The following is a 461,373-nucleotide window of genomic DNA, read 5'->3' as shown; positions in this document are numbered from 1 at the left end:
CAAATATGTTTTCAGATTCTGCTGCGCATCATGAGCCGCCAGTTTTAAAGAAGAAACGACGGCTGACCGCTTTTGATATTCGGTTTTTGCTGCGGAAAGCGATTGAGACTTGGCGTTTTTTTCTGCTTCTTTGACCGCTTTTTTCGTATTGGCTTTCTCTTTAAATTTGATAAGAAACGTGACTTTATCATTTTTTTCAAAACGCTTCTTGACTGAATCGGAAATCTTATGCTGAATGCTCTTAGAGGAAGAAAGATCTTTGGTGAAAGAAACTGCCCCCGGTGTGCTGTTCGCTCCGGCTGCACCCGGAAACAACAGGGAACTGACGACAATCGCGCTTAAAACGGAGCCTTTCCATCTGTTTCTTGTTTTTTTCTTCAATCGTATCCCCCCTTATTTGGTAACGCCCTATAAAATGTGTATCCCTCCTTCATAATTGGAATCGTTTGTCATTTCGATGCTGTACGTTAAATGTAGACAATCTTCCATCCAGATATTGTCGCATTCTGTAGAAAGCCGTATGAAACTAAAAAACAATCAAATCGTCATAGGTATAAAGTTTCTTTTTTTCACTGTATAGATCATGGGGATAGGAAGGAAGACTGTACACAAAAAAGAAAAAGGACAAAACCATGTGGTCTTGTCCTTTTTTACATCAGCCGCGTTTGTTGCGGTTTCTTAAAAATGTAGGAATGTCGAGGGCATCATCCGCCGGCTGTGATGTATGGCGGTTCACCGTGTTTTGATGCTGTGTTTCTTCTCGTTTCGGCTCACGTTTCGCAGCGTTTTGGCTTTGAGACTTCAATCCTTGGTTTAAAGTCGGTCGCTGCGGTTTTGAGTCATCTTTTTCCTGTTCGATAAAACCGGTCGCAATAACGGTGACGACGATTTCATCTTTCAGATTTTCATTGATAACTGAACCGAAAATCATGTTGACATCTGGGTCAGATGCAGAAGCGACGATGTCGGCTGCTTCCTGCACTTCGTAGAGGCTCAGGTTTGTACCTCCCGTAATGTTCATCAAAACACCTTGCGCTCCGTCGATTGCCGCTTCCAGTAACGGACTGGAGATCGCCTTTTTGGCGGCTTCAGCAGCACGGCTTTCGCCCGTAGCGATCCCGATACCCATCAATGCTGAACCTTTGTTGGACATGATGGTTTTGACATCGGCAAAGTCCAAGTTGATTAAACCAGGCGTCGCGATGAGGTCAGAGATACCTTGCACCCCTTGGCGAAGCACGTTATCAGCTTCACGGAATGCTTCAAGCATCGGTGTGTTTTTATCGACAATTTCAAGAATGCGGTCATTCGGAATAACGATCAGTGTGTCAACGGCTTCTTTCATTGCCGTGATACCGCCTGCAGCCTGCAGCTGACGTTTTCTTCCTTCAAATGTAAACGGTCTTGTTACGACACCGACAGTCAAAGCGCCTAAGTCCTTTGCGATTTGCGCGATAACCGGTGCGGCTCCCGTTCCGGTACCGCCTCCCATTCCGGCTGTAACGAACACCATGTCAGCGCCTTTTAGCGCTTCTTCGATTTGTTCCTTACTTTCTTCAGCGGCTTTTTTGCCGACTTCCGGATTCGCTCCCGCTCCGAGACCGCGGGTCAGCTTTTCCCCGATCTGCATTTTCACTTCCGCTTTTGACAGGTTAAGAGCTTGCGCGTCCGTGTTTACCGCAATGTACTCTACACCCTGCACTTCATTTTCAATCATTCGGTTGACCGCGTTATTACCGCCGCCTCCTACTCCGATTACTTTAATTGATGCTAAGCCGTCTATGTTTGTTTCGAAATCCAACATGCTAAATCCTCCTAATCTGCCGAATGACTATCAATCTATTCCCAAAACATGCTTAATAGTTTTTTCATTTTGCTCGGTTTGTTGTGTTCGGCTTGTGTTTTTTGTTTTGCTTTTGGACGCTGCTGCGCCTCTGGCCGCTGATGATGTTCTTCTTCGTGAGAGACCGCGATTTCCTGCACGGCTTCTTCCGGCATATGAAAGCCTATTTTTCTTCCCTGAATTCTGGCATTTCGGCAGGCAAATTGTATCAAGCCGACACCCGTCATATACTGAGGGTCTCTTACACCGATATAATTCGGGCTTGCGACCCTTACATTGTGCCTCAGCACTTCCTGTGCCAATGAAAGCACTCCGGGCATTGCGGCCTGTCCGCCGGTCAGCACAAAGCCGCCGGGCAGATCTGTAATTCCCATATGCTCAATTTCGGCTGCGGCAATCTCAAGAATCTCTTCCACTCTTGCTTCAATAATATTGGCAATTTCCTGCTGTGTAAAAGATTGCTTTTGATTCGTTCCTATGACGGTGACTTCAAATACTTCATCTTCTGAAGCCTCATCGTAGAATGCATGTCCGAATTGTTTTTTTACTCTTTCAGCCTCTTCGGTGGAAGTGCGCAACCCGATCGATACATCTTTCGTGATGTTTTCGCCTCCGAGCGGAATGACGGCTGTCTCCTTCAGGTGCCCCTGTTCAAATACCGCCACCGTCGTCGAGCCGCCGCCGATATCAATCATGGCGACTCCGAGGTTTTTTTCGTCTTTTGACAAAGCCGCCGAACCGGCCGCAAGCGGCTGCAGGCAAATATCAGTAATTTCAACGCCCGCTCTCTCCACACAGCGAAGTAAATTATGTAAGATCGTTTTGGAGCCGGTAATCAGCGTGCCTTCTACTTCCAGGCGCACGCCGAGCATTTTTTTCGGATCGGTAATTTCGTCTCTTCCGTCAACGATAAACTGTTTCGGAACGACGTCTACGATCAGCTGCTCATGCGGAACTGACACGACCTGTGCCGCTTCCATTACCCTGCGGACGTCTTCAACGTGAATTTCTTTGTTTTCACTGGAAACAGCGACAACGCCGTTCGTATCTTGAATATGAATATAATTTCCATTAACGCCGACAATGGCTTTTTTCAGCGGAAAACCTACCATTCTTTCAGCTTGGTCAAACGCTTTTCTTATAGAATGAACGGTTTCATCTATATCAACGATTGAGCCTTTTTTCAACCCTTCAGACGGTACATTTCCCACTCCGATAATGTTAAGGGAATCATCTGTCATTTCTCCGACGATCACTTTTGTATTGGACGTACCGATGTCAAGACTGACGTAAAGTTCATTGTTGTTCATTCTATGGCACCTCCTCACATTTCGATCAAATTCTATTCTATTATTTGCGGAACAACAATACAATGAATGTGGCTTTACAAGTGTGTAACAAAAACAACAGCATCAACAAATTCTTATCTGATTTCTCACAATTTATGTTTAATGAAACTATTCGTTATATTCTATGTATATCCTCTTTTATATCGTATTTTTTTTATTTTTTTTAGAGACGGCCCACCTTACCGTAAGATTTCCTTTCACGGTGCCATACTGTGCAATCCAGATGCAAATATACCCGCTTTCCCTTAGTCTACACTAAGATGAACCTCCAGAAAAGCTATAGATATTGCCAGAAACATCCGAAAAAAGAAGAAACAGGAGGAAAATTCCAAATGCAATGCTCATTGCAGAAGACACGCCCATTGCATTGAGAATTTTCCGCTTGTCCGGCAGCCATATCCCGGGCAAAAACAAACATAGTCATAATGATTCCGCTATCGGTTATATCGGCTGCCCCGCTGATTGTAATAGATTCTTTTGAATCACCTTGAAATTAGTTCTTTAGGACTATTAATCATTTTCTTTTTTCTTGCTGGATTTACCTTTGTTAAATTCTTCAAAATACGTAGCGACTTCTAAGTGGATAATCCCCTTTTTCCCGCCGTCCAGCTGGGAAACGATAGATGGATAGGTCTTCATCCGGCCGGCAAACGTTTTAATAGAAGCGGTAACTACATACCCGTCGTTCATATACAGCTTGATCCGGTCCTGATCCATTTTTACCGGTGTATAATAGATTTCAGAAATCGATTGCTTAAGCGAACCGGAAAGCTTATCAAGCTGCTCCGCCATTTTGACCCGCTTTTTCGCGTTTGTCCAGTCAACCAAAATCGGGCCCGCGTCATCCGGCGTGACTTCGTTCGGCAGCACAGTGCCGTTTTCGAGCACTTCATAATATACATCATGCCGCTGCAGATACGCGATCGTCTTGTATTCTTCAATGTGAATGCTGACTTTGTTAGGAAATACTTTTGAAAGTTCCGCCTTTTTCACCAGCTTATTCTGCTCAATCTTTTCTTCTGTTTGTTTCTTGTTCAGACTCCAGAACTCGGTTTGTCCGTTATGTATATCAGAAAGCGCGTTGATCTCTTTTACAGACACGTTTTCGTTTCCGGAAACGGTGACAGAAGACACTTTGCTGATCGGCATCTGCAAGTACACGATGATCAGCACCATCATAAAAAAGAGCACAATGAATGAAATCAGCCGGCGGTTTGCTTTTTGCTTCCGCTGCTCTTTGATTTTCGGAATCCGCTCTTCAATATTTACAATTTTTTCTCTTTCATGATTCGGGTTCACTGCCTGTCCACCTCACTAAGAATGAAACAGCTTGACATTCGTCTGATTGAAAAACAAACGGCATGCTGTGATGCCGTTTGACATTTGTTAAAAGTATATCACATGAGCTCACGTAATCAGAGAACCTTTTAACGATTCCCTCCGATGATTTCAACTTCTGTATGCATGTCAACATCATACTGCTCACGGATTGTCTTTTTCACATATTCAATCAGGTCGAGAACGTCCTTGGCAGTCGCTCCGCCGGCATTGACGATAAAATTCCCGTGCATTTCGGACACTTTTGCTCCGCCGATCTGATGTCCTTTTAATCCCGCTTTTTCAACGAGGTTTCCGGCATGATCCGGCAGCGGATTTCTGAATATGCTCCCGGCGCATGGGCTTGAATACGGCTGAGTGTTTTTTCTGTAATCTTTGTTCTGCTGCATTTGCGCCGTAATGGCTTCCCGTTCCTTTTGCTCAAGCTGAAGAACTGCCTCGAGACAGACACCGGGGCGTTTTTTCTGCAAAACAGACGTTCTGTAGCTGAAATCCATCTCTTCGTTTGTCAGCCATTCGATTGTGCCGTCTTCAAATAAGATACGGGCTTTCACAAGAATCTCACTCATATCAGATCCGTGCGCCCCGGCATTCATATAGACGGCTCCGCCGATTGATCCGGGAATGCCCGCTGCAAATTCGAGACCGGACATTCCTTTTTTACTCATGGAAGTCGCAAGCCGGACGACCGAATAGCCGCCTCCGACCGTCACCTGATCACCGTCAATCTCCAAATGATCCAGACCCGCTCCCAGCTTGATGACAACTCCTCTTATGCCTTCATCAAGCACGAGCAGATTTGAACCGCGGCCGATAACCGTCCATGGCAGATCATGTTTCTTCACAATATCCATAATATCTTTGACCGCTTCCACACGGTTGGGGATGATTAAAATGTCCGCCGGACCGCCGATTTTCATCGTTGTATGGTTCGCGAGCGGTTCTTGTTCCAGCACTTTGCCGACTTCGCGGTCTCTTAATTCCTGAATTACGTTCTCCATCATAAACCTCCGCATTCCATTTGCTCTATTTTTTTATGTCTTCCATGATACTGTACAGTCTGGCTGCCGCATCCGGAACACCGAGTGATTTTGTCCGCTCACTCATGTCTTTTAAGGTTTCTTCATTCATGACGATTTTGTCCAGCGCAGCGATCAGTTTTTCTCCGCTGAGCTCGGTTTCCTTCAGTACGATTGCAGCGTCATGCTGGCTGAGCGCCTTCGCATTGACTTCCTGGTGATTGGCTGTCACATACGGGCTCGGAATAAGCACGCTCGGAATGCCGAGAGCGGTGATCTCCGCAATCGTCGTCGCTCCGGCTCTGGCCACAATGACATCAATTGATTGTAAGTACTCCGGCATTTGGTGCAAAAACGGTTTTGTCACCATATTATCAGCGGCTTTTCCGCCTTTCAGCTCAGCCGTTACCTTCTCGTAATGTACTTCCCCGGTAATATAAAGCACTTGGTAAGGTCTCGTTTTCAATTCTTCCTGCATATCTATAACGGCACGGTTAATGGGAGCCGCGCCTCTGCTTCCGCCGAAAATGAGCACCGTTTTTTGATTGTCTTTCAGCCCGAACTCAGTTAATGAGCGGCCTGTCTTAATTGAGACGACTTCAGAGGCTCTCGGGTTTCCCGTAAACACAACTTTTTCAGCAGGAAAATGCGATTTTGCCTCTTCAAAGCAAATTGCTACCTTATTAACATATTTCGAGAGAAACTTATTTGTGATGCCGGGCAGGCTGTTTTGCTCATGAATGATCGTCGGAATTCCCATTTTTGCCGCCGCGTATACGACCGGACCGCATACATAGCCGCCTGTACCGATAACGGCATCTGGTTTAAACTCTTTTAAATATGATTTGCTTTTCTTCACGCCTTTTAAGAAGCGCATGACGGTTTTTACATTTTCAAAAGAAAGTTTTCGTTTGAAACCTGTAATTTCAATGGCGCGGAACGGAATATTTTCCCGTTCAACAATTTTTTTCTCAAGACCGTTCTCTGTTCCGATATACAAAAATTCCACATCCGGATGCCGGCGCTGAACTTCTTTAATAAAGGCCAGGGCCGGATAAATATGTCCTCCGGTTCCGCCTCCGCTTACTGCAATACGCATTCGTATGTCCCCCTTAATCACATAGCGATAACCCTGTTTTTTAGGACAGGGTTATTGATGTTGTCTGTTTTTTTATAGATAACGAATAAATCATGAGTGATGAGGCAAGATACAGATCAATACCTCGAGTACCGACTGACATTTAAAAGCACGCCGACCGCTGCGAGCATCAGCGTCAGTGATGAGCCTCCGTAGCTTAAAAACGGCAGCGTAATTCCTGTTACCGGGATCAGCCCCGTCACAACGCCGATATTAATCATGACTTGAATAGCTATCATAGAAATAATACCGATGGCGACAAAGCTTCCGTATAAATCCGGCGCGCCGAGGGCAATCCTGACGCCCCGCCATAATAAAATACTGAACAGCAGCAATATGAGCGAACCGCCGATAAAGCCGAGTTCCTCAGATAAAATAGCAAAAATGAAATCGGTTTGCGGCTCCGGCAGGTAAAAAAACTTTTGCCGGCTTTGGCCGAGCCCCATCCCGAACAGACCGCCCGGACCTACGGCATAGAGCGACTGAATGATCTGAAATCCGCTTCCAAGCGGATCCTCCCACGGGTTTAAGTAAGAGGTAATCCGTTTAATCCGATAAGGAGCGGACAGAACTAGCGCCGCAAATCCGCTTAAACCGATGAGTCCGAGGAACGCAAAATGAGCGATTCGCGCACCGGAAACAAAAATCATCACGATGCACGTGCCCACCATTACCGTCCCCGTTCCCAGGTCTGGCTGGCACATAATAATAATAAATGCAGAAAACACGATTCCGAGCGCGGGAACGAATCCGCGTCTGAATGACGTAATATTCTTCTGTTTTTCAGAAAGAAATTTAGCCAGAAACGCAATCATCGCGAGTTTCATAAACTCCGAAGGCTGAATGCTGAACGCTCCCACTCCGATCCAGCTTCTTGAACCGTTCCGCACCATTCCGACTCCCGGAATCAGCACAAGCACAAGCAGAAAAAAACAAATGATCAGAAGCAGCTTCGACCATGTACGCCATGTCCAATAATCCACATTCATAATGAAAAACATGGCAATGACGCCGATCCCCGCAAACAGCAGCTGCCGTTTCGCGAAGAAAAACGAGTCGTCAAATTTATAATCCGCCCATACCGCACTTGCACTGTAGACCATAATTAATCCTATTGTTAAAAGCAATAACGTAATGATAACTAATAACAAATCAGGCGCTGTTTTTTTAGTAGTCAAAGCAATCGACACCCCAAGCATAAGTCATTTAGGGCTGCCGATGAACAGAGACAAGCCCTTACTTAAGCATATGCACGGCATCTATAAACATGTCACCGCGTTCTTCAAATGTTTTGAACTGATCCCAGCTTGCACACGCGGGTGACAAGAGGATGACGTCTCCTTCATTTGAGAGCGCAAACGCCGCAGATACTGCTTGTTCAACATTATCGACACGTTTGACATGTTGTATTCCCAGCTCATTGCCCAGTTTTTCTATCTTCGGCGCTGTCTGTCCGAACGTCAGGACCGCTTTGACATTGTCCATATACGGTTTCAGGTCGTCAAAACCGTTGCCGCGGTCCAGTCCGCCTGCAAGCAGAATAACCGGTGCTTTGAACGCCGAGAGCGCTTTGCTTGTGGCCAGAATATTCGTCGCTTTGCTGTCATTATAAAATTTACGATTCTGGATCGCAGTTACATACTGCAGACGGTGTTTGACACCGGTAAAGCTTGTCAGCACCTTCTGAATCGCTTTATTAGACGCGCCCGCCGTTTTTGCCGCGGCTACAGCGGCTAAAATATTTTCTAAATTGTGCGCGCCCGGCAGTACGATGTCATCAACAGGCAGAATCGCTTCATCGCCGAACATCAGCATTCCGTCTTTAATGAATGCGCCGCTTGACAGTTCCTGGTGAACTGAAAACGGAACGGTGCCGGCTTTTCCGCTTTCGGCAAGCCGCACGACTGTTTCATCGCTCTGATTCACGATGGCCGTATCACTCTCAAGCTGATGAAGATACACGTTCTGCTTGGCTTTTTCATAATTTTCACGGCTGTGATGGTAATCCAAATGAGCGTCGAACACATTTAAAATCAGGCCGATTTCAGGTCTGAACGCATGAGTCCCCATCAGCTGGAACGAAGAAAGCTCTGTGACGATCCATTCATCACCGTCAGCATGATAAGCCACTTCACTGGCGACAGTGCCGATATTCCCTGCGATCAGCGTCTTTATCGAATCAGCTTTCAGCATTTCATAAATTAGGGTCGTCGTTGTTGTTTTCCCGTTTGAACCTGTAATGCCGATGAATTTTGCATTGGTGATATAATACGCAAGCTCGATTTCCGTCCAGACCGGGATGCCTCTTCTTTGCGCTTCCTCCACCATGATATTTTCATACGGGATTCCGGGATTTTTGATCAGAATGGTAATGTGATGCTGATCAAAAAGTGACGTCGGATGCTCACCGCAGATGACTTCAATTCCTCTTTCTGCAAGCCTTTGGGCAGGTTCGTTCTCTTCAAAGGCTTTTTGATCATTCACGACGACGTTAATGCCTTTTTCATGAAGAATCGACGCAGCCGCATATCCGCTTTTCGCCAGTCCGAGGACCAGAAAGTTTTGTTTTTGCAAAAAAAGTTCGTTTTCCACTTATAACCACACCTCGATGTAAATTCCTAAAACGGCAAGCAGCAGTCCCGCAGTCCAGAATGTGACGACAACTCTCCATTCAGACCATCCGACCAATTCGTAATGGTGGTGAAGCGGACTCATCTTAAAGATTCGTTTTCCTGTCGTTTTAAAGCTGATGACTTGTAAGATAACAGATAAGGTCTCAATAACAAATACTCCGCCGATAATGACGAGCAGAATTTCAAGCTTCGTCAAAATGGCAACGGTCACGATCGCTCCTCCGAGCGCAAGCGAACCGGTATCCCCCATAAATACCTTGGCGGGATGGGCGTTGAATACAAGAAAACCGAGAACGGCGCCGACAACGGCAACCGAGAAAATCGCAACGTCATATTGTGACTGGTTCCACGCAAGGATGGCGAAAGCGCCGAATGCGATAGCCGCGGTACCGGACAAGAGACCGTCCAGACCGTCTGTCAGGTTGACGGCATTTGAACCTCCGACAAGCATAAAGAGAACGAGGATAAAGTATCCCCAGCCGAGATCGATTGACAGATGTGTGCCCGGCACCCTGATGCCGGTTGAAAAATGGCAATAATGATATACTCCGTAAAATACAATGGCAATAATGATCTGGCCGATCAATTTCTGCTTCGACGTCAATCCGAGATTCCGTTTCATTACTACTTTAATATAGTCATCCAGAAAGCCGAGCAGGCCGTATCCGATCGTGACAAACAGCAGAAGAAACATTTCCGCGCTCAGATGCGAAAATTTCTGCGTCATGACAATCGCCGTAATGGCGATGGATACGATAATCATGACCCCGCCCATCGTCGGCGTCCCTGATTTTTTCATATGTGATTTCGGCCCCTCTTCCCTGATACTTTGGCCGAATTTTAAACGTCTTAAAAACGGGATAAGAATCGGAGATATCAGAACACTGATTAAAAATCCCATTATTATTGTAAATAAAATCACTTGCTCAAGCATTGCTCTTTTCTCCTCCCGTTTCGTTCAAACGACATACGTATTTATCATATTCACATTGTGTCCCCGTAATTCTTTTCATTTCCCTCATTCTAACACTCTTTCCTGTTTTACTTTTTATTCAGCTCAACAATAGCTCTTCCCGCTACTTCGGCGTCATCAAAGTCGAATGTTTCATTGCCGATTTGCTGATAGGTTTCATGCCCTTTCCCGGCAATCAGAACCACATCTCCCTTTTTCGCGTTGGCAATGGCAAAAAAGATAGCCTGCTCGCGATTTGCGATACTGTGATAGTAAGTGCCTTCTACCCCTCTTTCCATATCTCTTAATATGGCCAGCGGGTCCTCGCTTCTCGGGTTATCTGAAGTGAAAATCGGTTCGTCGGCAATCCGCACCGCAATTTCCGCCATTTTCGGGCGTTTCGTTTTGTCCCGGTCACCGCCGCAGCCGACGACGACGAAAAGCTTGCCCTCTGTCATGTCTTTGCATGTATTCAGGACGTTTTCCAGACTGTCAGGCGTGTGCGCGTAATCGACAACCACAGGAAACGGCTGATTATGATTCACCAGTTCAAACCGGCCTCTGACACCTTGCAGCTCTTCAAGAGCGCTTGTGATCGTATCAAACGGCAGACCCGCTGCGATCCCTGTCGCCGCTGCAGCCAGTACGTTATACACGTTGAAGCGGCCGACGAGTGAAACTGTGATCTGCTTTGTTCCTTTTGGCGTAACAAGTTCAAAGCTTGTGCCTTGCGCAGAGATCTCGATTTGTTTCGCCATGACATCGGCATCATTCTCGATTCCGTATGTAAGGATGTGCGCCGCCGTCACTTTTTCAAAATAAGCACTGGCTTTGTCATCTGCGTTTAAAACGGCCCGCTTCGGCTTTTCGTGATTAAAGGAGCCGCCCAGCTGGGAAAACAGGAGGCTTTTAGCCTGTCTGTAGTCTTCCATCGTCTTGTGATAATCTAAATGGTCCTGCGTCAGGTTCGTGAATACGGCGATATCATAATCGCAGCCGTGAACCCTGCCGAGTGACAGAGCGTGAGAAGACACTTCCATAATAGCTGTGTCAACATGCTCATCATTCATTTTCTTGAACGTTTTTTGCAGTGTGACGCTTTCGGGCGTTGTATTTTTGACCGGGAATGTCTCATCCCCGATTTTAATGTACATCGTTCCGATTAAACCGGTCTGTCTTCCCGCTTTTTTGAAAATCTCATCAACCATGTGCGTCGTTGATGTTTTGCCGTTTGTGCCGGTGATGCCGATAAGCTGAAGCTGCTTTGTCGGCTGCCCGTAAAACGCGTCAGAAAGAACGCTGAGCGCCCGCTGTGACCGGCGGACAATAATGACAGGAACATCGACGTCAAGCTCTTTCTCGGCAACGATGGCCGCTGCGCCGTTTTCTGCGGCTTTTTGGGCAAAATCATGTCCGTCTACCGTATACCCTTTTATACACACAAAAAGACTCCCTTTTCTCACTTCCCTGGAGTCCATCTCAATTGAAGTTATGTCAGGGTCATGAAAGTCATTTTGAACAGGTTCGGCCATTAAATATGTAAGCAGCTTTGTAAGTTTCATTGTATCAAACCTCTCAGAAATTCTATTCATTCTTTTATCATGATAACCGTTTATAAAAGTCAGAATGGCTTTTAAACATACAGTTCATATTTTAGCGTAAATAAAAGGATACATCCAGTTAATCTTAAAAGTTATCTTCTTTTTTTCTCTTTATGATAAGAGGCAGCCGAAAACAATCGGCTGCCTCAAAAAGACTCATTCTTCACTCAAGTAAACACGGATCTTTGAGCCTTCTTTTACTTTCGTTCCGGCTGCAGGTGATTGTTTCACAATTTTGCTTCCTTTTCCTGAGGAGTCAATATTCAAATTGACAAGCAGCGACTCAAGATCAGAGACAGACATCCCTACAACATTCGGAACCTCTATTGTTTTTGTGTCGTTCCATTGATATTTTTTCTCGATTTGATTTTTTCGCGGTTTCACGCCGAGCTCAGGCAGACTGTCTCTCATCATATTTCCGACAATCGGCGCGGCGACGGTTCCCCCGAATTGAATCGTGCCTTTCGGATTATCAACCGCGACATACACGACAAGGCTCGGGTCATCGGCCGGCGCAAAACCGATAAAAGAGACGATATGGTTGTTTTCGAGATATTTGCCGTCTTTGACCTTTTGTGCGGTACCTGTTTTTCCGCCGACGCGATATCCTTCCACAAAGGCATTCCGCCCCGTTCCCTGAGCGACGACGCTTTCTAAAGCATATCTGATCTGCTTTGACGTTTCCTGGGAAATAACTTGCCTTTTCGCAATCGGCGATTGTTTCTTAACGGTTTTTTTCGTAACGGGATCAACCCACTCTTTGGCGATAAACGGAGTATAAAGCGTTCCGCCGTTTATTGCTGCGGAAACGGCTGCCACCTGCTGAATCGGCGTGACGGAAACCCCTTGTCCGAAAGCGGTTGTCGCCTGTTCGACCGGGCCGACTCTGTCAAGCGGGAATAAGATCCCCGTTCCTTCCCCTTGCAGATCAATGCCTGTTTTCTTTCCAAAGCCGAAGTCCTTAATATATTGAAACAGCTTTTGTTTTCCGAGCCGTTCCCCGAGCTGTACAAACCCGGGGTTGCAGGAATTTTGAACAACTTCAAGATAAGATTGCGAACCGTGGCCGCCCTTTTTCCAGCATCGGAGGCGGGCGCCGTCGACCTCGGCAAATCCTTTGTCATAAAAGTGGTCTCTTTGCAAGTTTACTTTTTGCTCTTGAAGAGCCGCCGCAAGCGTAATAATCTTAAAGGTCGAACCCGGTTCATATGTGCTCCATACCGGCAGGTTCCGGTTGTAAACGGACGGATCCACCGATTGATAGTCAGCCGGATCAAAATCAGGACGGCTTGACATGCCGAGCACTTCCCCGTTTTTCGGATTCATTGCGACCGCAATCATTCCGTCCGGGTTATATTTCGCCGCTGCATTGTCGAGCTCTCTTTCTATAATCGTCTGAACCTTGGCGTCAATCGTCAGTTTCATATCAAGTCCGTCTTTCGGAGGGGTGTAATCATCCGCTTCATCAGGCATTTTCTTCCCCTTGGCATCCGTATAAAATTTCACAGATCCCTTTACACCTTTTAAGTCATCATCATAATAAGCCTCCAAACCGAGAAGACCCTGGTTATCAATACCGGCAAAACCGAGAACATGGGACAAAAAGCTTCCGTACGGATAATGGCGGATGCTGTCTTCAGCCACATACACCCCTTTTAAGTCGAGCGCTTTGATTTCTTTCGCTTTTTTATTGGAAATTTTCCGCCCCTCGGGTGAGATTTTTTCTATGGAGGTTTTCTTAGTAATGTGTTTGTAGACCTTCTCTTCCGACATATTTAAAACTGACGCGAGAAGTTTGCCCGTTTTTATGGGATTTTGGATCTGGCGCGGTACGACAAAGACGGTCGGCGCGCTTTTATTAGTTGCCAGCTTCACGCCGTTTCGGTCAAGGATCTCTCCCCGCTCAGGCTCAAACGGCAAATTCCGGCTCCAGGAATCCTTAGCCAGTGAAGTCAGCTTTTCTCCCATCACAAATTGGACATAGCCTAATCTGCTGTCAATGATCAAAAAAATGATTACGCCAAAAAGCAAAACCAGTAATAAACGTTTTCGAACCGTTACATTTGAAACGCGCAAGGGACCGTCCACTCCTTATTTAGGCTTGTTTCAATTTATGCCTCAGCTTGGACACATAGAACGACGGCGCATAAAAAAGAAGCCCGCGGGCATCCGCGGACTTCTCTGTCCCGTTAATCAGGATTTTTAAATTTCACCTTGATCACGGTATTTTCTTTCAGTTCTTTGCCTTTTTTCACACTTTGGCTTGAAGCGTAACCTTCACCGCTCACATCGATGTGAATGCCTGATACTTTGCTGAATTGAAGCACTTCCCGTCTCGACCATCCGGACATATCCGGCATCGTCATCTTTCCGTCTGTTTTTAAGAAGATTTTCTGATTGGTGATCACATCTTCTCCGGCTGTCGGATACTGCTCTTTTACGGCAACATCGCTGCCGATGACAATCGGTGTGAGATGTTCATTTTTCGCTTCCTTCTCAGCGCTCTTGACCGTCTTATCTGTCAGGTCAGGCATCTTTTGGCTTTTCGTTTCTTCCTGACCGGAATCTGTTTTTTCCGTCGGTTCGATATTCATGTAGTGGAGGCTGTTTTTCATCGTCGGGTTAAAGATTTCCGCGACAGGATCAGAGCTGCTTTGCCCCGCTTTTAATTGCGGCTGCTGCACGGCTACATAGATGACGAGCTTAGGATCATTTTTCGGCGCCATGCCCATGAATGAAAACACATAGTTGCTCGTTCCTCTTAAATATCCGCCCGTCCCGGCAATTTGCGCGGTTCCCGTTTTACCCGCGACGTCAAATCCTTCAATTTTATAAGGTTTTCCCGTTCCGATGTCTGACGTCACGACTTCTCCGAGCAGGTTCCGGACTTTTTTCGCCGTATCGGCTGAAATCGGCGTGCCTACTTGCTCTGGTTTTGTCTGCTTGACGACTTTTTTCGTATCGGGATCGACAATATGATCAATGACGTAAGGTTTCATCATTTTGCCGTTATTGGCAATCGCCGTGACGGCCTGAAGCTGCTGGATCGGCGTTATCGCCGATGCTTGGCCGTAAGCCGTAGACGCTTTGTCAAAATCATATTTGTAGTTAATTTTACTTGATACTTCACCGGGCAGATCAACCCCTGTTTTTTGATAGAGCCCGAATTTGTGCAGGTACTCATTAAACCGGTCAAACCCCAGTTTTTCGTTGGCCAGTTTGGCAAAAGCAACATTGGATGACCTCATAAGGCCGTCATGGAAGCTTGTCATGCCCCAGCCGGCGCCATCGTTCCAATCTTTAACAGGTCCGCCTCCCACTTTATATGTTCCTGATTTATATTTCTCGTTTGCGGAAAACACATTTTCCTGAATCGCCGCAGCAAGCGTAAAGATCTTCATCGTTGAACCCGGTTCATATGCGTACGACACTAAGTCGTTGTAATAATTGGTGACGTTTCTGATATTCGGGTCAAAACTCGGACGTTGCCCCATCGCAAGCACTTTGCCTGTTTTCGGTTCTACGACAGCCGCCATAATTTTTTTCGGTTTATATTTTTCCGCTACTTTCGTCATGCTGTCTTCTAAAAAGGTTTGAATTTTCTGATCAATGGTTAAATATACATTGTCACCGTTTTTAGGTGCGGTGATTTTTTCTTTGCTGTTCGGAAGTTTCCAGCCGGATTTATCACTTTCGTAAGTGACGGATCCGTCGCGTTCCGTCAGATAGTTGTTCAGTATTTTTTCAAGCCCTAAAGAGCCTTGTATCTCGTTTGTTTTTTCATTCACATCGGCATAGCCGAGAACATTTGACAAAAATACACCGTTCGGATAGTAGCGCTTCGTATCTCTTAAGAAAGAAATACCCGGAAGATTCATTTTTTCGATCTTTTGTTTTTTCGCATAAGAGATATCGCGGCCGGCTGAACCGAATTCCACCTGCTTCGCGCCATCCCTGTTTAAGATGTCCAGAATCTCGCTTTTATCAAGATTGATAACGGTCGCCAGTTTTTCCGCCGTTTTCTCTTTGTCTTTGACATGCTGAGGATGCTTCGGATCACTCGTCATTTTTTTATCAAGCACGGCAATGAGTTTATATGTCGCCGTGTCCTCTGCAAGCACTTTGCCGTTCCGGTCAAGAATAGAGCCGCGGCTCGCTTCTATCGTCCGCTTTTTTTCGTGCTGCTCGGTCGCTTTTGTTGCAAGTTCTACACCGTTTGCTTTACCGGTTAATTGAATGTACGCCATTCTCCCGAGAATGACAAAGAAAAAGAGAGCGAAACAAATACTGAGTATCGCTGCTCCTCTGTTCATAAACTTATTTTTTTTCGGCATGGGTTATCATTCCTGTATGTTTTTCACTTTTTTATCTTTCAGATTCAAACCGTGCTTTTTAGCGATATCCATCAGGCGCTGCGGCTGGCTTAAGTCAGCAGCCGTCTTTTCGAGATCACCGATCTGCTTATTCTTCTCAGATACTTTCTCCTCCAGTTTTTGCACCTCAATATTGGATTGGTACGCCGCGTATGCCTTTGATACGATAAACATTGATGTGGAGAGAACGGCAATGGCAAACAGGACGAGCAGCACCTTTTCCCCGAGTGTAATGGAAGCCCTCTTTTTGACAATCACCTTTTTTTCGGGACTTATCACTGGCCGTTGTTGTTTTTCCTGCTGGTAAGCTAAGTTGCTCATAGGCTGATGACCTCCTTTAATGTTGTCATTTGCTGCCCGTTATTTTCGTTTCTCCGCAATGCGGAGCTTCGCTGACCGGGCGCGGTTATTTTCTTCAAGCTCCTCTTTTGATGCCGTAATGGGCTTTCTCGTAATCAGTTTTAATTCCGGTTCAAATTCTTCCGGTATCACGGGAAGACCCGGAGGCAGTTCGGGAAGTGATGATTTTTCCTTGAATGTCATCTTGCACATTCTGTCTTCCAGCGAGTGAAAAGTGATCACAGACACCCTTCCGCCCGGCTTCAGCACCTCTATCGCTTGCAAGAGGGCCTCTTCAAATACTTGAAGCTCGTCGTTTACGGCGATTCGAATGGCTTGGAATACACGTTTGGCCGGATGACCTCCGCTTCTTCTTGCCGGAGCCGGTATCGCGTCCTTTATTAGATCGACCAGTTGGCCGGTTGTTTGAATAGGCGATTTTTCTCTTGCCTCTTCAATTTTTCGGGCGATCTGCTTGCTGAATTTTTCTTCTCCGTATTTAAAGAAAATCCTCACAAGGTCCTCATACCGCCATTCATTTACGACTTCTTTCGCCGTAAGGGCGGCCGACTGGTCCATCCTCATGTCCAGCGGTGCGTCATGATGATAGCTGAATCCCCGTTCCGGTGTATCAAGCTGCGGAGAGGATACTCCTAAATCAAATAGAATTCCGTCGACACTCGTAATGCCGTGTTCATGTAAACACTCTTTTAAATAACGAAAGTTGCTTTTCACCAGAATAAGCTGTCCTTTGTATTCGGACAATGTTTTCTTTGCGTTTTCAAGTGCCGTGTCATCTTGGTCAAAGGCGATCAAGCGTCCTTTTTCCGATAATTGCTGCAATAAATATGTACTGTGCCCGGCGCCGCCAAGGGTGCAGTCCACATAGGTTCCGTCCGGTTTGATATTTAAACCGTCGACGGTTTCACGAAGAAGTACTGTCTTATGCTGAAACATTTGTGTCGGTCCCACCTTTATCAGGAATGAATTGAATTGTCAGTTGTTGTTGTGATGCACGAAGATCCATTATATATCAAATCCAATCATGTTTTCAGCAATTTCAGCGAATGAATCTTCTTGCTCTTCTGTGTATTGTTCCCATATTACCTTACTCCACAATTCAATTCGATTGGAAACCCCGATGACAACACATTCTTTTTCCAGTTTTGCGTAATTCAGAAGAGATGACGCAATATTAACCCTTCCCTGCTTGTCCAGTTCGCATTCGGTCGCACCGGAAAAAAAGAATCGGGTAAATGCGCGGGCGTCTTTTTTGGTGAGCGGCAGAGCCTTCAGCTTTTCTTCAATCAGCTTCCATTCATTCATCGGATAGCCGAAAAGGCATTGGTCCAGTCCTCTGGTCAGCACAAACTGCTCACCGAGGCCTTCTCTGAATTTTGCGGGTACGATCATGCGGCCCTTTGCATCAACAGTATGCCGGTATTCACCCATAAACATGATAAGGACCCCCACTTTCTCCCCTAAACTCACCACTATCCGCCACTTCTCTCCACAACCTCATTTTACACTGTTTACACATAAAAAAAAACCCTGAACTATTCAGGGTTCTTTAAAACTTTATTTCAAAGTTTGACAATCTGATGTTGGTTTTGAAAAGAAAATGGCAGATGTTTGAAGGTTGTGAAGAATTTTGGACCGTAGCGGTTCAGATAATACATCACATTCCAAATCCGTTCCTGCGGAGCGCCGAGCGGTCTGATGCTGTTTTGGATTCTTTCATAGTCACGCAGCACAAAACCTTCTTTTTCTTCAATTCTTTTCGTTACCGTCCGTTCTAAAAACAAGAGCTGATCTTGAATGAAGGCGGCATTCTTCTGTAAGAGCGGCTCAAGGCTTGAATCGACCTTCAGCGCTTCGTCCCTTGCGCGTTTATGGACGGCTTCAATCTGCGACTTCGCCTGTTCCATTACAGAAGAAAACTCTTCCGGAATCTGCTCTTCAAAATAAGTGTCTTTCAGGTGTCCGGTGCCATGTTCGATCGCTTCCTGAAGCGGGATATTCCGTTCTGAAAGCTTCTTTTCAATATGGCGCTCAAGAATCGTAATGTTCAGTCTCGGCACTACCGGCGTCATGCGAAAGCCCATTAATGAGAAAGCCCGCTTCAGCTCACCCCAATAATTGATTTCCCCCGGTCCCGCGATAAACGCCAGAGTCGGGATGAGAAACTCCTGCATAAGCGGCCTTGTCACAACGTTATTGCTGAAACATTCCGGTTTTTCTTCCATATGGGTATGAAGCTCGTCGTTCGTCCACTTCAGATCAAGCTCCTTAATGACAAAAACGCCGTTTTCTTTTTCAATTAAGAAACGCTCTCCCTCGTGTTCGTAAAACAGATTGGCCTGATCTTTGTCCGATTCAATAATCGGATGATAACCGGCTTCCCGCATAAGACGCTGCTGGTCTGACACGGCTTTGGCAAGTTCATGATTGTGTTTTAAAATCTGCTGAAACATACCCGTTTCCAGCTTTTTAATCCCCGGATCTCCCGAATTCATCAGAATAAGGCCTTCTTCTTGAAACAAGTCGGCGATCAACAGTTCAAAAAAGTCCGTGAATGTCTCTGATGAGCGTAAACATCGCTTCACGTTTTGAAGGAGTGTGTTTGTGTGATCCGTCTCCTCAAAAGCAGCGAACACTTCATCAATCCAAGCCGCGCATTTTTCCTGATCAAGCTCGGTTTTAGCCGCCGATGTTTTTTTCCAGTACGACTGCGGCAGTTTCTGTTTCACCGGACCTTTATTCTCTGTTGACGTATGCACAAAATTGATTTCTTCCAGATCGTGATCTTCACCCGCCACCCAGAAAATCGGAACGACAGGAATCTGCAACGCCTCTTCCTGCTGTCTGGCAAGTACGATAATGGAGATAATTTTATGTATGGTGTAAAGAGGCCCCGTTAAAAGACCGGCCTGCTGGCCGCCTACTACCGCTGCGCTTTTTGGATCTCTCAGTTTTTCGATGGAGGCCTGCATGGCGGCGGAGTGAAATTTTTCGTGATAGGAGGATAAATAATCCGCTAATTCTTCTCTGGCAAACGGCTGCGAAGACAGGTCATGAAGCCGCTTTTGCCATACGTCCTCTGAATGAATATCATAATCAAAAAATGAAGACATGTTTTCTCCATCTATATAGTGCTGCACAAACTTATTTTGACTTTTGATGGAAAGTTCAGTTAGCTGCATCTGTCTGGAACTTCCTTTCTCCAATAAATAGTTAGGTTTCCGAAATGAGTATAGCATGTTACCGGAAAACCTCAAAAGACTTTGTTTCAGTTTCTTTCTAACGCTTTTATGCTGCGGTGTAAAAACGGGAGATGAACGGCCGGCAATCCGCGGCTTTCCGCTTCTTTTACAAGGTAGCCGATAATCGCATCGGCCTCTGTCCGCCTGCCTGCCATGATATCGACGAGCATGGAAGAATGATTTTTTTCCGTCAGTCTGCAAACTTCGCAAACCTTGTTCCACGCTTTTTCTCTATCGGCGAGGCCAAGTATTGTCTCCGCTTCTTCAAACACGTTTCTCATATATTTTTTGTAAGCGTCATTTGTTACCAGCTCTCCGTTTTTCACGCGCAGCAATGCAGTTAACGGGTTAATGCATACATTTATGATCAGTTTTCCCGTTAACAGCCGATACCAGTCGTTCTCATCATATACGGGAAAATCCCGGTGCATGCCGGAAAAGATGCTTTTGAGCGTTTCCGGCCGGGAAGCGCTGAATACACTCCATCTTACGGCTCCCGCTCCCGTATGTTCAACGGCATGATCTGAAATCTTTTTTGCTCCGTGCTCAACAGTGCCGGCATAAAGCGAATGATCCGTATGCCAATCTTTAATGTCGTGTATGTGTCCCATGCCGTTTTGCAAAAACAGCACATTCGTCCCTTTTATCGTCTCAAGATCCCGCAACACAGCACTTAGCTGGTGCTGTTTAACGGCTGCGATTAAGAGGTCGAATCCGGAAGTGAGGCCGGTTTGCGCTCTGCATGCCGCCGTACATTCTATTCCGTCTTTCAAAAGCCGTATACCGCCTGAGTTAATCGCATCAGCCTGCTCCGTCCGCCGCGTAATGACCGTTACCTGATGGCGGGACGATAAGTAGTAAGCACATAAAAGGCCTACTGCTCCGCCGCCGATAATTCCGATTTTCACACTGTCACACCCTATATCTGCATTTTTCCATATTATCATAGCAGAAGCCGCCGCAAATTACTTCAATTTCGTTTTGAGCAAAAAGACTGGCAAGCATATTATAGTTGGAATTTTCAATTAAAGCGTTTACAATAATGGTAGAACACAACAAAGGGGGAGTTTGTGTTGAAAATAGAGCGACTGCTCATCAACTTTAAGACACTCGAAGAATTTAAAAGGTTTAAGGAATACGGGATGCAGGAGCTGTCGATGCTTGAAGATCTTCAGGATAATATCATTGAAAATGACAGCACCTCGCCTTTTTACGGGATTTACTTCGGGGATAAACTAGTGGCGAGAATGAGTTTATATCAGGTAAACGGAGGCACGAATCCGTATTTTGATCAGCGTCAGGACTTTTTGGAACTTTGGAAGCTTGAGGTTCTTCCGGGCTATCAAAACAACGGATACGGAAAAGCGCTTGTTGATTTTGCAAAATCCTTCAGAATGCCGATCAGGACAAATTCACGCATGAAATCAGCAGATTTCTGGGATAAGATGAATTTTGAGCCCGTTAAATATGATATGGCGCGTGATAAAGGAGAAAATCCTTATATCTGGCATCCCGATATGGACGGTGAAATGACATCCGGAGAAACGGCATAATAAAAAACCGGCGGGGCGCCGCCCCCAGGCCGGTTCATTTTACAGGCTCTGCGCCGATTTTCTGTCGTCTTCTTTTGAATTGAACATCCTTCTCGCTCTGTCCATAATGTCAATTAACGCTTTATAATCTTCTTCCGTCATCTCCAGCTTGTTTCTCAAGCTTTCATTTTCCTCACGCAGATCCTCGACTTCTTTTTGCAGCGCGGTCAGCTGTTCTGTGAGTTTTTCTTTTTCATGACGCATATCCGCTGCGGCTGGCGACTCTTTAAATTGCTGCAGAAACAAAATGACATCATCAATGGACAGCTCTTTTTCTCCTTCCGCCCTGCGGATCGGAGGCTGTTTGACGGTTCCCGGCAGATTGGCGGAATGCACCCCGATCTGCTTTCTTAATTCCTTCCGCTGTTTTTTCGCCAGTTCTATCCCTGACTGATATTGTTTTCTGACATAAGAATTCCATCTGAACCCGCAGGCGGCAGCCGTTCTCGTCAGCGCTCTGCCGACTTCTTCAAAAGCGGAAAGCTGGGTCCCGCCTTCCCGAATATGCCTGAGCACCACTTCGGCCAGCAGCAAATCTTCATCTTGCGTCCACGCGTCTTGTCTCGTTATCGTCAATCGTATCTCCCTCCATATTTGCTCATTTACCTCATACATATGCCGCTGATAGATTAGATAGACTACTGGGGCTCACAATTTTTTCGGCGGGAGCAGGCCGGAGGGGCAAAAAAAAAGAAAAGCGCAGGAACCGAGATTCCCGCGCTTTTCTTCATACATTAATTGCTTTTAACATTTATGTCTTTGCCGTTGTATGATCCGCATGCTTTACATACACGGTGAGACAATTTCATCTCTCCGCATGACGGGCATTCTGTCATACCAGGTACATTTAGTTTGAAATGTGTACGGCGCAATCTTTTTTTCATTTTAGAAGTTCTTCTAAAAGGTACAGCCATTATTCCCACCTCCTTAAAGAGTTAAGATTCATCATCTTGTGTTAAGAGCTTTTTCAGATCCGCAAGTCTGGGGTCGATTTGATTTTTCTTGTCTTCCTCAGAAATCACTTGCCAATCCTTCCCCACTTGGGGAGCGGCTCCTTCTTTTTGTTCAGTTTCACAAAAGACTTGCATAGGAATTTCTAAAAGAATCTCTTCTTTTATGATCGGAGTTAAGTCGACGGTATCGTCTTCAGCAAAATGAACGTCCTCATCTTCTATATCATCCGACTTATGAAATCTAAACAGTTCTTTTGTCGCGATTGTAAATGGATACGGCACATCAACTAAAGTTCTTGAGCACGGCAAAACCATTTCGCCTGAAATCGTAAAGTCAAACGAAACTTGCTTGGATTCAATCTCCGCGCGGCCCTTCACCCGGACGGGAGAAATGCGGCGGATGTCAGAATTCAATTTTGTCAGCTCATTTAACTCAACTGTTTCATCAAATTCAAAGCTCTTTTTCGCGATTTGATGAAGCTGATAAATCGTCCATTTCATTTGTATCACCTCAGGAAAGCAACAAACATGATTATAGCTTTTCAGAATGTTTTTGTCAATATTTTTTCTTTACAGCATAATGCCGCCGTCATGCAATCGTTGACAGCCGGATAGGCTATGCATACACTAAACGAAACGGACTAAAATATGCACTTCATTTGCAAATGTACCACACGAAGCAAAACATAGCAAGAAAGGCGGGACAAATATGAAAGCAGTCGGCCTGGTTGTTGAATATAATCCCTTTCATAACGGACACCGCTATCATGCGGAACAAGCAAAAATCAAAACGGACAGCAGCGTCGCGGCGGCGGTGATGAGCGGCCCTTTTTTGCAGCGCGGGGAACCGGCCGCCGTCTCAAAGTGGGCCCGGACAAAAATGGCGCTGGAAAACGGCGTGGATATCGTCATTGAGCTCCCTTATATATATGCCGTACAAAAAGCGGAATTATTCGCGCGCGGCAGCGTTTCGCTTCTTCATCATTTAGGATGCAGCAGCTTGTTTTTCGGCAGCGAAAACGGGCGGATCGAACCCTTTATTGAAGCGTCTGAAGCGTTCAGCCGAAAGGAAGATGACTGCAGCCTGATTCTGAAAGAGGAGCTGAAAAAGGGTCTCAGCTATCCGGCCGCCGCCTCAAAAGCTTTTTCACACATATTCAAAGGGCGGGACATGCTCGATTTGTCCAAGCCGAACAATATTCTCGGTTTTCACTACGTTAGAGCGATACACACCTCCGGTTCCGCTATGAAGCCTTATACGACAGCCAGAATCGCTTCCCAATACCATGACGCCGAGCTTCCCGGAGATAACAGCCGGATAGCCAGCGCAACAAGCATCCGGAAAGCGCTGATAGAAAAAGGAACGGCGGCCGCAAGGAGCTTTCTCCCGGAAGCGTCTGCGCGTGAGCTGGAGGCATACAGAAATTCATACGGCATATGGCACAGCACGGAAGACTATTTTTCATATGTAAAATACAGCCTCAGCACTCTTTCCGCTGAAGAATTGAGCCGAATCTATGAAGTGGAAGAAGGCCTTGAGCACAGAATTCTGCGCACCATCAGACAAGCCCGATCCTATCGCGAAATGATGGAACGATTGAAAACAAAACGATACACGTGGACGAGGCTGCAGCGGATGAACACGCACATTCTGACACGGACGAAAAAAGAAGACATGCATCGGCTCTTAAAGCCTTCAAGCGCTCCTTATATCCGTCTTCTCGGAATGACGAAAAAAGGACAGGCGTACCTGTCGGCAAAGAAAAAAGAGCTTACCGCACCTCTCGTCAGCAAGCTCTCTTCTTTCTCTCATCCCGCTCTGGATCTGGACATACTGGCGGGACGGGTTTACAGCCTGCCGATAAACGAACCTGAACGCACATTGTTTGAGAAACAGGAATTTTCACAAGCGCCGATCCGCTATGATGAAGACGAAAAGCGTTTTTTGAATGCGTAAAAAAAGCACCTGTCTGTATCAGGTGCTTTTTACTTTCAGCTGATCCAAATAGTCAAGTGCGTCCTGCATGGTGTCGACAGGGACGATTTTCATATCGGACTTGATTGCTTTCGCCGTTTTTACCGCATTTTTGTAATCAGAATTTTCAGCCCCGTTTTGATTCGGCGCAAAGAAAATATCTTTTCCCGCTTTGTCTGCGGCGACGACTTTCTGATCGATTCCGCCGATCGGTCCGACTTTGCCGTCCACGTCGATTGTCCCCGTTCCGGCTATATTATAGCCTTTTGTTTCGTCAGGTTTTGTCAGCTGGTTGTAAATTTCTAAAGACATCATGAGACCCGCAGAAGGCCCGCCGATGTTTTCAATGCTGAAATGAAGATCCGGCTTCACTTTCACGTTCCGGTCCGTATATAATGCGACACCGATTCCCGCTCTTTTCGGGTCGTCCGGGAATGATTTCAGCACAATGTCAACGGTCTTTTCTTTCGTGTCCCGTTCAATGTGAAACGTTACTTTTTCCCCTGCTTTTTTGCTGCTGATATAATCAATCAGCTTTTCAGCGGATTCGTATGTTTTCCCGTCCGCGCTGATGATTTTATCACCGACCTCTATTTTTCCTTTTGCCGGCATGTCAGAGACGACTGAGCTGGCATAAATTCCGTTAAATGAGTATTTCACCTGTTTCCCGGCTTTTTGATAAGCGGCAATGACCGCGTTTTCTTGGGAGCTTTTCATCATTTGCAGCTGGCGCTTCATATAATCCGAGTCCGATTCGCCCTCTTCTTTTATGCTTTCGTCAGGGACGATTTCATCATAAGGATGCACTTTCGCCCAAAGATATGTATACGGATTGGCAGGGCCTACTTTGACAGTCATCAAGGAAAGGCTTCCTTTTTCAGGATAGCCTCCGTCCACCTTAATCAGCGGTCTCAGCTCTGATGCTTCTCCCGGCTGTGTGATGTAATACGGAAGCTTAATAAATGTAACAGCGATTAATAAGATCAGGATGATAAACACCCAGCGAAAATGTTTTGCTTTCATATGAGTTAGCCCTCCCAGTTCTCTATTTCTTGTTTAATCCGGCCGATCATCCGGTCTGCGGCTTCTTCGCCCGCTGTGATCATATGATCAATGTTGGCAAAAGAACTTGAGCTGAATGATTCAAGAGAAGGGCGGATCATGACGTCTGCGGCAATGGTCTGGTGACGGACCAATTCATTTTGCAGTATATCCATACTTTGCATGATTACATCAAAAATATGTGCCGCCTTTTCCGTTTTTTTCACCCGGGATACGTCAGAGGCGATGACGATATCAGCACCCATATCTTTTACGGCGGAAACCGGGATTCTGTCGACCACCGCGCCGTCGACTAACATACGTCCGTTCATTTTTTGCGGGACGAAAACGCCCGGTATGCTGATGCTCGCGCGGACGGCTTCGGACACTGAACCTTTCGTAAAAACGAGTTTTTCGCCGGTCTGAAGGTCGCAGGCCACGATGCCGAGCGGGATCCGCAGTTCTTCTATCGGCTTGCCGTACGTATAGGCATGAACGAGCTGCCTGATGCGGTCTCCTTTTAAAAATCCGAGCTTCGGCATCGTATAATCCGCGTACAGCCGCCGCTTAAATGCTTTGGCGACTTTTTTCATCGTGGCCACGTCATGCCCGGCCGCATAAAAGCTTCCGACTAATGCTCCCATGCTGCTGCCGGCAATCATATCAATTGGAATCTGATGCTTATGTAAACTGGATAACACTCCGAGATGAGCGATGCCTCTTGCCCCTCCCGAACCTAACGCTAACCCGATTGTAGGTTTGGCCAACGCGACGAACCCCCTAATAGACATCCTATACATGAATTCTATGGTCTAAATTGAACCCCTATGCTCGTATATTAGTACAGGATGACAAATAGGTACTTGCCCGGCCGCCTTTAAGGTCTGTTCTATATTTTATCATGATATAAATGTCAGTGTGCAATTTTAGCATCGGGGAGGTAAGAATGAATTTGTCTAAGTTTCATACATTTTTGATTTCATTGTTTTTCATTTTTTTGACGGCTACGGTTATTTCACACCCTCAGGCCTCATTCGAAGCCTCCAAAACCGGTCTTTCCATGTGGTGGGAGGTAGTTTTTCCTTCATTGCTTCCGTTTTTTATTCTATCTGAGCTTTTAATAGGATTCGGCATTGTCAAGTTTGTCGGCCTTTTACTCGAACCCTTTATGCGTCCCATTTTCAGAGTGCCGGGGGTCGGCGGATTTGTACTGGCTATGGGCATGGCTTCAGGCAATCCGGCCGGCGCGAAGCTGACTGCACGGCTGCGCCAGGATAAACAAATCTCCAGAGTAGAGGCTGAACGCCTCGTCTCTTTTACCAATTCATCCAATCCGTTATTTATATTCGCTGCTGTGGCAGTCGGCTTTTTTCATAACGCGTCTCTCGGCATTCTGCTGGCATCGGCTCACTATCTCGGAAACATCGCCGTCGGCCTGACGATGCGTTCATACGGACGGAAAGAAGAAGCGGCGTATACCGGTAAAAAGACGATCGCTCTCCCTTCTCTGAAGGAAGCATTTCTGGCCCTCCACAAGGCGCGGCTTTCGGAAAAGCGGCCGCTCGGAAAAATTTTGGGCGACGCCGTCACCTCTTCTGTACAAACCTTGCTGATGGTGGGCGGTTTTATTATATTGTTTTCGGTTTTCAGCCGGTTATTATCAATCGTACAAGTCATGGATGTGCTTTCTGTATTTACAAACGCGCTGCTTTCGCTTTTTCATCTTCCGGCAAATCTGGACATCCCTCTTATCAGCGGAATGTTTGAAATTACACTTGGGAGCAAGCTGGTCAGTGAAGCTGATGCCGCCTTGCTGCCGAAAGCCATGATTGTGAGTTTTATTCTCGGGTTCAGCGGCCTTTCCGTACAGGCCCAGGTAGCCGGCATTTTATCGGAAACAGATATCCGCTTTAAACCGTTTTTCGCGGCGCGTATCCTTCAGGGCATTTATGCCGCACTCTTTATTCTCTTACTGTGGAAGCCGCTTTACCTTGCATTGGACGAACCTTACCAGTCCGTATTCCTCCCTTTCCGCGATCAGGAAGCGGTATCTGCTGCCGTCAGCGGCTGGAATACACTTGTTGAAACCGGGCCCGCCATCACGCTGACAGCTCTCGCCGTATACGCATTGATTTATTGTTACAGGCTGTCAGCACGGACAAAAAAAGGATGAGACGCCAATCAGCGCTTCTCATCCTTTAAATTTCTGCATCAGCGCCTGTTCAACTTCCGGAGGAACAAACTCTGAAACAGGCCCGTTATATTTTGCGACTTCTTTTACGATGCTTGAACTTAAAAAAGAGTACTGATTGTTCGTCATCATAAAAAAAGTTTCTATTGATTCGTCGAGCACGCGGTTGACGGAAGTCCCCTGCATCTCATATTCGAAGTCAGAAACGGCTCTGAGCCCCCTGATAATCGCCTTCGCCCGCTTTTTTTTCGCATAGTCGATTAACAGTCCCTGTGACGTCTCGACCGTAACATTCGGTATGTCTTTTGTCACTTCTCTTAACAGCTCACATCGTTCCTCAACTGTAAACAGCGGCTGCTTAGAAGAATTATTGAGCACGCATACGTACACCTGCTCAAACACGTTTGCCCCCCGTCTGATAATGTCCAGATGTCCGTAGGTGACGGGATCAAAACTTCCGGGACATACAGCTATACTTGCCACATCATTACCCCCTATTTCGGTATATCGTCACTCCTGTAAGCCCGTAAATTTCCCTTCTTGTTACAGAAAGCGCGCCGACGGCTTCAGGAAGCGCAACGGCTTTATCATGCTCGGCTACGACAAAACCGTCTTCATTCAGCATGTTCTGTTCATCAATCATTTCGATAAGCGCTTTCAGCTTTTGTTCCTTATACGGAGGATCTAAGAAAATTCCGTCAAAACCTTTTTCCCGTTTCGCCGCGGCATAGAGGGCCCGCTCTGCATCATTGCGGTATACTTCCGCTGAAGACAGCAGATCAAGCGCTTTGATATTCGCTTTTACCGTTTGGATGGCTTTGAAATCACGATCCACAAAGATACAGCGGTCAAATCCGCGCGACAGCGCTTCAATCCCGAGACCGCCGCTCCCCGCAAACAAATCAAGCCCCGTTCCTCCGTCAAAATACGGGCCGATCATATTAAAAATAGACTCTTTTACTTTATCCGTCGTCGGCCTTGTTGATGTGCCCGGCACAGCCTTTAAGGCTCGTCCTTTTCTTGAACCGGAAATTACTCTCATTATTCACACCACTTTTTCTGAAAACTTTGATGTTACTCATCGGCTGAGCCGTTATGTATCAAAACAATCCCTATCTTATCATAAAGCATTCTTTCAAACAATGAACGTGAAAAACGTGTATACATATTCACATTCCTGTCAAGACTACGTGTAACAGCATCAATGAATGATGTTGTTGCCAACCGCGGAGAAGACTTACGTTTCCCCATAAGTTCTTCCTCCGGTTTCTCCTCTCCCTTTTCCTTCTCCTTAACTTGTTAAGGAATAGAAGGACCCCGCAGGTATCTGCGGGGATTTTTTTATATACCGACTTTGTAATCGTACTCTTTCGCCTTATCAAGCTTTGATTCAAATTCCAGCTTTAAAAAAGGTTTATAAGAAGGCTCTACCTTCTTCACATAAGAATAAGAAGAAATCTTTTCCATTGTTTTTTCGATTAGGTCCATATCGCAATACAGCACAACGTATTTCAGCCGCTTGGAAACATAATGAACGTTGCCGAATTTTCTCAGCATTTTGCTGTGTTTTAAGGAATGCAGATATACGATTATGCCTTGGCGCTTATTTTCCATCATGATCACCCGCCTGACTTTCTGTTCATTTTATGTAAAAGACGAGACGGCCGTCTCGTCAGGAAACTTTGCATCCGCAGCCGCCGCCGGAACCGCACCCGCCGCCGCAGGATGACAGGCCGTCAAAATAAGGATTCCCCGTCGGCACTTTTACATGCTCCGAGACGGCCGTTCCGAGTTCAATGCTGATCTCGTCAAGCAGCGACTGAAGCTCAGTCTCCGCTTTTTTAAATTCGGCCACCTTATCGTTTAAATCCAGTTCCCGCTTCATTTCTCTCATTTTGCGGGAAATCTCTCTATAATCAGGATGGTATTTGCCAAAGCGCTGCACATCCTCATACTGCTCTTTAACGCTCATAAAAGAACGAATGATCCGCCCTGCCTCTTCATCTTCACGGAGACGCTTGTAACAATCGCGGTAATTTTCAGCCGTCTCAGACTGCAGAATCATGCCGGCAAGCTGCTCCGCTTCACTTTGAAGCTTGACGGACTCAATTGTTGCATACATAAATACGCACCTCCAGTTGCTAGTTTACCATGAAACCACCCAATTGGAAAATGCGGCGTTTAAACGCTTTTTAATCCTGTGAACGCATGGCGTGAACCATCTGCATCATCATCTGCGCCATTTGAATCCCGTTTGAGAATTGGCTTACCCGATGCGGTATCGTCTTTTCATAAAAATTCATCATGTCAAGCTGAAAAGAATTGAGATCGTCCGGTTTTCTCGCAAGTCTGCGGTACCAGACGGGGCGCTGCCGTATAAACCGTTTCCGTTCCTCATCTGCGGATATGAATTCCTGAACCTCTTTTCGCATACACGATCCCCTTCTTTAATCCTTTCTGAACGAAAAAGGATGTTGTCCGGATCCTTGCCGGGGCTGCTTCGTGCTGCTCCCCGAAAATTGGCTTAAAAGGCTTTGCAATGATGAAATGGATTGGCTCATTTTATTGATCTGCTCATTCATTTGGTTGATATCCATCTTTTTGACGGCAGTGACCATTTTTGAAACGAAATCGTTTTTTTCAGCTGGTTCCTTTTTGGTTTCCGCGTCGGAAGAAGGCTGAACGGCCTCGTCTTTAAAAGGGTTCCATATCGGATCATCCTCGCCCAGAAGAACCCAATTTTCATAGACTTCCTGCCAGCTTCTTTGTTCCTTGCGAACATTTTGGATCAGTTTGGGATGCTTTTTTACGAATTGTTTAAAATCATCGATTGATTGCCGTGATTGCTGATTCGCCACAATTCTCACCCCCTCCGAAAAGTTTTGCCTGCTATAATGTATCGGTTCATGCGCCTTAATGTTCGCCTAAATTGCGAAAAAAAGCAGGTATATATAAAAATTGTTTTTTTCGCCAGAAGCACCGCTCGCGAAAAAACATAAAAAAACCGCGGGGGACGCGCCCCTCTGCGGTTTTTTACTGCCAAGGCTTAATGAAGTTTTGCGTATAATACTTCTGATCAACGCCGACACCGAGGTGCGTATAATCCGGGCTTAACAGCGCCTTTCTGTGGCCTTCGCTGTTCAGCCAGCCCTCCACGGCTGCAGGACCGTCCACATAGTTGTAGGCAATATTTTCACCGGCCTCCCGGTATTTCACATCGCCTTTTTCCAAGCGGTCCTTCAGAGTCCCGTATTTCTTTGAGACGTGAGAGAAATACTTGTTATCCTTCATGTCCTTGCTGTGGCCGAATGCCACTTTTGCGGCGCCTTCGTCCCATTTCAGCCTTGCAAGTCCGTGTTTTACGCGGATGACATTTGTAATATCGAGAATCTGCTGCTCACTCGCTCGTTCAATGTCGTTCCATTTTTTATCAGAAACAGGCTCGGGTTCTGTCAGCTTTCCTCTGTACATGACCTCATACGGCCTTTGTTTCACAAGTGTTTCCGCATCAAATGCCCTGATGCTTGACAGATTCCCGTCAAATTTGTCCATGTACAGCTGAACATACATTCCGCCTATCTTGACGGTGGGACGGGTATTGATATCTTCTTCAGAAAACTCGAACCGATACGTGTTTCCCTTGTCAGTCACATTGACAAAAGGAGAAACCTGCGTCGTTTTAAAAACTTCGCCCGTCGATTCGCCGATCTTAAACGGTTTTGCGTTGATGCCGCTTCCCGAAGCGTATAAAGTCACGGCTTTATCATTCAAAATACCGACTTGTACGTATTGGTCTTTCCCCTGGTTGTACACCCACCACTCGTAATCGTAGGCAGAAGGATCTTTCCGGGACGGTTCCCCAAGTTTCTTTTTCACATCGGCGGCAGATTTCCCCATGAGAGAAAGCAGTCCGGATGACGGCATTTTCAGCCGTTTTCCGCTCTCTTCTTCATTGGAAACCTGAGGCTCCTCCTGATCCGTCTTTTTCTGAGGAGCCGATCCATATTGTATAAACAGAACATACGCTCCGTAAATAAGCAAAAGGATAACGAGAGCCCTTGCGATATTTTTCAACCTCTCACCCCCATATGTTCAAACCGTTCTGTTTTTGTTTACTCTTTTACAGTACAGCCTATTTGCATCGTCCGTGATTTATGTTTAATGGATAAACCCCTCCGGACCGCCGTCTTCAGAAATGTCAGACAGCGCCCGGCCTGCTTGCTCATTTGATTGCTCGGCCAACGAAAGATCTCCGAGCGTAACAATGCCGACCAATTTTTTATCCCTTGTGACGGGAATTCTTCTGAGCTGATGTTCAGCCATCAAATGGAGCACCTCCTCCACAGAGGCGTCTTCTTCTGCACTGATAACCCGCTCTGTCATTGCGTCGGTTATTTTTTGAGAGTTCGGCTTTTTTGAAGCAATTCCCCGTAATACGAGATCTCTGTCTGTCACGATCCCGACAAGTGTGGCGCCGTCTTCATCCACTATCGGAATGGCGCCGACATCTGCGTCTTTCATCTTCACCGCAGCTTCATATACATTATCTAATACTGTACAATATTGCAAGTCTGACGTCATGAGCTTATTGATCTTTGTCATTGCGGAATTCCTCCTTTTTTCTGCTACTATTGTCGTCAAATTTTTCTTTTTGCATACTTTCACCGTATGAATCATTGAAAGTGTAACGCTTTCATACTATGATTGTCAGGAAAGGGCATTTTTAAAAGGAGGGGGAAGGTTTGAAGTTTGAAAACAGCGGTCTTGAAGGGGTAACAGCGGAGCTCAGCCGCTTGAATGATCTGATGGAAGGTAAAGGGCTCATTCTGGCTGGACAATGGGATTATGAAAGAGTGACTTACGACAAAAAGTTTTCAGTACCTGAGGGGACATTTTATCTGCGGATTCAAGGAACGGCAAAAGAGGGCGATGTCGGCGGCAGCCGGGCCGTAATTCAGCTGAAGGCCCCTCTTTTAGGAAAGCATTATTATCCGCACGGCGTAGAATACGGCAGCGCTGAAAAATTTCCGGAATATGTCGTCGCTGAAAGCAAAGCTTTACTGCTTGAATTGGAAGAGTCATTAAAAACAGTGCAAATGTAATAAAAAAGTACAGCATATTCTGCTGTACTTTTTTTCATGAGACGGTATGCTCGATATACGGCGGCTCTGACATCGTATCTTTTTCCCGTTCCGTTCTGACCCACTGAAAAAAGATGACAGCCAAATATGTTCCGTAGACCGCCTCTTGAATGATTTTCATCAGCACTGCCCCAAGCTGCTGATCTTCCAGAGGAGGGAGCGTGTTAAACATCTCCGGTCCGGATAAAGGGATCTCCTCCAGCAAATCTAAAGGAACGCAAAGCTTCATTGCTTCGGCCCAAGCCGCCGGATCTGTATACGTGGCATACATGGGCGCCCCGCTGAACATAATGAGCGCGCAGGCCGGCGTTAACAAAATCCCGTCTGCCATAATATACCCCAGCTTCATTAAACCGCTGAGACGGGGCAGACCGTCCACCTTATGCACAAGCGGCCACCACATAAAAAACGCCGTTACAAAGATGAGTCCGTTCATCAGCGTGTGATACAGCGAAGCCGTTTTGACGAAATCAAATATAAACGGGATGTGATACAGTGAAAAAATACCGTTAAACAGCACTAATGCGATAAGCGGCATTGAAAAGAACGAAAACAGCGGCTTTACGACAGGACGGAAGATCAGTTTTTTCCATGCCCAGCCGGGAATTCCGGAAATCAACAGCGGCGGTACGACTAAAAACAGAACCGCCATCTGCGTCATATGGGCGCTGAACATCACATGGCCCAATAAATCAACCGGACTTCCCGCAGCCGCGTAAAAAAATAGCGCGGAAAGCACAAACAGCACCTTCTCCTTAGCGGACACACGTCCTTTATGCCGGCTGCACCAGTAAAAGTAAACACCTGTTATCACGGCAGTTATACAAAACAGATACGGGCTCCACATTGCGCGAAACCCGAACATTTCCAAATTAATCAAATCTCTCACTCCCCGCCGTCCCGATTACCACCAAATAATCGTGACAAATGCAAGCACGGTGATAAACGCGACAAATATTCCCGAATACAGAAATAATGACGGCGCTTCATGCCCCTTCTGGCTCATATGCATAAAGTAAAACAGCTGAAAGATGACCTGGATGACCGCAAGCAGGATCAGAAACGGCATCGTAAACCATCCGGCAATGCCGTCAGCAGCCACCGTCAAAAACGCGACAAGCGTAAGGCCGATCATCAAACCGAAGGATATGACCTGATATTTCATCTCCTCGGCATTTTTCTTTTTTCGATATTCGAGATCCGTACTGACAGTCCCTCTGTTTTTGTTATCGTCCATCGTTATCCCACCATCCCCATCAAATATACAACGGTAAAGATAAAGACCCACACGACATCGATAAAATGCCAATATAAGCTGGCCACATAATATTTCGGCGCATTATAAAGGCTGAGCCCTCTTTTTGCATTCCGGATCATCAGCGCGCTGATCCACAACAGCCCGAACGCCACGTGTGCTCCGTGTGTGCCGACGAGCGTGTAAAACGCTGAGCCGAGCGCAGAGCTTGTAATGGTAAAGCCGAATTCGTGAGTGTAATGCATAAATTCATAGATTTCTACCCCTAAAAATCCTGCTCCCAATAAAACGGTAACCAAAAGCCACACCTGCATTTTTTTAAAGGAGAAATTTTTCATATGATACATCGCATACACACTCGTTAAGCTGCTCGTTAAAAGAAGCATCGTCGCGATAAATACGATCGGCAGCTCAAACATCTCAGCTGTTGACGGCCCTCCGGCTTTAGATTCCCGTAAAGCAAGGAATGTTGCAAATAGCGAGGCGAACAGAACCGTTTCCCCGCCGAGAAACAGCCAAAATCCCAAAAACTTATTTTTCCCTTCCAGCGTTGCTTTTTCAGGAGAAGCCGGAAAGGTTTCAGCCGTCATTTTTTCCTGCAGCTGCATTACGCCTTCACCCCTTTATCATCATTCGGCAGATCTTCTTTGTGAATATGATAGCCGTAATCATCGACCACAGAGCGAAGCAGCATGGTAAAGAATGTGATGCCGAGCCCTATGAAGATAACCGGAAGCCCCCATGAATAATCGGAGTGGTATAAAAACCCGAACGCTGCGACAAACAGCCCGAAAGATATGATAAACGGCATGATGGATCCGTTCGGCATATGAATGTCCTCTACAGGCTCTGCAGGCGCCATCCCTTCATTTCCGGCCTGCTTTTCAATCCACAGCGGGTCAAGTCCCCGGACAAACGGAAGCTGTTTAAAATTATATTCCGGCGGCGGCGAAGAAACCGCCCATTCAAGCGTACGACCGTCCAGCCACGGGTCGTTCCCGACGTATTTCCCCTTTATTGAGGTATAAATAATATTGACGACGAGTAAAGCAGCCGCGCCCGCCATGAAAAACGCGCCGATTGAACTGATCAGGTTGCCGGTATCAAGCCCCTGGCCGGGCAGATATGTGTAAACGCGCCGCGGCATTCCCATCAAACCGAGGAAATGCTGAATGAAGAAGGTAAGATGAAACCCGATAAAAAATAAGACGAACGAAATTTTCCCCATCGTTTCATGAAGCACCTTCCCGAACATTTTCGGCCACCAGAAATGCACCCCCGCCAGGATGCCGAACACAACGCCGCCGATAATGACATAGTGGAAATGCGCTACGACAAAATACGTATCGTGGAACTGATAATCTGCCGCTGCGGCCGCCAGCATGACACCCGTGACTCCTCCGAGTACGAAAGAAGGAATAAAGGCGACGGCATACAGCATAGGCGTCGTGAATTTGACATTTCCTCCCCAGATGGTCAAAAGCCAGTTGAAAATTTTAATGCCCGTAGGCACCGCGATCGCCATCGTCGCAACCGCAAATATCGCATTAGCGATCGGTCCGAGTCCCGTCGTAAACATATGGTGAACCCAAACCATGAACCCGAGAAAGCCGATCAGCACGATCGCAAAGACCATAGACGAATAACCGAACAGACGTTTCCTCGCAAATACGGGAATGATTTCTGAAAAAATCCCAAAGGCGGGAAGAATTAAAATGTATACTTCCGGATGCCCGAAAATCCAAAACAGATGCTCCCAGATTATCGTATTGCCGCCCAATTCAGGATTAAAGAAATTCGTTCCGAACAAACGATCCAGCATCATCAGCGCCAAACCGACGGTGAGCGGAGGAAATGCGAATAAAATGAGTGCCGACGCCACAAATGTCGTCCACGTAAACAGCGGCAGTCTCATATACGTCAAACCCGGCGCCCTCATATTAATAATCGTGGCGAGAAAGTTGATCCCCGCAATCAGCGTACCTAAGCCTGATATTTGCAGGCCGAGCACGAAAAAGTCTATGCCGTGCCCTTTCGAATTCAGCGCAAGCGACGCGTACGACGTCCAGCCTGCATCAGGAGCGCCTCCTAAAAACCAGCTCAGATTCAAAAAGATGCCTCCGAAGAAAAACAGCCAAAATCCGAGCGCATTCAGAAATGGGAACGATACGTCACGCGCCCCGATCTGAAGCGGCACAACCGCGTTCATCAGCCCGAATAACAGCGGCATCGCCGCCAGGAAGATCATTGTCGTGCCGTGCATCGTCATAATTTCATTAAACTGCTGAGCACCCATAAAATCGTTCCCCGGCCTCAAGAGCTGAATCCTGATAAGCATGGCCTCAAGTCCGCCGACGACGAAGAAAAATCCCCCGGCGATCATATATAAAATCGCGATTTTCTTATGGTCAACCGTCGTCAAATAATCCCAAAGCAAAGAGCTTTTTCTTTGCTGTCCTGTAAGCGTATTCATCATTTACGACCTCCCCCCTGATATCTCCCTGTCCTCACTTGTTCTCCGCTTTCAGCCCTTTTAAATATTCATACAGCGCATCCGTTTCAGCGTCCGAGAGCTTCGGATAAGTGCCTGTCATTTTATTGCCCGGTTTAATGCTGTCCGGATTTTTCAGCCAGGCTTTTATATTCTCTTTATTCGCATCCTTAATGCCGGCCACTTTGACCCGTTCACCGAAGGTAGCGAGGTTCGGAGCCGTTCTTGCCGCTTCAGCCCGTTTATCATTGGGCTCAACCGCATGACAGCTCAGGCAGTTTTTTTCCTTAAACAGCTCTTCTCCTTGCGCGGCTAAACCGGAGTCTGTTGTATGCTTATAATTTTTCATCGCTTTCGTCCATTGTTTAAATTCTTTTGACGGCAGCGGTTTCACTTTGAAATCCATCAGCGCATGTGAAGGTCCGCACAGCTCTGCGCATTTCCCGAAGAAATATTCTCCCGCTTCTTTGCTGCGTTTAGAATCGAAGGTCAGAAAGAAAGTATTGTCATTATCCGTATTTGTATCGATTTTTCCCCCGGCTGACGGAATCCAGAAAGAGTGTTTCACATCTGAGGACTTCAGCTTGAAATAGACGCGTTCATCTGTGGGAACGATCAGCTCCTGACTTGTCACAAACCCGTAATCAGGATACTCGAATTCCCACCAGTATAAATTCGCCCTTACATTAATCACGAGCGCATCCTCTGCTTTACGGTTTTTCTTATCCATCGGCGACGTATCCGCCAGCGCCAATGTATCGATGACAACCGGAATGACAAGAATAATCAGAAGCAGGATCGGAATAACGGTCCAGGTGATTTCTAAAAAACGGTTCCCCTCCACCTGTTTCGGTATCGTGTCTTCCCCTATACGCGACCGTCTGAATCTCACAATGACGTAAAAGAAAATAACTGCTACGACCGCAACGACGACAACCATGATAAGTGTGCTGAGCACCGTCAGATCATATTGTTTATCAGCCACTTCGCCGGCAGGCTTGAGTGTGGACAGAAACGGTTTTCCACAGCCGCTCAATAAAAGCGGCACTAAGGCTAATAATGATAAAAGACGCCAACGCTTTAACATTTCACCCAACCCCTTTTTTGAATCAGTACGAGATGCACAAGCAGTAAAACTGCTTCCAGCCGAAATACTTCATTTCCTCATTTCTTAAAATATGAGATTTTTTACTTAAAATTCCATCTATGTATAAAAGCAAAGCCGCCTGATTAAACAAAAGGTCAAGGCGGCGTTTACTAGTTGTCATTGTTTGTTTTGGCGATCAAACAAGCTCATTATTCAATTAAAACAGCGTGAAGACCACCATCGCTACAAAATAAATGGTCATGTAATTAAGCGAATAGACAAACATAAGAGTTGCCCACTTCATGATGTTTTTCATGCGGAATCCCATCAGTCCGAGAACAAGCCATCCGACATTCAGCAAAGTGCCGAGAATGACGATCGGAAGACCGAGACTGCCGAGGAAAAACGGCAGCGGCAGCAGGCATGCGACCCAGACGATAATCTGTCTTTTCGTCACTTCAAAGCCGTGCACTACCGGAAGCATCGGAATATTCGCTGCTCTGTAATCTTCCGTCTTTTTAATCGCAAGCGCTAAAAAGTGCGGAATCTGCCAGATGAATAAAATCATGAATAAAACCCACGCGACAACACCGATGTGCCCTTCAACCGCTGTCCAGCCGATTAACGGCGGCACGGCGCCTGATACACTTCCGACAACCGTATTAATCGTATAACGGCGTTTGGTCCACATTGTATAAAGAACAACGTACGTAAACACGCCGATAAAACCGATGACTGCTGCCATCACGGTGGTCATCAAAAGCATGATAAGTCCTAAAGCAATGAGTAAAATTCCTGACCACAGCGCTTGATTCGGCTGAATCTTTCCGGTTACCGTCGGTCTTACTTTCGTGCGTTCCATTAAATGATCAATATCACGGTCGTAATAGTTGTTAACCGCACAAGAACCGGCGATGATCAAAGAAGATCCTATTAATGTAAGAAGCACGGTGTTTAAATTGCCTAAAAAACTCAGACCGGATATATGTAACGCAAGCCACATGCCGGTAAAAGTCGTAATTAAATTCGAATTGACGATTCCTATTTTAATAAGCGAAAGGAAATCCTTCCATGCCGTCGTCTCTTCAATCTGTCCGTCTATAGCTGTATCGTTTAAAATTCTGGAATTAGCCATAACGTAAACCTCCCTTACAAACCTAAAGCAGGTTTTTTAAGACCTGCAACTCTATCATACAAGATAATGACCTGTAAAAAAACATCCTCTTAAATATTAAACGAGAAACAGGAATTTATTTGTGAACTTTTTATGAATTTTACCAAATCCGCCGGTTTCATAATAAAGCGGTTACTTTATTTCTATCAGACCCATCTGGAATAATCAACCCCATTATCTAAGAAGTCCTGATTCTATTATATTTTTGTGAACAAACAGAATTGAGAATTGCCACAAAACACATATTCGCTTACACTTGGTACGTATATCATTTTGTCCAGTTTGTTAAGAAGGTGAATGTAAAATGAATAAAGCTTTGAAAGCGCTCGGCGTGCTGACGACATTCGTTATGCTCGTCGTGCTGATCGGCGGCGCTCTTGTCACAAAGACAGGATCGGGTCTCGGATGCGGAAGGCAGTGGCCGCTTTGCCACGGCCGGTTTTTCCCGGAGCTTAACGCCGCTTCTATCATTGAATGGAGCCACAGACTCGCAAGCGGTGTCTCAATCGTTCTCGTGCTGAGTCTCGCTTTTTGGGCATGGAGAAAAGTCACGCCTGTTTTCCGTGAAACAACCTTTCTCGCCATTATGTCCATTATCTTTTTATTTTTACAGGCGCTTCTCGGCGCATTAGCGGTTGTTTTCGGATCAAATGCGCTCGTTATGGCGCTTCATTTCGGCATATCGCTGATTTCTTTCGCTTCTGTTCTGATTTTGACGCTGCTCATATTCGAAGCTGATAAATCAGACAAAAAGCTCGTCAAGCCGCTCAGAATCGGCAGAAAAATGCAGTTTCATATGATCGGTCTTTCGATTTACACGTATATCGTCGTTTATACGGGGGCTTATGTACGCCATACGAAATCAAGCCTTGCCTGCCCTGACGTTCCGCTTTGCAGCAGGCTGAATCACGGGCTTCCGTCTCATTTTCAGGAATGGGTGCAGATGGGCCACAGAACGGCAGCGCTGCTTCTGTTCGTATGGATTCTTGTCGCTTTTGCGCATGCGGTGCGCTCCTACAAAGATCAAAAACAGATTCTTGGGGGCTGGATAGCGGCTCTTGCCTTTGTTGTATTACAGGCGCTCTCCGGAATCATGGTTGTTTATTCAGAAATGGCCACCGGCTTTGCACTTGCCCATTCGCTCTTTATTGCCGGCCTGTTTGGCGTCTTATGCTATTTCTTATTATTAATCGCCCGCTTCCGCTATGAATCAAAACAGCGGAACATCTGAGGCACATGAAAAGGCCGGAGCATTAGAGCTTCGGCCTTTTTACATATAAAAAACCTGATCGCACACGGGGGCGGATCAGGTTTTTTATGTTCATTTTTTACGCTTTTTCAATTTCGATCAGTAAATCGCCTGTCTGAATCGGTTCACCGTTTTTCACATGAATCTGCTGTATCGTCCCGGAGAACGGCGCCTGTACCGTCGTCTCCATTTTCATCGCTTCATTAATCATCAGATGATCGCCTTTATTCACCTTTGCCCCGGTTTCCGTTAACAATTTAATGACAGTTCCCGGCATGGATGCCGCAATGTGGCTTGGGTTTGTCCGATCTGCTTTTAATTTTTCCTGTACGGACGATTTAATGCTTTCATCTTTAATGACCACCTCGCGCGGCTGGCCGTTCAATTCGAAATAAACGACACGTGTCGCATCTGGCTGCGGTTCACCGATAGATACAAGCTTCACGATCAGCGTTTTTCCGCGCTCGATTTCCACTTCGATTTCTTCACCGAGTGTCATGCCGTAGAAGAAAGTCGGTGTGTCTAATACGGAAATATCACCGAAGCGTTCTGCTGTTTTAACATATTCAGTAAACACCTTCGGATAAAGAGCATACGCGATTGCGTCCTGATCACTCAATTCCATCTGATGTGTTTCTTTCCATTCTTCTTTAATGGCTTCAAAAGATACCGGTTCAAGCAGCTCACCCGGTCTTACCGTGATCGGCGTCTGTCCTTTCAGAACGAGCTTTTGCAGTTTTTCCGGGAATCCGCCGTGCGGCTGGCCGATCTGCCCTTTAAAGAGCTCAACGACTGAATCCGGAAAATCAAGCGTTTCGCCTTTATCATAAACATCTTGTTCTGTTAAATTGTTTTGCACCATGTAAAGCGCCATATCTCCGACGACTTTGGAAGAAGGTGTTACTTTCACGACGTCGCCGAACATGCGGTTGACGACGCTGTACATGTCTTTCACCTCATTCCAGCGATCACCGAGGCCGACTCCTTTTGCCTGCTGCTGCAGATTGCTGTACTGGCCGCCCGGCATTTCATGATTATAAATCTCAGTATGCGGAGACTTCATCCCGCTTTCAAATTCACTGTAATACTGACGGACGGATTCCCAGTATTGCGACAGTCTTTCCACCTGCCGGACATCCATTTCAGGACGGCGGCTGTTTCCTTCAAGGGCATGATAAAATCCGCTTGCGCTCGGCTGTGAAGTCAGACCCGCCATTGAGCTGACGGCGACATCCACGATGTCCACACCCGCTTCAACAGCTTTGGCATAGAGAAAGACGCCATTGCCGCTCGTATCATGCGTGTGAAGATGAACGGGAATATCAATCGTTTCCTTCAGCGCTGAGACAAGTTCGTATGCGGCTTGGGGTTTCAAAAGACCGGCCATGTCTTTAATGCCGAGAATGTGGGCACCAGACGCCTCAAGCTCTTTCGCCATAGAAAGATAATATTGCAAATCATATTTCGTCCGGGTCTTATCAAGAATATCTCCCGTGTAACAAATCGCAGCCTCCGCCACTTTTCCGGTTTCACGGACGGCATCGATGGCCAGCGTCATCCCTTTTACCCAGTTCAGGCTGTCAAAGATCCGGAATACGTCAATACCTGACTCCGCTGACTGCCGGACAAATTTTTGGATGACATTGTCCGGATAGTTTGTATAACCGACGGCATTTGATGAACGAAGCAGCATCTGGAACAATGTGTTCGGCACTTCCTTGCGGAGATCTTCAAGGCGTTTCCAAGGGTCTTCTTTTAAGAAACGGTACGCTACATCAAATGTCGCGCCTCCCCACATTTCAAGGCTGAACAGTTCAGGCCACAGGGCAGCCGTAGGATTCGCGATTTTTTTCAAATCATTGGATCTGATCCGGGTTGCAAGCAGAGACTGATGGGCATCCCTGAACGTTGTATCGGTCAGGAGCACGGATTTTTGCTCTTTCACCCAGTCTGCAAGCCCCTCAGCGCCTCTTTCATCAAGGATCTGTTTCGTACCGCTTGCCGGCTTTTCGCCGATACCTAACGTAACGGTCTGAGGCTTATCAAATGCAGGTTTTTCTTTTTTCCCGATTCCCGGAAAACCGTTCACCGTGACATTGCCGATATAGGAAAGCATTTTTGTTCCGCGGTCCTTCTGTTTTGGGAAAACAAACAGCTCAGGCGTTGTGTCGATAAACGATGTGTCATATTGGCCCGTCAGGAATTTTTCATGCTTTGCCACGTTTTCAAGAAATGGAATATTGGTCTTAATGCCCCTGATCCTGAATTCCTGCAGGTTGCGGACCATTTTTGCTGATGCCTGTTCAAACGTCAGCGCCCATGTCGACAGCTTGACGAGCAGTGAATCATAGTAAGGCGTGATGACGGCGCCCTGGAAGCTGTTTCCTGTATCAAGGCGGACGCCGAAGCCGCCGCCTGAGCGGTAAGCCATAATTTTACCCGTGTCAGGCATAAAGTCATTCAGAGGATCTTCAGTGGTCACACGTGATTGTATCGCATACCCGTTTGTAAAAATGTCTTTCTGCTCAGGGATATTGACGGCACGGCTGTGGAGTCCGTAGCCCTGAGCGACGAGGATTTGCGTCTGAACGATATCAACCCCCGTTATCATTTCCGTAATCGTATGCTCCACTTGCACGCGCGGGTTCACTTCAATAAAGTAAAATTCACCGCCCGCTACGAGAAATTCCACGGTCCCCGCGTTGATATAGCCGACATTTTTCGCAAGCGCCACAGCCGCTTCACAGATTTCGTCCCTTAATTCAGGCTGCAAAGATACACTCGGCGCCACCTCAATGACCTTTTGATGGCGTCTCTGAACGGAACAGTCCCGCTCATACAGATGGACGACATTGCCTTCTTTATCTCCGATCACCTGAACTTCAATATGCTTAGGATTTTCGATCAGTTTTTCAACATACACTTCATCGTTTCCGAATGCGGCTTTCGCTTCTGATTTGGCCCGCTCAAACGATTCTTTCAATTCGCTTTCGCTTCGGACGATTCTCATTCCGCGGCCTCCGCCTCCGAGCGATGCTTTAATAATAAACGGAAATCCGTGGACTTTTGCGAATTGTTCGACATCTTTTAATGTTTCAGCCGGTCCGTCACTCCCCGGAATAACGGGGATGCCGGCTTTTTCTGCCTGCTCCCTCGCCTTTACCTTATCTCCGAACATATCCAAATGCGCTGACGTCGGTCCGATAAATACGATGCCCTCTTCTTCGCAGCGTCTCGCAAATTGGATATTTTCAGAGAGAAATCCGTAGCCCGGATGAATGGCATCAACGCCGTTTCTTTTGGCGATCTCAATAATCCCTTCAATATCAAGATACGCATCAATCGGTTTTTTGCCTTCTCCCACAAGATAAGCTTCATCCGCTTTATAGCGATGATAGGAGCCCGAATCTTCTTTTGAATAAACGGCTACCGTTCTGATGTTCAATTCTGTGCACGCCCGGAAAATCCGGATCGCAATTTCTCCCCTGTTTGCTACTAACACTTTTTGGATGGATTGTTGTGACAAACTTTTCTCCCCCTTGGCCTAATAAATATGTAGTTTATAATAAAGGAATATCCGTCCTGTGTATACACTTGTTTTTTAGAGATACACAGATTTTTCCGTCTGCCGTCTTTTTACCCCCTTAGACGGAACGGGCTCCCTCTTTTTCTTCTTTTCTGAGTACTTGACATGCATGCTGACATTCACCAATATACCGGCGCTCATTAATAACAACAACATTGATGAGCCCCCGTAGCTGATAAACGGCAGCGGAACACCTGTGATCGGAATTAAACCGCTGACACCGCCGAGATTGATAAAGGTCTGTATCGCAATCATGCTGGATATCCCGATTGCCAAAAGGCTCCCGAACGGATCTTCACATTTTCTCGCAATATAAAAACCTTTTAACACGACAAAAGCCAGCAGCACAATGACAAACAGCACGCCGAAAATGCCGAGCTCCTCTGAAATAACCGCCATAATAAAGTCTGTATGCGATTCAGGCAGATAACCGTATTTTTGAATGCCTTCTCCAAGACCGAGACCGAAAAAACCTCCTGAGCCGATCGCATAATACGAATTTATAATCTGCAGGCCTGATGTGCTGGCGTATTTAAATGGATTTTCAAGGCTTTCAAACCGGCTCATACGCCCGGGTGTCAAAATATCGTCCCATTTCAGATAGATGATCGGGCTGACAAGGAGCAATACGATTCCCGCCATGAGCACCAGCCTGAGCAGGGTCCTTCCGCTGAATCCCGAACACATAATGACGCAAAACGCGATCAGACCGATAATCATCGCCGTTCCGAAGTCGGGCTGAATGGCGATAAGCGCACAAATGACTACGGTGACGATCACCGGCGGTGCAACCCCCGTCAAAAGCTGATCGATATAGCTTTGTTTCTTTGCGTATACCGCGGCAAGGTACAGTATCAGAGTCAGCTTGACAAATTCCCCCGGCTGAATGGCCATTCCGCCGATTTTAAACCAGCTTTGCGCGTTTCCGGCAACATGTCCGAAAACAAACAGCGCGCAAAGCGCAGCCACTGACGCAAGCAGTATGAATTTCTGAATCTTTTGATGGGCGAACACTTTGTACGGAAAAACGGCCGCGATGATAAACAGCACAAACCCCGCGATGACGGCGAACAGCTGCCGTTTAAAGAAATAGTCGCTGCTCACGCCGTAACGCATAACGGCGGTGATCATACTTGAGCTGTATACCATTACCAATCCGAAACTGCACAGCAGAATGATAGCGCATATCAATGAATAATCGTAAGATTTTAACATTCTTTTAAACATAACATCCTCTTTCCTGCTTAAAGCTTACGTTTAATACCTATAGCGTATTATATTTTACTATAATTCATAAACAATTTACGCAGTTTCTTTATAGTTTTTCGGATGAAATGCAGATTAAGAGACCGTCTTACGAAAAGAAGATGCAAAAAAAACGGTTTACGGTTATAAAAAAACCCAAACCGTTGAATAGTTTGAGTTTGATCATTTATTTTCCTGTAAACGCGTCATGCAAAGCAGACAGTTCTCTTTCAAGTCTGTCCAGCAGCTCTTTGCCGTCGTTTTCGTCAACTAATCCCAGGCGGACAGCAAAATCGATTTCCCTCGACAGTCCGAACATCTGAGTATCCAAGACCTCTTCATACAGAGGACATTGAGGCATCGTTAAGTTATCCATTTGTACTCGGATCAGCTTCAAAATCTTCTCAGCATCTAACTTCAACAGCTCGAATGCTTTCTGCTGATGGTCAACTATAATCTCTGAAGCCAAAAGTATCCCTCCGTTCCCCAGGCGAGTACCTAATTCTTCTATTTATCATAAAGGGTATCAGATGAAATTGCAAGAGAATTTAAGCAGATGTTATGATAAAAAATGTTTCAAAAAATACTCAGCCTGTATTTCTCAGACATGATTTCCAAAAGCTTCACACCCGCGATGCTGTTGCCTTTTTCATCAAGCGCCGGGCCGAATATACCGATTCCGAAGTTGTACGGCGAAATGCCCATGATCCCTCCCGAAACGCCGCTTTTAGCGGGAATGCCGACCTTAATCGCGAATTCCCCGCTCGCATTGTACATGCCGCATGTCACCATAAACGTCTTGCAGATTCTCGCCACATCTTTTTTAATGACCTGCTCCCCGGTTTCCGGATGCTTGCCGTCAAGGGCGAATACGCAGCCGATTTTGGCTAAGTCCAGACTGCTCATCTTAATCGCGCACTGTTTTGTATACAGATCCATGACCTCTTCTACATCGCCTTCAAAAATGTCATACTGCTTCATGTAATAACACATGGCCCGATTAATCATGGATGAACTGAATTCCGATTCCGCGACATGTCTGCAATATGTAATGTCCTGATTATTCGCAAGTCTTCTGATAAATCCGAGCAGGTAATCCAGGCGGTCTTTCGGCGAATGCCCTTTAATGAAACCCGTAACGACGAGAGCGCCCGCATTAATCATCGGATTTAAAGGCTTGCCCGGATTCACTGTTTCAAGCTTAATCATGGAATTAAACGGGTCGCCGGTCGGCTCCTGACCCACGCAGCTGAACACCTTTTCCTTTCCGTAATCCATCAGTACGAGCGCCAGAGAAAGCACTTTCGAAATGCTCTGCAGCGTAAATGTCCGGTCGGCGTCTCCTGCCGTCAGACATGTATTTTCCGCATGATAAATTGTGACCGAAAGGCTGTCTTGTTCAGATTCAGCCAGAGCCGGAATATAGTCTGCCACTTTGCCTTCTTCGGTTCTTTTTTTCGCTTCCTGAACTAATGCGTCCAGCTCTTGGTAATGCCGGCATACCATGTCGATCATCCTCACTTCGCTGCCGTTTTATACATCTAATTTGCGACGCAAAGTGACAATTCATGCGAAAACTTTTATACTTTAAGTAAAGGGGGGCTTCACCATGAGCGTTATTCAAGTAAAAGGCAATGTTACATACCCGATTACAATTGATCCGAGTGTCTGGATTTTCGATGACCGCAAGTTTCCGTTTGAAAAAAATCAGCCCGTTCATCCGGACGGCTCTGCAGAAACCCAGGAGCATACGCTTGATCCGGAACGGGTGATCAGAGAAGGGCGCATTTCGCCGCCGACTTTAAAAAGCGAAAAACGTTATGAAAAAGAAAGACTGATGAACGGCAGCTTCGCCATGAAGCTCGGCGCTGTTTTAGCAAATGCCGAGCCGAAAGAAAGCGCTGTCCTGTGCGCATTTATTTCAAAATCAGAAAGAACCGAAGTGGCGCTCGAAAAGGCGATGGACGCAATCGCGCATTTCAGCGATGCGGGGAAACCCCTTCAAGACGGCGGACCGGTCCATTTTTACGTGGACGGCGACTTTGAAAAACCGATAACGGGCGTCACAGAAATCGAAGTTTTATAACAAATCGGCGGCAAGCTGTGCAAGGCCGGATCTCTCACCTTTCACAAGCTTCACGCTGCCGGAGACGGTTTGTTCTTTAAACCGTTCTACCACATAAGCAAGTCCGTTGTTTAAACTGTCTAAGTATGGGTGATCTATTTGCTCCGGATCGCCCATCAGGACAATTTTGCTGCCCTCTCCCACCCGAGTCAAAAGCGTTTTGACCTCGTGCCTCGTCAAATTCTGAGCCTCATCAATAATAATAAACTGATCCGGAATGCTTCTCCCCCGAATGTATGTCAGCGCCTCCACCTGAATCGATCCGATTCCTGCCAAAATCGCTTCAAGTTCACCCGGCTTTTTCGCATTGAATAAAAATTCAAGATTATCAAAGATCGGCTGCATCCACGGCTTGAGCTTTTCCTCTTTTTCGCCAGGCAAATATCCGATATCCTTTCCCACCGGGACGATGGGACGCGCGACGATCAGTTTTTTATAAATACCGAGATCCTCCGTCTGCAGAAGCCCTGCCGCGAGAGCAAGCAAGGTTTTTCCCGTTCCCGCTTTTCCGATCAGGGTGACGAGCGGGATATCTTCCCTCAGCAGGAGTTCAAGCGCCATTGTCTGCTGGACGTTCTTCGGCCTGATTCCCCATACGTGCTCATCATCGAAAACGAGTCTTTTTACGGTCTCGCCTTTCTTATCTGTCATGCCGACCGCAGACGAAGATCCTCCTAATTCATCTTTCATCAGCACAAATTGATTCGGATAAACCTGATGCCGCTGAAGCTCCTTGACTGAAATTTGTTTGTCTTTATAAAACGAGGCAAACCGCTCTTTATTCATAAATATATCTTTGTACCCGCTATATATTTCATCATGGTCAACGACTCTGTCGTTTAAAAAGTCCTCCGCCAAAAGCCCGATGGCATCCGCCTTTACCCTGACAAGCACATCTTTGCTGACCAGGATGACGAGGCGGCCGTTTTCTTTCGTTTCCTCCTCAAGGCTTAAATTTTTTGCCACCGCCAAAATGCGGTTATCATTCGTTTTTTCGATAAAAATTTCTTGGAGCTGGTGAAATGACCGGTGGTTCAGTTCAATTCTGAGCGTTCCTCCGCTTTCAAGCGGAACTTTCTCGTGCAGCCTTCCTTTCTCCCTGAGCCCGTCTATCAGCTTAGATACGTGCCTCGCATTTCTCCCGACCTCGTCCATATACCGCTTTTTTGAATCGACCTCTTCCAGCACGACGGCGGGGATGACAACTTCGTTTTCTTCAAAGGAAAAAATGGCGTTAGGATCCTGCAAAAGTACATTCGTATCTAACACGTAAATTTTACTCAAGTCTCAGCCTCCTGAAATAAGGATCAAAGCCCATCGTGTGCTTCTCTTTCCGCGAAAAACGGGGATGCCTGCTAAAATATATGATTTGGTGAATAAAGATAGAAGGTTAATTCAACAATAAAATAAATGAAAGCATTCAAGGAGGAAATCTGACGTGCGAATTCTTTTCATTATCATACAAGCCTTGTTTATCCTTACCGGCTGCACTGCTGTACAGGACGGCCGCGGCCGCAATATTCAGAACGAATCAGCCGATCAGCGCGATGCAAAACCGATCCATGTGAAAAATACGGCTCCTGAGACAGCTGAAAATCCCGGCCGGACAGACATCGCTAAGCATCTCGTCGAGGTAACCGAAAAAATCCCCGGCATTTCAGATGCCACCGCGGTTGTACTCGGAAGATACTCCGTTGTCGGTATCGATGTGGATGACAATTTAGAAAGAAGCAAAGTGGAGAGCATTAAATACACGGTTGCCCAGGCGTTAAAAAACGATCCTTACGGCGCCAATGCCGTTGTCGTGGCTGATCCTGATACGGTTTCCCGTCTGAGAGGCATGGGCAGCGACATTAAGGCCGGCCGCCCCGTTTCAGGCATTTTGGACGAACTTGCCGCCATCGTCGGCCGTGTCATGCCGGAAGTCCCGAATGATGTGACCGACAATGAAAAAGAATCACCGACTCAATCGAATGATGATCAGCTGAACCAAAGAGACCAGAACAAGCTGCAAAACGAACAGAACGATCAATCGGATCATCATATGAAAAACCGCCGGTAAAAAGCAGCGCCCGCTCCAAAGGAAGGGCGCTGCTTTCTTTCCCTTTGGCAGGAGGGGCATCCATGTTATAATGCTTGTCATAGTGAAAGAGGTGAAAAATCAATGAGAGTAAAATGTTCCATTTGCGACAAAATCGAACAAATTGATGATGAAACACTGACAGCCAAACGCCTCCGCAATCGTCCGATTCATACATATATGTGCCGGGAATGCCATGACCGAATCAAAGTCAAAACGGAGGCGCGGCTGAATACCGGACACTTTTCCTTTCATCCCGGACAAAAAGCGAAAAAAGATAAACTGAAAAAATAAACCGAATAAAAAAATGACCCGCCGGAAGGCAAGGTCATTTTTTTATTGCGGTTTAGCTGACTGGCTTTTTTTGGACTGGTGCAGACGGATTTTGTAAACGATCAAAATCAAGGCGGCGACAACAAGCCCTTCTCCGACCGGCAGAAACACACCGAAAAAAGTCAGTACGGTGCAGCCGAGCACGAGAAAGAGATAAACTGCCGCAGCCTTCAACACCGGCAGCCGTTTGGCAAAGCCGAGTTTAAATACAATCACCGAAAGCACGACGATCGTTCCGTATAACAGCCACATTCCCGTCAGCGGATGCTCATCCACTTGGTAAAGAGCCGCAAAGAACGACAGCCGTTCACTTACTTCATTCAAAAGGATCCCCCTCCCCTTTTCCGTTCGGGTTCTACCTTTTCAAATTCTGCAAGTGATTAAGACATTCCTGCTGTTTTTTTCTTTTTCGCCGCTTTTTCACGTTCGTTTTTATTCAGGATTTTCTTTCTTAAACGGATGGATTCCGGCGTTACTTCACAGTATTCATCTTCGTTTAAGTACTCGAGTGATTCTTCAAGCGACATAATGCGCGCTTTCTTAATCGTAGTCGTTTGATCCTTCGTAGCGGAACGGACGTTTGTCTGCTGTTTCATTTTGCTGACATTGACGACAAGGTCATTGTCACGGTTATGTTCACCGACAATCATGCCTTCATATACTTCTGTCCCGGGCTCAACGAAGATGACGCCGCGGTCTTCAATACCTTGAATTCCGTAAGATGTCGCTTTTCCGTTTTCCATGGAAACGAGCACACCCTGACGTCGGCCTCCGACTTGGCCTTTTTGCATCGGCTGATAGCTGTCAAACGTGTGGTTCAGGATACCGAAACCGCGTGTCAGTGACAGAAACTCAGTAGAATAGCCGATGAGTCCGCGTGAAGGTACGGTAAAGATCAGGCGGACCTGGCCGTTTCCGTTATTAATCATATCAAGCATTTCGCCTTTTCTCGCACCCATTGATTCCATAACAGAACCGGTATGCTCTTCAGGCACGTCAATCTGCACGCGCTCAACAGGCTCGCAGCTTACGCCGTCGATTTCCTTAATGATAACTTCAGGTTTAGACACTTGAAGCTCATAGCCTTCACGGCGCATGTTTTCAATTAAAATGGACAGGTGAAGCTCACCGCGTCCTGAAACAACCCATGCGTCAGGTGATGCAGTCGGTTCGACACGAAGACTGACGTCTGTTTGAAGCTGCGCGTTCAGACGCTCTTCAATTTTGCGGGCTGTGACATATTTGCCTTCACGGCCTGCAAACGGGCTGTTGTTTACGACAAATGTCATTTGAAGCGTAGGCTCATCAATGCGCAGAACCGGCAGCGGCTCATGGTGGTCAGCCGGACAAACCGTTTCACCGACATTGATGTCTTCCATGCCCGAAACGGCAACGAGGTCTCCCGCTCTCGCTTCTTCAATTTCCACGCGTTTCAATCCTTGGAAACCGAAGATTTTCGTTACGCGGAATGATTTTACCGTTCCGTCAAGTTTCATCAATGAAACCTGCTGACCCACTTTCATCGTGCCGCGGAAAACGCGTCCGATACCGATACGGCCGACATAATCATTGTAATCAAGCAGCGCCACTTGGAATTGAAGAGGCTCTTCGGCGTTATCTACCGGGGCAGGGACATGTTCAAGAATCGTTTCATACAGTGATTCCATATTTTCGTCCTGCTTTTTCGGATCCAGACTTGCCGTTCCGTTAATCGCAGAAGCGTAGACGACAGGGAACTCAAGCTGTTGTTCGTTTGCGTCAAGCTCGATGAACAAATCAAGCACTTCATCAATGACTTCTTCCGGGCGGGCGAAATCACGGTCGATTTTGTTTACGACGACAACCGGATTTAAGTTCTGCTCAAGCGCTTTTTTCAGTACGAAACGGGTTTGCGGCATGCAGCCTTCATATGCGTCAACGACTAACAGAACGCCGTCAACCATTTTCATAATCCGTTCTACCTCTCCGCCGAAGTCGGCGTGTCCCGGAGTGTCCAAAATATTAATGCGTGTATCTTTATAGTTAATCGCAGTATTTTTCGCAAGAATTGTAATACCGCGTTCACGTTCAAGATCGTTTGAATCCATTGCGCGTTCGGCAATATTTTCGTTGGCACGGAATGTTCCGGCTTGGTGAAGCAATTGGTCTACCAAAGTCGTTTTCCCATGGTCAACGTGGGCAATAATCGCGATGTTGCGAAGATCGTTTCGAAGTTTCACATTTTCATCTCCTAAAAAAATTAGATAACTTTCATATTATACCACACATCCTCTTTAAAAGCGTTACGTTTTTCTGTAAACTGAAAGTATGACGTTAAAGGGGATGGAAATATGAAAAAATTGAATTGGCTCTTATTATTATTTGCATTCGCAGCAGTCTTCAGCATGATGCTGATCGGCGTATCAATCGCTGAGAAAAGCGCATGGGGCATCATCGGAAGCATTGTTCTCGTTATCGCCATGATGGGAAGCGGTTTCACCGTAAAGAAAAAAATGCGCGAACAGGGACTGCTTGATTAAAAGCATGACCCTTTGCAAAATTCCGTAAACATGGAAAGAAAATATCTAATGAAGCCTGAATCAAAGATTCAGGCTTTTTTACATCCTCAAAACAGGCTGAGATGTAAGGCTTATCTCCCCCGCCGTCTAGTCAGGAAGCCGGAAATGACAGCTCCCATTCTAGTTACATCAGCAGATTCCCTCAGAATATGCAGTCTGAAATAGTCCGGCATCGTTATGCAGAAAATACCATACCTCCTATTTCAATTCCATCATTGTCTTTTTATACTTGTGGCTGTAAGCAAATACACATGACAAGGAGAGAACGAAATGAAAACATCTTTTTTGAAGAAAACCGCTGTAACTGCCGCCGCAACCGCCTCAGCCGCCTTGCTTGCATTCAGTCCGCTTGATTCTGCCGGCGCAAAAACGATTCAGGCAAATGAACCGCATGTCCTGCAGGCTTCCGCTGAGAAAACACCGGAAGACGCGGCAAAACTCATTGACATCATCAGCCAATCGATTTACGAAAAAGACGGTGTCTATTATTTTGACGGTGAAAAAGCGGTTGAATTGGGATTAGATCAAGAACAAGCCCAGATCATTCAAAAGCTGTGGGACAGTTCAACCGAATTTTTAACCGTACTTTCCCAATGTATTGAGAAAACGGACGGCGAATATACATTTAATAAAGAAAAAGCGGTGGAGCTCGGCTTTACGGAAAAAGAGGCCCTTATCGTTGATCAGCTGTTCACCGCTTTTTCCCAAAGTCTTCATATCCTTCAATCTGCACTGATTGAAGAAGACGGTGTGTATACGTTTGATCAGGACCTTGCTGAAAAAGCAGGAGCAGGAAAAAAAGAAGCAAAGCTGTGTGCCGGATTCTTTAATTCACTGCCCCAGGAATTGCTTGAAGGCATTTATACAGCCTTTCATCCGGCTGAGTAAACGGATAAAACGCCCGGTCATTCAGCCGGGCGTTTTTTTAAATCAGCAGTTTAAGGACCAGCATGATAAAGAAAACAGCGCCGAACATACAGGCTGCTTTTATCAGCAGTTTCCCGTAATACCGTTCCTTAAACCGCCTTTCTTCTTCTGCATAACAGGCTGGCGCCTTCATCTCAGGGCTGCCGAGGTCAAGCGGCTCCTTCATCATATGATATAAACTCCCGCACTTACCGCATGATTCAAGATGGCGGGAAATAAACCGCTCCGTTTCTGTTTCACAATCGCCTTCAATATATAAAGGGAGTAAATCTCTCACTAAACGGCAAGTCATATCTGTCCGTCCTTCCTTTTTTCCGCCAAGTGCTGTTTCAGCTGCATTCTCGCCCTGTACAGGGTGCTCTTCACCTTCGAAAGACTCCAGTCCAAAACATCAGCAATCTCTTCGTAAGACAGCTCTTGAAATTCCCTTAAAATTAAAACGGTCTGCTGATCGCTTTTCAGACGCTGAATCTGCCCGGTCAGCGCATTCTGAGTGTCTGTCCGGGCGACGTAATGCTCCGGCAGTTCATATGTTGTTTGCTGAAGCCCTTCATTCAGGGTGATATCTGAAAATTGATATTTTCTATCACGTCTGTACCAATTGATGAAGGTATGATGGGCAATTGCATAGAGCCACGTTCTGATAGACGAATGGCCCTTAAACGAATCAAGCCCGTTAAATGCTTTCATAAATGTATCCTGAGCGAGGTCTTTAGCGGTCTCAGCATGATGTGTGCGTCTGTAAAGGTAATACATAATATCTTGATAATGTTCACGATACAGCTGTTCAATTGACATCTTGTTTTTCATTTAAAAATAAAACCACACTGTCATCCAGATTGAGAGCACAATGAAGAATCCGTACAATCCATACGTCAGGCATTTCATGTATTTAATCTGGCGGATATCGCCGGACGGCGCATTCAAACCATGTTCATACTGCCCTTTTCTGTTTTCCGCCTCAGCTCCGAATAAATGCTCATGTTCTTTCATCCACTGGAGCGTGCCGCCTTCAAGTTCCCCCTCCTTATATAGGTCGTATAAATCGAAGAAGACAGCCTTTTTTTCTTTATTGTTCATAAAGGTTCACCGCCTCGTAAGTATCCGCGTTCACTACATATGCGTCATGACGGTTTGAACCGAACGGCTGAATAATGACGAGCCATGCGTTATATGTTACGCCGTCTTTCACCGCTATGACAGGCTTCACCCGCTTTTTGTAAATGGTGCCGTTATAAGCTGCCGCCACTTTTTTGAATGCTGTTTGTCCGTCTCTGTATGTATGCGGGAACGTTTTGGCACTTACCTGTCCGTAGAATGAGGCCTCTTTCATGCCTTCTTCATTCCGGAGCGTATATACGAATGTGCCTTCAATGTTTTCAAAAACGAGATTGCCTTCCGATTTATCAATTTGTCTAAGCTTTGAAGTATCCGCATCCAGCAATGAAAAAAGCTTCTTCTGAAGTTCTGTTTTTGTTAAAACGGTGCTGTCAGGTGAGACTCTGATTTTCATAAGACGTCCGGATACTGCATCAAATATCAGCTCCGTTCCGTTATTCGCAGTTACGGTCAAACTGCTGCCGATCAGGCTGTTTATATTTGTATTTGTAATTTCAAATGTCTGATCAGGCATTTGCAGCGTACGAAAGGCGGCTTTTGATGCTTTCACTATGTCTTTTTCCGTCATATGCACCTGCGGCAGTGATTCAAGCTGATAAATAGACGGATCTTCTGAAAAACCCATAATGGTGTCTTTTTCCCAGTAAAATACTGTGCCCGAATGTTCGTGTTTCGTCCCTTGTTTTTTCGGCGCAATCTCCACGACAAACTGTCCGTTTTCTTTTCTCACTGTTGTCTGAATCCCTTGTGTTTTTATTTTTCGGCCGTGCGCCGACAAGAAATCCAGCGACTTTTTCCGGTATTCCTCTTCTGTTAAAGTGCGGCCTTCCGGTTTTTAAGATATTGGTAATTTGTAATCAATCGGGAAACCTCGTCCACTTCCGCTTCATAATCTTTCGTTTTAAAACGGTAAAAGTAATGGAGATCCTGATTGGTTTCTGTTAAATAAATCGGATTCTCTGCCGGAAAAAATGATGTAAGGATCCGTTCCGCTTGGTCTGAAGTGATATGTCCACCAACATCCTCAACAGTATCTTCAGCCATTGGCTTTGAAACCGCAAAAGCGGCATCTCCCGCATTGTATACCGGATTCAAAAAGACAATAAAACCAGCGGCCGTTGCTCCCGCAAGAAAGTTTTTCGTCCGCTGTCTGATCCTGTCTGACCGATGAAATAAATGATGGGTCATCAGAAAACCGGCCATCGTTAAATACACCGTAAATGGGAGAAGTCTGCCGTAATCTTTTGTTACACCGGCCGAGGGCGCAGCGAGCACCCACACCAACAGCCCGATGACCCCAGCATAAAACACGCCGATAAAAACAGGTCTCGGTTTCCAATACATTTTAAAGAATAAAACATTCATAGAAATCAGCAGAAGTAAAACAACCGTAATAAAACATAGCATCGAAACTATATCCTCCCCCGCCATCGCATCGGGACTGATATTCCAGAAAGCGAAAAAGCTGAAGATCAGCTGAATGACCGGCAGTGTCACCACAGTGAGATCAAACGTATAAAACATGCCCTTTCCCCTCTGCTCCCGCGGCATGAGCATATAGTGAAACGCGGTGAGCAGCACATACCCATACATTAAGAGATGAACGATCGGAAGAAGCTCTCTTTCTTCCGATATCAAATAGTGCGCGCTAAAGTGAGTACTCTGCACCTGATGAACCAATTCAACTGTTATGCCCGCTAATAATACGGCCCTGAGCAGAATTCCTGAATAAAACCAAACTCTCTCACGGCTGATTTTCGGATGAAAAGTCAGCGCGTATAAAACAGCAAGGCAGACGGCTGACCACTGAATGATCAACACGCTCTGTCTGCTTAAAATGAAATACCTGTCGAAATGCTGAATAAAATGACTGAAAATCTCTGACATCTGAAACAATCCTTTTCGTTTATTAAGGCCTCACCCGTTTAGACAAACGGCTATAAAAAAAGTTTTACAGATCGGAACATTTTTCCCCTATCATTTTTCCCGACTTCATTTGTCATTTTTTTCAGAATAAATCGCATCATTCGACTCATGTCTGATTCAACACGTGCCTCTCGGCTTATCCCCCGATGCTGGCCGCCGGAAGCCTTTCCGGGACGATTCTATCAATTCATCAGCGGAGTCTAGTTTTATATTGCAGAATGAGAGAATGCTGGTTTATTATAACAATATAAGTTTTCATTATTTTCAAAAAGGGGGATTTATTGTGGGTTTAGGTAAGAAATTGTCTGTTGCTGTCGCCGCTTCCTTTATGAGTTTAACTATCAGTCTTCCGGGTGTTCAGGCCGCTGAGAATCCTCAGCTTAAAGAAAACCTGACGAACTTTGTGCCGAAGCATTCTTTGGTGCAGTCTGAGTTGCCTTCAGTCAGTGACAAAGCAATCAAGCAATACTTGAAACAAAACGGCAAAGTCTTCAAAGGCAACCCTTCTGAGAGACTGAAGCTGATTGACCACACGACCGATGATCTCGGCTACAAGCACTTCCGTTATGTGCCTGTCGTTAACGGTGTGCCTGTGAAAGACTCGCAAGTCATTATTCACGTCGATAAATCCAACAATGTCTATGCGATTAACGGTGAATTAAACAACGATGCTTCTGCCAAAACGGCAAACAGCAAAAAATTATCTGCAAATCAGGCGCTGGATCATGCTTTTAAAGCAATCGGCAAATCACCTGAAGCCGTCTCTAACGGCAACGTTGCAAACAAAAACAAAGCCGAGCTGAAAGCAGCGGCCACAAAAGACGGTAAATACCGCCTCGCCTATGATGTAACCATCCGCTACATCGAACCGGAACCAGCTAACTGGGAAGTAACCGTTGATGCGGAAACAGGGAAAGTCCTGAAAAAGCAAAACAAAGTGGAGCATGCAGCTGCAACCGGAACAGGTACGACTCTTAAAGGAAAAACGGTCTCATTAAATATTTCTTCTGAAAGCGGCAAATATGTAATGCGTGATCTTTCTAAACCTACCGGAACGCAAATTATTACGTACGATCTGCAAAACCGACAATATAACCTGCCGGGCACACTCGTATCAAGCACTACCAACCAGTTCACAACTTCTTCTCAGCGCGCTGCCGTTGATGCGCATTACAATCTCGGCAAAGTGTACGATTATTTCTATCAGACGTTTAAACGCAACAGTTACGACAATAAAGGCGGCAAAATCGTATCTTCCGTTCATTACGGCAGCAAATACAATAACGCGGCCTGGATCGGCGACCAAATGATTTACGGTGACGGTGACGGCTCATTCTTCTCGCCTCTTTCCGGTTCAATGGACGTAACGGCCCATGAAATGACACACGGTGTTACACAGGAAACAGCCAACCTAAACTATGAAAATCAGCCGGGCGCTTTAAACGAATCCTTCTCTGATGTATTCGGATACTTCAATGATACTGAGGACTGGGATATCGGTGAAGATATTACGGTCAGCCAGCCGGCTCTCCGCAGTTTATCTACTCCGACAAAATACGGACAGCCCGACCATTACAAAAATTATCAAAACCTTCCGAACACTGATGCCGGCGACTACGGCGGCGTGCATACAAACAGCGGAATTCCGAACAAAGCCGCTTACAACACGATTACTAAAATCGGCGTGAAAAAAGCGGAGCAGATTTACTATCGCGCACTAACGGTATATCTCACTCCGTCATCAAACTTTAAAGATGCAAAAGCAGCTTTGATTCAATCAGCGCGGGACCTTTACGGCTCTCAAGACGCTGCAAGCGTAGAAGCGGCCTGGAATGCGGTCGGCTTGTAAACAAGAAAAGAGACCGGAGAAATCCGGTCTCTTTTTTATACCTGAAACATTTCACAATGGCTTCACCATGATCATATATGTCTTTTCCCGATCGTCTTTTTCAAGCTTAAGCTGTTCAAAGCCGCATTGGCTTAAAAACAAAACCCATTCCTGCCTGTCCAGGGGAACAGCTGAAAACATCGCTTTATGCTCCCCTCTCAGCCGGCCCGCAATCTCTTCAATGACCGCGCGTCCGATTCCTTTCTCTTTTGCCTCCGGAGCGACGGCCACGGTTCCGAGCCACGGTTTTCCGTTTGAAGGCGCCCATTCCAAATGAAAACTGACGGCGGCAGGAGCGCCGTCAATCTCCCATACGAGCCATGTTCCATTGTACATGGAGTATGCAAGCATAAACTCCGCCGCATTTTTTGTTCCGAACTCTTCGTTTTTCCACACCGGGTGTGCAGCCGCCAGCTGCTCCAGAAACCCGAGATCTTCTTCTTCAAAATCTCTACCTGTCAGCATGTAAATAGTCGTCAAAGATAATTTTATGTATTGCCGGATTGCCCGCAAGCACGCTGTGGTTGTCTAAAAACGTAAACGGTTCGCCGTCTGTGGTCGTGTAAATGCCCCCGACTTCGTTCAGCAGCACGCAGCCGGCAGCGTAATCCCACGGCGCGAGCCTCATCGTAATGTATGCGTCAATGCGGCCGGTCGCAACACTGGCGAGCTCAAGTGCCGCCGAGCCGTAGGAACGCGTTCCTCTGACCCGTTTTACGAGCGGCGCCAAAATACTCGGGTCAATCCTTCTGTTTTCCGTCACCCATGTGGCATTGATTGCAATAATGGCTTCTTCAATGGAAGCTTCTTTTAAAGGAGCAAGCGGCGTGTCGTTCAGATAAGCCCCTTTTCCGCTGAAGGCGTGATACAGCTCGTCCTGCATCACATCATAAATTAAGCCGATTTTGCCTTTTCCGTCTTCAAAGATGCCGATGGAGATCGCGAAATGCCGCTTTTGATGGACAAAATTCATCGTTCCGTCAATCGGATCAATGATCCAGACGATTCCGTCAAGGGAGCGGAGCTTATCTCCCTGCCCTTCTTCTCCGAGAATCCGGTGTCCGGGAAAAGTTCCCTGTATACGGTCAATGAAAAAGCGCTCCGTCTCTTTATCAATATTTGTGACTAAATCATTCGGATTTGATTTTGTTTCAATCGTCAAGCTTTCCTGCATGGATTGTCTGATTCTCGTTCCGGCTTCTTTTACCCATTGTTTTGCGATATCATCAATTTCCGTCCAATTTGTCATACCGTGTACCTCTTTTCTATGTATAGCTTATTCTATAGCATACTGATAAAGGCGATGAAAAAGCAAGGAAAATGAAAAAAATGCCTTCTCACGTAAAAACGAACCATTTCCTGCGGTTCGTTTTTACTATTCTTTATCCGTTAAGCCGAATCCATTCTTTTCTGAGACGTTCCAGTTTTCTTTTGCTGAGATCGATTTGATCTGCATTCTCTTTTTGCATGGCCTCATACAGGGTTGCCAATTCATAATCAACCTCTAGTCTCCAGACAGCTACACGGTTATTTTTTTCCTCCCTGAATCCTTCCTTCACCACTTGCCTCATTGTCTTTCGCCCCTTCCAGAGATCATTTGTTAAAAAAGCATCCCATTTTTCCAATTTATTAATGATACTTCTTATATCGTATGGAAACTTATATTCGGCTGTAACAACATTCTTAAAATTGTGTGTTTACCTATTCGTTTTTTACCACCAATCCTCTCGGCTCAAACGTTCTCAATGTTTTTGCGGCCGGCGGCGGCTGTGGTAAAATATGAATACTTACGATAAGGAGGAAAAAGATGACTCAGATGCGTTTTACAAAAGAAGACTTCGATACATTTACAATAGAAGGTTTAGATCCGCGCATGGAGGTGTTAAAAGAACAAGTCCGCCCGAAGCTGACCTTGTTAGGAGAGCATTTCGCACCGACATTGTCAGCATTGACAGGCGATGAAATGTTCCCGCATGTCGCCAAGCACGCGAGAAGATCTGTCAACCCGCCGGCTGACAGCTGGGTTGCCTTTGCCAACAGCAAACGCGGGTATAAGAAACTCCCTCACTTTCAGATCGGTTTATGGGACACCCATATGTTTGTATGGTTTGCCATCATTTATGAATCTCCGATAAAAGAGGAATACGGCAGATTGCTGGAAGCGAAGCAGGAGGACATCACAAAACAGATTCCCGGTCATTTTGTATGGTCGCCGGATCATACGAAGCCAGGGGCGTACAAGCAGTCCGACATGGATCAGGAGCAGCTGAAAACATTATTTGAACGCCTGCAGACAGTGAAAAAAGCAGAGCTTTTGTGCGGCATTCAGCTGCAAAAAGAAGACGTGATCAATATGAACAACAATGAATTCCTGCAAACCATTGAAGATGCTTTTAGGAAGCTTTCCTTTTTATACACACTGACTCAGAAAGTCTCATAACATAAAAAGCGGGCCGATTGCCGGCTCGCTTTGTCTACATTTTGATAATCGCTTGATCTGATTGTTTCGCCTGTTTCACAGTCCGATACGGGGAATAGGTGCTGTCAGCTTCAAATTGGCTGCAGATTTTCTTTTCTTCCGCTTTCCCGGGAACGATTTCTTTAAAGCGGCGGTACGCATTCAGAAGTCTGTCCCGGTCAGCTCCTTTTTCATAGGCGTTTTCCACCTGCTGAAAAAAAGCAATGACATCCACGGCCTCCTCTGTCGTCCAGTCCTCATTCATCGGATATTGATATTCCAAATGTCTTCACTCCTTTATAATCATGCTCAAAATAAGCATCTTCCATAGATCATAAATTGTTCTTTACTTTCTTTCAAGTTCATAATATAATTCATTTGTTTTACGTTTAAAAAACGGGTAATAAAACTGAATGTAATACAAACTAATCCGTAGGTATTATGATAAAGGTGGGAAAACAATTGCCGCAACATGAAACACCCCTGTACAGCGGACTGAAAAAGCACGCGGACAGACAGCCTGTCCAATTCCACATTCCGGGCCATAAAAAAGGCGCGGGAATGGATCCGGAATTCAGACAATTTATCGGAGAAAACGCGTTAAGCATAGATTTAATTAATATCGAACCCCTGGATGATTTACATGCGCCAAAGGGCATCATTAAAGAAGCCCAGGATCTGGCCGCTCGAGCATTCGGTGCAGACCATACCTTCTTTTCCGTACAAGGGACGAGCGGCGCCATTATGACGATGGTCATGGCTGTATGCGGACCCGGAGATAAAATCATCATCCCGAGAAACGTTCATAAATCCATTATGTCGGCCATTGTATTTTCCGGAGCGGTGCCGATTTTTATTCACCCGGAAATTGACGATGAGCTCGGAATTTCTCACGGCATTACGCTTGAGTCCGCCGAGCGGGCTTTGACGGAGCACCCTGACGCAAAAGGCCTGCTTGTCATAAATCCGACGTACTTCGGTGTGGCAGCTGACTTGAGCAGCATTGTAAAGCTCGCGCATTCTTTCGATGTGCCTGTGCTTGTCGATGAAGCGCACGGCGTGCATATTCATTTTCATGATAAGCTTCCTCTGTCCGCCATGCAGGCGGGCGCTGATATGGCAGCTACTAGCGTGCACAAATTGGGAGGCTCCCTGACGCAGAGCTCCATTTTAAATGTGAGAGAAGGTCTTGTTTCCAAAGAAAGAGTACAGTCGATTTTAAGCATGCTGACGACAACGTCAACATCCTATCTGCTTCTCGCTTCACTTGATGTCGCAAGAAAACGCCTCGCTACAGAAGGCCGAGATCTTCTTGAAGATACGATTCTGCTGGCGGATCAGACACGGGAACGCCTCAATCAAATTGAAGGCATCCGCTGTGTCGGCGAAGAAATCACAGGGTCTAAAGCTGCCTTCAGTTATGATCCGACTAAATTAATCATTTCGGTCAAAAACCTCGGCCTGACGGGTCATGACGTTGAAAAATGGCTCCGCGAATCATATAATATCGAAGTCGAGCTGTCCGATTTGTATAATATTTTATGTATTTTCACCCCCGGCGACAGAGCGGGAGATGCCGACCGTCTTGTAAGCGCGCTTACAGACATTTCAAAGCAGGCTTCCGACAACGACTATGCTCATCAGCAAACCGAAGTTCTGCTTCCTGAGATTCCTCTGTTAGCGATGACGCCAAGAGACGCGTTTTACGCAAATACGGAAGTCATTCCGTTAAAAGAATCCGCGGGACGGATCATCGCAGAGTTTGTCATGGTGTACCCGCCGGGAATTCCGATCTTTATTCCGGGCGAGATCATTACTGAAGAAAATATCAGCTACATTTTTAAAAACTTGGACGCCGGCCTTCCTGTGCAGGGTCCCGAAGATGCAACGCTTGAAATGATCAGAGTCATCAAAGAGCAAAAAGCCATCCAATAAACATAAAGAAGCCCGAAACGAAATCGTTTCGGGCCTTTTTACGCTTTTTACTCTTCTTCAAGATGACACTGGCATTGTCCGCAGCATGTTCCGTATAACGTCGTGACCTTCTCATCCTCAAAGTAATGAATCGCTTCGTTACAGTCTTGGCAAACAATTGTACCCATCTGTCATTCCCCATTTCTCAGAATTTGAAAACGCTTAATTTTTACTTGTTGTTATTATATTATTATGTCACATTTAATATGTCAACTGATAAATTGTATAACACATTTATTTTTTACGGTCTTTTTATAGCTCGAGGGTCAATCACAGTATATCCTTTATGACGCAATCCTTTTACAATGTCCGGCATGGCTTCCGCCGTCCATTTCCGGTCATGCATCAATATGTTGGCCCCGTCCCGCAGATAAGGACTGTTCAGTGTGATATCGGTAAGCGCTTTTTTGGATTGATATTTCTGATCCCAATCATACCCGAAGGTCCAGTTCATTTTCACCATACCTTCTTTTTTTATAAGTCTGTCACTGTAGTCCGTATTGCTTCCGAAAGGTGCCCTGAAAAATGCGGGTTTCTCTCCTATTATCTTTTCAACCGCTTTATTGACGCCAATGATTTCTTCCCGTTGTTTTTGTTCGGAAAGATCTTTTAAGTTTTGATGAGTCATTGTATGATTTCCGATCATAAAACCTAACTCATGAATATGCTTAAGCGCTTTCTTATTTTCATCTTTTTTCAAAAAATGTCCGTTTACAAAAAAGATCGCTGACGCATTGAGATCGTGCAGTTTATCCGCAATCTCAGCGGCATGCTGATCAGGCGCGTCATCGATCGTTACCAATGCGATCGGTTTTTTCTCTTTCTGTTCATCCATTTTTTCCACAGAAAAGCTTTTCGGATTGATATAGTAACGGGGCTCCGCCTTCTGTTTTTTCTGTTTTTCCTCTTTTGTATGGTGGTTTTCCCGTTTGGCATGATTGGCCGCGGCTTGAGAATGGGGTTTGTTTGTTTGCATCTTTTCATTTGATTGGCAGCCGGCGAGTAAGCACGTACATATGACAGCTGCAGCGGCTTTATACATGACAATCCCTCCTGATATGGTTTTGCTCCCAGTATAACGAAAAAACAGCGCTCTCACGAAAAACAATGTGCCTTTTTTACACATCGGCTGCGCAAGTTGTCACACGTATTATTTCTTCATTAAAAACGGTTTCAATTATATAACAATTCAGTAACAAGCCTTAGGTTTTTCACCTCTCGTGATACACTTGATATAGTCCTTATAAATGGATGAACCAATATATTATATAAAACAGAGGAGTAAGATAGATGCGCTACCGTACGGTGATTCCCTTTTTTTTGATGCTGTTCGTTCTGTCAAGCTGTTCGGTTTCTACTGTCAGTCCATTCACAAAAAACCGGATCGACAGCATTCATCACACTCAAATCTTGTTTTTTTCCGATGAAAATCATATAGATAAAGAAGTGCCTTATTACGATGCGATCCTTGATTTAGAAAAGAAATATCCCCATCATGTCGATCAAATGAAGGTTTATGACAACAGAAAGGGATGGGAAGAGGAAATCAACACGTTCCCTGCGCTGATGGTGATCAATCATCGGCATGTGGTCATGAAGATTGAGGGATCCGTAAAGAAAAAAGAGGATATCATCAAACCTATGCAGCATGTGCTTGCACAATAAAAACAGCCCCCGCTTTTACAAACGGGGGCTGTTTCTTTGTTACATTATTATTTTACGATATGGATCGGGCTTCCGATTGCTACTTCGGCCGCTTCCATAGTGATTTCGCCCAATGTCGGGTGAGCGTGAATTGTCATTGCGATATCTTCAGCAGTCATTCCGCCTTCGATCGCCAGGCTCAATTCAGAAATCATGTCAGAAGCGCTTGCGCCGGCAATTTGCGCACCGATTACAAGACCGTCTTCTTTACGAGTGATCAGCTTCATGAAGCCGTCAGTTTCGTTAAGAGACAGCGCACGTCCGTTTGCTGCAAACGGGAACTTAGCTGCAACGACTTCAATACCTTCTTCTTTCGCCTGTGCTTCAGTGTAACCGACAGAAGCCAGTTCAGGCTCAGAGAATACAACCGCCGGAATACCGAGGTAATCGATTTCAGCCGGCTCTCCTGAAATAGCTTCGGCAGCGATTTTACCTTCGTAAGACGCTTTGTGAGCCAATGGAGGTCCGTCAATGATGTCACCGATTGCGTAAATGTTCGGTACGTTTGTGCGGCACTGCTTGTCTGTTTTAATGACACCGCGGTCAGTCATTTCGATACCGACTTGCTCAAGGCCGAGCTCATCAGTGTTCGGACGGCGTCCGACAGTGATTAATACGTAATCAGCATCAACCGTTTTTTCTTCGCCTTTTACTTCGAATGTAACTGTTACGCCGTCAGGTCTTTCCTCAACGCCTTTAGCCATGGCGCTTGTATGGATTTCAACGTTGCCTTTTTTCTTCAGTCTGCGGGTAACGAGAGAACTCATTTGTTTTTCGAAGCCAGGAAGAATTTCATCTCCGCCTTCTAAAATAACCAATTCAGTTCCGAAGTTCGCATACGCTGTTCCAAGCTCAGTACCGATATATCCGCCGCCGATAACAACGAGCTTTTTCGGAATTTCTTTAAGCGCAAGTGCGCCTGTAGAGTTCAGAACGCGTTCGCTATATTTGAAGTTTGGCAATTCGATAGGGCGAGAACCGGTAGCAATGATTGCGTTTTTAAATGTGTATGTTTGCGCAGAGTTCTCATCCATTACGCGGACAGAGTTGCTGTCTACGAAATAAGCTTCCCCTTTTATAACGTCCACTTTATTTCCTTTTAAAAGACCTGCAACACCGCCGGTAAGCTTATTTACAACAGAAGCTTTCCATTCTTGGACTTTTGTAAAGTCAACCGTTACGTTCTCAGCAGTGATCCCCATGTCATCTGAATGTTTTGCATTCTCGTAACGATGGCCTGCATTGATGAGCGCTTTTGAAGGAATACAGCCGACGTTCAGACAAACGCCTCCAAGAGTTGCTTTTTCAACGACTGTTACTTTTTGTCCAAGCTGAGCAGCGCGGATGGCAGCTACATAGCCGCCGGGTCCCGCACCAATCACAAGAGTATCTGTTTCAATAGGGAAATCTCCTACTACCATAACATTACGCCTCCATTAAAATAAGTTGTGGATCGTTCAGTAAACGCTTGATGTGGTTTAACGCATTTTGTGCAGTTGCTCCGTCAATCATACGGTGGTCAAAGCTGAGAGAAAGAGCTAAGACAGGAGCAGCTACAATTTCACCGTCACGGACGATTGCTTTTTCAGCAATACGGCCGATACCGAGAATCGCAACCTCTGGATGGTTGATAACCGGTGTGAACCATTGGCCTCCGGCAGAACCGATATTTGTGATCGTGCAAGAAGCGCCTTTCATTTCCGCAGGTGCAAGCTTGCCTTCACGCGCTTTTGTAGCAAGGCTGTTGATTTCATCAGAGATTTCGAAAACGGCTTTACGGTCGGCATTTTTCACTACCGGCACAAGCAGGCCTTTTTCGGTATCCGCTGCAATTCCGATGTTGAAGTAATGTTTTTGGATCACTTCATCTGTTTTATCATCAATAGATGTGTTTAAAACAGGGAATTTTTTCAAAGCGGATGTTAATGCTTTGACGACGTAAGGCAGATAAGTCAGCTTGATGCCTTGATCAGCAGCAACTTGTTTGAACTGTTTGCGGTGAGCAACAAGATTTGTTACGTCAACTTCATCCATAAGAGTTACGTGCGGTGCAGTATGCTTAGAGTTCACCATTGCTTTCGCGATCGCTTTACGGATACCGCTCATTTTTTCGCGTGTTTCAGGGAATTCGCCTTCAGGAGCCTGAGCCGCTGCAGGTTTAGCTGTTTCCTGAGGTGCAGCTGTTTCTTGCGGTGCCGCTTCTTGAGCCGCTCCTCCATTTGCAAAGCTGTCGATATCTTCTTTTACAACACGTCCGTTATTGCCTGAACCTGTTACTTTACGGATATCCACGCCTTTTTCACGGGCATATTTGCGTACGGAAGGCATGGCGATCACGCGTTTGTTCGGATCAGCTTCCACTTGGTCCTGCTGTCCTGCGCCGGTTTCTTTTGCAGGCTCTTTAGGAGTCTCTTCTTTAGAGATATCCTGCCCTGCTTCAGCAGACGACTGAACTTGAGCTTCAGTTTTCGCATCTCCTGAATCATGGCTTCCTTTAAATTGAAGATCTTCGTAACCAGGTGCGTCAAACGTAATAATCGTTTGTCCAACAGTTGCAACTGTTCCCTCTTCAACTTTTAATTCTAATACTTTTCCTTTAACAGGTGAAGGAATTTCTACCACTGCTTTATCATTTTGCACTTCAGCCAGAACATCGTCTTCTTCTACCTCGTCGTTCGGCTTAACAAACCATTTTACGATTTCGCCTTCGTGGATACCTTCCCCGATATCCGGAAGTTTAAATTCAAATGCCACAGTTTTCGACCTCCTAGTTGATTAAGCAAATTTTAGTTATGCATTCGCAAGCATTGAACCTAGTAAACAGATTCCTTCATATAAGAGAAAAGGACTCTCTTTACCGTCTTTTATGATGCCTGATTAAAATTCAAGAACTTTTTTCGCAGTTTCAAGAACGTCTTTATGGTTTGGAAGCCATACGCTCTCAGCAAGCGAGAAAGGAAATACTGTATCAGGCGCCGCAACACGCAGAACCGGAGCTTCCAGGCTCAGAATCGCGCGGTCATTAATTTCAGCTACAACGTTGGCAGCGATGCCGGCTTGTTTTTGAGCTTCTTGCACGACAATTGCGCGGCCTGTTTTTTCAACAGAAGCAATAATCGTATCAATATCAAGCGGACTTACAGTGCGAAGGTCGATAACTTCAGCAGAAACGCCTTCTTTTTCAAGCTCTTCAGCAGCCTTAAGCGACTCATGAACCATCGCGCCGTATGTGATGATAGAAAGGTCAGTACCTTCGCGTTTCACATCAGCTTTGCCAAGCTCAATTGTGTATTCCTCCTCAGGAACTTCCTGACGGAAAGAACGGTAAAGTTTCATATGCTCTAAGAAAACAACCGGATCATTGTCTCTGATAGAGGCAATCAGCAGTCCTTTTGCATCGTAAGGAGTGGAAGGGATAACAACTTTAATACCCGGCTGCTGAGCGATAAGGCCTTCCAAACTGTCAGCGTGAAGTTCAGGTGTATGAACCCCTCCGCCGAATGGAGAACGGATTGTCACCGGAGAAGTCCAGCGTCCGCCGGAACGGTAGCGGAGACGAGCCATTTGTCCTGAGATTGAATCCATTACTTCATATACGAATCCGAAGAATTGGATTTCCATAACAGGACGGTAATCTTGCAGGCCTAAACCGAGAGCGAGACCGCCGATACCGGATTCAGCAAGCGGCGTGTCAAATACGCGGTCCTCACCGAATTCTTTTTGAAGGCCTTCAGTTGCACGGAATACGCCTCCGGCAACGCCTACATCTTCCCCGAAAAGCAGAACGTTTTCATTGTTTTTCAGTTCTGTGCGTAACGCATCAGTGATCGCTTGAATCATTGTCATTTGCGCCATGGCTTACTTCGACTCCTTCGCTTTGTAAATTTCAAGTTGTTCTTTCAAGTTGAACGTCGGCTCTTCAAACATATTCTCAATCAGCTCTGTTACTTTCGGTTTTGATTCGCCGTCAGCCTTTTTGATAGCTTGTTTGATTTCTTCTTTGGCCTGTTCAATCACTTTGTTCTCTTCTTCTTCAGACCATAGTCCTTTGTTTTCCAAGAACTTGCGGAAACGTACGAGCGGGTCTTTTTGCTCCCATTCATTTTCTATTTCTTTCGTACGATATTTAGTCGGATCGTCACCGGACATTGTATGAGGTCCGTAACGGAATGTAAGAGTTTCAATCAGAGTCGGACCTTCACCGTTAATTGCGCGCTGGCGTGCTTCTGCGGTTGCAGCGTAAACGGCAAGTGCATCCATTCCGTCTACTTGAACACCTGTAATACCGACGGCAACTGCTTTTTGGGCAATTGTCTGTGCGGATGATTGCTTTTCTACAGGAGTTGAAATCGCATAGCGGTTATTCTGAACAACGAAGATCGCTGGCGCTTTAAATGCTCCGGCAAAGTTCATTCCTTCATAGAAGTCACCTTGAGAAGCTCCGCCGTCACCAGTGTAAGTAATAGCTACCGCTTTTTTACCGCGCTTTTTAAGACCTAAAGCTACACCTGCGGTTTGGATAATTTGAGCACCTATAATAATTTGAGGTGATAAAGCATTTACTCCCTCAGGCATCTGATTACCTTTAAAATGGCCTCTTGAGAACAGGAATGCCTGATGTAAAGGAAGACCGTGCCAAATCAGCTGAGGAACGTCACGATAACCCGGAAGGATAAAGTCGTCCTGTTCAAGCGCGAAGTGTGATGCAATTTGAGAAGCTTCCTGGCCCGCTGTCGGTGCATAGAAACCTAAACGTCCTTGACGGGAAAGAGAAATTGAACGCTGGTCTAAAATGCGGATATACACCATTCTTCTCATTAATTCCTTTAACTGATCATCTGAAAGATCAGGCATTGCGTCTTTATTTACGACTTCTCCTTCAGCATTTAAAATTTGGAACGTTTCAAACTGCTTATGAATAGCATCAAATTGTTTTTTGCTATCAACAATTGAAGTTTTTGTCTTTGCAGCCATTTTTTAAACCACCTCTTCTTTTGATTTAACAGGGTTAGGATACCGTTTAGCCATCCGTATTAAAAACAGTCTTATCATGCTCTGCAATTCTAAAATTAATCATTCAGAAATTCACATAGCGCTTAAGCAAAGATAATGACGTTTAAACTGTACTAATAAAAAAAGATTTTTTATTAGTACAATATGATCAACAACCATAGTTTACAGTAATTAAACAAAGCCGTCAATTATTTATAACTTCATTTTGAAACCGCTTATAAAACATAAGATCATATTGCGCCAAACTGTACTATAAAAGACTTTAAACTGTATTATAAAAATGCTCTACTGTACTATAATTAAAAAAAATTACAAAGAGTAAATTAAGTTATTTAACTTCGGGTCAGGCTTTGAAAAGATGCCGCGGGATAAAAACGGGCAGTTAGCAATCGTCCCGCCTGCCGAACAGACGGGACGATGCTTTTGTCTAATTATTCAATACCCGCCCACACGATATTCAGCGGCGTCAGCACGGCATGAGGATGAAACTCGGAAATCGGAGTGAAAAATACATACGTAAAATCTTCGGCTGGATCAGAAAACATGCCGCACCACCCCATTCCAAGATGTGAGAAGGTGCCTTCTGTCATGAAATAATGGTCACCGGCCGGCCACAAATTAATGCCTAAACCAAAGCCGCCTTCCTCTCTGGGCGCTCCGAAGAAGTAAAAAGGAAGACCGGGCTTTATTTGATTTCTCAGCATCGCCTCGACTGTTTTTCTTCCAAGCAGCTTCTTATCTTTCAATCTGCCTTTATTTCTAAACATTTCAGCTAACTTCCAAATATCTCGCAACGAAGAGTACAGACCGCTTGTCGCTTTATTCGGAAAATACGGGTGATGACTTTTTTCCAGCTGTACGCACTCGTGCTCATTGATCACACAAACTTCTTCTTTTAAAGCATCAGGCACATAAAAATACGTTCTTTCTAATCCGAGCGCTTCAATAATATGCTTTGTTACATACTGTTCGTAGGATACGCCTGTTACTTTTGAAATAATGATGCCAAGTATAACAAAGCCGGTTCTGGAATAGTTCCATGCTTCATCCACTCTGTACTCCAAAGGCGTACGAACCAGATAGTTTATCCATTCTTCCTCATTCGTTAAGTCAATGCCTTCAGCCTTTTGAATATCCAGCTCAAAACTTAATCCCGCCGTATGAGTCAAAAGGTGCAAAATTTTAATTTCTCCGAAACCCGGTTTATCAAACGCTGGCAAAATGAGCTTGACCGGCATTTTCAGATCGAGCAAACCTTTTTCGACGAGCTGCATGACGGCTACAGCGGTAAACACTTTTGTCAAAGAACCGATTTCTCTGATTGTATCAAGCTGAAATGTTTGCTTTTCTTTTTGTCCGCCGGTAAATTCCCCTAACGACTCAGCTGCAAAAACCTCACCTCCTCTTGACATCATATAACTCGCACATTGCAGATCTCCATTGTCTATCATCGTCTGATAATGGCCGTTAAGAGCGTTAATTTGTTTCATATCAAATGCCGGATTGCTTAATGTTTGTTTCATTGTTTTCTCCCCCTGTACTGTATGTATCGTTTTCATCCCTTACTTACTGATTTCTTGATGAATTCTGACACCGCTTTATTAAATTCTTCCGGATGTGTGATGTTCGGAAGATGCCCCGCTCCCTTAATTTTCTTTAATTCTGCATTGCTCAGCAGTTTCTGCAGCCTTTTTGTTTCTTTCTGATCAACTACGCTTTCCTTCTCACCCGTAAGGATAAGCGTTCTTGTATGAATGTCTTTTAAAAAGCCGATCGTAGAATAGCCTTCTTGTTGATGTATCTTCATAAAACGTTCAATAGAAGCATTTAAGAATTGATTACTGTATAAACTTTCATATTCATGCGACTTTCCTATAGCTATAAAATCATTTTTCAGTTTTTCCTCGACACTGCTTTCAGGGTCTTCTTCGTATGCGGTGTAACTTCCGGAAAGAATGAGTGTTTTTACTTTTTCAGGGTATTCATAGGCTATCCTCTGCCCTATCATGCCTCCCCAAGAAGCTGCCGCAATGTGGATCGGCCAAGCAACCCCTATCTCGTTCAGCACTTCGATAAAAGTCTGAGCCAGCCCGCTCAGTGTAAAATCGGCGCTCCCCTCACTCAGCCCGTAACCCGGTGTGTGTATGACAATTACATTAAATTGATCTGCCCACTCCTTCATTTGTTCTTTCCACATGTAAGCAGTGGTAGCAAAACCGCAAATCAGTAAAATTGTTTCACCCTTACCGCTCATCAATATTTCCATATGCCGGGCATTTTCTGTGTTTGCCAGAAAATGAACGGTTTCCGTTTCTTCTGTCTGGTAAAAAGCGATGAGTTTTTTTGCGGCATCGCTTTGATTATGCTGAAGCGCTCCTTTCTTCAGTCTGCTCCAATAATGCAAATAATCGTCGAGATGACGATTGGAAGCCGTGCCGAGTATCCGGAAAGGACTTTCAGCTTCTCCCGTAACGACTGACGAAGCATCAAAATCGGCTGCAATCGCTGAATCTCTTACCAGAGGCGGTGCTGAACGGGCGGATAACGGCTTGAAATCGTTTTGTATTTTTTCTTTTTCTCCGTATAACACGATCAGCTGGTGGCCTTGGCCGAGAAGCGAGTGTTCAAAAGCTTTGATTCCGGCAGTATTTTCTAATGGGTGAAGTCCGTACTCCGTTTTCATAATGTCTTGAATGCCGGGATCAACTGACATGCCTCCGTCTTTCCAGAAAGGCCAATTTACAGCGATGGTTTTTCCAGATCTCCCCCCCGCCTTTCTCATACATTCCCTCCACTCGGCAAAATGCTCCAGAAAACGATTGGCGTAGGCGTAATCGGCTTGACCCAGACTTCCGATTTCTGAGGAGATGGAAGAAAACAAAACAAAAAAGTCTAAAGGCATATCTCTGAGCGCTTCATCCAAATGAATCACACCATTGACCTTTGATTGCAGCACCGCTTGAGCTTCCGCGTCTGTTTTATTCATAATGAGAGAGTCTTTTAACACGCCTGCACTGTAAATGACCCCGTTGATTTCGGAATAATCAGCATGAATTTTTTCCGCTAACTTGATGACCTGCTGCTTATCTGACATGTCAGCCTGGATATAAGAAATGCTTGCCCCGTCATATCGGATGCTGTCTAATTTTTCTTCCATGTCTGCTGTCATTTTCGATCGCCCGGCAATGATAACCCTGGCTCCGTGATTTGCATAAAGAAACGCTGAAATAATCCAGCCGATGCCGCTTAATCCTCCGATGATGAGATACACCCCGTTTTTTGCAAACTTTGCGGCCTTTTGTCCTGTTTGCGGCGAAGCGTCTTTATATGCTGTCACCCGCCTTTTTTGATCGCCGTCATATTTCACAGCCTGATGATGTCCGGCACTTAATTCATTGAGAAGCAAAGGTGCTTTTTCAATGGTTTGTCTTGAAGAAATCTCAACCGTTTTACACTTTATATTCGGCTGCTCCGCATTCAGCGTTTTAAAAAAGCCTCCAATCGCGGCGTAAACCGGATTTGTATATTGACCCTTGTCATGTACGTACAGAATGTTGATGTTTTCTTTTACTTTTTGATGGATCAAAGCTTTACTCAAATAAAGAATTGAATAAAAGCTGTGAGTCAGATCTAACGCTGCCTCAGTATAAGCTTTTTTTGACAGGTAATGAATGATTGAGGCCGGAAATGCTCCGGACTTTTTCATATCTTCTAACAGTCTGGAGTAATGAGCAGACTGCTCCGGATTAAATTTATAATGCTTTTCATTTACCATTTCATATTCAGCGGCGGCTTCCGCATAAATAACATTTTCACTGCCGATGTACTTTCGGATTTCATCACTCAATGAACTGTCGAAATCGAAAATCAGTGTATTTTCCTTAGGTACTTCTCCGGACTTTAATGGCGATTCTATCCATTCTTTTTGTAAATACAAAGATTCAAGCACCGGCTTTTCAGACGGCTCTTTCGTTTGCGTTTTTTCTTTAAAAGCTGCGGCCGGCGTATTACGCACATCATATTTTTCTTCTAAATAAGCCGCTAAATCATGAATATTGTTATAATCAAAAAGCAATGTCGGATACAATTGTGTATCCAATCTTTCCTCGAGCATTTTCGATATATGCAGCAGCTGTTTTGAGTCAAGACCCAGTTCGTAAAAAGATTGGTGTTTGTCCGCTTTATTTGACGGTGTGTTTGTAGCCTCTCCAATAATGGATGACAGCTCATCTGTTAATGTTTTATGACTGCCTTGGTGCTGAACTGTATTAGAGATAGAGTCTGTAATGTCGGCTCCGTATTTCTCCTGCAGAAATTCCGTCAATTCACCGATTGTGGAGTAATCAAATAATAAAGTCGGGTACAGCTTTGAACCTAACATCAGTTCTAATTTTTTGGATAAGTCTAATAATTGTTTAGAATCCAAGCCCATCTCGTAAAAGGAAATATCATTCTTCACTGTTTCAGCAGGTTTTTCAATCATGCCGGCTATCTCTTGGATCAAATTATTTCTGATCATTTCTTTATTGTTCGTTGCGCTGCCGACCTCTTTAGCTTTTTGGGAATGCTCCAGCCTTTGTATTGATTTTTCATTTCTGACTCTTTTCACACCGAATCTCTCATAATAAAAAGCAAGCTCTCCATCAGGCCTGTATACTTCTATGTCCGCATATAAAATGTCTTTAGAAGGCGGCTGCGTTATACTGGTTTTATTAATATACACAAAACAAGACCCAGTTGTTTTATGCAGTGCCCGGAATGTCTCAATATATATAGGGATAAACGCATTTGTTCCTTCATCCGGCAAGTCTGATGTAAGGATTCCCAACAAGCTGAGAGACCCATCCAAAAATGCGGGATGCATGTAAAAGTCATCTGTATATTCTTTTGAAAGTCCGCTTAAACTGACCTCTCCCAGAATATAATTTTCACCTTCATATACCGTACCTTCCAATTTCATAAAATCTTTATGAATCAGGCCGCCCCTGCGCAAATTACGATAAGCGGCTTCAGCATCCGAAATCCGGACGGCCCCTTTCTTTAATTCTTCGATTGAAATTGTCTTTTCGTTTATCGCATTTTTTCTTATGATTTCCGCCTGCAAGTTGACTGACGCTTCACCTTCCGCCTTTTCAGCGACCCATTTCCTGCTTGTTGTTTCAACAAGCCAGCCGTTTTCTTGTTCCGTAAACTGGAAGGTGACTTTTTTATCAAAATGGACTGACGTCGCAACAGGTTCACGGAATAAAACATGTTTGATTTCAAAACTTCGGGGGGATATCCCTTTCTCAGCTAAAAATCGTGTTATTAAATCCAGATACGTTACGCCGGGTATCGTACGCACTTGATGAAGGACATGGTCTGAAACAATATAATCGTCATGTTTGACTAATACGCTGAACCTCATGCAACTCGACAACCTTTCTTCTTTTACAAAGTAAAGAAACAGAGCAGGTGCTACTCTGTTTCATCAATAATTTCAAGAAGCCGTTTTTTATTCTGTTTGATTTGTTTTTTCCGATTTGAATCCGGCCAGTACTCTTTTCTGACAAACTCAGCAGGCGGCAGCGGAGTTCTGACGGAATGATATGAATCATCCAGGCCGCTTACCAAAAGGTGGGCGTTTGTTCCGCCAAAACCGAAAGCGCTGATGCCCGCCCTCCGTTTTCCATCCTTCCAGCTTCTCAGCTCTGTATTCGGATAAAAAGGCGACTTTTCAAATTCAAAGCGCGGATTTGGCGTTTCACAATTCAATGTAGGCGGAATTTCCTTATGCCATATTGATAAAATCACTTTTATGAAACTTGCCGCTCCGGCAGCGCTTAATAAGTGTCCGATATTGGTTTTCACACTTCCTACTCCGCAAAATTGCGTTTTGTTTGTGTCTCTTCGGAATACTTTTGTCAGAGCCTGAAGCTCAATCGGATCTCCAATCATCGTGCCTGTGCCGTGAGTTTCGACGTAGCTGACTGATCCGGGAGTGATATCGGCTTTTTCAAATGCATCTTGAATAACCTGCTCTTGAAGCTTAGGATTCGGAGTCGTAATTCCCATTGTCGCACCGTCGTTATTAATAGCTGATGCTTCAATGATACCGTATATCCGATCTCCGTCTGTTTTTGCTTTCTCGAGCGGTTTTAACAGAACAGCGCCAAAACCCTCTCCGGGTACAAAGCCGTTTGCCCTTTCATCAAAAGTAAAACACTGACCGTCCGGCGAAAGAGCTCCTCCTTCTGTTAACATCAGGTAAGGAATTTCATCCAAAAGCAGATCCGCCCCTCCTGCCAGCGCCATCTCTGAATCACCGTTTTTTATGCTTTGGCAGGCTAAATGAATGCTGACTAATGAAGAAGAACAAGCGGTATCAGAAACCATGCTTGGACCGTGAAAATTAAAGAAATGCGACACATGTGAAGCAATAAAGTTTTGACTAAGCCCGACGATGTGGCTGGTACTTTCTTTCGGCAGTTTGTGACCGTAACCGCCCATTCTGGAACCGACAAATACGCCGACTTTTTTTCCCGATAATTCCGTTTCTTCATAACCGGCATCCCGTACAGTCTGTACACTCGTTTCTAAGAAATGTCTTATCAGCGGGTCCGTTTGGATGGCTTTCTCCTCTTCCATGCGGAAATACTCCGGATCGAAGCTGCCGATTCCATTGATAAATCCTCCCCATTTGCTGATGCTTTTTCCCTTTTGCTGCACCGGAGAGTAATTTTCTTCTATATTCCACCGGGAATCAGGTACTTCTTTAATATGATTCTTCCCTTTTCTCAGATTGTCCCAAAATTCCTCTTTATCAGCCGCTCCAGGGAACTTACATCCGATTCCGATAACAGCTATCTTTGCAGAGGAAGCCGTCTGCGGTTCTGTATTTCGGCTCGTCACAGACTGCATATCTTGCTGATTGCTGCTTTGAGAATCAGTCTGTTCGATTTGTTTCTTCAACGGCGGCGCCGTCTTACCGATATATTCCGCAAGACCATGAATCGTGTTGTGTTCAAGAAGCACAGTAGGGTCAATTTTTTTCTGAATCATTGCTTCTATTCGATGTATAATGCTGACAAGTAGTATAGAATCCACACCGTATTCCTGAAAATCCGTATTTGGGTTAAGCTTTTCAAGGGGAATGCTCAATTCCTCGGCAAATACGGCAGAAAGTTCACTGACAAGCCCTTCTGAATGATCAAAAGTGTCGGGAGTCTCCTGTCTTCGGACTGGAAATGAAGCCTTGCCGGTTTTATTGATGTTCAGGAGACTGTCTGCATGAAACACTGTTCCTTTTTTCACGATAGGAATGATATTGGACGATTTTCTCTCCAGTGCATGATACAAAATCGCCAGTCCTTCCCGTGTGGATAGAGAGTCCAGTCCCAATTCATCATATAAAGGACTCGTCACAGTACCCATTCCGACTTCTTTCCAGCTCGGCCAATTGATGGACGTGAAATACGTTCTCCCCTTTTGAAAATGATAAGCCGCGAAATAGTCCATATATGCGTTTGCAGACGCGTAATCAGTCATTCCTTTCGACAGTTTGGGTGACTGTGCTGCAATTGATGAAAATAAAATAAAGAAATCCAGCGGCCTATTATTAAAAATCCGCTCCAAATTTTGAAGTCCAGTGACTTTCGGCCCGTACACCGTCTTAAATTCACTCATTCTTTTATGAATAAAGGCCGGATTTCCGCCGCTGTGCAGTCCGGCACAGTGTATGACACCGCTTATATCTTTAAATTCAAGGCTTACTTGGTGAAAGAATGAACGCAGCTTCTCTTCATTTGTGAGAGAACCGCTGTAATACAGATAGTTGACACCTTTCTCTTCAAAACTTTGAAACAGTTTTATATTGCTGACTGTCTTTTCGTCCTGTCTGCCCTCTTTCAGCAAATGATCCCATTCACTTCGCAAAGGTAATGGACGCGTACCCGTCAGCACGAGTTTTTTCACTCCCCGTTTCACCAAATCTTCAGCTATTGCTCTGCCAATGCCCCCTGTGCCGCCGGTAATCACGATGGCTTTATCCGCAGGAAATGAAACAGGCCCGCCGGTATGGATTCTTTCTTCTTCAAAATACGGAACATATCTGACGCCGCTGCGGTAGCATACTTCATTCTCTCCGGTACATTGCCTTTCATTCTTAAAGATTTGTTTCAGCTCATGCGTTTCTTTCATGCTGTCTATATCTATTGTTTTCACATGAACAAAGCCGTATTCCGCAGAAAGGGCTTTCAGAAAAGCCGCTGATTCTGCCCCCGTCAGCTTTGGTTTTTCCGCTTTAAATACCTGCAAACCATTGGTGATTTGTAAAATGGATAATGGTGTTTCCTTTTTACTCCGCTTAATTATTTCTTGTATAAATAAGAATTTACCATATGGGATGCCGTTCTGATTTTCACTCTGGTTTCCGATATCTGAGAAATCAAATATATTTTCGACCAGCCGCTCACCGCCCGAGAAGATCTCACGGATAACGTCGTATGCGTGGTTTTCATCTAATAAAGAACACTCAAACATTTGATCAGAGTGTTTTATAAATGAAGAATGATGTTTGATGACAATCAGATTCTCCTGATCTATATCCGAACAAATGGTGCGGGCAATTGATTCTGTGTCTTGATTTACAAATGCTACTGTCAGTCCGTACTCTTTTGTTTCGGATGGATTGACAAACGGATTCTCCCTCCATTTTTTTTGCAAGTGATGTTGAAAAGAATGCTGAGGGATCTCTGCCTTCTCAGTCCTGGACGGAACCCAATAACGTTCTTTTGCAAACGGATAAGTCGGAATTGAGATCCGTTTACCCGGCTGCTGTAAATGTTGATGAACGGATTTCCAGTCGATATCCGCCCCCCAAACCCATAATTGAGCCAGCTTTTCCGCTTCACCGTTCTCAATAATGGTCTTTACAAACAATTCACCTGCTGTGCCTTCCGTTAACGCCTTCATTTTTTCAGCAAATGCATCTGATGATTGCTGATGAACATATACGCCTGGAACTTGCTTGTCACCGCGGCAAAACTCAAATAATTTATCTTTCATTTCTTTAAGAGAGGTACCGGTAATCGCCGCTCTGGCCTCCATCGCTTCTCTGCCCGATTGTGTAGTGTATGCCAGATCCCGTAAAACGACGCTTTCCGATTGGCTGCCTTCCATCACTTCATTCGGGAACAGGTTTCTTATCGCTCCGGCATATTCCTTCAATAAGTATTCAGTAACCGCTTGAATGGAGGGGCAATCAGTTAATTCATACATCGTGAGTTCAATATGAAACATTTCGTTAATAAAATCCGCCATCCGGCTTAATTCCAAAGGCCCTACGCCAAATTCACTCAGGTGATCAGCAATATTAATTTCTTCCGGATGGATATGAAGCAATTCCGAAACTAACGGTTTGAGTACTTCATACACCTTTTCTTTCATATCAGGCTGCTTATCCTTTACTTCAGGACTTAGTGAACGTTGGATAAAATCTCTCATGTTTTCGGCATACTCAAGAAGACGTTCATTGTCTTTGGCAGATAACAGGACAATATGCGGTTCGTTCTCAACATGTTCTGTTGAGACGTTTGTTTCTTCATATTCTTCTATAATGATATGAACGTTCGTTCCTCCCGCTCCGAATGAGCTGATCCCCGCTCTTCTCGGAACAGTTACTGTTTTTCCGTTTTCCTGCAGTTTTGGTTTCTTCCAATCTTGCAATGACCGCTGTACATAAAAGGGAGAGGCTTTAAAATCAATATTTGGATTCAACGTCTCCGCATGTATGGAAGGAAACAGTTTTTTCAGTTTCATTTGCAAAAGAACCTTTGTCAAACCGGCAATTCCCGCTGCGGCCTCAAGATGGCCGATATTTGATTTGACAGAACCGATGGAACAATATTGAGTGTGCTCCGTAAATTCCCGAAACGCTTTTGTTAACCCGGTGATCTCAATCGGGTCTCCAAGAGAAGTTCCCGTTCCGTGAGCTTCAATATAACTAATTGTACGAGGGTCAATACAAGCTTTCTGAAGCGCGTCCTGTATCAGTTCAGATTGACCATTTGGATTAGGAACCGTAAAACCGTTTGTTCTCCCTCCGTGATTGACCGCTGTCGCTTTAATCAGCGCATAAATATGATCTCCGTCCCTTACCGCTTCCACCGCCGGCTTTAAAAGTACGGATCCCACTCCTTCTCCCGGTACATAACCGTCACCGCCCTCGCCGAATGTCCGGCATCGGCCATCACTTGCAAAGAAGCGGCTTTGATTTAACAATGTATATTTATTCGGATGAAGCGTAAGATTGACACCGCCCGCAACAGCAAGTGTGCTTTCTCCTCTTCGTATACTTTCACAGGCTAAGTGAATGGCGTTAAGAGAGGATGAACACATTGTATCAACCGCCATACTCGGCCCCTTAAAGTTAAAGAAATATGATATTCTGTTTGCTATTGCAGAAAATGGAGACCCGACGGCCAGTTCATTTCCTTTAAGTGATTCTTCAACGCCGAAAAATTGATAGCTTCCATATGTGACGCCTGCAAATACTCCGACCTTTTTGCGGGTCAGATCTGAAGGTTTATAACCCGCATCCTCTATGGTATTGTACACTGTCTCTAAAAAGAGACGTTCCTGAGGATCAAGAAAAGCCGCTTCTTTCGGTGATATTCGGAAAAATAAAGGATCAAACCGGTCTGGATTTTTCAGAAAACCTCCCCACTTATAGCAGCTTCCCTCCAGCATTTCTTTCCGGTCATCAGGAATTTCGCTTACGCAATCCCGTCCATTCATCAGCACATTCTGGAACTCCCTGATGTTTTCCGCACCCGGATACCTGCCGCTGACACCGATAATGGCTATATCAGCAGAAAGGGGATCGGCCGCCATGTGCTCTTTTGAACCTTCTCCTTCAGAGCGTACCGGCGCTTTTGTTTCCACTGGTTTTCTTTTTGGCTTTTTTTGATATGAGACAAGTTCAGATGTGCCGGCCGGTTTCAGCAGTTTCATCATTCGTTCGCTGTGATGACTCAGGAAATATTCAGCTAACTGAGATATTGAATGATATTCAAAAAATAATGTTTTCGACAATCTGCCGATACTTTGCTCCAGCTTTTTGGTCAGACGCATGATCATTACTGAATCAATACCGTATTTCTCCAGGTATTGTTTCTCATCTATGAGTGAGACCGGTAATTTCAATTCCTCTGACATTATATTTTTCAGATAACTGATGATATTTTGTCTTAATTCATCGTTTTGCAAATCGGCATCTTCCTGCTGGTCTGAATGTAAGCTGATTGTGCCGGCACGCTTCAGCACATCCTCAATCTTTTCTTTACGGCCTTTCAGGGCAATCAGTTGTTCAGATGATTGACACAAGCTGTTCTCCAGAGCCTGTATTCCGTCACCGTCATCTAACGGGTCAAGACCGAGTTCCTGTTTCATGTAGGATATTCCTTCATCGTCAATATTCATCCCGCCGGAAGTCCATAGCGGCCAATTGACTGACACTACCCTTCCGGCAGACTCTTTTGCGGTCATAACTGCTGCATACTGATCCAAACAGGCATTGGCGAAAGCATAGTCACATTGGCCGGCTGAGCCGAAGACTGCCGATGTGGATGAAAACAAGACAAGTAATTCAACTTTCATTTTTTTGATTTCTTCCGCCAGCCACAGCGTGCCATAAACTTTCGAACCTGTGACTTGATCAATTTCTTCTTTTGTCTTTCTTAAGATAAAAGAGTCACGGAGTACGCCGGCACTGTGAAATACTCCATGTAAGGTGCCGAACTGCTCTTTTGCAAAAGAAAACATCCGTTCAGCATCACTTTGTTTTGAAACATCAGATCGGATATATTCAACTGTTGAACCTGAACTTCTTAAATATTCGATCTTTTTCTCCTGCTCTTCAGTTAAATCAGAGCGCCCCGTCAATATGAGATTCGCTTTCCATTGTTCCGACAGATGTTTTGCCAGAATATAACCGAGACCGCCCAGGCCTCCTGTAATCAGATAATTCCCATGATGTTTCAGCGGCTGGGTTAAATCGAATGAGCCGGCTTTATTATAGCTTTTCGTAAAACGTCTGCCGTTTTCATAGCGCACTTCAAAATGGATATCCCGTTTTTCGTCACACTCTCTCTGATATATATCCGCTATTGCTGGAAGAGCGGCTCCCGCACCCTCTGATTGCGTAATATTGATAATCTGATAGTGAAAATTGGGGTGTTCCTGGTGAACGGTTTTCACCAATCCGCCGAGAGCATGATGCAGCGGCAGTTGTTCTTTATTCTCTGTTTGAAAAATATGCGTCAGCTTTATTATCTTTTTCCATTTTAGTTCAATCAGCGCCTGTGTAATATACAGTAGAGAAAACAATCCGTTTTCCAATTGTTTCTGTATACCTTCCTTACTCATGTCAGCCTGAGAATCAGACCACAAGTGAAGAATCTTTTCGGGCAGCTGATAATGATCATGAATGTATCGGAACAGCTTTAGATAATCGTCTTTTTTCACGTGGTTCATACAAATCGTATCATCATGTAAAACAGCAAATTCTTTTCCGCGGATGACAAACAAGAGAGTACAGTCCTTAAACAAACCGCTCAATTCTTGTATTTGCCGTTCATTTTCTGCAAAAATCAGGAGCAATCCCGTCAAGGGTGCGCTCTTCTTATTCGGAATGAACGATTCAGTCCATTCCGGCTTGTAATATAAAAGCGGATGGTTCGATGCCCGTGATTTTTGATTCTGAATGGATGTCACACGGGCATAGCCTTCGTCAGCCGACATTTGTCCTGTTTGAATCTGATCAAGAATATCGCTGAGTTGTTCACGTTTTCCGTTCATCATTCTTCCCCCATTAATTGTTTCAATACAGCCTTCTGATCAATATCATTGGTTTCCAATTGACGCAGGAGACGAATGAGTTCGTCGTCCGTCTGAACAGTGTCTTTTTCATGACCATATCTGAATCTCACATCTCTGCACTCTGCCAGAATGCTTCCGTTTCCATCTGTAAATGTCATATGACAAGTTACATCACGGCTGTTCTGCCGGTTCTCTTTTTGAGTATAGACATAAAAATTTTGAGCGAGAGGCTGATAGACATCCGCCGCTCCCATTCCGATCAATTCCGGGAAGGTTTCTCCGCTGACAAAAAACGCACTGGCTTGAATCGCGGACTCAAGCGCTTCAGGAGAGATCGTAAAATTCTCTCTTTTTGCATAAAGCTCATCCGGCAATGAATGAAGCGACAGCATTCCGTCACTGTTTTTCGCTGATTCAATGACAAAAGGCGCTTCAGCCGGATGTTCAGTCATTTTTGATTTGACTTCAGCAATATCAAGCGCTTCAGGAAACATACCGCTTTCAGGCTTAACAATATGCGCATTTCCCCTGGCAAGACGTACTTTATTCTCATTTTTTGTGTTTGCATATATGTCAAACCGCGCAAAGTCGCGCTCAGGCGTCAGCGTAATCATCAGTTCCCGTATATCAGTCATTCCGTTCATGCTTTCGGTCCACAATAAATCAGTCAATGTTTGAACTGGTTGTCCAAATGCCGCCGCTGCATTGACGATAGCCATTTCAGCCAAAGATGCATAAGGGAAAAAGGACACGTTTCCTTCAGACAGACTTAGTGCGAACGGATGATTACGGCTGATTTTTTTCGTGAAACTGAACTGATTAAAATCGGACGTGTTACTCCCCAAGAAAGGGTGAGTCGGCTTACTGACATCCGCTGAAACAAGTGCTTCCCCTTTTTCCGCTATCCAATACCGCTGTTTGATCAGCGGTTGTCCCGGAATAGAAATCCTGCGAGCATTCCGATTCACCTCAAAAGTCTCCCAATCTATCTTTCTTCCATTTACCCATTTGGATGCTGCTTCGGCGTAATCTGAACAAACGTGAGGCATTTCATTGTGAACTTCTGATTCGAATGTATTACCGGTATAGCTTAAGCTGCTTTTTTCACCCCTGGTATAAGCTGAAAGCTCTTCAGCAATGACCCGCCCGGAATCTGCCACTATCGCCAGCCGTTCTTCCATATGATCGCGTCCCGTCTGAAGTGTATAGGCAATATCCTGAAGACGCAGTTTATGATTGTTATCCTTCGATTCATTTTCTGATAGAAAATCAGCCATAACCTCCGCATATTTTATCAGCCGTTGTTTGTCTTGAGCCGATAAAACAAAGATCACTCGGCCGCTTTGATGATCAAAAGCTTTTGGCGGCTCATACGCTTCCAATATAAGATGCGCGTTTGTTCCTCCTGCTCCAAAAGCGCTTACTCCGGCTCTCAAAGGATGAACAGCATTGCTGTTTTGCGGAATATTCCATTCAGCCGCTTTCCGCTGCACTTGAAAAGGAACCTGATCAAAATCTATAAACGGATTAACAATATCGGAATGCAGAGAAGGAACAAGCTGCTTATTCTTCATTTGGAGAAGCACTTTCGTTACCGCAGCGATTCCTGCCGCAGATTCTAAATGTCCGATATTTGATTTCACCGAACCGATGGCGCAAGGATGGTTCAATTGATAGGAATCTTTCAGTCCTTGAATTTCAATCGGATCGCCTAATGACGTACCCGTTCCATGCGCTTCAATATAATTGACGGTATTCGGATCAATGTCAGCTTTACGAAGCGCTTCTGAAATGACCTCCGCCTGCGCATCCGGATTCGGTATGGAATATCCGCTCGTCTTTCCTCCGTGGTTAACGGCGCTTCCCTTAATCACACCGTATATTTGATCTTGATCTTCTATTGCTTTTTTCAATGGTTTTAACAATACGGCCCCGACTCCCTCACCGGGAACATAACCGCTTCCGTCTTTTCCAAAACTCCGGCATCTGCCGTCACTTGATAGAAACTGTCCCATGCTGAGGAACTTATATTTATTCGGATGTATTGACAAATTCACTCCGCCGGCTAATGCCATATCGCTCTCTCCGCAATGTATGCTTTGGCATGCGTAATGAATAGAGGTCAGTGATGAAGAGCACATTGTATCCAGAGCCAAACTCGGACCTTTTAAATGAAAATAATAAGACACCCGATTGGCAATTGAAGAATAGACGGACGCCGGCGAGAAAGCCACTCCATTTTCTTCTCCTTCAAATAGTTGATATTGGCCCCACATTGCACCGACAAATACACCGACTTTCATCTTTTCCAGCATGTTTCTCGGGTACCCTGAGTCTTCAAAACAATGTTTGGCCGTTTCTAAAAAGAGCCTTTCCTGGGGATCCATAAGTTCTGCTTCCCTTGGGGAAATATGAAAGAAAAGCGGATCAAATTGATCGGCTCCGCTGATAAAACCTCCCCACTTGCTGTAAGACTTCCCTTTCATATCTCTGTCTTCGCTGAAGAAATCATCCATATTCCAACGGTCAGGCGGGATTTCTGTAATACAATCTTTTCCGCTCTTTAAATTCTCCCAAAATTCAGGTAAGTCTTCAGCCATCGGATACTTTCCGCTTAATCCGATAATGGCAATGTCCTCATGCCTTGTATCAGCTGTTTCATTTATTTGGATCTCACGGCTTTCATCCTCTATGAAGGTATCTTGAAGTGCAGATTCCAATTTTTCTTTGTCACCTTCAAACACGATCAGCTGTGATGCGTTCAGAGAGAGTGAATCTTGAAAAGCTTTGATCCCATTGGTTTTACTAAGGGGAACCATACCGATTTTTTGTTTCATCCATTTTTCAGTTTGTTTATCCACTTTCATGCCGCCGTCTTCCCATAGCGGCCAGCCGATGGCTACTGAGACGCCGGAGCGTTCTTTTTTCCGCCTCATTCCTTCACGCCACTCAGCGAAAAGATCGATGAACCGGTTGGCCAATGCGTAATCCGTCTGTCCGATATTCCCGTACATCGAGGTGCTTGATGAAAACATCACAAAGAAGTCCAAAGGTTCGGTTTGCAGCAAGCTGTCCAATAAGACCGTCCCATTTATTTTCGGAGCGATTACTTCCTGAATTTCATCTTTTGATTTTTGAATCAATAAAGCGTCGTGCGTCACACCGGCACTGTGTATCACACCGTTGATTTCTCCGAATTGCCTTTTAATGGTTTTTATGATTCGCTCTGCATCGCGGCTATCTGAAAAATCACCTCTTATATATTGAACCGAAGAACCGCCTGCTTTCATTCGGCTGATTTTGTTCTTTTTGTCTTCCGTAAGTTCAGAACGGCCCGCTAAAATAATATTGGCTTTCGTTTGGGCTGCGATATGTTCTGCAAATATAAGACCTAAGCCGCCGGACCCTCCTGTAATCATGTATACTCCGTTTTCTTTAAAGGAGAAATCTGAGTTTGGAGCCGGTTCTGCTTCCCGTAAGGCACGGACCCAGCGCACATTTCCTTCATAATAAAGATCGGTTTCTCCCGGATGCGCTTCCGCAGATTCGACTCTGATGATTTCAGCTGTAAGTTCCGGCAACGATGACTTGTCTGAAACTGATATCCCGATTGTCTTAAGGGCCAGTTTCGGGTTCTCAAGCACAATAGACTGCCCTGCGCCATGGACTGAAGCGTAAAGCGGCTGATCATTTTTATGATCCGCCGGATAAAGGAAAAGCGATACAACCTTTTTTTCCGTCTTGCTGCGCATCAATGCCCGGCTGAAAAAGAATAGCGGGTAAGCCCCCTTAGAAAGCTGTTCACTTATTTTTTCCGGGCCGGCAAATGACCCTTCCGGCCACCCGTAAACCACGGTGTCGGGCATTTGCCCCCTTTTTTTCAGATCAGCTGCAAGCCTGTCAAAGTGAGCTTCCTCCCTGTGATCTATCTCATAAACACCGTCTCCGTGATAGGAGAAACGATTCCCTGATAAAACGAGAATGATCTGTGTATTTTCGAATCCATTTTCAGCATTTTCCCGCATAAAATGAAAAAGCTCTCTGTCATATTGAAACAGCAGGCATGTTCTTTTCTTTTTATTTCCGCAATTCGGGTCCCAAGCGGCAGCCTTTTGTCTCCAATGCGGCGTTAAATAGGTCAGAGCCGTATGATTCTCTCCATAATGAAGAGGGAGGTCTTTTTCAACGGAAGTTTTTTCGCCGCTTTCTGCAAAATAGTTTGCAAGTTTTTGAATCGTCGGATACTCAAACAATAAAGTAGGGTACAGTTCCCTGCCTGTTTTCTCCTCCAATGCCTTTACGGCTTGCATAAGTGTTACGGAATCGAGGCCTTGTTCATAAAAACCTTTTACCACAGAGAGTGTTTCAGGGGCAGTCCCTTTGATATCTGCGATCAGCTGCTGAATGTCTCCTTCTGTTATAAGAGCGGAAAGATTTTCGTTCATACTTTCTTTCATGTCAGGCTTTTCAGCCGGTTGATTTCGCGTTAAGAAATAACTGGACATTCTTTGATTTTCTTTAATATACGCGGCGAGTTCCCGGATCGTTTTCTGCTCAAACAGGAGTGTAGGATACAGCTGTTCCCCTGTTTTGTTTTCAAGTTCTTTGACAATGGCAAGCAAAGAAGCTGAATCCAGGCCCTGTTCATAAAAACCAATGTCTGTCCTTATGTCACGCAGATCTATATTTGAAACCCCGGATATTAATTCTTTAAGGTGTGTCTCAATGCTTTCGCTTCGATTTATGATTGAATCTTTTCTGATCAGGCTGTCTTTTGGCTGAGAAGCGGCTTCAGTTTCCAAACGAGTCTGCTTTAGGTTTTCAATTAAATCTTTTGAGCGAATATGTTTCACAGACAGCCGCGTAAAATAAGCGATCATCTCCCCGTATGCATCGTACAAACCGTAGCTTACTTGGATGACATCCCCTGAATCATGATTTTGGTCTTGCTTCTCTATGTACACATAACACCTGTCTTCCAGGCGCTTCGTCATACGGAAAGATTCAATATGAATGGGAATATACGTTTTCATCCGGCTTGCCGGAGATCCTTGTGTAAAATATTCGGGACATGCCTGATAAAGGATCGATATGATGGTAGACGCATCAAGAAAAGTGGGATGCAATTGAAAATAGCCGGTATATTGATTGGCAATTTGGCTGAGCGTCAACTCTGCAAGTACAGAATGGTCAGACGCATAAACCTTCCCCAGACTCTTCATAAATTCAAAATGCTCTATATCAACCTTTTTTAAATAGTCATAACATATCTCCATATCAGCTTCACGGGCGGAGGCATGTTTAATTTCATCAATATTGATTGAACTCATGCTTTCCGGGATTTTCGGCATGAGCCTGCAGGTCATATTCTCATCCCAGCTTTCATCCAGAATGCGGTCATCTTTTACCTTTCTGCTCTTCGCCTGAATTTCCCATCCCTGTTCCAATCCCTGAAAACGGATGCGGATTTCTCTGTCAAAGGTATCCGATGTTGCTACAGGTTCCAAATACAAAATATTCTGACATTCAAGTTCTTCAATAGGCAAACCTTTGCTCAGCGCCATACGGTATATCATATCTAAAAATGTGACACCGGGTATAATCCGGGTGCCATGCACCCGGTGATCCCTGACAATATAGTCCGTATGTTTAATTGTTAATGTGAACTGATAGTTTTGATTACTGGCCACCTGTCTCATTCCTTTTCTTTTCTTTATAATTCTTTGAAATCAAGTAAAGGAATCAGCAATTCTGACTCTTCCTTTTCTGGAGTTTCTCCATTGTCGATCCAGCATTGTTCCTTATTGAATATAACCGGAGAAAGCGGGTGTCTTTTTGTCTCTCCATATCCTAATGTGAGATGGCTGTCGCTCAATATCATATGTGCGTTCGTGCCCCCGAATCCAAAAGAACTGATTCCGGCTCTCAAAACCCCTTTTCTGGGACGCCATTCTTTTAAAGACGTGTTCGGAAAGAATGGCGACTGATCAAATTTAAAACGCGGATTTGGCGTTTTACAATGTAATGTCGGCGGGAGCATCTGATTTTTTATGGATAAGGCAACCTTTATAATACTCGCTATCCCTGCTGCGCTCATTAAATGTCCGAAATTCGTTTTTACGCTGCCTACTCCGCAAAATTGCGTTTCTTCCGTAACCTCCCGGAACACTTCTGTCAGCGCTTTTAATTCAATCGGATCTCCTATCATCGTACCGGTGCCATGCGTCTCGACATAACTGAGAGTATCTGCATCAATTCCGCCTTTTTTCAGGGCTTTTTTTATCACTGCGCTTTGCGCTTTCGGATTAGGTGTTGTCATTCCCATTGTCTGTCCGTCATTATTAACCGCGGATGAGTCAATTACCGCGTAAATTCTGTCACCTTCGGCAAGGGCGTCATCAAGTCTTTTCAAAAGGACTGCGCCGCATCCCTCTCCCGGTACAAAGCCATCTGCCTTCTCATCAAATGTATGACATTTTCCTTCAGGTGAAAGCGCCCGAGCCTCACTCAGCATGACGTAAGGCTTTTGATCCAGCAAAATGTCAACTCCGCCCGCAATCGCCATATCTGACTCTTTTGACATCAGGCTTTGACAAGCGAGATGGACGCTGACCACTGAAGAAGAACAAGCCGTGTCTACAACCAGATTCGGTCCTTTCAGATTAAAAAAGTGTGAGATATGCGCGCCTATGAAATTTTGTCCTATACCCACGATCGTATTTTTTGAAGGGGAACCTATTTTGGACATAAACGTCCCGGTCCGCGAACCGATGAAGACGCCGACTTCTTTGTTTGATACTTCTTCTTTTGTATAGCCGCCGTCTCTCAATGTCTGGACGCTGACCTCAAGGCATTTTTTGATTAACGGATCAAGCTCTGATGCCTCACTTTTGTTCATATTAAAAAACGCGGGATCGAAAGACTCAATATCTTGAAGAAATCCGCCCCACTTACTAATACTTTTTCCCTTTTCATAGGTGTCAGAGTAGTATGAAGAAATATCCCATCGCGACGCCGGGACTTCGCGGACACTATTTTGTCCTTTCTTCAAGTTTGTCCAGAACGTTTCTGTGTCCGGAGCATCCGGAAACTCACAGCCCATTCCGATAATAGCGATCTGGTTCAGACTGGTTTGTTGTATTTGAGATCCGCTGTCCCGTACTTCGGAAGCATTTTGATTTATATGTTGCTCTTTTTTCCGAACCTCAATGTTTTCTGAATCAATTTGAGGACTGATCCCCTCACTTGCAAATAATTCGTTTAAATAAACGCCCAGTTGTGAAAAACTCGGATACTCCAGAAAAGCTGATGGTTCAATTTTTATTTGAAATGCATCTTCCGCTTTTTTGACAAGCTGAACCAGTAAGATTGAATCAACTCCGTAATCCGCAAAAGACGTATCCTGATCTAAATTCCCGCAAGGTATTTTCAGCTCCGCGGAAAAAATCTCCATTAACTTCCTGATTATAGCTTCATTGTCTCCCTGACCAGAAATCACTTTTTCCTCAGCATCCGGGTTATTTTTAGCAGCTTGAATTCTTGTCTGAAGCAGCTGCTGCAGCTTGAATTTCTCCGGATGTGTCTTTGCCGGTATAAGGCAGGGGTATCCGTTTATCGTCATCATTTCATCCAGCATGGCAATACCTGTTTCTGTTGAGTGTGAAAGTAAACCAAGTGCCTGATATGATGGACTTGTCACCTCGCCCATCCCAATGTCCTTCCAGCTCGGCCAGTTAATTGATTGATAATATGTTCTGCCGGCTGCATGCTGATACGCCGCAAAGTAATCCATAAAAGCGTTCGCCGCGGCATAGTCACTTGTTCCGGCGCCTAATAAAGGAAAGGCGCTCGCAACAGATGAAAACAAAATGAAGAAATCAAGTTTGTCATCAATAAAAATGTCATGGAGTACCTGCATCCCCTGTACCTTTGGCTCAAATACTTCTCTTATTTCTTGATCAGATTTATGAATAAAAGCCGGATTCGAATGATTGGCTGCACCAGCGCAATGAATCACTCCGCCGATTTTGCCGAACTTCAGTCTCACCTCTGAAAAGAAGCGATGTAATGTTTCTTTTTCCGTGAGCGGCCCGGAATACACTTCCACCTGAACTCCCTTTTGATCCAACTCATGCAGCAGTTGTAATTTCGAATAAAGAGGTGACTTTTCATCGGTGTCTTTTAACATGCCGGCTATTTTATCAGATTCCGGAAGGTCGGTTACTCCCATCAACACAAGTTTTTTGACTCCCTTGCCGGCATAATGTCTGGCAAGTTCTGCTCCGATCCCTCTTGTTCCCCCTGTAATAACCAGGGTTTGATCCGTACGGCATACTGGCAGACCGGATAGTTTCCGGTTTATTTCCGCTGCATGTAATTTCTCGACGTATGGAATATAACGTTCACCGTTCCGGTAGCAGATTTCACTATACAGCCCGTCAGCGTAAGCTTCATCTGTGATTACCTGTCTCAATTCCGCCGCAGTCCCGACATGACCGTCTACATCTATTGTTTTTGATTTTATCTTTTGATACTCCGCACTCAGCATTTTATATAGTCCGGCTGTTTCGGCTCCGGCTAACGACGGCTTGTCATTCAGAAATGTCTGCAGCCCTCTGGTCACATGTAAAACGAAAAGCTGTTTACGTGTCTTTATGATTTCCTGCAGCAGTGTCAGCTTCCCGATTGTGCCGGTGCGTGCCCCGTTTTGATCACTCCGCAAATCTGACAGGTCAATCATGCCGATGATTTCCGGATTTTCTTCTATGACCGCTAGAGCCGTTTTTTTGGCTTCCCCATCCGAATGATCCCAGTTATCTGCGCAAATGACAGCGGATTCAATCAGAGGATCTGAATCAAACAATTCGAATGCAAGCCGCTCACTTTCACTATTAGCCAGGATCATCACCTGTCCTTTCGTAAAAGCGGAGGGCGCAGCCTTTTGTTTTTTCCACGATTTTTTATATACATCAAATGGTAAGTCAGTCGGTGCGTGTGGCAAACTCTGCGGTACGCCTGTTTTTTTCTGTTTCTGTGCAGCTTTTGCGGCAGGCACCCAATATCTGTTCCGTTCAAAAGGATATGCAGGAAGAGAGACAAGCTTCGGTAATTCCGCAGTGTACATCTCTTCCCATTGAACGTCTCCTCCGTTCACCCAGTGAATGGCCATTTCTCTTGCACTTTTAAAGCGGGCGGCTGACAGGGCATCCTTTTGACCAGCGTCTCGGCGGGCCTTTCCCCTATATAAACCGTTTAACTTATGATCTGACCGCAAATACATCGTCAGCTTATTGCGAAGATCGTCAATGCTGCTAACCTCAACAGCGAGCCGCTCTTCCATAGCGTTTCTCCCGGTCTGCGAAGTGTACGCAGCATCAGCTAGTGACGTGTTTGGCCCCAGTTCATTTATATATGCATCAATCAAGAGTCTGAGCCGTTCTTCATTTTTGGCAGAAAGCAGAATAATTTGCGTCTTGTTGCTCTTTACCGTTTCCATCTTTTCTTCATTCTTATACTCTTCGATGATAATGTGGGCATTAGATCCTCCAGCGCCGAAAGAACTGATGCCTGACCTTCTGGCTTGATTTTGCGGCGTCTCCCAATCGGTCAGTTCAGACTGCACGTAAAACGGTGTTTCCTCAAAATCAATATTAGGATTTAAGTTACCGGAATGAAGGGAAGGAGCAAGCTGTTTATATTTCATTTGCATCAGCACTTTTGTGATAGAAGCAATTCCCGCCGCAGCCTCTAGATGTCCGATATTTGACTTAACCGAACCAATTGCACAACGATAATCGCTTTTCGAGCTGTGCAAAGCTTTGGTTAAACCTGAAATTTCAATCGGGTCTCCCAAAGATGTCCCCGTGCCATGCGCTTCAATATAACTTATGCTGTCTGCATCAATCCCCGCCTTATCAAGAGTTTCACTGATGACGTTTGCCTGCTCGCCCGGATTTGGCACAGTGTATCCGTTTGTTTTTCCGCCGTGATTTACAGATGTTCCCTTAATCACACCGTAAATCCTGTCCCCGTCAGCCTTCGCGGCAGAAAGCGATTTCAAAAGAACGGCCCCGACTCCTTCTCCCGGCACATATCCGTCTCCTCCCGCTCCAAAGCTTCTGCAGCGCCCATCGCTTGAAACAAAATGATTTTGTGAAAGTAAAGTATATTTATCCGGGTGTAAAGATAAATTCACGCCTCCGGCAATAGCAAGGGTGGATTCTCCCCTTTTTAAACTTTCACATGCAAAATGAACAGCAGAAAGTGAAGAAGAACACATTGTATCAATTGCAAGGCTGGGCCCGTGCAGGTCAAAGAAATATGACACCCGGTTTGCGATAGACGAATAAGAAGACAAGAGCGCCTGACGTTCCTCATCATCTGAAGCACCGGCTGCAAATAACTGATAGTGGCTGTAGGTGACACCGACAAATACACCTGTCTTATGCCGTTTCAACTTTTTCTTTGTGTAACCCGCATCTTCAAACGTGTGCCATGCCGTCTCTAAAAATAACCGTTCCTGAGGATCAATTAACTCGGCATCACGAGGCGAAATTGAGAAGAACAGCGGATCGAATTTATCAGCGTCTTTTATAAAACCTCCCCATTTGCTGTCATGACGGGCATTGTCACCTGTGTGATAATATTTCCGAAAATCCCAGCGCTCTTTCGGTATTTCCGTTATACAATCTTTTCCGGAAGAAATATTTTCCCAAAACTGTTCCACATCTTTCGCCATCGGGTAGCGGCCGGCTATACCGATAATTGCAATATCTTCCTCGGAAGGTGCGGATGGTATGCGGGAAACGGAAAGCTTCTCCCGTTTCGCCGGCGCCGAATGATCAATTCGCTGTTCGGCTGCCGGTAAAAATGCCTTCTGCAACTCATGCTGATAGTGTTCAAGAAAATACTCTGACAGCTCTTCAACACTGCTGTATTCAAAGAAAAGAGTCTTAGACACTCTTCCAAAATATTTTTCCAGACGGGAGTTAAGACCTAAAATCGTTAGAGAATCAATTCCGTAACGGTCAAACGTATCCTCGGGTAAAATACTGTCCGCCGGTCTTCCCGTTTCCGCTCCGACGATCTCTGTCAAAAGACGGACCGTTTGCTTTTTCAGATCTTTTTCATGTAATTGCGGCAGGTTACTGTTGTTTTCAGGCACAGTCTCTATCTTTTTATGGTCAGTTGAGAGTAATTCACTTATTCTATCTTTGTCTCCGCTGATAACAGCCAGCTGAGAAGCAGAGCGGCTCATACTGTCCTGAAAAGCGGCAAGTCCTGCTTGGGCGGATAAAAGTTCCAGCCCTGCATGTCTTAAAGCCTGCAGCTCTCCCGGCCCGACTGTCATATTGCCCGCATCCCATAACGGCCAATTAATAGAAAGTGTTTTCCCGGGACGTCCTTTCATGCTTCGATACTGGGTGAATCCGTCCATACATCCGTTAGCGAAGGCGTAGTCGCTTTGACCCGCATTAGGCAGAACGGCCGAAAGGGATGAAAACATAACGAAGAAATCTAGAGGCTCTTCTTCAGCTGCTTTATCCAGCCAAACGGTTCCGAATACTTTAGGCGCTATAACTTCTTCTATGCTTTCTTTCGTTTTTTTTATGATAAATGCATCCTTAACAAGTCCGGCACTGTGCAAAATTCCGTTTAATTCTCCGAATGTCTGCTTAATGTACTTAATCAAAGCGTCCGTCTCTTTTTCCTTTGAAATATCTGCCGGGACATATAAGGCTTCAGCGCCGAGATTTTCAAGAGCGCTTAATTTTTGCGCCGTTTCACGGGAGGCCGGGGAACGCCCGGTTAATATCAGCTTGACTTCTGCCTGTTTCGCCAGATATTCAGCAAACAGATACCCGAGACCGCCGGCTCCTCCCGTAATTAAATACACACCGTTCTTTTTTACACTGAAACTATGTTTCTCCCCATCTTCTTTTTTTACTCTTTGAAGCTGCCTTTTATAATAATGCCTCGGCTCATAACAGGTAAAGCAGTCCGTCTTACATTGATTGTTCCATTCAAAAGAGATGACATCTGCAATATGCTGCTTTGTAAACGGCTCGTCAAACATTGATTTCAGCTCTGCAGCCTTACATGTGAAATTCGGATTTTCGGCCTGTACGGTCTTAAGAAAACTTTCAACCGCGTTATAAATCGGCTGAACCTCACCCTCGGCATTTTCATACAGATACAAAATTTCTGCTTTCGGACAAAGTTTGTTCGCCATGAAGGCCTGAAACATTTGAAACAAGGAATACAGACTTTTATTGAGCTGCTTTCTCATTGCATCTTCTGTATTTTTGAAGAGCCCGGCAGCCAAAAAATGAATAATATGGCGGGGTCTTATATTTTGAGAACGCAGAACCCCGCATAACGCATCATAATCCTCACCTTTTGTAAAGTTCATTGTAAAACGACCGTTCCGGCAATCTTCGAAACGCTCGCCGGAAGTCACGTAAATGAAAGGCGCCTCATAACCTTCAAGCTGTCTCTTCATTACGGTATACATGCTGTCGTCTTCGCAAAAAAATAAAATTGGCTCTTTCGTATGCGGGAATTTTTTACTGCCTTTAAATTCATGTCTATCCCATACCATTTCATATAGATGGGTTTTCCCCAAGCTCTTAATTAATTCCAGCCCTTCTTCAGGCGTCAGGCTGCATTCTTTCACCTTTTTCACGATTTGCTCAATTTGCATCGTTTTTTCATTCATGGAAAAGCAACTCCTCTATCAGCTCTGACGTCTCTTTCGTATTCATCTCACCTGTTTGTGCTTTTTCAAGAAGCGACATGATTTCTCCATCTGCTGTATCTTTATTTGAGTTGTGAAGCTCAGTGTTCGAGAAAGCCTCAGCCTTCTGCGCTTCATCTTTATTTAAATGAATCCAATGTCTGTTCTTGCTGAAAGGATAAAGAGGAAGAGACAGTTTAACCGGTTTGAGTTCCTCCTCATACAAGTCTTCCCAGCTGATTTCACAACCGATCGTCCACAACTGAGCCAGTTTGGCCGGCTTGTTTTGCTGAATCAGTGATTGAACATATGCATGACCTTCGGGGCCGCCGAATAAAGGAGCGTACAGACTATCAAAATCCGTTACATTTCCTTCATAAACACCTTGCAGCCTGCTCCCCTGAATGTAACCGTTTAATTTTTCAAGAAGATCACCTGTATTCGAGCAAGTGATCGCAAGGCGGCATTCAAATGGTTCCCTTCCGGTTTGCAGCGTATATGCTATTTCTTCAAGACCGAATCCGGACTTTTCTCTAAAATTGCTGTTATACGGTTTATCAGCTGATCGATTCCGGATGCTGCTGATATAGCGGCACAGCTCGCTCAGTGTCTTTAATTCCTGAAATATGTCAAGTGATATTTCTGTGCCGTACATTTGGTTTATAAAAGAGATTAATTCGGAATAAGCCAACGGATCAAATCCGAATTCCGATAGAGGTGTCTTTGCATCTATATCTGCGGTATCTAAACGCAGGATACCCGCTGCCGCTTCCCGAACCGCCTCTTGCAAATCACGTTCCTGCACCTCTTGCTGACTGAATTGAACTGATAGTTCTTCATGTAAAAACGTTGTTAACTCTTTGGCTTTAACCATCAGTCTTTCCTTTGTTTTGGCCGATAGAACAATGATTTGTTCCCGCTCGCCAGTTACTGCTTTATCTTGTCCGTATTCAAATTCTTCCACGATGACATGAGCATTTGCCCCGCCGAATCCAAAGGAACTGACTCCGGCACGGCGCGGAATTTCATTTCCTTTTCGATCTTTTAATGTGGCCCACTTCATAGTTTTATTGACAATATGAAACGGTGTTCCGCTTAATTGAATGTAAGGGTTCAGTTCCTTGACATGTAGTGTGGCAGGCAGTGTTTTATACTTCATGGATAGTAATACTTTAATCAGCCCCGGCATTCCAGAGGCGGGCTCTAAATGACCGATATTCGTTTTTACTGAACCGATGCCGCAATATTGATCATGATTCTTTCCTGAACGCGGCTCAAAAGATCCAAACGCTTTTTTCAAGCCTTCAATCTCAATCGGATCTCCCAGTTCTGTCCCGGTTCCGTGTGCTTCAATGTAAGATATCGTATCAACAGGAATATCGGCATTTTTGTAAACAGACGTTAACAGTTCTGCCTGAGCTTCCGGGTTCGGAGCGGTCAATGAAGCAGATCTTCCTCCGTGATTTTCTCCGGTTCCTCTCAGAACTCCGTAAATATTGTCTCTGTCATTCATTGCCGCTTGCAATGGTTTCAATAACAGAACAGCTGCACCTTCACCGCGGACATAACCGTCGGCAAGTTTATCAAACGTCTTACACCGGCCGTCTCTAGACAAAATACCGAGTTTATCAGTATACATATGCGTGACTGGATCTAAAAGCAACGAAACCCCGCCTGCTACCGCCAGCTCACTTTCACCATTTTGAATCGAGCGCACAGCTCTGTGGATTGCTACAAGACTGCTTGAGCAGGCTGTATCAATGGACTCACTCGGACCTCTGAAATTAAAATAGTGGGATACACGATTGCTGATGAGCGCCTGGCTGTTTCCGGTTCCCGCAAACGCATGCGCCCCGTCCGAATGCCTCATCAGCAGCTGGCGGTAATCATTAAATTGAATGCCCGTAAACACCCCGATATTTTTGCCAGACAGCTTTGAAGCTTTGTAACCCGCATCTTCTATCGCTTTCCAGGTTTCCTGCAAATAAATTCTGTGCTGAGGATCCATGAGTTCTGCTTCCCGCGGATTAATATTGAAAAACGCCTCATCGAATTTATCGGCATCTGTGATAAAGCCGCCCCATTTCGAATGTACTTCGCTGCTTCCTTTGCCTTCGGCGTATTTTTTCCAATCCCAGCGATCCGGGGGAATTTCCTGAATCAAATCTTTTTCATTGATTAAATTGAGCCAAAACTCATCTGCATTTTTTGCTCCCGGAAAAACACAACTCATCCCGATAATGGCAACTGGCTGCTTCTCCGGATGATGGTCAGCCTGTCTTGTTGTCTTTTTTTCAAACGGAAAACTTCGCGGCGGCTTCACGGTTTTCCCGGTGGTTTTCCCAGCGTGCACTACTTTCCTTTTTTCAGAAATGTTTTTTTCTGCATCTGTATTCCCTTTTGCAACAGTACGCAGTTCACTGTTCAGAAATTCTGAAAGAGACTTAATATGGCTGTAAGTAAAGAAAACGGCAGGTGTCAGCTTTAGTTTGTATTTTTTATTCAGTCGGACAGCTAATGTTTTCAAACTGATAGAATCAAAGCCGAGATTGCCGAAATTCTCTGCCGTATCCAGCTGTTCAATGTTAATTTTCAATAATTCCGATACCATTTGCTTCAGTTCTTCCAGGACATTGTCTGTATAAGCCGGTGCTGTATAAGAAATTTCCTCTTGACGAACCGGAAGCGTATTTACTTTTTGATGCGGCAGATCTTTTCTTGCTGGTGTCGTTTCGGCATCCCCGGTAACAACCGAAATTTGCGGGCAGTCACTTGCCAAAATCGTCTCAAAAGCCGCTATCCCTTCTTCCGTTTCCAAATAATCAAACCCGGATGCGGAAAGATATGCTTCTTCAGCTTCTTTGTTTAAATGCATTCCGCCTTTACGCCACAACGGCCAGTTAATCGAAATGCTCTTGCCTTGTCTCTCTTGCCGGCGGCTCTGTTCGGATCTCCAATTTATATATTGATCTTGAAAATAATTGCCCAACGCATAGTTAACCTGTCCAAAATCTCCGAAGACCGAAGAAATAGAAGAAAATACGATAAAGAAATCAAGCGGCTCATCTTTCGTTAATTCATCTAAACATACCGTGCCTTCAATTTTAGCAGTCATGCCATCTGAAAAATCAGCCAGATTCATCTCTGTAAATAACCGATCATCGGCATGACCAGCTGAATGGATAACGCCTTGAATAGAGCCCCAAGTCCGTTTCGTTTCTTCTATGACCCGTCCCATCGTCTTTTGATCTGCGGCATCAGCTTGATAATATACCGCATCTCCTCCAAGCGCCTGCAGCCGGTCAATGTTATGGCGTTTATCAGCTGTTAACGGTGACCTTCCCGTCAATACTAATTTTGCTTGATATTGAGAGGCTAAATATTTTGCGAAAATCAGGCCCAGACCGCCCAAACCGCCCGTTATGAGGTAAATCCCTTCCTGTTTCAGCTGATGAGAGTGCTCTGTATGATTGAATACATAGTCCTTTAATGTCTTAACATACCTCTTGTCATTTATATATTTAACTTCTTCCGCCTGCCGTTCCATGCCTGAAACCATTTCGTTAAGACAAAACTCAGCCATTTTTTCAATTGATATACGTTCTGAAAAACCGATTGACTTCACATTCTCTGCGGATGGCACCAACATATTCGCCGTTTTTAAACAGCCTGCAAGAGCGCCCGTATACGGATCATTCACGCCTTCTTTAAAAGAGTGAACAAGAAGCAAAGAATGAAGATAAAGAGAGGCGTCACTGCGGGCGCTCAGGGCTTTTAATAAATAAAAAATTGATTCCAGGCCGCTAAGGAGGTGGTCACCCGCGTAAAATGTTTCTCCCGTGTGCAAGATGACATCAGGAGAAAACCCCTTTTTCTCTAATTCTTCGAATAAACGAATGTAATCTGACGTCACTTCCGGGTTTACATAGAATGTCAGCAGGTCCTGATCGATCTGCCGCTGATCCGGCGTGACGAGAATGACACGGCTGTTTGATTGATTTTTCAGAGCTCCAGCCAATACTTCATCTTTTGCAAAGACCAGAATTGTTTTTGGCTCCCTATCTTTGATTTCAATCAGAGGGTTTTTTTGATTCCACTTATGCTCATAAAAACGTACATTTTTATTAGGCTTTTCGCCAAAAACCAGCCCGCTCAGTTCCATCAAAATCCCGCCGGCATTGTCTAATACATACACATCATAAGCCGAATCGCTTTCTCCAGTTTGTTCTGCATATACATAAACGGGTTCAGTCTCATGATCAAAAATCGTACATTCTTTAATGTTTTCCGGGAGCTCTCCGGCATTTTCCCCCGCAAGGTATATGACGGCTTGATATACGCTCTCAATAACTTCCGGTTTGATTATGCACCCTTTCGGCCCGGCCTTTGCTTTTATTTTTAAAAGTACCTGTCCGTTCCTGCTGACGCAGTGCTCTGCCGCTTTCAGACTGTCACTGCAGCTGTATCCGAATTCGGCAAGCCGCTGATAAAACGCTTCGTGCGGTATGCGGTCTGCGCGCTGAGACAGAAACGGCTCAAGATGAATATTTCCGTTCTCGTACGCCCCGCCTTCTAATTCGAGCCGCCCTGAGGAATAAATGGATGAGTCGCTCTGTTTTTCTATAGAATACGATGCACCCTGATTATCCGGGGTTAATACAATCCGGATCTGCTCATTGCTTCCGCTTTGTAACATCGGTTCTCTAAAGGAGAGCTCTGTTAATTTAATAATCGGATTCCCTGAAGCCATCGCTCCGGCAGCTCTCGCCATTTCAATCTGGCTGAGAAACGGAAACATTTCCCTGTCTTGATACTTTGTTTTTATATACAAACCGGTATCGCTTACATTGATAAGAAACTTCTGTGCTTTAAAATCAGATATATTGCATGAAATGTAAGGATGCAGATCGTTATTAACGTTCATCCGGCGGCTTCCCATATTTTGCGCATCTATTCTGCACAGCTCTTTGGCAAATGGATATCCGGGTGCTGATACCCGTCTCAGAGTGGCATCTTTATAAAGTGACGGCCAATCAACCCCGTTACCGCCAACCCAGTATTCAGCAATCTTCACAAGATCCCTGTTTGCGGCTGCTTCTTCAATTTCAGCTTTATTCATCCTTTGAGCTTCTGTTGTGTCTTTGCCGCTTGTAAAAATATGATTCGTCGCGTTTCCGAGAATATAGTCTGTCAGCCTTTTAAGCAATTCATCTCTTGTGGAGGCGATAACAGCCAATCTGTGCGGCATTTCTTCTCTGCCGGTTTGTAAAGTAAATGCTGTATTTCTAAGTGTTTCTAATGAATAATCTCTGGCTGCTATATGTTCTTTTGCACGTTTTGCATATTCTGCCAGCCTGTCGGCATTTTTTGCAGAAAAAACAAATAAAAGCTGTTCAGGTTCTTCAGCCGCGAGAGGAGAGATAGCTTCATCCGCAAATTCTTCTAAAATAACATGGGCATTAGCTCCTCCTGCCCCGAAAGAACTGATTCCGGCACGCCTGGGAACGGATGACTCCCATTTTTCGGCACTGTCCGGTACATAAAAAGGTGTTTTTTGAAACGGTATATTTTCATTCAATTCAGCAGAATGAGTCAGTGACGGAACAATCGTTTTATGTTTCATTTGAAGAATAACTTTCGTAATGCCCGCTATGCCTGCAGCAGCCTCAAGATGTCCGATATTTGATTTAATCGATCCGATCGCGCATGTTTTCTTATCGCGTTCGGCATCTGAAAATGCTCTGGTCAGACCGGTGATTTCAATCGGATCTCCTAACGCGGTGCCTGTTCCGTGAGCTTCTATATAGCTGATGCTTTTTGGATCAATAAATCCTTTTTTTAAGGCTCTCGTAATGACCTCACTTTGAGCTTTGGGATTCGGCACGGTATATCCATTCGTCTTAGCACCGTGGTTGATGGCTGTTGCCTTAATAACTGAATAAATCTGATCACCGTCCGCAATAGCCTTTTTTACAGGTTTCAGCAGCACGGCACCTGTCCCTTCTCCCGGCACATAGCCGTCTCCTCCGGAACCGAAGCTTCTGCACCGGCCATCACTGGATAAAAATCCGCCTTGAGTCAGGAGTTCATATTTATGAGGATGAATGGATAAATTGACGCCTCCTGCAATTGCAATTTCACATTCATTCCTGATTAAACTTTCACAAGCAAAATGAACAGCCGTTAATGATGAGGAACACATCGTGTCCAAAGCAATACTTGGCCCGCTGAAATTAAAGAAGTAGGATACCCGGTTGGCGATTGATGCATATGAGGAAGAAACGGCCGCTTCGTGACCAACGCTGTACAGCTGATATTGGCCGTACATAACCCCTGCAAAAACACCGACGTTTTTTCGTTCAAGCGTTTTCTTTGCGTACCCCGCATCTTCTATGGTGTGCCAAACCGTCTCTAAAAACAGTCTCTCCTGCGGATCAATTAATTCAGCTTCGGCAGGAGAAATATTAAAGAACAACGGATCAAAATGATACACATCGTCAATAAATCCCCCCCATTTGCTTTGGTTTTTTACTTCGTCGCCCGCCGCAGGCTGATAGTGCAGCCCCGAATCCCACCGATCCTCAGGTATCTCAGTTATACAGTCTTTACCGTTCAATAAGTTTTCCCACAGAGTATCAAGATCATTTGCCATCGGGTAACGTCCGCTGATACCGATAATCGCGATATCATTGTCATGATACTTCTCCTGCTGCACCTGATTTTTCATCTGGATTTTCTGTTTCCCGTTAACATCGGCTGTCTGTTCATGATCTTTTTTCTTCTGTGATGGGGTGCTACTCCCGTTTTCTCCTAACCGGAGTTTATGAAGAAGAGTATCCCTGTGCTCCTCAACGAAATACTGTGACAATTCTGCCGCAGTCTGATATTCGAATAACAGCGTTTTTGAGAGCGCGCCGAAATGTTTTTCAAGCTCATTCGTCATATTGATAATCATAACGGAATCAAGTCCGTATTTTTCCAATGCCTCTTCTGCATCTATTTTGTCCGCAGGCATCCTGAATTCAGCAGCAATCACTTTTATGATGAAATCAGATGTTTCAGCTTTCAGTTTCTCTGAATCAAATGATTCGATATTTCTCCCTGTTCCTTCATCTGCCTGAATATTGTCTTTTCGTTCATATAATTGCTGAACATGATTGTCAATTTGCTCATCTCCGTAAAATACAGTAAATTGCGAAAAACCGGAGGACAATGCAACAGCAAACGCTTCTTTACCTTCCTCTTTTTCTAAAGGATAAAAACCCGCCTTTTTCATTGTCTCTACCGTGCGCTCATCCACTTGCATGCCGACTTCTTTCCACAGCGGCCAGTTCAGAGAGAGAGAAATCGTATCAGAATCCTGGACAGAACGCATATTCATGAAATGATCCATATAACTGTTTCCGAACGCGTAATCAGATTGCCCGACATTTCCCAACACTGCGGAAGTAGAGGAGAAGCAAATGAAAAAGTCAGGATTTTCTTTCTCAACAGCATCATTCAGCCACATCGTACCCAATACTTTCGGTCTGATTACCTGATCGAATTCCTCTCGTGACTTGTTAAGAAGGAAAGAGTCACGGATGATTCCCGCGCCCTGAATGACCCCGTTTACTTTTCCATAAGAAGTTTTGGCTTTTTTGACTACATATTCGGCTTCTTCCTTATTGGTAATATCAGCCTGAACATAAACAGCTGAAGAACCGGCATCCTCTAATCGTCTCAGCTGTTTTCTTATATGATCTGAAAGCGGAGATCTCCCCGTTAAAACAAGGCAGCATTTTGTTTGAAAAGCCAAATATTCTGCAAAGGTAAATCCTAATCCGCCCGCGCCCCCTGCGATAATATATACTCCATTTTCTCTCAGCGGCACATCTCCGCTTCCGGAATTTTTTTCGGGTTCATACGTTTTGAGCTGTTTGACATAACGCTGCATGTCTTTATAACGAATCTCTACATCTGAAGGCTGGAAATCACTCAGCTCATTGCGTATGATATCAGCTGCGTGAACAGCTGCTATTGACTGCTCCATCTCAATGCTTTTTGCTGAGATTAACGGATTTTCCAGCTGCAATGTCCGCAAAAATCCGCTTGCCGCCGCGTAAAGAGGCTGTTCTCCAGAAAGATGCGAAAAATATCCATATAACAGCTTGATCGGTTTGCGGCAGTTATTTTTGAAGAGCGCCTGTTGTAGTAAAAACAAAGAATAGACTCCGCTGTCGCATTGTTCACGAATCGCTCTCTCTGTCTTTTCAAACGGCATGTCTGACCATAAATGCACCGCTTCCCGTATATCTGACTTCTCTTCTTCTATAAGCCATCCTAACAGGTTTATGTAATCTCTTTCAGAGCGGGGGTCGATTTCAAATACACCGTCCCCGGTTTTTCGAAACTCTTTCCCCGGCTTAACCAAAATAATCCTTGTATCATGCAATGCAGCAAGTTCTTTACTCACATCTTCATTTTTATCAAATAATAAAAGGCTGCCCTCATGTCTGCCGCCTTTTACATGAATGCTGAGATCTGTCCGCTGCCAGACCGTCTGATAATATATCGCCTGTCCGTTACCCCCTGCGGAATGAGAACCAAGCTGCTGTATCCGCTTTACTCCTTCTTCCAAAGAAATGATGCCGCTTTCTATGTCAGAAAGTACTTTTTTTCTAATATGACGGGCTTCTTTCATAAAAATCTTCATCCCCTTTACAAATGGCACTGCCGCAAAATGATAAACTAATCCTGCATACGCTCCAGCGCATAATCTGCTTCCTCCGCAGTCAGTTCGCCCGCTTTTAATTGTCTGAGGAGCTCTTTTACTCTCTCGTTCTTTCCATTGGAATCCGCTGTTGCACGAGTCTGTGCCTCCGCGGAAAACGTTTCTTTTTTACGAATGGTTACATCCTTCAAACCTGCAAGTCTTTCTCCTTGTTCATTAAGCAGCTGAATATCGTAAATAAGCTCGGATTGACCTTTTTGGCCTGTTTTACGCGCATAAACCCAGCATTCTGCTGAAACCTTTTTCCGAATCGTAATCTCTCCTATTGAAAAAGGAACATAAACAGATGCCTCTTCTCTTCCGTCCGTAATTCCGAACAAAGATTGCAGAGCCCCATCAATTAAAGACGGATGCAATGTATAATGTTCAAGAGCATATGCGGCTTCTTTTGGCAGCAATAAGTGTGCAACCGCTTCTGTTTTTCCGCCCCATAAACGTTGAATCGGCTGAAAAGCGCGCCCATACAGGAACCCGTTTTCCCGAAAATACTCGTAACATTCATCTTGTTCACGGACAAAAGCACTTCTGTTTATGATCTCTTGTCTGTCGATATTCTCTATATCATCATCACTGTAATGATGATCATAATCTAATTCCCCCGTCACAAATCCAGTCCTTCCAGCAGCATCCTCGTCAGGTGACATGTTAAATAATATGCTGCCGTCTTTTACGGAAATGTGAGTGTAAATGGTCAGGCTCTCTTGCAAAAGCATGGCCGGTCTGGCAAATATCACGTTTTTTAAACGAGTGACCTTTTTCTTTCGATATGACCGCGTTCCCGCTGCGCATGCCATTTCAAGAAAAGCAGCTGCCGGGAGAATGCTCTTGTTTTTTACGATGTGGTCTTTTAACCAAATCTCTTTGTCTCTTAATGTCGTTTTAAAAAACTGCTGTTCCAGAGTAGATTCATTCGAATCCAGAAGCGGGTGCAGTGAAGACTGCCGCGGCAATATTTCCGGAAATACTGCACTTTGGCTTCGAGGCACCCAGTAAGACTCCTCAGCAAATGGATATAAAGGAAGCTTGACCTTTTGCGGGGTATATTCTTCATATAACTCTCTCCATTGAATATCAGCCCCGAAAGACCATAATTTTGCAAGAAGATTCAAGTCCTTTGTCTCCATCATCACCTCGAGGAATTTATCTTTCATCTTTTGATCATGAAAGATAAAGACTTTATCAAAATCTTTCGTAACATTCCCTTTGTATACGCCCTCCCCAATTGTTCCTTCAGTACAGAAAGTTCTCAGTTTCTCCTTTAGTTCCGGCAAATCGGAAGCTACAACAGCAAGTCTGTCTTCCATCGGTTCCCTGCATGTCTGCAATGTAAAAGCGATATCAGCTGCCGAGACCTTTGTCTCCCGCTCTGTGAATTGCAGAAGGCGCCGGGCGTATTCTTTCAGCCTGTCTTCATTTTTGGCAGAGAGAACTGCGGCAAACGGACCGCTTATTGTTTGTGTGTCCGCATGGTTTTGATATTCTTCCACAATGACATGGGCATTTGCTCCGCCCGCTCCGAACGAACTGATTGCTGCTCTCCTGTTGGAGGCGCCTGATTCTTTCCGCCACTCTTCTTCTTTCTGCTGAACGTAAAAAGGCGTCTTTTCAAATCGGATATTTTGGTTCAGCTGTTCCGAGTGAATGGATGGCGCCAATTTCTGATGCTTAAATTGTAAAAGAACTTTTGTAAGGGCTGCTATACCTGCAGCAGACTCCAAATGTCCGATGTTAGACTTCACTGAGCCTATTGCACAAAATTGTTTATCGTCCGTAAATTTCTCAAACGCTTTTGTCAATCCTGCGATCTCAATCGGATCTCCGAGCGAGGTACCCGTTCCGTGTGCTTCCAAGTAGCTGACGGAACGCGGACTGATGCCCGATTTCTTGAAATTTTCAGCAATCAGCTCAGCTTGTGCATTCGGATTCGGAACCGTAAATCCATTGGTTTTTCCGCCATGATTTACAGATGTTCCTTTAATTACTCCGTATATATGATCCTGATCAGCAATTGCTTTTTCCAAAGGTTTCAAAAGGACGGCGCCCGAACCTTCTCCCGGGACATAGCCGTCTCCGCCCTCTCCGAAACTTCTGCACAATCCTTCGGTGGAAACAAAATTACCTTGACTCAGCCAAAGGTATTTGCTGGGATGTATGGACACATTAACGCCGCCCGCAAGCGCAATTTCACTTTCCCCTCTTTTAATGCTCTCACATGCCAAGTGAATGGCCGTCAGCGATGATGAACACATCGTATCCAGTGCAATGCTCGGGCCGGAGAGATTAAAAAAGTATGAAACCCTGTTCGCAATAGATGAAAAGAAGGAACTGAGCGCAATCGGATTGCCCCGCGCAGTTTCTTCTGCGCCGAATAATTGATATTGTCCGTACATGGCTCCGACAAACACACCGGCTTTCATACCGTCAAGCTTCTCTTTTGTATATCCTGAATCTTCAAACGTATGCCAGGAGGTTTCGAGAAAAATTCGCTCCTGAGGGTCCATCAGCTCAGCTTCTTTATGAGAAATGTGGAAAAACAGCGGATCGAATTGATCAACACCGCTGATAAAACCTCCCCACTTACTGTTGATTTTTCCCTTCTCCATTCTGTCAGGACTGTAATTCGATCTGAAATCCCAACGTTCCTCGGGGATTTCAATAATACAGTTTTTCCCTCCGGCAATGTTTTCCCAGAACTCCTCAAGAGTATCGGAATTCGGATATCTTCCGCTCACACCGATAATGGCAATATCCTCACCCGGCTGAACCATGCTCGGTGCAGATGCAACCCTCTGCTGCCGGTGCTGTTTTTTACTCAGATTTTCTCTTTTCTTCGGCACTCTTGTTACCGGAGCTGCCCCTGCGGCCTTAAGCACTTTTTCTTTAAAAGATGTTAGGAAGAAGTTTGAAAGCTCTTCAATGTTCTGATATTCAAAAAAGATTGTTTTTGGAAGATCCCCGAACGTATCTTCAAGCTTTGAAATAAGTGACATGATCATAAGTGAGTTGATTCCGAATTTCTCAAAAGAGTCCTTCGCATTTATTTTATGAGCTTGGATTTTCAAGACACCGCTGATGATCTTGATTAAATAGTCATTGACTTTTTCTTTCGCAGCATATTCCTCTTCTTCATCGTGTTCCGCCGTGAGTGTATCTTGATCTGCTGCAGCTGTATTTCTTTGAATAGAAAGCGCTTTCATCATTTTATCCCGCTTTCCTTCTGCAGGCATTAAGCTGGTAAATGAAGACCGCAGCATTTTTAGAAACGCTTCCAAAACAGAGGAAGTTCGCATCGGAGTCATTCCGTATTTTTCTTTTATTTGGTTGATTCCACTGCTGTCGAGACTCATCCCGCCATCTTTCAATAACGGCCAATTGATTGAAAGGGTTTTTCCGTTTCGGGAGAGCTGAGATCGAAGCACTGCAAAACTGTCCATAAAATGATTTGCGTACGCATAGTCACTTTGGCCGGCATTTCCATAAGCGGAAAAAGAAGAAAAGAGAACAAAAAAATCAAGATCTTCGTCTTTTGTCAGCTCATCCAGCCAGATTGTCCCGTAAACTTTCGGTTTCAGTACGTCCGTAAAATCACTGAGACTTTTATTTACAAGAAATGAGTCACGAAGGATGCCGGCAGCATGAATGATCCCGTTTATGCTGCCGTACCGCTGTTTAACGCCGAAAATGAATCGCTCTGCCTCTGTTCGATCTGTGATGTCCGTCCGCTGATATTCAACAATAGAGCCGCTCTCATTAAGCTTACTGATCCGTTCTTTTTGATCAGCGGTTAAAAAAGAACGGCCTGTAAGTATAATCACGGCTTGGTTTTCTTTAGCGATGTGTTCCGCAAACAGCAGCCCGAGTTTTCCCGCTCCTCCGGTAATGATATATATACCGCCTTTTTGATACGTTACAGATCCGTTATCGTGTTCCGGATTATCAATATGCTGCAGCCCTTTCACATAACGGGTATGTGAGTCTATTAAAATCTCACATTCATCCGTTTGAAAGCGCTGCATTTCACTGATTACAGCATCCCACATCTCGGAAACCGGAGGATTTATGTCAGAATGCTCATGGCGAATCTGTATGGTTTTCGCTTTAAGCTTGGAGCTTTCCATGTTTACCGTTTTCATGAAACCTCCGACAGCTTCATGAAACGGCTGATTCAGACCGCTTGTCCAATAAATATGCAATAACGTAACAGGTTCGTTTCTCCGCATTAAAGCTTTTGATAATAAAAAGAGCGAGTTTATCCCTCTGCAAAGAGTTTCATTAACGGATTCTTCAGTGAATTCTCTGATTTCTCCGTTCCATAAATAAAGCACGACATCAGGTGTAAATCCGTTTACAGCCAAATCAGACAGCAGCATTTCGACATGATTTTCATCAGAAGGATTGATTGTGCATCTATTCCGTTCAATTCTATAATCAGAATCGGGCGTTACGAGAATGACACGGTTATGATCTCCATTCATCATCTCGGCATGCTGAAACAGACGGTTATCCTGATCAAAAATCAGCATATTCCCCGGTGCCTGCTGATTCGGCATATCAATGTTATTTGTCCTTACCCAATCGTTCTTAAAAAAAATGGTTGGGGACGGAGCTTGTGATTCCGGCTCCGCCTTTTTTTCCATTTGTTCTTTTCTGTAAGTGCGAATTAGCTCCAGTCCTGCATCAGGAGACATTTGCTGTTCTTCAATTAAGGAAAGTATTTGTTTGATCTGCACTATTTTCCCTCCAGCAGCTGATAAACTTGGTCAGCAGAAAGTTCACCGTTTTTCAATTGTTCTAATAAGAAGAGAATTTCCTGATCTTCATTTTTACGTCCTGCGGTTAATTCTCCCCCGGTCACTTTTCTGACAGAAAAGTCTTTCATGCTCACGGCTATTTCGCCGCTCTCGTTAATAAAATCAATGTTATACGTATAAAAACCGGTTTCTCTCACCGAGACATGGCATCGGGCAGTAAGCGCCCTCTTAATGTGAAGCTCTCTAAGTGAATATGGAACAAATAAGCCGTCTTTCTCATTATCTCTTAACAAAAATGCCGCCGCTTGAAAACCGCCGTCAATTAATGAAGGATGGAGTGTAAAATGTGAAAACCCGTTCGCTAAATGAGCCGAAAGCTCCAATTCTGCCATTAACTCCATATCACCGCGGTATACGGCTTTCAACGTTTGAAAACTGCTATGATATGTCAGGCCCATACGACTGAAGCGGTGATAACACTCTTCCCGGCTTATGACCGGCTCACTGCTTCGTTTGAACTTATCAATATCGACATACTCAGGATTGCTGTTTATGTCTCCGAATACTGTTTCACTTTGTGTACAGATTTGCTGCACGCCATCCGGACCCTCTTTACATATCGTTACGTTCAACTTATCTTGTTTCATTTCCAAGTCGGTATAAATGTGCAGCGTTTTTCCTTTATATAATATAGGTCTGTTCCACATCACGTCTTTTATTTTATATACTTTACTTTCTCCGCTTATTTCCGCACAAACAAGAGCCATTTCAAGCGAAGCGGCTCCTGGCAGCACATAGTCTCCTGAAACAAGATGATCAGTGACGAAAAATTCAGTTCCGGAAATAACAGTTTTAAATGCTTGTTTCTTTAATGTTGAGACATTCTCGCTGATTAATGGGTGAAGACTTTTGCTATTAACCTTAACCTCGCTTTTGTTCTTTTTCGGGGTGAACCAATAACTCTCTTTTGCAAACGGATAAGTTGGCAGCGGCACTCTATTCAATTTCTTTTTGCCGATTGTCTTCCATTCAAACTCGGCTCCATTGGCCCACCATTGTGCGAGCAGCTCCTCTTTTCCGCTTTGAAGAGCCTCCTCAATCATATATTCAGAAACAGCTGTGGGCTCTTCAGTGTTTTCGCTTATAAATACGCCTTTTTGCACCTTGCTGTCATCAAGAAAGCTGACGTATTTATCTCTCAGCTCAGTCAGACTCGCTGCACATACGGCAATTCTTTCGTTCATTGCTTCCCGGCCGTTTTGCAATGTAAATTCCATGTCACTGGCATTAACGGTCATGTCACCGGCAATCACGCGATCCAAGTACTGAAGCATAAGCCGGATATACTCAAGTAATTGATCTTTGGTTTTCGCAGATAAAACAAAAATATGTGTGTTACCGTTGTTTTCCGGCACTTCTTTTTGAGGTTCCCTATATTCCTCTAAAACAATATGCGCGTTCACACCGCCGAATCCGAATGAGCTGACACCCGCTCTCCTCGGCAGATCGTTGTTCTCTTCATCTTTTATCGGATTCCACTTTTGAGCGGTTTCTGTGATATAAAATGGCGTATTTTCCAGTTTGATGTATGGATTGAGTTCTGAAAAATGGGCGAGTCCCGGAAGTTTGCGATATTTAAAAGCCAGTAACACTTTCAGCACTCCGGCTATTCCGGCAGCGGTTTCGAGATGGCCGATGTTTGTTTTCACAGACCCGATTCCGCAGCATTTCTGTTTCGCAAAAGGAATGTCCCAGTCTTGATATAACGTTTTAAATGCCTTTATGATGCTGTTTACTTCAATCGGATCGCCAAGACTTGTCCCTGTGCCATGCGCTTCTATATATCCCGCAGTGGCAGGGCTGACACCCGCCTTCCGCCAAGCTTCGGTTAATAAGTCCGCCTGTGCGTTCGGATTCGGAGCTGTCAAAGAATTGGCGCGGCCGCCGTGATTTACAGCTGACCCTTTAATCAAACCATATATATGATCACCGTCTGCCTGTGCTTTGCTGAGCGGCTTAAGCAATACTGCAGCCGCCCCTTCACTCCTTACATAGCCGTCAGCGCTTTTATCGAATGTTTTGCACTTTCCGTCTTTGGAAAGCATACCTGCTTTATCAAAAGCTATAAACAGAGTAGGACTTGTCATAATATGCACTCCGCCTGCAATCGCCATTTCAAAATCGCCTCTTTGAATCCCCTCAGCCGCACGATGGAGTGCAACTAACGAACTTGAACAGGCAGTGTCAATCGGTTCGCTCGGACCCGTCAGGTTCAGCTGGTAAGAAATACGATTTGCCAATATACAATGATTTAAACCGGTTGCGGTCTGCGCCTGGACAGAGACGCCATTTTCATTCAGACGTTCAGCATAATCCGTTGTGGCGACCCCTGCAAACACCGCGGTTTTCGTCCCTGCCAAATCAGACGGCTTATAGCCCGCATCTTCTATTGTTTTCCATACAGTCTCCATAAAAATTCTTTGCTGGGGATCCATTAATTCTGCTTCGGCGGGAGAAATCCCGAAAAACAACGGATCAAAATTGTCCGCGCCTTTGATAAATCCGCCTTTTTTTATTTTTGTTCTATTGACGTCCCTGATCGGATCGCCGTCAAACTCTTTCCAGTCCCAACGGTCTTCAGGAATGTCTGTAATCATATCCCGCCCTTTTTCAATTCCTTCCCAAAAGTCTTCCAGCGTATCTGTTTGGGGGAAACGGCCGCTTATTCCCACTATTGCAACCGGCTCATTCATATGTCTTTCCTCTTGCCAAGTTTTGTTTTCAGGCTCAGGGGAATGTTCATAGGATTCCGGCGGAGGCGTGCTGTACAATGTTTTTTCGTCAGCTGCAGAAAAAGATTCTGTCTCAGCAAAAAGGATTTCTCCGTATTGCTCGATTACATAATCAGTCATTTCAGCCAGTGAATTGCATTCAAAGAAAACGGACGGCAATAATTCCGTACCATATTGTTGATTGATTTCATTTCCGAGTCTGGTAAACGTAATAGAATCAAATCCGTACTCGCCGAATGAAGTCTCTTCTTCTATTTCCTTTCTGTCAATCTTCAAAATACTTGACATCATCTTTGCGATGCCCTCAATCAGATTTTCTCTCCGGTCTTTCGCCGCAGATTCATCTGAAGAAAAAGAACCGCAGAGATGAAGCTCCTCGGAATACTCACTCTTTAAAAACTCAAGAAGTTCATTAAAATCAGTAAGACCGAAAAAATCTGACGGCATCATTGATATTCCTAAAGTTTCGTTTAATTCGTTGCCCAGCATTGTAAACATAATTGAATCAAATCCGTATTCACTTATCGGCAGTTCAAAATCAAATTCCCGTTCTTCAATTTTTAATACGCCGGTGATAATGCGTGTCAAAGTGCTTTTTAAAGATTCAGTTATTGACAGCTCTTTCGGTTCGTGATTTTCGTCGGCGATTGCCGGATCACTTTTTCCGCTGTCAATCGTTATCATTCGTTCCAGCTTTAATTCATTACCGCTAAATACCATTATTTGATGTTCACACCCTGTCATTGCTTGATCAAATGCTGCAAGGCCTTCCCGTTTTCCCAGAGGCAGCATTCCGAAACGGTCATAAAGGAACTTCTCTGAATGAATATCAATTTGCATACCGCCTTCTTTCCATAAAGGCCAATTAATCGAGACTGTTTTTCCAGGTTTATTTTCCGCCGCTCTCATTTCCGCAAAATAATCCATAAACCGGTTTGCATAAGCATAATCAGTTTGTCCGGCATTCCCGATTATTGCGCTGATAGATGAAAACATAACAAAAAAGTCCAGAGGTTCTCTGTCTGTATACCGGTCAAGCCATATCGTTCCGTAAACCTTGCTGGCCAAGACTGAATTGAGATCCTCTTCACGCTTATTGATGAGTAATGAATCTTTTATCACACCGGCGCTGTGAATAATTCCTTTAACAGGACCTAATTTGTTTTTGACGAGTTTTATCAGGTTATTGACATTTTCCTTATCAGAAATATCGGTTCTTACATAAAAAACCTCTGATCCGTTTTTTTCGAGCTCTTTTACATTGCTTACGGCTTCCTCAGAAAGCTCTGACCTGCCGATAAGGACAAGTTTTATTCTCCCTTTTCGCACAAGATGTCTGGCGAAAATCAGTCCCAGACCGCCTGTTCCTCCTGTAATGAGGTAAACTCCCCCTTCTTTTACTTCCATCTTTTCGGGGGGCTCGGCACTTTCAATTTCTGCAGAGTGCTTGACCTGCCTGATTCCATCTCTGTATCTGATTTCTGAAGTTTCATCGCTGATGATTGTTTCTTTCACAAGGTTTTTTAATTCAGGCAGACCGGCGTTCAGCTGTAACTGAATTTCGTCGCTGTGTATTTCAATATTTTTACCGGACAACATAGGATGTTCTAAATGAAGCGACCTAAAAAAGCCGCTGATTGCCATTTGATAAGGTAAGATTTGATTTTCCCTTGTGAAAAATACATGTGATATCAGGATTTTATGTCTTGGGATTGTTGCTAGCAGAGCTTTCGTTACATTGAAAACCGGCAAAACAGCCTCTTCCAGTTTTTCACGAATGTTATGCTCAATTCCCGTTTCAGGGCTCATCCCGATTAAAATGACGCGGTCAATTGTCACTTGTCTTTCTTTAAGAATCGCCAGCAATTTCTGATAGGCTTCAAGTTTGACGCTGTTCAATTCAAAGGAATCAGCTTCTTTTTCTTGAAAACTGCCGCCATGGCGGACAAAGATCATGTTCAAGCCGATATCTTTATATGCCTGGCGGATCAGCGGTTCTGATATATCCCGACGGAGTGAAATCACAAGGCAGCTGTTTAAACCGCTGGCTTCAGGCTGATGAAGCAGAGGGGCCCGCTTCCACATATCAGTGTAATACTTAACTGAATGCCGCTCATCTTGAGTCTGCGGTGCAGCCCTTAATGCCTTCAACGCTAAGTTTTTTATTTTAAGACTTACAGATCCGTTTTCATCCATAAATAGTATATGAAACCTTTTGACATCATCATGTTGTCTTTCATCGGCAGCTGTAATGTAAGCATAGCCGTTTGCCGAAGGTGCGTGAAGAATCTCCAGCTCACCTAATTCAAAAGGCAAATATGCGGTGTGATCGTCTTCCTGACCGGACGTAAACCCTGTTGTGGATTGAAAAATGCCATCCAATAAACACGGTTCCAGCAGCGTGCCGGATTTTTTATGAATGCTCTCAGGAAGTGATATTCGTGCAAGTACAGCATTTTCATGGATAAACAGCTGTTTTATTACCTGAAAACTGGCTCCATATTCCAAACCGCTCTGCCGGAAATCCCTGTAACACTCAGCGCTGCTGATTAATCTTTTCTGTCCGGTTAACCAGCTGTCCAATTGAAAACGCTCTGTATGAGAGGCATCTTGATCTCCGCATGTGATAATGTTTCCTTGGCAGTGAACTGCCGCTTCAGGTTGCATATCGGTTTTCACCACAAATCTGCCGTCTTTTTGATTCGGCAGCAGATCTATCATTATCGTCTTTTCTTTTTCAACGGTTATCGGAACCGCCCATACAACCTGACTCAGTTTTATGACTGATTTTCCGTACAGCCTCTCTCCCGCTTCTCTGGCCGCTTCGATGATTGCCGCTCCGGGCAGAACCGTTTTCTCATGCACAACATGGTCTTTTACATAATATTCAGAATCTGAAAGCGTTTTATAAAATCGGCACTCACCTGCTGAAAAATCAAATAAAGGAGCTTTATCAGCTGCTGTTGTTTGCGCCTTATTTGACACCCACAGTCTGTTTTTTAAGAAAGGGTAAGTCGGCAGGGCAATTTTTCTCGGTTTTCTGCCGGTGCGGAAATCTTCCCAGCTTAAATTGCCTCCTGATACCCAAAATTCAGCCATTTCGGTTAATGTGGTGCTGCCGGATTTGAGCGGAAGATCCGATTGCCGCTGTCTGCGTTTATGATTCGGTTTTTTCCCTCTAAATATTTCGTGATCATCAATTCCATTATAAAAGTGATTTAATTTCAACATCAGATCATCGATATTATTTGAAATGACAGCAAGCCTTTCCGGCATGGCTTCACGCCCTTCAAGAAGGGTATACGCAATATCAGAAAGGTGAAGCGGCTTGTTTGTTCCCGCTTGCTGTAAAAACTCGCCCTGCTTATGACGGGCCTTTTGAAGATATTCCTCCAGCTGTTTTGCTGATTCCCGTAAACTCAGTGAATGCTTGGCTGAGAGTACGATAAGTTCCTCACTTTCCTCACGCCTCGTATGACAGTCAGCAGCAGACTCATACTCTTCCACAAGGATATGAGCATTTGCCCCGCCCGCTCCGAAAGAACTTAATCCCGCACGCCGCGGATATTTGCTGTCAGAATGTTTTTCATTCGCGGGTTTTATCCAGTCGGCGGTTTCCTGCTGGAGGCAAAAAGGTGTCTCTTCCAGATAAAGATCCGGATGCACCCGTTCAGCATGCAGTGTTGCGGCTATTTTTTTATACTTCATTTGTAAGATAATCTTTGTCAGGCCGGCAATACCCGCGGCCGCTTCCAGGTGGCCGATGTTAGATTTAATCGATCCGAGAGAGCAATATGAAACATCTTCGGTATAAGCTCTAAACGCCTTGGTCAGGCCTCGGACTTCAATCGGGTCACCCAGCGGCGTTCCCGTGCCGTGGGCTTCAATAAAGCTGACACTTCTGGCGCTCCAACCGGCCGCTTTAAGAGCTCCTTGAATTAAATCCGCCTGTGCGGCAGGATTAGGCACCGTATAGCCATTTGTCTTTCCGCCATGATTAATTGCCGTTCCTTTAATGACGGCGTACACAGTATCATTATCACGTATGGCATCTTTAAGCGGTTTAAGAATAACGGCCCCTACACCTTCCCCGGGCACGAAACCGTCGCCGCCTTCTCCAAAACTTCTGCATTTTCCCGATTTTGAAAGCATCCCCATCTGACATCGGTATAAATAGTCAGAAGGATGAAGATACAAATTTACTCCTCCCGCAACCGCAACCGAGCACTCACCCTTTGTTAAACTTTGGCAAGCCATGTGAATTGCCGTTAAGGATGAAGAACAAGCCGTATCTACAGGGACACTGGGACCTGTAAAGTCAAATGTGTAAGACACTCTGTTCGCGAGAGACCATGGGAACGAATTTGGAAGTACATCGTTTTTGTCCGTCGGTATTCTTTCGCCGAGCAGCTTGTAAGAATTGGTCGTCACTCCCGCAAATACACCGACATGTTTTTCGGTCTGCTTTCTCAACCCTTCAATGGTATATCCCGAATCTTCAAATGCTTTCCATACGGTTTCGAGAAATATTCGTTCCTGAGGATCCATCGCTTCTGCTTCTCTCGGCGATATTTGGAAAAACAAAGAATCAAATGATTCAGCATTCTTTAAAAATCCGCCCCATTTACAATAAATTTTCCCCTCATGCGCTTTAGCGGGGTCTGGATCATAGTAGGTCTCATAATTCCATCGTTCTTTCGGAATTTCTGTGATTGCGGTTCTCTCTTTTGATAGAAGCTCCCACAATTCTTCGATATTTTCAGCCCCGGGATAACGGCCGCTGATACCGATTACCGCTATCCCGTCAAGATGTTCTTTTTCCTCCGCCGCAGGTGCAGTGATGTTTTGTTCCGGTCTGGCGGGGGTAATGCTCTGAATCTGTTTTCCTTTTTCCTCCCGTGAAAATAAACGCCCCAGCCGATCCGGATATTCCTTTACAAGATGATCTGCTAAATCTCTGATTGTATGAAATTCAAATAAAAGCGTTTTCGAAATTGCTCCCAGTGACTGCTCCAGCTTTGTGTTGCATTGATGAATCATAACCGAATCCATTCCATATTCAGCCAGATGCACATCTTGATCGATCTCTTCCCGTTCTGCACCGATCTCAGAGGAGATGATATTGGTTAAAAACAAAACTGTCTGATCCAAAATATCGCCTTGAGCCAAAGGAATGGCACTGCCTGTCTCTGTTTCGTCCGTCAAAAATCTCTGCCGCATAAATTGTTCAAAGCGCTCATGATCACCGCAGACTGCAATATTATGCAGCTGACCCGAAGTTACAATCCGCGAAAACCATTGCGTTCCGTCTTCAGCAGGAAGTTCTTCGAGCCCGGAACCATGAAAAAGAGACGTCCGCCCTTGACCTGACAGGTTCGCCCCCATTCCGATGTCTTGCCATAAAGGCCAATTGATTGTCAGCGTGCGGCCGCTGCGCAGAGAATTTTGCCGTTTCTGTTCCCGATATTCGGCAAAATGATCTAAAAAGCCGTTTGCATATGCATAATCACATTGGCCTTCGTTCCCTGCAATAGAGACGACTGAAGAAAAAACGGCGAAAAAATCCAATTCGAGCGACCTCGTTGCATGATCAAGATTCAATGCACCATGAACTTTCGGAGCAATCACCTCTGAAAGTTCATGCTTTGTTTTTCGAAAAAGCAGCGAGTCTCTGATAACTCCTGCACAATGAATGACGCCATGAAGACCTGCATGCTGATCGGTAATACCGTCAATCATTTTTTTTACCGCTTCTTTATCGGATATATTCGCCTGTATATAATAAACCTTTGCTTTAAAGCTGTTCAGGTATTCTAAATGTTTCTGCTTATCTTCGTTTAAAACAGATCGCCCCGATAGGATAATGGTGGATCTTTCAGTTTTCGCGCAATATTCAGCGACTTTACTGCCAATCCCCCCGAATCCCCCTGTAATTAAATACACTTTATCTTTTTCAGGGTATTGAATGGTCTTTCTGTTTGTTTCTCTCTGCTTCACTAACATCCGTGCATATCTTACGCAGCCTCTGTAAGTGATATGAATATGCCGATCAGGCGCTGTGTTTATTTCTTTATAAAGAATGTCAGCCCTTTCTGAAAATGAAACGGATGCAGAATCATGTTCAAAGCAAACCGTCTTACAATGCAGCTGCGGATATTCTTGTTTTACCGATTTTAAAAAACCGTTCACACCTTCAAAATACGGCAATTTTTCTTTTTGATCTGCGCTGAATGTATAAATGAACGTTACTTTGTTTATAAGGTTCTCGCTGATTAAAGCCTTAGTCAGATAAAACACGGAATAAATTCCTGATTCGAGTGTTTCTTCCAGTTCAGGCTGTTTTTCAGACCACGTATGCAAAATTGCATCGGGCGCTGCGCCTTTTTCCTTTAACAGACGAATGACACCTTGATAATCTTCGGGACGCTGCCTGTTGATCGTGAAAACACTGTCGCTTATCTGCTCTAAACGCTCACCGGGCATAATAAGATATGCGGACGTATCCTCTCTTTTTTTCAGCTCTTCAAAATAGTCTTTATTCCCGGAGAACAACAAAATAGTACAGGCTTGTCCGCTGCCCGCTTCATTCTCAAGTGCGGTTTCTTTCCATACCGGCGTATAAAGTGCCTGATTCTTCTTTTCTGAAAAAGCCGCGTCTGGTTTTACCGGCTGAGGGTTTAAAGAAAATTGACAGCGCTCAAACGGATAAGGCGGAAGCGGGGCTTTTCTTTTATGATAGTCACCTAGTTTCGCCCATTCAATCTCTTCTCCTGAAAGCCACATTTGCAAAAATGAATGATATAGAGCCTCATCGGCTGGTTTGTCCGCTTCAAAAGCAGCCGCTTTGTTTAGTTTTGCTGATGGAGGGAGCGATCCAAATTGAAAAACTGAAAAATCAGAAATATTCACATCCGGCTCCGTTCCCTTTTCTTCCGTGTGAAGCGGCATATGGTCAGCTATCTCCTGAGACACGGCATCCATTTGATTGTATTCTGTCATCAACGGAAAACGAGTTTTATCATAAAAACCTGCCGGCTGCTCATTAATACAAGCAACAGCCTGTTTAATTCCGTCTTGCTTTTTCAATAACATGCTCAGAAAAAGTTCTTTAGACAAGATTCCTTCATCAAGTAAATTTAATATTTCCAGAACATAATCATTATTAAAGAATCCATCATAATCTGTTAAATCCCATCTCTTATACAGTCTTCTCATAGAGGCAAGGATAGCCATGATCGCCGCTTCCTCATCAGCCGGCAATGCGTTTCTTTTATCCGCCGTGCGATTCACAATATAAGATAAAATCTCGATTTCCTGAGTCTTCCCCGCTTTATCCCACTCTTCTAAAAACCCTTTAAACGTATATTGGTGCTCAAGAAGCAGCCGTGTTTTCCCGTACAGACGGTCTGCAAAATCAGCCGGGAAGCTCAGACCGTTCAGCAGCATCCTTACATATTCTTCATTTAAACGAACCGGCGGGTACGTTTTTGAAGTGTACGGATTGACAAATGGCATGGACGGCGGCTCACAGGATATGTGCGAAGGTTTTTCAGCGCCTGTGATGACAGAAATGGCTTTTTCAATTTTGATGATATCCGCTGCTGCAAGAGCGACGTAATATCCGTCTCCGGCGCCTGTAATGAGGCTTGGCTTAAAACCGGATGCCAGGATACTTTTTATGATTTCCGTATTGATAACTAAAGAATACAAGCGGATTTTCTCAGGTGTCCATTTTCTTTTAAATGAACTGTGCAATGTTGGTATACCCTTCAGCACCGGCCTTACGTTCTTTTCTAAATCAGGGAACACCCGTTTCAAAACGGCAAATTGTTTATAACTTTCCCATTTGAAGTCACCGATGGCAAGCGCCCATTCAGAATCTTGTTTCCTCCGAAAACTCAATCCCTCTTTAAGCTGATTTTTAAATTCCTCCTTGCTGCCTGCCAATAAACCAGCCCTGTAATCAAACGATGTCCTCCCCGTTAAAAGGGTGCTGCTGATCACTTCATTTGATATTTTGCAAAATTCCTCTGAATCGTCAGCAAAGGTTCTCCAATGATGTATCATTTGTTTCATGCTTTCTTCACTTTTAGCGGAAAAAAGGAAGGGTACCCTTCCTTTTCTGTCAGATTCGTCTTTTGTATGTATAAATTCTTCGATGATGACGTGAGAGTTGACACCCCCAAAACCGAAGGAGCTGATTCCCGCCCTGAGCGGAGCCCCGTCTGCCGCCTTCCAATCACTTGAATCAAGCGCCGGCCTAAACGGTGTTTTTTCAAACTGTATAATTGGATTTACCGTATGTACATTCAGGCTTTTCGGCACCCTCCGGTGTTTCATCATCATTAGAACTTTTATCAATCCGGCCATTCCCGCCGCTGCTTCTGTATGACCGATATTTGTTTTCACACTTCCGATCCTGCAATATTGAGTATCCTCAGTATATTGCCGATACGCTTTTGTCAATGCTTCTATTTCTATCGGATCGCCCAGAGATGTTCCTGTGCCATGTGCTTCTACATAAGAAACCGTCGCAGCATCGACAGCAGCATTGTGTAAAGCTTCTGAGATGACCCGGCACTGCGCTTCTGCTCTGGGAGCGGTTATGGAACGGGATTTACCGCCATGATTAACAGCTGTCCCTTTTATGATCCCGTATATATGGTGACCGGCTTTTACTGCATCACCAAGGCGCTGCAGCAATACAACGCCTGCCCCTTCTCCGGGAACGTACCCGTTCGCTGCTGCGTCAAAGGTTTTACATTTGCCGTCAGGACTCAGCATTCTGGCTTTGGAAAAAGAAATATATTTTCCGGGTTGGAAATTCAAGTTTACTCCCGATGCGATTGCATAATCGCTTTCTTTTGTCCGCAATGACTTAACCGCTTCATGTAAAGCAACAAGCGATGATGCACAAGCGGCATTTACAGACATGCTTTTTCCGGTCAAACCGAATGTGTATGAAAGCCGGTTGGAAAGCATAGCTTCGAAACTTCCTAAGCAGGCATAACTGTCGATTTCCGATTCAGCATGACCTGTCTGCCGGTAGTCAGAATTCATAATACCCGCAAAAACAGAAGTGGTTTTACGCTGGAGATCCTGCAAAGAAACCCCGGAATCTTCGATGCACCGCCAAGTTTCTTCTAAAAGGATTCTTTGCTCAGGATCCATGTTTTTCGCTTCCCGGGGAGAGATATTAAAAAACTTATGGTCGAAATGGTCAGCTTTATGAATAAAACCTCCCCACTTGCTGATTGTTTTGTTCGGTATACTGATATCAGCTGAATAATAAAGATCGGGATCCCACCGTTCAATCGGCACTTCCCGGATGGAATCTTTGCCGCTATTTATGTTTTCCCAGAATTCATGATAATGATCTGCATCGGGGAATCTGCAAGCAACCCCGATTATCGCGATATCCGCACTCTGTTTATTCAAATGAACCATTGGCCTCCACCCGCCCCTTCTTTAGTGTAGAAATAACGTATCCAATCTGCGCCTTAGCAGACTTTCGGTCTCATTCATCAATTTTTCACCAATGTCATCGACATGTCTGTTTCTCCATGATTCCAAATCCGTGCCCTTTACCCAATGATTAAAAGCGCCTAAAGACGGGCCGCAATGAACTTGAAAATTCACCTTTTGTTCTTCCTGCCCTTCCAAAGCAAGCAGACATCCTCTTTGCAAATACCACTTAAATAGTAACAGCATCTTATATTTTTGATTGCGCTCAGCTTTTTGGGCGAGGTTCGGCTGTTTTTCTATTAAGCTTTCGTAGATTTCATCAAAAGTCTTGTTAAAATAATCATTTTCGAGCTGAATCTTTGTCTTTTCATCTATCTCACTCAAAGACTCATATTGTTGGTAGATTTGAAATAATTTATTTGCCCTGACCGGAAACAGCGTGCCCTTTTTCAGCACCTGAACCTTTGTTCCGAACTCAAACAGAGTCTCCGAAGGCGCATAAGCAGTATCGCATATTCCTGTCCCACTCAGCATTTCTTTAACAAAACCGCTTGTTTCGGCTTCAACTGTACATTGATTAATGGATCCCGTCATAATAAAATCAGCGCCCATTAAAAAAGCAGACGCGGCAGACTCGGGAGTCCCGATTCCTCCCGCAGCCCCGATCCTTATCTTCCTTGCGTATTTGTGTGTTTCCATCATTTCATCCCGCAGCTTAACAAAAAACGGCAGCATCGCTGTCAATGAGCTCTGTTCAGTATTACTTCCGCAATCTGCTTCAATAATGATATCGTCTGCTGCCGGAATACGGCTGAGCCACTCCGCCTGCTCTTCCGTCAGCATACCGTGCTGACACATTCTCTTTACGATACTTTGAGGAGGCGGACTCAGAAATGCGGCCGCAACTTCCGGCCGTGAAACTTTGGCAATGATCCGATTATGAGGTATGACCCTGCCGCTTTTGTCTATCTTCAACTGATGCGCTTTGTAATAAATTAATGGTGCGCTGACGGAAAAATACGAAGACGCTTCTATTACTCGTACTTCATGCTTGATATATAAATCTATCAATTCCTTTTCTCTATCTTGATGATCCGGCTCAAATCGCAGATTCATTCCGTAGGGCTGGCCATTTTTGAGTGTCTTCTTAATAGAAATAAGGGCCTGTTCAATTTCCCTTATAGGTAAACCCGCTGTGCCAAAGAACCCCAGCATTCCTTTCTTCCCGAGGCGGATCAGCATTTCAGCGGAAGAGATCCCTCTATGCATCGCACCTGCCAAATACGCGTATGTCAAACCGTAATCTTCTTTGAAAGATTGATCACCCAATCGGGACACCGGTGAAGCTGCACCGCTCTCTATATTTTCAGCCAAGAGGCTATGCTCTTTCCCGCTTTCCGAATTGTCCTTGTTCCCTTCAGAAAAAAAGAGACTGTCTTCCGGCGCACTGATAGTAAGCGGTTCCTCATCTCTTTGTATGGTTTGAATTAATTTAGTCAGAATGTTTCCAGGACCGATCTCTTCAAACAGAGTGACGCCTTGTCCCATTAGATACCTGATGCTTTCAGTCCATTTTACCGAGTTTGTTATTTGTTCAATTAAATTCCGTTTGATATCTTCTTGTTTATAAGGTCTTGCCGTATAGTTAGAAATGACTGGGAAATTCAATTCAGAAAAATGAAACTCCTCGATAAATTCCGCAAATTTACGCTGTGCACTTTCCATGAAACGAGAATGAAAAGCTCCGCCGACTTGCAATACGATATAAGCTTTCGCCCCTTCTTTTTCAAAAAAAGAGGCTGCCCGCTTTATCTCTTCTGCAGCCCCTGCTATCACAATTTGTGAAGATGTATTGTAATTGGCGATATCTATTTGGCCGAGATCATACTTTTGAAGTATTTTTTTTATGTGGTGCTCATCCAGTCCGATCACGGCAGCCATTCCGCCCTCGGAAGCCTCACTCATTAACTCGCCTCTTTTAGCAACCAGCCGGAGACCTGTTTCAAAATTAAAAACGCCGGCCGCAAAAAGCGCAGTATATTCACCCAGACTATGTCCTGCAACAGCATCAGGGCGTGTATGACCTTCTTTTAAACCCTTTAAATATTGCAGTGCGCTCACTGTATAAATTGCAGGTTGTGTATACTTCGTATCAGTCAGCCTCTCTTTTTCATCTGAAAGGCATAAATCCTTTATGGAGTATCCTAAAATATGATCTGCCTTTTTAATGAGCTCACTGAATTCATCGAATAAGTCTCTGCCCATTCCTTTAAACTGCGCTCCCTGTCCGGGAAAGACGTAAGCAAGCATTTTGTTTTCCTCCTGTTCCGTATTTCTGCCGTTTCTTTTCGTTCCGATTTTGATTAACGTTTTTCACTTCAATTTTAAAATTGTCGTTTACTCTCAGCACCCTTACTTAATAAGCATTACGAAGCAAAATAAAAAAAACCTTTATGCCGGATAAAGGTTTAAAAGCAAAAAGCATGTACAAATATCATATCGCCGTAAATATAAATAGACAGAATTTTCTGATAATTAAAATCACATTTTCATTCTGTTTTATATATATCAATATAATAAAAACATTCCAACGTGCCGAAACAACGATTGGTTTTATGTGAATATTTCCCTAAATAAATACTATACCATGATTTACTTGTTGTCAATGGGAAACACACGTATATACCAATTCTTCAGCCGCCTTTTTACAGGCGGCTGAACTCGGTTGTTATCAGTTCATCAGCCCATGCCGATATGCCTTCACTATACTATTTGCAGAATAATAGTTCTTTCTCTTTGTTGTAGTCTTTAGTAAATTGATTGAACTCATCTGCTTGTTTATGCACCTTTTCGTAAACTGAGTTTACTTTGCTGATTTGCTCTTCCAGCTGCGCTAATGTGAGCTTTTTATCTTTAATCAGTTTATAAAGGTCCTTATCAAGTGAAATGGCTTTTTCGTACTTTTTGTACAAAAGATCATAAGATGCATACCTTTTCTCCATTAAAGCGACAGCATGCCCGGCTTTTTCTTTTACTTTCTTATCCTTTATTTCTTGAGAAGTTTTTTTTGCGGATTCAAACGCTTTTTTTGAATCATCAATACTGTCTTTTTCTGCTTTCAGATGTTTTTTTCGCTGATTTGCATTGCTCAGAGCCTGATCAGACAGTGTGACAATTTTCTGGTAATCATCCATATTCAGTTTAACCGCGCTGTCGTATAGCTTATGCTCTTTTTTCTCCAATTTTTCTAATGTTTTCTGCTCTTTTTGAAACGGTTTTTCCGCTTGAACGGCTTTTTCCATCGAGTCATGAAGCGATTCAGCCGGATCTTTTCCCCCGCAGCCGGCAAGAAGCATACTTGCGGCGCCGAGCGCTCCGATTCCTGCTAATACCTTTTTTTGAATCATATTCACTTAAAATCCCCCAATCTTGACAATTTCCACTATAGAAGCCCGAACGCTTTTTGACAATAGCTGAGCTGTAATTGGCATGACCGTGTAAAGACGCTTACGGTGCTTTCAAAGAATACTTGCGTAAAAAATTGAGAAAACAGGGCGGATGACCATACATCTTTTTGGCTTTTACATAGTTTATAGTAGACGCCGGCCCTGCTGACAGAGGGTCAGCGTAATTAAAAGAGGAGGTTTTTTTATGTACGGATATGGATTTGGCGGCGGATTTGGCGGCGGTTGTTGCGGCGGCGGATATGGTTATGGCGGCGGTTACGGCGGTTACGGTTACGGCTGCGGCGGCGGATACGGCCGCACATTCGCATTAATCGTCGTATTGTTTATCTTATTAATCATCGTCGGTGCCGCTTATTTAGGCTGCGGCTGCTGACCTTATACACCATGAACATCGGCCGGCCTGCTATGGCCGGCCAATTGTTTCGTTGCGCCGCGATAAAGAAATTCGCTATAATTTACATATTAAGCTTTAGGAGTGAAGTTTCTTGATTACTATGGAAAATATTGTACGCGACGGACATCCCGCGCTCAGAGAGATCGCTGAAGAGGTTCAGCTTCCCGCTTCTGACGAAGAAAAACAGCATCTTGCTGATATGATTGAGTTTGTGAAAAACAGCCAAAATCCTGAATTAGCCGAGAAATACAAGCTTCGTCCGGGCGTCGGTCTTGCCGCTCCCCAAACAGACGTAAAAAAACGGATGATCGCCGTCCATGCAGAAGATGCGAAAGGCACTTTATACAGCTATGCTCTTTTTAACCCTAAGATCGTCAGCCACTCAGTGGAAAAAAGCTACTTGACGAGCGGAGAAGGCTGCCTGTCGGTAGACGAACCCATTCCCGGCTATGTGCCGCGCTACGCCCGCATCCGCGTAAAGGCGGTGACGCTTGAAGGAGAACAGATTGACATCCGCCTCAAAGGTTTTCCGGCCATCGTGTTTCAGCACGAAATCGATCATCTGAACGGCGTGATGTTTTACGACCATATTGATAAAGAAAATCCGTTCAAAGAACCTGAAAACGCCATTGCCATTGACCGTTAAAAATAACCGGCACTTCCCAAAGTGCCGGTTTTCTTTATTGCAAAAGGCCCAGTTCTTTGACGGCCCAGCTGATTCCTTCCTCATCCACCGGCTTTGTGACGAAATCAGCGGCAGCTTTTAATTCCGGAACCGCATTTCCCATCGCCACCCCGGTGCCGACAAAACGAATCATCTCAAGATCATTTAGTCCGTCGCCGAATGCATAAGTGTCACTTATGCCGTACGGAAGCCGCTCAAGCACTCTTTTAATGCCTTCCGCTTTTGAACCGCCTTTCGGAAGCACATCCGTTGACAATTCATGCCAGCGGACGTAATCAAACTCCGGAAAAGCGGCATATGCTTTTTCTTCATGTCCGCGGCAGAATAAAAGCAGCTGATAAATTTCTTTTCCTTTATAAAATGTTTCATCAACTTCGGGATAAGGCGCTTTCAGACTGCCGATTCCTTCCGAGACGTGCGGATGTCCGGGGACGGTCGTTTTCATCGTGTCTTCCGCCATAAATACGACGGGGTGCTCCCCTTCTGCCGCCTGCTTTAATAAACGCGCAACCGCATCTTCAGGAAGCGGATTTTTATAAATGACCTCACCTTCAAATACGACATACTGGCCGTTGTATGAAATAAATGATTCAATCTCAAGCTCTTCCAGAATCGGTTTTACCATAAACGGGGACCTTCCGCTGGCGATAAAAACGTGATGGCCAGCCTCTTTAAGCGCCTTCACGGCGTTTCTTGCGCTATCGGGAATATGTTTATCATGGTCATAGATCGTGCCGTCAATATCAAAAAAGATCAGTTTTGGATTCATGTTAATTTCTCCTTTTTCCCGTTTATCAGTCGTGTCTTTTTCAATATCATCATACAGAAAGTTTTTCTTCCGGAAAACCGCCTTGATGAAATTCCAGTTTTACCCACGAAAACAAATTCATTTTTTCCGCATACTACTGCTATAAAGGGCTTTAAAGGAGGTATACGATGCTGCGCCGATTACGGAAGAAACTCAGAAGACAGTGGGGCGGAATGCTCCGGAAAAAAGTCATCGCGTAGAAGGGATCTTTCGTTTTTTGAAAGTCCCTTTTTTGCTCGAGACTTTCCTTATAATCCGTTTTCGAATATAATAGAATAAGCGAGTCTAACATACGGCATTTAAGGAGAGATTTGGATGATTTATAAGGTATTTTATCAAGAGAAGGCTGACGAAGTACCTGTTCGGGAAAAAACAGATTCACTTTACATTGAGGGCGTTTCAGAACGGGACGTCAGAACGAAACTGAAAGATCAGAAATACAACATTGAATTTGTTCAGCCTGTGGACGGTGCTTTTTTAGAATATGAGAAGCAGAGCGAAAATTTTAAAGTATTGGAGTTATGAGCGGAATGAAATTTGTAAAAAATGACCAGACTGCCGTTTTCGCCCTCGGCGGATTGGGCGAGATCGGAAAAAATACGTACGGGGTGCAGTTTCAGGATGAAATTGTACTGATTGATGCGGGAATCAAGTTCCCGGAAGATGAACTTCTCGGCATTGATTACGTAATCCCCGATTACACGTATTTAGTAAAAAATGAAGATAAAATTAAAGGTCTGTTTATCACCCACGGTCACGAAGACCATATCGGCGGTATTCCGTACCTGCTCAGACAAGTAAATATTCCCGTTTACGGCGGTAAACTCGCGATCGGCTTACTTCGGAATAAACTTGAAGAGCACGGGCTGTTAAGACAGACCAAATTAAACATCATCGGTGAAGACGACATCGTGAAGTTCCGCAAGACATCTGTATCCTTCTTCAGAACGACACACAGCATTCCGGATTCATACGGAATCGTCGTCAAAACACCGCCGGGCAATATCGTACATACCGGGGACTTTAAGTTCGATTTCACACCGGTAGGCGAACCGGCAAACTTGACAAAGATGGCTGAAATCGGGAAAGAAGGCGTTCTGTGCCTGCTTTCTGACAGTACAAACAGTGAGGTTCCTGATTTCACCATGTCAGAACGCCGCGTAGGCGAAAGCATTCACGATATTTTCCGAAAAGTGGACGGCAGAATTATATTTGCGACATTCGCTTCGAATATACACCGTCTTCAGCAGGTGATTGAAGCAGCCGTTTTAAACGGCAGAAAAGTTGCCGTATTCGGACGCAGTATGGAATCGGCTATTGAAATCGGACAAAATCTCGGTTACATTACTTGTCCTAAAAATACGTTTATTGAGCATAACGAAATCAATCGTTTGCCTGCCAATAAAGTAACAATTTTATGTACGGGAAGCCAAGGTGAACCGATGGCGGCGTTATCACGCATCGCTAACGGGACGCACCGGCAGATTTCCATTAATCCCGGAGATACGGTCGTCTTTTCTTCCTCTCCGATTCCCGGAAACACAATCAGCGTAAGCCGCACCATCAACCAGCTGTACCGTGCGGGCGCAGAAGTCATTCACGGTTCATTGAATGACATTCATACATCCGGACACGGCGGACAGGAAGAGCAGAAATTAATGCTCCGCCTGATCAAACCGAAGTTCTTTATGCCGATTCACGGTGAGTACAGAATGCAGAAAATGCACGTCAAACTCGCGACTGATTGCGGCATACCCGAAGAAAACTGCTTTATCATGGATAATGGCGAAGTGCTGGCCCTCAAAGGCGAAGAAGCCGCTGTGGCAGGCAAAATTCCGTCCGGCTCCGTTTACATTGACGGAAGCGGAATCGGTGATATCGGCAATATCGTGCTCCGCGACCGCCGCATTCTTTCAGAAGAAGGCCTTGTTATCGTTGTTGTCAGCATCAATATGGATGACTTTAGGGTTTCGGCGGGGCCTGATTTAATCTCAAGAGGTTTTGTATACATGAGAGAATCCGGTGATTTGATCAATGACGCGCAGCAGCTCATTTCAAACCATCTGGAGAAAGTAATGGATCGGAAAACAACGCAGTGGTCCGAAATTAAAAACGAAATTACCGATACACTTGCTCCGTTCCTATACGAAAAAACAAAACGCCGCCCGATGATCCTTCCGATCATTATGGAGGTCTAAAAAAACTGCACTCGTAATGAGTGCAGTTTTTTTATTGCAGCGGAATATGCTGAAAGGCTTTGACATCAAACAGACCGGCTGCTGTCATTTTAATATCCGGAATCACCGGAAGCGCTAAAAACGATAATGTGAGAAACGGATTGAAATCACCGGTGAATCCGAGCAGAGGAAGCTTTTCATGAAGCACGCCCAAGCTGTCATTGACCCATTCCGCCGACTTATCAGACAAAAGCCCGGCGATCGGAAGCGGAACGGAGTGAAGCAATTCTCCGTTTTTCACAGCTGTTAATCCTCCTCCGGTGTCACGGAGCCTGTTGATTGCTTTTGCCAAATCGGCATCGTTTGTACCGACGGCGATGATATTATGGGAATCGTGAGAAATGGTTGTGGCGATGGCGCCTTCTTTTAACCCGAACCCTTGTACAATCCCGAGTCCTATCATTTTTTCGCCGCTGTGCCGCTCTGCGACGGCGATTTTTAATAAATCATTTTCTGTATCAGGACAAAACGCGTCAGCAGACGGTGCAGGCACTTCTTTTTTTCTCGTCTCCAAATGATTCGGTATCATTTCGATTACATTCATTTTCTTACCCTCTTGAATCGGTATATGAAAATCCGATTCAGTCAGCGGCGCTTTCAGCCGCACTGTATCCAACAGCGCCTGGTCCGGCGAATAGGAACCGGCAGACTGTTCATAAACCGTGCGTCCGTTCTCGGCAACGGTCCGGCCGGCGACCATGGTCTTCGTGACGACAGCCTCCCGTACATCTGAAATAAACAGCAGATCTGCGTCAAAACCCGGCGCTACCGCCCCTTTTGTTTCAAGACCGTAGCACTCAGCCGCATTTAAACTGGCGAGCTGATACGCAAGGAATGGATCAAGTCCCGCCTTTATCGCCATTTTGACTTGGTGGTTCACACTTCCTTCTGAAAGCAGATCATCTACATGCTTATCATCCGTGCAAAAGAAAAAGCGCCGCGCGTTTTTTTCATTCACCGCCGGCAGCACATTGAGCGTATTTTTTGCCACCGATCCTTCGCGCAGCATGACATACATTCCCCGTCTGATTCTGTCCAGCGCTTCTTCTTTTGTCGTCACTTCATGATCATTTGACACCATTGCGGTTCTGTATATATTGATGATATCTGAAGACAGTCCGGCTAAATGCCCGTCGATCCGTTTTCCGTGACGCTTGGCATCAAGCAGTTTCTGAAGCATATCCTCTTCACCTTCCGCAACAGACACATAATCCATTACTTCCGCAAGTCCGAGCACCTCTTTCTCCTGATAAAAAGGCTTTAAATCCTCGGCTTTTAATACGGCTCCTGAGCGTTCAAAGCTAGCGGCGGGAACACAGGAAGGAAGCATGAAACGGATGTTCAGCGGCGCCTTTTTCGCCTGCTCTATCATAAAAGAAATGCCTTTTGCTCCGGAAACGTTCGCAATTTCGTGAGGATCAGTAATGACAGTAGTCACTCCGTGTGGGAGGACGGCTTTAGCAAATTCAATCGGAGTAACCATAGAGGACTCGATATGAACATGTCCGTCAATAAAGCCCGGAACGATCATTTGACCTTCTGCATCAATGACTTCTTCCCCTTCATATTCGCCCAGCCCGACGATCACTCCGCCCGTAATGGCGATATCTGCAGAAATCCATTCCTGGTTAAATACATCCATGATTTTTCCGTTTTTAATGACGGTATCGGCTTTTTGTCTGCCGGCTGATGCATTCAGCCGTTCAGCCAGTGTTTCTTTGTTCAAAATGAGGCCTCCTCTTTTTCTTTATATGGTACAATATGCTATCGGATCGCCTGATCATAGTCAATAAAAATTGCAGAAAATACCGCTTACACGATAAATGTCTTTCTATTCTGACATAATAAAAGACCGTCCTTTTACGGACGGCTTTTCACTTTGTGTGAAGCACTCTTTTTTCAAATCGGGAAATGTCCGTAAGAGAGCCGATAACGATGAGAATATCTTCTTTTTGGATCATTTCAGTCGCCAGCGGAGATACGATCACTTCTTTTTCTCTCTTGATGGCCACGATATTAATGCCGTACTTCGCCCGGATGTCCAGATCAAGCAGTGTGTTGCCCGCAAGCCTGCTGTTGGCCACGATCTCCACAATGCTGTGTTCGTCGGACAGCTCCAAATAATCAAGCACATTATTTGATACGATGTTGTGGGCGATGCGTTTTGCCATATCACGTTCAGGGTGGACGATGTGATCGGCCCCGATTTTCGCAAGCACTTTCTCATGATAATCGTTCTGCGCTTTAACCGTGATCGTGTTCACGCCGAGTTCCTTTAAGATCAGCGTCGTTAAAATGCTCGCCTGTATATTTTCGCCGATTGCCACAATGACGTGGTCAAAGTTGCGCAGCCCTAAGTTTTTCAGCACCGATTCATCGGTTGAATCGCCGATGACCGCGTGTGATGCGATTTTGGCGTATTCATTTACTTTATCTTCATCAATATCCATCGCCATGACCTCAAGGCCTTCTTCACTTAATGCTTTGCAAATACTTCCGCCGAAGCGTCCGAGACCGATAACGGCAAACTCTTTTCTCATAACAGTACTCCTTTAAACAATATCTCTAATAGGAATAGTATCACATTTTCGGCAATGAGTTCATATAGCGTTTAAGCTTTTCTGAAAAGGCGGGCGATAAATACAGGTCCGCTCCGCGTTCGATTTCTTCCTGATAGTGACCCGGAGGCGCAATTTCCTCAGCTTTATCAAGAACGAGAAACGTCAGGACGCCTCTGTATACACGGCCGCCGGCACACACTTCTATGAACGCGGGACGGTATGTGTGGTTATCAACACCTTCTCTTTTGTACAGATAGGTTGCCGCTTCAAACGGGAGCTTGTACAGCACGCCTTCAGTTCGTCCCCCGTCTTCAACAAGATCGGCTCTGGAACCGTCAGGACGCCTTAATGTGAATCTCGTCGAATACCCTTCAACAACCGCCCCTCCGACCGGCTCGGCAAAAAAGTGGTCGACCCCCGCCTGTTTAAACCGGGCATTGTCCATACAGGAGCCGTAAGCGAAATAATAAACCGGACTGTCATCCTCCCGTTTCATAAAACGGTATTCTTTCCAGTCTCCGCTTTTGATACGGTTGAATGAGGCACACTGGTCGGGCTTTACGACATATGCGAAGGCGGTTTTATTCCCGGCATCCGTCGTCACGGCAACCTCTTTTCGATCAAAATCAGCGTAATACGCATCCAGCTTACGGATCATCTGATGATCTGTTTCATACAATTCCCCGTACACAAAAGCTGTTTCTGCTAAAGACGCCGCAGGCTGACCTTTATCCGTTTCGTACAGCACGCCGTTTATCGCGGCCTGCTCGCACACACACGGAGCGCCTTTCAGCAGTTCATGGTTTTCTTCACGCTTCCGTAACAAACCGTATGCAAAAAGAAGCAAGTTATTTTTCCTCCTTTTGGACAGCAGCCGCTTCTAACGGCAGAATCACCTGAAACGTACTGCCTTCTCCATTTTTGCTCTTAATGTTAAGTTTACCATTATGCTCCTTCAGAATTCGTAAACAAATCGGAAGCCCGAGACCCGTTCCCTGATCTTTTGTTGAGAAAAACGGTTTCCCGATGTTTTCAAGCTTTTCTTTCGACATGCCGTTTCCTTCATCCTGTATGCTGATCACCGCGTATTCTTCATCCCGTTTTGTATAAATATGAATATTCCCGCCGTCAGGCATCGCTTCAATCGCATTTTTAATAATATTGATAAATACCTGTTTCAGCTGGTTTTCGTCACCGTTGACCATACAGGACTCAGTCTGCCTGAAATCCTTCTCAATTACAGTGTTCGACAGCACCGCGTTCGTGTCAAGAAGCGTCGCCACCTGCCGTAAAATATGGTTGAGATGATGAGCGGTAAACGTCACGGTCTGCGGCTTGGCGAGCAGAAGCAGCTCCCCCAGCACGAGATCAATCCTTTTAATCTCCGAAAAAATGATATCAAAATAATCCGTTCTTTCCGGATACTGGGCTTTCATCAGCTGGAGAAAGCCGCTGACTGACGTTAAAGGATTTCTTACTTCATGGGCGATTCCTGCCGCAAGCTCCCCGGCAATGGCCAGCTTTTGAGATTGCATGGCAAGGCGTTCGTTCGTTTCCAGAAGCTCGTCGACCGCTTTTTTCCGTTCACTGATATCAGACATCGTCCCCAGGCTTCCGACAAATTTCTGTCTGCGGTCATAATACAGCTTATAATGGACTTCTCCCCAAAAGATCGAGCCGTCTCTTTTAATATATTTGGCCGTAAACATTCCTGACGGGGACTGCTGCTTGATTTGGGAGATAATATAATCAATGATATGTTTTTCTTTTATAAAATAATCATTATACATCGTGCCCATACATTCGCTGATGGAGTGGCCCGTAATCGCCGTCCAGGCCTGATTCAAATATGTAATATTCCCTTGTGCATCCGTCTGAAAAACGATTTCCTGCAGATTGTCCATGATCCGGTTTTTCTCATCTGAAAGCGCCTTTGCTTTCTGCTCGCTGTCCTTCAGCTCCGCCAGCAGCTGCTTTTTATTATCCACATAATAAGCCAGCAGCCAGACGCTGATTAATGTGACGGCGGTAAAGGTGATGTCAACGGGCCAGTTAATCGGATTCCGTTCAATCATATAAAATAAATAATCCCAAAACATAATAAAAATCATTGCCAAGATTAAGGAAATGATACGCGCTTGATATTTTCCCATAGTCCCACCTGCCGCTAGCATTTCTACATATATTGTAACATTGTTGACTGCATTATTGACTAAAAAATGATAACTATTCCCAATTAATTGAGCAGGTTCGCTTACTTTTCCCGTGAGTTTTTGCACAAGTTCATAATAAAAGGACGGAATGATGCTCCGCCCTTTTTGCTGATTATGATCTATCTTTTAACGCTTCCTCGATTTCCTCAAGCAGCATTTTCGCTCCTTCAGGACTTAAAATAATTTTGCCGTTGCCGTACTCCTGATTTTCGGGAGTAATTTCCCCCGTCATTAAGCAAATGCCGTGCGGCTTGTATTTTTTCAAGACAATTTTGTCTCCGTCAACGAAAAATTCAATACTATCTTTAATAGCGATATCCAATGCTCTTCTCAATTCAATCGGCATGACAATACGCCCGAGTTCGTCTACTTTTCTTACTACACCAATCGATTTCATAGAAATCCCCTACTTCCTTTAATGTCTCTTCTTTATGTCCAAGGAAAATCCTTCATAAACGTAGACGAAAGGAACGGAGCAAAAGTTTCTCAGCATCCGGAACTGAATGTTTTTTTACAGAAGAAAATTCTTTTGAAATATGGGATACAGACTTTCCCTCCTTTTTTACAAAAACATTTCATTCCCGGCGGAAACCCCCAAAAATCGTGGTTTTTCTCGGAAACTTTAAATGTAGAATCAATTAAATCAGGATAGGGATTGGGTGAAAACATGTTTCAATCAACTGAGATCGGAATCGACTTAGGAACCGCTAATATACTTGTTTACAGTAAAAATAAAGGAATTATTTTAAACGAGCCTTCCGTTGTCGCTGTAGATACAACAACGAAAGCGGTGCTTGCCATCGGAACGGATGCCAAAAGCATGATCGGAAAGACGCCGGGGAAAATCGTCGCCGTACGGCCGATGAAAGACGGTGTCATTGCTGATTATGATATGACAACTGACTTATTAAAACACATTATGAAAAAAGCCGGAAAAAAAATCGGCATGACTTTCCGCAAACCGAATGTCGTCGTCTGCACGCCTTCAGGCTCAACAGCCGTTGAACGCCGTGCCATCAGTGACGCTGTCAAAAACTGCGGAGCGAAAAACGTTCACTTGATTGAAGAACCCGTAGCCGCTGCAATCGGGGCCGACCTCCCTGTTGACGAGCCGGTCGCAAACGTCGTCGTAGATATCGGCGGCGGTACGACTGAAGTCGCCATCATCTCATTCGGGGGCGTCGTATCCTGCCATTCGATCAGAATCGGCGGCGACCAGCTTGATGAAGATATCGCCTCGTTCGTCAGAAAAAAATACAACCTGCTGATCGGGGAACGTACGGCAGAACAAGTGAAAATGGAAATCGGTTTTGCATTGATCGAACATGTGCCGGAAACGATGGAAATCCGCGGGCGTGACCTTGTAACCGGTCTGCCGAAGACAATCAGACTGCAATCTAATGAAATTCAGCACGCGATGCGTGAGTCGCTCCTGCATATTCTTGAAGCGATCAGAGCGACACTTGAAGATTGTCCGCCGGAGCTCAGCGGTGATATCGTTGACCGCGGCGTCGTGTTAACCGGCGGAGGCTCCCTTTTAAACGGGATGAAAGAATGGCTGACAGATGAAATCGTCGTTCCCGTTCATTTGGCGGCAAATCCGCTTGAATCAGTGGCTATCGGCACGGGACGTTCATTAGACGTCATCGACAAGCTGCAAAAAGCGATTAAATAATAAGATTGTGCTTCTTTTTTCTCCGGCCGGCTCATATTGTGAGAACTGGAGAAACATTAAGGAGGAAGCATATGCTTAGAGATGTGGGAAGACGCGTAGCAGTAGCCGTCATTTTAAGCGGAATTATTCTGGGGGGTATGAGCATTTCACTGGCCAATATGCCCCATTCTCCGGCCGGCGGCCCCGTAAAACTGAATCATCCGTAAAGACGCAGCAAAAGCTGTGTCTTTTTCGTTTGTGCTCCTTTCTTTCCTTTATGAGGCGATATTTGATATGATGAGAAAAACCGATGAGGAGGAATGAACGATGAGTTCGTTTACTGAAAAGTTACATACATATGCTCAGCTGGCGGTAGAAGTCGGCGTCAATGTCCAAAAAGGACAGCACGTCGTAATCAATGCCTCAACTGATGTTCGGGAACTTGTCAGACTGCTTGCCAAACATTCTTATGAAAAAGGCGCTAAAAACGTCACCGTAAATTGGCAGGACGATGAACTGTCCAGATTAAAATACGAGATGGCACCTTTTGAAGCGTTTGAAGAGTATCCTGAATGGGAAGCAAAAGGAAAAGAAGAGCTCGCGAAAAAAGGGGCTGCGTTTATTTCTGTCGTCTCATCCGACCCCGACCTGTTAAAAGGCACTGACGGCAAACGGATTGCAGCGTTCCAAAAAGCCGCCGGAAAAGCATTGCATACATACAGACAATATATTCAATCAGATAAGGTCAGCTGGACGGTGATCGGAGCCGCTTCAACAGGCTGGGCGAAAAAAGTGTTCCCGGATCAGCCGGAAGAAACAGCCGTTCAGCTTTTATGGGAAGAAATTTTCAAAACGACCCGCGTAAATGAAGAAAACCCTGTGGAAGCATGGAAAAAACATGATCAAAACCTTCATGAAAAAGTGGAACACTTAAACAAAAAACATTACAGCGCCCTGCATTATCAGGCTGAAGGAACAGACTTAACCATTGAACTGCCGAAAAAACATGTATGGGCAGGCGCGGGAAGCGTGAATGAGAGCGGGCACGAATTCATGGCCAACATGCCGACAGAAGAGGTTTTCACCCTCCCGCAGCGTGACGGGGTGAACGGCACGGTTTCCAGCACGAAACCGCTGAGCTACGGCGGCAACATTATTGATAACTTCACTCTTACCTTTGAAAACGGCCGCATTGTCGATGTGAAAGCTGAAAAAGGCGAGGAGATTTTAAAAGGCATCGTTGAAACCGATGAAGGCTCACACTATCTCGGTGAAGTGGCCTTAGTGCCGTACGATTCACCGATTTCACAATCAAATATTTTATTTTACAACACACTGTACGATGAAAACGCCTCTAACCACTTGGCGATCGGCAGTGCGTATGCCTTTAATATTGAGGGCGGCAAACAAATGACACGGGAAGAGCTTGTCAAAGAGGGCTTAAATGAAAGCATTACACACGTAGATTTTATGGTCGGTTCCAAAGATATGAATATCGACGGCATTACTACGGACGGCAAAAGAGAACCGATCTTCAGAAACGGAAACTGGGCATTTTAATAAAAAAAGGAGGCGATCAGGCCTCCTTTTTTTATTTCGCTTCATACATTTGCAAGTTGGCGCAGACGGTTTCCAAAACAGGTGTATCAACTGACAAGCCTTTCGCTTTCTCAAGCAAAAATCCGTGTAAATGATCACCTTCCGTCACCCTGCCCTTTTCCATATCTCTCAGCATCGACGATTTCATATGGTAAGACATGCTTGTCAATGTGCGATAACTCTCTTCTTCCAGACCAGGATCTTTCGGGATGCCGGCAGCCTTGAAAATGGCTCCGATTTCAGCAAAGAGGCGCTTTGCGGTGTTGCGGCCGCCTTCTGTTTCTAAAATCGGTCCGACCGGCTGTTGAAACAAAGTGGTCACTCCCGCCTGCGCGGCAATAAACATATATTTTTTCCAAATGTCCTTTTCAATATCCCGGCTGATGATGACATCCGCTTTCACACCTGCAAATGCGTTTTCCAGCTCATTCATACGTTCCGTGCGTTCCCCGTTCCATTCACCGAAAACAAAGCGGTGGGCAGCGCTCGTATGAAGAATGTCCCCTTTGTCGTTAAGGGCGCTCTCAATAAAGCAGAGGCCGCCCAGCACCTGCCGTTTTGAAAAAGCTTCAAACAGCTGGTTATAGTGCCTGTATCCGTTTAAAAAAGGAATAATGACCGACGAAGGTTTGACAAACGGTTTGACATCCCGAATGACGTCCTGCAAAGAATACGCTTTTGAAGCGATGATAACCGCGTCAAATGCTCCTTCTTCGCCCGCCATCATTAATTTCGGCTTAATTGAAACATCACCTTTTGCACTTCTGACGGTCAAACCCGTTTCTTGTAATTGTTCCGCCCGTTTCTTGCGGACGAGAAACGTCACGTCATTCCCCTTTTCTGCAAGACGCGCGCCGATATATCCGCCTACTCCCCCAGCTCCGACAACTAAAAACTTCATGATGCATTCCTCCGTCTCTTTTCAAGTTATGTATTCATTTATTGTAACGGGAAGTCAGAAGATTGAAAACTTTTTTCATAAATAAAAAAGCAGAGTCTCCCCTGCTTCTTTATTACGCGTATAGCTCTTCAAGCTTTTTCTGTACATCCGCGTTTTCAAGAAATTCGTCATAAGACATTTGTTTGTCAACAATGCCTTTAGGCGTTAATTCAATGATGCGGTTGGCAATTGTCTGTACAAACTGATGGTCATGAGATGAGAACAGCATAGCGCCTTTAAAGCTGATTAAGCCGTTGTTAAGCGCCGTAATGGATTCCAAATCTAAGTGGTTTGTCGGTTCATCCAGAATTAAAATGTTCGCGCCGGAAAGCATCGCTTTTGAAAGCATGCAGCGCACTTTTTCTCCTCCGGAAAGGACGTTTGATTTTTTGTTGACTTCTTCTCCTGAGAACAGCATGCGTCCTAAGAAACCGCGCAGAAAGCTTTCGCTTTGGTCATGCGGCGAGTATTGGCGGAGCCAGTCAACAAGGTTCGCATCGCTGCCGTCAAAATATTCGCTGTTGTCTTTAGGGAAGTACGCCTGGGAAGTGGTCACGCCCCATTTAAATGTGCCGCTGTCTGCTTCCATTTCCCCGGAAATGATTTTAAACAATGTCGTAACGGCAAGTTCGTTGCGGCCCGTAAAAGCGATTTTATCTTCTCTGTTCATAATAAAGCTGACGTTATCAAGCACCTTAACCCCGTCAATCGTTTTTGTTAAGCCTTCAACCCGCAGCACGTCATTTCCGATCTCACGTTCCGGCGTGAAATTGACATAAGGATAACGGCGTGATGACGGTTTGATATCATCAAGCGTGATTTTATCAAGGAGTTTCTTTCTTGATGTCGCCTGCTTTGATTTAGAGGCGTTGGCGCTGAATCTGGCCACGAACTCCTGAAGCTGTTTAATCTGCTCTTCTTTTTTCTTGTTGGCTTCCTGAGAAAGCTTTAAAGCAAGCTGGCTGGATTCATACCAGAAATCATAGTTGCCGACGTACACTTGAATTTTATTAAAATCAAGATCGGCGATGTGCGTGCACACTTTATTTAAAAAGTGACGGTCATGGGATACGACGATGACTGTGTTCTCAAAGTTGATTAAAAACTCTTCCAGCCACTGAATCGCTTTCAGATCCAAGTGGTTGGTCGGTTCATCAAGCAGAAGAACGTCCGGCTTGCCGAACAGCGCCTGTGCCAAAAGCACTTTCACCTTTTCTGAACCGCCTAAGTCAGCCATTTTCTTCGTATGCAGGTCTTCAGAGATGCCCAGGCCCTTTAACAAAATAGCGGCTTCACTTTCAGCTTCCCATCCGTTTAATTCCGCAAACTCTCCTTCAAGCTCAGCGGCGCGGATGCCGTCTTCATCTGAAAAATCAGGCTTCATATAAATCGCGTCTTTTTCCTGCATGACTTCGTATAAACGTTTATGTCCCATAATAACGACTTTCAGCACTTCGAAGTCTTCATATTCAAAGTGGTTCTGCTTCAGAATGGCAAGACGTTCGCCCGGGCTCATATGGACATCGCCGGTCTGCGGCTCCAGCTCACCGGATAAAATTTTCAAAAATGTTGATTTTCCGGCACCGTTTGCGCCTATTAATCCGTAGCAGTTGCCCGGCGTAAATTTAATATTGACATCTTCAAATAACTTGCGATCCGCAAAACGCAAGCTCACATTATTTACAGCAATCATTTAGAATCCTCCATCGTGTCTATCATCATTAAAAGTATACCATGAATAAAGGGGAAGAGAAATGTTTCCCTGCGAATATACGGGTTTGAAAAGATGCAGGCAAACCCGGAGCCCTGTGATACAATAGATATATATACATATTCATCACGGAGGAACAAGTTGAAGCTTTTAACACTCACAGAATATTGTCTTATGATTTTCTTTACCGGGATTTTTCTGGCCGTCACAGGCTTTACCGCACGTGACATCGGCTTGTACGTCGGAATCGCCCTCATTTACACGTTTTCGCATCTCTTTTCAAAACGGATGCTTGAAAAACGCGGCAAAGAGAAGCAGCAGGTGAATCTTTTTTTCAGCGTTCTGGCCATTGTCGGATCAGTGCTGGCCACGGTAATGTTCATCGCCGTCGCCGCCTCGTTTGCCAAATAAAAAACGCCTGCTGTCCAAATCGGGCAGCGCGGCGTTTTTATTTTGTCTGACGCATATCATGAAACGGGAAGAACACAAACTTCGAGGTGCCGACGATCCGGTTTTCGGCAATTAAACCGAGTCCGTTCCGGCTGTCCATTGAGTTCAGCCGATTGTCGCCCATGACGAAGTATTTGCCTTTCGGAACCTTTACGGGGCCGAAATCTCCCGTCAGGTTGACTCCCAGTTTTTTAGCTTCTTTTTTATTGCTCGCGAGGTACGGTTCTGCGATTTTTTTGCCGTTTATATAAAGCGTGTCATTTTTCATTTCCACCGTTTCTCCGGGTTTTCCGATGAGCCGCTTTACATAATGGACTTTCGACGTATCGCCGTTAATAATGACGATGTCTCCCCGCTCGATTTCTCCGATATAATTGACGCTTTTGTTGACAAATAGCCTTTCACCGTCATGTAATGTCGGGTACATTGATGATCCTTCCACTAAGTACGGTTCAAACAGGAAATGGCGGATTAACAGCGCAAGTGCAACCGCTATAATGATGGCCTTTCCCCATTCCCAATATGTGTTGGATTTTCTTTTTACCGATTTTTCAGAAGTAGGTTTTTGTTCTTCAGTCAACGTGGTTCCTCCTAGACGATCACTGTTTCGGTTCATGTACCATCTTTACTTTATCATAACTCATCATAAAATACATAACGCTTCTATGCGGACATGATTGAAAAAAGCGCCCGTAATGGACGCTTTTTGCTTATTTCTCTGCAACCGGTTTTTTGACGATTCCCAAGATAACCGCCGTTACAATCGCTCCGATCACGATGCTCATTAAGTAAAGAAGCGGATGATTCGTTATGAATGCAACGAATATTCCTCCGTGCGGTGCAGGAAGCGTTACCCGGAAAAACTCTGTCAGTCCGCCCGCTACCGCAGAACCGATAACGGCTGCAGGGATGACGCGAAGCGGATCAGCCGCCGCAAACGGGATGGCGCCTTCTGTAACGAAAGCAGCTCCCATGAAGTAGCACGTAATACCGGCTTCACGGTCACGTTTAGAGAATTTATGTTTAAAGAATGTTGTCGCCAGTGCGATTCCAAGCGGCGGAGCCATTCCGCCCGCCATGATGGCTGCGTGCGGGGCATAGTTTCCGGCGTCGATCATCGCAATACCGAAAGTGAACGCCGCTTTATTGAGCGGGCCGCCCATGTCGATAGCCATCATACCGCCTAAAATAATCCCCATTAAGACAAGGTTTCCGGTTCCAAGGCTTTCAAGCCAATTTGTTAAGAAATTCATAAACGCTGCGACAGGTGTGTTAATGACAAACTGCATCAGGACACCGGTGATAAAAATACCGAGCAGCGGATAAATCAATACAGGTTTTAATCCGTCAAGAGTCTGAGGAATAAAGACAAACAGCTTTTTCAGCAGGACTACGACATAACCGGCTAAGAATCCGGCAATCAGTCCGCCCAAGAATCCGGCATTCGCCTGCGTAGCCATAAATCCGCCGACCATACCCGGCGCAAATCCCGGACGGTCCGCAATACTCATTGCGATGAATCCGGCAAGAACTGCAACAATCAGCTTTAACGCATTATCGCCGCCGATAAAGTTCAGCGCTGCGGCAAACGTGTTGTATGTCGGGTCTTTCGGATCAGCTGAATGAATTCCCCAGAAGAATGAAATCGCAACGAGAATTCCGCCGCCGACGACAAATGGCAGCATGTTGCTGACACCGCTCATTAAGTGTTTATAGAAAGTACTTCCGATACTTGTGCCTGATTTCTGTTTCGGACCGTCTTCATCTGAAGCGGAAGATCCTCCGCCGCTGCCCTCGTAAATCGGCGCATCTTGGTTAACGGCTTTTTCAATCAGTTCCTGAGGACGTCTGATACCGGCCGTCACAGGCACTTGAAGAACATGTTTGCCTTTAAAGCGTTCCATTTCAACCTGTTTATCAGCCGCCACGATGATCGCAGGCGCGTCTTCAATTTCTTGAGCCGTCAGCTTATGTTTGATACCGCTTGAGCCGTTTGTCTCGACTTTAATGTCAACGCCGAGCTCTTTCGCTTTTTCCTTCAGTGCGTCAGCTGCCATGAACGTATGGGCGATACCTGTCGGACATGCCGTAACGGCAAGGATTTTGCCCTTTCCTGACGGCGCTGCCTGTTCTTCCTGCTCTTCTTCCTCATCGTCATCTTTGTCATGCTGATTGATGATGTCAATGATCGCATCTTCTGATTCAGCTTCAAGAAGCTGTTTGCGGATTTCCTCACGCATGAGAAGCGTTGAAAGTCTTGATAATGCCTCAAGGTGCGTATTATTCGCTCCTTCGGTTGCCGCAATCATAAAGACCAGGTGTGCCGGCTGACCGTCTAATGATTCATAATCCACACCATCTTTTGAACGGCCGAATGCGATGGCCGGGTTAATGACGCTCGCCGTCTTCGCATGAGGGATGGCAATGCCTTCGCCGATTCCCGTTGAGCTTTGGCTTTCACGATTTAAAATGGCTGCTTTGTAAGCCTCTCTGTCATTTAATCTGCCGGCTTTGTCAAGCACTGTCACCATTTCATCGATAACGTTTTCTTTCTCTTTGCTTTCTATATTGAGATGAATTGTATCTCTTGTTAACAGCTCAGTTATCTTCACTTTTCTTTCCTCCTCTATAGACGTGTGACTTTAACTTCAGGAAGAAGCTGCTGTACAAACTCTTCAGTTCCGAGTTCTTCAGAAAATGCCGTCGCGCTTCCGGAAGCAACTCCTAAACGGAACGCATCTTCCAAAGGCAGCTGTTTTGAAATTCCCGCAAGGAATCCCGCGACGACGGAATCACCCGCGCCTACCGAATTGACAAGCTTTCCTTTAGGAACATTGGCGAGGAAAACCGCCTCTTTCGTAAATAAAAGCGCACCGTCGCCAGCCATCGAAACAATCGCGTGTTCAGCGCCTTGTTCAATTAATTTTTTACCGTAAGGAACGGCAGCTTCGGCTGAATCAATGACCGTATTGAACATTTCCCCAAGCTCATGATGATTCGGCTTCATCAAAAATGGTTTCATTTCTGTCGCTTTCATCAGCGCTTCACCGGAGATGTCTACCACTACCCGGGCATTCTGCTTTCTGCATGCCTCAGCAATTTTTTCATACGTGTTATGCGGCAGGGAAGAAGGAATGCTTCCCGCTAAAACGACGATGTCTCCCTCTTCCAGAGCGGAGAACTGTTCTAAAAAGGCATTGAACACTTCGTCTGAAATCGTCGGGCCCTGTCCGTTAATTTCCGTTTCATCGCCCGTTTTCAGTTTTACATTTATACGCGTGTCTTCATCCACCTCAGAAAAAGCCGTTTCCAGACCTTCCTGCTGCAAAAATGACGTGATATAATTTCCGGTAAATCCGCCGACAAATCCCAATGCTTTTGACGGCACATGGTGTCTTTTCAGTAATCTCGAAACGTTGATGCCTTTTCCGCCGGGATACTTCGTGTCATAGCTGGAACGGTTTAAACCGCCTACGGCAAAATCTTCAACGTGAACGATATAGTCAACAGACGGATTGAGGGTTACAGTGTAAATCATGGTTTCACTACCTTTACGACAGTTTTTTCTTGGTAATTATCGAATGCAAGTTCTTCAGCTTCAGTGGTAATGATAGCGGCATCGCCCAAGGCGGCGAACGCTGCGAAAGAAATCTCGCCGAATTTAGAAGGATCGGCTAAAACATACGCATTTTTCGCCTGTCTCACAGCCTTTGTCTTCAGAAGAGCCTCATCCGGATCGGGTGTTGTAAAGCCGGCTTCAATGTGCACGCCGTTCACCCCGAGGAAGCTTTTGTCAAAACGGTACTGGCTGACCGCCGTTAATGAGGCGCCGCCGATCATCGCACCTGTTCTATGCTTCACATATCCTCCGAGAAGATAAAAGGGGATCCCTTTCCTTATTAAAGCGTCGATATGCATAACTCCGTTTGTGACAACCACAATGTCCTTAGATGGATCTATAAAATCAATCATGTGCAATGTAGTTGTTCCCGCATCAAGATAAATACAGTCACCTTCTTCTAATAAAGATGCCGCTTCTTCTGCGATCTTCAGTTTATCCTGAAGGTTTTTGGAGGATTTTTCAAGCATATCGGGTTCTTGCCTGCTGTTGGAAAGTTTAGACGCCCCGCCGTGAACGCGCTTTAAAAATCCGCGCTCTTCAAGTGTTGATAAATCTCTTCTGATCGTTGATTCAGAAGCATTTGTCATGCTTATCAGCTCTTGAATCTTCACCACATCACGCTTTTCAATCTGATCCATAATCAGCTGATACCTTTCAGGAGTGAGCATATTCCGCCTCCTTTGGAAACGTATTCATTTCGGCTGCAAGATAATTGTAAACGCTTTTTTTACTTCTAGCAACTAAAATCACTCAAATTCATTCAATAACTATCAAAATCTTTCACATTTGTTCATATTAACGTATGTACATAGGGTTTGTAAACTGTAAATTCGACAAAAAGGGGGACAATTGTATGACATTTTCTTTTTATCATAAATGAAAAAAGTCTATTATATTCATTCAATCATTAAAACACAAAAAACCCCATGCAGACTGCATGGGGCGCCGATTATTCATACCGTAACGCTTCAATCGGATCTAAGCGTGATGCTTTGTTGGCGGGCAGCATGCCGAAAATGACACCGATCAGCATACTGAACAGCACACCGATACAAACCACCTGCCAGGAAACGAGCGACGGCCAGCCTGCGATAAGGGAAACGAGTGATGCTCCCCCGTAGCCGAGACAGATTCCGATTAAGCCGCCGATTAATGTAAGCACAACAGATTCAATTAAGAATTGTGTCAGAATCTGTCCTCTCGTGGCACCGAGCGATTTGCGGATGCCGATTTCTCTTGTCCGTTCCGTCACTGATACGAGCATAATATTCATGACCCCGATCCCGCCGACAACGAGAGAAATACCGGCGATCGAACCGATGATCGTCGTCATAACGGTCGTGACCTGGCCGATTCCCGCCGCGATTTCTTCCATATTCATGACTTGATAGGCCTCTTTTGTACCGTGATTGTCATTTAAGAGACGGGCCGCTTCTTTTCCTGTTGATTTGATTTGATCAGCGGACTCCGTCTGAACGGAAACGTTGCTGTAGTCGTTAGTACCGAAAGACGTTTTCAGCATGTTGAACGGCACATACATTTCACTGAGTCCTAACGATAAAAAGCCGCTCTCTTCTTTCAGTACGCCGATTACTTCAACGGGCTGTCCGCCGGCCCAGACGATTTTTCCGAGCGGAGACGTTTTCCCGAACAGCTTTTCAGCCATTTTTTTCGAGATGATTCCTGCTCTTTTCCCGGAAAGAAAATCATTATCCGTAAATGTCCGTCCATCTTGAACGTCCAGCTTTTTTACGTCCATGTAGCCGCTGTTAATGCCGTTCAGCGTAATATCCGTGTCTTCTTCATGGTAACGCGCCGTCATGGATTTTACCGCGGAAGCGACAACCTGCTTTACGCCGTCCACTCCTTTTAATCCATTAATATCTTCTTCTGTAAAACTCGCTTCCTGTAAGGCGTTCGGATTGGCTGTTAATTCTTCATCACTGGGCATGTAAAACAATTCAATCGTATTGCCCGGCCCGCTGATGGATTGCTTCAGCATTTGCTCTCCGCCCTGGCCGACAGCCACAACAACGATTACTGAACCGACGCCGATAATGATTCCGAGCATTGTCAGAATCGATCTCAGCTTGTGAGCTCTTACGGAACTGAGGGCCATCCGGAGATTTTCTGACAGGCTCATTCCCCCACTCTCCTCTGCTCAGCATCGCGGGAAACGATCATGCCGTCACGGACGAAAATCACTCTGTTTGTACAGTCCGCCACTTCAGGCTCATGAGTCACAAGCACCACGGTCACGCCCTCTGCATTAAGCTCTGTGAACTGCTCCATAATGGAAATGCTTGTTTTCGTATCCAGTGCGCCGGTCGGTTCATCAGCTAAAATGAGCTTCGGTTCGTTCACGATGGCTCTTGCAATCGCGACACGCTGCTTCTGGCCGCCCGACAGCTCATTCGGCATGTGACGCATCCGATCCGCCAAACCGACTTTTTCCAGCGCATGCTCAGCCCGTTCCTCACGCTCTTTTTTGCCGATACCGGCGTAGATCATGGGGAGTTCGACATTTTTTCTTGCATTCAATCGCGGCAGCAGCTGAAATTGCTGAAAGACAAATCCGATTGATTTGTTCCGGACCGCCGCAAGCTCTTTTTCGGTGCATGAAGAAACATCTTCGCCCGCAAGCCTGTAACTGCCGGACGTCGGTCTGTCCAGACAGCCGATGATATTCATGATCGTAGATTTTCCCGATCCCGACGGTCCCATAATTGACACATATTCTCCTTCTTCAATCGTCAAGTCGATTGAACGGAGAACATCAAACGTCTCCTTGCCGATCTGATAGCTTTTTTTCACCTTTGAAAGCTGAATCATCTATGCTTTCACATCCGTTCCGTCAGTCAAACCGTCAGCCGGATTCAGAATGACTTTATCATCCTTTGAAAGCCCCTCTTTTATCTCCGTAAGCTGATTTGCGGTATCGCCGACTTTAACTTTCACGCGTTTGGCCTTCCCGTCTTTTACCGTAAAGACCCAGTGCTCATCTCCGTCTTTTTTGACCGCGGAGGACGGCAGCGTATCGGCTTTCCGTTTGTCTGTTTCAATGTTCATAATTAATTTAAACCCCGGCTTGCCCTCCGGAAGGTTTCCGATCAGCTTAACCTGGAACGGATACTGCACGGCCTGTTCCGTACTTTCCCCCGAAGCAGCGCTTGACTTTTGATCAGGAACGAGGCCGACAGCCGCCACTCTCCCTTTCCACGTTTTACCTGGAATGGCGTCTGAGGTAATTGTAACGCTTTGTCCCTTTTTCACTTTCAGCGTGTCGTATTCGGACAAATTGCCGGCAACGATCAGGTGTTCCGGGTCTCCTATATGTATAACCGGTTCTTGAATATCCGATTTTTTAGAAGCCGCTTCTTGATTTACCGAGATAACCGTCCCGTCCATCTCACTCTTAACATTGAGATTCGCCACCTGATTTTCAAGAGACTGCTTTTGCAAATCAGATTGCTTTAATTCGATTTCCGCCGTTTTTTGCTGAAGCTGCAGATCAGTCCGTTCGGATTCAATTTGTTTTTTGGCTTCCGCTTCCCCCACTTGTTTTGCCAGATCTTGTTCCTTGCTGTTTAATGCTCTGAGTTTTTCTTCAACTTGTTCGATTTGCATCCGTTTTGATTGTTCTGTCAACTCATTTTGTTCTTTATCAAGATTGAGCTGCTCATTTGTATACGTGACTAACGACGACCCTTTTTTTACTTTGTCGCCTTCTTTTACTTTCACTTTATCAAGAGTTCCTTTATCCGCTTCATAAAAAACATACTGTTCTTTAGAGAATTTAAGTGTTCCCGGAACCATAACCGTAGAGGAGATTTCTCTATTTTCCATGGTTCCGGTTTCGATTTTTTTCCCGGCGCTTCCGCCCGCGGGAGCGGCAGACTTATAAATATTGATACCGATGAATACTGCAACAATTACGGCGATGCCGATTCCGATCCAAATTTTTTTCATGTTATACACCTGCTGTCATTGAACTTAACAGTCCTCCGACTGCCGAAACTAAAAGCATAATAACAAACAGGACAATCGCGGAAGTCCAGGCCGCTTTTTTCGAAATGCCGCCTGTATAGCGAAGTCCCAAAGCGAGCAGAATATAGCTCCAGATGCTGAAAATGTCGAACGCGCTTAAAAAGACCGCGACGCCGTCTCCGGCCGGTATGACACTCGCCAAAGATGTAACGGCGTACAGTGAGCCCGCACCGGTAAAATAAGTGACAAGACCGTTAATAGCTAAGCCGATATTGGTAATAAATGCCGTAAACAGGCTGAGTGATAGCATTTTTTTGTAAGTTGTCACGCCGCCTGAAATTTTGACGCACAGCCAGTAAATGAGCGGAACGATAAACAGAGCGATAATGCCCCCGAAGATTCCTCCGAACATCGTGCCGAATTTAGCGAAGGTTTTGGTCATTTCAATCTGATCATCCGTCAAACCGTCAAGAGATGGGCTGTTCAGCACTTCTTCATAATTCATCCCCAGTCCGCGCAAAATACTGCCGGCCGCGATGAGAATGATGACAATCAGGAGAGGAATGCCGATGACCGGCTTTTCTTTTAATCTTTTAAACTGCACAACAGGACTTGTAATGACGCCGAAAATTGACGGCTTTTCCGTTACTGCCGTATTGCCTTTTTCCAGGTTTGGTTCCATATTGCTGATGCCTCCTATGTATTATTCTGTTTATACGTACGCTTTAGGCTGAGAGAAGTTTCAATTTTTTTGCCGTTTGCGTATTTATGCTAAATTGTAACACAAATTCTCAGCTTTACGTTCCATAATTATGTAAAAAAAAGCATTGTCTGACCGGTATGACGGGAGGCTCAAATCCTTGTGAAGGCACTGTCTTCAGCCTATTCATGCAGCCAAAACCAGCTCAATCACAAATCCCTTTAAATCCCATTTAGATATTCTCTGGAATTCAGCGCCTATATACAAAAAAGCCGGATGGCAATGATGCACATCCGGCTCTTTTTTCACCCTCCGCTTACAGGAGGGATAAAGGCAATGGTATCACCTTCTGTTACGATGCTGTTGTCTTTTACATATGTTTCATTGATTGCGATCATGGCATTGTCAATCGTCTGAAGGCCGTACCGTTCCTTTAGCAGCGTTTTTACAGCAGACGCCGCCGTCTCTTTTTCGTCAAGTTCAATGACCGGTGTTCCCGCCTGCTCCGCAAGCCCGGCAAACAATAATACTTTAATCATCGCGATTCCCCTTTATCCAAATCCGGTTTTCCGTTCGGATAGGGCGTTGTTTCCAGCTGATCGCCTATCCATTCTTCTCCGTCTTCCCAGATTTCTTTTTTCCATATCGGCACAATCTGTTTTATCCGTTCAATTGCATATTCATTCGCCTCATATGCCGCCTTTCTGTGCGGTGAAGACACGGCGATTACGACCGCGGCTTCTCCGATATCAAGGACGCCGACACGGTGAGTGATTGCAGCTTCGGCTCCTTCCCATTTCGCACTGATTTCATCGCCGATTTGAGAAAGCATTTGAACAGCCATCGGTTCATACGCTTCATATTCGAGCCGTACCGTCCGCCGCCCGGCAGTCCACTCTCTGACCGTGCCGATAAACGTTGTGATGGCGCCGGCTTCACGCTTTTCAACTTTTTTTACGATATTTTCCGCAATGATCGGTTCCCTTGTAATTTGAAAACGTTCCATTTATGCAGATTCCCCTTTCAGCTGCGAAAGCACAAACATCATGGCAGCCGGATCGTCCGCATGGAATACGGGCATGCCTGCATCTGCCGGCATATGCTCCGTATTTCTGCTGACAACCGCGATCACGCGCTCCAAATGCTTCAGCTTTTGCCAATCTTCGCTGTCTTTGATCATAATGATTTTCGGATGCGGCGCATGTTTAAATCCCTCTATGAGAAGACCGTCAATTCCCAGACATTCATACAGACTGATCAAACCCGCCAGATCCCATTTTTTTCGCGCCGTAAGCTGCAGGACGCCGTCCCCTTCTACTGCCGTAACCGCGGCCCCGGCTTTTGAAAAACGCTCCGAGTCTTTTCCGTCAGAAAAAGGTTCCGGCTCTCCGCCATGTCCGTGATGTTTTAAACATCCAATATCGCACTCTTTCGGCGCCGCTTTCAGCACACGTTCAATAAACGTTGTTTTACCGCTGTTTTGAAAACCTACGATCTGGACGATCGGGAAAGAATTGACCACGGCCATTCACTTCCATTCTCATCACGGATGAGGAGCGCGTGAACCGTACGGCCCGCTTCATACCCCCTCGTTCCTCCCGGCAGAAGGATAAACGCGTTTGCTTCGGCTAGAGATGTGACTGAGCTTGATTTGTCGAGACCGACCGGTGACGCCATCATCTTTCCGTCCTTATGATAAACAAACGCCCTCACAAATCTCGTAAACGGATTCGGCTTCGGAAAGTCGTTTGTTAACACGGCTTCCGCCCATCCGGAATGAGGTTTTTCATTCAGAAGCCACGTCTGAATCATCGGTTTGACAAACAGGGTGAATCCGACATAACATGCGGACGGATTGCCTGAAAGGCCGAACAGCAGCATGTTATCGGCCCGGGCGACAGTTGTCACGCTCCCCGGGCGCATTGCCACTTTGTTAAAAAGAACTTCCGCTCCGAGCTTATTATAAATGTCTGGGAGAAAATCAAAATCGCCGACTGACACGCCGCCGGTCGTGATGAGAAAATCAACTTTTTTCATAGCTTCCTTCACCGCAACATAGCTGTCATCAAAATCATCGGAAATTTTCCCTAAGTTCAGCGGTATCGCACCCGCTTCAATGACCTGGGCATACACCATCGCAGCGTTGCTGTTGCGGATTTTCCCCGGCTCAAGCGGATCGCTGACATGAAGAAGCTCGGTCCCCGTTGCGATAATGCCGACAACCGGCTTTCTGACCACGGGAACGGAAGCATAGCCGAAGGTTGCTAAAAGAGCGGTTACGCCCGGCGTAATTTTCGTCCCTTTTTTTAATAGCGAGCTGCCTTTTTTCGCGTCTTCTCCTTGATATGAAATATTATCACCCGTATGAAAAGGGCGTTTCACTGACATGTAATTCGTCCCGTTTTCAGAAAACGTTTTTGTCAGCTCAAGCATCACTACGGCATCCGCACCTTTTGGAATCTGCGCCCCCGTCATAATGCGGACCGCTTCAAAAGGCCCGAGTTCTTTTTCTGACACGGCGCCTGCTCCGATATGGTCAATGACTTCAAAGGTGACGGCATTGTCACCGGAAGCCGTTTTTGAATCGCTCGCCCTGATGGCAAACCCGTCATACGGGGAACGGTTAAAGGCCGGCACATCATGATCCGCCTTAACATCCTCCGCCAAATAGCGGTGGAGACTGTCCTCAAGCGCCACCCATTCGGTATCCCCCTGTTTTTTATACCGGCTCACCCGGCGGACTGCTTCGTCCACCTGAATCGGCGTTCTTTTTTCAAGCATAGCAATATCTCCCCTTCCTACAGTCCGATCACCCTGGCCAGAACTGAATTTGCTTCTTTTATATCGTTTGTACCGTGAATCAAAGCCCGTCCGTCCTGAAAAATAACGATTCTGAAGCGCTCATACGCCATGTGCAGCAGAAATTCATTTGCTTCCACTTTACCGATCTGCTTCAGACGTTTGACAAGCTCTTCTTTATCCAGCCTCTTTAAGGCTTCCGATCTGATTTGAACGGTGTCTCTTCCGCACAGCACGCTTGCTTTCGGCCTGTTTTCAGGCTGCAGATACGGATATACGGGCTCCGCGCCGCAGGAAGGGCAATGATCCCGTTTGATCTGATCCACATTTATGCTCATATTGGTGTTATTCCACACGTCAAACGTGAAAAAGCGCCGATTTACCGCCGCATGATTTCCTGTCAGCAATTTCAGCGCCTCAGCCTGCTGATAAGCGGAGACGATATGAACCGCCGGAGGTATGATACCTGCTGTATCACATGTCGCTCCGCCCACGGGCATTTGCTCAAACAGGCAGGATAAACACGGCGTAACCCCCGGAATAATCGTCATGCACATTCCCTGACTGCTGACACAGGCACCGTAAATCCAAGGTGTTTTCGTTTTCAGCGCCAGATCATTGATGACCATTCTCGTTTCAAAATTATCTGTCGCATCCACGATGCAATCCGCTTGTTCGATCAGCGGTTCGAGCGTTTCCGCCGTACCTTCCGCCGCGTAAGCATCGATATGTATATCACTGTTTACCGCCAAAAGACGCGCCTTTGCCGCCATTGCTTTCGGCAGGCGCTGTCTCGCGTCTTCTTCTGTATACAGCTGCTGTCTTTGTAAATTGCTCCATTCCACATAATCCCGGTCAATAATCGCCATACGGCCCGCTCCGGCTCTTGCCAGGCCCTCTGCCGCGGCTGTTCCGAGGGCTCCGGCTCCGACAATCAGGACACTGCTGTCAGCCAGCGCCTGCTGCCCTTTTTCCCCTATCGGCTTAAATCTTGTCTGCCGCGAATAGCGCTCTTCCATCTGTGTTGTCCCCTTGCATTTTTATTTCCATCATACCATGTTTCTTCCCGATCAGTCTTGATTTGAAGACTCGACATGCGCCAAAAGTCTGGTGTAATCGTCCTGTGTGTTGATATTAGCGAACTCCTCCGGCCCGGCGCCGATGTCTTCAGCCTGCACATAACAGACAGACAGCCGTTTCAGCGTGTCTGTCATTTTCAGTTTGTTTTGTGTCAGCTGATCAAAAAGCACATCCTGCACCCGTTTATGGTAAACCGCCAAGAGGGGCTGCTCTCTGTTTTTACAAACCGGTATGACAGCGTCCAGATTTCCCGTCAGCTTCATTTCAAGCGCAACCATCGTTTTTCTTGTCACGAGCGGCGTGTCACAGGATATGACCGTAAATGTTTCGCCTTCCGTTTGTTTCATTGCCGTATATATGCCGGCCAGCGGGCCCATTCCCCGAAACCGCGGCTCATCGGCCAAAACATGCCGCTCTCTGTTTGATAAGAACTTTTTTATATGCTCAGGGCGGCTGATAATTACCGTTTCTCCGCCGCCGAAGGCTTTTTTCGCCTGTTCATAAAACATGCCGCCCTTCCACTTTGCAAAAGCTTTCGGTTCTCCGAATCTTCGGGAAGCTCCCCCCGCTAATATTACATTCACCCGTTTCATGTCATCTCTCTCCCATTCTATATAAAAGCATAGCAAACGCCTCAGCCGAAATACAATATTACGGTGCTTGTCTGTTTAATTAAGAGGAATAGCCGTTGATCCTTTCCCATATTGTAGTGTTAACATCATGAGGGAGATGGTTCTTATGAAAATATCCGGTCCGTTTTTCCACGACACTTCTCAAGAGAACCTTTACTTGAAATCCGAACTTTCCAGATGCAGAAAATTAATTTCAGAATTTGAAGCAAGCTACTTCCATCAGAAAAATAATAAGCTTCAAGAGGAAAACGCCAATATTAAAGAGCGGCTTCACAAGCTTTCTGACGAATTGGAAGCCATGGCTCAAAAACACAAACAGACAAGTGACACGGAACGTTCTTTGCATGAAATCAGAGCCGGGCTGCTCGATAAAATCGTCATTTTGCAAGAACTGCTTCAGCAGGAAACGTTTCGGCGGAAAAATGAGATGGAAGAAAAGCACCGTCTGCATCTTACAAATGTAAAATTTGAAGAAGAAAATAAAAACTTACATACCCGCATCCGCTCACTTGAGACCGCCATTCAAACTGAACGGACATCTCACGAAGATATGAAACAGCGTTATCATGCCGCTGCAGACGAAAATACCCGGCTCCAAACACAAATGATAGAAAAAGAATACCAGCTCAAACATATTAAAATAGAAATTAATCATATGAGAGATCGAATACTAGAAACAAAAGAACGGCTTGTAGAAATAGAAAAAACGAAAGAAAAGTTATTTCAAGAAACCATTCTTTCGTATAAACGGCAGCTGGACGAAAGTGATGCTTGGATTGCCGGCCATTTTGCTGATATTGACAGCCGCACGGCGGAACCGGCGGAACAAGCTCTGGAAATCCCTTCTGTTTCCAAAGAGACTGTTCAGGCAGAAGACTTGCTTAAAGCCGTTACCGAACAAGTCATCTCCCTGCAAAAACAATTTGTACAATCAGAGTCCCGCGATCAGTCGTTTGATGAAAAACTGGATGCGTTGAAAGAACGTGCTGACGGCGAAAAGCCTTTCCAAAAATATGTCGTCAAGCTTGAAAAAAAGCCTGGAAAAGAGGCGTCACTTCCGCAGAATAAGCGGGAAAGCGCAAAAAAACTGCTTGAGTAACGCAAGCAGTTTTTACTGTTTTATTCAGCAGCCGTATCATTTGCCGTTTCTGCTGTTTCCTGAGAAATTTCTCCCTCAAGAATATATTGGCCGCGGTATGGTTTTTTCACTTCCGGATACATTTTAATTAAGCTTTGCATAAATGTTGTCATATTAGGAATTTCAAGGCCGCTTTCCTTTTCAATTTCCTTTTGCAGTTCGGAACTTTTAATCGCTGCATTGTGGCGTTTCAATGTTTTAATCGCTGCTTCGCGCAGTTTTGCCGCTTTTGATCCCGGTCTCGCCGTCCCTCTTCTTCTTCTTGTAGAACCGTCTGGAATGCCGGCGGGAAGAGACGTAATAGACTGCATCTGCGGCTGGGAGGATTGAGGCTGTGCCTGCGGCTTTTGATAGCTTCTCATTTCCTGTGCTGCAAGCTCTGCAAGCACAGGGAGAGAGTCACTTTTTTTCTCCGGACGAAACTCTTTTTTTGTATCGGACAGGCTGCCTGTATTGTCTAATTCTCTCAGTTTTGCATATATTTTATCACGTTCTATTTGATATTCACGAATGACTTTTACCTCTGCTTCGTTCAATTGTTCTAAACGTAAGCGCAGCGCTTCTCTTTCATTAAACATGTGTAAAACCCCCTGTCAAAAATTTAAACGCTTTTATTAAGATATTAGATTACAAAAGTAATTTTATCAACTATTATTTTATCATTTTACTATTTTATTTACTCTATGAAAAATTGCTTATTTTCTGAAAATGGTACTTTATATACAAAAATCCCTTATCATATAGGGGATTCTGGACAAAGTTCCAATTTATTCAACCATTTCAAAATATAACTTGAAATTACTTGTTTAATGAAAATTAGCGTGATATCTACAATTTTCGACTATTATATGTAAAAGATAATGATATCGATAAAACAAGCGGTACAGCGTGTTTACGGCTGTTTCTCTTATTTTTAAAGCCACACATGTCATATTGGGATTTTTTATCCAATAGGCACAAAAAAACCCTGTTACCTAAACGGCAAAGGGTTTGCAGAACCGAGACAATAGTCCGACGGAGATTGTCCCGATTACTCAGAAGCCTGCTCCGTTTCTAAAAGTACTCGGCTGACGCGTTTTTCAAGCATTTTCATCCCGCTTCCTCCCGCTTGAAAATGGCGGAGCTGTCCGGTTTTATCGAAAAGGTAATAAGCCGGCACATATTCATTTTCAAATGCTTCAGTCAGCGTATGATCGCTGTCGACGTAAATCGGCTGAGAGATATCGTGTTCAGCCGCTGTTTCCTTGATTTTCTCAAGGTCAAGATCGTCTTCGGAACGGGGCATGTGAACGGCCACCACATTCAGCTGATCTTTATATTTATCACGAAATTCGTTCATCTCAGGCATCGCTTCTTTACACATGCGGCAGCTGGCGGACCAGAAGTGAATCAGTGCCGGCTTTCCGCCGACCAGCTGTTCCTTCGTGACTTCTCTGTTAATCCATGCTTTAGCGCCTGTCAATTCAGGCATTTGCTGACGTAATTTCATCTTATTTCCCTCCTTATGAAAAAGGTTTTTTGCCGGGGCTTTCAGTTTCTCCGGGCAACGTTCTCCTGTTTTCCCTCCAAAGGATATGATTTGGCTGAATCACCATGTTAAAATGAGTGTGGCGATTCCTTAGTTCATATCTTCACAAAAATGATGATATTGAAACCGGGCAATATGAACAAATCATAAATGAAATAACTGGTTTCTATTAAAAGGTTTATCTTATTTTAAAAACGGGTATATGACTTTTAGCTTTTTCCGCAAAAGACTTGAAAGGAAGACATCACTATGATTGATTTAAAACACTTTGACTGGGCCGGGCTTCTCACATCTGCCGGGATTTTCATCATAAAGCTGGCTCTCATTATTTTAGCGTACTTTATTTTCCGGGCGGCAGGAAAAAAGCTGATCAAGCATCTGTTTCAGAAATTCGAGCAACAAAACAACCTCTCCACAGGCCGCGCTTATACTTTGCGAAGCCTCGCGCTTAATGTATATGGATACATCCTGATTTTCGTTTTTATCGTAATGATTTTGGATTTATTTCACTACAATCCGAGCGCTCTCATTGCCGGCGCCGGGGTGGTCGGTCTCGCAGTCGGCTTCGGGGCTCAGGGGCTTGTCAGTGACATCGTCACCGGATTTTTTATCCTTTTGGAAAAACAGATCGACGTCGGCGATTATATTACGGTTGCCGGCTACAGCGGCATTGTCGAGCAGGTCGGTCTCCGTACGACGCAAATCCGGAGCTTTGACGGCACGCTTCACTATCTTCCCAACCGGGGCATTACGAATGTGAGCAACCATTCCCGCGGAACGATGCAGGCGCTTGTCGATATTAAAGTGCCGCTTGAAAAAAATCTTGATGAAACCATTCAAATCCTGCAAACCGCGTGTGACAAAGCAGCCGCTGCGCTCCCGCAGATTAAGGAAGGGCCGGACGTCATCGGGGTTCAGGATTTAAGCACGTCAGAAATGGTGATCAGAATCATTGCCAAAACAGAAAATATGGAGCAATGGCGGGTTGAACGCGTACTGCGGAGAGAAATAAAAATCGCGCTCGACCGTTTTAAAAACGCCGCTTCCGCCGAATAGAAAAACCGAAGCGTAAGCTTCGGTTTTTTCTTTTTAATGAAATTTTTTTTCCACTTCGCTGCAGATTTCGTCGGCGGTCATTCCGGAAGCCGTAATGACGGGAGCCTGAGTTGACGTATCGGCAATTCCTTGGACATTGCTGTCAAGTCCGGTTACGACACAGCAGTCACAATTCTTCGCATCCTCAGGAGTCTTCATCATCACTACGTCATATCCTTTTTGTTTTAACGCCTGTTCTACATCCGATAAAGATTGTTCAATTCCAATTTTTTTCGTCATATTGAACACCTCCGTTATGTAGAATGCTCAATTTTTGTTAGATTATTCTTCTTTTCGGATTTAATTGGCATACTTCGAAAAATATCCGACCATGACATTGACCGCGGTTTCCATCGCATCTTCATCCGGGTTCAGCTTGGCGTGATGAAGCCCGTGGGATGAATCGGCCCCCAGCCAGAACATAAAGCCGGGATATTTTTTCAGCATATATCCGAAATCTTCTCCGGTCATCGCTTCTTTCGCCGTTCTCACGTCAGCAAGCTGATGATCGCTGACAAATTGCATAAATTCTTCGGTCAGGCCGCTTGTATTATAAACTTGATGATAAACGGACGGATACGTGACTTTTCCTTTGCATCGGAAGCCGATTTCAATTCCTTTGACAAGCTCTTCAATCCGCTTTTTCACCATACGCATTGATTCCTCGGAAAGCGTCCGGATGGTTCCCTCCAGATGAGCATGCTCTGCGATGATATTTTGCGCCGTGCCCCCGGTAATCGTTCCGACAGTTATCACAGCGCTGTCAAGCGGATCCGTATTTCTGGATATGACCGTCTGCAGCTGCGTGACAAGCGTGCTCGCGGCAACGACCATGTCGTCTGCTGTATGCGGATATGCCGCATGCCCGCCTTTCCCCTCAAGATCGATGACAAGCTCGCTCGTATTGGCAAACAGCAATCCGCTTTTGGTGGAGATTGTGCCTACAGGAAGCTCAGGTGCTATATGGAGAGCGGTAATCAAATCCGGCGTCCATTTTTTCAGCACATCGCTTTCAAGCATCGGTTCCGCTCCGCCCGGTCCTTCTTCAGCCGGCTGGAATAAAAAGAGAAGATCATGTTTGACGGGATGATGGACAAAATGATCAATAATGCCGAGCGCGATGGTCATGTGCATATCGTGGCCGCATGCGTGCATAAAACCGGGGTGTTCAGATGCAAACGGAAGCCCCGTCTGCTCTTCAATCGACAGAGCGTCTATATCCGCTCTGTAGGCGAGCATTTTTTCCGGAGCCGTGCCGTTGACTTTGACAAAGATGCCGGTTCTCCAAGTTTCGATTTCAATTCTTTCCTCCGGATATTGGTTCAATAGATTCAGCAGGTACTGTTGGGTTTTATATTCCTGAAAGCCGATCTCCGGAATGCGGTGCAGATCTCTTCGGATGGCAATGAGCCGCTCTTTTTCCATATGTATTCCTCCTTGAGATAAGAATAAGGCGTGGATTTTATCATCCACGCCCATTCTATCAAACCATTCCTTACAGCTGGCGTAATTCCTGTTTGATTTCTGTTTTGCCTTTTGTTTTTTCATCGATATCTTTGATTTTTTTCGCAGGTGTTCCCGCTACAACGGTATATGGCTCGACGTCATTTACAACGATGGCTCCGGCAGCGACAACCGCGCCTTTACCGATTGTTACGCCTTCAAGCACAACCGCATTTGCGCCGATCACAACGTCGTCTTCCACGACAACAGGCTTAGCGCTAGGCGGCTCAATAACGCCCGCTAATACAGAACCCGCTCCGATGTGGCAGTTTTTGCCGACAGTCGCGCGTCCGCCGAGAACAACGTTCATATCAATCATCGTACCTTCGCCGATGACTGAACCGATATTAATAGATGCACCCATCATGATAACGGCATTGTCGCCGATTTCAACTTGGTCGCGGATAATAGCGCCGGGCTCGATTCTCGCTTTAACATCTTTTAAATCAAGCATCGGGATCGCAGAGTTGCGGCGGTCATTTTCAATGACGTAATCCTCAATTTTGTCTTTGTTTTCTTCGATTACGCTTTTAATTTCAGCCCACTCGCCAAAAACGACGCCGGATTGGCCGTTCAGGAATGTTTTAGCGGAATCGCCAAAGCTGATTCCTTCAAGATCGCCTTTTACATACACTTTTACAGGCGTTGATTTTGTACTATTTTGAATAAATGAAATAATTTCATTTGCATCCATCATTTTCATATGTATTGTCCTCCTCTGATTTTCTACCTCATTACTGTAACAAAGGAAGGATACAAAGACAAGAAAAAAAGGAACAAGCCTTTATTCTGCCGGCTGGCTGCACAGCGCGGCAAACTGTCTTCCGAATTCCCGGAGCTCTTCTTCCTCACTGCCCTCAGGGTTGTTTTCAATTTTGACCGCCGGCAGCACCACCCGCCCGCCGCGGGCCGTGATTACTTTTTCCAATTCGTCAACCGCTCCGCAAAAAAACTCATAGGACGTATCTCCGGAACCGAACAAAGCAAATGTTTTCCCTATAAACTCCAGGTTTTCCATATCTTCAGCAATATCGAGCATTTCATCAGGAAGATCCCCGTCTCCCCACGTATATGTGCCTAATAAAATATACTCGTAATCATTAAAAAGTTCGGCATGAATATCCATCGCTTCATATCTGTCTACGGATGCTTGTGCTTCGATCAGCCCTTTTTCAATTAAATCCGCCATCGCCTCGGTGTTTCCTGACATTGTGGCGTAAACAAGCAATACATTCCCCATCTTCGTCTCTCCTTTATGCATAAAAACTAATGTGCGAGCCGAACCGCCTCATACGGTCTGACAAACTTACTTTCGTAAAGGCCCGCGCAAAAAAAGTTTTCTTCCCGGTTGGCCACCCGCCATCCGTGACCGCGGATCGTATCAAACCACTTTAATTCACCGGCGGCGAGATCAGCTTGATAAATACGCGAAAATCCGTTTTCGTCCTGTGACGATGTGACATAAATAATCCCGTTATCCTCAGAAACGTCGAGAAATGATTTTTCCCGTACGGCGGGTCCGGCTGTAATGGCAAACTCCTCTTGCGTCCGCACGTTTCGGACGGCAACCTCCCCCCGTTCTCCCTTTGCCGCGCCCTTTGCTGCAATGAGCCAGTCATTCTGATACATCCTCATTGAAGCCGTCATGCGCTGCCTTTCGCGGCTTATACGCCGGATGCGGTCTTCCGTCAGATCATACGCCCAAATGCCGCCATGATTCATGTGAATCCGGGTGCCGATATAAATCGTCTGACCGTGTAAACAAAGCGAACGGATGACAGGCGGCTCCTTTAATTGTGAAAAGGGCTTAGCCACATGCCAAGTGACGCCGAAATCATCAGATAAGTAGAGGCAGTATGTGCCGTGCGCACAGACAAACCCGTCATTCCGCCCGGCAACGGCCCATACGGAGGCGTTCGTCGGAAACCGGGAGGCCGTCCAGGTCTTTCCCTGATCGGCTGATCTGAGGACGGCGCCTTTTTCTCCAGCCGCGAATATGTAGGGCCCTATGTAAGTCAGCACATGAATTCTGCTTTTCACTCGGAACAGTCTCTTCCAGCCTTCTTCCGCGGAAAAATGAAAAATACCTTCGTCTTTCACTGCGACAAAATATCCTGAGGTCACTGATGCCATGACAGCCGTCGCGCCTTTATGAAACATGGCACCGGTCTCCGTGGTGAGCGGCCCATGCAAGAAAACCGCGGACAAATTCTTTGCAGCATTCCTGATCCTCAGCCGTCTCGGGCGCCAGCTCAATTTTCAGCGTTTCCGGATATAAATTGGCTCCGGCCTGTTCAAACGCATCGCAAAACAGCGTGACCGCTTCGCAAAACTTCGGGTAGGCGTGATCGCCTGAACCGAAACAGGCCGTTTTCAGTCCGTTGAGCTGGCTGTGCAGAATATCTTCGTAAAAATCTTCCGCTTCGTAAGGAAGATCACCGTCCCCCCATGTGTACGTGCCGACAAAAACATAATCATATGCTTCGAGAGAATCCGCATCTGCTTCGTCCATGTCAAGACAGTCAACTGCTATCTGATGCCCGCTCAGTGTTTCTTTTATAATGCCGGCAATATCCTCTGTATTCCCCGACATGCTTGCGTATATCATTAATGCTTTCTGCATATGACCACCTCGTAATTGATAATGATTTTCATTAACATATATAACACTTTAAATGATAATGATTTTCATTGTCAATAAAAAATAAAAAAAGACAGCATGATTGCTGTCTTTCTAAAATGGGCGTTCCTGCTTCAGCATATCTTTAATGACAGAAACAAAAGCCTGCACCTGTTTTAATTCAAATGCCGGCTCATAACCGAGCAGCCATGTGTCACGGCCGATCGGATGATCTTTTGTATCAAGCAGGGGCATTTTATTTACTTTGTCTTCCTCTTCTAAGGTGACTGACGGCAGAATGGCATATCCGATCCCGTGCAGCGCCATCTGCTTGCACGTTTCAATCTGATCGACAAGGATGGTCTGTTTCGGCGAGGTTTTGAATTTTTGATGCCACCAATGCTGAATTTCCTGAAAATATGTACTGTCACTTTTGAATTGGATGAACGGCCGATCGGTATGGGCAATATCATCAATACAGGAAATTTCCGTATCGACCAAATATAAATGATCGGTCATTAAATAATCTTTCCGGCCTTTCCATTCCGGATTTCCCCGGATAATGCCGATATGTACCTGATCTTCATACAGACTTTTCAGCATTTCGCTGCTCCACCCTGTAATGAGAGAGACCTTTGCATTCGGATATCGTTCCACATATGTTTTTAACACTTTCGGAAGCCAGTGCTGCCCGATAATCGAGGCGACGGCAAGCTTTAATGTGCCGTGAATCTCACCCTCAAGTTCATCAATGTTTTCTCTGATTCTTTCTTGCCGATCCGTGACGTCATTTGCAAATTGTATGATTTTTTCTCCTGCCGGCGTTACCGTAAGTCCTTTTTGAGACCTAAGAAAGATCTTTGTTCCCCAGGCTTTTTCAATGGTCTGCAATCGCTGGGACAGAGCCGGCTGTGACACGAATAACCGTTCGGCAGCCTTCCTCATGTTTAATTCCTCAGCTAAAACTACGAGCATATGAAGCTCTTGAAGCTGCATGTCGTCCTCCTTTTCAATGCCTTTTCGTATTTCTTATCTACCATTCTAATAAAATAAAGGCTGCCGAGGCAAGCGCCACTCATATGTATGCGTTTTCTTTTTCCGGCATGCAAAAGAACAAATAGGCTGATCGTGCGAGCCTACTTATTCAATGATCTGATATGGCTGCTCAACTGCTTTAATACGACTCTTCTCGTGAAAATGCCTTCAAAGACGCCTTCATCATTTTCAACGCAGACAAAGCCGTTGTTAATGACCATGCTGAACCCTTTGATAATCGGATCATTGATGTGGAGACGGGGAATGTCTTTCAGCATGACTTCCTCAACCGTAATTTGATCCAGCTTCTCAAACTCGATCCGTTCAAGTCCGAAAATGCTGTTCATAATCATATTTGTCCCGATCAAACCGTGCAGACGGTACGAAGCGTCAAGGACGGGAATGGCGGTATAGCCGGTTTTCGTCAGCACTAATAGAGCATGCTCAAGGTTGTTTCCGACTTGAACGTGCGCCACTTTATCCGCCTCGATCATAAATTGTCCGACTGTTGCATCAAGAAGCTGATCTGATTGTAAGCTAATCATGTCACTTCGACCCCTTTACATTTTTCATCAAAGCATGTATTCCCTATATTGCAATAATATAAACATTATCATTTTTTGTCGAAAAGTTTCCGTCAATAAAAAAGATACTCTTTGCAATCGAGTATCAATTTATAGGCCGCTGATTAATTTTCATTCCGAAAACGGTCATAGAGCGTTACGAGTTTTTTATAAGTGGTTCCATCAACGCTTTTTGACCCTGCTTCTATATCGTTGATTTCGCTGGTCAAAAGCTCAATGGCATATTCTTGATTGATCAGGATATTCAGCAGAAGTTTCTGTTCTTCTTCCGTAAATCGTTCACCGATAAGACTCATACGTAATCAGGCCCCCTATTTTTAACTGAATACCTCCGAAAGCAATGTGAAATTTGCTTTCAGCTCTACCGCTAGAATAAGTAAACAGAAAAAAATCGTCAACCGCATAATTCGACATTTTGCGGATTCTGTATGAAATATTATTTTGTGTAACGATTGGCATAACTGAATGCTGTGCAGGAATCGGGCTTGATTTTCGCTTCAATGCCCATCGAGGTAATGCGGCCGGTCATTTCTTGTATCAATTCTTTTGTCAGTCCTTTTTGACCGATATCCAGATGCACTTCAAATGAAAGATCCGCCCCTTCATCCGCAAAAGGCAAGAGTAAATCTGTCATTTCCATAAGACGGCCGTCGAGGATGTGCGCAGCCATCTCCTGGCTGAACGCGGTTTCCAGCGAAATTTTTTCGCGAAGGCTATGTATCGGTCTTGCAAGATCATGATTTTTCAAACAGCCCCAAGCTCCCTTGCCTGTACGGTGCAAGTGTATAGCCGTAATAAACTTTGTGAAGTCGCGGTAAACTTGTGAATCAGTCCCTACAGACAGCACGTATGCTGAACGGGGGTCTTTATTGACAAAGCGTTTCAGCCGCTCCGTCACGTCTTGAAAGGTCATCTGTGCCTCAGAAAGATTATAAAACAGAAAAGAATCAGCCATGTACGGACACTCCTCTTTCCAGAGTCTACAACCAAACGAACAAGCACGTTCCTTTGCATAATTTAATAAAGCTCCGCTTGCGGAAGACCGGAAGCTTGGTCAGCCTGAAAAATCAAATCAAATTACTGAAGGAGCTCAAAAATTTCAATAGAAATCATGTCAATGTTATCAAACGGATATGTGTTAGGTTTTTCACCTTTTTGGAAAACCGTCAGTTCAAACGTTTGATTTTTTTCGAAATATTTAACACTGCAAATTTTTTCGCCGTTAACTTCAAAATAACGCTGCATCGGCTCGTTAGCCGCTTCCGCTGTTTCTTGCAGACTTTGCAGCCGCGTGATGATACCCATTAATTGTGACATTCTAAAAAAAGACTCCTTTCAAAAAACAACTTCAAATCAACAAGTATTTATTATAATACAAGTTCTACAGAGCATCATACCATAAAGTAGACCGGGATGGCATTTTCCCGCTGGATTTTCAAAAAGAAATAAACGGGAAAACCGTGTTTTCGAATAGTTTGAAGCTTTTTTCGGAATGTCATACACCTTTCAAAAATAATTTTTCGCTTTTTGAGCCGCCATTATCAGATGTATGTAAGGAGAAGCCTTTTTATGCGCAGACGGCATAAAAAAACTTGGCGGGGGTAGCGCCAAGTTTTTTCGGATCTTGATCTGATAGAGGGGTTGGGGAACAGAGAGTAACTTCTCTCTATAACCAAATGATAATGATTATCAGTATCATTGTCAATCGTTTTTTAAAACTTTTTTCAAATGAACAAAAAAAGCGGCATACAGCCAGCCGCTTTAAAGTAACCCGTCCTGTTCATATAAATAAGAGTAAGGCAGATCGATAAATAAATACATATTGTCATCCATCGGGTATGAAAAGGTTCTGATCATCTCACCTGTCTCAATATCACTGTACAGGTCACTGAAAAAACCTTTTCTTGAATTCCGCATCTTCATGATGTTTTCTAAAAAGTACGGACGCCAGCTCCAGTTTTTCTCCATGTATTCAGGCTGATAAAGCCATTCGCCGGACTGCTTGAACACATTTCCCGTCAGCTGATAGCCTTCTTCATCACACATATAAATTCTGAAACAGCAGTCCGTCAGGTTTTCCGCCAGTTTTTTAATAAACTCATCGTCCGCCTGATGGGTTTTCTTCAGTTCGGAAACTGCCTGATTGACCCGCTTATAAAAATTCTCAGAGTGTTCATATACCGTTTCCAGCTTCTTTTTTTCTCTCGTGATAAATTGCTGAAACTCCGTTTTCAAGCGTGCTTTTAACAGGCTCCGGTCTATAAAATCGCCGCTCGGCGCCTGCAGATAATAGCCTTGAAAAAATCGGCCTCCGTTTCTCCATGCGTACTGGAGCTGGAAATCAGCTTCTATATCTTCATACAGCAGTGCGGCGCCGATTTTTCTCGCCAGCAATGAAATGCTGTACAGCACATGCTCATATGATGGTGACGGCTGAGATACCTTCAGCGCCTGCAAATCTATTTTCAGAAGGTCCGGTGAAAGGAGCGCGATTCTGTCCAGGTTGCTGCTCTCCTTACCTATATTGTCCACCGCGATTTTAATGCCGTATGTACGATAGTAGGCAAGCATATGGTACAGCTGTTCAATGTCGCCTTCGAAATTGTGCTCGGTGATCTCAAGCACAATACGGTTCAATTCAATGCCCTGCTCTTCGTATTCTTTCAAAAGCTCAAGAAAGCTTTCGCCGTGGTCAAGCATCAATACATTCGCATCCTGATTGATAAAAATCAACAGATCACGATCAGCTTCTTTAAACCTCTCCAGCGCCTGCCTGATGACTCTGTCATCGACCTCAAGCTTATATTCTTCCGGAATGCCGGAATCTAAGAAAAACGGCCCAAGGCTCTCAATCTCCGCATCTGCCAAAATCCGCCCAAGCACTTCGTAGCCTACGACTCTTTGTTCCTCAGCGTTAAAAATCGCTTGGTAATACGGAATGACATCATCAATATTCGTCAGTATATCAAGTGGGTCCAACATGTTATCACCTGCTTCTCTATCTTTGTCTGATTATACACAATTATATCAGCACCACAAATGTTTAGATTAGGGGAAAAGGAGGCAGTATGGCAGCAGCTTAAAATAAAAGGGGAACATTTTTAAGATCACTCTTCAGACCGGTTAATTAAGGACGTTGTTCATTTGTTTCGCAATCACAAATAAAAGGATAAATATAAGAGCATTATAACCGGCAGCTGTCCAAAAATAATGGCTCCAATCAGTGCTGTTAAATATCCAATCATCATCATGTTTCAACTGAAAGAAAGTTCCTTTTTTCTCTAAAGTGCCACATGTAAGAGTTGTTAACCCGCCAACACTCTCGGAAACGTCAACTCCATACATTGAACCGGCATGATCAGTATAATTTATTGGCATGTACGTATAATCAGATAAAATCTTTCCGCCAGCTTGGTTGGCAGAGACACATATAATACAGCCGATGTATCGCCTCCGAGCCCACTCAAATACTCCCTGGCTTTATAATTTCGTTTCATCAGATGTAAGATTGGTATTTTGATAATACTCCGGAGTAAAAGCACAAATAATAAAGTACCAAATATTAAAGATGATAACGAAACTGCTTACAAATAGTACAACGAACCATTTTCATAATTTCTTCAATTAATCGCCCCTTAATCTTTCAAAATTATATCATAATTTTGAATAGAAAATAAAACAAGCGAACGGCGGCTTTAACGTTCGCTTGTTTTGCAAAATAATCAATATATGAAAAATTAAAACGGATAAGGATTCAGCCATTGCCCCCCGTCCATTGTGATACAATCCCCGTTTATGTAGGACGCTTCATCAGAAAGCAAAAACGCTGCCAACGCGGCGATTTCCTCCGGTGTGCCCAGCCGGCCGAGCGGCACACTGTTCATAGTGCGGGACACCGCTTTTTCCGATTCAAACAGCTTCTCCGCACCGCCTGTCCGTTCAATCGGGCCTGGGGCTATCGCGTTTGTGCGGATGCCGTATTTGCTCCCCCATTCAACGGCCAGCGTTCTTGTCAGTGACAATACCCCCGCTTTGGCTGCAGCGGAATGAACGACACCCGCTCCCGCTCCCCATGCGTATGTAGCGGCCATATTTAAGATGACGCCCTTCTGCTCCTGCTCGATCCAATGCCTTGCCGCTGCTTGGCTGCAGAAAAATGTGCCGTTTAAAACAATCTCAATAACAGCTTTCCATCCATTGGGCGTCAGCTTCTCTGCCGGGCAAATAAAGTTGCCGGCCGCATTGTTAATCAGCGCATCGAGCCGGCCAAAGACTTTTTTCGCTTCTGTAATCATGTCTGAAGCGGCGGAATCAGAACGGACATCCATTTGAAAACAGGCGACCTGTCCCTCAAAGGTCTCAATTTCTTTTTTTGTTTCCTCAAGTGCTTCATGGTTCCTCCCTGTCACCATGACGTGCCATCCTAATTCAGCCTGTTTTTTCGCCATTGCTTTTCCCATGCCGCTTGAACCGCCTGTAATGATTACCGCTTTCTTATCCATAACAAACCCACCCCTTTTTATTGAATGAATAATCATTCATAATTTTATCACAGATGTCTATCCGCGTCATTACATGCTGAGAAGGGATTTTTCAGCCAGGCTGATGATATAATAGAACAACTCTGACAAAGGTTGGTTTTACATATGGAGAAAATGACCAGAAGAACATTTTTAAAAAGAGGATTCGGCATTTTGGGTGCAGCTCTCGCAATGGCTTGCGGAGGTTACGGCTATGCCCGGTATATTGAACCGCGCATGATTGAGATCACCCGGCATACAATCACCAGCCGCCTGATCCCCCGCGGTTTTGACAATTTTAAAATCGTTCAATTCAGCGATACGCATCTCAGTGATGTGTTTACATCCGGTGACTTGAATAAAGCAGCGGAAAAGATCAATCAGCTGAAACCCGATCTGCTCATCTTTACGGGAGATTTAATTGATAAGCCGCATTTATTTAATGATCACCAGCATGCACTCGCCGTGCTGCAAAATCTTGAAGCTCCCTTCGGCAAACTTTGTGTTTACGGAAACCATGACCACGGCGGCTACGGTACGAACACGTACAAGGCTCTGATGGAAGCGGCTGATTTTCAAGTGTTTCGAAACGGCTACCATCAGGTGCAGCTGACAGACGGAAGCCGGATTGAATTCGCGTTTTTGGATGATGTAATGCTCGGAAAACCCGATTATGAAGGCACCCTGTCACGCCTTTCCGAAGATGCGTTTTCCATTTTAATCGTCCACGAGCCTGATGCCGCTCTCAAGACAGGCGGATATCCCGTAAACCTCCAGCTGTCGGGACACACTCACGGCGGCCAGGTCCAGCTCCCGTTTTTCGGCCCTCTCATTACGCCTCCTTACGGAAAAACGTATACCGACGGCATGTATACACTGCATGACACAGCCGTTTACGTCAATCGCGGGCTCGGTACGACAAGACTGCCGTATCGATTTTTAGCCAGACCGGAAATCACGCTGTTCACATTGAAAACCGAGCAAAAATAAGACTTTTATCCTGATGCACAAACACCCCCTCCGTAATATGTATATGGAAAAGAGCAAAAAGGAGGGTGATGAAACTGCTGACATATCAAGTGAAACAAGGAGAAACCATCTCAAGCATTGCGCAAGACTTCAGAATAAGCACTGCTGCTCTCCTTCAGGCAAATCCCTCAATCCAATCGGTCATATACGCGGGACAGCATATTATCATACCGAATCTTCCCGACCCATCCACCATTCCCTACTCCATCATCGTGTATATCGGAGCGAAGAAACTGGAGTTATACCGCCTTGGCAGGCTCATCCGTACGTACCCCATCGCAGTCGGAAAAATATTGACGACCACGCCGACCGGAGAATTTTACATCGTGAACCGCCAGCCTAAGCCCGGCGGCCCGTTCGGCGCTTATTGGCTCAGCCTCTCTAAAATTCATTACGGCATTCACGGAACAAATAATCCTTCCTCCATCGGCAAAGCGGTATCAAAAGGATGCATCCGGATGTATAATCAGGACGTCACTGAACTTGCCGCTACCGTTCCTAATGGAACAAGGGTGACTATTATAAGATAGAAAGATCTTATTTGTTAATGGAACGAGCTGATGATAATATATTACAGTGGGACCTCTAGGGTAAGGAGCGTGTTTATGGATATATTTAAAAATCGCAATTTTGTCCGTCTCTTTTTCGCAGCACTCGCTTCTCAAATGGGAACGACTGTAGGTAATATGGCTTTCGCTTTTTACTTGCTGGACCATTTTTCAAACCAGCCGGCATACACGACTCTGGCTGAGCTGATGTATTCACTGCCGACAGTTTTCGTATTTCTGATTGTCGGTGTCGCAGCTGACCGGCTTGACAGGAAAAAGGTCGCAGAGAATTGTGACTGGATCAGAGCCGGACTGACGATCGTATTGTTTGCCGCATTATACACCGGGAGCATCCCTCTCGTGTTCTGTATTTTGTTCATCAGAAGCGCCGTGACCAAGTTCTTTTTCCCGGCGGAAGCCAGCCTTGTACAAGCTATTCTGCCTAAGGAGCATTACGCGAAAGCGGCGGGACTTAACCAGATTCTGTTCAGCATCTTCATGGTATTCGGCGTCGGTATAGGCGCGTTTATGTATAAAACGATCGGTATTCACGGAGCCATCATCCTTGATTTTGTCAGCTTTATTGTATCAGGCTTTCTGATCCGCGCGTGCCGCATTCCGAAAGAAGCCCGTCAGCCGAACGGCCCTTTTAAATGGGGAGATTCGTTTCTGAAAGACTCGGTCGCTGATTTTAAGGAAGGGATCGTATATATTGTTAAAAACAAATTGCTTGCTTCCCTTATTTTCGGCTTTTTTATCTTTGGTTTTGTCAACGGCGGCTTTGCCGTACTGCCGATGTTTACGATGAAATACGGACTTGCGCCTGATCATTACGAATCACATACTTCCATCTTCACCGTCGCACTCGGCTTCGGCCTGCTTGCAGGAAGTGTGATCGGAACGATGATCGCAAAAAAAGTCAAACCGCATCATTTGATGTCGATTCCTATTTTGGCAGCCGGACTGCTCATTTTTGTCCTCGGCTATACGGATAAGCTGTGGATTTATTATGCGGCGGCTTTCGTCCTCGGCATGTGCATCGGCCCTGTCAATATCGCCATCGGCGGCTGGATGCCGAAAATCGTTCATCCGAAAATAATGGGCCGGGTCAGCGGCTGGCAGGATCCTTTTATGATGTTTGCCCAATCGATTACACTCGGACTGGTCGCCCTGTTATTTCCGAAATTCGTTACCAATATTGATTACCTTTATTACGGCATGGGAATCGTGATTTTAGCGGTATTTGTGTTCTATTTTATCGCTCTTCCGAAATACAGCGCCGAGACAGCAGAGATCGATGTGCAGCAATCATTAAAGGCTGATTCTGAAAAACATGCGAAACCTGTCTAATAAAGGAAAAAGATGCGCCCTTTTCATCAGAAAAAGGCGTATTTTTATAATCAATATTTGCATTTCAACGCTAAAAAAGTATAATCTATATATGAACTTGATCAATGCAAAGGAGAGAAATAATGGACGACCACGCTTATTCGAAAGAGCTGCAGCCAACCATCGAGAATCTTTCAAAAGCTGTTTATACTGTGAACCGCCATGCAAAAACCGCCCCCAACCCTAAATACCTTTATCTGCTGAAAAAACGGGCATTACAAAAGCTTGTGAAAGAAGGCAAAGGGAAAAAAATAGGGCTTCACTTTTCAAATAATCCCAGGTTTAGCCAACAGCAGTCAGACGTACTTATCTCTATCGGAGACTACTATTTTCACATGCCTCCAACAAAAGAAGACTTCCAGCATCTTCCGCATTTAGGTACGTTAAATCAATCGTACCGCAATCCTAAAGCACAAATGTCTTTGACAAAAGCGAAAAACGTATTGCAAAAATATGTGGGCTTAAAGGAAAAACCGCTTGCCGCCAACAGGCAGCAGCCCGCTTATCATAAACCCGTATTTAAAAAACTTGGTGAGAGTTATTTTTAATTCCGCCGCAAAAAAAGCCGATGCGTCATGCATCGGCTTTTTTCTATTCAATCACGTACGTATCCACTTTTTTAATGAGCTCGCTGATTTCAGGCTTGCTGATCTGTTCATCCGCTCCGACTACTTCGCCCCGGTGGCGCAGGTCGTCCGTAATCAGGGACGAGAAAATCATAATCGGCACATCAGAGCTTTGCGGGTTATCCTTAAGGAGCTTCGTCAAACGATGCCCGTCCATTTTCGGCATTTCAATGTCACTGATAATCATGTCAATATGGTCTGACAGGTTTGCTCCGTTATCCGTCAGTTCCACGACGTAATCATACGCTTCTTTTCCGTTTTCAAACGTAACGATTTCACTGTACCCCGCCTCAGTCAGCTCATCCGTCAAAAGACGCATCAGAAGCGGCGAATCTTCAACGATGATCAGTTTTTTACCCGCCCGTCTTTCATCAAATCCTTCCTGATGGACATGATAAGTCTCAACTCCGGATGCCGATTCAATATCATAAATGATCTTTTCATAATCAGGCAGAAAGATCATCGTGTCTTCCAGTTTGATGATTCCCGTTAAATGCCGCTCCATCCCCTGGTTCAGGGAAGTCGGCTTTTCAATCGCCTCCCAGGACACCCTGTGGATTTGTGAAACGGAACCGACGTGAAAGACGATTTTCCGCTTGTTGAATTCCGTTACGATATATTTATCGTCTTTTGCTTCTTCGGCATCAACGCCGAAAAAGGTATACAGACTGATGACGGGAAGAATTTCGCCTCTCAGCTTAATCATCCCTTCTACGTCTTTATGAGACTGAGGCACAGATGTGACATCTACCGGCTGAATGATTTCCCGGACTTTCATCACATTTATGCCAAATGTATTGACACCTACTTCAAATTTGACGATTTCTAATTCGTTTGTGCCTGAATCCAATAAAATATCGTATTGTTGTAAAGACAATTCAATCCCTCGCTATCCGCATTCAGTATTGTACTGTATATATCGGCTGTAAACGGAAAAAGTGAATGTATTCGATCCAACTGGCCATGAACTCTTTATAAAAAGATGCTTTTTTCTGATATCCCATTGACTTTTTGACATCGAGTGGTAAAATAGTCAAGGATTTTTCAGGAAGAAGGGTGTAATAAATGGGTACAGTAGTCATATTCGACCAAGATCAAATGACGGTGTTAGAAGATATCAGCAAAACGGCTTACCTGCAAATGAAAAAAGAGGCGAAAGAGCGTCCCGACAAGCCCGCTCCATACATCTTATGGCGGGAAGACGTCAGCTTTGAATACGGGTATTAATGACATTCGCCACATATCACAATAGATAGATCATGATACAATGAAGACAATCATTTCAGCTGGTTGTCTTATTTTTTTCTGAAAGAAGGTATGTTTTCACATATCGGACATATACTCGGGATAGTTCAATAAAAAGATGACAAATGCTCAGCTAGTGGTAAAATAGGAGAAACTCAATATATAGTATAAGGTGATGAATTATGGAACATTTGCTTAATCCGAATGTAAAAGAAATTGAAATTTCAGGAATTCGCAAATTCTCAAATCTTGTAGCTCAGCACGACAATGTCATTTCGCTTACGATCGGTCAGCCGGATTTCTTCACGCCGCACCATGTCAAAGCGGCTGCCAAAAAGGCAATCGACGAGAACGCAACGGCATATACTCCGAATGCGGGCGGCCTTGAGCTGAGACAGGCCGTACAGCTTTATATGAAGAAAAAAGCTGATTTGAATTATGAAGCTGAAACTGAAATCATCGTCACAACCGGGGCAAGCCAAGCGATTGACGCGTCTTTGCGGACGATTTTATCTCCGGGCGATGAAGTTATTCTCCCCGGACCGATATATCCGGGCTACGAACCGATCATCCGCATGTCGGGTGCCGTTCCGGTCCATGTGGATACGACGACACACGGATTTAAGCTGACGGCGCGGCTCATTGAAGAATCGCTGACACCAAAAACAAAATGCGTCATTCTTCCTTATCCGTCAAACCCGACCGGAGTGACATTGTCTGAGGAAGAGCTGCAAAACATCGCAGCCGTCCTGAAGGGCAGAAATGTTTTTGTCCTGTCTGATGAGATTTACAGCGAATTAACCTATGACAGACCGCATTATTCGATCGCGTCTTATTTGAGAGACCAGACGATCGTCATCAACGGCCTGTCAAAATCACACAGCATGACGGGCTGGAGAATCGGTTTCATTTTCGCACCGAAAGAAATTGCCAAGCACATCTTAAAAGTTCACCAATACAGTGTGACATGCGCGTCTTCAATCTCTCAGAAAGCGGCTCTTGAAGCGGTGACAAACGGTGTTGATGATGCGCTTATTATGAGAGAACAGTATAAAAAGCGGCTTGACTATGTATATGACCGTCTTGTTTCAATGGGGCTTGACGTCGTAAAGCCGTCAGGCGCATTTTATATCTTCCCTTCCATTAAGTCATTCGGAATGTCATCGTTTGATTTTAGTATGGCTCTTTTAGAGGATGCAGGTGTGGCTCTTGTGCCCGGCAGCTCGTTTTCAAAGTTGGGTGAAGGGTATGTGAGGCTGTCATTCGCATATTCACTGAATACATTGAGAGAAGGCTTGGACCGGCTGGAAGCATTTATTTTAAAAACGAGAGAATCCATGCAGACTATTTAAACAACGGCATAACGCCGTTGTTTTTTATTGTTTCGGGAATGTAATATGAAAGGCCGTGCCTCTATCCGGTTTGCTGTCTACTTGGATAGCTCCCTGGTGGTTTTTAATAAGGTTGAATGTGACCATCAGCCCCAGGCCGGTTCCTTTTTCTTTCGTTGTCAAAAACGGTTCGCCTATTCGTTTCAGCACGTTTTCCGGTATCCCGTCACCCTCGTCTTTCACCGTCACATTAACGGAATACTCATCTTCTGTCATGATGATGTGAACCGTTCCCCCATCCGGCATCGACTCAACGGCATTTTTAATCAGATTGATAAACACCTGTTTCAGCTGATTTTGATCACCGTTAATATACATGCTGTCATGTTCGTAATCCGTTTTGATAAAAATCCCTTTAAGATTTGCCTGCGTCTCTAAAAGAGCGGTCACTTCACTTATAATTTTCTTTAAGTTTACACGCTCTTTCACGGCGTTTTGCTGAGGTTTGGCAAGCATTAAAAGCTCACTTAAAATCAATTCGATTCTGCTCAGTTCAGAAAACACAATTTCAAAGTAATGTTCGTTTTCCTCCATCGTCGGCTTCATGAGCTGTAAAAATCCTTTGATCGCCGTCAGCGGATTGCGGATTTCGTGAGCGATTCCCGCCGCCAGCTGCCCTGCGATAGACAGCTTTTCCGACTTCAGCATTAATTCCTCCGTCTGCTTCCGCTCAGAAATATCACGCAGAATGACCTGCACGGCCGTTTCTCCGAAAAACGTCGTCGGAATGCAGACCATTTCCGTGTAGATCAGCCGGTTTTTAAAGGTAAACCACGATTGCTTAATAATTTCTGACTCGGTCTTTCGGTTGATAATATTTTGGATCCGCTGTTTCACGCCGTCATGATCACAGGGATGAAGCTGATCATAGACGTTTTTCCCGATTAAATCTTCATATGTTTCAGCCTCAAACAGCGAAATACCCGACTCATTCATGAATACCCATTTATCATTGTGAATCACGGCGATCGTGTCAATTGAATTCTGAATGAGGAGCTGATAACGCTCTCTGCTTTTTTGCAGAATCGTTTGGAATTTTTTCCGTGAAGAAATATCAATCAGAAGCAGCAATTCCGCCCGCTGATTTTTATATGTCGTCGGTGCCGCCTTTACTTCTAAATGAACGGGCGTGCCGTCGAGCCTTCTCCACGTCTGTTCGATCATTCCGACTTCCATTCCTTTTTGCATCCGCACAATTCGGTTTTTCACAATGTCGTGATACTCTTCTTCAATAAACTCATAAGAGCGCCTGCCGATTACCTCGTCTTTGCTGTCGGCTCCCAGCATGGCAAGCATCGCGTTGTTGGCGTAGGCGATTGTGCCGTTGATGCTGACATATAAAGGATTCGGCAGCATTTCGACAAGACGCTCGAATTCGCCGTTTCCAGCCGCATCTTCCGACTGTTGTTCTGCCTTTTGCTTCTTTTGTTCATACATATAAGGCCGGCGGGGCGTCTTCTCCTCAAGCACCTTGATTTTGAGGATGATTTCCCGATCCGTCCCCTCCATTTGCGGTGTGACAATTTCCACACCCGCTTCAAGCCATACGATGGTATGATCTTTTTTAATAAGACGAAAGGTGCAAGGCATCAAATGATGCTCATTATAGAAGTAACTTTCAACCAAAAATTGATCTTCTTCATGCAGGAACGTTTTGAGAAATGACCCGATCATCTCTTCCTGAGAATAACTGAAGTACGATTTGCAGTTTGCAGAAATATACATAATACGCCCGTTAGACGTCAAAACGGCATGAAGATCGGTTTTCGATTGAAACTGTTTGACATGCTGAGTATCCTGTTCCACAGAATCCCTCCTTTGCATTATACTCGCACTGCAGGCTGGACACGGACTGATATAAAAAGAAATTCCACTAGATTGATTCGCTAAAAAATAAGCATTCTCCTTCTATTCTTATTGTGAACGTCAATTTTCCTGAATGAAAGAAAGGGCGCACGAGATGTTCGGCCGCCCTTTCATTTGTTATTTTTTATTGTATTTCTTTTCAAGCTCTTTGTAAGCGTCAACTGCTCCCTTGGCAATGTTTTTACTGATATGATCTTTATCATCTCGAACAGACGGAACGACGACGCTGAATGCCACTCGTGGATGTTCTGACGGATAATAGCCGACAAAGGTCAGGTTATACGTCTCTTGCCCCCACCAGTTTTTGTTCGTGCCATAATAGTGCGTCTGCGCGGTTCCCGTTTTTCCGGAAACATCAGCGCCGGAACCTTGGAATGTTGAATAAGCCGTTCCTTGAGGTGAGCTTGTGACCAACTTCATTCCTTTATGAACTTGGTCAAAATCGCTCGGGCTGTTATTTACTTTGTTCAAAATTTTAATATCTCGCTGTTCAATCGCTTTTCCAATCTTGTTTTTGCTGTCCGGTTCATGAATGCTTGTGACGATCCGCGGCTGGACGCGATACCCGCCGTTTGCGATGGCTGAAATATATTGAGCCATTTGAAGCGGCGTATACGTATCAAACTGTCCGATCGCAAAGTCAAGCAGTAATCCCCCGACCATTTGCGGATTTGACTGCATGCCCGCTGATTCCTGCGGAAGATCAATCCCGGTCTTCACACCCAAGCCAAATTGGGCGTAATAGTTGCGCATTTTTTTAATATCGTCTAATCCGGCCGGCAGCATGCCGTGCGGAACGTAGGTAATGCCCGCTATATGCATGGCCACATGAAACATATATATGTTTGAACTTCTTTGCAGCGCGGTCAGCTCAGTAATGGTCCCCATTTGTGTCCACGAGTGCTTTTCCGTGCCGTCTTTAAACTTAAGCGGTGCATCGACAAACGTTTTATAATGCGGGAGGCCGCTTTGGTAACCCGCAAGAACAGTCGCTCCTTTAACAGAAGAGCCCATCTCATATTGGGTCGTAAATGCTCCGATCGCAAAATCCTGTGTTTTATTTGTTTCGAGATCGATGCGTTTCCCCGCCATTGAGAGAATATCCCCGTTGTTCGGGTCCATCATGACGGCAAATCCTCTGTCAACCATAAAGTTGCCTGCGGCGCGGCTTCTTCTCAGCTCTTTTTCAATGACTTTTTCAACTTTCGACTGTAATTCCATATCGAGCGAGAGCTGCAGATCGTAGCCTCTGCTGCCTTCATCGACGGGCTTTTGGCTGACGACCTCACCTTTGCTGTTTTCCACATACTCTACTTTTTCTTTATGTGCGTTTAAATAGTCTTCATACTGATATTCAATGTAGCTTTTACCCACCCGGTCATTCAGTGAGTAGCCTCTTGTGACATAATAATCTTTCCGTTCGCCCAACAATCCCTGTTCCGGTGTCGTCACACCGCCGAACAGAGAGTACAGCGTTTTGTCGTATGGATATTTCCGCGTCCAGTCATTGATCACGTCAATGCCGGGGAGCTCTTTCAGGTGCTCGGATACGACGGAAACTTCTTCATATGTCAGGTCGCTTTTTGGTTTTTGCTTGTTGTTTTCATGCTCGTCAAGCAGTGAACCGCTGTTTCCGTTTCCGTTCAGCTTATTCGGGTCCATTGATTTGACGACTTGCGGCTGATAGGCGTTGCCGCTTGAAAAACGCGTATAAATCGCCGCGATTTCCAGCTCTTTTTTATTTTTTTTGATCGCGTCAATCTCCTGCTTCGGAACGCGTTCAATCTGGCGTTTGTATACTTCTTGGGATTTCAGGCTGTTTTCTGAATCCTTCATAAGCTTTTCCGCCTTCTTCGGATGTGCGGCAAGCCAGTAATCAATGATATTTCGATCCTTCATAAATTCAGTATCAATATGAATCAGTGCGGCAAGATTTTTTGCCGTTTTCAATTTGTCCTTTGCCGAGGTTTTTGAGGTAGAAACGTATACAATTTCAGGCACGGCCTGGTTATCAACCGCCACTCTGTTCCGCTTGTCATACATTTTTCCCCGCGGTGTCGGATAATAGGCGGTTTTTGCATTTGCCTTCTCCGCATCCTGGCGGTGTTTATCCCCTTCGACAATCTGGACGATGCCGAGTTTAAAAATCAGTGCCGTAAAGAGAAGGAAAACAACTAAAAAATAGAGATTCATTCTCAGCGCTCTGTAACGTTTCGTTTTTTTCTTTGGTTCGCGCGCGACTTCAGCCACTTTCTGTTACACCTCTCAAATCATTGAATATATTTACATAAACAGATTTTAATTGTAACATTTTTGTAAAAGTTGTTACAGCGAAAACGGGTAAAAAAAACTGTCAAGATCAAATTATCTTAAAATATATCTAACACTTCAAATAGTTTGAAGTGATGTAACGGATTTTAAAAAATAATACAGATCGTTTTTCCTGATATAAAGCCATTTTTCTGTGCTCAATTACAATTATGACAAACGTTTGTTGTCAAAGGAAATGGCTGCCTGCATTATGACAAAAAAGCTGTGATAAGATTTTTCATGTAGAAAAAAACTTCTCTGGGAGGCTATTAACTATGAAAAAAGCATTTCTCTTATCTGCTGCTGCGGCAGTCAGTTTGATTACATTCGGAGGCATTCAGCAGGCATCTGCCAAAGAGCTGTCATGCCAGCACGTCGTTACCGTAAAAAAAGGAAACACTGTACAGCATCTGACTCTTCAAGAGGCTGTTGAAAAACTACATATGAGAACGAGCGTGAAACAGCTGAACGTTAAAAATGAGAAAGAACTGACTCAGCTGCTGCAAAAACACGCAAAGCATTCTGATATGATAGTTAAAGACGTTCAAAAAGAAACACCGGCAAAAACGGCTCCGGCAGCTGCTGAAAAACCGAAAGCCGATCAAAACCAGCAAAACCAGGCTGCTGACAATGCAAAGCAGACAGATAACACAAACAACAGCAGCGAGAAAACTCCTTCTTCTGTCAGTGCGTACGAAAAGAAAGTCGTTGAATTGACAAATGCAGAGAGACAAAAGCAAGGTTTAAAACCTCTGCAGATTGATGATAAACTAAGCAAATCCGCTCACGCAAAATCACAAGATATGAAAGACAAAAACTATTTCGATCACCAAAGCCCTACTTACGGCTCACCTTTCGATATGATGAAGTCTTTCGGAATCACTTATAAAACTGCTGGTGAAAATATCGCCAAAGGACAGCCGACTCCTGAAGCTGTCGTTAAAGCTTGGATGAACAGTGAAGGCCACAGAAAGAACATCATGAATCCTGAGTTCACTCAAATCGGTGTCGGTTACGTAGAATCAGGAAACATCTGGACACAGCAATTTATCGGAAAATAAATAATAAAAAAGATTGCCCCTGCGGGCAATCTTTTGCTTGTCGAAAAAGTGACTGAGACGGTGCAAAAAGCGCTCAAAACCGGTGAAGCCGGAGGCGGCTAAATCTTTATTTACGAAGTTCCCAACACAATCAACATCCGTACGGGCGAAGAAGGGCCCGACACTTTATAAATTTATAAACTTTTGAAGCTCCCGGCACATAAGTGCTGGGAGCTTTTTTGTAAAATCTTAAACGTGATGATTAAATTGGTTTTGTTAGCCTTTGCTTCTTTGGTAATACTTTATTTAATAAAAAGTAGAATTTACCTATTTTTCTGTTGAATATTTTTTCAAAATTTAGTAATATATTGAATGGGTTTCTAAATAAATAGAGAAAGGAAGTTTCAATTGAAAAAAATTGTAATGACACTATTCACAGTTGCTCTTTTGACATCCGGGATTTTCTCAAACAGTTCAGAAGCGTTAGCCATGACTTCAAAAGGAGCAATTAAATTCCAAACAGATGCTAATACTTACTCAAAACACGCTACTTCTATTGTCGTAACAGGTACTATGTCTAATCATGAGCTAAACTGGGGTGTTACAGTTTTTCTTGAAAATAAAAAAGGAAAATTAGTCAAAGTTATAGATGTTAATGGCCATAATATTCGCAGTTTTAAAGTAAGCTTTTTGACGAAAAATATTCCAGCAGGCAAGTATGATGTGCAAGTAGCATCGACTTGGGGAACTCGAACCTACATAGGGGAACTGAAACACTATATTACTGTACAACATTAAAATTCATATTATTAACAAATGGGTTTAACGTTGATTTCATCTGGAATTCTCAAAAAACAACATGTAATGATGAAATCTCTGAATCGAGGATGTTTTCGTAAATCTCTTGGATTTTTTACGATACATCCTCTTTTATTTTTCAGTTTTGCTAGAAGGCTAATCTATAGAATTTCAATTTCGGATGCCCAATTATTAGGTTTTAATTGCGGGAATCAACTCGATTTATTGCTATGTACATTTGGGTTACTCGAATTCATAGTTGAATCAAACATGATACATCCTACTGTTGGAAAGTTGTATTAATCCTTATAACTATTCGGAAATCCCCCTTTTGATTTATAATAGACAGCCTGCATCAAACAAACGAGGGGGATTCCAAACAGTAGAATATTATAAACGGATACATGTTAATACATTACCCTGCCAAGTTCCTGTCTTCATTAAAGGCTCTAAGAATCAAGGTTTGCAGATCATTGTTTACAAAACACCATCAACAATACCGTAAGCCTTCGCTTCCTCGTATCCATAAAATATCGCGTTCGGGCAATCTTTTTTATTTCACCCAAAGCTTATAAATACTTTGAGTTCCGCTGTTTTCTTCACCTTGCGCGGAAAGCTTGTCGTATAATGATTTGGCCAGCGCCAATCCGGGCATTTCTTCTCCCATCAGCTCCGCTTCTTCAAGGGCGATTCCCATGTCTTTAATAAAGTGTTTCACGTAGAATCCGGGCGCAAAATCGCCTTTCAGCATACGGGGAGCGAGATTTGACAGTGACCAGCTGCCAGCCGCTCCGGTTGTAATGCTTTTCAGCACTTGTTCCGGGTTCAGACCGGATTTTTCAGCGTAAGCCATCGCTTCAGCCACTCCGACCATTCCCGCTGCAATCGCGATCTGATTGCACATTTTCGTATGCTGGCCGCTGCCGGCCGGCCCTTGATACTGAATGTTTTCCCCCATAACGGAGAAAAGCGGCAGGCATGCTTCAAACGCTTCTTTTTCTCCTCCGGCCATAATGGCAAGCGTTCCGTTCCTCGCGCCGATGTCTCCACCGGAAACAGGTGCATCCAAGGCGTGAATGGACTTTTCTTTGGCTTTCTCCGCAATCTTTTTCGCCAGAGACGGTTTTGATGTCGTCATGTCAATGACAAACGCCCCTTCTTTTGCGTGCCGGAGAATGCCGTTTTCGCCGAGATAGATTTCCTCGACATCACTCGGATAGCCGACCATGGTAATAATAATGTCAGCTTTCTCTGAAAGGTCTTTGACCGTCTCCTGCCAGACCGCTCCCTTATTCAGAATCTCTTCCGCTTTTTGTTTCGTACGCGTGTAGACTAAAACAGGATAGCCCGCTTCTAAAATGTGCGACGCCATACTGTTTCCCATGACGCCCAAACCGATAAATCCGACCGTTTTGTTCACTGCGCTTTCCTCCCATGATGCGATTCATAATATCATTCTTTCATGTCTATATTACCATATTATAGGCTGATAGAGACCGCGTTACAAGGTGAATTTAGAAATGGCGCTGATGAGATCTTCGCTCGCGCTCTTTAACATGTCAGTCGATTGCTTCACTTTTTCAAGCGTAACGAGCTGTTCATCAGTAGAAGCATTCACTTCTTCTGCGGCTGCCGCAGATTCTTGAGAAATGGCGGAGATGCTTTGAATCGCTTCTTGAATCGCGGCTTGTTCTTCACTCATTTTTTGAATGTCATTGTAAATATGATCTATACCTTGAACGAGAGACTGCATTTCCGTCGTAATCAGATTGAGGACCTCACCCGTTTCATGAATTGCGCTGTTTTGTTCATCATTCATTCTGCTTGCCTCAATCATCGCGTGTGACGCTTCTTTTGTCTCAGATTGAATCAGACGGACCGTCTCACTGATATGGCCGGAAGAAAGAGCTGATTGTTCAGCAAGCTTGCGGACTTCTTCCGCGACGACGGCAAAGCCCCGGCCGCTTTCTCCCGCTCTTGCGGCTTCAATGCTCGCATTCAGCGCCAAGAGGTTCGTCTGGTCTGAAATGGCGGATATTGCCGTCACGACTTCTTCTATGTTTTTCGTTTGTTCTTCCAGGTCATTCAGCATTGCCTCTACTTTTTTCGTTTCTGAATTGGCTTCGTTTGACTTCATCAGTAGCTGCCCGAGCGCGTCCAATCCTTTGTAGCTGGCATCCTCTGAAGATTTTGAGAGTTGTTTTATGCTGCCCGCGCGATCTGCGATTCCTTTTATTTTGACCGAGAGATTTTCTGATTTTTCATTGATCGTCTCAACCTCTGACGCTTGCTCTGTCGCTCCGGCGGCGACTTCCTCTATCGCTTTTGCGATTTGTCCGCTCGTTTCATTTGTTTCTTGTGAAATGACGGTTAGCTGGTCAGATGTATCAGACACATTTTCTGAGGAGGCCTTAACCTGTTCGACCATCTCTTTCATATTTTCAACCATTTGGTTAAAGTCTTTTGTTAACTCGCCTACTTCATCTTTTGATTTCGTCTGGGCGCGGACGGTTAAATCTCCCGCTGAGACCGAGTTTGTTTTGGCGATCAGCTGCTGAATCGGCCCGGTTATCGTTTTTGCTAGGAAATAGCTGAGTCCGATCGTAATCACAAGGGCGATCAGTGACATAAAAATGCTCACCGTGTTCATTTTATCGGCTACTCCCATCAGCTGATCTTTTTCAAACTGCGTTCCGACTTTCCACCCTGTTTCTTTTACCGTTTGGTAGACGACCATGTTCCCCTGCAGCTCTTTGATGCCTTCTTTATCCGTGGTGATGTCTTTTAACGTCTGATCTTCCGAAATATTTTTTCCCTGTTTTTCCGGATGCGCCAGAAGAGAGCCGTTTTCATCCGCCAAAAACGCAAATCCTTTATACGGTACCTTTTGCTCGTTGACCATGCTCTGAATGGAGGACAGCTTCAGATCTAAGCTCGCCACTCCGACGACGGTTCCGCTGTTTTGAATGGCTTTTGACGCCGTCACGATCATGTCTCCCGTCACTGCATCTTTATAAGGGTCAGTCCAGACAACCTTATCGGGTTTTTCAGCCGCCATCTTATACCACGTTCTATTTGTCGGATCATAGTCTTTGGCAAAATCGGCCTTTGGATATGTAAACATTTGTTTGTTTGCGGTTCCGACGTACGCAAGCGCGACATATTTGTCATTCTGTCCGATCTGTTTTAACTCATCGTTAAAAAGCCGCGCGGTTTCTTTGTTCCCATCTGATAGAAAAGACCGGGACAATTCACCGCCTGCTAATCTCAATAATACGGTCTCATCATTTTTCAGCTGAAGCTCAATGTTCTGACCGAGTGAATTGGTGACATTCTCTGTCGTACGTTTTGCTTCATCCGTCATCATCGGCTTTAATGTCAAATATGAAGAAACCGTTAAAAAAACAACCGTTACGATAAGCATTGCCGATACAAACACAGCAATTTTGATATGCATTTTTTTAAACATAACCATCCCCTCCTGAGAGTTATATCGGTCTTTCGGTCATGAAAATGAATAAATCTTGAAATAAATATCAAAAATTTCCGCCATTTGGCGCAGCAAAAAAAGAGCCGTCATGCCGACAGCTCCGCCTTACGTAAAATATTCGATTTTCGCTTTCGGAAAATAGGTTTCGATATAAGATTCGAGTGTTTCCCTTAAGTCATGTTCTTCGTCCTTTTGGTATATATACTTGCCGATTCCGTAGCGTCCCCATTTGTATCTGCGCTTTTCTTCATCAAGCTCAAGCTTTGTTTTCGGATAGTTCTTCTCAATCACCCGTTTGGCCGGTTTTGTAAAACGGTGCTGGATCAGTTCAAATGTAATGTCATGCCGAACGTCTTCATCAAGCGCCGCATCCAGTTTCTCAAACAGTTCCTTATAGCCTTCCTCCCAGCCATCGTGAATATAAATCGGCGCCACGATGAAACCGAGCGGATAGCCCGCTTTAGCGACTTTCACGGCGGCTTCTATCCGTTTGTCGAGCGGAGAAGTTCCCGGTTCAAAGTTTTTAATGACATAATCCGCATTGATGCTGAATCTGAACCTAGTCTTTCCGTTATGTTTTGCATCAAGCAAATGATCGACGTGGTGAAATTTAGTCACGAATCTGAGCTGTCCCAATTCGCTTTGTCCGAAATGTTCAATGGCTCTTTTTAATGTATGTGTCAGATGATCAATTCCGACGATATCAGATGTACAAGAGGCTTCAAATCTTGTAAATTCCGGCGCCCGTTCTTTCATATACTCATCAGCCTGATCCAGAATCTCTTCCACATTGACATATGTCCGGATGTAAGGCTTTGACCCCATCGTCGTCTGCAGGTAGCAATAGTGGCAATGCCCCATACAGCCCGTCGCAAATGGAATGGCATATTCGGCGGACGGCTTTGAAGAATCGAATTTCAGTGTTTTCCGGACGCCGATTACCAATGTTGATTTCGCGTTCCGGTATTGCTGCAAGTGATTTTTTCCCGGAATATTCCGGACTTGATTATGTGATGTCGTTTCTCTGATCTCAAGCCCCATGTTTTCAAACTTATTCTTCAGCTCTTGTCCTAACGGGTATTCGAGCGCTCTCGGTTCAATATAAACAAGCTGGGGCACAAACGGCTTCAGCATAGACAGACACTCCCTTTACATATTCTCATGTTGTTACTTTCCGTTTAAAAGAGAGTGAATATGCGTTGTAAACATTTCCTTTGATCAATGATACCGGTCTTCTTCAAAAAGCTCGCTGTAAAGCGCTTCCGCTTCCTCATATGTCGAAAAGACCGCGTCATCTTCGGCCAGCGGATGATAGGTTTCGTATAAAAACAGAGACAGTTCTCCCTCATGATACGGGTGATGGACGATCTCCGCCTCTTTAATATGGGCAACATTGGCGGCATGCGGATTGCGGTAAATCACATAGACCGTATCCCCCGCTGCAAATGATTTTGTCATGATAATCCCTCCTGTTGAAAGTTATTGTTCCCCCCTTTTTTTCGAATATGAAAAAAACCAGACGGCTTACACCGTCTGGCTTTTGTATTACTTATTGAATGTTTCTTTAACGAATGCGACAACCTCTTCTGTCGTGCTCATAGACAAGATTGTTTCTTTGAATGATTCAGCTTCTTTTTTAGAAAGCTTGCTGATCTGCGTTCTTGCCGGAAGGATGGATGTAGCGCTCATCGAGAACTCATCTAAGCCTAAGCCGAGAAGAATCGGAATCGCAATTTCGTCTCCCGCCATTTCTCCGCACATGCCGACCCATTTGCCCTCTTTGTGAGCGGCTTCAATAACAAGGGTGATCAGACGGAGAATCGCCGGATTGTATGGCTGATACAGATAAGCTACGCGCTCGTTCATGCGGTCAGCAGCCATCGTGTATTGGATCAAGTCATTTGTTCCGATACTGAAGAAGTCAACTTCTGCGGCAAACTGATCTGCGATAACGGCTGTAGACGGAATCTCTACCATCATACCGACTTCAATATCGTCAGAAACCGCTACGCCGGCTTCGACGAGTTTTTCTTTTTCTTCGAGAAGAATCGCTTTCGCCTGTTTAAACTCGTTTACTGTCGCAATCATCGGGAACATGATTTTTAAGTTTCCGTATGTACTTGCACGAAGCAGCGCACGAAGCTGAGTTCTGAAGATTTCTTGCTCTTCAAGGCAAAGGCGGATGGCTCTGTAGCCTAAGAACGGGTTCATTTCTTTAGGGAGCTGCAGGTAAGGAAGCTCTTTGTCGCCGCCGATATCCAATGTCCGCACGACAACTGATTTTCCTTTCATACGCTCAAGAACCGTTTTATAAGCGTCAAACTGCTCGTCTTCCGTCGGAAGCTGGTCGCGTCCCATGTAAAGGAATTCCGTACGGTAAAGCCCTACAGCTTCTCCTCCGTTTTCAAGAACGCCTTTTACATCGTCAGGTGTGCCGATATTTGCGGCAAGCTCTACATGATGGCCGTCTTTAGAAACAGTCGGTTCATTGACGAGCTTCGCCCACTCAGCTTTTTGCGCCAGGTAAGCACTGTGCTTTTCTTCATATTTCTTTAACGTTTCACTGGAAGGATCGATGATCACATCACCATCGATGCCGTCTACGATTACCGTAACACCGTTTTCAATTGTCCCTGTAGCCGCTTTTGTGCCGACGACAGCCGGAATTTCAAGCGAACGGGCCATGATCGCGGAGTGTGAAGTGCGTCCGCCGATATCAGTTGTAAAACCTTTTACAAACTGACGGTTTAATTGCGCCGTATCAGACGGTGTCAAATCTTCAGCCACGATAACAACCTCTTCTGAGATCATGCTCGGGTTCGGAATTTCCACGCCCAGCAGGTGCCCTGTCACACGTTTTGTTACGTCACGGATATCCGCCGCACGCTCTTTCATGTATTCGTTATCCATTGATTCAAACATAGTAACGAACATGGAAGCTGTTTCTTTCAAAGCGAATTCAGCATTGACTGAATCTGTGCTGATTTTCTCCTTTACCGGGTTCAACAGCTCAGGATCACTCAGAACTAAAAGGTGCGCGGAGAAAATGTCAGCTTTGTCTTGTCCCAGTTCTTTTAAAGCATGCTCTTTAATTTTTTCAAGCTCTTCTTTAGAACGTACAATCGCTTCATCAAAACGGCTTACTTCAGCCGCAGCATCAGCAATGTTTTTCTTTTCAACCGTTAAGTCCGGCTCTTCAAGCCGGTATGCTTTCGCAATCGCAATTCCGGCTGAAGCGCCTATTCCTTTTAATTCTTGCATTACTCGCCGAGTCCTTCGCTTTTCATTGTTTCTTCTAAAGCGTTAAGAGCATCGTTTTCGTCAGCGCCTGAAGCGGAAATTGTGATTTCAGCGCCTTTAGCAATACCTAGAGACATAACGCCCATGATTGACTTAAGGTTTACTGTTTTGCCGTTATATTCTAAGTTTACGTCAGCATCGTATTTGCTTGCAGTCTGTACAAGAACTGTCGCAGGACGAGCGTGGATTCCGGAATCTGCTGTTACTTTAAATGTTTTTTGTGCCATGATTATCATTCTCCTTTAAATTAAAGCTATTTTACTACACAATATTATATCATACAGCCGTACTTGTCATCTGACAAGCACGGCGTATTTATATGCTTATTTTCCGATTTTCACAATATCTTTTTGTTCCCGTTTTACGGTACCTTCGGCCGAAAGGGAAATCGCTTCACCCTCGGCAAGATTTGTAAAGACAATCGGTGTCATTAATGAAGGAACATGAGGTTTAACCGCTTCAAGATCAACTTCAAGCAGCTTTTGTCCCGGTTCAACCCGGTCACCCTCAGAAACAAAAGAAGTGAATCCTTCGCCTTTCAGGCTGACTGTGTCGATTCCGAAATGAATGAGGATCTCTCTTCCGCCGTCAGACTGAAGGCCGATCGCATGTTTTGTCGGGAAAACATTCAGCACTTTTCCGCGGACAGGCGATACGACGATTCCTTCTTCAGGAAGAATCGCAAAACCGTCGCCCATCATTTTTCCTGAGAACACCTGGTCAGGCACATCGGTAATCGGATGGATTTCGCCGGTGATCGGAGAAGCGAACACTTCTTCACCCTGCTCGTTTCGGAGCGGATCTGCGATAACCTCTTCAACCTGCTGGCTGACTTCTTCTTGCGCGGATACTTTCGGTTCAGGGCGCGGCGTGCGTCCGGCGATAATATCCTGCATCTGTGTTTTTAAACCGTCAGAACGCGGGCCGAAAATGGCCTGAATATTGTTTCCGACTTCAAGAACGCCTGAGGCGCCAAGCTGTTTGAGACGGGCCTTATCCACTTTCTTCTGGTCGTTGACCGTAACGCGAAGTCTCGTGATACAAGCGTCAAGGTGCTTAATGTTTTCCTGATCACCCATTGCCTGCAGGATTTCATAAGGAAGGTCGCCGGCTTCGCCTGAGGCGCCCGCACCTTCATCCGCAGCCTCTTCTTCACGGCCCGGCGTTTTCAGATTGAACTTTCTGATCGCAAACCGGAAACCGAAGTAGTAAATGACGGCTAATCCTAAGCCGACCGGAATGACAAGCCACCAAGCCGTCCGGTTAGGCAGAATTCCGAACAGGAAGTAGTCAATCAGACCGCCTGAGAAGGTCATACCGATTTTTACATGCAGCAGCTGCATAACCATAAAGGAAAGTCCCGCGAATACGCAGTGAATCGCAAACAGGATAGGAGCCACAAACAAGAATGAGAATTCAAGCGGCTCGGTAATTCCCGTTAAGAAACTTGTCAGAGCGGCAGAACCCATGATTCCGGCTACAAGTTTTTTCTTTTCAGGCTTCGCTTCATGATAGATTGCAAGCGCTGCCGCCGGAAGACCGAACATCATAAACGGATATTTCCCCGTCATAAATGTTCCCGCCGTCAGCTGTACGCCGTCTTTGATCTGAGCCATGAAAATCCGCTGATCTCCGCGGATGATGTCTCCGGCCGCATCTTTATAGCTGAAAAATTCATACCAGAACGGCGAGTAGAAAATGTGATGAAGACCGAACGGAATCAATGACCGCTCAATCATCCCGAAAATAAAGGCCGCCAAGGTTGGATTCGCTTCCACAAGACCCGTGGAGAAAGAATTCAGACCGTGCTGGATCGGAGGCCAGATCACTAACATAATAAGACCGAGAATTAATGCGGAAATCGATGTGATAATCGGGACGAACCGCTTACCCGCAAAGAATCCGAGGTACTGCGGAAGTTCAATTTTATAAAACTTGTTGAACAATAACGCGGCCAGAACCCCGACGATAATACCGCCGAACACGCCCGTCGCCAAAGTGGGTATCCCCAGCATGTTAATATAGGCCGGATGGTTTTCCGCAAAAAACTTTGCCCGTTCAATTTTGTCAGACGGAATACTGCCGTTTGCCATAAGCACGGCGCTCATGGATACGTTCATGACCAAGTATCCGATAATAGCCGCGATTCCGGCAACACCGTCTCCGTTGGCAAGACCGATCGCAACCCCTACTGCAAAAAGAAGCGGCAGGTTGTCAAATACGATTTGGCCGGCGCTTTCCATGACATTCGCCACAAGCTGAACGTTATCATTGCTTAAGAAGTGCATGACTTGAATCATATCTTTGTTCTGCATGGCATTCCCTAACGCAAGCAAGATCCCCGCAGCCGGTAAAATCGCAACCGGAAGCATAAGAGCACGGCCGATTTTCTGGAGAACGCCGAATAATGCTTTAAACATAAAAGATGTACCTCCTCTGTTAGCTAGTGTGACCTTACAGCGAAAATTCATGACAACGAATTCACTGGCGCAAGTCTTCAGTTTAACCGTTTACATTTGCCCTTTTACACAACAAAAAAGGCATGAGTAAAAAGGGTGTGCAAAATAACGGGACCGTTCTTCCCGTTTTTTACCCTCAATCACTCATGCCTGATCGAATCAGTGACACGTTTTTAAGGTTTCAACTGAAATTATGAAATTTTATTGGTTAATCGGTACAAATGAAGCGTGAGATAAACCGCTTCCGCCTCATGAACTGGTTTTTTCAGTATTTGCTGCAAGATTTTTATCAGTTTCCAAGCAGTATTGTAGCATAGCGGGTATTCATTTTTCAATAATAACATTAACTTTTCTGGTTCTTTTGTCTGCTCTTCCCGATTAATCCTGTCTATGGTAAATCTGATATGCCGGATCAGCCGCAAATAGTGGACGCTTTCTTTATTCACTTTCATCTGGAAAGATTCCTCAATCACCTGAACGAGCCGGGACATCAGCTGTGAATGCTGATTGACCTCTGAAAGGGGCCGATTCGTCAGGGCGGAGTGGATATGCAGAGCGATAAAGCCGATCTCCCCTTCCGGAAGGCAGATTCCCGTCTTTTCATTAATCATGCCGACGACTTCACGGGCAATTTGGAATTCTTCCGGATAAAGCGTTTCGGTTTCCATGAGAAACGGGTTTTTAATGTCAAAACCCTGCTGCAGCCGCTTTACCGCAAAGGCGATATGGTCAGTCAGCGCAATATGGATATGCTCATTTAACGGTTGGCTTGTCCGCTTCTTGATATGATAAATGACGTCATTGGAGATGTCGACAAGTGTCTCGTCCACATAACCGAGGAGCTTTTTAAATTGTTTTTGTTCTTTTTCATCCTTTAAGATGAACATCTTGTCATACCCTTTATCTTCAATGACATCCGCTTGTTTTTTTCCAAAGCCGATCCCTTTTCCGATTAAGACGACCTCACTGTATCTATCATGTGTTGCGATGAGCACATTGTTATTTAATACCTTTTCAACTGTAAAGGACCCCTTCATGATCCTCAGCTCCTTTGTCATTCAATACCTCATATCGTACAAAACGAACGGAAAGCGCGTCAATTCTTTTTTTAGACGGTTGATCGTTCAATAAGGCGGTAATCAAGAACTTTCCTTGCCGGAGGCCCGCCGCTGATCCGGTTCTCAAGCATGTGAAAAGCCTGCTTTCCCATTTCTTTTGTTTGTATATCTATTGTGGAAATACCTAACATCTTGCTGATATCATGATTGTCGATGCTCAAAATCGCAAGCTCTTCCGGGATGCGCGTCCCATTTGCCTTGGCTTCAAGGTAAAGACCTGCGGATACTTGATCATTCGCCGCAAACAGCGCAGTCGGTTTGTCATCCCAGCTCTTCCATTTATGAAAAAGGGCTTTCCCGTCAAGCAGCGTCAGCGCCTTTTCCACAACCAGCTCTTCCCTGTAAGGCTGCCCGATCTTCTTGAGCGCCTCTTTGTATGCGGCAATGCGTACTTGACTGTTTTTTCCCTTTTTTCTGGCCAGGCTGATCGCTATTTTCCGGTGTCCTTTTTCTATCAGATAATCCAGACCGTGCCGAAATGCTTCCCGATGCGGATTACTGATGGAGGAAAGCCCTGCCGCATCAGTGTACTGGCAGAGGATGAGCGGTTCTTTCACGATAAGCAGATGTTCATCAGGAATTGCTTTGGAGCAGATAATCAGGCCGTCCACTTGGCGCTCCTGTAACTGTGATAAGGCAAAACGTTCTTTTTGCTGCTGATAATCTGTCTGGTATAAAGAAAGATGCACGCCTGACGCTTCGGCAGCCTCGGCAATACCTGCAACAAGGTCCGCAAAATACGGAAGATTCACCGACGGAAGCACAACGCCGATCATATCGGAAAAACCTTTGGATAAATGTACAGCATGAATGTTGCGCGTATATCCGAGCGATTGCATCGCTTTTTTCACTCTTTCTCTTTTGTCCTTACTTACATAAGGATGATCGTTTAAAACTCTTGATACCGTTGTAACAGAAACCCCGGCAGCGCCGGCAATGTCTCTGATCGTAGCCATGGCGTCCCCCCTTTCTTTTTTTCCCTTGATCTGGAATGCGTTTCATACAGTAAGCTAGAAACAGATACATCCTATTCGTTTGAAAGGAGAAGAACAGCGATGGGGATTCTTTGCTTAATCGGTTTGTGTCTGGCCATAGTCGGCGGCAGTTACCTTGCCCTGCGGCCCCTGAATGAAAAGCATGACATCAAACCATTTCAGCATTTTGATGATTTTTTCATTTAAAAGGTGATAAAAAAGGACGCTGCGTTCCAGAACCGTCCTTTTTTATCACAAAGCTTTCTATTTCAGAATCGTTAATTCTTTCGGATACTGCGTTAATGCTTCGGCGCCGTCTTTTGTGACGAACACATCGTCTTCAATGCGCACGCCGCCGACATCCGGCACGTAAATCCCCGGTTCTATCGTGTAGACCATGCCTTCTTTGAGGAGTGTGTCGTTCGCGCTGCTCATTGATGGGTATTCGTGAACCGAAATCCCGAGTCCGTGGCCGAGGCGGTGCGGGAAATAGTCTCCGTATCCGGCTTTTTCAATAATGCCGCGGGCTTTTAAATCGAGATCGCCGATTCTGACGCCTGGTTTGCTTAATTGAAGCGCCGCCTGTTCCGCTTTAAGCACCGTTTCGTAAATCTCTTCCTGTTTCGGGCTGATTGATTGGTATGCGAATGTTCTCGTAATGTCTGAACAGTAGCCGTCAAGAATAACGCCCAGATCAAACAGAACGAAATCGCCTTTTTTCAACCGGTCTGCACCCGGATTCCCATGGGGCTGGCCTGATTTTTCCCCGAACAGCACCATCGTTGAAAATGACATGCCCTGCACACCTTTTTTCTTCAGCTCAAACTCAATCTGCGCGAGTACTTCGGTTTCACTCACACCCTCTTTAAGCGCCGCGACACCGACTTCAACTCCGTAATCCGCGAGTTTTGCCGCTTCCCTGAGAATGCTGATTTCCTTCTCATCTTTCACGAGACGGAATTGGTTGAGCGTTTCTTCTGCCGAAACAAATGCCGCGCCCCCTGAAGCTTGTTTGAGCTGTTCTGAGCGGGAAAGAGAGATCGAATCCTTTTCAACCGCGATGGAATCAAGCCGCACATTTCGTTTTGTGAGCTCGGCTTTGATCAGCTCCCACGGATCTTCGTGATCGCCGTAGCCGATAATATCATGCTCCCACCCGGCGCTGCGGGCTTGTCCGGCTTCCATTCCCGGACAAACGAAAAACGGCTCCTGTTCCTGAAACAGGAACAATCCCATTAACCGCTCATGCGGATCCGTGTAAAAATCAGTTAAATAAAATACGTTTTCCTTTGTATGTATAAACGCCGCATCATGTCCTTCTTTTTTCAGCCAAGATGAAACACGTTCTAATCTGTTCATTTTCTGCTTTTCCTCCTTACCAAAGTGACTCTTTATTCATTCTATCAGTTTTCCGGCGTTTATGCTGTGAACGAACATTAAAAAAACAGCCGCCCGATGTGCGGCTGTCATGTTTATTTTAATAATCTCAGTCCGTTCAGAATGACCAGAATCGTGCTCCCCTCATGCCCGATCACGCCAAACGGCAGTTCCATCACCTGCAGAAAGTTGGCGCAGATCAAAAGGCAGATGACCGAGAGCGAGAAAACAATATTCTGCTTAATAATCCGGTTCATTTTCCTTGAGAGTCTGCACATTTTCACAAGCTTGTGAAGATCATTTTTCATAAGGACTAAGTCAGCCGTTTCAAGGGCCACGTCCGTTCCCCCGCCCATCGCAATACCGACGTCAGCGGTTTTCAGAGCGGGCGCGTCATTAATGCCGTCCCCCACCATGGCGATTGTGCCGTACGTTTCTTTCAGCTTCTTCACTTCTTTTGCCTTTTGGTCCGGCAGACAATCGGCAACAACCGTCGTCATGCCCGCCTCTTTTGCAATGGCAGCCGCAGTTTCAGACTGATCGCCGGTGAGCATGGCTGTTTTAATGCCCAGTGATTCAAGCTCAGCCATCACGGCTTTGGCTTCAGGTCGGATTTGATCCTTTAAGGCAAAGCAGCCCGCAATCCGGTCATCTTTTTTAACAAAGACCAGTGTAAAACCTTTATCCTTTAATTCTTTTCCCGATGTCTGCAAAAAAGCATCTGCCGCATCTTCACCTGCAAACCCCGCTTTTCCGACCATCCATTTGACGCCTTCTATTTCAGCCTGAACACCGAATCCGGACGTCTCGTCAATCGATAGATGTCCTGCGGGCGCGGCGCCCCGGCTTTCGGCAAATTCAGCTATCGCTTTTGCAAGAGGGTGGCTTGATTGCTTTTCCATTGCATACACCGCCTGCATGATCTCATCTTCACTTACATGTTCCGCAGCTTGAAATGCCGCGACTGCCGGCTGTCCCTTTGTGACCGTGCCGGTTTTGTCAAATGCGATCATCCGTACGCTTCCCAGCTGCTCTAAAAACACACTTCCTTTAACCAATAATCCGTTGCGGGCACCATTTGAGATAAGGGAAAGCGCAGCGGGCATAATAGAAGCGACAAGTGCGCACGGGGAGGCGACCACCATAAACACCATCGCCCTGTAAAAGGTTTCACTCCAGCTCCAGCCTAAAGCGAAATGAGGAATGAATAAAAGCAAAGCCACGGCTAACAGCACGCCTTTGACATAGACACTTTCGAACCGTTCAATAAATGCCTGAGCCGGTGACACGCTGTTTTGGGCTGATTCCACCAGCCGAATGATTTTTCTGAATAAAGACTGTTCATTTGTTTTCGTCACACGAACCGTTAAGGAGCCGTTTCCGTTTACCGTTCCTGTAAACACAGAATCTCCGGCTGTTTTTTCCGCCGGCATCGCTTCACCCGTAAGCGCCGATTCATCGAGGCTCGTCACGCCAGACTCAATGATCCCGTCTGCTGCTACGCGTTCGCCCGGCTTAATGACGATCATGTCACCGATCTTAAGTTCAGCAGCCGGCACCCGCTTTTCCCGTCCGTCCGCAAGCAGTGTCGCTTCCTCCGGTTCCAGTTTCATTAAAGATGTTAAATCACGGCTGCTTTTATTCATCGTATATGTTTCGAGCGCGCCGCTTAACGAAAAAATAAAGATAAGAACAGCGCCTTCAGCCCAATAACCGATCAGGGCGGAGCCGACAGCAGCAAAAATCATCAGCAGTTCCACATTTAACGCCTTCGTCTCAATGGTATCCTCAATTCCCTCTTTCGCTTTTGCAAATCCCCCGATCAGGAAGGCAAGGATATACAAAGTGACGGACAGGCCTTTTGTTTCGGTAAAAAACCAGGCCGCAAGAATAAGGACGCCGGATACGAGCGCCGCAATGAGTTCTGCATGCTGGAGCCACTTTTTTCCGGCCCGCTCTTCTTGTATGTGCTGTTGTGAATGGGTTTGTGTCATCACTTGTTCATTCATTATGAATTCTCCTCTCTAATTGAGAACGCAAATCATCTTCAATTCCCCGATAAAAGCAAAACAGCCGCCTGACAGGCAGCATTTTCACAGTGTTATCGCAGTGTTTTCTTTATTATAGCATGCCGGCGGAAGATTTCAATTATAATTGTTTTAATTTCTTTTTGATAATAATTATCATTAGTGTTTCTTCAGCTGTTCATTATATGCAAAAAAGGTGCGGGAGGAATTCCTCCCGCACCTTTTTATTTCTCTGACCATTCTTTTAATTGTGAGGCGGTCATCGGACCGACGATCTTTTTTTCGATTTCTCCTTTTTCATTCAGCAGAAATGACGTGGGAATCGTCATGACATCGTATTCCTTCATAAGCTCGCCTTTCGTGTCAAGAACAATCGGGAAAGTGAGATGGTGCTGACTGACAAAGTTTTGAACGGAATTTTTATTTCGCTCGGCATTCATCAAATTTACCGTTACAAGGCTTACATCACCGGACTGATGCTGTTCATAATACGTTTGGAACTGAGGCAGTTCTTTTTTGCACGGCGGACACCACGATGTCCAAAAATGCAAAATCGTTTTCTGCCCTTTATTCGGAATCGATATCTCGTCTCCTTCAATCGTCTTCATCAGAAACACGGCGGGAACTGCCTGTTTTTCTGATGAGGCTTTTGCTTCAGGCATCCAGACGGCGGCAGCTATCAAAAGGACTGCACATACAATTAGGCGGTTTTTATGCATATGATCTTCCTTTCACGCGTTTCGGATAGCTTGCCCTTCCTTATTGAAATGTATCAGCCTTTTCAGCTTTCGATCCGGGGCGCTGTTCTTCCGCCGCCCGTCAAAAACACGGAGACACCGAGGTCTTTGCAGATCGTCGCGTAATGTAAACTTGTCAGAAGAATCATGCCGGTATTCATGCCGAGTATAATGCCGAGCATTTGCAATTCCGGCATAGAACCGAGCACATACATCATCGAAAGCCCTACAATGCTGCTCCATACGTTATGATAAAACGCCGTTTTCACGTGGCCGATACCGATCAGACAGGCCTGAAGCGGCATCACAAACAGGTGAAAAAGAAAAAACGGCCACAAAAGCTGCAAATAATACTGCGCTTCCGGAGACTGAAAAAACAAATGGGTCAGCGGGCCCGCGAACTGAAACATGACCCAGACTGCCGGAATGCCGTAGCCGAATGTAATAAAAATCGCTTGTCTCAGCCGTTTTAGCACAATATCATATTGGGACAGCGCATACGCTTCTGAAATGCTGGGAATCATGACGACCATCAGCGAATGGGCGATAAATGCGGGAAACGAACCGATTGTCATCGCTACACCGGCAAGCATGCCGTATTGATCAATCGCGGCTGTCCCGGCTGCCCCGGACGCCAGCAGCGCTCCTTTCACTAAAAAGGGTTCAATGGCGTTTGTCACTGCATGAAATATACGAAGTCCCGTTGTCGGGATGGATACGGCCAGGAGGCGTTTCCGCACGTCTTTCCCGCGAAGATGAATGTGCTGATGGCCGGAAAGCGCCCTCCGCGCCAAAATAAACTGCGTATACAAGTAAACGAACACCACGACATCGCTTGCGACCAGCACAAATAATGAAATGAGCACGGCCATATCAATTTCAAAAGAGTACCATTGAAAAAAGATAAACAGACAAAGCACTTGAATGATTTTTTTCATGACATTCGCAACCGCGATTTTTCCCATTTGCTGCACACCCATAAAATAACCTCTGGCGATGGATGTAAAAGCGACGACTGGAATCAGCCCGATGACAATCCCTTTAATAAACGGGTGATACGTATCGAATACAGGAATGAACGGCAGCGCGATGCTTGCGGCCGCGGTTGAAAACGCGGTAAAAACGGCGGTCATTCTGAAGGCATGCCGGAGCATGCTTTCATGCAGCTTCTGATTGGATTCCGCGATGAATTTTGAAATGGAGATCGGAAGCTCCAGACTGGCGATGACGATAATTAAAAAAATGGTGGGCAGAATGCTCATGTAAAGTCCCATCCCATGCTCGCCAAGCTCCCGCGCCAGTATCATATTCACGACAAATTCCAGACATTCCGCGAAAAAGGCGGCGATGGATAAAAGAATGATCCCTTTCACAAATCGATTCATGGTGTCTCTCCTTGTCTCTCGTTCTTCCATCATCATATGAGACAAGTTCTGAAAATATTTTCGATTTCTCAAAATTGAAAAAAGCATAGCCGGGACATTTTTGATCCCGCTATGCTTACATCGCAAATACGTGTCTGCCGATCCGTTCGATAATTTTTCGGGAACGGATCCAGTGGTCAGATGCCGTTTTCGGATTGTAGAAAAACAACGCGTTCGTTTCTCTGCCCGGATGGTCAAGCGCCTCATTTGCGGCGGCGATGGAATCCTTATCCGGCTTTTGATTAATGCTTCCGTTTGCTACCGGTTCAAATGCATTCCTTTGATAGATCACGCCCCGAATGGTATCCGGGAAGCCGTTTTTTTCAGTGCGGTTCAGCACTACGCTGGCTACCGCAACCTTCCCTTTATAAGATTCACCTTTCGCTTCTGCGTGAACGAGCCGTGACAGAAGTTGTCTGTCAGCGCGGGAATACGTTTTTTTCGGCGGCTGATAAGCCGTCTCCTCCGGTTTTGCTTTCTTCTCTTGGTGAGATGACAGCTTTATCGGTTGGATAGAATGCTTATGATCCGTTTTTGAAAGCTTCGGAACCGAGCTTTTTTTATTTAAATCAGCAACCAGTGTGCTGGGTTCTTGCTTTGGCTTCTTCGCAAAAGTAAACAGAGCTTCTGTATGTTCAATTTTTGATGCAGGCATAAAACATAGAAAAAAGACTGCCAAGGCAGCAAATTTTGTCGTCATACGATTTCCTCCTTAAATACTTCACTACCTTAACAAGAGCTGTGCGCAAATTCACGGTTAAAGATTTTCCAGTGCTCCCAATCAGCTTTTATGATGGAAGAAGTTCGTTAACAGCCTTGTTATTGGCAGGAAAACAGCCGTCATTTTCACAACATTAACCAAATAGCAGTAAAAGTATCCATCGGAGGGATTTTACATTTTGTTTACACGTGTTACAGCCAGATGAAATGAGAAACCAAGAAACAAAAAAAGACTCCTCAAGTGCGAGGAGCCGTCAGCTTCTTGGCTGTTCTAAATACTGGAAAACAACATCTCCGCCCTGCTGTGCAATACCGCGGAAATGCTTAAAATCTTCCTGCTTCGATAAAACTGCTCGAAATGCAAGAAAATGTTCTTTCTGCACCCTGAATTCTTTGATTTCACCGGTGCGCATTTGGTTGATACGTTCTGAAATTTCCTCAGGCAGCAACGAACACAGCCTCCTTTTCTCGGCTTTTTCCCGAAAATCAATATACCATCTTTCCCCTGCCGGGACAATGATTGAGCGGGCTGATACCCATATCGCTTTACTTCTTAAAGAAAATACTGCAAAATATTTTCAAACAGGATTTATGATAAAGGAGAGGAAGCTCGTGAAAATTGCTAAGGTTGGAAACGTCATTGAATTTAAAAACGGATTAACCGGTATTGTTGAAAAAGTAAATGAAAACTCCGTCATCGTTGATGTAACCATCATGGATAATTATCGTGACCTTGAATTAGATTCCCTCACTGTCGTCAACCATAAGAATTATAAAATCATCAGAGACTCCTATTAAACCCCCCGAACATCCGAACCATTTACATATCCCGCACAAAAGCTGCCGCCCGGCAGCTTTTTCAAATGAATTCAGATCTCGGTCATTTCTACAAAAAAATCACCTGTCTCATCTTTATTGTAAAGATTTGTGACGGATGTATAGTGGTTGGTTATTTTACCGCGGAATTCAAGCCCACGCTCGGGCGCCTTGATGTCAAATGTTTTTTCATACAAAAGGACGGCAATATCATGATACGTTTCAGAGGTCACCTTCAATACAAATGAAATCATGCGGCCGTTTTTGCCCGCACTTTCTTTACAATCATACATTTTCAGCCTTACACCGTTTAACTCTAACGGCTCCATAACGAACACTCCTTCTTTTTACAGGACATGCTATCATGCTGACCATTCCTTTACAATTGATCCGCTCCGAATGAGAAAAAACAGCGCAGGCCTTTACAAACATACGTTCCCTATTTTATAATGAAACAGACGAGCTGCCATCCAGCACCCGTCACGTATTGAAGCGGCGAGTACGCTCCCCCCGGGTTTACTCGTCTTTTTCTTTTCTCCAGATGATTTCTCTTTTCATCATACAAGGTCTGTGCGGATATCATGCACCTTTTTGGCTGCGCGGCCCAGACGAAAAATACCCCCGCTTAAAAGGCGGGGGTATTTAGGTTATATTCCGAGACCGTACCCCGTCTGAAAATTAACGGTTGACAATCGTCTCCGGATACATATCATGATTCATCATCCGATGTTCGGCCATTTTTTCATATTTTGTTCCCGGTCTGCCGTAGTTTGTATACGGGTCAATGGAGATTCCGCCTCTAGGCGTGAATTTACCCCATACTTCAATGTAGCGGGGGTCCATTAATTCGATCAAATCATTCATGATGATGTTCATGCAGTCCTCGTGGAAGAAAAGGCAGGTCAAAGTCTTGTCCCATAAGTACTTGCTCTAGCATTAATCATGAAGTCACACCAATTTCACACCTTACCAAACGATTGATTTTAACCTTTTTTGGGGACTATTTGTAATCTCTGCGCAGTGAAATTATACCTGTGCTAGCCCGCCATCTACGAACAATTCAACACCCGTCAAGTAACTGCTTTCGTCTGAAGCAAGGAAAGATACAGCGTTTGCTACTTCTTCAGGGGTCCCAACTTTTCCAGCTGGAACAGTATTTCTGGTATTTTCCATTGCTCCTTCAAGTGCATCACCAAAAAGCTCATCGTATGCAGGTGTAAGAATAACTCCTGGACTAACCACATTTACACGGATTTCAGTACCTTTTAGGTCAAGAATCCAGTTGCGAACTAGTGCTCTTAATGCTGCTTTAGATGCTCCATATACACTAAACGCTGGGTTGCCAATTGATCCAGCAGTAGATCCCGTTACAATAATAGAACCTACTTTGTCCGGGAATAGTGATAACGCTTTTTGAACAGTAAAGATGGTTCCTTTAACGTTAATGTCGAACGTTCTATCAACCTGCTCTTCAGTAATTTCACCTAATGGAAGGAAGTTGCCGGTGCCTGCATTAGCAAAAAGAATGTCCAACTTACCTTTTTCCTGCTTTATCATGTCATATAGTTTGTCTAAGTCTTCTAGCTTAGAAATATCACCTTGAACACCGGTTACGTTCTTGCCAATTTGGTTAACAGCTTTATCAAGTTCGTTTTGTCTACGTCCCGTGATATAAACATATGCACCTTCGTTTACAAATTTTTGTGCTGCAGCAAGACCAATCCCACTTGTTCCACCCGTTACAAGCGCTATTTTACCTTCAAATTTACCCATACTTAACACTCCTTTAGAATTGATTTTATTTTATGTCTAGTACCTTTAAGTACTTGAAGAACAACTTACAAGATATAGTATCCTTCAGTAAGCACATTATCGGAAGTACCCACTTTTTTGTGATATAGTAACTAAAAAGTAATAAATGTGGAATGGAGAGCTTTAGACATGAAAAAATTTAGCTGTGGGTTTGAAGTGACAAAGGAAGTTATTGGCGGAAAATGGAAAGGCCTTGTATTATACTTTTTAATGAATGGACCAAAGAGAACGAGTGAATTAAAGCGCATGATCCCAAATATAACTCAGAAAATGCTGATTCAAACACTTAGAGAGCTTGAAGCCAGTGGACTTGTGAGCAGAAAGATGTATAATCAAGTACCGCCGAAGGTTGAATATTCATCCACTGAACTTGGAGAATCTCTTAAACCTATCTTGCAGGAGCTCTGTCAATGGGGAAGCCATTATGCGGAGCAAGAGTATGCAGAAGGTGAATATGAAATTGTACGTTAGGATTGATGTAGCTGCTGAAGTAAATGCTAAACAACTTCAATACCATCGCCTAACAGATGAAGAACAGTCAGAAATAAATGAGATATTCAATTTTGAAAGTGAAGTTCTAATAAGAAGTGTCACGGACTATATTCAGGAAAACTTTGATGAAATTTAAAAAAGAGCTGTTTCAAATGTTAAAGAGAAGGTTCAGAAACTTAGCCAAAAAATAAATGAAGATATTGATAATAATATTTAATGCCTATGATCTCTAGATAGGCATTTTTTCTTTCGGATAAAAAAGAAAAGACGTACAAATTGTACGCCTTAATCTGCTTCTGTACTATCAATTTTTCACTGCATAAAAGTCACAGTTCAGGTTGCACCTCAGGTCACACTTTTTAATACAATTCCCATGAGTAGAGCCATTTTCAGGTGTGACTTTTCCCACTTTTAGTGTGACCGGGTCACACTCCGATCACTTCGGGTCATACTTCGCTGTGACTCGGTCACAATTCCGCTGAAAATCAGCACTGAATGTTCGGATTTTACTGTGACTTCACTTCGTTTCACACTCCGTATCACACAACGGAATAATTACCGATTATCAATCGTCTCCGGGTACATATCATGATTCATCATCCGATGTTCGGCCATTTTTTCATATTTTGTTCCCGGTCTGCCGTAGTTTGTATACGGGTCAATGGAGATTCCGCCTCTAGGCGTGAATTTGCCCCATACTTCAATGTAGCGGGGGTCCATTAATTCGATCAAATCATTCATGATGATGTTCATGCAGTCCTCGTGGAAATCTCCGTGGTTGCGGAAGCTGAAAAGATACAGCTTCAGCGATTTGCTTTCCACCATTTTTTCGTCCGGAATATAGCTGATGTAGATGGTTGCAAAATCCGGCTGTCCCGTTTTCGGGCAAAGCGACGTAAATTCCGGGCAGTTGAATTTAACGAAATAATCACGGTTCACGTGTTTATTCGGAAATGATTCCAAAACCTCCGGCGCATATTCAAATAAATAGTTTGTCCCTTGATTCCCCAGGAGCGTAACTCCTTCTAATTCTGATTCTTTTCTTGTCATATAAATCTCCCTTTCTATTAAACTCCCCGTTTATTGCCCCAAAGCAATGTATGCAGCTGAGGCAGGACTCTGACGAGATTCAGATCCGAATCGGCTGAAACCTTATCAACGAGTGTTTCGTATTTTCCGAGCAGATGTGCGATCAATGCCCGGTCGTCCGTCGTATGGACGTTATCGTTTCCGACCTGAAGATAAAACGGGATATTCGGATACCGCTTGTGCACGGTTTTCGCGAATTGCAGATCTTCATCATTAAAAATGACGACCTTTAAGCTGACCGCGTTAAGCCTTTCTGCCGCATCAAGCGAAGACACAATGTGATCGAGCTTTGCAAAATCGGTTGTCATCCCCGAACTTGGCGGCTTCGGTGAAATCGTCAGGTCGTTAATCATTGTGAACCAATCCTGATAGACCGTTCCCTGCGTTTCTAAAGCTGCGCGCACCCCGTGCTCTTTCAGCAGCAGAATCAGCGCGTCAAGCTGCTTTAACAGCGCCGGGTTTCCTCCTGAGATGGTGACATGGGAAAAAGCGTCTCCGCCGATTTCTCTCAGCTCGCGGTAAATGTCTTCCGCCGTCATCCAGCGGATATCTTTTTTGGCTGAGCCGTCCCATGTAAAAGCGGAGTCGCACCAGCTGCAGGAGTAGTCGCAGCCCGCCGTGCGGACGAACATGGTTTTCTGGCCGATAACCATGCCCTCCCCTTGTATCGTCGGTCCGAAAATTTCTAATACCGGAATTCCTTTAGCCATTCCTATCACCTTTTTTCGGGCGGTATACGCAATAGCTTGTCGGGGTTTCCCTGACAAAAATCTGCACGCAGACCGGCTGATTCTCCAGTGTTTCGAGGTAGGACTGCACCTTATCGTAAATCGTTTTGGCCACGACCTCGGTCGTCGGCAGTGAATATCTGTCATCATCAGCAGAAAACTCGTCATGGTCATTCAGCAATGTATGGTCATAAGCGCCGTGCACCAATTTCTTCAGCACGCTGAAATTCACGAGAAAGCCCGAATCGTCCAGTTCATCCCCCGCAACTGTAATATTTACTGTATACGTGTGCCCGTGGACTCTGCTGCACGCTCCGGCGCTTTCGCGGGGAATAAAGTGCGCGGCTGAGATGTGCATGTCCTTATTCAACTCAAACGAATAAGGATGCTGAACCTGCGGGTAAATTTGAGAAAGCAATTAGTTCCGCTCTCCTTTCATTTTCATATATTCATCATATCCTTTATTGCGGAGCAGGCATGCCGGGCATTCGCCGCATCCGTCCGCAATGATGCCGTTATAGCAAGTCAGTGTGTTATTCTTTACAAAATCAAGCGCGCCGAGCTCATCAGCAAGTTTCCACGTTTCTGCTTTGTTCAGCCACATAAGCGGCGTATGAATGACGAACGGCTTTTCCATCGCCAGGTTGACGGTGACATTGCAGGATTTGACGAACTCGTCACGGCAGTCCGGGTAGCCGCTGAAATCAGTCTCGCAAACACCGGTGATAATGTGGCGCGCGCCGATTTGATATGCAAGAATCGATGCAAAGGATAAAAATACAAGGTTGCGTCCCGGCACAAAGGTTGTCGGCAGTTCCCCGTCCTTCGCTTCAATTTCGATATCATCTCTTGTCAGCGCATTCGGCGCGAGCTGATTTAAAAGAGACATATCAAGCAAGTGATTTTTGACACCGAGCTTTTCGGCAATCGATTTTGCCACATCGATTTCTTCTTGGTGACGCTGATTATAATGGAATGTAACGGTTTCCACTTCTTCAAAGTTTTGCAAAGCCCATAATAAACAAGTCGTGCTGTCTTGGCCTCCGCTGAACACCACAACTGCTTTTTCTTTTTTCATGTCTTTCTCTCCCTTATCTATCATTCCATAAAAAAAGCGCCTTTTTCGGAGAAGGCGCCCTAAAAAACATAAAAAAACCGTATCCAAGGATACAGCTCGTCCTTAGTTTTTTATAGAGGGTGTAGCTAGAACCTCTCCCGCATCAATACGGATTTTCTTCTTTTTTCACTTTTGCTATCATACCATAATGTTGTTTCCCGTGACAATAAAAAAACAGCCTGAACCCTGTGTCAGGCTGCAAAAGCGGGTTTAAGCCCCGCGTTTTTTTCCCGGAAATACCATCAGCGCAATCCCGATCAGAACAAATAAAGCAGGCCAGAAAACAGAAACCGGAATGATCGGCTGATTCGTCATCATAAAGCAAAGTGCTGTCAAGGTCAGCACCGCAACCGGGATGAGCAGCGCCTTCTGTTTCCCGCCGAACAGCCACAGCTCAAATAAACCGAATGCCGTTGCCAACAGGTAAACAGGCCATGTCACACCGGAGTAGGACCAATTGGTTGCCGTTTCAAAGACAAACAAGATCCCCGTAATCAATAAGATGCCGCCCGGTACAAGAAGTCCCGCGTTTTTGACAGGTTTCGGGCCGAAAATCGGAATGTGAAAAGCGGCGCCCAGCAAAAGAATGAGAGCGGGCCAGCCGCGTTCGCTGATGACTTCATTTGCATTGGTGAATATGCCGAAAATGCCCGCGGCGCACAGAACCGCCGCAGCAGTCAAAAGCCCTCTTTGCCTTCTGCCGAACAGCCAGGCTTCAAACAGGCCGAACGCAACGGCAAAGAGGTAGACAGGCGATGTCACATTTGCGTAAGTCCAATCCGTCAGCGTTTCAAACCATAACAAGCAACCCGTCACAAGCAAAATGCCGCCCGGAATAAGAAGGCCCGATCTTTTTTTCTGCTGCATAAAGGCAGCGGCGTGAAACAAAAGCGCGGCTGCGATGATCAAAAGCGGCCACAGCCCCGTCATCAGCATACCGGCAAAGCATAGTGCTCCCACGGCTGTCAGGATGAAAGCAGGAATCAATACACCTAACTTCCTCCCGCCGAAATACCACAGCTCAAACAGACCGAGAGCAGGCGCCCATATATAAACAGGCCACGTCACGTCTGAATACGTCCATCCCGTTGCCGTTTCAAAACAAAACAGGCAGCCCAGCACAAAAAACATACCGCCCGGAACGAGCAGTCCCGCCTGGTCAGGCGTTTTTTTCGCAAAAATAAATCCAGCGTGAAACCCTGCGGACATTATAATGAAAAGAAACGGCCACGCCGAACCTGCGGATATATGTATAACTCCCGCCTTCTGTAAAAAAAACGCAATGCCGATACAAATAAAAATAAATCCCAATAATACACGACGAGCTTTCATCTCTTACTCCTCCCCATCATTTCCCAATTCATTATACAGAAATGTCAGGAAAAAAGAAGGGGAATTCCCAAAAAATACAGACATTTTCCTTATATCCTTATTTTTCTTTCGGGATTTTTTTGCAAATCAATGCGCCGATGAAAGCGAGGCTCACATACCCAAACACCGGATAAACGGTGGAAATCAGCTGTCCGTAGCCGATTTGGCTGATAATGAAAGCAAACGCCAAAATGCCGCCGTAAATATATGTACTTTTTATATGAAGAAAACTGTTTAATTGTTTTTCCAATCCGTATAAATTGCCGATGACCGACGTAAACACTTCCCCGAAAATAATAAACAAATAAATGATATGAAGCGAACGCGAATACGAATAGACGACTTGAGCCATCGGAATGTCAAACTCCAGCACATCCGGCAGCACCGATAATGATAAAAAGCTCGCGGCAAGCACCAGTGTCAACAGAACGCCGCCAAAATAAGCCCCCCTTCTGATCACCTTCTCTGAAGACATTTCATTCGCAAGCGGCACAAGCACGGCTTGGGCGAGCGATAAATTTAACGCGCCGTAAGAGACGGCGGACAAAAGCCAATTCCACTTGTCAGGCCATACCCATTCGTCCGCGTTTCTCGTGCTTGTAAATACAAATGAATCAGCTGTCACGATAAAAGAGAAGGAAATTAAAAGCGGCACAACCAATATATTGACGCCGAACACACCTTTAACGCCGCTTGTCATGACGGCAAAGCTCAGTACGATCGTCAAAAGGATCCCCGCTTGTGCGGACCAGCCAAGCTGTTCATGAAACAGCGCTCCCGCTCCGGAGAGCATGACAGAGGTCACTCCCAGCAATATAAACATCATAAACATATTAACGGCGCGGCCGATGGACTTGCCAAATAAATATGTGTTCAATTCCTGATAAGATGCTGCATGAATCCGTTTGGAAATGATCATGATTTTGGCGCCTAAATATGTAAACATCAGACCGCTTACCACGATACCGAACAGACCGATCCAGCCAAACTTCAGAAAAAACTCAACGATTTCCCGTCCCGTGGCAAAACCGGCTCCTACAACCGTGCCTACGTATACAAATGCAAGCTGACTTGCAGAACCTTTTGTTTGTCCCATTTCACCCTCCGGCTAAGCGCAGATTTGTCCAGGCCTTTATATATGCTTATGAGACAAGTCGCCCGAAAAGACGAACAAATCGTCCTTCCCCGGAGAAAACAGATTCTGCTCTCTCCTCTAAGCAAAAATATTGAAAGAAAAAAAGGGCCGGCGTATACTCTTCATCAAGAAAGGTCAAAGCATTTCATTTCCTTTCTGACTATATTGGTCAAAAATAATCAAACCTCACAAATATCACTTATCATGCTGTAAACATTTATTTTTCGGGGTTTGAAACAAAACACTTGAAAGTCAAAGAAGGTCAGAGTATACTATTAATCAAAGAAGGTCAAAGTTAAGACCTTATTTTCTAATCCATTTGGTCAAAGATGATCAAACATTTTTCGAGGAGGTTTTGGCAAATGCGTTGTCAACATTGTCAGAAAAACGAGGCGACGATTCGCCTGAACATGCAAGTCAATTCCATTCAAAAACAATTCGTTTTATGTGAAACATGTTATACAGAATTAACCCGAAAACCGGCTATGAGCATGGGGCCGCAATCATTCGGATTCCCGTTTGAGCAAGGTTTCGCTCCCAATCAAAATAAACAGCAGGCCGGCCCTGAAAAAGGCCTGCTCGACGAGCTCGCTCAAAACGTCACAAACGGCGCAAAAGCAGGTCTGATTGACCCTGTGATCGGCCGCGATCATGAAGTGGCGCGCGTAATTGAAATTTTGAACCGCCGGAATAAAAACAATCCGGTGCTGATCGGTGAGCCGGGCGTCGGTAAAACGGCTATTGCAGAAGGCCTCGCGCTTAAAATCGCTGAAGGCGATGTGCCGAACAAATTGAAAAACAAAGAGCTTTACCTGCTTGACGTCGCTTCTCTCGTCGCCAATACAGGGATCAGAGGCCAGTTTGAAGAAAGAATGAAACAATTAATGAACGAATTAAAAGAACGGAAAAACGTCATCTTGTTCATTGACGAGATTCACCTTCTTGTAGGCGCCGGCTCTGCCGAGGGATCAATGGATGCCGGGAACATCCTGAAACCGGCGCTTGCCAGAGGCGAGCTGCAGGTCATCGGGGCGACAACGCTGAAAGAGTACCGCCAGATTGAAAAAGATGCGGCGCTTGAAAGACGCTTCCAGCCTGTCATGGTTCACGAGCCTACAATAGAACAAGCCATCAGCATTCTGGAAGGCATTAAAGATAAATATGAGAAATACCACGGCGTCACATTCAGCAATGAAGCGATAAATGCCTGTGTTACGCTTTCATCCCGTTACATTCAGGACCGCCACCTGCCGGATAAAGCGATCGACTTATTAGATGAAGCCGGCTCTAAGGCGAACCTGGAGCTTGATACCGTAAATGAAGAAGATGCGGCTGAGAGACTCAAAGCAATTGACGCGGAGAAAACAAAAGCGCTTCATGAAGAAAATTATGAGCTTGCCGCGAAACTGCGTGATGAAGAAGCGGCGTTGGAAAAGCAGCTGGCGCATGAAACACCGGCCTCTTCACCTGAAATCGGGGCGGAGCATATTCAAGCCATCATTGAACAGAAAACAGGCATTCCGGTCGGAAAACTCCAGGCTGATGAACAAGTCAAAATGAAGGAACTTGAAGAGCATCTTCATCAGCGCGTCATCGGTCAGGAAAAAGCCGTGAAAAAAGTGGCGAAAGCGGTCAGACGAAGCCGCGCCGGCTTAAAATCCAAAAACAGACCTGTCGGCTCCTTCCTCTTTGTCGGACCGACCGGAGTCGGAAAAACCGAGTTATCAAAGACACTCGCAGATGAACTGTTCGGTACAAAAGATTCCATTATCCGTCTCGATATGAGTGAATACATGGAAAAACACGCCGTATCAAAAATCATCGGTTCACCGCCGGGATATGTCGGACACGATGAAGCCGGTCAATTAACGGAAAAAGTGCGCCGCAATCCGTACAGCATCGTGCTGCTCGATGAGATTGAAAAAGCCCACCCTGATGTCCAGCATATGTTTCTGCAGATTATGGAGGACGGCCGTCTGACAGACAGCCAGGGCAGAACGGTCAGCTTCAAAGATACCGTTTTGATTATGACAAGCAACGCTGGAACCGGCGAAAAACAGGTGAAAGTCGGATTCCAATCTGAAGAGAGCGTCCTGGAAGAACAAACGCTGATTGATTCACTGAGCGCGTTCTTCAAACCGGAGTTTTTAAACCGGTTTGACAGCATCATTGAATTCCAATCCCTGAAAAAAGAACATCTCGTGAAAATCGTCAGCCTGCTTCTCACAGAGCTTGAAGACACATTAAAAGAGCGCGGCATCAGCCTGAGCGTAACGGACGAAGCGAAAGAAAAAATCGCTGAAATCGGCTACCACCCAGCTTTCGGAGCACGCCCGCTCAGAAGAACCATCCAAGAATTGATCGAGGACGAAATGACAGATCTCTTATTGGATAACAACGAAATAAAAGCCTTCCATGTCGTAATGGAAGAGGACGGCATCAAAGTCCGGGCACAATAAGAAAAAAGCGGTTCCCTCCTCGCGGGGAGCCGCTTTTTTGTTTCTTTCTCCATGCCGGAAGGGAGAAACTGTGAAGAATTCGGGAACAATTTCTCAATCACCCTAAAGTTCCATGCACTGCCACCGATATTAACCATAGAAAGCTAGTATAAAGGATTTGGTGAAAACTATGGATAAAACATCGATTATCGGTATCATCCTCGCCTTGATTGCTTTAAGCGTGGGCATGGTGCTGAAAGGGGTCAGCTTAAGCGCACTCGCTAACCCGGCAGCTATTCTGATTATTTTGTTCGGTACGATTTCTGCGGTGATCATCGCATTCCCCGGAAAAGAAATCAAAAAAGTGCCTGCCCTTTTTAAAGTGCTGTTTAAAGAAAACAAACAGCTGACAATTGCGCAATTAATTCCTATGTTCTCTCAATGGGCGCAAATCGCCAGACGTGAAGGTCTGCTCGCATTGGAAGCAAGCATTGAAGACGTGGATGACGCATTTTTGAAAAACGGCCTGAGTATGGCGGTTGACGGACAAAGCGCAGAATTTATCAGAGATATTATGACTGAGGAAGTTGAAGCGATGGAAGACAGACACCAGGCCGGCGCAGCCATCTTTACACAAGCCGGCACATATGCGCCGACACTCGGCGTTTTGGGTGCGGTCATCGGCCTTATCGCCGCTCTTTCCAACATGAACAATACCGAGGCGCTCGGACATGCCATCAGTGCGGCGTTTGTCGCCACCCTTCTCGGGATTTTCACAGGATATGTACTATGGCATCCCTTCGCCAACAAACTGAAACGCAAATCAAAGCAGGAAGTCAAACTGCGTGAAATCATGATCGAAGGCGTTCTGTCAGTGCTTGAAGGACAGGCCCCGAAAGTGATCGAACAAAAACTTCTCATGTATCTTCCTGCGAATGAACGCGCAAAAGTCGCTGAACAAGAAGGAGAGGCAAACAATGGCGAGAAAAAAGAAGAAGAAGCATGATGACGAGCATGTGGATGAGTCTTGGCTGATCCCGTACGCGGATTTGCTCACCCTTCTTTTGGCTCTGTTCATTGTATTGTTCGCCATGAGCTCGGTCGATGCGGCGAAATTCCAAATGCTGTCTAAATCATTTAACGCCGTGTTTACCGGAGGCACGGGTGTTCTTGAATATTCGAGCGTCACCCCTCCTGAAAACGAAAAAGACGGCGTTGATCAGTTAAAAAAAGACAAGGAAAAAGATAAAGAACAGAAAAAGAAAGAAAGAGAAGCAGCCGATCGCGAAGAACTTGAAGGCGTGCAAAAGCAAGTTAATCAATTTATAAAAAATAAAAAGCTTGAAACTCAGCTGGAAACAAAGCTGACTAAAGAAGGACTCTTAATTACCATTAAAGACAGTATCTTTTTTGATTCCGGACGGGCGGATATCCGTCAGGAAGATATTCCGCTTGCCAAGGAAATCTCGAATCTCCTTGTGCTGAATCCGCCAAGGAACATTATCATCAGCGGACATACGGACAATGTACCGATTAAAAACTCACAATATCAATCTAACTGGCATTTAAGCGTCATGCGGGCCGTCAACTTCATGGCTATTCTGACGGAAAACCCGAAACTTGACGCAAAAGTATTCAGCGCCAAAGGTTTCGGAGAGTATAAACCGGCCGTGTCGAACAAAACCGCTGAAGGGCGCAGCAAAAACAGGCGCGTCGAGGTATTGATACAGCCTAGAAACGCCGCGACTGACCAAAATCAGTAATATAAAAAAGGAAGCCTTTCAAATGGCTTCCTTTTTTATTTCTGATGAAAATGTTTAGCGTTTAACCCCACTCTTTTCAGCATTTCCGTACACATTTCTATCTCTTCATCACTCAGCACACTGATCATTTCTTTAATTTCGTCAGCATGATCAGGGAAAATATCGTCCAAAAGACGGATTCCCTTTTCGGAAATCTGTGCGAAAGTCACTCTTCTGTCAGTCGGCGAGGCTTTTCTGATGAGAAGTTCTTTTTTCTCTAATTTGTCAACAACGTATGTAATACTTCCGCTCGCTAATAAAATTTTGTCGCCGATCTGCTGAAGCGGCTGGTTGCCTTTGTGGTACAGCAGCTCAAGCACCGCAAATTCCGTCGGGTTCAGGCCGTGCTTATGAATATGTTTATTCATATGGTCGTTAATAGATCGGTACGCACGTGACAGTACAATAAATAATTTCAATGAGTTTTCTGTTTTATCCGTCATACATTCAATCATCCTTTTACAAAAGAAACCGTTACAGAGAAACATTAATAAACAAAATGAAAAATGTCAACAAAAATGTTTCCAAAATTTCTCTTCTTTTTGTCAGACCTTAATAAAATAATTTGTTTTTCTATCATTTTGGTTATTTTTTCTTATTAAAGAAGTATAAAAATGATATAATACCTCTATTCAAGTGTAATGTTGGAGCGATGCAGAGTGAATACATTTAAAGGTGCCCGGGGAAAGATCAAGCTTTATCTCATATTGGTGATCATCCCGGCACTTATTATCAGCTTTTTCATTTATGAAAAAGAAAAGCAGAAAATAGCCGATAAACACATACAGGAAGCCAGTATGATGCTCAACCTTCACCGCAATAAGCTCAATTATTTAATCGGTGAAACAAAAGCCCGGATGACAACACTTGCGATCGCTGTCGATAAGCCTGTCAATGAAGAAAAGATCATTGACATTCTCGATCAGGCTTTTGAGGATGAACCCAGATTCAGCGGTCTGTATATGCTGAATTCCAAAGGTGATGTCATCGCAAGCACGACTGATCTGAAATCAAAGGTGAATTTGGCCGACAGACCGTATTTTACGAAGGCGAAAAAGACGAAAAAAACGGTCATCACAAATGACTACTCCAGCAGAATTACAGGCCAGCGCATCTTCACGATCTGCGTGCCGGTGTTAGACGCAAAACGGGAAGTCACGGATTATTTAGTAGCCGCCATACAAGTCGATTATTTGAGAAATATGATCAATATGCTGAGCCCTGACGTTTATGTCAAGGCAACCAATCAGAATAAAGTGATATTTGCCAGCGGACGGGCTGATCAATCAGAAGGTGTGAAACCGGTCAGCGGCTATCTGGATGATATTAATTGGAATATCAATGTTTATCCGAAACCGGTTGAGCTGAATGAGCTGACCAAAAGCGTGCTGCTGCCGATGTCCAGTATTGCCGTGCTGCTGAATATTCTGTTCATCCTCGTTCAATATTATCTGCTTAAGCGCAAGACCCAGCTGGAGCGCGCTCAAAATGAAGCGCAGAAATTGGAGCTGATCGGAACGCTTGCCGCCAGCACCGCCCATGAAATCCGCAACCCGCTTACAGGGATCAGCGGCTTCATTCAGCTTTTGCAGAAAAAATACAAATCGGAGGAAGATCAGCTGTATTTCTCAATTATTGAGCAGGAGATTAAACGGATCAATCAGATTGTCAGTGAGTTTTTAGTGCTTGGAAAACCCACTGCTGAACGGTTGGAAGTGAACTCGCTGCAGGATATTCTTGATGAGATTATGCCGATTATTTATTCTGAAGGGAATCTATACAATGTGGAAGTGAATGTGGAGATTCTCGTCAATCGGCCGCTCAAGGTCAACTGCACGAAAGACCATATTAAACAGGTGATTTTAAATGTCGCGAAAAACGCGCTGGAATCCATGCAGGAAGGCGGCCGGCTGTCCATCTATTTAGAAGCCCGCGATCATAAAGCAGTCATTAAGGTGGCCGACAACGGAATGGGCATTTCTGAAGATATGCTTGAGCACATTTTTCTTCCGTTTGTAACGTCAAAGGAAAAAGGCACCGGCCTCGGCCTTGTCGTATGTAAACGAATCATGCTGATGTACGGCGGTTCGATTGACATTCAAAGCGAAGTCGATAAGGGCACAGAGGTCACCATTACCCTCCCTGCCGCTTCTCGATGAAAAAAACACCCTGGATCGGGGTGTTTTTTATTTAAAGAAGAGTATGTGTAAGAGGATATACCAGAGGAACGGCATCATAGCCGGCAGATAGTACGAGGCGCTTCGTGAGCCGTGTCAGCGGAAAAATGTGCTGACTGTACGCGGTCATCTTTCGGATGCAGCGCTTGATCAGGAAGCGCATTCAGTCTTCGTTATCTGTTTTATCATCAATCATTTGTTTGCTTCATATGCAGGCATGACGTCACCGCGGGAGAACAAGCCTATTTTCTTCACAAGGCCCTGTATTCCTTGGTGATGTGTACGATCACGGTTTACCAGCTGCTGATACGCGTTCATCAGACAGTCCAGTTCCTGGCTGTGCCTGATCGTGTCATATCCTGTAAACCCTTGCCTGTTAGCCGCATCTATCATCATTTTTCTTTTTTTATCAATAGATACAAGCAATTTTTCTTGTTCAGAATAACTGCCCATTCACTTCACCCCTCACCGCTAAAAGAATAGGAAACAAGTTTGATTGGGTTATTGAGCATTATTACAGATTATACTTTATTTGTAAACATTTTTTTACTAAATAACTTATTTTTTCATTTCATATTGGAATCTTTAGCATGAATACGAGAATAATACCCATTCGGGTAATGATATAAACAGAATGCGGCATATTCAAGAATTAAAAAACAGCCACAGCTGACTTTATATTACAATAAAAAACCTCTCATGCCGGTGGGTGCATGAGAGGTTCGGGCGTCTATCAGTTTTGCACACTTTCATTTTCGTAAATCGGCACCCAGCCCTCAGTCGTCACGAAGATTCGGATTGCGACGACCCGGCGGTCTTCCTGAAGCGTAAAGTAGTGGCGGATGTTCTCCGGAACTGAAATCAAATCTCCCGGATTTAAACGGACGTCGAAAAATGTGCCGTCTTTGCCTTGAATGACGAAGATGCCGTGTCCGCTGACGATAAAGCGGACTTCATCATCCGTGTGGTGATGTTCTCTTTGGAAGTTTTTTAATAATTCATCAAGATTCGGCGTGGTGTCTGATAAAGAAATGACATCCTGAGACTGATATCCGCGCCGGGCTGAAATGTCCTGAATCTCCGTGTCAAACACCGCGAGAATCCGTTCTTTTTCATCTTCGGTTAGGTCGTATTTTTCCGAAAGCTCAGACGGAAGTTTTTCAATGTTCCACTGCTCATAGATCACCTCTTGTTCGTCTAAGAAGCGCGCTACTTCTTCCTGATGTTCAATGAGCGTATTTTTTTCGTCATGAATTCTGATGGTCGCCATTTTCTATTCCTCCTTTTATTTTACCAGCTGCGGCCGAAGTGACAGAAGCTTGAGGTGACAGCTGAATAAAAATTCATAGGCTTCCAGCACCCTTTTCGCTTCAAATGCGGTCCGCCCCCATGCCGTAATGCCGTGATTGCGGATTAACACCGCGCCTGAGCCGGCGGCCGCATGGTGCGCGAAGTTTTCGGCCAATGCCGGGATATGCGCCGGATTGTCAATGATCGGAACGGTCACGGACGCGTTTTCCTCCCATAATCCGAGCGCCTTAATCATCTCCTGCCCCTGAAAAGTGATTTGTTTTTCATCCCCGTAAAGCTCTGAGATGACATTATTATTGACGGTATGGACATGCAGACAGCAGCCCGCGTCTGTCTTTTGGTATAAGTAAGTATGGAGAAGCGTTTCCGCTGAAGGTTTTAAAGAATGGCCGGTCTCAGCGGGCTTCCCGTACTCATCGATTAAGAGAAAATCTTCGTCTGTTTCTTTTCGTTTGTCTTTTCCGCTCGCCGTAACGAGAAAAGTCAGCGGCCCGTCGGATACTTTGATGGAAAGATTCCCGCTCGTTGCCGGGAACCAGTCTCTTTCAGCCAGCTCGCGTTTTACCTCGGCAAGTTCGCGCCAGCGTTCTTCTTTTGCAGCCATGCCTGCACCTCCCCGATGTTTTCAATGCCTGTTTTCACCTCATGAAAATCTTGAAAAGGCAGATGCCGGAGGCCGAGTTCTTTGCATTCAGTCAAAAGATAATCTCTCGCAAAGCACATATCGGACAACTTTGCAGCCTCGACATCCGTGACCGAATCACCGATCATAATGAGAAATTTCTGCTGATCGGATAGCTTACGGATGACTGACGGTTTGCAGCAGCCGCATTGATTGGTACAGTCTCCGTCACAGGCGTGCGGCCAGTCTATATGAATATGCTCATTGTCAAAGGATGCATGATTGCAGAAAATCCGCTCCTTTTCTACGATCCCTTCCAAAAGCGGATGCACAAAAAAGTCCATTCCCCCGCTTACGATATAAAACGGGAGGCCGTTTGACCGGACAAACGAGACAAAATCCAAAAAGCCGTCCCGTATTTTCGCATCCTTCAGGATAAAGCCGGTCAGTTCTTCTTTTAAGCTGCTCGGCAGCAGTCCGAACATCCGGCCGACTCCTTCTTGGATTGATATGCTTTTAGACAGAACACCGTCTTTTAATTCAAGCCACTCAGGAGGCGCGAATTCTTTCATCATGCTGACAATGTTGTCGTTCATGGTGACCGTTCCGTCGAAATCACAAATAATCAGCGGTGTGCGGGTCATACGGCTTCCACCCTTCCCCATTTGTCTAATGCGAGCTGAAGATCTTTGCACGACGCGGCTTTTTCTTCAATCGGCTGCGCTTCAAGCACCGCATCAATGATGGCGCGGAACGCTTTTCCCCCGCCCTCGCCTCCTTTCGGATGGCCGTGAATGCCTCCGCCGGCATTGATGATGTGATCGATGCCGAAATCGCGCATCAACAATGGCACCATACCGGGGTGAATGCCTGCTGACGGGACGGCAAACGACGGATGAAAGACATCGTCTTTTACACATTCATCATGGATTGCAAGCGCGGACTCCTTCGGAAGAGCAACGGATCCGTAAGGTGACGGAAATAAACTGAAATCAGCGCCGCAATAGCGGTTCAGCTTGCCGAGCAAAAGCGCATGCGACAAGCCGTAAACGGGAGATGATGTGAACGCGCCGCTGACTGCCGGATGCGCCATGATCGGAAGCGGGATTTCCTTATCCTCAGCAAGGCTCTGCATCACATCTAAACCGTAAGCGAACACATTCAATAAAAGCGCGTCCGCCCCGAGTTCTGCCGCGCGCCTCGCTTTATCCCGCAATTCAGCGGTCCTTCCCGTAAGGTTTACGGCATACAGCGTTTTATGCCCCGTTTCCTCCCGGGTTTCCTTCAGGACTTGTTTTCCTTCGATAATGCGGGTTTCAAACGGAGCCAGTTCATTTTCAAAGAAAATTTCGTCATCTTTAATAAGATCCACGCCGCCGAGCGCCTGCTGTCTGAGCTGTTCTTTAATGTCGGCAAGATCCCGTCCGATCACGCCTTTAAATATGCTCATCAGAAGCGGTCTTTCAAATTCGCCCAGCAGTTTGCGGATGCCGTATATACCGAATTTCGGCCCGGGAAGGGAACGTTTAAACCCTTCGGAAAATTCAAGATCAGTCAATTTTATTTTTCCGTCCAGTGACAGCTTTCCGAATACCGTCGTCAGGACGGCCGGAATATCTCTTGAAAAGTTCACTTCGGGATAGGCGATGGTGATGACGGATTGTGTTTCGTTTTCTGAGGTTCCTTCTTTCTCCTCAACTTTTACGACCCGCCCTTTATGTTTTCTGAGCTGTTCCTGCTTCACCAGGGGCAGGTCAGTCCAGGAGCCTACCGTCAGCCCCGCCGCAATCTGTTCCGCCCGCTTTTCACTGTCCGTTGTGTCTGTCAGAAGATATGTTGCCAATACTTCGCTCATGCGTGAACGCCTCTCTTTCTTTCGCAAAACATAAAAAAACCTCTTCCGTATGAGCAGAAAGAGGCTTCGTGTTATGTCCGAATCTTATCTCTCAGCTCCTGCTGCAAGAATTAGCACCGTGCTTTATCAGTCGGTTGCCGGGCTTCATCGGGCTCGTCCCTCTGCCTGCTCTTGATAAGAATAATGATTTTATAAAGTATTTCGAATTATCGCATTGTTATTCTGATATGTCAATGCTTTTTCGGGTGAAAAGATTCAGTTTCCCGATCCGTTCCGCAGCTTCTTTAAGTCTTTCTTCACTTGTCAGAAGACCGACTCTTATATAGCCTTCCCCCCATTTTCCGAACCCGTTTCCGGCAGCGACCGCGACATCCGCTTTCTCGAGCAGCAGATCTGAAAACGACTGTGACGTATAACCGTCAGGCACAGGGAGCCATGCAAAAAAGGAGCCCGCCGGAGCCGTCACATCCCAGCCGATATTGCGGCAGGCTTTAATCCATGCATTGCGTCTCGATTCATATCTGTCATTTTGCGCCGCGACGCATGCCTGATCCGCTAAAAGTGCGGCTGCCGCCGCCTGCTGCGCCGCGGGAAACAGGCTGACAAACATATGATCCTGATAAAGGTTGATCGCTTCGATGACAGAAGCGTTTCCGACGGCAAATCCGACCCGCCAGCCCGCCATATTATACGTTTTGGACAAGGTATAGATTTCGATTCCCGTCTCTTTTGCGCCTTCGGTCTGCAAAAAGCTCAGCGGTTTATGCCCGTCAAAACCGACGGCTCCGTACGCGAAATCATGAACGACACAAATGCCGTTTTGCTCCGCAAAACCGACCGTCTCCTCGAAAAACGCCTCTGTCGCCACAGCGCCGGTCGGATTATTCGGATAATTGAGATACAGCAGCTTCGCCTCGCTCCGCACCTTTTCAGGAATTACGCTGTAATCAGGGAGAAACCCTCTTTCTTCCGTCAGCGGCATCATTTCCATTTTCGCTTTCGCAAGGGCGACGCCTGACCAGTAATCAGGATATCCGGGATCAGGCACCAGAATGGTATCTCCCGGGTTTAAAAGACATTGCGGAAGCTCAACAAGTCCCGCCTTGCCTCCGAACAGCACGGCGACTTCCGTTTCCGGATCAAGCGTGACCCCGTACTCCCTTTCATAAAATGCAGCGGCTGCTTTTTTGAAGCTGTAAGCGCCCCGGAATGATGAGTATTTATGATTTTCCGGCCTTTCGACGGCGCGCTTCATTTCTTCAACGATATGCTGAGGCGTCGGCTGATCAGGGTTTCCCTGCCCTAAATTGATGACGTCTCTGCCTTCTTTCAGCTTTTGATTCACTTTTTGCACCAATGATGCGAAAAATTGTTCCGGCAGCTGTTTGAGTACATCTGAGATTTCAAAGTTCATATTTTCACCTTCTAAAAATGTCTTGAAATGATAGTCCATCATCATATATGGTTAAATAACAAAAGTAAAGAGAAACTTGAGGTGTTAAAAAATGAAATGGACCGTTTCCTGTTTGCAATTTGATATTTCATACGGAAATCCTTCAGAAAACTTTAAAAAAGCAGAATCTTTGATTGAGCAAGAAAGCCGCCATGCGGATGTAATCGTGCTTCCTGAGTTGTGGACGACCGGCTATGATCTCACACGGCTAGACCAGCTGGCGGATGAAAACGGCAAAGTTTCAGAACAATGGCTTAAAGAAACGGCAAAAACATACAACGTACACCTCGTTGCCGGATCTTTTGCGGTCAAAGAAGGCGAAAATGTCTATAACACCATGTACATCGCCGATAACAGCGGACAGATCGTGAAGCGGTATCAGAAAGCCCATCTGTTTCAGCTGATGGATGAACACCTTTACTTGTCAGCAGGAAACAGCGACGGTTCCTTTGAGCTTGACGGTGTCAAGTGCGCCGGGCTGATCTGCTATGATATCCGTTTCCCCGAATGGATCAGAAAGCATACGTCCCAGGGCGCGAATGTCCTGTTTATCTCTGCGGAATGGCCTCTGCCCCGCCTTGATCATTGGCGAAGCCTGCTTATCGCCAGAGCAATTGAAAACCAATGTTTTGTCGCAGCCTCTAACTGCACGGGGTCCAATCCCGATAATGAATTTGCCGGCCACAGCCTGATTATTGACCCGTGGGGCCGGATTTTAGCCGAAAGAGACCGGACGGAAGGCGCAGTCCGGGCGGAAATCGATGTGTCAGAAAGCGCGGCCGTGCGGGGAACCATTCCGGTTTTCCAAGACTTGCGGCGTGATTTATATTAATTTTCAAAAAAACGTTGACAAGAATATCCGGCACCTGCTAATATTTTCATCAACTGATTAATCCGAATTGTGATACAAATCAATATATTTTTCTCTTATCGAGAGTTGGGCGAGGGATTGGCCTTTTGACCCCAACAGCAACCGACCGTAATTCCATTGTGAAATGGGGCGCGTACATTTTGCGCCGAGACGATTGTCTCATAAGGCACGGTGCTAATTCCATCAGATGTTATCTGAGAGATAAGAGGCGGACTGCACTGTTTCAGCCTCCTTCTCTTTCAGAGAAGGAGGCTTTTTTTCGGGCGTATTCTCCGTCACGATCTCTTACTGCCACTACATAATTGGAGGGTAAATCCATGTCAGCAACTAAAACAAGTCTTTATGAACAATTAACAGAAAGCTCCGCCGCCGCGTTAGCCGTCAAGCTCGGCTTATTCCAAAGCAAAAGCACTCTGACATGCCGTGAAATCGGCGACGGCAATTTAAATTACGTCTTTCATGTTTACGATAAAGAAAACAAAAAAGGACTGATTATTAAACAGGCAATCCCTTACGCGAAAGTCGTCGGTGAAAGCTGGCCGCTTACCATTGACCGGGCGAGAATCGAAAGCAGCGCCCTCATCCGCCAGGGCGAACACGTGCCGCACCTCGTTCCGGCCGTTTACTATTCCGATACTGAAATGGCCGTCACGGTAATGGAAGACCTCTCGCATTTGCGAATTTCAAGAAAAGGGCTGCTGGAAGGGCAGCACTATCCCAACTTATCCGCCCATATCGGTGAATTTTTAGGGAAAACGCTTTTTTACTCATCCGATTATGCGCTTGATGCGAAAGTAAAGCAGCAGCTCGCAAAGCAGTTTACAAATCCTGAGCTTTGCAATATTACGGAAAGGCTTGTGTTTACAGAACCGTTTCTCGACCATGAGACAAACGATTTTGAAGAGGAGCTGCGCCCATACGCAGAAAAAGTTTGGAACAATTCCCGGCTGAAAGAAGGCGCTGACGAATTGAAAGCCATCTTTCTGAATTCCGCGGAAACATTGGTTCACGGTGATCTGCACACGGGAAGCATCTTCGCCGATGAACATGAAACAAAGGTGATTGATCCCGAGTTTGCTTTCTTCGGACCGATCGGGTTTGATATCGGCCAATTTATCGCCAATCTGCTGTTAAACGCCCTCAGCCGCGACGGTGACGACAGACAGCCGTTATATGATCATACTGCCGCCGTATGGGATACATTTGTGAAAACATTCAGTGAAGCATGGGAGAAAGACTGCTTGCCTTCCCGCAGACACCTGCTGGAAGACACACTGAAAAACGCGTTTGAGGAAGCGGTCGGTTTTGCGGGATGCGAACTGATCCGGCGCACGATCGGACTCGCTCATGTGGCTGACTTAGATGAAATCACTCCGTTTGACAAACGAATCGAACGGAAGAAGCTGGCGCTTGACATCGGCGCCTATTATATCGAAAACAGAAAAGAACTGAAGCATATCACCGAGGTTCTGGACCAATTTAAGCTCCGTGTAAAGGAATGATGCAGCATGACCAATGAATTTGCCATCCCCCGTTCTGTAGAATGGAAAGAAACCTACATCCGCATTTTAAATCAGCAAAAGCTTCCCGACGTCACTGAATATGTGGAACTTGAAACAAAGGAAGATGTATTCGACGCGATTGTCACGCTGAAAGTAAGGGGCGCCCCGGCCATCGGTATAACCGCGGCGTTCGGACTCGCGCTCTCCGCCAAGTCGTTTGAAGCCCGCGACCTTTCAGATTTCCGACGTCAGTTCGCAGATGTCAAAACGTATTTAAACAGTTCGAGGCCCACTGCCGTCAACCTCGCGTGGGCGCTTGACAGACTGACGGATTCCATCAGGGATGCGATCTCAATCAATGAAGCGAAGACAACGCTCGTTCATGAAGCCATTCAAATTCAGATTGAGGATGAAGAAACATGCCGAATGATCGGCCAGAATGCGCTGCACCTTTTTAAAAAAGGCGACCAGATCATGACCATCTGCAATGCGGGCTCGATTGCCACAAGCCGATACGGTACGGCGCTTGCCCCCTTTTACTTAGCGAAACAAAAAGATCTCGGCCTTCATATCTACGCATGTGAAACAAGACCCGTTCTCCAAGGATCACGGCTGACGGCGTGGGAGCTGATGCAGGGCGGAATTGATGTCACGCTCATTACCGACAGCATGGCCGCCCATACAATGAAGGAAAAACATATTTCTGCGGTCATTGTCGGCGCTGACAGAATTGCAAAAAACGGTGATACGGCCAACAAAATCGGAACGTACGGCCTCGCTATTTTGGCAAACGCCTTTCAAATTCCGTTTTTTGTGGCCGCACCGCTTTCGACATTTGACTTGCAGATTGAAAACGGCGATCAGATTCCGATTGAAGAGAGAGATCCGGATGAAGTCAGACAGATCTCCGGCATACGCACCGCTCCCGAAGATGTGCCGGTCTTCAATCCGGCCTTTGACATCACACCGGGCAGCCTGATTTCCGGCATTATAACCGAGAAAGGAATTGTGACCGGTTCTTACACGGAAGAAATTGAACAATTATTCGCTGACTGCCAGCTGAGCTGAAAAACCGCTGATGATATTGCCTCAGGCAATGTCAGCGGTTTTTTTGTCTGCACAATGTAATCACTTCATCTTTTTGGACGGCTGTAATGAGATGCATTTTAAAAAACAGCTCTGCATAGCCGGCTATCTTTTGCGGACGGCTCATTTTCATCAGGCTTCGTCCTCCTTTTTCATCAGACCAACTTTTTTCACTTAATAAAATGATATGTCGGACGTGAAAAAACGGAACGTGCCATACGCTTTATTTTTCTTTATAGGATATTTGTTCGATGTTCAGCAGCACCGCTTTTACATCCGTCTTCGTGCCCGCGTATCCCGTTAAGGCGCTGTTTTTGCCGATTACCCGATGGCAAGGGATCAAAATCGGCAGCCGGTTTCGTTTTTTGGCTTGTCCGATGGCGCGCACCGCTTTCGGTTTTCCGATCGCTTCAGCCATATCGCCGTAGCTTCGGGATTCCCCATAAGGAATCATCGTCAGCGCGTTCCATACTCTTTCCTGAAAGGGTGTGCCTTTTTGTCTCAGAGGCAGAGAGAATTGCTTTCTTTCTCCTGAAAAATATGATGCCAGCTGCTGTTTCGCCTCCGACAGCAAAGCGGTTTCGCACGGCTTTACGCCGGGCGCGCCTTTCCGCCATTCCTCAAAATCTTCCCCGGTGAGAAACAGGCCGGTAATAAAGCTCTCTTCCTCTGTTACGATGACGGTTCCAAACGGCGCTTTCACACTTGTAAAACAGATCATTCCCCGCTCCTTCTTTCTTCGGTATTCTGCCGGATCGGAAGCGTCAAATGAAAAACGGTGCCCTTCCCTTCTTCACTTTCCACATGAATGCGTCCCTGATGTTCTTCGATGATTTTATAGCTGACCATGAGACCGAGACCCGTTCCCCTGTCTTTTGTCGTGTAAAATGGTTCACCCAGACGTTTTAATTTGTCTTCGGAAATGCCTGTTCCTTCATCTTGAATAGAAATCAAAATGTGGTCTTGATCAGAAGACTGAATGGTCACGTAGATATTGCCGCCGCCCGGCATGACTTCAATGGCGTTTTTTAAAATATTGATAAACACCTGTTTTAATTGATTCGGTTCACAGTAAATCGGCGGGATGTTTCCGGTCAGGTTCAGATGGATCTGCACATTGACAAGATTGGCCTGGGCATTCAAAAGATCAGCCGTGTCTTTCATAATCTGCGTCACGTCTTTTTCTTCATATAATATCGCCTGGGGTTTCGCTAAAATTAAAAATTCAGTGATGATAGACTCGATGCGTTTTAATTCTGAGGTAATGACGTTAAAGTACAGAGAATATTCGCCTTCAATGCTTCCTTGAAGAAGCTGAATGAACCCTTTCAGCGCCGTCATCGGGTTTCTGATTTCGTGAGCGATGCCCGCCGCCAGCTCCCCTACAACATGAAGAGTGTCGGATTTCCGCAGCCTCTCTTCAAGCTCTTTGGCCTCTGTGACATCTTTAAAGATGGCCAGATTCATATTTTGAATGATATTTCTTTTGAAGGAGAATTCCAGTTTGCGGCTGTCGCTGCTGCTTAACAGGAAGGGGATTTCATTATCCATTCCTTCTAAATCAATCTTTCTGGCGGGAACACCCGCGTTTTCAATATCAAATAAAGAAAGAATATCCGGAACGGTGTACGCTCTCAGCTCCTCATCCGGCATACCGAGTATACGGCTTGCGAGAGGATTCGCGTCAATAATGCGGAATTGGTTGTCAAATAAGACCTTGCCATCCATTGAGCCGTTGAATACTTTTCTGAATTTCAGCTCGCTTTCCCGCAATTCTTTTTCCATCCGCTTACGATCGCTGACATTTCTTAAAATGGTTAAATGCTGACCTTCAAGTATGGTTCGTTTTGATGTGAATTCCAGCTCTTTAAATTGGCCGTTTGCCATCTGAAACAGCATTTCTTCACGGATTTCCCCGTATTTTTCATATTTTTTCTTAATCTGTTTGTATTTTTTCTGCGGATCAACGATAAACGTACATAAATTCGTCTCCACCAGTTTATCCATCGGCAGTTCGAAAATGCGGCACGCCGATTCGTTTGCTTTGGCAATCTTTCCGTCATCAGACCAAATGACAATCGCGTCCATGGCGTTTTCAAAAATTTCGCGGAATCGCTCTTCGCTTTTAAAGAGTTTCAATTCCATCAACCGTTTCTCTGTTATGTCCCTCATAATGGACATGTAGAACCCGCTGATTACGTTGGACGTAATCGTAAATTCAAACAGCTTCTCTTCGCCCGACCGAAGCTTAACGGGCAGTTCTCCTTTGGCGTTTCCTTTTCTGCGGAGGGTTTCCCAGATTTCTTTCAGATGCTTTTTGTTTTCTCCGTCGGTAAAATGGCGGAGCGACAGATGGGACAATTCATTCTGGCCGATCTCAAAGCTTTTGCAAAAAGAGAGGTTCGCATCAATAAACCCGCCGTCCTTATCAAACAGCACGATGCCGTCGACAGCCCTGTCAAACAAATCTTTAAACAGCTGCTCGTTCATGGAGAATTCGCGCTCTAATATTTTTTTAGAGGAGATATCCCTCATCACCACAAAAAAATAATCCTCCCCAATTCCGTCTCTGGCGAGGAATTCAATGTATTTCGTCGCGCCGCTGTCAAGCTTAATCGGCACCTCTTTCCACAGATGGCCTTTTTTTAAAAACTTTTTCACGGCCTTATTCAGTTCTTCCTGAGGCACGGAATATAAAAAATCCAGGACTGAGCGGTTAATGAGGCTCTCTGCCTCAATCTGCATCATCCGGGCTGCAGCCTCGTTCGCCTGGACGATTTTCATTTCCTTACGGCATATAAAAATGGCATCAAGCGTGTTATTCATAATCACGTGATACCGGTTCAAATCACTCTTCAGGCGGTCATTTTCCTCTTTCATTCGCTTCAGCTGCTCTTTCAGCGACTCTTTTGTTTGCAAATCCAGAGTTTCAGCCATTCAGTACACTCCTTCTTCAAAAACCTATCCTTCAATATTTCTACAAAATACCTCATCTTCCTTCATTCGCCCTATACATTTCAGAAAATTTCAATGATATGACAAGTTAAAGTCTTTTTCTACGATCCTTACCTCCCCATTACATCATCCTAACAATCCCTTTTGTCCTCCTTCAATTTTTTGTTTTTTATTTTAAAATGAACACCAACAGGAAATAATCATGCAGTGGATGATTTTTGAAGAGAAGGTGATGCTATGACAAAATCGCGAGACAGTTACTTTGACAACGCCAAGTTTATCTTGATTTTTCTGGTGGTGTTCGGCCATATCCTCCGGTCATTTATTAACGGAAATGAGTTTATGCTCCATCTCTACAAATTCATTTATACTTTTCATATGCCGGCCTTTATCCTGGTTTCCGGCTATTTCGCAAAAAACTTTAAGCGGAAAGGTTATGTGAAGAAGCTGGCTGTGAAGCTGATTATTCCGTACTTGATTTTTCAGGGCATTTACTCAGTTTTTTACTATTTGATTCAGGATGAAAGCATGGCAAGCGTCAATCCGATTGATCCGCAGTGGTCTCTCTGGTTTTTAGTCAGCTTATTCTTTTGGAATCTGCTGCTTTACCCCTTTACGAAGCTGCCGAAAATGTGGGCGCTTGGGGCGAGCTGCGGGCTTGCCGTCATGATCGGGTATCTTGATTTTATCAGCAGCACGCTGAGTCTTTCACGGACGTTTGTTTTTCTACCGATGTTTCTCGTCGGGTTTTATTTAAAGAAACAGCACTTTGATTTGCTTCGGGCTAAAAGAGGCAGGCAGATTGCCGCGGGCGTACTGGGGATTGTTTTCCTCTTATGCTGGTGTATTGATTTTGATTACTCGTGGCTGTTCGGATCGGAGCCTTATTCTACATTCGGCACTGTGTCGCTGTTGAGCGGTCTGTCGCGCATCTGCTGGTATGTTTTGGCCTTTGCCGCCACTTTCAGCTTTTTGGCGCTCGTTCCGCAAAAGCGTTATTTCTTTACGAAATGGGGTACGAGAACGTTTTACGTGTATCTGCTGCATGGATTCATTATAAAAACGCTGCGGCAGATCGGGCTTGAAGATCACTTGTCTGATTATCAGAATTTAGTCATGCTCTTAATTTTAACGGCCGCTCTTACGTCCATTCTCTCCAGCAATGCGGTGAAAACGGCCGCACAGCCGTTTATTGAGCTGCGGATCACCGGCTGGCTTGAAGCGGTAAAAGGAACAAGAAACGGTGCTTATTCGAAATAATGAAAATACCTCTTAAGCGTTGCCGCCTAAGAGGTATTTTTTATTGTTTGCCGTCTTCTTTTTTCTTTGGCTTCGTCTGTTCAAGCGTTTCAATCCATTTTCCGGCGTTATAATCACCGAGCTCGCTTGCAAACTCTTCTTCAAGCAATTTAGGGTCCATCGGCTTTTTATGGTTTTGCATGTCTTTGCTGTGGCGGTTTTTTTTCGTCATGTTACTCGCCTCCTTGTTTGCCGTGTTTTGATTTGCGGTTTGCGCCTCTCAGTCCGGGATCACCATCATATTGTGTTTTGTATGCATCTTTGTCCATGCTCTCAGTCGGTGTGTTGTTGTTGGTCAAAGCTTCATTCTTTGCTGCTTTGCGTTTCATTTGATTTCCTCCTTCTGTCAGCAAATCTGTTTTGAATTCATCAAGCATTTCTTTCAAATCGCGCACTGTCACGTTTTTGGCTTCATCAATGAGTTCATAGCCGATCTGTCCGTTCGGCTCAAGCAGCACATATTTAAAATCTTGAATGTCTCCGAGGCCTTCCTGCCTGATCCTCATTGACAGCTGAGCTTCGGTAAAACGCATTTTTTTTAAGTTTTCCGGGATGGTTTTTCCGTTTCTGACAACGGCGACGGTTTTTCCTGAAAATAAAAACTCAAAAAAGCTTGATTTGATTTCTAAATATTCCATCAGGATTAATACCGCAATAAAAATCGCCGCCGCGAAAATAGTTTCCCATAAATTATGTTCAATAAACGGCTGAATAATAATCGAGCCGATCGAAATCATGATGACTGTCTGGGTCACCGACAGCTGGCTGATTGATTTCCGTCCGGCAATCCGCAATAAAAAGGTACCGACCGCTATCATAACTATCGACTTCCAAAATACGGAAAACAATGACGTCACCTCTTTACAAGTAGAATCTCCAAAGAAACTGTTTCCACTCATCCATTTTACGGCAATAAAAAACACCGCTTTCTGAAAAGCGGTGTCAGCCAATAATCATTCTTTCCTTCGGATAATGATAATTTGCTTCGATTTCTTTTCGGCCGATCAAATAAAGGAACGTCAAAATGCCGATCCGGCCGATAAACATGACAATCATGATGACACATTTTCCGATGTCGCTTAAATGCGGAGTAATCCCAAGCGACAGGCCGGTCGTTCCGAATGCGGAACACACTTCAAAAAGCAGTCCGAGGAGCGTCTGATTTTTCTCGGTCACGGACAGAATCAGCGTCGATCCGAACACGAGCAGAATCGCCATCATCGTAACGACCAGCGACTTCATGACATCAGCCTGGTGAAGCTCGCGTTTAAAGACCTTGACCGCTTTATTCCCCCGGGCAAAATGAAACAGGGCAAGCAGGTTAAGCGCAAACGTCGTCGTACGGATTCCGCCGCCGACCGAGCTCGGTGATGCGCCGATGAACATGAGGGCGCAAATGAAAAATAATGTCGGCGCCGACAGCTGGCTGATATCAATTGTCGCAAGCCCGCCGCTTCGCGTAGCGGTTGATTGAAAGAGACATAAAAATAAAACATCATGCCAGCTTTTCCCCTTCATGACATGGCTTGCTTCAAGCGCGTAAATGCCCACGGCTCCGAACAAAACGAGCATTCCGAACGTAACGGTCGTAATTTTCGTAAACAGCGTGAATGAGTATCTGCGCTGTTTTGAAAACAAAAAGTCCTTTACTTCTACGAGCACCGGAAAACCGATCGCACCGAAAATAATCAGAAGCATCGTAATAAACTGCACGAAATAGTCATGTCTGAACGGGACGAGTGAATTTCCCGTAATATCAAAACCGCCGTTTGTCGTGGCGCTGACGCTCGCAAAGAATCCGTGCAAGTACGCCTGTTCAAACGAATCATAATACGTTAAAAAATATGTTCCTAAGATGATGCCGCCTAAAAACTCGATTAATAAAATCAAAAACAGCACTTGCTTCATCAGGTTGACGATACCGGAAAACTGCGATTGATTCTGATCCACCATGATGAGCTTCCGTTCCCGCAGACCGATCCGTTTGCCCATAATGAGCCAGACGAATGTTCCGAGCGTCATGATGCCGATTCCGCCGAATTGAAGCACGAAAGCCAAAATGACAATCCCGGCCGTGCTGAATGTATCAGCCGTGTTGACGACCGTTAAACCGGTGACACTGACTGAGCTGACAGCCGTAAACAGCGCGTCTATAAACGACCAGCTGGCCCCTTGTTTGTGGGCGGCCGGCAGACTTAGCAAAATAAATGCCACCGTCACAGCAAGAAAATAATATAATGCAATCAGCTGTGCAGGCGACAAGATCTGTATGAATTTCTTCAGTTTTAATTTCATAAGATAGTTCCTTCTGCCTCTCAAATGTAGTACGTAATTATTCTAATGATATTGGGAGAATTTTTAAAGGTCTTTTTAGAAAGATTTTTCATTACCTTATGTAATTTGCCGATCTTTAAACAAAAAACCTCTGAAACGATTGTCAGAGGTTTTGTTGATTATTTTGCTTCCAGCCTGCGGATGCGCTCATCGAGATCAGGGTGTGTGGAGAACAGTGACGAATGCTTTTTGCCGTTAATTTTTAACGTCTGCACCGCCGTCTGGTCCTCTTCATTCACATGTCCTGTATAAGACTTCAGCGTACGCAGGGCGTGAATCATTTTATCCTTGCCGGCAAGGTCTGCACCGCCGCGGTCAGCGTGAAACTCTCTATGGCGCGAGTAGGCGAAGACGACAAGACTGCCGAGAATGGAAAAGATAATCTGAAACACGATCATCGCGATAAAATGAACGACCGGCGCGAGGTCTTCTTTGACAAAGCGGCTTGCAACCCATGCCGCGATTCGTGAAAGGAATACGACGAACGTATTGACGATTCCCTGCAGCAGCGTCATCGTGACCATATCACCGTTTGTGATGTGTGCGACTTCATGGGCAAGAACCCCTTCCACCGCAGCATCATCCATCTGCTGCAATAAACCTGAAGAAACCGCGACAAGCGAACGGCGCTTAGAAGGTCCGGTCGCAAAAGCATTGACCTCCGGGGAATGATAAATGCCGACTTCAGGCATTTTCGTCATCCCTGCGGCACGGGACAATCTGTGCACACGGTCAACCAATTGCTGTTCCTCATAGCTGAGCGACTGTTTCTTCGGATTTAACACCCGGACGCCCATCATCGTTTTGGCCATCCATCTGGACATTCCGAGAGAAATAAAAGAACCGACAAAACCGACGACAAGACTGAACACGAGCAATGCCATCAGATCAATGCGGCCATTTTGTATATACGAGCCGACACCGGTAACGCTTGTAATAATCGTAAGCACAATTCCGATTGTCGTAATGACCAAAAGGTTCGTTAAAATAAACAGAAATATTCTTTTCGCCATAATTACCTCCGTCTTTTTTAAGATCAAAAGAACTTATTTACTTAAATTATAAATGATCTGTTTGAAAATGCAACAATTTCGACGTATGATGTTAATGTAATTCTCAGTGATATTAAAAAGTAAACACGTAATCAATCAGAGGTGAACCATGAACACGTTTAAACTGACCCGAACTGATATGGTCCGGCTTCTTTACGCGTTAAAAGGCCAAGGAGACGCAACCCCTCTCCAAATCTTATTGCAATCAGCGGATATGACCTTGGATGAGGCGGAAAGCCGTCTGCATATCCCTGAATTTCTGACGAGATTCGAACGAAAAAAAGAGAAAAAGGAATACGGGCTTTCAACTAACGAGATTGTCGAGCTGGGAAATCTGTGCGAGCTGACGTCTTTAAAATCAACCGCCGTCCAAAACTGGGTGAAGCGCGATATTAAAGATTTAATCGGCCACCCCTTACTCGGCAAAAAATATACAATTGAACAAGCTGTCATCCTTCTCATTGTACGTGATTTAAAATCAATTTATGACTTCGAACATATACGCGGCATATTAAAAATCGCTTTTAACACGATCACAGACAGATCAGACGACGTCATCAGCCCGATCAGCTACTATGAAAGCTGCGCCCAAGTGATTGATTATCTTCATCATAAGGCAAACCCGCCGATGAAGGAAACGAGCCTGCAGGAGCTCGTCGAAGAGCAGACGGACAAGCTCAAAGGCTGCTTTAAAGAACTCGGAAGCGGACAATGGAACAATATCAGATCCATAATCGCCGTCACGGTGCTCTCCGTTTTGACTTTCCATATTCAAGCCTCAGCCTACAAAATGATCAGCCATTTATTATAATTCATAACGCTTCTTCGCCCCGGTGTCTGCGCTGGGGTTTTTTTGCTGTACAACAATTGCCAGCATAATCAATACCGTTCCGTTTGAAACTAAAATGCGAAAACACATCTTGCCAGAGAAAAGGAGATGAAAAAGATGGCGAGCAGAAATAAACTCTTAGTTCCAGGGGCTGAGCAGGCACTTGACCAATTTAAATACGAAGTGGCTCAAGAATTCGGCGTGAACCTTAGCTCTGATACAGCAGCACGCGCAAACGGCTCTGTAGGCGGGGAAATGACAAAACGTCTTGTACAGCAGGCTCAATCACAATTAAACGGGAAAAATCAATAATGCAGCTTATTCGCCGGGACTTCTCGGCGAATTTTGATATTTATCAGCATTCTCCTTTCCGTGCCGGTAGCCGTTCGGATTCCTTCGGTCTGATGAATCTTCATGATGCCGATAGGATTCCCAATGTTCATTGCGATCATGATTCCAGTAATGATTGTAATACTTTTGCTTAGGCTCTTTGTCATTTCCGTTTTCCTGAGGATTTTGTGTTGGGGGCTGCTCTGTTTCCCCATCTTGTTCCTTCTGTGTGTTTTCCTCTGATCCGGAAGCTGCATTTTTTTCGGTTTGCTGATTGCCGTCCTGACTGTCCGGCTTCGCTTCTTCCGTACCGGGCGTTGTTTCATTGTTTCCCGGCTTCTCTGCTGCCTTTTCTTCATCAGGAGCTGTCTTTTCATCAGCCGCCGGCTTTTCTGTGTCCGGCTGCTCGCTTTGATCAGCGTCTGTTTCGGTATCTTTTTGATCTGTTTCATTGCCGTCGGTTTGCTTTTCAGGCTGTTTTTCTTCTGTTTTCTTTTCGTTTCTTCTTATGTAGCTGCCTGTTGACATCCCTTCCTGTTTTGCTTTTTCTCTTGTTTCCATATCAGATTCAAGCGATTGGACCTGGTAGGTGCCCTTATATTTTTCAGTCATGTCAGCCAGCTGTTTTTTAACGCCTTTTTTATATGTATTGTCATCTGTATTTTCATAAACCGTGGAAATTAAAATCTCTTTTGATTCCTTTACATATCCATGCTTGCTGCAATCGGTAATAATATTACTGATGACTTCCTTAAAATCGCTGCTTTTCCAATCTCCGATGTCACTGATGACCTGTTTGGCGTCATGGTTCAGCGGTGTCAGTTCAATGACTTCATATTTGCTGTTTAAAGCCATTTCAATGCTGGGATTAATGTCAAGCGTCATATACGCGTAAGCTTTGTTATCAGAAAAAACCGGGAGCAAAATTAAAATAAACAAAATAATAGCAGTCATCGTAAACACTCCCAATTTAAAAGGGCGCAGTTTCAGAAAATCAAAAAAGCTGGCCCTTCTTCCCATACGCGTTTCGCCTTCGAACGTAATTTCCTCTCCGATTTCACAAGTGCGGTGATCATTTTTTGTTTTTAAAAATTGTCCGTCAGGGGTTAGCAACGTGACGAATTTTTTATTTTTCTCTACTATGATCCCTCTTCTCATGAGTGCAACACCCCTTTAAGATAATCTTTTAAATAAATATAATCACCGGTAATAATAATACTCATGGCGATGATATATTTTCGGTTCCGTTCGATCGTTTTTCTGCTGACCGACACGAGCTGCTCCAGCTGCTTGACAGGAAGCTGTTTTTTCTGGTGCAAAATGGACGCCAGCTCTTCATTTTCAACAAGCGTGTAGGCTACCTTAATCGCATTCTGCCTCGCATCTGTATGTTTCGGCGATTGTTCCAGCAGCTCTTTAAAAGACAGGCCGTATTCTTTCAGCTGCTTCTGAAAAAAAAGAATTTCTTCCCGGCGCTGTTCCTGTTCTATCTGTTTGCGGTATTCATCAATGGAAAGCTCCGCTTCGATAAGGCTCTGCGAAGATTCCTGGTCGTCGCCTTCCTGCACATCCATATTGATATGCTGAGCGGTTCTTGCTTCTTTTCTGATATAATCTATCACTTTTCTTTTTATAATCAGCTCTGCAAATGCAAGCAGCGAATTACCTTTTTCAGCCGAATATTTTTCAATGGCTTCGTTAAACGCGATCAGCCCGATGCTGAATTCGTCGTCTTTTTCATCTATATATCGTTTACAAACGGATGAAACCGTCTTCGCGATAAAAGGCTTATATTGCTGTATTAAATCGTTCTGCAGATCTTTGTCGCCTTTTTGTATTTTTTCAACAGATGTTTCAAGCGTTTGCTTCTTTTTTCCCAATTTAAACAAAAGGCTAAGCACTGGTTTCACCTCAGTTCCTCCCTATAACTACTCATAATCATAGCTAATTTAGTAGGGATTCGCAAAGGAAGAAAAAGAGAAATCGATTTCATTTGTCTCAATTATGACAAGCCAATAAGACGTACTATACATGATTTCGTGCCCCCATGCAGAATTAAGGGGGTTTTCTCTGTGTTTTTTGTAACAATGCTGTTATAAAATTGTTATCATATGTCTTAAATGTAAGCGTTTCAAACAAAAAAGGGAACCTGCTTTTTAAAAAGCCAGACTCCCTTTTTGATCATTTTACGCGTGTTCTCTTTTTTCCGATTCCGCGCCAGACTCTATTTGTTTTGCTCCTGACATAAACCATCCGCAAACCGCAATGGCAGCCAGAACCGCCCAGAAAATGATTTTCCAGGCCGCCGAATGGATGACATCTGCCGGAATGATACCGAGTTCCTCATGGGCCAATGTATAAAGAGCGAGCTTCACGCCTACCCATCCGACAATCACAAATGCCGCCGTTTCAAGGCCCGGCCTGGTTTTTAGTAAGGATACGAACATTGATGCAGCAAAACGCATAATGATTAAACCGATTACGCCGCCGGCTAAAATAACGAGAAACTGACCGCCGTCCAAGCCGCCGATGGCAGGAAGCTGAGTTCCCGGGAGCGTTACGGCAAGCGCGACCGCCGCTAAAATGGAATCAACGGCAAAAGCGATGTCCGCGAGCTCCACTTTCAAGACTGTCTGCCAAAACCCGCTTTCTTTCTGCGTTTTCTGACCGGCGTTATCTTTAAATACATACCGCTTCAGCAAATGGCTGACCGCAATGTAAAACAGATATAAAGCGCCGACGGCCTGGACCTGCCAAACATTCACCAGAAAAGAAATGGCGAACAGCGACCCGAAACGCAAAATAAATGCGCCCGCCAATCCGTAAAATAAAGCCTTCTTCCTTTGTTTTTCAGGAAGATGCTTCACCATCACAGCCATCACCAGCGCGTTATCCGCCGCCAAAATCCCTTCCAGCCCGATTAAAACGAGAAGAACCCATCCATACTCCAATAATAATGCAAAGTCCAATCCATTCCCTCCGTTTCTTTTTTCTATCATCCGAGCTTATACCGGCGGTTTTTTACGCAAAAAAGACCTTTGCCGATATAAGGCAAAGGTCTTGCTAGACATGAATGATTGGCATGCCAACAAAGCCGATGGATATGATCCATGAATTGACGACTTTGTTTCCGGAATATCCGGACGCTACTCCCCTTTGGGATTTCAAGAAATATTTGTTTATACGCTCATGATAAAGCCTGTTTCATTATTTGTCAACGCTTAACTTTTTTAACAAATTGAGAAATTTTTTCTGTTTTGGCCCGCTGTTTTCTTCTCTTTAAAAACATCCAAAGAATGAGAAGCAACACAATGAATATACCGAGCGGCAGCATATATTGATCGAGAATGGAACCGACGCTTTTCCAATTTTCCCCGAGTTTCATTCCGAGGTATACGTAAGCAAATGTAATCGGCAGCATCGCTGCATATGTATATAGAGAGAAGACCCAGACATTCATCTTCGCAATGCCGCACGGCAAAGAAATCAGCGTCCTGACCCCCGGTATAAAACGGCCGCTGAACGCGACCAAACCTCCGTGCTTCTGAAAGAAATCATCTGATTTCTGCAGGGATTCGGGTTTTATCCATATATACTTTCCATATTTCAGCAAAAACGGCCGACCGCCCAGCCTGCCGATTCCATATAAGACAAGCGGACCTGAAACACCGCCGAGCGAACCGGCAAACACGGTCCCGGCAAGCGTCATATCCCCTTTTGAGACCCAATAGCCCGCAAGCGGAAGAACAATTTCCGCCGGGATGAATTCTATACTGAGCGCCAAAAAAATTCCGGCGTAAGATAAGCTTTTAAACGCTTCAATTATTGATATGATGAAATCTTCGATGATCTATCACTCCCGGCTTACGTCTATACTCTGAAACTTAAGAATGATTTTAACACAAAACCTTGAGTCTGAAATATCTTTTAGACATGCCCGTTATAAATGTGAGTCGTTTCAGATCGGTATAGCGGGAGGGAATGACATGCGCAATACAACGTCCCGCCTGTCTCCTGATTGCTTGTCTGGCGGCGTTTACATCACTTAAGATCTCCGGAAAAGGAAGCGGCGGCTGACCGCGAATTCAGTTCATATGGGAGCGGGAAATTTTCTCAGTCACTGCATGGGAATGCGTGGGCATTTCCCGGGGAATGATTTTGTATAATCTTTTTGATTACCACTGATGATTTTCAGGGACTTCAGCGCTTTAAAGAACTTATCGATTCACTGATTGTAAATAAAGAATGCGGCGCGAAAAAACGATGAATAAGAATGCGATTTCCTTTTCAGCCGACCATTTCCCCCTGAGGAAATGGAACAGCCGCTCCATGAAGCGCCGCAACACCCATAAGTTGCTACACATGGAACGGACCCGTTTATCCACAATAAAGACAAAAAGGAGTTTTTATTCATGCACACGATGTGGAAGGGTTCGATCAGTTTCGGCCTCGTCAATATCCCGGTCAAGCTCTTTGCGGCCACTGAAGATAAAGATATAAAATTCCGCAGTCTTCATAAAGAAGACCATGCGCCGATTAAATACGAAAAAATCTGCACCGGATGTGAAAAAAGTCTGGAACCTGATGAAATTGTGAAAGGCTATGAGTATGTAAAAGGGAAATACGTCATTATGACAGACGAAGACTTGAAAGACGTAAAACAGGAACATGAAGAAAAAGCGGTTGAGATTGTTGACTTTGTCCAGCTGCAGGAAATTGATCCGATTTATTTTAACCGGTCGTATTATGTCGGGCCGGGAGATAACGGCACAAAAGCCTATACACTTCTGCGGGAAGCGCTAAGGACGACGGGTAAAATCGGGATTGCCTCCATTACGATCCGCTCTAAACAGCAGCTTGCGATTCTTCGCGTGTATGACAACTGCATCGTGATGGAATCCATTCATTATCCGGATGAAGTCAGAAATGCCGGACATGTGCCAGGCGTTCCCGAGCAGACAGCCGTTAATGAAAAAGAGCTGCAGACGGCGATTACGTTAATTAATGAGCTGACAACCGAGTTTGACCCGGAACAATACGAAGATACGTACCGGAAAGCCCTTCTCGCTAAAATTAACGATAAGCTCGAACATGAAGAAGCGGGCGTGACACCGGCTGCTGCCGGCCCGCGCGAAGATGTCATTGATCTTGTCAGCGCGCTTCAGGCAAGCATTGACCGGACGAAGCGGCCGGATCGCGAACAGGCTGCGCCGGCGCGGACAAAAGACGCCGCGTCAGCAGGCGGCGGAGGCAAAAAGCAGAAGACGACCAGACAAAAAGCCGGAACGTCTTAATCATGGTGCTGACGATGCAGCCGATTTTGACCTCTGTACCGCCTGAAGGCAGTGAGTGGCGCTATGAGGTAAAGTATGACGGATTCCGCTGTCTTCTCCGCATAGACGAAAGCGGCGTTACATTAACCAGCAGAAACGGACAGACGCTGACGAATCAATTTCCGGAAATCACGGCTTTTGCGGCCCGGTGTTTTCAGCACATGAAAGACAGGTTCCCCATTACGCTTGACGGAGAGCTTGTCTATTTAATCAATCCGTACAGAGCGGACTTTGAGCATCTTCAAATCCGCGGACGTTTAAAACGGACGGAAGCAATTGAAAGCACCGCTGATAGACGGCCGTGCCGCTTTCTGGCATTTGATCTCCTCGTTCTGGAAGGCGCCGGCACCGTCTCATTACCGTATGTGAAACGGAAACGCGCCCTTTCCAAACTGCTTAAAGAAGCAAATCTTCCCGCCTGCCCTCATCACTTAGCGGAAGAAGCGATTCAATACATTCCGGAACACACTGACTTTGATGCGCTTTGGGACAAGGTCGTCCGCCATGACGGAGAAGGTATCGTAGCAAAAAGGGCTTCCAGCGGCTGGGCGGAAAATAAACGCTCTCCCGACTGGCAAAAGTATAAACATATGAAAACGGCACATGTGCTATTAACCGGGTTTAATCCGAAGAACGGGTATGTAACGGCCTCTGTTTTAAAAGACGGCACCGCCGTCCCGATCGCTTCCGTTTCCCACGGCATGCAGGCGGAAGAAAAAAACGCCGTCAGAACCATTATGGAGACCCACGGAAAAAAACAAAACAGCGGCGAGTATACACTTGAGCCTTCTATCTGCATGACCGTTCAGTATTTAACCATATTGCAGGACACGCTGCGTGAAGTATCTTTTGTGTCTTTTCAGTTTGAAATGGATTGGACGGAATGCACGTATCAGCAGCTTATCCTTCACTCTAAAACGCTGCCGCCGAAGCTGCAGTTCACAAGCCTGGATAAGATTGTTTTTAAAAAACGTGAAAAAACGAAAGCAGATTTCCTCAGTTATATGGTGAAAATGAGCGATTTTCTTATGCCCTTTCTTAAAGATCGGGCCGTCACGGTGATCCGTTATCCGCACGGCGCGCCTGGCGAATCTTTTTTTCAAAAAAACAAACCGGACTACACGCCGGACTTTGTCTCAAGCGTGTTTGACGGGAGCCATGAGCACATCGTATGCAGCAGCATACCGTCACTTTTATGGCTGGCTAATCAGCTGGCGCTTGAATTTCACGTTCCGTTTCAGACAGTGCATTCTGAAAGGCCCGCAGAAATCGTCATTGATCTTGATCCTCCGTCAAGGAATGATTTTCCTATGGCAGTGGAGGCTGCGCATGTGCTGAAACAGCTGTTTGACTCATTCAGCATTACGTCATTCCCGAAGCTCTCCGGAAATAAAGGCATTCAGCTCTACATCCCGCTTTCACCGGAAGCATTCACCTATGAAGAAACCCGTGCGTTCACAATGCTCATCGCCGATTATTGCGTCAGGACGCGGCCGGATCTTTTTACGACAGAGCGGTTTATCAAAAACCGAAACGGCAGGCTCTACCTAGATTATTTGCAGCATGCCGAAGGGAAAACCATTATCGCCCCCTATTCGACCCGGGGCAACGAATTGGGAACGGTTGCGGCTCCCCTTTATTGGAGCGAAGTCAACTCCTCTTTAACACCCGATGATTATACGATCGATACAGTAGTGAACCGCGTCAGGACAGAGGGAGATCCGTTTTATGATTTTTACAGGAATCCGCAGGACGGCCCGCTTTCAATCGTGCTTGAGCAAATCAAGAGAAAGAGCTGACGCTTTTTGTCAGCTCTTTTCAGTCTGATACGTGCACATCAATTTTTCTTTGGAAATAAATAAATAGCAGGAGTAAGGAATGTTTTTGAGGGTGAGCTGTTTTGCAGTGAAGTATAAAATCGGAATATGGGCCGCTTTCTTAAACAGCCTGTAGCAGCCGCTGGACGGTTTTATCACATCAAAACCGAGTCTCGCCGCTCCTTTATGAAGCATTGTAATGCCGACGACTCCCTTAATCTCGTCTTTCCGTTTATGCTGGTTAATATAATCCGCTAAATGAGGCATGGATTGATATACCTTCTGATATAGCATAATCCCCCTTCTGACCGCGCTTTCAATAGGCTGCAGCTCTTTCAGGAGTTTGACATTATGAAGATGAATCTTAACTAACACGTCGTTTTTTTTAATTCTGGTTCCGTCGCTCAGGATGACTTCTTTTCCTTTATATCTAGTCAAACGGACGCGGAATACATTCGATTGCCGTTTATCAATCAGCGTCAGCCGGGTAAAGAAGAAATAAAGCGGATCAAGTAAGTACCATATAGACAGCAGACAGCTTCTCACATGTTCACCTTCTTTATATTCAAAGCACCCTCATATTTTGGCATGGGGCATGTCACATTATGATTGGTAAATAATGATGCCGACCTGTATCAGCTTATGCAAAAACCGCTTCAGGCTCTACTGTCCGGAACAGAAAAAAACACTCTTCGTGAAGAAGAGTGTTTGTATCCGCTTTCTTTTAACGGAAAAGCAAATGTTGGCTGTGAATTCCCGCTTTTTTCAGCAGGGCTATCAGCTGTTCCTGTTCCTCAGGCATAAGCCCTGAAAACGCTCTCGCAATTCTCAATGAATGAATCGGATAAATTTTATCCAAATACTCGTTTCCTTTATCAGTTAAATGGGCGTAAACAGACCGTTTGTCCTTCGGATCTTGTTCTCTGACCAAAAACCCGTTTCTTTCAAGCTTGTCGATGACATAGGTGACATTCCCGCTGACAAGCAAAAGACGCGACCCGATTTGCTGAAGCTTTTGCGGTCCTCTCGTATAAAGCAGCTCCAAAACGGCAAATTCAGTCGGATTAAAACCGTGTTCTTTACTGTCGCGGATGCTGTGTTCAGACACACTCTTGAAAGCCCTTGCAAAAACTTTGTACAAATTCATCGAACGCATCACTTCTTCTTCGTTAAATGATAATCTCATCATATCTACCCCGTATTTAAGATTTTTATAAAAAAATAATGTAAACCCTTACAATTCATAAGAGTCGATCTTTGTTTTATATTCTATTCGTGCCGTTTTTCAGAATTCCTTCTTTTTTATATAAAAAAATACCCTTATACATCATTTAATTTGTATAAGGGTTCCGTTCTTTATAGGGAATGTTCCGAAAAAAATACGCGTATTCCTTTCTCAGCTCCGTAATTGTCATGGAATTGAGTATTTCTTTCGTATAGACTCCGATCTGCAGAAGCTTTTTGGAATAATGGTTTCTCTCTTTGTCCAATGCATTTTGAAGCAAACGACTCATGGCAGCCTCCTTTGTTTTCCGTTATTCTATGATCAGAATAACGCTTTTATATCAAAGACGTATAAAGCCATTGTAAAACTTCTGTAGATTATGATGTTTTTCGGTAAAGTCCGTTCTGGACGGCTCTGAGCAGCGGAAAAGCATGTTCCCCGGCAAGCTGCATGAACGCCTCCAGCATTTCGTCGCGTTTCATATCTAATTCAATGATTTCTTTTGCCAGCGAAACCGCTTTTTCTTTCTCCATTCCTATCCTTCCTCCTCATTGTGTCTGTATAGTACAGCATAAAACGGGGCACAGGACCATGCATTAACCTTGTCAATTTTTCTGCCGCTTTTTTTCTAAAATTTTCTATTCCGCGTCAGAAAACCTGACAAGCGTCAGGTTTTTTCTCTTTTTTTCTTATATAATATGAGTAAAAGACATCCAGGGGTGGGAAAATGACGACAGACGAACAATCTTACAAAGATAAAAAAGTAATCTCGATCGGCATTGTAAGCGAATTAACCGGATTGTCAGTCAGACAGATCAGATACTATGAAGAACGGAAATTAATCTATCCGCAGCGTTCATCACGGGGAACGAGAAAGTATTCCTTCGCGGACGTTGAGCGGCTGATGGATATTGCCAACAAGCGGGAAGACGGCGTGCAGACGGCTGAGATTTTAAAAGACATGCGAAAAAAAGAACAGGCTCTCAAAAACGACCCGCAGCTCCGCAAAAAAATGCTGGAAGGACAGCTTAATGCTCATTTTAAGTATAAAAACCGCTGATCAAAAAAGTCCGCCTCCTGTGAGACGGACTTTTTTTATAAAGCATGAAGAAATGCAGTTGCAATGCCGAAATAAATTAATAAGGACAAAATATCGTTCAGCGTCGTAATCAGCGGTCCTGATGCAATCGCCGGGTCAATGTTCAGTTTATGAAGAATAATAGGGACGATCGTTCCGGCCATCGTACCGATAATCAACGTTGCAAGCAGCGATGAACCGACGACAAAACCGAGCGTTAAGTCTTTCTGCCAGACGGTTGCGACAATCGTAATCGCGATCGCACAGACGATGCCGATGTAGATACCGGTTCTTAGTTCACGGAAAATCAGTTTAAAGATGGTTTTTTTATTCATTTCTTCTTTAGCCAGTCCTCTGATGACGACGGCGAGTGACTGTGTGCCTGTATTACCCGTCGTTCCCGCAATCATCGGCATGAAAAACGCGAGGGCGACGACTTTTTGCAATGTATCTTCAAAATAATTCAGAATGCTTCCGGAAATCAATCCGATAAACAAAAGCAGAATGAGCCACGGCAAACGGCGGTACGCCGCAACGTACGCTTTCGTATCAAATGTAATCGCCTTACCGGAGGCTGCGAATTTTTCGTAATCTTCATCGGCTTCTTTAATCACGACGTCAATAATATCATCGACAGTGACAATACCGACAAGCACATGATTTTCTTCCACGATGGGAATGGCTAAAAAGTCATACCGCTGGATCAGCCGGGCGACTTCTTCCTGGTCTTGGAGCACCCCGGCCGAGATGACACGTGTAAACATGAGATCCTGCACTTTATCCTCAGGCTCGCCGAGAATTAAATCTCTGTAAGAGAGCACTCCGACAAGCTGCTTGCTGTCATTAATCACGTACAAATAATTTATTGATTCTGCGATTTCTGCAAAGCTTTTCAGCTTCACAACCGCATCTTTTACTGTATAATGCTGCGGAATCCAGACAAAGCGGTTCGTCATCATCCGGCCCGCCGATTCTTGCGGATAGTTCATCAAAAGCTGTACGGCCTTTGATTCCTCAGCCTCCATGCTGGATAAAAGCTGTTCTTTCAGTTCTTCATCCATCTCTTCCAGCAATGCGGCGAGATCGTCGTTATCCATTTTATTCATTGCGAGAGTGGCTTTCGTTTTACCGACTTTATGCAAAACGGCAAGCTGAAATTCCCGCTCCAGCTCTCCGATCATGTCGGTGATGTCATCAACCGTCATATATGACAGATAGCGGGCCCGGTGCTTTTCCGGCATTTCTTTAAACAAAAATGCCATGTCATAGGGCTGAAGCTCATCTATCATGTTTCGGAATTCTTTTATTTTTCCGTCCCGCAATAAAATAATTATGCGTAATATGAGTTCGTCATAGGTCATGTTTTGGACCATCGGGACTCGTACCTCCTTTACGGAGACGCGCCGTCCGTCAAGGGAAGTGCGGCGGTTTGTCTCCTCATCATGTCGTCACTGGTTATCTGGCTGTATATGGGTACTTCTTCTGACATACTCGAATGGGGAGAATCCATACTCCGCACCTCCTTATCATGCTCAGTCGTGTACGTTTTGAGGCATAAAAAAAACCTTCTGATATGAAGGCGAAAACAAGCACGGCAAATAAACGTGCGGGGCCTCCAATCGTAGAGCTTTAGCACTGTATGGCATAGGACAGCCATCCAGCTGCGTTAAGAATCACCTTATGTCGATGATTCCTGTTGACCCATTGGCGTCTTTGGACATTTTTGGGCAGCAGCGTATCTCCATACAGGAGCCTCACCTAACGAAGTTCTTATTTGAATTGACACACTGAGATTACAGAAAAAAAAGGAATGTGTCAACCTTAAATTTGTGATTTCAGCACATGCCTATAAAATAAACGGAATAAAGGCATAAAGCCCTTATTCCGGCAAATCGCTTTCATCCTCTTCTGAAAGGAAATGATAGGATTCATGCAGCATGAGCGCGTACTCCCCTTCTTTTGTCGGATGCGGTACATACTCAGCCTCGTTGATATACTGCTCTTCCCTTTTCTTCATATGACAGACCTCCTGTTCATTTTTAGATTGTCCAAAAGAAGATCCGTTATCATAGGAAAAAAAATTACTTGCGGCGCGGGACATGCAGCTATATTTTTCGGATCGTGAAAAAGTTCCTAAGCAGCCACGGGCCCGGTTTGAAACCGAGCGTTAATTGCCACGCGCCGATCGCCTGCAGTCCGAACTCCCGAACGAGAACCATTTTTTCACTCATGCTTCGCACATCCTCAAACCACACTTCATGCGTTCTTCCATTTTCATCAGTATACCGGAAGTAAGGGGAACGCTCCTGCTGGGAATAACGGATCACTGATTGATGCTTCATGGCCATTTCCATGGCGCGCTGATTGGAGATGGCGGATCCGATCGTTCCCGGACGGTACGGAATCACCCAATCATACCCGTACAGCGGAACACCGAGAATCACTTTTCTTCTCGGCACCCTGCTGATGGCAAAATTGATCGTTTGCCTGACCTCTGTCAAAGGCGCCACGGGTCCCGGCTCACTGCCGGCGTGGTGCCAGTCGTACGCCATAATGAACATATAATCGACGACGGCTCCGATTCCGCCGTAATCATATCCCCTCAGCCACGGCACTGCATCACTTGTTTTCGCCGGAACCGATATCGTTAACGCGAGCTGATGCTCTGAAAGCCGGGTTTTTAACTGCCGGAGAAATCCTGTGAAGAGGTCCCTGTCAGCTTCTCTGACCCGTTCAAAATCGATATTTACACCGCCGTATCCCTTTCTTACGGTTAAGGAGACGATATTGTTGACGAGATTCGTTCTTGCCGTCGGATTTTGCAGCACTTGATGGGCTAATTCCGGACTGAATCCCCCTTCTGTCAGATTCGTAATGACGGCAAGCGGACGCACTCTGTTCTGCCATGTGGTTTCTATTGCGGTTCTGTCGTTTAAATCGTTAATGATATCTCCATTCGAGCCAAAATGATATTCAAACAAAGAAATCGCCGAAGAATACGGCGCAAAATCATTAATTAGCTCTCTATCCGCTTCAGGCGTCCGAATGACATAAAATTGCAGGGTTCCCGCAAGATAGTTAGAGATATCAGGAATCTTCACTTTCATACCCGCCCGCAGCCGGTTCGGCGGAATATCCGGGTTTGCCTGCATCAGCTGCATCTGCGGCACATAAGCCTTACCTGCGATAACGGCATACGTATCATTCGGCTGAACCGTATATTCATTAAGAGGGATTAAAAGCGCCTGCCCCGGAACGATATTCGTTTCCTCAAGCCCGTTGACGCTTCTGATGCTGTCAACAGGGTATCCGTACTTTCTGCTGATGGAAAATAACGAGTCACCAGACTGCACTGTATGAACAAACATAGATGTCCTCCGTTTCCTTTTGATCAAAAGGGCTCTTCTTATCTTTATGAATGATCATCCGGTCCGATTCCAAACTCTGTTGGAGAAAGGCTGTTTACAAATCAGACATGATCAACTATGATGATGTCATCATAAAAAACTGTATAGGAAACGCACTAGGGGTGCTGTTATCGGCTGAGATAAAACATGCGGCAGGCGTGTTTTGATCCCTTATAACCCGATCTGGATAATACCAGCGTGGGGAAGTGCAGATTGACCGGAGCGCAGGGTTTTTCCCCATGCGTTTTCGTTCTGCTGCTGCATATTCCCTCGGATATGCAGTTTTTTATTTTTCATTAAAAAACGGGGGAGGACACCGCAATATGAAACTGAATATAAACCGCCTGTAAAATCAACTCTTTCATACATACGACTATCTGATAAGAAAGCAGGAGATCACAATGAAAAATTGGAAAATGAGAGAAATTGTCGTCATGTCGGTCATCAGTGTTGTATTTGCTGTCATTTATTTAGTATCAACTCATGCAAGCAATATAGCGGCAGGATTTTTCGGCCGGATGAGCTATGAACCGATTTACGGTATCTGGTTTATCGTCTCGGTGATTGCCGCGTACATTATTCAAAAACCGGGAGCGGCTCTCGTTTCTGAAATCATCGCCGCGTTTGTGGAGTGCTTACTCGGAAATCCGTCAGGACCGATGGTGATTCTGATCGGGATCGCACAGGGAATCGGTGCGGAAGCGGTCTTTTTTGCGACACGCTGGCGGGTGTATACCCTGCCCGTGCTTCTTTTATCCGGTATGGGGTCTTCTGTGACGAGCTTCATTTATGACTTGTTCGTTTCCGGATACTCTGTTTTGAATCCGGGTTTATTAGCCGTCATGCTTCTCATCCGTCTGGTCTCAGGTGCGCTTCTTGCCGGCCTTCTCGGCAAAGCAATCAGTGATGCGCTGGCTTACACAGGGGTGCTGAGCGGCATGGCGCTCGGAAAACAATTCAAGAAGAAAAAGAAACAGGTGAGCCAAGATGCAGGCATGTGAGCCCCTTCTATCGGCCGGCCGTCTTACCTTTTCTTATGATCAGGATGAAAAGCCGATTCTTCAAAACGTGTCCTTTCAGCTCCGCAAAGGAGAGCGGGCTTTATTGCTCGGGCCGAGCGGATGCGGCAAAAGCTCGCTCGCTCTCTGTTTAAACGGTCTGTACCCGGAAGCATGCGATGGGGTTCAATCGGGAACCGTTTCTTTATACGGAACACCTCTTTCACATCTGACAGAACCCGCCGCCAGATCCATCGGCGTCGTGTTTCAAGATCCGGACCAGCAGTTTTGCATGCTGACGGTCGAAGATGAAATCGCCTTCGGCCTGGAAAATTTGCAATATACAAAAGAAGATATGGACGCAATCATCGATGACGTTTTAGAAAAATTAGAGATCACTCATCTGAAAACGCGAACGATCGCTTCGCTGTCAGGCGGTTCAAAACAAAAAGTGGCGCTTGCCTGTATCATTGCGATGGAACCGGAACTCATTATTTTGGACGAACCGACGGCACAGCTTGATCCACATTCCGCACGTGAATTAGTGCGGCTGATCAAAGATCTTCAAGCAAAAAAAGGCTTCGGCCTTCTCGTTATCGAACATCAGCTTGATCATTGGGCGCCGTGGATGGACAGGACGATTGTCCTTGACGAAACGGGTCAGAAGGTGATGGACGGAGAGACGGACGTTATCTTTGAAACAAAGGTTGAAGAGCTGATAGAGCTCGGCATTCCGATTCCGCGTGTAATCTCATTGCAGAAGCACGTCAGCATTCCTTTTACATTGTGTAAAGAAAAGCTGTTTCACGAACCTGTACCCTCTCTGCCCGAACCCCGGCCCGCCGCGCTTTCGGCAGAAGACGCGCTGAGCGTTCACGAGCTGTCATTCTCAAGAGGGGCAGACGTCATTTTTCAGGATGTGAGCTTTTCCGTAAAAAAAGGTTCAATCACCGCGATTGCCGGCCCTAACGGAACAGGAAAATCCACGCTCCTTTCTGCCGCGGCCAAGCTCATCCGTCCGCTGGGCGGAGACATCAAAATAGACGGCAGACCGATTGATTCCTATTCTGAAAAAGAGCTGCGGCGGCTGATCGGATATGTTTTCCAAAATCCTGAACACCAGTTTGTCACAGATTCCGTCATTCAAGAGCTGATGTTCGGTTTTGAAAGCAGCAGAGCCGCAAAGGAGAAAGCTCTTCAGCTGTTAACCCGATTCGGCCTGAGACGCCATGCCTCACAGCATCCGTTTTCTTTAAGCCAAGGACAAAAACGCCGGCTCAGCGTCGCAACGATGCTTATGCACAATGTGAACGTTTTGATGCTTGATGAACCGACTTTCGGACAGGATGCCAAAACGGCGCGGGAGTGTATGCAAATGCTCCGTGAGATTCAAAAGGAAGGAACGGCTGTTTTGATGGTGACACACGATATGGAACTCGTCTCAGATTATGCCGACACGATCCTTGTGCTCTGCGGCACGAAACTGGTATTCCGGGGAACTCCCGACGCTTTATTTTCTGATAACACCAGGATCGCCGAGCAGGCGCATTTGGCTTTGCCGCTGCGGTATGAATGGATGAGACACGACAGGAGGCGGAGAAATGAACTTGCGGCTGGAGGCTGTTAATCCGTCAATAAAGGCGGCGGCTGTATTGTTATGCGTCATAATGCTGTCGTTTATTTATAATCCGTACACCCCTGCTTTGTTTTATATCATCATTGCGGGAGGTGTCCTCTCGGCGGGTCGTGTGCCGCTGAAAAAATGGCTGCTGTTCACGATTCCGTTTGTCATTCTGGCCTTCGGTTCTTTATGGACAGCCGCCGTATTCGGAAACATCCCGACAACCGGAAGCAACCTGCTGTTTAAGCTCGGGCCGATTGCCGTCAACAGTGATAACGCGGCGCTCGGGATTTCTATCGCGTTTCGTATTTTATGTTTTTCCGCTTTGTCGATGATGTTTCTTTTCACAACCGATCCGATTCTGTTCATGCTCAGTCTGATTCAGCAGTGTAAGCTGCCGCCCAAGCTTGCATACGGCGTTATCGCGGGGTTCCGGTTTCTCCCTCTTCTGAAAGATGAAATCCTGATCATCCGGCAGGCGCACAGAATCAGGGGCGCGGCGTCTGATTCCGGGCTGAAAGGAAAGCTCTCCGCCTTCAGGCGCTTCACCATTCCGCTATTGGCAGGCGCAATCAGAAAGGCGGAACGCACGGCGATCGCGATGGAATCTAAAGGCTTTACGGGGAGCCGAAACCGCACGTTTTACAGAACTGTTACCGTGCGCCGCGCCGACTGGTGCTTTTTCCTGCTCGTGCTTCTGTTATTCGGCGCAAGCTGGCTCATTTCATTGTTGTTTGTATAAAAACAGGCCGCCGGAGTGATTCGGCAGCCTGTTTTGTTATGTATGTTATTGATGATAATTGAGAGCCTGAGCGAGATTGGACTTGATCGTAATATCTGAGAAATTAATGCCGAGCTGTACGGCGGTTTGAGCGATTTCCGGCCTGATTCCGGATAAAGTGGACGTAACGCCGATCAATTTCAGCGCCTCAACTAATTTAAAAATCTGATGCGCCACCATCGTATCGACAACCACTACACCCGACAGGTCAATTAACAGATGTTCAATCAGCCGTTTTGCACATGTGCTCAGCGTATTTTCAAGAATGAATTTGGCGCGCTCCGTGTCAATATCGCCGACAAGCGGCAGCAGCGCCGTCCGTTTGCTCAGCGTGATAACCGGCGAGCTTAACTCCAAAATCATTTCTCTTTGCGCATTCAGCTGCATTTTTGAGTTATACTCGGCATGATCGACAAACGTGTAAATCGTAAAATCAAATACTTGTACAATTAAATTCTCCCATTTCTTCCTTTCTCCCTGTGCAAACGAAGATTCATGTTTATCGGCAAACGCATCATAATAACTGATGTATAGTCTCCGGTTTCTCATGAATTCACGGACCACATACTGGACGGGAGTATCCAGATGCTTCTGGTCTTTCGCAAGCTCAATCACCCACCGCTCAAACTCTTCTAAAAATTCTTTTTTCGGCATGATATACATTTTATTAATATGCCGGTAAAATTCTTTATCCTGCTCCGTCAGTTCTTCTGTGATGACGGGATTTGTCAAAGAATAAATCGAATTCGGATCCGAATCTTCCATCGTTTCGATCCACTCTTTCGCAATTTGATCCACTTGTTCTGAAAAATAGTTGTATAATGCTTCACTTATCTTCATATCTCTTCTCCTTTCCCATTTCCAATTATACCGTCAGCGGATCATGAATGAAAATAAAAGCTGTTAAACTATCCATTTATTTGAAATTTTTTAGTGCGATAGATTACGCCTTTTTTATGAAAATGCTTCAAATGACTCTTTCCGGCCGGCATGCTCTGCCATAAAATAGTAGCAACACCCTTGTATCCACTCGCAAGCATAAAAAAGGAGGGCTTTTTTATGAATGGTGAAATGCATTTGATTCCTTATGTCACGGATGAACAGATCATGGATGTGAACGAGCTTCCTGAGGGGATTAAAGTGATTAAGGCGCCAGAGTTGTGGGCAAAAGGGTTTAAAGGCAAGGATATTAAAATCGCGGTGCTTGACACAGGCTGCGACATCAATCATCCTGATTTGAAAGACCGGATTGTCGGCGGGAAAAACTTCACCGATGATGACGGAGGCAAAGAAGACGCGATTTCCGATTATAACGGACACGGGACACACGTTTCCGGAACGATTGCCGCCAATGATTCAAACGGCGGAATTTCGGGTGTTGCGCCGGAAGCAAGCCTTTTAATCGTTAAAGTTCTCGGCGGTCAAAACGGCAGCGGCAAATACGAATGGATCATTAACGGCATCAACTACGCCGTTGAACAAAAGGCAGATATCATTTCCATGTCACTCGGCGGGCCAAGCGATGTGCCTGAATTGAAAGAAGCCGTCACAAATGCGGTAAAAAGCGGTGTTCTGGTCGTTTGCGCGGCAGGAAACGAAGGCGACGGAGACGAGCGTACAGAGGAACTGTCGTATCCGGCCGCTTACAACGAAGTGATCGCAGTCGGATCAGTCTCAATCGCTCGTAAATCGTCTGAATTTTCAAACGCAAATAAAGAGATTGACCTGGTGGCTCCGGGAGAAAATATTCTCTCCACCCTTCCCAACCATAAATACGGGAAACTGACGGGCACTTCAATGGCCGCCCCGCATGTGAGCGGAGCGCTTGCCTTAATAAAAGGGCTTGAACAGGACGCGTTTCAGCGGACGCTTTCTGAGGCTGAAGTCTACGCCCAGCTCGTGCGGCGGACCCTTCCTTTGGACATCGCCAAAACATTGGCCGGGAACGGGTTTCTGTATTTAGACGCGCCTGAAGAGCTGATGGAAAGAGCCGAACAGGCACAGCTGCTGTCTTTCTGATATTTTTCTCATATAATGATTGATCAGCTTGTCACATCACCAATTTTTAAAATGTGAGATTTTCTATTGACAGTGATCTGAATAAGCTGATAAGATAACCAACAAATGATGTAACTTTTCAAAAAAATTGAAATATTTTCTCTTATCGAGAGTTGGGCGAGGGATTGGCCTTTTGACCCCAACAGCAACCGACCGTAATTCCATTGTGAAATGGGGCGCGTGATTTTTGCGCCGAGACGACTGTCTCATAAGGCACGGTGCTAATTCCATCAGACGTGATCTGAGAGATAAGAGAGGCTTACATTTTGAAGTTAAAGCCTCTTTCTCTCATGAGAAAGAGGCTTTTTTGTTACATCTCACTTAAAGGAGGAAACTTAATGACAACAATCAAAACTTCGAACCTCGGTTTTCCGAGAATCGGCTTGAACAGAGAATGGAAAAAAACGCTTGAGGCTTATTGGAAAGGTAACACTGACAAAGAAACGTTTCTTAAAGAGCTTGACGGTTTATTCTTATCAGCTGTCAAAACACAGCTTGACCAACATATCGATATCGTGCCGGTCTCTGATTTCACCCATTATGACCATGTGCTTGATACAGCCGTCAGCTTTAACTGGATTCCGAAAAGATTCCGCAGCATCACGGATCCCGTTGATACATACTTTGCGATTGCCCGCGGTGTAAAAGACGCCGTTTCCAGTGAAATGACGAAATGGTTTAATACCAACTACCATTACATCGTTCCTGAATATGACGAAAGCATTGAATTCCGTCTGACGAGAAACAAACAGCTTGACGACTACCGCCGGATCAAAGAAGAATTCGGAGCGGAAACGAAACCTGTCATCGTCGGTCCGTATACATTTGTCACGCTTGCGAAAGGATACGAAGAATCAGAAGCGAAAGCGATTCAAAAACGCCTTGTTCCTCTTTATGTTCAGCTGCTGAAAGAACTTGAAGCTGAAGGCGTAAAATGGGTTCAGATCGATGAGCCGGCCCTTGTGACAGCTTCTTCTGAAGACGTCCGTGCCGCAAAAGAACTCTATGAATCTATTACAAAAGAGCTTTCAGGGCTGAATGTCCTCCTGCAGACATACTTCGATTCGGTTGATGCATATGAAGAACTCGTTTCGTATCCTGTACAGGGAATCGGGCTTGACTTCGTACATGATAAAGGCAGAAACCTTGATCAGCTGAAAAAGCACGGCTTCCCGAAAGATAAAGTGCTGGCAGCCGGTGTGATCGACGGCCGAAACATTTGGAAAATCGATGTTGAAGAACGCCTTGACGCGGCTCTGGATATCCTCAGCCACGCTGATGTTGAGGAGTTATGGATTCAGCCTTCAAGCAGCCTTCTGCACGTGCCGGTGGCGAAACACCCTGACGAGCATCTTGAAAAGGATTTGCTGAACGGCCTGTCATACGCTAAAGAAAAACTGGCGGAACTCGGCGTCTTAAAAGAAGGGCTTCTGTCCGGCAAAGCGGCCGTCAGTGAGCAGATCGAAGAATCAAAAGCGGCACTTAAGGCTTTAAAAGCATTCGCAACAGGAGCGAACTCAGCTCAAAAAGAAGAGCTGAATCAGCTGACGGAAAAAGATTTCTCCCGTCCGGCCAGCTTTGAAGAACGATTGGCGCTGCAGAATGAATCACTCGGTCTCCCCCTTCTGCCGACGACGACAATCGGAAGTTTCCCTCAATCTGCAGAGGTGCGGAGCGCACGGCAAAAATGGCGAAAAAAAGATTGGACGGATGAACAGTACCAAGCCTTTATTAATGCGGAAACGAAGCGCTGGGTTGACATTCAGGAAGAAATCGGCTTAGACGTGCTCGTTCACGGAGAATTCGAGCGGACGGACATGGTCGAATACTTCGGTGAAAAACTGGCCGGATTCGCCTTTACGAAATATGCATGGGTGCAGTCTTACGGTTCACGCTGCGTACGTCCGCCTGTCATTTTCGGAGATGTCGAATTTATCGAACCGATGACGGTAAAAGATACGGTCTACGCCCAATCGCTGACGGAAAAACACATGAAAGGCATGCTGACGGGACCTGTCACCATCTTAAACTGGTCATTCCCGCGTGTGGATATTTCAAGAAAAGAAATCGCCTTCCAGATCGGGCTTGCCCTCAGAAAAGAAGTAAAAGCGCTTGAAGATGCCGGTATTCAGATTATCCAAGTGGATGAACCCGCGCTCCGCGAAGGACTGCCGTTAAAAACGCAGGATTGGGATGAATATTTAACTTGGGCCGCAGAAGCATTCCGGTTAACGACGTCTTCTGTGCAAAATGAGACGCAGATTCATACGCATATGTGTTACAGCAACTTTGAAGATATCGTAGATACGATCAATGATCTTGACGCGGATGTCATTACAATCGAACACAGCAGAAGCCACGGAGGATTTTTAGAATATTTGAAAGAACATCCTTACGTGAAAGGCCTCGGACTCGGTGTATACGACATTCACAGCCCGCGTGTGCCGGCAACTGAAGAAATCTATCAAATTATTGATGACGCGCTTGAAGTGTGTCCGACTGACCGCTTCTGGGTAAACCCGGACTGCGGACTGAAAACAAGACAGCAGGAAGAAACCGTTGCGGCATTAAAAAATATGGTCGACGCCGCGAAACAGGCACGAAAAAAACAAGCTCAGCTTGTATAAAAAAACAGCCATCCGTAACTTGCGGGTGGCTGTTTTTTCTGGGCGTGCTATTTATTCTTCAGCGCTTCTGCAAGTTCATATAATGAATCATACCGCTTAATTTGATAGCCCCGCCCTTCTTTTTGCAAATACCCTTTTTGGCAGAATTGCGTCAGCACATGCAAGAGATGACGGTAAGATACACCCAAATAATCACAGACCGTTACGTGCTTCTCTTTATAAACCCCTTCATAAGCCGTCTGCAAAATAAAATCAGCCAGCCGGTTTTCAAGCGGGAACGCCAGACTTTGTGAATATTTCGAAGCCATAAGCGTTGCCTTCGCACTTAGAAACTTAGCCAATTCACGCAGGAATTTCGCATCTTGCAGCAATTGCGCGCGGCAGCGGTAAATAGGCAGAGCAAAACAAACAGTCTTCGCTGAGGCTTGAATTCCTTTTGTGTAATACACTTCATGTAATAGTTCCATCTCTCCGATGTAATCATCTTTGTTGATAAAATTAATTAAAGAAACTTTCCCGTTTTGGTGGGTTACATATATTTTCGCTTTTCCTTCAATCACGTAAAACAGGAAGTCAGGCCTCCTGCCCTCTTGAATAATCCATTCGTCCCGCTCATATTCGCGCACTTCCATAAACTCTTCAGCGGGGAAAGAGAATAAATGCGCGATTGAGTGTTTTTCTAACTGATGCCGCTTTTTCTCGCCTTTATAAACTTCCATCGTCCACCCCAAAAATATGAGATATCTCATATTGTCTTTATGTCTTTACATGATAACATGCCAATTAAAGGAGGAACGGGAATGAAAGCATATCGCTGGATGAGTCTGCATTTTTTTAGTTTTTTTATGACATGGGGTGTTTTTCTGCCCTATTGGACGGGATGGATGGTGCATATAAAAGGGGTTTCCGTATCCGAAGCCAGTTTCATTATGAGCCTGGGCTTGGCGGCAAGAGGGATTTCCACATTATTATTCTTCCCTTATTTATCAGGAAAATTCAGCAGCAAAGCCTTATTAAACGGCGCCAGAATCGGGACGCTTCTCGCACTTTTATGTTATATTCCCGCTGATTCTTTTCAAAGCCTGCTTCTTGTCACATTAGTGCTGCATGTGTTTTACCCTGCTTTAATGCCTGCTTTAGACAGCGCTTGCGGCGTCCTTGTACAGCATAACGAATTAAAGGCCTATGGGACAAGCCGACAGTGGGGGTCCGCGGGTTTTGTTTCAGCCGGCGTCATCCTGTCCGTCTTTACAGGTATATTCGGAGATCAAGCGATTTTATGGGCACTGCTTTTGGGCACCCTGATATTCGCATGCCTCAGCTTTATGCATGCGCCAGCTGTTCTTTCAAAACGGCCGGAAACAGACCGCGCAAGAAAAGAGGGCATGTTTGCCTTATTCCGCATCAAATATTTCGGTCTGGTGCTCGCAATCGTTATCTTACTGCAGGCGGCACATGCATCTTACTACAATTACGGTTATCTCTTTTTGCAGGAAATCGATGCCCCCGCATATGCCATCGGAATCATTATCAACATCGCCGTTATCGCGGAGATTATCTTCTTTGCAATCGCTGACCGATACTTTCATCAATTTACGGCAGGCTCTTTGCTCGCCTTGGCGGCGCTTGGTGCTACCGTACGCTGGATACTCGTATTTGCATTTCCGCATGTCATCATTTTCTGTATTGCGCAGACGCTGCATGCCTGTTCATTCGCGATGGGACACTATGCATTTATGAAATACTTAATTAAAAATATTTCACCCGCGCAAATCCCGAAAGCCCAAGGCATATATTCAGCGCTTGCTCTCAGCTGGAGCACTGCGGTATTTACTATTTTCGGAGGTTTTTTATATGAAATTGAACCCCGGTATGCCTTTATCGGAATGATTGTTTGTACGATCCCATCCATGCTACTCGCCCTTTTATACAGAAAACTTGAAATGAAAAAGAGAGTTTTTGCAGGAAACGCACAAGATATATAGCCATCGCTTTATAGACGATCACATGTCCCGCTGTCATTTTGACCGATTTGCGAATGCTGTGCGATGTATTTTCTCTATATTTAAAGTATTTCCTTCATATATGATGAAATCAAAAACAGCGGTATAACCTGCTCAGTTGGTTAATGAAGGGAATCCATTCAGAAACTTGGACAGAATCCGTGAATATAATGATACAGTACTGCTTACGCTCATTTCGGGGAATTTTGTTCGTAATAAAAAGATTTTCAGCCAACTCATAAGGAGGGACATTGTGTCACAGCCTAATTTGCCCAATATCACCCCTGTCGTTACACTTTCCAGAGACGATACCATTAACCTTCTTCTTTCGTCAATTGCTATGGAAGAGCTGGGAATGGCACATATTCTGAATGCGGAAGGGGAAAAAATCCAATACGCGCTCGGAACGATTCCCGGATTAACAGGGCCCCCGTCAAGTCTTGCGGATATTCTTAACCTGAATGAGAGCGTCCGTGATACGCTTGACAGCTTAATGAAACAGGAGCTTCTTCTCGGTTCAAAATTGGACAGTATCTCAAATATCCCTACACTGGCGGGACCGACTGGTGCTACGGGGCCGACGGGACCTACGGGAGCAGTCGGACCGGCCGGAGCGACGGGGCCAACCGGAGCGATCGGACCTACGGGGGCCACCGGTGCGGGTCTTCAAGGGATTGTTGCTTTTAATCCGCTGATTGCTCCCACTTACACAACCGGACAGGTTGTCTTGTATAACGGAAGCTCTTACGTCGCAAACGTAAACAGCCCGGCGGGAACCCCTGGAGCCTCAGCTGACTATACACTTTTAGCTGCGGCGGGAATCACCGGCGTTACTGGCGACACCGGACCGACTGGAAGCACTGGCGCTACTGGAGTTACCGGACCGACCGGAAGCACTGGCGCTACTGGCGGCACCGGACCGACCGGAAGCACCGGAACAAGTCTGACAGCAACTTCCGGCTATGCGAGCAATACGGGCGGCGGTGTTGTCGCAGTTATTAACGGCGGCACGGCCATTCCCTTACCGAATGAACAAAACCTCTCAGCGGATATTACCGCTAATGCCGCAAATACTGTATTCACCGTTGCTCCGGCAGGACGGTACTATATTTCCTACCATATTAATTTAACGGCCGGCCTGCTTGTAAGTTCGCGTATTTTAATCAACGGCACTCCTCCTGCAAGTTCGATTATCGCCCCGGTCGCGTCTTTGGCAAACTTTAATAACTCCTTTATTGTGACTTTGCCAGCAGGCAGCACCATCCAGCTTCAGCTGTTCGGATTATTGGGTGCGGCCACATTGCTCGGAGGAAGCGCCGGTGCAGCTTTAAACATTATTCGATTATCTTAATGGAACATGCAAGAAAAGGATCAGGCGTTTGTCCGCTGATCCTTTTTTAATTGAGACAGAAGCTCTTGTGCGGGTTTAAATTGAGGATTGAACTTCACCGATTTTTTGGCGTAAGCGATGGCCGTCATATCATGGTTTAATGCAGCATGGCATTTCGCCATATAATAAAAGGCTCTGAAATCGGCGGCACCTTTTAAAATGAAGTGACCAGCGTTTTCTCCTTCAACCTGCGTTCCGTTTTCAAATGCTTTGATTGCCGCTCTGTACTTTTCCAAATGATATAATACAAGGCCTTTATAATAATGAAGATTGCTGTAATCAGGATATAGCTTGAGCACTTTTTCAATCCCTTGTTCGGCTTCTTCATACCGTTTGAGCTCAAGCAATATTGTATATTTCAAATAATACAGTAGAGACGGAGGCATTCGTTTTTCGCTTAAAAATTGAAAAATTGAGCCGTTGACAAGATGTAATGCTTTTTCATAGTCTTTGATTCTGTAGCATTCACTTGCCAAATGATAGACAAGCCACGGATCAGGATTTTCCTCTGAAAGCTCTTCATTTAAAATGCTGATATTCCGTTTATGTTTTTGCTTGATCTTTTCTTCCTGCTCCAAGTAGCCGTAGTGATGAATCACACATGGGAGCGTGAAAAAAGCATTGTTTTCTTCCTCATTGGAAGCCGAGATATTCTCGTGAATTCTGCCTTGATACAGAAGGCCTTTATGATTGCGGAACAGTCTCGGCTGCATGCTTTCAAACGCTTCGTTTTCATCGAGCTGCTTCCCCGTATAATTGATGATTTTCAAAAGGCCCCGGCTCGGTAATCCGTCATGAAGCAGCGAAGTTAAAAAGCGGCCCGTCTCCTGATCGAGCTCTTCATCCGCGTCAAGCACTAAAATCCAATCTCCTTCGGCATGCTGCAGGGCGTAATTTCTGGCCTTTGCGAAATCATTCTCCCATTCGAAATCAAACACTCTTGCCTGAAAGCTTTTGCATATATCTTTTGTATTATCTTGTGATCCGGTGTCTGCGATGACGATCTCATCAGCGATGTCTTGTACACTTGATAAACAACGGGAGATGTATCTCTCCTCGTTTTTCACAATCATGCAAAGAGTCAGTTTACATTCAGCATTTCCGCTCATTTTCTCACCTTTCCCGATTTTGGAGTTGTTGATTGAACCAAGGCCGTTCAGGAGTGCCGTTCATCGTGATGATGACAGGACGCACCCATCTGACGGCAGGTTCGGCAGTTTCCGTATTCCATTCCTGAAGCTGCCTGACAGCCCGCTTCGTAATCGGATGCGCCCGGAATTCGCGCGGGCTTTCAGAAATGAATTTTTTCGTTCGTTCCGTAACTGTCTTCATTTCAAGAAAGTGCCGCTCATACATCTGCTTCTGCTCTTCTTCCAAGCTGATCATTAAAAACAGACGGCCGCCTGTTTCCATCTGCCAGCGGCACAATGCGGAGAACAGCCTGATTTCTTCTTTGTAATTTGAACCCCTTCTTTTATCCACGGTCACAGATAATATATGTAACAGCGCCATCGTGAGACAATGCAAGGCTTCAAAAGATGCCTGTTTCGCTTTTGAGATGCTTGGATACGGCATATGCTTCACCCGTCTCTTTTTTTATGAACGCTCCCCGCCTTTTTTCTTCCAACCGCAGTCCTCACAATCCCCGCACTCACAGCAGCCAATGCGGCCGTAAAACAGGCCGTCACACGGATCTTCCGGATCACTGGGATCGTCCGGATTCCACGGGTCATCAGGATCGCCTGGATCACTCGGATTGCTCGGGTCGTCCGGATTCCACGGGTCATCAGGATCGCCCGGATCACTCGGATTACTTGGATCATCCGGATTCCACGGGTCATCAGGATCGCCCGGATTACTCGGATTGCTTGGGTCGTCCTGGTCCATACAGGCTTCAGAATCCTGTAAGAAGATAATGTCCTCAAGCTTCGTCTGCAAAAGGAGTTGTGATTTCATGACGGTGCGCAGGAGCCGTTCAGTGCTTCTATTGATTGATGACAATTCCTCCAAGGAGGGATCGCCGGAAGCGCCGAGAAACATTTGAATCCTTTCCGCTTCCGCCTGCAGAATATGGGATAGTCCGATTTCTTCCATAGCCACGGATGAAAGAAGGAGGTTCAGGGTCTCACATCTGGAGAGTGTAATGTCGGGGGTGATGTTCGGTATGTTTGGAAGAGACATCGATTTCTCCCTCTTTTCTCTTGGTGTTATTATGCAAAAGTGCTATATCGTATTCTTATTCCGGGAGAGAAGAGATCATTACTGATGTTTTCGTTAATAAAATATCCCGGATATAAAATCCGGGATATTCGTTCGTTGATTTATTTTAATTCAAGTTTGACGTCTACATTTCCTCTTGTTGCTTTTGAATACGGACAGAACTCGTGAGCGGCATGCACAAGCTTCTCCGCCGTTTCTTTGTCAAGATCTTTTGTATCAATGACGAGCGTTACGCCGATTTTGTAACCTCCGTCACTCTCATCTTTTAAAAGGCTGACCTGTCCTTCAATTTCAGAGGTCATGTCGATTTTTTGTTTTTGGGCGGCGAGCTCAAGCGCTCCCCCGAAGCAGGCAGCATATCCTGCCGCAAAGAGCTGTTCAGGGTTTGTGCCGGTTTCTCCGTCTTTTTTTGCATTCGGCATGATGATGTCAAAATCCAGCACCCCGTCTTCGGATTTAATATGTCCTGCTCGTCCGCCGACTGCGGTCGCTTTTGAAGTAAATAATGCCATTATTATCAGCCTCCTCATTGTACTTACTGTATATATTGCCCCTGCTCATATTTTTAAACATGAGGAATAGGAAATGGACTGTTTTTCGGCTACAATAGGGGTAACGTTAACAAACAAAGAGTTGGTGAAAGAAGTAATGGCAGAAAAAGATTTTGAACATATGAAACTGGAGAATCAGCTTTGTTTTTTGCTGTACGCAAGCTCAAGAGAAATGACGAAACGGTACAAACCGCTGCTTGATAAGCTCAACGTAACTTATCCCCAATATTTGGCGCTGCTTTTATTATGGGAGCACGAAGAACTGAATGTGAAACGGATGGGTGAGCTTTTGTACCTGGATTCCGGAACGCTGACACCGATGCTGAAACGGATGGAGCAGCACGGAATCATCATGAGAAAGCGGTCGGCTGAAGACGAGCGATCCGTGACGATCAGGCTCACAGATGAAGGACGGGCCTTGCAGAAGACAGCGGCGGATATCCCCATTGCCATGCTGGAACAGACGGGACGGTCAAAAGAGGAATTAAAGCAGTTAAAGCAGTCGCTTTATGAGGTTTTGAATACGCTGCACGGCAAAAAATAAGGATGCCCCGAATGGGCATCCTTATTTTTATTCTGCTGCCAGAAGCTTCACTTCAATATTTCCCGCTGTCGCTTTTGAATAAGGGCAGACACCGTGCGCTTTTTGGATAAGGGCTTCAAGCTCCTGTTTATCAATGCCGGATGCTTTGACCTCAAGCGTAACGCCTAGTTTATATCCTTGGTCTTCTTCATCTTTCAGCAGACTGACATGCGCAGTGACCTCTGTTTCAATACTCAGACGCTCTTTTCTCGCTACGAGCTGAAGAGCGCTGTCAAAGCAGGCTGAATATCCTGCGGCAAACAGCTGTTCAGGGTTTGTGGCATGTTCGAGCCGTTTTGCTCTTGGCGTTCCCGGCATAGCAACATCAAGATTCAGCACTCCGTCAGAAGACGTGACTTTCCCTTCACGTCCGCCGGCGGCTGATACGGTTGCAGTAAATAATGGTTTTGTCATGTGAATTCACCTCTATTATATTGTGTACAATTTAATTTTACACAATATAATACGAACCGTCAATCTTTCCGATAAAAAAAGCCTACCCTTTTTGAAGGATAAGCTTAAAAGATTATACGCGGATTTGTCCGTTTCCTTTGATGATGATTTTTGTAGATGTTAACGCCGGAAGCCCCATCGGCCCTCTCGCGTGAAGCTTTTGCGTGCTGATGCCGATTTCGGCTCCGTATCCGAATTCAAAACCGTCCGTAAACCGGGTTGAAGCATTATGATACACGGCGGCGGCGTCAACGGCGGTCTGGAAGTAAGCCGCATGCTCGGCGTTCTCCGTCAGAATGGCTTCTGAATGGTTTGTGCCGTACTGCTGAATGTGGCGGACCGCCTCCTGTACGTCCTGCACCGTTTTCACACTGAGAATCGGCGCCAGGTACTCCGCTCCCCAATCGGCTTCTTCTGCTTGTTTCGCTTGAGGCTCCAGTCTGCAAATCACCTGGTCTCCTCGGAGCTCCACCCCTTTTTCTGTCAGCTGATTCAGCAGCTTTCGTCCGTGTTCTTCGGCCCATTTTTCATGAATCAAAAGAGATTCAATCGCGTTGCAGACCGAAGGACGCTGTGTTTTGGCATTGATGACGACCTCGCTTGCCATTTGAGGATCTGCTGACTCATCTATGTACACGTGGCAATTGCCCGCTCCGGTTTCTAAAACGGGTACGGTTGATTCCCTGACCACTAGATCAATTAAATTTTTACCGCCGCGCGGGATCAATACATCCAGCCCGTCATTTAATGTAAAGAGCTGTTTGGCGGTTTCTTTGCTTGTATCTTCTATGAGCTGAACGGCATCAATCGGAAGCTTTGACAGCCCCAGTGCGCGTTTCATCACACTGACAAGCGCTATGTTGCTGTGGATGGCGGAAGAACTTCCTCTGAGCACAACCGCGTTTCCGGTTTTCAGACAGAGTGTGGCCGCGTCTACGGTAACGTTCGGTCTGGCCTCATAGATCATGCCCACTACTCCAAGGGGCACGCGGATTTTTTCAATGGATAATCCATTCTCTTTTTGAATGGTCTCCAGCGATTCACCGACGGGATCTTCAAGACCGATTAATAGTTCCACGGCGTCCGCGATATCGAGCAGGCGTTTTTCATCAAGAGTCAGCCTGTCAATAATGTCAGGTGTCAGTCCTCTGTTCCGTCCCGCTTCAATATCTTTCTGATTCTCTGTTAAAATCAGCCGGCGTTCATTTCTGAGTCCGTCTGCAATACATTGAAGCGCTTCGTTTTTTTCAGCCGTCGTTTTCATGACCATTTCGGCAGCCGCTTCTTTTGCCAAGGCTGCTTTTTGCAATACTTCACTCATTTGTGTTCCCCCTCGTCAAATAAATTCACCCAATCATCTCTGTGAATCACTTCCACCTGCTTCGTTCCTGAAAGCTGGTCGCTCCGCTTCCCTTTGACTTCTAAAATTTCATCGGATGAGTACTGCGTCTGCCCTTTGCCGATAATGCCGCCGGGCCCTTTGACTTCCACTACGGCCCCTTTCGGAAAACTGCCGCAGACATCGGCGACGCCGGCCGGGAGGAGACTTGACCCGTTATGGATCATCGCCTGCTCCGCTCCCCCATCAATGATGATTTCCCCTGATATCGGAGAATGAAACATGATCCATTGCCGTGTATTATTCACTGAGGACAGGTCTTTATCGCCGATATATGTGCCGTCGCCTTTTCCGTCTAAAATCACCATCAGTTTTTCCCGTCCGGAGCCGGTTCCGATAAATACCTTTACCCCGAGCGACAATGCGGTCTGGGCGGCGAGAAGTTTTGACTTCATGCCTCCGGTGCCGACCTTTGAGCCTGCTGATCCGGCATATCCGAGCAATTCTGGTGTGATGTCATTCAGATAGTCGAACCGCTTTGCGTCCGGGTTTTCATTCGGATTGGCATCGTACAGCCCGTTAATGTCTGTGAGAATCATTAATTGGTCTGCATGAATCAAACCGCTTACAAGCGCCGACAGCATGTCGTTATCACCGAACGTCAGCTCTTCGACTGATGTGGAATCATTTTCATTAATAATCGGCACGACTCCCCGCTCCAACAGTTCCATTACAGTGGCATAGGCATTTCTGTACCGCTCTCTTTTTGAGAAATCATTTCTTGTTAATAAAATTTGTGCCGGCGTCAGACCGTATCTTTTTAAATGGTCCATATATTGCTGCATTAAAAGTGTCTGGCCGACTGCGGCAGCTGCCTGCTTTCCTTTTATCGTAACGGGTCGCGACGGATAGCCGAGAGCGGAAAAACCCGCTGCCACCGCGCCTGAGGTAATGAGGATCACTTCATGCCCGTTTTCTTTTAATAAAGAAATGGCTTCCGTATGTTCCTTGATTTTTGCTTCATCAATACTTCCGTTACTGTTGGTGAGCGAGCTGCTCCCGATTTTCACAACAATTCTTTGTTTTTTCATCGTTTCTCCTCCGTGGCAATCAATCCAAACCGGCTCTCATCAATAAAAAAAGCCCATTCCGTCCTGAAAAATAAGGACGAAATGGGCTTTCCGTGGTACCACCTTGTTTGAACGCGTTTTTCACGCGTCCCGCTTTCCTGTAACGCCAGGTTATCGCGCCTGAGTTTTCCCCTCAGGACTCCAAGGCAGGTTCGGCAGGTTTCATGCGGCAAAATGTTTCAGCGGGCCATTTTGCTCTCTGTCACAGAAAGTTCTGCGTACTGATCCTCTTCAACGCTCAATGATTTTTTTATATTATGCAAAGAAAACAGGTTCTTGTCAAGACATTTTCATCCATAAAAAACAGTCCGCCTCCCCGGCGGACCGCCATTAATTAAATACGATCGTTTTGTTTCCGTGAACGATGACGCGGTCTTCCAGATGCCATTTTACGGCTCTTGCCAACACGCTCCGCTCAATCGTTCTGCCGATATTCTTCAGATCCTCTGCGTGATCTCTGTGATCGACGCGTTCAATATCCTGTTCAATAATAGGCCCTTCATCAAGATCGTCCGTCACATAGTGAGAGGTCGCGCCGATTAATTTCACTCCGCGCTCATAAGCCCGTTTATACGGATTAGCGCCGATAAAGGCCGGCAGAAATGAATGGTGGATGTTAATAATCCGATTCGGATGGGCAGATACAAAATCAGACGTCAAAATCTGCATGTAGCGGGCAAGAACGATCACATCAATCTTATACCGCTCCAGCAGCTCAAGCTGGCGCCGCTCCACTTCGGCGCGGATGTCTTTGTTAGCTTTCATGTAATGGAACGGAATATTCAGCGGTTCGACCACTTCTTTGGCCTCTTCGTGGTTGCTGATAACGACCGCAATTTCGGCCATCATATTGCCGCTTTGCCATTCCCAAATCAGTTCATGAAGGCAGTGCAGCTCCTTCGATACAAAGATCGCCACCCGCTTCAGCTCACTTGCCAGAGACAGGCTCCATGTCATGCCGAATGTCTGGGCGATTGAGGCGAACGCCTGCTGTAAGTCCTCTTTTTTCTCACGAATGCCCTTGCAGTCGAATTCGATCCTAAGAAAAAACCGTCCGCCTTCAGGGTCAGTCGTGTATTGATTTGATTCAATAATGTTTGCGCCATGTTCAAACAAAAACGCCGACACGGCCGATACAATTCCCGGCTGGTCGGGGCAGCTGACAAGCAGGCGCCCTTTTTCCTCATTCCCGCGGCGGTATTCTTTCAGCCGCTGTGTCATATATGAATTCATCTGTTTTAATCCCTCGTATCTTCATAATTCGTAACTTACTAATAGATTATACTGAAGATTTGATAAAAATCAATTTACGAAAGAATTTTCAGCCCTACGGCAGCGCATAAAATAAGCGCAATGAAAAAGATGCGCTTCGCATCCTTCTGCTCGCCGTAGAAAAGAATGCCGGCTAATGCGCCGCCCGCCGTGCCGATACCGGTCCAGATCGCATAGGCCGTGCCCATCGCGATCGTCTCCATCGCATAAGAAAGCAGGGAAAAAGAAGCCGCAAATCCGGCGATAATGAAAAGAATCCATTTGACTTTCTTTTCTTTTTGAAATTGATTCATTAAAATGACCCCGAGCATTTCACAAAGACCCGCGGCTATCAGGCTGATCCAATGCATTACGCCTTCTCCTCCTTCGTCTCAGGCTTATCCTGTGTGACCAGCTTTAATCCGATGACACCGATCAGCAAAACGCCGATCAGCACGATTTTCACCGGATCGGCTTGCTCTTTGAAAAGCAGGATTTCACTGAGCACGGTGCCCGCTGTCCCGAGTCCGGTAAAGACCGCATATACCGTTCCTACGGGCAGGCTGTCTGTCGCCTTGATTAATAGATAAAAACTGACGATGATTCCCACAATCGTGCCGCTCCACGCCAGTGCCGAATCAGCATGTTTCAGGCCGGTGACCCATACCACTTCAAATACGGCCGCTATGACCACTAAACCCCATTTCATGTTCTTCACCCTTTCTGTATCCGGACAATACAAAAAAGCCCGGATAGTCGTCTCACATGAGATTGACTCTCCCGGGCTTTTTTCCCTCCGTGTGCATATGCGGGATATGTCCGCATATGTGTTTTCTCTCGGACCAGGCCATGTATGAACATGCGGAACCCTAGAAAACATGTCTGTTCGTATCATACTACATTTCGCCGAAACGTTCAACGTCAGATGTGATGTCAAAAACCGTCAGCTGCCTCTCCCATTTGGTAACGGTCTCACCGGGCACCATACCGATTTTTTCCGCGACACGGACGGAGGCAGCGTTTTCCGGATCAATCAGCGCCGCTATGCGTCCATATTGCTGCGTATGAAAACCGTAGTCCAGACAAGCGTTCGCCGCCTCTGTCGCATAGCCGCAGCCCCAGCGGCGGCGGGCAAACATATAGCCGATTTCCATCAAAGTGTTTCCGTTTACCGTCTGCGGAACGATTCCGCATTGACCGAGAAATGCGCCCGTCTCTTTATCCTCTGCGATCCAAAGACTGACGCCGTATCCTGCGGCCAATCGTTTGTTCCAGGCAATCCATTCCTTCGTTTCCCGTCTGCTTTTAAGAGAAGGATAATATTTCATGACCTCTCTGTCGGTAAACAGCCCGTACAAATTTTCTTCATCGTCATCCCGCATAGTCCGCAGACGGATACGCCCGGTTGTCAGGATGGTGCCGGAAGACTTATGTTTCATCATGCACGCCACGTCTCCTTTCCCTGTAATAGATTATGGATCCTGCAGGAAAAGTCCTTTCTCAGCATAAAAAAACCGCTTTTTAAAAAAGCGGTTTGACGATTACCAAGGTTTATCTGTTCCGAGCGCCTCGGCCAGGGCCTTGCTGTGTTTTAAGCGGTTTTTTCGTTCTCCGGCGCGCTGAACGGCCGTATTGTGAAGCATGATTTCTTCCTCGGTTTCCGGCACGATCCGCGGAACGGGTACCGATTTCCCGTTTGAATCAAGCGCGACAAAGGTCAGAAACGACGTTGCCGCAAGCTCGCGTTCGCCCGTCATCAGATGTTCTTTAATGACTTTGACAAACACCTCCATAGACGATGTGCCGACCCATGTGACGTAAGATTCAAGGCATACGGAATCCTGTTGGCCGATGGGGCGCAAAAAATCCACAGAATCCATTGAGGCCGTGACTGTTTCACACCGGCAGTGGCGGGCCGCGGAAATTGAAGCGATATCATCAATGTAGCTCATCAGCTTTCCGCCAAACAGCGTATTGTGATTATTCGTATCAAGCGGAAAAACCCTGCTTGTTTTAACAACCCTTGTTTCTTTGCAAAATCTTGATTCTGGCAACTTCATATTATTTAAACTCCCCTTTGGTGTCTGGTCGTTTTGACTCATTCATCTGTACCCTATTAAACAATACTTTGATCGTTTTGTCTAAAATTTTAAATATTAAGTTGGTTAGATATTCTCTCATAAATGTTTCATTATTCATCACATCCGGGAATAATAAACGCACATTGAATACCGATAGGAGGATATCACATGGACGTATCCATTCCCAAATCCACGCGGAAACCGGCTTGCCGCAGTGAGTTTGATGCTTTGCAGACAGTCATCTTATGCCGGCCGGAACACATGGCCATCAAGGATATTATTAACGGAACGCAGAAACATTTCAAACAAGAAAATATTAACATACCCGTTGCCCTCAAACAGCATAGTGAGTTTATTGACATTTTAAGATCTCATCAGATTGAAGTCGTCCTGCTGCCTGCCGATCCCGCATTGCCTGAGCAGGTATTCACCCGGGATATCGGATTTGTCTTAGGGGAGACGGCGTTTATTTCAAACATGGCGGCTTCAGTCCGGCAGGGAGAAGAAAAAGTGTTTCAAAACCTGCTTGACAATAAGAAAATCCCCTATACGCGACTGAAAAAAGCGAACATTGAAGGCGGCGACATCTTGATCGCAGACGGCACCATTTACGCCGGGCTGAGCGAGCGCACGGATAAAGCGGCTGTCCGGGAGCTGCGGGAGGCGCTGCCGGAGATGACTGTTGTGCCGATCCCTCTCAAGGAGGATTTCTTACATTTGGACTGTGTATTTAATATGATCTCGGAAACGGAAGCGCTATACTGCAAAAATGGCTTGCGGCAGAAAGAAATTGATCTTCTCGCCGAACGTTTTGAGATGATAGAAGTGCCTGAAGAAGAGCAATTCACGCTCGGCCCGAATATCCTGTCAATCGGCAATCAGACAATTATCAGCCTGCCGCAGCACCGTCATACGAACCGCGAGCTCAGAAAAAGAGGTTATACAGTCATTGAAACCGAGTTTTCCGAAATTATTAAATCAGGCGGTTCCTTCCGCTGCTGCACCTTGCCGCTTGTCAGAACATCTTAAACATTTACAAGGCAGTTTCCTTCAAGATACGTTAATATAGAGAAGACAAGACTCTAAAGGGGGAAACCGAATGGCTAAGTACATAGGATACGCGGGAACATATACAAAAGGCGGAAGCGAAGGCATTTATTGTTTTGAACTTGATACAGAAGCGAAACGGCTCAGCCGTCCGAAGCTGGCAGCAAAGCTCGGCAACCCGACATACGTCACTCCGAATTCTGATAACAGCATGCTGTATTCCATTGAAAAGGCAGACGGAAAAGGCGGCGTCGCAGCCTATCAGATTCATCAGAACAGCGGGGAGTTAACTTTTGTGAACCACCAGCTGATTGAAGGCCCGTCTCCATGCCACGTCAGCATTGATGATAAACATGAATATGTGTTAACCGCTAATTACCACAGCGGAAAAGTGCACGCCTTTCCCGTCAATGAAGACGGAAGTCTGCGGGAGCCGGCTGCCGAAGCCGCTCATACGGGAACAGGTCCTCATGAAAGACAAGAGAAACCGCATACCCATTTCGCAGGCTATACACCTGAGCATAACTACATTGCAGCCGTCGATTTAGGGACGGATACGCTTTATACTTACCAAATGAAAAACGGTTCGCTCACAGAGGTGAAAACTCACTCTTTCGCACCGGGTTCAGGGCCGCGCCACATCGTTTTCCATCCGGCGGAAAAATACGCCTATGTCATGACGGAAATCAGTAATGAAGTCATTGCGCTTGAATACAACCCGACCTTAGGTGAATTCAGAGAGCTGCAGGTCATTTCCGCTTTGCCTGAAGGCTTTACGGACAAATCGCAAGGCAGCGCGATCCGCATATCTAAAGACGGCAGATTTCTTTATGCTGCCAACCGCGGACATGACAGCATCGCCATCTATAAGATCAACCAATATTCCGGCGAATTGTCTCTTATTGAATGGGTGCCGACAGAAGGAAACTGGCCGCGTGATTTCGCGTTTGACCCTTCTGAGACATTCCTTGTCGCGTCAAACGAAGAAACGGGAAATCTGGTTTTGTTTGAACGTGATCCGGAAACGGGCAAATTGACTCTGCTTCAATCTGACATTCCGGTTCCGTATCCGGTCTGCGTGTCATTTCTGCATCAGGTTTAATTAAAAAAGAAAGCTGACTTTATATTGTCAGCTTTCTTTTTTGTATAAATGGCAGGCGACAAAACGCCCCGCCTTCACTTCTTCAAGCTCAGGCGTTATCTTACCGCAGAGCTCCATCGCTTCAGGACACCGCGTCCTGAATACACAGCCGCTCGGCGGGTTAAGGGGGCTCGGCAGCTCCCCTTTCAGAATAATCCGTTCACGCTTGTCCTCAAGAAGCGGATCAGGAATCGGGATTGAGGATAAAAGCGCCTTCGTATAAGGGTGAAGCGGTTCCCGGTAAAGCGCAGCGCTTTCTGTAATTTCCATCATGCGGCCCAAATACATCACGCCGATCCGGTCGCTGATATGCTTGACCATTGATAAATCGTGGGCGATAAATAAAAATGTCAGCCCTTTCTCTTTCTGAAGCCTTTTTAGAAGGTTGACGACCTGAGCCTGTACCGACACATCCAGCGCGGAAATCGGCTCATCCGCCACGATAAATTCGGGATGCAGAGAGAGCGCTCTGGCAATCCCGATTCTCTGCCTCTGTCCGCCGCTGAATTCGTGGGGATACCGGCTGCCGAAATCCGGATGGAGCCCGACAGCTTCAAGCAGTTCATCCGCCATCATTAGACGGGCTTTTCTTGTATTGTAAAGATTGTGGATTTCCATCGGCTCCATAATAATTTCCCTTACGGTCAGGCGCGGATTTAACGAGGCGTAAGGGTCTTGGAAAATCATCTGCAGCTTGCGGAAGAAGACCGACCGCTGTTCTGCCGCGGCACGGTGTATATCCGTCCCTTCATATGATACTGAACCGGCCGTCGGGTCATACAGACGGAGAATAACCCTTCCGAGCGTCGATTTACCGCATCCCGATTCTCCGACGAGTCCGAATGTTTCCCCTCTGTTAATGTGAAAGCTGACACCGTCGACTGCTTTTACGGCTTTCTTTCTTCCCGCGTCAAAATGCATTTTCAGCCCGCTGACTTCAAGGAGCGGAGATGCCGTCATTTTCTATTCCCCCTTTTCGCTTATACAGCGGCGTACGGTGCATAATTCTTTTTCATAGACGGTTCCTTCCAAAGACAGCACTTCGATTGTTTTTCCCGTTTTCGGGGAGTGCAGCATTCGGCCGTCTCCCAGCGCCAAACCGACATGGTGGATCGCGCCTTTTCCTTCTTCATAGGCGAAAAACAAAAGGTCAGCCGGCAGGATATCGTTTACCGCCGCGCTGCACCCGGCTTTTGCTTGGTCCTTTGCATCACGGGGAAGGGTATAGCCGTTTGCTTTAAATATCGAATACATAAACCCGGAACAGTCAAACCCGAAACCGCTCAGTCCTCCCCATAAATACGGAAGCCCGAGAAACATCATGCCCGTTTCGATGACATCGGCCGCCCGTCCTTCCGTATGCCGGCACTCGTCTGCGTCAGCTTCATTTACGAACCTTTCTCCGAGCGGCGTCACCACCCGGAAAAAGCCTTTCTCACGTCCTGATGCCGAAAGACGCGTTAAGAAACTTACTTCCAAGTCTGGTTCGCCATTTGTGTGATATAAAAAAGCTGTCGGTTTGGTAATCCATACGGCGGGGGAAGATGTATGAAAGCCGTCTTTTGAAAGCTGGCTTTTTTTCATCCACCCCGGATATCCGCGCACATCCTTGTTTGAAGGCTGGCCGGGAACGGCGACAAAAGCCCATTCCCCTTCCTCTTTGAGAATGATCACTTCTTCCCCGAAAAGCGCTTGCGTTTGGACAAGGTTGTCTGTGCATAATTGCAGCCGCTCTTCATATCCCATAGACGCTAACCATTTTCTGATCTGCGGCGGGTTTTCAAGCATCGGCGCATCATACGAACGGGGAGATGACGGCAGCGTCCATACGTTGGCTGCTGCCGCTGTAACGGCTGCTCTCATCTTTTCGCCCCCTCTTGTATCGACACACCGGTAATTCCGAGACCCGGTTCGTCGGGAATCGCAATCTGACTGCCGCTGTATGTGATGCCGCCTTGAATCAAATCATCTTTCAGCATAAGCGGCGCATCAAAATCAAACCTTGTCACATTCCGTTTGGCCGCGGCAAAATGAGCCGCGGCGGTGATGCCGAGCTTGGTCTCAATCATGCTGCCGACCATGCATTCCACGCCGCACGTTTCTGCCATCGCATTGATTGTTTCCGCCTGCTTTATGCCGCCCGCTTTCATCAGCTTAATATTAATTAAATCGGCGCTTCTCGTCTGCAGCACGTGAAAGGCCTGACGGGGGGTAAAGACGCTCTCATCCGCCATAATCGGCGTGTCTACGGCATCTGTGACCTGCTTCAGCCCGGCGATATCGTCTTTGTGAACAGGCTGCTCGACCAGCTCAATGCCGAGGCCGGCGTCTTCCATCTTTCGGATCGCGGTCACGGCTTCTTTCGGCGTCCAGCCTTGGTTAGCGTCCAGTCTCAGTTTGACGTTTCCGCCGACACGTGATCTGATCGCCTGAATCCGGGCAACATCGTCCGATATGTCACCTATGCCGACTTTTATCTTTAAAATATGAAATCCTTTGTTCACATAACGGTCTGCATCCCCCGCCATCTCCTCAGGAGAGTTAACGCTGACGGTAAAATCTGTTTCCAGTGTATTCCGATAGCCGCCGAGAAGCCGGTAAAGCGGCTGTCCGTGCATTTGCGCCCATCCGTCATATACAGCCATATCCACCGCGGCTTTTGCGCTTTGATTTCTTTCCAACAGCCGGCTGATATCAAACAAAACAGCTTCCATGCCGGAAATGCCCCGCCCCAAGAGAGCGGGCTTCAGCACATCGTGGACGGCGCTTTCAATACCGTCCGCGCTGTCGCCTGTAATGACAACCGTCGGCGGCGCCTCCCCCCAGCCGGTCAGACCGTTGTCAAAAGTGAGCTTCACAATGACCGATTCAGCATTGTAAACCGTGCGTAAAGCGGTCTTAAACGGCTTTTTCAGCGGCACGGACATCCGTCCCGTTTGAATATCTGTAATCCTCACGCCTGATCACTCCCTTCCGGAAACCCCCGATTCAATCGTTACCGCTTTGGCCGCCGTATCCATAACCGCGCGGGCTCCGATCGGAACGGCGAAGCTCGGTGAACAATGGCCGATTTTAAAGCCTTTGAGCGCGGGCTTCCCTGATTTGACAATGTAATCGTTCAGCACTTGCTCTAAAGTAAGCGACTTTTCTTTATGTTTCGGTTCGCATTGGTGAAAATCACAGACCAGGATTCCGGCTGCGTCTGACAGTTTTCCGGCCATCTTTAATTGATTCAGCATTCTGTCGATTTGATACGGCTCCTCATCAATATCCTCGATAAACAGCAATTTGTCTTTTGTATCAATTTCAAACGGCGTGCCGAGTGTGGACGTAATGAGCGACAGATTGCCGCCCGCAAGCTCTCCCTCGGCCCTTCCGCCTGTCAGCACCTCTAAGGGAGAAATGTCCTCCGTATAGGTGAATTCCGTTTCTGTAAAAAGCTGACGATACGACGCTTTTGTCAGGGGATCAGCATCTTCAAGCCCGACATCGGTGCTCAGCATCGGGCCGTGAAATGTGACGAGCCCCGTATTTTGATGAATGGCGGTATGTAAAAACGTAATATCACTGTATCCCCAGAAAATTTTCGGATTGCGGCGGATTAAGCCGAAATCGATGTCGGCGGCAATGCGGCCCGTGCCGAATCCTCCGCACGCGCATATCACCGCTTTGACATTCTGATCACTAAACATGTCATGGAGATCATCGAGGCGCGCCCGGTCCTCTCCCGCCAAATAGCCGTGACGGGTCTTCAGCGCCCGGCCGAGTTTCACTTGAAGGCCAAGCTCATTCTCTAAAAACAGCAGCGCGGTTTGCAGCGTCCCGCTCTCTGGCGGGCTTGCGGGCGCAATCACACCGACCGTGTCGCCTTTTTGCAGTGCTTTCGGTTTATGGTTCATGACTTTTTCAATCTCCTTTCCGGATTGAAAAGTGAAACACGCCGCTCCTTTAACGGCAAAAGAGCGGCGTATGTTTCCGCTGTAAGATCAGGACTTTTCCGCCCACTTCAGATCAATGTAACCGACGGGGTGCCGGACAATGCCCTTCACGCCGCTGTTCTGCAGATGCACCTGATTGTAAAAGTAAATCGGAATGATCGGAGCCTCGTTCATGAGCAGTTTTTCCGCTTTATGCATGAGCGCAAAACGTTTTTTGGCATCGGCTTCCTGTTTTGCCTGCTTGATGTAGCCGTCGTATGCCGCGCTGCCCCAGCCGGTGCGGTTCATGGAATTATCCGTCTGGAAAGCCTCTAGAAAACTGATCGGATCTGCGTAATCCGGTAAAAATGAGCTTTGAGAGAACTGGAACTTCAGTCCTTTCTGCTCTTCTAAAAAGACGTTCCATTCCATATTGGCGAGCTTAACGTCTATACCGAGCACACTTTTGAGCTTCTGCTGAATCGCTTCCGCTATTTTCTTATGCTCCGGTTTTGTGCTGTATGTCAATGTAACGGCGGGCAGCTTGTCATAATGCTCTTCTGCCATGCCTTTTTCCAGCAGTTTTTTGGCTTCTGATTCATCCGGATTTAATAAACTGCCGCCCGCTTCGCGGAAATCTTTCCCGTCAGGCTGAGTAAATCCCGGGGATACAAAGGCATGTGCCGGCTTTTCACTGTTTTTGGTCACATAATCCGTGATTTCTTTCTGATCAATCGCTGCCGCGAACGCTTTTCTGATCTTTTCATTTTGAAACGGCTCCATTTTTACGTTAAAACGATAGAAATAGAGTCCGGCCTGATCCCACGTGCGGACATTTTTTCCTCCCATCAGCTGCTCGCTCAGCTCTGCCGGCACAAAGGCGGTATCCAAATCCCCCGACTGGAACATCTGATAGTCGGTATTCCGGTCACTGACCATCGCCCATGTGACTTTATCCAGTTTCACCGTCTTTTTATCCCAATACGTCTCGTTTTTGACCATCGTCATGCTGTCGTCATGCTTCCATTCCGTCAGTTTGAACGGCCCGTTGCCGACAAAGGTTTTTGCTTCAGTGAACCATTTCGGATCAGCCTTGGCGACCTTCTCATTAATCGGGAAATACGCCGGATTGGACACGACGCTCAGAAAATAATCCTGCGGTGCCGCCAATGTGACGACAAGCGTTTTTTTATCTTTTGCCGTGACTTTCACGTCTTCTTGTTTGCCTTTTCCGCTGTTAAATTCTTCCCCGCCTTTGATCATATAGCCGAGAAAAGCGGAAGATGCGCCCGTTTTCGGATCGAGCATCCGTTTCCAGGCGTACACGAAGTCTTCCGCCGTAACGGGATCGCCATTTGTCCATTCGGCGTTATCCCGGATATTGAAGGTATATGTCAGCTTATCAGCGGACACCTTCCAGCTTTCCGCCATGGCCGGTTCGGGCTTATTATCTTTTCCGAGCCTCGTCAATCCTTCCATGATGTTATTCAGCGGCTGCCAGGAAACATTATTAAATCCGATCGGCGGATCAAGTGAGGTCGGCTCATTTTCGTTATTGAGCCGCAGCACCGTTTCACCCCCCTGTTCTTTTGCTTTTCCGGGTTCTGTCCCCGCCTGTTCATTGGCTGTACAGCCCATCAGAGCAAACGAAACAACAGCAATCACACCGATCGCCCATCTCTTTTTCATTTCAATCCCCCTTTTTCCTCTGCTGCCGTCAGCTGCTGCTTCAGCCGCTCTGCACGGTGATCCTGAAGCCAGCAGTTGACGATATGGCTTTTGGATTTCACGGTTGTTGCCGGGTATACCTTTTCACAGACGATCATCCTGTCCGGGCAGCGGGCGGCAAACGGGCAGCCCGGCGGCGGATCGAATAAATCAGGCGGCGTCCCGTCAATCGGCGACAGCTCACTATCCTCCATATCCAGCCGCGGCACTGAACGAAGCAGCCCCTTTGTGTATGGATGAGCCGGACGGTAAAAAATATCATGCCTCGTGCCGATTTCGGCGATTTTCCCCGCATACATGACGGCGACTCTGTCGGCGGTCTGAGCGACGACGCCGAGATCGTGTGTGATCAGAATAATAGACACGCCTGTTTTTCTTTGAATCTTCTTAAATAATTCAAGGATTTGTGCTTGAATCGTCACATCAAGAGCCGTTGTCGGTTCATCGGCGATCATAATTTCCGGCTCGCAGATCAGAGCCATCGCGATCACGATCCGCTGCCGCATGCCCCCGCTTAATTGGTGGGGGTACTGCTTCAGGCGGGATTTCGAGTCCGGGATACCGACCAGATCCAGCATGGCGAGAACTTCGGATTCAGCTTGTTTTCTTGTCATGGCGCGGTGTTCCAACAGCGCTTCTGAGAGCTGATTCCCTATGGTCAAAGTCGGATTGAGCGCCGTCATCGGGTCCTGAAAGATCATAGAAATATCGCGCCCCCGGATTCCCCGCATTTCCCGATCCGACATTTGGCAAAGGTCTTTCTGTTTAAATTGTATGCTTCCGGATTCAATCTTTGCCGAATGTTTCGGAAGAAGACCCATCACGGCTTGTGACGTCACGCTTTTTCCGCAGCCCGATTCACCGACGATCGCAAACGTTTCACCTTTATATAAATCGAAGCTGACGCCTCTGACGGCTTTTACAGTGCCTCCGTATGTTGAAAAAGTAACATGCAGATTTTGAACGGAAAGAACTTGCTGCGCCATTTTTCCTACCTCCTCAGTTTCGGGTCTAACGCGTCCTGCAAGCCGTCTCCAAGTACGTTAAACGCGTACATCGTCAAGGAAATGAAAAAAGCGGGGAAAAACAGCCGCCACCAATGGCCTGATAAAATCGCCGGCAGCCCGTCGTTTGCCATGACTCCCCAGCTTGCAAACGGCGCCTGAATGCCGAGTCCGAGAAAACTTAAAAATGATTCCGCAAAAATCGCCGCCGGCACCGTAAGCGTCATTTGGACAATAATGGCTCCCATCGTATTCGGCAGCAGATTTTTCTTAATGATCCGAAATGTTTTCGCTCCAAACGTTTTCGAAGCCAATACGTGTTCATCATGCTTCATCCTCAGCACCTGCCCTCTGACAATCCGCGCCATGCCGACCCATCCCGTCACGGTCAGAGCGACGATAATGGAACTGAGCCCCGGCCCCATCAGCACCATTAACAAAATGACAACGAGCAGATACGGCAATCCGTAGAGAACCTCGATGATTCTCATCATGGCGCTGTCTGTCCGGCCCCCTTTGTAGCCGGCGACGCCTCCGTAGATGACGCCGATCAAAAAGTCGATCAGCGCCGCCATCACACCGACAAATAAAGAGATCCTCGCTCCGTACCATGTTCTTGTAAACACGTCCCGGCCAAGTTCATCGGTTCCGAACCAGTGTGAAAAAGACGGCGGAAGATTCTGCTCGGCGAGCGTCTGCCTTGTCACGCTGTGCGGTGATATCAGCGGACCGAACACAGCCGATAGAAACAGGCAGCATAATATCACAAGGCCGGCCATCGCCAATTTGTTCTTTTTAAGCCGCCGCCACGCATCCTGACTGTAAGACAGGCTCGGACGCTTGACCGACTCGGTTTCACCCTTTCTTTCCGCGCCCGGCTGAAACCAGTCATCAGGCACTTCTGTGTGTTTTACCGTTTCTTGCGGGAGATTCATCAGGATCACCCTTTCTTATGAAGTTTTATGCGCGGGTCTAACAGGCCGTATGCCAAATCAACCAAAAACAGCAGGACGATCAGAATCACACTGTAAAATACGGTCGTTCCCATGATGACCGGGTAATCTCGCTGATTGATGCTTTCTACGAAATATTTGCCCATTCCCGGTATGGCAAAAATTTTCTCGATGACGAAACTGCCCGTTAAAATACTTGCGGCAAGCGTCCCGAGTACTGTCACAACAGGCATAAGAGCATTTTTCAATGCGTGTTTGATCACAATTTTGACGGGAGAAAGCCCCTTTGCTTTTGCCGTGCGGATGTAATCCTGAGTCAGCACTTCGGCCATGCTTGATCTTGTCAGCCTCGCGATAATGGCCATGGGACCGACGGCAAGCGCAACAGTCGGCAGGACCATGTGAACGGGACTCGTCCAGGTAGCTGCCGGAAACCATCTCAGATGAACCGCAAATTGCTGAATCAGCAGCGTAGCCATAATAAAATTCGGAATGGAAATCCCGAGCACCGCAAGGCTCATGGCTGCATAATCGAGAAAGCCGCCGCGCCTGAGAGCGGCCATTATGCCGAGCGCGAGTCCGGAAATAACAGCGATGATGATCGCCGTTATCCCAAGCTCAAATGAGACCGGAAACCCGCGTTCGAGCATAGCGTTTACACTGTCTGACGGTTTTTTAATTGAAGGACCGAAATCAAAGGTAAGAATGGATTTTAGATAGATGGCGTATTGAGTGATAAGAGGTTCGTTCAGATGGTAGTAGGATTCGAGATTTCGCTGGACCGCTTCGTTTGTGCCCCGCTCTTCGTTAAAAGGCGAGCCGGGTATCACTTTCATCATGACAAATGTCAGAGTGGTAATGACGAGGACGGTCATAATCATGGCGATAAAACGTTTGATAAAATACCGCAGCAATGCCGTTCACCCCTTTAACAGAATGTTGTTCTCATGGCGAGTTCTGTCATGACGAGCATGGCCTGATAGGCTTCCGGCATGTCTTTTGCCTGAAATTGAACGATTGTCGTTCCCGGGATGATTTCTGTGCCCGGCATTAAATGGGCCCATTCAGCCTGTCCGTAGTTGGCAAATTCAATGCCTAATACAGGTCTTTCAGGCGGAGTCAGCGGTTTGACCTTATCTTTATTTTTGAGCGCATAGGCTGTTTTTTCCGTCAGGAGCCGTCCGGCTTTTTGAGGGGACAGGCATTTGACCGCGGTTCTTGAAATGGTTTGTTTGACGGCGGCAGTCGTCACATTCGGGATCAGCTCCTCCGCTTCTTTTGCGGCGCAATCATCTCCGGCAGCCATGATGACCGGGACATCGTAAAATCCGGCGAGATAGGCATTTAACCCCAGTTCACCGACCGGCTTATCATTTATGTAAAAGTGGCGGACGCCGAATATCATGCTGTGCGACATAACGCCCGGCATCGACGCTCTCGCATGATAGCCGATAAACATCACACCTGAATACGATTCATCAAGCCCCTGCATCATGGAAAACGGCTTGACATCCCCCGTAATCAGCTCTGCCTCAGGGTGAAGTTTTTCCGCGAGCAGATTATTCATCTTTGAGTGGCTGTCATTCACGGTCACTTCCGTGCATCCGTTATTAAACGCTTCTGCGATGCACCAGTTTGCTTCTTCGGTCATCAGAACCCTGCCGCGCTCATAATTGTGCATGCGGGAATTGACAAATGTTTCATCAGGCAGTCCGGAAATCCCTTCCATATCCACAGATAGATACAGTTTCATGTAATGCCTCCTTTTTTACTTAAAATTTCGATATTGAATTATGAATATTCTAACAAATTATATTAAAAAAGGATGAAACATGCAATATACCATTCTGCCATTATGGGAAAAAACAAACCCTTTTCACCGGGAAAAGGGTTTGCTGATAGAAAAAGTTACATACTGTTTTTGCTTATATGATGACGCTGAAACTGTCTGACCGCACTTCTGTATTCATGATCGGGAATGACCTGATGCCTGATCGGTTCAGGAGCCTGCGGCGAAGGCTGTTCAGCCGCCTGCTTACGGACGGCATGCGGTTTATGCGCCAGCTTATGTCCCATGCCGGTCGCATTCATGACAAATGATAAACACACTAAAAGCAAGCTTAAGATGAAAGCAATAAGAAACAAATCGCTGTATGTCCCCATCAGCAGGTCATGCGGCGATTGTGTGCCGCGCGCGCCCCGAAGCGTGCCGGAAGCATCTCTTTTCGTAAAATACCCTATTAAAACAGGTGCGCCCATATAAATGAAAAGCCTCAAAAACTGAACTGCCGTCATGCGTTTCACCAGTTCCGGAAGCGGTCCGCCCAACGCGGCTCCCATCAGTCCGGCTGCCACAATAAGCCCTGTCCCGGCCGCCAGCATCACGAAAAGCCCCGCAAATAGAATAAGCGGTATATGATGATCTGCCGTCATCCATTGGAAATTCACGAACACCAGTATAACAGAGCCTGTTATGCCGAGCATGCCCGGACCGACTTTATCATATGCTAATGCACTGATGACAGCGGCGATGGCCACGCCTCCCAAAAGGCTCGCATAAAGGAATATCAGTTGAGTTTGTGACATATGATATGCGGTCTGAAGCTCCCCGTGAAATGCAGAAAGACTGACCGCTATGGAAATACTGCCCGCAGCGATCATGAAAACACCCAGAATCGGCTTTGGAATCAGCATAAGTTTAATCGAAATCAGCGCATGTTCGTTTCTGTACTGCATGATCAGCAAGATCAGAAGAATGACGATGCTTCCTCCAAATCCCGCCAATGTCTGCCATGATGAAAAGCCCCATTTCGGCAGATGAATAAATGTATAGGCGGTCAGCACGGCTGATACACCCGCTAACAGAAAACCGATGCCGTCAAATGGACATTTTTCAGCATTTTTATGAGCGTCATCCCGCAGCCACATATAACTGAAAATGAGGCCGAAAAAAGACAGCAGGCCAAAAATGCCGAACAGCCAATGCCAATGGCCGGCGCTTGCCGCCGCCGTGCCTAAAACGGTTCCCATAATGACGGACCCGTAAAATCCGCCGATTAACACAAATAATGCGTAATTCCGGCGCTCAATCGGAAACGAAAGCACCAGCATCGGGATCATAATCATCAGCATAGTGCCCGCCGCAGCTCCCTGTAAAAAACGGCCCGCGGCGAGCGGATAAATATCATTTGTCACAGCAGCAAGGAGCGCTCCGATGACACCCGCGGCAATTGAAATCATATAGACAGGCCGGGAGCCGAATCTTTTTCTTAAATACGGCCCCGCCGGCACGAATAAGGCAAATGCCATATTACCGATAATAATCGGATGAAAAGAGTCAAAGTTTTCCCCGCCGACCGTCTGCCGGACAAGGCTTTGGACAGCCGAAAGAGCGGTATTCGACATCAGCCCCGGCCCGACCGCCAATACAGCGAGCAGAGAAATAATCCAGTGATGTTTTTCTTTCATGTGACAGCTCCTTTCTGACTATTTGACAAAGTGAAAAAGCTAACAGATCTCCCCCATTAGCTTGACAGAATTTTCATATCTTTTCATGTGAAGGATTGAACATAATATCTCATTTATTATTTCAAATCCGATGGAAATTGTCAATATAAAGCGCCGCGCGTCCGATTTCGTCTTTTTCACAATTTCCCACAATCTTTTCATTATTATCCCACACTTTTTGTTTAAGATGGAGTCAGTAATAATAGGCAAATCATGCTATGATGAAATAGAGAAACGGAGTGAACATGATGGATAACTATCGTGATGAAAATCGGACAGACCAAAAAGAACAGGAAGTCCTTTTAGTAAAAGAAAACCCGCAGCCGGCCGGATATTCCGCGCCGGACGAGGACAAGAAAAAACGAAGCTTCGGCTGGTTCAGACCGCTTCTCGGCGGAGTGATCGGCGGAGGGCTCGCCCTCGGCATCTATACATTTACGCCGCTTGGAGACCATCAGACTCAAGATACTTCCAATCCGGCTCCCGCTCAGGAAACGTCATCGGTAACCGCCAAGCAGACATCTTCTGAATCAGACAGCGGCAAATCGGCAAACAGCTCATCGGCAAATTCAAGCAGCATTTCGAATATGGTGGAAGACATTTCACCGGCGATCGTCGGGATCACCAATCTGCAGAAGCAGCAAAGCAGTTCCGATTTATTCGGATTCGGATCAAGCTCAGATTCAAACTCTAATTCGTCGGGTGATGATGCGGAAACGGGATCGGGTTCAGGCGTTATTTTTAAGAAAGCAAACGGCAAAGCGTATATCATTACGAATAACCACGTGGTCGAAGGCGCCTCTTCCCTTAAAGTGTCATTATTTGACGGCACCGATGTAACAGCTAAACTCGTCGGCAGCGACTCTCTGACAGACTTGGCCGTTTTAGAAATCAGCGATAAACACGTGACAAAAACGGCAAGTTTCGGCAGCTCATCCGCTCTCAGAACGGGTGAATCCGTCATCGCCATCGGTGATCCGCTCGGAAAAGACCTTTCCCGCACCGTCACACAAGGCATCGTGAGCGGCTTAAACAGAACCGTCTCGATCTCTACGTCAGCCGGCGAGTCGAGCATCAACGTCATCCAAACCGATGCCGCCATCAATCCCGGAAACAGCGGCGGACCGCTCTTGAATACAGACGGCAAAATCATCGGCATCAACAGCATGAAAATCAGCGAAAGTGATGTAGAAGGCATCGGCTTTGCCATCCCGAGCAACGATGTAAAACCGATCGCCGAAGAGCTTCTCACGAAAGGACAGGTGGAGCGCCCTTATATCGGCGTGAGCATGATCGACTTGGAACAAGTGCCGCAAAACTATCAGGAAGGCACACTCGGGCTTTTCGGCAAACAGCTGAATAAAGGCGTTTATATTCGCGAAGTGGCGCAGGGCTCACCTGCTGCCAAAGCCGGATTAAAAGCAGAAGACATCATTATCAGCTTAAAAGGGAAAGAAACCGGCACGGGCAGCGAACTCCGCAATATTCTCTACAAGAATACGAAAGTCGGCAGCACCGTTGACGTGAAGATTATCAGAAACGGCAAGGAAATGACGAAAAAAATGAAACTGACTCAAAAAGAAGAAACATCTTCTTAACAAAAATCCAAGGCAGCCGCCTTGGATTTTTTATATACAGATGAAACTTTAGGCCTGGATCAGCCGTATGACTTAGTGTACAGGAGGATACATACACATGAAACAAACCGGACTTTTGCTGGTCGTTACCGGCCTGATCTTGCTGCAGCTGAGCATTCAGCTTCCTCAGCAAAACGCTGCTTGGGGAATGACGTTGGGTGCAAGCATTTTACTGAACCTTTCGGGAACCGGACTGATCATGCGCTCTCTGCACACGCAGATCGGACGCAGATGAATAAAAAAAGCACCCTGTCCGCTGGCCGGACAGGGTGTTTCGGTTAAGACATATGCTGGTCCCGATAAATCTTTTCGTTTTTCATGCCGTACGCTTTTTGCACGATATAGAGCGGACGGTCTTTTGCTTCGTCATAAATCCTTCCGATATATTCGCCGATCATTCCGAGCATTAATAGAACGATGCCGCTGAATAACAGCTGTATCACAATCAGAGAGGACCAGCCCGTAATGGTGCTGTTCGTAAACAGCTTCATGTATAAAACGATAAACATATAGAGAAAACCCGCTCCCGACATGATCATTCCCGCATAGCTTGCCGCCTTGAGCGGTTTATGAGAGAACGTTGTGATCCCGTCCATGGAAAGCTTCAGCATTTTTTTAAGCGGGTATTTCGTTTCCCCCGCAAGCCGCTCATCACGTTCATATTCTACAGCAGTCTGCTTAAAGCCGACCCAGCTGACGAGTCCTCTGACAAAAGGATTTTTTTCTTTTAATCTTTTCATCTCATCACAGACTTTTCTGTCCAGCAGGCGGAAATCTCCGGTGTCGAGCGGAATATCAATATCAGTCACGCTCCGCAGCAGCCGGTAAAACATAGAGGCCGTCTGTTTCTTGAAAAAGGTTTCTCCCTTTCGTTTCGTTCTGACGGCGTACACCACATCGTAGCCTTCTTTCCACTGCTCAATCATATCAAGGATTAATTCAGGAGGGTCCTGCAAATCGGCGTCAATGACGGCGATTGCATTCCCCTCTGCATAATCCATACCCGCTGTGATCGCGATTTGATGTCCGAAGTTTCTGGAAAAGTCAATAATTTTCACTCTCGGATCAATCAGACTGTGCTCTCTTAAAATCTCAATACTGCGGTCTTTGCTTCCATCATTGACAAAGATCAATTCATAATGCTCTTTTGTTTGATCCATGACTTCTTTCAGGCGCTGATAGGTTGTCTGAATGACGAGTTCCTCGTTATAAACCGGGACGACTATTGAATATTGAATATGTCTGCTCATGTTTTTTCCTCCTATTCATCAGATTGAAGTTCGTATAGTGAAGCTGACTGATTCATTCCGCCCGGCCCGCCGCTCATTCGGCTGTTTTTACCCGCGGCCTTGCTGCTTTTTGTATCAGCTGGATCACTATTTTTCGTTTTCTGATCTGTGCTTGATTGCCATTTATCTGAAGATACTTTCTTTCCGTTTTTCTCAACCCACTGCACAATATCGTTATTTCCGCCTTTGCCCATTCCGGATGTTAAGAAGTATTTTACTTTCCCTTCTTTTACGAGCTTTTTAAATTGAGTCAGCGTAATGGCCGGGTCAGACCCGCTGAATCCGCCGATCGCCATGACCGCTTTTTTCGTTTTAATAATGTAAGGCGCCGCCGTGTTGGAATCGGTTGTAGCAAATAGATAGTCCGCTCCGTCGTTGTGTTTCTCTAAATAGTTGATCAGTTTTGTATTGACAGATGAGTTATCCATTCCCATGCCTTTTCCGCTTGTTGAAGCGAGCTGAGGGCCTGTTTCAGGCAATGAGCTGTTGCCTCCGTACAGAAGCGGTGTGCTCGCCCAATAAATCGGCATGACCATCAAGACGAAAAGGGCTGCAAGTGAAACATAATAACTTAGCGGTTTTTGGCGCTGTTTGAATACGAACAGGGCGATTGCTGCCACTGCGCCGAGAACGCCTGCTCCGATGCTCCAGCCTGCGCCGATTTGATCATTGTAGTTTCTGAGGATAAACAGCTCAAATCCGGTTGTCACAAGAATAGCGGCCGGCAATAGCCAAGTTTTCCATCCCGCCTGCTTGCGGTACAGATGAACGAGGGCGACCCATCCCGCACCGACAAGTGCCGCGATCGGAGGCGCCAGCATAATGAGATAATAATGGTGGAAAAATTCCGCCACACTGAAGAATCCGGCAATCGGCACAAGCCACGCTGCCCAAAAGATCGTTTCCTTCTGTTCTGCTGATAATCGTCTTCTTTCTCTCGCCCCGGCGATCAATAAACCGGCCATTCCAAAAATCGCAAACGGCAGGAGCCAGCTGATCTGATCAGATAATTCCGTTTGGAAAAGGCGCAGCGGACCAGGGGTTCCCGTTCCGAACATTCCTGAACCTGATTGCATTTTCGAGCCGGTGCCTGCACCGCTTTTTCCTCCGCCGCCATCTCCGCCGCTTGGAGGACCTCCTTGACCGCCGCTTGGCATTTTCCCGTTAGATGGAGGTGCCGTCATACTGCCGTTTTGTGGTTTGTCTCCGCTTGCTGAACTGCTGCTTGAAGACTGGCCAGGCGGTTTTTGCATTTGTGAAGAACCATCGGAAGAAGACATCTCTTTCGATGCGTTTCCGTCCGGCCCGCCCTGGCCGCCGCCGGAACTTTGCCCTGTCAGCCGCTGAATCCCGTTATATCCGAAAGCCAATTCCAATACGGAGTTTGTCTGGCTGCTTCCGACATATGGCCTTTTGCTGGCAGGAATATTATCAACAATGAGCGGCCATGACAATGAAACGGCTGCTAAAACGGCTAACGCGCTTACCAATGAAATGATTTTTTTCTTAATCGTGGTGTTTGCCGCAATCATATAGAACAGCAAGAAGGCCGGCAAAATCATATAAGCCTGAAGCATTTTTGTGTTAAAGCCTGCTCCGACGACAAAAAATGCCGCCAAAAGCCAGATCAGTCTGCCTTTTCTGATCGCTTTAAAGAGAAGCCATGTGGCGAACAAGAGGAAAAAGACCAGTAAAGCATCGACATTATTCGTCCGCGCGACCGCTACTGCGATCGGTGTACACGCCATGACAAATGAGGCGATGCGCGCCGCCGTTTTTCCGAACGTCGGCTTTATTAATAAGTACATGAATAGAACTGAACCTACACCCGCCAATGCCTGAGGCAGGATGACGCTCCACCCGTGCATACCGAATATCAGCGCGCTGATCGTTTGAACCTGGTATGTAACAGGCGGTTTATCTACCGTGATAAACCCGGCTGCGTCAAATGAAGCGTAAAAGAAATTATGAAAGCTTTGAAGCATACTCGTTACCGCTGCGGTGTAATAAGGATTCACCGTATCGTCATTCCAGATGTTGTACATATTCAAGAATGCGGAAGCGAGTAAAATGACAATTAAGACTGCGTCTATCTCGCGTTTTTTCATTTTCACCTGTGTTTTCACTCCTTTTGTTTAACTTTGAACAAGTGTAACAACCAAATGTGAAAAATTTATTAATAAACAAAGACAATTATTTTGCCGTTTACAAATAGGTAAAAAGAATGACAAAACGGGTAAAAAAGCAAAAAAAAGATGCCCCCGTCAAGCCGGGAGGCATCTGTCATGATTTCTGATTTACTGTATCGGTTTCAGCCGTGCTTCTATTTCAGAACGGCGGTGTTCGAGATAAGGCGGGAGCGCAACCGTTTTGCCTAGCTCTTCAGGTTTTTCATCAACCATAAATCCTGGACCGTCCGTTGACAATTCAAACAGAATTCCGTTCGGCTCCCGGAAGTACAGCGCTTTGAAATAATAACGCTCTACAATGCCTGAGTTGCTGAAACCTTCTTTCGTAATGATGCGGTGCCATAAAGCAAGCTCCTCTTCATTCTGAACGCGGAAGGCCACATGGTGGACGCTGCCTTTCCCCGGACGCTCGCGCGGAAGATCGTTTCTTTCAATGAGATGGACTTCTGTGCGCGCGCCTCCGTTTCCGGATTCGAGCACCGTAACCGTGCCCCGGTCTTCATGCGTTTCTTTCCCGATTTCAGTGAAGCCGAGCACATCGGTTAACACACGCAGCGTCGGTTCTGCATACGGGACGGTCAATTCAACGGGACCAAGACCGCGGAAAGAATATTCTTCCGGTATGCCGCTTTGCTTCACCGCTTCACCGATGTCTTTTCCTTTTTCGTCAGCTGTCAGCACAAGCCGCTGTCCTTCATGATCCCAAAAAGCGAGTGTCTCTCTGCCCGCTATTGTCATGATGTCGCCATGAGCGACCTGATGCTCTTCGAATCGTTTTTTCCAATATTGCAGCGCTTGTGCATCCGGGACACGCAGGCCGATTGAAGAAATACTGTTTGTTCCCGCATGAAACGGCGCAATCCGCGGAATTTCGAAAAACGTCAATTCCGATCCCGGATTGGCTGTTTCATCACCGTAAAACAAATGATACATCGTCGGTTCATCCTGGTTTACGGACTTTTTCACAAGCTTCAGTCCCAGGATGTTCCGATAGAAATCTAAATTTTTCTGCGCATCAGCCGTCAATGCTGATACATGGTGTATTCCATTAACTTTCATTATGTTATCCTCCAGTCAATTATCTCGATTTCGAGATATTTTATATATACAATTTATGTTATCCGGATCGCAAAGTCAACCCATCTGCTTCACAGACGGTCTGCAGACTGTCGCTCCCCAAATAACGAACCTTCGATATTAAAAAACCATTAATGTTCGCTTTTAAAACGGTATTTTTTCCTTCTCAAAAGCAGAAACCTTTATCTTTTAGGGAAAACAACAAAATCAGAAAATTTATTTTATTCGTGTTTCAGCAATTAGGGTTTACAATATGGAAAATAGTTTTTTCAGCATGACGATTTTACATCTGGAGGGATAGGATATGCAGATTGAAGAGAACGGACTTAAAAAAGAGATCGGCCTTACCATCGCCCTCTCACTTGTTATCGGCACCATCATCGGTTCCGGCGTATTTATGAAACCAGGCGCCGTGCTTGCCTACTCCGGTGATGCGAAAACCGCGCTTATCGCGTGGCTGTTAGGAGGCATTTTGACGCTTGCCGGCGGCTTGACCGTTGCGGAAATCGGCACTCAGATTCCGAAAACGGGCGGACTTTATACATATCTAGAAGAAGTGTACGGCGAATTTTGGGGCTTTTTGTGCGGATGGGTTCAAATTATCATTTACGGCCCCGCCATTATCGGAGCAATCGGCTTGTATTTCGGCTCCTTGATGGCGCACTTGTTCAATTGGGATTCCGGCTGGTCTAAATTGATCGGGATTTCAGCCGTTTTGTTTTTAAGCATCATTAACATTATCGGAACGAAATATGGCGGCATCGTCCAGGGAATTACGACTGTCGGCAAATTGATTCCGATTATCTGCATGATCGTATTCGGCCTTTGGAAAGGCGATCAGCATATTTTTACAGCCGTTACAAGCAGCATGTCGGACATGAATTTCGGCGCTGCCATACTGGCCACCTTGTTTGCTTATGACGGATGGATTCTGCTTGCGGCACTCGGCGGCGAAATGAAAAATCCGGAAAAGCTGCTCCCGAGAGCGATGACGGGCGGACTGCTGGTCGTCACCGCCATTTATCTTTTCATTAACTTTGCGCTGCTGCACATTCTTCCTGCGACCGACATCGTCAAACTCGGTGAAAATGCGACCGGCACCGCTGCCGGAATGCTGTTTGGCGACATCGGAGGAAAATTGATCAGCGTCGGAATCATCGTCAGCATCTTCGGCTGTTTAAACGGAAAGATTCTCGCTTTTCCGCGTGTCTCGTTTGCGATGGCGGAACGGAAACAGCTGCCGTTTGCCGGACAGATTTCGCGGGTGCATCCGACGTTCCGCACCCCGTGGATTGCCGTGTCATTTCAGATCGCGCTGGCCATTATTTTTATGATCGCCAGCAATCCCGATAAGCTGTCTGAAATCTCTATTTTCATGATTTATATTTTTTACGTCATGGCCTTTTTCGCCGTGTTTATCCTCAGAAAAAAAAGCGGCGGAAAACCGCGCGCCTACAGCGTGCCTTTGTATCCGATCATTCCTGTTTTGGCCATCGCGGGTTCACTGTTTGTGCTGATCAGCACGATCATTACAGATACACTGAGCTGCGCGCTGTCCCTCTTGATCGGCCTCGCCGGGCTGCCGCTTTATTTTTGGCTGAAAAACGGCAGAAAAAACTGACAAAAACGGTTCCTTTTACGGGAGCCGTTTTTTTTCTGGCAAAATCACGTGCAAAAGTTGACAGCAAATTCACATCTTTTGTTATACTTTTTAAGCAAGATGTCTGAATTCGAAGTATGTTACGTTTTTTTGGCGAAGTGGGTAACATAAGAAAAACAGGATGAGACACGTTTTTACGAAAAAATCAAGTGGCGTTTTTTTCGACTTTATCTGTTTTTTTTCGACAAAAGGCTATATAATAATTTGATGTGTGCATTGTCTCATTCAAACAATGGAGGGTTTTTAATGATAAAAAGAAAAAAAGATAAGTTCTCACTCCTTTTAACAGAAATCGCAAAAAACATAGACGAAACCGCAGAATATTTTGTCAACTTTAAAGTGACGAACCAGACGACTTTAAAGGAATTTGCCGATACGTTAAAAGAGTTTGAAACAAAAGGAGATAATCATGTTCATGTCATGATTAAAGAGCTGAACAAAGCTTTTATCACTCCCATTGAACGTGAAGACATCCTTGAGCTGACAAACAGCCTCGATGACGTGCTTGACGGAATCGAACATTTTTCAGCAATGATGGAGATTTTCTCGATCACTTCTTCCGATGAGCATATCGATAAGTTCAGCGGATACATCAGAGAGTGCGCGAAGGAAATTTTAATCACGATTGAGCTGCTTGCAGAAAACCGATTGAAGGACATTCACCCTCACGCCATTAAAATTAAGGAATACGAGCACAGCTGTGATAACCTGCACCGTAAATCATTAAAAAATCTGTTCGGCACAGAAACCGATCCGATTAAAGTGATTCAGTACCGCGAGATTTACGAAACGCTTGAGGAAATTGCCGACTCTTGCCAAAGCGTTGCCAATAACCTTGAAACCATTATTATGAAAAACGCGTAACGAGGGGTTATAATGGATACTCTATTACTTTTAACGATATTAATTGTCATATGCGCTTTGGTATTTGACTTCATTAACGGATTTCACGATACCGCAAACGCAATCGCCACCTCAGTTTCGACAAAAGCGCTGAAGCCGCGGCACGCAATCGTCATGGCCGCCATCATGAACTTTCTCGGAGCGATGACATTTACCGGTGTGGCGAAAACCATTACAAAGGACATTGTGAATCCTTATACATTAGACAACGGGTCAGTTGTCATTCTGGCGGCTTTACTCGCCGCAATCGTCTGGAACTTGATCACATGGTATTTCGGCATTCCGAGCAGCTCTTCACATGCGATTATCGGAGCGATCGCCGGAGCGGCCATTGCAGCGTCAGGTTTTGCAACGCTTAATTATAAAGGGTTCATTAAAATTATCGAAGCACTTATTTTATCACCGATCATCGCCTTTGTTCTCGGCTTTATCGTATATTCGATCGTGAAGCTGATTTTTAAAGACAGCAATCTGGCGAAAACAAATAAACGCTTCCGCAGAGTGCAGATTTTGACGGCTGCCATTCAGTCCTATACACACGGAACGAACGACGCGCAAAAAGCGATGGGTATCATTACGATGGCGCTTATGACGGCCAATTTACATAAAAGTGATGCCATTCCTTTTTGGGTGCAGCTCTCTTGTGCCCTGGCAATGGGTCTCGGCACATCCATCGGCGGCTGGAAAATCATTAAAACCGTCGGCGGAAAAATTATGAAAATCCGTCCGGTAAACGGCGTATCTGCCGACTTAACCGGCGCAGCCATTATTTTCGGGGCCACGTTTATTCATCTCCCTGTCAGCACGACGCACGTCATTTCGTCTTCCATTCTCGGTGTGGGCGCTTCCCACCGCGTAAAAGGCGTAAACTGGGGAACGGCTAAACGGATGCTCATTACATGGGTCATCACCCTGCCGATTGCAGGTACACTCGGCGCCATCGCCTTTTTCATCCTAGATCTCTTTTTCTGATGACATCCGCTTCTTTACAGAAGCGGTTTTTTTTGTGACAGGAAAATGATGTCATGACATAGAATGAACATAGCAGACCATTTTTCAAATTGTGAGGGATGCTCATGCTTTTGTTTTTTCAGATTATGGTGTGGACGATGGCGGCCGCACTCATTTTATATGTGTACGCATCCTGGCGGTATGAGGCAAAGGTAAAAGAAAAAATGTTTGCCATCCGTAAAACGTGGTATTTACTATTTGTACTGGGCTCCATGGTCTATTGGACATATGATCCCGAATCGCTCTTTGCCGAATGGAGACAATATTTGATTGTTGCCGTCTGCTTTGCCCTTATTGATGCGTTTATCTTTTTGAGCGCGTATATCAAAAAGCTCGCCGGCAATGAATTAGAGACGGATACGCGGGAAATTTTAGAAGAAAATAACGAAATGCTTCACTCCTATCTTGAAAAACTGAAAACCTATCAATATCTGTTGAAAAATGAACCGATCCATGTATATTATGGAAGTACAGAAGCTTATGCGGAAGGCATCAGCAGACTGCTGGCCGCTTATGCCGAAAAAATGAATGTCACGGCTTCCTTGTGCGACTATTCCGCACAAGCGGATAAGGACCGCTTGACAGAGCATATGCCTGATGCGGCGGACGTTCAGTCCCGTCTTAACCGTAAAGACGTCTACTATGATCAAAAAGGCAGGCTTGTGCTTATTCCGTTTACAGTTCAGAACCGCCATTACGTGATCAAACTCACGTCGGAAAACCTGTTGACGGAATTCGATTATTTGCTTTTCACATCGCTAACGAGCATTTATGATTTAATGCTGCCAATAGAAGAGGAAGGTGACGGTTAAATGGAGCAGGCATTTCAAAACGGGCAGCCGGAACAAAGAGCGAAACCGTTCAAAATGTTTAAAAAACGTTCAATGACAAGTATCGCAAGTTACCAGGTCAGCCCTCATACCGCCAGAATTTTCAAAGAAAACGAGCGGCTGATTGACAAGTATAAACAAAAAAAAGCTTGATTACACTAAGGACAGGAGACACGGCTCTTGTCCTTATTCCTTTTTTCCTTATCTTTCATATAATAAAACCAACAAAGAGATGCGACAGGTGATGATGTGAAGAAAATTGTCAGGCGCGTAAAGTTTGTGGATTACGGACGCTTCGGGCTTTCCGCTTATTCGCTGAGGATGCGGGCGAGGAATCTCAGGCTATTGAACCGGTTAAAAAAGAAAAAAGGCTGAATCCCGCAATGTGAACGGGACTCAGCTTTTTTGTTAAAGCTGCATCAGAATTTTCGCTTTTACAGCGGGGCCGTAGACGCCGTCAGACGTCAGTCCGTTTACAGATTGGAAGCGGGCCACGGCATCTGCGGTTTTCGGACCGTAGATACCGTCAATTCCGTTATTGACAGCTCCTTTTTCAGGATAGAAATAAAGCGCGGCGAGCGCGTTTTGCACCTGGTATACCTTTTCGCCGGACGTGTACGGCTCTGTCAGCTGAATCACCTCGTCCGGAAGAGAATACAGTGCTTCAACCGGCGGGCTGACGATCAGTACTTGTCCGACTTTAATCAGGTTCGGGTCAGCGATGTTATTCCATTTCTGCAGATCGGCCACGCTGACGCCGAATTTCCGCGCGATCGCTGACAGCGTATCTCCTTTTTGGACGGTATACGTCTGTCTTTCCCCAGAACCGATTCCCGCTTTAAACTCATCCCATGTATCCAACAGTCTTCTCGGACAAAGCTTTCCTGACCAATGCTTGTGCGCAACGACATTTGCAAGCGGGATGCCGTGAGAGGTCATTAATGTGCGGATGAGCCATTGGGCGTTTGCCACGGCCTGTGAAAAGTTGCCGTCTGCGTTTTCACAAATTTCAATACCGATGGATTTACGGTTGCCGTCCCCGTTTCCGTCACCGGCATGCCAGCCGTTTTCGTTCAGCGGAAGATGCTGATAAATTTCCGTATCATCGACTGTGAAATGCCAGCTTGTCGGTGTATCGGGATTTTTCACATAGCTTGCGTGACTTTTGGCGTTAGCTCCGACTGCAGTATTGGCTGTATTGTGCACCGTAATGTAAATCGGTGTCATTGCATAGCCTGGGCGGTTATTGTTTCCTGCCGGGATAAAATCCTGTGTGATCTTTACCATATTCTCATCTCTCCTATTTCGATAAATTGTTTATTTTTAATAAAGCCTGCTGTTTTTTCCCTTTTGCTGTAACGTAATTGTTTTTAAACCAGGCGGCGGCAGTCGTTATGATTGTAAAAACGGCCGACCCGGCGGCATACAGCGTATCTGCAAGCTGGCTGACCTGGTCCTCCTGAATATTCAGCGGCGATTTGCCGAACATCAGCAAAGTTTGATTCAATAAAGCAAGCAAAAGAAGCACCGTCCTGACGACCGTGCCTTTGTCCGCGAATTTCATATCGGTTTCCCCCTTACTTTTGCAGCAGATTGTACATGATGGCGATGGCTCCGCCAATGACGCCCGTGCAGATTGCTGTCACGATCGCTCCTGTAATGGTGCGCTTAATCCATGTTGTGTTTTCGTCAATTTTGTTCAGTTTTTCATTCAGCGTCATGATTTGCTGATCCTGCCGGTCGGATACCCGCTCTAATGCGGCTACCCGCTGTTCAAGCACCTTTTGTTCACCTTTGATGCCTGCGAATTCTTTTTGCACCGCTTGTTCATCCAGAAGCACTTCCGCTCCCCCCTCTTACATTGTTCTCACCTCCCTTCGGAAGCTTCATTCTTACGAAAATGCCGTGCCTTTGACAGAAAGGCTCCCGCCGGAAATGCTCTGGATTTCCATGACGATTTCCTTAAAGCCGGCAATATCAAATGACCACACTTCGTCTGTGCCTGATGTACCGGCGGCTGATGTTCCGTCTTCAGACCTGATTCCTCTGATCGGCACGTTTTTTCCCGAGATGGATCTCCCCCAAAACGCGACATGGCCCGACTCAGCCGTGCCGGTGATTTCGACGAGAAGTTTTTTCCAAGCGCCCGCCGAGAAGATGCTTCCCTCGCCCGCCTCTGCTGCATTTTCATGAAAAATCACGTCTGTATATGAAAACGCCATATCACCGCCCGTACCGACAGATTGGTATAAAACAAATTCGGACTGCTTTTGATTTCCGTTTTCAAAACGGAACCGGTAATATCGTTTTGTCAGGCAGACCCAACCCGAAGCGGTCAGCACTCCGCCTTTGACTGCGACAGAATGTGAAGCTGTCCACGAATTGTTATCCTCACTCTCTTCGATAAAAAGAGTTCCGCTGCGGTCCGAATAAGCCCACCCCTGTACTCTGTCTATAAAGACGGCTCCTAAACGGTGTTGTCCGAATTGGCTGTATACTTCTATCGCTTCTAGCGGCGTATTGGTAAGAAGCTCTGCCATTCCGGACAAATCAGCAACAGGTGTGACATAATCGTTTTTGTTACCGCGATAAGCTTTTACGGCGCCGGGTCTGCCAAGTTGATCGACGGGAAATTCAAATGAATGCTTTTTCATCGGCCGTCCTCCTTTTCTCATTTATTAAAAATGACAAATAAAAAAAGCCGTTTGGCTTATGACACAGCATTTTTATAGTTTTCGTATGTTTCACCTGTTATTTCTTGAAATTCCTCAGGCGTGATATACTTCGCGGCCACACCTTCAGCCAGATCTTCGGCAGAGCAGTCATCATAGCCCATAGCTTGTTTTACCATTTCTATTGTGGCCCACTTATAAAACAAAGCGTAAACCCAAAAGTTAAGTCTCTTCATTTTTTCATTCTCCTTTTACGTTTAAGAATTCTAATTTTAAAGACGCTAATTGCCTGCCGAGTGACTGCTGCGCTTGTTCGGCTGCTTTTCTGGCCAATTTCTCATTCGCCAGCTGTCCGCCGAGGCCTGCAAGCTGGTTTGGATCGGGAGCCGTATCTTTTTTTAAGCTGTCTTTATATGCTTCGTCAGCGGTTTCCACCCATTCTTGTTTCTCTTCATCAAAAAATGGGCGCCACATGCCTTCGCCGTTTATTTCCGGCGGAAAGTCCGCAGCGTTAGGAGGCATCATATAATCTCCTGTCTCAGAATCCGGATAAAGCTCAATCGGAGTGCCTGTATAAATGTTGTCATTGTCATACGGAAATATTAATTTCATATTCTCGCTCCTTTACGTGAGTGCCAAAACAAGGTCAATATAATAGCCGTTCACATTACTTTCTATATTGGCCATAATTCCCGTCAGCTTCATATCTCCATTAGAATAAATAATAAATTTGCTGTAACCGGTGGTGCCGCTGGCTGCAACCATCGTTACAACGCCTTTGGCCGGTGCACAAGAGGATGGCACACTCCCGAATACCACTTCTCTGTCCGTAAGAACGTGTCCGTTCAGGTGAAGGGTGTTTCCCACTTTGCGGTATTGAAGCGGCCTGTCTCCTGATTTAGCGCCATTTTTATAAGGAACATTTATCCAAGGTACATTCTCAGTATCAAGTTCAGTAACGAGGCGCCGCCAGCCCTGCCAGCCCAAGTTCAAATCCAAATAGTTCGTGAACATATTATTTTTATAATCGACGGCAATGACATACCCAAACGTTCCCTTTCCCTCACTGTCAAGAGAGGTAAAATGAAACATGCCGCGGGTCGAAGCGCTGCTCGGACTGTCTGCCGCTTTGCCGGTTGAATAAAAGGTGCCGAACGCCCTGCCGTTTTTAACGATTTTTTCAAGAAAGTTATCATCATCACCAATTGTAAGAAGATAGCCGCCGTTATCGTTTGTTATTTTCGAAAGCTGTGCCCCGTTCCACATATTTTTATCCGCCTGTGTGACATGGATGTCTTTTTTATTGGCGTGAGCGTCTACTTTTGCTTGAGAGCCTGCATCTGTTTCTCTTTGGCTCCACTCCGACCAAACGCCTTTAGTGCTGAAACTTCGGACGTATATGGGATTTCCGGCGGTCGCTGTGTCTATAAACATTTGGACAAACGTCGGTGATGCTCCGCGGGTTCTTTGCATTACAATTAATTGTCCTTATTCCGCAGAAAACAGCCGCTGGCGTTCGTTTAACTCATCACCTTCGCCCGGGTTATTTTTTCCGCCGCTTTCCGCGTTCTTATGAAGCGCCTCGTCCCAGCGCCCTTCTTTTTTCCATCTGCCGATCGTTCTTGCGGATACGCCTGATTTGCTGGCAAGGGCGCGATTTGTGATGCGGCCTTTATGAGACTGATAGATTGTAAATGCCTGTTTTCTTTTTGCGTTTTTCATGCTACGGCATCACCGCCACCTCCGACATGATTGTCTATAATAAAAAGCGGCTTCTAATCGGGCCGCTTTTTGTGATCGTCTGTTCACTTCTAGGTGGCAAACGTATGACAACTTATGAAGCAGGCGATTGATTTCTTTGTTCCTGCTGTTTTTGTATTTTTAGAAGCGCCCGTTTGACCGTCGTCTGTACGGTTGATTTCTTTACATTCAGCAAGGCGGCAATCCGTTCATATGAAAAGCATTCCGCTTTGTGGAGCAGCAGCATTTCTTTTTCTCTATCCGTTAAAACGGCTAATGCGTCCCGCAGTCTGATTCTGTCTTCTTCAGTCACATTTGCGGAAGGTTCAAACATCAGCGCCTGCGAATAGGTTTCTATGATTCTCGGATCTTTAATCAGCATTCTCTGATAAGCGTCTCTGCGGTCTATCGCTCTTCTTATGCCGGGCTGCCGGCCTTTTTCAAGCCATTCGATGACATATTCCACATCTGTAATGATCGTTCTGATGATTTTTTTATCTTTCAGTTCTTCTGAAGTAAGCACCGTTTCATCGGCTTCCTCCAGCTGCTTGTACCACTTTTTCGTCTCTTTCAGCGTGCGTTTATATTCAAATAGTAAGTCTTCCATGCAGATCCTCCTCTTTTTCGGAACAAAAAAAGGACACCAACCAATGCGCAGCATGTGCGCGATTGATCAGTGTCCGCAGGCTTTCCGTCTTGGACGTATTCTGTTTTTTTCGATTAATTCAATTTAAAGCCGATTTCATATTCGACCCGGGCCAGATCCCCTTTTCGCGTTTCGACAAGCGTTTTGCCGTGCTCCGGCGCTTCGGCGAGCCATGCTTCCTTCTTCAGTCCGTCTACAATGATGACCCGCACCTTTCCTTCTTCCAGCTGGCTTTGTAATGTTGTATGTTCAATGTCAGTCAGTTTTTTAGGATTCATGTTTTACGTCCTCCGTTTTTTTCAGGATGTTTACTTCATGTATGAGGCTTCCGAGCTCATTTATGAACGCTTCTTTTTCTTCAGAACTTTCTCCCCGGAGCAGGCGGAGAGCCGTTTCGGCCGCCTCAAAAAGTTCCGGGGCTTTTGCCATCAATGCCGCGTTGATCTGCTGAGAGTATGAACTTAAGTTGAAAACGGCCGCGATGAGCCTTCCGTTTGAATAAGGGAACTTCTCTTTATCCGCTTCGCTGTAAGCGGAATAAATGTAAATGGGTTTTTCTTTTCCGCTGTGTACGGCCCGCCATGGAGCGGGGCTGTGTTTTTCTTGCAATGGTTATCCTCACTTTCCATCAGCCTCATGCCATGCTTCAATTTGCTTTTCTATCCGTTTCGCCCTGAACAGCAGGCAAAAAAGCCATTTAATATATTTATACACGTGCATCAAGCCTCGCTTTTGCGTCTTGAACCATTCGCTCAAGACGTTTAATGACCGGCGTTAAATCAGTGCCTGTTTTGCAGTTCGGGCAAGGGTGAAAGACAGCGCCGAAACCCGTTTCCGTCACAATGACCTTCTTCGGCCCGCACAGCTTACACATTATCTCGCCCCCTCTAATCTGTGGTTTACGTCAAATGAATTGCCATTAATGATGACTAAATAATCGCTGCACATCTCATAAATTCTTGTGCCCAAGGCTTCATCAACCTGCACCAGTCCGTCACAGGCCAGCTCGCTCGAGATAAGAACCGGCTTATGATTTAAATAGCGGTAATTTACGACGGCGTACATTTGTTCAATCTGCCAATCGGTCGCCCGGGGTTTTCCGTTCAGCGGTTTGAACAGATCGTCAATAAAAAGCACATCCGCCTGTTTCATACGGCCAAGCTTTTCATCAAGCAGATCAAAATCATTTTTTAAATCCGTAAAGCCCTCCACAAAAGGAAAATACAGCACGGGTGTCTGCATCTGTCTCATGACATAATTGCTGAGAGCGGTCAAAAGATGGGTTTTTCCCGACCCCGGACGCCCTAAAAGGGCAATGCTGTTTTTCCGGCAGTTTTTAATCTTGTCGAAGTTTTCAACATATTCAAGGGCGCACTCATATGCGTCGACGACTGCCTGAGGCTTGCCCCGCGTGATAAATCCTTTGAAATCCAGCTTTCGAAAGGCGCCTGTAATCTCACTTGCGCTGAGGATGCGCTCTGCTTTTCGTTCGGCGGCGCAGCGGCACTTAACCCACACATCCAATCCCAGCTGGTTTTTGAGGTAACCGCCCTGATCTTTACAGAGCGGACAGTCAAAGCGGCTTTCGTCTGATTCTTCCGGTCTGTCCGCCAGTAATGGACGTTTTCCGTTTTTCAGGTCGGCCAGTATCTGCTCGATCGTTCGTTTTGTCATGTATCGTATTCCTCTCTTTTTTTGTTGTGATTGTCCTTCCCGCAATTCGTGCATTCAAGCGGTCTTCCATATACTTGGCGCAATAGCTGAAAGCCTTGATCGTTTCAGCTGAAGATGTGCGCCGCTGTTCAAAAGCGGTAAAGCATTCGCCGAGCCATTTGATTGCTTCTTGTGCTGACGCACCGAGGGAAACAATACGGGCGATGGCCTGATAATCCCGGGGCGACGGGTATACGCTCCGCCCCTCCTGTGCAGACCTTAATCTGATAAAATGGGCGGCAATGTCGTTAATCGCTTCTTCAGCAGTATGATTTATTGTTATATCTATTTCTCTCCGGACATTTTTGTCCCGGTGATCCGCCGATATTGTCCGGTCAGTTGCTTCCGGGCGGGTCAATGTCTTTTTCGGCGTGAATCTTTTCGAGTGCTTTACGGAGACGATGAGTCCGTAAGGGGCGCGGACGGTTTTGATATATTCATGCTGTTCCAAAACCTCAAGCCACCGTCTGACGGTTTTTTCGCTGACGGCAAATACATCGGCCATCTCTCTTGCTTTTACGGGCTTATGACCAAGGACGGATCCCCCACTTTACACCCTCTTTTACGTGTTCCTTTGTCGTTGAGCTGATGAACCATAAAAACAGCCAAATGGCGGACCCTATTTTGTCATAATGTTCTGAATTCAGTAATCCGGAATAGATGAAAAACGGGTAGCTTTTACGATTCATAAGGGACGTCTCCGTTTGTCTTCAGACCTATATAGCGTTCATACTGCAATCGGTTATCAAATCGGAATACCGGAAGTCCGCAAGCGGTAAAAGATATCGAACCGCCTGCTTTTCCTAAACATCTCTGGTCAGCCGGATTGCTGCTGAAACGGATGATTATCGGCTGCATCTCTCACCCTCCTGATCAATTTTTTATCGTATATTGATACATTTCGTATCATTATGATGTTGATTATATATGATACATTTCGTATCATCAAGACCTTTTTGATACTTTTTTTATCATCTCTTTATTTTGATACATTTTGTATCTATAATCATAAGTAACTTAGGGTGTTGAAAAAAGAGAGGTCATTCGGATGATAGGCGGAAGATTAAAGAGTCTCAGAGGAAAGAAAACGCAGGAAGAAGTCGCAAATCATATCGGTGTCTCGCGCGCCAGATATTCTCATTATGAAAACGGCCGATCTGAACCCGATTACGACACGCTGCAAAAGCTTGCGGATTATTTCAAAGTGTCGACTGATTATTTGTTAACCGGAAAAGAACCTTCAGATGAAGACATGTTTGCCGATCCCGACCTGCAGATCGCATATCGGGACATGCAGGACTTTTCCCCGGAGAGCAAACAGCAGGCCATTGAATTCATTAATTATTTAAAAGAAAAAGAGAAAAACCGCAGGCCGAAACATAAATAATCCGCTCTTTTCCTTTAAACTGCTTAACGTTCAGCCGATATAAAAGCTGAATGTTTATTTTTAAAAGAAAAGGGAATTGATTCAAAGTCCGATCAGGGCTTTTCTTTCTCGCTTAAAAAAGAACATATGTTCGAAAGGGTGTATTCAATTGGGCGATTTTTTAACACATCTTGAGGAATACGTCAAAAACTTATATTGCCGCATGGGAATGACCGCCCCTCTCCATATTGATATGCAGATGATTGCCAAGGAGCTTGACATTTGGATTCATTTTGAAGATACGCACAGTATGATGCTGAAGCGGGACGGCATGTACAGCATCGTCCTGAATCAAAAAAAGTCACCCGAAGAGCAATGGCAGGATTTTGCGCACGAACTGTGCCATGTGCTGAAGCATACCGGCAACCATTTTCATATGAACAAGCTGTTCAGAGAACTGCAGGAATTTCAGGCCAACCATTTTATGTACCACTTCTGTGTGCCGACCTTTATGCTGTTAAACATGGAGCTTCCCCAGCGAAGGAGCCACGCCGTCATTTTAATCGCAGCCGCTTTCCGGGTGACGGCATCATTTGCGGAAAAAAGGCTGGAGCTGTTTGAACGGCGTAAAGCAGGTATTCAATTTCAGAAGCGGCTCGCTTGTCTGTTATCCGACAAGCGGCCGAATGTGTATTATGAAAGCGGACAGACACACTTGCATGCCGCTGAAGAAAAAACGCCGTATTTTATTGAAAATTAGCGATACTCTGCCGGCTTGGAACGCAGCCGGCAGAATGTCATCATTCTCACCGTGCTGCCCGCCACGCACTTCTTGCGCCGCATAGCAGCTCCAGTAAATATAAGAACGGGCCCCCTGTTCATTTATCATAAAAACCGGCCTTCACGGCTTCTACATACCGAAAAAACAGATCGGTTGGCGTATATTTTTCTCCCCGGCAGCCAAAATTGCTGAACAGCGCGTGTCTCTGCGCCGTGCTCACTTCCAATTGCAGCCCCATTTTCCTTTTTGTCCGATTGACAATGTTGCGGGGATTTACACCTGCCAGCCGATCATTCTTCTCTGTCAGCTCGGCATCAAACCCCGCTTCACGCAGCAGATCACAAATCAGTCTTGCTTTTTCCAGATCCGCGCCCCCGACGAGTGTATTTGCCTTTTTCAGATCATGATACCCATGAAAAGCCAATGCGTAATGATGGGCGGTCACTTTTTCTAAAGCCAGGGGTTCGTCAAAGCGTGTGCTTGTCAAATGGAGAGAACGGTTATCGCACCGCTTCGTTCCTTCAAATAAATAAATTGAGCTTTGGTCAGAAAATGCCCGCACCAGCTCACTGACACCCGGCTCAACCCTGCCGCCGTGGGGAGCGAGGACGATACATTTACTTCCCTCTTTTTCTTCATAAATAATTCTGTATTCCGATTCAGCAGCAGAAAGGGCTGCGAAATTGTCATATCTATCTTTCATGTGTAGCATGCTCTCCTTTTCCAGTCAGCACCAGTTTACTCTACTCATCTGGGAATGGAAACCTTTTTATAGTATGATTTGATAGAATACGTATCAGGGGGGGATATATCATGGGATTCATCAATGGATTGCTGGGCAATGCGTCGACAATATCGACGGCTGAAGCAAAAGCAGAACTGGCTCGTATTCTGCTGGAAGGTGAGAATGTCAACGCCGCATTTAAGCTTGTCCGAGATATCATTGTCTTTACGGATAAGCGTCTTATTCTTGTTGATAAACAGGGACTCACAGGGAAGAAAACGGAGATTCAATCCATTCCGTACAAGAGCATTTCCAGATTCAGCGTAGAAACCGCCGGCCGCTTTGACCTTGATTCAGAGCTGAAAATTTGGATTTCAGGCGCGGAACTTCCCGCTGTCTCAAAGCAGTTTAAAAAAGATGAAAGCATTTATGATATTCAAAAGGCCCTTGCCGCAGTTTGTATGTAAGAAGAAACGGAAGCCCGGGGAGCTTCCGTTTTATTGATTACAGTTTTTCTTCAATTTTCGCCTTCGTTTTCGGGCCGTAAATTCCGTCTGCCGTTAACCCGCTGACGGATTGAAAACGTTTTACGGCATTTGCCGTTTTCGGACCGTAAACGCCGTCCGCCCCATGATTTTTTGCTCCTTTATCGGGATAAAAATAAAGAGCGGATAAAGCGTTTTGCACTTGTTTTACGTTTGTCCCTTTCGTCAGCGGTTTCGTCACTTTGATCACACCTGATGGAAGCGGATAGGAAGACACAGCCTGACTTTTTGAAGAAGAACCCGTCTGAGCGAGCTTGATCACTTGTCCGACTGTAATGTGATTCGGATCTGTGATATGGTTGATGCTTTGCAGCGATTTTACGCTGACACCGTGCGATGCGGCGATTTCCGATAAGGTGTCGCCTTTTTTCACATGGTATTCAGACGCGGAAGAAGAAATAGAGGCTTTTTTCGCCGGCATACTTCCGCTTAATTTCTTTTCAATCTTCGCCTTCACTTCATCCCAGCGGCCTTCAGACAAAATGCGGTGCGGGCAGTACTTTCCGTTCCAGTCCTGATGCTTTCTGATTCTGTCAATCCCCCAGCCCCGTTCTTTCAAAAGCTGCGCCGCAAACGCAATCGCCAGTTCTTCTGCGGCTCTGTACCGTTCGCCGCCTGACTTGCTGTAACAGATTTCTATAGCAATCGACTTTCGGTTTCCGGTACCGTTCGTGCCGTCTCCCGAATGCCAGGCATTCCGGTCCAACGGAATTCCCTGGATCACTTCTTTGTCATCAACCGCAAAATGATAGCTCGTTGATTCGCTGTTTCCAGTCATATAGCTGATTTCATTAGCGGCGGATGCGTCGTTTGCCGTGTTATGAATGGTAATATACTCCGGCGTCATCGGATTCGGACATTTTAACGCATATTTATCAGCCGATACGAGCCGTTTTTTCACTTCAATCCCCACTCTTCATCTCTCCTTATGCCTTTTTCATCAATAGGTGGCATTCGTAGGACAGATAACTTGAGCATATAGACCCTGCATTCGGATAAAAATGGAATGGATACGCATGCAAAAAATAAGACCCTTCCAAAGAAGGGTCTTTATGTTATGTTTGGTTGCGCGCGGCAACATGGAATGTGCCGTCCGCTTGATTTTCCAAATGGCTTTCATGGCCGATCACCTGTGTAAAGCTGAACCCGACAGCAACAAGCAGCAATCCTGACAACAGTTTAGATTTCATATAGACAATCTCCTCTCTGGATTTGTTTTTGGGCGTGCACCATTTTTTCATAAAACGTGAGCGCTTTTTCAGGCTGTCCGTGTTTCATGTAAAATTTGGCAGCGTCATGCGCCAATTCTTCCACATACGGATACAGCATGTGTTCTTCCAGAAAATCAAACGTGTGCCTGACGGATGCGTTATCCATTTCCTTGCCGTATAACGCATGTAAAAATTGGAACAGATTCACAAACAATTCATCATTGTATTCGCGGGCGATACTGAGCCCGAGGCGGTATTGCTTCTCTGCTTCGGCTGTAGTGTTCTGTTTATAAAGAACCTGTGTTAATGAGTAAATAGAATGCGGAAGATTATCGAACTTTTCTGACCTGCAAATGGAAACGGATGTCTCAAAATATTCGGCTGCTTTAGAGAGGTCTCCCATTTTTTCGTAACAGTTTCCGAGATTATATAAGGCTGAACTGATAAGACGGGGATTGCCTTCTTGTTTTGCAAGATCTAAAGCAAGTTCTAAGTGGGGCAATGCTCTTTCTGGATACTGCATGTCATCATAATTCCCTGCAATAACGAATTCACATTGGATTCTGCGGACGTTGTACGTCTCATACGATTGGTACGTTTCAAGGGCTTGAACGGCATAACTCATGGAGACGTAGGTTTGTTTCAGGTTGTAAAAAATCTCGGCCATTTTAAAAGCAAACTCAGCTTTCTCGATGTCATCAGAAACGAGTGCAAGGTTTTTTTCAGCCCGTTTGTAATACATCATGGCGTTTAGGAACATTTTCTGTTTAAATTCGTACATTCCTCGAAAAAAATTAAAGTAGTAATCAAGCAGTCCTGTCAGTTTATACTGGTTGCCTTCAATGTCTTCCAATAATTCTGAAAACTCAGGCTGAGAAGGGTCCTCCTTTAAGGGCTTGATGTAATCCAGCATGACACGGTGTCTGAATTCCATTAATGAATAATACAGCAGCAGATCCTGATCTTCTTCCATATCCTCGATCTCTCTCTCTACTTCACGTTTGACGCGCTCCGCCTCAAGGACGTGAAACTGCCGGATATGGGTATACCATTCATTAATTTTGAGCCCGACAAAAGAGGACGGAATAGTCTGCTTCATCCTCAATAAATCCCCCCTTTTGGAATGACCGAGATATGTCATATTTTATCATATTTGCTAGAAAAAGAAGAACGCAAAAAGACCGCAATTGTCGAATTTCGGATATCCGCAACGATTTATCTCCGTCACAAGCTTATTGCTTGTTTCTTCCGTGCCGTTGATATAGCATATCCTTGCAGCTTTTTATTCTGTATTAAATGGGGGTTTTCACATGACAGCACAAAATCAGTTGGTCAGCCACTTTCTGTCACATCGAAACGTAACGATTGAGCTGGCGGAAAAAATCAGCCGCGAACATTACGATTACAAGCCGGCAGAGACATCAATGTCCGCTCAGGAACTTGTAAAACACATGGTTTATTCTTTTCTTATGTTGGCAAACGTCATTAACGACGGAAACGCATCAGCCATCCAGAACAAACCGAAAGAAGAAGCAGAAACAGACCTCGTCAAACTGGCTGAAACGTGTACTGAAAAAACGACAGACATCCTGTCACAGCTGACAGAAGAGCAGCTGAACCGCGAAATTGACCTGACCGCCTCTTTCGGCAGAAAAGTGACCGGCGCGGCTCTCCTTCAGCTTGCCATGGAGCATGAAATTCATCATAAAGGCAATCTTTTCGTGTATGTCAGAGAAATGGGCCACACGGAACTTCCGTTTTATCAGCAAAAATCATAATCCGGCCATCCGCCGGTCTGCGACATAACAGCAGGCTGGCGGATTTTTTGTTCTGTATAAAATTTTCCGAAAATTTAATTGATTACCGCCTCTTAATCATATATAATCTGATAAAAATAGTAGGATTATTCAGGAGGCACACAGATGACTGTAAGCATTGTGTTTATGGGTTTCTTTGTCGGAACGCTTGTCGGATTGACGGGTGTGGGAGGAGCAGCGCTTTTGACTCCTTTACTGATCGTTTTGGGGATCAACCCCTCAATCGCCGTCGGCACTGACCTTTTATATAACTCCATCACCAAACTGTTCGGTGTCGTTTCTCATTGGAAGCAGCGCACCGTTCAATTTAAACTTGTCGGTTACTTGGCGCTCGGAAGCATTCCCAGCGCAACAGCCGCCATCGGTGTTCTTCACTTGTTTCCCGCTTTTCACCAGCATCAGGAGCAGATTATCAAACAGGCGCTCGGCTACGTACTGACCCTTGTCGCCATTTCCATTATCGCCCGCCTTTTTTTCGATAAAAAACTGCGGCCGAACCGCTGGCAGCAAAAAACGCTTGAAGAAAAGCGGACACTCATGATATTGATCGGCGTCATTTTCGGCTTCATCGTCGGCCTGACATCTATTGGGTCCGGCTCATTATTTGCGATCGCCATGTTATACCTGTTCAGAATGAAAACGGCAGAAGTGGTGGGAACGGATATCGCACATGCCTTTCTGCTTGTAACTGCTGCCGGTCTGTTAAACGCAAGCTTCGGAAGCGTCGATTACCTGCTTGTATTGAATCTGTTGATCGGCTCTGTGCCGGGTGTGCTTCTCGGCAGCTTCTTTTCGCCGAAATTCTCACCGCGCCCGCTGCAGTTTGTGATGGCGGCGATTATTTTAATCAGCGGAATAAAATTAATATAAAAAAGGCGGTCTGTTGTCAGATCGCCTTTTTCCTTATAACGTCACACCGGACTTAAAGATTGCAAGCTCCCGAAAATCGTTTTTTTCGTTATTGACGAATTCTCCGCTTGCAACTTTAATAATGTATTGTATAAAATCTCTTACAATGTGATCTTCTGTTGTTTGGTCTTCCGCCAATCTGCCCGCGTTGTAATCAATCCAATGAGGCTTTGATTGAAATAAATCGGTATTTGTTGATACTTTCACAGTCGGGACAAATGTGCCGAACGGCGTGCCTCTTCCGGTTGTAAACAAAACGATGTGACAACCCGCCGCGGCGAGCGCTGAAGAAGCGATTAAATCATTGCCGGGCGCACTGAGCAGTGTCAATCCCTTTGTTTTCAGTGTTTCACCGTATGTCAGCACATCAGAAACCGGTGCAAGACCGGCTTTTTGGGTGCAGCCGAGCGACTTGTCTTCGAGCGTTGAAATGCCGCCTTCCTTATTCCCTGGTGACGGGTTTTCATAAATCGGCTGCTCGTGCTTCATAAAATATTGCTTGAAATCATTGATCAATCGGACTGTTTTATGAAACACTTCTTCACTCGCCGCACGCTGCATGAGAATCGTCTCAGCGCCGAACATCTCAGGCACCTCCGTTAAGACCGTGCTCCCTCCCTGTGCAATCAAGTAATCTGAAAATCTCCCTAATAAAGGGTTTGCGGTGATGCCGGAAAAACCGTCCGACCCGCCGCATTTCAATCCGATGCTCAATTCTGACAGCGGAATCTCCTCACGTTTATCTCCCTTTGCCGCAAGGTGTATCTCTTTAAGAAGCGCAGTCCCCGCTTCAATTTCATCTGTGACAGCTTGTGATTCGAGAAATTTCACCCGATCTCCGTTCACTTCAGAAAGCGTTTCCTTAATCGCCGCCAGCTCATTATTTTCACAGCCGAGCCCTAAAACCAGCACACCGCCAGCATTTGGATGACGGATGGCGTTCATCAGCATTTGTTTCGTATTCTCATGATCATCGCCAAGCTGGGAGCAGCCGTATTGGTGCTTTAAAACCAGCACATTGTCAAAGGGCGCAATGTCTTTCGCCTCTTTTACGAAGCGCTGCAGGATTTTCTCAGCGACGCCGTTTACGCAGCCGACTGTAGGTACGATCCACAGTTCATTCCGGACGCCGGATGTACCGTTTTCTCTTCTGTAGCCTTTAAATGTCCGGTTCTCATTTGTAAAAGGATTGTCCTCGAAGCGCGGTGAATACGTGTATTCTTGCACATCGGATAAATTCGTTTGCAGATTATGGGTATGAATATGCTCGCCGGCCGAAATCCGCCTTGTCGCACGCCCGATTGAAAAACCGTATTTAATGATGCTACCGTTTTCTTCAATGGTTTGCAGCGCGATTTTATGCCCCCGCTTTACAGGGTCCTTCACTTCAATCGTCAGTCCGTCTGTATGCAGCCGCTCCCCTTTGTCAAAATGGCGCATAGCGAGAAGCACGTTATCGTTTTTATGGATTTTTATGACCTCTTTCATTTTACTTCCCCCTTTTTGCCGCAGCATTCATGTAACGCATGCTTCATACCCCGCTTATGAATGACAGACAGAAAAAAAGCCGTTCGTTCAGTCAGCCCCGGAAGATGATTCAGGTTCTTCCCCCACAGTCGCTCTTCTCCTAATATAGAAGATGCCGCTTGAAACATATCATCTTTGCAACGGGACCGCGCCATTTGAAAACGGTTAAGAACCCCCTCGCCGTCAGCCGGTTTGTTCGGTCCGTTCCAGTATGAATAGATCATGGCGCTGAACGAAAATACCAGCTTCTCAGGTAGCCGGCCCTCCTGTTCGATATAAGCCTTCAGCGTCGGCAGATTTCTTGTTTTGAATTTCGCGGCGGCGTTAAGGGTAATGCTTTGCAGATAATGTTGGATATAAGGGTTTTTAAACCGCTGTAACACATCTGCCGCGTATTGGGTGACACCCTCCATTTGCAGCACAGGGAGGATTTCTTCATTGATCAGCTCTTCGATGAATCTGCCCGTCACCTCGTGCTCAGCCGCTTCCCGGACGGTTTGCAGTCCGTATAGTAAAGCCACTGGCGCCAATGCCGTGTGAGCGCCGTTTAAGATTCTCACCTTTTTTGTCCTGTAAGACGTAAGGTCAGACGTGATCAGTGCGTTCAGCCCGGCCTCAGCAAAAGGAAGCTCATTCTGAAGCTGTTCCGGCCCTTCTATCACCCACAAATAATAATGCTCACCAACCACAAGCAGACGGTCTTCGTATCCGAGAAAATCGGTAAGTTCTTCCGCGGTATCAACAGGAAATCCGGGAACAATACGATCCACGAGGGTATTGCAGAAGATGTTCGCGTCATGAATCCATTGAGTAAAATCAGGTTCCAGCTCCCACAGCCCGGCATATTGAAGCACGGCCGCCTTCAGTTTCCGTCCGTTTTCTTCGACCAGTTCACATGGAAGCATAATGCACCCTTTCTCGGCGTCACCCGCAAATGCCTTATAGCGGAAATAAAGGAACGCCGCTAATTTCCCGGGGAATGTTTTTTGAGGTCTATCCTCAAGCCGGTCGCCTTTCTCAAACGTGATTCCCGCTTCTGTCGTATTGGAAATGATAAAACGAAGCTCCTCTTGTGCTGCCAGCCGTTTAAAGGAATCATAGTCAGAAAAAAGATCAATGCCGCGGCTGATGGATTTGACGATCGTGTGTTCTTCAGCCGGTTTTCCATCCTTTATCCCCTGCAAAAAAAGCGTAAATAAACCGTCCTGTTCGTTTAAACGTTTGATTTTCTCAGAGCCTCTCGGCTGTACGGCGACAACGCTTCCGTTAAAATCCGTCAGTTGATTCAATTGATCGATCTGCCAGTCTGCGAAGGCCCGCAAAAAGTTGCCTTCGCCGAACTGAAGGACTTTTTCAGGATATTGAATGTATTCACCGCACATCTTTTTATTCAGCTTCCGCAAGCTGTCCGCCTCCTTCTGTATTTATGCACACGTTAACATTTTACCGTACGAAAACCCGGATAATCAGACGGGCCGTTATGTGAGTTTTTTAATGGAATCTCTTATCATCACCTCGGTGTTTTCGTATATTTTTTCCGCCGCCGTATCCGGGTCGGCGATTAGCGCCAAAATTTTCTCTGCGCCGAGTATGCTGATGTTTTCAACCGGGCGTTTTACTGTCGAAAGCCTCGGCGTCATGTATTGGGAAATGCCGATGTCATCAAACCCGATAACGGATATATCTTCCGGAACGTTCAGGCCTTTGGCGAAAATGGCGTTCATCGCCCCGATCGCCATATCATCGTTTGAACAAAAAACAGCCGTAGGCGGTGATTGAAGCGCCAAGAGTTTTTCCATCGCCTGACTGCCGCTTTCCATATCATAGCGGCCTTTTACACTGTATTCATGCTTAATCGGGATAGAATGATCAATTAAAGATGTCAAATAGCCTTCTTTCCGCTGAGAAGTTGACCTGAATCCTTCCTTTCCCTCAATGATCGCGATATCTCTGTGTCCGTTTGCGATCAGGCAGTCGACCGCCTGTCTGGAGCCCTCTTTATCGTTTGACAGGATATTCGTGATGCTCCGGTCATCAATGTCCCGGTTCAGCACGACAAGCGGGATGTTTTTCTCGCGGATATGATAAATAAATGAATTATCACTGTCGCTTTGGCTCATTAAAATGATTCCATCATATCTCATGGGCGTAATGGTTTCAAAGCTTTTCAGGTCGTCAATCGCGCGGACGAACAAATTGTATTCCTCACTGATTGTGCGGTTTACACCTTTGATGGTATCGGAAAAAAAGCTGTGTGAGGTTCCGTTTGTGATGCTTGTAAAAAACAGTCCGATCGTATGGGACTTTTGCATGGCAAGGCTTTTTGCATTTACATTCGGTGTGTAATTCAGCTGGGAAGCGAGCTCTAATATTTTCTGTTTTGTATGCTCTTTAATGTAGGGGCTGCCGTTAAGTGCCCGGGATACGGTTGTGTGGGATACGTTGGCGAGTTTTGCGATATCTTTTATGGTTACCATCGTTTTTCCTTTCTTTCTGTATGCTGTCATTTATTTCTATTGTACCATTAACGGACAGTCCATAAAATCACTAAAGTTAAGGTTTTGCATGATGTAAGTCCTGAACGAGCTCGGCATGCTGCCGGTCCGTCAGTTTATACATTAAACCGATAATCAGCATGGCGCACGCTAAAGCGAAAGCCGGGTACAGCAGCAGAAGCCCTTTAATCCCGATCAGCGTGCCTTTTGTCTGAGATGCATTCGGGATATAGCCAATAACGCTCAGCCCGATGCCTGAAAGAAAACCTGATAAAGATTGGGCGAGTTTTCTGGAGAAGTTGAAAAGCGAATATGTCGTCGCCTCCTTCCGTTCACCCGTCTTCCATTCCCCGTAATCAATAATGTCCGACACAAGCGCCCACGTAATGCCGTTTGGTATGCTGATCCCGATAAAAGCAATGCTCGCTAACGCCGTAAAGATATATACATTTGACGGCAGACAGAAATTCAGCGCATCAGCCGCGGCGCTGACGGCAAAACCGATCATCACCGTTTGCTTTTTTCCGAAACGTTTGACGAGTTTCGGCATAAACAAAACACCTAAAAATGAAGAACCGATGATGATAAAACTCATGTAGGACATCAGCTCCGCATTGTTGAGATTGTACTGGGCGAAGTAAACAAGCATAGCGGATTTAATGTTATATGCCGATATTGAGAAAATCGTCATGAAAACGACGGTCAGAAGCGGTTTGTTGCCGATAAAGCATTTGAAAACCGACATGACGGACAGCTTTTCTTTCGGCGCTTCACGGACGATAATTCTTTCTTTGCAGTTTCGGTAGCAGATCATAAATCCCGCGATTCCGATTACGGCCATCATTCCCATGACTGCCGGGTAGCCGATGTGAACGTTATCAAAATGAACAAGAATCGGGATGACGATGACACTTGTAATGAGCAGCGCGCCGAGGGAGCCGATCTGGCGGAATGCGGAAAGCGCCGTTCTGTCCTCCGCATCCTGTGTAATGGCCGCGCCGAGGGAGCCGTACGGAATATTGACGAAAGAATAAGCGACCCCCCACAGCATGTAAGAAGCATAGGCGTACACAAGCTTCCAGGTGACGCTCACGTCCGGTGACACAAAAATCAATACGGTCATGACCGCAAGAATAATACTTCCGAATAATAAGTACGGCCTGAATTTCCCCCGGGGGCCGATCTTTTTTCTGTAGTCAATGGCCGAGCCGACAATCGGATCAGTCACAGCCGCAAACAGCTTGCTGACCAAAAAAATACTGCCGGCGAACGCTGCCGGAATGCCTGCGACATCTGTGAAAAACTTCAGCAAATAGATCTGCCCGAGATCAAACATAAATCCGTTCCCAAAATCTCCAAAACCATAAGATACTTTTTCTTTCAGACTCAGCTTATGCTCCTTCACTTTTGCGGCAGGTGCTGTCACGACAGGCACATTACTCATAGGCCACCTCTTTCATTCCATTTTTTAAAAGCGGAAATATTCCTCAGCATTCCGGTAACAAATCCCCTCGACAATCTTTCCTAAAAGCTCCATATCGTAAGGCGCTTCGCCTTGTTCCGCCCAGCCGCCGATCAGCGTGCAGACAAGCCGCCTGAAGTATTCATGGCGGGGATAGGACAGGAAACTTCTTGAATCCGTCAGCATCCCGATAAAACGGCTGAACAGGCCCATGTTTGATAACGCTCTCATTTGCTGGAGCATTCCATCTTTCGTGTCATTGAACCACCAGGCTGTGCCGAATTGAATTTTCCCCGGTGTTTTCCCATCCTGAAAGCTGTTGATCATGCTGGCGATAATATAGTTGTCATTCGGATTCAAAGAATACAAAATCGTTTTAGGCAATTGCCGCTTTTTTTCGGCGGAATCTAACAGCCGGGCAAGCGGCTTTGCGATACGTTCATCATTAATTGAGTCATATCCCGTATCAGGACCAAGGCTGCTGAACTTATTTGTATTGGTATTTCTTAACGCGTTAATATGGAACTGCATCGCCCAGTCCAGTTCGGCGTAAAGACCGCAAAGATATTGCAGCGTCCGTGTTTTGAATTTCTTTTCATCTTCAAAAGATACATGCTCTCCGCTTAATCCAGCGGCAAAAATCCGGGCCGCTTCCTCTTCGGTCGTCTCGGCATAAACCATTTGATCTAACGCATGATCCGACACTCTTCCCCCGGCATTGTGAAAAAAGCGGACGCGGGATTCTAACGCATCTAAATACGATTGGTAGGAGCTGACAGCCATTCCGGAAGCGCTCTCCAGCGAACGGACCCAATCGGCAAAACCCGGGCTGCTGATGTCCAGTCCTTTGTCAGGCCGAAATCCGGGCAGCACTTGAACCGGAAAATCACTTTCTTTCAACAGTTCGTGGTATGTCAGCGCATCGGCAGGATCGTCGGTTGTGCAAATGACTTTGACATTTGATTTCAGAATGAGATCCCTTGCGCCAAACCCGTCTCCCTGCAGGAGCTCATTCGTTTTTTTCCAAATTGCCGCGGCCGTTTTTTCATTCAATACGTCATAAATGCCGAACCAGCGCTGCAGCTCTAAATGCGTCCAGCTGTACAGCGGATTGCCTATCGCCATCGGCACCGTTTTTGCCCAGGCGAAAAACTTCTCTTCATCTGAAGCGTTTCCGGTAATGCAGCGCTCTTCAATGCCGTTGGCCCTCATGATCCGCCACTTGTAGTGGTCACCGTAAAGCCATGCCTCCGTAATCGTTGCGAAGGTTTTATTTTCATAGATTTCCTTTGGGCTTAAGTGACAGTGATAATCAATGATCGGCATGTTTTCAGCGTATTCCCGGTACAGCTTTACGGCCGTTTTACTATTCAGTAAAAAATCATCACCCATAAAAGCTTTCACACTTTCATCCTCCCTCTTAAAAATGTTAACGTTAACAAAATGGTTCTTTTTTATTTTAGCTTCCTCTTTCTCACATATCAATCATTTTTATTTTATTTTTCAGAAAATTGTATCCGTTAACATTTTCATACAAAAAAAAGACACTGCCGAGAAAGTCCGGCAATGTCTTCTGTGTGATCTTAAGGATTAGTAAGCGAGGCTGAATAATCCTTTGATATGTGTTAAATAACGTACGTTACTTGCTTCTTTCATTAAAGATGCCGGAAGACCTTTCAGCGGAGTAGAGTTCGCTCCGATGATGGCAACCGCGTCTTTACGTCCGAGGCTTGCAAGCGTACCAGAGTTTACAGGCTTGAATGTTTCAAGCGTTTTTCCTTCTAAGTAAGCGAACAGGTTGTAACCGACAAGTTCACCCATCTGCCAAGCGATTTGCGCTGTCGGCGGGTACGGACGGCCGTCCGGCGCAAAGTATACAGCGCTGTCTCCGACAACGAATACATCTTCATGAGAAGTAGATTGTAAGAAATCGTTAACCGTCGCACGGCCGCGGTTCACTTCAAGGCCGGATTCGCCGACTAACGGGTTGCCTTGTACGCCGCCTGTCCATACAAATGTGTTGGCAACGACTTTTGAACCGTCTTTCAGATCAATAACGTTTCCTTCAACATTTGTAACAGGAAGACCTGTTAAGAACTCAACGCCGCGTTTTTCAAGACTTTTTGTCGCGCGTTCGATAAGGTCATCAGGAAGAACAGGAAGAATTTTCGGACCTGCTTCTACTAATTTCAGTTTGATTGCTTTCGGATCTACGCCGTATTTTTTCGTAAGGTTCGGCATGATGTCAGCAAGCTCACCGACAAGCTCAACGCCTGTTAAGCCGCCGCCGCCGATAAGGATCGTTGCATCAGCTTCGTTTTTCGTTTTAGCGTATTCACGCACACGGTCTTCCACGTGTTTGTATACTTTGTTGGCATCAGCAGCAGATTTCAGCACCATGCTGTTTTCTTCGAGTCCAGGAATGCCGAAATAAGCCGTAACAGAACCAAGTCCGACAACAAGCGCGTCATAAGTCAGCTTAGAACCGTCAGAAAGGGCAACTTCTTTCTTATCAACTGAGAAAGAATTGACTTCTGCGATTTTGATGTCGACGTCTTTTCCTTTCAGAAGTTTTTCAAGCGGCATAGCAACAGCCTGTTCAGACACGTTGCCCGCTGCAAGGCGGTGCAGTTCCGTAATGATTTGGTGAGTCGGGTATTTGTTCACAACGGTTACGCGTGCTTCATCTTTACTGTAATGTTTGCGAACGGTTAAAGCAGAAAGAACTCCGCCGTAACCAGCGCCTAAAATGACAATATGTTTTGACATCGTATATCCTCCGTCCTTTATATCAATTTGAATCTGAGATTATTTTTGTTTTTCGTTCATGATTTCAAGATAGCTGTTAGCAAAACGGAACAGCTTTTGAGCTTGAGGATCTTTCAGCATGCGCAGCAGGCCGAAAAGTCCGATCGTTTCATTGCTTGCATCCGCGCGGTCTTTTGCTTCGATCGCAGTAGCCGCCACTTCTTTCGCTGTTTCTTTCACCGGCTCAAGAATTTCTGTAAGCGCACCCACTGTATCGCTCTTCAATACTTCGTCTGTCGCTACAGACTGTGCAAAATCATAAGACTTCGTTAAAATATTTACTAACTCAGTCAGTTTTGGAAGCTGATCCACTAAAACAGTCAGTGATTCTTGAACTTCAGGTTTTAGCAGCTGATCAATAAGATCGCGTTGGCCTTGGCTGACAGATGCATTTGTTTGATCGATTGTTTCTGGCATATCCGATTCTCCTTTACTATAAGCAGTATGCTGATTTTTTTGGAAAGGGTAGCCTTTCCCCCTTCATGCAGAAAAGCATGAAAAAGCAAGATTGTGAATTCATGCACAATCATTTACAAAAATAAATGTTTACTACCCAGTTTTTCACTTTGCCATATCCAGTATTATTTTTATATCAACAAAAACAATTGAATAAGTCAAAATTTCTTTTTCCTCTCTGAAAATAGCAAACATAAAAAACCCCAATTTGATTTACTCTTATATAATAACACTTTTTGAACAAAATTTGAACGTGAATTGTTTCGTTTATGAAATTATTTATATGGCGGGGGTGTAATAACGTTTCTTTTAGGCTATTTTTTTACAGACCATCCGCTTTTCCCCTGTCATTTTTCCCACAATTTTAATAGCGGGCCCGTTTTTCCCGTAAAGGGGTCGCATTCCGGGAGCGGGACACGGCTGATTTCTTCTGAAGTTCTATCATTTTTCTCCGTTTTTGTATCGTACTGCCGGCCGCCCGGATAAGCCCCGATCACGGTAAAATCAGAACTGCCCGACAGTTTTTTATGTCCGGTGCCGGCCGGAATGACCGCTGCGTCTCCCATTTGAAGAACGGCGTCCGCTCCTTGTTCCCCGCCGAACCTCAAAACCGCGTTTCCTTTTACCGCGACAAGAACTTCGTGCGTGGTGCTGTGAAAATGGTGATACGGAAATACTCCGCCCGTCCAGCTGTTCGACCAATCGTGCCGGCTGAGGACGGACTCTGCTTTCTGTACCGTTTCTTCATTAAATACCGCTTTATAAATAACAAGCGGAAGATTCGGGTTATTCGGAATGCGGCCGTCATCTTCAAAATAAAGCACTTGAATATCCTCTTTCTGCATTGTTTTCACCTCCGTATATGTCTGTTTCCCATTCATCATTTGTTAAAACGCTATTTTCTCATATTCCATTGCGAAGCCTGCCGGTGAATAGTATAGTATAAAAAAATATGTGTCAAAATGAGGGATTTAATGAAAGCCATCGTGATCGGAATATTGGCATCTCTGTTTTTTGCAGTCACATTTATTTTAAACAGGGCGATGGAGCTTTCCGGCGGAAGCTGGATGTGGAGCTCTTCCCTGCGTTTTCTTTTTATGGTTCCGTTTTTATTTTTGATCGTTTATGTGAAAGGAAAATGGGGGCCGCTCTGGCATGAAATCCGGAAAAAACCGTTTTTTTGGCTGAAGTGGAGTTTTACCGGGTTCGTGCTTTTTTATGCCCCGATTACGTTTGCGGCGGCATATGGGCCGGGCTGGCTGATCGCCGGCACGTGGCAGATTACAATTGTCGCGGGTGTGCTTCTGTCGCCGTTTTTCTACGAAACAAAAAATTCACCGGCGGGCCCGGTTTCCGCCAGACAAAAGATCCCGCTGATTTCGCTGGTTACTTCCGTCATCATCCTGATCGGAGCCGGTCTGATTCAGCTTCAGCATGCGGGTTCTCTGTCCGGCCGCACGATACTATTCAGCGTTGTGCCGGTCGTCATCGCCGCTTTTGCCTATCCGCTCGGCAACCGCAAAATGCTGGAACAATACGGCGGAAAACTCGATACATTTCAGCGGGTGCTCGGCATGACGCTCGCAAGCCTTCCGTTTTGGCTTTTGATCGCCGCTTTCGGCTGGCATAGAGACGGGCTTCCGTCAATGGGACAGACATTCCAATCCTTTATCGTCGCACTCAGCTCTGGCGTTATCGCAACAGTATTATTTTTCCGCGCCACCGATATGGTGAGGAATGAGCCGCAGAAGCTCGCTGCTGTTGAAGCGACGCAGTCCGGAGAGGTTCTTTTTGCACTGATCGGCGAAATCGTCTTTTTATCCGCGGCGTTTCCGTCACTTCTTTCATTTGCCGGACTGTTCATTATTATTGCGGGAATGGTCATGCATACATTCGCTTCCCGGCAGACAGACCAGAAAACGGCTGAGCAAACGTCAGCCAATCTCACCGGTTCCTGATTTTTTTACGAAAGGTGTCCTCCTGTATGAAAGAAGAAATTCCGGCAATATCTTTTCTGTCAGCCGGCAAACGCTTTGAACAAAACAATGCGTCCTTTGATGTCCTAAGCCGTGTAACCGGACATATTCAAAAAGGTTCTATCACGGCGTTGATAGGGCCTTCCGGCGCGGGAAAAAGCACATTGCTGTCGCTGTGCAATCTGATGAATACACCTGATGAAGGGGAAGTGCTTGTATTCGGAAAAGAAATAAGACACTGGGACATCAGAGAGCTCAGAAAAACCGCGGGCCTTGCATTTCAATCAGCTCCCGTCCTCGAGGGAACGGTGCGGGACAACCTTCTGCTCGCAGAAAAACTCCACGGGGCACAGCACTATACGCCTGAAGAGCTCGCAGATTTTACAGACCTTCCGCGCGTGCTTCTGGATCGAAATGCAAAAGAATTATCCGGAGGCCAGCGGCAGAAGCTCTCATTAGCGCGAACCCTCGCCGGACTGCCGTCCATCCTGCTGCTGGATGAAATCACCTCGGCGCTGGACCCGTCATCCGTTCTCATCATTGAGAAACTGATTACGAAACTCCATCGGCAAAAACAGCTGACGGTCCTGTGGATCACCCATAACCTTGAACAAGCGGAACGGTTATCCGATACGGTATGGTTTATGGCTGAGGGTCGGCTTTTAGAGACCGCGGAAACGAAAACGTTCTTTAAGGAACCGAAACACGAAAAGGCCCGGGCGCTTTTACAAGGGAGCGGGTGCTGATATGAATGATCTTTCTCTGTTATTGACAAGTATATTTGTCATTATTGCTTTATTCCTGTCTAAATCTTTTAAAGCCGGGGTCGAAAAGGATATGATCGTCGCAACCGTCAGGGCCGTCATTCAGCTTCTCATCATCGGCTATGTGCTGTCATTGATTTTTCGCGGTGATCACCCGATATTTATCATATTAATGGTGCTTCTCATGCTCACGGCCGCTTCGCACAATGTCGCCAAACGGAAAAAAATGCGGATCGGCTCATTTTGGCGCGTTTTTCTGACACTGGCGATCGCGGAAACCGTGACGCAGGGACTTTTACTGACCCTTCACATCATTCCGTTCACTTCAAGATATGTCATTTCGATAAGCGGCATGGTCATCGGAAACTCCATGGTGCTCTCAAGCCTGTTTTTAAGCAGGCTCAGTTCGGAAGCAGACCTGCGGAAAGAAGAAATCCAGCTGATTCTCTCTCTCGGAGGAACGCCTAAGCAGGCCGTCCGGCAGATATTGACGTCCAGTATGAAGCTCAGTATGATCCCGACGCTTGAAAGCCAGAAAACATTGGGTCTCGTTCAGCTTCCCGGCATGATGACGGGGCAGATTTTAGCGGGGGCTGATCCGATACAGGCGGTGCGCTTTCAGCTGCTGATCGTTTTTACAACGATGGCCTCCGCTCTTCTTACATGTATCATACTCAGCGCCTTGACATATCCTTCCCTTTTCACGGAACACTGGCAATTAAAAAAATTCAGCAGGGAAGCGTAGGCTTTTTTCCCTGCTGAATGATGGTTTATGACAAGGTCAGAGATTCATAGTAACGGGATAATTCAATAATCATCGCTCCCATCCGCTCAATGTCCGGAGCAAGGACCCTCTTTACCCCTTCATCCCGGATCGCTTCAGCCGTCACTTTGCCGACTGCGGCGGCAAGCACTTGTTTTTCGAATGCCTGCTGCAATTCTTTTGTGGATCCTTTTTCTTTTGCATAATCAAAGAGAGAGCGCACTTGAATGGCTGTTGTAAAACATACGGCATCGACCTCTCCGTTTAACAGCTCTCCCAGCAGTTTATCAACCGTCTCCCTTTCAGGCAGAATATGCTGATACGGCAGAACAGGGAATACCTCCGCTCCGTTTTTCTCAAGGAACTGCGTTAAGACCGGCGCTTTTTCGCCATGAAGCTGTATCATGACTTTTTTATCTTTAAAGTCAAATCGTTCCAAGGAGCGGATCAGCCCTCTTGTTGTACCGTCTTCATCTGAGGCATGCGGCGTGATGCCGAGCTTTTTTAAGGCCGCATATGTTTTATAGCCTCTGCAGCCGATTTTCGCTTCATGAACGGCCGCTAAAAATTCTTCTTTCAGACCGATTTTTTCCGATACCGACAATAACGTTTCCGTACCGATGCCTGTGGTGAATATTACCCAGTCGGCTTTTTGCCCGGCAAATGTTCTTACGTCGGGTTCAATTTGATCCTCCGCCAGGTATACGGTTCCTTGGAGGGAACGGACGACCGCCGTTCCGCCCTGCTTTTCTATTAATCTTGTGATCTCTTCTGTTTTCCGCGAACCGCCGATGGCAATCCGTTTCCCGTTCAATCCTTTTCCCATCGCTGTTTTCTTCTTCCCTTCAGATGCCGGGCGCCCTATGGCAGGCCGTCATTTATTTCTATTATTGTTACGCAATCAGCCGGGAAAATCAAGCTATGCTCCCGTTGAATCCCCCGTGCAGTTGCTGTATCATTAACCGGGCAGAACGATTTGATTCGCGGAGGGATTTTCAATCATGGAAACAAAAAAAGAGTTCGAGACAAAAGGATACGATACTTCGGTCATTTATGAGTTCAATGAATATCCTGATGTTCACAGCGGCCGATGTGACAATTGCGACTACACGCTGTTTAAAAGCTCAGTGAAGGGCGGAAAATTTTTGAGGGAATGCCGGAGATGCGGCATGAAGAAAAACATATAACAAAACAGGCAGCCGTCTTCCGGTGCGCTGCCTGTTTCTCAATCAATTTTCGACGGCCGCCTTTTTCAAAAATTCTTCAATGGCACAAACAGCCTGTTTGGGGCCGCCGGTTTCTTCTATTTTCTGCTGCATGCTTTTCACGCGGCTGAGGATGTTTTTATCGCCGTATACGTTCTGAACATCTTTTTGCAAACGGGCCACAGTGACTTCTTTCGGCGGCAGATGCACGCCAAGCCCCAATTCATCCACACGCTTTGCGGTAACCTCTTGTTCGTGCATTTGCGGAACGACAACGAGCGGGACACCCGCATTCATCGCCTCCATTGTACTGTTCATCCCGCCGTGAGATACGAACAGCTTTGCTTTCTCCAGCACATCAAGCTGAGGAACGTGCTGGCGGATGATAAAGTGATCGGGGACATCCGAAAAACTTTCCGGATCAATTGTTGTGCCGACTGACATAATAACCCGCCAGTCCGAGTCCCGAAACGCGTCAATACACATCTGGTAAAATTCAGGCCAGGCGTTAAACGCCGTTCCCAGTGAGATGAGCATAAGCGGACGGTCATCGGCTGCATCAATTTCCAGACTTCCCGTATTTGTGCGTTCTCCAAGAGACGGACCCGCAAAACAGAATCGTTCATCAAAGGTTTCCTGTTTCGGCTGAAAGGCCCTTGGCATAAAGACAATATTCAGTTTTTCAGGCATAAAAAATTCTTCCATTGTCATCCGTTTCAATTGTTCATTTTCAATCTGCTCCTGGTATTCTTCTATCGCCTGTTTGGCCGCTTCCAGTGTTTCTTCGTCTCTTCCTAATTGAAAATACTCATTCATTGCATAGCTCGGGCAGAACTTTACGGCCGGGATGCCGCCATTATCCGCAAACAATTTTCCGGCAAGAGCTAAAAAATCAAACAGGACGATGTCAGGAAGGTCGTCTTTGTACAGCTCTTCCAGCTGCGGAAGCACTTCAACCGCTTCTTCCAGAAACATCACAAACGCATCATTTTTATTTACCCGTTCTTTTATCGTCTCCGGGTCCGCCTTTATGCTTGTGCGGTATAAAACGGGAATGGCGCCCGTTTTGGCAACGGAAGCTTCGAATTCCTCAGTCGTAGCGAATGTCACTTTATACCCGCGATTGACAAGTTCCTCGGCTACAGGCAGCGTGGGATTGACATGACCGTGAGCGGCCACATTAATAATGGCGATGTGTGTTTTTCTCATCATTTTTCTTCTCCCTCATTTTCGTTTATCTCCGCTTCTAAAGACTCCAGCCCGTACATGACACTGTTTCGGATCGGCTCAATCCGAACGGGCTCAAGGTGTGAAAAGGCTTTTACAATTCCTTTCAGCGCGACTTCCGCTTCAAGTCTGGCAAGCGGAGCGCCTAAGCAGAAGTGTACGCCGAATCCGAAGGAAAGGTGCGGATTCGATTGGCGATGAATATCAAATACGCCCGCCTTCTCAAATTTGTTTTCATCACGGTTGGCAGATGCAACGTAGCAGAGAACGATCTCCCCGCTTTTCAAGCGGCGTCCGCGCAGTTCAGTGTCGTGCCGGACCGTCCTTCTGACAAACGGAGCGGGAGCGCGAAAACGCAGCGTTTCTTCCACCGTTTGCGCGATGAGAGAAGGGTCCTGTCTCAGCTCTTCATAAAGGCCGGGCGTCTCTAATATGCTGTAAACCGCATTTGAAATGAGATTAGTCGTTGTTTCATTTCCCGCCACTAAAAGCAGGTTGCAAAACGGGATCAGATCTTCTGCCGTGAGCTTCTCTCCCTCTTCTTCCTCTTTTATCAAAATAGAAATAATGTCTTGGCCGGGCTGTTTTCGTTTGCTTTCTATTATTTCCGCAAAAAACGCCGCCAGCTCCGCCTCACATTGGTCACGTTCCTGCTGATTTTTCTCCGCCGCTTCAGGACTCGCATCTTTCGGCATGCTGACGAGAATGTCCGACCATTTTTTAAACTGATCCATACGTTCGGACGGAACGCCTAATAATTCTGAAATCACCATGACCGGCAAAGGGTAAGAGAGATCTTTAACGATATCAATCCGCCCTTTGTTCTTTGCCTGTTTCAGGAGATGATCGGTAATGTCTTTAATTCTCGGCTCCCATTCCTTCAAGACGCGGGGAGTGAAAGCGCGATTGACGGCAGATCTGATTTGGGTATGCTTCGGCGGGTCCATATTCAGCATGGACTTTGCAATCGAGCTTTTCACATCAGTCATGAGGCTTGAGAACGTCTCTTTATCACTGATGACTTTTTTGACATCATCGTATAAAAATACACTCCAAACCTTCGTTTCTTCATCAAAGTGTATAGGGCTTTCCCGTCTCATTTTTTCATACCAAGGAAAAGGGTTGTATACGTCCAGGCCGTTTTTTCCTTTCATCAGGGTTCTTTGGATGGCTTGTCTCGTGCTCCTCAGCTTACTCATGTTTCATCACTCCTGATTGTTTCATATTTGAATAGTTGACGCACCTTGAATTTTATCCTAGCACATATTTTCAATTTTTTTCTATTCATAACCTGAACTATTAACATAACACAACAAAAGTCATGAATCCGGAGGTGAAATTTCTCCCAAGAAAACAGCAGAAGCGCACAAAAAACCCGAGCCTTCGGCCAGGCTCGGGAGATATGTTCACTCATTCGTCTGCGGTTTCTGGTGCTGCTTTTGGTCTTCAGGAGGCTGCGTATTTCTTTCCATATCGTCCGTATCAGCGCCCATGCCTTTCAGGAAAGAAAACAGCAGAGTGACGGCCTTGTTGATTTCCGGGTCTTTTAAAGCGCGGACGATATCAAAATACCCGGTCTTCCTGCCGCTGTCTTTTTCCTCGACGGCCTTTGTGACCCCCGCATTGATTTTAACGATAAACGGCTCAAGCTGTTTTACATCGAGCATGCCGAGAACGCCGCTTAACAGCAGGAGATTTTTCAGCATATTGGCCGTTTCCGGAGTATTCGCCTTCTTCACGAGGATATCCATCACTTTGTCTCCCTGGCCGAAGAGCCCGCGCAGAAGCGCCAAAACGCCGCGCTCGTTCATGTGCTGAAGAATGTGCAGAGATTCCAAAATCGCGTCTTTATTTCGTAAAAGAGCCGTCTCGATCTCTTCTAAGTCCTTTTTTCGTTTGTCTTCTTCTGTGACGGTCTGTTTTCGGATGCCGCTGATTGCTTTAGCCATTTTGCTGTTTCCCCCTTTTTACGGCGTCTCCCGGAAATACATAATCTTTACGCGCCCATTTCCGATCAACCCGGACACCGATCTGCGGCTGCGGGTTTCCGTAACGGAAATTGATTTTCGGAAGCGGATTAACGCCTTCTTTTTTCAAAATCTCCATCTTCGCTGATGTTTCTTTATAAGCCGGTGTATCGGTATCCTTATCCGCATAGCTGCTTGTCAAAAGGTTAATGGCAGCGTCTTTTGAATCGTTCATCGGGAGATAGACTTGTTTGCCTTTTACCCTGTCTGTGATGACGCATTTGACTTTCACATTTCCGTACGGTGATGTCAGACGGACAAGCGTTCCGTCTTCCAGCCCTCTTTCTTCGGCGAGTTCGGGCGAGACCTCAAGGAACACACTCGGCGTTTTTTCGGATATTCCTTTTGATCGGTAAGTCAGATTCCCTTCGTGAAAATGCTCGAGCAGCCTCCCGTTATTCACATGGATATCATATTCTTCATCAAATTCTTTCGGCTCGGTCCACTGAACGGGATATAGAATCGCTTTGCCGTCTGAAAACGGGAACTTATCCGTAAATAAAAGCGGTGAATCGGTTCCGTCCGCTGCAACCGGCCATTGCAGTGAATTGTAGCCTTCGAGACGTTCGTAAGTGACGCCTGCGTAGAGCGGCGAAAGCATTGCCGCTTCTTCCATAATGTCTGCCGGATGTTCATAGTGCCAATCAGCGCCCAGACGGTTGGCGATGTCCGTAATGATCTGCCAATCAGGCTTTGAATCGCCCAGCGGTTCGAACACTTCGTAAAGGCGCTGCACCCTCCGTTCCGTATTCGTAAACGTCCCTTCTTTTTCAAGGCTCGGGCTTGCCGGAAGCACGACATCGGCGAACTCGGCCGTACGCGAAAGAAAGATATCCTGCACAACGAAGAAATCAAGCTTTTCAAATGCGGCATGAACATGGTTAATATTGGAGTCGACAAGCCCCATTTCTTCTCCTTTTAAGTACATGGACTTCAGTTTTCCTGAGTGGATGCCTTCGATCATTTCATGATTTGTCATTCCGATTTCTTTCGGCAGGTCTGTTCCCCAGCCCTGTTCATACTTTTTGCGGGCTTTTTCATCCGTTACTTTTTCATAGCCGGGGAAGCTGTCAGGCATACTGCCGAAATCACTGGCTCCCTGCACGTTATTATGGCCCCGAAGCGGATATGAGCCTGCGCCGGGCTTGCCGTAATTTCCGGTCACAAGAAGCATGTTGGAAATGGCCGTGCTCGTATCACTACCTCCGATATGCTGGGTGACCCCCATCGCCCACAGTGCGCACACGCTGCCGGCTTCATGAATCATCCGGGCCACTTTGATTAGGGTATCCTTGTCCACACCGGTATGTTTTTCCGCATATTCCATTGTATAAGGTTCAAGGCTTTTCACGAATTCATCTAATCCGTTCACTCTCTCCTTCAGAAATGAAGTATCCGCCAAATCGTGATCAAGCAGATATTTCGATACGGCATTCAGCCAGACAATATCTGATCCGGCACGCGGCTGGAAAAACACATCGGAGCGCTCGGCCATTTCATGTTTTCGCAAGTCAGCGACGACGAGCTTCTGTCCGTGCAGTTTATGAGAACGTTTAATGCGTGTGGACAGGACGGGGTGAGACTCAGACGTATTTGAACCGATAATCAGCACGAGCTCAGCTTTTTCTATATCTGTAATCGACCCTGAATCACCGCCGTATCCGACCGTTCTGAACAATCCGGCCGTGGCGGGAGACTGGCAGTAGCGTGAGCAGTTGTCGACATTATTTGTGCCGATGACGGCTCTTGCAAGCTTCTGCATCACGTATGATTCTTCATTCGTGCATTTGGAAGATGTGATAAAGGCAAGTGCGTCCGGGCCGAAATGTTCTTTTATATCGGTAAATTTATCAGCGATCAGCTGCAGCGCTTCATCCCATTCCGCCTCCCGAAACGAGTCTCCTTCCCGGATAAGCGGTTTGGTAAGGCGCTTTTCACTATTGACGAAATCCCAGCCGAATTTCCCTTTCACACACGTCGAAATGCCATTTGCGGGCGCCTCGGCCTGAGGCTCGACCTTTAAAATGTCTCTTCCTTTCGTCCATATATCAAAACTGCAGCCTACACCACAGTAAGTGCATACGGTTTTCGTTTTCTTGATTCTTTCATCCCGCATGGCCGATTCCATGTCCGATATGGCCAAAATCGATCCGTATCCGGTTTCGACGCCCTTTGTGATGTCAATCATCGGCCGAAGCGTCTCTTGGTTAATGCCTGTTAAATACCCCGCTTCGCCTTCCATGCCTTTTTCCATCATGGCATTGCACGGACATACCGTCGAACAATGTCCGCAGGAAACACATGATGATTCATTGATCGGCACATCCTGATCCCAAATGACCCGCGGGCGTTTCCGCTCCCAATCAATGCTTAACGTTTCGGTTACCTGTACGTCCTGACAGGCTTCGACGCAGCGTCCGCACAAAATGCACTGGTCGGGATCATATCGGTAAAACGGATTTGATTCATCTTTAGGATACGGTTTTTGATCGAACGGAATGCTTTGATGATTGATTTTCATTTCCTTTACGGTATTATGTACTTCGCAGCTCCCATTGTTGTAATCACAGACCGTGCAGTACAATTCATGGTTGTGCAAAATGTTGTCCATGCCGATAATCTGCGCTTTTTTCACATCGGACGAAAGCGTATCGATGACATCTCCGTCCTTTATTTGCGCGGAACACGAACGCACCAGTTCCCCGTTAACATTGACGATACAGGTATCGCACGTTTCAATCGGCCCGAGACTCGGATGATAACACACGTGCGGCACGTCAATTGAACTATTGTTCAAAAGCTGCAAAACGGTTTGGCCGTCCGGCGCTTCCATTTCAACCCCATTGATTGTAACTTTCTTTGTACCAGCCATTTTCTTTTCCCCTTTCTGTACCCCTCTATACATCCTCTATGATTCCCAGCCGGCCTTTCACTAAAACATCTCGTTTATCTCATGAAACATACGGGTATGAGCGGTAAAAAGGAGGCGTTCACATATGTTGAAGAAAAAAACACTCGCCACGGGATTATCGGCAGTAATGCTCACGGGATGCGCATTCGGCGCAGAAGCATTTTCGGTTACACAGCCCGTCCATGCCGCAGCCGCTTCAAAAACGGAAAACCAACGTGCACAAGAACTGGTGAACAGCCTTTACCAATCGGCGTTTAAAGGGGAAATGCCGCAAAATGTGAGAGGCCTGAAAATCAACCAAAGCACAAGACAGGACGTTTACGATAAAATCGGCGAGCCGGAACAAAAAGCAGACAGCCGCAATCCATTTGATTTATACAGCTGGAACATGGGAAACCCCGGTTATGGATTTTCCTATCATAAAAACGGAAAAATCTCGGAAATACGCTATTTCGGAACAGGGGTCGAGCGGCGCTTAAACCTCGGCAGCGTCACACCTGACGTCTTAAGCAAACAAATCGGCAGCGCTGACAAAATCCTGACAGTGCCAAAAACGGGCGAAACAGATTACGTCTACCATACGGGGCAGTATGAGCTCCGCTTCGTCATCGGCAGTGACCAAAAAGCAGACCACGTCAACCTAAAAGCCAGATAACGCAAAAAAAGCGGCCTCCCGGGCCGTTTTTTCATAGACAGCTTTTCCGTCGTTCCTTACAATACATGGGAGTACAAAAAAAGGGGAACAGTGTGAAGTGAATAGATATCCATTGACATACGGAATATGTACCGTTTTTATCATCGCCCTCGGTTTGCTGTCCAGAACCGCATACATCACCGCCCTATTGCCCGGCATCATAAACGCTTATTTAGGAGATGCCTTGTGGGCGGCAATGATTTTTACAGGATTCGGGCTTCTGTTTCGGAACATCCGGACGGAAACAGCCGCATTTTTGAGCCTCTCGTTTTGCTGTCTGATTGAATGCAGCCAGCTGTATCACGCGCCTTGGATTGACGCAATCAGAAGCAGCACGCTCGGCGGGCTGATCCTCGGCTGGCAATTTGTCTGGAGTGACATTTTCGCCTATACCCTCGGGGTATGCGCTGCCGCATTTTTAGAATGGGCCGTAAAAAGAAACCGCCAGTCCCCTTCATAATCGGAGCATGCCGCCGATATGAAGGGATAAGGAGGTGGAAGCTATGGATATCCCTGCGTTATCAATCGCTATGCACCAAGCATCTCTGGCGCAGAATGTAAATATCGCTTTAACAAAAACGGTCATGCAGCATGCACAGGCTGCGGCGGAAGAAACAGTGAAAATGCTGCCGTCCCAGCACCCGACTGCCGGACATTCAATTGATGTGAAAGTGTAAAAAAAGATGCCGGATGATAACCGGCGTCTTTTTTTTGCCCGTTGTACGTACACCATACCTGGCATACAGGAATAAGGTAAACGGAACCAACATTTGAAAAGGAGGTTTTCCTCTTGTACGATCCTTTCTATCATGAATACACAGCCGAGAGCCACGAACGGGTGCCATATCATTATCCGCGACCGCCTTATTATTTCCCCAGACCATATCCATACTATCCACGGCCGCCTTATTATTTCCCCAGACCGTATCCATACTATCCGCGGCCGTATATCCCGTTCTATCCTTGGTATTAATGTTTTAAAAGAAATGACCGCAGACAGGAGGCTTCCCCTGTCTGCTATTCAACTTTGACCGACAGAATATACGGGAGAGCTTGAACTTTTTCCATTACTGCCGCTTTCCCGCTTTTGCTTTTCACCCTTCCCTTCACTTCAAGCACCGCCTTATTCAATTCATAGGACGTAATAAGAATTCCTTTTTCCTCAAGAGAAGTTAAAATATCATGCATGACGGCTTTCTCCTCAATTCTGAAACTGACAGACAAAGAATGCGCCGCCGGTTTAAACAGAAAATTTAACAGTTCAAGCCCGATTAACGCCAAAATCGTGCCGCTGATGCCGATGACATACATACCTGCCCCGATCGTCAGCCCGATGCCCGACGTAGCCCAAATCCCCGCGGCCGTCGTAAGCCCCCGCACGACATGCCGCTGCAAAATAATCGTGCCGGCTCCTAAAAATCCGACGCCGCTGACGACCTGCGCCGCCACCCGGCTCGGATCAAAGGACGTATGGCTGTTGGATAACAAATCAAAAAAGCCGTATTTGGAAACGATCATCATCAAGGCGCTTCCGACGGCCACTAAAAAATGCGTCCTCAAACCGGCTTCCTTCGCCCTGAATTCTCTCTCCAATCCAATAAGAGCCCCAAGCAGACCCGCAACCGCCAGACGAATCACAAAATCAAGTTCCATCCGTCTCTCTCCTTTCCTTATCTTCTTACCCGCTTTTACACCCCAATCATGCTGTGTATCTTTTTTTTAAAATGCACCGACTAATTGACATAAGGAGGTTTTATGAAATATATTCTGTGGTTTTTTATATTATTGTTATTTAGCTTATTTATTTTGGGAGGATATAAAGCATCTGTTTCTCACCCGGATTTCCCGGTTCCATTATTTGCTATACACAGCAAAACAAAGGAATATGAAAAAGGAAAATACGTTTCAAACTATACATACCGTTTCGCAAAAGAAGAAGAAGGTCCGAGCGATTTATACCAATTGGAAATAGCCGAAAAAGGCTGGAAACTTAAAGGGCAGGAAGGACTTATCAAAACCTATGAAAAGCGAGGAGAACGTGTTTCACTTTTTTTCGGTACAGGGGAAATAAGCGTCATTGAAGAATGATCCTTCTCAAAAGACAGGCTGAAATCCGCAAACGGCATATCTTTTACGACTCCCTTTATCTCTGCGAATCTATAAATTCAACCAATATCTCAATTAAGGCGAACACTTTCTGATCCAAAAAATGCCGCCTTCAATGAGAAAATCATTATACAAAAACAAAAGCGCAACTGAAAAAGAATAAGCACCTCATAAAAAAAGCCCTCTTTTTAAAAAGAGGGCTGCAGAAGGAAACAGGTAATTATTTATTTATCTAAAGTGTATTCATTCACATTAAAAGTAAGAATGTTCCCAAAAACAATATGGTCCCTTCTATTTTGAAAAGGGCCTATATTATTATAGTGCTTCTCGATAACATATCTAGATAAGCCTATTCCAGAACTTTTTTGATCATACCATCTGATAAAATCTTTAATCTCTTCCATTGAAAGATCAAATTCTTTCTCAAGACCTGTGGTCATTGTAACAAGAAGAATTGCCCGATTACTGGCGGGCTGTTTATTTGGTGGTTCCTCAGGATTCTTTGGTTCTCCATCTTTATCCTCTTCGGTTTTTACCGGAGTAAGAGCATGCAGATATTCTAATGCATATCCAGACGGCGTTAGACCGCCAAAAAGATAAAGATTGTCTCCAACTGCGGCTATTCTGGCATCATATCTTTCAAAAGGATAGGGTTTTTCTACGCTAATTTCATCTTTAATTGGATCATATACTTTTGTTAAAGGCTCAATCACACTTGGATTTTTTCTACCGCCAATAATGTAAATCTTATTATTAAGGACAGCCGTTGATGTATTTTGCAAAGGTCCTAAAAATTTTTTACGATTCCATCTATCCAAAACAGGATCATATTCGTAAATATATTCGTTTAGATCGCTTCTGATATGTCCTTGAACTACTTCTTTAGTTTGCCCACCAACTAAATAAATCTTTCCGTTAAAAACTTCAGTTTCTGTTGCATATATATTAATTGGGGGCGCTTTTTTAACACTCCAAGTTTTGGATAAAGTATCAAAAGCATAATGTTGCGAATGAGCAGCATCGGTGTCGAATCCCCCAATCAAATAAATTGTATCGTTAATAACAGCGGCTGATGCATGGCAGGTCGGGGTCGGAATATCAGGTGCACTTCCCCATGTATTTGTTTTAGTATCATAAACATCTACAGAGCTGTAAACATTTGCTCCCTTATAACCGCCCAATACATAAATATAATTACCTATCACTGCTGTACATGAACCTACCCTGGGCGTGGGTATATCTAATCCTTGCGTCCATTTTTGACTTATGGTGTCAAAACTATAATTTTTGTTATATTCTTGATTACGTGCACCTCCTAATACATAAATGGAGTTACCCACAACAGCTGATTCAAAAGCATAATTAGGTTCAATCATATCAAGTAATCTTGTCCACTTTTCATATTTCTCTGTCAATTTATTCATTCCTCTCATCTTTGTGATAATTCTCATTTATAGATGGCGATCATATGACAAGAGATTCATTTAACTAAGCGATCCAAGATCACTTACTTTCGATCAAAGAAATATTGAAAAAGCCTCTCAATTTAAAAGTGATTTGGTTTTCACTTCTCGGTTATCGGCCAGCAGTTTACTAAAAACTTAGTACATAAGAGTAATATAGAATAACACCTCTCGATGAATCCTTAATGAAGCTCATAATAGCTTCAATCAAAGGCATATCACATTAAAGTAAAGATCACTCTCAATCCAACTGCATCTCTCAAACAGAATGTCCGGCAATCACCTCAAAAAACGAGGTGAAATCTGTCAGTATCCCGTCATCCGCCAGCTGTTTTTCTTCAAATAGCGCGCGGTTTTTTCCGAGCGGGTCAATGGCCATAATCTTGCCTGCACCTGCTTTTTTCGCCGCTGTGAGCCCCGAAAAGGCATCTTCAATGACTAAGCAATCTCCAGGTCTGAGGCCTAACTTTTCCGATGCGATGAGAAAAATATCCGGCGCCGGTTTTCCGGGGAAGCTCCCGTCATCAAACGTGACTTTGTCAAAATCAAACCACCGATCCAACTGAAAGACGTCAAAGTAAAACTCGACATTTTCCTTTACCGTAGCCGTGGCAATGGTCATTGGCGTTTCTGAATTTTTCAGATGGTTCAATACGCCGGTCAGTCCCTTCGTCAGCTTTAACTCATCTTTGTTTTCAAGGCATAATTCTCTGTAGTAGGCTTCTTTTTCAAAAGACAGCTTCTTGATTTCTTCATTTGTTAAATCGCCGGAAATAAAATACGTCAGGATTTCACTGTTTGTTCTCCCGTGAATGTTCACGAAAATGTCTTCATCAGAAATGGTTTTCGGCGCGTATTTTTTCACCATGAAAAACCATGCTTTTTCGTGCAGATGCGAATCTTGAAACATCGTGCCGTTGAAATCAAAAATAACCCCTTTCATCGAACCGCCCGCCTTTTTTATTTTTTTGCGATTTTGACATCTACATATTGCTCGTAATGAATTTGAACATCTTTCATCACTTTATCATCCGTAATCAGATAATCCATATCATGTAAGTTATAGAACACGTAAAAATCTTCCCGGTTGAATTTTTTATTATCCGCCAGCAAAAATTTCGTCCGCGAATTATTCAGCGCGATTTGATGGGCTTCCCCTTCTTCAATGCTGTAAGAAGAAATCTCATCATTATGTATGCCGTTGGCGCTGATGAAGGCTTTCGTAAAATTGAATTTCTGCAGATTGCCGTTCACGATGGGCCCGACGAAGGCACCGGTATTTTTTCGGAAATCGCCGCCAATCAGGATGGTATCCGCAGTATCACCATGCTTTAAAATATCAAATACGGGATAGTTGTTTGTGATAATCCTGATTCGCTTATGCAGCAGGTGTTTGGCTAAAAGTTCAATCGTCGTGCCGGGCCCTAAAAAAACGGTATCGCCGTCATTTACATATGAAGCTGCGAGTTCCGCGATCTTCCCCTTCTCATCCATTTGAACACCCAGTTTTTCATTATGCGATAATTCGTGATCAATGGAATAAGATATGCTCTGTGCGCCTCCGTGAATACGTACGATTTTTCCGGCCTTATCCAGCTCGTCCAGATCTCTTCTCACTGTCATATCAGAAACATCCAGTTCATCGATAATATCACTCACCGTAATAAACCCCCGCGAGTTTACGATATCGATGATTTTTAAAAGACGCTCTTTTTTTAACATGTTCAATCATCCCCTCAACTTTACACACAATCTAACACACCGCGGCACTCTGGTCAACAAAAACAAACACTAACAAACAACATAATCAACATATAAAACAACGAAAAACTTATAAAACCCCTATGAAAACAGATGTTATTTCTTTATGAAGCTATTGACAACAAAAATGTATGCGTTTACTATTAAACAAAAGATAACAATTACAAACATTAACAAACTTCAATTCCCACATTGGCGAAGGAGGATTCAGTAATGCTCAAATTACCTCATGACTTTATTTTCGGCGGGGCGACTGCGGCATATCAAGCGGAAGGCGCCACAAAAGAAGGCGGCAAAGGGCCTGTGGCCTGGGATGAATTTCTTGAAAAACAGGGAAGATTCAGCCCTGATCCGGCAAGTGATTTTTACCGCCAGTTTCCGGAAGATATTAAACTATGTGAAAAATTCGGAATAAACGGCATCCGCCTTTCTATAGCCTGGACGAGAATTTTCCCTGACGGCACGGGCAAAATCAATCAGGAAGGTGTTGATTACTATCATCGTATTTTCTCAGAGTGCCATAAACGCAACGTCACCCCTTTTGTCACGCTGCATCATTTCGATACACCGAAAGGATTATTTGACCAGGGAGATTTCCTCAACCGCGCTTCAATAGAAGCGTTCGTCAGCTATGCGGAGTTTTGCTTTAAAGAATTCAGCGAAATCAGATATTGGAGCACGTTTAACGAAATTTATCCCACAGCCACCAACCAGTATTTACTCGGGGTTTTCCCGCCATCAATTAAAAGTGATATCACAAAAGTCATTCAATGCCTCCATCACATGATGGTAGCGCATGCGATGACCGTCAATCTTTTTAAAGACGGCGGCTATCCGGGAGAAATCGGTGTCGTCCACTCATTGGAAACAAAATATCCCGCCAGCGACTCAGAAGAAGACCGCCACGCCTGTTTTCTGGATGACGCGTTATCAGTGAGATTTCTCCTCGACGCCACCTACCTCGGCTATTATTCTGAGGAAACCATGCGGGCTCTGGATGAAATCTGTGAGGCAAACGGCGCTTCATACGAGTTTTCAGACAGTGACTTTGACGTGATGAAAAAAGCTTCAACGCGCAATGATTATCTCGGCATCAATCATTATCAATGCCATTTCGTCAAAGCGTACGACGGAGAAACCGTTATTCACCATAACGGAACGGGCGATAAGGGCACTTCGGTCTATAAAGTAAAAGGAATCGGCGAAAGAATTTACAAAGAAGGCCTGAAGCGGACTGATTGGGACTGGCTCATTTATCCTGAAGGCATGTATGACATGCTGATGCGCATCAAACGGGACTATCCGCAATATAACAAAATGTACATTACCGAAAACGGCATGGGCTATAAAGATGAGTTTGAAGACGGCATCATTATGGATAAGGCAAGAATCGACTATTTAAAAGTCTATTTAGAAGCCGTCAGTAAAGCGATTACCGACGGAGTCAATGTAAAGGGGTACTTCTTATGGTCCTTAATGGATTTATTTTCATGGACCAACGGCTACAACAAACGTTACGGTCTTTTTTACGTCGACTTTGACACCCAAAAACGGTATCCGAAAGAATCGGCCTACTGGTACAAACTTGTAAGTGAAACAAAAACAATCATTTAACGATCATACATGGTGAAAAGAGTCTCTTTTCATCATGTGTGCCGTCTTTAGGAGGTTTTTTTCATGACAAAGGAAGAATTGCAGATGCTCGGTTTTGAAATCGTCGCCTATGCCGGCGACGCCAGAAGCACTTTATTGAAAGTCCTGAAAGAAGTCCGTGCCGGAAACTTCGAAAACACGGAAGCAGCATTGAAAAGCGCCGATGAAAATTTAACCCTCGCCCACAATGCGCAAACGAAAATGTTAGCTGAAGAAGCCGACGGCAAGGACATGGAATTAGGATTTATTTTTGTTCACGGTCAGGACCACTTGATGACAACCCTTTTGCTCCGTGATCTTATTCAGGATTTTATAGAACTCTACCGAAGCCGCCGATAAGGAGTGGAAAAATGAACGGTATCATCAAGCAAATCGAAAAGGGAAAACCGTTTTTTGAAAAAATCTCAAGAAACATTTATTTAGGCGCGATCCGCGACGGCTTCTTAACGGCCATGCCTGTTATTTTATTCGCGAGCATTTTCATCCTCACCGCCGCTGTGCCGGAAGTGTTGGGTTTCACTTGGCCTAAAAGTGTTTCTGAATGGCTTTGGAAAGTTTATAACTATTCAATGGGCGCCCTCGGTCTGATCGTTGCGGCAACAAGTGCGAAATGCCTGAGTGAATCAATGAACCGAAAAATGCCGAAAAACAAAGGGATCAACCCCGTTTCAGCGATGCTTGCTTCAGTCGTCGGGTTTCTCATTTTAAGCGTCACTCAAATCGATGGCGGATTCTCCACGGAATACCTCGGCACAAAAGGTCTTTTAGCTGCTTTTGTATCCGCTTTCATAACAGTGAACGTTTACAGATTCTGCGTGCTGAAAAATATTACGATTAAAATGCCTAAAGAAGTACCGGGTACCATTTCACAAACATTTAAAGATGTTTTTCCGTTCGCTTTTTCCGTTTTGGCCATGGTGATCGTTGATTTATTGATCAGGAATACGCTGAACGTATCTTTTGCAGAGGCTCTCTCCTCTCTCTTATCGCCGTTTTTTACCGCCGCAGACGGTTATCTGGGGATTTGTGTCATTTGGGGAATGATGGCGCTGTTCTGGTTTGTCGGCGTTCACGGTCCTTCTATTGTGGAACCGGCCATCGCAGCTATTATTTACGCAAATGTGGAGGCGAACCTTCAGCTCCATAATGCCGGTGAGCAGGCGTCCAACGTGCTGACCGTCGGACTCGGGAACTTCGTCGGCACAATGGGAGGGACCGGCGCAACCCTTGTTGTTCCGTTTATCTTTCTTCTTTTCGCGAAATCCAAGCAATTGAAAGCAGTCGGAAAAGCATCCGCGGTTCCGGTGTCTTTCGCAGTAAACGAACCTCTGCTCTTTGCTGCGCCGATCATTTTAAATCCTTATTTTTTCATTCCGTTTGTTGTAACGCCGATGGTGAATGTCTGTCTGTTTAAATTTTTCGTGGATGTCATCGGAATGAACAGTTTTATGTATGTTCTTCCGTGGGCCACCCCGGCGCCCGCCGGCTTGATTCTCGGAACCGGCATGGGGCTCTCGGCTTTTGTGCTGACGGCTGTATTAATCATTGTCGATTTCCTGATATACCTGCCATTCTGTAAAGCTTATGACAAAGTATTAGCGGCGAAAGAAGCCCAACACACCGAGCCTGAAACCGCGCCGCAAACATTACAGCCCGCCATGGCCGGCGCCTCAGAAGACGCGTCCTCCATCATCAGCACAAATCTTCAGGAATCCTCATCCGCCTTGGAACACAGCACCAATGTGTTAGTGCTGTGCGCCGGAGCGGGAACGAGCGCCATGCTTGCGAACGCACTGACAGAAGGAGCCGAAGAATATAACGTGCCGATTACCGCCTCAGCAGGCGCCTACGGATCCCATTACGACATCATGAAAGACTTCGATATGATCATTTTGGCTCCGCAGGTCGGCTCTTATTACGATGACATTAAAGAAGATGCGGACCGCCTGCAAGTGAAACTCATCGCAACGAAAGGAGCGGAATATATCAGTCTCACAAGAAATTCACAAAAAGCCATTCAGTTCATACTGGAGCATACCTCAAAATAGAATCGGAGGTTTATCATGGATGCCAAACTTTTGAAATCAAGATTCGAAGACATTTTCAAGAGAAGTAACGGAGAACTGTTTTTCGCACCCGGCCGGATCAACCTGATCGGGGAACATACGGATTATATAGGCGGTCACGTTCTTCCATGCGCGATCACGATCGGAACATATGCCGTATGCGCAAAACGCGGAGATCACCAGATCCGGTTATACTCAGAAAACTTTCCTGACAGCGGCATTGTCTGTCTTGATCTTTCCGCCACAGCATACAAAAAAGAAGACGGCTGGGCCAATTATCCGAAGGGGATGATCCATTACCTTCTTAAAGCCGGCGGCCAAATAGACAGCGGAATGGATATTCTTTTTCACGGTACGATTCCAAACGGAGCCGGTTTAAGCTCCTCTGCTTCCATTGAAATGTTAACCGGTTCCATTTTAAAAAAGTTATTCAGCCTGGATGTTTCCGATACTGAACTGGCGCTTATCGGAAAAAGAGTCGAAAATGAATTTATCGGCGTGAATTCAGGCATTATGGATCAATTCGCAGTGCAAAAAGGCAAAAAGAACATGGCCATTCTGTTAAACTGCGATAAGCTTGAGCACGAAATGATTCCGGCTGCTTTTAACGGATATAAAATCGTCATTATGAATACGAACAAGCGCCGGGAGCTGGCCGCTTCAAAATATAATGAACGCCGCAGCGAATGTGACGAGGCTCTTTCAGAACTGCGGCAATATCGGAATATCGCATCACTTGCGGAATTGACGTCAGAAGAATTCAACAAACTCGAATCCCTTCTCTCCTGTGAAACGTTGCGTAAAAGAGCCCGGCACGCGGTCAATGAAAACGAGCGGACCCTCTCAGCCGCGGAGGCTCTCAAATCGAATGATTTGAAAACGTTCGGCGAGCTGATGAATGCGTCCCACCGTTCGTTACGCGATGATTATGAAGTGACCGGTGACGAATTAGACGCGCTCGCTGAAGCAGCCTGGAAAGAAGGAGCGCTCGGAGCACGGATGACGGGCGCGGGGTTCGGCGGCTGCGCCATAGCCATTGTGGAAAGTGAAGAAACCGCCGGCTTTATCCGGGCCGTTTCATCTCACTACCGCAGCAGGACAGGTCTTGAAGCTTCTTTTTACATCGCGGATATAAGCGATGGCGCGGCTGAATGGAGGGAAAAATAAATCATGGCGATTCTCGTTCTCGGCGGAGCCGGCTATATCGGTTCTCATGCGGTTGATCAATTATTAAACAAAGGATTTAAAACGATAGCTGTGGATCATCTGCAGACAGGCCACCGGAAAGCTGTTCATGAAAAAGCAGTTTTTTACCATGGAGATATCCGTGACAAACCGTTTCTTCGCTCTGTGTTTGCGAAGGAGAACGTAACAGGCGTTCTCCATTTTGCCGCTCAATCCCTTGTCGGCGAATCAATGAAAGACCCTCTTTCATATTTCAATAATAATGTGTACGGTACGCAAATTACACTGGAGGTCATGCAGGAATTCGGGGTGAAACACATTGTGTTTTCTTCATCCGCCGCTGTATACGGCGAACCTGAAAAAGTGCCCATCACAGAAGACATGCCGGAAAAGCCGGAAAGCGCATACGGCGAATCAAAACTCATGGCAGAAAAAATGCTGAAGTGGTGTGAAACCGCCTGCGGCATAAAATATGTCTCGCTTCGGTATTTTAACGTTGCCGGCGCGAAAACGGACGGTTCCATCGGAGAAGATCATCATCCGGAAACCCACCTTATCCCTATCCTTTTACAAACCGCGCTCGGTCAGCGCGAGGAGGTTTTGATATTCGGCACTGACTATGATACAAAAGACGGCACGTGCATCCGCGATTATGTCCATGTTTCCGATTTAATCGATGCCCATATTCTCGCTCTGGAATATTTGCAAAACGGCGGAGACAGCGGCATTTTCAATTTAGGATCAAGCAGCGGGTTTTCCGTATCAGAAATGGCCGAAGCGGCCCGGCAAGTGACCGAAAGAGACATAAAAGTAAGAGCGGCCGCAAGAAGACCCGGTGATCCAAGCACCCTCATCGCTTCCAGCGATAAAGCGCGGAACATTCTGGGCTGGAATCCGAAACAAACGGACATATCGGAAATCATTGCGTCAGCATGGAATTGGCATCGGCAACATCCAAACGGATACAAGGACAAATGAAATGGAGGCGGCGGTCATTGAAGTTTTTGAATCAGTGGCAGGGTTTCTGAAAGAAAGCACTGTCTTAGGCGACATAAATGAAACAGATGTGATTTACACAAGAAACAGACTTCTCGATCTGCTCGGACTGACGGATTATGCAGAACCGAAACATATCAAGAAACAAAACAGGCTTCACTATTTGGACGAAATGGTGAAAGACGCGGTAAAACGGTCAATCATAAACGATACGCCGGCTGAAAGAGACATGCTGGGAAGCAGAATCATGGATGTAATCACACCGGCCCCTTCTCTGATCAATGCCGCGTTCAGCGAATTGTTATCAGATTGCCCGAAAAAAGCAACAGATTACTTTTACCGACTGAGCCAAAACAACGACTATATTAAGACGCGGGCCATTCGAAAAAATATCGTGTACCGCTCACCAACACCTTTTGGGGCATTGGACATCACCATTAATTTATCAAAGCCCGAAAAAGACCCTAAAGACATCGCCGCGGTAAAAAACAGTCCGGAACACCGGTATCCGACATGCCTGCTCTGTATGGAAAACGAGGGGTATGCCGGAACACCGCATCACCCCGCCCGTTCAAATCACCGCATCATCAGGCTTGACTTAGCGGGAGAACAATGGGGGTTTCAATACTCTCCTTATGCGTATTACAGCGAGCACGCCATCTTTCTTTCAAGCGTGCACAAGCCGATGAACATCAGCCGTGACAGCTTCAGAAGGCTTCTGGCCATAACGGAAATCTTCCCGCATTATTTCGCGGGATCAAACGCAGACTTGCCGATCGTAGGAGGCTCCATTCTTTCTCACGATCATTATCAAGGCGGCGCCCATGAGTTTCCGATGGCAAAAGCGGGTTCCCTCTATCCTTTTCATATGCGTCATTTTCCAGACGTTCAGGCCGAAGCCGTGAAGTGGCCGGTATCAGTGATCCGCCTTCGCGCAAAAGATCCGGATTTGCTGACAGATGCCGCTGCGTATGTTTTTGAAAAGTGGCGGGAATATTCAGACGAAACCGTCAGCATCATCGCAAAAACGAATGAACCCCATAATACCGTCACCCCAATTGCCAGACGCAGGGGAACGGATTTTGAAATCGATCTCGCTCTCAGAAACAACCGCACCTCCGAAGATTATCCGGATGGCATTTTTCACCCGCATCAAGATGTCCATCACATCAAAAAAGAAAATATCGGTCTGATTGAAGTGATGGGACTCGCCGTTTTACCTCCCCGCCTGAAAGATGAGCTGGCAGAAGTGAAAAAGTATTTACTGAATAAACCTCACGACATCAAAGACATTCATCTTCCGTGGGCCGAAAACATCAAAGCGGATAAAGACGTGACACCGGAGAATGCAGCCGCTGTTTTACAAAAAGAAACCGCGAATGTATTTTTACGCGCGCTGACCGATGCAGGCGTTTTTAAAATGACACCCGAAGGAATTCAGGCGTTTCAGCGTTTCACGACGTTATTGGAGAATGGCAGCTGAAACATTCAGAGTGAAATCAATCAACAATCTTTTTTATCAGGAGGTATTGTGATGTTCAAAAACCGATTGAAACGTGTATTTGTAAACGCAATCTGTCTTTCTCTCATTTTCACTGCTTTTACATTCTTTGAGAAGTCTCCTAAAGCAAAAGCGGAAGCCCCGTTTGCCTATGGCGCTGATATAGGATGGCTGAAACAAATGGAGGACGAAGGTGTGCGCTGGCTGGATGACGGCGGAAAACAGAAAGATGCCTTGCAGATTCTTAAAGATCACGGAATAAATGCCGTGAGACTGAGAGTGTTTGTGAATCCGCCAAGCAGCTATTATTGGCTGAAAGACGGCACAACATGGACCATGCTCGGCTATAGTGACAAAGCGGGCGTACTTGCGGCGGCCAAAAGGGCAAAAGCGTTAGGAATGAAGGTAATGGTTGACTTCCATTACAGTGATGTGTTCGCTGATCCAGGCCACCAGATCAAGCCGAACCAATGGAACGGTTATTCAAACAGCCAGCTGCAGGCAGCCGTGTATAACCATACGTACGATGTCATGAAAGAACTTAAAAATCACGGCATCTCCCCTGATTGGGTGCAAGTAGGGAATGAAATGAATTCAGGAATTTTACTGCCCGACGGCAGCACGAACGATTTCAGCAAATTGACCGGCTTACTGAACAAAGGCTATGACGCCGTGAAATCCGTCAGCCCGGCCACCAAGGTCATCAGCCATTTGGCACACGGCACGGACAACAGCCTATTCAGATGGTGGTTTGATCAATTCTTTAAAAATGGAGGAAAAACCGACATCATCGGCGTTTCATTCTATCCCTATTGGGAAGGTAAGCCGTACTGGGAGCTCACCGGCCATTTATCATCTAATTTGAATGACATCGCCTCACGCTACAACAAGGAAGTCATGGTGGTTGAACTGGGCGGAGATGAAAATAATCCGAAAGATTCCTACTGGACCATAAAAGACACCATAAAACTGGTGAAAGCCGTTCCGAACGGCAAAGGAACCGGCGTATTTTACTGGGAGCCCGAAGCTCACTCCAGCGTTCTGTCAGACGCGTACCCATTAGGCGCAACCGCCAAAGTGTCTAAAAACGTCTTGAAATACACAACCGCAATCGACGCTTTTCATGATGCCGCAACAGGAAAATGATTGATGCGAATCTCAAGCAGGCTCATTGCGCAGCCTGCTTTTTGATAAGGCTGTAGTGTTGGCCTGTTATGAAAAAGAGCAAGTAACGAATACGGAAAGAAAAATACTCGAAGACCCACGTTTCGGTTAAAAAGCCGCTTTTTAAATAGAATACTTCTTCTCGTCCCCCTCCTTCTTATTTCTGCGCACTATCTCTCAGTTCCTAAATAATAACTTTACGATTGTTGAAAAAGAAACAAACATTTTATAATATTGTGTAAGCACCACCGAGCAGGAGGACGGGACATGGACAAAAAAGAACAGCTCCTCACGGATTTCAGGGACTTTTTTAACAAGATGGTGTGGCTGAATAGGCTGAAGATGGAAGAAAGCCTTAAGGGGCATAAACCTTCTGAAGTGCATTGCATCGAATTCATCGAAAAAATTGAAGACGCCAATGTGACTAAACTTGCGGAGTCCCTTTATATGACAAGAGGCGCCATAAGTAAATTAACGAAAAAGCTTATCAATAAAGGCCTTATCGAAAGCTATCAGAAGCCGCTTAACAAGAAAGAAATCTATTTCAGGCTTACTGAGCAAGGAAAAGTCATTTATAAAATTCACGAGGAATTGCATAAAGAGTTTCAAGAACGGGACAAAATCGTGTTTGAACAAGTAACTGATGAACAATTTGACACGATGCTGAACTTCGTGGAAACATACAGCAGGCATTTGGATTCAGAAATAAAGAAACTTGGTGCAGACTTGAAATCGGAATAAATATGAATAAAACCATAGGCAGCCCTGCTCCATGAAAACGGGCTGCCTTTTTATATCCCTCTTATTGTTGACAAAGAAACAAAATTACTCTATTATTTTGTTGACAAGGAAACAAAGACAGCAATTTTGAGAGGAGAGTAATATGTCAACACATAAAAGAAAGGAACTTCGGGTGCCAAAAGAAGTTCTCACAGCCGCCTGGGCTATTGCACTGGGAGCAATCGCTCCAATGCTTGACTCTACGATGGTAAACATCGCCATCGGCAAACTGACCAAAGACTTCAACACGACATTGGATACCATTCAGTGGTCCGTTACAGGCTATGTCTTAGCACTTGCGATTGCAGTACCCGTATCCGGCTGGCTTATGAATAAATATAACGGTAAGAAAATCTTCATCGGCTCAGTCATCGCCTTTGGTGTCATTTCTGTTTTTGCGGGGATGAGCCGTGACGTTTCCAGCTTCATCTTCTTCCGTTTGCTTCAAGGATTCAGCGCCGGCATTATAACTCCGCTTATGTCAACACTCTTGGTTAAAACGGCAGGTCCGGAAAACCTGGGAAAAGTGATGGCAATCGTCAGCACCCCTATGATCTTCGGCCCGATCTTAGGACCTGTCATCGGAGGCTTCATCGTCCAAGGCGCTTCATGGCATTGGATTTTTTACATCAACGTGTTCATCGTTTTGATTGCTGCACCGCTTATGATGAAGACCATTCCAGACTTTGAACCATTCAACAAAGATCGTAAACTCGATATTTTCGGGATTATCAATTTGTCATTAATGAGCGCGGCATTGATTTACGGTATTACGAAAGCGGCGGATCATGCATCATTTAACAATAGCGACACCATTTTATGGGCGGGCATCGGTCTTGTTTCAGCAGTCATTTATCTTGTATATAATCTGATCAAGAAAAACCAAACCGTGCTGCCTATGAATTTGTTTGCAAACAAGAGCTTCTTATCATCTTCGATCGGGTTGTTCTTAGCGAATGTGGCCATCATGGGGCCGATGTTAATACTTCCGCTTTTTTTTCAAAACATTCGTCAGTTCACGGCAGTCGGAGCAGCACTCGCTTTAATCCCTCAAGGAGTCGGAATGCTCGTGACTCGTCCGCTGATCGGAAAAATGATTGATAAGATCGGTGCGAAATACGTGGTTACGGTCAGTCTTGTTCTTTCGCTGATCGGATCGATCCCGCTTATTTTTATCACCGATAACACAAGTATGATTTGGATTTCCGTCGTATTATTTATCCGCGGCACCAGTTTTGGAGGAATTATGCTCCCATTGATGAGTGACGCTTATACAGGCCTTGACAGCAAACAGCTTCCGGAAGCAGGTGTCGGTATTCATATGATTGAAAACCTCGGTTCCAGCTTTGGGTCAGCTGTGATCGCAACCGTTACCGCAACTGTCATACAAGGATTGCATCCGACGATTTCGAACAGTTTAAAAGGCTACCATGCCGGATTCTTAGTATCCGTCATCATCCTTGCGGCCATCTTCATTCCAAGTCTGTTCCTTACCCATAAAAAGACTGCGATATAAAGAACTTTTTAAAGTAAAAAACCCTTGCACAGCAAGGGTTTTAGTGAATGAAACTGATGATGGTTGCCGGCAAAGTCAGCCAACAATAGACAAAGCCTTTTACTCATTCACATTGCTTTTCATTAACCATTCTACTTCCGTTAATTCTTGTTTTTGAACGTCTTTTGTATGTTTTTTCGTAAAATGGACTTTAACAGCTTCTTCGTTTTCCCAAATCTCCCAAAGCATGATTTTGCGTTCTGATGGTTCGAGCGGATAAGCATGGAACTGAATACAGCCTTCTTCTTTGTTCGTTTCTTCCTCAAGTTTTTTGAACTCTTTCATTATTTCATTAAGGTCTTTATCACTGATGATTTTTAAGCATGCCGTTATGTAATGCATCGAAAATCCCCCTCTTCCCATCTTTTTATGGCTTTACATTATAACATGTATCGAAAAACGAAACCGGCATACCGCATTCTCAACATATAAAAAACCGTCCATAAAAAATGAACGGCAATGTTTATTTAAGATCATTAAGAACGACTTTTGCAGCCTCAGCGATAAGAGCATTATTATAATTGGCATCTTCCGTAAACCGGTTTGACAGGATTGCCAAAACAATTGGGGCTCTGTCAGGCGGCCAAACGATCGCAATGTCGTTTCGTGTGCCGTAGCTTCCGGCTCCGGATTTATCGCCGACTTCCCATCCTGCAGGAGCGCCTGCCCGAATCAGTTCGTCGCCGGTAGCGTTGCCCCGCATCCAATCTGTTAAAATCGTGCGCTTGTCAGCCGTGAGAGTGTTACCCAAAGCGAAAGTCTTAAGGTCAGTCGCCAGTGCTTTTGCGGTGCTTGTGTCACGACGATCCCCAGGAATCGCAGAGTTTAGATCCGTCTCGAACCGATCAGCTTTTGTTACATGATCCCCAATCTGTTTCAGTGATTTTTCAAAACCTTTGGGGCCGCCAAGCTGCTGCAGCAATAGGTTCCCGGCGGTATTATCGCTGTAACGGACAGCGGCTTCTGAGATTTCTTTCAGGCTCATGCCTGTATCCAGGTGTTTTTCTGTGATTGGGGAATATGTAACTAAATCGTCTTTGCTGTAGCGGATGATGGCATTAAGTTTTTCATTTGAGCTTGTCTTCAGAACAGCAGCGGCAGCCAGAACTTTATAGGTTGATGCGTAAGCAAACCGTTCATTCGGCCGATAGGCGATTGTCTTGTTTGAACCTGTATCAATCGCATAAACCCCAAGCCTGGCATCAAATTTTTTCTCAAGCTGAACAAATTTTTGATTCGTTATACAGCTTGTCATTTTTGTGTTTTCTATAGATTTCGCTTCAGCATGCGCTGAGCCGAATAAAGGGTTGAAACCGGTAAAGCTTAAACATAAAAGTCCAATGCATATTCCAAATTGTATTCTCGCTTTATTTTTCACATCCAGACCTCCTCATTAAAATGATTTTGTATACATCTTCTAATTAACATTACAAACAGGATGAAAGTCAATATATTTCCTTTGAGCTGTTTTCCGTGACAGTTAAGAAACCAGCTCAAATTTTAATTGAAAACACCCCTGAATCTCTTCAATGGATAGTGTTTCTTCCGGCAGATATTTCGAGAAGAACCTGTGCGATACAGCGTTTGATTTCTTGCTTGAGCCCCGGCCGCTCTACCCGGATTCATTTTGCCATCTGGACCATGCGGCGGAAGCAGGCGGCGCAACGGCCGCCGCTCCCATAAGTAAAACAACTGATAAATGATTGACTGAATCGTTTTTCACCGTCATTGCTTCCCCTGTTTTTTGTATTCTGCGATTTCCTTAGGGGTAGCCTTCCTGACTCCGTCTGTGTCTGTCCTGTTTGCCACTTGAGCGCCTTCCATGTTTTTTATCTCGCTGACTACTCCCAAATGCTCTAAATACACATGATCACCAATCTTGAAACGATTCAGTTTGGCCCGCTCCTCTGTCATACTCCTGTATTCAGTCGCGGCTTTCATTTTTAATTCAGCCAGACACATTTGACAAAGGGTTACTGTTACAGAATTGCCGTTAAAATCAGTAAACGAAACCGCTCTGACAGATTCCTTTTCCGGGTGCATCGTGCATGTTTTCTTCATAGGTGATGGCCGTGTAAATTCAATCATTCCGCTTCCTCCTCAAAAAAGTCGCTTCGTCCCTCTGACGTAACAGCAGATGAATGGGAAGTTCCATGCACCCGCATTCAAACCGTCACGACACATGGAGATTTCCTTTCCTTCGCCGTCTGACGGATATTCATCCATCCTGCATAGCTGTAAGCCTATATTTCTTTATATTCCCAATGCTTGCCGCACTTCCCTGTTAAGATGAAGTTTCTAAAGCTGTTGACCAGTTGCCGCATGTTGGTTCCATGTGAAAAGCCGTTTGGGCAGCCGTATCCAATTCATACGGGTGAATTTCAGCCCTCTAATATGTGTGTATGCTTTGTAAAGGAGGTGCGTCACATGATGTTCTAACAACCGATTCAACCTAAACAAAGTGATTTAGTCGACAAAAAGATTGCCGATAGCAAAAAGAACGGTGAATCTAAAAACGATTGATCTTTCTGAATATGAATTGCTAGTCAACGCATATTCCAAATTAATAAGATAAATAAAATAGACCCCCTCAAAATGGTGAGGGGGCCTGTGGCCGATATTTCTTTATTGAACTAATTAATTATAAAATAAGGAACATATTCAGCTTGATGCAGGGTGATCACATATACCAGTGTGGCACATATGGCCAACAAAATCAGGCCGGCTAGGTATCTTATTACCATCGAAATCTATCTCCCCTTGCGATTAAAAATCAAACATGCTTGCAATTGCTATTTTTCGTAATAATAAGATTTTACCCAAGGATAGATTCTGCCCTTATTTTCACACCATTCAACAAATCCCTTTGATTGTTTTTCTTTAAACAACATCCAGTCATTCAACAAATCTTGATAATAGTTAAGTTGTTCGTTATTGCTTTTTCTTGTTTGTTGACAGTCTACCTTGTTGTTCAACTGCCGGGACTTGGTAAGAAGTGCTTGATCTTCTTTAATATCGCCAAGATATAAATCTTCGGATATGTGATGAAAGGAATACCACAAGGCGTTTAAATGAATATCGATTAACGTTAATAAAGATAGTTGTTCATTACTTCCACCTAGTCTAAGTGCATTATTCAAGTAATCGACACGGTTTTCAGCATTTAAAAACACACCATACCACCTGTATGGTCTTGGATCTTCGGGGTTAGTCTTCATCCACGCTTCAAGCAAAGGCTTTAAAAGATCCATTTCTAAAGGGTGAACAAGTATATGGTGAATATCATCTGATGTTTCTAATAAAGCAAATAGCCAACAAGCAAAATTCTGTTGTGCATGATTATCCCACGTTTCGGCTTCATCGATAAACGAAGATAATGCTTTAAAGGATTCTTTACGTAACCCTTTATCTTTGAGAGAGCAAAACTTTTCAAATAATGGGTATTCATCCAATCTGTCATTTTTTAAGATATTAGTTAAGACATCTATCATGATTCACATCTCTCTTTGCCTAGAATAAACTTAAACAATTTGAAACACGGCATACAATGCAACTTCAGCTACAAGCAAATAAATCATATATCTAGCATAATTTAATACATCTTCATCAGTATTTTTCTCTTTTTTAAAAGTCCATGCAAATAAACCTAATACAGTTGCCACTAATGCGATTTCAATTATTGTTAATATTGACATACCTTCCTCCTAAAAAAGGCGAGAGTTCCTTATGATGCATATTTACTTAGTTTCTTCAAAAGAATAATGACAATAAACTGAGTTGCTTTCTTCATATCTAATATATGTATCTTGGGTTAAGAACTTTGTATAGCCGGCTGTTTTGAGTATCGCTTTACTCATCATGAGCATATCCTCCTGGATATCATAATCTGTTTGAATATCCAAATTAACTTTAAATGCTGCATGTAACTCAAAGAACGAATCGTCAAATTTAAATTTCAAAATTTTCATTGCGATCCCCCGATCTGTTTCATTGAAATGCGTCAATTTAGACTAAAACTATAAATCAACCTCAATCGCCTTTTCATATGCCGAATGGAAAATTATTTTGTTATCTTTCCATTCGGCATTACCTGCTCCTAACACATCAAGGTCGTCTTCACCCTCGGTATTTCGGGTCATAATATATACAGTGTCCTTATTCACTTTTCTCATTAAACCAGGGTATAAACTAGGAACATGCACATAAAAATCGTAAAAGTGATTCGTTTCCCCTAAGGTGGCGTTTCTATGTTCTATTGTTACTGTTACATTTTTAGCTGGCGAAGAAATGGTACCGTATGAATCACCAGTTGCAGCCAACAATGCAACTATAAGTACTACTGGAATTGTTATACAAATTACATATAATTTCAGTATTTTATACCTTCGAGCTAACACAAAAAATCCGACTAAAGTAAGCAGTACAGGGAAAATATAATTTGTTTCCACCACAAAGCTTAAGTAATAACCATCATGAGACATTAAGAAAACAGTTAAATCAAATGCTAAAACCAATACAAAGAAGATTGTTGCTCCATTTATTTTGCGTAATATTTTGTTTACCATAATCATTGCCCCCGTTCATACACCGCACTCGATCATTCGCGATCTGCAGCCTTAGAGTTGCATTATAGCAAAGTAAAAGGGGCGTCAGTAATAAAGACAGAACAAAAAGACTTATACAAATTTAATCTCTTCATTTAATTCAGAATTATTTTATCTTATAAAAACTTTCCATTTCTTCATGTTCATCACCTTCAATGAGTTCAAAGCTGCCTGGTACATTATACATTATTTTCCGTTAATCTATCAATTCCGGTTAATACCTCACCATTACCTTGCATCATCATCTATCACACACCATAATTCATTATCTAATAATACGTTCCAACTTTTCCAACCCGCTTAATCTTTCCAATTCAATTAATTCAAATGCTGCCGAGTAATTCCCTGCCCTCCGGTTTCTCACCCATAGCCTCTCTTCTCAAATTCTTAACCACACAAGATTAAGGACAAAGACTCAGGTCAAATTATTCATTTCCTTCTCCTTGATCACACATTGTTCTGTTTCTTCATTCCTCCATGGTAAAATCTTGTTAAAGTATTTCGAATGAAAGGATATGGTCATGAAAGTTTTCGAAGCAACCACCCTGCTGGCCGCTGCCAAACAGCGCGCGGGTGAATACAAAGAACTGCGCGGCCAGATGGTCAATCTAAAAAAAGCGTTTCAAGGTATGGCTGATCTTGGTGACAATGATTTCTCAGGCCGGGGCGCCAATAACATCAAATCTTTTTTCAAGGATCACGCCGGCGTCACAGACAGCTGGCTTGATCTGATCGATATGAAAATCGCATTTCTCACAAGCCTTCCCGGCAAGGTCGAAGATGCCGGACTTTCCAATTCGCATGTGGAGGAATCGTTTCTTGAGCACGAGCTCACCCACGCCCTCAGTAAATCAAAGGCGATTATGGAAGAGCAGAAAAAGGACATGCGCTCCATCCTCGGTGAGATCGATGACATCATCTCGCTTGATCTGTTTTCAACGGAAAGCACAGATCAGAAGCTTTCTTCAGCTGACAAAAAAAGAAGCGAAACGATACATAAGCTCGACAAGCTTGATCACGATTTAACAAAGGAATACACAGAAACCGAAGCGAACGAACAGTTCATCCAAGCCGACTTTGAGCAGCTCCAAAACGCCACGGGCACAGGAAAAAGCGCAACTCCGCTTCACTACAATGCCAAGGCGTACCGAGAAAGCGACATCCATAAGAAGAAAGGCGAGATTGCAAGACATTCGGATGCTTATTTGACGATTAAAAAGGAAGAAGCGAAAGAGCGGGAAATCAAGGATCTGAAGAAAAAGCTGGCCGATGGTGTCACCGATCCGGATGAGTATTTGGAAATCGCGAAGAAAATCGGCTATGAAAACCTTGAACCTGCACAGGTGCAATATGTGATGCAGCTTGAACAAGCAAAGCAGCTCGAAGAAGTCGGAGAAACAGTTTGGGATATCGTCAAAGGAATAGGCGTCGGCCTTTATGATGTCGGGAAAGACACCATAACAGGCGTCAAAGATCTCGCTGTCGGCGCATGGGATTTTTACCATCTCTCTGATGAACAAAAAGTCGCTAAAACCATATCGGCCGTATTGAACACACCCTCCTACGCAAAAATCATATGGACAAACCTGGCGGATTCATGGAATGATAAAATGGTTAACGGGGATGCGTATTCAAGATCACATTACATCACCTACGCCATCGGGAGCATTGTGGGACTCAAAGGTTCCGGCTCAGCTGTAAAAGTAACAAGCAAGCTCGCAAAAACAGGCGCCGCCAAAGTGGATAACGTCTTGGAAGCCGGAGAAAAAGCGGCTGTAAAACATGTAAAAACCGGGATTGAAAAAGGAAAAGACTATATCAATTCCGTTTCGAAAAACAAGTACGAACCCGCGCTTGCCGGAATAGCACAGGATATTGAAAATACTCACAATGTGAAGAATACGCCTTTGCTGAAAAGTATTATTGAAGAGCAGAAAGAGAGTGTTCACAGTAAATCTGTGACTTCAAATTTTAGTACAGGAAAAAGCAAGTATACCACAGGTACAATGAAACATATTTATCATGGAGAAGTTAATAAACGCGGTAAAGCAGTTGGCTACCACCATGAAAGCATGATGGGTGGGAAGATTATACCAGGTACAGAAAAGAAACCTGACAAAAATGGAGTGTATATGGCGAAAGTTGAAGTCGGGTCTGTAAAAAAGATAGCGGATTCAAGTTTCTTTCCAAGAGAATGGAACCGCGCCGATGTATTAAAAGCAATTGACGAAGCTTATCATACTAGAAAACAAGTACGTTCAAATAAGTATAGGGGAGTCACTTCAACAGGAATTAAAATTGAAATGTATTTAAATAGTGACGGAACAATAGCAACAGCATATCCGTTATATAAAAAATAATCTTAAAGGTGACCGTGACACATGAAATATTCATACAGGTTTGATAAAGATCCATTTGGTGATATAAAAATAGTTTTACCAGAAGAAATCAGTCTTTTCTCTGACTTCATTGAAAATATTACAACAATAGAACAAACTGATGAGTATATAGAATACATCCAGAATGTTTTAAATGGGATACATGAGGATTTTGAAATTGATTTAAATGGGATAAGTGTATTGATAAAAAAAGATGTTACCGATGTTGAAAACCCTTTTTTAATCGACGACCCTTATAAAAACTCAATAGAAACAGACCAATTTAAAGAGTTGTTATTAATATGGAGAAATAAAATTCCTGAGATATTTAAAGATTAAGTACATTCATTATTCTACGAGCCGGTATTCAAATTTCCCAGTGGACCAAAATATTAAAGCCTTTCTCATAAGAGAGGGGCTTATATAGTGCGTGATATTTGAGTAACATGTCAGACAGCACTTGCCGAAAAGGTCGGAAAGTATAGTTCTGTTCTGAGTGATCCAAAAAACATTAGTAAAATAAAAAAAGGGCTCTCTAATCCTGATAGTAGACCTCCTAATGCCTTAAACAAGTTACAGAACAAATAAAACAACACATTGAATCCCTCAAGATAAAAGAAAGCCCTTCTCTTATGAGAAGGACTTTATCTATGTTTTCAATAGGATAGACTGTCTTCAGTCCGTAGAAAAGCACATCGAGGTTGCTCGTAGTCTTCCGTAAAGTACGTTCCTTTTTGACGCGTTTTCCTTTTCTATTTGCGGACATATTACCGCCTCCATTCGGTTAAGTCACCGAAATAAAAACCGCTACCTTGTCGTTGGCAGGACCGCTACCCTACACCGTTATACGCCTAAGTCATCGACTAAGTCAACGCAATAAAAAACGGCTAGAAACGTTGATATAACGCCTCTAACCGCCGTGGATGATTCCGACTGGGCTCGAACCAGCGACCTCTACCCTGTCAAGGTAGTGATTATCTTCTGATACGAACTGAAGTTTTATTTTGAAACCTTATTTTATAAGGTTTGCTGATCGTTCTTTCTGATAAAAAATCTTCTGTTTTGGCTAAAAATGAACAAGTTGGTCCCCAATTCGTCCCCAACTGTCCCCAAATCAGATTTATTGACAACAAAACATAAGTTCGCGTATCATCCTTACAGGAGTTGAATCGCAATGACCGATTTTGAGCGTAAAGTGTATCGGATTATTTTTAATATGACCCGCTTTGGAAAAAATCCCTCCATGGAACAATTGAAAAGGAAAACTGGGAAAGATGAACAGGTAATACGTGTTGCTGTGAAAATCCTTATGTCGAAAGGTGAATTGAGGGACCAAAAAGAGGAAAAATGGAGATCTTATCTAATCAAAATAAAGAAGCCCAGTTTGAGCTTCTTTTTAGGAAATTTTTAGTGAATCTATATCATGCGCTTCTCTTTCAATTGTATTACACAACTCAATTATTTTTTGTTGATTCTCTAAATCAAATCTTATAATCCGGTTATCCATATTCTCTAGATAATTCAATTCATTTTTAATATCGCTTTGATCTAAATCTGATTTACGGTATAACAAATGAATTTTTGCACCATCAGGCGCATTCTCATATAAGAACTTAGTTTTAGCAAACCATTCTGTTTTTTTGGTATTTCCATTTATAATAGGAATAGACTGCAAATAATTCCAAACTCCATTTTTATAACCGAAATCTATCTTAATCTTAACGCTTTCCAATCCTTCAATCGGTTCGATTGAGAAATCATGCATAACTTTCTTTTCCAACAACCTTCTTTCTTCGAAAATGCTTCTCATTTGTTTCTTAATACTATGTGTTTTCTGTTTTTGCATATATCCTTTTCCGACATATACATTAAAGATCGCTTCAAGAAATCCTTTCAAATCATCTGCTAGAGAAAATTTAGGTCTACTTAACGTTAATTTTTTTTCTTTATAGTAGTCATAAAGGTCATCTAAAAATGTTTTTTTATCTTGAGAACCAATAATTACAGATCCTACTTGCCCTAATATATTGTCTTGACTTTTGATAAGATAATATTCCAAAGCATCTTTAAAACTTTTATAGAGATTGGCATCAACGGGAGAATGAATTAGGGATCTTAATTTAGGAGAAGTTTCTTCTACTAGATAAAACATAGTTGGAACATCCCCATCTAAAGTATGCAATATCACACCAACATTAACTACCTCACCTGCCAATTGGTCTGATTGGTAGCGTACTACACTGTACCAGCACGCTTTTCGTCTATCCAATGTAAAACCCCCCCTACTGAATTTGTGAAGGCATTTCTATTCATTAAACTTTGTATTATGTGCCTTACTAGACTTTTTTGTTTTAATAAGAAGTCTTTATAAGTGGTCATTTGCATATTATACTCAACAAACCATTCCTGCGGTATTCCTTCAAAGAATGAATCAATAATATGTTCATTAATATGTTCAATTTCCGCTATAATATTCATAAAAGAATGATTTTTTACGTCCGTTAAATCAATTTTAGGTTGAATTGCATTAAACACCAAGCCTAAACCATCAACTTGATCTCTGTTTATACTTAAAACGCAATCAGTGAAATAGTTGACGTACTGTTGAGTTAAAGAAACTTGTCTCATATTTTGTATTTTTTCATTTGTCCAAATAGGGCCAAAGAAAGCATGACCGTGATCAATTGCGAAGACTTTTCGACCTTCTTCAGTGTTTGCTATTAGAAGGTTACCTTGATTTCTGTATCTATCAAAGTTTGCTATCAACAAATCAAATGCAATAATCTTAGCAATATCTTCAGTATTTTTTATATTATCAAAGAAAGCATTCCAAGTTCTTTTTATCCATGGTTTGCCCATTGCTATCATTTGCTGATAATTATCACGCAAGTTATCTTCTATGTTTTCCAATTCTTGTGAAGCAAAGAAGTAGCCCTCTTCAAATTTATGTACAAACACGATTTCTCTATCATTTTCAATCAAGCGTGGATCAATAAAAGCTATCGCAGCATCTGGAATGGGTACATCTAAGTGTTGTGCTAATTTGTAAGAGAGGATTTCATTTAGGAACATACAATTATAATGTTCGCGTTCTCCCCCGACAACAACTTTTTGTGTTTTTAAAATGTATTTTTGAAAATCATCTGCTAATACAAGTGCAGGTTCACTAATTCCTTGACCAAGAAATCTTAAAAATGAGTTAACTTGTATCTCTTTAACCACTTGTCCCTGCTCCCTCCCCCTTAACGATTTAATTGACTTAATTTTACTCTAGAGTACAATTTGATTCAATTAAAATTTTCCAAAGGGTGAGGACCTTTATTGTATTAGGTGGCAAACGTACGAAAGCTCCTCTTAAAATTAGAGGAGTTTCATTCATCATACGGCCGGCACTTCTTCCGGCCGGCTTCCCTCTACTTATACGCACTCAATTCCCCCAAGCAACTCTACGATTCTATAATGGAAAATTGACTTCACAAAAAATCCAGATAAATTTGTATTAAGAAGCACGCTCCACTCACCAGCTAAATATATGCTATCCTTTATTTATACCAAAACAAGGGGGAACTCCAATGGATGCTTCGGCAATTATTGAATTCAGACATGTTAAAGATTTAAATGACAAAGAGGGGGATTTTATATTCAGAACAACTAAAGGGGTAATAGATGCGGATATTCAAGATGGTGAATTCGATTTGTGGACTGGCGACATCATCCCTATCAAAACACATGAAGGAACAAAAAATTACAAAGTTTTAAAAGTAAAGTATAATCCTCTAAATGATAATAATCGTGTTTATTTTGTAGCTGAACACGAAGAAAAATAAAACTCCCTCTCTCAGAAGGAGTTTTTTTTATTATTTCAATTTCGCTTCAAGTTTCGCTTTCGTCTTTGGCCCGTAAATGCCATCAAGATTTAGTCCATTCATAAGCTGAAACCGTCTTTAAACAAGAATTTCAAATAGGAAAAATAGCACAGATCGAATTAATCATTTCACACTTTAGAATCACACCCCCTTCTGTTTCTTCATTTTTCCATGGTAAAATCTTGTTGAAGTAATTCGTATGAAAGGATATGGTCATGAAAGTTTTCGAAGCAAACAGCCTGCTGGCCGCTGCCAAACAGCGTGCGAGTGAATACAAAAAACTGCGCGGCCAGATGGTCAATCTAAAAAAAGCGTTTCAAGGCATGGCTGATCTTGGCGACGGCGATTTCTCAGGCCGGGGCGCTGACAACATCAAAGCTTTTTTCAAAGACCACGCCGGCGTCACAGACAGCTGGCTTGATCTGATCGACATGAAAATCGCATTTCTCACAAGCCTTCCCGGCAAGGTCGAAAACGCCGGTCTTTCCGGATCTCATGTAGAAGAATCTTTTCTGGAGCACGAGCTCACCCATGCCCTCAGTAAATCAAAAGCGATTATGGAAGAGCAGAAAAAGGACATGCGCTCCATCCTCGGAGAGATCGAAGACATCATCTCGCTTGATCTGTTTTCAACCGAAAACACGGATCAGAAGCTCTCTTCAGCTGACAAAAAAAGAAGCGAAACCATACATAAGCTCGGCAAGCTTGATCACGATCTAACGAAAGAATACGCAGAAACCGAAGCAAATGAACATTTTATCCAAGCAGATTTCCAGCAGCTCCAAAACGCCACGGGCACAGGAAAAAGCGCAACTCCGCTTCACTACAATGCCAAGGCGTACCGAGAAAGCGACATCCATAAGAAGAAAGGCGAGATTGCAAGACATTCGGATGCTTATTTGACGATTAAAAAGGAAGAAGCGAAAGAGCGGGAAATCAAGGATCTGAAGAAAAAGCTGGCCGATGGTGTCACCGATCCGGATGAGTATTTGGAAATCGCGAAGAAAATCGGCTATGAAAACCTTGAACCTGCACAGGTGCAATATGTGATGCAGCTTGAACAAGCAAAGCAGCTCGAAGAAGTCGGAGAAACAGTTTGGGATATCGTCAAAGGAATAGGCGTCGGCCTTTATGATGTCGGGAAAGACACCATAACAGGCGTCAAAGATCTCGCTGTCGGCGCATGGGATTTTTACCATCTCTCTGATGAACAAAAAGTCGCTAAAACCATATCGGCCGTATTGAACACACCCTCCTACGCAAAAATCATATGGACAAACCTGGCGGATTCATGGAATGATAAAATGGTTAACGGGGATGCGTATTCAAGATCACATTACATCACCTACGCCATCGGGAGCATTGTGGGACTCAAAGGTTCCGGCTCAGCTGTAAAAGTAACAAGCAAGCTCGCAAAAACAGGCGCCGCCAAAGTGGATAACGTCTTGGAAGCCGGTGAAAAAGCAGCCGCAAAACATGTAAAAACCGGGATTGAAAAAGGACAAAACTACATCAATTCCGTTTCGAAAAACAAGTACGAACCCGCGCTTGCCGGAATAGCACAGGATATTGAAAATACTCATAACGTGAAGAATACGCCTTTGTTGAAAAGTATTATTGAAGATCAGAAAGAGAGTGTGCTCAGTAAGTCTGTGACTTCTGACAATAGCGGTATACATAGTGTTAAACAAGGAGACAGCAGCCCTCTCGCACCAGGCGGTGGCTTAGCTGCTCATGAAGCAAAAGGCGGACATCTTATAGAAAGACATGTTGGGAAAACAGATAAAGAATTAATAGAAAGACTGAAAACTGATCCTAACCCACATATTACAGCTTCATCTACTTTTAAAGATAGGGCTACCGCTGAAAGAATTGCTAATTCAGTTTTAAACGATCCAAAAAATATAAAGAAAATCGAAAATTGGATTGATGATCCTAAAAAACCTAAATTAATGTTAAGATACAAGGGCGATGGAGAAATAATCGGCAAAAGTGTATCAAGAAATTCAGAACTAGTAGAAAACGTTACAAACGCAAAAATTATACTCAAAAAAGATAATAACGGTAACTTTATTCTTACAGGATATCCAACCAAATAGAAAGAGAGGAAGTATCATGGATGAAAGGTATGATTTCTTAGATGAATTAGAAAATTTTTTAGGTGCAACATTTCATCAAGATATCCAATCCCCTGAACACGCCTTAGACGAATTTATTGAGGAAATTAGTAAAGAAGGTTTGCTATTTACAGTAAAGTATTGCGAAGAGTTTCTAAATAGCGATCTAACTAAAGAAGAAAAGGAAGACATTATAAAGTGTAATGCAGAAATATATTTCCCGACAATTGGCTTACCACCTATAGAATGGTTAAAAAGTGTAATAGAACAACTAAAAGAGGCTATTTAAAAGAAACACTGAAAGGCCCCCATTTTATGGAGGGCCTTTTTATATTGATACCGAATTTTTCGGCTTTCTTATCCGGATAGAAACGCAATACCGACAGTGCGGTTTGGAACTACTTGACGGCATCACTAGCTGAACTTTTCAACTATTTTGATCCTAAAAAGAGATACAGCCAATAAATTTCGAGCCAAAAAATCAAGTTCGCCAACAACTTGCGAATTTGATAAACCGGCTTTATTAAGGGAAATTAAAAAACCCTTGCTACGCAAGGGTTTCGGCTATGATTCCGACTGGGCTCGAACCAGCGACCTCTACCCTGTCAAGGTAGCGCTCTCCCAGCTGAGCTACGGAATCATGATATGTATGTGTTGCTGGGTATGTTGTTGTCTCTCTGACATTTATAATTATATATCCTGATTTCTCATTCGTCAACACTTTTTTTATCTAAAATAAAAAAAGGGCGCGTCACAAAATTGACGGCGCCCTTTTCGTTTATGATCTCACTTGGGCGGGGGTTATTTTTTTCAATGCCTGTTCGAAGTCCCGCTCTAAATCTTCGGCGTTTTCGACTCCGACGCTCAAGCGCAGAAGGCCGTCTGTGATGCCGCGTTTCTCCCTCTCTGCTTTTGGCATGGCGGCATGCGACATGGCTGCAGGGTATGAGAGAATGGATTCGACGGCGCCGAGGCTGACGGCAAATACCGGAAGCGATACGTTTTCGACCAGCTTTTTGACGGCTTCTTTGCTTTCCAATTCAAAGGACAGGACGGCGCCCGCTCCGCTCGCTTGCCGTTTATGGGTATCGGCTCCCGGGTGTCCTGCAAGGCCGGGATAGTAAACGTTTTTGATGGCGGGATGTCCGTCAAAATAGGCAGACAGCCGCTCAGCCGTCCGGCTCGCTTTTTCCAGTCTGACCTGCAATGTTTTTAAGCCTCTCAATACGAGCCAGCAGTCCTGAACGCCGAGCACCGCTCCAAATGAGTTTTGCAGCTTATACAGCTGATTGCCGAGCTCTTCATCTTTTACGGCGGCAAGGCCTGACAGCACGTCGCTGTGGCCGCTTAAAAATTTCGTCGCACTGTGAAGCACGATATCTACGCCGAGATCAAGCGGCCGCTGCAGAGCAGGCGTCATAAAAGTATTGTCAAGGTATGTCAGACAGCCGTGATCCTTTGCCAGTTTGACGACGCCCTTAATATCCGTGATGCCGAGCGTCGGGTTTGACGGTGTTTCCATATAGATGGCTTTCGTATTCGGCCGGATGGCGCGGGCGACCGCTTCTGTGTCCGTCATATCGACAAAGGTATGTTCGATCCCGAAACGGGACAGAACCTCAGTCACCATGCGGAATGTTCCGCCGTACACATCCTCCGTGACAAGGACATGGTCGCCTTGGGATAAGAGCAGAAATGCCGTCGAAATCGCCGCCATTCCCGAGCTGAAAGCAAAGCCTCTCGTTCCGCCTTCAAGACCTGCGATCGTTTCTTCAAGCGCTGTTCTTGTCGGTGTGCCTGAGCGGCTGTAGTCATATGTCCCGAATTCTTCAAATGAAGACTGATGGAATGTGGAAGCATGCTGGATCGGGACGCTGACGGCTCCGGTAGCTCCGTCTGTTTTAAATGGATTGTGCACGAGCTGGGTTTCCAGCGTCCAATTGTGATTACTCATATGACACGGCCCCCTCTTTTACTTGCTGTAATGCCTGCTTTACATCCCGCTTCAAATCTTCTGCATGTTCAATGCCCACTGAAAATCTCAGCAGACGGTTGCAGACACCGTTTGCGATACGGATGTCTTCCGGAATGTCCATGTGCGTCTGTGTCGCGGGGTATGTAATAAAGCTTTCCACCCCGCCGAGACTTTCTGCGAAACAGATCGTTTTCAGCGCCTTTAAAAACGGATTGACCCATTCCTCTTTTTGCAGCCGGAAAGACAGCATCCCGCCTTTTCCGGGATATAACACATCGGCGATTTCTTCTTCCTGTTCTAAAAATTCCGCAAGTTCACGGGCGTTTTCTTCATGACGGCGCATTCTGAGTCCGAGTGTTTTCATCCCTCTCATTAAAAGCCACGAATCAAACGGCGGGAGAACGGCTCCGATCGCATTTTGGTGATTAAACATGATCTCGCCGAGCTCTTCATCCTTTACGACAGCAAGACCGGCAAGGAGATCATTGTGCCCGCCTAAATATTTTGTGGCGCTGTGAATGACGATGTCCGCTCCCAGTTCAAGCGGACGCTGGAGCACCGGGGTATAAAACGTATTATCCACAATCAAAAGCAGGCCGGCTTCTTTCGTAATCCGGGCGATTTTTTCAATGTCCGCCTCCTGCATTAACGGGTTTGTCGGCGTTTCAACAAATACCGCTTTCGTGTTTTCCGTTATTTTGGAGCGTAAACAGTCTTCATCGCTGAAATCATCGTAAATAAAGCTTAAGCCGTATTTTCTCCATTCGTTTTCAAACAAACGGTACGTGCCTCCGTATAAATCGGAGGATACAATCAATTCATCTCCGCTTTTAAATAAAGCCATAATCGTTTGAATGGCTGCCATTCCCGAGCTGAAAGCAAAGCCTCTCGCACCGTTTTCCAACACGGCGATAGCGTCTTCAACGAGCTGGCGTGTCGGGTTTTTCGTACGCACATAATCAAAGCCTGTAGATTCTCCAATTCCTCTATGTCGGTAAGCGGTGGACAGATAAATCGGCGGACTGACCGTTCCCGTTGCTTCTTCGCTTCTATTTCCGATTTGGGCTAATTTTGTATCAACATGCTGCGTCATCAGTAAGCACCATCCTTTTTCAAAAATAAAAAAGCCCCCTCTTCATAAGAAGAAGGAGCTTTTCTCTTCCTCTTATCTTCCAAGCATGTGAATCGCTTGCTGGATTTAGCACCTTGGCACTTTGCCTTCCCGCGGCAAAGCAAACCGGTTGCTGAGGTTTCAAAGGGCCAGTCCCTCCACCTCTCGTGATAAGAATATTGTTTTGTATTTTCTGATTGTTCTATATTAACGCACTATAAAATGAATTTCAATAACTTTTTATTTATCTGAACTCTCGCAAGAAGTGCATCTGAAGAAAGAAATTTCTAATAATTCATGGTACAATAGGAAAAAACCATCAAGACAAGAAGCGGCCTGGAGGAATGCGAAGTGGCATCAAAAAACGGAATCATTCATGAGAAAAAACTTTTCTCCCATGAGCTTGAAGAGGAAATGACCGTTTTGGTCTACCTGCCCGCCACCTTCTCCCCTCTGTATAAATATCATACGATCATCGCTCAGGACGGCCATGATTATTTCAGATTAGGGAGAATCGGGCGGCAGGCGGAAGAGCTTATGTCAAAAGGGGAAATTGACCGCTGCATCATTATCGGCGTCCCTTATAAAAATGTGCGGGAGCGAAGAAACACATACCATCCAGAAGGCTCTAAGTTCGCCTCATATAAGCGGTTCATCGCAAATGAGCTCGTTCCTTTTATCGACAAAGAATACCCGACTTATCAAGTCGGATACGGCCGCACCATGATCGGGGATTCCCTCGGCGGAACCGTTTCGCTCATGACGGCGATTGACTATCCGAACATGTTTGGAAACGTCATCATGCAGTCTCCGTATGTTGACGGGCACGTGCTGGATGCCGTCCGGCAGTCGGAGGATCTCAAACAGATTTCCGTTTATCATCAAATCGGAGAAAAAGAAACCGGCGTTCACACGACGGACGGCCAGGTTCTTGATTTCACCGCGCCGAACGAAGAGCTTAAACAGCTGCTGGAAAGCAAACAGTCTGAATACACGTATGAAACCTTCGACGGGGATCATAAATGGACCTACTGGCAGCCGCTCATCACGCCGGCGCTGAAAAAAATGCTGTAACCATTCATTTAAGGAGGGAACTTTCATGAAATACGGTATTGTTTTATTTCCATCAAAAAAATTACAGGATCTCGCAAATTCGTACCGGAAACGCTACGACCCGAGCTACGCGCTCATTCCTCCGCACCTGACGGTAAGAGATCCGTTTGAAGCGACAGAACAGGAAATCGAGCAGGTCGTATCACAGCTGAGACAGACGGCGAAAGAGTCGCATCCGCTCGTTCTGAAAATCACAAAATACAGCTCGTTTTCTCCTGTGAATAATGTGATATATATGAAAGCAGAGCCGACGGAAGAATTAAAATCTCTGAGTGAGAAATGCTACTCAGGAGCATTATCCGGCGAGCCGGAATACAGCTTCGTTCCGCATGTCACGGTCGGCCAGAAGCTGTCGTCAGATGAACATTCCGACGTACTCGGACAGCTGAAAATGCAGGACATTTCCCACGAAGAAGTCATCGACCGTTTTCACTTGCTCTATCAGCTGGATAACGGCTCATGGACTGTGTACGAAACATTTTTATTAGGCGGAGGAGAATAACTGCTTGGAATCCATCATCGCAAAAACTGAAAAACAGCTAAACGACGCTTTTTTCGTCAGAAAAGAGGTCTTTGTTAAAGAACAGCACGTTCCGGAAGAAGAAGAGATTGATCAATTCGAAGACACGTCAGAGCATATAGTCATATATGACGGCGGCCAGCCGGTCGGAGCCGGCAGATGGCGCTTGAAAGACGGGCATGGAAAATTAGAGCGCATCTGCGTGATGAAAAGCCATCGTTCTTTAGGCGTCGGAGCCATCATTATGCAGGCGCTTGAAAAAGCTGCGGCAGCCAAGGGCGCCGACAGCTTTATCTTACATGCGCAGACGCAGGCGGTTCCGTTTTACGAAAAACAAGGATACCGCGTCACATCCGGTGAAGAATTTCTCGATGCGGGCATCCCCCATCTGGAAATGATAAAGGAACACAAACGATAAAATCAAAAGCACTCCTGTTTATAGCAGGAGTGCTTTTTTTATGAAAATAATACTATTTCATGAATTTTATTGAATTTTATGGAAGGTTAATATATGTTTAGTATACGAAGTATTACAATTCATACAAAAAATACAATTCATATTTCGGAGGGATACACATGACGGCACCAAAAGGAAAACACATATTCGGGACTGTTAAAGTGGGTACAAAAGGACAGATTGTCATTCCTAAAGAAGCAAGAGATGTTTTCGATATAAACCCGGGGGATTCACTGCTTATGCTCGGAGATGACCAGCAAGGTATCGCACTTGTTAAACAAGAACTCTTTTTCGAATTTGCAAAAGATATTTTAAACGCTAAGCAAATCGATGAAGATAGCGAGGATGAGTAAATGCACGCGATTGAGCTGAAGCAATTAACGAAACATTATAAAGAAACCGCCGCCGTTGACCGTCTTGAGTTCTCAGTTGAGAAAGGGGAATTTTTCGCTTTACTCGGTGAGAACGGAGCCGGAAAAACGACATTAATCAGTATGCTTTGCGGACTCCTTTCTCCGGATGACGGTGATGCATCAGTGCTTGGACACAGTATTTTGACTGATTTGGATAAAATAAAACCGAAATTGAATATGTCCCCGCAGGAAACAGCCATCGCTCCTCATCTAACCGTACGGGAAAACTTAGAGTTTATAGCCGGAGTCTACGGAATTCCGAAAAAAGAAGCAAAAAAAAGAACAGATGAGATGCTCGAATTGTTTCAATTAAAAGAGAAAGAAAGAGCAAAAACAAAAACATTATCAGGAGGAATGCAGCGCCGCCTCAGCATCGCAATGGGAATGATCACCAAGCCGGATATTTATTTCTTAGATGAGCCGACATTAGGGCTGGACGTCCGTTCACGCCGCGAGTTGTGGAAAAATCTTGAGGCATTAAAGGGGGACATGACGATTATTTTAACGACACACTATTTAGAAGAGGCTGAAGCCCTGGCAGATCGTATTTGCATTTTAGAAAATGGGACTTTAAAAGCACTGGGCACGGCGGAGGCTCTGAAAAAGCAAACTCATTCAGCCACATTTGAAGATGCCTTTTTAGCGATTTGTGACGGAGAGGCGGGTCTTTATGCTTGATTTCGCTATTCGCAACCGCAAAGAAATTTTTCGTGACCCCCTGTCTATTATCCTTGGAATCGCACTGCCTGTTATTCTATTGTTTCTGTTTACGGCGATTGAAAAAAATGCGCCGCTTGATACCTTTAAAATTCAGCATTTAGCACCCGGACTCATTGTTTTCGGTTTTGCTTTCCTTACAATGTTCTCTGCATTGCTGATTGCAAAAGACAAACAGACCGCCCTTTTGACCCGTTTGTTTGCTTCCCCTTTAAAAACAGCCGATTATGTCATCGGTTATGCAATACCGATGCTGCCGTTAGCCATTTTACAAATCGTCATTTGTTTTATCGCAGCAGCGGCTGCCGGTTTATCCGCCGAGTGGATGAATCTTCTCGCAGGTATCGCTGTCTTGCTGCCGATTGCGATGATGTCCGTTTTCTTCGGTTTATGTTTAGGGGCTGTGTTTACGGACAAACAAATTTCAGGTATCGGAACGATTTATATTACACTCGTGCAATTTCTGGGCGGGGCTTGGATGGAGGTGAGCCTGCTCGGTGACACATTCAAACATATCGCTTATGCCTTACCGTTTGTTCACTCGATCGAGCTGGCCCAGGAAGTCATATCCGGAGATTATTCTTCCTTTCATCAGCATATTTGGCCGATAGCGGGATATACCGTTTTGGCGCTTGCACTTGCTTTCCTCAGTTTTATGAAAATCAGGAAGAGATAAAAAAAGCCGGCACTCGTAATGGGAGCGCCGGTCTTCTTTATTACGTTTCTTTCAGAAGGTTTATCGTATGAGGCAGCAGACGGTCATCCCCCGGACTGCCATGGCCCGGAACGACAATGCTGATGTCCCGATATCTTTTCATGACTTTGCGGACGGCGCGCGGCCACTGATCCGGATAAAAACCCGGAGTAGGCACGATTTCCTTTGTTTCTAAAGCCTTGATTAAGCATCCGCCGAATAAGAGCTTATCCTCAGGCAGCCAGACGGTAATATTGTCTTCCGTATGCCCTTTTCCCGGATAAAACGTTTCAATTTTCATATCGCCAAACTGCAGCTTTGTCACGTTTTTCAAATCTCCGAGCGGCCGGTCATATCCCTGCTGTCGGGCGAAGTCGGCGGTCAGTTTCGTGCTGTGCACCTTTACCCCGTATTTGTACAGGGTGTTCAGACCGCCGATACGATCATCATGGGCGTGTGTCACAATGGCATCGGTCATCCTTTTGCCGGGAAACCGCTTTTTTATTTGTGTCATTAATTGCTCTGTGAGACTGTCATTCCACGGAGTATCAATCAGTACGATTCCTTTGGAAGTCTCAAGAAGCAATCCGTTCGCAGGGACGGGATTTCCGTCTGCCGTACCGGTGCTTGTATGCATCCAGACATGCGGCGCCAGCTGTGTGAGAGTGACATCTTTTGCTGCGGAGCCCTCCGCCGCGTGTGCCGGTTTCATTCCGGCAGTAAAGAGGCCGAATAGAAATAACCCCGCAATTAATAATGAAAGCTTTCTCAAATTGAATCATTCCTTTCCGCATCTTTCATATATACGACTCAAAAAAACCCGGATATTTCCGGGCTTTTTCACACGTATTGATTTATCAACCGGCCTTTTCCCATGATTTGCGGCAGACGGGAAAGAGAGCGCTTACGTTTTTCCTCATGTACTTTCTTTTCTGCGGCTGCGGTGTTTTCCTGGCGGCGCTCCACCTCTCTGTACACCCTGTCATTGGCAAGGGCGGCCGCTTTCGTAATGCTGGCATAATCAGACTTATAACCCGCTGCCCGGTTTGCGTATTGAGAATACTGCTGGTTTTGAATCCGTCCTGCATAAATCATATGTACCCCTCCCCTTCGCTTTTCATTTCCCTTAATCTTACTTTTTGAAACGCTGTTCTTTTGTTATGATATTCTTTGTCTATCAAATGGATGAACACCTTTTAATGGGAGGACCCCTTTTTGAAATGCGCCCGACTGAATAACCGAACGATACATTTACATACATATTCTAGAGAACATTACCAATTCCTTTTTGAAGAAGCTCAGAAAGGAAATATTTTTTGCGCACATTGTGAGCAGCCCGTCTTGATGCGGCTTTCGATTTTAGAGCAGCCGGCATTTTATCACCGGCAAAAGGGAGACTTCACCGCCTGTGAAAAAGCATGCGCGGCCGAGGAACCACAAGCGGAGAAAGAAAAAGAAGAGTATAAGGAAGCCGGCATGTTCCGCCTGCCGAAAGGAAAAGCGATTTCAGAGAATCCGAAACCGATCGTCTCAGAATGGAAAAGCCCGAAAAAAGTGCCTGCGGCCGAACCGTTTTCACCAACATCCGAGGCGGCTGATACATCTTTGTTCCCCGGCATCGGCCTGAACCGTGAACAGATGAAGGCAGTTACTGAAACGGACGGGCCTTTATTAGTGCTTGCCGGAGCGGGAAGCGGAAAAACAAGGGTGCTGACAGCACGCGCCGCCCATATGATTGAACACCTCGGCATTTCACCTGAGAATATGCTGCTTGTGACCTTTACGACAAAAGCCGTCGCCGAAATGAAAGAGCGGATGGCAAATGAGTACGGTCTGGCAGCCGGAAAAGTCTCCCGTCTCGTGACCGGAACATTCCACAGTTTTTTCTATAAAATACTCTATCATTATGATTCTTCAAAATGGAACGGCAGCCAGCTTTTAAAAATGGAGTGGCAAAAAGAGCAATATGTGAAAAAGGCGCTCTATGAAGAAAATTTGGATGAAAAAGAGTTTCCCGTCGACCAGGCGCTTCAGCTTATCGGCTGCTGGAAAAACACGTATCTCCCCCATGAGACCATTCCGCTTGCGGACGACTGGGAGAAAAAAGTGTACAGGCTTTACGAACATTACGAACGGCAGAAGCGGGAAAAACGGCAATTTGATTTTGATGACATGGCCCAAGGCTGTTATGAACTGTTTCAAAGCCGGCCTGATATTCTCGCGCAGTACCAAAACAGATTTTCTCATATTTTGATTGATGAATTTCAAGATATCAATCCTGTCCAGTACAACATTATGCAAATGATCGCAAGCCCAGAGAATAACCTGTGCTGCGTGGGTGATGACGACCAATCCATTTATGCGTTCCGAGGCAGCAGCCCGTCTTTCATTTTAGATTTTCAAAAGGATTATCCGGCAGCAAAGACCATTTACTTAACGGCAAATTACCGATCGCCGCATCCGATCGTCTCAAGCGCTCATGCCGTCGTAAAGAAAAATAAAAAACGGTATGAAAAAACACTTTCTGCCGTCAAAGACGGCGTTCACAATCCCGTGATGTTTTATCCTTACGATGAAGAAGAAGAAGCGACCATGATCGTTTCGGATATGAAAGAGAAGATTCAAAACGGGGCGAGTCCTGACGATTTTGCCGTACTTTACCGGACAAACAGCGCCGGACGGGCCATTTATGAAAGACTGCATCAATCATCGATTCCTTACCATGCCGACAGGGGCGTGCAGACGTTCTACAGCCGCAGAATCGTACGCCAGATCCTCGCCTACTTATATGCGAGTCAGAATGAAGATGATCCGGATGCGGTGAAAGACCTGCTGCCCGCCTTATTTTTAAAGCAATCCGCCCTGCAAACGTTAAAGGCGCTGTCAATCACGGAAGATTGCACGATGATCAAGGCACTGACGAAACTGCCTGACCTGAAGCCTTTTCAAATAGGGAAGATCAAGCAGATCGTTCCGTTTTTCGCAAGCATCCGGACAATGAAGCCGGTTGAAGCCATCACCTTTGCAGAAAGCAAAATGGGTTTTTCCGAGTATTTAAAAAAACGGGGCAATGAGGGAAACAAACTGGAAAAAGGCTCTGATGATCTCAGGGATGTCAAAGTGGCCGCCAAAAAATTCAAAACCATTCCCGATTTTCTTGCGCATGTCGATCATATGCGCGCCGCTGAGAATCTGAAAACCGATGAAAACGGCGTCGAACTTCTGACCATTCACCGCTCTAAAGGTCTTGAATTCAATACGGTCTATATTTTAGGCGCGGCTGACGGCTCGATCCCCCATGACTTCGCACTTGAGACGGCGAGACAGGGCGATCCCGCTCCGCTCGAAGAAGAAAGACGGCTTCTGTATGTCGCAATGACAAGGGCCATGCAGCATTTATATGTATCTTGTCCCGCGTACAGGCGGGGAAAAACAGCGCGCAGCTCAAGATTTCTCGAGCCCCTTCTTCGGACGGACAGACGGAGCGCACTCAGGATATAAAGAACCCGGCAGATCACTGCCGGGTTCTTCTCACATAAAAAGGCCTTTTTAGCAAGGCCGGCTGACGCCTATTTATTGTTCAGCATTTTAGAAATGGTGCCAAAATCAAGTTTCTCTTTACCGCTTGTAATAGATTGAACGATTTTGTCTTCCAATTCTTTCGGAACACGCTTGTTAGCCAGCTGGGACACCTTCTGAATGACGCCTCTCACCGTGTTTTCATCTTTGAAATTGGCATTTTGCAATGACCCTGCAAGGTTCATGACATCCTTCATGCTGACGCCTGTTTTCTTCTCAATATTTTTGAAAAATTGATTATCCATGTTGTGCCTCCTTTTGTGGAGTAATACGATATTGTATGAATAAAGAGCGGAACATGTGCCCGTAAGACAAGGAAAAAATTCCAAGTGCCCCGTCTCTATACTCCTTCATACATCAGGGAAGCACGGGACTGAACGGTCCCGCGCTTATCCAAGGTCTTGCTAAGGTTTAGCCAAAAAAGGATGCACCGACAATGATCAGAAGGATGAACAATACGACAACAAGAACAAATGTTGAGCCGTATCCGCCTCCGACATAGCCGCCTCCGTATCCGCCGCAGCCGCCATAACCGCCGTAGCCGCCGCCGAATCCGCCATATCCGAATCCCATATCTAAGCACCTCCTTTACTCCCTATACTCTATGTGAGCCGACTTGTTTGGCTTGGATAAATGCATAGGGCCGGTGCGGATTTCATTCATTTTAGTGAGAATGCTCATTTTTCTTCAGTTTTGCTTCTGTTTCGGCGGCAAACACATCTATCCATTCCTCAAAGCGCGATCCCGCTTCATCAAACTCAGACAGCTGTTTTTCAATAGATAAGATATATTTGTCATGCTCCCGCTGGTTTTGATTGTGCCGGCGGTATTTACCGTTTATGAATGATTCAAATATATTCATAACATCCCCTCCTCCTATGATCTATGCCGAACAGAGGCCGGCGTTCGGCAAAAAACAAAAAAACCGGAAGTTCCGGTTTTTTAGAAAAAGGCTATTTCGGTTTTTTCTTTTGGCCGCAACCGCAGCCTTTTTTCTTAATTTTTTTTTCGTAAGGCTGATGCACAGTTGATTTGTATGGAGAATGTTGGGAAGGTTTGCTTGATTGACTCATGGTAATCCTTCCTTTCCTTATGTCATATATGCCAGTTTATGCCGAAGGTGACGGTAAGTTGCTGGTGGAACCGCCTTATTCCTGCAGAAGACGAGAAACCGCAGCTTCAATGATCCCGGCTGCGCCGGCTATGGCTAACAGTAAAATCAGCCATTGCGCGGTCTCGGGTATCACAATCTGCGCGGCAATTAAAAAGGCGGCGCACCATACGCCCGTACACCAGTAGCAGCTGAGAAGTTCACCGATAAATGCCCTGATCCCTTTTCCTTTTATGACAATGTAGGTTTCTGTCGTGCCGTCGGGTGCGGTTTCTGTTTTTTCCTCGTGAAAAAGGCTCCGAAGCGGCGCCATAATGGTGTCAAATACGAAAAGCCTGGCCAGCCGGAAAACGGCAAACGATAACAGAATAAATGAAAGCCAATTGATAACCACCTGTTCACTCCTTTTCAAAACTTGACCTCTTTATACATATGCGAAAACCCTGATCTTCATGAATCGCACCTTGTCCGGTAAAAAAATAGGTGCGGTTTAGTTGTTTTTCTTATTCCGCTCGGCGTTTCATTTGCATTATATAGAGTATGAATGAGAAAGGAGTGAAGGTTATGTCGTTTGAAGAAAAAGTCGAAACACTGCAACCGCAAATATTCGAACAATTATCCAACGAATTCGAGCAGAAGATCGAAGTGATTGATTGCGAAAATGTCACAGTAGATACAACACATATAACGGCTGCTCTTTCTATACAAGCTTCAGTTACTGCGGCGATTATCCTCGCGACACAGCTCGTGATCGCAGATGAAGACACAGCCGATCAAATGGCAACCGAACTGCTGATCCTCGAGGATTGCCAAATAAAAAAGCGAACCCTCATTCAAGTCATTAACAGCCGCAATATTAAAATCACACTGACAGCAGACGATATCATGGCCTTTGTACAAACTTTGTTTCAGCTATTAAATATACTTTTTGCTGAACTAGACATCCTTTAACCTTTCTTTTCAAATATTTAAATAGAGGTGAGAACAAATGGCAGATAACGAAAAATTCAAAGAAGAACTCGCAAATCTACCAGAAGTGGATCCGCTTTTAAAAGTGCTTGTCAGCAATGTCTTCAAAAAACACGGCGTGACAAAAGATAAAATGCGGGAAATACCTGATGAAGAAAAAGAAATGCTGATCGCATTAGTCAAAGACATGCAGGCGAAATCAGAAGCTTTTCTTGAAAGCCAGAAACAGAAAAAAGAGCAAAAAGCGCAAGAACAGCAGACAAAGCAGCAAACCCGCAGAGAACAATTAATCGAACAGCTCCGGCAAAGACGCCAAAATCCCGGTCAATAACTAAAAATAGTGATTTTTATCAGGATAGATGCCTGAGTCAAAGTAAGGGGCCGGCTCATTTAATAATAGTAAAAGAAAAGGAGGAATAGATATGGAAAGCAGACCATACTCTTGGGTTGCACTTGATCCTGAATGTGAACATCCGCGAGAAGAAAAAGAAGAAAAAGAAGGAAGAAGATGCAGTGTTTGCTGTAACGGACACGGGTTCGGCGAAGATAATGCCTTCATCGACCAAGACCTGGCACAGGCGAATCTCAACAAACAAGTTTCTGAAGAAGCGATTATTATCAGAGATTCTTGTGATATTAACGTGACATCGACAGATATTCAGGCAGTCACTTCAGTCATGACAGCGATTAATGCAGCAGTCGTAACGGCCACTCTCACTTCAATCGCTGACGGAGTCATCGCTGAATTGGTCGCACAAGACTTATTGCAGCTAACAGCTAACAAACAAATCAACCGTCAAAAACTGCTCATCGAAAACTCCCGCGGCGTAAACGTGACAACAGTAGATGCCGATATCGCAACATTGATCTCAACAGCAACAAATACACTGATTGCCATCTTAGTCATCACCCTCGTCCTCTAAAAAGAAAAAGCAGAGCTAAAAATGCTCTGCTTTTTCTTATTTTCTCCGCATATGATGAATATATAGACGTTCACCCACACCAAGTGAGGCTCGCGTACATATGTTGTTAAAGACAAAAGTCAAATACCCTAAAAGAAGGAGCTGAAATCCATGAGCTGCGGAAAACACCATGGCCGAGATGAAAATTGTGTATGCGATGCAGTCGAGAAGATTTTAGCAGAACAAGAGGCTGTTGAAGAACAATGCCCGACTGGATGCTATACCAATCTGTTAAGCCCGACGGTTACCGGTAAAGATACCATCCCGTTTCTCTTGTTTGATAAAAAAGGCGGTTTGTTCTCCACATTCGGGAACGTCGGAGGATTTGCGGATGACAGCCAGTGCTTCGAGTCTATTTTCTTCCGGGCAGAAAGAGTTTGTGATTGCTGCGCAACGCTTTCAGTATTGCGCCCCGTAGATGTGCACGGCGACACCCTCAGCGTCTGCCATCCTTGTGACCCGGATTTCTTCGGTTTAGAAAAAACAGATTTTTGCATTGAAGTTGATCTGAGCTGCTTCAGCGCCATTCAATGCCTTTCACCGGAGCTTGTTGACCGGCCTGAGCCGCACAAAGAGAAAAAGCATCACGGATAGTCATTGATTCGCATCTTTCCTAAAGAAGAATCCCCTTCCAACCTTCTATTACAGATGCAATCATCAGCCCGTCCGGACTTCCGGGCGGCTGACTCTCCGATATCGTTTAATCCGGTATATAAAACGTGAAGTCAGGAGGGATATTATGAGCAAGCATACAACATACTGTGTGCGTGAAGCGGTAGAAAATATTGAAGACCTGCAAAATGCGGTCGAGGAAGATTGCCCGGCCGGATGCTATTCCAACCTTTTATCGCCGGGTTTTTCATTAGGCGATACAGTGCCGTTTGTGCTTTTCACTTCTAAATCATCACCGTTTACCGCATTCGGAAATGTCGGCGAGCTGGATAACGGCCCGTGCTTTAACACCGTTTTTTTCAGAGTTGAAAGGGTCTGTGACGGCTGTGCCACATTAAGCCTGCTTATTGCTTTTGACGAGCATAAGCACATTCTTGATTTTACAGATAAAGATTCTCTCTGCGATGTATTCCGTTTAGAAAAAACGCACTATTGCGTTGAAGTCGATCTCCATAGCTTCTGCGCCATCAATTGCCTGAACCCGAGACTGATCAACCGCACACATTCTTAAATCAAAACGCATAAAAATAAGCTGCCGGATGAAAGAATTCAGGCAGCTTTTTGTATGGTTAAAATCCAAGCGGATGCAGCGAGGTGATATCGTCTATGGCGAGTTCTGCCGGCGCTCCGTTGCTTGTCGTCCGCAGGAAGATCGCATTATTTTTTCTGCCGACGATCACGCCTCTGTAGGTTTTCCCGTTGGCTTCTATCAGACAAAGGGTCCGCGGCATATTATGCGGCAGCTTCGTTAAGAAATCAATTTTTTCAAGAATGGACATTCTGCTCATCGGCTTTTTCACGCGCTTTGGCGGAACCTTCTCCTCTGGGGCGGCATTGTGAACAGCTTCAGGCTCTTTTTCAGCGGCATCAGGCTCTTTTTTAGCGGCGTCAGGCTTGGCAGTGTCCTGCTCCGCTTGCGCCGGAACTTCTTGAACGGCTTCTTCTGCGCGGCTGTGCTGTTCAGGTACTTGCTTTTCTGGTTCGACAGCCACTGCTCCTTCAGGCTGAGTTTGACATTCTTCCTCCCGCTTTCCATGCATCGGCTCTTCTTCCGGCGGCTGAGGCGCTTTCCTTTTTTTGATTAATATGTCCTGCATTGATGATTGCGTGTCTGAATAATCCGCCTGAACAATATACATGAGCGGTTTTTTTTCCGCGTTTCTGTTTTGTTTTGACATCTTCATCCCTCCGATTCTGTCATGTTTTATTTATATGACGGAATGATTAAAATCAGAAGAAAGAAAAAAGCAATCCCTGAAAGGGACTGCTTGTTATTTAACGTGCGGTAATATGGAATCCTGAATCAACGTGAAGATTTTCGCCCGTGATGCCTCTTGACAGGTCACTGAACAAGAATGCAGCCGTGTCGCCCACTTCTTCAGGTGTTGTCGTGCGGCGCAGCGGCGCGCGCTCTTCAATTTCTTTCAGGATGGAGTTGAAATCACTGATTCCTTTTGCAGACAGCGTACGGATCGGTCCTGCTGAAATGCTGTTGACGCGGATGTTTTCTTTTCCTAGGTCAGCGGCTAAATATCTTACGCTCGCATCAAGAGACGCTTTTGCCACACCCATTACGTTATAGTTTGAAACGACGCGCTCTCCGCCGAGGTAAGTGAGTGTAACGATGCTTCCGCCTTCAGTCATAATCGGACGCGCCGCTTTTGCGACCGCTGTCAGAGAGTAAGAACTGATGTTATGCGCAAGCAGGAAACCTTCGCGGTTCGTATTTAAATATTCGCCGACAAGCTCTTCTTTGTTTGCGAACGCGATGCAGTGCGCGATGCCGTGAATCACGCCGACCTGCTCTTTAATGCTCGCAAAGCAAGCTTCGATCTCAGCGTCATTTGTCACATCACACGGAAGGATGATGGAATCATTTCTTTCTAATGTAGCCGCAAGGTCATGAACTGATTTTTCCAAGCGCTCTCCCGCGTAAGTGAAAATGAGGCGCGCTCCGGCTTCATGCAGCGAACGGGCGATTCCCCATGCGATACTGCGTTTATTGGCAACGCCCATCACAACGATGTTGCGGCCTTCAAGTGAGAAATTCATATGTATAAAGCCTCCTGTAATCGTCTTAAAGACATAGTTTTAGTACCTGATCTTAATTTTTATCATATCATAACCTTGTCCAGATTGAAAGCACGGGAAAAAGACCGCGGATGTTGAAGCGGTCTCTTTTTTATCTCGTCTGCAGACTGTTCCTTTTAAAGGCAAAATGATTGGTCGGGCCGTGTCCCTCTCCAATGCCAAGCGTATGTTCCACGGCTTCCCGCACAAAATTGACGGCTGTCTCAAACGCGGTCTGAATGTTTTTCCCCTTTGCCGTTTCCGCCGTCAGCGCGGCTGCGAACGTGCAGCCTGTTCCGTGGGTGTGTTTGGTGTCAATATAAGCGTGGCTGATTTGGGTAAAAGACGAACCGTCAAATAATAAATCAACGATCCTCCCCTGTTCAGGCTGGTGTCCGCCTTTTATGATGACATGCTTTGCACCAAGCTTGCAAAGGCGTTCGGCCGCTTTTTTCCGGTCCTCAAACGTGCGTATTTCCATTCCCGTCAATACCTCAGCTTCCGGAACATTCGGCGTCACCGCATAGCTGCGCGGAATTAACAGCTCTTTTAACGCGGCCTGAGATTCCTCACGCAGCAGGGAAGCGCCTCCTTTGGCAATCATGACGGGGTCCGTGATGAGATGATCAAGCCCGTACTGATCCGTTTTTTCCGCAATTTCCGCAATCATTTCCGCGCTCCACAGCATTCCCGTTTTTACAGCGTCAGGCCGCAAATCTTCCGCCACCGCGTCAATCTGGTTGCCCAGCGCTTCCCGGGTGAGCGGATAAATGCCGTGAACGCCCAAAGTGTTCTGGGCGGTTACCGCTGTAATGGCTGACATCCCGAAAACGCCGAGCTCCTGAAAGGTTTTGAGATCCGCCTGTATACCGGCGCCGCCTCCTGAATCTGATCCGGCAATCGTCAATGCTTTGCATATGCTCATGATGTTTTTCTCTCCTTTCGCATTATCCGATCCATTTATGATAAAAGGATTTCGCTCTGCTGATATCACTTGTGCCGTGTATTAATGCTCTGCCGTCACGAAACAGTACCATCTTGAAATTGTCTTTGCAAAACGAAATTAAATACGGGTTGGCTGAAACATCAAGCCCTGTCCGTCTGAGCTGTCCCGCAAGTTTTTGCAGATCAAACTGTTCAGAGATCCCCGCTCTGATCTGCACCGTGTTCCGCCCGCACAGAACCGCCGCTTTTGTCTGATTTTCATAGGATAAAAACGGATAATCGTTCGTGCCGCAGCTTGGGCAATCAGCCGACTTAAGACGGGCGACGTTTATTTCTGACCGTTCATTTTTCCATAAATCAAAAGAACGGAGAACATGCTCGATAGATCCGCCCGTTAACAGCTTCAGCGCATCTGCTGCCTGAAAAACGGCCGTCTGCAATACAGCCGGGCTGATGATTCCCGCCGTATCGCATGTCATACCGCCTAAAGGCAATGTCTCAAGCAGACAGTGAAGGCACGGCGTGACACCGGGAATGACGGTAAAAGAGAGCCCGTAGCTGCCGACACAGGCGCCGTACAGAAAGGGAATCCCTTTCTGTACAGCCGCATCATTCACAATCAGCCTCGTTTCAAAGTTGTCAGCGGCATCCACGATGAGGGAGGCGCCACGAATCAATCCGGGTGCGTTTTCCGCAGTGACATCCATGACAAATCCCTCGACCTCTACATCACTATTTATAGATCGAAGCCGTTTTTCAGCCGCCGCGGCTTTCGGCATTTCCTGTCTGACATCGTCTTCGGTATAAAGCTGCTGGCGCTGGAGATTACTCCACTCCACATAATCTCTGTCAGCGATCGTTACCTTCCCGACCCCTGCTCTGACAAGCATCTCCGCACTTGCCGTCCCAAGCGCACCCGCGCCGATAATCACGGCATGAGACGACCGGAGCTTCTCTTGGCCGGAGGGACCGATCGGCTGAAACAGCTCCTGTCTGGAATATCTGTCCGTCATACCGGAAGACCGTCTCGCGGACTGCTTGCAGTTCCGTAATCTTTCACCGGAATTCTCCCCGCTTCATAAGAAAGGCGGCCCGCTTCTACGGCAAGCTTCATCGCCCGGGCCATCTTGACCGGATCATCAGCGCCTGACACAGCGGTATTTAACAGCACGCCGTCAGCCCCGAGCTCCATCGCGTAGGCGGCGTCTTTTGAAGATCCGACGCCGGCATCGACAATGACCGGCACCTTCGCCTGTTCAATGATAAAGGATAGATTCAGCGGATTTAAAATTCCCTGACCGGAACCGATCGGCGAAGCGCCCGGCATAATGGCATGCACTCCGAGCTCCTCAAGACGTCTTGCGAGCACAACATCATCTGACGTATACGGAAGCACGATAAATCCCTCTTCGAGTAGCTGTTCTGATGCTTTCAGCGTTTCAACCGGATCAGGCAAAAGTGACCGGCTGCATCCGATGACTTCTACTTTTATCATGTCACAAAGCCCTGAAGCTTTGGCAAGCCTTGCGATTCTGACCGCCTCTTCAGCCGTTGCGGCGCCGGCCGTATTCGGCAGAAGCGTGTATTTAGACAAATCAAGCTGTTCAAGAAAGTTAGGCTGAGACTCTTCAAAGATGTTCATCCGCCTTACCGCAAAGGTTAAAATATCTGATTCCGAGACAGCCACCGCCTCTTTCTGAATCTCAAAACTCGGATATTTTCCCGTTCCTAACAGCAATCTTGACTGAAACTGTTTTCCGCCTATTGTTAACATCCTCATCCGCCTCCTACAAAATGGACAATTTCTATGACATCGCGGTCACACAAACTCGTATTTTCATAATTCTTTTTTTCAATGATTTCTTTATTTCTCTCCACAACTACGATTCTTTGATCAAGCTGGTACGATTCAAGCAAATCCTGAACCGTCCCCTCATTTCGATTCCAATCAATTTGTTTTCCGTTCAGCTGAAGGATCATATATGAACAGCCTCCTTGCGATCAATTCGAAACGCTTCTTCCCATTCCTGTTTAATCTGTCTTTCCAGGATCATATCCCGCACCATTTCAGCCGTTGCCGGCGCCAACAGGATGCCGTTCCGAAAATGGCCGGCGGCGAAGATGATGCCGCTGTCTTCAGGATGCCGCCCGATAAACGGCTTTCCGTCTCTTGTTCCCGGCCTGAGTCCCGCCCAAAACCGGTCTATTTTCATATGTTCGATGGCAGGAAGCATGGTTTTCGCTTTTCCAATGACGGCCTCAATTCCTCCGATGTCAGGCGTATCGCTCCAGTCGCCGTGTTTCATCGTTGCGCCGATGACAAGCCGGCCGCTTTTTCTCGGGACGACATAACAATGATCATGATAAAGGGTTTTGGTCAGCGGGGTATCGTCATTCCACACGGAAAGGCATTCTCCTTTCACAGGAAAAAAAGGCTGTCCCAAGCCGAGCTGGCTGAAAAACCGGCCGCTCCATACACCGCTTGCAACTGCGACTTTGTCAGCATAAACATCCCCGCCGGACGTTGTGATGCAATATTCTCCGTTCATCCGTTTTACGGAGGTGACTTGTGTATGCTCATATATATCAGCGCCATAGCGCCGCGCTCCTTTTGCATACGCTTTGCAGACATAGTACGGTTCGACATGGACATCGTCTTTTATAAAACTTGCGCCGAGAATGTCTTTTGAAGCGTAAGGCTCTTTTTCAAGGGCATCTTCCGCTGAAAGCCAGGTGACGGAAGGCAGATCATCCATCTTCCGTAGACAGGCGATATCTTCTTCGGTATACGCCAGTTTAAGCATTCCGCCGTTATGGCGCCTGATGTCAATGCCGCAAGCTTCCTCAAGCTCTTGCCCCGCCGGTTCATACAGCCTTTGACTGTGCATGGCAAAATCAAAAAACGCATCCCGGTTTTCACATTCCGCATGAGCGCCCAGCATTCCCGCGGCAGCGCTTGTCGTTTTTCGGCCGACTTCTCCGGCTTCAAGCAAGACAACCTTCTGCTGTGTCTTCGCCAGCTCATAAGAAATGGCGCACCCGATAATTCCGCCGCCGATCACCGCTGTATCATAGTGCTTCTTCATAATCGGCCTCCCTTACCGCGCGTGCATACCGTTTTGCCGCCTCCTCAGGATTTTCAGCTGAGAATATACCTGACATGACGGCAATTCCGTCCGGTTTCGCCTGCTTTGTGTGTCCGATCGTCTGCAGTGTCATTCCGCCGATTGCGATGACGGGGATGGAAAGCGTGCGTTTGATCTCTGAAAGCAGGCTGATGCCTCTTGCTTCAAGTCCTTGTTTACATTCGGTTTCAAATACATGGCCGAACACCACATAATCCGCATCTTCCTTTTCAGCTTGGATGGCTTCTTTCAGCGAATGAACCGAACGTCCGATATGAAGATGGGGAAATCTGCTTCGCACCTGCTTTACGGAAAAGCTGCGGGACGGAAGCTGAACACGGTGTATATTGGCAAAAAGCGCGATATCCGCCCTGTCATTGATGATCAATTTGTCCTTATCCGCACCGCCCTTTTTCAAAAGGGACAAAAGCTGCATGATCTCTCCCGCTGTTTTATCCCGCTCACGGATATGGATAAAGCTTACTTCGCGCTGAATCGAAAGAATATCCTCGGCCAGCTCGGCAACGGGTTTGCGATTATCAGTTACCGCGTGCAGCTCCAAAAGATTCCACCTCTTTTCCGCCCTTCTCGGACCAGCCTTCTTTTTGATAGGCCATTCCCCAAAATTGATATTCATAATAGCTTGAAATCACAAAATTCTCTTTCATTTTCGCGCGGATGTCCTCTGTGCTGTTTTCAGCAATCTCGTCAAAACGGCTGATCTGTTCTTCGACTTGCTGTCTGAACCAGTCTCCGCCGTATGTACCGATCCATTTTTCATAAATCGGATGCTCCGGTTTGCACTCCTTTAAGTGTTCGCCGACTTCATAATAAAGCCAATAACAGGGCAGAAGCGCAGCTAATATTTCTCCAAAATTGCCGCTCATCACCGATCTGTACATATGAGACGTATAAGAATAGGCGGTCGGTGCCGGTTTAAATGCCGCACGCTCTTCTTCCGTAATCCCTAAAAGCTCCGTAAACTCGCGGTGCAGCGCCATTTCCGCTTCATATGTCCCTTGAGCGTGGCCCGCCATCCTGCCCGTCGTAAACAAGTCTTCGGCATATGCGGCGCCGAACGCCTGAACTTTTGCAAAATGCGTCAAATAGTAGGAATCTTGCAGCACGTAATAGCTGAAACGGTCTATCGGCAGGCTTCCGTCACCGATTCCCGTTACAAACGGATGAACAAAACTTCCGTCCCACCATTCGGCAGCCGCCTGTCTGCATTCTTCAGAAAATGTCATCATGTCTTCCCCCCTGATAAAATAAAAAAACCACTTTCCCGCATCGGAAAAGTGGTTTGGAATTTAAATGGATAAAAGGAACCCCAAAAAAATACCGCTCCACTTCCCTACGCAGGTCTGAACCTGTTCAAGTTATGAGGGTCTAAAAGTCTCACTTTTATCTCAGCCCTTATGAAGGACACCCCTAGTGGTCATACGATTATTGATTTATTTGTTATGCCTTCTATATTATCACGAATTGCAATTTGGTCAAGCTTCAAGGATTTTTCTCAGTTCCGACACGTAGTTGCGCGAGCCCGTGACGATGAGACGGTCTCCTGTTTTCAGCCGCGTGTCTCCGTGCGGAACGATGCTGTCCACACCTCTGAAAATCCGGACGAAAATCACATCGCCCATCAGCGGAAATTCCCGCAGAATGATGCCGTTATACGCCGGGTTTTCCAGATTGATCTGATATAACGAAGACTCCTCATTCGTCAGGAGGCTCATCACGCCCGGCGCCTCAATTAATGCGCGCAAGAGCGTCTTTGTAGACAGAAGGATAGAAAAAATACTGATGCCCTCTTCTTTCAGTTTTGTTTCATGCTCAACCGAGCCGACGCTTGCGATGATACGCTCAGTCCCTTTCTCTTTCGCTATTAAGGCGATTTCGGCGTTCACATCTTCATTTCCCGTCGCCACGACAAGAATATCCGTTTTGAAAATACCGTGCGACTCAAGCGTGCCGGGCTCGTAATCAGAAATCGTGTCAACCGAAAAAACGGATTCCGCAAGCGTTTCCCCGGCATTTTCCTGATACACATGGACGACCCGTACTTCATATTCCTCATCGGGCAATTCCAGCGTAACCGGAAGTGTCATTTGGTTGGCGCCGATAAATGTAATGCGCTTTTTTTCCTGCGGCGCACTTTGCCGTTTGTATAATTTCTTAAAGCCGATCGGCGTGATGATGCTGGCAATAACCGCAACTAAAGTCAGCGCGCCGGACATATTGGCGCCGATAATGTGGAGCCTTTCTCCGATCGTAGCCGCCGCGATAACAAGCGACAGCGTGGACGTCAGCAAAAAGCCCGAAGCAAACACGGTTCTTTTGTCATACCATTTCTTTAAATAAAACACCGGGAACATTTTGCTGATAAACAGCGCAAGCAGAAGCAGCGGAATCATCGTTAATGTTTTCGGATCTTGGAAGAGCGTCCAAATGTCCAATTTCACCCCGACCATGACGAAAAAGATCGGAATTAAAAACCCGTAGCCGAAGGAATCCAGCTGTTCCACCATTTCTTTATTCGGAGACAGAAGCGATACCAGAACGCCTGCCAAAAACGCGCCGAGAATATTTTCCGCCCCGAGAGATTCCGATAAAGCGACAAGCACGATAATCAGTGTGAAAATGGCTCTCGTGCCGATCTGCACGGTGCCTTTGGACATCGACTGCACAAATGAACGGTGTTTAAAGATCCTGCCGAAGAAATACAGCACGACCCCCGCGGCAAAGAGAATCAACAGAAGCCACATATTTCCGCTGTCTTCTCCGTAAAGAGAAGAGAAGAAAGCGAGCAGAATCATCGTAGCCAAGTCCGCGATAACGGCGACAAGCAGGATGATCTGGCCGATATTGGAGTTCATGATCCGTTCTTCCTTTAAAGTCGGGACCACCACACCGAGTGATATCGTCGAAATAATAAGCGTCATTAAAAATGCGTTTTGAATAAAACCGGCTAATACAAAGGCATAGGACAGCAGCAATGATAAAATAAAGATGCCGAAAAAGATAATCAGTGCGGCAGAAAACGTGTTGGGCGCTTCCTTGCCATTCGGAAGGAATTGTTTTTTCTTCCCTTTCTCAAATGAAGAAAAATCAATTTCCAAGCCGCTTAAAAACATTAAAAAGATAAAGCCGAGAACAGACAGCGTCTCCAGCCACGTGTCTCCCTGAACGACAAGATTCAGGCCGCTTTTTCCGATAATAAGCCCCATGATGATCTCCGCGACGACGACGGGGATGCTGAGCTTAAACCGATGTAAAAGGAGCGGCGTCAAAAAAGCGACGATCAGAACGACGACTAAAGATGCGACTGATGTGTGTTCCATTCGTAAATACCTCCTTAAAACAAGGGTTATAAAAGCCCGCTTAAAGCGGGCGAAACCTTACTTTTTTTTAAAAACATAACGCATATTCTAACAAGGCTGAACGCGAAAAAAAAGTGATAAGGCTTTATTTCTTTAATTCTTTTTTTAATTTGTACAAAAACAGCGTAATTAGGTATAGGAATTAGCCCCATAATAAATAAAAAACCGTTAATAAGGAGGCTGACACGAATGGCTTATGACATCATCAGCGATATACACGGATGTTATGACGAAATGATCGCGTTAATGCAAAAGCTCGGATATGAAGTCAAAGACGGAACGCCCGTTCACTCTGAAGACAGGACGCTTGTCTTTGCGGGGGATTTAACGGACAGAGGCCCAAAATCCGTAGAAGTGATGCGTTTTGTGGCAAAAGCATATGAAAAAGGAGCCGTCCGTTATGTCCCGGGAAATCATTGCAACAAACTGTATCGTTACTTAAAAGGAAACCCCGTAAAAGTGATGCACGGACTGGAAACGACGGCAGCCGAACTGAAAGAGCTGTCTCCCGCCGACAGAACGGAAGTCTCCAGACAATTCATCCGCTTATATGAGTCAGCGCCGCTTTATGACATTTTACATAATGGCGATCTCGTTGTCGCCCACGCCGGCATAAAAGCTGACGATATCGGTAAATACTCGCGTAAGGTAAAAGAATTTGTTCTGTACGGCGATATCACGGGTGAAACGCATCCCGACGGCAGACCCGTCAGAAGAGACTGGGCCGCCGCTTATGAAGGCAAGGCATGGATTGTTTACGGCCATACCCCGGTAAAACGCCCACGGATCGTCAACCGTACAATCAACATTGATACAGGATGCGTCTTCGGCAATCAACTGACAGGCTTTCGCTTTCCGGAGCATGAAACCGTCTCTGTGGAAAGCTCAATGCCCTATGATGCTTCACGATTTCGCGAGGATCACGGAAGGCAGGCATGAAAAAAAGCCCGAAACCGGCAAACGGTTCGGGCTTTACATGTGTTCAATTAATGTTTTCATATCGTCAGGCACCGGGGCGTGAAAAACGAGCGTTTCTCCGGTCATGGGGTGTACGAATGAAAGCCGCTCACTGTGAAGAGCCTGCCGCGCAATTCCCTCATTTTTTCCGCCGTACAGTGTATCACCGACTAACGGGTGGCCGAGGTAGCTCATGTGCACCCGGATTTGATGCGTCCGCCCCGTTTCCAGCCGCAGGGCTGCAAGCGTAAACGCATGTCCCGCTTTTTCCGTTTGAAAATGCGTCACCGCTCGTTGTCCCTCCGGCGTTACCATCCGCTCAATAATACTGTCGTGTTTTCTTCCGATGGGCGCGTCCACCGTTCCTTCCTTCTGCAGCATGATACCGTGTACGACAGCGAGATACCGCCTGCTGACAAGCCCCTTCTTCTGCGCTGCCGACAAAAGAGAATGGGAAAGCCGATGTTTGGCGATGAGCATCGCCCCCGATGTATCCCTGTCAAGGCGGGTGACAAGATGAACCGTTGATTGCACACCGCTTTTTCGGTAGTGGCTGATCACTCCGTTAGCGATGCTCTCCGACGGGTGTTCTCTTGATGGAATTGAGGAGACATACGGCTGTTTATTGACCACAAGCACATGGTCATCTTCATAAAGAATATCAAGAGGAACCGGCTCAGGCACAAGCGTTTCACTCACATGCTCCTTCGGAAATTCAATCTTAAGCACGTCTCCTTCCGCTAACACGGCGCGGACGGTTACATGCTCTCCGTTCACAAGCAGGTCTCCCCCGCCGAATTTAATGTCAGCGAGAAGCCGCTTTGAAATGCCGAGCTGCGCCGTATATTCTTTTACCGTCATGCCGGCTTCCCGGGCAGTCATGTTCTTTTGGATAAAAAAGTTGTCCAATCCGTTTCCTCTTTCTATTCGCCTTTTCCGATAAAGGAATCCTGCACCCTTTTCCAAAACGGAAAAGGACGGAATCTTGCAAATCTGACTTTTTCATTTGCCACACGGCATAGAATGGACTTGACATCCTTATGCAGCAAGGTTAAATGATCAATTGTGACTTGAAAGTCGACGTCGTTTCTCGGTTTGATGACACAGTTATGATGATCGGGAAGCAAAAGCGGCGAGCCGACAGTCCTGAACACTCTGTTGTTGATGGATGCCATTTCTGCAAGCTGAATCGCTCTGATGGAAGGGTGGATGATCGCGCCGCCTAACGCCTTATTATAAGCCGTGCTTCCGGAAGGCGTGGACAGACATAAACCGTCCCCCCTGAACGTTTCAAACAGCTGGCCTTTAATTTCCACGTCAGCGACGAGACTGCCTTCTATGCTTTTGATCGTACATTCGTTCAAAGCCAGATACCGCTCCTCACGCTCTTCATCATGATAAGTGACAATCACCTCAAGAAGGGGATACTCCACGGTATGATACGGCGTTTTGGCAATAGCCAGAACGAGCTTTTCTATCTCCTGCGGAACCCAATCGGCATAAAAACCCAAATGCCCCGTGTGAACTCCGACAAACGCCGTTTTATCGAGACGGTCGCTGTACCTGTGAAATGCGTAAAGAAGCGTTCCGTCACCGCCGACGGAAATCACGATTTCCGGCTCTTTTTCATCCAAGGTCATATCAAAATCGAGTAAATACGCCTGTATTTTGCTTTTCAGTGTATCTGAAACCTCGTCTCCTTTTGAAGAAACGGCAAATTTCATGCCATTCCCCTCCTTTCCTACTGGTGGTCTCCCGCTTTTTTCTTTCGCGAGAACGCGGCTTGGGCTTCCTGGATTTCTCCGCGGATTTCTGACATTTCTTCATCGAGCCGGGATGCGGCTTCTGAGGCCCGCTGCAGCCTCAGCTTTACTTTTTCGGGAATGTTCCCGCTGTATTTGTAATTCAGTGAATGCTCAATGGTTGCCCAAAAGTTCATGGCAAGCGTCCGAATCTGTATTTCCACAAGAACGTGCTTTTCTCCGGACGTTGTTTGTAAAGGATATAAAACGACAAGGTGGTAAGACCGATATCCGCTTTCCTTATGCTCTGCTATGTAATCCCGCTTATCGACAACGGTAAAATCTTTTCTGGCAAACAGCATATTTTTGACGATCTGGATATCATCGACGAATTGGCACATAATACGCAGCCCCGCGATATCCTGCATCGTTTCAATCTGATGAAGCGGTATGCTTTTTCGTCTCGCTTTTTCAAGTATGCTCGCCACCGGCTTCACGCGGCCTGTCACAAACTCAATCGGTGAGTGGTCATCTTCATACTCATAAAGGGTTCTGACGCCTTTCAGCTTCACCTTTAATTCTTCAACAGCCTGGCGGTATGGCGCTAGAAATTGCTCCCATTGTTTGTCATCCATCGTACATCCCCCAATTCCGAACCTGTTCTAAAGAAATACGTTTTTCACTTTTTCTTCCATATCTCCGTAGTTTGCATTATCTTTAATATTTTCAAGAAGATAATCGAGTTCTTCATGCAGCCCTGAAAGTTCAACCGTTTTTCCGCCGGCCTCAAGGACCGCCGGTTTTCTTTGGTCTAAGGCTTCTTTCAGATCCGGCCAGATATGTTCTTTTATAATGACATATTCAAAAGAGTCAGCTGATTCAAGTATGTATACAAAAGCAAAGTGATCGGAATCAACAAGCATTTGACCTGAGGCTTTGCGTTCCGCTCCGCTTAAGTCCTCTCCGCACTTCAAGCGGAGCGCGTCTTCTGTTAATGATGCATTTTGGATTTCAATTCTCTTTTGCATAATGTTCTCCTTTTTTAACAAAGTACAGCATTTATTTTATCATATCAAGGTCGATATTGATAAACGTAACCTCTAAAGAGATAATGGGAATTATACAATTTTTCGTCCTGAAAGGAAGACTGTCATGACCCAAGAAATAGAAATTGAATTCAAAAACCTGCTGACAAAATCAGAATTTCTGAAGCTGAGTGAAGCACTCTGCATGAAAGAACATGATTTTAAACAGCAGGTCAATCATTATTTCGACACGGAAGATTTTTCCCTGAAACAAAAAAAATCAGCACTCCGCATCCGAGAAAAAGACGGCGCGTTCGTTCTGACGTTAAAAGAGCCTGCCGCGGTCGGTCTGCTGGAAACCCACCAAGAGCTTGCGGCACCTGATCTTGACGTCTTCAAGATTCCGGATGGCCCCGTCAAACGTCAGCTGGAAGGTCTCGGAATCAACTCAGAACACATTTGCTATTTCGGAACGCTGTCGACCGCACGCGCGGAAAAAGAATCAGAAAAAGGCTTAATCATTTTAGATCACAGCCGATATTTAGAGAAAGAAGACTTTGAATTGGAATTCGAAGCTGCTGACTGGGATGAAGGAAAACGGGCGTTTGAACAATTGCTCAAGCAATTCGGCATCCCAGAGCGGATCACGAAAAATAAAATCCAGCGTTTTTATGAACAGAAACAAAAAAAGGTGGAATGACACAGTGAATATCACGAATTGGGCGGCCCTTCTCCAGCTGCAATCAATGGCGCTGCAATCAATCTCTCATACAAGCACGGCTTCAGGCGGACAATCTTCAGAAAGCCCGCTTGCAAATTTCAGCGCGCTTCTCAGCCAGTATACGGACACAGCCGTCCGGCAGCAGCCGGAATCAGGAATTTTAAACGGTGTGCGGACCGCTCACGCTTCATATTCACCGAGAATTCCCGTTTCATCCGGCTCCGCGGCTGCTTCACAGACCGCTTCCCCGGGCATAAAGTCTCCGGATGCGGCTTCTGATATCAGCACCGGAAACTTTTCAATAGACAGCGCCATTCAGAAAGCGGCCGAAAAATACGGAGTGGACGAAAAGCTGATCCGCGCGGTTATTAAACAGGAATCAGGCTTTGATCCGAAAGCGGTCAGCGGTGCGGGGGCAATGGGACTGATGCAGCTCATGCCTTCCACGGCAGAATCACTCGGGGTGTCAAACCCGCTTGATCCCGTCCAGAACGCTGAGGGCGGCACAAAGTACTTAAAGCAGATGCTCACGAAATACGACGGAAATGTATCTCTGGCGTTAGCCGCCTACAACGCAGGCCCCGGCAACGTAGATCGGTACGGAGGCATTCCGCCGTTTAAGGAAACACAGCAATATGTCAAAAACATAACCAAACAGTATTACGCGTAAACCAGAGAGGCTTCCTTCGCCCTCTGGTTTTTTTGCGGAGTGAAATCTTACACATGAATGAAGGCGATGTGATATGATATGAAATACAAGCGCCTGACAGAAAGGCACTTTGTTTGTAGAAATAAAATGTTATTGCTAAAATATACAGTAACTGAAGATAGTAAAACTGAAAGATAAATTCGCAATGGGAATTATGATTCCTATTAGCCATATAAAGGAGTAGTCAACATGGGACAATCGTTTAACGCACCATATGAAGCGATTGGAGAGGAACTTCTATCGCAACTTGTTGATACTTTTTATGAGCGTGTCTCGTCTCATCCCTTGCTGAAGCCGATATTTCCAAGTGATTTGACTGAAACGGCCAGAAAACAAAAGCAATTTTTAACCCAGTATTTGGGCGGACCTCCTCTTTATACTGAAGAGCACGGACATCCCATGCTCAGGGCAAGGCATCTCCCCTTTCCGATTACGGACGAGAGGGCTGATGCGTGGCTAAGCTGTATGAGCAAAGCGATGGATCAGGTCGGGCTGGAGGGCGATATTCGTGAATTTCTGTACGGGCGTCTGGAACTGACGGCCAGGCATATGGTAAACCAGTCAGAAGCGGAGGATCGATCATATTGACGAATTATCAGCATGAGCAATACTTCGCCCATTGCCACGGACATCCAAAAAAACCGCTCGAAATTTACATGTTTGTCGACCCTTTATGTCCTGAATGCTGGTCGCTGGAGCCCGCCATAAAAAAATTAAAAATCAAATACGGACGTTTTTTTACGCTGCGGATCATAGTTTCCGCGAGCATTACAACGCTGAATAAGCAAAAGCGGAAAAAACACCTCCTTGCCGAAGCTTGGGAAAAAATTGCGAACCGTTCCGGGATGCCCTGTGACGGAAGCCTTTGGCTTGAGCAGGATCAGCCTCTTTCATCGCCCTACCTTGCCGCACTCGCTTTAAAAGCGGCCGAACTGCAGGGAAGAAAAGCGGGCATTCTGTTTCTCCGCAGCATGCAGGAAAGCCTGTTTGTTTCCAAGCAGAATATTACGGATGAAGACGTTCTTTTAGAGATTGCCGAAAAGACGAAATTGGATGTTGAAGAATTCAAGCGCGACCTCCATTCGCAAAGCGCGGTAAAAGCGCTTCAGTGCGATATGAAAATCGCGGCGGAAATGGACGTCACCGTCAACCCGACATTGACGTTCTTTAACAGCCTGCATGATGATGAAGGGCTGAAGGTTCCCGGCAACTATTCTTATGACGTATACGAAGAGATCTTATTCGAAATGCTCGGGGATGAACCAAAACCTTCTGAAACGCCGCCTTTGGAATGTTTCATTGAATATTTCCGGTTTGTCGCATCGAAAGAAATCGCACTCGTTTATGATTTGAGTCTAGAAGAAGTTGAAAAAGAAATGAAAAAACTGGCATTCGCCAAAAAGGTCGCCAGAGTGGAAGCAAAGCACGGTCTGTTTTGGAAATCTCTGGCCGGCACCCAGGAGGATGTCACCTGTTGTGATCATTAAAAAAAGCTGATTCCTTACGGAGCCGGCTTTTTTTGTGCAAATAAAGAAACCGCGCCGGGATAAGCGCGGTTTCATATGTCTTAACGACAACAAAGGGGATGGGAGAAATTTTTCACGGTCAAACAAAGGGGTAATGTTTGTTTGTGATCAATTTCACATCCTTATCATATCAAATCTTGTCGAGTTTTGACAAGCCATAAGATTAATGTTCATATTTTTGTCACAAAACATAACTGACTGCTTGTTTTCATAGAATATATCAATGAAAAACAAGGAGGGAAATCAATGCTCCGCACCGTATTAATCATCGGAATGATTGTGTTTTTCTTCTTTTTAAACCTGCTGGCCATGATGCACATGCTGCCGATTTACATTACATCTCCCCTGCTGTTTCTGTCCATATTGTTTGCCCTGTATCGGCTGAATCACAGAAAAACATTTAAAGGGTTTTAAAAAAAGCCTGCGCATCTTATGCACAGGCTTTTTTGAATTACGAAGGGTTCACTTTCGAAAGAAGCTCTTCCATTTCGTTCAGTTTCTCTTCAAACATTTTGCAGGCCGCCTCGATCGGTTCAGGCGATGTCATATCGACTCCCGCTTTTTTCAGTATGTCGATCGGATATTCCGAGCTTCCCGCTTTTAAGAATTCGGTATAGCGCTCCACCGCAGGCTTGCCTTCTTTTAAGATCTGGCTGCTCAGCGCTTGGGCCGCACTGTAGCCTGTCGCATATTGATACACATAATAATTGTAATAGAAATGCGGAATTCTTGACCATTCCAGACTGATTTCTTTATCAATCACCATGTTGTCACCGAAATACTTTTTATTCAGATCATAATAAAGTTCGTTCAGCAGTTCAGGCGTTAGCGGCTCGCCTTCCTGTGCTTTCGTATGAATCAGATGCTCAAATTCAGCGAACATCGTCTGTCTGAACACTGTGCCTCTGAATCCTTCAAGCATGTGGTTGAGCAGGTACAGACGCTGTTTTTCATCCTTTAAGCTGTTCAGCATATATTCACCGAGCAGCGCTTCATTGGTCGTTGAAGCAACTTCAGCGACAAAAATGCTGTAGTTACCGTACGGATACGGCTGATATTTTCTCGTATAGTAGCTGTGCACGGAATGGCCGAACTCGTGAACGAGCGTAAACAGATTATTGACATTGTCATGCCAGTTCATCAAGATGTACGGATTCGTGCCGTATGTACCGGACGAATAAGCACCGCTGCGTTTTCCTTTATTTTCGTATATATCGACCCAGCGGTTTTCAAGTCCTTCTTTTAAAATAGACGCGTATTCCTCGCCCAGCGGAGCAAGTCCTTTGAGCATATAATCTTTCGCTTCCTCATATGTGACCTTCATTCCCGAATCTTTTACAAGCGGTGTGTAAAGGTCATAAATATGGACTTCATCAAGGCCGAGAACCTTTTTCCGCAGGTCAATGTAACGGTGTAATAACGGAAGATGTTTATTGATCGTTTTAATAAGGTTATCGTAAACTTCTTCAGGGATGCTGTTATTGGATAAAGCCGCTTCCCGTGCTGATTTATATTTTTTCACACGGGCGTAAAAATTATCTTTTTTCACAGTGCCGCTGAGTGTAGTCGCCATCGTGTTTTTATACTGTCCGTATGTTTTATATACGGCTTCAAATGCGTTTTTGCGGACTTCACGATTGCTGCTTTCCAGGAAATTAATAAAGTTGCCGTGTGTGATTTGAGTTTCCTTGCCGTTTTCATCTTTAATCGACGGAAACGTAATATCGGCGTTATTTAAAACACTGAATGTATTGGAAGGCGACGACAGCGCTTCTGAGGCTTCCGCAAGCAGGGCCTCTTCTTGTTCGCTCAGCACGTGCGGACGCTGTTTTGTAATTTCTTCAATTGCATGGGAGTAAAGTTTAAGCTCCTCTTTTTCCAGAATAAACTGGTGCAGCTTGTCCTCCTGAATCGCCAGAATTTCCGGTTCAATGTAAGCAGTCGCGCTGGCAGCCTGGGAATACAGGCTTGCGGCTTTGTCGTTCAGCCCTTGGTAGAAAGAATTTCCCGTATCCTGGTCTGAGCGCATATGCGCGTATGCATAAAGTTTCCCAAGGCGGTTCGTCACTTCATCCTGTGCCGTAAGCGCCGCGTATAAATTATCAGCCGAATGAGCAAGCGTGCCTTTAAAAGAAGATAAATTCGGGATTAATTCTTTAACTGCTTGAAATTCTTTATTCCAGGCCTCATCACTAGGAAAAATATCCTCTAGTCTCCATGTATGCTCTGCCTTTACTTCACTTCTGTCAGGCAGCTGTGCTGCTTTATTTTCCTCAGTCATGGTGATCCCCCTCGTTTTCTTTACTTCAAGCCAATTGAAAAAACGATTGTTTCTCCAAAAACTTGTGTTGTGATTATCTTCCGGCTTTTCACTGCCTTTTGTCAAATCATATGCGGCATATAAGACCGAGCATACCAATAATACAGTGAAAAAACGAAAACAAACTGCTTGTACGCCCCTCACATTCGCCACCACCTTGACGTTAGGGTGAACGAAATGAAGCATTCTCATTCCCCAAAAAAGAGCAGATCCCGCCGGCGCAGCTCTTCTGCCGTTTGAGGGAGCTTCCGTTGAGATGAGGGCATATATACTTCATTCTCAATTTCCCTTAAAAAATCCTGCAAGCATAAGAAATCAGCATATTGTTTTACCGCCATTCTGATAAGGCTATCTTGTGAACCATACCGCATCCGGATCTCCTTACGCCTGATTTTCTGCCGTAAATCATGAACCATGCCGGATATTCGGATCGGCGCGCCTTTTTTAGAAAGTTCCGCAAGCCGCAAGTATAAATGGCCCTGCCACACAAAAACGGGACTTGCAAACACAAAGCCCGCTGAAACGGGAATAAACACTTCAGAGGGGAGAAATGGAAATGCAACCTGATGTCTTTCGTAAAAAAGACGCCGGATAAGACCGGCCTCTTCAGATAAAAACCGCCCGCTTTTGCTGCGGAAGCCGGCTACGGCACGTCCCCACGAGGGAAGTCTGACGCTGTGCCGCCCTTCCGGATGACAAATGTCTTTCAGGTTTGCTTTGTGAAGAGGGATTGCGGTTAAGCCGGCATAAGAATAGCCGGTGTAAAACGGAGTGATGGAATGCAGCCTGTAAAAGGAGCGGGCGTCGGGGCAGTAAAACAGTAAGGAGGAAAATGAATGGACTTCAAAGAACTGCCAGTGAAAAGCAGAAAGCCGGAAAAATTGCGCGGCCATCCGTTTTAACCGTTTTGCTCCGATGATCCAGACCGGCCGGTACCCGGCGTTTTTCAGGCCTGCCGTCCGGCTCTTTAAAGAGTCCGCCGAAAGGTTCGCACATTGAAATTCAAAAGCCAGCCTCTCTTCTCCGCTTTCCGCCGTCAAGTCAGGCCGCTGTCCCGCGGAAGTCAGATACGGTTCCAGGCTGACGCTGCACCCTTGTGTCTTTAACCAGAGAAAAAGCTGCCTTTTTCCTTCCAGATGGTATTCGCTTTCAGGTTCGGATTCCCCCGGACACAGCCTGCTTTTTTTATGAGCGAAGTGCGGCAGTTTCTCCCGTCCCAGTTTGATATCAAGCTCACTTTCGCAAACGGGGCAGAACCAGCGTTTCTTTCTCAGCTCCGCCGCTTTTTCCTTTGAATAGCTTCCGGCCAGCTGAATGAGCCGTCCGTCGGCAGTCACAGCACTGAACATGTTGCATCTTCTCCTTTCCTGAATCTTGTTATATTCAGCAGGAAGAAGATATAATCCTGTTTGCGGATGAGAGCCGTTATACGGTTTTCATCCGCTCATCCTGTCATTCAGAACAAAAAAAACCGATTTCTGCTGAGAGAAATCGGTTTGTTATGATGCAAAGTGTTTTTTTATTGTATATAACGCATGATCAGCGATCACCAATTTGCCGTATTCTTCAAGACGGTGAATGCTGACTGATGATTCGTGCGCGTACTCCAACAGGATGCTTAGCTGATTTTCAACCTCTTCATCAGTTTGCTCATAAAAATCTGCATATAAATAATATCGGTCTTCAAACGAATACAGGGTCGTTTTGATTCCGTTAAGATTCAATTTTGATAGCGAGATGAGATCCTCAAAATCATCGAACCGCAAAGTGAACTGAAGCTTTTGCTCCTTATCTTCCCGGCTCTCGGCCTGCTCTTCTTTCTGGAAATCATCAAGTAAAGCATCGAGATTTTCATCTGCCGGCTCTTGTTTTTTATCTTCCGGGATCGGCAGTTCGAGTTTTTGTCCGTCCTTGGAAAGCTGGGCTTTTGTTACGATTATTTCCAGTCCTTTGTCCAATGCCTGAACCTGAATCCAAAGAGGACCCTCGACAGCGAATTCCTCTTCATCATGCACTTCATCCATGACTTCCCAGAACAGTTCTTCACTGCGCTCGCGATTGTACCAGATTTCTTCCCTGTCAAAACCGCGATCTTCAATATCACCATAAGACATATAAAATTTTACAGTATGCTCATTAATTCTTTCTATTTCCATTTTGCCAACCTTCCCTTCTTTATAAGATGTTGAAGGGACATCTAAGCTCCCGATGAATAGTACTTTACTACACTTTACCCATTCCGTCCACATCTTAACCTTATAGAAGACAGCGCAAATTCTTTATATTTCTATTTTATGATAAAACAGTTATAAAAGAAATAAAAAAGCATTTTCACACCGAAAAACAGGCTTTCTCCCGGTTCCCATCATAAATAGCGCACCGCTTCATATATTAGCTGTACAAGCAATCGATCTATAAGCGAGGTGTTACCATGCCGCACGATTACCTGCTGTCCCTTCTGCTCATTATCGGAATTGACCTTATTCTCGGCGGTGACAATGCCGTCGTCATCGCGATGGCCAGCCGGAATCTGGCCCATAAACAAAGACAGCAAGCGATCATCTTCGGAACGTTTATCGCAGTCGTCTTGAGAATCGTTCTGACGAGCGCTGCGGTCTATTTATTGAATGTTCCTTTTTTGCAATGCGCAGGCGGGGTATTTTTATTGTATCTCGGCTATCAGCTTCTGATTGAGAAGAAAGATGCGCAGCATGTGAAAAGCAGTTCTTCTCTTTGGAAAGCCATCCGCACAATCGTTCTGGCTGATATCTTTATGTCGCTTGACAATGTCATCGCAGTAGCCGGCGCTTCTCACGGTGACCTGACACTTGTAGTGATCGGTCTCTTCATCTCGGTGCCGATTATCATTTGGGGCAGCAAGCTCGTTCATGCCGCCATGGACAAAATGCCTTTATTGATGTACGCCGGAAGCGGTCTTCTCGCATTTACCGGCGGTGAAATGATTGCCGGAGACAGCAAGCTGTCATTTTTCATGGCAGAACACGGCATTATACAAATGATGCTGCCGATTTTGACCGTCGTATTTGTTATCCTCGCCAGTATGATTTACCAGCAGACCGAAAAATAACAAAAAGCCCAAACCGCGATGGTTTTGGGCTTTTTCCATGCTTATCGTAAGCTTATATCAGTTGGCAAGACGCTGTGCTTCTCTTAATTGGAAAGAACGCACTTTTCTTGGCAGGAATCGTCTGATTTCATCTTCGTTATAGCCGACTTGCAGACGTTTTTCATCAATGATGATCGGACGGCGGAGCAGTCCCGGATGCTCATTGATCAAAGTATATAAGTCTTGAAGCGGCATAGATTCAACATTTACGTTCAGTTTCTGGAATACTTTAGAACGGGTAGAGATAATTTCATCCGTACCGTCTTCAGTCATACGCAGAATCTGCTTGATCTCATCAATTGATAACGGCTCGGAGAAAATGTTTCTCTCTACAAACGGAATCTCGTGCTCTTCAAGCCAAGCTCTTGCTTTTCTGCATGACGTACAGCTAGGTGATGTGTATAATGTAACCATTAATCTTCACTCCTCTAATTAGTAGGATGAACATGTTTGTATTCTCAAATTGAAATGACTTTAAAAAAGGAATCTTTATAGGTATTATACTATAAAAAAGTAAGTGTGAACAGTCTCCTGAGAAAAAAATGTGTCAATCCGGCAAATTTACGGCTGGCGGATGTTTCCCCATTCTCAATTAGCTCAGCTGATCGAAAATGTTTTTTCGTTTTTTCTCATCAATGACTTTGAGAACTTCATCCGTTTTTTCGTATGATTCTCCGTACCATTTTTCATCTTTATAAGTGTGAATGTTTTCATATGTCTGTTTCATTGCTTCAAACATTTCTTCTTCTGATTCCGTCTTAGGTGACCAGTACAGAATCTCCATTTTGTTCACTTCATTCGTAGCCAATGACCGGCGCCGATACCCGATTGACTGCGCGTGCTTGAAATGCTCTCTTTGATAAAAACGCAAGCGTTTCTGTGTATCCGTGTCATCCTCGTCAACAGGCTCCACCTCAAGCAGAATCGGCTTGTTTTTCTTTTTCAGCCTGCCGATCAGCTTGCTTCCGAGGCCTTGTCCTCTGGATTTCTTTGACACAAACAGGTAATCAATAAAGATGAAAGAGTCAAATTCCGCATACATCAGCACGTGGTACTGCCCCTCTTCTTTATGATAAACATCGCTTTGCTCCTTTAACAGAGCTTCCATATGCGCTTTTGATTTCATTTCTTCAATCGGAAAATATTCACTCAGCTTTTCGTACCAGTTCATTCATTTGCTCCTTATGGGTTCGTTGTCTTCACACTTTTAGATATACCCCATTTCCGATTGTTTAAACAATCTTACATCTATTAAGACGTGTGATCCTTTAACATGGTTTCAATTTTTTTTAAATGGTGTGTAATCGACGTTTTTGGTATAGCGGTTTGCCGCGTCCCACAATAAAAATTCGTCAATTCCTTCATCATGCAGCGCTTTAACCTGGTCTTCCACCTGGCGTTTTCCGTACTTTTGATAATTTCCGCTGCCGAGATATGATGCCGTGAAGTCCTGAAGCCACGGACGCGATACAGGCGGGTGTTTCAGCTTAGACAGTTTTTTATGTTCCACCTTCGCGTATTCTTTGACGACTTTGTAAGGCTCAAGATCCGGTTTATCAATGCCGAAATAGCTTGTCCAATGGCTCGGATAAATCATGGATGAAATGACATCGACCTGTTCTGAAATTTTGCTGAAATTCTGGCCGATCCCAGGCGCTTCCGGCAGCGTGGCTGAATAGCCGAAAATATCAACCGACACATCCGCGCCGTACGGCTTGAGTTTTTTCTTCGCATAACCGACAAAATCGGTGACGGCGTGAACGCGTTTTTGCACATTGCTGTCTGCTGTTTTTCCGTAATCGCCGTGTCCGTATGTCAGTTCGTCATCACGTTTTTCAAATCCTTCAGGAAAACGGACATAATCAAATTGAATTTCTTGAAAACCCATCTTTACGGCTTGTTTTGCAATCTTTACATTGTAATCCCATACTTCTTTCATAAACGGATTGACGAACGATTCGCCGCGGCCGTTTTTCCAGACACTTCCGTTTTTTTCTTTAAAGGACCACTCCGGCTTTTTGTTCGCGAGTTCGCTGTCTTTAAATACGACAATACGCGCGATCGGATAGATCTTTTTTTCCTCCAGCTTTTTCATCATCTTTTTTGGGTCTTTGATGTACGGCTTGGCGATTTTGGCATACTCAGAATGGCCGTCCGGCTTAAAGGTGAGGTTTCCGTTGTCGTCCTTGACATCAATCACCATTGTATTGAGCTCCGTTTTGTCCACAAAGTCTGTCAGCTCTCCGAATTTGCTTCCTCCCGCTGAATGCCCTGTGACGTAAATGCCCCGCACCTTATCAGGATGTGAAAAATGCAGCCCTGACGGATAAGCGAACCGTGCATTTGATTTCGGCAGTTCTTTTTCGGCCAGCGCTATTTTTACAAGCGGCTGCTCCTCTTTCGCAGCGGCGTGTGCCGGATAAGCGGCTGCACTGATAAACAGTCCCGCACAAATGACGCACAAAATGGTTTTCATACTGATCTCCCCCTTTTTTTCCATTATAGAAAAACGGAAGCAGGCTTAATAAACTTGAATGTGCGCAAAAAAATCCTCCAAGACTGAGTCTTGGAGGATGATACGTTTATAGATAGGTTTTAAATTCATCTTCTGTGCACATGACAAAATGTCCCGGTTTCACTTCTCTGAATTCCATCTTTTCTCCGTCTTGCAGCTGATGAATGGACGGATCGTATTTCTTTCGCGTGCGATTTCTTTCATAGTCCGGATCAGGGAGCGGGATAGCGGACAGCAATGATTTCGTGTATGGGTGAAGCGGGTTTTCGTAAAGCTCATCCGCCGGCGCAAGCTCCACCAATTTTCCGAAATACATGACGCCGATGCGATCGCTGATGTATTTGACCATTGATAAATCATGGGCGATAAACAGGTAAGTGAGCCCTTTTTCTTTCTGCAATTCTTTCATTAAATTGACGACTTGCGCCTGAATGGAGACATCAAGCGCCGAAATCGGTTCGTCCGCGATGATAAACTCCGGATCAACCGCCAGCGCTCTGGCGATTCCGATACGCTGGCGCTGTCCGCCCGAAAATTCATGCGGGTAGCGGTTGGCGTGCTCTTTATTTAAACCGACCGTTTCCAGCAGTTCGTGAACCCGCTGCATCCGCTCTTTTTTCGTTTTTGCCAGGCGGTGAATATCTATTCCCTCGGCAATAATGTCGGCGACTGTCATTCTCGGATTTAAAGATGCGTACGGATCCTGGAAAATCATCTGCATTTTCCGGTTAAACTCCAGCAGCTTCTTGCGGGATTTTTTCCCGTGGACATTTTCCCCGTTAAAGAGAACTTCCCCGCCGGTTGCCTCATACAGCCGGATAATGCTGCGGCCCGTCGTTGATTTACCGCAGCCTGATTCTCCGACAAGGCCGAGCGTTTCGCCTTTATAAATATCAAATGACAAATCATCTACGGCTTTTACCGTTCCTTTCTGCGTGAAAAAATGCTGTTTTAAGTGTTTGATTTCGAGAAGCTTCTCAGTCATTTTTTTCACCTTCCTTCATTAAAACAGGATGCTGATACGTATTCGGAAGCTGACGGATTTTAGCCTTCACCGCTTCAGGGGGCTCGACCTTAGGCGCATCAGGATGCAGAAGCCACGATTTCACGAAATGCGTATCAGACACTTTATACATCGGCGGTTCCTGTTCAAAGTCAATTTTCATCGCATATGAGCTGCGGAGCGCAAATGCATCCCCTTTCGGAGGATTCGTCAGATCAGGCGGCGTGCCCGGGATAGCCGTCAGTTTTTCCTGATCGGTGCTGTCCAGGCTAGGCATTGAGGCAAGCAGTCCCCACGTATACGGATGGCGCGGATCATAAAAGATTTCATCCACCGTGCCCGATTCGACGACCTGACCCGCGTACATGACGGCGACCCGGTCGGCGACATTGGCGACAACGCCGAGATCATGCGTGATAAAAATGATAGACGTATCAATTTTCTTTTGCAGATCTTTCATCAGCTCAAGGATCTGTGCCTGAATCGTCACATCAAGCGCTGTTGTCGGTTCATCGGCAATTAACAGTTTCGGATTTGCCGCAAGCGCCATCGCGATGACGACACGCTGTCTCATCCCGCCTGAAAATTCATGGGGGAATTGGCCGATCCGTTTTTCGGGCATCGGAATCCCGACGAGATCAAGCAGCTCTATGGCGCGCTTTTTCGCGGCTTCACTTGAGATTTTTTCATGTTTGAAAAGCACTTCCGTAATTTGTTTGCCGACTCTCATCGTCGGGTTCAGAGAGGTCATCGGATCTTGGAAAATCATCCCGATGTCCTTTCCTCTGATGGCCTGCATTTCTTTTTCGGACATCGGCACGATATCGCGTCCGTCAAAAAGAATCTGTCCTCTTTTAAAGTAGCCCGGCGGCATCGGGATCAGCTTCATAATCGCTTGGGAGGTCACACTTTTTCCGGAACCTGACTCCCCCACGATCGCAAGCGTCTCTCCTTTATTCAAATGAAAATTCACGCCGCGGATTGCCTGTACCTCTCCGCCGTATGTTTTAAATGAAATGGCTAAGTCTTTTACTTCTAGCAAGCGTGTCACTCATATCACTCCTTATTTGCGTAACTTAGGATCCAGCGCGTCTCTTAACCCGTCGCCGACAACGTTAAAACCGAACATCGCCAAGCAGATAAAACCGGCAGGGAAAAACAGACGCCAAGGGTAATAGGTTAATGCAGGCAATCCGTCTGAGGCCATCGTTCCCCAGCTCGCAAGCGGCGCAGGTACGCCGAGGCCCAAATAACTTAAAAACGCTTCTGTAAAAATCGCCGTCGGAACCGTCAGTGTCATCGTTACGAGGATAGAGCCCATCGCGTTCGGGACGATATGCTTAAACAAAAGCCGGCCGGTTTTGGCGCCGAGTGTCTGTGAAGCAAGCACATACTCCTGATTCTTTAATTGCAGCACCTGTCCGCGGACGATCCTCGCCATATTGATCCAGCCCGTGATCGTCATGGCGACGATAATGGTCAGCAATCCTTTCGGCAGAACAACCATCAGCAAAATAACCATTAATAATGAAGGAACAGCCCACAGAATGTCGGCGATGCGCATCATCACTTCATCTGTGCGTCCGCCGCGGAATCCGGAAATGCTGCCCCAGATTACGCCGATTAATAAATCAAGCACGGCAGCTGCGACACCGATAAAGATGGAAATCCTCGCGCCCACCCATGTCCGGACGAATATATCCCTTCCAAGGTCATCCGTGCCGAACCAATGATCTTTCGACGGCGCTTTATCCGCATTTAATAGATTGGTAGTGGCATAATCATACCTTGAAAAGACAGGCGCAAAAATCGCCATCAGAATAATAAGAACGATCAGTACGAACCCGACCATCGCAAGCTTATTGCTGCGGAAGCGGAGCATGGCGTCTTTCCAGAGGGAAAGGCTTTTTTTATTTATTTTTTCGGCATCGCCGGCATTAGCTGAAGCTGGTTCAAACATATTTTTAGGAATGTTCTGCATGGTCTAGGCTCCTTTCTTTGCTTTGGAAAGCTTGATTCTCGGATCGATTAATCCGTACAGCACGTCTACAATTAATACGCATAAAAGCAGGAGCACGCTGAAGAACACGGTAACTCCCATAATGACCGTATAATCACGGTTTGTAATGCTGTTTACAAAATGCGCGCCTAAACCGGGAATTCCGAAAATGGATTCAATGATGAAACTTCCCGTTAAAATGGATGCCGCCATCGGCCCCATATATGTCACGACCGGCAAAAGCGCGTTTCGCAGCGCATGGCGCACGGTGACTGACGGACGGGAAAGTCCTTTAGCTTTTGCAGTCCGTATGTAATCGCTGTTTAACACTTCAATCATGCTTGAACGGGAGAGTCTGGCAATGAACGCCATCGGCATGGAAGCGAGCGCAATAGAGGGCAGAAAGGTGTATGCCCAGGATTCCCACCCTGCGACCGGGAACAGTTCTAATTTAATTGAGAAAATATATTGCAAAATCGTCGCCAATATAAAGCTCGGAACTGAGATCCCAAAGATCGTTAAAATCGCAATGGTATAATCCTGCCATTTATTATGGTACAGGGCAGCAAGCACCCCGAAAAGCACACCGAACGCTAAAGCGAGGAGAATAGCTTCTGCACCGAGAGTGAATGAGACGGGGAAGCCTGAATTGATTAAATCATTAACACTTTGGCCTTTATATTTAAAAGAAGGTCCGAAGTCCCACATCGCCACAGATTTTAAGTAGCTGACATATTGAACGAAAAGAGGCTTGTCCAGGCCATAGTGTTCGTTTAAGTTTGCCTCAATTTCAGGCGGCAGCTTTCTTTCGCCGGAAAATGGTCCGCCCGGCGCTGCCTGCATTAAGAAGAATGTGGCGGTCACAATCACAAACAGCGTGATGATCATGTAAATGAATCGTTTACCGATATATTTCAGCAAGGTGAACACCTCCATGTTTTTTACAATTTTATACTTAATCAGTAAGAAAGGTATATGGGGACATCCTCCCCATATACCTTGGGTCTTTTGTTTTCAGAACCGTCTTTTATTCAAAAGAAGCATTTCTGAAGTAAACTTCGCCTGTTCCTGTCAAGATCACATTTTTGAGGTTTTTATCCTGCACCCAAGGATCCGTATAGAAATAAACTGGCGCGACCGGCATTGCGTCAATAAAGATCTTTTCTGCTTTTTTCAGCTCTTCGATACGTTTATCCGGATCCGTTTCAAGCTGAGATTGGTTCAGCAGCTTTTTAAACTCAGGATCTTCCCATCCGGTATCATTGTTTCCGCCTTCTTTATCACGGAACAATTCTAGGAAGTTGATCGGATCGTTGAAATCGCCGAGCCAGCCCATACGCCCGATTTGGTAATTCTGGCTGTGCAGCTTGTCGATGTAAACATTCCATTCGGAGTTATCAAGCTCAACTTTGACGCCCAAGTTCTTTTTCCACATTTCCTGTACGGCCTGCGCGATTTTCGCATGCGCGTCATCCGTATTGTAGGACAGTTTGATCGCCGGAAGGTCAGAGGCATTCTTGACGCCTAATTCCTTCAGTCCTTTATTTAAGAATTCTTTAGCTGATTTGACGTCATTGTCTTTGAAATAACCTTTTGTGTTATCCTTGAATCCCTTCATTGACGGCGGCACCGCAGCCATGGCCGGGATCTGTTCGCCCTGCGTTACATTTTTTACGATGGACGAGCGGTCGATCGCATAAGCAAGGGCTTTACGGATGTTGACATTGTTCAGCGGTTTCGCTTCTGTGTTGAATTTGTACCAATACACGCCTGCGATCGGTTCAACGTGAAGAGATCCGTCTTTTTTCAATGTCGGCAGAGATTCAGTCGGAAGCTGGCCGAGCGGCATTCCTGCCCAGTCAAGCTCACCGGCCTGGAATTTTTTCAGTTCGGTGTTGTTATTGTTAATCATCACCATGTTGATTTTCTTCAATTTCACAGCGTCTTTATCCCAATATTGATCGTTCTTTTCGAGCGTGATGGAACCGCTGTGTTTCCAGGCCGTCATTTTGAACGGGCCGTTTGACACATAATTTTCGCCCGCGTTTGTGTTCCAGTTTTTATGTTTTTCCGCGATTTTCTTGTTGATCGGCATATACGTATAGAATGAAGTTAATTGCGTGAAATAAGGTGTCGGGTTATTCAGTTCAACCTTTAATGTTTTGTCATTTACGGCTTTTACGCCTACATCATCAATCTTGCCTTTTCCTGTATTGGCAGCTTCAGCGCCTTTGATGTAGTAGAGCTGATAAGCGTATTGTGATTCGTTGTTCGGGTCAAGCGCCCATTTCCACGCATATTCAAAATCCTGCGCCGTCACAGGGTCGCCGTTAGACCATTTCGCACCGTCACGAATCGTAAATGTATAGGTCTTTCCGTCTTTGCTTGTTTCAATTTTAGATGCCATTCCTTCTTCAGGCTCACCTTTGGAGTTTACGCGTGTCAATCCTTCAAAAGTCTGGCGGATTACGCCTCCTGAAACGGAATCATTCGCTAAACCAGGATGCAGTGAGAACGGCTCGGTTTTAATATTGATATTAAGTGAAGTCTGTCCTTTGGTGTCTTTTTTACCGCCGCCTGATCCGCCGCTGAATCCGCCGCACGCACTTAATACAAGCGAGAAGATAAGCATCAAACCTACAATAGACCAACGCTTTTTCATGCACTAACCCCCTAATCAAATTTTTCAGCCTTTACTACTAAATACTCAGAAATATCAGACAAAATAACTTAATATTTTTCTAAACTTTAATTGTGTTCCGTCTTTTCTGATTATTTTATGTAAAGAAGCTGTAACAATAGAGTGAACAAGTTCATTATAATGAAATGAATAATTTATTGCAATACTATTTTCTCAATTTAAAATATTTAAATTTGGTCAGTTTTTCTGTCAAAAAGGTGATACACTTCTATAGTTTAAAGCATGACCTAACTAAATTTTTTTATTGCAATTTCCAGTTCATATTGCTTTTTACATATAATATTCGTTATACGAAATGTTGATATGCGTTATCATTTAAGCATTTTCAGTTCTTTTTGAGGATTTCCAGCCCTTAAGCAAACTGGAAATAAGCTTGTATTCCTCTGATGACATTTGGCTATAATTGATTTATAATAGATCAATCAAATACATTTGTTGTGATTGCGATGATGAAGAGTAGTACACATTTTCACCCGTTTGAAGAGAGTCTGCGGTGCTGGGAGCAGGTAACGGGCGATGTGGAATGGACTTCTGAGCAGCTGACCGAACGTTAGTAGGCCCAGCCGGAGCAGCCTCCGTTACCAACGTCTCGAGCGATTCCATTGTAATGGAATAATCAGGGTGGCACCACGGTTCATTCGTCCCTTTTTTCTACGGGAAGAATGGGCTTTTTTTATTATGTTTTAAGAAATGAGGTAAGAACTATGAAGAAAACGATTTTTTCAGGCATTCAGCCGAGCGGTTCCGTTACCCTCGGCAACTACATCGGCGCAATGAAGCAATTTGTTGATTTGCAGCATGACTACAACGGCTACTTCTGTATTGTCGATCAGCATGCGATTACGGTTCCGCAGGATCGGCTTGAGCTGCGGAAGAACATTCGCAATCTCGCGGCTCTTTACGTGGCCGTCGGACTTGATCCCGAGAAAGCGACCCTCTTTATCCAGTCGGAGGTTCCCGCTCATGCCCAGGCGGGGTGGATGCTCCAATGCGTCGCATATATCGGCGAGCTTGAGCGGATGACGCAATTTAAAGATAAGTCAAAGGGCAAAGAAGCCGTCGTGTCAGGACTGTTAACCTATCCGCCGCTGATGGCCGGCGATATTTTACTGTACGGAACGGATCTTGTTCCGGTCGGAGAAGATCAAAAACAGCATCTTGAACTGACCCGCAACCTGGCGGAACGCTTCAATAAAAAATACAATGACATCTTCACGATTCCTGAGGTGAAAATTCCTGAATCAGGCGCGCGCATCATGTCACTGGCTGATCCGCTCAAAAAAATGAGCAAATCAGATCCGAACCAAAAGGCATACATCACGCTGCTTGATGAGCCGAAGCAGCTCGAGAAGAAAATCAAGAGCGCCGTGACTGATTCTGAAGGAATTGTAAAGTATGATAAAGAAAACAAACCGGGCGTTTCTAATCTTTTGACGATCTATTCTATTTTAGGAAACACATCAATTGAAGAATTAGAAGCTAAATATGAAGGCAAAGGGTACGGTGAATTCAAAAGCGATTTAGCCGAAGTCGTTATCGGCGCATTGACACCGATCCAAGAGCGCTACCGTGAATTAATTGAGAGCGACGAGCTTGACCGCATTCTCGACGAAGGAGCGGCGCGCGCAAACAAAACGGCCGGCAAAATGGTGAAGAAAATGGAAAACGCCATGGGTCTCGGACGGAAAAGAAGATAAAGAAAAGAGGCGGGAGAATCCCCGCCTCTTTTTTAGTTCACTTTTGATTCCTGCTCCATTTCCCAAAGCTTTTCGAAAAACGGCTGCCCTTTAATCAAATTTTCACAGAACGCAAGATGTTTATCTGACCAGCCTTCAATTGTTTCATTGTAAAGCATGTCCCAAATCTCTTCAAAGCTCATCCGTTTGATCTGCTCGTACATATGCGGATTCCATTCCGTGTACCAATACACAATTTCCGCACGGTTTTTCAGCCCTTTCAGCTGGTCGAGCGCCATAAACATCAGCTGCTTGATCTGCCGCTCTTTTCTCGTCAGCCCTCTGACATGCTCCGGCGCCAATGACAAAATGTGATATTCCTTTGAAGACTCCAATTGCGCCGGCTCAAATTGAAACGATTCCGGTTCTACATCCTTTACCATTTCATAAACAAGCTGCTCCTGTCTCGGAATCAGGCGGCTCTTTCTGACCGGAATCGTATACCCGATCGTATCCACGGCAATGATGCCGATCCCGTCTGTCACGACAAAACAATACTCCAGCTTTGTCCGCTCATGATTTTTTCGAACGTATGACTTCTGGTGGACTTGGTCAAGCAGTTCTTTCGGAAGCTCCGATAAGTCGTTTTCTATGTAATGAAATAATACCGACGGCACTCTGAGCAGCGGCGTCTGATCCAAAAGCTCAACCGTGTCTTCCTTCCGCCATTCGTGAAAATGGCATACATTGTAGCCGTTTTCTTCCCCTTCAAACCAATTGACCCATACATCATGAAGAAATAACATATTCGACCCCTCACTTTATAAAAACTGTTGTCCACAGTATAGGCAAGGGATAGATAAATTATTCCATTTCGATATGAGATTTCCGCAATACGGAACTGGATTTCTGACTGCATTGCAACAAAAAAATCTCCCGTTCCGTCCGGGAGATCATTTCACATTTTTCGGATCAAGCGCATCACGCAGCCCGTCTCCGACAAAGTTAAAGCACAATACGGTAAGAAGGATCAACAAACCTGGGAATAACGGGTACCACCAAGCCTGAATCATAAGCGTAAAGTTCTGTGCATCCTGAAGCATATTGCCCCAGCTTGCGATCGGCGGCTGAATCCCGAAACCGAGATAACTCAATGTAGATTCTGCCAAAATAACCGTTCCGACCTTTAATGTGGCCGAGACAATAATCGGCCCAAGCGCATTCGGCAATATATGAGAAAAAATAATATGATGATTTTTTGTACCGATCGTCTTTGCAGCCAGTACAAATTCTCTGGAACGAAGCGATAAAAACTCCCCTCGCACAAGGCGTGCCGTTGTTGTCCAGCCTGTAAGGGAGAAAATTAAAATTAATTTATCCATTCCGGGCTGAAAAATCGTAACAAGTGTAATAAGCAAAAATATATCAGGTATGGATAATACAATATCAACGGTTCTCATGAGAACGGCATCGACAATCCCTTTAAAATATCCGGCAACGGCTCCGACAACTGTCCCGATTGTAATCGCGCCGATCACAGAAGCGAATCCGACAAGCAAGGAGACGCGCGCCCCGTACAGAACTCTCGTAAAGATGTCTCTTCCGAATTTATCAGTTCCCATTAGATGTTTTAAGCTCGGCGGCTTCAAACGATTGATAAGAGATTGACTCTCCGGAGAGTAAGGAGCGATTACCGAAGCGAATAAGGCTGACAAGATGATGATGGTTAATATAACGGCTCCGATTACAGCTAGTTTATTTTGAAAGAACTTTTCGAAAAAAATCTTCGTCATTGTTTCCGGTTTGGATTGAATATTTTCCTTTAATTTTACTTCGCTGGGGGGTGTGCCGGTATTTGGCTGTAACATTTGACCTCTCACCTCTCTTTGTTAATATTCAATGCGGGGATCAACCAGCGCATATAAGATGTCCGCAATTAAATTCCCCACCACAACCAAAACAGCTGAAATGACCGTCATGGCCATGATAACCGGATAATCCCGCGAAAAGGCTGAATCAATAAACAATTTGCCGAGACCCGGCCAAGTAAAAATCTGTTCTACCACTACCGCTCCCCCGATAAATGACGGTATCATCAGACCAAAAATAGTGATGACAGGAAGAAGTCCGTTTCTCAAACCGTGTTTAAAGATCACTTTATTATCTCGGAATCCTTTCGCACGCGCCGTTCGTATATAATCCTGTTTTAACACATCAAGCATACTGGATCTTGTGTATCTCGTTATCCCTGCCATGTCTGCCGTGGCGAGCACAAAAGCAGGCAGAATCAAGTGATGCAATCGGTCAAATATGTTAAAGTCAGCATTCAAAGTGCTTACTCCGCCAGTGGGAAACCACCCCAGATTTACAGATAAAACCATGATTAAAATCAAACCGAACCAAAAATTCGGAATGGCAAGCCCTAAAAATGAAGTAACAGTTATCCCGTAATCCAATTTTGAATAAGGACGTTTCGCTGACAGAACACCAAATGGAATAGAAATAAGAAGAGCGACAAGGGTTGAGAAAAGCATAAGCACAATCGTATTCGGTAAGCGGGATAAGATAAGTTCAGAAACTGGAGTGCCTTTCTTGACGATAGAAGTCCCGAAATCCCCTTGCAGCATATTCCCCAGCCATTTCACATATTGAACAGGTTCCGGATCATTCAACCCGTATTTTTCAATGAATTTTGCCCTGTCCGCTTGACTGATTGTAGGGTCCATCATAAGTGACATCGGGTCTCCCGGCGCTGCTTTCATGATGGCAAACGACAAAATTGTAATGCCTAAGAGAATCGGCAAGGACATTAATGTTCGCCGTAAAATATATGTAACCATGTTCTTGTCCCCTTTTTAAATAGGATAAGAGAGGAAAGGAACCTCCTTCCCTCTCCAGGGCTTTTGCTATTTTTGATCCAGCCACCATTTTTCAATATTGTACAAGTCATTTTTAGGGTGGAATACATAGCCTTGTAAATTATTCGGCATCGCTCTGTGGTAATTGTAATAGAATAAGAAGCTGTACGGCTGATCTTCAGCAATCAATTTGTATATCTCTTCATATTTCTTTTGGTATTCTTTTCTGTCTGTAATTGTCTTCGCTTCTTCAAGCAGCTTATCGACTTTCGGGTTTTTATACCAGATATTATTCAGCCCGTTTTTCGATTGGCTTGAATGGAAGATAGAGAACTGATCCGGGAACGTTGCAAGACTCCATCCGAGAAGAAGAGCGTCATAATCCCAATTAGGGGCACTTGTCTGTTCGATTAACGCACTGAATTCAACAATTCGCGGTTTAGCCTCGATTCCAACTTCTTTTAATTGCTGCTGAACGACAACAGCTAAATCTTCACGAATTTTATTGCCTTGATTCGTTTTAATTTCAAATGAGAATTTTTTTCCGTCTTTATCAAGGTAGCCGTCACCGTCATGGTCTTCCCATCCGGCTTCTTTTAGCAGCTGCTTTGCTTTTTTCGGATTATAATCAAATGTCGGCACTTTAGACTTCGGATAATTCCATGACAGCGGACTCTCAGGAACATCCGCTACCTTACCGTCTCCGTTCAGCACTTGATCCACCATTGCCTGCCTGTCAAGAGCGTAAGTCAATGCCTGACGCACTTTTTTGTCTTTAAAGATCTCTTTTTTCTCATTCCAGCCGATATAGCTGTAGTTTAAACCAAGGTCAGATTTGACCTTCACATTTCCAAACGTTTTAACCGTATCAAAATCTGTGCCCGGCACAACGAAGAAATCAATATCCCCCGCTTTTAACTGGGCCACGGCCGCGTTAGAATCAGGTATTGTTTTTACTGTCACTGAATCAAGGTAAGGTCTGCCGCCAAAGTAATCATCATTTGCTTCCAGTTTGACATACTCGCCCTTTTTCCACTCAACAAACTTAAACGGACCGGAACCGATTGGATTTTTACGGTTAAATTCATTCTCTCCCAGATCTGCAACCGGGACCTTACCCAATATATGTTTTGGCAAAATGCCGTAACTGTCGAGAACGACATTATAGAAATAGGCATCTTTTTTCTTCATTTTAAACTGAATTTCATATTTTCCTTTTTTCGTTACGGATTTAAGGGACTCAAAACCCGAGCCACGCTCACCGTTGTAATCTTTGTTAAGAGGGATGCTGTAGGTGAAAACAACATCATCGGCCGTCAGTTCTTTTCCATCATGGAATTTAACGCCTTTTTTCAGTTTTACATCATACGTTAATCCCCCGTCAGCTTCTGTTACTTTTTCAGCCAGCGACGGCTTGACGTTTAATTTCTCATCAGTTTCCAATAATGTGCTGTAAAGCATTCCTTCAATATCAGAACTTGCAACATCGGTAGAATAAAGTGGATTAAAAAGTGTGGGTTCCCCGGTTGACCCGACAACCAAATCTCCGCCTTTTTGCGGTTTTCCTGCCGGTTTGGATTCGGTGCTTGTGGATTTTGAGCCGGAGCAGGCTGACAGGAAGATGGCAAACGCCATAAAAACACTTAGCATCATCAGTGCGCTTTTACGTAATTTCATATCAATTCCCCCTTTGTGATATATATGCAGCAAACTGGTTATGTAATCCGGCATACCCCCTCTCGATGCTTGTCATTTCAGGCATATAAATGGCAAGCGACGTAATGGCCGGGAGCGGCTTCTTCAAATGCCGGGATTTGTTCCTTGCAGATCGGTTTGGCCATCGGGCACCGCGTGTGGAACACGCAGCCTTTCGGCGGGTTTGCCGGGCTTGGCAGTTCTCCTTTCAGGATGATTCGTTCCCGCTTGACGGCGTCTTTTTTTCTCGTGACGGGCACTGAAGACAAAAGCGCTTGCGTATAAGGGTGAAGCGGATTGCCGTACAGCTCGTGTTTATCGGTCAGCTCCATCATTTTTCCCAGATACATGACGCCGACTCTGTCGCTGATATGGCGGACAACACTCAAATCATGAGAAATAAACAAATAGGTCAGGTTGAATTCATCCTGCAGTTCTTCCATCAGATTGATGACCTGGGCCTGAATGGAGACATCGAGTGCGGAAACGGGTTCATCCGCAATAATCAGCTCGGGATTCAACGTCAGAGCCCGCGCAATCCCGATCCGCTGGCGCTGCCCTCCGGAAAATTCGTGCGGATAGCGGTTTGCAAAGCTCGGATGAAGGCCGACTTTCGCCAGCAGCTCCTCCACTCGCTCGTTCCGCTCGCTCATGCTGTACATATGGTGAGTCTGGAACGGCTCTTTAATAATGGAACGCAGCGTTTTCCTCGGGTTAAGGGATGCGAAGGGATCTTGGAAGACCATCTGGATGTTTTTGCGGACGCTTTTTCTCAGCTTTTCTTCAGATAAGCCGGAGATATCCTGACCCTTAAAAAGAATCCGGCCGTCTGTCGGCTTGTATAAACGGATCATCGTCCTTCCCGCCGTTGATTTGCCGCATCCTGATTCACCGACGATGCCGAGCGTCTCCCCGCGCTTCAGTGAAAAAGAAACACCGTCAACAGCCTTTATATCACCGACTTTCCTTTGAAAAAAACCGGAGCGGATCGGGAAATATTTTTTTACGTCTTTCAGCTCTAAAATCGTTTCTTGGCCTGCAGCTGTCATTTTGATTGGGCACCCTCTTCCTCATATAAAAAACATCTTACAGAACGGCCGCTTTCATGCGTTATCAGCTCCGGCTGCCCTGTTTTGCATTTGTCCATCGCTTTTGAACACCTCGGGGCGAATCGGCAGCCTTCCGGAAGATTATCCGGTGTCGGGACACTGCCTTTGATCGCTTTTAATGTATCAATCTCTCCATCTATCACCGGTATGGAGTTTAACAGCCCCTCGGTATACGGATGAAGAGGGTTTAAAAATAAGTCCTCCACACTCGCGCTCTCTACGACTTGTCCGCAGTACATCACGATCACCCTGTCGGCGGCTTCGGAAACCACACCTAAATCGTGAGTGATCAGCAGAATGGAAGTATCGAATTTTTTGCAGAGGTCTTTCATCAGCTCCAATACTTGGGCTTGTATCGTCACATCAAGCGCCGTCGTCGGCTCATCAGCGATCAGAAGCTTCGGATTGCAGCTGAGCGCGATGGCGATCATCACCCTCTGTCTCATCCCTCCGGAAAGACGGTGCGGATATTCTTTCATTACTTGTTCCGCTCTGGAGAATCCGACGAGTTCCAGAAGCTCAACGGCTTTTTTGGACGCTTCTCTTTTATTCATTTTTTTATGGTATTCAAGCACTTCGGTAATTTGTTCGCCGATGGTCAGCACCGGGTTCAGGGAAGTCATGGGCTCCTGAAAGATCATAGAGACGTCATTTCCGCGGATTTTGCAATATTCGTTTTCGGTGAAGGAGGCCAGGTCCCTGCCTTCAAGCTTAATCGAGCCGTCCATAATTTTTCCGCCCGAGCTTTGGACAAGTCCCATAATAGAAAGCGAGGTGATGCTTTTGCCCGAGCCGGATTCTCCTACAAGAGCGACGGTTTCGCCTTTGTTAATGTGAAAATCAACCCCGTCGACTGCGGGGATCGGCTGTTTCTTTCTGAAAAAATAGGTCTTTAAATTATTCACTTCTAATAGTGTGCTCATGATACGCCCCTTTCTCATTCCGCTGAAGCAGAGGGAAACATACGTTTCGCTATCACAAAATATAGAATAGTCGAAAAATTTTATAGTTGTATATTATTACATCATTATTACAAAAGCAAGAATTTTTTAGGATAAATGTAATATCCTTAAATAATTTCCATTCTTTTAATCTATTAAAGCGTTGCCTCCAGAAAGGTTTTTGAAGGGATGGCCAATGCTTCTTTTACTGTTTTTTGATGGTCGGTTAAATATTTTTTTACTATATTGAATCCGACGGCATAGCCGAGCATTGAGGGGAAGTATCCTTTTCCGTATAACAGCTGGGAAAACATTCTGCTGTCTCTCGTTAAGCGGAGGTTCGGCTTGACTCTTTTTTCAAACAGAAAATCAAGCTGCTCAGGCGTATAGTAGGACGTCCATTCCGCCGTAAGACTTGAGCCGAACCGCTCATATACAGCATATTCTGCCAGCCCCTCCATCATGATTGTATCAAGAAATGTCTCGTCTTTTTCGTCCTTTGTCACATGCTCTAACCGGCAGACGTGATTATATTCATGTGTCATAAGGGCGGATACAGCTGAATTGGAACTATCCGACGATAGAAAGAGGAACATTTTGTCCCGAAAGGCCAGACCGGATTTTGATCCGAATTCCTGACGGATTTTCCGGTTTCGTTCATCGACGGGCAAAACTACGATCGGCACGTCCGGCCCGTTCCACTTCTCCTTTAAATAAGCTTCCTCCTTTTGAATATGGCTGTAGCATCCTTTTTCTTTCAGCCGTTTACTGGTCCTAACGCCGTCCTTCAAATGGCGGAACATGCCGTGGTTTTGCAGCATCCCGAGTATTGGCTTCCACTCTTTCTTATCGGCCCCTGAAAAAAGCGGCAAAAGATGCGGGGCCAGATCATTTACGGATGCCGCCTTTTCCATCCATTGATATGTCTGCTTGACGCTCATACCGGTTCGCCTCCTCTTGTTGTTATCATATGCACGCACAAAAAAACCGGCCACCTTTTTCAGGCAGCCGGTCAAAAACTGTATTATTGATATTTTTTAAAGATCAAAGTGGCATTATGTCCGCCGAAGCCGAGCGAGTTGCTGAGAACGACGTTGACATCCTGCTCGCGCGCTTTGTCCGGTACATAATCTAAATCACACTCTTCGTCAGGTGTTTCGATGTTAATCGTCGGCGGGATAATGCCGTCTTTAATGGCCATGACAGAGAAGATTGCTTCAATTCCTCCGGCAGCGCCTAACAAATGACCCGTCATTGATTTTGTCGAACTGACGGCAAGCTTGTACGCATGATCACCGAAAACGGTCTTAATGGCTTTTGTCTCATATTTATCATTGTAGTACGTGCTTGTGCCGTGAGCGTTGATGTAATCAATTTCTTCAGGCTTGATGCCCGCATCTTTAATTGCTTCCTGCATCGCTCTCGCACCGCCTTCCCCGTCTTGGGCAGGCGCGGTAATGTGGTAGGCGTCACCAGTTGAGCCGTAGCCGACAATTTCCCCGTAGATTTTCGCACCGCGGGCAAGCGCATGCTCAAGCTCTTCAAGCACGACGATCCCCGCGCCTTCTCCCATGACAAAGCCGTCACGGTTTTTATCAAACGGGCGGCTTGCCGTTTTCGGATCAGGATTTGTAGAAAGGGCTTTGTTTGCGCTGAAGCCCGCAAATGACATTCTTGTCAGCGGCGCTTCCGTTCCGCCCGTAATCATCGCATCGGCATCGCCGCGCTGAATGACTTTAAACGCGTCACCGATAGAGTTCGTTCCCGTCGCACATGCCGTCACCGTACAAGAGTTGACTCCTTTTGCTCCGAGAGCGATTGAGATTTGGCCTGTCGCCATATCCGGAATCATCATCGGAACAAAGAACGGGCTGACCCGTCTCGGCCCTTTTGTCAGGAAGATTTCGAATTGGGATTCAAGCGTTTCAAGACCGCCGATTCCGGACCCTACCCAAACGCCGACTCTCGGCGCGATCTCGTCTGTGATGTTCAGACCGGCATCTTGAACAGCCATTTTCGCGGCTACGACAGCATATTGGGTGAAGCGGTCCATTTTTCGCGCTTCTTTTTTATCCATGTGATTTTCAATATTGAAATCTTTCAGTTCAGCAGCTACTTTCGCCGGATACTCGTCCGATTCCACACGTGTGATCGGTCCGATTCCGGATACGCCGCCGATTGCATTTTTCCAGCTTGTTTCGGCGTCGTTTCCAAGCGGAGACAGGGCTCCAAGCCCTGTAACGACTACTCTTTTTTTACTCATCTTGTGTGCACCTCACCTTTTTTTATCGTCCCCAGCGTATTGCTATGGCGCCCCATGTCAATCCTCCGCCGAAACCGACCATGACGATGACGTCGCCGTCTTTAATTTTGCCTGCTTCCAGTTCCTCTACTAATGAAATCGGAATGGATGCTGCGGATGTGTTTCCATATTTATGGACTGTTTTAGACATCTTTTCAACCGGAAGCTCCAAACGTTCCCGTGCCGCTTCCATGATGCGGATGTTTGCCTGATGCGGAATCAAAAAGTCTACGTCCTCTTTGGAGAGGCCGGCTTTTTCAATGACATTTACACTCGATTCACCCATTTGCCGGACGGCGAATTTGAATACTTCTCTTCCATGCATGATTGTATGCCCTTTTTCATCTAAGTACAAGTGCTGACCGCCTGTACCGTCTGCTCCGAGCTCAAATGACAGTATGCCTCTGTCGTCGCTGACCGGTCCGATGACCGCCGCTCCGGCTCCGTCTCCGAACAGCACAGCCGTATTGCGGTCGTCCCAGTCGGTAATGCTTGAGAGCTTTTCCACGCCGACCACGAGGACATGTTTGTATGTTTGCGATTCAATGAATTGTTTGGCGGTTACGATACCGTACATAAAACCCGCACATGCGGCGCTGATATCCATCGCGCACGCTTTTTTGGCCCCGAGCTTCTCTTGTATCATACAGGAAACGGTAGGGAAAGACTGGTCAGGAGTAACCGTCGCCACGAGGATCATATCAAGCTCCTCAGCGGAAATGCCGGCCTGATCAAGCGCTTTTTGCGCAGCCTCAGCGGCCATGCCGGATGAATACATATCTTCCGCGGCGATTCTTCTTTCTTCTATACCTGTTCTCGTACGAATCCACTCGTCCGATGTATCTACCATTTGTTCAAGATCATGATTTGTCAGCACTTTTTCCGGGATATAACGGCCGACGCCAAGAATTCCAGCTTTCATTGGAAAGACTCCTTTTTTATAATGAATTTAAAACTAATTAGTTATGATCAATTATTAGTATCAGGTACTAATTCTACCCTATTTTTTTTCTGTTGGCAATATATTCGTCTAAACTATCGGACGCTGCTCCTCATAGAATAAAAGGAAGACGAAAGGAGGCTTCACTATGGATATTTTCTCCAAAATGATGTTCGGCGATTCCAGAGACCGGGATAAAGAACCGGAAGAAAACCCGGAGCAGCCTCAGGCTGAAAACGAAGAAGAGATCGATTACAACCACGTGATGAATCAGCTGGGGTCCATCATGAACTCTCTGGATCAATTAAAGCCCGTATTTAAAGACTTCGCGCCGATGGTGTCCGCTATAAAGAAAAAAATCATGTGAAAAGCCACTTCATGAAAAGTGGCTCTCTTTATTTATTCAGCTCCCCGGCATCAGATCTGCCAAGCTCATACGCTTCCGCCATGACCGATGTAAACAGGTCCATAAACGGCTGAATCATTTCCATAGACAGATCTATGCCGGATTTCTCAAGCTCCGCCTTTGCTTCCGGCAGGTATTTCATCGCGATCTGCATAAATTCAAGAGACTTTTCATGCTGCATGTGTATCCACCTCTATTCATTTGACGGCAGTTCATTTGTTCGGTTATACGTTTTTACAAGGTCTGAGATTTTGTCTTGAAATGCTTTGTCCACCAGAGGGCTGAACGTCCCCATTTCAACGACTCCTTCCCTGAAATCAAAGTTGTGATCTCCGCTCTTGAGCGTACCTTTATTATATTGCTCGGCAATTAATGTATAGGCTTTATCTACGTTTTGCACCGTGCTTGTCAGCACCGTGTTTTTGCCGAGATTCGATTGCTCGGCGACATAGCCGATGGCGTAAAGCCCGTCTTTTTTGATTTGCTGAATGACAGGAACATTATACCCGTCTCCGGCCGGATATACAACATCCGTACCTTCCGCTTTTAACTTCTCGTAAAGATGCAGCGCTTCATTGCCGTTATCCCAGTGGTCCGTAAATTCAGTATTGACGGTGATATCAGGCTTTTCATATTTCGCCCCTTTGATAAAGCCGTCTACTTCAGGCTGCCACAAAAAGGAGGCGATGACGCCGACCTCATTGGTTTTTGACATATGGGCGGCTGTCATTCCCCCGAAAAAACCCATTGCTTCTCCCATAAGATGAACGCTTGTGACATTATCGCTTTTCGCCGTTCCGTTTGCGACGACGAATTCCATGTCGGGATAATCCTTGCTGATCATATTGAAGATTTCCTCGTATTCATTTCCGTGCCCGTATAAAAGATTGACTCCTTTTTTATGAAAATCATCTATCGCTTTTAAAATATCTTCATCGGATCTGATATTTTCTTTATAATAAACGTCAACGTTAAATTCAGATTGTATCGCTAATAAACCTTTGTAACCTTTTGTGCCCCATACCAAGTCACTGATGGTATCGGGAAAAAGCATTCCGACCTTCTCAATTTTTCCTTTAAACGGAGTTTGTGCGCATCCGCTCAATAAAAGGAGGACAGAAAAGATCATGACAAGCCTGGTGATCAAGCCATGTTCAACCCCTTTTCAAACTCATAACATATATAATTGATATACGTTTATTGTAGCGGTAATGCACATAACATGGAAGGTATTTCTTAAAAAATGTCGAATATTGATGAAAATTGTCTTTTCCATTCTTTGATTTTTTCTTCCGCTTCCGTTTTTTGCGTTTTTTCTTTTATTTCCAGGGTAATAATCTGATTTTCGTCTTCTGTGCCGTATGCCTCAAGCTGATTCATCAGCCCGCAGACTGCGTCTTCTAAAAAGATCCTGCTTTCGCCATCTTCTTTTGCTTCTGTCCACGGACCGTAAAGGGGAGGAAGGATAATCGCTTTTGCCGTATCCCGCTGACCGTTTTTTTCCCAGTCTCCGTGATCCTCACTGTAAACAATCCAATATAAAGGCTCAGCCCTTTCTTCAGGCAGACACCCGCTCCCGTATTGAACGCAGATACGATCGTATTCCTTTTCACCGATTTCATCTATTATTTGAAAAAGCCCGTTTCTCGCGAGCCACATTAATCGTTCTTCTAAATACAGCTGCCTCGTTTTGTCCTCCGGTTCTGCCAAAATGACATCAACATGCACGCCCTCATCCATCAACCGTTCGCACAATGAAAGGCCGAGAAATTCGTCTGCTCCAATGATCAGCGCTGTCTTCATCACATCTGCCGCCTTTCCGGTTTTTCATTCGCACACAAGCCAAACAGCCCTCTGAAAAGAGATGGCTGTTGTATTCTATTCATTACAGGTCTTTTTCATGACTGCGGAAAAACCGGCAGATGGCTCTGTACATACGCGCAGGGTTCTCAAGCAGGTGATACGTGATATCAGTCTTGCTTCCGGTCTTTTCCCGGGCTTCTTTATACGCGTTCGCATGCAGGGTGTACGGGTACGGCGCTCCGGTCGTTCTTTGCCATATATGTACCGGCACACGGGTGCGGCAGCCGGTAATGGTCTGATAGCTCAGTGAGCTTGCCTCTTTTTCAGAAACACCGAAGCTCTGTGCCGTTTCCCTCAGAAACTGCTTATAAAAAAACTTATTTTCTTTCTCTGATTCAAAATGGGCTTGAAGGTCAAGACAAGGATCTAACATTGCGGCTGAACGGATATGCTCCGCTGAAGACTGCAGCAATTGATCGGCGATAAGGGCGCCCATGCCTTCTGCGAGCAAGTGTATTTTCGGATTGAGGGTTTCTTGTTTCAGCACATAATGAATCAGCTGTCTGGCGTAAAGGACGGCTTTTTCCGAACCCCAATGCCGTCCGTATAAATTGCTGTTAAAAATGGTGTACCCTCTGTCAAGCATCGTATTTAACAGCTGGTTTCTCCCCTCATGTTCGAGCCAAAAGCTTGAGTCCCGGCTGACAAAGTGGGTTTTGTCCCCCAGAATAAAGATACAGAAGCCGTTCGGCCGATACGGCAGATGGATGACGTTCAGCTCAGATCCGAATTGGAAAAATCTTTCCGTAATCCCCATGCCTGCCCGCCTCCTTTTACTCCTAATCTCTCTATTGGCTATCATATGTAAGAAGAATGAAAACGGATCGGATAAACTCCTATTTGCTGCTATGTTTTGGCTATTATCCCGAGCACAGGAACCGAATTTTCCATCAGACGGCCGGACAGGCGGGCACATGCCAGTTTCAGGCGCGTTTTTTGATGAGAAAATGACCTTCCGCCCGCGCTTTATGTATGGTATGATACAACGTAGAATAAAATGAAGGACGAGGTGGAAACGTGCGGTTTATTATCGGTTTTATTTGGACGTTCCTTTTAACACATATGGCCTGTTATTTGGTCGCCTCCATGAACAGCGCGGCGTACAATTTCAAGCAATCATCCGTTATTGCCGTGGTTATTGCGGTGCTAGTCTTTGTTCTTGCGGAGATCATGCCTGTCAAACAGGATGCAAGCCAGCATTAAATAAAAAAACCTGCTATTCAGCAGGTTTTTTTGTGTTCACGGTTTTCGTTGATACGTCCACAATCTGTTGTGGTTTGAAGTTTCAGGGAACATTTCTCCCACTGTAAGCTTGATTTTTTGCGGGTTTTTGACCATGCTTCCCGTTTCGCCGATTTCAACGTACACACCGTTATTCGGCGCTTTTTGTCCCGGGCGGAATTGATGCTGCTGTCCCACGTCATTTCCTCCTTTTTCTTTTTTATGTAGTATGCGCTTGTATGCGGAGAAATATCAAAAACCGCTGAATGAGATTCAGCGGTTTTTTTGTTCATCCTGTTTGTAAAGAAGAGCTTTCAGGAGCGCTTTTTGCGCGTGAAGCCGGTTTTCCGCCTGCTGAAATACCGCAGAGTTCGGGCCGTCGATAATCTCGGACGTGACCTCTTCTTCCCGATGCGCGGGCAGGCAATGCAAAAATGTATAGTCGGGTTTGGCGAGACTGACGAGTGAGGCGTTGACTTGATACGGGGCAAACACATTCAGCCGCTGCTGCGTCTCTTCCTCCTGCCCCATGCTCGTGAAGACGTCGGAGTAAATCACGTCTGCATCCCGCACCGCTTCCTGCGGATTTTCGGTAAGGGTGATTTTCGCTCCGGAAACAGCCGCCGCTTCTTTCGCGGCATTTACCGCCTCTTCCTCTACTTCATAGCCTTTCGGCGAAGCAATCGCAATGTCACAGCCCATTTTTGCGCAGCCAATCATTAGTGAATGCGCTACATTATTTCCGTCACCGATATAGGCGGCTTTTACTCCTTTTAATTTTCCTTTTATTTCTTGTATCGTTAACAGATCCGCGAGTGCCTGACACGGGTGATACCGGTCGGTCAGCCCGTTTATGACGGGAATGTCTGCATGCTCGGCAAGCTCTTCGACTTTTTCATGCTCAAAGGTGCGGATCATAATGGCATCAACGAAGCCGGACAGCACCTTCGCCGTATCCGCGACTGTCTCCCCCCGCCCAAGCTGCAGGTCGCTGCTTGAAAGAAATAGTCCCGTTCCCCCGAGCTGGGCCATTCCCGCTTCAAAAGACACACGTGTGCGGGTTGAAGATTTTTCAAAAATCATCGCCAATGTTTTCCCTTGGAAAATCGGCTGTATCGGATGTTGTTTTAATAATGAAGCTTCTGTCAGAAGCGCATTGATGTCTGACGGGCTGACATCTTTTAAGGAAAGAAAATCTTTGCCGTACAAATGGGTTAATGTGTGTTCCGCTTTTATTGTGTGCATGATGCCACTTCCTTTTGATAAAGATCTTTGAGCGATACAGGCTCAGGTTTGCCGGAGCCGCTTGCTAAAAATGCCTTTACGGTTTCCGGTTCAGTAAAGACCGTCACACCGTGCGTCATGGCTTCAATCCGTTGTTTACGCGCTTCTTCAGAGTGATTGAAATTGATATGGACCGCTTTATCCTTTCGCTCTGCCCATGCCGGGAACGCATCTTTGCATACGGTAAATCCCGCCTCTTGAGCCTGACGTTCCAATTCCGCATCACAGCCTTCCAGATAGATGCTGCCTTTTTTCTCCCAGACGTGCGCGTAGATTTTTTTCAGGGCGCTTTCTGCGTCAAACGCGACACACATGCCTTCTCCGGTCGACTTCATTTCCGGCCCGGGCTTTACGTCCACATCCTGAATGGCGTGCGAAGAAAAAACCGGGAATTTCACTGCCGTTCCGTGCTGATTTTGAACCTCGGGCTTGATGTCTTTAAGGGAAGCGCCGGCCAGCAATCTGGCGGCAAGCGGGATCATCGGCACCCCCATCACTTTAGACACGACAGGAACCGTGCGGCTTGCCCGCGGATTCACTTCAAGAACGAGAATATCCCCTTTGTCATCAATGACAAACTGAATGTTCATGATGCCTTTAAAAGCCAGTTTTACCGCGATTTTTTCGGCGGCCTCTTTTATATTCCGCTGCATATCAGGTGTGACAGACGGACCCGGAAGAATCGCAAAACTGTCGCCCGAATGGACACCGGCGCGTTCAATGTGCTCTGTGTAAGTCGGCACAAATACTTCATGTCCGTCGGAAATCAGATCGATCTCCAATTCTTTTCCTGTAATGTACTGATCGATCAAAATCGGATACGGCATGCCCGCTTCATTTTCCAGCAGTTCTGACATTTGCGCTTCTGAATCAACGATGATCATGCCCATCCCACCGATGACATAAGACGGACGGATCAGCACGGGGTAGCCGATTCGGCTTGCTTTTTCCGTTGCTTCTTCTTTTGAATAAGCGGTTTCGCCTTTGGCATGTTTCAGGTCAAGGTCATCAAGCAGCTGATAAAACAGATCCCGATCCTCCAGCGCATCAAGGGTTTCAAAGGATGTTCCGAGCAGCGGAATGCCCGCTTTTTCCAGCGGTTCAGCGGCATTGATCGCGGTCTGTCCCCCAAACTGGACGATGGCAAAATCAATGTTTTCATGTTCCGCCACATTCAAAATATGTTCTGTCGTCAGCGGTTCAAAATAAAGCCGGTCAGCGATTTCATAATCCGTGCTTACTGTTTCCGGATTGTTATTGATCATAATCGTTTCATACCCCAGCTTTTGCAGGGTCAGAACGCCGTGGACGGCGCTGTAATCAAATTCCACTCCCTGACCGATGCGGATCGGGCCTGAGCCGATGATGAGGGCGCGTTTTTTCTCTTTTCGGCTGATATCTCCGTCGCTTTCCCCGAGGTAGGTGGAGTAGAAATAATTCGTCTTGGCATCAAATTCAGCGGCGCATGTATCTACGATTTTAAACGACGGGACGATGCCTGATTTCTTTCTGAGAGCACGGATGTCTTCTTCCGTTTTTCCCGTGAGAGATGCGATCATGACATCCGTGAAGCCCTTTACCTTCGCCTGCTTTAAAAGTGGGAAAGACAGATGATCCCCTTCTTCCATCAGCTTGTTTTCCAATGTGATGATATTTCGGAATACATGGAGAAAAAACGGGTCAATTTTCGTTTTGGCATGGATGTCTTCTATCGTTTCACCGCGGCTTAACAGCTCCATGACGACGAAAAATCTCCGGTCATCCGGCGTTACCGCTAATTCCCACAGCTGATTGATCGTACAGCCGCCGAGTTCAGGCAGGCGGGTGCCGATCGTTTTCAGCTCAAGGGAGGCCGCCGCTTTTTGAATGGCCGCTTCCATATTTCTTTCAATCGCCATGACCTCTCCCGTCGCTTTCATTTTCGTTCCGAGCGTGCGGTCGGCATGTTTAAATTTATCAAACGGCCAGCGCGGGAATTTGACGATGACATAATCAAGCGCCGGTTCAAAGCTTGCATAAGTAGAGCCCGTCAGCGGATTTTTCAGTTCATCAAGCGTATAGCCGACGGCAAGTTTCGCCGCCATTTTGGCAATCGGATAGCCGGTCGCTTTTGACGCGAGAGCTGAAGAGCGGCTGACACGCGGGTTCACTTCAATGACATAGTACTGTTTGCTGAACGGATCCATCGCAAATTGAATGTTGCAGCCGCCGACCACATCCAGCGCCGAAATAATCGCCAGGCTTGCTGAACGCAGCATCTGATATTCTTCATCCGTTAACGTCTGGGACGGTGCGACGACAATGGAGTCCCCTGTGTGCACGCCGACGGGATCGATGTTTTCCATATTACAGACGGTGATGCATGTATGATTGCTGTCGCGCATGACCTCATATTCGATTTCTTTAAAACCGGCGATGCTTTTTTCGACGAGGCATTGGCTGATCGGGCTTGCTAAGAGCGCCTGTTTAATAAGCGTCTGAAACGCTTCTTTCGTTTTCGCGATTCCGCCTCCCTTTCCGCCTAACGTGTACGCCGGTCTCAGAATGACCGGAAATCCGATAGACTCAGCGAAACGGAGGGCGTCTTCTTCGTTGTCGACGATTTCGCTTTCCGGAACGGGCTGATCGAGCTCTTTCATCAGAGCACGGAACTGCTCCCGGTCTTCGCCTTTTTGAATGGTTTCCACCGATGTTCCCAAAAGCTTGACGTGATGCTTCTTCAGCACGCCTGCTTCTTCAAGCTTAACGGCTAAATTCAATGCCGTCTGGCCGCCCAAATTGGCAAGCAGACCGTCCGGTTTTTCTTTTTCAATAATGGCCTCGATGCTGTCGGTTGTGAGCGGTTCAAAATATATTTCATCGGCAAACGCCTCATCCGTCATAATCGTTGCCGGGTTGTTGTTGACTAGAATAACGCGGTATCCTTCTTCTTTCAGAGCCATGCAGCCCTGCGTTCCTGAATAATCAAATTCTGCCGCCTGGCCGATGATGATGGGGCCGGAGCCGATGACTAATATGCTGGAAATGGTTGTATCTTTAGGCATGAGCGATTTCTCTCCTTGCTGGTATCACTTTCTCTAGAAATTCATCAAATATCCACTCGCTCTCAGCCGGTCCGGGGTGAGCTTCAGGGTGGAACTGGACGCTTAATACGGGAAGGCGCTTATGAATGAGCCCTTCCACTGATGTGTCATTGACATGATGAAATCTGATGGACAGCTCGTTTTCGTCAATTGATGCTTCATCAACGACATAGCTGTGGTTCTGGCTTGTCATAAACACCCGTTTCGTTTTCCGGTCAATGACGGGATGGTTGGCACCCCTGTGGCCGAACGGCAGCTTATACGTATTTCCTCCGAAAGCCAGGGCAATCAGCTGATGTCCGAGGCAAATGCCGAGTGCGGGGAAATCACTGAGTAATGATGTAATCCGGTTCATGTACGGCGCAATCGCTTTCGGGTCGCCCGGGCCGTTTGAGAGCACGATTCCGTCAGGCTGAATGTCGTAAACAGCGTTCATCTGCTGATACGGAATGACCGTTACTTTACAGCCGCGCTTTACAAGTGACGAGGCGATTGATTTTTTATAACCGAAATCAATCAGCGCAATATGCCGGTCTCCGTTCCCCATTGACGTGATGTCTTCAGACTGCGCCAGCTCCGCCGGGTTTTCTGTTCCGGATGCTGCCGGAATTTCTCCTGTTGTTGACACGGCAGCGTTCATCGTGCCGCCGGAGCGGATGGTTTTGACGACGGCCCGTGTGTCCACTTCGGTTAAGAGCGGGATGTTCCATTTATTTAAATACTCTCTCAAGCTTGAGACTGCTTCGTGGTGAGAAAAATGTTCACACGCTTCATAGACGGCAACAGCCTTGACTTGAGGAATCTTACTTTCAAGGTCTTTTTCATTAATTCCGTAGTTTCCGATGAGCGGATACGTAAAGACGATGATCTGACCCTTATATGACGGGTCTGTAAGCACTTCCTGATAGCCCGTCATTCCGGTGAAAAAAACCGCTTCGCCAACACAGCGGGCTTCTTTTTCAAGTTCACCGCCAAATGATGTTCCGTCTTCCAATACTAAATAGCCTTTCATCTAAAGCCCACCTCTTGATGAATAATTAATTAAAAATATGAATTTTTATACTTTTGTATCGAAAAAAAATTACCGTTTCACTGCCGAATGCGCTTCGATCGCTGCTTTCAGCATACTGACGGCCGACAGCATTTCTTCTTCAGAAACCGTAAGCGGCGGGAGCAGCCTGATGACATTCGGTCCGGCCGGAAGCACGAGAAGCCCGCGTTCCTGCAGATCTCCGATGATGCCGGACACGGGACCTGCGCATTCAATGCCGATTAATAACCCTTTTCCGCGGATTTCTTTTACAAAAGGCCCTGTCAGTTCACGGTTCAGCTGCGCTTTTAAAAATGATCCTTTGTCTGCCGCCGCCTGGAGAAAGTCCGGCTGAAACACAATATCCAAGGTTGCTTTCACAGCTGCCATGGCAAGCTTATTGCCGCCGAAAGTCGTACCATGCGTACCCGGCGTAAAGGCGTCTCCAAGCTTCTTTTTGCCGATCACGGCTCCGACGGGAAAACCGTTTCCAAGCCCTTTCGCAGCAGTGATGATGTCCGGCGAGATGCCGAAATGCTCATAGCCGAATGCCTTGCCCGTCCGGCCGATTCCGGTTTGAATCTCGTCTGCGATAAGCAGCGCCTGTTTGTCTTTGCAAAATGTCTGTAAGGCTTCGATGAATTCCGGATCGGCGGGATTGACTCCCCCTTCTCCCTGCACCGTCTCAAGCATGACGGCGGCGATATCATCCTCTTTTGAAAGCGTGCTGAATGCCGACGGATCATTGAACGGAAGATAGTGAAAGCCTTGAAGCATCGGTCCGAAACCGGTCTTGATTTTGTCTTGTCCGGTGGCGGCCATCCCCGCATAGGTCCGTCCGTGAAAGGATTGATGAAATGTTACAATTTTTGTCTTTCCCGTTGCTTTACGAGCAAGCTTAATGGCGCCTTCATTCGCTTCGGCCCCGCTGTTGCAGAAGAAAACGAGATCCCCCGCGCTATGTTCGGCAAGCTTTGCCGCGGCTTTTTCCTGAAGATCATTTTCAAACAGATTGGAAACGTGCCATACGCTGTCAAGCTGTTCTTTCACTGCTTCTGTGACCTCATCATGACAATGGCCGAGATTGGAAACGGCGATGCCCTGAATAAAATCGAGATACGTTTTTCCGTTTTCATCCTCTGCAATTGTCCCTTTCGCTTTTTTGATATCGATGGGCCAGCGGCTGTAGGTTTGAAATAGACTGCTCATGACACGCTCTCCTTTTCTTTGACGATTTTTGTTCCTTGGAAGGCTTGATCGGTGAAAAACGCTCCTTTTCCGTTTACGATCATCACTTCCTCGACGTCTTCACTCAGTGCCGATAATGCCGAGTTTACCTTCGGAATCATCCCTCCTGAAATCACGCCGTCATCTATGAGGGCCTGAATCTCTTGCGGCGTCAAAGTATCCAACCTGCTCTCTCCGTCCATAATTCCTTCGACATCCGTGACAAATAAAAGTTTGTCGGCGTGTAAGGCTGAAGCGACGGCCGATGCCGCGGCGTCTGCGTTGACGTTCAGCGTTTCGAAATCACTTGTCATGGAAAGCGGAGCGATAACGGGAATGATGCCTTCTTTCATTAATGCGTGAATGATTGACGGATCGGTTTTTTGTATTTCGCCGACTTCTCCGTATTTGTCTTGATTAAGGTAAGATGCTTGAAGGAGACCGCCGTCCTTTCCTGATATTCCCGCGGCTTTCAGCCCGTTTTTCGCGAGTTCGGTTACGAAAAATTTATTGATCGTCCCTGACAAGACCATTTCCGCTGTTTCCAGCACCGGTTTGGTCGTTTTCCGCTGTCCATCGACAAATTCCGTTTCAATCTGCAATGTTTTCAGCATTTTTGAAATGTCCGGGCCGCCTCCATGGACGACGGCAATGTTCCAGCCCGATTGCATAAGCTCTTTTACATTTTGAAAAAAATCGGCGGATAACTCGCGGATTACGCTGCCGCCGCACTTAAAAACGATGGTTTTCTTCATGCCGCTCCCCTTTGTTATGTGCGATAGCTCGCATTGATTTTAATATAATCATAGGTTAAATCACAGCCCCATGCCCGGCCGCTGCCGGAGCCTTCCTGCAGGCGGACTGCAATCGTAATCTCATCACCTGATAAGTACTCCTTGGCATCAGTTTCCGAAAACGGCTGAGGTTCGTTGTGTTTAAACAGACACTGGCCGCCGAGGAAAACTTCCACTTGTTCGGCCGTTACGCTTGCCGCACTGTGCCCGATTGCGCCGATGATGCGCCCCCAATTGGCGTCTGTGCCGTAAACGGCGGTCTTCACAAGGCTTGAGCCGACGATTTTTTTGGCGATAATATTCGCCTCAAGGTTGTTTTTCGCGCCTTCGACTCTGGCTTCAATTAATTTCGTCGCTCCTTCACCGTCTCTGGCTATATCTTTGGCAAGGTCTTCGCATACAAGCTTTAATCCCTTTTTAAAAGCCGGCCAGTCAGGGTGCTGCTCCGTCAGGCAATCATTCCCCGCGCAGCCGTTTGCCATCACAAGCACCATGTCATTCGTCGATGTTTCTCCGTCAACGGTGATTTGGTTAAATGAAACATCCGTAATCTCTCTGAGCGCGTTTTTGAGCGCCTGTTCTTCCACGGCCGCGTCCGTTGTGACAAAGCCGAGCATTGTCGCCATGTTGGGGTGGATCATGCCGGAGCCTTTCGCCGCTCCGCCGATCGTGATGATGTCTCCGCCGATCACCAGTTCATAACACGTCTGTTTCGTCACTGTATCCGTCGTCAAAATGGCTTCTTCAAATGCTCCGGACACGGACGGCGCTTGACCGAGCTGTTCAATGCCCGCTTGAATTTTTTTCATGTCTAAAAGCTCGCCGATCACCCCGGTTGACGAAACCGCAACAAGCTCCGGCTCAATGCCGAGCTGGCTCGCGAAGCCGTCCCGCATTTCATAGGCGTCCTTTAATCCTTGGTCTCCCGTACAGGCGTTGGCAATCGCGCTGTTGACGATAACCGCCTGAAGCACACCCTCTTTTTTCAGGCTGGCTTGCGTCACTTTCAGCGGTGCTGCCTGAAAATGGCTCTGCGTATATACCGCTGCACTGACTGCAGGCGCTTCGCTGATAATCGCTCCGAGATCTTTTTTTGAATAGCGCAGACCGCAGTGCACGCCCTTTGCCTCAAATCCTTTCGGCGAGGATACGCCGCCTTTTATTTTCGTGATTTCCTCACTCAGCTGAATCATATTTTTGAATCCCTCTTTCGTTCTATGGATAGACTGGCGTCATCGTAAGTCCCGTTTCTTCCTGCCAGCCATTCATGATATTTAAATTTTGAACCGCCTGCCCTGCGGCGCCTTTCATCAGATTATCTATGACAGAAACGATGGTGGCACGGTTTGTTCTTTCATCCACAGTGACACTGATATCACAAAAATTGCTGCCGTATACCTCTTTCGTCGCCGGAAATTCACCTTCCGGCCTGATTCTGACAAAATATGAATCTTTGTAGAATTCGGAATACAATTCTCTTACCTGTGCAGCAGACATACCCGGAGGAGCCTCCGTATACATCGTCGCCATAATGCCCCTTGTCATCGGCGCCAAATGAGCGGAAAACGTGATCGGGCCTGTGCCGGGCTGCCAAGCCGCTAATTGCTGTTCAATTTCCGGAGTATGCTGATGCTCATTAACCTTATAAATTTTGAAATTATCATTCAGCTCAGAATAATGAGTGCCCATGGATGCTTTTCGGCCGGCGCCGGATACGCCCGTTTTCGCATCAACAATCAGAAATGAATCTTGTAAAAGCCCATTCTTTGCCAGCGGGGCAAGCCCGAGCAGCACAGCCGTCGGAAAACATCCCGGATTGGCAATCAGCTTTGCAGTCTGAATCTCTTCTTTTTGCAGTTCAGCTAAACCGTAAACCGCGCTTTGAATCGTTCCTTTCGGAGCGGCCTTCCGCTTATACCACTTTTCATACACGGCCGGGTTTTGAATCCGCAGATCGCCGGATAGATCAATGACCGGAATGCCCGCCTCCGCCAGCTTGGGCGACCACTCTCCGGAAACGCCGGGCGGCGCGGCTATGAACATGACATCAATTTCGTTTCGGATCGTTTCTATATGAAGCGGCTGAAGTGATTGTGACGCTATATTCCTCAAATGCGGATATGAAGCGGCATATTCTTTTCCTTCGTCGCTCGATGAATATAATATACAATCTTCTGCATAAGGGTGATGGTTAAGAATCCTGACAAGTTCGGCGCCTCCATAACCAGTCGCGCCTATAATACCTATTTTCAACGGGTTCACCTTCTTGGTTTTTGTGAAATTATTTAACATTATAACATGAATAAAAATTAATTCAATTGTATATTTAATATTTTTTCATTCATTTTCCATCTGTTTTCGCTGACAAAAACCCCCCTCTCGATCGAGGGGGGCATAAGAAAAACAGGCTGATCGGATCAGCCTGTTTTTTTCAGCATCATCAGCCCGCTTATAAAAAACAGCACGGAGCTGGCGTAAAAAATAATATAAACCGTAAAGAAATCAGCGAGAAACCCGCCGAGAATAATGGCGGCAGCTGAAAATACGGCCGTCCAGAAATGATAGCTGCCGACTTTTTTTCCCCGCTCCCCGCCGTCGGTGTAATCGGCGATCATGATTTTCTCGCCGTGTTTTTGCATCGCGCCGAACAGGCCCAAAAGCACCTGCACAACATAAACCTGGTGTACGCCGGTAATGTGCGGGAGCGTCAGAAGAAGCACCGCCATCCCCCACGAATTTGCCATAAGGAACCAGCGGGAATCCAGTCTTGCCGACAGCCGGCCGAGCAGCGGATGAATCAATGCGCCGCTCAAGCCAAACAAGCCGTATGAGAGACCGAATTGCGTGTAGCTGGAACCGATGTTTTTAATAAATAAAATATAAAATGGAAAGATCAGGCTGCCGGCAAAAAAGACACTGCTCTGTGACAGGATCAGCCATTTTAAATGGTTGTGTTTCATGATTTGTACCTCTGATAAAAATAATTCATAAACAAGTCATCCGGATCATATTTGTGTTTTTTCTGAAAGAACATATCGCTTTTCGGATATGCCTCGCGCATCTGCTCTTTCGTTTGATACAGCATATACGGGAGATAATAACTGCCGCGGTGGCGCAATGCCGTATCCGTCATTTTTCTGACAATCCGCGCCGCGCTCGCCTGGCTGTCTTTTGAAAACCCTTCGTTGATTAAAAGAACGAGTGAAAACATGTCTTCCTTTGCGTATGACAGATCGGCTTTTTCATTTTTTTGCACGTAGCGGATCGTAATATTTACGAGATTGAGATCTTCATGTGACAGCGTCTTGCGTAAATCATGAATGTACGGCGCAAATTCGCCGACGGGCACGAAGTATTCTTGCAGCACGTCGGTGTTGTCCGTGTTTTCATATTCCAAAAATTTCGATTCTGACCGCATGACATTGTTCCTGGAGACTTTCACGCCGTTTTGGCTGAGAAAATAAGACTGCTGGGTTGACCAGAACCAATTTCTTCCCCAGTCATACCGGCGGGAGAGGCCGAGCGCGAATTTCGTCAGCGCCGGATGCTCATCTTCTTTCAGTTCATTGTGCCGCTTTAATTCTTTCTGATTGTCTGAGAGTGTGTAATCAGTCACATACATATCGTGCAAAAAGCCTTTATCCCCTGTTGCGATCCGCGCGAGATGCATGCGCACGGCGGGGTTGCGCCGAACATGCTGCGTAAAATATTGACTGTATGTATCAGCGTTCATGCGTTTCGTTTTCATTTCATAAAGCTCATCATCCGTCAGCTCAATATCCGCGTCCAGGATGACGCCGAACAGGCCGTAGCCGCCGATGACGGCTGAAAACAGGTCATCTTTCGGAGTAACGGTGATGACTTTGCCGTCCGCCTTTAAAAGATGAAACGATTTGACCGTATCAATCAGCGAACCGTACCGGATATCCCGGCCGTGGGCGTTGGCGCTCAGTGAGCCGCCGATCGTAAAAATGTTTTGCGATTGCATGACTTTTACCGCGAGCCCGTACGGATTGACATAGCGCTGAATATCATTCCACGTCGCTCCCGCCTGCACTCTGATGATTTTTTTCTTTCGGTCGAGACCGAGTATTTTGTTGTAGCCCGTCATGTCGAGAACGATACCGTCTTCATAATACGTCTGGCCGCCCATTGAGTGCTGGGCGCCTGCGATTGAGATCTTCAGATGCTTTCTCTTTGCTTCCTTAATCGTTTCGACCAATGTTTCTTTCTCTTTTCCTTTGACCGTCTGCTTAATTTTCACGGGCATGAGACGGCTGACATCTGTCATTGTCCCTGCCTGCTGCACCGGCTCTTTGTGAAAAGCGGAAACAGCGAACAGCGCCGTATAAACAAGAATGCTAAGGATAATGAGAAGTAATTTTTTCTTCATGGATTCCTCCCTCGCATGCAGCCGGTCTATTATATCATGCCTCACGTCCGTTTTTTTCCTTTTTAACCCGATACCGCAAAAAACCCCGAATGGTGGGAAACTCGGGTTTTTTAGTGACCAGCGTTCTTTCCGCACGCCGGTCTGCAGCGGCAAAGCAGACAGAACGGCGCCCGACAGAATCATGTTTAGTACAGCTCGAAACGGTCAGCCGGAAAACACCGGGCATAAAAATCCACAGAAATCCTTAAAATGATTTTTTAGTCAGTATATAATCGATATATATATGCAGATGTATTACCAGAGGGATTGTTTCAAACAAACATGTTAAATGAGGTGGGGAAAATAAACATAAAAGGAATCAATCATCTTCTTTTTTCTGTTTCAAATTTGGAAAAATCTATAGAATTTTATGAAAAAGTATTTCATGCACAGCTCCTGGTTAAAGGACAAAAGACAGCATATTTTGATCTGAACGGGCTTTGGCTTGCACTTAACTTAGAGGCGGATATACCAAGAAATGAAATACATAAATCTTATACGCATATGGCCTTTACAATTGACCCAAAAGATTTTGATGCAATACATCATAGGTTAAAAAATCTAAATGTAAATATATTAAATGGGCGTCCTAGGGATAAGCAAGATCAAAAATCAATTTATTTTACTGATCCCGATGGGCATAAATTTGAATTCCACACAGGTACACTCCAAGACAGACTGTCCTATTACAAAAAAGATAAACCTCATATGAAATTTTATATTTAAAGATTTGTTTGCGATCCAAAACAAACCCTCACTGTCGCTTATATTCAGACAAAAGAAAAGCACCTCCAAACTTTAGGATGTACCTAAAATCCGAGGTGCATTTTCTTATTACTGAATCCCTAATGCGATTTTTGCGTAGCGTGACATTTTGTCTCTTGTCCAAGGCGGATTCCAGACGATGTGGACCTCCGTCTCTTTTACATCCGGAATGTCGGCGAGCGCTTTTTTCACCTCGTCGACGATGATCGGAGCGAGCGGGCACCCCATTGATGTCAGTGTCATCGTAACGTGCGTCAGGCCGTCGTCATCCATATCAACGTCGTATACAAGGCCGAGATTGACGATATCGACGCCGAGCTCAGGGTCAACAACCTGCTCCAAGGCGCCCATGATGTTTTCTTTTAATGCTTCTTCCACGTTCCATCACTCCTTTTTCCTCAGTATAACGTAAAAGCGGCTTTTGTTAACACCTTTGTGCTTTATAAATGCTTATCGAACCAGGCGACGGTTTCTAAAACGGCGTATCTCGGGACTTTATGATCAGCCCGTTCGTCTTTCAGAAACTGAAGATGGTCAGGCCGGCTGCTGTAATGAGGTTTAATCGTTTCATAAAAGCCGCGGGTCGGTGCATACGGAACGACTTTGTCTTGAACGCCGTGCCAGAACAGCAGCGGGCGGCTGCGGAGTTTTTCCGGTTCCAGACTGAGATCGAACGGTTTGAGCCGCGCAAACAGTTCATCGACCTGTTCTTTTGTGACGTCAATGTCGATGTCCTGCTTTTGAATGTGGTCAATCTGCTGCTGAAAAAACGCCGTATAGTTCGGGCTTCCCATCAGACTGACGCCGGCTTTGACCCAATCATACGCGGCCATCGCGCCGAATGTAGTAATTCCGCCCATTGACGTGCCCGCAAGACCGATCCGCCCGTCTTCAATCAGACTGCGCGCTTCAAAATCCTTTTTCAGCACGTCAAGCTCCTCGATTTCATTTAATACAATATCCCAAAAATGGACGGCGAGCTCTTCTGCTGACAGCTGTTCAGCGCGTTCACCGTGGTAAAGAGCTTCCGGCAGCACGGCTCTGAAGCCCTTTTCAGCAAGCAGGTAAGCGAAATGAAGATTATGCTCCTTCGCGCTTGTAAAACCGTGAATAAAGAAAACAAGGGGAGCGGGACGGTCCCGATTTTCTTCTTTTACAATATGTAAAAACGGAATGCCTGATACGGTTTGATGATCAATAAGAATCACGTTGACTCCCTCCTTAGGATAACCATAATCATAAGTGTAACATGTAGACAATAAAGATGGTAAAAAGCTACACTGTACATAAGTGAAAAACAGCAAATTATATGACAAAAGGAGTTATTTATGGAGACAAAACCTTATCTCATCGCCTTAGATCTGGATGGAACTTTATTAAAAGACGATAAAACCATTTCCCCTGAAACGGCACGGACGATTCAGAAGCTGAAAGAAGCGGGCCATCATGTCTGCATCTCAACCGGGCGCCCTTTCCGTTCCAGTTCGATGTATTATGACGAGCTTGGGCTGACAACGCCGATTGTCAATTTTAACGGGGCATTTGTCCACCACCCGAAAGACGAATCATGGGGACGCTACCACACGTCTTTATCGGTCGATGTGGTCAGACAGCTTGCCGAACTTACAGAGACCTATCAAATACATAATGTGCTCGCTGAGGTCATTGACGATGTGTACTTCCATTATCATGATGAGCATTTAATTGAGGCGTTTCATATGAATACGGCGAATGTCACATTCGGCGATCTGCGTGAAACGGTCAAGGAGGATGTAACGTCCGTATTGATTCATGCAAAGGAAGAGGACGTCGCGGATATACGCGCGCATTTATCCGATGTGCACGCCGAGGTCATTGACCACAGAAGATGGGCGGCTCCGTGGCATGTGATTGAAATCATTAAACACGGGATGAATAAAGCGGTCGGCCTGAAGAAAATCAGCGACTATTACCAAGTGCCGAGAGAACGGATCATCGCGTTCGGCGACGAAGACAACGATCTTGAAATGCTCCGGTTTGCCGGGTGCGGCGTAGCGATGGGAAACGGCACGGATGAAGTCAAACAGGCCGCCGACCGCGTCACGGGATCAAATGAAGCGGACGGAATCGCCGAATTTTTAAAATCCTATTTCTCCCTGTGAGGTTTTGCCGCTCATAACACAAAGCCTTCCGCCCATACTAAAACAGACGACTCATCTCGTCTAAATATGGAAGGGGGACATTGCAATGGGTAAACGAAACAAATCAAAACGGTTTATTCAGCAAGGCAAGGACTCTGTCAGTCTTCATGACGCAAGATTTCCATATCGGTCTACATTAGAGGAAGCACAGCATGATGCAGCAAAAGATTCGGCTGAAAGGCAGGTTGACTTTTAATGAGAAACGAACTGTTTTCTCAAGCCAAGTCATTTGTCCAGCAGGCCGTCATGATTGCTAACGGTTTCGAGGACGGCGATCAGGAAAAAGCTGTTTCACGCGCCAAAAACGCCGTGTCTTCCGCGTACGCCAATTCGACGGATGCAGAACGTCAGCAGCTGCACCAATTTCAGGATCAGCTGGAGAAATTGCAATAAAAAAAGGCGCCCCGTTTAGACGAGGGCGCCGCTTTTTTATTTCACTTCAAATGTTTTTACCGTTTTCAGTCTTTTTCCGATCTGATCGGACTTCCCTAAAAACGTCACCGTCACCGTGTATGTTCCCGGACCAGGCACGTTCTTCCACACATCTGAAAAGTCATACGTTTCATTCGGCATTAAGGTCACGGTCTGAAACGCCTGAGTAAACATTTTGTCTTTTGAATAGCGGTACAGTTCTTTGTGATGTTGGTCATGTACGGTCAATTCGAATTTCTGCCCTGAGCTGAATGTGAAATCGATCGGGCTGCCGCTCTTGTTTTTTAAAGACATTTGAAATTCGATCTGCTGATCCGTCTGCACAGGGTTTACGGCTAATTCCGCTTGCTGTTCATTCATCTCTCCGGATACCTCCTCAGCGGGCTCCTTCTGCCCGGATTGACTGCTGCATCCGATCAATAAAATGACCGGTAATAACAGGCCAAACAGCCACTTCATTCTATCCGCTCCTATCAGTCTTTTCTGAAGAAACCAAAGATCCCCGTCGTTTGCACGATGTTTGTGAAGGCTTTCGGGTCGACTTCTTTCACGATTTTCTCAAGGTCATACAATTCGTACCGCGTGATGACGATGATCATCATTTCTTTCTGTTCGTTTGTGTAAGCGCCTTTTGCCGGCACCGTCGTAATGCCGCGGACCATTTTCCCGTAAATCGCTTCTTTGATTTCATCGGCTTTTTTTGTAACGATCATGGCGGTCAGTTTCATGTGGCGGGTGTGAATGGCGTCAATCACCCTTGTTGTGACATACAGAGCGACAAGGGTATATAATGCTTTCTCCCATCCTTGCAATAATCCTGCCGTCAAAATGATAATCCCGTTCAAAATGAAGAAATATGTGCCGACCGGCTTATCCTTCCATTTGGCCAGCACCATCGACACGATATCAAGACCGCCTGTCGAAGCGCCGAATTTCAGCGTTAAACCGATGCCGATAGCTGAGATGACTCCTCCGAATACGGTATTCAGAAGAATATCGTGCGACAGTCTCATTTCCGGAAGAATTCCCATAAAGACGGACGTCAGCGCTACGCTTAAAATGCTGTATACAGTGAATGATCTGCCGACTTTCAGCCACCCTAACACACCGATGGGAATGTTTAAGAGGAACATGAGAACTCCTGTCGAAATATAAAAGGGGGCGTATTGATCAACGACGCTTGACAGCAGCTGGGCGACACCGGTAAAACCGCTGGCATATACATTCGCCGGTATCAGGAATAAATTCAGTCCCGCCGCATACAGAAACGCGCCGATGACGACGATTGCTAATTTTTTTGCTTGTTCTAGTACCATGGCTTGCTCCTCCGCTCATTTTCATTATTAGCTTTTCCCTTAAAATAAAGTTTTGAACACTATTTTGCCACATTTATATGATATAGTTGGCATCACTCTCACCAATCGGAAAGAAGGGAATTATGATGACAGTTCACCTTATTGCTGACAGCGCCTCTGACCTGCCGAAATCTTATATTGAAGAAAACCGGATCGGGTTCATTCCGCTGCACGTAACACTTGACGGAAACGAATATGAGGACACGGTCACCATTCAGGCGGATCATATATTTCAAGCGATGCGGGACGGGAAAGTTCCGAAAACATCCCAGGCATCACCGGATACGATAAAAAAAGTATTTTTACAATACGCGGAACTGGGAGAACCGGCGATATACATCGCCTTTTCCTCAGGTCTTTCCGGCACCTATCAGACGGCCGTAATGATCGCCAATGAAGTAAAAGAGGAATTTCCCGATTTTGATTTACGGATTGTAGATTCCAAATGCGCTTCATTGGGCTGCGGCCTCGCGGTGATGCACGCGCAAACACTCTGTGTTAACGGGAATACAATACAAGAAATCGAAACGTCTGTAAAGAGCTTTTGCGCACGGATGAAACATATATTTACGGTCGATGATGTCGCTTATCTCGCGCGGGGCGGCAGAATTTCAAAAACGTCCGCTTTTGTCGGGGGGCTTTTGAACATCAAACCGATTCTGCATGTGGATGACGGCAGGCTCGTGCCGCTCGAAAAATTGCGCGGACAAAAGAAACTGTTTAAACGGATTATAGAAAAGATGAAGGAAGAAGGCGGCGATTGGGCGGATCAAACCGTGGGGATCAGCTATGCAGATAACGAGGAGACGGCGCTTCGGATGAAGGAAATGATTGAAGAAGCGTTCCATCCGAAAGAGATCATTCTTCATTCAATCGGCTCTGCGATCGGCGCGCACTCCGGGCCGGGCACGCTCGCGATTTTTTTCCTGAAGCCATAATTTCAATGCGGGCGGGCATCCTAACGGACAGAAGGGAGGCTTTGCCGCATGAAAGATGATGACAAAAAACCGTTGGACAATAACGCCGTAAACCAGAAAAAGAACCGGCTTGCCGAAAAAAACCGGCAGGCGGGAAAAAACCAGAATTCCAAAAAACCGGACCATCTGTAAAAGCAAAACAGCCCTCTTGTCTTAGAAGAAAGAGGGTTGTTTTTTGTTCTATATGCGTCTAACATCACTTATCACGAATCCGCTTTCAGGCAATGCCGGCATTCTGGACAGGCTGAAGCTCAAATCTTGGGACGGAACATCGTACTCTATTTCATTGGCAAGAAACGCAAGGGAAGTTTTCATGACTTCCACGGTCATTCCCTCACCCGGACAGCGGTGGCCGTTGGCCGGATCACCTCCGCCCTGGGGAATGAAATCAAATTTATTTTCCTCCCGCCCCTGAAAACGTTCCGGGCGAAATTCATTCGGATTCTCCCAAAGCCGGGAATCATGGTTTGTTCCATATAGGTCAAGCATGACGGATGCACCCTTTTTAAACTCACAGTTCTTCCATACGAAATCTTTTTTCACAACGGCTCCTAAAAACGGGGCAAACGGGTAATACCGCCGAACTTCATGTGCAAATCTTTCGGCCTCCTGATCATCTCTCGATCTCAGTTTGCCCCGATATTCAGGGTAATCATGCAATGCAAGAGCTGAAAACGTAATGAAGTAAGAAATGGCGGCAATCGGGCGCAGAACATTAATAAGCTCAACAGCAGCCATGTGAGAATCAAGTCTGTTCCCGTCAAGTTCTGTATGAAAAGCCATTTCATACAAGGCTGAGCCCTCCGGCGTTTGCAGCTTGCCGGACCGCACATCCTCAATGACCTCCTCTATCCATTTCTCCGTTTTCAGCCTCGCCCTTCTGCCTTTCCAATGACGCGGTCCGACAGCGCCGAATGCGTCTACCATATCGGTGAAATCCTCCGCCCGCTCTTTCACTTCTGAGTCTTTCAGCGGGACGCCGGCCCACTCACAGGCAGCCCGGCACAGCACTTTCTTCGCTTCATCAAAAAGGACAATTCGGTTTGAACCCTCCCACATTTCCGCAGATGCTTTCCACTGTTTTGCCACCGCTTCCGCAAGCCGTTTTTGCCGGGGCGGCGTCATCAGCGACATAAATAGAAGCTTCCTGTGCTTATGCCGTTCACCGTCCATTGCCTGGATTGCCCCTGTTCCGAATAACGTTTTCTGCACCCGTTTGGGGAGGGCATGCTCCCGCTGAAATCGTTCTGTGTCATAAAAAAGCTTTGCGGCTTCCGCTCCGCTCATACAAATGAATGTCTTCCCTAATAAACGGGCGCGAAACACATCCGAGCGATAATTCTCCGCTCGGTTTTTCACAAATACATAACCATCGCGTAATAAAGCCAGACTATTATCAAGACCCTTTTCATGCGGAATTTGTTCATCCATCCCGATTCCTCCCTTCTTTTTTCACCTTTCTCGAAAAAGAATAAATATAAACACATGTATATTCAGTATTTGTGTTTCATTCAGAAGTTACTCATGTCAGGCTGCAAAAATCAGGGGCGGGGCAAAAGCCCGTTACAAAGTAAACCGGCGGACCTGATCGTTTAACCGCTCTGTCAGGCTCACCAGATTATTGACGCTTTCCGCCATTTTATGAAAAGAAGACAGCTGCTCAAGCGCGGAGGCAGAAATCTCTTCGCTTCCTGCAGCCGTTTCCTGAACGACGGCGCTGATGCTCTCGGCATGCTGGAGCACTTGCCCGCCAAGCTGTTTCGATTCGATGATCCGTCCGTCCAATTGAGTAAGCTCCGCCTTAATATGGGCGGCTTTTTGTTCAATATGGGCGAATGATTCTGACGTTTTCTCCATCAGCTCCTGCTGTCTGTCCGCTAAAGCGACGCCGGTCGTGACAGCTCCGGTAATAGACGTGATGCCGTCTTCAATTTGCTTTACCATATCGAAAATCTGCGCGGTCGCTTTGGCTGATCCGTCTGCGAGCTTCCGTATCTCCTCGGCAACGACGGCAAATCCTTTTCCGGCCTCGCCTGCTCTGGCCGCCTCGATTGCGGCGTTTAATGACAGCAGATTGGTCTGGCCCGCAATGTCAGAAACGGTCTGCGCCATCATACTGATGCCTGCCGCATGCTCTATGAAGAGATCGGCGGCTTCGGAAATCTCTTTTGATGTCTCATTGCTTTTATCAATGGCTTGCTTGGTCTCGGCTAAAGCACCGCGCCCCGCAGCCACCGCCGCAATCGTCTCTTCGCTGCTTCTCGTCGTTTGTTTTGAACGTTCGGCGTTCGCCTTTGAATGTTCATCCATTTGTTCAATGAATTGCACCGCATGCTGCAGATCTTCTGAAATGGTTTGGGAGCCTTGCGCCATTTCTTCCGTCGACACGGACACCTGCTCGGTCATGTCCTTCAGCGTCTGGTTTTCCTTCGTCAAACCTTCCGCGAAAGTCTCGACTTCACGGCCGACCTCTCCGATCGCCTGAATTAAGGTGCGGAGCTGTTCAGCCATTATTCCGAATGAGTCATTCAGCTCTTTCAGTTCGTCCTTCCCTTTATAATCAAGCATTTCAACAGCAAGGTTTCCTCCTGCAATACGACGGGCATTTTCAGCCATGCGGCGGATCGGCCCTGCAATTCTCTTCGTCAGCCTGATGGAAGATATGACGGTGACGGCAAGTATCACGATGGTCAGCACGGCTGCGCTGTAAACGATAAACTGAATCTGGTCAGCCGTCTGCTTCTGCATGTCTTCATAGTGATCCCGGCTTTTCAGATTCAGCATATAAATATCATTCAGAAGACCGTTGATGCGGGCCGCCGTCCTTGTCGCTTCAGCCGGGCTTTTCGAATCAAGAGCAGCGTCCGCCTCCGCCTGCCATGATTCGTATTTTTTGGCGAGTTTGTCATAAGCAGCTTTGTCTGCACCGTCCGTCATCGTTTTTTTGAGCGCCGCCAGTTTGTCTGAGCTGCTTTTCATATAGCTTCGCACATCTTCTTTCTGGGCGTCTGCGAGCGTATAGGAATAGCCGGTGATGCTTTCTTTTAACGTATTAAGGTCAGCTTTTGCTTCCTGGACGTTTAACAGCGCATCCACTTCATCTTCATTTGAAGCCTGAATCTTCATCATGTTTACAATGGTAAAGCCGATGACGGCGGCGAAGCAAATCATCGTAACGGCTGCGTTAACGAGCAGCCTTGTCCGTAATGTCACTTCAGATCGCCTCCTTTTTCAATCAGACTGTTTTTCATATCCGTGATCTTTTTCGTCAGCCCGCCTGCGTTTTTGACAACTCTGATCTTAGCTAATTCCATGCCGTTTTCCTTCAGTCCGTAAACGATCTCTCCGCTTTTGATCTCCTTGTTGTCTTTTAAATCTTTCGCCAATTCATAGATGACATGGTCGACGTTTTTCACTAAAGAAGAGATAACCGCGTGCTCGGCGGTGTAATATTGATCGCTGTCAACACCGATGGCGTATACTTTTTGCGCCTCCGCTTCTTTCAGTGCGCCGACACCCGTGAAGCCGGCCGCCGTAAACAGGACATCGGCTTTTTTTCGGATCATGTTTTGGGCGATGCCCTTCCCGAGCTTATCATCATCAAACGTACCGCTGATGTCCGACAGCACGCGGATTCTCGGTTTGACTGATTCCGCCCCTTTCAGGTAGCCTTTCTTAAACCGTTTAATGACGTCGGCATCTGAACCGCCGATAAATCCGATTGTGCCGGTTTTGCTCGTCATGGCCGCCAGCGCTCCGGCTAAGAAGCTTCCTTCATCCTCTTTAAACGTGACGGAGGTGACATTATCCAGGTCTGATACGGAATCAATCAGCACAAACCGCTGCTTCGGATATTTTTTGGCGACCTTTTCTAAATCCGCCTGCATGCTGTAACCGAGCCCCACAACAAGATCATTGCCTTCCCGGACAAGCTGGGTCAGTCCTTTTTCGTATGTACCGGTGTCTTTTATTTCCCGATAGTCAAATGTGATGCCGAGCTCGTCTCTCGCTTTCATCAAACCTTGAAAGCCTGAATCATTAAATGATTGGTCGCCGAGGCCGTTGTCTGTCAGCATGATGCCGATTGTTTTCGTTTTTTCGGCCGCCGTTTCCTCAGATTTGCCGGCGCATCCCGCCGTGCTGAGCGCAATCAGCAGTACAGCCGCAAATATCGCCATTTTTCTCATTGAAACTCTCCTTTTGTTTTTTTCTATAGTTATATATCGGTTCGGATGTCAGAATATTTTATTTCAATAAAATATGTATGTTCGGCAGGATGTTAAACAAATGAGGGCATAGGAGCTTTTGAGAAAATAAAAAACATCGGTTTTGGTTCACCGATGTTTTTGCAGAAAATTTATTGTTTTTCGTATGTCCAGCCGTCTTCCTGATAGACCTTGCCGTTTTTCATCAGATGCCCGAGCGCCCGCTTAAAGGCGGCTTTGCTTAAATGAAACCGTTCGCGGATATCGTCAGGATGGCTTTTGTCTCCGTAAGGCATCGCGCCGTTTCTTGATCTCAGATAGGTCAGAATTTCTTCCGCGTCAACCGAAAGCGCATCCTGCTTTCTCGGCAGCAGGGACATGTTGACGGAGCCGTCTTCCTTCACCTCGATGACACGCCCTGTCACGCGGCTGCCGAGTCTCGGCTCTTCTTTTCTTTCTGAAGGGTGAATAAACGCGCGAATGCCTTCATCGGTAATCAGAAAAGAGCCTGATGCAATCAGTCTGTACACCGTACCCGTCAGGTCTTTATTCATGACGTCTTCCTCTGCATCCGTAAATAATTCACTGATGATATCCTCGGGCGCCGGCTTGGCAAACATGCGCCCGCGGCTTGTCACCTTCAGCATGCAATACAGTCTGTCTCCTTTTTGAGGCCAGACGGATTTGTACGGAGGCAGGTGCTCCGTTGCGACGAGCGCGTCTTTTGACAGACCGACGTCGACGAATACGCCCATATCTTCCACAGCGTCCGTCACTTCCACCCATCCGTAGTCATAAAAGCTGATGAGCGGCTTTTTCATCGTCGCTGCGAGTCTTTCCTGATGATCGACGTAAATAAATACGTCCACTTCATCTCTGTCTTCGATATCCTCTGTGATTTCACTGTTATGTAAAAGAACCGTATCCTCGCCGTCGGTTAAAAAATAACCGAAATCGGTTTGGTGATCTATACTAAGCGTGAGCTGCTGCCCTGGTCTCATGTTATCGTCCTTCCTGATTCGCCCGTATGAGGCTGATGTTTTTCTCATTTTTTCCAATATGCATAAATTCATGCTTTATGCTGTTGGACATTTCTCTTTATTCTACTATAATCAACTCATAAGTGAAATGTTATAGGAGGTTTTCTCATGGCAAAAGAAAGTTCTTTTGATATTGTATCCAAAGTTGAATTTCCCGAAGTGCAGAATGCGATTCAGATGACGCTGAAAGAAATCGGCACGCGCTATGACTTTAAAGGATCGAAAAGCGATGTAACTTTAGAAAAGGAAGAACTTGTCCTGATTTCTGATGACGAGTTTAAACTGAATCAGCTCAAAGATGTGCTGAGCGGCAAGCTGATCAAACGGGACGTTCCGACGAAAAACATTGAATACGGCAAAATCGAAAATGCATCGGGAGGCACGGTGCGCCAGCGCGCGAAGCTTGTACAGGGCATTGATAAAGACAACGCCAAAAAAATCAACGCGGTGATTAAAAACTCCGGCTTGAAGGTCAAGTCGCAGATTCAGGACGACCAAGTGCGCGTCACCGGAAAAAATAAAGATGATCTGCAGCAGATTATTGCAGCCGTCCGCGGAGCAGACCTGCCGATTGACGTTCAATTTATTAATTTTAGATAAATTATGTGATTCCTATTGATTATTGTCTCTATTTTCGGTAAATTTGGAGAAAGGGATTTTCACAGTTAAGTTTTGGAAACCCATGACAATTACATGAACGTTCTTATCAAGAGAAGCCGAGGGACTGGCCCGACGACGCTTCAGCAACCGGTGTAGTGGTTTACCCAAACCATGACCAAGGTGCTAAATCCAGCAAGCTAAAAACAGCTTGGAAGATAAGAAGAGAGACAAATGATTACAAAGTCTTCTTCTTAAGAAGACTTTTTTTATTTCTCTTTTTTCCTTGCTGAATGTGACGAAGGAGGCAAACAATGGGACTATTACAAGACTTAAAAGAACGGATTTTAATCGGAGACGGTGCGATGGGCACTCTCCTCTATTCCTACGGCATTGACAGATGTTTTGAGGAACTGAACGTATCAAAGCCCGAAGAAATCAAGCGGATACATAAGGCTTACGTGGAAGCCGGGGCAGACATCATCCAGACAAATACGTACGGCGCGAATTTTATTAAGCTCTCAAGATACGGACTTGAGGACGAAACGAAAAAAATCAATCAGGAGGCGGTCAGAATCGCGCGCGCTTCCTCAGACGGCGCTTATGTATTGGGAACGATGGGCGGCATCCGCACCTTTAACAAAAACGCCTACAGCCTGGAGGAGATTAAACGCAGCTTTCGGGAGCAGCTTTATTTATTGCTGCACGAAGAGCCGGACGGTCTGCTTCTGGAAACATACTATGATTTAGAAGAGGCGCGCGAAGTGCTGAAGATCGCGAGAAAAGAAACGGAACTTCCGATTATGCTGAACGTATCCATGCACGAACAGGGCGTGCTGCAGGACGGAACGCCGCTTTGGGAAGCCCTCAGGTCCATTGCCGATCTCGGCGCTGACATAGCGGGAATCAATTGCCGGCTCGGCCCGTACCACATGATTGAAGCGCTCACCGAAGTGCCGATTTTCCGTGACGCTTATTTATCGGTCTATCCGAACAGCAGCCTTCCGTCTTTAGAAGAAGGCCGGCTTGTTTATGATACGGACGATGCCTATTTCCGGGAGAGCGCCGTACAGTTCCGCACTCAGGGCGCGCGCATTATCGGCGGCTGCTGCGGTACGACGCCAAACCATATCAGAGCCATGGCTGAAGCGGTTCGCGGCCTTTCCCCCGTCACTGAGAAAGAAGTGAAAATCAGACGGGAAGAAGAAGTCATCTCAGTCAGCAACGAACGGACCGAGCCGGGTTTAAACGAAATCGCCGCTCAAAAACGGTCAATTATCGTAGAGCTTGATCCGCCAAAAAAATTGAATTTTGACAAATTTCTGCAAGCGGCGGCTGAATTAAAAGAAACCGGCATAGAAGCGCTGACGCTCGCCGACAATTCATTGGCGACACCGCGGATCAGCAATGCCGCCTGCGGTTCATTGCTGAAAGAGCGCCTTGATATCCGTTCTCTCGTTCACATTACATGCAGAGACCGCAACATCATCGGCCTTCAGTCACATTTAATGGGGCTGGATACGCTCGGGCTCACCGACATTTTAGCCATCACGGGCGATCCTTCAAAAATCGGCGACTTTCCGGGGGCTACCTCCGTCTATGATTTAACGTCCTTTGACTTGATCAGGCTGATTAAACAATTCAACGAGGGCATTTCTTTATCAGGGAAACCGCTCGGCAAGAAAACGAACTTTTCCGTAGCCGGAGCATTTAATCCGAATGTCCGCCACCTTGATAAAGCAGTAAAACGGCTGGAGAAAAAAATCGAGTGCGGAGCTGACTACTTCGTGTCCCAGCCTGTCTACTCGGAGCAGCAGCTCATTGACATTCATCATGAAACGAAACATCTCAAAACACCTGTGTATATCGGAATCATGCCGTTAACGAGCAGCCGCAACGCAGAGTTCATTCATCATGAAATCCCGGGCATTAAGCTGTCAGACAGCATCCGAGAAAAAATGGCGCTCGCCGGCGAAGACAAGCGAAAGCAGAAAGCCGAAGGCCTCGCCATCGCCAAGTCGCTTCTCGACACGGCGTGCGAACTGTTTAACGGAATTTATTTAATCACCCCGTTTCTCCGTTCTGATTTGACGTCAGAGCTTGCAGCTTATATTAAGCAAAAGGATGAAAAGCGGGCTGATGTATATTTGCATTGACGCGGAAGAGGCCGCCTGATATGACAGGCGGCTTTTTCATGGTACGATACAGAAAAAGAATCAAGCAAAGGAGGATTTTTTCATGGTTGAAGTAAAACCCATCACCGCAGAAGACACGTACGCGATCAGACACAGCGTGCTGCGCCCCCATCAGACGATTGAGGATTGTAAATATGATCAGGACAGCGTCAAAGGAGCCTTTCATCTCGGAGGTTTTTACGACGGGACATTGATCAGCATCGCTTCTTTCTACCCGCAGAACCAGCAGGCGTTACAGGCAGCGCCCGCCTACCAGCTGCGCGGCATGGCGACGCTTGAGGAATACCGGACGCAAAAAGCGGGAAGCACGTTAATCGCCTATGCAGAACGGAAACTGGCAGATATGGGGGCGGCGCTTGTCTGGTGCAACGCCAGATGTCACGTAAAGGGATATTACGAAAAGCTCGGCTGGAAAAGCTCGGGCAGCCCCTTTGACATACCCGGCATCGGCCCGCATGTGATCATGTATAAAGAACTCGCCTGAAAAAGACAAATGCCCTTGGGACATGTCTCTAAGGGCATTACCTTGAATGTCACGTCTGCTTTTATATGCGGTACTATTGACTCCCTTCCGCTTTTTTAATACCCTTTGTACATTACGCAACAGCAAGGATGGCAGGCAGAAAACGATATCTGTCAATTGCCGTTTTCAGCTATTAATTCAGAAAAGGAAGTATGAGATGAATACGATCCAAAAACCGAAAATCCCGAAAGAATTGCCGGTGCTTTCTTTCACAGAAGCGCTTCAGGACGACCTCATAAAAGAAGTCGTCATAGAAAACGCCGTCGTAAGCGGCAAACTGGACGGCCTGCGCGCCGAAAAAGTCATTTTCAGAAACACCGTTTTTACGGATGTCTCTTTCAGACATATGGAATGTACGGATGTCCTGTTTGACAAATGTGATGTCTCAAACGCTGATTTCAGCGGAAGCATCATCCATAGAACGGCGTTTCAGCATTCAAAACTTCTCGGCTTGAACCTGGCGGATTCCGCCATGCGTCATGTACGGTTTGAAGACTGCCTCGCAAATTACAGCTCCTTCAGCTATTCCAATATGAAGCATGTCCGGTTTGACACGTGCGCTCTTACAGAAAGTGAGTGGAATGATGCCGTTCTTGAATACACAGATCTTGACGTCTGTGATTTGAACGGCGCAAACTTCATCGGCACGTCTCTTTTTAATATGGATATCAGCACGTGCACATTTGATCACCTGCACGTCTCACTTGAGAAGCTGAAAGGATGCCGCATCTCTCCGGCGCATGCCGTGACATTCGCAGAAGCGCTCGGAGCCATTGTGACGTGATCTTTTATTAAACGAAACGGCGGTCGGCATCCTGAATAAATGCTCGGCATTGGTGATGTGGGGTGCTGCTTTTTATTTTGCGGCGCTTTTGTTTCGATAAAAGGAATTCGGCCAGGCCATGTTGAATGTACCGGAAGAAGAGGGGGAATTGGAATGTCAGACATTTTAAAGCTGTATCACTACCACAGATGGGCAAATGAGCAAGTTATTCAGCATCTGAAGACGCTGCCCGCGGTCAGCTTACAGCAGAAACTGAAAAGTGTTTTTCCGACTGTGAACGCCGTGCTTGTGCATATATACCGGGCTGATTACATTTGGCTTCACGTGCTTTACGGAGAAACTTTCGAACAAATCGCCTCGCAGTTTGATCAATTTGAAAAGCTTGACGGAGATTTTGAGGCGATTGAACATAGAATGACTGAACTGGACAAAGAATTCAGCGAATTTTTAAAAGAAATGGAGAACCCGGAAGGTCCGATCTCTATTTCTCATCCGCGCCTGGGGACGCTTCAGACGACATATGCCGATGTGATCCGGCATGTTGTGAATCACGGCACATACCATCGCGGCAATATCACCGCGATGCTTCACCAAATGGGCTATAAAGGCGTGCCGACTGACTACATTTTTTTCTCATACGAATCATAAAAAAGCAAAGGCCTCCCGGGCCTTTGCTTTTTCACTTCGAATCTATCATAATCCGATATAGCCGGAGACGCCCGCTTTTTCGGCCACATCGTAAATTGTCATTTTCATGCTTACCGATCCCTCTTTTGTTCTCGGTTTTAGGTCAGTCCGTCTTCCGGCTTACGAATTTGCGGTATTCAAGCGGCGAAATGCCTTCAATCTGTTTAAACAGTTTGGAAAAATAGGTTGGGTCCTCCATACCGATGGCGTCCGCGATCGCCCCCATTTTGTCATTGGTTGCGGACAAAAGACGTTTCGCCTCCGTCATTCTGACTTTGTTCGTATACTGGCCGGGCGTGACGCCGAGCACCTGCTGCATACAGCGGGTCACGTAGTCTTGGTTGTAATGAAGAGCCGAAGAGAGCGCTTTGATAGTTGTTTTCTCCTGGTAGTGCTCCTGCAGGTACCGGGCGGCCTCCCATGCGACTCTTTCCTTTGCGGACGGGATTTGGAACGCTTCTTTCTGAAGATGGAGCAGCAGCTCTTCAAACAGAATCTGCTTTCTGAGCGGCAGATCGGAGTTCTCGGCGCTGTCATCTGTCAGGACACTGAATTGCCCGGCCATAAACTGCGGGCGTCTCACCTTCCCTTTTTGCGGCAGGGACAGCCGGTAGCGGGACGGCTCTTCAAAGCTCCCTTTTTTTCGCCTCAGCCCCGACCAATTGTTCCCGGTTGTTTCCGCCATCTCATAATCCGCTCCCTCAAAATGAAGCCACGAATAGGATGTCGTTTCTTCACTGCCTTTTGTCCCGTAATGTTCAAGGCCGGGAGAAAGCAGAATATATTCTCCGGCTTCAACGGAAAAGGCGTTTTCGTCTTCTGTAATGTAGAGGACGCCTTCTTTCACATACAGCAGATCAAACACCGGGAAGACCCGTCTCACATGGGTTTCGCCTTTTTTGAACACTCCTTCTCCCGCAGCGATAAAGACCGGGAACGGAGGAACTGTGAACTCGAGAAAGGACATATTTTCGGCCCTCCTTTTTAAGTCGGATTTTTGCAAGAAGTTTCGTTTCTCTCCCTTTTTATTATAAGAAAATGGAGGTACACTTTTAAACGTTGATTTTTTCAGGAAAGGGGTTAAAAGAAATGAAACAAGCGATTTTAAAACGGGCTGCGTTCAAACAATCCTCTGATCACAAACTCTCATTATACGCGCTGACTTGGCCGATATTTATTGAGGTTTCATTATATATGTTTATGGGAAACGCCGACACTCTTATGCTTAGCCAATACTCTGACAACAGTGTGGCGGCCGTGGGTGTCAGCAATCAGATTTTAAATTTAATTATCGTGATGTTCAGCTTTATCGCAACGGGTACGACAATTGTGATTTCACAGTTTTTAGGCTCTAAACAGAAAAAAGAGGCGCAGGAAGTGGCTTATGTATCAATAGGAGCGAACTTTGTCATCAGTCTCGCCATCAGCGCCGCCATATTTTTTGCGGCCGTTCCGCTGCTTCATGTGATGGGTCTTTCCAATGAATTGATGCCGGATGCCAAAGTCTTTTTGCAGGTGGTCGGCGGGCTGTCCTTCATTCAGGCTTTGATTATGACGTTCAGCGCCATTTTAAAAAGCTATGGTCATACGAAGGATACGATGTTCGTTACGATCGGGATGAATATTTTAAATATTGCCGGAAACTTTCTTGTCATTTTCGGGCCGCTCGGCCTTCCGGTGTTAGGCGTCGCCGGTGTTGCGATGTCAACGTCCTTCGCGCGGATCATCGGGCTGATTGCGATGATTGTGATCGTCAAAAAACGCATCGGACTCGGTCTGACATGGCAAAAGATTTTTCACGTCCATAAAGAGCACTTGCGGAAACTCCTGAAAATCGGGATTCCGTCTGCCGGCGAACAGCTGTCTTACAACATTTCGCAAATGGTTGTCACTTATTTTATCGCCATTATGGGCGCTCAGGCGCTTACAACAAAGGTTTATACACAAAACATCACCATGTTTATCCTGCTGTTCGGAACGGCAATCAGCCAGGGCACACAGATTTTGATCGGCAGATATATCGGCGCCAAACGGTTTGACGACGCTTATGACCGCTGCATGAAAAGTCTGTACTGGGCGCTTGGCATTGCCGCTTTGACATCCGTGATCATGACTTTGTTTTCAAAGCAGCTGATCGGAATTTTCACAAGCAGCCCTGACATTATTGCGACGGCGAGCATGCTGATCGCCATGACGATCATTCTTGAGCCCGGCCGTTCATTCAATGTCATTATCATCAACTCGCTGCGGGCTGCCGGAGATGCAAAATTTCCCGTCTACATGGCGATGATTTCCATGTGGGGTATCGGACTGCCTCTCGCTTATCTGTTCGGCATCCATTTCGGATTAGGGCTTATGGGCATCTGGATTTCATTTATCGCGGATGAATGGGTCAGAGGCATCCTTATGTACAGAAGATGGCGGTCGCGGATTTGGATTCAAAAAGGGATTGCATAAACGCCCGAAGCTTCGTTATGAAGCCGGGCGTTTTTTTATGCTTGTGAAAGCTGTTGTCTCATGTCACCGAGCTCTGACCGGTAATGTGCCGCTAAACCGGTAACGGCGGGCCTTGAGTATAACGGAAACAGCTCCAGCTCTTCAGACGCCTCCTCGAAATACGCCTCGGCCTCGAATGCGATGTACTCCCATACATTCATAAAAGCTTTGTTGACGGTATGGCTCTCCAGCTCTTCTTCCGTATAGCCGAATTGCTTCATCACCTGGCGCGGGAGACGCTTTTTCGCCCGCTCGTCCGTATGGACCTCCAGAAGCACCCGGGTCAGCTGAATGGCAGCTCCTAATGAAACGGCTGCATGGCGGAGTTTCCCTTGGTTCCGGCGCGCGCAAACCGGCAGCAGCAGCAGGCCGAGGGCTCCGCCTGTTTGGCCCGCATACATCAGCAGGTCATCAAACTCTTGATACGTTACTTTTTCTCTGTCAGAGATTTGGCCGGCGATAAACTCACGTAACGGCTCTTCTTCAAGCGCAAATTGCTGCCGCACATCGGTGAGCGCCTCCCACAAAAAGCCGTCGGCCCGTGACCCGTTCAGAAAGTCTTGTGCCGCCTGTTCAAATCCTCCAAGTTCCTGCACATCAAGCCGGTCAGCTTCGTGAAACAAAGCAAGCACCGCCCATGCGGCCCGCCTGTTTTTTGGCGGCAGGGATGAGAAAGTCCGTTTATATAAAGGAAAGTGCGCCTCGGCAAGCTGGGCGCATGTTTCGTATTCGGTCATGGTATCACTCCTCTGTTTTTTAGTGTACCATATGTTTCACAATAAAAAGACCGATATCCTTCAGCGGAAACCGGTCGCGGCACTGTTATTCTTCTATATCGATACGGTACGCCTCAAACCATGTATGGATCTGGGCAAGATGGGCGATCAGCTGCGGGCCTTTCATCAGCTGGCCGAACCACGGGACCTGAAAAGATGAACCTTCTGTCTCCAGCAGCATTTCCAGCTTCTTTCTGTCAAGCAGGGTGTGAAGCACGGAATCTTTCTGTTGTAAAATCGTTTTCAGCCATTCTGTGACCCCCTGCGTGTATTTCGGGTGATGCGTTTTCGGATAAGGGCTTTTTTTGCGGTACAAAATATCTTCAGGAAGCAGTCCTTCAAGCGCTTTTCGCAAGATGCCTTTTTCCCGGCTGCCATGCATTTTCATTTCCCAAGGAATATTCCAAACGTATTCCACAAGTCTGTGGTCGGCGAACGGCACCCGTACTTCAAGACTTGCGCCCATGCTCATTCGGTCTTTGCGGTCGAGCAGATTTGTCATAAACCAAAGCATATTTAAGTAAAACAGCTGCCGTCTCGCTTTATCTGTTCCCGTCTCACCGTCTAACAGCGGCGTTTCCGCAATGGTTTCTTCATATCTCGCATTCACGTATTCTCTAAGATTCAGCCGTTTTTGCCACTTTTCATCCAAGAGCGTGATCCTCTCCTCAGTCGACCTCATCCAAGGAAATCCGTCTTCTTCTGCCGCGGTGTGAAACCACGGATATCCGCCGAAAATTTCGTCCGCACATTCTCCGGAAAGGCTCACGACAAAATCTTTTTTAATTTCCCGGCAGAACCATAATAGCGAGGAATCAACATCAGCCATGCCCGGCAGGTCTCTGACGAGAACGGATTCCTCCAGATGTTCAACCAGCTGATCCTGCGTAATCACGCACTTATGATGCTGTGTGCCGAATGCATTTGTCATTTTATCGATCCACGGGCCGTCATCATTCGGCTGAAAGGCGCTCGCTTTAAAAAATTTGCTGTTCTCCTCATAATCAATTGAATAAGTATGAAGGGGATCTCTGCCTTGTTTCTCAAAATGAGCGGCGGCTATCGCGGTTATCGCGCTCGAATCAAGCCCCCCTGATAAAAACGTGCAAACCGGCACGTCAGATACGAGCTGGCGTGTCACTGCATCCTGAAATAAGTACCGAATGTGAGCCGCGGTTTCATCCAAGCTGTCTGTATGCTTTTCGCTCTTTACATTCCAATAACGCCATATGGACAAACCGTCCTTTGAGAAAGTGAACGCATGGGCGGGACGCACCTCGTGGATTCCTTTAAACACTCCGCAGCCCGGAGTTCTGGACGGCCCGAGTCCGAATACTTCCGCAAGTCCGCCGCTGTCTGTGCGGGCTTTCACATCAGGATGAGCAAGGATGGCTTTCAATTCCGACCCAAACAGAAAGGAAGAGCCGTGTTCTTTATAAAAAAACGGTTTGACGCCGAGCCGGTCTCTTGCCCCGAACAGCCGCTTGCGCTTTTCATCCCAGATGGCAAAAGCGAAAATACCGTTCAAGCGGTCCACGCACTCCTCCCGCCACTCAATATAGCTGTGCAGCAGCACTTCAGTATCAGAGGTCCTCTCAAAACGGTGGCCCCTCGCCTGAAGCTCCTTCCGCAATTCCTCCGTGTTATACAGCTCGCCATTATAAATGATGGTGTACGTTTCCTCTTGATGCGTGCAGGCCATCGGCTGGCGGCCGCCTTCAATGTCAACGACCGAAAGTCTTTTATGTCCGAATAAAACATGGGGCTCTCCCCAGACGTTTGAATCATCAGGCCCTCGTTTTGAAAGAGTGTCTATCATATTGTTCATAATATGTTTCTCTTGGACGAGCTGCTTTTGAAAATCGACCCAACCCGCAATTCCACACATGTGATATCAGCTCCAATCCCGTTTCTGTCGGTATCAAATTCGTTTCTATCAGCACTTTACCCAGTTTATGCAAAGAAACGCAGATAGTTGATTTGTCCCACTAAGAGTTGTATGAGACAAGCCCGATTTGGAAAGAACGGAAGAGAAGAAACAAACAAAGGAGACCGGCACGGTTATGAAACGAAAACAGCTTTTCTCAGAAAAAAACAAATGGGGTCGCGGCACCCTGATGATAGAGGACGGCATCTGCCTCGTCGAAAACGATGAAGGCGATATCCTGCTGGCAGACAGTCTAGGAAACGCAGACGTATTGATGAAACGCGGCGGCAGATGGCAGCCGGCACGGATTTGCGGCGGTGCGGCCGAAATCGGCACAGACACCATCCCCCTGCTCGGCGGGGAAGAAATCCGTTATGAAAAGGCGGTAAAACGGCCGCTGTTAACCTTGCTCGATTCGCTGGACGATGAAACGTTTCTGCTGTTTCTCAGCCATCTTCACGGGTTCGGCCTGTCTGTATATGATTGCGTATTTTCCTACAATCAGGCGCTGTTTTCCAGTGAAGGCGTTTCGTTTTATCACTTCTCGGCGGATGAAGCACAATGCGCCCTGCAGCATCACCGCGGCAGCTCGGGCAAACACGACAGATTTGAATGGACGGCATCTGACGGGCGGCGCTCCATTATGTATTCAGCGGCAAGACAAGACGGCACCGCGTAACAAACAGGCGGCACCTTTTAAATAGGTGCCGCCTGATGTATTTAGCTTTGTTTTTCACGCTGATTGACGCCCGGCGTTTGCTTTTACCCTTCACAGCCGTAGCTTTTGCGGTAACAAGAGTGATTGACGCTTTTGGCATCCTGCAAATCTCCTTCGCCTCATCAACATCCCCCTGTCACGGCATTTCTCATTCAGCGGCACAGTTGCTTATACATTTTGCGCAACTAAAAAAACCCGGATGCATCCGGGTTTTTCAAGCAATTGATTAAAATACGTGAAAGCCGATCGGCAAATGAAGGCCGAGCAGCACCGTCAGGACGAGCACGATAATAAAACCGATCCACAGTCCGCCGGTTGATTTGCCTTTTTTCTTGCGGATGACGAGCATTTCCATCAGTCCGATGGTAATGATGCCGAGCAGCATTTTTCCGGCGTATTCTCCGTTCCAATTCGCAAAACGGACAAAAAGCTCAGCTCCGGTCAGAATAATAATAATGTAGAATAAGCGCAGAATCATATGCGTAATTTTTGCGCCCTTCGCTTTTCCGGAACCGTACAGCCCGTAGCTGACAAACACCAGGATAAGCGCAACGACCCATGAAGTAATATGCCAATGTGTCATTATGTTCAATTCCCCCTATCAGATCAATCTGCCTCACTTATGGTACCACAACAAGCCGCTCGGAGCATTATCAATCGTGCGAAAGACACACAATTATCCGATTTGGTTCGACAGCGTGCCGATCGGTTCAATTGTAATGTCAATGCGGTCTCCCGGCTTTAAAAATTTCGGCGGCTTAAACCCTTTTCCGACACCGGACGGCGTCCCCGTCGCTATAATGTCACCGGCTTCAAGCGTCATTCCTTTTGACAGCGTTTCGATTAATTGAGCTATCGGAAAAATCATGTCACCCGTTGATCCTGATTGGCGCAGTTCTCCGTTCACCCGCGTTTCAACTTTCAGGCTTTGCGGATCACTGACAGCCGACTTATGTACAATGACCGGGCCCATCGGGCATGTCGTATCGAGGCTTTTGCCGATAAAAAACTGTTTATGTTTTTTCTGCAGATCGCGCGCTGTTATATCATTTACAATTGTATAGCCGAATATATGATCAAGCGCATGTTCTTTGGAGATGTGCGATCCGCTTTTTGATATGATTACCGCAAGCTCCCCTTCATAATCAAGCTGCTCCGTTACGTCCAAGTGGCTGTCCACTGTTTCTCCGTGTCCTGTAACGGCAGCGGGGGCTTTCGTAAAAACCATGGGATGCTCCGGTATATCCGCCTCACTCCCCATTTCAACAGCATGATCACGATAATTTTTCCCGATGCAGATCACGTTCTTTGGAGGTCTCGGAATAGGCGCGCAAAGCTTTACGTCAGACAGCGCATACATAAATGAACCCGACTCATCATTCGGTTTTTTCGCCCATTCCGCAAGCTGTCCGGCATGCGCGACAAACTTATCTCCTTTTTGAATGCACTCGATCAGCGAACCCGGAATCGTCTCAAGTTCAAACAATTTTTTTTCAGCCTTTTGCAGATCTAAGATTTTGTCATCATCAATGATCAGACCGACAAATGTTCGGCTGTTCAGTTCCCCTGTCGCAAATTTCATGTTAATCCCCCATCATTTTTAAATCTGGCATTCCTTTATGTATTCTTCCTCCGGGCGGGAAATTCCTCTTTTAAACAGGCTGAAAATAAGTGTAAAAGAGTATCAAAAATTGTCACTTTTTTAGTCATATTGACGAAATAAAACCTTCTTGGCCAAAATGGGTTATACTATTGTCATCCTATGTTTTCCAAAATAATCGAGAATTGGAGATCACACGATGAACAAAATTGAAGAAAAAAGATTAACTTTATTCGAGACAGCGCAAAAATTCGGAATCAATGCAACGGAGACCATCAGGTGCAGCCAGGAGCTGGACAGCCTTTTAAACGGGTGCCGGGGCGGGCTCATCCAACAAACGAAAGACAGCGGGCTGAACCCGGCCGCACAGATTGAGCACGGCCGCACCGCAGGAAAAAAAGAGGCTTTCTCATAAACGTGATATGTATATAAATCTGTATCATTTATGTATAAGACCCGGCATGCGTAAAGCGCCGGTGTTTTTACGTCTAAAGTTTTTTCCGCTCACAAAAATGTGCATTTGTCATAAGCTATTTTAGGCAGGCAGCCCAGATAAGCTCCTGGAGTGTAGTCATGAAAATCTTCACGAAAAGGATGTGCTCGTATGCCCGCAATTGTCGGAGCGTTTAAAATTAATGCCGTCGGTACGAGCGGAGTCGTTCATATAGGCGACTGCATCACCATTTCTCCAAAAGCAGAGGTTAAGACATTTGCCGGAGCGGGCAGCTTCAATACCGGAGACAATCTCACACTGACGAATTACAGGAATTCAACGAATGTGTACGATAATGATGTAATCGATCAGCCGATGGCAGGAAACGCATAAAGGAGGCGCCGTATGAATTTTTACGTCAATCAGTCGATCCATATCAATTACATGCGTGTAGAATCTGTCAGCAATTCCTCCATACTGCAAATCGGAAGCGCCGGTTCAATTAAATCTCTTTCCAATCTGTACAACACAGGGAGTTATGTTGAGCCGGCGCCGCCTGTCACCGCGGGGCAGCAGACTGTAACAACAGGGGGAGGTCCCGGCACCTCATCATTTGTACCGCTCCAGCCGCCAAGCCGGTAGTTTTAATGAAGGAAACGAGACGCGAGGTGAATGTCATGTATGATCAATCCGTTTCATCCTACCTGCAGAATTTAAATTCTTTCGTCCAGCAGCAGGCGCAGCAGATTCAGGAGCTCGAACGGCAGCTGAAAGAATTCCAAAATGAAATTTCAACGCTGAAGCAGCAGCCTTCTACAAGAATCGATCGGCTCGAGTATAAATTTGATCAGCTGAAAATTGAACGGCTGGAAGGAACGCTGAATATCGGATTGAATCCGACTGATCCGAATGCCGTGCAAAACTTCGAAGTCGGCCAGACATCTCCGCAGGTCGGAATGATGCAGCAGGAACAGGCGGGCCAGCAAATGCAGCAAATCCGCCAAAACGTCGATATGTACCTGAATGAAGAAATCCCCGCGCTTTTAGAGCAGCTCGAAACTCAGTATGAGAGCAGGCTGGACGAAACGAACAAATATCATATTATTGAAGATATCAGAAAGCAGATGGACAGCCGGATTCAGTATTATCTGTCCCATGTCCCGAAAGAAGAAAACACGGCGCCCGCGCAATATGCCGAGCAGATTGCCGAACATGTGAAGCGTGATATTGTCAGAGCCGTCGAGCACTTTATTAAGCACATACCTGGTGAAATGAAAGGTGATGATCCGTCATGATTTTTACAGTGATTAACCGGAATATTGAAGTCGGCGACATCCGGTCTACCGGTGTGTCCAGTTCTTCCTTATTATTAATCGGCGACACCGATTCCGTCTATCTGTCTTCCATCTTTGACACGCCTCCGGAATCTCTTATTATCGGGCCTTATGTGCCGCTGGCGCCGGAATAATGTTAAAGCGCATTTCACGCCTCCGGAACGCCAAAATCAATTCAGTCGGGATTGCGAGTGTCTTTCAAGCAGGCGATACGAATGAAATCAATATGCGGATCAAAGTATTGGCCGATCAGCGTACTATTGCCTTATACAGAGATGATGAAGGCTCATTTAACAAAAAAGAATACCAGATCTTTCGGCAGCCGGCCGTCATGCCGTTACCAGAAACGGGAGTCCAAAGCGCATTCTGCCATGAAAACCCTTCAATTCGGGTAAGGAATGTGAAAGTTCAAGGGGTATCGTCAGCGTCCGTGGTTCAAATCGGATCGACGTCGATCGTTCTGGGAGATTCGCGGCTGAAACATATTAGGCAGATTGTCACACCAAGCTCACAATCACAGCAGCCCTGACATATAATGACGGTGAGACTTCTATAAAGGGTGTCGTTTATGCCAGCAATTACCGGACCTATAGCTATCAATTCCATATCGGGCGGAGTCGTAAACTTTGGTGATTCCTTTTACCTTTCTCCAAAAAGCTCTTCTAAATCTGCGCTCGGTTCGGGAGCAGGCAATACCGGAGATTTCCTGTTATTAAACAACGTTGTCAATGCGACAAACTATATAGACCCCGATGTCAGCGATCAAAATGTGGTAGGAAACGCCTAAAAAGCAGCCGCTCTTTCAGAAGAGGGCTGCTTTTGGTTCAGCGTTATTTTCGTTCATTTGCTTTTTTTGTTTTTACAAGCTTTTCCGGCGGCTGTTTTCTGATCCATTTCACAAACCGCGCGAGTTTCGGGTCACGCCGCAGCTCTTCTATTCCCGCGAGCCTTGCCGCAAGCTCCTGATTCGTATAGAGAGCGTGAACCTGTTTATGACAAGGGATGCAGAGCATTGCGGTCGGAAGGAATGTCCCGCCTTCTTCCTTAGGCGTTAAGTGGTGCTCCGTCAGCCGCACATGATGGCGGCCGCATAATTCACATGTGCCCTCGGCAGAATCGGCCATGATTCCTTCTCCTTTCTACATGATCTCCAATGTGACCCGGGTGCCTTTCCCGCCCGGTTCGGACGGATGAACGATTAATTTTTTCGGCAGACGCGCTCTCAGCTCCTGCACATGGCTGATCACTCCGACGGATAAGTTGTCCGATTGCAGCTTTTCGAGCGCTGTGACAACGGTGTCTAAGAGCCCTTGGTCAAGAGTCCCGAATCCTTCATCTAAGAAAAAGAATTGCAGCGGGTATTGCCCCCGCAGCTGAATCTGGGCGGACAAGGCAAGCGCAAGCGACAGCGATGTCAGAAACGTCTCCCCGCCGGAAAGGCTTGATACGGGCCGTTTGACGCCTCCGTTCGCGTCATCACGCATGACGAAACCGCCTTCTGAATCGACTAATATGGCATACCGCTGCCTTGTCAGCGCTCCGAGACGGGCAGAGGCGTCTCGAGCCACGCTTTCCAGCTGTTCTTCCGCTAAATATTCGACGAATGTATTGCCTTTACATACAGACTGGAGCTTATCAAGCCTGTCAATCTGTGTCTGCCAGCTTTTCAGTTCGGCCTCAATCTCTTTAAAGCGCTTATGCTGTTTTTGCATAACCGCGAAAGCTTTTGCCTGTGCTCCTTTTTCCTCCATGGCGGCGCCTGACTCAGCCTCTGCCTGCTTCAGCAGAGAAACGGATGCTGTCCATTCTTCCTCCGATATCCGGCGCTCGGCTAATTTATCAGTAACACGGCTGATATTTGCCGATAGCTGTTTTGAGGTGTCCAGGAACTCATCAATTTCTTTTTTCATTTCCTCTGCACGCCCTTGCGGAAGCAGACTTTTTTTGACTTGGTCCGGCTCGGTAAACCCGGTGTTTTTTGACCTCACGCGCCAGTCGTTTTGCGCTTTCTCAAGGGAGGTCTCAGCATCCCTGAGTGACATGAGACTCCCGGATTCCCGGCCTTTTGCGTCATTCAGTGATTGCTGCGCCTGCTTCAGCGCATCGAATAGGGACTGTTCTTTCGATTTTAACAGCTGTAATTCCTGCCGCACCGCTTCAAGCTTTGCGGAAATTGATGTTTCTTCAGCTGCTGTTCCGAGCTCTTGTTCATATCCGTCAATCACCTGCTGCAGGCGCTCAGACGCATAGTGAAGCTCGAGCCGTTCCCGTTCAAGCCGATGCTTCATCTCCTGCAGGCGTTCTTTCTCCTCTTCATGTTCCTTGAGGAATGCGATGCTTGTTTCAATGCGCTTCTCACATTCTTCTGCCTGCCTGTCCTTCTCATCTATCGAAGCCTGCCAGGCGTCAATCTGGTTTGGCGGAATATCACCGCAGACTTCGTTGTACTGATTCAATCGGCTTTCTGACAGCGATTCAAGCTCTTCTAATGAATGTCTGAGACGGCCGGCTTCTTTTTCCTCGTAGCGGATTCGTTCGGCAAGCTGCTCAGCTTGTTTCACCGTCTGCTGATGCGCGCTGATCAGTCTTGTGACCTTCTCTTTTACCGACAGCATATCCTGTTTCATTTGTTTCCATTCCAAGCGGACGGCGCTGAACGCTTCATCAAGCGGGCGTCCGCTGATGGAGGAAGCGGCTTCCAGCTCCGGAACCCGGACGCTTTGCAGAAACGGACATTCTTCGGTAAAACGCCCCGACTGCTCTTCTAATGCAACCTTGGCTGTCAGCACCTCCTGAGAAAGAGCCGCCGCCTCAGAAAGCAGCGCTTCAACCTGCTGCAACTGTTCCTGTACAGCCGTATCAGGCGAGAATGTTTCATGAGCGGAACGCGGGCGGTCATGCTGCGTCGAGCCGCATACAGGACAAGGCTTTCCTTCGATTAGTTTTTCCGATAATTCTTTTGTTAATGCAGCCGTTCTCGCTTCCTCTGAGCGCCTGCGGAGATCGGCTTGCGTTTTGTCAGCCCGTTCGGCTGCGGCTTTCAGTGAACGTTCCGTTTCACAGACCATATGGTAAACGGTTTGAAGCGTTTGATAAGCGTGCGTAATATCTTCCTCTTCCGTTTTCGCTTTCGCTGTAAGCGACTCGCTTTCTCCGTTCAGCTTCTCCACGTTTTTCAGCTGCGTTGTCAGATTGGCCCGCTCTTTCGTGATTTGTTCCTGTGTCTGCTGAAAGCCCGCCGCCAGCTGTGCTGCGGTCTGGCATTTTTTCCGTTCATCGGCGGTCACTTGAACTGCTTTCAGCTCTTCTTTCAGCTCATTCTGCCTGTTTTGGCCGCGGGTCAGGCGGTCTTTCACTCCGGCCAGCTGTTTCGAGGCGGCTTCGTATTCTTCCTCTTTTTTGCTGTGTTCCGCATTTGTTTTTTCCGCTTCTTTTTTCGCTTCAAGCAGTTTTTGTTCAATGGCTGAAAGTCTTTGATACAGCTCTTCTTCCTTGACAAGCTTCGGCTCCTGTTCGGCCTTATGGGCCCGCCATGCTTCATAGGCTTCATTTTGCCGGGTAAATGAAACGGTTTCCGCCTCTGATTTCCGTTTGGCCAGTTCGTGTTCCCGTTCAGCGTGCTGCTTCCGGCGGACGGCTTCTGTGTAACGGTCTGCGTACGGCTCAAGGGCGAGAGCTGTTTCCGCCTCTTTAAGACGCTCAGTCAAATCCGTGATGTACGGGTGTCTTTCCTCAAGCTTTTTCTCCCGGCGCTCATATTCATCTCTTTCTGTCTGCAGGTTCCAAATTTCCTGGTGATTCTCAAAGCGCTCTTTTGCCCGGACCCGTTTCTTCTCAGCTTCTTCAAGCCGTTCGTTCGCTTCGTGAAACTGCTGTTCAGCCTGCTTCAGCGCATCTTCTCCTGCGTCTCCGAGCCCGGATTGTTCGGCCAGCATTTCATTTTTTTTCGCTGCCGCTTCCTGCGCCCGCCGCCGCAATTTTTTGACAAGCCTGTCCCCGTACTGTTCCAGATTAAACAGGCGCTGGAGCATATGTCTTCTTTCCGCGCCTTTAAGCGACAGAAACTCGGCAAACTTTCCTTGCGGCAGCACGACGGCTCTTGTAAAGTCGTCAATGGTCAGGCCAAGAAGCTCCTCTACCTTTTTGTTCACTTCATTCGCTTTATCGGCCAGCACCGTTTGTTCGTCTTTGATTTCAATCAGGCGGCAGAGGGCGGTTTTTACTTTCGTTTCATCCGTTCTCTTAAAAACGCGCTCGACCTTGTAGGAAACCCGGTGGCCGGATTGAAGCGCGAATGTAAATGAGACGGCGAGCTGATCTTCGGCATGATTCAGGATGCCGTGCGTATTATTTGCGGCGCGCTCCACTTTTCCGTATAAAGCGAGTGTCATGGCATCAAGGATCGACGATTTTCCGCTTCCGGTCGGCCCGAAAATTCCGAACACCCCGGCTCCGGACAGTCCGGCAAAATCAATGGTCTGTTCCTCCCTGAAGCTGTGGAGCCCTTTTATCGTTAACAGAATCGGCTTCATGTCGCATCCTCCTCATCATCTGCTGACGCAAGCTCTAAAAACAGCTTGACCATCTCCTCATCCGGCACGCCGCCGCCCGTTTGTTTTTCATAAAACTTCTTAAATCGATCCTCAATTGATGTGTGTTTCACTTCAATCCGGTCATTTTCGGTCTCTTTTTCTTCAAAAACCGGCCTGATATGGATAAAGCCGGGATGCGCCTTTCTCAGCCGATGAATTTCCTCGAGAGAAAGCTGATCCGTCAAATGGATATCAAGATCGATCCAGGCATTCCGGTCACGCCCTTCATCGAGCCAGCCGTGAACTTCGCTCAGCCCCTGCGCTTTCCATTTGACGAGCGGTTTACCGGAAGACAGGAAAATCTCTTCCCACTTCGCTTCTCCGCCGGGCTTCGCTTCTACCACCGTCACCGATTTGGCATAACCGGCTTCTGAAAAGCTGTATGCGAGCGGAGAGCCTGAATAACGGGCAGCCGTCTTGGCGCGCTTGATCGTTTGCGGACGGTGGAGATGGCCGAGAGCCACGTAAGCCGCATCAGCCGGCAGGCTGTCAGCGGCGACCGTGTAAGCGCCCCCGACTTCAATCGGACGCTCTGAATCGGTCTGATTCCCCCCCGCGACATAAATGTGGCTCGCCGCGATTTTCACGGCATCGTCCCGGCACAGTCCGCACATGTGAGCAAACGCCTCTCTGATTTTGACATCGTAATGATCGCGAAGAAGCTTTTCCTCAAACGTATCAGAAAGCACTTCGTTTAATCTCGCCTCTGACGGATATGCCAGCGCAGCTACGGCTAACAGCTCGTCCGCCGACGGCACTTCAATATGCACGGGTTCTGTCCGCGGATAGCCGATTAAATGAATGCCGCGCTCATTTGTTAACGGAGAAGCCGCCGCCAGCCTGTCGGGATTGTCATGGTTTCCGGCAATGACGACAACCGGGCGCTTTCCACCGTCAGAAAGCGCGGAAAGACTTTCGTAATACAATTGTTCAGCGAGCGCAGGCGGGTTGACCGTATCAAATACATCCCCCGCCATAATGACCGCATCAATGTTTTCTTCCTTGACAATGGTATTCAGCTCTTCCAGTACTTCGGCCTGCTCGCTCAGCCGGCTTCTGCCTTCCAGCGTTTTGCCGAGGTGCCAGTCAGCTGTATGTAAAATGCGCATACCGCATTCACCTCACTTTTTGATAGAAAAAAAGATCCGCTCCAAAAAGGAGCTTCGGATCTTGTTACAGTGTAAGAACGTGACCTCCATCGAAGAAATAGAGCGCACGCCCTTTCACTTTCGTTTTTGTAATTTGTTCAACCGCTTTTGTATACAATTCAATTTGTGTTTCATACCTTTTTTGCAGAATCGGAGCCGCGCCTTCAAATCCGTTCCGGAATTTCCCCTCTATCCGATCTGTTTTATAGTCCAGCAAATAGAGACCGTCCGCCGTTTCGTAGAGGCAGTCAATAATCCCCTGCACGAGCAGCGGTTCACCGGCCGTTTCGGCATCCTTGTACACCTCGCCGGCCGGAAGCGCCATACTGAACGGCACTTCCCGGTCAATCCGCAGCGCCCTGAGAAGGTCTTTCCCGATTTCAGTTCCGAAAAACTGGACAATTTCTTCTATATCAATAGCTTCCTGCTGTTCTTCTGTCAGCAGCTCTTTTTCGTAAAGCATCCGGACCGTCCGCTCCGCTTCTTCGGCAGTCGGAACGTGCGTCAGCGGTATGTGCTGCATCACCGTATGCATCGCCGTCCCTTTTTCGGCGGCTGTCAGCCCTTTTTTCATCATAAAACCGGGACGCCTGTATAAAAGCGTGTCTCCTGACGGTTTGATGAGAGAGCGGCCGCTGTATTCATCCTCGTATTCTTGCTTTCTCTTCAGCTCAGAAACTGATTGCTTCGTTCTGATAGCCGTCAGCTCTCGGTACGGATATTCCCATTCAAGCAGACGGCGCGCCTGATCATCAAATGAAAACGAATCAGGAATCGGCTCGCCCTGCTGTATTGCTTTTAGACGTTTGCTCTTTTCTTCAGCACGCTCTTTTGGATTCTCTTCCAGCAATTCACTTTGCTGCAGCATCCGGATGTGAAAACGCGACGGGTCGCGCGCGATATCCTCAGATGAGGAAAGTCCCGGCGTCCTGTGCGCCTCCATGTCACGGTGGCGGATGAGCGCCGGCCCGATAAAGTCCAAATAAGATGACGCCTGATAGCGGTCGAATTCAGAAAGAAGCCAATCGGCCCGGTCTGCTTGCGCCTGCCATTTGGCCAGCTGTTTTTCCCGGTTTTTGCAGGAACCGACGAGAAACAGCTTTTCCTTCGCTCTGGTCAGCGCCACATACAATACGCGCAATTCTTCGGATAAGAGCTCTCTGCGCATCTTTTTCTTCATCGCCACAAGCGGAAGAGTCGGATAGCTGATTCTGAGTTCCGGATGAATATACTTCGTGCCGAAACCGAGCTCTTTATCAAGCAGGTATGATTTGTTGAGATCCATCATATTAAAACTTCTGCCGAGTCCGGCGGTGAAAACGACGGGAAATTCAAGTCCTTTGCTGCTGTGGATCGTCATCAGCCGAACGACATCCTCCTGCTCGCTGAGCGCCCGGGCCGTCCCCAGATCATCGCCGCGCTCCTGCATCCGTTCAATGAACCGCAAAAAGCGGAATAACCCGCGGAACGCCGTCGCTTCGTACGAGCGCGCCCGGTCATACAAGACGCGCAGATTGGCCTGGCGCTGCTTTCCGCCGGGCATGCCGCCTGCATAGTCAAAATATCCGGTATCGCGGTATACTTCCCAAATCAGCTCAGACACCGAATGATTCGTCGAAAATGACCGCCACTTTTGCAGACTGTCATAAAAGGTTCTCAGTTTTTGATACAGTTCATCATGCCTGTCAGCGTTCGCTAAATATGCTTTCAGCGCTTCATAAAACGGCGCTTTTTTCTTTTCAAGACGTATCAGCGCAAGTTCATTTTCGTCACAGCCGACGATGGGCGAGCGCAGCACGGAAGCAAGCGGAATATCCTGATACGGATTATCAATCACCTTTAAGACTGAAAGCGCCGCAGCCACCTCCACGGCTTCAAAGTAACCCGACGTCAAATTGGCGTACACCGGAATGCCCTGGTTTTTCAGCTCTTCCATTAATTGCGGCGCCCACGGCATGGAGCGCAGCAAAATTACGATATCCCGGTACTGGATATTCCGGTGTGTTTTTGTTTTGCCGTCATATACCTTAAACGGAGATGAGACAAGCTTTCGGATCTCCCCGGCTATCGCTTTCGCTTCCCAGTGCACAGTTTCAAAGTCTTCGGCATCCTCGGAGCTGTCTGCGCCATCAGCGCTGTCAATGAGCAGCAGTTCCGTTTTTGCCGCGTCATTCGGCGGATACGATGCGCCGAGCTTCAATGCCGCCTGTTCATCGTAGTCCACTTCGCCGATTTTTCCGCCCATCAGCTGCTTAAACAAGAAATTCGTACTATCCAAAATATCGGAGCGGCTGCGGAAATTTTGGTTCAGGTCAATTTTCTGCCCCGCGCCTGCCCCGCTTTCTGTAAACCTTTTATATTTCCCGAGAAACAGCAGCGGCTCAGCAAGTCTGAAACGGTAGATCGATTGTTTGACGTCGCCTACCATAAACAGATTTCCCGCCTCTTCATTCCCGCTTTTAACAAGCTGCAGGATAGACTCTTGCACAAGATTCGTATCTTGATATTCATCAACCAGAACTTCATGGAACTGGTCTTGATAATAAACGGCCGCTTCGCTCGGCACCCGCCGGCCTTCTTCATCAACCGCAGTTAAAATCGCCAGGCAGTAATGTTCCAAATCTGAGAAATCAATAATTGATTTTTCTTGTTTCGCCGCTTCAAATCGTTTTCCGTACGATATCACGAGCTGAACGAGCGTTTCGATGACAGGCTTCATATCTGCTAAACTCTTTAAGTGATCTTGCGGACTTCTTGTAAAATAATCGGTCTTTACCTTTTCGATCAGTTTCTTCGCGCCGTTTCGCAAATCGGTCGCTTCGTCCAAAAGCGCTTTGTCAAATTCATCACCCTTTACCGCCTTCGCCCGCTTAAATGAGACTGCGGGAACCCGTTCATACAGCGCATCGAAGTCATGCCGGCAGCTGATCAGCTCTTCTATCTGCTGAAGGTCATCCAGAAAATTATCAGCGCGCGGGGCCGGCCCGCCGGGCGCTTTTGTCAGTTCAAGCGCCTTCTCAAGCTTTTGTTTTGCCCCGAAGAGCGCCATTTCAGCATCTTCTTTCACATACTGGTAAAACGGAAGCTCTTCCATTTTGCTTTCTTCCGTCACGTCATACAGGCGGACAAAGCTTTGCAGCCATACTTCCGGGTCAGGATGCGACCGGGAATACTCGTACACCCGTTTGACAAGGTCTTGAAGATCAAGATCATGCCTGTCTGTCGTATATCTGTCCGCAAGCTCAAAAAACGCCTGATTCCCTTTTGCGTATTCATCTTCAAACAGCTCATCAAGAACTTCGTCTCCGAGCAATTCGCCTTCCGTCTGGTCAGCCATCCGAAAACCGGGGTCAAGATCAATCATATAATAATATTTTTTAAGCACTTGCAGACAGAAAGAGTGAAGCGTCGAAATGCTCGCCCGATTTAAGAGAGAGAGCTGCCGTCTGATATGCAGAGATCCCGGATTTTTGGCGAGCTCTTTTTCTAATGCTTCCGCGATCCGATGCTTCATCTCCGCTGCTGAGGCGTTTGTAAAAGTCACCACAAGGAGCCTGTCAACATCAACCGGATCTTCTTCCGCGGTTATCTTTCTGATCATCCGTTCCACGAGCACGGCCGTTTTACCTGATCCGGCTGCGGCAGCGACCAGAATATCGCGGCCGGAAGAAACGATGGCGCTCCATTGGTCATCCGTCCATATGCTGTCTTTCGGTTTAGGAATTTGCATCATCATCCGCCTCCTTCTTCAGCCAATCCAGTATGGTGCCGTCTTTTTCCGCTTTCAGGCTGCGGTATTCATTTTCCTTAAGCGACTCATCAAACTGGCACACCGATTGAAACGCACAGTACGTACAAGGCGTCTTATCTTTCAGCTTATACGGGGTAATGGACACAAGCCCGTCCGTTATCGCTTCGCCCGCCTGTTCAAAAGTCCGCCGCACATGGTCTGTCAGCAGATGAAAGTCCTGTTCACTGACCGCGGCTGAGTCGGATCTTAAAGACCCGTCCTTTTTCAAACCGGCATTGACGATATTTGAACGCCCTTCCTCCAAAGTCGTGTCCATCAGGCTGATCGCCTCCCGGTCACCGAGGAGAAGGCCTTTCATTTTAAATTTCTTAAAAATTTCCTGCTCGATTTCATCAAGCCCCATCGGCAGACTGGCCTGAATCATCGGATCATGAATATGGAAATACAAAACGCCTGCCGGGGTCGCTTTCATACCGAGCCAATCTTCGGAATGTGTAATCGATAAGTCAAGATATGTGAGCATTTGCAGAGCGAGCCCGTAATACACCTCAGCCAGATCAAGCCCCCTGTCGCTTGATTTATAATCAACGATTCTCAGCAGCAGGCCTTTTGAGCTTTCCGCTTTATCCACGCGGTCGATCCGTCCGACGAGTTCCATCGTACAGCCGTTTTTCAGCGTGAAAGTGAGCGGAGGCAGCGGCCCGCTTCCGCCGAAACCGAGTTCAAGACCGACCGGGACGAAACCGCTCGCCTTCGCATGCTCGCTTAATATGCCAGAAACACGCGTGACGATCTTCTGCAGTTTTTCCTTCACATAAAAGTGTCTGTTTGAGCTGAGCAGAATCTCTTTTTGCAGCTTTGGCGCAAGCCGTTCCACCGCTTCATAGGAGAAATTCCGGCACTGATCTTTCGTCAGATCGCGCCATTCCAGCTTCTGCTCACGAAGCCGGTCTGAAATCAGCTTCAGGCTGGAGTGAAACAGCTGGCCGATATCCGGCGCGTCCAGCTTGAAAAACTGCCGCTCTTTTAATTGAAGCCCGTGAGATGCAAAATGAGAGAACTGGCAGGCATTAAACGCCTCCATCCGGGAGACGCTTCCTTTAATATGCTCGCCGTAAAGCTGGCGCGAAACAGGCCGTTCAAGACGCTTCGCCTCATTGCGGAAAAACAGGCTTGAAAACAGCTTTTTCGCACGCCGGTGATCAGGCTCTTTCATCAGCACATTGTATGCGCTCCACCATACGTCACTGATCTCGTACTCTCTTGTCCACAGCCTGAGCTGACTTGCCGTATATGTCTGAGCCACCTGTTTATTGACGAGATACTGAAGCTGCTCTTCTTCGCTTACCTGCTCGGGATCAGCCGCTGACAGCTTTTCCTGATGATCGGGAAACAGCTCGCCAAGCCTGTTTACAACGATTGACGGCAGGAGCGTTTTTCCTTCCGCATCGGCAATCGGGTATGACACATAAAGACGGTCAGACGGACTTGACAGCGCCATATAGATGAGAAAATGCTCATCAAGCAGCCGCTCACGCCCCGCGGAAGACAGCTCCACTCCGACTGCTTTCAGCCACTCCCTGTCATCATCAGACAGCACGCCGTTTTCATCCGGGCGCGCCGGAAGAACGCCGTCATTGGCACCGATGACGAATGTGCAGGACGTGCCGTACATTCTTGAGAGATCCATATTCCCTACAAATACTTGGTCAAGCGCGGGCGGAATTAAAGAAAAATGAAGCGATTCCGTTCCCGTTTCAAGCATTTGCTGGAACAGCGCCAAAGATATTTCATCTTCACCCATCATGCCGGCAAACTCCTCGAGAAGCTGGATAACGGCATCCCACGCCTGACCGTGCTGCTGCGCTTCGATCATGTTTCCGGCCTCTTCGGCCCGCTGCCTTTTCCGGTCCAGCTTCAGGGGAACATCGGTATCTTCCAAAAAGAGATAAAGAGCCTCCGCCATGCTTTGAACCGTTTTCGCTTTTTTCATCCGGTTTTGGAGCTTGACGAGGGGCGCGGCCATCCACTCTTTCGTCTCATTCAGCATGTGTTCCATCTCTATTTCCTGATCCGTCTGCGCGAAATCCTCATCGAGCGATACGAAGCGCCTGTATACAAACCGCTCGCCGCTCGTCCAGCGCTCCCCTTTAATGCCGTAGGCGATACAGTAATTTTCAAGCTGATCAACCTGCTCCCTTATTTTCTGCTCCGGCTGATCAAGCGGGAATAACAGTTCGGTTTTCGCACAGCGGAACACCGCTTCATATCTCCAGTTCCCCTTCACGACATCCAGGCTTGAACGGATGAATTCAATAAGCGGGTGATGCTGCATAGAAGCTTTTCCGTCAATAAAATAAGGAAGCCCGTAATCGGCAAACACTTCCTTCAGCAAATCTTTATAATCTTCCGGCTGACGGATGAGAATCGCCATATCTTTGTACCGGTATCCTCCGTCCCGGACAAGTGATTGAATTTCCCGGGCAATACCTTCAAGCTCAGCTCTTCTGTTTTGCGCCTGCATGACGGTAAAAGCTTCCTGTCCGCCGGTATACGCCGCAGCGGGACGCACATCGTACTGCGACTCTATACAGGCAAGCTCCGGCGCATGCTGATGCCGCTTCGTGCCATGCAGTTCCTTGCAGGAAATATCGGCATTCAATTCCTTTGCCGTCTGATAAAGCTTATAGTATGTGCTTCCCGTCATTCTGAACAGATCGAGCTCATCCGGTGCCTGTTCCGCCGAAGGGCTGTCCGCCGTCAGCGAGAATGTGACATGTTCAGCATGCATGATCAGCTGCTCCAGCACCCTTAATTCCTGCGGCGTAAATTGATAGAATCCGTCGACGTAAACATGGGCGCCTTTTACAACGTCCGCCAAAGGAATCTGCTGAGCGAGCAGCGTCAAATAATCCTCTGAATGCAAATAGTGTCCGGCGAGGCTTCTTTCCATCTGCTGATATAAAATGCCTAAATCATGAAGTTTTTCAGACAGCATCCGCTCTCCGCGATATTCTGACGCCGTTCCGCTTTCCGCCATGCGTCGGACGTCTTCAGGCTCAATACAGTACCGCTTAAACTCTGTCAGCATCCGTTCCACCTGCTCAGTGAACCCGGTTTTGTCACTCGCTTTTTGATACACTTTAAACTCGTGCTTATGTTCTTCAATCAATTTCCTTAAAAGCATCTGCACACCCGTCGTCGTCACAAACGGGCGGTTCATGCCCCCGGTATGCTGAAGCACGCGCCACGCCAAACGCGAAAAACTGAACACTTGAGCGCGTATCATGCCGCCGATATCCGGCGTTTTAGCAAGCTCATATTCCATTAAAAACGTCATTTGATCCGGGACTAGAAAAATGATCGGTTTCCCGAACGGCTCCCGGCGCAGTTCATCTTGAATGCTGTCGATAATCAGCCTCGTTTTCCCACTCCCCGATCTGCCTACTAAAAACTCAACACCCAATTAGAAGACCCCTCTCTTTTTATCTTTCTACATTTTATCGAAAGTTGACGAAAATGACCAATCTCATCTGCTGGTAAAAACGGGATGACTGTTTTAAAAAATATCGTTTTTGACCAAAATAAAGAAAAAAGGACTAATGATGATGTCAGAATATCCCGAAGTAATTGTACGGACGGCTCTGTCGTTCAGCATTCTGTTTATCGGCGCCCGGATACTCGGTAAACAAACCATTTCACAGATGACGCTTTTTGATTTCATTGCGGCCATCTCGCTCGGCGCTATCACGGCAAATCTGTCGTTTAATACAAAGCTGCCGATTCATTATCATGTCATTGCCTACATTATTTTCGTGGCAATCATTTACCTTGTCGCATATCTTTCTATGAAAAACAGGGTCCTGAGGGGTTTCTTTGCAGGCAAACCGACCATTATCATTCAAAACGGTAAAATACTTGAGCATAATATGAAAACGATGCGTTATACCATCGACTACTTGAACCAGCAGCTGCGTGTAAATGACGTATTTGACATTTCTCAGGTTCAGACTGCCATCATTGAAACAAACGGCAGCATGTCAGTGGAGGTCAAACCGGAATTTGCGCCCGTTACAAGAAAGGATCTCGGCATCTTTGCCGGACATGAAAAGAACTTTGCCGTTGAGCTGATTATGGACGGCCGGCTGGTGATGAAGAATCTGGAAGAAAACCACGTATCGGAAAAATGGCTGAGAGAAGAATTGGACACGAGAAACCTCAAACCGGAAGACGTCGTATACGCTGTGCGCGGAAGCAACGGCCGGCTTTTTGTCGACACATACGACGACCATATTACATCGCCTCTAGATCAAGAATAAAAATGACATCCGCACATGTCACGGGCTGCCGTCGTATAATACCCTATAAACATCCGGGGGTGAGTCCAATGCACGAGAATTTTTTTCATTATACTGCCTTCTGCAGTGACGATTCTGTGCTTATCAAGGATCTGGTAAAATCCATAAACGGCGAATACAGCGCTGTGATTTGCTACTCAATATTAGCCGAAAAAGCGCCGACCGCAGAAATCAGAAGACGAATCGAACATATCAGAGAGGAAGAAGTGCGCCACCTGCACGCTTTCTCTTCACTGTATACGTCAATTACCGGAAAACAGTTGACGCCGAAACAGACGGAGCATTGTCCGCACACATACAGAGAAGGACTGAGGGCGGCGTTTTATGATGAGCAGAAAACGAATGATTTTTATTTGCAGGCATCCGATAGAGCGGTGCATCCGGAAGCGAAGCGGTTATTTGCCCGCACGGCATTTGACGAACAGCGTCATGCCGTCTGGTTTTTATACGATATGGCCCACTCTCCTTTCCACCATACAGGGGGAACGGTATCAAACGCGCCGAACACAAGCTACACCGAGGTGAATACCGGCAAATAACGGTTCAGGCAGATCACGCTCCCCCGCCGGGAGTCTTCAGACCGCTGACAAACCCCGTTCTTTCAACATGAGAGAATGGGGTTTACTTTTCAAGCCGTTTTATACTCCCTCTAAACAATGGATACCTTCTTCATTGTATAATCAGCAAAAACCCTTTATAATAAAATAAACCAACTGGTCGGTTTTAAACGAACCGAGCCCCGCTTTGCCGGGACAACGATATGAATGAGGCGGAAAGGATCTGTGTGAAGTGACAAATACAAAAGGCGGTGCCGGAAAGAGCGAAAAGACGAAGAACAGGCTCGTATCCGCTTCGCGTGACTTATTTGCAAAAAAAGGATATTCAGAAACATCGATTCGGGATATTTTAGAGGCGGCCGAAATCAGTAAAGGCAATCTATATCACCATTTTAAAGGAAAAGAGTTTCTGTTTCTTCATATCATGGAAGAGGATCACCGCGTGATGATCGAGACGTGGAGGGAAATGGAAGCTGATCTGAAAGATGCTGCCGAAAAACTGGCGGGCTTTGCGGAGCTGCTCAGCCGGATGAGCATCAATTACCCGCTTATGAGAGCAAGTGAAGAGTTTTATGCGAGTGCGTTTACGTCAGAGGAGGTCGTAAAGCGGCTCAACAAAATTGATATTGAATATGACGATGTGATGAGAGAGATCTTAGAAGAGGGAAATCAAGACGGCAGCTGGTCCATTCATCATGTCGAATCAAAAGTAAAAATCCTGCTATCCGTCTTCTACGGTTTAGATGTGTTATATAAAAACGATACCATTCAGCAAAGAATCGAATTGCAAAAAGAAGCCATCTCCGTGTTTATTCACGGGTCGATCAGCGCTGATAAACAGAATGACAGCTGACAAAGGAGAAACAACATGCAAAAACCGATCAGAGAACAAAAGGCTGTACTCATCATCTTATTAAGCAATATATTTATTGCGTTTTTAGGCATCGGATTGATCATTCCCGTTATGCCGCTGTTTATGAATGTGATGCACTTGACGGGCAGCACAATGGGATACCTTGTCGCTGCCTTCGCCGTTGCGCAGTTAATTGCATCCCCCATTGCGGGGAGATGGGTTGACCGCTTCGGCAGAAAAATCATGATTCTCGCCGGACTGTTTTTGTTCGCATTATCCGAACTGACCTTCGGATTGGGCACACATGTCTCCATTTTATATTTCGCAAGGGTGCTGGGGGGCATCAGTGCCGCTTTTATCATGCCCGCTGTTACAGCGTATGTC

At 45.9% G+C, this 461,373-nt stretch carries 437 protein-coding genes, 1 tRNA gene, 10 pseudogenes, 10 riboswitches and 2 other annotated features (2 of these 460 running past the window's edge); of the genes and pseudogenes, 144 read left to right on the top strand and 304 right to left on the bottom strand.

Translation table 11 applies throughout. The features are described from left to right. The 17 genes from ACKTRM_RS07690 to ACKTRM_RS07610 form a co-directional block, all read right to left on the bottom strand. Positions 1–381: the beginning of a S8 family peptidase gene (locus ACKTRM_RS07690; RefSeq protein WP_012117506.1), read on the bottom strand. It extends 3,915 nt beyond the left edge of the window; the window shows 381 of its 4,296 coding nt (coding positions 1–381); it begins with the start codon at positions 379–381; its stop codon lies beyond the left edge, outside the window. A gap of 274 nt (positions 382–655) precedes the next feature. Next, on the bottom strand, positions 656–1,804 hold the full coding sequence (gene ftsZ / locus ACKTRM_RS07685; protein ID WP_003154424.1) for a cell division protein FtsZ: 1,149 nt from the start codon (positions 1,802–1,804) through the stop codon (positions 656–658). 35 nt (positions 1,805–1,839) lie between these two features. Then, a complete protein-coding gene (gene ftsA, locus ACKTRM_RS07680; RefSeq protein WP_003154425.1) occupies positions 1,840–3,153 on the bottom strand; it encodes a cell division protein FtsA in 1,314 nt (437 codons plus the stop codon). A gap of 549 nt (positions 3,154–3,702) precedes the next feature. Next, entirely contained in the window at positions 3,703–4,491 is a 789-nt protein-coding gene (locus ACKTRM_RS07675) for a cell division protein FtsQ/DivIB (RefSeq protein WP_012117505.1), read from the bottom strand. Positions 4,492–4,619: 128 nt separating this feature from the next. Continuing rightward, positions 4,620–5,531, bottom strand: coding sequence for a UDP-N-acetylmuramate dehydrogenase (gene murB / locus ACKTRM_RS07670; protein WP_007409709.1), 912 nt, complete (start codon positions 5,529–5,531; stop codon positions 4,620–4,622). Between the two features lie 25 nt (positions 5,532–5,556). Next, on the bottom strand, positions 5,557–6,648 hold the full coding sequence (murG, locus tag ACKTRM_RS07665) for an undecaprenyldiphospho-muramoylpentapeptide beta-N-acetylglucosaminyltransferase (protein WP_003154428.1): 1,092 nt from the start codon (positions 6,646–6,648) through the stop codon (positions 5,557–5,559). Positions 6,649–6,764: 116 nt separating this feature from the next. Then, complete coding sequence (spoVE, locus tag ACKTRM_RS07660; RefSeq protein WP_003154430.1) at positions 6,765–7,865, bottom strand: stage V sporulation protein E; 1,101 nt, start codon at positions 7,863–7,865, stop codon at positions 6,765–6,767. Between the two features lie 58 nt (positions 7,866–7,923). Next, positions 7,924–9,279 (bottom strand): UDP-N-acetylmuramoyl-L-alanine--D-glutamate ligase, encoded by a 1,356-nt coding sequence (gene murD / locus ACKTRM_RS07655; RefSeq protein WP_012117504.1) that lies wholly within the window; start codon positions 9,277–9,279, stop codon positions 7,924–7,926. Continuing rightward, positions 9,280–10,254 (bottom strand): phospho-N-acetylmuramoyl-pentapeptide-transferase, encoded by a 975-nt coding sequence (gene mraY, locus ACKTRM_RS07650; protein ID WP_007409707.1) that lies wholly within the window; start codon positions 10,252–10,254, stop codon positions 9,280–9,282. It lies immediately after the preceding gene. Positions 10,255–10,361: 107 nt separating this feature from the next. After that, the gene (locus ACKTRM_RS07645; RefSeq protein WP_012117503.1) at positions 10,362–11,834 is read right to left on the bottom strand and encodes a UDP-N-acetylmuramoyl-L-alanyl-D-glutamate--2,6-diaminopimelate ligase; all 1,473 of its coding nucleotides are present in this window, start codon (positions 11,832–11,834) and stop codon (positions 10,362–10,364) included. A gap of 195 nt (positions 11,835–12,029) precedes the next feature. Beyond that, entirely contained in the window at positions 12,030–13,949 is a 1,920-nt protein-coding gene (locus ACKTRM_RS07640) for a stage V sporulation protein D (protein WP_003154438.1), read from the bottom strand. A 113-nt stretch (positions 13,950–14,062) separates the two neighbouring features. Further along, on the bottom strand, positions 14,063–16,207 hold the full coding sequence (pbpB, locus tag ACKTRM_RS07635; RefSeq protein ID WP_012117501.1) for a penicillin-binding protein 2B: 2,145 nt from the start codon (positions 16,205–16,207) through the stop codon (positions 14,063–14,065). A 6-nt stretch (positions 16,208–16,213) separates the two neighbouring features. Then, a complete protein-coding gene (ftsL, locus tag ACKTRM_RS07630; RefSeq protein WP_003154442.1) occupies positions 16,214–16,567 on the bottom strand; it encodes a cell division protein FtsL in 354 nt (117 codons plus the stop codon). A gap of 39 nt (positions 16,568–16,606) precedes the next feature. Then, on the bottom strand, positions 16,607–17,542 hold the full coding sequence (gene rsmH, locus ACKTRM_RS07625) for a 16S rRNA (cytosine(1402)-N(4))-methyltransferase RsmH (RefSeq protein ID WP_012117500.1): 936 nt from the start codon (positions 17,540–17,542) through the stop codon (positions 16,607–16,609). A gap of 69 nt (positions 17,543–17,611) precedes the next feature. After that, positions 17,612–18,043, bottom strand: coding sequence for a division/cell wall cluster transcriptional repressor MraZ (gene mraZ / locus ACKTRM_RS07620; RefSeq protein WP_007409703.1), 432 nt, complete (start codon positions 18,041–18,043; stop codon positions 17,612–17,614). Positions 18,044–18,168: 125 nt separating this feature from the next. Further along, on the bottom strand, positions 18,169–19,788 hold the full coding sequence (gene bshC / locus ACKTRM_RS07615) for a bacillithiol biosynthesis cysteine-adding enzyme BshC (RefSeq protein ID WP_012117499.1): 1,620 nt from the start codon (positions 19,786–19,788) through the stop codon (positions 18,169–18,171). A gap of 86 nt (positions 19,789–19,874) precedes the next feature. Continuing rightward, positions 19,875–20,756: a 2-dehydropantoate 2-reductase gene (locus tag ACKTRM_RS07610; protein ID WP_012117498.1), complete on the bottom strand. Its 882-nt coding sequence runs from the start codon at positions 20,754–20,756 to the stop codon at positions 19,875–19,877. Between the two features lie 162 nt (positions 20,757–20,918). Here ACKTRM_RS07610 and ACKTRM_RS07605 point away from each other — a divergent pair, with 162 nt between their 5' ends. Next, positions 20,919–21,401, top strand: coding sequence for an N-acetyltransferase (locus ACKTRM_RS07605; RefSeq protein WP_012117497.1), 483 nt, complete (start codon positions 20,919–20,921; stop codon positions 21,399–21,401). Between the two features lie 39 nt (positions 21,402–21,440). Here the strand turns inward: ACKTRM_RS07605 and gerR are convergent, their stop codons facing one another. The 3 genes from gerR to ACKTRM_RS07590 all read right to left on the bottom strand — a co-directional run bounded on the left by gerR (position 21,441) and on the right by ACKTRM_RS07590 (position 22,894). Further along, entirely contained in the window at positions 21,441–22,016 is a 576-nt protein-coding gene (gene gerR / locus ACKTRM_RS07600) for a sporulation-specific transcriptional regulator GerR (RefSeq protein ID WP_012117496.1), read from the bottom strand. A gap of 158 nt (positions 22,017–22,174) precedes the next feature. Then, the gene (gene rpmF, locus ACKTRM_RS07595) at positions 22,175–22,354 is read right to left on the bottom strand and encodes a 50S ribosomal protein L32 (RefSeq protein WP_003154457.1); all 180 of its coding nucleotides are present in this window, start codon (positions 22,352–22,354) and stop codon (positions 22,175–22,177) included. 21 nt (positions 22,355–22,375) lie between these two features. After that, a complete protein-coding gene (locus tag ACKTRM_RS07590) occupies positions 22,376–22,894 on the bottom strand; it encodes a YceD family protein (protein WP_012117495.1) in 519 nt (172 codons plus the stop codon). Between the two features lie 208 nt (positions 22,895–23,102). Here ACKTRM_RS07590 and ACKTRM_RS07585 point away from each other — a divergent pair, with 208 nt between their 5' ends. Then, positions 23,103–24,350, top strand: coding sequence for a nucleotidyltransferase (locus tag ACKTRM_RS07585; RefSeq protein WP_012117494.1), 1,248 nt, complete (start codon positions 23,103–23,105; stop codon positions 24,348–24,350). Positions 24,351–24,368: 18 nt separating this feature from the next. Here the strand turns inward: ACKTRM_RS07585 and ACKTRM_RS07580 are convergent, their stop codons facing one another. Both ACKTRM_RS07580 and ACKTRM_RS07575 read right to left on the bottom strand, forming a co-directional pair. Next, positions 24,369–25,391, bottom strand: a complete 1,023-nt coding sequence (locus ACKTRM_RS07580) for a SepM family pheromone-processing serine protease (RefSeq protein ID WP_012117493.1) — start codon at positions 25,389–25,391, stop codon at positions 24,369–24,371. Between the two features lie 5 nt (positions 25,392–25,396). Continuing rightward, the gene (locus tag ACKTRM_RS07575; RefSeq protein WP_007409696.1) at positions 25,397–26,176 is read right to left on the bottom strand and encodes a patatin family protein; all 780 of its coding nucleotides are present in this window, start codon (positions 26,174–26,176) and stop codon (positions 25,397–25,399) included. Positions 26,177–26,355: 179 nt separating this feature from the next. Between ACKTRM_RS07575 and ylbJ the strand changes: the two genes are divergently transcribed. After that, a complete protein-coding gene (gene ylbJ, locus ACKTRM_RS07570) occupies positions 26,356–27,582 on the top strand; it encodes a sporulation integral membrane protein YlbJ (protein WP_012117492.1) in 1,227 nt (408 codons plus the stop codon). Positions 27,583–27,600: 18 nt separating this feature from the next. Here the strand turns inward: ylbJ and coaD are convergent, their stop codons facing one another. From coaD to ACKTRM_RS07530, 8 genes are all read right to left on the bottom strand, one after another. Continuing rightward, entirely contained in the window at positions 27,601–28,083 is a 483-nt protein-coding gene (coaD, locus tag ACKTRM_RS07565) for a pantetheine-phosphate adenylyltransferase (protein ID WP_007409694.1), read from the bottom strand. A gap of 4 nt (positions 28,084–28,087) precedes the next feature. Further along, on the bottom strand, positions 28,088–28,642 hold the full coding sequence (rsmD, locus tag ACKTRM_RS07560; RefSeq protein WP_007409693.1) for a 16S rRNA (guanine(966)-N(2))-methyltransferase RsmD: 555 nt from the start codon (positions 28,640–28,642) through the stop codon (positions 28,088–28,090). A gap of 299 nt (positions 28,643–28,941) precedes the next feature. Beyond that, the gene (locus ACKTRM_RS07555; protein WP_003154470.1) at positions 28,942–29,214 is read right to left on the bottom strand and encodes a YlbG family protein; all 273 of its coding nucleotides are present in this window, start codon (positions 29,212–29,214) and stop codon (positions 28,942–28,944) included. 58 nt (positions 29,215–29,272) lie between these two features. Continuing rightward, a complete protein-coding gene (locus ACKTRM_RS07550; protein ID WP_003154472.1) occupies positions 29,273–29,722 on the bottom strand; it encodes a YlbF family regulator in 450 nt (149 codons plus the stop codon). A gap of 70 nt (positions 29,723–29,792) precedes the next feature. Further along, positions 29,793–30,032 carry a YlbE-like family protein gene (locus ACKTRM_RS07545; protein ID WP_003154475.1) on the bottom strand — a complete coding sequence of 80 codons (240 nt, stop codon included), beginning with the start codon at positions 30,030–30,032 and terminating at the stop codon, positions 29,793–29,795. A 15-nt stretch (positions 30,033–30,047) separates the two neighbouring features. Continuing rightward, positions 30,048–30,458, bottom strand: a complete 411-nt coding sequence (locus ACKTRM_RS07540; protein ID WP_012117491.1) for a YlbD family protein — start codon at positions 30,456–30,458, stop codon at positions 30,048–30,050. Between the two features lie 175 nt (positions 30,459–30,633). Then, positions 30,634–31,674 (bottom strand): CAP domain-containing protein, encoded by a 1,041-nt coding sequence (locus tag ACKTRM_RS07535; protein WP_007409690.1) that lies wholly within the window; start codon positions 31,672–31,674, stop codon positions 30,634–30,636. Between the two features lie 84 nt (positions 31,675–31,758). Then, on the bottom strand, positions 31,759–32,202 hold the full coding sequence (locus ACKTRM_RS07530) for a CBS domain-containing protein (RefSeq protein WP_003154478.1): 444 nt from the start codon (positions 32,200–32,202) through the stop codon (positions 31,759–31,761). Between the two features lie 140 nt (positions 32,203–32,342). On the opposite strand from ACKTRM_RS07530, the gene ACKTRM_RS07525 reads away from it, so the two are divergent. Continuing rightward, a complete protein-coding gene (locus ACKTRM_RS07525; protein WP_012117490.1) occupies positions 32,343–32,702 on the top strand; it encodes a YugN family protein in 360 nt (119 codons plus the stop codon). A 34-nt stretch (positions 32,703–32,736) separates the two neighbouring features. On the opposite strand, the gene ctaG is transcribed toward ACKTRM_RS07525, so the two are convergent. The 6 genes from ctaG to cyoE form a co-directional block, all read right to left on the bottom strand. Continuing rightward, the gene (gene ctaG, locus ACKTRM_RS07520) at positions 32,737–33,621 is read right to left on the bottom strand and encodes a cytochrome c oxidase assembly factor CtaG (RefSeq protein ID WP_023356881.1); all 885 of its coding nucleotides are present in this window, start codon (positions 33,619–33,621) and stop codon (positions 32,737–32,739) included. 24 nt (positions 33,622–33,645) lie between these two features. Further along, positions 33,646–33,978, bottom strand: coding sequence for a cytochrome c oxidase subunit IVB (gene ctaF / locus ACKTRM_RS07515; protein WP_007409686.1), 333 nt, complete (start codon positions 33,976–33,978; stop codon positions 33,646–33,648). 2 nt (positions 33,979–33,980) lie between these two features. After that, positions 33,981–34,604, bottom strand: a complete 624-nt coding sequence (ctaE, locus tag ACKTRM_RS07510; protein ID WP_003154482.1) for a cytochrome c oxidase subunit III — start codon at positions 34,602–34,604, stop codon at positions 33,981–33,983. After that, positions 34,604–36,472 (bottom strand): cytochrome c oxidase subunit I, encoded by a 1,869-nt coding sequence (gene ctaD, locus ACKTRM_RS07505; RefSeq protein WP_007611227.1) that lies wholly within the window; start codon positions 36,470–36,472, stop codon positions 34,604–34,606. The genes ctaE and ctaD overlap by 1 nt, the downstream gene beginning before the upstream one ends. Before the next feature lie 31 nt (positions 36,473–36,503). Next, positions 36,504–37,574 carry a cytochrome c oxidase subunit II gene (coxB, locus tag ACKTRM_RS07500; RefSeq protein WP_003154484.1) on the bottom strand — a complete coding sequence of 357 codons (1,071 nt, stop codon included), beginning with the start codon at positions 37,572–37,574 and terminating at the stop codon, positions 36,504–36,506. 217 nt (positions 37,575–37,791) lie between these two features. Continuing rightward, a complete protein-coding gene (cyoE, locus tag ACKTRM_RS07495) occupies positions 37,792–38,709 on the bottom strand; it encodes a heme o synthase (protein WP_003154486.1) in 918 nt (305 codons plus the stop codon). Positions 38,710–39,052: 343 nt separating this feature from the next. On the opposite strand from cyoE, the gene ctaA reads away from it, so the two are divergent. Continuing rightward, a complete protein-coding gene (gene ctaA / locus ACKTRM_RS07490) occupies positions 39,053–39,979 on the top strand; it encodes a heme A synthase CtaA (protein ID WP_007611205.1) in 927 nt (308 codons plus the stop codon). 97 nt (positions 39,980–40,076) lie between these two features. On the opposite strand, the gene pyc is transcribed toward ctaA, so the two are convergent. From pyc to glsA, 4 genes are all read right to left on the bottom strand, one after another. Continuing rightward, the gene (gene pyc / locus ACKTRM_RS07485) at positions 40,077–43,523 is read right to left on the bottom strand and encodes a pyruvate carboxylase (RefSeq protein WP_012117488.1); all 3,447 of its coding nucleotides are present in this window, start codon (positions 43,521–43,523) and stop codon (positions 40,077–40,079) included. A 75-nt stretch (positions 43,524–43,598) separates the two neighbouring features. Continuing rightward, on the bottom strand, positions 43,599–44,810 hold the full coding sequence (locus ACKTRM_RS07480) for an FtsW/RodA/SpoVE family cell cycle protein (RefSeq protein ID WP_007409682.1): 1,212 nt from the start codon (positions 44,808–44,810) through the stop codon (positions 43,599–43,601). 205 nt (positions 44,811–45,015) lie between these two features. Beyond that, on the bottom strand, positions 45,016–45,297 hold the full coding sequence (locus ACKTRM_RS07475) for a YlaN family protein (RefSeq protein WP_003154494.1): 282 nt from the start codon (positions 45,295–45,297) through the stop codon (positions 45,016–45,018). A 107-nt stretch (positions 45,298–45,404) separates the two neighbouring features. Further along, positions 45,405–46,334 (bottom strand): glutaminase A, encoded by a 930-nt coding sequence (gene glsA, locus ACKTRM_RS07470; RefSeq protein WP_012117487.1) that lies wholly within the window; start codon positions 46,332–46,334, stop codon positions 45,405–45,407. A gap of 103 nt (positions 46,335–46,437) precedes the next feature. On the opposite strand from glsA, the gene ACKTRM_RS07465 reads away from it, so the two are divergent. Further along, positions 46,438–46,914, top strand: coding sequence for a hypothetical protein (locus ACKTRM_RS07465; protein ID WP_012117486.1), 477 nt, complete (start codon positions 46,438–46,440; stop codon positions 46,912–46,914). Here ACKTRM_RS07465 and ACKTRM_RS07460 read toward each other — a convergent pair. Then, the gene (locus ACKTRM_RS07460; RefSeq protein WP_012117485.1) at positions 46,909–48,237 is read right to left on the bottom strand and encodes a PhoH family protein; all 1,329 of its coding nucleotides are present in this window, start codon (positions 48,235–48,237) and stop codon (positions 46,909–46,911) included. The genes ACKTRM_RS07465 and ACKTRM_RS07460 overlap by 6 nt on opposite strands. Positions 48,238–48,391: 154 nt before the next feature. On the opposite strand from ACKTRM_RS07460, the gene ACKTRM_RS07455 reads away from it, so the two are divergent. Both ACKTRM_RS07455 and ACKTRM_RS07450 read left to right on the top strand, forming a co-directional pair. Further along, on the top strand, positions 48,392–49,015 hold the full coding sequence (locus tag ACKTRM_RS07455; RefSeq protein ID WP_012117484.1) for a YhcN/YlaJ family sporulation lipoprotein: 624 nt from the start codon (positions 48,392–48,394) through the stop codon (positions 49,013–49,015). Positions 49,016–49,117: 102 nt separating this feature from the next. Then, entirely contained in the window at positions 49,118–49,327 is a 210-nt protein-coding gene (locus tag ACKTRM_RS07450; RefSeq protein ID WP_007409677.1) for a YlaI family protein, read from the top strand. 42 nt (positions 49,328–49,369) lie between these two features. Here the strand turns inward: ACKTRM_RS07450 and ACKTRM_RS07445 are convergent, their stop codons facing one another. Both ACKTRM_RS07445 and typA read right to left on the bottom strand, forming a co-directional pair. Continuing rightward, entirely contained in the window at positions 49,370–49,690 is a 321-nt protein-coding gene (locus ACKTRM_RS07445; protein WP_007611192.1) for a YlaH-like family protein, read from the bottom strand. A 56-nt stretch (positions 49,691–49,746) separates the two neighbouring features. Beyond that, positions 49,747–51,585: a translational GTPase TypA gene (gene typA, locus ACKTRM_RS07440; protein WP_007409675.1), complete on the bottom strand. Its 1,839-nt coding sequence runs from the start codon at positions 51,583–51,585 to the stop codon at positions 49,747–49,749. Positions 51,586–51,696: 111 nt separating this feature from the next. Between typA and ACKTRM_RS07435 the strand changes: the two genes are divergently transcribed. Then, positions 51,697–51,885, top strand: coding sequence for a YlaF family protein (locus ACKTRM_RS07435; protein ID WP_003154504.1), 189 nt, complete (start codon positions 51,697–51,699; stop codon positions 51,883–51,885). Positions 51,886–52,194: 309 nt separating this feature from the next. Further along, positions 52,195–52,812, top strand: a complete 618-nt coding sequence (locus tag ACKTRM_RS07430) for a hypothetical protein (RefSeq protein WP_012117483.1) — start codon at positions 52,195–52,197, stop codon at positions 52,810–52,812. Positions 52,813–52,849: 37 nt separating this feature from the next. On the opposite strand, the gene ACKTRM_RS07425 is transcribed toward ACKTRM_RS07430, so the two are convergent. The 4 genes and pseudogenes from ACKTRM_RS07425 to ACKTRM_RS07410 form a co-directional block, all read right to left on the bottom strand. Further along, positions 52,850–53,143, bottom strand: a complete 294-nt coding sequence (locus ACKTRM_RS07425) for an anti-sigma factor family protein (RefSeq protein WP_012117482.1) — start codon at positions 53,141–53,143, stop codon at positions 52,850–52,852. Continuing rightward, positions 53,140–53,661, bottom strand: a complete 522-nt coding sequence (locus ACKTRM_RS07420; protein WP_012117481.1) for a sigma-70 family RNA polymerase sigma factor — start codon at positions 53,659–53,661, stop codon at positions 53,140–53,142. The genes ACKTRM_RS07425 and ACKTRM_RS07420 overlap by 4 nt, the downstream gene beginning before the upstream one ends. After that, on the bottom strand, positions 53,662–53,931 hold the full coding sequence (locus tag ACKTRM_RS07415; RefSeq protein ID WP_007611185.1) for a hypothetical protein: 270 nt from the start codon (positions 53,929–53,931) through the stop codon (positions 53,662–53,664). Next, positions 53,921–55,857 (bottom strand): annotated as a pseudogene (locus ACKTRM_RS07410) (hypothetical protein). The gene ACKTRM_RS07415 and the pseudogene ACKTRM_RS07410 overlap by 11 nt, the downstream one beginning before the upstream one ends. Before the next feature lie 322 nt (positions 55,858–56,179). On the opposite strand from ACKTRM_RS07410, the gene ACKTRM_RS07405 reads away from it, so the two are divergent. After that, on the top strand, positions 56,180–57,745 hold the full coding sequence (locus ACKTRM_RS07405) for a M4 family metallopeptidase (protein WP_007409672.1): 1,566 nt from the start codon (positions 56,180–56,182) through the stop codon (positions 57,743–57,745). 51 nt (positions 57,746–57,796) lie between these two features. Here the strand turns inward: ACKTRM_RS07405 and ACKTRM_RS07400 are convergent, their stop codons facing one another. The 3 genes from ACKTRM_RS07400 to ACKTRM_RS07390 all read right to left on the bottom strand — a co-directional run bounded on the left by ACKTRM_RS07400 (position 57,797) and on the right by ACKTRM_RS07390 (position 59,355). After that, positions 57,797–58,249, bottom strand: a complete 453-nt coding sequence (locus ACKTRM_RS07400) for a GNAT family N-acetyltransferase (protein WP_012117478.1) — start codon at positions 58,247–58,249, stop codon at positions 57,797–57,799. Then, the gene (gene suhB / locus ACKTRM_RS07395) at positions 58,236–59,033 is read right to left on the bottom strand and encodes an inositol-1-monophosphatase (RefSeq protein ID WP_012117477.1); all 798 of its coding nucleotides are present in this window, start codon (positions 59,031–59,033) and stop codon (positions 58,236–58,238) included. The genes ACKTRM_RS07400 and suhB overlap by 14 nt, the downstream gene beginning before the upstream one ends. A 133-nt stretch (positions 59,034–59,166) precedes the next feature. Continuing rightward, positions 59,167–59,355 carry a hypothetical protein gene (locus tag ACKTRM_RS07390; RefSeq protein ID WP_007409669.1) on the bottom strand — a complete coding sequence of 63 codons (189 nt, stop codon included), beginning with the start codon at positions 59,353–59,355 and terminating at the stop codon, positions 59,167–59,169. Between the two features lie 236 nt (positions 59,356–59,591). Here ACKTRM_RS07390 and ACKTRM_RS07385 point away from each other — a divergent pair, with 236 nt between their 5' ends. Further along, on the top strand, positions 59,592–60,224 hold the full coding sequence (locus tag ACKTRM_RS07385) for a DUF1054 domain-containing protein (RefSeq protein WP_007409668.1): 633 nt from the start codon (positions 59,592–59,594) through the stop codon (positions 60,222–60,224). Positions 60,225–60,258: 34 nt separating this feature from the next. Here the strand turns inward: ACKTRM_RS07385 and ACKTRM_RS07380 are convergent, their stop codons facing one another. Next, positions 60,259–60,525, bottom strand: coding sequence for a UPF0223 family protein (locus ACKTRM_RS07380; RefSeq protein ID WP_007409667.1), 267 nt, complete (start codon positions 60,523–60,525; stop codon positions 60,259–60,261). A gap of 179 nt (positions 60,526–60,704) precedes the next feature. Between ACKTRM_RS07380 and ACKTRM_RS07375 the strand changes: the two genes are divergently transcribed. Then, on the top strand, positions 60,705–62,177 hold the full coding sequence (locus tag ACKTRM_RS07375) for an aminotransferase class I/II-fold pyridoxal phosphate-dependent enzyme (protein WP_012117476.1): 1,473 nt from the start codon (positions 60,705–60,707) through the stop codon (positions 62,175–62,177). A gap of 47 nt (positions 62,178–62,224) precedes the next feature. Here the strand turns inward: ACKTRM_RS07375 and ACKTRM_RS07370 are convergent, their stop codons facing one another. Both ACKTRM_RS07370 and ACKTRM_RS07365 read right to left on the bottom strand, forming a co-directional pair. Further along, positions 62,225–62,344 (bottom strand): GapA-binding peptide SR1P, encoded by a 120-nt coding sequence (locus tag ACKTRM_RS07370; protein WP_003154518.1) that lies wholly within the window; start codon positions 62,342–62,344, stop codon positions 62,225–62,227. Between the two features lie 113 nt (positions 62,345–62,457). Further along, positions 62,458–63,258 (bottom strand): polysaccharide deacetylase family protein, encoded by an 801-nt coding sequence (locus ACKTRM_RS07365; RefSeq protein WP_012117475.1) that lies wholly within the window; start codon positions 63,256–63,258, stop codon positions 62,458–62,460. 248 nt (positions 63,259–63,506) lie between these two features. On the opposite strand from ACKTRM_RS07365, the gene ACKTRM_RS07360 reads away from it, so the two are divergent. Next, a complete protein-coding gene (locus ACKTRM_RS07360; RefSeq protein ID WP_007409664.1) occupies positions 63,507–63,881 on the top strand; it encodes a hypothetical protein in 375 nt (124 codons plus the stop codon). Between the two features lie 47 nt (positions 63,882–63,928). On the opposite strand, the gene lpdA is transcribed toward ACKTRM_RS07360, so the two are convergent. From lpdA to ACKTRM_RS07290, 14 genes are all read right to left on the bottom strand, one after another. Further along, on the bottom strand, positions 63,929–65,341 hold the full coding sequence (gene lpdA, locus ACKTRM_RS07355; protein ID WP_007409663.1) for a dihydrolipoyl dehydrogenase: 1,413 nt from the start codon (positions 65,339–65,341) through the stop codon (positions 63,929–63,931). A gap of 4 nt (positions 65,342–65,345) precedes the next feature. Beyond that, the gene (gene pdhC, locus ACKTRM_RS07350) at positions 65,346–66,674 is read right to left on the bottom strand and encodes a pyruvate dehydrogenase complex dihydrolipoyllysine-residue acetyltransferase (protein WP_012117474.1); all 1,329 of its coding nucleotides are present in this window, start codon (positions 66,672–66,674) and stop codon (positions 65,346–65,348) included. A gap of 123 nt (positions 66,675–66,797) precedes the next feature. Continuing rightward, a complete protein-coding gene (gene pdhB, locus ACKTRM_RS07345; protein WP_003154528.1) occupies positions 66,798–67,775 on the bottom strand; it encodes a pyruvate dehydrogenase complex E1 component subunit beta in 978 nt (325 codons plus the stop codon). Positions 67,776–67,778: 3 nt separating this feature from the next. Then, on the bottom strand, positions 67,779–68,894 hold the full coding sequence (pdhA, locus tag ACKTRM_RS07340) for a pyruvate dehydrogenase (acetyl-transferring) E1 component subunit alpha (protein WP_007611171.1): 1,116 nt from the start codon (positions 68,892–68,894) through the stop codon (positions 67,779–67,781). Between the two features lie 470 nt (positions 68,895–69,364). After that, positions 69,365–70,456, bottom strand: a complete 1,092-nt coding sequence (locus tag ACKTRM_RS07335; RefSeq protein ID WP_012117473.1) for a serine hydrolase domain-containing protein — start codon at positions 70,454–70,456, stop codon at positions 69,365–69,367. Positions 70,457–70,488: 32 nt separating this feature from the next. Continuing rightward, positions 70,489–74,340 carry an alpha/beta fold hydrolase gene (locus ACKTRM_RS07330; protein WP_012117472.1) on the bottom strand — a complete coding sequence of 1,284 codons (3,852 nt, stop codon included), beginning with the start codon at positions 74,338–74,340 and terminating at the stop codon, positions 70,489–70,491. Positions 74,341–74,390: 50 nt separating this feature from the next. Further along, positions 74,391–81,770: a type I polyketide synthase gene (locus ACKTRM_RS07325; RefSeq protein ID WP_041482190.1), complete on the bottom strand. Its 7,380-nt coding sequence runs from the start codon at positions 81,768–81,770 to the stop codon at positions 74,391–74,393. Beyond that, positions 81,770–87,481, bottom strand: coding sequence for a type I polyketide synthase (locus ACKTRM_RS07320; protein ID WP_012117470.1), 5,712 nt, complete (start codon positions 87,479–87,481; stop codon positions 81,770–81,772). Before ACKTRM_RS07320 ends, ACKTRM_RS07325 begins: the two co-directional genes overlap by 1 nt. 23 nt (positions 87,482–87,504) lie before the next feature. Beyond that, positions 87,505–94,509 carry an SDR family NAD(P)-dependent oxidoreductase gene (locus ACKTRM_RS07315; protein WP_012117469.1) on the bottom strand — a complete coding sequence of 2,335 codons (7,005 nt, stop codon included), beginning with the start codon at positions 94,507–94,509 and terminating at the stop codon, positions 87,505–87,507. After that, positions 94,502–103,210, bottom strand: coding sequence for a type I polyketide synthase (locus ACKTRM_RS07310; RefSeq protein WP_012117468.1), 8,709 nt, complete (start codon positions 103,208–103,210; stop codon positions 94,502–94,504). The genes ACKTRM_RS07315 and ACKTRM_RS07310 overlap by 8 nt, the downstream gene beginning before the upstream one ends. A 47-nt stretch (positions 103,211–103,257) precedes the next feature. Next, positions 103,258–108,030 (bottom strand): type I polyketide synthase, encoded by a 4,773-nt coding sequence (locus ACKTRM_RS07305; protein WP_012117467.1) that lies wholly within the window; start codon positions 108,028–108,030, stop codon positions 103,258–103,260. Next, positions 108,030–120,290, bottom strand: coding sequence for an SDR family NAD(P)-dependent oxidoreductase (locus ACKTRM_RS07300; RefSeq protein ID WP_012117466.1), 12,261 nt, complete (start codon positions 120,288–120,290; stop codon positions 108,030–108,032). The genes ACKTRM_RS07305 and ACKTRM_RS07300 overlap by 1 nt, the downstream gene beginning before the upstream one ends. A gap of 21 nt (positions 120,291–120,311) precedes the next feature. After that, positions 120,312–122,618: an ACP S-malonyltransferase gene (gene fabD, locus ACKTRM_RS07295; protein WP_012117465.1), complete on the bottom strand. Its 2,307-nt coding sequence runs from the start codon at positions 122,616–122,618 to the stop codon at positions 120,312–120,314. 458 nt (positions 122,619–123,076) lie between these two features. After that, positions 123,077–123,715 (bottom strand): YkyA family protein, encoded by a 639-nt coding sequence (locus ACKTRM_RS07290; protein WP_012117463.1) that lies wholly within the window; start codon positions 123,713–123,715, stop codon positions 123,077–123,079. 244 nt (positions 123,716–123,959) lie between these two features. Between ACKTRM_RS07290 and ACKTRM_RS07285 the strand changes: the two genes are divergently transcribed. Next, positions 123,960–124,148, top strand: coding sequence for a YjcZ family sporulation protein (locus ACKTRM_RS07285; RefSeq protein ID WP_007611154.1), 189 nt, complete (start codon positions 123,960–123,962; stop codon positions 124,146–124,148). Between the two features lie 112 nt (positions 124,149–124,260). Next, positions 124,261–124,815, top strand: coding sequence for a peptide deformylase (gene def, locus ACKTRM_RS07280; RefSeq protein ID WP_003154544.1), 555 nt, complete (start codon positions 124,261–124,263; stop codon positions 124,813–124,815). A 34-nt stretch (positions 124,816–124,849) separates the two neighbouring features. Here def and ACKTRM_RS07275 read toward each other — a convergent pair whose 3' ends face one another. After that, complete coding sequence (locus ACKTRM_RS07275) at positions 124,850–125,623, bottom strand: Cof-type HAD-IIB family hydrolase (RefSeq protein ID WP_012117462.1); 774 nt, start codon at positions 125,621–125,623, stop codon at positions 124,850–124,852. 354 nt (positions 125,624–125,977) lie between these two features. On the opposite strand from ACKTRM_RS07275, the gene ACKTRM_RS07270 reads away from it, so the two are divergent. Beyond that, complete coding sequence (locus tag ACKTRM_RS07270; RefSeq protein WP_003154548.1) at positions 125,978–126,187, top strand: DNA-dependent RNA polymerase subunit epsilon; 210 nt, start codon at positions 125,978–125,980, stop codon at positions 126,185–126,187. A gap of 5 nt (positions 126,188–126,192) precedes the next feature. Continuing rightward, positions 126,193–127,860, top strand: coding sequence for a ribonuclease J1 (rnjA, locus tag ACKTRM_RS07265; protein WP_012117461.1), 1,668 nt, complete (start codon positions 126,193–126,195; stop codon positions 127,858–127,860). A gap of 31 nt (positions 127,861–127,891) precedes the next feature. Here rnjA and ade read toward each other — a convergent pair whose 3' ends face one another. The 5 genes from ade to ACKTRM_RS07240 form a co-directional block, all read right to left on the bottom strand. Beyond that, the gene (gene ade, locus ACKTRM_RS07260; protein ID WP_012117460.1) at positions 127,892–129,625 is read right to left on the bottom strand and encodes an adenine deaminase; all 1,734 of its coding nucleotides are present in this window, start codon (positions 129,623–129,625) and stop codon (positions 127,892–127,894) included. Positions 129,626–129,773: 148 nt separating this feature from the next. After that, on the bottom strand, positions 129,774–130,439 hold the full coding sequence (ktrC, locus tag ACKTRM_RS07255) for a Ktr system potassium transporter KtrC (protein WP_003154554.1): 666 nt from the start codon (positions 130,437–130,439) through the stop codon (positions 129,774–129,776). A gap of 40 nt (positions 130,440–130,479) precedes the next feature. Then, entirely contained in the window at positions 130,480–131,307 is an 828-nt protein-coding gene (locus tag ACKTRM_RS07250) for a gamma-glutamylcyclotransferase (RefSeq protein WP_012117459.1), read from the bottom strand. Between the two features lies 1 nt (position 131,308). Beyond that, positions 131,309–132,613 carry an ATP-binding protein gene (locus tag ACKTRM_RS07245; protein WP_007409646.1) on the bottom strand — a complete coding sequence of 435 codons (1,305 nt, stop codon included), beginning with the start codon at positions 132,611–132,613 and terminating at the stop codon, positions 131,309–131,311. Between the two features lie 172 nt (positions 132,614–132,785). Further along, complete coding sequence (locus ACKTRM_RS07240) at positions 132,786–133,070, bottom strand: AbrB/MazE/SpoVT family DNA-binding domain-containing protein (RefSeq protein ID WP_003154557.1); 285 nt, start codon at positions 133,068–133,070, stop codon at positions 132,786–132,788. Positions 133,071–133,340: 270 nt separating this feature from the next. On the opposite strand from ACKTRM_RS07240, the gene mreBH reads away from it, so the two are divergent. The 3 genes from mreBH to ACKTRM_RS07225 all read left to right on the top strand — a co-directional run bounded on the left by mreBH (position 133,341) and on the right by ACKTRM_RS07225 (position 135,887). Then, positions 133,341–134,348 (top strand): cell shape-determining protein MreBH, encoded by a 1,008-nt coding sequence (gene mreBH / locus ACKTRM_RS07235; protein WP_003154558.1) that lies wholly within the window; start codon positions 133,341–133,343, stop codon positions 134,346–134,348. 71 nt (positions 134,349–134,419) lie between these two features. Then, the gene (locus tag ACKTRM_RS07230; RefSeq protein ID WP_012117458.1) at positions 134,420–134,554 is read left to right on the top strand and encodes a protein YkpC; all 135 of its coding nucleotides are present in this window, start codon (positions 134,420–134,422) and stop codon (positions 134,552–134,554) included. 100 nt (positions 134,555–134,654) lie between these two features. Further along, entirely contained in the window at positions 134,655–135,887 is a 1,233-nt protein-coding gene (locus tag ACKTRM_RS07225) for an aminopeptidase (RefSeq protein WP_012117457.1), read from the top strand. 31 nt (positions 135,888–135,918) lie between these two features. Here ACKTRM_RS07225 and ACKTRM_RS07220 read toward each other — a convergent pair whose 3' ends face one another. Both ACKTRM_RS07220 and ACKTRM_RS07215 read right to left on the bottom strand, forming a co-directional pair. Beyond that, the gene (locus ACKTRM_RS07220; RefSeq protein WP_012117456.1) at positions 135,919–136,827 is read right to left on the bottom strand and encodes a ketopantoate reductase family protein; all 909 of its coding nucleotides are present in this window, start codon (positions 136,825–136,827) and stop codon (positions 135,919–135,921) included. 112 nt (positions 136,828–136,939) lie between these two features. Then, positions 136,940–138,559: an ABC-F family ATP-binding cassette domain-containing protein gene (locus tag ACKTRM_RS07215; protein ID WP_007409642.1), complete on the bottom strand. Its 1,620-nt coding sequence runs from the start codon at positions 138,557–138,559 to the stop codon at positions 136,940–136,942. A gap of 159 nt (positions 138,560–138,718) precedes the next feature. On the opposite strand from ACKTRM_RS07215, the gene ACKTRM_RS07210 reads away from it, so the two are divergent. Further along, the gene (locus ACKTRM_RS07210; protein ID WP_012117455.1) at positions 138,719–138,988 is read left to right on the top strand and encodes a hypothetical protein; all 270 of its coding nucleotides are present in this window, start codon (positions 138,719–138,721) and stop codon (positions 138,986–138,988) included. 37 nt (positions 138,989–139,025) lie between these two features. Here the strand turns inward: ACKTRM_RS07210 and sipT are convergent, their stop codons facing one another. The 14 genes from sipT to ACKTRM_RS07140 form a co-directional block, all read right to left on the bottom strand. After that, complete coding sequence (gene sipT, locus ACKTRM_RS07205) at positions 139,026–139,643, bottom strand: signal peptidase I sipT (RefSeq protein WP_369719103.1); 618 nt, start codon at positions 139,641–139,643, stop codon at positions 139,026–139,028. A gap of 94 nt (positions 139,644–139,737) precedes the next feature. Further along, on the bottom strand, positions 139,738–141,639 hold the full coding sequence (locus ACKTRM_RS07200) for a PTS fructose transporter subunit IIABC (protein ID WP_012117454.1): 1,902 nt from the start codon (positions 141,637–141,639) through the stop codon (positions 139,738–139,740). Positions 141,640–141,653: 14 nt separating this feature from the next. After that, complete coding sequence (gene pfkB, locus ACKTRM_RS07195; protein WP_003154572.1) at positions 141,654–142,565, bottom strand: 1-phosphofructokinase; 912 nt, start codon at positions 142,563–142,565, stop codon at positions 141,654–141,656. Then, entirely contained in the window at positions 142,562–143,317 is a 756-nt protein-coding gene (locus tag ACKTRM_RS07190; protein ID WP_007409639.1) for a DeoR/GlpR family DNA-binding transcription regulator, read from the bottom strand. The genes pfkB and ACKTRM_RS07190 overlap by 4 nt, the downstream gene beginning before the upstream one ends. A 281-nt stretch (positions 143,318–143,598) precedes the next feature. Beyond that, positions 143,599–144,792, bottom strand: coding sequence for an ABC transporter permease (locus ACKTRM_RS07185; RefSeq protein ID WP_007409638.1), 1,194 nt, complete (start codon positions 144,790–144,792; stop codon positions 143,599–143,601). Next, positions 144,789–145,481 carry an ABC transporter ATP-binding protein gene (locus ACKTRM_RS07180; RefSeq protein WP_007409637.1) on the bottom strand — a complete coding sequence of 231 codons (693 nt, stop codon included), beginning with the start codon at positions 145,479–145,481 and terminating at the stop codon, positions 144,789–144,791. The genes ACKTRM_RS07185 and ACKTRM_RS07180 overlap by 4 nt, the downstream gene beginning before the upstream one ends. Further along, positions 145,482–146,618 (bottom strand): efflux RND transporter periplasmic adaptor subunit, encoded by a 1,137-nt coding sequence (locus ACKTRM_RS07175; RefSeq protein WP_012117453.1) that lies wholly within the window; start codon positions 146,616–146,618, stop codon positions 145,482–145,484. A gap of 1 nt (position 146,619) precedes the next feature. Beyond that, on the bottom strand, positions 146,620–147,318 hold the full coding sequence (locus ACKTRM_RS07170; protein ID WP_012117452.1) for a Yip1 family protein: 699 nt from the start codon (positions 147,316–147,318) through the stop codon (positions 146,620–146,622). A 323-nt stretch (positions 147,319–147,641) separates the two neighbouring features. Then, the gene (moaD, locus tag ACKTRM_RS07165) at positions 147,642–147,875 is read right to left on the bottom strand and encodes a molybdopterin converting factor subunit 1 (RefSeq protein WP_007409633.1); all 234 of its coding nucleotides are present in this window, start codon (positions 147,873–147,875) and stop codon (positions 147,642–147,644) included. Continuing rightward, positions 147,872–148,342: a molybdenum cofactor biosynthesis protein MoaE gene (locus tag ACKTRM_RS07160; RefSeq protein WP_007611116.1), complete on the bottom strand. Its 471-nt coding sequence runs from the start codon at positions 148,340–148,342 to the stop codon at positions 147,872–147,874. The genes moaD and ACKTRM_RS07160 overlap by 4 nt, the downstream gene beginning before the upstream one ends. Continuing rightward, positions 148,343–148,864, bottom strand: coding sequence for a molybdopterin-guanine dinucleotide biosynthesis protein B (mobB, locus tag ACKTRM_RS07155; protein WP_007409631.1), 522 nt, complete (start codon positions 148,862–148,864; stop codon positions 148,343–148,345). Next, on the bottom strand, positions 148,825–150,117 hold the full coding sequence (locus tag ACKTRM_RS07150; RefSeq protein ID WP_012117450.1) for a molybdopterin molybdotransferase MoeA: 1,293 nt from the start codon (positions 150,115–150,117) through the stop codon (positions 148,825–148,827). Before ACKTRM_RS07150 ends, mobB begins: the two co-directional genes overlap by 40 nt. 17 nt (positions 150,118–150,134) lie before the next feature. Next, positions 150,135–151,154 carry a molybdopterin-synthase adenylyltransferase MoeB gene (locus ACKTRM_RS07145; protein WP_007611113.1) on the bottom strand — a complete coding sequence of 340 codons (1,020 nt, stop codon included), beginning with the start codon at positions 151,152–151,154 and terminating at the stop codon, positions 150,135–150,137. A 51-nt stretch (positions 151,155–151,205) separates the two neighbouring features. Continuing rightward, entirely contained in the window at positions 151,206–151,808 is a 603-nt protein-coding gene (locus tag ACKTRM_RS07140) for a molybdenum cofactor guanylyltransferase (protein ID WP_012117449.1), read from the bottom strand. A gap of 145 nt (positions 151,809–151,953) precedes the next feature. On the opposite strand from ACKTRM_RS07140, the gene ACKTRM_RS07135 reads away from it, so the two are divergent. Further along, a complete protein-coding gene (locus ACKTRM_RS07135; RefSeq protein ID WP_012117448.1) occupies positions 151,954–152,946 on the top strand; it encodes a hypothetical protein in 993 nt (330 codons plus the stop codon). Positions 152,947–152,966: 20 nt separating this feature from the next. Here the strand turns inward: ACKTRM_RS07135 and rok are convergent, their stop codons facing one another. Both rok and ACKTRM_RS07125 read right to left on the bottom strand, forming a co-directional pair. Beyond that, positions 152,967–153,563, bottom strand: a complete 597-nt coding sequence (gene rok / locus ACKTRM_RS07130) for a transcriptional regulator Rok (RefSeq protein ID WP_012117447.1) — start codon at positions 153,561–153,563, stop codon at positions 152,967–152,969. Positions 153,564–154,015: 452 nt separating this feature from the next. Further along, a complete protein-coding gene (locus ACKTRM_RS07125; protein WP_012117446.1) occupies positions 154,016–154,474 on the bottom strand; it encodes a TlpA disulfide reductase family protein in 459 nt (152 codons plus the stop codon). 288 nt (positions 154,475–154,762) lie between these two features. On the opposite strand from ACKTRM_RS07125, the gene ACKTRM_RS07120 reads away from it, so the two are divergent. Then, positions 154,763–155,569: a mechanosensitive ion channel family protein gene (locus ACKTRM_RS07120; RefSeq protein ID WP_012117445.1), complete on the top strand. Its 807-nt coding sequence runs from the start codon at positions 154,763–154,765 to the stop codon at positions 155,567–155,569. 33 nt (positions 155,570–155,602) lie between these two features. Here the strand turns inward: ACKTRM_RS07120 and ACKTRM_RS07115 are convergent, their stop codons facing one another. From ACKTRM_RS07115 to fadH, 14 genes and pseudogenes are all read right to left on the bottom strand, one after another. Further along, positions 155,603–155,848, bottom strand: coding sequence for a YkuS family protein (locus ACKTRM_RS07115; protein ID WP_003154596.1), 246 nt, complete (start codon positions 155,846–155,848; stop codon positions 155,603–155,605). Between the two features lie 60 nt (positions 155,849–155,908). Next, on the bottom strand, positions 155,909–157,033 hold the full coding sequence (locus ACKTRM_RS07110) for an N-acetyldiaminopimelate deacetylase (RefSeq protein WP_012117444.1): 1,125 nt from the start codon (positions 157,031–157,033) through the stop codon (positions 155,909–155,911). Positions 157,034–157,103: 70 nt separating this feature from the next. Next, positions 157,104–157,814: a 2,3,4,5-tetrahydropyridine-2,6-dicarboxylate N-acetyltransferase gene (dapD, locus tag ACKTRM_RS07105; protein WP_012117443.1), complete on the bottom strand. Its 711-nt coding sequence runs from the start codon at positions 157,812–157,814 to the stop codon at positions 157,104–157,106. Between the two features lie 81 nt (positions 157,815–157,895). Next, complete coding sequence (locus ACKTRM_RS07100; RefSeq protein WP_012117442.1) at positions 157,896–158,351, bottom strand: flavodoxin; 456 nt, start codon at positions 158,349–158,351, stop codon at positions 157,896–157,898. Between the two features lie 26 nt (positions 158,352–158,377). Next, the gene (locus ACKTRM_RS07095) at positions 158,378–159,271 is read right to left on the bottom strand and encodes a WD40/YVTN/BNR-like repeat-containing protein (protein WP_012117441.1); all 894 of its coding nucleotides are present in this window, start codon (positions 159,269–159,271) and stop codon (positions 158,378–158,380) included. After that, positions 159,261–159,734 carry a flavodoxin gene (locus tag ACKTRM_RS07090; RefSeq protein WP_012117440.1) on the bottom strand — a complete coding sequence of 158 codons (474 nt, stop codon included), beginning with the start codon at positions 159,732–159,734 and terminating at the stop codon, positions 159,261–159,263. Before ACKTRM_RS07090 ends, ACKTRM_RS07095 begins: the two co-directional genes overlap by 11 nt. 111 nt (positions 159,735–159,845) lie before the next feature. Continuing rightward, positions 159,846–160,727, bottom strand: coding sequence for a transcriptional regulator CcpC (gene ccpC / locus ACKTRM_RS07085; protein ID WP_007611101.1), 882 nt, complete (start codon positions 160,725–160,727; stop codon positions 159,846–159,848). Positions 160,728–160,867: 140 nt separating this feature from the next. Next, positions 160,868–161,311, bottom strand: a complete 444-nt coding sequence (gene cbpB, locus ACKTRM_RS07080) for a cyclic-di-AMP-binding protein CbpB (RefSeq protein WP_003154608.1) — start codon at positions 161,309–161,311, stop codon at positions 160,868–160,870. 143 nt (positions 161,312–161,454) lie between these two features. Then, positions 161,455–161,646: an antirepressor AbbA gene (gene abbA / locus ACKTRM_RS07075; RefSeq protein WP_007409618.1), complete on the bottom strand. Its 192-nt coding sequence runs from the start codon at positions 161,644–161,646 to the stop codon at positions 161,455–161,457. 140 nt (positions 161,647–161,786) lie between these two features. Beyond that, positions 161,787–162,305, bottom strand: coding sequence for a ribonuclease H-like YkuK family protein (locus ACKTRM_RS07070; RefSeq protein ID WP_012117439.1), 519 nt, complete (start codon positions 162,303–162,305; stop codon positions 161,787–161,789). A 122-nt stretch (positions 162,306–162,427) separates the two neighbouring features. Next, a complete protein-coding gene (locus tag ACKTRM_RS07065) occupies positions 162,428–162,667 on the bottom strand; it encodes a YkuJ family protein (protein ID WP_003154613.1) in 240 nt (79 codons plus the stop codon). 444 nt (positions 162,668–163,111) lie between these two features. Beyond that, positions 163,112–164,332 (bottom strand): EAL domain-containing protein, encoded by a 1,221-nt coding sequence (locus ACKTRM_RS07060; RefSeq protein ID WP_007409615.1) that lies wholly within the window; start codon positions 164,330–164,332, stop codon positions 163,112–163,114. 141 nt (positions 164,333–164,473) lie between these two features. Continuing rightward, a pseudogene (locus ACKTRM_RS07055) lies at positions 164,474–164,923 on the bottom strand (hypothetical protein). A 164-nt stretch (positions 164,924–165,087) separates the two neighbouring features. Continuing rightward, positions 165,088–165,852, bottom strand: a complete 765-nt coding sequence (gene fadH / locus ACKTRM_RS07050; protein WP_003154618.1) for a 2,4-dienoyl-CoA reductase — start codon at positions 165,850–165,852, stop codon at positions 165,088–165,090. Positions 165,853–165,996: 144 nt separating this feature from the next. Here fadH and ACKTRM_RS07045 point away from each other — a divergent pair, with 144 nt between their 5' ends. The 4 genes from ACKTRM_RS07045 (at position 165,997) to ACKTRM_RS07030 (ending at position 169,384) form a co-directional block, all read left to right on the top strand. Further along, positions 165,997–166,860, top strand: a complete 864-nt coding sequence (locus ACKTRM_RS07045) for a metallophosphoesterase (RefSeq protein WP_023356871.1) — start codon at positions 165,997–165,999, stop codon at positions 166,858–166,860. Positions 166,861–166,934: 74 nt separating this feature from the next. Beyond that, entirely contained in the window at positions 166,935–167,429 is a 495-nt protein-coding gene (locus ACKTRM_RS07040; protein WP_088462390.1) for a L,D-transpeptidase family protein, read from the top strand. Between the two features lie 75 nt (positions 167,430–167,504). Next, positions 167,505–168,797, top strand: coding sequence for an MFS transporter (locus ACKTRM_RS07035; protein ID WP_012117436.1), 1,293 nt, complete (start codon positions 167,505–167,507; stop codon positions 168,795–168,797). Positions 168,798–168,919: 122 nt separating this feature from the next. Beyond that, positions 168,920–169,384, top strand: coding sequence for a YkyB family protein (locus tag ACKTRM_RS07030; RefSeq protein ID WP_003154622.1), 465 nt, complete (start codon positions 168,920–168,922; stop codon positions 169,382–169,384). Positions 169,385–169,427: 43 nt separating this feature from the next. On the opposite strand, the gene cheV is transcribed toward ACKTRM_RS07030, so the two are convergent. Next, positions 169,428–170,339, bottom strand: coding sequence for a chemotaxis protein CheV (gene cheV / locus ACKTRM_RS07025; protein ID WP_012117435.1), 912 nt, complete (start codon positions 170,337–170,339; stop codon positions 169,428–169,430). Positions 170,340–170,527: 188 nt separating this feature from the next. Here cheV and ACKTRM_RS07020 point away from each other — a divergent pair, with 188 nt between their 5' ends. Together ACKTRM_RS07020 and ACKTRM_RS07015 are read left to right on the top strand one after the other, a co-directional pair. Continuing rightward, positions 170,528–170,689 carry a hypothetical protein gene (locus ACKTRM_RS07020; RefSeq protein ID WP_007409608.1) on the top strand — a complete coding sequence of 54 codons (162 nt, stop codon included), beginning with the start codon at positions 170,528–170,530 and terminating at the stop codon, positions 170,687–170,689. A 200-nt stretch (positions 170,690–170,889) separates the two neighbouring features. Then, positions 170,890–172,103: pseudogene (locus ACKTRM_RS07015) on the top strand (aminotransferase A). Here the strand turns inward: ACKTRM_RS07015 and ACKTRM_RS07010 are convergent. After that, complete coding sequence (locus ACKTRM_RS07010) at positions 172,084–173,904, bottom strand: PAS domain-containing protein (protein WP_023356869.1); 1,821 nt, start codon at positions 173,902–173,904, stop codon at positions 172,084–172,086. The pseudogene ACKTRM_RS07015 and the gene ACKTRM_RS07010 overlap by 20 nt on opposite strands. Positions 173,905–174,081: 177 nt before the next feature. Then, the gene (locus ACKTRM_RS07005) at positions 174,082–176,214 is read right to left on the bottom strand and encodes a peptidoglycan D,D-transpeptidase FtsI family protein (RefSeq protein WP_012117432.1); all 2,133 of its coding nucleotides are present in this window, start codon (positions 176,212–176,214) and stop codon (positions 174,082–174,084) included. A gap of 335 nt (positions 176,215–176,549) precedes the next feature. On the opposite strand from ACKTRM_RS07005, the gene ACKTRM_RS07000 reads away from it, so the two are divergent. The 3 genes and pseudogenes from ACKTRM_RS07000 to ACKTRM_RS06990 all read left to right on the top strand — a co-directional run bounded on the left by ACKTRM_RS07000 (position 176,550) and on the right by ACKTRM_RS06990 (position 178,112). Beyond that, positions 176,550–177,335 carry a CAP domain-containing protein gene (locus tag ACKTRM_RS07000; RefSeq protein WP_012117431.1) on the top strand — a complete coding sequence of 262 codons (786 nt, stop codon included), beginning with the start codon at positions 176,550–176,552 and terminating at the stop codon, positions 177,333–177,335. Positions 177,336–177,374: 39 nt separating this feature from the next. Beyond that, positions 177,375–177,506 (top strand): annotated as a pseudogene (locus ACKTRM_RS06995) (P-II family nitrogen regulator); the annotation flags it as partial. 216 nt (positions 177,507–177,722) lie between these two features. Beyond that, a complete protein-coding gene (locus ACKTRM_RS06990) occupies positions 177,723–178,112 on the top strand; it encodes a hypothetical protein (protein WP_012117430.1) in 390 nt (129 codons plus the stop codon). Positions 178,113–178,665: 553 nt separating this feature from the next. On the opposite strand, the gene ACKTRM_RS06985 is transcribed toward ACKTRM_RS06990, so the two are convergent. From ACKTRM_RS06985 to ACKTRM_RS06945, 9 genes are all read right to left on the bottom strand, one after another. Next, positions 178,666–179,532, bottom strand: coding sequence for an NAD(P)-dependent oxidoreductase (locus ACKTRM_RS06985; protein WP_003154640.1), 867 nt, complete (start codon positions 179,530–179,532; stop codon positions 178,666–178,668). An 81-nt stretch (positions 179,533–179,613) separates the two neighbouring features. Further along, a complete protein-coding gene (locus ACKTRM_RS06980) occupies positions 179,614–181,581 on the bottom strand; it encodes a methyl-accepting chemotaxis protein (protein ID WP_012117428.1) in 1,968 nt (655 codons plus the stop codon). A gap of 126 nt (positions 181,582–181,707) precedes the next feature. Then, positions 181,708–182,736 (bottom strand): spore photoproduct lyase, encoded by a 1,029-nt coding sequence (gene splB, locus ACKTRM_RS06975; RefSeq protein WP_007611071.1) that lies wholly within the window; start codon positions 182,734–182,736, stop codon positions 181,708–181,710. An 84-nt stretch (positions 182,737–182,820) separates the two neighbouring features. Further along, positions 182,821–183,060 carry a transcriptional regulator SplA domain-containing protein gene (locus ACKTRM_RS06970; protein WP_003154646.1) on the bottom strand — a complete coding sequence of 80 codons (240 nt, stop codon included), beginning with the start codon at positions 183,058–183,060 and terminating at the stop codon, positions 182,821–182,823. Between the two features lie 87 nt (positions 183,061–183,147). After that, a complete protein-coding gene (ptsP, locus tag ACKTRM_RS06965; protein ID WP_012117427.1) occupies positions 183,148–184,863 on the bottom strand; it encodes a phosphoenolpyruvate--protein phosphotransferase in 1,716 nt (571 codons plus the stop codon). Further along, positions 184,863–185,129 (bottom strand): phosphocarrier protein HPr, encoded by a 267-nt coding sequence (locus tag ACKTRM_RS06960; RefSeq protein WP_003154654.1) that lies wholly within the window; start codon positions 185,127–185,129, stop codon positions 184,863–184,865. Before ACKTRM_RS06960 ends, ptsP begins: the two co-directional genes overlap by 1 nt. Positions 185,130–185,225: 96 nt before the next feature. After that, positions 185,226–187,322 carry a glucose-specific PTS transporter subunit IIBC gene (gene ptsG, locus ACKTRM_RS06955; RefSeq protein ID WP_007409599.1) on the bottom strand — a complete coding sequence of 699 codons (2,097 nt, stop codon included), beginning with the start codon at positions 187,320–187,322 and terminating at the stop codon, positions 185,226–185,228. Positions 187,323–187,552: 230 nt separating this feature from the next. Further along, entirely contained in the window at positions 187,553–188,419 is an 867-nt protein-coding gene (gene glcT, locus ACKTRM_RS06950) for a glucose PTS transporter transcription antiterminator GlcT (protein WP_012117426.1), read from the bottom strand. A 50-nt stretch (positions 188,420–188,469) separates the two neighbouring features. Then, positions 188,470–189,435 (bottom strand): LacI family DNA-binding transcriptional regulator, encoded by a 966-nt coding sequence (locus ACKTRM_RS06945; RefSeq protein WP_012117425.1) that lies wholly within the window; start codon positions 189,433–189,435, stop codon positions 188,470–188,472. Between the two features lie 99 nt (positions 189,436–189,534). On the opposite strand from ACKTRM_RS06945, the gene ACKTRM_RS06940 reads away from it, so the two are divergent. After that, the gene (locus ACKTRM_RS06940) at positions 189,535–189,660 is read left to right on the top strand and encodes a hypothetical protein (RefSeq protein ID WP_023356867.1); all 126 of its coding nucleotides are present in this window, start codon (positions 189,535–189,537) and stop codon (positions 189,658–189,660) included. A 57-nt stretch (positions 189,661–189,717) separates the two neighbouring features. On the opposite strand, the gene ACKTRM_RS06935 is transcribed toward ACKTRM_RS06940, so the two are convergent. From ACKTRM_RS06935 to ACKTRM_RS06910, 6 genes are all read right to left on the bottom strand, one after another. Further along, positions 189,718–190,812, bottom strand: a complete 1,095-nt coding sequence (locus tag ACKTRM_RS06935; protein WP_007409596.1) for a M24 family metallopeptidase — start codon at positions 190,810–190,812, stop codon at positions 189,718–189,720. A gap of 113 nt (positions 190,813–190,925) precedes the next feature. Continuing rightward, complete coding sequence (locus ACKTRM_RS06930) at positions 190,926–192,839, bottom strand: heavy metal translocating P-type ATPase (protein WP_007409595.1); 1,914 nt, start codon at positions 192,837–192,839, stop codon at positions 190,926–190,928. 242 nt (positions 192,840–193,081) lie between these two features. Beyond that, positions 193,082–193,576 (bottom strand): endospore biogenesis thiol-disulfide oxidoreductase StoA, encoded by a 495-nt coding sequence (gene stoA / locus ACKTRM_RS06925; protein WP_012117424.1) that lies wholly within the window; start codon positions 193,574–193,576, stop codon positions 193,082–193,084. A gap of 62 nt (positions 193,577–193,638) precedes the next feature. Next, entirely contained in the window at positions 193,639–194,979 is a 1,341-nt protein-coding gene (locus ACKTRM_RS06920; RefSeq protein ID WP_007409593.1) for a polysaccharide biosynthesis protein, read from the bottom strand. 115 nt (positions 194,980–195,094) lie between these two features. Continuing rightward, on the bottom strand, positions 195,095–195,718 hold the full coding sequence (locus tag ACKTRM_RS06915) for a cell wall hydrolase (RefSeq protein ID WP_007409592.1): 624 nt from the start codon (positions 195,716–195,718) through the stop codon (positions 195,095–195,097). A 274-nt stretch (positions 195,719–195,992) separates the two neighbouring features. Then, on the bottom strand, positions 195,993–196,187 hold the full coding sequence (locus ACKTRM_RS06910) for a hypothetical protein (RefSeq protein ID WP_012117423.1): 195 nt from the start codon (positions 196,185–196,187) through the stop codon (positions 195,993–195,995). Between the two features lie 163 nt (positions 196,188–196,350). Here ACKTRM_RS06910 and ACKTRM_RS06905 point away from each other — a divergent pair, with 163 nt between their 5' ends. Continuing rightward, a complete protein-coding gene (locus ACKTRM_RS06905; protein ID WP_003154669.1) occupies positions 196,351–196,536 on the top strand; it encodes a YkvS family protein in 186 nt (61 codons plus the stop codon). Positions 196,537–196,607: 71 nt separating this feature from the next. On the opposite strand, the gene ACKTRM_RS06900 is transcribed toward ACKTRM_RS06905, so the two are convergent. From ACKTRM_RS06900 to ACKTRM_RS06890, 3 genes and pseudogenes are all read right to left on the bottom strand, one after another. After that, positions 196,608–196,883, bottom strand: a complete 276-nt coding sequence (locus tag ACKTRM_RS06900; RefSeq protein ID WP_012117422.1) for a DUF3219 family protein — start codon at positions 196,881–196,883, stop codon at positions 196,608–196,610. 349 nt (positions 196,884–197,232) lie between these two features. Then, positions 197,233–197,445 (bottom strand): annotated as a pseudogene (locus ACKTRM_RS06895) (7-cyano-7-deazaguanine reductase); the annotation flags it as partial. Between the two features lie 135 nt (positions 197,446–197,580). Then, positions 197,581–198,327, bottom strand: a complete 747-nt coding sequence (locus tag ACKTRM_RS06890; protein WP_012117420.1) for an SDR family NAD(P)-dependent oxidoreductase — start codon at positions 198,325–198,327, stop codon at positions 197,581–197,583. 168 nt (positions 198,328–198,495) lie between these two features. On the opposite strand from ACKTRM_RS06890, the gene ACKTRM_RS06885 reads away from it, so the two are divergent. Together ACKTRM_RS06885 and ACKTRM_RS06880 are read left to right on the top strand one after the other, a co-directional pair. Then, positions 198,496–198,837, top strand: a complete 342-nt coding sequence (locus tag ACKTRM_RS06885; RefSeq protein ID WP_012117419.1) for a winged helix-turn-helix transcriptional regulator — start codon at positions 198,496–198,498, stop codon at positions 198,835–198,837. Continuing rightward, complete coding sequence (locus ACKTRM_RS06880) at positions 198,821–198,994, top strand: hypothetical protein (protein WP_162303987.1); 174 nt, start codon at positions 198,821–198,823, stop codon at positions 198,992–198,994. Before ACKTRM_RS06885 ends, ACKTRM_RS06880 begins: the two co-directional genes overlap by 17 nt. Before the next feature lie 419 nt (positions 198,995–199,413). On the opposite strand, the gene queF is transcribed toward ACKTRM_RS06880, so the two are convergent. The 6 genes from queF to ACKTRM_RS06850 all read right to left on the bottom strand — a co-directional run bounded on the left by queF (position 199,414) and on the right by ACKTRM_RS06850 (position 204,259). After that, positions 199,414–199,908 carry a preQ(1) synthase gene (gene queF / locus ACKTRM_RS06875; RefSeq protein WP_003154673.1) on the bottom strand — a complete coding sequence of 165 codons (495 nt, stop codon included), beginning with the start codon at positions 199,906–199,908 and terminating at the stop codon, positions 199,414–199,416. Between the two features lie 17 nt (positions 199,909–199,925). Further along, the gene (queE, locus tag ACKTRM_RS06870; protein ID WP_003154676.1) at positions 199,926–200,657 is read right to left on the bottom strand and encodes a 7-carboxy-7-deazaguanine synthase QueE; all 732 of its coding nucleotides are present in this window, start codon (positions 200,655–200,657) and stop codon (positions 199,926–199,928) included. Continuing rightward, positions 200,650–201,093 (bottom strand): 6-carboxytetrahydropterin synthase QueD, encoded by a 444-nt coding sequence (gene queD / locus ACKTRM_RS06865; RefSeq protein WP_007408455.1) that lies wholly within the window; start codon positions 201,091–201,093, stop codon positions 200,650–200,652. The genes queE and queD overlap by 8 nt, the downstream gene beginning before the upstream one ends. Next, positions 201,094–201,753 carry a 7-cyano-7-deazaguanine synthase QueC gene (gene queC / locus ACKTRM_RS06860; protein WP_003154679.1) on the bottom strand — a complete coding sequence of 220 codons (660 nt, stop codon included), beginning with the start codon at positions 201,751–201,753 and terminating at the stop codon, positions 201,094–201,096. A gap of 96 nt (positions 201,754–201,849) precedes the next feature. Beyond that, positions 201,850–201,894: riboswitch (PreQ1 riboswitch) on the bottom strand. A 108-nt stretch (positions 201,895–202,002) separates the two neighbouring features. Then, positions 202,003–203,124, bottom strand: coding sequence for a hypothetical protein (locus tag ACKTRM_RS06855; protein WP_012117418.1), 1,122 nt, complete (start codon positions 203,122–203,124; stop codon positions 202,003–202,005). A 97-nt stretch (positions 203,125–203,221) separates the two neighbouring features. Beyond that, the gene (locus ACKTRM_RS06850) at positions 203,222–204,259 is read right to left on the bottom strand and encodes a YkvI family membrane protein (RefSeq protein ID WP_012117417.1); all 1,038 of its coding nucleotides are present in this window, start codon (positions 204,257–204,259) and stop codon (positions 203,222–203,224) included. Between the two features lie 401 nt (positions 204,260–204,660). On the opposite strand from ACKTRM_RS06850, the gene clpE reads away from it, so the two are divergent. From clpE to motB, 3 genes are all read left to right on the top strand, one after another. Further along, positions 204,661–206,757: an ATP-dependent protease ATP-binding subunit ClpE gene (clpE, locus tag ACKTRM_RS06845; RefSeq protein ID WP_012117416.1), complete on the top strand. Its 2,097-nt coding sequence runs from the start codon at positions 204,661–204,663 to the stop codon at positions 206,755–206,757. Positions 206,758–206,926: 169 nt separating this feature from the next. Further along, positions 206,927–207,742, top strand: coding sequence for a flagellar motor stator protein MotA (motA, locus tag ACKTRM_RS06840; protein ID WP_007408461.1), 816 nt, complete (start codon positions 206,927–206,929; stop codon positions 207,740–207,742). Then, on the top strand, positions 207,714–208,499 hold the full coding sequence (gene motB / locus ACKTRM_RS06835; protein ID WP_003154685.1) for a flagellar motor protein MotB: 786 nt from the start codon (positions 207,714–207,716) through the stop codon (positions 208,497–208,499). Before motA ends, motB begins: the two co-directional genes overlap by 29 nt. A gap of 35 nt (positions 208,500–208,534) precedes the next feature. Here motB and ACKTRM_RS06830 read toward each other — a convergent pair whose 3' ends face one another. Continuing rightward, a complete protein-coding gene (locus ACKTRM_RS06830) occupies positions 208,535–208,981 on the bottom strand; it encodes a MarR family winged helix-turn-helix transcriptional regulator (protein WP_007408463.1) in 447 nt (148 codons plus the stop codon). 198 nt (positions 208,982–209,179) lie between these two features. Here ACKTRM_RS06830 and ACKTRM_RS06825 point away from each other — a divergent pair, with 198 nt between their 5' ends. Beyond that, positions 209,180–210,697, top strand: a complete 1,518-nt coding sequence (locus ACKTRM_RS06825; protein WP_046559543.1) for an ATP-binding protein — start codon at positions 209,180–209,182, stop codon at positions 210,695–210,697. 210 nt (positions 210,698–210,907) lie between these two features. Here ACKTRM_RS06825 and ACKTRM_RS06820 read toward each other — a convergent pair whose 3' ends face one another. The 6 genes from ACKTRM_RS06820 to ACKTRM_RS06795 all read right to left on the bottom strand — a co-directional run bounded on the left by ACKTRM_RS06820 (position 210,908) and on the right by ACKTRM_RS06795 (position 215,917). Further along, entirely contained in the window at positions 210,908–211,168 is a 261-nt protein-coding gene (locus tag ACKTRM_RS06820) for an aspartyl-phosphate phosphatase Spo0E family protein (RefSeq protein ID WP_003154690.1), read from the bottom strand. 280 nt (positions 211,169–211,448) lie between these two features. Beyond that, a complete protein-coding gene (locus ACKTRM_RS06815) occupies positions 211,449–211,985 on the bottom strand; it encodes a 1,2-dihydroxy-3-keto-5-methylthiopentene dioxygenase (protein WP_012117415.1) in 537 nt (178 codons plus the stop codon). A gap of 15 nt (positions 211,986–212,000) precedes the next feature. Next, positions 212,001–212,630 carry a methylthioribulose 1-phosphate dehydratase gene (locus ACKTRM_RS06810; protein WP_012117414.1) on the bottom strand — a complete coding sequence of 210 codons (630 nt, stop codon included), beginning with the start codon at positions 212,628–212,630 and terminating at the stop codon, positions 212,001–212,003. Next, positions 212,588–213,292 (bottom strand): 2-hydroxy-3-keto-5-methylthiopentenyl-1-phosphate phosphatase, encoded by a 705-nt coding sequence (gene mtnX, locus ACKTRM_RS06805; RefSeq protein WP_007408467.1) that lies wholly within the window; start codon positions 213,290–213,292, stop codon positions 212,588–212,590. The genes ACKTRM_RS06810 and mtnX overlap by 43 nt, the downstream gene beginning before the upstream one ends. Then, entirely contained in the window at positions 213,289–214,503 is a 1,215-nt protein-coding gene (gene mtnW, locus ACKTRM_RS06800; RefSeq protein ID WP_023356860.1) for a 2,3-diketo-5-methylthiopentyl-1-phosphate enolase, read from the bottom strand. The genes mtnX and mtnW overlap by 4 nt, the downstream gene beginning before the upstream one ends. Before the next feature lie 81 nt (positions 214,504–214,584). Next, positions 214,585–214,684, bottom strand: a riboswitch (SAM riboswitch). 36 nt (positions 214,685–214,720) lie between these two features. Beyond that, positions 214,721–215,917 carry a pyridoxal phosphate-dependent aminotransferase gene (locus ACKTRM_RS06795; RefSeq protein ID WP_041482189.1) on the bottom strand — a complete coding sequence of 399 codons (1,197 nt, stop codon included), beginning with the start codon at positions 215,915–215,917 and terminating at the stop codon, positions 214,721–214,723. 91 nt (positions 215,918–216,008) lie between these two features. Between ACKTRM_RS06795 and ACKTRM_RS06790 the strand changes: the two genes are divergently transcribed. The 3 genes from ACKTRM_RS06790 to mtnA all read left to right on the top strand — a co-directional run bounded on the left by ACKTRM_RS06790 (position 216,009) and on the right by mtnA (position 219,397). After that, positions 216,009–216,788, top strand: coding sequence for a carbon-nitrogen family hydrolase (locus tag ACKTRM_RS06790; RefSeq protein WP_012117411.1), 780 nt, complete (start codon positions 216,009–216,011; stop codon positions 216,786–216,788). A 92-nt stretch (positions 216,789–216,880) separates the two neighbouring features. Continuing rightward, positions 216,881–217,035, top strand: a riboswitch (SAM riboswitch). A gap of 109 nt (positions 217,036–217,144) precedes the next feature. Next, complete coding sequence (gene mtnK / locus ACKTRM_RS06785) at positions 217,145–218,329, top strand: S-methyl-5-thioribose kinase (protein ID WP_012117410.1); 1,185 nt, start codon at positions 217,145–217,147, stop codon at positions 218,327–218,329. Positions 218,330–218,335: 6 nt separating this feature from the next. Next, positions 218,336–219,397 carry an S-methyl-5-thioribose-1-phosphate isomerase gene (gene mtnA / locus ACKTRM_RS06780; protein ID WP_012117409.1) on the top strand — a complete coding sequence of 354 codons (1,062 nt, stop codon included), beginning with the start codon at positions 218,336–218,338 and terminating at the stop codon, positions 219,395–219,397. Positions 219,398–219,638: 241 nt separating this feature from the next. Here the strand turns inward: mtnA and ACKTRM_RS06775 are convergent, their stop codons facing one another. Next, positions 219,639–220,136, bottom strand: a complete 498-nt coding sequence (locus ACKTRM_RS06775) for a methylated-DNA--[protein]-cysteine S-methyltransferase (RefSeq protein WP_012117408.1) — start codon at positions 220,134–220,136, stop codon at positions 219,639–219,641. Continuing rightward, entirely contained in the window at positions 220,133–222,352 is a 2,220-nt protein-coding gene (locus tag ACKTRM_RS06770) for a PAS domain-containing sensor histidine kinase (protein ID WP_012117407.1), read from the bottom strand. The genes ACKTRM_RS06775 and ACKTRM_RS06770 overlap by 4 nt, the downstream gene beginning before the upstream one ends. Before the next feature lie 255 nt (positions 222,353–222,607). Between ACKTRM_RS06770 and ACKTRM_RS06765 the strand changes: the two genes are divergently transcribed. Then, positions 222,608–223,630: an acyltransferase family protein gene (locus ACKTRM_RS06765; RefSeq protein WP_012117406.1), complete on the top strand. Its 1,023-nt coding sequence runs from the start codon at positions 222,608–222,610 to the stop codon at positions 223,628–223,630. Positions 223,631–223,670: 40 nt separating this feature from the next. Here ACKTRM_RS06765 and ACKTRM_RS06760 read toward each other — a convergent pair whose 3' ends face one another. The 4 genes from ACKTRM_RS06760 to htpX form a co-directional block, all read right to left on the bottom strand. Further along, on the bottom strand, positions 223,671–223,841 hold the full coding sequence (locus ACKTRM_RS06760) for a hypothetical protein (RefSeq protein WP_007610936.1): 171 nt from the start codon (positions 223,839–223,841) through the stop codon (positions 223,671–223,673). A 1-nt stretch (position 223,842) separates the two neighbouring features. Continuing rightward, positions 223,843–224,517: a DUF421 domain-containing protein gene (locus ACKTRM_RS06755; protein ID WP_012117405.1), complete on the bottom strand. Its 675-nt coding sequence runs from the start codon at positions 224,515–224,517 to the stop codon at positions 223,843–223,845. A gap of 94 nt (positions 224,518–224,611) precedes the next feature. Continuing rightward, positions 224,612–225,964: a TrkH family potassium uptake protein gene (locus ACKTRM_RS06750; RefSeq protein WP_007610933.1), complete on the bottom strand. Its 1,353-nt coding sequence runs from the start codon at positions 225,962–225,964 to the stop codon at positions 224,612–224,614. A 158-nt stretch (positions 225,965–226,122) separates the two neighbouring features. Further along, positions 226,123–227,016, bottom strand: coding sequence for a protease HtpX (gene htpX / locus ACKTRM_RS06745; RefSeq protein WP_007407207.1), 894 nt, complete (start codon positions 227,014–227,016; stop codon positions 226,123–226,125). A 148-nt stretch (positions 227,017–227,164) separates the two neighbouring features. Between htpX and ACKTRM_RS06740 the strand changes: the two genes are divergently transcribed. Together ACKTRM_RS06740 and ACKTRM_RS06735 are read left to right on the top strand one after the other, a co-directional pair. Next, positions 227,165–227,866, top strand: coding sequence for a DUF1836 domain-containing protein (locus ACKTRM_RS06740; RefSeq protein ID WP_012117404.1), 702 nt, complete (start codon positions 227,165–227,167; stop codon positions 227,864–227,866). Positions 227,867–228,001: 135 nt separating this feature from the next. Next, positions 228,002–228,196, top strand: coding sequence for an alpha/beta-type small acid-soluble spore protein (locus ACKTRM_RS06735; protein WP_003154717.1), 195 nt, complete (start codon positions 228,002–228,004; stop codon positions 228,194–228,196). Positions 228,197–228,202: 6 nt separating this feature from the next. Here the strand turns inward: ACKTRM_RS06735 and ACKTRM_RS06730 are convergent, their stop codons facing one another. The 4 genes from ACKTRM_RS06730 to ACKTRM_RS06715 all read right to left on the bottom strand — a co-directional run bounded on the left by ACKTRM_RS06730 (position 228,203) and on the right by ACKTRM_RS06715 (position 232,064). After that, positions 228,203–229,372, bottom strand: a complete 1,170-nt coding sequence (locus tag ACKTRM_RS06730; RefSeq protein ID WP_007407209.1) for an anti-sigma factor domain-containing protein — start codon at positions 229,370–229,372, stop codon at positions 228,203–228,205. After that, complete coding sequence (gene sigI, locus ACKTRM_RS06725; RefSeq protein ID WP_003154719.1) at positions 229,369–230,124, bottom strand: RNA polymerase sigma factor SigI; 756 nt, start codon at positions 230,122–230,124, stop codon at positions 229,369–229,371. Before sigI ends, ACKTRM_RS06730 begins: the two co-directional genes overlap by 4 nt. 276 nt (positions 230,125–230,400) lie before the next feature. Then, entirely contained in the window at positions 230,401–231,183 is a 783-nt protein-coding gene (locus tag ACKTRM_RS06720) for a TerC family protein (RefSeq protein ID WP_014417565.1), read from the bottom strand. Between the two features lie 245 nt (positions 231,184–231,428). Further along, entirely contained in the window at positions 231,429–232,064 is a 636-nt protein-coding gene (locus ACKTRM_RS06715) for a DedA family protein (protein WP_369878818.1), read from the bottom strand. Positions 232,065–232,626: 562 nt separating this feature from the next. Between ACKTRM_RS06715 and ku the strand changes: the two genes are divergently transcribed. Both ku and ACKTRM_RS06705 read left to right on the top strand, forming a co-directional pair. After that, on the top strand, positions 232,627–233,508 hold the full coding sequence (gene ku / locus ACKTRM_RS06710; RefSeq protein ID WP_007610913.1) for a non-homologous end joining protein Ku: 882 nt from the start codon (positions 232,627–232,629) through the stop codon (positions 233,506–233,508). A gap of 2 nt (positions 233,509–233,510) precedes the next feature. After that, positions 233,511–235,346, top strand: a complete 1,836-nt coding sequence (locus ACKTRM_RS06705) for a DNA ligase D (RefSeq protein ID WP_012117401.1) — start codon at positions 233,511–233,513, stop codon at positions 235,344–235,346. Positions 235,347–235,355: 9 nt separating this feature from the next. Here the strand turns inward: ACKTRM_RS06705 and ACKTRM_RS06700 are convergent, their stop codons facing one another. The 4 genes from ACKTRM_RS06700 to ACKTRM_RS06685 form a co-directional block, all read right to left on the bottom strand. Beyond that, complete coding sequence (locus ACKTRM_RS06700; protein WP_007407215.1) at positions 235,356–235,910, bottom strand: YkoP family protein; 555 nt, start codon at positions 235,908–235,910, stop codon at positions 235,356–235,358. 178 nt (positions 235,911–236,088) lie between these two features. Then, on the bottom strand, positions 236,089–236,553 hold the full coding sequence (locus ACKTRM_RS06695; protein WP_007610911.1) for a MarR family winged helix-turn-helix transcriptional regulator: 465 nt from the start codon (positions 236,551–236,553) through the stop codon (positions 236,089–236,091). Positions 236,554–236,695: 142 nt separating this feature from the next. Then, the gene (locus ACKTRM_RS06690; protein ID WP_003154731.1) at positions 236,696–236,878 is read right to left on the bottom strand and encodes a Fur-regulated basic protein FbpA; all 183 of its coding nucleotides are present in this window, start codon (positions 236,876–236,878) and stop codon (positions 236,696–236,698) included. 88 nt (positions 236,879–236,966) lie between these two features. Continuing rightward, positions 236,967–237,122, bottom strand: a complete 156-nt coding sequence (locus ACKTRM_RS06685) for a hypothetical protein (RefSeq protein WP_003154733.1) — start codon at positions 237,120–237,122, stop codon at positions 236,967–236,969. A 194-nt stretch (positions 237,123–237,316) separates the two neighbouring features. On the opposite strand from ACKTRM_RS06685, the gene tnrA reads away from it, so the two are divergent. Beyond that, on the top strand, positions 237,317–237,649 hold the full coding sequence (gene tnrA, locus ACKTRM_RS06680; RefSeq protein WP_003154734.1) for a MerR family transcriptional regulator TnrA: 333 nt from the start codon (positions 237,317–237,319) through the stop codon (positions 237,647–237,649). A gap of 35 nt (positions 237,650–237,684) precedes the next feature. Here the strand turns inward: tnrA and mgtE are convergent, their stop codons facing one another. The 3 genes from mgtE to ACKTRM_RS06665 all read right to left on the bottom strand — a co-directional run bounded on the left by mgtE (position 237,685) and on the right by ACKTRM_RS06665 (position 241,035). Continuing rightward, positions 237,685–239,040: a magnesium transporter gene (mgtE, locus tag ACKTRM_RS06675; protein WP_012117400.1), complete on the bottom strand. Its 1,356-nt coding sequence runs from the start codon at positions 239,038–239,040 to the stop codon at positions 237,685–237,687. Between the two features lie 234 nt (positions 239,041–239,274). Continuing rightward, a riboswitch (M-box (ykoK) riboswitch) is annotated at positions 239,275–239,440 on the bottom strand. 106 nt (positions 239,441–239,546) lie between these two features. Beyond that, complete coding sequence (locus ACKTRM_RS06670; protein ID WP_003154740.1) at positions 239,547–239,684, bottom strand: transcriptional regulator SplA domain-containing protein; 138 nt, start codon at positions 239,682–239,684, stop codon at positions 239,547–239,549. A gap of 88 nt (positions 239,685–239,772) precedes the next feature. Further along, positions 239,773–241,035 (bottom strand): glycoside hydrolase family 18 protein, encoded by a 1,263-nt coding sequence (locus tag ACKTRM_RS06665; protein WP_012117399.1) that lies wholly within the window; start codon positions 241,033–241,035, stop codon positions 239,773–239,775. A gap of 147 nt (positions 241,036–241,182) precedes the next feature. Beyond that, positions 241,183–241,296, top strand: a riboswitch (TPP riboswitch). A 179-nt stretch (positions 241,297–241,475) separates the two neighbouring features. Between ACKTRM_RS06665 and ACKTRM_RS06660 the strand changes: the two genes are divergently transcribed. Genes ACKTRM_RS06660 through ACKTRM_RS06650 form a run of 3 tightly spaced genes read left to right on the top strand, consistent with a single transcriptional unit; the run spans position 241,476 to position 244,435 of the window. Next, positions 241,476–242,075 carry an ECF transporter S component gene (locus ACKTRM_RS06660; RefSeq protein ID WP_012117398.1) on the top strand — a complete coding sequence of 200 codons (600 nt, stop codon included), beginning with the start codon at positions 241,476–241,478 and terminating at the stop codon, positions 242,073–242,075. Further along, positions 242,062–243,699 (top strand): ABC transporter ATP-binding protein, encoded by a 1,638-nt coding sequence (locus ACKTRM_RS06655; protein ID WP_012117397.1) that lies wholly within the window; start codon positions 242,062–242,064, stop codon positions 243,697–243,699. The genes ACKTRM_RS06660 and ACKTRM_RS06655 overlap by 14 nt, the downstream gene beginning before the upstream one ends. Then, positions 243,674–244,435, top strand: a complete 762-nt coding sequence (locus ACKTRM_RS06650; protein WP_012117396.1) for an energy-coupling factor transporter transmembrane component T family protein — start codon at positions 243,674–243,676, stop codon at positions 244,433–244,435. The genes ACKTRM_RS06655 and ACKTRM_RS06650 overlap by 26 nt, the downstream gene beginning before the upstream one ends. Positions 244,436–244,480: 45 nt before the next feature. On the opposite strand, the gene ACKTRM_RS06645 is transcribed toward ACKTRM_RS06650, so the two are convergent. Continuing rightward, a complete protein-coding gene (locus tag ACKTRM_RS06645; RefSeq protein ID WP_012117395.1) occupies positions 244,481–245,314 on the bottom strand; it encodes an STAS domain-containing protein in 834 nt (277 codons plus the stop codon). 219 nt (positions 245,315–245,533) lie between these two features. Here ACKTRM_RS06645 and ACKTRM_RS06640 point away from each other — a divergent pair, with 219 nt between their 5' ends. Together ACKTRM_RS06640 and metE are read left to right on the top strand one after the other, a co-directional pair. After that, positions 245,534–246,493, top strand: coding sequence for a S8 family peptidase (locus ACKTRM_RS06640; RefSeq protein ID WP_012117394.1), 960 nt, complete (start codon positions 245,534–245,536; stop codon positions 246,491–246,493). A gap of 139 nt (positions 246,494–246,632) precedes the next feature. After that, positions 246,633–246,787, top strand: a riboswitch (SAM riboswitch). A gap of 83 nt (positions 246,788–246,870) precedes the next feature. After that, a complete protein-coding gene (gene metE / locus ACKTRM_RS06635; RefSeq protein WP_012117393.1) occupies positions 246,871–249,159 on the top strand; it encodes a 5-methyltetrahydropteroyltriglutamate--homocysteine S-methyltransferase in 2,289 nt (762 codons plus the stop codon). A 47-nt stretch (positions 249,160–249,206) separates the two neighbouring features. Here metE and yeiL read toward each other — a convergent pair whose 3' ends face one another. Further along, positions 249,207–249,878, bottom strand: coding sequence for a transcriptional regulator YeiL (gene yeiL / locus ACKTRM_RS06630; RefSeq protein ID WP_012117392.1), 672 nt, complete (start codon positions 249,876–249,878; stop codon positions 249,207–249,209). A gap of 81 nt (positions 249,879–249,959) precedes the next feature. Here yeiL and ACKTRM_RS06625 point away from each other — a divergent pair, with 81 nt between their 5' ends. After that, positions 249,960–251,144 (top strand): MFS transporter, encoded by a 1,185-nt coding sequence (locus tag ACKTRM_RS06625; protein ID WP_012117391.1) that lies wholly within the window; start codon positions 249,960–249,962, stop codon positions 251,142–251,144. Between the two features lie 271 nt (positions 251,145–251,415). Continuing rightward, positions 251,416–252,513, top strand: coding sequence for a BclA C-terminal domain-containing protein (locus ACKTRM_RS06620; protein WP_012117390.1), 1,098 nt, complete (start codon positions 251,416–251,418; stop codon positions 252,511–252,513). 20 nt (positions 252,514–252,533) lie between these two features. Here ACKTRM_RS06620 and ACKTRM_RS06615 read toward each other — a convergent pair whose 3' ends face one another. The 4 genes from ACKTRM_RS06615 to ACKTRM_RS06600 form a co-directional block, all read right to left on the bottom strand. Next, positions 252,534–253,661, bottom strand: a complete 1,128-nt coding sequence (locus ACKTRM_RS06615; RefSeq protein WP_012117389.1) for a glycosyltransferase — start codon at positions 253,659–253,661, stop codon at positions 252,534–252,536. 4 nt (positions 253,662–253,665) lie between these two features. Continuing rightward, positions 253,666–254,127, bottom strand: coding sequence for a hypothetical protein (locus tag ACKTRM_RS06610; protein WP_012117388.1), 462 nt, complete (start codon positions 254,125–254,127; stop codon positions 253,666–253,668). A 21-nt stretch (positions 254,128–254,148) separates the two neighbouring features. Next, positions 254,149–254,733 carry a hypothetical protein gene (locus tag ACKTRM_RS06605; RefSeq protein WP_012117387.1) on the bottom strand — a complete coding sequence of 195 codons (585 nt, stop codon included), beginning with the start codon at positions 254,731–254,733 and terminating at the stop codon, positions 254,149–254,151. Positions 254,734–254,873: 140 nt separating this feature from the next. Next, positions 254,874–255,284, bottom strand: coding sequence for an organic hydroperoxide resistance protein (locus ACKTRM_RS06600; RefSeq protein ID WP_003154758.1), 411 nt, complete (start codon positions 255,282–255,284; stop codon positions 254,874–254,876). Positions 255,285–255,357: 73 nt separating this feature from the next. On the opposite strand from ACKTRM_RS06600, the gene ACKTRM_RS06595 reads away from it, so the two are divergent. Continuing rightward, a complete protein-coding gene (locus ACKTRM_RS06595; RefSeq protein ID WP_012117386.1) occupies positions 255,358–255,867 on the top strand; it encodes a MarR family winged helix-turn-helix transcriptional regulator in 510 nt (169 codons plus the stop codon). Positions 255,868–255,894: 27 nt separating this feature from the next. Here ACKTRM_RS06595 and ACKTRM_RS06590 read toward each other — a convergent pair whose 3' ends face one another. From ACKTRM_RS06590 to ACKTRM_RS06555, 8 genes are all read right to left on the bottom strand, one after another. Continuing rightward, positions 255,895–256,320, bottom strand: coding sequence for an organic hydroperoxide resistance protein (locus tag ACKTRM_RS06590; protein WP_012117385.1), 426 nt, complete (start codon positions 256,318–256,320; stop codon positions 255,895–255,897). Between the two features lie 112 nt (positions 256,321–256,432). Next, a complete protein-coding gene (gene proA / locus ACKTRM_RS06585) occupies positions 256,433–257,680 on the bottom strand; it encodes a glutamate-5-semialdehyde dehydrogenase (protein ID WP_012117384.1) in 1,248 nt (415 codons plus the stop codon). Then, complete coding sequence (gene proB, locus ACKTRM_RS06580) at positions 257,677–258,789, bottom strand: glutamate 5-kinase (RefSeq protein WP_012117383.1); 1,113 nt, start codon at positions 258,787–258,789, stop codon at positions 257,677–257,679. Before proB ends, proA begins: the two co-directional genes overlap by 4 nt. 69 nt (positions 258,790–258,858) lie before the next feature. Then, positions 258,859–259,072, bottom strand: a binding site (T-box leader). Between the two features lie 86 nt (positions 259,073–259,158). Further along, the gene (gene purU / locus ACKTRM_RS06575) at positions 259,159–260,061 is read right to left on the bottom strand and encodes a formyltetrahydrofolate deformylase (protein WP_007407234.1); all 903 of its coding nucleotides are present in this window, start codon (positions 260,059–260,061) and stop codon (positions 259,159–259,161) included. A 74-nt stretch (positions 260,062–260,135) separates the two neighbouring features. Beyond that, positions 260,136–260,450 (bottom strand): DMT family transporter, encoded by a 315-nt coding sequence (locus ACKTRM_RS06570; protein WP_007407235.1) that lies wholly within the window; start codon positions 260,448–260,450, stop codon positions 260,136–260,138. Beyond that, positions 260,450–260,788 (bottom strand): DMT family transporter, encoded by a 339-nt coding sequence (locus tag ACKTRM_RS06565; RefSeq protein ID WP_012117382.1) that lies wholly within the window; start codon positions 260,786–260,788, stop codon positions 260,450–260,452. Before ACKTRM_RS06565 ends, ACKTRM_RS06570 begins: the two co-directional genes overlap by 1 nt. 66 nt (positions 260,789–260,854) lie before the next feature. Next, a riboswitch (guanidine-I (ykkC/yxkD leader) is annotated at positions 260,855–260,963 on the bottom strand. A gap of 12 nt (positions 260,964–260,975) precedes the next feature. After that, on the bottom strand, positions 260,976–261,521 hold the full coding sequence (locus ACKTRM_RS06560) for a GNAT family N-acetyltransferase (protein WP_007407237.1): 546 nt from the start codon (positions 261,519–261,521) through the stop codon (positions 260,976–260,978). 99 nt (positions 261,522–261,620) lie between these two features. Further along, positions 261,621–262,139: an acyl-CoA thioesterase gene (locus ACKTRM_RS06555; protein ID WP_003154772.1), complete on the bottom strand. Its 519-nt coding sequence runs from the start codon at positions 262,137–262,139 to the stop codon at positions 261,621–261,623. Between the two features lie 189 nt (positions 262,140–262,328). Here ACKTRM_RS06555 and ACKTRM_RS06550 point away from each other — a divergent pair, with 189 nt between their 5' ends. Both ACKTRM_RS06550 and ACKTRM_RS06545 read left to right on the top strand, forming a co-directional pair. Next, positions 262,329–263,189 carry a dimethylarginine dimethylaminohydrolase family protein gene (locus tag ACKTRM_RS06550; protein ID WP_012117381.1) on the top strand — a complete coding sequence of 287 codons (861 nt, stop codon included), beginning with the start codon at positions 262,329–262,331 and terminating at the stop codon, positions 263,187–263,189. Positions 263,190–263,259: 70 nt separating this feature from the next. Beyond that, positions 263,260–264,309: a lactonase family protein gene (locus ACKTRM_RS06545; RefSeq protein WP_012117380.1), complete on the top strand. Its 1,050-nt coding sequence runs from the start codon at positions 263,260–263,262 to the stop codon at positions 264,307–264,309. Between the two features lie 27 nt (positions 264,310–264,336). Here ACKTRM_RS06545 and ACKTRM_RS06540 read toward each other — a convergent pair whose 3' ends face one another. The 10 genes from ACKTRM_RS06540 to ACKTRM_RS06495 all read right to left on the bottom strand — a co-directional run bounded on the left by ACKTRM_RS06540 (position 264,337) and on the right by ACKTRM_RS06495 (position 275,418). Beyond that, positions 264,337–265,308, bottom strand: coding sequence for an ABC transporter ATP-binding protein (locus tag ACKTRM_RS06540; protein ID WP_012117379.1), 972 nt, complete (start codon positions 265,306–265,308; stop codon positions 264,337–264,339). A 3-nt stretch (positions 265,309–265,311) separates the two neighbouring features. Next, positions 265,312–266,211 carry a C40 family peptidase gene (locus ACKTRM_RS06535; RefSeq protein WP_012117378.1) on the bottom strand — a complete coding sequence of 300 codons (900 nt, stop codon included), beginning with the start codon at positions 266,209–266,211 and terminating at the stop codon, positions 265,312–265,314. Continuing rightward, positions 266,208–267,275, bottom strand: a complete 1,068-nt coding sequence (locus ACKTRM_RS06530; protein WP_206761690.1) for a dipeptide epimerase — start codon at positions 267,273–267,275, stop codon at positions 266,208–266,210. Before ACKTRM_RS06530 ends, ACKTRM_RS06535 begins: the two co-directional genes overlap by 4 nt. Positions 267,276–267,311: 36 nt before the next feature. After that, entirely contained in the window at positions 267,312–268,247 is a 936-nt protein-coding gene (locus ACKTRM_RS06525; RefSeq protein WP_012117376.1) for a S66 peptidase family protein, read from the bottom strand. Between the two features lie 87 nt (positions 268,248–268,334). After that, positions 268,335–269,954, bottom strand: a complete 1,620-nt coding sequence (locus ACKTRM_RS06520; protein WP_012117375.1) for a peptide ABC transporter substrate-binding protein — start codon at positions 269,952–269,954, stop codon at positions 268,335–268,337. Further along, a complete protein-coding gene (locus tag ACKTRM_RS06515) occupies positions 269,951–270,979 on the bottom strand; it encodes an ABC transporter ATP-binding protein (RefSeq protein ID WP_012117374.1) in 1,029 nt (342 codons plus the stop codon). Before ACKTRM_RS06515 ends, ACKTRM_RS06520 begins: the two co-directional genes overlap by 4 nt. A gap of 5 nt (positions 270,980–270,984) precedes the next feature. Next, the gene (locus ACKTRM_RS06510; protein ID WP_003154782.1) at positions 270,985–271,932 is read right to left on the bottom strand and encodes an ABC transporter permease; all 948 of its coding nucleotides are present in this window, start codon (positions 271,930–271,932) and stop codon (positions 270,985–270,987) included. A 5-nt stretch (positions 271,933–271,937) separates the two neighbouring features. Continuing rightward, entirely contained in the window at positions 271,938–272,864 is a 927-nt protein-coding gene (locus ACKTRM_RS06505; RefSeq protein ID WP_007407247.1) for an ABC transporter permease, read from the bottom strand. 14 nt (positions 272,865–272,878) lie between these two features. Beyond that, on the bottom strand, positions 272,879–273,703 hold the full coding sequence (locus ACKTRM_RS06500) for a M55 family metallopeptidase (protein WP_007407248.1): 825 nt from the start codon (positions 273,701–273,703) through the stop codon (positions 272,879–272,881). 155 nt (positions 273,704–273,858) lie between these two features. Next, complete coding sequence (locus ACKTRM_RS06495; RefSeq protein ID WP_012117373.1) at positions 273,859–275,418, bottom strand: MFS transporter; 1,560 nt, start codon at positions 275,416–275,418, stop codon at positions 273,859–273,861. Positions 275,419–275,705: 287 nt separating this feature from the next. Between ACKTRM_RS06495 and htrA the strand changes: the two genes are divergently transcribed. Beyond that, complete coding sequence (gene htrA / locus ACKTRM_RS06490) at positions 275,706–277,055, top strand: serine protease HtrA (protein ID WP_150978879.1); 1,350 nt, start codon at positions 275,706–275,708, stop codon at positions 277,053–277,055. 97 nt (positions 277,056–277,152) lie between these two features. After that, positions 277,153–277,329 carry a hypothetical protein gene (locus ACKTRM_RS06485; RefSeq protein WP_023356847.1) on the top strand — a complete coding sequence of 59 codons (177 nt, stop codon included), beginning with the start codon at positions 277,153–277,155 and terminating at the stop codon, positions 277,327–277,329. 43 nt (positions 277,330–277,372) lie between these two features. On the opposite strand, the gene ACKTRM_RS06480 is transcribed toward ACKTRM_RS06485, so the two are convergent. The 3 genes from ACKTRM_RS06480 to ACKTRM_RS06470 form a co-directional block, all read right to left on the bottom strand. Then, on the bottom strand, positions 277,373–278,344 hold the full coding sequence (locus tag ACKTRM_RS06480) for a glycosyltransferase family 2 protein (protein ID WP_012117371.1): 972 nt from the start codon (positions 278,342–278,344) through the stop codon (positions 277,373–277,375). 11 nt (positions 278,345–278,355) lie between these two features. Further along, positions 278,356–280,497, bottom strand: a complete 2,142-nt coding sequence (locus ACKTRM_RS06475) for an ArnT family glycosyltransferase (protein WP_012117370.1) — start codon at positions 280,495–280,497, stop codon at positions 278,356–278,358. A gap of 183 nt (positions 280,498–280,680) precedes the next feature. Beyond that, the gene (locus ACKTRM_RS06470) at positions 280,681–281,631 is read right to left on the bottom strand and encodes a ring-cleaving dioxygenase (protein ID WP_012117369.1); all 951 of its coding nucleotides are present in this window, start codon (positions 281,629–281,631) and stop codon (positions 280,681–280,683) included. 322 nt (positions 281,632–281,953) lie between these two features. On the opposite strand from ACKTRM_RS06470, the gene ACKTRM_RS06465 reads away from it, so the two are divergent. The 6 genes from ACKTRM_RS06465 (at position 281,954) to ACKTRM_RS06440 (ending at position 286,428) form a co-directional block, all read left to right on the top strand. After that, on the top strand, positions 281,954–283,270 hold the full coding sequence (locus ACKTRM_RS06465) for an APC family permease (RefSeq protein ID WP_007610842.1): 1,317 nt from the start codon (positions 281,954–281,956) through the stop codon (positions 283,268–283,270). Positions 283,271–283,555: 285 nt separating this feature from the next. After that, complete coding sequence (locus ACKTRM_RS06460) at positions 283,556–284,173, top strand: DUF47 domain-containing protein (RefSeq protein ID WP_003154804.1); 618 nt, start codon at positions 283,556–283,558, stop codon at positions 284,171–284,173. Between the two features lie 12 nt (positions 284,174–284,185). Beyond that, positions 284,186–285,184 carry an inorganic phosphate transporter gene (locus ACKTRM_RS06455; RefSeq protein WP_007407255.1) on the top strand — a complete coding sequence of 333 codons (999 nt, stop codon included), beginning with the start codon at positions 284,186–284,188 and terminating at the stop codon, positions 285,182–285,184. 104 nt (positions 285,185–285,288) lie between these two features. After that, positions 285,289–286,035 carry a type II toxin-antitoxin system SpoIISA family toxin gene (locus ACKTRM_RS06450; RefSeq protein WP_012117368.1) on the top strand — a complete coding sequence of 249 codons (747 nt, stop codon included), beginning with the start codon at positions 285,289–285,291 and terminating at the stop codon, positions 286,033–286,035. Beyond that, positions 286,036–286,206: a type II toxin-antitoxin system SpoIISB family antitoxin gene (locus ACKTRM_RS06445; protein ID WP_003154807.1), complete on the top strand. Its 171-nt coding sequence runs from the start codon at positions 286,036–286,038 to the stop codon at positions 286,204–286,206. Positions 286,207–286,302: 96 nt separating this feature from the next. Beyond that, complete coding sequence (locus ACKTRM_RS06440) at positions 286,303–286,428, top strand: hypothetical protein (RefSeq protein ID WP_023356844.1); 126 nt, start codon at positions 286,303–286,305, stop codon at positions 286,426–286,428. Positions 286,429–286,461: 33 nt separating this feature from the next. Here the strand turns inward: ACKTRM_RS06440 and ACKTRM_RS06435 are convergent, their stop codons facing one another. The 15 genes and pseudogenes from ACKTRM_RS06435 to ACKTRM_RS06365 all read right to left on the bottom strand — a co-directional run bounded on the left by ACKTRM_RS06435 (position 286,462) and on the right by ACKTRM_RS06365 (position 293,682). Then, positions 286,462–287,340, bottom strand: a complete 879-nt coding sequence (locus ACKTRM_RS06435; protein WP_007407257.1) for an N-acetylmuramoyl-L-alanine amidase — start codon at positions 287,338–287,340, stop codon at positions 286,462–286,464. A gap of 13 nt (positions 287,341–287,353) precedes the next feature. Next, positions 287,354–287,617 carry a phage holin gene (locus tag ACKTRM_RS06430; protein WP_003154813.1) on the bottom strand — a complete coding sequence of 88 codons (264 nt, stop codon included), beginning with the start codon at positions 287,615–287,617 and terminating at the stop codon, positions 287,354–287,356. Between the two features lie 13 nt (positions 287,618–287,630). Next, positions 287,631–287,894, bottom strand: coding sequence for a hemolysin XhlA family protein (locus ACKTRM_RS06425; protein ID WP_003154815.1), 264 nt, complete (start codon positions 287,892–287,894; stop codon positions 287,631–287,633). Positions 287,895–287,945: 51 nt separating this feature from the next. Further along, positions 287,946–288,707, bottom strand: coding sequence for a hypothetical protein (locus ACKTRM_RS06420; protein ID WP_012117367.1), 762 nt, complete (start codon positions 288,705–288,707; stop codon positions 287,946–287,948). Between the two features lie 56 nt (positions 288,708–288,763). Then, the gene (locus tag ACKTRM_RS06415) at positions 288,764–288,961 is read right to left on the bottom strand and encodes an XkdX family protein (RefSeq protein ID WP_012117366.1); all 198 of its coding nucleotides are present in this window, start codon (positions 288,959–288,961) and stop codon (positions 288,764–288,766) included. Between the two features lie 4 nt (positions 288,962–288,965). Next, complete coding sequence (locus ACKTRM_RS06410) at positions 288,966–289,337, bottom strand: XkdW family protein (RefSeq protein WP_012117365.1); 372 nt, start codon at positions 289,335–289,337, stop codon at positions 288,966–288,968. Between the two features lie 12 nt (positions 289,338–289,349). After that, positions 289,350–290,213 (bottom strand): annotated as a pseudogene (locus tag ACKTRM_RS06405) (hypothetical protein); the annotation flags it as partial. A 12-nt stretch (positions 290,214–290,225) separates the two neighbouring features. After that, positions 290,226–290,447, bottom strand: a pseudogene (locus ACKTRM_RS06400) (terminase); the annotation flags it as partial. A 112-nt stretch (positions 290,448–290,559) separates the two neighbouring features. Then, positions 290,560–291,072, bottom strand: a complete 513-nt coding sequence (locus tag ACKTRM_RS06395) for a sigma-70 family RNA polymerase sigma factor (RefSeq protein ID WP_012117362.1) — start codon at positions 291,070–291,072, stop codon at positions 290,560–290,562. 113 nt (positions 291,073–291,185) lie between these two features. Beyond that, positions 291,186–291,389 (bottom strand): XtrA/YqaO family protein, encoded by a 204-nt coding sequence (locus tag ACKTRM_RS06390; protein ID WP_007407280.1) that lies wholly within the window; start codon positions 291,387–291,389, stop codon positions 291,186–291,188. Beyond that, the gene (locus ACKTRM_RS06385) at positions 291,379–291,720 is read right to left on the bottom strand and encodes a hypothetical protein (protein WP_007407281.1); all 342 of its coding nucleotides are present in this window, start codon (positions 291,718–291,720) and stop codon (positions 291,379–291,381) included. Before ACKTRM_RS06385 ends, ACKTRM_RS06390 begins: the two co-directional genes overlap by 11 nt. A 97-nt stretch (positions 291,721–291,817) precedes the next feature. Further along, the gene (locus tag ACKTRM_RS06380) at positions 291,818–291,985 is read right to left on the bottom strand and encodes a hypothetical protein (RefSeq protein ID WP_003154863.1); all 168 of its coding nucleotides are present in this window, start codon (positions 291,983–291,985) and stop codon (positions 291,818–291,820) included. Further along, on the bottom strand, positions 291,985–292,785 hold the full coding sequence (locus ACKTRM_RS06375) for an ATP-binding protein (protein ID WP_012117361.1): 801 nt from the start codon (positions 292,783–292,785) through the stop codon (positions 291,985–291,987). The genes ACKTRM_RS06380 and ACKTRM_RS06375 overlap by 1 nt, the downstream gene beginning before the upstream one ends. Next, positions 292,685–293,513: pseudogene (locus ACKTRM_RS06370) on the bottom strand (phage portal protein). The gene ACKTRM_RS06375 and the pseudogene ACKTRM_RS06370 overlap by 101 nt, the downstream one beginning before the upstream one ends. Continuing rightward, entirely contained in the window at positions 293,503–293,682 is a 180-nt protein-coding gene (locus ACKTRM_RS06365) for a hypothetical protein (RefSeq protein WP_007407285.1), read from the bottom strand. Before ACKTRM_RS06365 ends, ACKTRM_RS06370 begins: the two are co-directional and overlap by 11 nt. Before the next feature lie 190 nt (positions 293,683–293,872). Between ACKTRM_RS06365 and xre the strand changes: the two genes are divergently transcribed. Both xre and ACKTRM_RS06355 read left to right on the top strand, forming a co-directional pair. Next, positions 293,873–294,211 (top strand): HTH-type transcriptional regulator Xre, encoded by a 339-nt coding sequence (gene xre, locus ACKTRM_RS06360; RefSeq protein WP_003154871.1) that lies wholly within the window; start codon positions 293,873–293,875, stop codon positions 294,209–294,211. Positions 294,212–294,359: 148 nt separating this feature from the next. Continuing rightward, complete coding sequence (locus ACKTRM_RS06355; protein WP_007610775.1) at positions 294,360–294,950, top strand: ImmA/IrrE family metallo-endopeptidase; 591 nt, start codon at positions 294,360–294,362, stop codon at positions 294,948–294,950. 118 nt (positions 294,951–295,068) lie between these two features. Here ACKTRM_RS06355 and ACKTRM_RS06350 read toward each other — a convergent pair whose 3' ends face one another. Continuing rightward, positions 295,069–295,674 (bottom strand): poly-gamma-glutamate hydrolase family protein, encoded by a 606-nt coding sequence (locus ACKTRM_RS06350; protein ID WP_012117359.1) that lies wholly within the window; start codon positions 295,672–295,674, stop codon positions 295,069–295,071. Between the two features lie 110 nt (positions 295,675–295,784). On the opposite strand from ACKTRM_RS06350, the gene ACKTRM_RS06345 reads away from it, so the two are divergent. Then, a complete protein-coding gene (locus ACKTRM_RS06345; protein WP_007610770.1) occupies positions 295,785–296,162 on the top strand; it encodes a PH domain-containing protein in 378 nt (125 codons plus the stop codon). A 37-nt stretch (positions 296,163–296,199) separates the two neighbouring features. On the opposite strand, the gene ACKTRM_RS06340 is transcribed toward ACKTRM_RS06345, so the two are convergent. The 3 genes from ACKTRM_RS06340 to ACKTRM_RS06330 all read right to left on the bottom strand — a co-directional run bounded on the left by ACKTRM_RS06340 (position 296,200) and on the right by ACKTRM_RS06330 (position 298,556). Then, positions 296,200–297,153 carry an N-acetylmuramoyl-L-alanine amidase gene (locus ACKTRM_RS06340; RefSeq protein ID WP_003154880.1) on the bottom strand — a complete coding sequence of 318 codons (954 nt, stop codon included), beginning with the start codon at positions 297,151–297,153 and terminating at the stop codon, positions 296,200–296,202. A gap of 142 nt (positions 297,154–297,295) precedes the next feature. After that, on the bottom strand, positions 297,296–297,430 hold the full coding sequence (locus ACKTRM_RS06335; RefSeq protein ID WP_012117358.1) for a PhrA family phosphatase inhibitor: 135 nt from the start codon (positions 297,428–297,430) through the stop codon (positions 297,296–297,298). Then, entirely contained in the window at positions 297,420–298,556 is a 1,137-nt protein-coding gene (locus tag ACKTRM_RS06330) for a Rap family tetratricopeptide repeat protein (RefSeq protein ID WP_087920760.1), read from the bottom strand. The genes ACKTRM_RS06335 and ACKTRM_RS06330 overlap by 11 nt, the downstream gene beginning before the upstream one ends. 205 nt (positions 298,557–298,761) lie before the next feature. On the opposite strand from ACKTRM_RS06330, the gene ACKTRM_RS06325 reads away from it, so the two are divergent. Both ACKTRM_RS06325 and ACKTRM_RS06320 read left to right on the top strand, forming a co-directional pair. Beyond that, complete coding sequence (locus ACKTRM_RS06325; RefSeq protein ID WP_012117357.1) at positions 298,762–299,229, top strand: DinB family protein; 468 nt, start codon at positions 298,762–298,764, stop codon at positions 299,227–299,229. A 144-nt stretch (positions 299,230–299,373) separates the two neighbouring features. Continuing rightward, on the top strand, positions 299,374–300,138 hold the full coding sequence (locus ACKTRM_RS06320; protein WP_007610763.1) for a sulfite exporter TauE/SafE family protein: 765 nt from the start codon (positions 299,374–299,376) through the stop codon (positions 300,136–300,138). Between the two features lie 33 nt (positions 300,139–300,171). Here ACKTRM_RS06320 and ACKTRM_RS06315 read toward each other — a convergent pair whose 3' ends face one another. From ACKTRM_RS06315 to ACKTRM_RS06280, 8 genes are all read right to left on the bottom strand, one after another. Continuing rightward, positions 300,172–301,665 (bottom strand): UxaA family hydrolase, encoded by a 1,494-nt coding sequence (locus tag ACKTRM_RS06315; RefSeq protein ID WP_012117356.1) that lies wholly within the window; start codon positions 301,663–301,665, stop codon positions 300,172–300,174. After that, complete coding sequence (locus ACKTRM_RS06310; RefSeq protein ID WP_012117355.1) at positions 301,662–303,107, bottom strand: tagaturonate reductase; 1,446 nt, start codon at positions 303,105–303,107, stop codon at positions 301,662–301,664. Before ACKTRM_RS06310 ends, ACKTRM_RS06315 begins: the two co-directional genes overlap by 4 nt. A 75-nt stretch (positions 303,108–303,182) precedes the next feature. Beyond that, positions 303,183–304,181: a LacI family DNA-binding transcriptional regulator gene (locus tag ACKTRM_RS06305; protein ID WP_007407297.1), complete on the bottom strand. Its 999-nt coding sequence runs from the start codon at positions 304,179–304,181 to the stop codon at positions 303,183–303,185. 76 nt (positions 304,182–304,257) lie between these two features. Next, the gene (locus ACKTRM_RS06300; protein ID WP_012117354.1) at positions 304,258–305,643 is read right to left on the bottom strand and encodes an MFS transporter; all 1,386 of its coding nucleotides are present in this window, start codon (positions 305,641–305,643) and stop codon (positions 304,258–304,260) included. Between the two features lie 24 nt (positions 305,644–305,667). Continuing rightward, positions 305,668–307,065, bottom strand: coding sequence for a glucuronate isomerase (gene uxaC / locus ACKTRM_RS06295; RefSeq protein ID WP_012117353.1), 1,398 nt, complete (start codon positions 307,063–307,065; stop codon positions 305,668–305,670). 186 nt (positions 307,066–307,251) lie between these two features. Beyond that, positions 307,252–308,430, bottom strand: a complete 1,179-nt coding sequence (locus ACKTRM_RS06290) for an NAD(P)/FAD-dependent oxidoreductase (protein WP_012117352.1) — start codon at positions 308,428–308,430, stop codon at positions 307,252–307,254. A gap of 39 nt (positions 308,431–308,469) precedes the next feature. Then, a complete protein-coding gene (locus tag ACKTRM_RS06285; protein ID WP_003154908.1) occupies positions 308,470–308,886 on the bottom strand; it encodes a DUF1641 domain-containing protein in 417 nt (138 codons plus the stop codon). Between the two features lie 386 nt (positions 308,887–309,272). Further along, a complete protein-coding gene (locus tag ACKTRM_RS06280; protein WP_012117351.1) occupies positions 309,273–309,770 on the bottom strand; it encodes a cupin domain-containing protein in 498 nt (165 codons plus the stop codon). Positions 309,771–309,899: 129 nt separating this feature from the next. Here ACKTRM_RS06280 and ACKTRM_RS06275 point away from each other — a divergent pair, with 129 nt between their 5' ends. From ACKTRM_RS06275 to ACKTRM_RS06265, 3 genes are read left to right on the top strand one after another with little or no spacing between them, the layout of a single operon-like run. After that, positions 309,900–310,883 (top strand): DMT family transporter, encoded by a 984-nt coding sequence (locus ACKTRM_RS06275; RefSeq protein WP_012117350.1) that lies wholly within the window; start codon positions 309,900–309,902, stop codon positions 310,881–310,883. A 26-nt stretch (positions 310,884–310,909) separates the two neighbouring features. Beyond that, positions 310,910–311,647: an ABC transporter ATP-binding protein gene (locus ACKTRM_RS06270; RefSeq protein ID WP_023356839.1), complete on the top strand. Its 738-nt coding sequence runs from the start codon at positions 310,910–310,912 to the stop codon at positions 311,645–311,647. Position 311,648: 1 nt separating this feature from the next. Further along, complete coding sequence (locus ACKTRM_RS06265; RefSeq protein WP_012117348.1) at positions 311,649–312,410, top strand: ABC transporter permease; 762 nt, start codon at positions 311,649–311,651, stop codon at positions 312,408–312,410. A 25-nt stretch (positions 312,411–312,435) separates the two neighbouring features. Here the strand turns inward: ACKTRM_RS06265 and ACKTRM_RS06260 are convergent, their stop codons facing one another. After that, positions 312,436–313,254, bottom strand: a complete 819-nt coding sequence (locus ACKTRM_RS06260; RefSeq protein ID WP_012117347.1) for a uroporphyrinogen-III synthase — start codon at positions 313,252–313,254, stop codon at positions 312,436–312,438. A 175-nt stretch (positions 313,255–313,429) separates the two neighbouring features. On the opposite strand from ACKTRM_RS06260, the gene ACKTRM_RS06255 reads away from it, so the two are divergent. Beyond that, positions 313,430–313,615, top strand: coding sequence for a hypothetical protein (locus ACKTRM_RS06255; RefSeq protein WP_003154919.1), 186 nt, complete (start codon positions 313,430–313,432; stop codon positions 313,613–313,615). 42 nt (positions 313,616–313,657) lie between these two features. Here ACKTRM_RS06255 and ACKTRM_RS06250 read toward each other — a convergent pair whose 3' ends face one another. From ACKTRM_RS06250 to fdhF, 4 genes are all read right to left on the bottom strand, one after another. Then, on the bottom strand, positions 313,658–314,842 hold the full coding sequence (locus ACKTRM_RS06250; RefSeq protein WP_025284588.1) for a macrolide family glycosyltransferase: 1,185 nt from the start codon (positions 314,840–314,842) through the stop codon (positions 313,658–313,660). Then, on the bottom strand, positions 314,842–316,059 hold the full coding sequence (locus ACKTRM_RS06245; protein ID WP_012117345.1) for a cytochrome P450: 1,218 nt from the start codon (positions 316,057–316,059) through the stop codon (positions 314,842–314,844). Before ACKTRM_RS06245 ends, ACKTRM_RS06250 begins: the two co-directional genes overlap by 1 nt. A 207-nt stretch (positions 316,060–316,266) precedes the next feature. After that, positions 316,267–316,809: a DUF1641 domain-containing protein gene (locus ACKTRM_RS06240; protein ID WP_012117344.1), complete on the bottom strand. Its 543-nt coding sequence runs from the start codon at positions 316,807–316,809 to the stop codon at positions 316,267–316,269. Continuing rightward, entirely contained in the window at positions 316,802–319,759 is a 2,958-nt protein-coding gene (gene fdhF / locus ACKTRM_RS06235) for a formate dehydrogenase subunit alpha (protein WP_041482188.1), read from the bottom strand. The genes ACKTRM_RS06240 and fdhF overlap by 8 nt, the downstream gene beginning before the upstream one ends. A 124-nt stretch (positions 319,760–319,883) precedes the next feature. Here fdhF and ACKTRM_RS06230 point away from each other — a divergent pair, with 124 nt between their 5' ends. The 4 genes from ACKTRM_RS06230 (at position 319,884) to ACKTRM_RS06215 (ending at position 321,465) form a co-directional block, all read left to right on the top strand. Next, entirely contained in the window at positions 319,884–320,453 is a 570-nt protein-coding gene (locus tag ACKTRM_RS06230; protein WP_012117342.1) for a YjgB family protein, read from the top strand. Positions 320,454–320,550: 97 nt separating this feature from the next. Beyond that, on the top strand, positions 320,551–320,952 hold the full coding sequence (locus tag ACKTRM_RS06225) for a DUF2809 domain-containing protein (protein WP_012117341.1): 402 nt from the start codon (positions 320,551–320,553) through the stop codon (positions 320,950–320,952). A gap of 43 nt (positions 320,953–320,995) precedes the next feature. After that, a complete protein-coding gene (locus ACKTRM_RS06220; RefSeq protein ID WP_012117340.1) occupies positions 320,996–321,169 on the top strand; it encodes a YjfB family protein in 174 nt (57 codons plus the stop codon). 113 nt (positions 321,170–321,282) lie between these two features. After that, positions 321,283–321,465 carry a hypothetical protein gene (locus ACKTRM_RS06215; RefSeq protein WP_072177299.1) on the top strand — a complete coding sequence of 61 codons (183 nt, stop codon included), beginning with the start codon at positions 321,283–321,285 and terminating at the stop codon, positions 321,463–321,465. Between the two features lie 283 nt (positions 321,466–321,748). Here ACKTRM_RS06215 and ACKTRM_RS06210 read toward each other — a convergent pair. Further along, positions 321,749–322,145 (bottom strand): annotated as a pseudogene (locus tag ACKTRM_RS06210) (MgtC/SapB family protein); the annotation flags it as partial. A gap of 102 nt (positions 322,146–322,247) precedes the next feature. Here ACKTRM_RS06210 and ACKTRM_RS06205 point away from each other — a divergent pair. After that, positions 322,248–322,580: a hypothetical protein gene (locus ACKTRM_RS06205; protein WP_012117339.1), complete on the top strand. Its 333-nt coding sequence runs from the start codon at positions 322,248–322,250 to the stop codon at positions 322,578–322,580. A gap of 242 nt (positions 322,581–322,822) precedes the next feature. Here the strand turns inward: ACKTRM_RS06205 and ACKTRM_RS06200 are convergent, their stop codons facing one another. The 3 genes from ACKTRM_RS06200 to ACKTRM_RS06190 form a co-directional block, all read right to left on the bottom strand. Then, entirely contained in the window at positions 322,823–324,022 is a 1,200-nt protein-coding gene (locus tag ACKTRM_RS06200) for a Kelch repeat-containing protein (RefSeq protein WP_223302494.1), read from the bottom strand. 298 nt (positions 324,023–324,320) lie between these two features. After that, positions 324,321–325,004 (bottom strand): HAD family hydrolase, encoded by a 684-nt coding sequence (locus ACKTRM_RS06195; RefSeq protein WP_012117337.1) that lies wholly within the window; start codon positions 325,002–325,004, stop codon positions 324,321–324,323. A 17-nt stretch (positions 325,005–325,021) separates the two neighbouring features. Next, on the bottom strand, positions 325,022–325,783 hold the full coding sequence (locus ACKTRM_RS06190) for a DeoR/GlpR family DNA-binding transcription regulator (protein ID WP_007407321.1): 762 nt from the start codon (positions 325,781–325,783) through the stop codon (positions 325,022–325,024). A 252-nt stretch (positions 325,784–326,035) separates the two neighbouring features. On the opposite strand from ACKTRM_RS06190, the gene lacG reads away from it, so the two are divergent. From lacG to ACKTRM_RS06145, 9 genes are all read left to right on the top strand, one after another. After that, on the top strand, positions 326,036–327,436 hold the full coding sequence (gene lacG, locus ACKTRM_RS06185) for a 6-phospho-beta-galactosidase (RefSeq protein ID WP_012117336.1): 1,401 nt from the start codon (positions 326,036–326,038) through the stop codon (positions 327,434–327,436). A gap of 63 nt (positions 327,437–327,499) precedes the next feature. Further along, positions 327,500–327,814 (top strand): PTS lactose/cellobiose transporter subunit IIA, encoded by a 315-nt coding sequence (locus ACKTRM_RS06180; RefSeq protein WP_007407323.1) that lies wholly within the window; start codon positions 327,500–327,502, stop codon positions 327,812–327,814. A gap of 11 nt (positions 327,815–327,825) precedes the next feature. Then, a complete protein-coding gene (locus ACKTRM_RS06175; protein WP_012117335.1) occupies positions 327,826–329,523 on the top strand; it encodes a PTS lactose transporter subunit IIBC in 1,698 nt (565 codons plus the stop codon). 15 nt (positions 329,524–329,538) lie between these two features. Further along, positions 329,539–330,708, top strand: a complete 1,170-nt coding sequence (locus ACKTRM_RS06170; RefSeq protein WP_012117334.1) for a galactokinase — start codon at positions 329,539–329,541, stop codon at positions 330,706–330,708. Between the two features lie 3 nt (positions 330,709–330,711). Next, positions 330,712–331,704 carry a UDP-glucose 4-epimerase GalE gene (gene galE / locus ACKTRM_RS06165; RefSeq protein ID WP_012117333.1) on the top strand — a complete coding sequence of 331 codons (993 nt, stop codon included), beginning with the start codon at positions 330,712–330,714 and terminating at the stop codon, positions 331,702–331,704. A 1-nt stretch (position 331,705) separates the two neighbouring features. Beyond that, complete coding sequence (galT, locus tag ACKTRM_RS06160) at positions 331,706–333,205, top strand: UDP-glucose--hexose-1-phosphate uridylyltransferase (protein ID WP_012117332.1); 1,500 nt, start codon at positions 331,706–331,708, stop codon at positions 333,203–333,205. A gap of 51 nt (positions 333,206–333,256) precedes the next feature. Continuing rightward, complete coding sequence (locus ACKTRM_RS06155) at positions 333,257–334,369, top strand: glycoside hydrolase family 53 protein (protein WP_012117331.1); 1,113 nt, start codon at positions 333,257–333,259, stop codon at positions 334,367–334,369. A 285-nt stretch (positions 334,370–334,654) separates the two neighbouring features. Next, positions 334,655–335,128, top strand: coding sequence for a MarR family transcriptional regulator (locus ACKTRM_RS06150; RefSeq protein ID WP_012117330.1), 474 nt, complete (start codon positions 334,655–334,657; stop codon positions 335,126–335,128). Positions 335,129–335,270: 142 nt separating this feature from the next. Continuing rightward, a complete protein-coding gene (locus ACKTRM_RS06145) occupies positions 335,271–336,683 on the top strand; it encodes an MDR family MFS transporter (RefSeq protein WP_012117329.1) in 1,413 nt (470 codons plus the stop codon). 99 nt (positions 336,684–336,782) lie between these two features. Here the strand turns inward: ACKTRM_RS06145 and ACKTRM_RS06140 are convergent, their stop codons facing one another. The 7 genes from ACKTRM_RS06140 to ACKTRM_RS06110 form a co-directional block, all read right to left on the bottom strand. Next, the gene (locus tag ACKTRM_RS06140) at positions 336,783–337,064 is read right to left on the bottom strand and encodes a putative quinol monooxygenase (protein WP_007407331.1); all 282 of its coding nucleotides are present in this window, start codon (positions 337,062–337,064) and stop codon (positions 336,783–336,785) included. Positions 337,065–337,185: 121 nt separating this feature from the next. Next, on the bottom strand, positions 337,186–338,106 hold the full coding sequence (gene bla, locus ACKTRM_RS06135) for a class A beta-lactamase (RefSeq protein ID WP_123912803.1): 921 nt from the start codon (positions 338,104–338,106) through the stop codon (positions 337,186–337,188). Between the two features lie 341 nt (positions 338,107–338,447). Continuing rightward, a complete protein-coding gene (locus ACKTRM_RS06130) occupies positions 338,448–338,810 on the bottom strand; it encodes a hypothetical protein (protein ID WP_012117326.1) in 363 nt (120 codons plus the stop codon). Between the two features lie 704 nt (positions 338,811–339,514). After that, positions 339,515–340,213, bottom strand: coding sequence for a hypothetical protein (locus tag ACKTRM_RS06125; protein ID WP_012117325.1), 699 nt, complete (start codon positions 340,211–340,213; stop codon positions 339,515–339,517). A gap of 30 nt (positions 340,214–340,243) precedes the next feature. Next, positions 340,244–340,417 carry a hypothetical protein gene (locus tag ACKTRM_RS06120; RefSeq protein WP_012117324.1) on the bottom strand — a complete coding sequence of 58 codons (174 nt, stop codon included), beginning with the start codon at positions 340,415–340,417 and terminating at the stop codon, positions 340,244–340,246. 42 nt (positions 340,418–340,459) lie between these two features. Then, on the bottom strand, positions 340,460–340,690 hold the full coding sequence (locus tag ACKTRM_RS06115) for a hypothetical protein (protein WP_012117323.1): 231 nt from the start codon (positions 340,688–340,690) through the stop codon (positions 340,460–340,462). A 48-nt stretch (positions 340,691–340,738) separates the two neighbouring features. Then, complete coding sequence (locus tag ACKTRM_RS06110; RefSeq protein ID WP_012117322.1) at positions 340,739–341,287, bottom strand: hypothetical protein; 549 nt, start codon at positions 341,285–341,287, stop codon at positions 340,739–340,741. A 560-nt stretch (positions 341,288–341,847) separates the two neighbouring features. On the opposite strand from ACKTRM_RS06110, the gene ACKTRM_RS06105 reads away from it, so the two are divergent. From ACKTRM_RS06105 to ACKTRM_RS06095, 3 genes are all read left to right on the top strand, one after another. Next, the gene (locus ACKTRM_RS06105; protein ID WP_012117321.1) at positions 341,848–343,686 is read left to right on the top strand and encodes a T7SS effector LXG polymorphic toxin; all 1,839 of its coding nucleotides are present in this window, start codon (positions 341,848–341,850) and stop codon (positions 343,684–343,686) included. Positions 343,687–343,707: 21 nt separating this feature from the next. Beyond that, positions 343,708–344,043 (top strand): hypothetical protein, encoded by a 336-nt coding sequence (locus tag ACKTRM_RS06100; RefSeq protein ID WP_007409072.1) that lies wholly within the window; start codon positions 343,708–343,710, stop codon positions 344,041–344,043. Between the two features lie 835 nt (positions 344,044–344,878). After that, complete coding sequence (locus ACKTRM_RS06095; protein ID WP_041482186.1) at positions 344,879–345,115, top strand: hypothetical protein; 237 nt, start codon at positions 344,879–344,881, stop codon at positions 345,113–345,115. Here ACKTRM_RS06095 and ACKTRM_RS06090 read toward each other — a convergent pair. Beyond that, entirely contained in the window at positions 345,101–345,973 is an 873-nt protein-coding gene (locus ACKTRM_RS06090) for a DUF3037 domain-containing protein (protein ID WP_023356830.1), read from the bottom strand. The genes ACKTRM_RS06095 and ACKTRM_RS06090 overlap by 15 nt on opposite strands. Next, the gene (locus ACKTRM_RS06085) at positions 345,940–346,926 is read right to left on the bottom strand and encodes a HipA family kinase (protein ID WP_012117319.1); all 987 of its coding nucleotides are present in this window, start codon (positions 346,924–346,926) and stop codon (positions 345,940–345,942) included. The genes ACKTRM_RS06090 and ACKTRM_RS06085 overlap by 34 nt, the downstream gene beginning before the upstream one ends. Before the next feature lie 350 nt (positions 346,927–347,276). On the opposite strand from ACKTRM_RS06085, the gene ACKTRM_RS06080 reads away from it, so the two are divergent. Further along, positions 347,277–347,531: a hypothetical protein gene (locus tag ACKTRM_RS06080; protein ID WP_012117318.1), complete on the top strand. Its 255-nt coding sequence runs from the start codon at positions 347,277–347,279 to the stop codon at positions 347,529–347,531. Between the two features lie 30 nt (positions 347,532–347,561). Here ACKTRM_RS06080 and ACKTRM_RS06075 read toward each other — a convergent pair. Then, positions 347,562–347,648 (bottom strand): annotated as a pseudogene (locus ACKTRM_RS06075) (peptidoglycan-binding domain-containing protein); the annotation flags it as partial. Positions 347,649–347,785: 137 nt separating this feature from the next. Between ACKTRM_RS06075 and ACKTRM_RS06070 the strand changes: the two are divergent. Continuing rightward, positions 347,786–349,669 carry a ribonuclease YeeF family protein gene (locus ACKTRM_RS06070; RefSeq protein WP_023356829.1) on the top strand — a complete coding sequence of 628 codons (1,884 nt, stop codon included), beginning with the start codon at positions 347,786–347,788 and terminating at the stop codon, positions 349,667–349,669. A gap of 16 nt (positions 349,670–349,685) precedes the next feature. Next, on the top strand, positions 349,686–349,976 hold the full coding sequence (locus ACKTRM_RS06065; protein ID WP_015417243.1) for a contact-dependent growth inhibition system immunity protein: 291 nt from the start codon (positions 349,686–349,688) through the stop codon (positions 349,974–349,976). A gap of 278 nt (positions 349,977–350,254) precedes the next feature. On the opposite strand, the gene ACKTRM_RS06060 is transcribed toward ACKTRM_RS06065, so the two are convergent. From ACKTRM_RS06060 to ACKTRM_RS06050, 3 genes are all read right to left on the bottom strand, one after another. Next, positions 350,255–350,327, bottom strand: a tRNA-Val gene (locus ACKTRM_RS06060). 138 nt (positions 350,328–350,465) lie between these two features. Next, positions 350,466–351,641 carry a cystathionine beta-lyase gene (metC, locus tag ACKTRM_RS06055; protein ID WP_012117315.1) on the bottom strand — a complete coding sequence of 392 codons (1,176 nt, stop codon included), beginning with the start codon at positions 351,639–351,641 and terminating at the stop codon, positions 350,466–350,468. Continuing rightward, entirely contained in the window at positions 351,634–352,755 is a 1,122-nt protein-coding gene (locus ACKTRM_RS06050; RefSeq protein ID WP_012117314.1) for a methionine biosynthesis PLP-dependent protein, read from the bottom strand. The genes metC and ACKTRM_RS06050 overlap by 8 nt, the downstream gene beginning before the upstream one ends. Before the next feature lie 69 nt (positions 352,756–352,824). Next, positions 352,825–352,950, bottom strand: a riboswitch (SAM riboswitch). Positions 352,951–353,124: 174 nt separating this feature from the next. Here ACKTRM_RS06050 and ACKTRM_RS06045 point away from each other — a divergent pair. The 6 genes from ACKTRM_RS06045 to ACKTRM_RS06020 all read left to right on the top strand — a co-directional run bounded on the left by ACKTRM_RS06045 (position 353,125) and on the right by ACKTRM_RS06020 (position 356,669). Continuing rightward, positions 353,125–353,847: an esterase family protein gene (locus tag ACKTRM_RS06045; RefSeq protein ID WP_012117313.1), complete on the top strand. Its 723-nt coding sequence runs from the start codon at positions 353,125–353,127 to the stop codon at positions 353,845–353,847. Positions 353,848–353,872: 25 nt separating this feature from the next. After that, a complete protein-coding gene (locus tag ACKTRM_RS06040) occupies positions 353,873–354,388 on the top strand; it encodes a YjcG family protein (RefSeq protein ID WP_003154969.1) in 516 nt (171 codons plus the stop codon). 4 nt (positions 354,389–354,392) lie between these two features. Beyond that, a complete protein-coding gene (locus tag ACKTRM_RS06035) occupies positions 354,393–354,824 on the top strand; it encodes a GNAT family N-acetyltransferase (protein WP_012117312.1) in 432 nt (143 codons plus the stop codon). A 158-nt stretch (positions 354,825–354,982) separates the two neighbouring features. Continuing rightward, a complete protein-coding gene (locus ACKTRM_RS06030; protein WP_007409078.1) occupies positions 354,983–355,216 on the top strand; it encodes an AbrB/MazE/SpoVT family DNA-binding domain-containing protein in 234 nt (77 codons plus the stop codon). Continuing rightward, entirely contained in the window at positions 355,217–355,954 is a 738-nt protein-coding gene (locus tag ACKTRM_RS06025; RefSeq protein ID WP_007409079.1) for an ABC transporter ATP-binding protein, read from the top strand. Next, on the top strand, positions 355,947–356,669 hold the full coding sequence (locus ACKTRM_RS06020; protein ID WP_012117311.1) for an ABC transporter permease: 723 nt from the start codon (positions 355,947–355,949) through the stop codon (positions 356,667–356,669). The genes ACKTRM_RS06025 and ACKTRM_RS06020 overlap by 8 nt, the downstream gene beginning before the upstream one ends. Positions 356,670–356,709: 40 nt before the next feature. Here the strand turns inward: ACKTRM_RS06020 and bla (ACKTRM_RS06015) are convergent, their stop codons facing one another. Both bla (ACKTRM_RS06015) and ACKTRM_RS06010 read right to left on the bottom strand, forming a co-directional pair. Next, entirely contained in the window at positions 356,710–357,459 is a 750-nt protein-coding gene (bla, locus tag ACKTRM_RS06015; protein WP_012117310.1) for a subclass B1 metallo-beta-lactamase, read from the bottom strand. Positions 357,460–357,527: 68 nt separating this feature from the next. Beyond that, the gene (locus tag ACKTRM_RS06010) at positions 357,528–357,782 is read right to left on the bottom strand and encodes a hypothetical protein (protein WP_012117309.1); all 255 of its coding nucleotides are present in this window, start codon (positions 357,780–357,782) and stop codon (positions 357,528–357,530) included. A 120-nt stretch (positions 357,783–357,902) separates the two neighbouring features. On the opposite strand from ACKTRM_RS06010, the gene ACKTRM_RS06005 reads away from it, so the two are divergent. Continuing rightward, positions 357,903–360,188 (top strand): ATP-dependent helicase, encoded by a 2,286-nt coding sequence (locus ACKTRM_RS06005; RefSeq protein WP_012117308.1) that lies wholly within the window; start codon positions 357,903–357,905, stop codon positions 360,186–360,188. A 68-nt stretch (positions 360,189–360,256) separates the two neighbouring features. On the opposite strand, the gene ACKTRM_RS06000 is transcribed toward ACKTRM_RS06005, so the two are convergent. The 4 genes from ACKTRM_RS06000 to ACKTRM_RS05985 form a co-directional block, all read right to left on the bottom strand. Then, complete coding sequence (locus ACKTRM_RS06000) at positions 360,257–360,511, bottom strand: stage VI sporulation protein F (RefSeq protein WP_003154986.1); 255 nt, start codon at positions 360,509–360,511, stop codon at positions 360,257–360,259. A gap of 166 nt (positions 360,512–360,677) precedes the next feature. Further along, the gene (locus ACKTRM_RS05995) at positions 360,678–360,839 is read right to left on the bottom strand and encodes a YjcZ family sporulation protein (protein WP_007610678.1); all 162 of its coding nucleotides are present in this window, start codon (positions 360,837–360,839) and stop codon (positions 360,678–360,680) included. Between the two features lie 91 nt (positions 360,840–360,930). After that, positions 360,931–361,128, bottom strand: a complete 198-nt coding sequence (locus ACKTRM_RS05990) for a hypothetical protein (RefSeq protein ID WP_012117306.1) — start codon at positions 361,126–361,128, stop codon at positions 360,931–360,933. Positions 361,129–361,414: 286 nt separating this feature from the next. Beyond that, entirely contained in the window at positions 361,415–361,771 is a 357-nt protein-coding gene (locus ACKTRM_RS05985) for a DUF1360 domain-containing protein (protein ID WP_023356825.1), read from the bottom strand. Positions 361,772–361,941: 170 nt separating this feature from the next. On the opposite strand from ACKTRM_RS05985, the gene ACKTRM_RS05980 reads away from it, so the two are divergent. The 5 genes from ACKTRM_RS05980 to cotZ all read left to right on the top strand — a co-directional run bounded on the left by ACKTRM_RS05980 (position 361,942) and on the right by cotZ (position 364,491). Then, positions 361,942–362,328 (top strand): spore coat protein, encoded by a 387-nt coding sequence (locus tag ACKTRM_RS05980; protein WP_012117304.1) that lies wholly within the window; start codon positions 361,942–361,944, stop codon positions 362,326–362,328. Positions 362,329–362,365: 37 nt separating this feature from the next. Next, a complete protein-coding gene (locus ACKTRM_RS05975; RefSeq protein WP_007409088.1) occupies positions 362,366–362,677 on the top strand; it encodes a hypothetical protein in 312 nt (103 codons plus the stop codon). Positions 362,678–362,768: 91 nt separating this feature from the next. Beyond that, entirely contained in the window at positions 362,769–363,269 is a 501-nt protein-coding gene (gene cotX / locus ACKTRM_RS05970) for a spore coat protein CotX (protein ID WP_012117303.1), read from the top strand. 150 nt (positions 363,270–363,419) lie between these two features. Beyond that, entirely contained in the window at positions 363,420–363,902 is a 483-nt protein-coding gene (locus ACKTRM_RS05965; RefSeq protein ID WP_012117302.1) for a CotY/CotZ family spore coat protein, read from the top strand. Between the two features lie 145 nt (positions 363,903–364,047). After that, positions 364,048–364,491: a spore coat protein CotZ gene (gene cotZ / locus ACKTRM_RS05960; protein WP_012117301.1), complete on the top strand. Its 444-nt coding sequence runs from the start codon at positions 364,048–364,050 to the stop codon at positions 364,489–364,491. 58 nt (positions 364,492–364,549) lie between these two features. Here the strand turns inward: cotZ and ACKTRM_RS05955 are convergent, their stop codons facing one another. From ACKTRM_RS05955 to ACKTRM_RS05910, 10 genes are all read right to left on the bottom strand, one after another. Beyond that, entirely contained in the window at positions 364,550–365,158 is a 609-nt protein-coding gene (locus ACKTRM_RS05955) for a CotO family spore coat protein (protein ID WP_007409092.1), read from the bottom strand. A 97-nt stretch (positions 365,159–365,255) separates the two neighbouring features. Next, on the bottom strand, positions 365,256–366,032 hold the full coding sequence (gene fabI, locus ACKTRM_RS05950; protein WP_012117300.1) for an enoyl-ACP reductase FabI: 777 nt from the start codon (positions 366,030–366,032) through the stop codon (positions 365,256–365,258). Between the two features lie 130 nt (positions 366,033–366,162). Continuing rightward, positions 366,163–366,975 carry a bifunctional hydroxymethylpyrimidine kinase/phosphomethylpyrimidine kinase gene (gene thiD / locus ACKTRM_RS05945; protein WP_012117299.1) on the bottom strand — a complete coding sequence of 271 codons (813 nt, stop codon included), beginning with the start codon at positions 366,973–366,975 and terminating at the stop codon, positions 366,163–366,165. Between the two features lie 22 nt (positions 366,976–366,997). Further along, positions 366,998–368,008 (bottom strand): thiazole biosynthesis adenylyltransferase ThiF, encoded by a 1,011-nt coding sequence (gene thiF, locus ACKTRM_RS05940; protein ID WP_012117298.1) that lies wholly within the window; start codon positions 368,006–368,008, stop codon positions 366,998–367,000. Then, positions 368,005–368,775 carry a thiazole synthase gene (thiG, locus tag ACKTRM_RS05935; RefSeq protein ID WP_007610655.1) on the bottom strand — a complete coding sequence of 257 codons (771 nt, stop codon included), beginning with the start codon at positions 368,773–368,775 and terminating at the stop codon, positions 368,005–368,007. Before thiG ends, thiF begins: the two co-directional genes overlap by 4 nt. After that, positions 368,772–368,975 (bottom strand): sulfur carrier protein ThiS, encoded by a 204-nt coding sequence (thiS, locus tag ACKTRM_RS05930; RefSeq protein WP_007409096.1) that lies wholly within the window; start codon positions 368,973–368,975, stop codon positions 368,772–368,774. The genes thiG and thiS overlap by 4 nt, the downstream gene beginning before the upstream one ends. Further along, complete coding sequence (thiO, locus tag ACKTRM_RS05925) at positions 368,972–370,081, bottom strand: glycine oxidase ThiO (RefSeq protein ID WP_012117297.1); 1,110 nt, start codon at positions 370,079–370,081, stop codon at positions 368,972–368,974. The genes thiS and thiO overlap by 4 nt, the downstream gene beginning before the upstream one ends. Beyond that, complete coding sequence (gene tenI / locus ACKTRM_RS05920) at positions 370,065–370,682, bottom strand: thiazole tautomerase TenI (protein WP_012117296.1); 618 nt, start codon at positions 370,680–370,682, stop codon at positions 370,065–370,067. The genes thiO and tenI overlap by 17 nt, the downstream gene beginning before the upstream one ends. Continuing rightward, positions 370,660–371,367, bottom strand: coding sequence for a thiaminase II (tenA, locus tag ACKTRM_RS05915; protein WP_015417218.1), 708 nt, complete (start codon positions 371,365–371,367; stop codon positions 370,660–370,662). The genes tenI and tenA overlap by 23 nt, the downstream gene beginning before the upstream one ends. Before the next feature lie 87 nt (positions 371,368–371,454). After that, positions 371,455–371,563: riboswitch (TPP riboswitch) on the bottom strand. Between the two features lie 53 nt (positions 371,564–371,616). After that, the gene (locus ACKTRM_RS05910) at positions 371,617–373,461 is read right to left on the bottom strand and encodes a monovalent cation:proton antiporter family protein (RefSeq protein WP_012117294.1); all 1,845 of its coding nucleotides are present in this window, start codon (positions 373,459–373,461) and stop codon (positions 371,617–371,619) included. A gap of 228 nt (positions 373,462–373,689) precedes the next feature. Between ACKTRM_RS05910 and prpE the strand changes: the two genes are divergently transcribed. Further along, the gene (gene prpE / locus ACKTRM_RS05905; RefSeq protein ID WP_012117293.1) at positions 373,690–374,439 is read left to right on the top strand and encodes a bis(5'-nucleosyl)-tetraphosphatase PrpE; all 750 of its coding nucleotides are present in this window, start codon (positions 373,690–373,692) and stop codon (positions 374,437–374,439) included. 33 nt (positions 374,440–374,472) lie between these two features. On the opposite strand, the gene ACKTRM_RS05900 is transcribed toward prpE, so the two are convergent. From ACKTRM_RS05900 to ACKTRM_RS05885, 4 genes are read right to left on the bottom strand one after another with little or no spacing between them, the layout of a single operon-like run. Continuing rightward, positions 374,473–375,366: an RluA family pseudouridine synthase gene (locus ACKTRM_RS05900; protein ID WP_012117292.1), complete on the bottom strand. Its 894-nt coding sequence runs from the start codon at positions 375,364–375,366 to the stop codon at positions 374,473–374,475. A 14-nt stretch (positions 375,367–375,380) separates the two neighbouring features. Beyond that, on the bottom strand, positions 375,381–376,181 hold the full coding sequence (locus ACKTRM_RS05895) for an NAD kinase (RefSeq protein WP_003155018.1): 801 nt from the start codon (positions 376,179–376,181) through the stop codon (positions 375,381–375,383). A gap of 17 nt (positions 376,182–376,198) precedes the next feature. After that, positions 376,199–376,834, bottom strand: a complete 636-nt coding sequence (gene yjbM / locus ACKTRM_RS05890) for a GTP diphosphokinase (protein ID WP_007610625.1) — start codon at positions 376,832–376,834, stop codon at positions 376,199–376,201. 27 nt (positions 376,835–376,861) lie between these two features. Then, entirely contained in the window at positions 376,862–377,227 is a 366-nt protein-coding gene (locus ACKTRM_RS05885; RefSeq protein WP_012117290.1) for a hypothetical protein, read from the bottom strand. 124 nt (positions 377,228–377,351) lie between these two features. Here ACKTRM_RS05885 and ACKTRM_RS05880 point away from each other — a divergent pair, with 124 nt between their 5' ends. The 5 genes from ACKTRM_RS05880 to ACKTRM_RS05860 all read left to right on the top strand — a co-directional run bounded on the left by ACKTRM_RS05880 (position 377,352) and on the right by ACKTRM_RS05860 (position 380,594). Next, entirely contained in the window at positions 377,352–377,924 is a 573-nt protein-coding gene (locus ACKTRM_RS05880; protein WP_012117289.1) for a CYTH domain-containing protein, read from the top strand. Between the two features lie 4 nt (positions 377,925–377,928). Beyond that, positions 377,929–378,615: a lytic transglycosylase domain-containing protein gene (locus ACKTRM_RS05875; protein WP_012117288.1), complete on the top strand. Its 687-nt coding sequence runs from the start codon at positions 377,929–377,931 to the stop codon at positions 378,613–378,615. A 228-nt stretch (positions 378,616–378,843) separates the two neighbouring features. Then, entirely contained in the window at positions 378,844–379,242 is a 399-nt protein-coding gene (locus tag ACKTRM_RS05870; RefSeq protein ID WP_003155023.1) for a globin domain-containing protein, read from the top strand. Beyond that, the gene (gene spxH / locus ACKTRM_RS05865; RefSeq protein ID WP_012117287.1) at positions 379,239–380,141 is read left to right on the top strand and encodes a protease adaptor protein SpxH; all 903 of its coding nucleotides are present in this window, start codon (positions 379,239–379,241) and stop codon (positions 380,139–380,141) included. The genes ACKTRM_RS05870 and spxH overlap by 4 nt, the downstream gene beginning before the upstream one ends. A gap of 285 nt (positions 380,142–380,426) precedes the next feature. Beyond that, positions 380,427–380,594: a hypothetical protein gene (locus ACKTRM_RS05860; protein ID WP_003155026.1), complete on the top strand. Its 168-nt coding sequence runs from the start codon at positions 380,427–380,429 to the stop codon at positions 380,592–380,594. A gap of 37 nt (positions 380,595–380,631) precedes the next feature. Here the strand turns inward: ACKTRM_RS05860 and pepF are convergent, their stop codons facing one another. The 3 genes from pepF to mecA all read right to left on the bottom strand — a co-directional run bounded on the left by pepF (position 380,632) and on the right by mecA (position 384,656). Further along, positions 380,632–382,461 (bottom strand): oligoendopeptidase F, encoded by a 1,830-nt coding sequence (gene pepF, locus ACKTRM_RS05855; RefSeq protein ID WP_007409107.1) that lies wholly within the window; start codon positions 382,459–382,461, stop codon positions 380,632–380,634. Positions 382,462–382,688: 227 nt separating this feature from the next. After that, entirely contained in the window at positions 382,689–383,849 is a 1,161-nt protein-coding gene (locus tag ACKTRM_RS05850) for a competence protein CoiA family protein (RefSeq protein ID WP_012117286.1), read from the bottom strand. A gap of 150 nt (positions 383,850–383,999) precedes the next feature. Continuing rightward, complete coding sequence (mecA, locus tag ACKTRM_RS05845; RefSeq protein WP_003155032.1) at positions 384,000–384,656, bottom strand: adaptor protein MecA; 657 nt, start codon at positions 384,654–384,656, stop codon at positions 384,000–384,002. Between the two features lie 275 nt (positions 384,657–384,931). Here mecA and ACKTRM_RS05840 point away from each other — a divergent pair, with 275 nt between their 5' ends. Next, complete coding sequence (locus ACKTRM_RS05840; RefSeq protein ID WP_012117285.1) at positions 384,932–385,588, top strand: TerC family protein; 657 nt, start codon at positions 384,932–384,934, stop codon at positions 385,586–385,588. 57 nt (positions 385,589–385,645) lie between these two features. Here the strand turns inward: ACKTRM_RS05840 and spx are convergent, their stop codons facing one another. The 8 genes from spx to ACKTRM_RS05800 form a co-directional block, all read right to left on the bottom strand. After that, entirely contained in the window at positions 385,646–386,041 is a 396-nt protein-coding gene (spx, locus tag ACKTRM_RS05835) for a transcriptional regulator Spx (protein WP_003155034.1), read from the bottom strand. A 178-nt stretch (positions 386,042–386,219) separates the two neighbouring features. Beyond that, positions 386,220–386,798 (bottom strand): GNAT family N-acetyltransferase, encoded by a 579-nt coding sequence (locus ACKTRM_RS05830; RefSeq protein WP_007409110.1) that lies wholly within the window; start codon positions 386,796–386,798, stop codon positions 386,220–386,222. A 108-nt stretch (positions 386,799–386,906) separates the two neighbouring features. Then, positions 386,907–388,103 carry a putative glycoside hydrolase gene (locus ACKTRM_RS05825; protein ID WP_012117284.1) on the bottom strand — a complete coding sequence of 399 codons (1,197 nt, stop codon included), beginning with the start codon at positions 388,101–388,103 and terminating at the stop codon, positions 386,907–386,909. 106 nt (positions 388,104–388,209) lie between these two features. Next, positions 388,210–389,127 carry an oligopeptide ABC transporter ATP-binding protein OppF gene (oppF, locus tag ACKTRM_RS05820; protein ID WP_012117283.1) on the bottom strand — a complete coding sequence of 306 codons (918 nt, stop codon included), beginning with the start codon at positions 389,125–389,127 and terminating at the stop codon, positions 388,210–388,212. Then, entirely contained in the window at positions 389,120–390,196 is a 1,077-nt protein-coding gene (locus ACKTRM_RS05815; RefSeq protein ID WP_003155039.1) for an ABC transporter ATP-binding protein, read from the bottom strand. Before ACKTRM_RS05815 ends, oppF begins: the two co-directional genes overlap by 8 nt. Before the next feature lie 12 nt (positions 390,197–390,208). Further along, positions 390,209–391,126, bottom strand: a complete 918-nt coding sequence (gene oppC, locus ACKTRM_RS05810; protein ID WP_007409113.1) for an oligopeptide ABC transporter permease OppC — start codon at positions 391,124–391,126, stop codon at positions 390,209–390,211. 3 nt (positions 391,127–391,129) lie between these two features. Beyond that, complete coding sequence (locus tag ACKTRM_RS05805) at positions 391,130–392,065, bottom strand: ABC transporter permease (RefSeq protein WP_003155043.1); 936 nt, start codon at positions 392,063–392,065, stop codon at positions 391,130–391,132. A gap of 106 nt (positions 392,066–392,171) precedes the next feature. Continuing rightward, positions 392,172–393,806: a peptide ABC transporter substrate-binding protein gene (locus ACKTRM_RS05800; protein WP_012117282.1), complete on the bottom strand. Its 1,635-nt coding sequence runs from the start codon at positions 393,804–393,806 to the stop codon at positions 392,172–392,174. Positions 393,807–394,282: 476 nt separating this feature from the next. After that, positions 394,283–394,494, top strand: a binding site (T-box leader). Positions 394,495–394,549: 55 nt separating this feature from the next. Here ACKTRM_RS05800 and trpS point away from each other — a divergent pair. Continuing rightward, positions 394,550–395,542: a tryptophan--tRNA ligase gene (gene trpS / locus ACKTRM_RS05795; protein ID WP_012117281.1), complete on the top strand. Its 993-nt coding sequence runs from the start codon at positions 394,550–394,552 to the stop codon at positions 395,540–395,542. A gap of 32 nt (positions 395,543–395,574) precedes the next feature. Here the strand turns inward: trpS and ACKTRM_RS05790 are convergent, their stop codons facing one another. From ACKTRM_RS05790 to ACKTRM_RS05750, 9 genes are all read right to left on the bottom strand, one after another. Beyond that, positions 395,575–396,327, bottom strand: a complete 753-nt coding sequence (locus tag ACKTRM_RS05790; RefSeq protein ID WP_007409116.1) for a YjbA family protein — start codon at positions 396,325–396,327, stop codon at positions 395,575–395,577. Positions 396,328–396,474: 147 nt separating this feature from the next. Next, the gene (gene opp4C / locus ACKTRM_RS05785) at positions 396,475–397,389 is read right to left on the bottom strand and encodes an oligopeptide ABC transporter permease (protein WP_007409117.1); all 915 of its coding nucleotides are present in this window, start codon (positions 397,387–397,389) and stop codon (positions 396,475–396,477) included. Between the two features lie 21 nt (positions 397,390–397,410). Further along, complete coding sequence (locus ACKTRM_RS05780) at positions 397,411–398,361, bottom strand: ABC transporter permease (protein WP_003155051.1); 951 nt, start codon at positions 398,359–398,361, stop codon at positions 397,411–397,413. 66 nt (positions 398,362–398,427) lie between these two features. Then, the gene (locus ACKTRM_RS05775) at positions 398,428–400,056 is read right to left on the bottom strand and encodes a peptide-binding protein (RefSeq protein WP_012117280.1); all 1,629 of its coding nucleotides are present in this window, start codon (positions 400,054–400,056) and stop codon (positions 398,428–398,430) included. A gap of 77 nt (positions 400,057–400,133) precedes the next feature. After that, positions 400,134–401,123: an ABC transporter ATP-binding protein gene (locus ACKTRM_RS05770; RefSeq protein WP_003155053.1), complete on the bottom strand. Its 990-nt coding sequence runs from the start codon at positions 401,121–401,123 to the stop codon at positions 400,134–400,136. Further along, positions 401,120–402,106 carry an ABC transporter ATP-binding protein gene (locus ACKTRM_RS05765; RefSeq protein WP_012117279.1) on the bottom strand — a complete coding sequence of 329 codons (987 nt, stop codon included), beginning with the start codon at positions 402,104–402,106 and terminating at the stop codon, positions 401,120–401,122. The genes ACKTRM_RS05770 and ACKTRM_RS05765 overlap by 4 nt, the downstream gene beginning before the upstream one ends. 173 nt (positions 402,107–402,279) lie before the next feature. Then, a complete protein-coding gene (locus tag ACKTRM_RS05760) occupies positions 402,280–403,065 on the bottom strand; it encodes a DUF2268 domain-containing protein (RefSeq protein ID WP_012117278.1) in 786 nt (261 codons plus the stop codon). An 83-nt stretch (positions 403,066–403,148) separates the two neighbouring features. Further along, the gene (gene fabF, locus ACKTRM_RS05755) at positions 403,149–404,387 is read right to left on the bottom strand and encodes a beta-ketoacyl-ACP synthase II (protein WP_012117277.1); all 1,239 of its coding nucleotides are present in this window, start codon (positions 404,385–404,387) and stop codon (positions 403,149–403,151) included. 22 nt (positions 404,388–404,409) lie between these two features. After that, positions 404,410–405,348, bottom strand: coding sequence for a beta-ketoacyl-ACP synthase III (locus tag ACKTRM_RS05750; RefSeq protein WP_007409122.1), 939 nt, complete (start codon positions 405,346–405,348; stop codon positions 404,410–404,412). Positions 405,349–405,514: 166 nt separating this feature from the next. Between ACKTRM_RS05750 and ACKTRM_RS05745 the strand changes: the two genes are divergently transcribed. Further along, positions 405,515–405,733, top strand: coding sequence for a hypothetical protein (locus tag ACKTRM_RS05745; protein ID WP_007409123.1), 219 nt, complete (start codon positions 405,515–405,517; stop codon positions 405,731–405,733). A gap of 28 nt (positions 405,734–405,761) precedes the next feature. On the opposite strand, the gene ACKTRM_RS05740 is transcribed toward ACKTRM_RS05745, so the two are convergent. From ACKTRM_RS05740 to ACKTRM_RS05725, 4 genes are all read right to left on the bottom strand, one after another. Further along, positions 405,762–405,953 carry a ComZ family protein gene (locus ACKTRM_RS05740; protein WP_003155061.1) on the bottom strand — a complete coding sequence of 64 codons (192 nt, stop codon included), beginning with the start codon at positions 405,951–405,953 and terminating at the stop codon, positions 405,762–405,764. A gap of 12 nt (positions 405,954–405,965) precedes the next feature. Continuing rightward, entirely contained in the window at positions 405,966–406,919 is a 954-nt protein-coding gene (locus ACKTRM_RS05735; RefSeq protein WP_007409125.1) for a BMP family ABC transporter substrate-binding protein, read from the bottom strand. A gap of 89 nt (positions 406,920–407,008) precedes the next feature. Next, the gene (locus ACKTRM_RS05730) at positions 407,009–407,575 is read right to left on the bottom strand and encodes a hypothetical protein (RefSeq protein ID WP_007409126.1); all 567 of its coding nucleotides are present in this window, start codon (positions 407,573–407,575) and stop codon (positions 407,009–407,011) included. Between the two features lie 82 nt (positions 407,576–407,657). Continuing rightward, positions 407,658–408,392 carry a hypothetical protein gene (locus ACKTRM_RS05725; protein ID WP_012117276.1) on the bottom strand — a complete coding sequence of 245 codons (735 nt, stop codon included), beginning with the start codon at positions 408,390–408,392 and terminating at the stop codon, positions 407,658–407,660. A gap of 260 nt (positions 408,393–408,652) precedes the next feature. On the opposite strand from ACKTRM_RS05725, the gene ACKTRM_RS05720 reads away from it, so the two are divergent. After that, positions 408,653–408,838 (top strand): YjzD family protein, encoded by a 186-nt coding sequence (locus tag ACKTRM_RS05720; RefSeq protein WP_007409129.1) that lies wholly within the window; start codon positions 408,653–408,655, stop codon positions 408,836–408,838. A gap of 36 nt (positions 408,839–408,874) precedes the next feature. Here ACKTRM_RS05720 and ACKTRM_RS05715 read toward each other — a convergent pair whose 3' ends face one another. From ACKTRM_RS05715 to ACKTRM_RS05670, 10 genes are all read right to left on the bottom strand, one after another. Continuing rightward, positions 408,875–409,054 carry a YjzC family protein gene (locus ACKTRM_RS05715; RefSeq protein ID WP_003155070.1) on the bottom strand — a complete coding sequence of 60 codons (180 nt, stop codon included), beginning with the start codon at positions 409,052–409,054 and terminating at the stop codon, positions 408,875–408,877. Positions 409,055–409,129: 75 nt separating this feature from the next. Next, a complete protein-coding gene (gene argF, locus ACKTRM_RS05710) occupies positions 409,130–410,101 on the bottom strand; it encodes an ornithine carbamoyltransferase (RefSeq protein ID WP_012117275.1) in 972 nt (323 codons plus the stop codon). Then, the gene (locus ACKTRM_RS05705; RefSeq protein WP_012117274.1) at positions 410,089–413,184 is read right to left on the bottom strand and encodes a carbamoyl phosphate synthase large subunit; all 3,096 of its coding nucleotides are present in this window, start codon (positions 413,182–413,184) and stop codon (positions 410,089–410,091) included. Before ACKTRM_RS05705 ends, argF begins: the two co-directional genes overlap by 13 nt. Next, on the bottom strand, positions 413,177–414,235 hold the full coding sequence (locus ACKTRM_RS05700; protein ID WP_012117273.1) for a carbamoyl phosphate synthase small subunit: 1,059 nt from the start codon (positions 414,233–414,235) through the stop codon (positions 413,177–413,179). The genes ACKTRM_RS05705 and ACKTRM_RS05700 overlap by 8 nt, the downstream gene beginning before the upstream one ends. A gap of 69 nt (positions 414,236–414,304) precedes the next feature. Further along, positions 414,305–415,462, bottom strand: coding sequence for an acetylornithine transaminase (locus ACKTRM_RS05695; RefSeq protein ID WP_007409133.1), 1,158 nt, complete (start codon positions 415,460–415,462; stop codon positions 414,305–414,307). Continuing rightward, on the bottom strand, positions 415,459–416,235 hold the full coding sequence (argB, locus tag ACKTRM_RS05690; protein WP_007409134.1) for an acetylglutamate kinase: 777 nt from the start codon (positions 416,233–416,235) through the stop codon (positions 415,459–415,461). Before argB ends, ACKTRM_RS05695 begins: the two co-directional genes overlap by 4 nt. Positions 416,236–416,249: 14 nt before the next feature. After that, a complete protein-coding gene (argJ, locus tag ACKTRM_RS05685; protein WP_007409135.1) occupies positions 416,250–417,467 on the bottom strand; it encodes a bifunctional ornithine acetyltransferase/N-acetylglutamate synthase in 1,218 nt (405 codons plus the stop codon). 22 nt (positions 417,468–417,489) lie between these two features. Next, the gene (argC, locus tag ACKTRM_RS05680) at positions 417,490–418,527 is read right to left on the bottom strand and encodes an N-acetyl-gamma-glutamyl-phosphate reductase (protein ID WP_012117272.1); all 1,038 of its coding nucleotides are present in this window, start codon (positions 418,525–418,527) and stop codon (positions 417,490–417,492) included. 164 nt (positions 418,528–418,691) lie between these two features. Then, on the bottom strand, positions 418,692–419,234 hold the full coding sequence (locus tag ACKTRM_RS05675; protein WP_012117271.1) for an MFS transporter: 543 nt from the start codon (positions 419,232–419,234) through the stop codon (positions 418,692–418,694). Then, positions 419,231–420,667, bottom strand: a complete 1,437-nt coding sequence (locus ACKTRM_RS05670; RefSeq protein ID WP_012117270.1) for an FAD-binding oxidoreductase — start codon at positions 420,665–420,667, stop codon at positions 419,231–419,233. The genes ACKTRM_RS05675 and ACKTRM_RS05670 overlap by 4 nt, the downstream gene beginning before the upstream one ends. A 321-nt stretch (positions 420,668–420,988) precedes the next feature. Here ACKTRM_RS05670 and fosM point away from each other — a divergent pair, with 321 nt between their 5' ends. Then, on the top strand, positions 420,989–421,432 hold the full coding sequence (gene fosM / locus ACKTRM_RS05665) for a FosM family fosfomycin resistance protein (protein ID WP_012117269.1): 444 nt from the start codon (positions 420,989–420,991) through the stop codon (positions 421,430–421,432). A 108-nt stretch (positions 421,433–421,540) separates the two neighbouring features. Here the strand turns inward: fosM and ACKTRM_RS05660 are convergent, their stop codons facing one another. Then, positions 421,541–421,849, bottom strand: a complete 309-nt coding sequence (locus ACKTRM_RS05660) for a metal-sulfur cluster assembly factor (RefSeq protein ID WP_003155088.1) — start codon at positions 421,847–421,849, stop codon at positions 421,541–421,543. A gap of 62 nt (positions 421,850–421,911) precedes the next feature. After that, entirely contained in the window at positions 421,912–422,679 is a 768-nt protein-coding gene (locus ACKTRM_RS05655; RefSeq protein WP_012117268.1) for a prolyl oligopeptidase family serine peptidase, read from the bottom strand. A gap of 120 nt (positions 422,680–422,799) precedes the next feature. On the opposite strand from ACKTRM_RS05655, the gene ACKTRM_RS05650 reads away from it, so the two are divergent. The 3 genes from ACKTRM_RS05650 (at position 422,800) to ACKTRM_RS05640 (ending at position 424,044) form a co-directional block, all read left to right on the top strand. Continuing rightward, complete coding sequence (locus ACKTRM_RS05650) at positions 422,800–423,612, top strand: Cof-type HAD-IIB family hydrolase (RefSeq protein ID WP_007409141.1); 813 nt, start codon at positions 422,800–422,802, stop codon at positions 423,610–423,612. 85 nt (positions 423,613–423,697) lie between these two features. After that, positions 423,698–423,847 (top strand): hypothetical protein, encoded by a 150-nt coding sequence (locus tag ACKTRM_RS05645; protein WP_003155094.1) that lies wholly within the window; start codon positions 423,698–423,700, stop codon positions 423,845–423,847. Beyond that, positions 423,847–424,044, top strand: a complete 198-nt coding sequence (locus ACKTRM_RS05640; protein ID WP_003155097.1) for a DUF3813 domain-containing protein — start codon at positions 423,847–423,849, stop codon at positions 424,042–424,044. The genes ACKTRM_RS05645 and ACKTRM_RS05640 overlap by 1 nt, the downstream gene beginning before the upstream one ends. Positions 424,045–424,080: 36 nt before the next feature. On the opposite strand, the gene ACKTRM_RS05635 is transcribed toward ACKTRM_RS05640, so the two are convergent. Next, on the bottom strand, positions 424,081–424,542 hold the full coding sequence (locus tag ACKTRM_RS05635; RefSeq protein WP_007409142.1) for a BsuPI-related putative proteinase inhibitor: 462 nt from the start codon (positions 424,540–424,542) through the stop codon (positions 424,081–424,083). Between the two features lie 14 nt (positions 424,543–424,556). Continuing rightward, positions 424,557–425,399, bottom strand: a complete 843-nt coding sequence (locus ACKTRM_RS05630; protein WP_007409143.1) for a YitT family protein — start codon at positions 425,397–425,399, stop codon at positions 424,557–424,559. A 125-nt stretch (positions 425,400–425,524) separates the two neighbouring features. Here ACKTRM_RS05630 and ACKTRM_RS05625 point away from each other — a divergent pair, with 125 nt between their 5' ends. Both ACKTRM_RS05625 and ACKTRM_RS05620 read left to right on the top strand, forming a co-directional pair. After that, positions 425,525–426,376: a DegV family protein gene (locus ACKTRM_RS05625; RefSeq protein ID WP_012117267.1), complete on the top strand. Its 852-nt coding sequence runs from the start codon at positions 425,525–425,527 to the stop codon at positions 426,374–426,376. 48 nt (positions 426,377–426,424) lie between these two features. Beyond that, positions 426,425–426,547 (top strand): hypothetical protein, encoded by a 123-nt coding sequence (locus tag ACKTRM_RS05620; protein WP_003155105.1) that lies wholly within the window; start codon positions 426,425–426,427, stop codon positions 426,545–426,547. A gap of 48 nt (positions 426,548–426,595) precedes the next feature. Here the strand turns inward: ACKTRM_RS05620 and ACKTRM_RS05615 are convergent, their stop codons facing one another. The 4 genes from ACKTRM_RS05615 to ACKTRM_RS05600 all read right to left on the bottom strand — a co-directional run bounded on the left by ACKTRM_RS05615 (position 426,596) and on the right by ACKTRM_RS05600 (position 431,669). Continuing rightward, on the bottom strand, positions 426,596–427,846 hold the full coding sequence (locus ACKTRM_RS05615; protein WP_012117266.1) for a cytochrome P450: 1,251 nt from the start codon (positions 427,844–427,846) through the stop codon (positions 426,596–426,598). 132 nt (positions 427,847–427,978) lie between these two features. Then, positions 427,979–429,628 carry a methyl-accepting chemotaxis protein gene (locus tag ACKTRM_RS05610; RefSeq protein WP_012117265.1) on the bottom strand — a complete coding sequence of 550 codons (1,650 nt, stop codon included), beginning with the start codon at positions 429,626–429,628 and terminating at the stop codon, positions 427,979–427,981. Further along, positions 429,625–430,602: a BMP family lipoprotein gene (locus ACKTRM_RS05605; RefSeq protein WP_012117264.1), complete on the bottom strand. Its 978-nt coding sequence runs from the start codon at positions 430,600–430,602 to the stop codon at positions 429,625–429,627. The genes ACKTRM_RS05610 and ACKTRM_RS05605 overlap by 4 nt, the downstream gene beginning before the upstream one ends. Before the next feature lie 170 nt (positions 430,603–430,772). After that, complete coding sequence (locus ACKTRM_RS05600; protein ID WP_170936341.1) at positions 430,773–431,669, bottom strand: CvfB family protein; 897 nt, start codon at positions 431,667–431,669, stop codon at positions 430,773–430,775. A 99-nt stretch (positions 431,670–431,768) separates the two neighbouring features. Between ACKTRM_RS05600 and ACKTRM_RS05595 the strand changes: the two genes are divergently transcribed. The 5 genes from ACKTRM_RS05595 to ACKTRM_RS05575 all read left to right on the top strand — a co-directional run bounded on the left by ACKTRM_RS05595 (position 431,769) and on the right by ACKTRM_RS05575 (position 436,407). Then, the gene (locus ACKTRM_RS05595; RefSeq protein WP_012117263.1) at positions 431,769–432,260 is read left to right on the top strand and encodes a YajQ family cyclic di-GMP-binding protein; all 492 of its coding nucleotides are present in this window, start codon (positions 431,769–431,771) and stop codon (positions 432,258–432,260) included. A gap of 100 nt (positions 432,261–432,360) precedes the next feature. After that, positions 432,361–432,482, top strand: a riboswitch (SAM riboswitch). Positions 432,483–432,571: 89 nt separating this feature from the next. After that, positions 432,572–434,413, top strand: coding sequence for a bifunctional homocysteine S-methyltransferase/methylenetetrahydrofolate reductase (locus tag ACKTRM_RS05590; protein ID WP_012117262.1), 1,842 nt, complete (start codon positions 432,572–432,574; stop codon positions 434,411–434,413). 82 nt (positions 434,414–434,495) lie between these two features. After that, positions 434,496–434,936, top strand: coding sequence for a GNAT family N-acetyltransferase (locus tag ACKTRM_RS05585; RefSeq protein ID WP_012117261.1), 441 nt, complete (start codon positions 434,496–434,498; stop codon positions 434,934–434,936). 196 nt (positions 434,937–435,132) lie between these two features. Then, on the top strand, positions 435,133–435,759 hold the full coding sequence (locus ACKTRM_RS05580; RefSeq protein WP_012117260.1) for a pentapeptide repeat-containing protein: 627 nt from the start codon (positions 435,133–435,135) through the stop codon (positions 435,757–435,759). 153 nt (positions 435,760–435,912) lie between these two features. Then, entirely contained in the window at positions 435,913–436,407 is a 495-nt protein-coding gene (locus ACKTRM_RS05575; RefSeq protein WP_012117259.1) for a DinB family protein, read from the top strand. A gap of 142 nt (positions 436,408–436,549) precedes the next feature. Here the strand turns inward: ACKTRM_RS05575 and ACKTRM_RS05570 are convergent, their stop codons facing one another. Beyond that, on the bottom strand, positions 436,550–437,413 hold the full coding sequence (locus ACKTRM_RS05570) for an AraC family transcriptional regulator (RefSeq protein WP_012117258.1): 864 nt from the start codon (positions 437,411–437,413) through the stop codon (positions 436,550–436,552). Between the two features lie 122 nt (positions 437,414–437,535). On the opposite strand from ACKTRM_RS05570, the gene ACKTRM_RS05565 reads away from it, so the two are divergent. After that, a complete protein-coding gene (locus ACKTRM_RS05565; RefSeq protein ID WP_003155121.1) occupies positions 437,536–438,903 on the top strand; it encodes an MATE family efflux transporter in 1,368 nt (455 codons plus the stop codon). Positions 438,904–438,938: 35 nt separating this feature from the next. Here the strand turns inward: ACKTRM_RS05565 and ACKTRM_RS05560 are convergent, their stop codons facing one another. Then, positions 438,939–439,679, bottom strand: coding sequence for a squalene/phytoene synthase family protein (locus ACKTRM_RS05560; protein WP_012117257.1), 741 nt, complete (start codon positions 439,677–439,679; stop codon positions 438,939–438,941). 85 nt (positions 439,680–439,764) lie between these two features. Beyond that, positions 439,765–441,606, bottom strand: coding sequence for an asparagine synthase (glutamine-hydrolyzing) (gene asnB / locus ACKTRM_RS05555; RefSeq protein ID WP_012117256.1), 1,842 nt, complete (start codon positions 441,604–441,606; stop codon positions 439,765–439,767). A 127-nt stretch (positions 441,607–441,733) separates the two neighbouring features. Here asnB and ACKTRM_RS05550 point away from each other — a divergent pair, with 127 nt between their 5' ends. Both ACKTRM_RS05550 and ACKTRM_RS05545 read left to right on the top strand, forming a co-directional pair. Then, entirely contained in the window at positions 441,734–442,324 is a 591-nt protein-coding gene (locus tag ACKTRM_RS05550; RefSeq protein ID WP_012117255.1) for a DUF2777 family protein, read from the top strand. Between the two features lie 35 nt (positions 442,325–442,359). After that, positions 442,360–442,593, top strand: coding sequence for a hypothetical protein (locus ACKTRM_RS05545; RefSeq protein WP_012117254.1), 234 nt, complete (start codon positions 442,360–442,362; stop codon positions 442,591–442,593). Here ACKTRM_RS05545 and ACKTRM_RS05540 read toward each other — a convergent pair. Together ACKTRM_RS05540 and ACKTRM_RS05535 are read right to left on the bottom strand one after the other, a co-directional pair. Next, positions 442,590–442,946 (bottom strand): YisL family protein, encoded by a 357-nt coding sequence (locus ACKTRM_RS05540; protein ID WP_007409161.1) that lies wholly within the window; start codon positions 442,944–442,946, stop codon positions 442,590–442,592. The two genes, ACKTRM_RS05545 and ACKTRM_RS05540, sit on opposite strands and share 4 nt — an antisense overlap. Before the next feature lie 93 nt (positions 442,947–443,039). Then, on the bottom strand, positions 443,040–443,945 hold the full coding sequence (locus tag ACKTRM_RS05535; RefSeq protein ID WP_012117253.1) for a fumarylacetoacetate hydrolase family protein: 906 nt from the start codon (positions 443,943–443,945) through the stop codon (positions 443,040–443,042). A gap of 217 nt (positions 443,946–444,162) precedes the next feature. Here ACKTRM_RS05535 and ACKTRM_RS05530 point away from each other — a divergent pair, with 217 nt between their 5' ends. The 7 genes from ACKTRM_RS05530 (at position 444,163) to ACKTRM_RS05500 (ending at position 446,517) form a co-directional block, all read left to right on the top strand. Further along, positions 444,163–444,378: an aspartyl-phosphate phosphatase Spo0E family protein gene (locus ACKTRM_RS05530; RefSeq protein WP_007409163.1), complete on the top strand. Its 216-nt coding sequence runs from the start codon at positions 444,163–444,165 to the stop codon at positions 444,376–444,378. Between the two features lie 189 nt (positions 444,379–444,567). Next, a complete protein-coding gene (locus tag ACKTRM_RS05525) occupies positions 444,568–444,789 on the top strand; it encodes a spore germination protein (protein ID WP_003155135.1) in 222 nt (73 codons plus the stop codon). A 12-nt stretch (positions 444,790–444,801) separates the two neighbouring features. Next, positions 444,802–445,038: a spore germination protein GerPB gene (locus tag ACKTRM_RS05520; protein WP_007409164.1), complete on the top strand. Its 237-nt coding sequence runs from the start codon at positions 444,802–444,804 to the stop codon at positions 445,036–445,038. A 35-nt stretch (positions 445,039–445,073) separates the two neighbouring features. Continuing rightward, a complete protein-coding gene (locus ACKTRM_RS05515) occupies positions 445,074–445,691 on the top strand; it encodes a spore germination protein GerPC (protein ID WP_003155139.1) in 618 nt (205 codons plus the stop codon). Next, positions 445,688–445,864, top strand: coding sequence for a hypothetical protein (locus tag ACKTRM_RS05510; RefSeq protein WP_003155141.1), 177 nt, complete (start codon positions 445,688–445,690; stop codon positions 445,862–445,864). Before ACKTRM_RS05515 ends, ACKTRM_RS05510 begins: the two co-directional genes overlap by 4 nt. Next, positions 445,864–446,259, top strand: coding sequence for a spore germination protein GerPE (locus tag ACKTRM_RS05505; protein WP_007610514.1), 396 nt, complete (start codon positions 445,864–445,866; stop codon positions 446,257–446,259). Before ACKTRM_RS05510 ends, ACKTRM_RS05505 begins: the two co-directional genes overlap by 1 nt. A gap of 39 nt (positions 446,260–446,298) precedes the next feature. Continuing rightward, complete coding sequence (locus ACKTRM_RS05500) at positions 446,299–446,517, top strand: spore germination protein (RefSeq protein WP_003155143.1); 219 nt, start codon at positions 446,299–446,301, stop codon at positions 446,515–446,517. A gap of 43 nt (positions 446,518–446,560) precedes the next feature. Here ACKTRM_RS05500 and ACKTRM_RS05495 read toward each other — a convergent pair whose 3' ends face one another. From ACKTRM_RS05495 to addB, 5 genes are all read right to left on the bottom strand, one after another. Further along, positions 446,561–446,854, bottom strand: a complete 294-nt coding sequence (locus tag ACKTRM_RS05495; RefSeq protein WP_003155144.1) for a hypothetical protein — start codon at positions 446,852–446,854, stop codon at positions 446,561–446,563. Between the two features lie 15 nt (positions 446,855–446,869). Continuing rightward, positions 446,870–450,262, bottom strand: a complete 3,393-nt coding sequence (sbcC, locus tag ACKTRM_RS05490) for an exonuclease subunit SbcC (protein WP_012117252.1) — start codon at positions 450,260–450,262, stop codon at positions 446,870–446,872. After that, positions 450,259–451,431: an exonuclease subunit SbcD gene (sbcD, locus tag ACKTRM_RS05485; protein WP_007409169.1), complete on the bottom strand. Its 1,173-nt coding sequence runs from the start codon at positions 451,429–451,431 to the stop codon at positions 450,259–450,261. Before sbcD ends, sbcC begins: the two co-directional genes overlap by 4 nt. 64 nt (positions 451,432–451,495) lie before the next feature. After that, positions 451,496–455,200: a helicase-exonuclease AddAB subunit AddA gene (gene addA / locus ACKTRM_RS05480; protein WP_023356819.1), complete on the bottom strand. Its 3,705-nt coding sequence runs from the start codon at positions 455,198–455,200 to the stop codon at positions 451,496–451,498. Further along, entirely contained in the window at positions 455,187–458,687 is a 3,501-nt protein-coding gene (gene addB / locus ACKTRM_RS05475) for a helicase-exonuclease AddAB subunit AddB (protein ID WP_012117250.1), read from the bottom strand. The genes addA and addB overlap by 14 nt, the downstream gene beginning before the upstream one ends. 139 nt (positions 458,688–458,826) lie before the next feature. Between addB and ACKTRM_RS05470 the strand changes: the two genes are divergently transcribed. From ACKTRM_RS05470 to ACKTRM_RS05455, 4 genes are all read left to right on the top strand, one after another. Then, on the top strand, positions 458,827–459,540 hold the full coding sequence (locus ACKTRM_RS05470; protein ID WP_012117249.1) for a DUF421 domain-containing protein: 714 nt from the start codon (positions 458,827–458,829) through the stop codon (positions 459,538–459,540). 68 nt (positions 459,541–459,608) lie between these two features. Further along, positions 459,609–460,118 (top strand): ferritin-like domain-containing protein, encoded by a 510-nt coding sequence (locus ACKTRM_RS05465; RefSeq protein WP_012117248.1) that lies wholly within the window; start codon positions 459,609–459,611, stop codon positions 460,116–460,118. 250 nt (positions 460,119–460,368) lie between these two features. Beyond that, positions 460,369–460,989 carry a TetR/AcrR family transcriptional regulator gene (locus ACKTRM_RS05460; RefSeq protein ID WP_012117247.1) on the top strand — a complete coding sequence of 207 codons (621 nt, stop codon included), beginning with the start codon at positions 460,369–460,371 and terminating at the stop codon, positions 460,987–460,989. Between the two features lie 15 nt (positions 460,990–461,004). Continuing rightward, on the top strand, positions 461,005–461,373 hold the 5' portion of the coding sequence (locus tag ACKTRM_RS05455; RefSeq protein WP_012117246.1) for an MFS transporter. It continues 828 nt past the right edge of the window; only the first 369 of its 1,197 coding nucleotides appear in the window; its start codon is at positions 461,005–461,007; its stop codon lies beyond the right edge, outside the window.

Source organism: Bacillus sp. D7-8, assembly GCF_052055895.1.
Classification (GTDB): domain Bacteria; phylum Bacillota; class Bacilli; order Bacillales; family Bacillaceae; genus Bacillus; species Bacillus velezensis.
The sequence above is the reverse complement of the archived record's forward strand: the minus strand, read 5'-3'. Positions and strand labels throughout refer to the sequence as shown.

Coding starts and splice junctions, on each gene's coding strand:
- ACKTRM_RS06180 (WP_007407323.1), top strand. CDS start 327,500: ATGACAAAGGAAGAATTGCAGATGCTCGGTTTTGAAATCGTCGCCTAT.
- ACKTRM_RS05560 (WP_012117257.1), bottom strand. CDS start 439,679: ATGACCGAATACGAAACATGCGCCCAGCTTGCCGAGGCGCACTTTCCT.
- ACKTRM_RS05895 (WP_003155018.1), bottom strand. CDS start 376,181: ATGAAATTTGCCGTTTCTTCAAAAGGAGACGAGGTTTCAGATACACTG.
- ACKTRM_RS07230 (WP_012117458.1), top strand. CDS start 134,420: ATGCTTAGAGATGTGGGAAGACGCGTAGCAGTAGCCGTCATTTTAAGC.
- ACKTRM_RS06600 (WP_003154758.1), bottom strand. CDS start 255,284: ATGGCATTATTTACTTCAAAAGCGACCGCAGTCGGCGGACGAGCAGGA.
- ACKTRM_RS06445 (WP_003154807.1), top strand. CDS start 286,036: ATGGAGCAGGCATTTCAAAACGGGCAGCCGGAACAAAGAGCGAAACCG.
- ACKTRM_RS06000 (WP_003154986.1), bottom strand. CDS start 360,511: ATGGATAATCAATTTTTCAAAAATATTGAGAAGAAAACAGGCGTCAGC.
- ACKTRM_RS07300 (WP_012117466.1), bottom strand. CDS start 120,290: ATGGTTCATTTGAATAAACAGAGTGCGGATATCGCGATAATCGGGGTT.
- ACKTRM_RS05830 (WP_007409110.1), bottom strand. CDS start 386,798: ATGAACTGGTACGAAAAGCTGAGTGAATATTTTCCGATTGAAGAAATG.
- ACKTRM_RS07415 (WP_007611185.1), bottom strand. CDS start 53,931: ATGAACAATAAAGAAAAAAAGGCTGTCTTCTTCGATTTATACGACCTA.
- ACKTRM_RS05770 (WP_003155053.1), bottom strand. CDS start 401,123: ATGACAGCTGCAGGCCAAGAAACGATTTTAGAGCTGAAAGACGTAAAA.
- ACKTRM_RS06100 (WP_007409072.1), top strand. CDS start 343,708: ATGAAATATTCATACAGGTTTGATAAAGATCCATTTGGTGATATAAAA.
- ACKTRM_RS07275 (WP_012117462.1), bottom strand. CDS start 125,623: ATGAATCCAAAACTGATCTTTTTTGATATTGACGGCACGATCTATGAC.
- ACKTRM_RS06410 (WP_012117365.1), bottom strand. CDS start 289,337: ATGAAATTAATATTTCCGTATGACAATGACAACATTTATACAGGCACT.
- ACKTRM_RS06610 (WP_012117388.1), bottom strand. CDS start 254,127: ATGCCGTATCCAAGCATCTCAAAAGCGAAACAGGCATCTTTTGAAGCC.
- ACKTRM_RS07160 (WP_007611116.1), bottom strand. CDS start 148,342: ATGGAACGTTTTCAAATTACAAGGGAACCGATCATTGCGGAAAATATC.
- ACKTRM_RS05525 (WP_003155135.1), top strand. CDS start 444,568: ATGCCCGCAATTGTCGGAGCGTTTAAAATTAATGCCGTCGGTACGAGC.
- ACKTRM_RS05590 (WP_012117262.1), top strand. CDS start 432,572: ATGGGACTATTACAAGACTTAAAAGAACGGATTTTAATCGGAGACGGT.
- ACKTRM_RS06500 (WP_007407248.1), bottom strand. CDS start 273,703: ATGAAACTGTATCTATCTGTGGATATGGAAGGGATTTCCGGACTGCCT.
- ACKTRM_RS06320 (WP_007610763.1), top strand. CDS start 299,374: ATGACTGTAAGCATTGTGTTTATGGGTTTCTTTGTCGGAACGCTTGTC.
- fabF (WP_012117277.1), bottom strand. CDS start 404,387: ATGAGTAAAAAAAGAGTAGTCGTTACAGGGCTTGGAGCCCTGTCTCCG.
- queE (WP_003154676.1), bottom strand. CDS start 200,657: ATGGCTAAAGGAATTCCGGTATTAGAAATTTTCGGACCGACGATACAA.
- ACKTRM_RS06705 (WP_012117401.1), top strand. CDS start 233,511: ATGGTGCTGACGATGCAGCCGATTTTGACCTCTGTACCGCCTGAAGGC.
- thiF (WP_012117298.1), bottom strand. CDS start 368,008: ATGACGGACAGATATTCCAGACAGGAGCTGTTTCAGCCGATCGGTCCC.
- ACKTRM_RS07125 (WP_012117446.1), bottom strand. CDS start 154,474: ATGAAATTACGTCAGCAAATGCCTGAATTGACAGGCGCTAAAGCATGG.
- cotZ (WP_012117301.1), top strand. CDS start 364,048: ATGAGCAAGCATACAACATACTGTGTGCGTGAAGCGGTAGAAAATATT.
- cbpB (WP_003154608.1), bottom strand. CDS start 161,311: ATGATTAGCTTACAATCAGATCAGCTTCTTGATGCAACAGTCGGACAA.
- ACKTRM_RS06250 (WP_025284588.1), bottom strand. CDS start 314,842: ATGAGAAAAACACACATCGCCATTATTAATGTGGCCGCTCACGGTCAT.
- ACKTRM_RS06255 (WP_003154919.1), top strand. CDS start 313,430: ATGGAAACAAAAAAAGAGTTCGAGACAAAAGGATACGATACTTCGGTC.
- ACKTRM_RS05775 (WP_012117280.1), bottom strand. CDS start 400,056: ATGAAATTACGTAAAAGCGCACTGATGATGCTAAGTGTTTTTATGGCG.
- ACKTRM_RS07060 (WP_007409615.1), bottom strand. CDS start 164,332: ATGTTGGACCCACTTGATATACTGACGAATATTGATGATGTCATTCCG.
- metC (WP_012117315.1), bottom strand. CDS start 351,641: ATGAGTAATCACAATTGGACGCTGGAAACCCAGCTCGTGCACAATCCA.
- ACKTRM_RS07385 (WP_007409668.1), top strand. CDS start 59,592: ATGACTCAGATGCGTTTTACAAAAGAAGACTTCGATACATTTACAATA.
- mtnA (WP_012117409.1), top strand. CDS start 218,336: ATGACCAATGAATTTGCCATCCCCCGTTCTGTAGAATGGAAAGAAACC.
- ACKTRM_RS07115 (WP_003154596.1), bottom strand. CDS start 155,848: ATGACGAAAAAAATTGGAATTGAACAATCTTTATCGGATGTAGAACAG.
- ACKTRM_RS07245 (WP_007409646.1), bottom strand. CDS start 132,613: ATGGGAAAATATCAAGCGCGTATCATTTCCTTAATCTTGGCAATGATT.
- ACKTRM_RS07240 (WP_003154557.1), bottom strand. CDS start 133,070: ATGAAATCGATTGGTGTAGTAAGAAAAGTAGACGAACTCGGGCGTATT.
- ACKTRM_RS07090 (WP_012117440.1), bottom strand. CDS start 159,734: ATGCAGAAAGCATTAATGATATACGCAAGCATGTCGGGGAATACAGAG.
- ACKTRM_RS07110 (WP_012117444.1), bottom strand. CDS start 157,033: ATGGAAAAAGAGCGGCTCATTGCCATCCGAAGAGATCTGCACCGCATT.
- ACKTRM_RS05600 (WP_170936341.1), bottom strand. CDS start 431,669: ATGAGAAAAACATCAGCCTCATACGGGCGAATCAGGAAGGACGATAAC.
- ACKTRM_RS06240 (WP_012117344.1), bottom strand. CDS start 316,809: ATGGCTAAAGCAATCAGCGGCATCCGAAAACAGACCGTCACAGAAGAA.
- ACKTRM_RS06775 (WP_012117408.1), bottom strand. CDS start 220,136: ATGATCTGTTTTACAAGTGTGAAAGCGCCGTTTGGAACCGTCATCGTA.
- ACKTRM_RS06120 (WP_012117324.1), bottom strand. CDS start 340,417: ATGTCAATATTAACAATAATTGAAATCGCATTAGTGGCAACTGTATTA.
- ACKTRM_RS07140 (WP_012117449.1), bottom strand. CDS start 151,808: ATGAAACGGGTGAATGTAATATTAGCGGGGGGAGCTTCCCGAAGATTC.
- fosM (WP_012117269.1), top strand. CDS start 420,989: ATGTTAAATGAGGTGGGGAAAATAAACATAAAAGGAATCAATCATCTT.
- ACKTRM_RS05565 (WP_003155121.1), top strand. CDS start 437,536: ATGAAACAAGCGATTTTAAAACGGGCTGCGTTCAAACAATCCTCTGAT.
- ACKTRM_RS07180 (WP_007409637.1), bottom strand. CDS start 145,481: ATGATTCAGCTTTCAAAGGTGAAAAAAAGCTATCAGATCGGCAAGGAG.
- ACKTRM_RS05965 (WP_012117302.1), top strand. CDS start 363,420: ATGAGCTGCGGAAAACACCATGGCCGAGATGAAAATTGTGTATGCGAT.
- opp4C (WP_007409117.1), bottom strand. CDS start 397,389: ATGTTACAGCCAAATACCGGCACACCCCCCAGCGAAGTAAAATTAAAG.
- ACKTRM_RS05495 (WP_003155144.1), bottom strand. CDS start 446,854: ATGGCCGATTCTGCCGAGGGCACATGTGAATTATGCGGCCGCCATCAT.
- ACKTRM_RS05790 (WP_007409116.1), bottom strand. CDS start 396,327: ATGTTATTTCTTCATGATGTATGGGTCAATTGGTTTGAAGGGGAAGAA.
- ACKTRM_RS06535 (WP_012117378.1), bottom strand. CDS start 266,211: ATGAGAGCAGCCGTTACAGCGGCAGCAGCCAACGTATGGACGCTGCCG.
- ACKTRM_RS06465 (WP_007610842.1), top strand. CDS start 281,954: ATGCAGATTGAAGAGAACGGACTTAAAAAAGAGATCGGCCTTACCATC.
- queF (WP_003154673.1), bottom strand. CDS start 199,908: ATGACAAGAAAAGAATCAGAATTAGAAGGAGTTACGCTCCTGGGGAAT.
- galT (WP_012117332.1), top strand. CDS start 331,706: ATGGAGGCGGCGGTCATTGAAGTTTTTGAATCAGTGGCAGGGTTTCTG.
- mreBH (WP_003154558.1), top strand. CDS start 133,341: ATGTTTCAATCAACTGAGATCGGAATCGACTTAGGAACCGCTAATATA.
- ACKTRM_RS06540 (WP_012117379.1), bottom strand. CDS start 265,308: ATGACGGCATCTCCGCTCCTTGAAGTCAGCGGGCTGAAAATGCATTTT.
- ACKTRM_RS07150 (WP_012117450.1), bottom strand. CDS start 150,117: ATGCTTGAAAAAAGAACGCCGATTCAGGTGGACGAAGCAGTCCGCCGG.
- ACKTRM_RS05500 (WP_003155143.1), top strand. CDS start 446,299: ATGCCAGCAATTACCGGACCTATAGCTATCAATTCCATATCGGGCGGA.
- ACKTRM_RS06280 (WP_012117351.1), bottom strand. CDS start 309,770: ATGCAGAAAGAGGATATTCAAGTGCTTTATTTTGAAGATGACGGCCGC.
- ACKTRM_RS05860 (WP_003155026.1), top strand. CDS start 380,427: ATGCTCCGCACCGTATTAATCATCGGAATGATTGTGTTTTTCTTCTTT.
- ACKTRM_RS06740 (WP_012117404.1), top strand. CDS start 227,165: ATGAACACGTTTAAACTGACCCGAACTGATATGGTCCGGCTTCTTTAC.
- motA (WP_007408461.1), top strand. CDS start 206,927: ATGGATAAAACATCGATTATCGGTATCATCCTCGCCTTGATTGCTTTA.
- ACKTRM_RS06105 (WP_012117321.1), top strand. CDS start 341,848: ATGAAAGTTTTCGAAGCAACCACCCTGCTGGCCGCTGCCAAACAGCGC.
- ACKTRM_RS06455 (WP_007407255.1), top strand. CDS start 284,186: ATGGATACTCTATTACTTTTAACGATATTAATTGTCATATGCGCTTTG.
- ACKTRM_RS05700 (WP_012117273.1), bottom strand. CDS start 414,235: ATGAAAGGCTATTTAGTATTGGAAGACGGAACATCATTTGGCGGTGAA.
- ACKTRM_RS06390 (WP_007407280.1), bottom strand. CDS start 291,389: ATGAATCCTAAAAAACTGACTGACATTGAACATACAACATTACAAAGC.
- ACKTRM_RS06145 (WP_012117329.1), top strand. CDS start 335,271: ATGTCAACACATAAAAGAAAGGAACTTCGGGTGCCAAAAGAAGTTCTC.
- ACKTRM_RS06375 (WP_012117361.1), bottom strand. CDS start 292,785: ATGACAAAACGAACGATCGAGCAGATACTGGCCGACCTGAAAAACGGA.
- ACKTRM_RS07425 (WP_012117482.1), bottom strand. CDS start 53,143: ATGACTTGCCGTTTAGTGAGAGATTTACTCCCTTTATATATTGAAGGC.
- ACKTRM_RS05765 (WP_012117279.1), bottom strand. CDS start 402,106: ATGAGCACACTATTAGAAGTGAATAATTTAAAGACCTATTTTTTCAGA.
- ACKTRM_RS05470 (WP_012117249.1), top strand. CDS start 458,827: ATGATGTCAGAATATCCCGAAGTAATTGTACGGACGGCTCTGTCGTTC.
- ACKTRM_RS07070 (WP_012117439.1), bottom strand. CDS start 162,305: ATGGCTGATTCTTTTCTGTTTTATAATCTTTCTGAGGCACAGATGACC.
- ACKTRM_RS07220 (WP_012117456.1), bottom strand. CDS start 136,827: ATGAAGTTTTTAGTTGTCGGAGCTGGGGGAGTAGGCGGATATATCGGC.
- ACKTRM_RS06195 (WP_012117337.1), bottom strand. CDS start 325,004: ATGAAAGGGGTTATTTTTGATTTCAACGGCACGATGTTTCAAGATTCG.
- lpdA (WP_007409663.1), bottom strand. CDS start 65,341: ATGGTAGTAGGAGATTTCCCTATTGAAACAGATACTCTTGTGATTGGT.
- mtnK (WP_012117410.1), top strand. CDS start 217,145: ATGTCAGCAACTAAAACAAGTCTTTATGAACAATTAACAGAAAGCTCC.
- ACKTRM_RS05520 (WP_007409164.1), top strand. CDS start 444,802: ATGAATTTTTACGTCAATCAGTCGATCCATATCAATTACATGCGTGTA.
- proA (WP_012117384.1), bottom strand. CDS start 257,680: ATGAGTGAAGTATTGCAAAAAGCAGCCTTGGCAAAAGAAGCGGCTGCC.
- ACKTRM_RS07555 (WP_003154470.1), bottom strand. CDS start 29,214: ATGGAAAATAAGCGCCAAGGCATAATCGTATATCTGCATTCCTTAAAA.
- ACKTRM_RS07190 (WP_007409639.1), bottom strand. CDS start 143,317: ATGCTCACTCCTGAAAGGTATCAGCTGATTATGGATCAGATTGAAAAG.
- moaD (WP_007409633.1), bottom strand. CDS start 147,875: ATGATTAAAGTATTATTGTTTGCCGGGCTTGCGGAGCAGGCGGGAACA.
- ACKTRM_RS06245 (WP_012117345.1), bottom strand. CDS start 316,059: ATGAGTAAGCTGAGGAGCACGAGACAAGCCATCCAAAGAACCCTGATG.
- ACKTRM_RS06605 (WP_012117387.1), bottom strand. CDS start 254,733: ATGTCTCTTCCAAACATACCGAACATCACCCCCGACATTACACTCTCC.
- ctaA (WP_007611205.1), top strand. CDS start 39,053: ATGAATAAAGCTTTGAAAGCGCTCGGCGTGCTGACGACATTCGTTATG.
- rpmF (WP_003154457.1), bottom strand. CDS start 22,354: ATGGCTGTACCTTTTAGAAGAACTTCTAAAATGAAAAAAAGATTGCGC.
- htpX (WP_007407207.1), bottom strand. CDS start 227,016: ATGGCGAAAAGAATATTTCTGTTTATTTTAACGAACCTTTTGGTCATT.
- mtnW (WP_023356860.1), bottom strand. CDS start 214,503: ATGAGCGAAGTATTGGCAACATATCTTCTGACAGACACAACGGACAGT.
- ACKTRM_RS05980 (WP_012117304.1), top strand. CDS start 361,942: ATGTCGTTTGAAGAAAAAGTCGAAACACTGCAACCGCAAATATTCGAA.
- ACKTRM_RS06485 (WP_023356847.1), top strand. CDS start 277,153: ATGAAACAAACCGGACTTTTGCTGGTCGTTACCGGCCTGATCTTGCTG.
- pfkB (WP_003154572.1), bottom strand. CDS start 142,565: ATGATTTACACTGTAACCCTCAATCCGTCTGTTGACTATATCGTTCAC.
- ACKTRM_RS06945 (WP_012117425.1), bottom strand. CDS start 189,435: ATGGCTACGATCAGAGACATTGCCGGCGCTGCCGGGGTTTCTGTTACA.
- ptsP (WP_012117427.1), bottom strand. CDS start 184,863: ATGCAAGAATTAAAAGGAATAGGCGCTTCAGCCGGAATTGCGATTGCG.
- ACKTRM_RS06110 (WP_012117322.1), bottom strand. CDS start 341,287: ATGGTAAACAAAATATTACGCAAAATAAATGGAGCAACAATCTTCTTT.
- ACKTRM_RS05730 (WP_007409126.1), bottom strand. CDS start 407,575: ATGAAGACAGCGCTGATCATTGGAGCAGACGAATTTCTCGGCCTTTCA.
- ACKTRM_RS06750 (WP_007610933.1), bottom strand. CDS start 225,964: ATGAAATTAAAACTGAAGAAATTCATACAGATCTTGTCGCCTGCACAG.
- ACKTRM_RS06010 (WP_012117309.1), bottom strand. CDS start 357,782: ATGATTTATGCAGGACGGATTCAAAACCAGCAGTATTCTCAATACGCA.
- ACKTRM_RS07145 (WP_007611113.1), bottom strand. CDS start 151,154: ATGGAAGAGCGCTATTCGCGGCAGACAAGATTTAAGCCGATAGGGGAA.
- ACKTRM_RS06450 (WP_012117368.1), top strand. CDS start 285,289: ATGCTTTTGTTTTTTCAGATTATGGTGTGGACGATGGCGGCCGCACTC.
- rsmH (WP_012117500.1), bottom strand. CDS start 17,542: ATGTTTCAGCATAAGACAGTACTTCTTCGTGAAACCGTCGACGGTTTA.
- fadH (WP_003154618.1), bottom strand. CDS start 165,852: ATGGATAAGAAAGCGGTAATCATTACAGGCGGTTCAAGCGGCATGGGA.
- ACKTRM_RS06095 (WP_041482186.1), top strand. CDS start 344,879: ATGACCGATTTTGAGCGTAAAGTGTATCGGATTATTTTTAATATGACC.
- ACKTRM_RS07095 (WP_012117441.1), bottom strand. CDS start 159,271: ATGTTTCATAAAGGCGCGACGGCTGTCATGGCATCAGTGACCTCAGGA.
- ACKTRM_RS05995 (WP_007610678.1), bottom strand. CDS start 360,839: ATGGGATTCGGATATGGCGGATTCGGCGGCGGCTACGGCGGTTATGGC.
- ACKTRM_RS06495 (WP_012117373.1), bottom strand. CDS start 275,418: ATGAAAGAAAAACATCACTGGATTATTTCTCTGCTCGCTGTATTGGCG.
- ACKTRM_RS06285 (WP_003154908.1), bottom strand. CDS start 308,886: ATGCCAGAAACAATCGATCAAACAAATGCATCTGTCAGCCAAGGCCAA.
- metE (WP_012117393.1), top strand. CDS start 246,871: ATGACAACAATCAAAACTTCGAACCTCGGTTTTCCGAGAATCGGCTTG.
- ACKTRM_RS06730 (WP_007407209.1), bottom strand. CDS start 229,372: ATGAGAAGAGGGATCATAGTAGAGAAAAATAAAAAATTCGTCACGTTG.
- ACKTRM_RS06435 (WP_007407257.1), bottom strand. CDS start 287,340: ATGGTAAAGATCACACAGGATTTTATCCCGGCAGGAAACAATAACCGC.
- sbcD (WP_007409169.1), bottom strand. CDS start 451,431: ATGCGCATTTTACATACAGCTGACTGGCACCTCGGCAAAACGCTGGAA.
- ACKTRM_RS06695 (WP_007610911.1), bottom strand. CDS start 236,553: ATGATGAGATTATCATTTAACGAAGAAGAAGTGATGCGTTCGATGAAT.
- ACKTRM_RS05620 (WP_003155105.1), top strand. CDS start 426,425: ATGAAAGATGATGACAAAAAACCGTTGGACAATAACGCCGTAAACCAG.
- ACKTRM_RS06190 (WP_007407321.1), bottom strand. CDS start 325,783: ATGTTAAAAAAAGAGCGTCTTTTAAAAATCATCGATATCGTAAACTCG.
- ACKTRM_RS06825 (WP_046559543.1), top strand. CDS start 209,180: ATGTTGGAGCGATGCAGAGTGAATACATTTAAAGGTGCCCGGGGAAAG.
- ylbJ (WP_012117492.1), top strand. CDS start 26,356: ATGAATTTGTCTAAGTTTCATACATTTTTGATTTCATTGTTTTTCATT.
- ACKTRM_RS05515 (WP_003155139.1), top strand. CDS start 445,074: ATGTATGATCAATCCGTTTCATCCTACCTGCAGAATTTAAATTCTTTC.
- ACKTRM_RS05955 (WP_007409092.1), bottom strand. CDS start 365,158: ATGTCAAAACAAAACAGAAACGCGGAAAAAAAACCGCTCATGTATATT.
- ACKTRM_RS06885 (WP_012117419.1), top strand. CDS start 198,496: ATGAAAAAATTTAGCTGTGGGTTTGAAGTGACAAAGGAAGTTATTGGC.
- glsA (WP_012117487.1), bottom strand. CDS start 46,334: ATGGTATGCCGGCATTACCAAGAGCTGGACGCATTAGTTCAGGAAGCG.
- ACKTRM_RS06125 (WP_012117325.1), bottom strand. CDS start 340,213: ATGATAGATGTCTTAACTAATATCTTAAAAAATGACAGATTGGATGAA.
- ACKTRM_RS06920 (WP_007409593.1), bottom strand. CDS start 194,979: ATGAATCGATTTGTGAAAGGGATCATTCTTTTATCCATCGCCGCCTTT.
- ACKTRM_RS06655 (WP_012117397.1), top strand. CDS start 242,062: ATGCAGGCATGTGAGCCCCTTCTATCGGCCGGCCGTCTTACCTTTTCT.
- ACKTRM_RS07335 (WP_012117473.1), bottom strand. CDS start 70,456: ATGAAACAAACATTAAGCAATCCGGCATTTGATATGAAACAAATTAAC.
- clpE (WP_012117416.1), top strand. CDS start 204,661: ATGCGTTGTCAACATTGTCAGAAAAACGAGGCGACGATTCGCCTGAAC.
- ACKTRM_RS06305 (WP_007407297.1), bottom strand. CDS start 304,181: ATGGTAACCATAAAAGATATCGCAAAACTCGCCAACGTATCCCACACA.
- ACKTRM_RS06640 (WP_012117394.1), top strand. CDS start 245,534: ATGAATGGTGAAATGCATTTGATTCCTTATGTCACGGATGAACAGATC.
- ACKTRM_RS07135 (WP_012117448.1), top strand. CDS start 151,954: ATGAAAATATCCGGTCCGTTTTTCCACGACACTTCTCAAGAGAACCTT.
- rnjA (WP_012117461.1), top strand. CDS start 126,193: ATGAAATTTGTAAAAAATGACCAGACTGCCGTTTTCGCCCTCGGCGGA.
- ACKTRM_RS06345 (WP_007610770.1), top strand. CDS start 295,785: ATGGGATTCATCAATGGATTGCTGGGCAATGCGTCGACAATATCGACG.
- ACKTRM_RS06590 (WP_012117385.1), bottom strand. CDS start 256,320: ATGACAAAACCATTATTTACTGCAACCGTATCAGCCGCCGGCGGACGT.
- ACKTRM_RS05880 (WP_012117289.1), top strand. CDS start 377,352: ATGACCCAAGAAATAGAAATTGAATTCAAAAACCTGCTGACAAAATCA.
- ACKTRM_RS05670 (WP_012117270.1), bottom strand. CDS start 420,667: ATGAAGAAAAAATTACTTCTCATTATCCTTAGCATTCTTGTTTATACG.
- ACKTRM_RS07185 (WP_007409638.1), bottom strand. CDS start 144,792: ATGAGCCTGTCAGAAAATCTCCGGATGGCCCTCAGTTCCGTAAGAGCT.
- ACKTRM_RS06290 (WP_012117352.1), bottom strand. CDS start 308,430: ATGTCAAAACATATTGTCATTTTAGGCGCTGGTTACGGCGGAGTTCTT.
- spx (WP_003155034.1), bottom strand. CDS start 386,041: ATGGTTACATTATACACATCACCTAGCTGTACGTCATGCAGAAAAGCA.
- pdhA (WP_007611171.1), bottom strand. CDS start 68,894: ATGGCTGCAAAGACAAAAACTTCAATTGTTGATAGCAAAAAACAATTT.
- ACKTRM_RS05630 (WP_007409143.1), bottom strand. CDS start 425,399: ATGGTACTAGAACAAGCAAAAAAATTAGCAATCGTCGTCATCGGCGCG.
- ACKTRM_RS06155 (WP_012117331.1), top strand. CDS start 333,257: ATGTTCAAAAACCGATTGAAACGTGTATTTGTAAACGCAATCTGTCTT.
- ACKTRM_RS05585 (WP_012117261.1), top strand. CDS start 434,496: ATGGTTGAAGTAAAACCCATCACCGCAGAAGACACGTACGCGATCAGA.
- ACKTRM_RS07170 (WP_012117452.1), bottom strand. CDS start 147,318: ATGGAACCAAACCTGGAAAAAGGCAATACGGCAGTAACGGAAAAGCCG.
- ACKTRM_RS06025 (WP_007409079.1), top strand. CDS start 355,217: ATGCACGCGATTGAGCTGAAGCAATTAACGAAACATTATAAAGAAACC.
- fabI (WP_012117300.1), bottom strand. CDS start 366,032: ATGAATTTCTCACTTGAAGGCCGCAACATCGTTGTGATGGGCGTTGCC.
- ACKTRM_RS06810 (WP_012117414.1), bottom strand. CDS start 212,630: ATGGCTGCAAAAGAAGAACGCTGGCGCGAACTTGCCGAGGTAAAACGC.
- ACKTRM_RS05615 (WP_012117266.1), bottom strand. CDS start 427,846: ATGGATGAACAAATTCCGCATGAAAAGGGTCTTGATAATAGTCTGGCT.
- ACKTRM_RS06415 (WP_012117366.1), bottom strand. CDS start 288,961: ATGAAGAGACTTAACTTTTGGGTTTACGCTTTGTTTTATAAGTGGGCC.
- ACKTRM_RS07580 (WP_012117493.1), bottom strand. CDS start 25,391: ATGAAAGCAAAACATTTTCGCTGGGTGTTTATCATCCTGATCTTATTA.
- fabD (WP_012117465.1), bottom strand. CDS start 122,618: ATGCTTGCTTACGTCTTTCCCGGACAGGGAGCGCAGTTTAAAGGAATG.
- ACKTRM_RS05530 (WP_007409163.1), top strand. CDS start 444,163: ATGAACAAAATTGAAGAAAAAAGATTAACTTTATTCGAGACAGCGCAA.
- oppC (WP_007409113.1), bottom strand. CDS start 391,126: ATGCAGAACATTCCTAAAAATATGTTTGAACCAGCTTCAGCTAATGCC.
- ACKTRM_RS06260 (WP_012117347.1), bottom strand. CDS start 313,254: ATGGGAAAAGGATTGAACGGGAAACGGATTGCCATCGGCGGTTCGCGG.
- ACKTRM_RS06650 (WP_012117396.1), top strand. CDS start 243,674: ATGAACTTGCGGCTGGAGGCTGTTAATCCGTCAATAAAGGCGGCGGCT.
- ACKTRM_RS06765 (WP_012117406.1), top strand. CDS start 222,608: ATGACAAAATCGCGAGACAGTTACTTTGACAACGCCAAGTTTATCTTG.
- ACKTRM_RS06080 (WP_012117318.1), top strand. CDS start 347,277: ATGGATGCTTCGGCAATTATTGAATTCAGACATGTTAAAGATTTAAAT.
- dapD (WP_012117443.1), bottom strand. CDS start 157,814: ATGAAAATGATGGATGCAAATGAAATTATTTCATTTATTCAAAATAGT.
- proB (WP_012117383.1), bottom strand. CDS start 258,789: ATGAAAAAACAAAGAATTGTTGTGAAAATCGGGAGCAGCTCGCTCACC.
- abbA (WP_007409618.1), bottom strand. CDS start 161,646: ATGAGTCTTATCGGTGAACGATTTACGGAAGAAGAACAGAAACTTCTG.
- ACKTRM_RS05750 (WP_007409122.1), bottom strand. CDS start 405,348: ATGAAAGCTGGAATTCTTGGCGTCGGCCGTTATATCCCGGAAAAAGTG.
- ACKTRM_RS06570 (WP_007407235.1), bottom strand. CDS start 260,450: ATGCATTGGATCAGCCTGATAGCCGCGGGTCTTTGTGAAATGCTCGGG.
- ACKTRM_RS05840 (WP_012117285.1), top strand. CDS start 384,932: ATGCCGCACGATTACCTGCTGTCCCTTCTGCTCATTATCGGAATTGAC.
- ACKTRM_RS07420 (WP_012117481.1), bottom strand. CDS start 53,661: ATGAAAAACAAGATGTCAATTGAACAGCTGTATCGTGAACATTATCAA.
- ACKTRM_RS07430 (WP_012117483.1), top strand. CDS start 52,195: ATGAAAACATCTTTTTTGAAGAAAACCGCTGTAACTGCCGCCGCAACC.
- rsmD (WP_007409693.1), bottom strand. CDS start 28,642: ATGAGAGTAATTTCCGGTTCAAGAAAAGGACGAGCCTTAAAGGCTGTG.
- ACKTRM_RS07530 (WP_003154478.1), bottom strand. CDS start 32,202: ATGACAAAGATCAATAAGCTCATGACGTCAGACTTGCAATATTGTACA.
- ACKTRM_RS06660 (WP_012117398.1), top strand. CDS start 241,476: ATGAAAAATTGGAAAATGAGAGAAATTGTCGTCATGTCGGTCATCAGT.
- ACKTRM_RS05635 (WP_007409142.1), bottom strand. CDS start 424,542: ATGAAGTGGCTGTTTGGCCTGTTATTACCGGTCATTTTATTGATCGGA.
- ACKTRM_RS06665 (WP_012117399.1), bottom strand. CDS start 241,035: ATGTTTGTTCATACAGTGCAGTCTGGTGACTCGTTATTTTCCATCAGC.
- ACKTRM_RS06940 (WP_023356867.1), top strand. CDS start 189,535: ATGGGGATTCTTTGCTTAATCGGTTTGTGTCTGGCCATAGTCGGCGGC.
- ACKTRM_RS05625 (WP_012117267.1), top strand. CDS start 425,525: ATGACAGTTCACCTTATTGCTGACAGCGCCTCTGACCTGCCGAAATCT.
- ACKTRM_RS06520 (WP_012117375.1), bottom strand. CDS start 269,954: ATGAAAAAGAGATGGGCGATCGGTGTGATTGCTGTTGTTTCGTTTGCT.
- ACKTRM_RS06335 (WP_012117358.1), bottom strand. CDS start 297,430: ATGAAATCTAAACTGTTGTCAGGATTGCTGCTTGTTGCTGTCGGGTTC.
- cyoE (WP_003154486.1), bottom strand. CDS start 38,709: ATGGCTAATTCCAGAATTTTAAACGATACAGCTATAGACGGACAGATT.
- ACKTRM_RS05545 (WP_012117254.1), top strand. CDS start 442,360: ATGTATTTAGCTTTGTTTTTCACGCTGATTGACGCCCGGCGTTTGCTT.
- ACKTRM_RS05725 (WP_012117276.1), bottom strand. CDS start 408,392: ATGGGGATTACGGAAAGATTTTTCCAATTCGGATCTGAGCTGAACGTC.
- ACKTRM_RS06980 (WP_012117428.1), bottom strand. CDS start 181,581: ATGTTTAAAAAAATGCATATCAAAATTGCTGTGTTTGTATCGGCAATG.
- ACKTRM_RS06930 (WP_007409595.1), bottom strand. CDS start 192,839: ATGAATGAACAAGTGATGACACAAACCCATTCACAACAGCACATACAA.
- ACKTRM_RS05640 (WP_003155097.1), top strand. CDS start 423,847: ATGAGAAACGAACTGTTTTCTCAAGCCAAGTCATTTGTCCAGCAGGCC.
- thiG (WP_007610655.1), bottom strand. CDS start 368,775: ATGAGGATGTTAACAATAGGCGGAAAACAGTTTCAGTCAAGATTGCTG.
- ACKTRM_RS07065 (WP_003154613.1), bottom strand. CDS start 162,667: ATGTCACAATTAATGGGTATCATCACGCGGCTGCAAAGTCTGCAAGAA.
- ACKTRM_RS06525 (WP_012117376.1), bottom strand. CDS start 268,247: ATGAACCATAAACCGAAAGCACTGCAAAAAGGCGACACGGTCGGTGTG.
- mtnX (WP_007408467.1), bottom strand. CDS start 213,292: ATGACCCGCACACCGCTGATTATTTGTGATTTCGACGGAACGGTCACC.
- ACKTRM_RS06935 (WP_007409596.1), bottom strand. CDS start 190,812: ATGAACAGATTAGAACGTGTTTCATCTTGGCTGAAAAAAGAAGGACAT.
- ACKTRM_RS06970 (WP_003154646.1), bottom strand. CDS start 183,060: ATGACAAAATCATTTGCAGCGGGGGATACGGTCTATGTGATTTACCGC.
- ACKTRM_RS07330 (WP_012117472.1), bottom strand. CDS start 74,340: ATGAGGTTCAGCGTATTAGTCAAACATGACGATTATATTGTTTCAGAC.
- ACKTRM_RS06795 (WP_041482189.1), bottom strand. CDS start 215,917: ATGAACTTTGAAATCTCAGATGTACTCAAACAGCTGCCGGAACAATTT.
- ACKTRM_RS07030 (WP_003154622.1), top strand. CDS start 168,920: ATGGACGACCACGCTTATTCGAAAGAGCTGCAGCCAACCATCGAGAAT.
- ACKTRM_RS07315 (WP_012117469.1), bottom strand. CDS start 94,509: ATGAATGAAAAAACGATGCAAATTGAGCAAATCGTGAAAAAGGTGAAA.
- ACKTRM_RS05760 (WP_012117278.1), bottom strand. CDS start 403,065: ATGAGCGTCAAGCAGACATATCAATGGATGGAAAAGGCGGCATCCGTA.
- ACKTRM_RS07435 (WP_003154504.1), top strand. CDS start 51,697: ATGAAAAAATTGAATTGGCTCTTATTATTATTTGCATTCGCAGCAGTC.
- suhB (WP_012117477.1), bottom strand. CDS start 59,033: ATGACAAATTGGACGGAAATTGATGATATCGCAAAACAATGGGTAAAA.
- ACKTRM_RS05645 (WP_003155094.1), top strand. CDS start 423,698: ATGGGTAAACGAAACAAATCAAAACGGTTTATTCAGCAAGGCAAGGAC.
- mraZ (WP_007409703.1), bottom strand. CDS start 18,043: ATGTTTATGGGTGAATACCGGCATACTGTTGATGCAAAGGGCCGCATG.
- ACKTRM_RS07225 (WP_012117457.1), top strand. CDS start 134,655: ATGAGTTCGTTTACTGAAAAGTTACATACATATGCTCAGCTGGCGGTA.
- ACKTRM_RS05580 (WP_012117260.1), top strand. CDS start 435,133: ATGAATACGATCCAAAAACCGAAAATCCCGAAAGAATTGCCGGTGCTT.
- tenA (WP_015417218.1), bottom strand. CDS start 371,367: ATGACATTTTCTGAAGAATGCAGACAGGCGGCTGCCGAATGGTGGGAC.
- ACKTRM_RS06790 (WP_012117411.1), top strand. CDS start 216,009: ATGAAATGGACCGTTTCCTGTTTGCAATTTGATATTTCATACGGAAAT.
- argF (WP_012117275.1), bottom strand. CDS start 410,101: ATGCACACAATAAAAGCGGAACACACATTAACCCATTTGTACGGCAAA.
- htrA (WP_150978879.1), top strand. CDS start 275,706: ATGGATAACTATCGTGATGAAAATCGGACAGACCAAAAAGAACAGGAA.
- ku (WP_007610913.1), top strand. CDS start 232,627: ATGCACACGATGTGGAAGGGTTCGATCAGTTTCGGCCTCGTCAATATC.
- ACKTRM_RS07365 (WP_012117475.1), bottom strand. CDS start 63,258: ATGTATAAAGCCGCTGCAGCTGTCATATGTACGTGCTTACTCGCCGGC.
- fdhF (WP_041482188.1), bottom strand. CDS start 319,759: ATGGCTGGTACAAAGAAAGTTACAATCAATGGGGTTGAAATGGAAGCG.
- ACKTRM_RS05695 (WP_007409133.1), bottom strand. CDS start 415,462: ATGAGCAGTCTATTTCAAACCTACAGCCGCTGGCCCATCGATATCAAA.
- ACKTRM_RS07550 (WP_003154472.1), bottom strand. CDS start 29,722: ATGTATGCAACAATTGAGTCCGTCAAGCTTCAAAGTGAAGCGGAGCAG.
- trpS (WP_012117281.1), top strand. CDS start 394,550: ATGAAGAAAACGATTTTTTCAGGCATTCAGCCGAGCGGTTCCGTTACC.
- ACKTRM_RS05675 (WP_012117271.1), bottom strand. CDS start 419,234: ATGAAACACAACCATTTAAAATGGCTGATCCTGTCACAGAGCAGTGTC.
- asnB (WP_012117256.1), bottom strand. CDS start 441,606: ATGTGTGGAATTGCGGGTTGGGTCGATTTTCAAAAGCAGCTCGTCCAA.
- tnrA (WP_003154734.1), top strand. CDS start 237,317: ATGACGACAGACGAACAATCTTACAAAGATAAAAAAGTAATCTCGATC.
- ACKTRM_RS06050 (WP_012117314.1), bottom strand. CDS start 352,755: ATGACGCAGCATGTTGATACAAAATTAGCCCAAATCGGAAATAGAAGC.
- sipT (WP_369719103.1), bottom strand. CDS start 139,643: ATGAACCGAAACAGTGATCGTCTAGGAGGAACCACGTTGACTGAAGAA.
- ptsG (WP_007409599.1), bottom strand. CDS start 187,322: ATGTTTAAAGCATTATTCGGCGTTCTCCAGAAAATCGGCCGTGCTCTT.
- ACKTRM_RS05505 (WP_007610514.1), top strand. CDS start 445,864: ATGTTAAAGCGCATTTCACGCCTCCGGAACGCCAAAATCAATTCAGTC.
- lacG (WP_012117336.1), top strand. CDS start 326,036: ATGCTCAAATTACCTCATGACTTTATTTTCGGCGGGGCGACTGCGGCA.
- ACKTRM_RS07545 (WP_003154475.1), bottom strand. CDS start 30,032: ATGCGAAAAGAGGTTCAGGAATTCATATCCGCAGATGAGGAACGGAAA.
- rok (WP_012117447.1), bottom strand. CDS start 153,563: ATGTTTAATGAAAGAGAAGCGCTGCGCTTACGTTTAGAACAATTGAAC.
- ACKTRM_RS05990 (WP_012117306.1), bottom strand. CDS start 361,128: ATGAATATATTTGAATCATTCATAAACGGTAAATACCGCCGGCACAAT.
- ACKTRM_RS06960 (WP_003154654.1), bottom strand. CDS start 185,129: ATGGCACAAAAAACATTTAAAGTAACAGCAGATTCCGGAATCCACGCT.
- ACKTRM_RS06380 (WP_003154863.1), bottom strand. CDS start 291,985: ATGTGTAAGCTGTGCGGGCCGAAGAAGGTCATTGTGACGGAAACGGGT.
- ACKTRM_RS05705 (WP_012117274.1), bottom strand. CDS start 413,184: ATGCCTAAAGATACAACCATTTCCAGCATATTAGTCATCGGCTCCGGC.
- ACKTRM_RS06815 (WP_012117415.1), bottom strand. CDS start 211,985: ATGGCGACCATCAGAATTCATGACGAAAAAAATACGCTCATTGAACAT.
- ctaD (WP_007611227.1), bottom strand. CDS start 36,472: ATGATGAATACGCTTACAGGACAGCAAAGAAAAAGCTCTTTGCTTTGG.
- ACKTRM_RS06625 (WP_012117391.1), top strand. CDS start 249,960: ATGAAAGCATATCGCTGGATGAGTCTGCATTTTTTTAGTTTTTTTATG.
- motB (WP_003154685.1), top strand. CDS start 207,714: ATGGCGAGAAAAAAGAAGAAGAAGCATGATGACGAGCATGTGGATGAG.
- ACKTRM_RS05540 (WP_007409161.1), bottom strand. CDS start 442,946: ATGACACATTGGCATATTACTTCATGGGTCGTTGCGCTTATCCTGGTG.
- ACKTRM_RS06200 (WP_223302494.1), bottom strand. CDS start 324,022: ATGAATAAATTGACAGAGAAATATGAAAAGTGGACAAGATTACTTGAT.
- ACKTRM_RS07120 (WP_012117445.1), top strand. CDS start 154,763: ATGATTGATTTAAAACACTTTGACTGGGCCGGGCTTCTCACATCTGCC.
- ACKTRM_RS06220 (WP_012117340.1), top strand. CDS start 320,996: ATGGATATCCCTGCGTTATCAATCGCTATGCACCAAGCATCTCTGGCG.
- ACKTRM_RS06150 (WP_012117330.1), top strand. CDS start 334,655: ATGGACAAAAAAGAACAGCTCCTCACGGATTTCAGGGACTTTTTTAAC.
- ACKTRM_RS07590 (WP_012117495.1), bottom strand. CDS start 22,894: ATGAAATGGACGATTTATCAGCTTCATCAAATCGCGAAAAAGAGCTTT.
- ACKTRM_RS05650 (WP_007409141.1), top strand. CDS start 422,800: ATGGAGACAAAACCTTATCTCATCGCCTTAGATCTGGATGGAACTTTA.
- ACKTRM_RS07270 (WP_003154548.1), top strand. CDS start 125,978: ATGATTTATAAGGTATTTTATCAAGAGAAGGCTGACGAAGTACCTGTT.
- pdhB (WP_003154528.1), bottom strand. CDS start 67,775: ATGGCGCAAATGACAATGATTCAAGCGATCACTGATGCGTTACGCACA.
- ACKTRM_RS06350 (WP_012117359.1), bottom strand. CDS start 295,674: ATGAAAGATAGATATGACAATTTCGCAGCCCTTTCTGCTGCTGAATCG.
- ACKTRM_RS06760 (WP_007610936.1), bottom strand. CDS start 223,841: ATGACGAAAAAAAACCGCCACAGCAAAGACATGCAAAACCATAAAAAG.
- ACKTRM_RS06550 (WP_012117381.1), top strand. CDS start 262,329: ATGGACGTATCCATTCCCAAATCCACGCGGAAACCGGCTTGCCGCAGT.
- ACKTRM_RS07450 (WP_007409677.1), top strand. CDS start 49,118: ATGAGAGTAAAATGTTCCATTTGCGACAAAATCGAACAAATTGATGAT.
- ACKTRM_RS06020 (WP_012117311.1), top strand. CDS start 355,947: ATGCTTGATTTCGCTATTCGCAACCGCAAAGAAATTTTTCGTGACCCC.
- ACKTRM_RS06130 (WP_012117326.1), bottom strand. CDS start 338,810: ATGATTGAATTTACACGGCCATCACCTATGAAGAAAACATGCACGATG.
- ACKTRM_RS05825 (WP_012117284.1), bottom strand. CDS start 388,103: ATGAAAACCATTTTGTGCGTCATTTGTGCGGGACTGTTTATCAGTGCA.
- ACKTRM_RS07020 (WP_007409608.1), top strand. CDS start 170,528: ATGGGTACAGTAGTCATATTCGACCAAGATCAAATGACGGTGTTAGAA.
- ccpC (WP_007611101.1), bottom strand. CDS start 160,727: ATGCAGCTTCAAGAGCTTCATATGCTCGTAGTTTTAGCTGAGGAATTA.
- ACKTRM_RS07035 (WP_012117436.1), top strand. CDS start 167,505: ATGGATATATTTAAAAATCGCAATTTTGTCCGTCTCTTTTTCGCAGCA.
- ACKTRM_RS05910 (WP_012117294.1), bottom strand. CDS start 373,461: ATGGAACACACATCAGTCGCATCTTTAGTCGTCGTTCTGATCGTCGCT.
- ACKTRM_RS06395 (WP_012117362.1), bottom strand. CDS start 291,072: ATGGAAGACTTACTATTTGAATATAAACGCACGCTGAAAGAGACGAAA.
- ACKTRM_RS07370 (WP_003154518.1), bottom strand. CDS start 62,344: ATGGGTACAATTGTTTGCCAAGACTGTAACGAAGCGATTCATTACTTT.
- ACKTRM_RS07645 (WP_012117503.1), bottom strand. CDS start 11,834: ATGAAACTTACAAAGCTGCTTACATATTTAATGGCCGAACCTGTTCAA.
- sbcC (WP_012117252.1), bottom strand. CDS start 450,262: ATGAAGCCGATTCTGTTAACGATAAAAGGGCTCCACAGCTTCAGGGAG.
- ACKTRM_RS06460 (WP_003154804.1), top strand. CDS start 283,556: ATGATAAAAAGAAAAAAAGATAAGTTCTCACTCCTTTTAACAGAAATC.
- ACKTRM_RS06040 (WP_003154969.1), top strand. CDS start 353,873: ATGAAATACGGTATTGTTTTATTTCCATCAAAAAAATTACAGGATCTC.
- ACKTRM_RS05570 (WP_012117258.1), bottom strand. CDS start 437,413: ATGTCCTTTCTCGAGTTCACAGTTCCTCCGTTCCCGGTCTTTATCGCT.
- ACKTRM_RS06820 (WP_003154690.1), bottom strand. CDS start 211,168: ATGGGCAGTTATTCTGAACAAGAAAAATTGCTTGTATCTATTGATAAA.
- ACKTRM_RS06735 (WP_003154717.1), top strand. CDS start 228,002: ATGGCGAGCAGAAATAAACTCTTAGTTCCAGGGGCTGAGCAGGCACTT.
- queC (WP_003154679.1), bottom strand. CDS start 201,753: ATGAAAAAAGAAAAAGCAGTTGTGGTGTTCAGCGGAGGCCAAGACAGC.
- ftsL (WP_003154442.1), bottom strand. CDS start 16,567: ATGAGCAACTTAGCTTACCAGCAGGAAAAACAACAACGGCCAGTGATA.
- ACKTRM_RS06690 (WP_003154731.1), bottom strand. CDS start 236,878: ATGAGTCGTTTGCTTCAAAATGCATTGGACAAAGAGAGAAACCATTAT.
- ctaE (WP_003154482.1), bottom strand. CDS start 34,604: ATGCAGCTGCAGGAAAAAATGACGGCTGAAACCTTTCCGGCTTCTCCT.
- ACKTRM_RS06265 (WP_012117348.1), top strand. CDS start 311,649: ATGAATGATCTTTCTCTGTTATTGACAAGTATATTTGTCATTATTGCT.
- pepF (WP_007409107.1), bottom strand. CDS start 382,461: ATGACTGAGGAAAATAAAGCAGCACAGCTGCCTGACAGAAGTGAAGTA.
- ACKTRM_RS05745 (WP_007409123.1), top strand. CDS start 405,515: ATGGATATTTTCTCCAAAATGATGTTCGGCGATTCCAGAGACCGGGAT.
- ACKTRM_RS06645 (WP_012117395.1), bottom strand. CDS start 245,314: ATGAAGATAAGTGAAGCATTATACAACTATTTTTCAGAACAAGTGGAT.
- mraY (WP_007409707.1), bottom strand. CDS start 10,254: ATGCTTGAGCAAGTGATTTTATTTACAATAATAATGGGATTTTTAATC.
- ACKTRM_RS06595 (WP_012117386.1), top strand. CDS start 255,358: ATGGACTGTTTTTCGGCTACAATAGGGGTAACGTTAACAAACAAAGAG.
- ACKTRM_RS06480 (WP_012117371.1), bottom strand. CDS start 278,344: ATGAGCAGACATATTCAATATTCAATAGTCGTCCCGGTTTATAACGAG.
- ftsZ (WP_003154424.1), bottom strand. CDS start 1,804: ATGTTGGATTTCGAAACAAACATAGACGGCTTAGCATCAATTAAAGTA.
- coxB (WP_003154484.1), bottom strand. CDS start 37,574: ATGTTAAAGCGTTGGCGTCTTTTATCATTATTAGCCTTAGTGCCGCTT.
- oppF (WP_012117283.1), bottom strand. CDS start 389,127: ATGACTGAGAAGCTTCTCGAAATCAAACACTTAAAACAGCATTTTTTC.
- ACKTRM_RS05780 (WP_003155051.1), bottom strand. CDS start 398,361: ATGGTTACATATATTTTACGGCGAACATTAATGTCCTTGCCGATTCTC.
- xre (WP_003154871.1), top strand. CDS start 293,873: ATGATAGGCGGAAGATTAAAGAGTCTCAGAGGAAAGAAAACGCAGGAA.
- mgtE (WP_012117400.1), bottom strand. CDS start 239,040: ATGGTCCAAAACATGACCTATGACGAACTCATATTACGCATAATTATT.
- stoA (WP_012117424.1), bottom strand. CDS start 193,576: ATGCATAAAAACCGCCTAATTGTATGTGCAGTCCTTTTGATAGCTGCC.
- ACKTRM_RS07400 (WP_012117478.1), bottom strand. CDS start 58,249: ATGCTGACAGGTAGAGATTTTGAAGAAGAAGATCTCGGGTTTCTGGAG.
- ACKTRM_RS06555 (WP_003154772.1), bottom strand. CDS start 262,139: ATGAAGTTGCCAGAATCAAGATTTTGCAAAGAAACAAGGGTTGTTAAA.
- ACKTRM_RS06270 (WP_023356839.1), top strand. CDS start 310,910: ATGAAAGAAGAAATTCCGGCAATATCTTTTCTGTCAGCCGGCAAACGC.
- ktrC (WP_003154554.1), bottom strand. CDS start 130,439: ATGAGAAAAGAGTTTGCCGTTATCGGTCTCGGACGCTTCGGCGGAAGT.
- ACKTRM_RS07175 (WP_012117453.1), bottom strand. CDS start 146,618: ATGAAAAAAATTTGGATCGGAATCGGCATCGCCGTAATTGTTGCAGTA.
- ACKTRM_RS06300 (WP_012117354.1), bottom strand. CDS start 305,643: ATGAGTAATGTGCCTGTCGTGACAGCACCTGCCGCAAAAGTGAAGGAG.
- bshC (WP_012117499.1), bottom strand. CDS start 19,788: ATGCAGCTAACTGAACTTTCCATCAAAAGTCAAAATAAGTTTGTGCAG.
- ACKTRM_RS06230 (WP_012117342.1), top strand. CDS start 319,884: ATGTTGAAGAAAAAAACACTCGCCACGGGATTATCGGCAGTAATGCTC.
- cotX (WP_012117303.1), top strand. CDS start 362,769: ATGGAAAGCAGACCATACTCTTGGGTTGCACTTGATCCTGAATGTGAA.
- murB (WP_007409709.1), bottom strand. CDS start 5,531: ATGGAGAACGTAATTCAGGAATTAAGAGACCGCGAAGTCGGCAAAGTG.
- ACKTRM_RS05975 (WP_007409088.1), top strand. CDS start 362,366: ATGGCAGATAACGAAAAATTCAAAGAAGAACTCGCAAATCTACCAGAA.
- ACKTRM_RS06890 (WP_012117420.1), bottom strand. CDS start 198,327: ATGGGTAAATTTGAAGGTAAAATAGCGCTTGTAACGGGTGGAACAAGT.
- ACKTRM_RS06070 (WP_023356829.1), top strand. CDS start 347,786: ATGAAAGTTTTCGAAGCAAACAGCCTGCTGGCCGCTGCCAAACAGCGT.
- ACKTRM_RS06275 (WP_012117350.1), top strand. CDS start 309,900: ATGAAAGCCATCGTGATCGGAATATTGGCATCTCTGTTTTTTGCAGTC.
- ACKTRM_RS05605 (WP_012117264.1), bottom strand. CDS start 430,602: ATGAGAAAAATGGCGATATTTGCGGCTGTACTGCTGATTGCGCTCAGC.
- ACKTRM_RS07100 (WP_012117442.1), bottom strand. CDS start 158,351: ATGGGGAATGTATTGCTTGTTTACGCCACAATGTCAGGAAACACCGAG.
- ACKTRM_RS05465 (WP_012117248.1), top strand. CDS start 459,609: ATGCACGAGAATTTTTTTCATTATACTGCCTTCTGCAGTGACGATTCT.
- ACKTRM_RS06685 (WP_003154733.1), bottom strand. CDS start 237,122: ATGGAGAAAGAAAAAGCGGTTTCGCTGGCAAAAGAAATCATTGAATTA.
- ACKTRM_RS07290 (WP_012117463.1), bottom strand. CDS start 123,715: ATGATTCAAAAAAAGGTATTAGCAGGAATCGGAGCGCTCGGCGCCGCA.
- ACKTRM_RS07215 (WP_007409642.1), bottom strand. CDS start 138,559: ATGATTGCTGTAAATAATGTGAGCTTGCGTTTTGCGGATCGCAAGTTA.
- addA (WP_023356819.1), bottom strand. CDS start 455,200: ATGCAAATTCCTAAACCGAAAGACAGCATATGGACGGATGACCAATGG.
- ACKTRM_RS06510 (WP_003154782.1), bottom strand. CDS start 271,932: ATGAATCTCCCGCAAGAAACGGTAAAACACACAGAAGTGCCTGATGAC.
- ACKTRM_RS06140 (WP_007407331.1), bottom strand. CDS start 337,064: ATGCATTACATAACGGCATGCTTAAAAATCATCAGTGATAAAGACCTT.
- ACKTRM_RS07325 (WP_041482190.1), bottom strand. CDS start 81,770: ATGAACGGAAAACGTGAACAACTCAGCGATATTCTTGATCAGATTCAA.
- pbpB (WP_012117501.1), bottom strand. CDS start 16,207: ATGCCGAAAAAAAATAAGTTTATGAACAGAGGAGCAGCGATACTCAGT.
- argB (WP_007409134.1), bottom strand. CDS start 416,235: ATGAAGAAAACCATCGTTTTTAAGTGCGGCGGCAGCGTAATCCGCGAG.
- mecA (WP_003155032.1), bottom strand. CDS start 384,656: ATGGAAATAGAAAGAATTAATGAGCATACTGTAAAATTTTATATGTCT.
- ACKTRM_RS07045 (WP_023356871.1), top strand. CDS start 165,997: ATGGAGAAAATGACCAGAAGAACATTTTTAAAAAGAGGATTCGGCATT.
- ACKTRM_RS06205 (WP_012117339.1), top strand. CDS start 322,248: ATGAAATATATTCTGTGGTTTTTTATATTATTGTTATTTAGCTTATTT.
- ACKTRM_RS07360 (WP_007409664.1), top strand. CDS start 63,507: ATGCGCTACCGTACGGTGATTCCCTTTTTTTTGATGCTGTTCGTTCTG.
- ACKTRM_RS05595 (WP_012117263.1), top strand. CDS start 431,769: ATGGCAAAAGAAAGTTCTTTTGATATTGTATCCAAAGTTGAATTTCCC.
- ACKTRM_RS06325 (WP_012117357.1), top strand. CDS start 298,762: ATGACAGCACAAAATCAGTTGGTCAGCCACTTTCTGTCACATCGAAAC.
- ACKTRM_RS05535 (WP_012117253.1), bottom strand. CDS start 443,945: ATGAAATTTGCGACAGGGGAACTGAACAGCCGAACATTTGTCGGTCTG.
- ACKTRM_RS05800 (WP_012117282.1), bottom strand. CDS start 393,806: ATGAAAAAGCGTTGGTCTATTGTAGGTTTGATGCTTATCTTCTCGCTT.
- ctaF (WP_007409686.1), bottom strand. CDS start 33,978: ATGGACGATAACAAAAACAGAGGGACTGTCAGTACGGATCTCGAATAT.
- mobB (WP_007409631.1), bottom strand. CDS start 148,864: ATGGCCGTGGTCAATTCTTTCCCGATCGTCCAGATCGTAGGTTTTCAA.
- ACKTRM_RS06565 (WP_012117382.1), bottom strand. CDS start 260,788: ATGAAATGGGGTTTAGTGGTCATAGCGGCCGTATTTGAAGTGGTATGG.
- glcT (WP_012117426.1), bottom strand. CDS start 188,419: ATGACAAAGGAGCTGAGGATCATGAAGGGGTCCTTTACAGTTGAAAAG.
- ACKTRM_RS07000 (WP_012117431.1), top strand. CDS start 176,550: ATGAAAAAAGCATTTCTCTTATCTGCTGCTGCGGCAGTCAGTTTGATT.
- ACKTRM_RS06175 (WP_012117335.1), top strand. CDS start 327,826: ATGAACGGTATCATCAAGCAAATCGAAAAGGGAAAACCGTTTTTTGAA.
- yjbM (WP_007610625.1), bottom strand. CDS start 376,834: ATGGATGACAAACAATGGGAGCAATTTCTAGCGCCATACCGCCAGGCT.
- ACKTRM_RS06170 (WP_012117334.1), top strand. CDS start 329,539: ATGGATGCCAAACTTTTGAAATCAAGATTCGAAGACATTTTCAAGAGA.
- ACKTRM_RS06545 (WP_012117380.1), top strand. CDS start 263,260: ATGGCTAAGTACATAGGATACGCGGGAACATATACAAAAGGCGGAAGC.
- ACKTRM_RS06515 (WP_012117374.1), bottom strand. CDS start 270,979: ATGGCGCAGCAAGTTCTTTCCGTTCAAAATCTGCATGTTACTTTTTCA.
- ACKTRM_RS05575 (WP_012117259.1), top strand. CDS start 435,913: ATGTCAGACATTTTAAAGCTGTATCACTACCACAGATGGGCAAATGAG.
- ACKTRM_RS06900 (WP_012117422.1), bottom strand. CDS start 196,883: ATGGAGCCGTTAGAGTTAAACGGTGTAAGGCTGAAAATGTATGATTGT.
- ACKTRM_RS06030 (WP_007409078.1), top strand. CDS start 354,983: ATGACGGCACCAAAAGGAAAACACATATTCGGGACTGTTAAAGTGGGT.
- ACKTRM_RS06115 (WP_012117323.1), bottom strand. CDS start 340,690: ATGAAAATTTTGAAATTTAAATTTGACGATTCGTTCTTTGAGTTACAT.
- yeiL (WP_012117392.1), bottom strand. CDS start 249,878: ATGGAAGTTTATAAAGGCGAGAAAAAGCGGCATCAGTTAGAAAAACAC.
- ACKTRM_RS07310 (WP_012117468.1), bottom strand. CDS start 103,210: ATGAAAGAAGCCCGTCATATTAGAAAAAAAGTACTTTCTGACATAGAA.
- ACKTRM_RS06365 (WP_007407285.1), bottom strand. CDS start 293,682: ATGCAGCCGATAATCATCCGTTTCAGCAGCAATCCGGCTGACCAGAGA.
- ACKTRM_RS07285 (WP_007611154.1), top strand. CDS start 123,960: ATGTACGGATATGGATTTGGCGGCGGATTTGGCGGCGGTTGTTGCGGC.
- ACKTRM_RS06315 (WP_012117356.1), bottom strand. CDS start 301,665: ATGAAAGAGGTCATAAAAATCCATAAAAACGATAACGTGCTTCTCGCT.
- ACKTRM_RS05510 (WP_003155141.1), top strand. CDS start 445,688: ATGATTTTTACAGTGATTAACCGGAATATTGAAGTCGGCGACATCCGG.
- ACKTRM_RS05740 (WP_003155061.1), bottom strand. CDS start 405,953: ATGCAGCATGAAAAGTCTCTTGAATTTATGCAGATCGCGATGAAATAC.
- ACKTRM_RS06915 (WP_007409592.1), bottom strand. CDS start 195,718: ATGACGACAAAATTTGCTGCCTTGGCAGTCTTTTTTCTATGTTTTATG.
- prpE (WP_012117293.1), top strand. CDS start 373,690: ATGGCTTATGACATCATCAGCGATATACACGGATGTTATGACGAAATG.
- ACKTRM_RS06855 (WP_012117418.1), bottom strand. CDS start 203,124: ATGAAAGCTCGTCGTGTATTATTGGGATTTATTTTTATTTGTATCGGC.
- ACKTRM_RS05870 (WP_003155023.1), top strand. CDS start 378,844: ATGGGACAATCGTTTAACGCACCATATGAAGCGATTGGAGAGGAACTT.
- ACKTRM_RS05885 (WP_012117290.1), bottom strand. CDS start 377,227: ATGCAAAAGAGAATTGAAATCCAAAATGCATCATTAACAGAAGACGCG.
- ACKTRM_RS05850 (WP_012117286.1), bottom strand. CDS start 383,849: ATGTTCAGTGCTGTGACTGCCGACGGACGGCTCATTCAGCTGGCCGGA.
- ACKTRM_RS06615 (WP_012117389.1), bottom strand. CDS start 253,661: ATGAGCGGAAATGCTGAATGTAAACTGACTCTTTGCATGATTGTGAAA.
- galE (WP_012117333.1), top strand. CDS start 330,712: ATGGCGATTCTCGTTCTCGGCGGAGCCGGCTATATCGGTTCTCATGCG.
- splB (WP_007611071.1), bottom strand. CDS start 182,736: ATGCTGAAGCCGTTTGTGCCCCAGCTTGTTTATATTGAACCGAGAGCG.
- ACKTRM_RS06770 (WP_012117407.1), bottom strand. CDS start 222,352: ATGGCTGAAACTCTGGATTTGCAAACAAAAGAGTCGCTGAAAGAGCAG.
- ACKTRM_RS06670 (WP_003154740.1), bottom strand. CDS start 239,684: ATGAAGAAAAGGGAAGAGCAGTATATCAACGAGGCTGAGTATGTACCG.
- argJ (WP_007409135.1), bottom strand. CDS start 417,467: ATGATTCAGCTGAGTGAGGAAATCACGAAAATAAAAGGCGGCGTATCC.
- ftsA (WP_003154425.1), bottom strand. CDS start 3,153: ATGAACAACAATGAACTTTACGTCAGTCTTGACATCGGTACGTCCAAT.
- ACKTRM_RS06065 (WP_015417243.1), top strand. CDS start 349,686: ATGGATGAAAGGTATGATTTCTTAGATGAATTAGAAAATTTTTTAGGT.
- ACKTRM_RS07390 (WP_007409669.1), bottom strand. CDS start 59,355: ATGAGGCAAGTGGTGAAGGAAGGATTCAGGGAGGAAAAAAATAACCGT.
- thiD (WP_012117299.1), bottom strand. CDS start 366,975: ATGAGCATATGCAAAGCATTGACGATTGCCGGATCAGATTCAGGAGGC.
- thiO (WP_012117297.1), bottom strand. CDS start 370,081: ATGAAGAAGCACTATGATACAGCGGTGATCGGCGGCGGAATTATCGGG.
- ACKTRM_RS07585 (WP_012117494.1), top strand. CDS start 23,103: ATGAAAGCAGTCGGCCTGGTTGTTGAATATAATCCCTTTCATAACGGA.
- ACKTRM_RS06880 (WP_162303987.1), top strand. CDS start 198,821: ATGAAATTGTACGTTAGGATTGATGTAGCTGCTGAAGTAAATGCTAAA.
- thiS (WP_007409096.1), bottom strand. CDS start 368,975: ATGATCCTTCAGCTGAACGGAAAACAAATTGATTGGAATCGAAATGAG.
- ACKTRM_RS06470 (WP_012117369.1), bottom strand. CDS start 281,631: ATGAAAGTTAATGGAATACACCATGTATCAGCATTGACGGCTGATGCG.
- ACKTRM_RS07465 (WP_012117486.1), top strand. CDS start 46,438: ATGAGCGTTATTCAAGTAAAAGGCAATGTTACATACCCGATTACAATT.
- ACKTRM_RS06830 (WP_007408463.1), bottom strand. CDS start 208,981: ATGACGGATAAAACAGAAAACTCATTGAAATTATTTATTGTACTGTCA.
- ACKTRM_RS06420 (WP_012117367.1), bottom strand. CDS start 288,707: ATGAAAAAGCATTCATTTGAATTTCCCGTCGATCAACTTGGCAGACCC.
- ACKTRM_RS06430 (WP_003154813.1), bottom strand. CDS start 287,617: ATGAAATTCGCGGACAAAGGCACGGTCGTCAGGACGGTGCTTCTTTTG.
- murG (WP_003154428.1), bottom strand. CDS start 6,648: ATGCGTATTGCAGTAAGCGGAGGCGGAACCGGAGGACATATTTATCCG.
- ACKTRM_RS06560 (WP_007407237.1), bottom strand. CDS start 261,521: ATGATGAAACATAAGTCTTCCGGCACCATCCTGACAACCGGGCGTATC.
- ACKTRM_RS06850 (WP_012117417.1), bottom strand. CDS start 204,259: ATGGGACAAACAAAAGGTTCTGCAAGTCAGCTTGCATTTGTATACGTA.
- ACKTRM_RS07480 (WP_007409682.1), bottom strand. CDS start 44,810: ATGTTTAAAAGAATGTTAAAATCTTACGATTATTCATTGATATGCGCT.
- ACKTRM_RS06530 (WP_206761690.1), bottom strand. CDS start 267,275: ATGTCCGTGCCGCTGAAAAAGCCGTTTAAGACCGCTTTACGCACGGTT.
- purU (WP_007407234.1), bottom strand. CDS start 260,061: ATGAATTCATATATGACACAGCGGCTGAAAGAATACCGCCGCGGGAAT.